We start from the raw sequence: 461373 nt of genomic DNA on the forward strand, positions 1-461373 counted from the left end.
TGCCGCCTAGTAATCTAGGCAAAAGTTGAGCAACAATGAACAAAGCGCACTCAGGCGAACCCAAAAGGCAGCGCTTGATTGGCATTTCTTCAGTGTTGCCCCATAAGGATGTGGGGTAAGGTGACTTTGCAGGAGCACAAAGTCTTTATCGCCAGACTTACATAGAATGACTATGCTACGCAGGCTCTGCCTTGTATAAATACCAATCAAACTGTTGCAAAAACAAACTTGAAAGATCAACAGGCCCTAATTGCAGCTTCTACTTTTTCCACGGACACTTGGTTGCTACCAGAAGCAATTATCAAGACCGCCTTTTCTGTATTGCTATCATTAAATATCAGAGACTTGGCGATTTGAGACTCAGTGCAACCAATCGCATTTGCAGCATCTTTCGCGGTACGAGTAGAGTCTGCAAGCTCTGTAACTGTGAAGTGATGCCCATGACTGGCTAGGAACTCTTGAACACGTATTGATGAGGGTTTTAACGACTGTGACATTCAATTGCTCTTCCATGCTGTGGTAGTTAAAACCAATCTAACAGCTAGTGAGCTGATTTTAAACATCCAGTATGTTTTATACTATTTGTGATATGAGGTTAACCCTATCTCGGGGTAGCATTGAAAAATATCCGAGTATCCCATTAATAGGAACTCGGATTATAGCTGTATATAAACACTCAAGATATTAAGTAAAGTCTATATTGTTACCACATGCCATTGATACGCAAGGCTAGCGCCAGCCAATGAGCATGCTAATAAAAAGTTCATTACCTCTTTTGAGCTAAGTGAACGAGACTCCCGAGAAAAATGCTTAGCATGTAATCTCATACCGAGTGGTTGCAATTCTTTTTCATGTTTTGGCAATGCTATCAATCCAGCAAGTAGCATGACTAAACAAAGCATATAACTACCTTGCACGATAAAGAATAGAGTAAGTGAAAATGCGGTGACAGAAAAAATCCAAGAAATGAATTTGAACATAGCAGCTCCGTTTGCTATCAGTGTTACCAGTTTGATTTTACAATCATCTCGCTGGCTAGTTTCTAATTTTAATACGGAGTTTAGAGTTATTAGTTTAAAAACACAAGCAGACTAAAGTATTAGCCCTTATTTTCGAACAATGCCTTCATAAATTCATAGAATGCCTCTGCCTTGCGTGTCTTCAGCGAGTGCTGAGGCCTGACAAACCAAATAGGTGCGTCGTCACTTTCGAGACAACCTGGAATTATAGGCACTAACTCACCTCTTTTTAGGTTATCTCTGATGGCAATGTGAGATTTAACTGCAATACCATGCCCAGCTAGGGCAGCAGAAGTCATATTGTCTGAGTTTGAAATCGTAAAACGAGTTTTTGCGTTAAAGTGTACAATTCTACCGTTTGGTTCTTTTAACTTAAATTCTCGTTGCCAAGGTAAGCATACAAAAAAGTGGTTTTGTAATTCGCTGATATTATCAGGCATGCCATAGCGGTCAATATAGCTCGGCGCTGCACATAATATCCGATGGTTATCGCATAGTTTTCTCGCCAACAACCCAGAATCAGCCAATTGTCCAACGCGTATCGCTACATCTTGAGCACCTTCAACTATGTTTACAAACTGATCGTTGATCAGGAAATCGAGTGCTAATTGCGGATGCGCTTGCTCAAATTGACTTAGATTTGGCATCACAAATTGTGAAAACACCCAAGGCGGCATAGTGACACGAAGTAACCCGCTCACCGCTGAGCCCCTTGCACCTATTTCGTGCTCAGCATCATAAAGCGCCTCTAATATATGCTCCACCCGCTCTCTAAATGTACTTCCGGCTGGGGACAATGTTAGCGTACGACTATCTCTAAACAGCAAAGTCATGCCTAAATGTTGCTCTAACTTGTTAAGACGATGACTAACTGTCGCAGGCGAGAGTCTCAATTGCTTCGCAGCATTAACCACTCCTTGATGTTTAATAATAGCTAAGAATGTTTCGAGTTCAGCGATTGAATACATGTCGATTTAGTTTTTTCGAATCTTGCTTTCTAATATGCGCGCTTTGTTTAAATTTATCAAATAAATATACTGCTTCTCATCGCAACTAAATTGGAATTATCAATGAAACGCACCTTAATTAGTCTATTCGTTATGTTAGGAGGCCTAATGCCGAATATTAGCCAAGCCAACTCAAAGGTTGAACGCCCGGAAGTTATTTTCTTCGATGTCAATGAAACCTTACTTGATTTAGAGTCAATGAATAAGCCGGTTAGCCAAGTTTTAGGTGGCGATGAGTCCCTATTACCCCTTTGGTTTTCCACTATGCTACATCACTCGTTAGTGACTACAGTAAGTGGTGATTATCAAGATTTTGGCAAGATAGGCGTTGCCGCGCTACAAATGGTTGCAAAGAACAAAGGCCTAACGATAACTGACTCACAAGCTAAACAAGCAATCGTGCCCGCCCTGCTCTCTTTGCCCCCGCATAAAGACGTCATTCCCGCGCTAAAACGGCTCAAGCAAGCTGGGTTTAAACTCGTGAGTTTAACCAATTCATCGAATGCGGGGGTTAAAGCGCAGTTTGAAAATGCCGGTCTAATTACCTATTTTGACCAACGCTTGAGTATTGAAGACATCAAAGTGTATAAGCCCGACCTTAGAGCCTACGAGTGGGCGTTACAGCAATTAAATATTCGTCCAGACCAAGCGCTAATGGTGGCGGCTCACGGCTGGGATGTTGCCGGCGCTAAAGCCGCGGGCATGCACACAGCATTTATTGCAAGACCACAAAAGCAGCTCTACCCACTGGCAAAGACACCAGATTACGTGCTACCTGACTTAACAAGTTTGGCTGACGAGCTCATCACTTCTGGAAACGAGTAACATTGGAAAGTATCAGCTGGCACCTTGATACCAGCTGATAAAAATGCTCAGCATGCTTTATCTACATAATAAATGTACTAGATTTAAGGAGGTGAATCGAAGGAATAGCCTCCATGAATATAAATAAAAACACCCACATTGTGATCTGGATAATCATAGGTGTTAGCTTAACTATCCACGGCGCATCCCTTTTACTGAGCAGTACGCTTCTTAATAATATAACTTGGCCGCTGATAGAAGCGCATGCAGTGGTTGAAACCTTCGGCTCCGCTGTCGCCCTTTTCATTGCATTGGCGTTGTTATTTTTTGAAAAGTACAACACCGGTACAAGTTTTAATATCGAAATCGCCACGGCGCTGCTGGTAATGGGGATCTTAGATGGATTCCATGCCGCCGTAAATGTTGGCCAAACCTTCGTTTGGCTTCACAGTATCGCGACTTTCTTTGGTGGCCTCACTTTTATCACCCTGCTTGCTCACAGCCGATTTACTTGGTTTAAAAACCGCTATTGGCTGATCAGCGCATGCACAGCCGCTATCATCATCGGCACCATGAGCCTAGCTTACCCTACGGATTTACCACACATGGTTGAGCAAGGTCACTTTACTGGTACGGCGATGGCGCTCAACGTCATTGGCGGTACTATGTTTTTTGTCGCCGCAGTTAAAATTCTCCTTGTATATCGCGACTCTCATAATGTGAGCGATTTGCTCTTTTGCTTACATTGTTTCCTATTTGGCGCAGCCGCTATTATGTTCGAGCAATCCAAGTTGTGGGATACCGCTTGGTGGGGCTGGCATATTTTAAGGTTAATGGCCTATATCGTCGCTTTAGGGTTTTTACTAGTTGAAGGAATGCAAATCTTACAAGAGTTAAAACAACATAAAGAGCAGTTAGAAGAGTTAGTGAGTGAGCGCACTCGCTCACTAGTCGAGACCAATCAAAAGCTAGAAGAAACCGTTGCCTATCTCAACCGTACTCATACGCAATTACTTGAACGAGAGAAAATGGCATCGCTTGGCGATTTGGTTGCAGGTGTTGCACACGAAATCAATACCCCCATCGGGATTGGCATTACCTCCACCACTTATCTACAGCAGCACTTAGACGACCTCACCATGAAGTACCAAACCAAAGTGCTCTCTACTGGGGTATTGGAGGACTTTATTTCAGATTCAACCGGTGCTTGCAAATTGCTATTAAAAAACCTCCAACGCACCGCTAATTTAATTAATAGCTTTAAGCAAGTTGCTGTCGATCAATCTTGCGAGCAAGTGAGGGCCTTTAATGTCCATGATTATGTTCAAGAGATCATCGCGGCGCTCAATCCAGAGATTAAAAAGCATGACCATAAAATCAAGTTTCATTGCGATCCCGGCCTTATCGCCACGACCTATCCCGGTGTTATTTTTCAGATCATTTCGAATTTAGTCGCAAATTCCATTGCACATGGCTTTAAAGAGTCGGAACAAGGTGAGATCACCATTGAATTCTTTAAACATGATGAACACATTGAGCTTATTTATAAAGACAATGGTAAAGGCATGTCGGAGCTTGAATTAAGTAAGTTATTCGAGCCATTTTACACCACCAAAAGAGGAAGTGGCGGTATGGGACTTGGCGCTTATATTATCTATAACTTGGTGACTCAAGGGCTAGATGGAGATGTACACACCGTCAGCGAGCCCGGCAAAGGACTCGAATATAGGATAGCATTTGCTAATAAACAAGCGACGCCATTAAAAGTTGTTTCTTAACCGGATGACTGATTGAGTACTGCCACAATGGTCAGTACTCAATACTTCTATAATAATTAAATTAGAAAAATCCTAGAGGACTGGTGCTATAGCTCACTAAGAGGTTCTTGGTTTGTTGGTAATGATCCAGCGCTTTTTTGTGAGTTTCTCTGCCAATACCTGATTTTTTATAACCACCAAATGCCGCGTGTGCAGGATACATATGATAACAGTTAGTCCACACGCGACCCGCTTCGATTTGGCGACCAAATTGATATGCGCGATTCATATCTCTAGTCCACACCCCAGCACCTAAACCAAACTCAGAGCTATTCGCCAATTCCAACGCCTCCGCTTCATCTTTAAAAGTACATAAAGAGATCACCGGACCAAATATTTCCTCTTGGAATACCCGCATTTGGTTATGCCCTTTTAACAGCGTCGGCTGAATATAAAAGCCTTTATGATAACCCTCGCCAGGCTCTGCGACTTCGCCACCGATTAACACTTCAGCCCCTTCCTTCTTGCCAATATCAATATAGCTAAGAATTTTATCAAATTGAGCTTGTGAGGCTTGTGCACCAACCATGGTTTCTGTATCAAGCGGATTGCCGCGCTTTATCGCCTTGGTGCGTTCGATGACTTTGGCTATAAAGTCATCGTATATATCTTCTTGCACGAGCAATCGCGATGGACAAGTACATACTTCGCCTTGGTTAAAGTAGGCCAGCACCGCGCCTTCAATACACTTACTTAGGTAATCATCGTCAGCTTGCATCACATCACTAAAGTAGATGTTGGGCGACTTACCTCCTAGTTCCACCGTTGAGGGAATGATGTTTTCAGCAGCACATTTTAGAATGTGAGAACCCACAGGAGTCGAGCCTGTAAACGCAATTTTTGCGATACGTGTACTCGTAGCAAGCGCTTCACCAGCCTCTTTCCCGAAACCATTTACAACATTAACCACACCATTTGGTAATAAATCAGCGATTAATTCCATCAACAACAAAATAGACGCAGGCGTTTGCTCCGCAGGTTTTAGCACTACGCAGTTTCCAGCTGCGAGAGCGGGTGCCAGTTTCCAAGCGGCCATAAGTAATGGGAAGTTCCATGGGATGATCTGCCCCACAACGCCCAGAGGCTCATGAAAATGATAGGCCACGGTTGACTCGTCAATTTCACCTATGGCTCCTTCTTGAGCACGAATGCAACCTGCAAAATAGCGGAAATGATCAGCAGCAAGCGGAACATCAGCGGCTAGCGTTTCACGTACAGCTTTACCATTATCCCATGTTTCGGCTACCGCTAGGTATTCAAGGTTTGCTTCTATTCGGTCTGCGATTTTGAGTAATATATTGCTTCGTTCAGTGACCGAAGTTTTACCCCACGCCGCCTTTGCAGCATGGGCGGCGTCAAGCGCCAGTTCAATGTCTGCATTATTTGAACGCGGGATCTGACAAAACACTTCGCCATTAACAGGACTAATATTGTCGAAGTACTGGCCGTCAACGGGTGGCGTCCATTCACCGCCAATAAAGTTTTGATATTGCGACTTAAAGCTGACGATCGCACCTTCAGTATTTGGATTTGCGTATATCATTTTTACCTCTGCAACTTGTGTTATTTATTTGGGCTTCATTCGTCCCAGTTTTGTTTTTACTAATATTTGACATTAGCCAAATTCACCTTTAAAAACTTAACTTAGGGTCTCGGAATGTATACGCACAGTCCAAAAGTAACCGAGAAGGAGTGCATTGTTTGCAGATCTCTAAACATCGCAGTCGTGTCGAACGCTTAGTTGAAAACAAAATAAGTTTTGCCGCCAATCAGGTAGAGCTGAGCGTCTATGACACTTACGAAAGTACCAATAGAGTCAAACTCGCCTCTACTGAAGTGTTGTTTTGTGCAATGATCACTGGTAAAAAAGTGATGCACGTAGACAGTTGTGACTATCACCAGCCCTTTTTACCTCATCAAAGCTTCGTATTGGCACCAGAACAAACCGTATTTATAGACTTTCCGGACGCCAGCTTATCCGCTCCCACCACCTGTTTAGCAATTGAGATCAGTCGAGAGAAAATTAATACCGTGAGCGAGAAGTTAGCGCTTTCGCTTCCTAGTGATTTTAATTATCAAAAGCAGCTGGTGCACACCGAGCACAACTGGCAAACCCAGCACTGCTTGGGGCGATTACTCCATCTGTTCAGTGAGAATGAGGCTGAGCGGGGGTACTTTATCGATTTGGCAATGGACGAACTAATTGCAAGACTACTACAGCAACAAAGCCGAGATCTGCTGTTAGGCGCAGTAAAACAAACACCTGATCAAAATGGTTTGTATCAAGCGATGCATTATTTGGAGACTAATTTAGACCAGCCACTAGATGTAGAGAAGCTTTGTAAACTTAGCTGCATGAGTAGAAGTCGCTTTTTCAATCAATTTAAAAAGTCATTTGCGACGACGCCACAGCAGTGGCTCCAAGCACGGAGACTAACTGAAGCAAAGGCAAAACTAAAAGCTGGAATTCAGATCACCGCAATTAGCTTTGCACTCGGCTTTAAGCATCCAAGCCAATTTAGTCGAGCGTTTAAACAAGCCTTTAATATCACGCCGAAGGACTATCAACTTCAGGCACTAAAAGCCGATAAAAACGACTGGTTACTCCGTTAGTCCAGCCAAAACCCTGTTGCACCACGTATTCTCCGCCACTTGCCTGTTTATCCGGTTCAACCATATTGTACTTCTCAAGCAAACAGCCTGTTTGCTCAAAGCCGGTTTCAACAGCATAAAGCCATGCTTGCATAATCTTCTTCGCGAGCTGATTTTGACCATATGCCCTTAAGCCTGACACCGCAAACCACTGCAGTGGTGCCCAGCCATTAGGACTGTCCCACTGCTGTGAAGTAGTGACTAAGGTACTAACCAACCCACCTTGCTGCAAAAACTCTGCCTCGAGTTTTTTGCCAATATGCTCTGCCTGCTCGGGTGTAACCAGCTCTGCAAACATAGGCACAACGCCCGCTAGAGATTCAACTGTGGTACGCGCATAATCATTAAGATCCACATCGAAAAACCAGCCTTTTTCATCACACCAACAATATTTCTGTATCAGTGCACTGCGATTTGACGCTAAATTGGCATAGTACTGAGCTTGCGTTAGCTCGTTTAATTTCTCAAAACAACGTGCGATTTGCGACTCAAGCAATACCAGCAGTGCATTTAAATCCACTGGGATAATGTCTGTTGTACGAATGCTCGCTAAATCGTCAGCGTTTGCTAACCAGCGGCTACTAAAGTCCCACCCCGACTCACAAGCCGCACGAATGTGCTGATAAAAGGTTTCGCTGTCCGTAACCGCTGCGGCTAATTCTATATCCTCAATAAAAGACTCTGGGCGCGGTGCTGCAAGCGGATCCCAGTAGCGATTCAGTTTGCCCCCACATGGCATGTTGACGACTCGGTACTGCTCTTTTTTATCCGTGCAACTCAAACCCTCTCCGGTCTGCCAAAACTGATGTTCTTTCAGTAATGCTTGAGTAACTCGCGACAGCCACTGCTTATCATGAGATTTTTCCTGCCACAGTAAATCAACCATTAATGCCGTTACAGGTGGCTGGGAGCGACTTTGGTAATAATCTCGATTGCCGTTAGGTACATGTCCAATACGATCAATAAGACTCACAAAGTTATCTAGCATCCCCTCAACGAGATCGCTTCTGTTCGCATCCAAAAGCCCGAGTGCCGTAAAGTAGCTATCCCAGTAATAAATCTCGTTAAAACGTCCACCCGGTACAACATACGGATGGGGTAAAGGTAGCAAGGAACCTTTAGCAACAGTACTCGGCTTTCTAGATAAACGCGACCACAGCGCACTGATATACTGCTGCGCACTAGTAAAGTCTGGTAAGGCATCTAACTCTTTGTTGGCAACAAAGTCAAAATGCGCATGCACAAATCTAAGTAACGCCTCTCCCGTCGGCTTTTGCATCACATACTGGTTTTCTATCTCTGCCAGCGGAGTTTTTGCGATGGCATCTGCAAAAACTTTACTGTCTGAAAACAAGCCAGCGCTTTGCACCGCCTTAAAAATCTCTGTGGAATAAAAGTTTGATTGGTACTGCATGTAAAACCTCAGCTCACCTTTTGTTGATTTGGCGTGTGAGCATGATTTAATTGGCTAGACTCACTCATTGATTTAAAGAAATATAAACACACAGCGATCACCAGCATGGGAATAAGTGCCCCATAGAACGCTTGTTGACCACCAAAATGTTGAAACACCAAACCTGTGATCATTGAGCCTGTGCTACCACCTAGCGCTGAAAATACAACGATTAGCCCTGTCATCGAAGCGTGCTGTGTAGTGGGTAGACTACTTAGCATTACCGAATTAATGACCGGATAAATAGGCGCCATAAAAAGACCGATCAGCGGCATCAGAAAAGCCACAAGGGGTGCATCAAATAACGAAGAAATAAGCGTTTTCTCAATACCCTCAGTCATCGGTAACGTTAAAATCACTAATCCTGCCATAGCGGCAAGGCAAACATTTAACACCACATACCAATGTACTTTGGTGAGCACAACGCCGGCACCAAGCCGACCGAGTGCTAAACAGGCAGCAAAAACACTGGTAATTTGCACGCTAATATTCACCGGTAATGACAAGATCTCATTATTAAAAGTAGGCAACCAAGTGCCTATACTCTGCTCTATCAATACGTATAAAAATGCGGAAATCACAAATACCAGCACAAGCGGCTTAGCCACAAGCTTTAGCATAGCCATAAATGCAGAGACACTAGACTCGGTGGCTTGCGTTGGCTCAGGCTTTGCAATTGGGGAAACCCAAACAATAAACGCGGTGAAAGCACTCAGCACAGCTAACACGAAATAGACGTTTAACCAGCCAAGAGAGTTATCGCCGCTGTCAATAAACGCCGCAAAAATCCAATAACCGCCGAGGACCCCCAACATAAACACGCCTTCAATAAAATTAAGCAGGCTTGAATGTTGGTTGCTTCCTTCAGTGACTTGGCCAACCAGTGCATAAACCGACACTTTGACCACCGCAAATGCCGCACCCACGCAGGCAAATACTAGTTTAAGAATCCAAAACTCAGCGACCATAGGAGTGATACTGCAAATCAATGCTACGCCCGCGAGCACGGCGGTCAAAGCGATTTTAAATCCGACCCTAGGGATAACCGACGCAACCAGAAATGAAACGATGGCGATGGGAAGATCTTTAAATGCCTCTAAGGTGGCGGCCTGCGCTTTTGTAATGTCAAAGCTATGAATGGACTGCAAGATGACCGTCCCGACACTATTGAGCAAAATAGCAAATAGGAAGTAACTAACGGCCATGGCAAGTATGATACGTGCTCGATTCATTGTTATTCTCGTTAAAACACTGTGATTCCTTTTTAGTCTAGACAGACTTTTTTATTTTTGCAATCGTTTGCATTTTAAATCGCATCAAAACAATTTAAGCTAATGATTGTTATCGCATATTGTGCTGCTTTAACTAGATTGTCTGATCACTAATAATGACGGCACCTCTTGAGAAGCACATGTCTCACCACTTAGCTGAGAGAGCAGCTTTTCCACCAATAACTGTGCCGCCGCGTTGGTGTCTTGTTTAATTGTAGATAGCGCAGGGAAGCTGATCTGTGCCATGGCAATATCATCAAAGCCGACTATTCGTACGTCATTCGGCACGCTAACATAACGCTCTTTTAGGGCTTTTAGTGCTCCAAGCGCGACCATATCACTACATGCAAAGATCCCATCAAAAGTTAATCCTTGTGCTCGCAACAAAGCGTTTATACTCGCGTAGGCAGCCTCTGAGGTAATGTCGATTTTAATCATTTGCGCTTCTACCTTGGCTTTTTCAACCGCATGGCAAAATCCGCGATAGCGCTCACCAAGTTCGGCATGACCCGGATCGCCCAAAAATAGAAGTTTAGACGCTCCCCTGGCAATTAAGTGCTCCGTTGCGTTAAGGCCACCAATAAAATTGTCACTCCCAACGATAGGATAATTTGCAGAAGTTTTAGGGTCGCCCCATACCACGATCGGCGTGCCAGCTCTTGCAGCACGCTCAATTCGTGCTTGCTCCTTGCCTTGGCCGACGACAATAACTCCATCGGCTCGACGACCAGAAATAAAATAACCATGCCAGTCTTCCCCTGCCATATAAGAATTGGAGAGCAATAACTCGTAGCCTTTTCGGTTCACTGCACGATTAATATCGCTCACTACTTTAAGTAAAAATGGATCGTCGACGGATTGTTTGGTTTCAGCTTCGAGATTGATAATAACGGCAATGACTTTGGTTTTTTGCATCCGTAAGCGACTAGCCGCCGCGTTAACGCTAAAGTGATGCTCTTTTGCAAGCGCCTGAATGCGCTCTCGAGTTTCCTTTTTTATCAAAGGGTTATCATTGAGTGCACGGGAAGCTGTGGAGGTAGAGACTCCAGCTAGCCTTGCTAGATCCGATAGCTTTAATTGTGTTGTTCCCATCGCAAACCCCTTCTTAGCACACGTTATTACATCGCTATTCTTACAATTTTTTGATATTTAAACCATAACTAATTGAATCTCCTACCCTAACCAAGCAGAAAAGGTAAGCAATCACTGTAAATTTGTAACGCCTTCCATCATTTTATGACAAATTTTTAAACAACATCATTGCAAACGTTTGCATTAAGATCTATTTTAAAAAATAGACAGTCGTTAAATACCAGTCTATGACAACAACAAGAGGGCTTTAGCCGTGATAAAAACTAACTCCTTAAGCTTGATCGCTGCTGCTATAACGCTTGCGTTAAGCGCATCAGCTCAGGCTGAACAACAACCGAACAATAACAAAGAAAAAGTAGAAACCATCATTGTGTCGGGTACACCTGGTGGCGCTGGGATCAGAAAAATTGATGCAAGCTTTGCTGTGACTAATATCGATGCCGTGCAAATTGATAAACTCGCCCCAAAAAGTACCGCTGACTTGCTTAAAGCGGTGCCTGGGATCTGGGTTGAAAGTTCAGGAGGTGAATCCGGTGCCAACGTTTTTGTTCGCGGCTTTCCAGGCGGTGGTGATGCACCATTCTTAACGGTTAGTTTGCAAGGTAGTCCTATATATCCCGCGCCAACGCTCTCATTTTTAGAAAACACCTCGATTTTCAGACTCGATGAAACCATCAGTATGATGGAAGGCCTGCGTGGTGGACCAAACCCCGTGGTGTCTAATGGTCAACCGGGCTTAACAACTAACTTTCAACTTAAACGCGGCCAAGCCGACACCGAAGGGACGTTTAAATATACCACCACAGACTATGGTCTAAACCGCATTGACGGCGTGTTAAGTGGTGAGATCTCCAATGACCTTTACTACATGGTTGGCGGTTATATCAAACGCTCTTCTGGGATCCGTGATGCGGGCTTTACCTCAGAAAAAGGTCATCAATTCACCATAAACCTAACCAAAGAGTTTGCTGACGGTGAGTTTAACCTTTATACCCGTCAAACTGATGACACTGGTGCATGGTACCTACCAACCCCACTTAATGTGGAGGGGGTGGATGCGGACTTTACTCAGCTGGGAACGAATAATCGCAAAGCGATTATTTATGTCGGTGATAAAAATGCACCGATGAGCGTAGATATGGGTGACGGTCGTGGCTGGAAGGGCCATGTTTCTGGAGGTAGCTTAAAAGTAGAATTCAAAAACGGCTGGCAATTAAATGACCGCTTTAGCTTAACGCAAGGCGATGCAAATACACTAGGCCTTGTACCTGCTGGCAGTGCAATGCGTTTAAGTGAAGTGGCGGACAATGGTGAAACCGCAACAGGTAGCGTCACGGGCGATGAATACGCGGGCGATACCATGGTACAACAATATGGTCGCTGGGTTGTATTAAAAGATATCGAGGCTTTCACCAATGACTTAGCCTTGAGTAAAACTTTTGGTGATTGGTCAAGTGCCTTTGGTATTTATACAGCAACTACCTCAGCAAAAGACTGGTGGAGCTTAGGTAATACCGCCTACCACGTTTTGGAACAAGGTGGCGAAGCATTGAATGGTATCGCGTGTAATAGCGATGTTGCAGGTTGCGCCTTCAACTACGACATTAACAGTTCTGGTGATGCGACAACGTGGGCCATCTACACCACCCAAAGTTACCAAGCAACGGAAGCCCTTAAGTTAGATTTAGGTTTACGTAGCGAGCAACACGAGGTTGAGTATTCGGTCGACGAAGGTTTAGATGGGGTTATCACCAAAGCGGTTGACTATGATGAACGTAAAACCTCATGGACCTTAGGTGCTGACTACAGTTTGAGCTTAGATTCAGGTGTTTTTGTGCGTATGAACAAGGGCTACAAAATGCCTTATTTCGACGACTTTAGAGACAATTATAGCACCTATGAATCGGGCGAGTCGCTGATTAAAGAAGTCACACAAGCAGAGCTTGGCTATAAATATATGGGTGAAACCGGCGACTTGTTTGTTACTTTATTTACCAACGAAGTAAAAGGCGACACGTTTGTAAGACGCCCAGGTGTACCTGCGGAAATTCTAACCAACGAAGCAACTGGTGTAGAACTTGATTACAGTTACAACCATGAGTCGGGCCTATCGGTAAACTTGAATGCCACATGGCAAGACACTGAAATTACTGAAAGCCCGACCAATGAAGGGAATAAAGCACAGCGCCAACCTGACTGGATGCTACGTATTACACCGAGCTATGACTTTGAAATATCAGGTATGTACGCCACCTTGTATGGCACACTCTCAGCTGTAGATGACCGTTTTGGCGATAATGAAAATACTGTCGTGTTAGAGGGCTATGAAAAGCTTGATATTGGCCTTATCGTAGAGCCAACAGAGGGCGTAAAATTACAACTGGCGGTAGATAACCTTACTGATAAACAAGGGATCACCGAGGGGGATCCACGTAACCCAGATTCACCTAACGGCCGCTATATCATGCCAAGAAGTGTGAAGTTTAGCGTTGCATATACGTTCTAGTTGCTGTAACTAAGCGTTTAACATAGCGCTGCCCGCTTATATCAAATGCCTGAGGCTGGTAGCGCTAAAAAACCTAATACGTTTATTGTATGCAAATGCACTTCAGAATGTCGCCTTGCTATCCTAAACTTTAGTTATTGTGCCAAGAGAAACCGCCACCAACTTTTCTTCATCACCGCTTTGCGCATATATCTTACATTCGCATGTCGCCTGACGTTTACCCGAATACAAAACAGTTGACTTCGCGATTAGCTTATCGCCAATAGCAGGTCTAACATAATTCACTTTATACTCTGAGGTAACACAGCTACCAAGCACCGACGCACCAGCAAAAGTAATACAATTATCAGCTAGATAGCTAACCACGCCGCCATGTGCAAAACCATAGTTTTGTTTAAGATCATCTCGAATAGCGAGGCTTAACTCAGCAACGCCAACCTCAAACACCTCCAGCTCTGCGCCCAACAATAAACTAAACGACTGCTCTGCTAGGATCTCCTTTCCTTCTTCCAACATAGTATTGCTCAACTTCTTCTCCTAAGTAATATTTTGTTCAAATCGACTCTACGTCGCGAATGGTCTTCACGTTTATAGGTAAAGAACATGATTCACTAAAACCACGATATGATTAGTTAAACACGACTAAAACAAAATTACAGCTTAAAACGGCAGACATTGCTACTAGGTTATACTTTCTAAATTGGATATAGGTCTTAACTTTATTGTCGGATACCGTCGAGAAAAAACCTGTTTTAAGCGATTCACTCACGGCAGCATTTAACAGTGACCATTGCGATGTGCCAAGGGTGTGCTTTGTTAGTTTATGCCACTCTTCTGGATACAATCTTGCCAAGTATTTACACAAATTCTTATACATTTTAATTTGTATGAACAGCAGTATGGTAATCAAGGTAATGGGGATAAGTTCTTCCATGTGCTAAAGACCTTTTAAAAGTGCAAAAAACAGCTCTATCTAAATATACGATCCAAAACTGGAATCGAGATATTGTCTATCACTAGACTCCCATAGGTTAACCACAATGTAAACAAGCAGTTATATCAATCGCTTTACGTTATGCTGAATGAGTTTCAATATAATTTAGGACGAGAGACTTAAAACAAAAAAGCCGCTTAGCTAGAAACTAAGCGGCTTTTTCTATCTTCAAATAAGGGCTGGATTAATCTAACCAGAACTCTTTTTTGAACTTAATACCAAACTCACTGCGGTCATTGCTGCGCATGACACCAACAAAGCCACTTTGCTGTAGACGACCTACATCATACACTTCGTTTAGCACGTTTTCACCGTATAGCGTTACTTCCATATCACCTTCAGCGTTGGTGTATGAGATGTTAAAACCTAACAATTCGCGAGAATCAATATGCTCGCTTGCACGTGTTACAGACTGACCTTGCATGTCTGAACGGTAAGAGTAGCTAGCGTTGACTGCAATCGTTGCACCATGCTCTAAGTCATGGAAGTAAGATGGTGCCACCATCACAGTCCATCGAGGTGTGAGTGCTGGCGCATCGCCTTTACCAATACCAATAACACCTTCATCAACATGGGTAATTTCTGAGTCTAGGTAACCGATTGAGCTGCGTACTGAGAAATCATCAGTAATTGCGATTGTCGTTTCAAGTTCAATACCTTGTGCTTTCGACTCACCTGCATTTTCCACGATAGTGACGAAACCACCGCCAGCAGTCGGGTCGTTGAAAGGTAACGCCAGATCAGTGTAATCCGTTACAAATGCAGCAACCATCATAGATACGTTTTCATGCACTTGGCCTTTGAAACCGATTTCGTAGTTAATCGCTTTAGTTTCATCAAACGCAGCGAATTGATCTGGGCCACCAAATGGACGTGGTGGGAAGCCGCCACTTTGGTATCCTTTTTGGACCTGCGCGTAAACATTAATGTCACGAGTTAACTGGTATGACGCATTCACGTCCCACGTCACTTCGTCAAAGTCTGCACTGACGTATTTACGAGTGCCAAAGCTTGGGAACAGCGCGTTTGCCTCTTTTTTATCTTCAGAGTAACGTAAACCACCACCAATGCTGAGCAGCTCTGTTACGTCAAAGCTTGCATTGATATATGCCGCATAGGCATCAGTTTCTTGGTTGATGTCAAAGTAACCGTAGCCACCAAAAGAAGCAGTCTGACCATCGTTTAATAAGCCATTCGGCGTGTTCCACGGGCTAAATACGAACGGACCAGAGCTGGTAAAACCGTCTTCGTTAAAGTAATAAAGACCCGATACAAAATCCCAAGCGTCATAAGTACCGTTTAGTTGTAGCTCAAATGAGTACTGATCTGCACCGCCCTCTTCTGGGAATTCAGATAGATTAAGTGCTACCGCATCGTCATCTAGGCCACCGGTATATTCAGAGCTACGCTTGCTTGCGATAAATTTAACCGAGTAAACATCACTTGCTTGCCAATCAGCAGTCACTGAGCCGCCCCAACCAGAGTAGTCGGTGCTTTCAATGCCAGCAACCGTTGTTGCCAAGTCATCAGGATTGTTTGGCAGCATAGATTCATCTAGCAATGGGAAGTCACCATTGAAAGGGTCATTTGAGTCAAGTGGATCTGTTAACTCGATAGTATACGGTGATTGACCAGACTCGTTCTCAACGCCGTCAAATGCAGCGGTGACAACTAAATCATTCGTTGCTTGCCATCTAATTGCTAAGCGACCACTAAACTCTTGCTCTTCGCCGATTTCTTTTTCGGGATTTGCTAAGTTGATTGCTTTACCTACACCATCGCGCTCTTTATAAGATGCACTTGCAGAAAAGCTTAGTGTGTCTGTTAACGTTTGGCTTGTATAAAGATCAGTCGCTAAACGACCGCGAGAACCTATTTTAGCTTCAACGCGTGCAACTTCTTCAGCGCCAGGTTGTTTAGTGATCACATTTACCGCACCGCCTAATGTGTTGCGGCCGTACAGTGTGCCTTGTGGACCACGTAGTACTTCTACGCGCTCAACATTAGGCAGTGAAAGGTTAGAACCCATCTGACGGCCAAGATATACACCATCAACATAAACACCAACACCAGGGTCTGTTGTGATCACATGGTCTTGCAGGCCAATACCACGGATAAATACAGAAGCATGTGCAGCATTACCTACACCATAGCGAGTAATATTTAAGTTTGGAACGAACTTACCAATATCGTCTAGATTGCTGATATTGGCTTTATCAATATCACTAGCACCGATAGAAGTAATCGCAGTAGGCGTTTCGAACAAGCTTTCAGTACGTTTACGAGCAGTCACTTCTATTTTTTCAAAAACTTGTTTTTCTTGCTCCACATTAGCTTGTTCAGCCAATGCAGTACTAGGAAGGGCTACTGCTGCTAACACTGCAGCTGAAATCGCAGATAAACCAAGGCGAGGTAAAACTGTAATCATATAATCTCCAAAGGAATCACCGTGTGTGTACTAGTCGCGAGAGGTCGCAAACTAGAGAAGCAACAAGCTCAGTGTTATTACTTCTAGCCCTGTAATCCGTAAAATCTAAATAGATTTGGACACTACAAATTTTGGGCATAAAAAAAGATGCACTAGGGGCATCTCTTTCCTCTGGAGGGGTATTATAGTCACAACGGGGATAAATTGAAATAATTATTTAATAAAAATTACTTTTGGGGTTTTTGTAACCAAAACAAAACCAATATTGGGAAATTAATTTTTGCAAAAAAGCGTTATAGAACAAATGATTATACTAAATAGCAGGATAATATGTTACTAAAGTGAAACTTCTGCCTAGGTTTTTGCCGTGGTGCTAAGTTCGTCTGAAATTTTGAGGCGAGAAAATCTTGTCGATAACAGCGCTACCGCATCCTCCTATTGCCGAGGTACCAATATCCATTTAGCCAAGGCGAAAATTCTGCTATTTAGTTGTTCTACAGGCTTAGTGGCAAACGATAGACGAAAAAAAACCAGCATAAGCTGGTTTTTTTATTTGGTGCGAATGGGGGGACTTGAACCCCCACGGCCTAAGCCACCACCCCCTCAAGATGGCGTGTCTACCAATTCCACCACATTCGCAAATTCGGTGTATTTCCTAACGATTAGTTAGGTACGTCAGAAGCTGGATTTTCTTCTGTCACTGGCACATCATTTGTTGCTGGAACTGTTGTTGCAGCAGCTGGTGCCTCTAGATTTTCCCACTCATTAGTCTTTTTAATCTGACCTGTAGTTAGGTTACCTAGAACAATACTTAGCACAAAGAAAATCGTTGCTAAGATTGTTGTTGTCTTAGTCATAAAGTTGCCTGCGCCTGATGAGCCGAAAACTGTCGCCGATGCACCTGCACCAAACGAAGAGCCCATATCTGCGCCTTTACCTTGCTGAATCAACACCATACCAATTAGTGCTAACGCCACAATTAAGTAAACAACCATTAGAATTTCGTACATTTACTTATCCTTTTGCACTTCTGCATATAGCTGCGAAACTCTCAGGTTTTAGGCTTGCGCCACCGATAAGTCCACCGTCTATATCGTCTTGTGCGAATAACAATTCACTGTTCTGTTCATTAACACTGCCACCGTAAAGAAGTCGCAGTGCTTGTGCGATTTGCTTGTCATTTTCTGAAAGCAAATCACGTATAAATTTGTGTACTGCCTGCGCTTGCTCAGGAGATGCTGTTTTACCAGTACCAATAGCCCAAACAGGTTCGTATGCTATCACAGAGTGAGTTAGCGCTGCTACACCTAATTTGGTAATAACCGCGTTTATTTGCCTAGCAACGACTTGCTCTGTTTGCCCATTTCCTCTTTCTTCTTCAGTTTCACCAACACATAAAATTGGTGTCAAACCTTGTTCTTGAGCATGTGCAAATTTATTAGCAACATCTTCATCGCTTTCGCCATAAATAGCTCGACGCTCTGAGTGACCAACTAAGGTATATGTTGCACCTAGCGATTTTGCTAGGGACGCCTGAATTTCTCCAGTGTATGCGCCTTCTTTATATTCCGAAACAGTTTGTGTTCCGACAGTAAGCCCTTTACTTGCTGCTTGCTCAATGAGCATGGCAGGAGGAAAAACAATTACATCTGCTTGAAATGCTTGATTGCTTACTGCTTCTGATATTTGGTCAACAAGGGCTTTTGAGCCATTCATTTTCCAGTTACCAGCAACAATTTGCTTTCTAGTTGTCATACGATACTCCGCAGTAGAAAGCGGGTGAGATACTAACTCTACTCACCCGAAGTTACAAGAAATAAATTTAACTTTTGGTTTAATTGCTCACAGATTCAACAACTTCAGCGATTTTTTGGGCAAAATCGATAACTTGCTTCTGTTGCTGAGCTTCAACCATGACGCGAACCACTGGCTCTGTACCAGATTTACGCAATAGCACTCTGCCCTTTCCGGCAAGCTGAGTTTCAACTTCAGCGACGACTGCTTTAACAGCGTCTTGCTCGGTTGGATCATCTTTAGTGCTATAGCGCACGTTAATCATCTTCATTGGGTATTTGCTAAAACCTTCACCCAAATCTTTTAATGTTTTATTCTGCGCAACCATGGCTGCAAGCACTTGTAAGCTAGAGACAATGCCATCTCCGGTGCTGATCAGATCCAGATTTAAAACGTGACCTGAACTTTCGCCGCCAATTTTCCAGCCTTTCTCACCTAGAAGCTCCATTACATAGCGGTCACCGACCTTACTACGCTCAAAAGCAATTCCGCGTGATTTAAGGGCGTTTTCGAGCCCCATGTTAGACATTACCGTACCTACAACACCGCCACCTAATGTGCCATCGGCATGAGCTTGGCAAGCGATAATATAGACGATGTCATCACCATCAAATACATGACCGTCGTGATCGACCATCATGACTCGGTCACCATCACCATCATAAGCAATACCAACATCCGCTTGATGTTCAAGTACGGCTTTTTTCAATGCTTCGACATGCGTTGCACCGCATTTTTCGTTGATGTTGACACCATTAGGTTCACACGCGGTTGTGATCACGTCTGCACCAAGTTCACGCATGACACTTGGCGCAATATGATAAGTCGCGCCATTTGCGCAGTCCAGCACCACTTTCAACCCTTCAAGCGATAGCTCTTTAGGAAATTGGCCTTTACAAAATTCGATATAGCGGCCATCCGCACTCTCTAGACGCTTAGCTTTACCGAGCTTTTCAGACGCTACACACGTCATCGGTTCATCCAACTTTGCTTCTATTGCAAGTTCCACCTCGTCAGGGAGTTTTTTACCATCGCCACCAAAAAACTTGATGCCATTATCATGGTATGGATTATGAGATGCACTGATCACAATACCAGCCTCAGCTCTGAACGTTTGCGTCAAATAAGCAACAGCAGGTGTCGGCATAGGTCCCAATAAAATCACATTGATCCCAGCGGCAATTAACCCAGCCTCTAACGCGGTTTCAAGAAGGTAGCCAGAAATGCGGGTATCTTTGCCAATAATTACCTTTTTGGTACCACGCTCAGACAGAACTTTTCCAGCCGCCCAGCCTAGTTTCATTGCAAATTCAGGCGTAATTGGGAACTCGCCCACCATGCCCCTTACACCATCCGTACCGAAGTACTTTCTTGTTGTCATTGAGTAACTCCATTGACCGACGCTAGCCATACATTAAGCGCGTCGCTTGTTTCTTTTACGTCATGAACACGAACTATGTGCGCGCCTTTCTGCGCACATATCAATGCACCAGCTAGACTCGCAGCTACGCGCTCATGCGTTTCCCGAGTGAGTAGTTGTCCAAACATGGATTTTCTAGAGAGGCCTGTCAGAATAGGCAAATCGAAAGCATGAAACTTGTCCAATCCACCTAATATCTGAAAGTTGTGCTCTAGAGATTTACCGAAGCCAAAACCAGGATCTAAAATCAGCCGGTTGGTATCAATCCCAGCTTGCTTGCACGCACTGATCCTAGCTTCGAAAAACTGACTGATGTCTGAAAATAAGTCATCATAGTGAGGGTTATTTTGCATTGAGCGAGGTTGACCTTGCATATGCATTAAACAAATTGGTACATCACTGTATTGAGCTGCGACTTCAAGCGCGCCTGGCTCTTGCAACGCTCGAACATCATTAATGATATCAGCGCCAGCCTCTATTGCTTGTTTCATCACCTCAGCTTTACTGGTATCTACCGAAATCACACAGTTAGAGTGTGTGCGAATTGCTTTAATAATCGGTATTACGCGCTGTAATTCTTCTTCTAATTCTACGTCTGGCGCGCCGGGACGAGTGGACTCTCCACCTATGTCTAAGATGGTAGCGCCTTGTGAAAGCATTAAATTTGCTCGCTCGATCGCACTATCAAGGTGAGTAAAATGTCCACCATCAGAAAATGAGTCGGGAGTAACATTTAAAATCCCCATTACCTGAGGCTTATCTAAACTAAGGGTGCGCCCTTTGGGTAAACGTAACTCGTACATTCTATACCTATTTTCTGTAGTCTAAGTTTGGTGATAACGAAAGGCTTATAGCAGTTGATTTAAGTTCTCGCATCGAATGTCATAAAACTTATATCAACTGATACAAAAAAGCCCCGATTGCTCGGGGCTGTCGTATTCTACCTAATCTTACGATTTGTCATCAAGCTCTGAGTTTGATGATGTGTCGTTTGACTGCTCTTCTGCTGGCTTTTCAGCTTTAGGCTCAGGTTTTATTTCTGTTACTTTCGCAGATTCTGCTTTTTTCTCTGGCTTAATGTCATGTGCATCCCTTGGTGGACGAACATCACGACGCTCCATTAGATCATCAATCTGCAATGCATCAATCGTTTCGTATTTCATCAACGCATCTTTCATCGTGTGAAGAATATCCATATTATCTTTTAGGATTTGCTCCGCCCGTTTGTAGTTGCGATCGATGAAATCTTTAATTTCAGCATCAATAAGCTTAGCGGTTTCATCTGACATACCTGACATGCGGTGAGAACCACCACCCATGTACATCTCGCCTTGCTCTTCTAAATACATCTGTGGACCAAGTTTCGGACTTAAGCCCCACTGAGTAACCATTTTCTTAGCAATATCGGTTGCGCGTTCAATATCGTTGCTCGCGCCTGTCGTTACTTTGTCATCGCCGTAAATCAGCGCTTCAGCGATACGACCACCGTATAAACTCGAAAGCATAGATTCTAAGTGTTGCTTAGAGTGACTTACACGGTCTTGTTCCGGTAAGTACATTGTTACACCTAATGCGCGACCACGTGGAATAATAGACACTTTATATACTGGATCATGCTCAGGCACTAAACGACCAACAATCGCGTGGCCGGCTTCGTGATAAGCCGTCATTTCCTTCTCTTGCTCGCTCATCACCATGGACTTACGCTCAGCACCCATCATGATTTTATCTTTTGCGGCGTCAAATTCCGCCATACTTACCTTACGCTTGTTGCCACGAGCGGCAAACAGTGCAGCTTCATTCACAAGGTTAGCTAAATCAGCACCAGAAAAGCCCGGCGTACCACGTGCAATCACAGACGCTTCAACATTATCGTCTAAAGGCACTTTACGCATGTGAACGTTTAAGATTTGTTCACGGCCACGAATATCCGGAAGACCAACCACAACTTGGCGATCGAAACGACCAGGACGTAATAATGCAGGGTCTAGTACATCAGGACGGTTAGTAGCAGCAATAACGATAATACCTTCGTTACCCTCAAAGCCATCCATTTCTACAAGCATTTGGTTAAGTGTTTGCTCTCGCTCGTCGTGACCACCGCCCATACCAGCGCCACGTTTACGGCCTACCGCATCGATTTCATCGATAAAGATAATACAAGGCGCAGCTTTCTTTGCCTGTTCAAACATGTCACGAACACGAGATGCACCAACACCAACAAACATTTCTACGAAGTCAGAACCGGAAATGGTAAAGAATGGTACTTTTGCTTCGCCAGCAACGGCTTTAGCAAGTAGGGTTTTACCCGTACCTGGAGGACCAACCATCAACACGCCTTTCGGAATGCTACCGCCCAACTTTTGGAACTTTGACGGGTCACGCAAGAAATCTACTAGCTCAGTAACATCTTCTTTCGCTTCGTCACAACCAGCAACGTCCGCAAATGTTGTCTTAACTTGGTCTTCGCTCATTAATCGAGCTTTACTTTTACCAAACGACATTGCGCCTTTGCCGCCACCGCCTTGCATTTGGCGCATGAAGAAAATCCATACCCCGATAAGCAGTAGCATTGGGAACCAAGAAATAAAGATATTCGCAAGGAAAGATTGCTCTTCCGGTGCAACACCTTTGATATTTACGTCGTTCTTAAGTAAGTCATTAACCAAATCCAAATCAGTTAATGGAATTACTGTTTGAAAACGATCTCCACTTGAACGAACGCCACTAATCACGCCGGTTTGACGATCAATACTGACTTCTCTTACAGAGCCATTGCGCACATCCTTTACAAATTGTGTGTAACTCGTTTGGCGATCATATTGTTCGCCACCGTTAAAGCTCTGGAACACAGTCATTAGCACTACTGCAATCACTAACCAGAGTATTAGATTTTTAGCCATATCGCTCAAGGAGTTAACCTCTTGTATCCAAAAAAATTCAAATTCAACTTGATGCTTTCCAACTGTACTACAGTTTGTAGCCCGTCGCCACTACATATACTTCGCGTGAACGAGGACGAGACGCTTTTGGTTTACGGATCTTTACGACCTTAAAACAATTACGTACCTCTTGTACAAATTGATCAAAGCCTTCTCCTTGGAAAACTTTAACCGCAAATGCACCGTTTGGTTTTAGCACTTGATGGCACATATCTAATGCTAGCTCGACCAGATACATACTGCCAGATTGATCGGTTGACATATTTCCGCTCATATTTGGTGCCATATCAGAAAAAACCACATCAACATTCTTACCGTTTATTCTATCCAGTAACGCATTTAATACCGCTTCTTCTCTGAAGTCCCCCTGAAGGAAATCGACACCCGCTAATGAGTCCATCGGTAAGATATCACAAGCAATAACTTGTCCGTCAATATCTACCTGCTCTGCGAGATACTGCGACCAGCTCCCTGGAGCCGCCCCTAAATCAACTACCGTCATTCCTTTACGGATCAATTTATCCTTTTGCTGGACTTCTTCCAGCTTAAAAACCGCTCGTGAACGATAGCCACGTTTTTGGGCTTCATGCACATACGGGTCTTCTACGTGTTCTTTTAACCAACGTTTCGAACTGGCGGAATGTTTTTTATTTGCCATATTAACTACAACTCATTAGTAATATTGTCTAGATGGCGTTAGAATATCGATAATTCAAGCCTTTTAATAAATAAGATTGTATCAATATGACCTTATCAAATAAACAAAAGCAGTTCCTAAAAGGGCTAGCTCATTCTTTAAACCCAGTTGTTCTTCTAGGCGCAAACGGCCTAACCGAAGGCGTCATGGCTGAAATTGAGCAAAACCTGAACATTCACGAACTTATCAAGGTAAAAGTACCAACCAATGATCGTGAAACTAAGAAACTGATTTTTGAAGCAATTGTTCGTGAAACAAATGCACATAAAGTACAAACCATTGGCCATATCATTGTGTTGTACCGCCAAAGCGAAGACAAAAAGATCCAGTTACCTCGTAACTAATCTTTGTTGTCTGCGACGTTTTCACCTGAAGACGTCGCAATCTCTTGTAATAAACTCGCTTCTTCTGCTTTTACTTTCTTAATTTCCTGCTCACTCACCTGAGGCAGTAATTTCTTCTCAAGCGCCAATGCGTCAACAATAAAGTCGTTCGTAAGCTGATTAATAATGCCACTCTCTGCATTTAACAGTAGACTAAACCCAATTCCAAGCTCTGGAATAATCACCACATCGGTACGATAACCTTGCACCCAGCCGCTATGGTAATAGAGCAGTTTGCCATCATAGCGATAAATTCGCCATCCAAGTCCATAGTAAGCTTCTTCTACGTGGCCACGCCAAACGCGCCTGCGCAGCTCACGTTTCGTCAACGTATACGGCACTGATTGCTTACTCAGAGCATCTGGTGATAAAACACTTGGATACATACCTAATTGTGCTTTTAACCACTGCGCCATATCAGCAGCACTGGCGTTTACACCAGCTGCGGGGAGTACTTTATAATAATGCGGCTTTAATTTAGCGGTATGCCAACGCTTTCGCCCTCTGACATGCGGCCACGCAAAATTATCATTTTTTGTCATTTGCTCGTAGCCTAGACCGGCGTCATGCATATTAAGTGGCGCGAAAACAAACTCTTCCATCCAAGTTTTGTAACTGATATTCGTCGCCTGCTCGATAACATCTCCAATCAAGCTAAACATGACATTTTGATAACCATAACACTCACCAGGCTGACATAACGCTTTGACTTGCAGTAAGCGCTCAACAATTTGTGGGTAGTCCATGCGAGACTCGATTAAATTATCGTAGGCATTAGGCACTAAGCCACTCGAGTGACTTAACAAATGATAGAGCTTAAGTTGGCTATAATCACCTTTGGCGACTTGCGGCAAGTAGCTACCCACTCTATCGTCAATATTAAAATACCCTTCGCTCGCCAATTTAGCCGTTAGGCTTCCTGCAAACGTTTTTGAAACCGATGCCAAGCGAAAGCGAGTTTGTTCGTTGACCACACTTCCTTGTCGACTTTTTGTCTTGCCAAAACCTTCTGCGTAGCTGCCGTGCTCGACATGCACGACGGATAAAGCAGCACCGGGCACCGATTTTTCTTTTAGTTTGCGCTCGACTTGCTTAGAATAGCTCTTTAAAAATTGTGACCATTGCTGGTTTGGGGTTTTTGCAATCGTTATTTTTGGATAACTGATGCAAAAAAAACAAACTAATGTGAGAATTAGCGACTTCATAATGACTCATTTCATTAACACTCGCCCGCCATACTAACATGATGAATTGGCGGAACTCACTAAATATAAGAAAATAACTGTTTAATTGAGGTATTTTAATGCGTTTAGTGCTAGCAGCTCTATGTACAAGTCTACTTTTTGGATGTGTCACCACAGCGCCATTAGCGCCAAAGTTAGATGTACCTAAGAAGCCACTACTAAAAAAGTCTGTTTATCAAATCAGCTATAGTACCGAACTTAATTCCGCACGAATTAAATCAGTGCAATTGCCCGCTCACCCACTTGCTCAAGGTGACACAGTCTACATCAATGCCGATAAGGTCAGTTTGACTGATACACTGAGAAAGCAGATTGTTGCTTTACTTGAGAAAAAAGGCCTGAAAGTTGTTGCAGCTAAAAACGCAAACTACACGCTAACAATTCATCAACTTGATTTGGAATTTGCAGCTAATAAAACGTACGCACTGGATAGGCCAAGAAATCCACATCCACATATTGCTGAACTAGCTCAAAATTCGCCAGCATTTCAATGTACTAATATTGTGGCTTCTGTAAGTATGCGTTTGGCACACCAAGCATCATCCGATGTTGTCTGGTTTGCTAAATCTTCAGTAGATAGCGCGGGCTTCCAAGGTATCCCTTTACAATTCACCTTTACTGAAGTGGAAAAAATAGAAAACGAACACGATGTACTGTCGTTTATCGTCGCCCAAAATACCGACGAGGCACGCCGTCAACGTGGCGAGAAGCCTGTTGATATTCCTCCTTACAAGGTAACTAAAACGGTTTCACCGCTTGAGAAAACCGCTGGTGCATGTACCCAAACGGAAGTGTCAGCGTTAACAGCGGATATGCAAAAACACTTGGCCGAGAGTTTAATTGAAAAGCTAAACGTTAAGTAGCATAAGTACTCGCCAGTTTGACAAAGGTTAACTGCAAGCTGGCGCTACACTTATTTACAGACAATAACGCTTTTAGGATTATACTCGACGCAGAAAAATAAAAAGTTCGGAGTAAAGACATGGAGCAATACGGCACAATCTTATTGGTTGAAGATGATACTTCATTGGCGCAATGGGTCGCTGAATATCTTGATAACCAAGGCTATAAAACACATTGCTGCTATCGCGGTGATGAAGTTATTGAACGTGTTAAGTCACTAGACCCCGACCTTGTTTTACTTGATCTTATGCTTCCAGGTAAGGACGGTATCAGCGTATGCCGCGACTTACGTCAGTTTTATAACAAGCCTGTTATTATGCTCACTGCCAAAGATGAAGAAATGGATGAAGTCATCGGTTTGGAAGTTGGTGCTAGCGATTACGTTATCAAGCCCGTTCGTCCTCGTGCCTTACTCGCTCGGATCAAAGCAAATGTGCGCGCTGCACAAGAAAAACCCCAAGATCGTCACGCAGCCAATCACGAACTCGTAGTTGGACAGTTATGTATCGACACTCAAGCTCGCAAAGTCAGTGTTACTGGCCAAGAAGTCATCGTTTCTAGTGCTGAATATCTACTACTACAATTTTTAGCCAGTCACGCTGGTGAAGTTGTCTCTCGCGATGCGGTATTTAAAGCGACAAAAGGAAGAGAGTATGACGGCCTCGACAGAAGCGTTGATGTGCTCATTTCTGCCTTGCGTAAAAAGTTTAATGATGATCCTCAAAACCCAGAAAAAATTAAAACGGTGTGGGGTAAAGGATATCTACTCGTACCATCAGCTTGGTAATGAAGGTCGCAAGCTAATATCGTGAAGAAACTCTACATCTACTTACTCGCTGGTGCATTGATTTCGATCTTTGCACTGGGTTGGGTGATCGACACCTATAATCAGCAAACCGCTCCTTTAGAAGATAGTTTTGAGTGGCAGAGCAAACTAATTACAGGCCTTGCGAAACAAGTTGCAAATATTGAGCAGGAAGAGCGCGAAAATGCAACGGCTTTAATTGCTCAACAATTCGATATCAACATTCGTTATAAAGATGGCGATACTTTAGCCATGCCGCTCGAATTAAAACAACAGATGTTACTACCTGATGGGTTAGTGATAGAAAACGAGAATGTATATCTGCTAAAAACAACCCCTGAAATGGCGCCTGATTACGTTGAACTTGAATGGGAGCCTCAGGTTGAACAGGCAGATTACGACGTATTGCTGACATTATTTTTCTACGGTGGTATTTGCGCAATATTATGGTTTATTCTCTCTCCGTTAGTTAAACGCTTGATCGTTCTCAATACTGCAGCAAAGCACTTTGCCAGTGGTAATCTAAGCGCGCGCATCGCCCCCAATCATTTCACTTATATCCGTGACTTAGAAAATACCTTTAATCGAATGGCAAGCCAAATAGAGAAGTTGATGGCTGAGAATAAGCTAATGGCCTCCAGTCTTTCTCATGACATTCGGACACCTGTTGCGTGCTTAAGATTTGGCCTAGATGCAGCTTTAGATGAAAGTGACATCGATGCCATTCGCGATTATTTAGCGCGCATGGAAAAAGATCTAGATCAAATGGAAGATATGCTCTCAAGCTATCTATCTTTTGCGACGCTTGAACAAAAGTCTCATTTACTCAAGCACGAAGTAACAACCCTATCTCGCTATGGTCAAGACCTGATGCAGCAAATGCAACCAAAGCTGCAAAAGAACCAGCTGTCTGGCCGCGTAGAAATTCCTGAACACTTAATGATCCATGGTGACTTACATTGGCTTGCAAGAGCGATAAGTAATTTGATCAGCAATGCCTGTGATTTTGCCACTGCCAGTGTGCTATTAAGTGCACACCGCACCGAGCATTGGCTCATTATTACCGTTGAAGACGATGGCCCAGGGATCGCGAGACAAAATTGGGATAAAGTCTTTAGTCCTTTCTTTCAAGAACAAACTCACCGCAACCGTGCAGGTAAAAGCTATGGCTTAGGCCTTGCAATCGTTGCAAAAGTCATGGATTGGCATCATGGTACAGCCACCGTTAGCCAGTCAGAACGATTAGGTGGCGCAAAATTTGTGCTTTCGCTACCCTGTAAAGAAAAATAATTATTGTAAATAAGTCGCTACACGTCGACTTATCTCATATAGAAATAATCGTGAAAACATTAGCTTATAAGCTAAGCTTTGCTTTTTGAGTGCAACAACTTAATTACGGCTAAATATCAGGCTAAAACTTGCGCTAAATCAAGGTAATTTACTCTTTTTATTTCTTTTTAATTACAGTAGATTGTCAGCGCCGTTAGAAATTTTTAGAGAAGTATAATAATTATGAGCAATGTCCGAGGAGAGTTCAGCTCTCGCTTTGGTTTTATTATGGCCGCCGCAGGGTCGGCGGTAGGTTTGGGAAACATTTGGGGGTTTCCAACACAAACGGCATCCAATGGTGGTGCTGCGTTTGTTTTAGTTTATCTGGTTTTGGCTTTTTGTCTTGCCTATCCAGCACTAATGGCAGAACTCGTCATTGGTCGTCACGGCCAAGCAAATGCCGTATCTTCACTGCGCAAACTAACAAATACAGCATGGCAAAGTAAGCTAGCTTTTGCTGTCGGATTTGGCGGCATAATTTGTGCAGGTCTTATTTTAAGTTTTTATGCAATCGTGGCTGGGTGGATGTTTAGCGCAACACTTGAACCCATCGCGGAAGTTGCATCAATGACTCAAGCGCAATCTTGGCTTGCTGATTCGTCTATGTCGCGCAACATCGTCTTTACAGCCGCCTTTATTGCACTCACCGTGCTTATAATTAGTAAAGGCGTAGAAAACGGCATTGAAAAGTGGTCAAAGCGTTTGATGCCCGCACTTATCGGTATTTTATTCTCGTTAATTGCGTATGTATTAACCCAAGAAGGTGCCGTTGAAGGTCTTAAGGTGTATCTTGTTCCTGACTTTTCTTCGGTGCTCAATCCGCAGTTACTCGTTGATGCCCTAGGACAAGCATTTTTCTCGCTTTCGCTTGGTACCAGCGTGATGATCATTTACGGCTCATACATTAGTAAAAAAGAGAATCTAGTTTCACTTGGTGCAATGGTTACCTTAATCGACGTCTTTATCGCATTCGTTGCCGGCTTACTTATCATTCCCGCCATGTATGTCGCGCAAGCGCAAGGCGTAGAGATTTTTGCAGCTGACGGCTCACTGCTTAATGAAGACACCTTAGTGTTTCAAGTATTACCAGCATTGTTTGATAGTATGGGGAGTATTGGCCTTTTGGTAAGCTTTGCTTTCTTTGCTCTGATGAGTATTGCCGCACTCACCTCGTCTATTTCGATGCTAGAAGCGCCCGTCTCCTATGCTGTTGAACGTTTTGCACTGGGCAGAGTACAGGCCACCTGGGTCATCGGTACTTTGGTAACAGCAGTGAGCTTCACCATTTTGGTAAACATCGAAACCCTGTTCGGCTTTACTGTTAGCCTAACAACGAAGTTTGGTCAGCCACTACTTGGCATGCTGTGCTGTGTATTTGTCGGTTGGATTTGGCACAGAGCAAAATTGCTTAAAGAAATTGAATCAGGATGCCCGGAAGTTAGTAGTAGTTTCTTCTGGAAAGTATGGCCTTGGTACATCCGCTTTGTTTGTCCAATTGCCATTGCTGCGGTATTTTTAAATTCACTATAATTTCGCTCATAAAAAGAGGCTACGCATAGCCTCTTTTACTTTTTCACAAATAACATATCCTGATGCGGGATCCCATCTTCTAAATAATCTTCACCTTGTTTCACAAAGCCGAGCCCCGTATAAAACTTGTCTAAATAACACTGCGCAGAAATGACTAAAGCCTCATGAGTAATATCCGTTTCACAACAAGCAATCGCGCGATGCATAAGGTTATGTGCAACGCCCTGCCCTCGCAGCATTGACGAAACGATAACACGGCCAATGGATGCAGTAGTTGCGGATTTTCTATAACAACGTGCATACGCTATAATTTGTTCATCTTTAACTAAAAACAGGTGTCGAGTTTCAGGCGCCCTGTCGGTATCATCAATTTCAGGATAGGGACATACTTGTTCCACAACGAATACCTCTACCCTTAGCTTTAAAATCTCAAAAAGCTCATCTTTAGTGAGCGCATCATAACTTTTAATTTTCCAATTCATTTTCTTCTCTGTCATACCAAATAGCTTTATTAAGACTAATTGGTATCCTTTATGCTTGAAACAAAAACGCCCAGACAAAGCTGGGCGTTTGAGAGTAAATTAAGTGCTTATGAGAACAGCCGCTCCAACTGATCGCACAATTGAGATATATTGACGTGATCGTGCTCAATTGTTAGATCGACGTAACCATCCCCTCGAAACGCTCTGTCCAACTCTATAAGTACATGAGTTCGATGCGCTTCAGGTACAAACGAAAGTTCAACTTCTTGTAGTCCAAATAATGCACGTGAGTTTGGTCGGTATTCTAGTTCTTGGTAGCAACCAGAAACAGACTGAAACTCAGACGCTCGTAAATAGCCCTTTTCTACATCCGCTTTCACTAAATGAAAGCCTAAACGCTCCATCGCTGTCATACATGCTTTCACCGCTTCATTTGGATAAATGTGTAAAGCATCTTTGTCTGACGGATCGATTGCTAAATCAATGTCTAAACCAGTTTCAATCCAAACATGACAACGGTTGAAGCCCGCATTGATTTCTGTGATTGGTGTTTCTGAATGAAGTCGAGCTTCAAAAGGAATAACTTTTTCTTCGCCTGGGCCTATCGTGAAATTATTACCTACACGCCAACGGTCAATAACATGATTACTAAAATATTCTCCGTCTTCCCCTTCAACCTTAACTCTTGTCATTAGCGCAAGCTCTAAACCTGTTACTTCTTGGCTAACATCACCGCCTTTTATTACAATTTGCGCTTGAAATTTCTGTCCCGGGTGCAAATGCTCTGTTTCCAATACAGTGTCTACTTTTGCCGCACCGATACCGACAGATGCTAGGATCTTCTTAAACATTACGTCTCCTGTCCGGTATGTCCTTACCTGCATCATAACCATATTTTTTCCAACTTGTCAGCGAAAATTTATAATTTATATATCAGGAGGTTTTGGTACACTGCTCATATCTTGGATAAAAATTTAAAGTTATGGAACTGCTCTATTTTGCTGTCGCATTTGCATGCGGATTTTCTGTTTATCAATTAAAGCTTCCTCCTTTGATTGGTTTTTTGATGGCAGGCTTTGTCTTAAACCTACTTGGCCATAAAACCACGGACTTACTTACCCAGCTGGCAGATCTTGGTGTAACGCTGCTGCTTTTCAGCATCGGCTTAAAATTACGAGTTGGTAACTTGATAAAGCCTCAGGTTTGGGCACCTGCGAGTATGCACATCATTACCAGTACGGCGTTTTTCGCTAGCCTGTTGTTGATGCTAGGGACGATGAGCCTACCTTTATTTACCGACCTAGACTGGCAAAGCGCTTTACTGGTTGGTTTTGCATTTAGCTTTTCCAGTACCGTTTTTGCGGTAAAAGTGCTGGAAGAACGCGGTGAAATGGCAAGTCTTCACGGTAAAATCTCAATCGGTATTTTGGTTATGCAAGATATCTTTGCGGTTATCTTTCTCGCCGTCAGTACAGGCAAAGTACCCAATATTTGGGCACTGGCACTGCTTGTGGTGCTACCGCTTGTACGTCCAGTTATGTTTTGGGTATTAAGCCGCTCAAAGCATGGCGAGTTACTCCCTCTTTTTGGCTTCTTTTTTGCCTTGGTCGCAGGTTATCATGCCTTTGAATTTGCGGGTCTCAAAGGAGATCTCGGTGCGCTGATCATGGGTATGATTTTCGCCCCACATAAAAAAGCTGGTGAGTTGTCAAAATCACTACTGAATGTGAAAGACATCTTGCTTGTTGGGTTTTTCTTGAATATTGGTTTGAATGCCACGATTACACTGGACGCGCTTTTAATAGCGATTCTACTGGTAATTGTTTTACCGATTAAAGTCTCTCTTTATTATCTCTTCACCAATATGTTCAAATTGCGTGCTCGTACATCGCTATTGAGCGCTTTTACACTCACTAACTATAGCGAGTTTGGTCTTATTGTCTGTGCCGTTGCATCTGCTTCTGGTGCGGTTGCTCCTGACTGGTTAGCGGTCGTGGCTATTGCTGTTTCTATTACTTTTGTGATTGCGTCTCCGCTAAACAAACGCTCGAACGAAATCTACGTTAAATTAGAGCCTTGGTTATTAAAGTTTGAGAGCCAAGACCGCTTAGAAGAAGAACTACCCGTAAACCTGACCGATACAAAAATCGTAATATTTGGCATGGGAAGAATTGGAACTGGTGCTTATGAAACAATACAAGCCAGTTTCCCTGATACCGTTGCAGGTGTAGATATTAAACCTGAGGTGGTTGAAAAACATGTTTCCAGAGGCCGCAGAGTATTGACCGCCGACGCAACCGATCCTGACTTTTGGCAACGTGTAAATCATTCTGAAGTAGAAATGGTAATGCTCGCAATGCCAAAGCATATGCAGAACATTTACGCACTAGAGCAGCTCAAAGCATCGGGTTATAACGGCCAAGTTACCGCCATTGCGAACTACCCTGATCAACAGAAGGAATTAGAAGAAATGGGCGTGAATTCTACCTATAACTTCTACCTTGAAGCAGGTAGTGGTTTTGCAGAACACGTAAAAGAGAAATTATTTACTTAAATTAGATATTGGTTCTCAGTATCATAATTGGTACTGAGAACTATTTTCATATTCAGATCATTGTGTTACGTCTAGACGTCTATTTTTATTGTTTCATTCCTCTCATTATTCGATTTACAAAGCTTTACATCCAAGATGGTAATTTGCCCCCACTTCAGAGTAAACTGATCACATCGGACATGGCGTAAGTATCTATTTTATGAACATAAATTGATACCAAATGCCCTTTGAACATCGTGTCACTGGATTGTGAACAAGCTATACCTTTGGGGGTTTTATGATTAAGAATAAATCTAATGGTCAATTTTCTGCAGTAGTGGACGACGTCAAGGCTGCGCCTTTTTCAGACCTCCAAGAAAGACTAGACGCAATTCAGGACAGCGGTATGACAGCGCTGGCAATTCGCAATATCCTCTTTCATAAAATGCTCGATATGCATGCGGTACCAAACGATCATTATTTAAGAGATGAAGAAACTCCGAGCCGTTTAGACGATCCAAAACTAATTGAGAAGTTAAATAAGCTAGGCTTTTTCCGCAGCAAGCCTTCATCGCAACTACACTAGTAAAGATTTAGGGAGCCTACTCTCCCACATAGGCTGACAATGCCCGTCGTCAGCCTATTTTCCTCTTCCAACGATAAGCCTTTTCCTTTTACCCAAGTATTCTTATTCACAGTAATAAAACACGTAAGCTATAAGGTGATCTGCAACAGCAATTTTTCCCTGCAAAGATGTGGAGCTGAGTAACTGAGGTCAGTCACCCTGTGGAGATTTAAGTGGCGGGTTATTTTTCTTTTTCGGTAATAACGTTTTCCAAGCCTGCTTGAATGGCTTCAAGTAAATTGCGGTCAGTGAATCATGCCCTGCATCATATTGCCCAACTCCAATGGTAATTTTACCCGCACTCGAGGCCTTAATAAGCGAACCATACATACGGTCCCAAATGGCTAGTGCTGAACCTAAGTTGGTATCAAAATGGATTGGATTGCTACTGTGATGCACTTGGTGTTGTGCAGGACTAATAAACCAATTCTCTAGCCTATTACCCCAACTCAGCCATATATGTGAATGCCTTAAATTAGCCCCAAAGATATTAAATAAAAAGACAAACGCATTCGCACCAAGAATATCGTACATACTCAAGCTGCTGCCAAATACGTAATACCCTATTCCAACTACAATTCCTTGGGTTAACGCCATACGACAGGCGTACAGGTAGCTTTCAACGGGATGTGAGCGATAAATGGTAAAGGGAGTCAGGACTTTTGCAGAATGATGCACCTTGTGAAACTCCCAAAAGAATGGGATTTTATGTAGCATCAGGTGCAGCAAGAACCGAGTGAGGTCATCGACTATAAATAAAAATAGCGTAAATAGTCCAATCACCACCCATTCTGGCGCTTCAAGATGTAACGCTGGACCAAAAAGCGCTTCAAGCCCACCGGATAACCCCAACGCCACCGGTACCATAGTCAACACGATAGGCGTGAACATCGCCGCCTTTATCAATCGATTTGTGATCAATAAACAGTAATCGAGCTTGGCGCTTTTGCACCACCACACTTGCTTGGGAAACAGAAACTTTAAAAAACCTTTACCAGAGCGCGCTTTTTCTGTGGCGATATAAACAGGAATAGCCATCAAAATGGCACTAAACAAGTATGGCAAATACACTCTTTTATTGGCATCGAACAAGTAACCTGGGAGTTCAGTAATGCTTTGCCATAATTGCTCTAACATAGTCATTTCCATCAAAAAGAAATAATGAATTCATATATTTTTGGAATAGCTCCATAGGTCTAGCGACAAGCCGCCATGAAGCTGCGGCTCTTACTCAAGAGCCGCATAGACAATCAATTAAAACTGGTATTTATAACCTAAACTAAATTGTCTTGGTTTGCCTGGGCGCGCGCCATATGGGCGACGACTGACAATTTCTGCTTCGTCGAACAAGTTGTCGATTTTAGCATAGATTTGACCATACTGACCTAGCTCGTAACTTGCGGATACATCAACGATCGTTGTGTTTGGCACCTTGGCACCTTCAAGTACAAGCTCAAAGCCTTCTGTGCTTCTGCCAGCAGCTTCGCTCATCTCACTGATGTACTTGATGGCTACGTTAACTTTCCAGTCACTTGCTGCAAGGCCAATATTAAAAGTGGCTTGATGAGATGGTAAATACGGAAGCTCATCGCCATTTTTAATATAACCCCATTGTGCGAACGTTGTCGCACGCTCATTTTGGAATTCACCTTTCGTATAGGTGTAGGTGAGACTATAAGGGATATCCAATTGAAGGCTCAAAGGGTAACGTTGTGCAAACTGCATTTCGAGACCGTAAACATCCACCTCACCACCACTGAATTGCTGGTCTTGTTGGTCATTAACACCACAATTAGACTGACCACAGCTTTCGTTCAGATTCTCATAATCGTTGAAAAAGCTCACAATCTCAAACTGAGTCACACCATCATTAAAGCGCCCACCAAATTCGTAGCTAACGCTCTTCTCAAGCTCTATATCTGGATCTTGTTGTGGTGAAGAAGGTATAAAACCTTGATGCACGCCAAATAAAAGACCGGCATCATCAGAAAGCTGATAGAAACCACTTAGGCTTGGCAGCCAAATACGAGTGGTCTTATCAATCCAAACATCGGCATCTTTATTATCTTGGTAAGACATGTCCATCAGCTCGCCACGAAGGCCAAGGCCTAGTGTCAACGCATCAAGTTGTACTTTGTCTTCTAGATATACCGACCACGCTTTAGTATTTTCAGTATTCAGTGATGTAAACTGCTTTGACCCCTCAAGCAACACAGGTGAACCACCTTCCATTGCATACGCTTGCTCAAAATGTTTGCGCTCAATTTCATCTTCGTGGAAACGCACGCCAACAGCAATATCATGGGTTAAGTTAAACAGACTAAAGCTTGTATTGGCATCGACTTGAAGACCTTGAGAGAAATACTCACGGTCATTAGTCCCCATATTCAAAAAGATATTTGAACCTGCAACGACAGAGTCCCTTGCCCCAGTGATCACACCGTACTCATTTGCAAAAGCCTCTGGGTTTGCCATTATTTTTGAAAGAGATGGTCCACTTTTGCTACCCACACTATTGAGCTTAAGCCAAGCTCGCTCATAGTCATTACGGTACAGTCTTGTTGTAACGTTAAAGTCTTTGCCATCAAGCACATGGGATAACATTACCTGAGTATGCTTGGTATCCATCTCTGCCGGCTGAGACGCTGCGTATCGACGATACGGGTTTTCAGCAAAATCTGCCTCCGTTAAACCAAGGTAGGTTTCGTCAGACAACTCGTCGGCGTAGCTGAGTTTTAAGCCAAAGGTATGATTTAGATCACCTTGTGAAAGTTTATAATTAAACTTGGCTAAGATATCGTTCTTCTCAAACCCCGTATCACCACCGCCATCAAGCTCTTTAAAACCATCGGCTTGTAGATTAACCGCTTCGAATAAGAAGCCGACATTATTTACGACTGAACCGTAGTAGCCGTGCGCTTTGGAATAACCATCGCTGCCAGCCGCAACATCAATACCGCCTTCTGTAAATTCTGGCACTTGGCGAGTCACCAAGTTAAGCGCACCAGCAACGGTTTGCGGGCCATGCTTGATAGCCGCAGGTCCTTTAAACACCTCAACTGCAGTCATACGAGTCGTAACCGGGAAATAATAAGCAGCTGGCGCAGAATAAGGAGCCGGACCAATGAGCACGCCGTCTTCCATTATGGTGATTTTCTTGCTTCGCTCAGGTGTTACACCACGAAAACCGATGTTTGGTCGCAGGCCATAACCATCTTCTTCACGAATATTAACGCCAGGCACATTGGAAAGAATACGGTGAATATCATCGTATTCGTATTCTGCCAACTGCGCTTCTGACAACAACGTTGCAGAGCCGGCTTCTTTTCGCAATTTATCGTGGTGGCTGATAATAGAGATATGCTCAATATCTTGATTTTCATCCGCAGCTTGCGCTTGAGGTAGTGCAAAGATTACCGCTACCGTTAATAAAGATTTCTTCATGTTCATGCGCTTAGTCATTGTCACCTGCCGAAGTTTGTGGAAGTTCTAGGGCGAGCTTTTCGATAAACTCGGTCTTTAAATCATCCGTCACTTTTTTAACGTCTGTATGCGTTTGCGTCACTTGCTCTGTAGACCCTGCTAGCTCAGCTTTAAGGCTCGCATTCATCGCAAGCAGTGTAGCTTCTGCATCCGCTAGTCCTGCAAGCATGCGCTCTTTTACATCACTACCATTCTCAGCATCTAAAAAGTCGTCAAAGCCCAATGTATTCTCAGCATCTTGGCCATTACCGGTGAAGATGTTTCTAAATGCTCTGATGTTAGCAAGTAAATTCTCTTTCGAATGTTCTGCAATTGGCGACTCCACCGCATCAGGGCAAGCCTCTAAACCACACGCATTCGGAAAACCTAGGCCTAACGGCGTCGCTATTTTGCCGTCTTTTAACTCTTCGGTCATGTAAAATAGCGCCTTTGATATTTCATTGAGCGCTAAGTGGGGCGTGTCAAACGGCGAGCCTGGTTGTCCTGCATTAACAAGTTTAGCTGCGTAGCCATTTTCTCCAGTCCACTGAGACAGGAGTATGTTACTCTGTGCTTCAATGTCTTTAGCCACTTCCGTCGCAAACTCACAACGCGCAACCGCTCTTTCCTGAGTTGAACGGCTATTCCATGGTGCCAAAGCATCATTCACTGACGAGCAGTTGTGGTCAAGATTGGCATTGAATAGAAGGTGCTCTAAGGCAGTTAAGCCTTTACGGTTTGCAGTACGCTCAGAGATATTATAAGGATTGCTAGCATTACCGTTAATAACGCCATCTTCAAAATACACTACATCCAAGTCGATATCACATAAAGAGCCTGTAGCAGGCCAAACATAAATGTTATTTTTCAGCTCTTTACTATTGGCAGTAAGTGGACCCATTTGCATCAATTCAACATACTGCCAGCCCACCATAGCGCTGCGCCAACTTTGTTGAGCGTTTTGCTTTAGCGCGGCGGTGTTTTCAGCCAGTGCTTTTTCTGCACTACAATAACTCGCAACTTCAAGTTGTTGTGTTACAGCGAGTTCATTGAATTGCTCAATTGCAGGGGTAAGCACATTATTCACAAGATTACTTACCAAGGCTGCTTCATCAAATTGCGTGGGTAAAGTTGGGTTATCCGTTCCAGAGTTATTATCCTTCACTCCAGGACCTTGGCTACTTGAAGTACTTTCACCACAACCCGACAATACCAAAGCCACAGCGACGGCAGCGGCACTTAAACGTTTAGATACTCTCATTTGTATTCTCTATTATCTATATACAACAAAAGGTTAGCAGAATTAACGGCTAACCTTTTAACGTTATAAACGAAAATTTAGATTACCAGTTGGCAACATTCTCAGCATCGAAATCATATGCAGTTGCAATGATTTCTCGCGCTTCCAATAAAGCAGTCTTATAAGCTTCCACTTTATCTGCCGCGAATTCAGGCTTATCACCCATTAATTCATGGATTTTAACAAAGTCTGCATCTGTAACAGGAGAAAACGGATTAAACTGGAAGTTTAATGCGAAGCCTTTCATTTCAGACCAGTGCTTTGCTACTGCATAGAATTGATCAGCATCAAAATCACCTGATGCGATATCGTCTAAATCACCATCATCATTTGAGATTGTATCATTGATATAATGCACAACGGTTGCAGCGATAGACTTTTCCCATGCTAACAACGCTTGATTACGCAATGTCTCTAAACGCGCTTTATCCTCGTCTGACCACTGCGCAACATTAGTACCAACATTAGCGTTGATAAGTTTACGCGCTTCAATAAACGCTAATTGTGCTTCAGCGCTGAAGTCCGTTGGGTTAGCGTTAGATTTAGTGCCACGGTCACGCTTTGCTGCATTTGTTGAGTTACCAAAGTTAAATTCAGATAGTAGATCGATTTTGCCATCATTATCCAAATCATGATAACCACTTGCATACGCTTCACGGCCACCTTTAGCTGAAAGCTCATCATCTGTATAGTCTAGATAATCAACAGCCGCACCGAAATAGCCATAGCCTTCATCAAACTTGTGTTCAAGTTCTGTGTAGCTTTTGCCATCCGCTAATGTCGCGTTATCAGCTGACTTTTCACCAATGAGTAAATCATCTAGATAATCGTCCGCACCTTGAGAAAGCGACACTGCACCATTTAAATGTTTTTGCATTAACTGGGCAAGATCAAGGCCTTCCGGTGTTACGTAGAGTTTGTTCAGCGTGATAGCTGTGCCATTATGCTCTGCTTTGATTGTTGAGCCATTTTCAAACTGCTGAAGTTGCGCTTGTAGCAGGTCTAAATAGTGTAGGGCTAAACCTTCAGGTGTTTTTGGCTGTGTACCAAAGTTAACCCAACCAGCCATGACACCATCCTCTTCCCATGCTTTATGCATGTTAGAAGTGTCACGCCCTGCAATTTTACCACCTTCGCCAGCGACGTTTTTCAGTGAGCTTGAAATTTGCCCTAGTGTGGTTTGTGCAGCGTTTGCGGCAACAGCGAAATCAAGTGTTTCATCCAACACCACTGTATCTGTAGGCATCAAGAAGGTTTTGATCTCAGTGATTGCCGCTTGAGCTGTTTTTTGCTCTGCGGCATTACCCACAGTTTCATTATTAAGCTTACCCATTAGGCTCTTAATATGCACCATAGCCGCGTGACGCGCGATTTGACCTGAGTAAGACACTGAAGACTCACCTTGGGCGTTATCAAAAGCATAGCGGTTTACACCCGCTTTGTTTTCTTCAGCAATTTGTTGAACAGCAATTTCAGCTTCAACTTCTGTTTTTTCGCCTTTGCTATCAGTTGCCGTGATAGTTACCGATACTTTACCGCCTTCAACCTGTTCGAAGTTTAGTGCGTTTGCAGCTTTGAGCTTAACCGCACCGTCAACAATTTCAAAACGGTTGTCAGAGATGGTGAGTGTTAATGCACTTACTTCATCGTTGTCGTCAGCAAAAGTAATATTTGCAACCGCAGCACCAAGTGTATCTTCAGATACTGATGCACTATCTACGGTAATAGTAGGTGCAGCATTGGTGGCTGGAGGTGGTGTTGTGTTGTTATCATCGTTGTCATTTGAGTTGCTGCTAGAGCCACCACATGCGGTAAGGCCTAAAGTTGCAGCGAGAATAGCAGTCGTTAACAGAGACTTTTTAAGTGCCATTGAATTGTTCCTTTGAGACTAATTATGTTTATATTTTCATAACTAGGCGTAAAGTATACACACACCTAAATAGCAATCAATATTATTTGCATTGTATAAATAACAATTTTTTTAAAAATGCTACGTAACAGCTAACTACTCTGGAGCTATTAGGCGTCAGAAACAATATAAATACTCCATACAAAACAAAGGGATAAAACCATAAATATGGCATTATCCCTTTGTATCAGAAACCTGTTTCACAAATTTCTCCGAATTGAGCATTCGAAAAATTCGAAGTATCTTTGCGTTAAATCAAATTGTTACTTTTTAGTTCCAAACATCGGTAACAAATAAGTAACCTTGACGCCAAATCGTTTTGATCTTCTCTGGTCGACTTGGATTATCGTGTAGCTTTTTACGCAAGCGAGAGATTCGGACGTCTATTGTTCGCGTATCTGGGCGATAGTATTTGCCAAGGATCTGCTCGTATACAAAGTCACGCTTCACTACTTTGCCGCCATTGCTCGCAAGTAACCATAGCAACTCAAACTCATGGGTTGTGAGGTCAATGCGCTCCTGCCCATAACTCACTCGTCTGGTGTTTTTGTCGATATGCAACTGGCCAAAGGTTAATTGCTCTGGCTCATCGTCAAACTGCGAGTTTGCAGCTTGTCTTCTTAACACTGCATCTAGTCGAGCTCGCCATAATCTAGGCTTTGCATCTTTGGAAATAACTTCGTCAGCACCGAGCTCTAAAAACAGGCTGTGAACATCCTCGTCATCGCTGTCAAGACTGACGATCACAGGGGCTTTGAATCTTTGTCTAAATTGGCTGATTGAATCGCAGGTTGGTACGGATGCGATAGCTTGATCAAGCACGATACCGTTAATAGACTTCCCTGAAAAACCATTCAATTGACCTAATTCCCTCAACAACTCAACAGTATAGCCTTGCTCTTCAAGCATTTTTTGTTGTGATGTCAATATATTGTTATTGCTTTGTGCAACCAAGATAGTGGACACGGACGCACCTCATTCATTCAACATGGATGAACACAGTGTAGTCACGCAACCTGAATGGATGCTTTACAGCGTAAATAATCCTTTTGCCGTATCCCAAAGAGCTTTAACAACTGGGTCATATAACCGTTTATTCTTAGTTACAAGTCCAATTTCAATTTCATCTGATCTAAGCTGCAAAAGCTGAACTTGATTCTTAAATGGACTTTGACTAATTACTATCTCGGGGACACACGCAATACCAAACCCTAAACTCGCGAGCGCAACCATAGCTTCATGACCCGAAACATGCGCATAAACCTTAGGAACAAAATTGTGTTTTTTGCAAAAGTTATCAATTCGATCTTTTAACACACCTTGCTCTGGCATAATAAAAGACAGCCTCTGCCACGGCATTTCACTATGACTATATTCATCAATAATAGACTTAAGCGGACAGTCCATCGTTGGGCCAATAAACACCAATCTCGAACGGCCGATTGGCAAGTACTCTATACCGTTTGGTAGATGTTTTGGCTTCACCGCTACCGCGACATCTTCTTTACCACTGGCAACTTCTGCTATTGAATGCGCGGGGTCGCCGGTAATAAGATTTAACTCTACTTGCGGGTACAGATGGCGAAACTTGGAAAAAAGATCATAAATAAAACTGTAAGTCGCGGTCACTGAACAAAATAAACTCAACTCACCAGTCAAAGGCTTATCATCGTCAACGCATTCGCTCTTAAACTGCCGCCAGCTTGCTAATGTCGCTTGCGCGTAATGAACAAACGCTTTGCCTTGTTGCGTCAGCTCAACGGTGCGATTATCTCGTAGAAATAAAGGTGCGCCGACTTCCTCTTCTAACTGTTTGATTTGACGACTTAATGTCGGAGGGCTAACAAAACAGCGCTCACTCGCTCGGGAAAAATGCAGCGTATCTGCAAGTGCCAAAAAATATTTTAGTTGTTTGTGATTCATAGTATTTCACCTTTTGAAACACTATAGTTCAAATATATCATTTTACGCAATCAAAAGTTCGCCCTACTCTGACTTCAATCTATTTCTACAGAATCAGGAAATATCATGTCGAATTACTTTAATACTTTATCTTTACGTGAGCAATTAGCTCAGCTTTCTCAATGTGAATTCATGGATCCAAAAGAATTCGAACAAGGTGTCGACGTTCTGATTGGTAAAAAACTAGTCATTGTTGGTTGTGGCGCACAGGGCTTGAACCAAGGTCTAAACTTAAGAGATTCTGGCTTGAACGTCAGTTACGCACTACGTCCTTCAGCAATTGAAGAAAAACGTCAATCGTTTCTTAATGCATCTGAAAACGGCTTTATTGTTGGCACCTATGAAGAACTCATTCCTGAAGCTGATTTGGTTCTAAACTTAACGCCTGACAAACAACATACTTCTGTTGTAAACGCAGTCATGCCGTTAATGAAACAAGGCGCAACACTTGCTTACTCTCACGGCTTCAACATCGTAGAAGAAGGTATGCAAGTGCGTGAAGATATTACCGTAATCATGGTTGCACCAAAATGTCCTGGCACAGAAGTACGTGAAGAGTACAAACGCGGCTTTGGTGTACCTACGCTGATTGCAGTTCACCCTGAAAACGACCCCGAGGGTAAAGGTCTTGCGCAAGCTAAGGCGTACGCTGCCGGAACCGGTGGTCATCGTGCAGGCGTATTGCAGTCATCATTTATTGCTGAGGTAAAGTCAGATCTAATGGGTGAGCAAACCATCCTATGCGGTATGTTGCAAACTGGCTCATTACTATGCTTTGACAAAATGGTAGAAGAAGGCATCGAGCCTGGATATGCATCAAAGCTCGTACAATATGGCTGGGAGATCATCACCGAAGCGCTAAAACACGGTGGTATCACTAATATGATGGACAGACTGTCTAACCCCGCCAAGTTACGCGCATTTGAACTGAGCGAGCAACTAAAAGACATTATGCGCCCGCTTTATAACAAGCATATGGACGACATCATCAGTGGTGAGTTTTCAGAAGGTATGATGGCTGATTGGGCTGAAAACGACAATAAATTACTTACATGGCGTGCAGAAACCGCACAAACTGCGTTTGAAAAGCAATCGAATACTGATGCTGAAATTTCAGAGCAGACTTTCTTCGACCAAGGTATTTTGATGGTTGCTATGGTCAAAGCTGGTGTAGAGCTAGCGTTCGAAACCATGACAGCGGCTGGCATTATTGATGAATCAGCGTACTACGAATCACTACACGAAACGCCGCTAATCGCGAACACCATTGCGCGCAAGAAGCTGTTCGAGATGAATCGTACGATTTCAGACACCGCAGAATATGGTTGCTACCTGTATAATCACGCATGTTTGCCACTGTTGAAGCCATTTATGGAATCAATCACAAAACGTGAGATTGGTGAAGGCTTGCTAGACGGTGACAATTATGCTGACAACCAAAAGCTCATCGCTGTAAACCGTGCGATCCGTAACCATCCGGTAGAAAAAATAGGTGAAATCCTTCGCGGTTATATGTCAGATATGAAAAAGATTGTTTAGTAAGTAGAAATAAATTTGCGTCAATAAATTAGCAAACTAGTTCGCTTGTTAGTAACCAAGGCCACTTTCCACCCTGAGATTGTGGCCTTTTATCTCTGTTTATCAACATAACTTCCCATTTAACTCAAATACAGTTAACACTAAATACTGAGGTTAACTTTATTTTATAAACCAAAATTATTTTTTTGTGACTTGGATTGTTACTTGTTCCGAGCTGGTTATTTACTATGCTAGAATAATCGGTTCCACGGGATTACACACACAAATCGAATGCAACACACAGGTTTAACAATTACTCAAAGAATTACCCTTCTGGGTAGTCTCATTGCGATTGCTGTCGCTTGTTTAATCGGGTTTACCTCGCTTTACAGCGCCAAAACGCTCATTAATGAACGCATGATGCAATCTGAATTGCCAAGCAAGATAGAAAGTATCAATAAATCATTAAGCAAGCAGATAGACACGTTGAAAAATGCAGCCGAGCAGCTTTCAAGCAATTTATTAATCACCCAAAGTGCCAAACAAAATACTTTGGATGAAAAACTTCTTGTCAACGAACTCAAGCGTATTGCGGCGCAGTATGACTTAGTTACGGCTTCTTGGGCTAACCGCGAAACCAAGCAATATTGGAATCAAAACGGCTTTCTGCGAGTACTAAATAGAGAGCAGGATGGTTGGTTTTTCGGCTTTACCACTAGTGGCTCGGCTTACTCTATTAGTATCTATCAAGAAGCGCCGGGCGATGTGAAAATGTTTGTAAACCATCAACAGCTAAACGGTGTTGGTTTAGCTGGACTTGCGAAAAGTATTGATGATATGCAGGCGATGCTTGCTAATATGAAAATCGAGCAAAGTGGCTTTGTTTTCGTCATTAACAGGCAAGGTACGGTGCAATTGCACCCAGATGCAAGCAAAGTCGCAAAGTCCTCAATTGAAGACTTTTACGGCCAGCACAGTCGCGATTTTACCTCCACACGTGGATTTATCGTTAAAGAGTTGGAAGTGGATGGCGAAACCAATTTAGTTGCAGCGAGCCCAATTCCAAACACAGATTTGCTTGTGATTGCCCAAGTGCCAACCAGTGAAATCAATAGTGGGATTACTTCTTTGCAGTGGCAAATCATTGGTTTTTCGCTGGTGATTGCGCTAGTGGCGAGCTTTTTTAGTATGCTACTGGCTAAAAACTTAAGCGCGCCACTTAAAAAGATGGCGGATTTATTTGAACAACTTGGCAGCGGCGACGCAAAACTCAATTATCGTTTACCAGACTCAGCACAACCTGAACTTCATGCTTTGGCTGGCGGCTTCAACCAGTTTATAGCTAAGATCGAAGAAGCTATCCACATGGTTGCGGAAGAGAGCCGTTCAATTCGCGTGACGAGCGAAGCCGTGTTTAAACAAAGCCAACAAAACTCTCAGTCTCTGGATGAACAAAAGTCTCAAACTATGTCTGTTGCCGCGGCAATCAATGAGATGGGCGCGACAGTACAAGAGATAGCGAGCAGCGCGACCAACACGGCAAAATTAACAGAAGAAAGTAAAGCGTCAACCAAACGCAGCCGTCAAGGTGTGCAAGAGAGCCAAGAAACACTTCACTTACTTGCTGGTGACATCGAAAATATGGCAGGTCAAGTCGCTACGTTAGCCGAAAAAACACAGTCCATTGCCAACATCGTTGATGTGATCAGGGGCATATCTGAACAAACCAACTTGCTTGCACTTAATGCCGCGATTGAGTCTGCCCGTGCGGGTGAGCATGGTCGTGGGTTTGCCGTCGTTGCAGATGAGGTGAGAGCGCTTGCGAGCCGTACATCACAATCAACTGACGAGATCCAAGCAACGATATCTGAATTAACTCAGGTGTCTGGCGCTGTCGTAAGCCAAATCCAACAATCCAGTGAACAAGCAGAGCAAAGTGTTCAAACGATGCAATCGTCAGTGGAGTTAATGTTGGAAATCTCGGAAACCGCAAATCAAATAAATGACATGACCGCGCTTATCGCAACAGCGACAGAAGAGCAAAGTAATGTCGTCGCGGACGTCGGCCGCAACATCGAGCAAATTAGCGAAATAAGCGATGCAGTGATGAACGAGCAGCTTGACACGGAACAAGCAATTCAGCGTCTTGCTGCATCAGCAAAAGCGCTTGATGATCTCGTCGCGAGCTTTTAAAATCTCTGCTCAACTCTAAAGTAAGCCTGCACGTTTCGTCTTGTAGGCTTACCCTTTCACATTGTCTCTTTGTTACATAGTGTAACAATCACACCGCGCAAATTTTGCAATTATAGTCTAAATTCAATAATAGTAAGGGCCAAAGGCAAGCAATTAAGCCATAACTAAAAGCCAGCCGAATGCCCAATCTGGAGGTTGTATGAAGATAGTAATTCAGTTCTCTATTATTGTGCTTAGTGTTCTACTTAGTGCCTGTAATAGCACTCCCAAAGCGACGATAGACACGTCAATTCTTAATTCAGAGCATCAATTTAATATCCAGCCTGTAGAGTCATACTCAGAGGTATTTCAGCTCAACAATCAAATTAAAGCAAAACTCGCTCAATATTTTCATCACGACGAAATTGGCGTTAAACGCGCAAAAATGTTGATGGCGTTTCTGGTCAATAGTGGCGACGATTCAATGTCATATTTATCTGGCGCTAATCTCACTGCCAACCAAGCTTTTAGTAATATGAATGCCAATTGTCTTTCGCTTTCAATTTTAACCCATGCTATCGCGAGACAAGTGGGTTTGAGAACTCAATTTCAACGTGTACACATACCCGAATATTGGGACGAGAGCCAAGGCTACAGCTTGCTTACAGGGCACGTAAACATAAAAATCTTTGAAGTGGATAATACCCAAGATTCTGTAAAGACACTGTATGTCAAACCCGCTTCCGTTACCGTAGACTTTGACCCTAATAGCCGAGCACAACATTTTAGTACCTCGGCAATAGATACAAACACTATCTTATCCATGTTTTATAACAACAAAGGCGCCATGGAAATGATTAATGGCGACCTTGACATGGCCTACAGTTACTACAAAGCAGCGGTAGAGAGCGATCCCTATCACGATGGCGCATGGGGTAATCTTGGGATCCTATATCGCCTAACTCAACAGTACGACCTTGCTGAGCGCGCATATAACCAAGCACTTGCCATTAATCATGACAATCGAAACGCACTAGGCAATCTTGCAAAACTTTACCATCTCACAGAACGTGACCACGAAGCGAAAGTGATCGAAGCCAATATTCACAACTTAAGAAAGAGCAATCCCTATTATATGCTAGTGTTGGGTAATGAAGCGTTTAAGCATGGAAATTTAAGTCGCGCTAAGCATTTTTATCAAAAAGCTTATCAACTCGACCATAGTATTCACGGCAGTTTCTTTGGATTAGCAAAAGTTGCATTTGAAGAAGGGAATAGAGAAAAAGCAGAGTACTACCTCAATAAAGCATACAAAGCATCTGTCTTCGAGCACGACAAAACACGCTACGAAGGCAAATTAGCCTTATTGAGAGGTGTTGCAAGCAACCAGTTAAATTCCACAGACAACGATGAGAGATAACAATAACAATGAAGAAGCTCCCGTTCAAACTACTCGGCATAATGCTGACCGCGATATGTACCACGAGTGCAGTGGCGCAAACGCAACATCCAAGTATTGTTCATGTTGATAATATATTGGTGCAGGATTTACAAACACTCACAAGTGCTCGCCACCAAGGCCGTAAAAGTGGAGCCCAATCGCCTAACATCAGTGCGCAATATATTTTTGCTGCTTTTGAGCAATTAGGTGGAAATCCGAGCTATCAGCACTTTACCTTTAGAGCCGGCATTTTTAGTAAAGACGCAGGTCACAACATCACAGCGACTTTGCCTTGCACCCAACCTCGTTGTGACAAGGCCATTGTTATCAGTGCGCATTACGACCATTTAGGAACCACAGGACAGAGACATTATCCAGGCGCAAATGATAATGCATCTGGCGTAGCTGCGATGTTACACATGGCTAGGCAACTCAGTAAAACAAATCGCGCTCGCGATATATTGTTTGTCGCCACCGATGCTGAAGAGCGCGGCTTACATGGTGCAAAATATTATGCCAAACACCTTACTCAGGAAGTTGAACTCAATATCAACCTCGATATGTTAGGGATAAATAACAACAACCGTTTATTTGCGTTGTTTTCACCGGGTTTTAAGGAATATAAAACTGAGCTCCAGAACAAGGCACAATCTCAAATCAAATTGACTATAGTATCGTCACAACGACAAATTGAGCGTTATACAAATAATCCAAGAATTGATTGGCACAAAGCAAGCGATCACTACGCCTTTTATCGCCAAGGGATCCCCTATATTTATTTCGGTATGGGTGAAGACAAACATCATCACACTACAAGAGATACATTAGACAATATGGATTTAAATAAGTATCAGGCAGGGGTAAATCTCATCAATGACTTTATTTTGTCATTAACTCGCTCACCACTTGACTCTACTAGCTGAATTTTTTGTGCTTTTGTAAGCTGCTTAACATGCCACTCAAGTTTTGCAGCTTGGGATTTAGTACCGACTCGATATTGGTATTTTAACGTTAAGGGCCCTTTACCTTTTAAATTTTTTGCCCCCTTCCCAGCCTGATGCTGCTCTATGCGCCGCTCTACATTGGTTGTTATTCCTGTGTACCAATGACCAAAGCGCGTTTCTAGGATATATAAGCTCCAAGTAGCTTGGTGATCCGTCTTATTCGGCTTGCTAAGTAACATTTTTCCTAGCACTTAGAGGTTCTCCTCAAGATCTTATCGACGATTTATGTCGCACATGATGACTATTGCAACTTATGTACGAACTTTTTACACTTAGTGCAGTCCAATTCCGCTAAGAGACTTTACCTTCTCTGTGCAATCGGTATCATGCAAACAACTGATAATAAGGATACACAATTTCATGCTGTCTAATAAAACCCTTTCTGTTTGGCTCAGTGCTGTAGTTATGACGGTGTTTATGTCTGGCTGTTCAAGCTGGATTTATCGCATCAACGTGCCACAAGGTAATTTCTTAGAGCAGTCAGATGTAGATAAGCTTCGCGTCCAAATGACCAGAGAGCAAGTGCTATATGTACTAGGTACACCACTTGCAAAAGACACTTTTAATAACAATGTCTGGCATTATCAATACGTATTTAATATTGACAGAGACTCTGAGGTCCGAAAGTCATTTAGCGTTTATTTCGAGAATGACAAACTAGTTCGCGTAAGCGGCGACTTCGAAGAGCCAGAAGAATTTAACACTCCTTTAGACTCATAGAGTCAAAGGGCACACATTATTTCGTAGTCAAAGGGGAAAGGTATTTCCCCTTTTTTAATTAACCTGAGGTTTGGATAAGGAATGAGCTAACTCATTGTTTTTAATACCACATTTGTTTTTAATACCACATTAAATTATACCCTTATCTAGCCAGACAGTTTTAGGGATAACAAGGCGAATTTACGCACCAATAGTTGGCTATTGGAAGTGAATTCAACGCAGTTAGCGCTAAAACTGGCTGCTAGAAAGGCATTAACTATCCGAAGCTCAGGTTAATTATTCCTTATCTCCTAAAGAGACAGGTCGCCCACCGGTAACTTTGCTTGCACGACCTTCTTCTTTTGCTTTCTCTGCACGGCGCCTGCGCGCTTCTTTCGGGTCAGCAATTAACGGACGATAGATTTCGATTCTGTCACCATCACTGACGACTTGCTGTAATTTTACCGTGCGGTTCCAGATCCCGAGCGTCAAATCATTCGCATCTATCTCTGGGCATTTTTCTAAAATCCCTGACTGTAGTACTGCTTGCTCAGCAGACGTCCCCTCAGGCACATCAACCGACAATGACGTCGCGCTGTCTGGCAATGCAAATACCACTTCAACCTTTATCATCATCTCGCTCCGTAAACAACTTTGGCTCGCTGGGTAAACGCAGACACCATATTCTTGGCCACTTCATTGAATAGCTTACCAAACGCCATCTCAATTAATTTGCTCGCGAATTCAAACTCTAATTTTAAACTCACCTTACAAGCCTGTTCATCAAGCGCGGTAAATTCCCAATAACCATTTAAAGACTTAAATGGTCCATCTACTAGGCACATTTTTACTCGATTGCCGTCAAATTCATTTTTTGTGGTAAACCACTTTTTTAGGCCGGCTTTCGAAATTTCTAGACTCGCGGTCATCCCTTGATCATCATTGCTGATAACTTTTGCATCTGAGCAATGCGGTAGAAATGCGGGATAAGCGTCAACATCATTGACCAATTCAAACATTTCCTTGGTGCTATACATCACCAAAGCACTTTTTTCTATCTGTGGCATAGACACTCCAAATCTTAATACAAGGATTTTACCAAGGTTTTGCAGATTTATCTTGTTTGCAGCCACTGACTAAGTAAAAATACGTCACATTAATGAAAAAGCGCTGTCTTAAAACAGGATTTATAGGTAGACTAAGCCATTATGGCAAAGAAAAATTCAAGTAAATCAAATAGCAATACCATAGCGCTAAATAAAAAAGCGCGTCATGAGTATTCACTACATGAAAAGTTCGAAGCAGGTATCGAATTACAAGGCTGGGAAGTAAAAAGTATCCGCGCCGGTAAAGTCAATATCTCAGATACTTACATCCATATCAAGAACGGCGAAGCCTATTTGTTGGCCAGTCAAATTCAGCCGTTAAATAGTGCCTCTACACATGTGATATGCGATCCGCTTCGTTATCGTAAACTACTACTAAATAAACGTGAAATCTCACGTCTTATCGGTGCAACCGAGCGTGATGGTTATTCTCTGATTGCCACAGCAATGTACTGGAAAAAGTGCTGGGTAAAACTCGAGTTCTATCTTGCGAAGGGTAAAAAGCAACACGATAAACGTGCTGATATTAAAGACCGTGATTGGTCACGTGATAAAGAACGTTTGATGAAACACAATGTACGTTAATTTATTTTAATATACGAACAAAACGAAAAAAGCAGGCTTAGCCTGCTTTTTTGTGTTTGATATAAGATTAAGCGTAAAGCGCTTAACCTTTGTACTTTTGCATCACAAGTGTTGCGTTAGTACCACCAAAACCAAAGCTGTTTGACATTACAGTATTAAGCGGTCCATCACGGCGCTCTGTTACAATGTCTAAGCCTTGTGCTTGCTCATCTAGTTCATCAATGTTGATCGATGGTGCAATAAAGTCATTATCTAGCATCAGCAAAGAGTAAATCGCTTCATGCACGCCAGCCGCACCGAGTGCATGGCCTGTCATTGCTTTAGTTGCACTGATAGCTGGGGAATTATCGCCAAACAATTCTTGAATAGCGCCTAACTCTTTCACGTCACCAACTGGTGTTGAAGTACCGTGCGTATTTAGGTAGTCAATCGGCGCATCAAGACCTTGCATCGCTTGTTTCATACAACGTACAGCGCCTTCACCTGATGGTGCTACCATGTCGTAACCATCTGATGTTGCACCATAACCAACGATTTCAGCATAAATGTGCGCGCCGCGAGCAAGTGCGTGTTCTAACTCTTCAACTACCACAATACCGCCACCGCCAGAGATGACGAAACCATCACGATTTGCATCGTACGTACGTGATGCGCGCTCAGGCGTCTCATTATACTTGGTTGACAACGCGCCCATGGCATCGAATTCCATCGCCAATGTCCAGTGTAGCTCTTCACCGCCACCAGCAAAGATAACATCTTGCTTGCCTAGTTGAATTTGTTCAACAGCATTGCCAATACAGTGTGCTGATGTTGCACATGCAGAGCTGATTGAGTAGTTCACACCTTTAATTTTAAATGGTGTTGCCAAACACGCAGAAGTCGTGCTTGCCATGGTACGTGGAACCATATAAGGCCCTACACGCTTTACGCCTTTTTCGCGCAGAATATCAGCGGCTTCAACTTGGTATTTAGACGAACCACCACCAGAACCTACGATAAGGCCTGTGCGTTCGTTTGATACTTGCTCTTCTGATAGCCCTGAATCTTCAATTGCTTGCGCCATCGAGATATAAGAAAACGCTGCCGCGTCCCCCATAAAGCGATGTGCCTTACGGTCAACGAGAGATTTTACGTCGATATCTATTTTACCAGACACTTGGCTACGTAGGTTGTAGTCTGCAAATTCTTGGTTAAAAGCAATACCGCTCTTACCTGCTTTTAATGACTCTAAAACTTCTTGCTTGTTGTTGCCGATGCTCGAAACAACACCGATCCCCGTAATAACGGCTCTTCTCATGGGTTTATTCCCTTCGATATTACAAATTATGCATAGTATACGCTGAATTTTAGCGCCAAGTGGTCAGCTTTCCAGCGTACACATGTACTCTGAACCTAAATAACTAAAAATGCAACCAGACTATTGAGTCGAAAGACAGTAAAATAGTTCCCAAATAGTCGAACATAGAGTCTTTCATGATAAAAAACGCTCAAATACACTTCAACGATGCTGGTACCCCTGTTGCCGATAGTTTTGACGATGTCTATTTTTCCAACGATGATGGGTTAGCTGAGTCACATTACGTCTTTTATACTCAGAACCATATCGACGAGCGGTTACAAAATCATGGCAAAGACCGATTTGTCATCGCAGAAACTGGTTTTGGTACTGGATTAAACTTTCTCAACGCTTGGTATCACTTCAACCAGCGTAGCAAAGACGCATGTGTTAACCAACTCCACTTTGTCTCATTTGAGAAATATCCAATCCATATTGATGACTTAGTTAAAGCGCTACAAGCTTGGCCTACGCTTGCCCCACTCGCCGAAAAACTTTGCCAACAATACCCGATGGCCCTTGAAGGGTGCCATCGCCTAGAGTTTGATGATGGTCAAGTGACCTTAGATTTATGGTTTGGTGATATTCACGATAACTTACCACAACTAAGTTTTGAACAAACCGGATTTGTCGATGCTTGGTTTTTAGATGGCTTTGCACCGAGTAAAAACCCAGATATGTGGCAACAAAGCTTATTTGATGCCATGGCCAATATGAGCCGTGATAGCGCTACTTTGGCAACATTTACCGCAGCGGGTTTTGTCCGCAGGGGACTACAAGACGCCGGCTTTGCGTGCAAAAAAGTCAAAGGGTTTGGTCGCAAACGCGAAATGGTGGTCGGAACGCTGAGCCGTGCCAATAAAAACTCCAATACTCCAGCGTATTACAGCACCACACCGCGTAAGCTAGAGAGTATCGCAATTATTGGCGGCGGTATTGCCTCAAGTTGTTTGTTGTATCACCTTAGTAAACGTGATCTTGGCGCAACACTTTTTTGTCAAGACGACACGTTAGCCAAAGGTGCTTCTCACAATCGTCAAGGCGCGCTATATCCAAATCTGCAAGCAGATCACACCCCCTCGAGCGAGCTATACGCCCACAGCTTTTTATATGCAAAGCGCCTTTATCAGCATATTGCAAATACAGGCTACCACTTCGCACACGATTGGTGTGGCGTACTCTTACAGTCCGTTAGTGAAGCCAAACAAACGCAGCATCAAAACTTAGCTGAAAAGGCAACTTGGCCGCATGACTTAATTCATGCCGTTGATGCCAAGCAGGCTTCAGTCATAGCAAATACCACGCTGCCCTACGGTGGACTTTATATTCCAGAGGCAGGCTGGCTAAACCCGGCAGAGGTAACGCAAGCGGTGTTTGATGCAGCTCACGCATTCAAAGCTGTTTCGACTCATTTTAATACTGATATACAAAAGCTTGAAAAAACTGAGTGCGGCTGGCTGTTACACAGTGAAGATAATACGTTTGGGCCGTTTTCAGATGTTTTTGTCTGTGGCGGGGAGCACTCTGACCGATTCGAGCAAACCAAACATATTCCTATACACGGCGTTCGCGGTCAGGTCTCTCATATTGATGCTGGAGAAGAATCGCAAAAACTCAATACCGTACTTTGCCATAAAGGATACTTTACTCCCGCAATGGATGGACAACATTGTATGGGTGCGACATTTGAAAAAAATAGCAAAAGCCGAGAGGTGAAAGCCGAAGATGATGCAGTTAACCGTGCCCAGCTTGAACGCTTTTATAAAGACACGGATTTAGCTGCGAGTCTTGGCGAGATTACCTCGGCAAAAGCCGCTGTACGTTGCTGTTTTAACGATCATTTGCCGATGCTTGGTCAAGTCCAGCATAACGATGAGTTTTGCTCGGCGTTTGCTAATTTAAGAAAGGGAAAACACTACGGTTTTGGAAATCCAGCACTACCCTATCAAGGTATTCATATTGTTACCGGTTTTGGCGCACGAGGACTGTGCAGCGCTCCACTTGCTACTGAGCACTTAGTTGCAACTCTACTTGGCGAAGCAAGGCCTTTAAGCGAACGAGTACATCAGGCAATTCACCCAGCCAGATTGCTCGTCAGGGATTTAATTAGAAGTAAAATCTAATAATGGCTAAGGCATAACATCACCTAGATATTATGCCTTAATCAATATACACCCATTACACGGTAAAGGACTGTCTATTTACGACACCCCAATAGTCGTCTTGATATTGAGATTCGCTGTAGTCAATACCGTTTAACGTCAATGCTTTGCGCCAAAATTTGATCGCGTGATCTGCCCCTTGAATTTGTTTGACTTGCCAATGCCCTGGATACATTTGCCATATTTTGAACATAAACGAAGAACCGAGTTTACGTTTTCTCGCTGCTGGCACGATATAAAACTCACACACCTCAAAGGTGTTTTGCGCTTTCAAAATATTTATAAAGCCAACCGGGTGGCCATTTTCATATGCCAAGTAGCCAAGGTGCTGTTCGTCTATTGGCGTATCTAACTGAAATAAACCGTTACTATCTGGTAATTTTTCCGTCAACACTGAAAACTCAGCTTCATATGCTTGCACCAAATTAAAATAGACTTGCGTTAATGAACCCACTACTTGACGAATTTCCAAAATACCGACCTTTACTCAGAATTAGTCGGCGTAACTTACAGCAATAGTGCACAAAGTTAAACAGACAAAATTACGATTTCATCTGAACTTGGAATTAGAAATGAACTGACTAAAATGCATAGATCAAAAATATCACCCGACCCTAGCACGGTACTTTTACTCTGGATATAAAACCCAATACCGACATAGGTATTGGGTTTTGCCTAATATTAAGTCAGAAAAGTAATTGTATTTAGCCGCTTAATACGGGTTATTGGGTAAATAAAAGTTACTCAAGTTTCCGTTAATGGAAACCGCGAGTTCACTGCTACTATGTGTATGGGTGTAGATGTTGTAACTCTGCCCCGGCAACACTTTAACTCGCAAAAAGTCTTGATATTGTACTGCTTGACCGCAAGCGAGTGCTGTTCTTTTAGTTTGTGCTGTTTCTTTGAGAATATAAACTTCAGCGCTGCCATCCACGATCCCTTCGCCTTCGCTATTGATGAAAATTGATGTTGCTTCACTCGCTGCAATATTAAAATAGTTACTACTGTGGCGAGCTAAAGATACGGCTGCACGTCCCATTCTGTCACGCTCAGCAAAGTGCGTGTCTGTTAGCGCATTGTCTAGCATGGGGATAGAAACAAACCGACTACTAAAATTCAGTGTTTCGTGACAAAAATCGGTTACTACTTCACTGGAGATAGCACCGAGCACACCATCAGGATCGTAAATACTGTCGGCCAGTAACGCCATTCCAGCTGATGTACCACCAACAACACCTCCCTTATCAAAAACGTGCTGCACCGCGCTTTGGACAGAAGTTCCTTGCCATTTATTTAGATAATCAGACTGATCGCCTCCAGCAAACCAGACAAACTCGGCACTGCGAATAGCCCAATCAACATAAGGGTCATTAGCCTTACTAACAGAATCAATAATTAACGTCTCAACTGAATCAGCGGCCATTAGACCAAGTAAGTAATCATTGTACGCGTCCGTGCCAGAAGTACGCAGTACCACCACATCAGCACCATTACCAATATGAGGAGCTACTCTTTGGCTAAAGGCATTATCAACATCGGTTCCCCCGCCCATTAAGAGCGTGGCACCGTTATCCGGTGTGAGCGTGTTGCAAGTGTCTGAGCTATTTCCAGCAAGATAAGCCTTTAATGCCCCAGGTTTTGACGGACGAATACCGTAATTACACTCTCCAGTTGGCGGCGGAGGAGTTTCACCTTGGACAAAATTCACAATCAAATCATACCAACCAGAGCCACTATATCGCGTTAGCTTTATATAATAGGTACCTGCAGTCTCAGCATAAAAGCTCCCGGTTTCTGGTATTTGACTCGTTTCCCTACTGACAACTGCTGAGCCTGTTTCTTGATATAAGAACCAGTCAAAATCATCACCAGAGCTATGGTCTAGCGAGATATCTATCGAACCTGGCGCCGCCACATCAAAAGTAAACCAGTCGATATCACCTCTGGATAACTCGCCGCTAATTGTCGTGTTATTACACACTCCACTATTGGCATTACCTTCGCTGTCGTTAGATTCAGTTTCAGTAGTTGAGCAAGCATAGCTATGGCTTGTAACAAGCATTAGAGCAGCTAGTGATACAAATAGAATGTTATTGTTTTTCATAGTATTTACCTGAATGATATATATTTCTATGTTCCGTACCGTTGCATTGCAAAGTTACGCTGACGCACACCGTATTTTGCACTAAGCGCCCACGGCAACTTATACACAGATGGCGATGGCCAAAAGCGCAGAAGTGAGCCTTATTAATTTGGTTTTTTGAAAAACCTAAACGCAATTAGCGTTAGGGTTTACATTCGCATTGATACGGAACGTGATAAAACCCACCCAACAACTTGTCGGTGGGAATAGAATTGAAATTCAGGTGTAGCTATTCGTCGAACCACTCACTCAAGTGGTAATTAACGGAACATTCATGCAGATCACTAGGGCGTTGTTTGTTGTAGATGAACATTTACGTCTCCTAGGTGATAGTTAAAAGAATGAGTATTAAGCAGATGTAAACAATCCGCTTAAAAAACATGGCATGCAACGCCTACCTTTTCAACTTTTATTATCAAAAACTCAACAAAACAATCATAGAATGACGTCAATTACGGACTCTCGACATAACAACTCGGCTTTCTTGGACAGCTTTTTCCTCGAGTACAAATCACCCGAACAGAGCCCTCAAGCCCTCTTTCAATCCACTGGATATTTAAAATCTTGGCAACACGGAGTAATTGGGTTTTCATATGATAGGGCACCACGCTCGCACCACCATGGCTAATACAAGCTTGTTGCAACTCTCCAATCAAGGCATCAGCATCAATCCCTTGTGCATTAATAGCAGCATTGAGATCGAGACCCGCGCACAGCACTCTTGGACGATTCGCAACATCAACGATTTTTACTGACTCACAGCAATACAGACGCGGTTTGCCATTAACATTCAGGATTGAAAGTTGAGCACTGGCACTATTACTATCATCATGAAATTTACGAAATACGGCCCAGTGCTGACACGGATCGGCAACGCTACGCATATTGCCCCAAGGTAAAGGAATGCCATTGCCGCGATACACCGCCTTGAGTTTACCGGCTTGATAAGCATCAAAATAATGCCAATGTGGATAAGGTGAAACCGATGTCATTCTGCGCATTGCGACGGAAGCAGAAATACCAAGTTGCTCATGGACGCGTACATCGTAACCTCGGCTTTCGAGTAACTGCCGAAATGGTGTACGGGGACACAATAAAGCCCCTGCAAAGAAGCTCGATTCAAAATCCTGCCACGCGCTCAAAATATCTTGGGCATTTGGAGTATCATGATCGGGATTATCGTTACTTTTACGACTTTCTCCAGTAGTGAGTACACATTCTAAACCTTCACTATTGTGAAGCACGGCATGGCCAATATGAACAGCTAAATCGTATTTCATTCTCGCGGGATGTGCGTGCAACGCGCGATTTATAAACACCATGTTTGGCTCTTTGAAATAAGAAGTGATCATTCCCTCTCCGTCAGGCGAAGATTGCTCAAACCACTCCACTTTGCGACCTTTTGCTATCAAAATTGCCATTAGGTCATCACAGCTGATATAGAGATTTTTACCTCCTACTTCATCGGCTGCTCGCTCTAAATCAGGAAAGTGGTTTTGATGGTGCTCTTGGTGGGCACGGATCAAAAGGTGTGCAAACTGCCTACCACTGATCCCCGCTTGGGATAGCATTTCTGGGATCGCAATTTGTAATATCTCTTTGGCAAATAGAAAGTTGGGCTCTAAAGCCATCCCCACTATCCCACCGAAATTGCCTTTATCTGGCGCTATCTCCGGTGCTTCTGGTTGACTGTCTAAAAACCACTCAATCGGCTTTTGAAATACAGTAGAGAAGTTTTCGAGCATCGCTTCGCTTGGCGTACGCTGGCCTCTTTCAATCATTGATAGGTAGGAAACGGAAGGCGCGCTGGCTGGATCTTGCTTAACGCATCGAGCCGATAAATCTTCTAAAGTCAGATGGTTACGCTTTCTTAGATTTCTTATTTTAGTACCCAAAAAGTGAGACTTTCTAATTAAGCTTGCAACTTTTGCCATGATTTCACACCCCGTTTTTGTGAAATTCACACTGTGAAATTCTTTTTGTGAAATTATTTGAATATTTAACTTACACTCAAAATGTACACGAAACAACCAGAATATATTTCCCAATTTATGACAACATGAACAAGTGAGGTGGATCATGGCAGCGCAATTACAACCGCATACAGAGCAACCAATTGACGATACGAAAGCGCAACAGTCAATGCTGGCAAAACAGTATCTTGATGAACAATGTCCTTTAGAGTTTGGCTCACACATGGAGGTGACAGACTATGTGGTTTACTACAATCACCTGCTTGCGTTTTTTGCCAACGGCACCCATTGTGGTTTAAAAAATTGTAGCCAATTCGTCGCGCTTTGTGGTCACCGTGAAACGCCAGAGGCTATTTTGTTAAAACAGGACGATGGCTTACACATTGAAATTACTTTCAATCGCACCGGAATGCTCGGCCAATTTGATAGCGCCCATATCGAAGATATCATCGTCGAAACACCACTGGCGTCTGTGGTTGGTAAAAAGACTAAAACCCAGCTACAAAAACTATGGATGAGCTTTTATCACGGGGTGCAACAACCAGCAGGAAAAGCCTGTTATCGTGCCAAAAATGGGGATGATTATGAACTTTGAGTAAACACTCGATAATTTGTAATCAAATCGCTCAAACATTCAGTAAGTTTTAAGCTAAGCTAATTAAAATACCGCTCTTTTTTCGACTGAGCACATGACTAAATTGCTTAATTTTCTAAAAAACATTAACTGGATGCTTTGGGCGCTCATACTTGGCATTTTTGCTGGTTTAGTTTTCGGTGAACGGTTATCATTTTTAAAACCTATCGGTACAGGTTTTGTAAACCTGATGCAAATCACCATTCTCCCCTATATTGTCGTCAGCCTTATCGTGGGTTTAGGGAAATTTAATCCCGAACAAGTTAAAAGCATTCTTGCAAAAGCAGCGCTAGTCATGATCTCCATTTGGGTGGTAGGTCTTGCTGTGATCTGGTGCTTTATTATGACATTACCAGCGCATGATGCCGGGACCTTTTTCTCCCCAGCACTGGTCGCCGCAGCTCCCGAAGTAGATTTCGTTAAACATTATATTCCCTCTAATCCATTTGCCTCTATGGCAGAAGGTAATGTACCTGCCTTAGTCATATTTTGTATTGCGCTAGGTATGGCACTTATTTCTAATCAAAAGAAAAACCGTTTACTGGATGTCTTAGAAGTCGTTGGTCAAGGTCTGTCGGTGATTTCCAAGAAGATCATTGCCATCTTCCCTATCGGTATTTTTGCGATGACAGCAAGCACCGCAGGCACCATGAGCGCAGAAGAACTGTCTGAATTGCAAGTGTACTGGGTTGTCGTTTTATGTGTCGGCATGTATTTGATGTTAGTACTACTCCCTATGCTTGTTGCTGCACTCACCCCTGTTAAGTACCGCGATCTTATCATGGTTATGCGTAATGCATGGATCACCGCATTTAGTACCGGAAACGTTTTTATTGTATTACCGGTGATCACCGAAGGGATCAAAGATCATTTACGCAAAATTAAGCAAAGCGACGAAAGCTCTGATCACATCGCTGAGGTGTTAGTGCCTATCGCTTATACCTTCCCGAGTTTAGGAAAGCTTACTACCCTCATTTTTGTCTCTTTTGCGGCATGGCTTACCGGCAACCAGATCGGCATCGAACAAATTCCTAATGTGTCTTTGTCGGCGATGCTAAGTTACTTTGCTAACGTGCATATCGCTATTCCCTATTTGCTCGATACCTTGCGTGTCCCGGCTGATACTTATCAGTTATATCTATCGATGTCAGTACTCACCGCAAAAGTGGTTTCACCAACCACTGTGGTATATATCTTCGCATTTGTATTTTTATGTATTTTTATCAATCGCAGACAATTACACTTAAAACGCGTGCGCTCGGTTTATTATTTAACGCTACTATCTGTATTACTCCCAGCATTTATGCTGTTGAGTTTTACAGCAAATAATTACCTCGGTAAACAAACTAAATCGGCCGATGAGGCCATAGCTAATATGGTGATCTCAGATACCGTCCCAGCTCATGTGCTTAGCTATGTCCCTAAAGCATACCAAAGTGGTGAGCTGTCTCTGACGAATATCGATGTGATTAAAAAGCGTAACCTGCTGCGTGTAGGATATCTTATCGATAATGTGCCATTTAGTTACTTTAATCAAAAAGACCAGTTGGTTGGTTTTGATGTCAGCCTCGCACATAGACTCGCATCTGATCTTGGGGTTAAAATCGAGTTTATTCCTTTTAAAAAGCCACAACTGGCAGAGTATCTCAACAAAGGATATTTCGATATTGCAATGTCCGGCCTTGAAATTAATATTGCCGACTTACAAAGCTTGCGCTTTAGTGACAAGGTATTGGAGCTCCAACTGGCGCTTCTGGCCAAAGATCATGATTTAAAGAAGTTTGCTGACAAGTCAGCCCTACTTACGCTTGATAAGCTGAATTTAGCTCACGTTGAGTATGCTCCGTTACTCAAACAATTAGCGCAGCAAAACCCTAAGGTAAAAGTGTCCAGTATTAACAATCTACAAAGCTATTTTAAGCACCCAGAAAAATATGACGCCTTAGTGATCAGCGCAGAGGCGGGCTTTGCATGGAGCATGTTCTACCCTGAATTTGGTGTTGTGGTGCCGGAAGGAGCGAGTTTGAAATACCCTGTTGGATTTGCCGTCGCCAAGCGCAATCAAGATTTACTGAGTTATGTAAATGCGTGGCTGACTATCCAGCATACCAATGGCCGTATTGAAAAAACTTATGATTACTGGATCTTAGGAAAAGGTAGTGTACAAAAGCAAACTCGCTGGTCGTTAATGGATGAACTGGAAATCGACCCAAACACACTCATTGATAAACTGAAGTTCTAATTAAAAAACGCCGTCAGTTAACACGTTAACTGACGGCAAGTCTACTCACTGGGCGAGCTAGCTTTCAAGCTCACTTTAACCTTAGTCAAACCATAAAATAAAACAAGTTTTTAACAAAAAATTCATCAATTTGATAACCGGCTTCGTAAACCACTACTGCGGCTCACACTTCGATTCATACCCTGCACTAATACTTTATATTGCGCCACCAATTCAAACTGCTGTTTAGCTCGGGTGATCCCTGTATAAATGAGCTGGCGGTTTATCCCCTGCTGCGCACGTTGAATTGGTGGTAGTATCATTGCCGTGTAAGCAAACTCCGAGCCTTGCGATTTGTGGATAGTCATTACATACACTCTATCAAAGCTCGGCAATCTGGCAGGATAAAAGCGCCTAACGCTGCCCTGCTCATCAATAAATGATGCCTGTAGCTCACCCTGTTCGTCACGTAAAATGATCCCGATATCGCCGTTAAATAGTTTCAACTGGTAATCGTTTTGAGTGATCATAATAGGCATACCAACGTAAAATCGCCCTGTCGGTTGTACCAATCCCATTTGACTAAGCTTAAGCTCTATTCTGCGATTTAATTCGTTCACACCGTAAGGGCCTTCTCGCACGGCCGCAAGCAATTGATAACTGGCAAACTCGCTATGTATTATGGCCTCACTCTCACCATGATGAATGGCAAGCAGGTATCGCTGGTACTGCTCCGCCGCTCTGGCAATTAAGGCATTGTAGGTTTCACTATTTAATTCATGATGCTGTATATCGCTATAACCTTGCCTCAGCACGCTGTCTAATTGCCGCTTATTATTGCTATTTACGGCAAATGCTAACTGGCCAATTCCACTTCGGCTGTCAAAACGGTGACTTTTTTGTAAAAATGCCAGATTATCTTCCAACATAAAGCCAGCGCTGGTATCACCCGACTTAGGCAGGTTTTGTTTACTCAGCTCAGCTAGCTTTGCTTTCAGTGCCTGACTGTAATGTGGTGCTTGCCCAAGCGTTAAGTTTTCACATAAGTCGCTAAGTACGTTACCGGTATCTACCGATGCCAGCTGATCTTTATCGCCGAGCAAAATAAGCCGTGCATGTTTTGGTAATGCATCCACCAGCTTTGCCATAAGTGATAAGTCCACCATGGATGCTTCGTCAACAATCAGCACATCAACATGCAGCGGGTTATCTTGATTGTGACGATAGTGCACGCTATTAGGAATAACGCCTAACAAGCGATGAATAGTTTGCGCCTGCTCCGGCAGTAAATCAGCAAGCGCTGGCGGCAGGTTTAACCTCGCTTTCGCGCCAATAATTGACTCACTGAGCCTAGCAGCCGCTTTGCCAGTTGGCGCCACTAGCTTGATGGTCAACGGCGCACTGTTATAAAGCGATTGTAAAATCGCAAGCAGTTTTGTGACCGTCGTGGTTTTTCCCGTACCGGGGCCGCCCGTGATGACACAAAATCGCTTAATGATAGCAAGTGTACAAGCAACTTTTTGCCAATCAATGTCTTCTTCACTGGCTGGAAAAAACGACGCCAACAGTGCACTCAGTTTTGCTTCATCCAGCGTAACATCGGCTTTTGCCAACATTTCAAAGTGTCCCGCAAGCCTTGCTTCATAATTTGCTAATCTCGCCAAGTAGAGCTTATTATCGTATAGCCGAAGCGGTTTATCTTCACCGATTGCAGGATGCTGTGCGAGCGCAGCAACGGCTATACCCGAGCTTGAAAATGGCGACAACTCTATAGATTCATCCGCAACCGCGTAGCTGAGCTCAAATGGATCCTGATAATTAATACCGTCTAGCTCTAAACAACTATGCTGACGTCCATGAGCGATTAATAATAGTAAAAATACATAAAAGTGATCGTCATAGCCTTGCTGATTCAGCAACTTGGCTAACGCGATATCGGCTTTTCCAACTCGTCTGTGTTCAAGCAATAACGCTATAAAACTATGATGATCGAATGCCTCAAAGTCCATACTTAACTGGCTCATACAGACTCCTCAAATAATGCATCCAGCGCCAACACTTGCTCTACACTTAACTGATTGAAGAAAATTCCCTGATTGTCCGGTAATGCACGTAAGAACAAGTAATAGTTCCCACCTAAATGCTGCTCAGGGTTATAGTCCGCAAGACGCTGCTTTAACAAGCGGTGAAGTGCCACGGTATAGATCATATACTGTAAATGATACTGATGAGACGACATCGCGGCATTGAGGTTATCGTAGTGATAATCTTCTGGGCTATCGCCAAGATAGTTGGACTTGTAATCGAGAACAAAAAACTGTCCTTGCCACTTGAATATTAAATCGATAAACCCCTTCAGCATGCCTTTCACATCATCAAAGTTTAAAAACGACTTTTGCCCAGTGATATCACTGAGGATCTTGTTCAGTTTCACTGCACTGAGTGGTTTCAGTGGCAAGTAAAACTCCATTTCAACAATGCAGTCGTCCGGTGGCAGCACACCAAGTTGTAAATGAGGATGTGGCGCAAGCGGTGCTGCCAAACAGCTTGTTATCCAACGCTCAGCGGTCTCTTGCCATTCAGTCGCAATACCAAACTTATCCAAAGATTTCGTGACCGCTTCAGTCAGCGTAAACTTATCTTCGTTTTTAGGGGTATGCGGTGCGGTAAAATCTATGAGCTCAAAGATTTCGTGCAAACAGCTACCCGGCTTGGCGCCCTTAGGAAAAGTATAAGAGGTTTTTTCCCGCTCTTGGTGCTGCTCAGGTAAGTCCAATAAATGGTTTTCGTCCACGGCCCCAGCTGGTTTATCACCATGATGCGTGTGATAGCTTAGCTGGCTAAAGCTTGTGGTACGCCAGTGGCGTTCAATCTGACCGGTGAAGGTTTTCGCAGACAAAGCTAGAGGCTTGTCTTCAAACGTCGTTTTTATCGCTTGCTGTGGCGCGGTGATTTCATCTAATCTTACACATTCCATTGCCGCATGTGCTTTACACAACTGGCTTAGGGCACTTTGCCAAGCCTCGGCACTGTCGAAAGTTTCCGTGCCAAACAGGGCAAATCCTAAAGCCGTTTTGTGCAGCGCAGACTTTTTACTGCGCCCTTGTTGAATGTCGTAAAGCCCAAGCTCGCAATAATGCACAGCGCGCGTCAGCGCAACGTAAAGTAAGCGAATATCCTCAGCCAGTCGTTCTTGCTCTGCTTTTTCTTTAGCGTCGTCACTGGCTTCAAGGTCAACAACTAACCTATCCCCTTGGTGATAAACTAACGTATCAGGCTCACGAAACCCAAGCGCAAATGGCATAAAGACAATCGGATACTCCAAACCTTTTGATGCGTGCATGGTCACAATTTTTACCAAATTGGCATCGCTCTCCAAGCGAATTTGGCTGCTGTCACTCTGGGCGTTATTTAGCTGCGATAAAAACCAACGTAACACACGACCCGTGCCATCAAGCTCTAATTGCTTATGCTGTAAAAGCTCAGCTAAATGACGGAAGTCAGTAAGCCAACGCTCCACTTCCATTCCCTGCTGTTGCCAAATCACTGGCAGCTCACAAGTTATCAATAAGTGTTCCAGCATCGCCATCGCACCAGAGCGATACCACAGCTGTGTTAACTCACTAAATAACTGTAAATAACGTTGCCACTGCTGCTCATTAAACTGCAAGTCGTATAGCGCTTGGTTGTTTAAATAAAATAATGGTCCCGCAAGCACGCCTCTGAGCGCAGCTTCGTCGTAACTCCCGTGCAGTACATCAAGCAATTGATACAACGCAATTGCTAACGGCTGCCTAAATACACTATCTCTGGCAAGGTAAACACTGGCAATATCGAGTTGATTTAAGGCTCGTTTGATCAAGCTCGCTTCTATGCGGTCACGAACTAAAACACAGATATCCGCTGGCACAACTGGGTTTTCGCCAATCTTGGCAACCCCCGACTGCCCTTGCTCGATAAGCACTGCAACTCGACCAGCGAACGCCTGACTTAGCCGCGCTTGCGCGGCGCTTTTGTTAAGCGCTTCATCCTCATTTGGTAATACACTAAAGCGCAGAGCTGACGACTTTTTAGATGCGATAGTAAATTGCGCATCCTCGGCTTTACCTTGCGCGCTCACCTCAATGAAAGGGATATCTTTGTTGTAGATAAAACTATTGGGATGGCGAGTAAATATCGTATTCACTGCAGCAACCACGTCACTATCGGACCGATAATTGGTTGCAAGCGTATACTGCCTGTTTTGCGCAACTCCTTGCTTTGCACCGATATAAGTAAAAATATCCGCTCCGCGAAAGCCGTAAATGGCTTGTTTTGGGTCGCCTATCAAGGTTAATGCCGTATTTTCCTTTGCATAAACTCGGCTGAAGATCCCATATTGAATAGGATCGGTATCCTGAAACTCATCTATCATGGCAACTGGATATTGCAGTGCAATTTTTTCGGCTAAGCGCTCACCACTATCGCCCATAAGCGCTTGATGCAGCTGCTTAAGTAAATCGTCGGGAGAGATCAAGCCATATTCTTCTTTATGGGCGTGAAGCAAAGCCCTTACCTCGGTCACCGCTTGTTGCACCAGCGCGATTTTAAGCCCACTCCCGACCAATTGGTGGAGCTCTGCCAAGGTATCAAAGTGACGAATGAGCTCATGCTCCAGCGGCGTTGTATTCTTTTTATATTGAGCAACATCGGCAAGGCTTTCACTGCCCCAAAGTCCAAAGGAATGATTACTGCTACCAAACTCAAACCACCACTGCTCACCGTTGACATAATCCTCCAGAGCTTGAAGATTAGCTTTTCGCCCTGGTGCCCGATTGCCTGCCAGCCCTGCGTTTTTCAACACATTGATGTAGTCAGCTTTGACTATTTCGGCCTTTAGCCACAGTGCTAGTGTTTGGTATTTTTCACGTGCGGCAAACACTGCATCTAAGGAAACAGAGGGTTTAATTTCGGCATTTTCTCTTGCTAATAAGGGTCTAACTTGCTTCGCCAGTGCATAAGGTGTAGCAAATTGCTCTATCACAGCCTGTGTTTTTTCTGTATCTAGCGGATAGACAAAACGTCGCCAATGATCTGCCATCGCGGCGTCAATCAAGTCGCTCTCGTCGAGAATAAATTCGAGGTTAAATGCCACCTTAGACTCAAAAGCGTGTTGCTTCAGCATTCTTTGACAAAAGCCGTGAATGGTGAATATCGCGGCCTCATCCATTGACTTAGCAGCTGCATCAAGGAGATCAAAGGCACGCTTTTTATCTTCAACTTGCGCCAAAATCGCATTGATCAGTTCATCTTTACAGACTTCACCTAGTAGCACGTCTCGAGCTTGAATAATGCGTTTTCTCACTCGGTCTTTGATCTCTTGTGTTGCCGCTTCTGTGAAAGTTACCACTAAGATTTGTTCGACGCTTAACGGCTCATGTTGTTGATCAGAAGTACGCAAGCCAAGTAAATAGCGCAGATATAAACCAGTGATGGTGTAGGTTTTCCCCGTACCTGCACTGGCTTCAATTAGGTTTTGGCCACTTAGAGGCATAGTAATGGGATTAAGCATCTCCATGGCGTACCTCCTCGGCGGCATCAAGAATAGGTGTTAACAAAGTAAGGCTAAGTGCACAAAAACACGCTTCATGAGCTGACAAATCGCTAAAGCATAGTTGAACATAGGGATCTTCCCCTTCTCCTCGACCAACATATTGCGGCTTAAATTTATTTACGGCCTTTTTAATATCCTGTGTTTTGGCGTATTCCATGCTAGAACTTGGAAAAAATGCCACAGGTTCACTCAGTGCTTGCTTATAAAAAGCCAGCCACTGCTCCAAATATTGCTGTGCTTGCGGCTGTGAAATAGCAGCAAAGTGCACGCTTTGATCTAGCCCAACAATATAAGTAGTAACTTCATGCCCCATTACACAGGCCGCGCAATGATGTAAAAACCCTTTAATCAAATCTTTGGCTTTAATACTGGCGCTACGATAGTAAACTTGCCTGTTGTCATACACACAATCAAGCCAGCCGACCAGTATATGTTCTGCAACACCAAGTTTTAGCTCTAGAGGTTCCTTGGGTTCATTAAGCAACGGGGCCAGTACGTTAACCATAGGTTCAACGCGGCTGAGCAGCCCCTCTAGCTGGAGTTTGCCAATGTTTGCTTGAGGCAGCGAGCCTCTTTGTAATATCTGTTCAAGATTTAAGGGCTGTTGTTGTAGCTGAGCATCCAGCACTTCATCTAAATATTGATAGCGCTCCAAAGCATCTAATGCGAAAGGCTCTTCATCGAGTGTTAACGCTTCTATTGGTTTGAGTTTAATGCCCAGCGCTTGCTGATAAAATAACTTTTGCGGCTCACAAACGCCGCGCAGCAAATCGCTAAACTCAATTTCTGTGTCTAAAACTGGTGCTAACGGTTTTGTCTCATCAGCTTGCGCCGCTCTATGCTGCCAAAGCCAAGTACGATTGTAGCTCTGTAGTGAGCCAGCTCTAAAATGTTCGGGATTAAAAGGTTGTAATGGCAGCTGTGAAGTTAATCGAGTAACAAGCGACTGCTTTGGCATATCTTCAAAATAAAAGCTGCGATCTAAATATTCAGTCAATTCGCTGACTAGAACGGACGGCACTTGGGCTTCGTTGTTAAAGCAAGAGCGGCCAATATAACTGATATACAAGTTTTCTCGAGCACTGAGTAACGCTTCTAAGAACAAGTATCTGTCGTCTAGTTTTCGTGAGCGATCGCCTTTACGTCTCGTGGAGTGTGCGACTAAATCAAAACCAATAGGCTGCACGGTACGAGGATAGTCCGCATCATTTAGACCAAGCATACACACCACTTTAAATGGAATAGCACGCATCGGCATCAGCGTACAAAAGTTTACAGCTCCTGCTAAAAAGCGCTGCCCAACCCCTTTTTCTCTAACGCCTTGCTTAACCAAATACGCTAAGATTTTTGCTGAGACTGGCGCTTGAATATCGCCATTTTCATGGTGTTTTTCGATGTTCTCTATAATCTGCTCAAGCTTAAGTAAATCCCAACTCTGTTCAGACTCTGACGAGTAAAATAGCGCCATAGCTTCACGTAGAATTGCTGCGAAACTCGTTAAGGTCTTTTCGCTGCTGAGTTGTCGCTTTAACCAAATCAGTGCATCAACAAAGCCGATAAGCTTGTTAAGTACCGCCACCGACATCCCCTCGACTTCATCAGCAGGATAAATAGATGCGAAAGGCGTCTGTTCGTCGTTTGTTGCAACCCCTAATAGCAAACGGTTGAGTCCATGCTGCCACGTATTTAATGGTATTTTTGGCAAGCCATATTCGCTTTTATGGCTGTCATTTAAGCCCCATTTAACACTGACCTGATCAAGCCAATAGCGAATTAAGTCAAACTCATGGCTTTCAAGGTTAAACTGTTCGGCGATCGGCAAAACGCCCAACAAATCGAGAATATCCGACACGCAAAAACGGTTATTGGGTAAGTCTGTTAGTGTCACAAAAGACGTTAAAATAGGCCGCTCTTGCTCGATTGCAAGATCGGAAATCGCATAAGGGATCCTTAGCCTATCTTCACAGCTGTCAAACACTGCTTTAATAAATGGCGAATAGGTGCCCACATCAGGCATCATGACGATAATGTCTTTAGGCGTCAGGCTAGGGTTTTGTTCAAACAGATTGAGTAAATAATCATGGAGCCGCTCGACCTCACGCAGTGGCGTGTGACAATCCTGAAAAACGATACTGGTATCATCGACCATAATGGGTAATTTGCCCTGCTGCGAAACAAACCAATTTGGATCAGCGGTTAACGACTCTCCTTTAAATGCCAACTGGTAGATCTCTTGCTGCACCTGGCCAAGCAGGCTGTCATCAAACGCGTCATCAAATCCATCTATCCAACTGGCATCAAGCTGCAATAATTGCTCAAAATAGTCACGCCCGAGCTTTCCCCATGAAGAGAGGAGTGGATTGCCAATGTAGTAATACTCACCGTCTTTCGCTTCGAGTTCTGGCATCTTGGCGTATTTTGCAGCGACTTTAGCTTGAGTCTTCTCATCGACTAAATCTCCCCAGTAGTGTTCACTGGGGTTAAAAAAGAATAAAAATACATTCGTTTTTTGGCCAAGCGCTTGAAAAATATCAAGCTGACTGGTCGATATGGCCGAAAGTCCAAATATACAGATCCGCTCGGGAAGTTTGCCTTCAGGTGCATTGGCCAGCCCTTGCAGTAACTGATCGTGCATATTGGCACGGTGATACGGACTTTGTTCAAGTGCTTCAACATAGTGGACTAAACGACGCCAGAGATCAGGCTGCCAAGGGGCGATGGCTTCAACATCCACATCTATAAGCGTATCTTGGCCCTGATCCCAAAGTTCAATCCACTGAGGGCGGTACATTAAATATTGGTCAAAAACGTCGGCAATTTTTTCACACAATGCAAAGAGTTTAATTCCTGACGGGTCGTCACCTAAATAGTGCTTAAGCGCAATATATTGAGGCTTATCAATGCAGTCGGGTAATAGCGTAAATAGCTTCCAAGTCATATTGCTTTTATTAAAAGCGGATTCCCTGGGAACATCATCAATGAAATTTTGGTATAGCTTCCAAATGAAGCTAGATGGTAATGGAAAGTCGACCTGTGCACTTATTCCTAAATGCTGACTCATGCCTAATTTGAGCCATTCAGACATACCAGGAGATTGTACTAACACCACTTCTTTTGCAAAAGGGTTAGCGAGCGGTGCTGATTTTATGAGTGTGCAGAGTTGCGCCTGCAAGATTTCCATTCGATTCGATTGGATGATGTGTAACATGTTGTCTGCCATGCAGTTTAACGCTGTGTTAAGTGTATCTGAATCTTCCTATAAGCGGTAGTTATTGAGGTTAATGCGAGTGCGCTTGAATAGAAAAGCGACAACCGTCGCTTCTCAGATAAACTGTTAGAACAAATCTATATCAGAGCTCTCTTCCGGCGCTTCAATTTTATGCTCAGACAGCAACTCTTCGTAAAAACAAAGCATATCGCGACCATTATCTTTTGCGTAATAAAGCGCTTTGTCGGCGTTTTCAAGCACAGTGATGGGGAAATCATACGGGCTAATGCGAGACATTCCGACACTGACGGTAAGCTTTTTTACGAATGGAAAGTGGGTATTTCGTACCAACTCCATAAACTCGTCCATCTTAGCTTTTATCGAGTCGTAATCGGTTGGCTCAAAGACCAGTACAAATTCTTCACCACCGAAGCGAAATAATAAGTCTGTGGAACGAAAAAACTGGCGCATACGCTGCGCTAATAACAGTAAAACCTCATCTCCGCACACATGTCCGTAGTTATCGTTTACTTTTTTGAAGTGGTCGATATCCATGATTGCAAGCCATGAGGTTGCGCCTTTATGCACCGAGCGCACATCACCATGCCATACCGTTTTATGCTGTTTGATAACTTGTTTTTCAATCAGTTGTTTTAAGCGCTTTTCAAAGGTTTGACGGTTCAGTAATCCGGTGAGTTTATCGCGCTCGTTTTCGTGAAGAATGGTGAGATAATTTTCAAAAATGCGGCAAAATGCATTAAGTAGTACTTGATCTGCACTAGACATACCAGTGCTTACAACTGCGATAGCACCAACTGGCTTTTCCTGAAGGCTGATTGGCACCCAACGGTGCTCTGTGCCATCTTTCGCTTGTACCGTAATGATACAGGCTGACTGCAAGCAAGAAATTAATTCCTTATCAGGTTCTTTAACTAGGCTTCGCTCTTCCCAATCAAATTCCTTATCGGACAGTTTTCTTAAGAGCAGGCTTCTCTCTATCGCGATCTCTCCGGGAACGAGCAGGTCCTTATAAACAGCGACCTCTTTACAGCCTATGAACTCTTGAATAGTAGACACTAAGCTGTATTCGAGAGAATCAACATCTCTCGTTTTTGTTATTTTGATAACGGAATTTAGTAAATCTTCTTGCATGTCCGACGCACTCACAACTGCATTGCTGGCATATTATTACACACTTAGCGAACAAATAAACTCCAAAGTACTCCTTTATTCCTATCAATGTTAAAAAATAAGCTACAATCCAGTTGATTATTAATTAGCAAATACTTGAGGGTTAAACACTTAACTGCTCTCAAGCTTAATTGATAAAGATGACAACTTTTGCATCAAAAGTTTTCGCTTTACCACTGACGCCTGCTTTAAGCTTATGCAATGTACAAAAAAATGCCAAACTTAAGTGTTTGGCATTTCTCTAAATTCATACTTATGGGTTGGTTTTAGTCTAATGTTGCAAGCATAGACTCATCATATTCTTTCACGGCTTGACCGGCTTTCACCTTCTCCACATAATCAGGATTGGCAATGAACGGCCTACCAATCGCCAATAAGTCAAATTTTTGGTTTTGGATAGCCTCAGCACCTGATTCAGCTGTATAGCTCCCCACACCTACCAACGTTCCTTTATAAATGCTACGCAAGTAAGCTGAAGCACTGCCGCCCAAATACTCAAACTCCATCGCGTCATCAAAGATACCCACGTGCAGATAGGCTAAGTTGCGACTGTTTAATGCCGAGATTAAGACATCAAATACCGCTCTGTCTCTTTGGTCACCATCCATATTGAAGTAAGCACCGGGTGACACTCTTAGACCCACTCTGTCGGCACCAATACGATCGGCGACAGCATCGGTGACTTCCAAAGCAAATCGACTCATATTTTCTGGTGTTTGACCATATTCATCGGTACGCTGATTCGCAGCGTAATGTAAAAACTGGTCAATTAAATAACCATTGGCACCGTGTATTTCAACTCCATCAAAACCTGCCTCAATCGCGTTTACTGCTGCTTGGGCATAATCGGCAACAAGTTGTGTGATTTCTTCCTGAGTTACTGCTTTAGGGGTTTGATAGGTGAGTTCACGCATTCTTGGAACCGTACCCTCAACTCCAATAGCCGACGGTGCTAAGACTTCTCCGTCAAAAAAATACGGGTGCGCAACACGCCCAACATGCCACAACTGCGCAAACATCTTGCCGCCTTCGGCATGTACAGCATCTGTTACTTTTTTCCACCCTGCAATTTGTGCGTGCGTAAACAAACCAGGGGTATTCGGGTAGCCTTGCCCATCAGGGCGAATAATCGTCGCTTCACTAATGATTAATCCTGCTTTGGCTCGCTTAGCGTAGTACTTCACCATGTCATCGGTAGGAACTAAATCGTCGTCTGCCATACAGCGCGTCAATGGCGCCATCAAGATGCGATTATTGAGTGATATGGTGTTATTTAGCTTAACATTTTCAAAAAGTACCTGTGGCATGGGTGTCTCTCCATATTTGAATATACATTCAAGATAGGGATTCTTGAATCGTTATTCAAGTTAAACCTTTACATTTTTTTCATTGTTATCAAAAATAGGAGTGAAGTATTGGTATAATGGCGACGTTTAAACACATTTGGTGCACTTAGGAAATCGATGAGAACAGCAGAGTTTGATAGAGAAACCGTACTGAGAAATGCCATGCAAGCATTTATGACTTATGGCTACAACAAAACCAGTATGCCCAAACTGACCGAAGTAACCGGACTCCATCCGGGTTCTATCTACTGTGCGTTCAAAAATAAAAAAGGTTTGCTATTAGCCGCCATAGATCAATATCAAGCAGACCGACGAGTGCATTATCAAAAGCTATTCGAAAACAGCACCAGTCTTCGCTGTGCGCTTGAGCGATTCTTACAAGATCTTGTCGGTGAATGTTTAGGCGACGAATCAAAGAAAGTGTGTTTGCTCACCAAAACGCTTAATGAAATTGGCGAGCAGGATGTGGAAATTCAAACGGCACTCAGCGCTAACTTGCACCAATTTGAATCACTTATCAGGCAACAGTTTTTAATAGCTTGGCCCGATAGTGAAGCATTAAGTGAAGATGAAGCCACAAAGAGGGCCCGTTTCTTTATTATGTCTGTATATGGTATTCGAACTTATGCAGCGACGCAGTGCGATAGCTCACACCTAAATGCGCTGGCGGATAGGTTATTGGAAGTCTCTATTTAAAGCCGAGAGCTTTGAGCTTGGCTAAACTGCTGTTTAAACGTATCGTGTAAACTTTTGTCTATGAATTCGAGATGCCAATTAATAAAACGCTCGTCCATCGTCAAGCCCGCCAATACAGAATTAACCGCCGCTAAAAACCTCCGTGTAACGGATGTATCCCGACAAGCGATATGCCCAGTAATAAATGGAGCAAAACCACTAACCGCAATTGGTAGGGGTTTTTCTGACACCTCTTTCGCGTGGTATGCGATAACGGTGGGATATTCAAGTAGCAATTCAAAGCGGTTGTTCATTAACATAGAATACATTTGCGCTTCGTTTTCACTGCCCTCTTTGATATAGAGTTGTTCTGGTGATGTCTGCTGTATCATGGCATCGGCAATATCACCATATGAGCGCTCTTTTTCTACGCCCAACAACCATTTGGGATGCTTCGTTAATAATGTCTTTAGATCTTGCTCAGTTTGTATAGATGACAATTGCACAGTCGGTGAAGCAAAAACTTGTAGCCCCAAAAAGTAAGTGGTCGGCTCAGAGAATAGCAGTGTTTTACTGCGTGCTTTATTCACAACTAAGTTTCTAACGCATTCTCCTTCCCCATCCGCAATATTTTTAAGCGCACGGTCAACACTGGCATCAGACTGTGTAATCTCAAACTGAGTTAATTGGCTTTGCAGATAGGAAAATACACGACTCTCAGTGAGGACACCTTGAGAAGGGTTATTGTAAATTGTGATTGCTTGCGGCTGGGGCTGAGCAATTGAGTAGCGACAACAAAGTAACAAACCAATTAGTATGCCAAGCCTATTCATTGATACGTCCTTTTATTTCCTGTTGATACTTCCCACAGTAGTCTATTTTATACTGCAAATTATATCGTTGGAACAGATTCAAAATAAGTAAAACTGCAAATCGTCCTCTTTCGGATGTTTTTCACACAACAATTTTATTTACCTTCGATACTTTTCATAGAAAGAGTCAATGGAGTATTCAAATAGCGCTTTTATATGACTTTTAGCCTCTGGAATTGAGACAAGCTCAAAATCGACGGAAACAGATTTACTACCAAAGAGTCCAAAAGTGGCTGGCTTAGACACAATATCCAAAGTCAGTAATCCACGGTTATTTTCTATTGGTGTCAATTGGTAAGAGGCGGACTTACCGCCTTCATCGCCAAGTATAAAAAAGAACCCGCCCCCTTCACCAAACTCCTCGAACAATTCCAATTCTTTGTCCCAAGGGTAATGATCAATAACATCCCAAGCCTCACGATAAGATTGTAATTCTTTTTCATAATTGATGAGCTCAGTGCCACCGTCACGATGTTGGTAATAGACTTTAACTCGTCTCACTAAACTTTCCTTATCCACTAACATCACATTTTTTGAGAATTTGCTGCCGTAGAAAAACCTTCAGCAGCCTAGCTGACATACTCTACATTTGCGCCGCAAATACGTCATGTATTTTCTCTGCCGTTAGCTGGTTGAAATCAGCGTCATGATAGTTTTCGACAAGATTTAGCTGGGCTTTAAACTAAACAACTATGAACGTCATTGCTATGCTTAGCTATTTCCTTTTAGGCACTCTATTCAATCTAAAAGAATAGAATGCCTCGGGTGTAGAAAATCAGTTAATTATTTGACTTCACATACTCTAAACAAAAACTTGTCCTCAAACACAAACTCGCCTGTACGCAAGTTTGTAGATTTGTATAGACTACCATGATACACATCAGCAGATACAATTGCGTAAATTCCGTCAGAGTTGGAATCTCTCAAAACCCAGCGTGCATTATTTGAAAAATTAATACCTGGTTTTACAGACACTGTAGCGCCCTTACCTGTTGAGTGAATGATACCTGCACTGTTTAAAATGCCAAATTCACCATCATTATTTTTATCTTGCAGAGTCCAAGTTTGACTTGAACCACTTTTCATCACTAATTTACCATTTGATGCGGTAACAGATTGTTTTCTATCGACTGAATACAATTTGATGTTTGAACCCTTGCTACCATATAGTGTGCCCGCTAAGCACTTTTCGATTGGCTGAGGCTTTGGTGGAGGACAGATCGCTTTCGTGTAACTTGAGTAAGGCTTATACTGACCAATAACTGTAGGACAAAGCCTATCAAAGCTCACTGTATACTCAGCTGATTGCCCGTAAGAACCACATGAACGATCACTTATAAAATCACTTGCTTTTTGTGCATAGGGTGGTAGGTCAAACCCCTTACACGCTCTGAATACCCGAATTGCACCAATATCATTTTCTGAAAATGGCTCAATTCGTTGTGCGATAGAAGGAAATTTATTGTTATAAATACTAAGTGATTTATCGCAATTCTTGGAATCAACAGAAGATACATACCAGTCATAGTGAGGCCCTTCACTATTTTTAAACTTTGATGTCCCATGCTTGTATGCATTGGGTATATCTCCGTAGCAAATTTCTATCTCAGAGAATCCAGAATTGGAATCATGAACATCTATTTCGTCATAATGGACAGATCCGTCCCAACATGACGTGTTAATCAATTTACTTTTAACATAATATTTTGGTGGTAATTTTACGTTAGGGACATCGCAAACAGACCAAGCATCCTGAATTGAATTTGTTTGAAATGCACTGCCTCCACATTTGCTTTCATAGGTAGATATACCAGTCACAACTTCTCCAAGTGGAATATCAGCTGCTCGACAATATGTATCAGCCTTGACTGAACCGCTAAAACTCAATGCAAAAGAAACCGTAGTTAGCGACATGACAGCAAGTGATGGCTTGAGTATATTCAAAGTTAAAATCTCCTTAATTTTTTTCTTACGGACCGTGATCTCAGAACTCATTTATCTTAAGAAAATATCACGCCCCGCCCATAATAACCTAATATAGAAACAAGATATAAGCTCTTTTTATTCTTTGCAAACGACACAGTGTACTAAATCTCAAACATCTAAATCACTGACACTCACTACAGAGTTATGCCTTCATCAGATATCGCTCACAATTTAGTTCAGCGCTCATTGGAATAGGAATTCAAACTGTGACAATTACCATGAGAAGACAAATTTGACGATTAGTCAGAATAATAGTGGGTACCCATTGACAGCCCCCAAAGAGAAATAGTCTAGCAAAATGCGGGGACCAGCTCTGCTGGTGGGCTTTCACGAGATTCATTTTCAATATTGAATAGGGATTTAAGAATCCCCCCTATAGAGACAAAAATAAAACTATCACTGTAGTGGTCAGCTATATCTCTGCAAACTTCTCATATTCAACTACTGAAACAGCTTATTATGCTACTATCGAGCTTGTAATAATAACCCGATCAAGTGTGTAGAGGTACCTCCTGAGGGTAATGCACCTCAAATTCGTATAGCAGTGCCGTGGTGGAATAGGACTACATTGCACAAGCAAAGATATTTTTCAAATAGAGTTAACGTAAACCAGAATGGTTTTTGAAGATGCGCTGTGTTTAGGAAATAAAAACGAAGTTTAGGGTTTCTATAGCCCCAGAACGTCACCAAAATAACAAGCGAGCGTGATAAGTGATTGATTTAAATAAAGAAGGGATGGCGGAGAGAGAGGGAGTCGAACCCTCGATACGCTATAAACGTATACACGAGTTCCAGTCGTGCGCCTTAAGCCACTCAGCCATCTCTCCGCACTGAATTGCGGGGCTAATACTATGAAAAGCCTCGCACTTTATCAAGCAGTTTTTTGCTTTTAGGATCTATTTGTCTATTAATCCTACTATTTCTGCAAGGATGCAGAAAAATCTAGCATGCGATTTAGCGAACGTAGTGCGCCTTCACGCAATTCCATATCAACGAAGACTTCTTTGCCTTGTGGGCTGATAAGCGCTTCTTCAATTGCCTGTAGGCCGTTCATTGCCATCCAAGGGCAATGGGCACAGCTACGACATGTCGCGCCTTCACCAGCGGTTGGTGCTTCGAAGAACTCTTTCTCAGGGCAAAGTTGCTGCATTTTGTAGAAGATACCGCGATCGGTAGCAACGATAAACTTCTGATTATCCATTTCTTGCGCAGCTTTAATTAACTGACTCGTTGAACCTACCGCATCCGCTAAGTCTACGATTTCCGCAGGAGACTCAGGGTGGACCAGTACCGCAGCGTCAGGATGTAGCTGCTTCATATCTTTAAGGGCTTTGGTTTTAAATTCATCATGAACGATGCACGCACCGTTCCACATGATCATATCGGCACCCGTTTTCTTTTGGATATAAGAACCCAAGTGCTTATCCGGACCCCAGATGATTTTTTCGCCTTGCTCATCAAGGTGCTCAACAATCTCAAGCGCGCAAGAAGAGGTGACAATCCAATCCGCTCTTGCTTTTACCGCAGTTGAGGTATTGGCGTATACCACCACTTTTCTGTCTGGGTGTTGATCGCAAAACGCAGAGAACTCGTCAATAGGACAACCAACGTCCAACGAGCAAGTTGCTTCGAGTGTTGGCATCACAACGGTTTTGTGCGGTGTTAATATTTTTGCCGTTTCGCCCATAAAGCGCACGCCGGCGACGATGATCATGTCTTTGTCTTCTTGCTTAGCGCCAAACCGTGCCATTTCTAATGAATCAGCAACACAGCCGCCAGTTTCTTCAGCAAGTGCTTGGATCTCAGGATCAGTATAATAATGGGCAACCAGTACCGCATTTTTTTCAACTAATAACGCTTTGATACGCGCTTTATACTCTGCTTTTTCTTCAACGGTAAGAGGGGCAGGTTTTGGAGGGAAGATATAATCTTCCGGCATAATACGTTCAGCTAGACTCATTTCTCGACCACTAGTCCACATTGCATAATTAGGTAGAATTATACGAAAAATACAGGGGTAATCCTAGCGAATGTTTAACTCAAAATGGCGAGTTTAAGAAAGTATTTTGAATAATATATGAAGAATAAGAGGATGGTGGGTCATGATGGACTCGAACCATCGACCAATGGATTAAAAGTCCACTGCTCTACCAACTGAGCTAATGACCCGCTCAAAATTGAATTCGTATGCTTGTAAGTGGTGGGTCATGATGGACTCGAACCATCGACCAATGGATTAAAAGTCCACTGCTCTACCAACTGAGCTAATGACCCGCTCAAGCATTAAGACGGCCGTTAATTCGTCCTGAAGAGGTGTTCCGGCTCGTCGTCCTGACTCGCCGTCAAAAAGCTGCGAAGCCTTGCTTTGGGCTTTTTTCACCCAACTGAGCTAATGACCCGCTCAAGCATTAAAAGTGCAATTAATTCGTCCTGAAGAGGTGTTCCGGCTCGTCGTCCTGACTCGCGTTCAAAAAGCTGCGAAGCCTTGCTTCGGTCTTTTTTCACCCAACTGAGCTAATAACCCGCTCATAATTGAATTCGTATGCTTTTAAGTGGTGGGTCATGATGGACTCGAACCATCGACCAATGGATTAAAAGTCCACTGCTCTACCAACTGAGCTAATGACCCGCTCAAGCATTAAAAGTGCCATTAATTCGTCCTGAAGAGGTCTTCCGGCTCGTCGTCCTGACTCGCGTTCAAAAAGCTGCGAAGCCTTGCTTCGGTCTTTTTTCACCCAACTGAGCTAATGACCCGCTCAAAATTGAATTCGTATGCTTGTAAGTGGTGGGTCATGATGGACTCGAACCATCGACCAATGGATTAAAAGTCCACTGCTCTACCAACTGACCTAATGCCCCGCACAAAATCGAATTCGTAAGCTTATAAGTGGTGGGTCATGATGGACTCGAACCACCGACCAATGGATTAAAAGTCCACTGCTCTACCAACTGACCTAATGCCCCGCACAAAATCGAATTCGTAAGCTTATAAGTGGTGGGTCATGATGGACTCGAACCATCGACCAATGGATTAAAAGTCCACTGCTCTACCAACTGAGCTAATGACCCGCTCAAAATTGAATTCATGTGCTTGTAAGTGGTGGGTCATGATGGACTCGAACCATCGACCAATGGATTAAAAGTCCACTGCTCTACCAACTGAGCTAATGACCCGCTCAAAATCGAATTCGCAAGCTTATAAGTGGTGGGTCATGATGGACTCGAACCATCGACCAATGGATTAAAAGTCCACTGCTCTACCAACTGAGCTAATGACCCGCTCAAAATCGAATTCGCAAGCTTATAAGTGGTGGGTCATGATGGACTCGAACCATCGACCAATGGATTAAAAGTCCACTGCTCTACCAACTGAGCTAATGACCCACTTAACGCAGCAGTTTTTTGTTACCAATCGCCTGCTGCGGGCGCTTATAATACTTATTTAAATTTTGAGTGCAACTGAAATAGCTAGTTTTTTTCACTTTTTATGACTAAGCGCCTAATTTTAAGGCACTCAGCTCAAAAAGTGATAATTACATCTTCGCTAAACGCTCTGTTGCCAATTTTGCAGGAGTCGTACTTGGATACTCTTTAATCAATATGAATTCTAAAGCTTGTAAAGTGGTGGGTCATGATGGACTCGAACCATCGACCAATGGATTAAAAGTCCACTGCTCTACCAACTGAGCTAATGACCCACTTAACGCAGCAGTTTTTTGTTACCAATCGCCTGCTGCGGGCGCTTATAATACTTATTTAAATTTTGAGTGCAACTGAAATAGCTAGTTTTTTTCACTTTTTATGACTAAGCGCCTAATTTTAAGGCACTCAGCTCAAAAAGTGATAATTACATCTTCGCTAAACGCTCTGTTGCCAATTTTGCAGGAGTCGTACTTGGATACTCTTTAATCAATTTATTAAGGAGCGTCTTCGCTTCTGCGGCTTGTCCCTGTTTATGTAAAATAGTACCCAGCTTTAACATCGCTTCTGGACGTTTATTCGATTCAGGGAAATTATCAACAACGGTTGCAAAATGAGACTTAGCTTTACCATCGTCAGACTTTATTAAGAATAGCTGACCCAACCAGTAATGCGCGTTCGGCACATACACCGAATTTGGATACTGCTGCAAAAAACTTTGAAACTCAGGGATCGCTGCATCGTAGCGCTTATCCTTCATTATCATATTTACTGTACGGTCGTACGCTTCATTCTCAGACAGATTACTGCTGAATGCTTGCTCTGGCGTAACATCAGGCGTTACCGCGGCTGCGGTGGATTGTGACTGGTCATAAGCTTGACTGACGCGATTTTCAATCTCTTGATACAACTCACGTTGACGTTGTAGCACTTTTTCAAGCTTATAGCTCTGCTCTTCTGTCACACCGCGCACTTGGCTTACTTCTTCTTGTAAAAGATTAAGCTGTTGCTGTAACTCAGCCTGCAGCAAATTGCGGGTTCTCATCATACTCTCAAGTTGAGAGACACGTTCTTCTAGTGTTTGATTTGAATTTGCAGCTTCTGAAACAGGAGCGGGAGCAGCCCAAACTTGGACGCTCCCGCTCATGAGTAAGAATGCTGCCAAAATAGTATTCGGCTTCATAATAACTCTTTCTTAGTACACTAATACCGCGCGACGGTTCTTAGCGAACGCTTCTTCTGTACGTGACTTAATCATTGGTTTTTCTTCACCATAGCTCACTACAGAGATTTGGCTGTCAGAAACACCAAGGCTTTGAAGGTATTTAGCAACTGATTTACCACGGCTTTCACCTAGTGCGATGTTGTACTCTGGCGTACCACGCTCATCTGCGTGACCTTCAACAAGTACTTTCACGCTTGGGTTTTTCACTAGGAAATCAGCGTGCGCTTGAAGTAGTTCAGCATATTTGCTCTGAATAGTAGATTTATCGAAATCGAAGTAAACGATCTGTTCTTGACGTAGGGCTTCATATTTCTCACGTAGTTTTTCTTCAGCAGATTTCTCGCGAGACATAGTGTTTACGTCAACAGTGTTGTCCTGTGTGGTTGCCGCTTGGTTGCTTTCGCTAGCCGCGCCCTCATCAACACTTGAAGATGAGCTACATGCTGCAAGTGTCATCACTGGCAACGCGACCATTAAGGCTTTTAGAGTTTTGTTAAGTTGCATCGAGTATATTCCTATATCTTTATAAATCTAACCAGCAAAATTACTGTAAAAACGGCGACCAGGCTGGTGCCTTAACTTGACCGTCCAAGACAGGTAACCTTGCCTTGAAACGACCATCCATAGACACCAATGCCAATACCTGCTTATTATTGTGCAAGGTGCTGTATATTATCATCGAACCATTTGGTGCAATACTCGGAGACTCATCTAGTCTCGTACGAGTTAGCACTTGAAACAGCCCGGAATCTAATTCTTTTTTCGCAATGTGGTAACGGCCCAGCGTGCGGTTAACCATAATCAAACGTTTACCATCTGGAGTGATCGAACCTGCTAAGTTCATGTCGCCGTCGAACGTCACTCGCTTAGACCTACCAGTTTTTAAATTTAACTTATAAATCTGAGCATTACCACCCCTTTCAGATGTATACACAATTTCTTGACCGTTTGGATGCCAAGAAGGCTCAGTATCTATACTACGATGACGAGTTAAGCGGGTTTCTTGACGAGTTTTCAGGTCAATTAGGTATACTTCTGTCGCTCCACCTGCATCCTTAGAGAGTACTGCAAGTAATTTAGTTCCATCAGGAGAGAACTGTGGCGCGCCATTAATACCTGGGTGACTCGTGATCAGTTCGCGTTTTCCGGTGTAAATATCTTGAATGTAGATTTGCGATTGGCGATTTTCAAAAGTCACGTACGCAAGCTTGTTTGCATCCGGCGACCATGCAGGAGACATTAACGGCTCTTTAGAGCGCAATAACACCTGCTCGTTGTAACCGTCATAATCGGCAACAACCAATTGGTATGGTTTATCTTGGCCGTCACGTACGATAACGTAGGCAATCTTAGTTCTAAATGCGCCTCTTTCACCTGTTAAGGCTTCATATACTACATCACTAATTTGGTGCGCATAGTTTCTAAAGCCAGTACCGCTGACAATACTTTGCCGTCCTTCAAGCACATGGTCATCGCTTTGCATTAAGCGACCATTTGACATAATGCGAGTTTCACCACCGGTAAGCTGTGCTCTGATCACGTCAATCAGTTCATACTTTACCAAGTAACGCCCAGCAGATTGCTGGGTCACGGTGCCTACAACTACCGCTTCAACCCCGGCATCAACCCATGCAGCGTAGTCGATTTCCGAGTCAGTTGTTGGCAATTGAGGCATGTCAGCCTCGGCAACAGGCTTAAATTTACCACTGCGCATCAAGTCTGCAGAAATAACGTCACTTAAACTCGACGGCATTTCACCAGTGCCATTATATTTAAATGGTACAATTGCGATAGGTCTGGCACTGTCTACCCCTTCTGTTATCACAATTTCAAGTGCGGCTTGCGCAAACTGTGATACACCCAGAGTAAAAACCAGCAATAAGGTTGTGAACTTCTTTAGCATGTTCGTCCTTTAAAAATTTGGTTTAATTGTTAAATTGATATTCTTAAGCTGCTCAAACACGTCTTTATCTTTAGAAACAGGTAAAGTATCAGCCATTTTCACAGCACGGATAGCAGCTTCACAAACTAGCTTGTCGCCACCCAATGACTCTACATGCGTCACAAGGCCGTTAAAGGCTAGACGAATGTTTACTCGGCATTGTTTACCTTTCATTGTTTCATCGATAAGCAAGTTTGCTTGAATTCGTTGCATGATAAGTGCTTTAAACTTATCCACTTCGCTCAATACTTGCTGTTGACGGATCTTCGCTCTTGCTGCCTGCTCCTTAGCAAGCTGGTCACGAAGCATTTGTTCTTCAAGTGCCTTTTGGCGTTGACGCTCCGCTTCTTCCGCTTTTCGTTTTTCCTCAGCTTCGCGACGTTTCCTCGCCTCTTCGGCCTTTCTTAAGCGATCTTCCTCAGCTTGGCGCTGAGCTGCAGCCTTTTTAGCAGCTTCTTCCGCAGCGGCTTTTTCAGCTCTCGCTTTATCAGCCTGCTCACGTTGCTTTTTCTCTATTTCACGAGCGCGTTTGGCTTGCGCCTCAGCTTGGCGAGTCTCTTCCAACTTAGCTTGACGCTCTTGCTCCAGCTTTTTAATGCGCCGCGCTTCAGCTTCACGGTCTTTTCTAGCTTGCTGCGCACGCTGTTCAAGATCGCGAATACGGCGATCTTCAGCAGCTTGCTTTTCTTCTTCACGCTTTTTTAAATCCGCAATCTTTTTCTCAACCGCTTGCTGATCAACCGACACCGCAGAAACGGCCCTTTCAGGCTTTTGGTCTTTTTGCTGTGGATTTAAGGTGACTTCCATCACAGTAGGTGTATCAACTTGAAAATTTGCCGTAGCAAATAGCAGACCGCCAATTGCGCCATGAAGCAATACTGACTTAACTACGCTGCTAGATAATGAACTCATTACTCATCCTCAAATGATTTAGTCATTAGGCCAACAGAAGGAACACCCGCTTTTTTCAAGAAATCCATTAAATAAAGTACTTCTTGATACGACACTCTGCCTGAACCTTTAATCATTACAGGGGTATCTGGATTTTGTTCTAACTTAAGTTTAATTATCGCAGCTACTTCTACTGCATCCATTGGTGCTTCAGGATCCGTACCAACAGTCACAAAATAGCGACCTTCAGCGTCAATGGTGGCAATAATCGGTGGCGAGTCTTTGGTTTCAACCAATTCAGACTCTTCCATCTGAGGTAAGTCTACTTTTACGCCGTGCTGGATAAGTGGAGCCGTTGCCATAAAGATGATTAACAGCACCAACATAACATCAATATAAGGAACGACGTTGATCTCCGCGACGGGACGACGTCTCTTACGCTGATACATTTTGTTTTGCCTCTACTTGTGTTGCAGCCTGACGATAAAGAATATTAGCGAACTCTTCCATAAAGTTAATGTACTGAGTTTCTAGCTTTTCTACATTTTTGGCAAATCGGTTATACGCCATAACCGCTGGAATTGCCGCAAACAGACCCATGGCTGTTGCAATCAAAGCCTCAGCAATACCTGGTGCAACCATTTGCAGTGTTGCTTGTTTCACTTCGCCAAGCGCGATGAAAGCATTCATGATCCCCCAAACGGTACCAAATAGACCGATATAAGGACTGATAGAGCCAACTGTTGCTAAAAAAGAAAGGCTTGATTCTAACTTTTCAATTTCACGAGAAAGCGCGACACGCATTGAACGGTGAGTACCTTCAACAACAATTGAAGGAGATTGGATATTGCCTTTTTTATGCTTTGCAAACTCTTTAAAGCCGGATACAAATAGCGCTTCTAGTCCTGACGCACTACCAGTCCTTGCAGCTATTTCATTATAGAGTTTGCTAAGATCCATACCGGACCAAAATTTTTGCTCGAAATTCTTTGATTGGCTTTGGGCTTGAGAAATGACTGTTTTACGTTGAAAGATAATTGCCCAAGAAGCAATAGACAATCCCACCAGGGTCAACATAACAAGTTGTACCAAAAAACTGGCTTTTAAAATTAGATCGACAAAATTTAGTCCCGATTCCACGTTATTATACTCCCAAAAGTGTTTCGGCAATGGTAGCCATTTATATTCTTTCGCTCTACCGAGCAATATCTAGAGATAGACTAGATTTACTACCAAAAGGTTCAGCTAGTTTAACCACACTACAAATACCTTACAATCTCAATACTGCGAATTCATTGTATTTGACGATAAATAGAGCAAAACAGTGTAACTCCCTTTGCTTTACCCAAACTTAAGCAAATTCGACAATCTCCATCACAGCCTCTAAATATGACCCAAAACTGCATAAAATAGGAGTTTTATGCACAAATAGAGAATAAAACCTCAAAAAACAGATTGGTCTTACCAATTAACAACAGATTATCTAATATTTACATTTTGCGCATTTAACATACAAATCCATATTTTACATAAGCTTACATAAATACATCGCCACATTTAAGCTCACTTTTTAACCTCAAAAAAAATTCTGGTATTAGTTTTTTTTATCTGAAAAAAGAATTTTTCTAGTTTGATGAAAAACCAAAACCTCTTTAATATACACCCTGTACTGAGCGAGCAGCTGAAGTTTCAGCAAAGCACAGTTACTTGCAATAGGATTCTGATTTTTCGTATTGCTTAGATGACGCATTTTGTGGATAAAACCCAAAGTAACTCATCTTGTTCCCTGGATTACTTCCTTCAACTTGTTGTTTTGCCCGCATTATTTGCGGGCTTTTTTTTGCCTGAAATTTGGTGCAAGCTCCTTATTACGATCCACGTTTTCTTTAACACTCGGTCATTTTGCGGTTTTTATTTAGCACCTGGTTTAAAGGACGAGACAATCTACAAATAGTTTAAGCAACGTATAGCCCACACAGGTCGAGATAAATTACTTCAGCAGTAATGAATCTTGCTTGAATTGAGCGGATACAAAATAATGGATTTATGCACACGTGATTTGCGATAAGCGAGTGTAGAAATGAAATAGCCGAGTGAATACTCGGCTATGAAGAATAAAGGTGTTCGTTACCCTGCTTGAATTATTCTGGCTTGCTTAGCTCAAAATGCATATAAGCTTTATCAGAGACTATACGTCCTCTTGGCGTGCGTTGAATAAAGCCTTGTTGGATCAAAAATGGTTCTATCACATCTTCGATGGTTTCTTTTTCTTCTCCAATTGCCGCAGCAAGGTTATCCAGACCAACCGGGCCACCGGTAAACTTTTCTATGATTGCCAGCAGATATTTGCGGTCCATATAATCAAAGCCACATTTATCAACATCGACCATATCCAGCGCTAAGTGCGCAATCTCTTCAGTGATAGAGCCATCACCCTTCACTTCAGCAAAGTCTCTTACCCTGCGTAGTAAACGATTTGCAATTCGTGGTGTACCGCGCGCTCGACGCGCCACTTCAGTTGCGCCCGACTCGCTGATCTCTAGATTTAAATGATACGCTGAGCGAGTCACAATCGAAGACAAATCTGCAACCGAATAAAACTCCAAGCGCTGCACAATACCAAAGCGGTCTCTCAATGGTGAGGTTAACGAGCCGGCACGTGTCGTTGCACCAACTAAAGTAAAAGGCGGTAAATCCAGTTTAATCGAGCGTGCTGCTGGGCCTTCACCAATCATGATGTCCAATTGGTAGTCTTCCATAGCGGGATAGAGAATTTCTTCCACCTGAGGGCTTAAACGATGGATCTCATCAATAAATAGCACATCCCCTTCTTCAAGGTTAGTGAGCAATGCGGCCAAGTCTCCCGCTTTTTCAAGCACAGGTCCCGAGGTGGTTTTTATATTAACCTCAAGCTCGTTTGCGACAATGTTCGCAAGCGTGGTTTTACCTAAACCCGGCGGACCAAATATCAGCAAGTGATCTAAGGCTTCCTGTCTTGAACGTGCCGCTGCTATAAAAATTTCCATTTGCTTTTTGACATGTGGCTGACCAGTATAATCATCTAGTAATTTAGGTCTAATCGCCCTATCAACTAAATCTTCATTACCTTGGATCTCAGGTTCAATTAATCTATCTGCTTCAATCATAGTTACATCATCGATTTAAGAGCGTCTTTAATGATACTCTCGGTCGTCATGCCTTCTCTGTTTGCGGCTTTTACCGCTTTTTGTGCTTGAACTTGTTTATACCCTAATGCCATTAAGGCTGCAATCGCTTCATCTGCTGGGGTATCACTTACCGTCGGATGCTCTTGCGGCGCAAGTACAGCGGCATCGCTAAACGGTGTGAGTAAGTCATTGCCAAAGTCTTTTAGCTTATCTTTCATTTCAAGCACTAGGCGCTCAGCGGTCTTTTTACCAACTCCTGGGATCTTAACTAAAGTCGTTGCATCACCATGATTCACGCAGCTAACAAATTGCTCTGCAGACATGCCCGATAAAATCGCAAGTCCGAGCTTTGGACCGACTCCGTTCGCTTTAATTAACGTTCTAAACAATGCACGTGCGATCTTGGTATTAAAACCAAACAGTAACTGCGCATCTTCACGTACCACAAAGTGAGTAAATACTGAAACCGGCTCGCCCACGCTCGGTAATTCATAAAAACAGGTCATTGGCATTTGTACTTCATAACCTACACCTGCAACATCAATTAATATCTCTGGTGGCTGCTTTTCTAACAGTGTTCCGCTTAATTTTCCTATCATGGTTATCTCAACCTTCCTCTTACGGTTTTACGCGCTGCGCCTGCCATTTTTATTAAGTTTTGCCTTGAGTGCGCGTGACAAATCGCCACCGCCAACGCATCTGCTGCATCAGCTTGGGGTGTGCCAGGCAATTTTAATATGCGCTTTACCATTTCCTGTACTTGGGCTTTGTCTGCACCACCGGTACCCGCAACGGCTTGTTTAACTTGCCTTGCCGAATATTCACTCACGACCACTGACTGCATGGTCGCCGCAACAATGGCCGCACCTCGCGCTTGACCAAGTTTTAAGGCTGAACTTGGATTATGCGCAACGAACACTTGCTCAATCGCAAAGTCGCTCGGCGAAAACTGCTCTATGAGCTGTGTGATCCCTTGATAGATCATTTTTAATCGAGTGGGAAAGTCATGTTCACCAACTTTAATGCAACCGCTCCCTAAATATTGGAACTTTGCACCTTGATGAGCAATCACACCATAGCCTGTAAATCTTGACCCCGGATCAATTCCTAAAATGACAGCCAAACGCATCGTCTCTTGGTTTTTTGGTTATAATGCCAAAATACTGTATAGATTACCAGTTATAAGCTAGTTCATCTGATCAAAAAAGGCGACCAAAGTCGCCTCTTTTACATCAGGTTGGCGAACTTACTCGCCTTCACCTTGCTCTGCTAACTGCTTTTCTATCGAGATAGCAAGCTCTTTTAGCGCATCTGGGTTTGCTGGGCTTGGCGCATCAGTCATCAAGCACGACGCTTGCGTTGTTTTCGGGAACGCAATAACGTCACGGATGTTGTCGGTGCCACACAGTAGCATCACCAAACGGTCAAGACCGAATGCCAAACCTGCGTGCGGAGGCGTGCCATACTTCAGAGCATCGAGTAAGAAACCAAACTTCTCTTGCTGCTCAGACTCTTCAATACCTAAAATTCTGAACGCCGCCTGTTGCATTTCGTTGTTGTGAATACGAACCGAACCGCCACCGACTTCGTAGCCGTTAAGTACCATATCGTATGCATCAGAAAGTGTACCTGCTGGATTTGCTTCAAGGTCTGCAGCACTTACGCCCTTAGGCGCAGTAAACGGGTGGTGTACCGCGTGTAGGTTACCTTCGTCGTCTTCTTCGAACATCGGGAAGTCAACAACCCAAAGTGGTGCCCACTTAGTTAGATCAGTGATTTCTAAATCAAGACCAATCTTCAGACGTAGCGCGCCCATCGCTTCGTTTACAGTATTACGCTTGTCTGCGCCGAATAGAATAATGTCACCTGTGTTTGCGCCTGTGCGCTCAAGTAGTGCATTGATCACTTCTTCATTCAAGAACTTAGCGATTGGCGACTGTACGCCTTCGATACCCGCATCACGGTCGTTCACTTTCATCCAGGCAAGGCCTTTCGCACCGTAAATACCTACAAACTTAGTGTATTCATCGATTTGCTTACGTGAAAGTTGTGCGCCACCTGGTACTGATAGTACTGCAACGCGACCTTTTTCGTCGTTCGCAGGGCCGCTTAGTACCTTAAATTCAACGTCTTTTACGATGTCTGCAACGTCGATAAGCTCAAGCGGGTTACGTAGGTCTGGTTTGTCCGAACCATATTTGCTCATCGCTTCGCTGTACGGCATCACGGGGAACTCACCCAAATCAACGTCTAGGAAAGACTGCCACATTTCGCGGATCATTTTTTCTGTCACGCCACGAACTTGATCAGAGCTCATAAATGACGTTTCGATATCTATCTGAGTGAACTCTGGCTGGCGATCGGCACGTAAGTCTTCATCACGGAAACACTTTACGATTTGATAGTAACGGTCAAAACCAGACATCATTAGCAGCTGCTTAAATAGCTGCGGCGACTGCGGTAGCGCATAGAAACTGCCTTTGTGAACACGACTTGGTACTAGATAGTCGCGTGCACCTTCAGGTGTTGCTTTAGTTAGTACTGGCGTTTCAATGTCTAAGAATGCATTTTCATCCAAGAAACGACGCACAAAGCTACTCGCTTTAGCACGCATCTTAATGCGATCGCTCATTTCTAGACGACGTAGGTCTAAATAACGGTATTTAAGACGACGCTCTTCAGAGTTTTGCTGATTGAAGTCAAGCGGTAATGGTTCTGAACGGTTGATAATGGTTAAGCCAGTACCTAAGATCTCAACTTCACCGGTTGCCATGTCTTTGTTAACTTGGCTTTCAGGACGCGCACGGACAACACCTTTGATCTGAACACAGAATTCTTGGCGCAACGTATTCGCTTTATCCATTAAGCCTTCCACTTCAGGATCGAATACCACTTGCACAAGCCCTTCTCTATCTCTTAAATCGACAAAGATTAGGCCGCCAAGGTCACGACGTTTATTGATCCAACCGCATAGTTCTACTTCTTGATCAACGTGGCTTTTGTTTAAGTTTCCGCAATATATTGAGCGCATAGTTTTCCTGTCTCTCAGTTACACCAAGCGGTAACTGGCATTAATATGAAAAATTATCGGCGATTATATAAAAATACCCGACTTGATGTCATCCTTGATCCCGTTTTGTTTCTAAATTTCGTGAACTTTATTACACTGACGCCACCATTTAAACGAAACAAGCTCAATTATGTTATACCTTGGCTGCCCACAGTGGAGTTCAGCTCACTGGAAAGGACGCTTTTTTACGACTCACTGCCAAAGCAATAGAATGCTTCAAGAATATGGGCAAATATTCAACTCTGTTGAAGGCAACACCAGCTTTTATGCTGATCCCAAACCTAACACCATTGAAAAGTGGCGAAATGATGTGCCTGAGCACTTTCGTTTCACCTTTAAAATTCCTAAGCGCTTTTCCCATGAAATGGCGCTGCAAAACTGTCAGCAAGGCATAAGCCATTGGTTGCAGCTATTTGAACCTATTTTCGACAAACTGGGCATGGTGATGCTACAGCTGCCTAAAGCATGCAGTCCAGAACATTTGCCAAAAATAATCGACTTTTGTTCATTATTACCTAAAGAGCTGCAACTAGGCATCGAGGTACGTCATTTAGGGTTTTTCGACAAGTCGGATAACGAACGGCGTTTTAACCAATTTTTAATGGCAAATAGTTACAACCGCATCATGATGGACACACGACCTTTATTCAGCGAACCTGCAAACACCCAAGCGATTATTGATGCTCAACAAAAAAAGCCGAGAGTGCCATTACATGTGATAGCAACTAGTAACTCACCAATGATACGTTATGTTGGTTGTTCAGACTTAGAAGCCAATCGCGCCTTTTACCGCCCTTGGCTCACCAAGATAAATCACTGGTTGGATGAAGGGAAAACACCCTATGTGTTTTTCCATACCGCGGATAATTATGATGCCCCCATACTAGCCAAGCAATTTATAAATGACCTACAAAGGAAAGACATCACATTGGGTTTATTCCCCGCTGAACAACAACCTCAGCAAAATAGTTTTTTGTGAACTTTCACTATAACTTGCAACCAAGTGTAAAATATACTAGCTTGTTCAGTGAATAGAAACACAGACAAGTAACCCTACTTGTTTACAAAAAGGAAATTATAAATGATAAAACTAAACAAAAAGAAATTAAAAGCGCTTTCAGAAAACAAGCAAACATTACCTAACAATGCTACTCGTAAAATTGCTGGTGGAATATCTGGTGATCATGTTTGTTGTTTTTCAGAAGACTGTCAAGACCAAATCGTTGCTGCACCTGCTGGCAACTAACTCATTGCGTCATAATGCCTTCTAAAAGTGGCGCAAGCGTGTCTTTTGCGCCACTTTTAACACTCAATACGTACATTTTTCAGTTAGCTATTTAGCACGACTTTGCTCAAATCCTTCGTAGTGAGGTAAGCTCGCATCGAGACCTTCCAAGTTCGCTTTACTGGTAACAAAGTTGTGAGACATAGGTCGCTCGACGATATCCGACTCTAATATACCTAATCGTAATCTGGAGTTTGTCTGGTAAGTTGTCATTGGAACTAAACAGAGGTGATGCACAGTGCGCACAAAAATGACGTTTACGTCCAGGCTTGAATTTAAAATACTTCATGTGTTCAGCCCCTTTTACTACGTTCAATTCATAGGTATTTACAAATCCATTAGTCGCATATGTAGTAGCGGTAGACTTACGACACAATGAACAGTGACAGTGGATAATACCGCTAATTTTACCGATAATTTACAGCTCAACTTGGCCACATAAACAACCTGCCTGATACATCAAGCTCTTCTTGAAACTATTCGTGTTTGTTTATACTGCTCGACATGATTTGTACCAGAAGTAACCACGTTGAATTTCACTCGCTATTTTGTTCATTACCCAAACACCATTCTATCGTAAGTTGAACAACTTATTACCTCGGGGCAAATTAAATCGTACTCGAACGTAAGTATCCTCACGGCCATCAATTATAAAACGAAAAAGCCTTATATGAGTTTCACCAATCAACTAAAACAAGCGCCTTAAGCGCTACTGGAAGTACTGGTTGTACATGAGCTTGCACATTTCAAAGAAAAGGATGTGTGACACTCCTAACAACCGACTTCTCAGCTAAATGTTGTCAACTTATGTATAACGATTGTGGGTCAACATCACTAACTGTTTAGTTCATAAGAAATAAAATCATGAACTTTCATTTGTGTCTGAAATAAAGATTAAATTTTTTGACCTTATACTCAACAATAAGATAACGCCATCGAGAGCTCAGCGATTAGCTGTTGTCACTATCAGAATAAAAATAAGTAAGGTACAATTTTCTTTATTCATCTTTCTAAGCTTAAAAACACAAAGAATGCCATCTTCAAAAGTAAAATTAGCTCCGTTAAAGTATCTATCGTCGTACTCACTTGAAGTGCAAGATCAAGTCAGAACGATGATTGAGCAAGATATACTAGGTCAATTTTTACTTAAGAAGCACCCCAAAGTGCATGATATTAAAAACGATAAATTGCTTCGTGAATACGTCATAAATTTAAAGAACACTCACTTACGGAAGTCCTCTCCATTAAGTAAAGTTATTTACGATAAAAAAATCCATGCTGTAAATAACGCTCTGGGCTTGCATACATTTATTTCAAGAGTACAGGGAAATAAGTTAAAGAGTAAAAATGAAATACGAATTAGTGATATTTTCAAAACAGCACCTGAGGTGTTTTTAGAAATGATTGTTGTTCATGAGTTAGCCCACATCAGAATAAAGCAACACGATAAGGCATTTTATCAATTGTGCCAGCATATGCTCCCTAACTACCATCAACTAGAGTTTGAAATGCGTGTATACCTAACTCAACTAGAATTAAAAGGTCAAATTTACAAATAAAAATCAAATTTTGATATTTATTTGAATGAGTGTGATTACCAAGAACTAGATAAGTTTGATTGTCGCAAACTGAGGGTTATAACTACATAACGCTTATTACCTGAGCCGAATTTACGCCCCAATTTAGCTCAATTTATAAACGTGATGGCTCACTTTAAAACTCTCATCCTTCATAAAGAATGCGCTACCAAACTTGACTCATCGAAAAGTTAAAAAGTTAAATAGCGGAGTACTGGATAGCTATTACTGAATCTCACTCTAGTACGACTGTTTAGCAATGCAGCCTTGATGAGAATATCACGCTATCCTGACACCTCTTCGAGGCGCTGTTCTAGTAATTTAACACTCAGGCTATCGTTTTAGCTGTCATCTTGTTTAGCTGCATTGCTCCAAGCATATGGAGCCCCACTATCATCAACTTGAGCTAGAGCTAGAGCTAGAGCTAGAGCTATTTATGCTGATGTGTGAAACGGAAGGCAACACCAATTACACTTAACTTAAGTGTAATTGGTGTTTTGAGAAATTAGCGTTTACAGCTTGGTGCGAAACCACCCGTACGCGCTTTGTTAGCGGTTGCTTGGGCAGTTGTCATGTTGGCTTGTAATTGCTTAATTCGATTTTCAGGCGCAGGGTGCGTCGACATAAATTCTGGTGGACGCTGTTCGCTCATTTTCGCCATATTTTGCCAAAGCGCTACAGAGCCTTCAGGATTAAAGCCAGCCTTTGCCATTAGATCTAAGCCGATAACATCCGCCTCGCTTTCATGAGAGCGGCTAAATGGCAACGCAACGCCGTACTGTGCGCCGAGACCTAATCCCTGCATAATGGCATTGCGATATTCGATATTATTCATTTCAAGCACCGCCGCACCTGCTTGCAGGCCAAACTGCAACACACTATTTTGCGATACGCGCTCATTAGCGTGTTCAGCAATAACGTGCCCTACTTCGTGACCCATAACCGCCGCAAGTTGATCTTGGTTTTCTGCAACTTTGAGGATCCCCGTATGAACCCCAATTTTACCGCCGGGTAGCGCAAATGCATTGGCAGAATCATCTTCAAATACCACAACTTCCCATTGCTGGTTTGCGTAGTTTGCTGGGAGTTGTGCTATTAAGGCATTTGCAATACACTTAACGTAGCGATTGGTTTTAGCATCAGTATCGACTTTTTGCTCTTGCTTCATTTGCTCAAAGCTTGCAACACCCATTTGGTCCATTTGTTGCTCGGAATAGAGTGCTAACTGAGTGCGTCCGGTAGGCGATGTTTTGCAGCCTGCAAGGGTTGCTGCCACGGCTATCGCGAGAACCAGTTTTTTCATAACTTGTTCCTTTTCTTATTTTATAACTTAAGTTTCTCTAAGTTTACCGCAATTTCGTCACTTAACGAGACTAACTTAGTACAATATAAAAAATTTTTCATGAACTTCTGCTGATCAGAACGCCGTCTTTTCGTTGCTCTCCTCTAGTGCACCGAGCTCCATCTCCATATAAAGCGTCGCTGATTGGTGTATATATTCTGCTTAACATTAATAAGGTTACAATACCAACATATGAAGTCATCAACACTCCCCGCAATACTATTGCCATTATTGGCTAGTATTGTCGCAATAACGCCTTTGGCCATTGACCTCTATCTCCCCGCAATGCTTGCGATTGCAAACAGCTTGAATAGCCCGCTTGAGCAAGTACAGGTTTCTCTTAGTAGCTATTTAGCAGGCTATGCTGTCGGCATGATGGTGTTTGGCCCCCTTGCAGATAGATTCTCAAGACAGACGTTAGCTATTTGGGGCTTGGTCGGGTTTACCGCATCGTCAATTGGGCTTGCGCTAACGAATGACATCGATATGTTTTGCTTCTTGCGGGTCGTTCAAGCATTTTGTGGTGCCGCAGCAACGGTCGTTGTACCTGGTGTGATCCGCTATTACTACAAAGAGCACACAGCTAAAGGAATGTCTTATGTCTCGATGATCATGATGATAGCGCCACTAATTGCTCCCTCTCTTGGTGCGTTGATCTTGTTGTACTTTGATTGGCACGCCATTTTTTGGTTTTTAGCGGTTTATGCTGTACTCGTTATCATCGCATTACAGTTTTTCTGTATTGCAATTCCGACCAAAGCGGATGTACCGCTTAGCTTATCGTTTTTCTTAAAAAGCTATCGTATTGTGTTAACACAAAAGAAGGCCCGCTACGATATTCTTTCTTCGATGCTGGCATCATTCGCATTCTTTTGTTTTTTAACCTCAGTTTCATTTATTTATCTTGAGTATTATGGCGTGTCGGAGCAGCTGTTTGGAGTGTTATTCGCCATGAATGTGATTGCATTGATGCTCGGTAACTTTGCCAACACGCGTTTAGTACCAAGGCTTGGTTCTAGGAGAATGCTCAATATCGGTCTCGCGATTGGTGTCGTCTGCTCTACCATCTTAGTCATACTCAGTAGCCAATCAGTCTCGGTTTGGGTGCTAGCTTCTGCCATTGCACCTTTGATGATGAGTTTGGGGATCATTGCCAGCAACGCTGATGCACTGATATTACTGAGTTTTGAACATCAAACCGGTACCGCTACCGCGGTGATAGGCACGCTACGATTTGGTAGTGGCGCTTTGGTCGGCCCTTTACTTGCACTCGCGGTTCCTGAGTCACCTTTGCCATTCTCAAGCTTTATGTTCGCTGCCATTGTGCTAACTATCGTCTGCCAATTGCTAAATAGGCGTTTTGAGAAAAGTGTCAACGCCACAGAAATCAAAGAGTAATACACAAAAAGCCCCGACTTGCGGGGCTTTTTATAAAATCGTTATTCGGTCAGGTTAATTTAGTTCTTTATCTTTCCAGAACTTAGTGCCTTTTACTGTAGCTTGCAGTGCTAAACCACTCTCTGTAAAGGTGTACACTGTAACATCGCCATAATAGGCTTCCCCTTCTACCGATGCGCCTTTTTTAGCCGCTTTCGCTGCAGCATCTGCATTTCCGCCAAACGTCCAGCCTGAAGTAACAAACTTATTCATTGCTTCAGGAGTATGGAATACCATCACAATACGATAATCCTTTACACCTAGACCAAGGCCTACACCACCTTCAGCCATATTCATATAAGTGTTACTTCCTACCGCCTTATCGTGTACAACACCGTAACCTGTTCCAGCTGCAACAAATAGCAGATTAATATTGGCATTAGAAAAAACAGCATAACCAGGCGCTGCCGCAATTTGCGAACGCGTATCCGGCTTTTTGCTGTAAAGCTGAGTAAGTACATCGTTTTTCATATCTAGGATGGCACGTTGCTTTTCAACCTTGTCACCATCGCCCATTGAAGCACATGCACTAAGCATGACGGCCAAAAAGCCAGCCATTAAATGTTTAACGTTTACCATAGGTTTTTCCTTTCCTGCATTAATTGAAAATAACACTACCTATCATAGACGCTTAGTTTGAATGCTGGATTAATTTAGAGGTATGTTTCGAGCCTTGCCAAACCAGCGGCAAAGTTACGCTTACCCGTTCCTAAACGAAAGTGGCACTCGCTCTCCAATAGAAATAACGTTGCGGGTAACAATAGCGTGTTCGAGGTCTCTGCAAATTGACGTGACCACTTTTCAGAATCCCTTACTGAATTAATCTTCAGCAAAGACAACACCCCGCCATGCGGCTCAACCCAAGCGACTTTTTGCGAGTATAAACTGACAAATTCACGCATCAATTGGACGTTATTTGCAATGATGTTCGCATTATGCGCTAAAATAGTTTCACTATGCAGTAATGCGGTTGTTGCCAATAAATCATCCACTTTACTACCACAAATGCTTAAGTAGCTTTTACCGGCCAGCAGCGCATCTGCTAGTGCTTTCGAACCGCAAATTGCCCACCCTACTCGGATGCCAGGTAAGCCCATACTTTTGGATAATACGCCTAGCGTAATCGACCGCGGATAAGCTAAAAAACGCCCACTTACGGCACGGTCATCGCCATGGCTCTGTGCTGATACTTCGTCACTTAAAATGTAAGCACCACACTGCTCTGCTAGCTGCTGTATTTGTCCAACTTCATTGTCAGTCAAGCCTGCGCCCGTTGGATTATGAGGAGCGTTGACGATAATGAGTTTGGTTTTTGTCGTCACTGCGTTTTTGAGTCTTTCTATATCAAACTGCCAGTTGTCCTCTTCTCGCAATGGCACCGTGTTGACGATAGCGCCAAACTGTTTGGGGAGTTTTGCAAGCGATGGATAACTAGGCGTACAGACCACCACCTCATCTTGTTGGTCTAGTATTTGCGCCATCGTGGTGAAAATAGCTTCTTGAGCGCCGCTAAACGTCACGATTTGATTAAGATCTACACATGTAGTCGTCGACAGATGATAAGCTTTAATCGCCGCTTTTAGCCCTTCACTGCCCGCAATCGGATTATATCCCAGTTCAATGTCTGGCATTTTGCCGCCACCAAGCTCAATAAGTTCACTAAGCGTGATGCCTTGAGCACAGGAATCACTCAAGTTGATATCGATGGGAGCAGCCAAGCTTTGACTAAACTTAATGTGATCGGGTAATACTAATTCCATTCTTTAACCTAAAAAATCATGCCAGCACTTTGGCTGGCATGTGTATCAACGGCTATTTAAGACGCCATAGCGTAAGTTGGCATCGCTCTAGTTCAACTTTACGTGCGTTTTTGCTTATGGCGGACATTACTTCATCTTCAGCCAACAGTTCAAAATCTCGTCCCAGTAAAATTTCTAAACCATCACGGCCCGTGACATTCTCACCACTGACCTTATAACCGCCTAACCAGTTTTGTGCTTGGGTTAGCGCTTTGTCCCACTGATAGGCTGAGCTTATGGCAAGGATCCCGCCTGCATTCAAGCGCGATTTAATTTGGTTTAAAAAGGTTTTTGGTGAATATAAGTATTCTACAACACGGTGACACAAGATTAAGTCATACTCTGCGAATTGTGGTTTAAGGTTATGACCATCCCCTTGGCAGAAATGAATACGCTCACTGAGTTCATTAAAACCTAATTGCGAAGTAGATACTTCGTGGAAGTCCACAATTTCACCTTCTATCTCGGTAGCAAAGCGTACCGGCGTGCCTTCTTTTAGTGCCAAAGCATGTTGAATATTGCGCGCAGTAAAATCAATGCCATCTACTTGAGTAAAGTGTTTGGCTAATTCAAAACTTGCACGACCGACCGAGCAACCCAAGTCCAGCGCTTTGTTTGTATTACCTTGATAATGCACCATTAACTGTGAAACAACACTTTGCAATGGATTGCCAAAATGCATAACAGGCTTGCCGTAGTGGCTATGTAGCGCATTAGCAACGTCCGCATCCATTTCACACAGGTTGACCTTTTGTACTGGCACTTGTGGGCTCTCACTTTCGATGTATCTGAATCCGGCATGTTGGAAGAAGTGGCGTCTAAAGGCATAACGTGAATCTCGCACGGCTTCGTTGCCTGTAGAAATCCAAGAGCCACCTTTGATCAGATTGTGTTTACCGTCAAAAGTGGGGGTCGAGAAATCATCGTATAAAGGGTGCACTTTAAAGCCGCTATATGCGTCGATCGGACTTTCCGTCCATTGCCAAACATTGCCGATGATATCGAATAAACCTTCAGTTTCAAAACGGTTAACCGGACAGCTTGAAGCACATACCTCAAGGTTGATGTTTCCCGGCGCTTCACTCCATGTCGGCAAGTCAACATCGAGCTTATCGCGCAGTACTTGCCACTCAGCTTCTGTTGGTAAGCGCACGAAATGCTCACTTTGATCAGACTTCCAATTACAAAAAGCCTTCGCTTCAAGGTAATTAACCTCGACTGGCCAATTGAGAGGTAATGGGATTTCCTCAGCTAAGTTTCGTTGCCAAAAACCTGTGTCTTTTTTTACCCAAAAGCGCGGCATGGTTGATTTAGTTGAAGCCAGCCAAGCTTGACCTTCAGCCGTCCAAAACTTAGGCTGCTGGTAGCCACCAGCTTCGACAAAGGTTAAAAACTCTTGGTTTGAGACCACATATTTACTGGCCTTGAATGGCGCCACATTGACGTCTTGTACACCATATTCGTTATCCCAACCGTAGGTTTGATTTGATTCAGGTTTACCAAGCCGAACATCACAACCGCTTACTGAGATTAGGTTGTTGTCAGGTGCATCATCGTACTCATCACACGCTTCCCAACCGGGTTGTAAAGTCAGGTCAGCCAGCGGCAGCATCCGCATTATTACAGAGGAGGTTTCTAGGTGAATACGCTCATGTTCAATACCCATTAGGACAACCCACGTAAGGCTCTCTTGAGTGATTGGTAGAGTAATATCCATCTCATCAATTAACCCGTTAATAAGCGCATTCACCTGTTGGCGATAAGCACGCACTTCTGGCACTGTTGGCCAATCGTAATTATTGCTATCAAGGTCGTCCCAAGACATTTCGTCTACGCCAACTGCACAGGTAGATTCAATGTGTGGATTAACACGTTGAGTGATGTATTTACCTAACATCAACTTATTAACGTAAAAACAAGCGGTATGACCGAAATAGAAAATGAGAGGATGCCGTAACCGCTCAGCCTTCACAAAATAGGCGTCGTCATTGTTGATATTGCTAAATAATGATTCGTACTGCTGCCAGCTATTGTTGAAGTATGCTTTGATCTCAGCGCGCTTTTTCTCTACATCGCCACCTGAAAGCCAGATTGGCTTTAATGTATTTGGTCTTTCCATACAATTATCTTCTTTAAACTTGCTACTTCGATACATACACCATTTCAATGCATGCAGCTTTTAAACTTTGCTCACTTTGCCACTTAATACCAATGGCATCTTGCTGTATACGTTTGATAATCTAGCTTAGACCACTGATATCAACTTTTTATGACCTTAACTTATTCACATTTAATTTTCACTGCCGACAGGACTATTTTCAGAAAAAACTTCACTTGGCACATCTGGCATATATGATAATAATAAAAAGAGCGCCACTCAGGTCACGCTCTTTTGGCAGCAGGGCTGCATCACAATGAAATTTACGCGACCGCTGGCTCTATAGACTCAGCCGAGCTGGACTCCAATGTCAAAAATACCATCACCATGATATTGGCGATAAACCACAAGTCTTTAATCACGAATTGTCCCAAACCACCAAGCAAGCTCATGTCGCTAAACGCACCGGCTGCGGTAAACAAAAAGCTTTGTGTCATAACAAATACCGCAAGACATCCAAGGCTTGCAACACCAATCAAGACTCGCTGTTTGAACCAAATGCCAATGCCGAGCAAGCCTGCTATCAAAATGTCATAGGTGCCTATCACGTTTGAGGCTTCTTGCACGGTAAACAACTCATACATCCAAGACATAAACGGTGAAGTCTCTACTAGCGGCACGATTGCCTTTGCTTCGAGTTCAAGAAATTTCATTCCACCGATCCAGACTAAAACCAATGCCACCGGGAAATAGTTCGCCCACATGAGCGTTCGCGTGTTGATATAATGACGGCAGTAGAGAAATAGTGCGATGGGCACTAACGCAAAATACTTGATGATCCCTTGCCCAGAACCAATAACGGGAAAGCCGCCATGGGCTGCTATCCAGCGGTTTTCGGCAAACAACGTCAACAACGTAAATAAACTAATGATGGCAATTAAGGCAAGTGGCCACGCCGCAGGAATAATCTTACATTGCTGTAAAATGACTAAACCAGCAGCGACCATTAACGCAAAGCCAAATATAATACCAAGCGTGGCAACAGGCACCCACTCTGTTAACCCGTAAAAGCTAAAGGTGCCTGAAATGGTACTTGGCCCAGCGCCAAACAAAAATGAAATGCCAAGCAGTAATAAGCTCACTGCTAACACGCCTGAAATAGAATAATCGATAGTTCTGAACGACATATCTAACCTCTTAATATGCTATTGTCTATAAGACCCGAGGTTTTAGAAAGTTCATTCAGCGATTGTGAAGTTTATGCCCATTGCAAGCTATGTTGAGTCGGCATGCAAGTTCAACGCCAGTGCGTCGCAAAGTCAATGAGTCGCGTTAATATTGGGCTTTGAAATTTATCTTTACGCGTCACCAGCCAAAACTGCCTCGGTGTGGCTTTTAAACCTGAAAGCGCCTTAATTCGTTGCTGTGCTATGGCATGTTCAGCGGAGTATTTTGAGATACACGCTAAACCGAGCCCTGCCGCAACACCATTTATAATCGCCTCGGTAGAATTTAACTCAAACGCGGTTCGCCACGACGTAAGCTGCGCTGCAATATTCGCTAAGAAAAATTCTCGACTGCCGGAGCCTTGTTCCCGCAACAGCCAACGAGATTGACTTTGTATCAGCATTTGAAAGTCAGTTACCGCAAAGTCCATTGCACTTACGATACACATTTCATCTTCAAACCAAGGCATGATGTCTAAATCTTCGCCTATCACTCGACCTTCAACAAAACCAATGTCTAATTCGTAATCACGAAGCATGGCGCACACCTTCGCCGTATTGGTTATAAACAACTGCTGCTGCGTATGCCCTGTTTGCTGCTGAAAAGCCGCTAACATGGGAGGCAGCAAATGATTGCCTAAGGTATCGCTGGCACCAATTTTAATTTCGCCATATAGCCTCTCGCTTCCTTTAAATAAGGACTCTAAGAAGCGACATCTATCAAGCACTTGATGCGCATGCGGTAGTAATAACTCTCCGGCAGGATTTATCATTAATCGATTATTTACACGATCAAATAATGGTTGTTCGAGATGACGCTCTAACTCCGCTAGTGCCATGCTAACAGCTGCCTTAGTTAAACATAGCTTATCCGCAGCGGCCGTGATCGAACGCTCTTGCACGATTACCGTAAATACATTGAGTTGCTTAAGGGTTATCATTGGCGTTAAGAATTATTGAACACTAATTTAAATATATTCAGATATTCTTAATCAAAGCGCAAGCGTATTATCCCTTCACCGAACAATTGTTGTGAAATTACGCATGGCTACTCTTCTTTCTTATGGTAAAAAACTAACAGCCAATATCCCCACCCCTATGTCTGGTCTTGCTCTTGGGCTGGCTAGTTTAGGCTGGTGTATCAGTAACCTCTTTCCCGCATTTTTTGTGTTAAAACCTTTAAGTGCACTTCTGGCTGGCTTTATTTTATTGCTGTTAGTGCTTAAGTTTGTTCATCAACCTGCTCAATTAAGAGCAGATCTGGCGCATCCAGTGGTTGGGAGTGTATTACCAACCAGTGCCATGACAATCATGGTGATTTCTCATAGCATCGCGGCCTATTCTCACCTTATTGCAACTGTGGTTTGGCTACTCGCCATTGTGCTTCACCTAGGGTTGCTAACCAGCTTCGTGTATTTTCGCAGCCGCAATTTTGAGCTTAACCAGCTAGTGCCAAGTTGGTTTATTCCCCCTGTTGGGTTTGTCGTTGCCGATGTTACCTTTAACGGCATGTCAGCGTTGCAACCTTTGGCTATGGGGCTTTGGTACTTGGGAGTGATATTTTACTTACTGCTGCTACCGTTCATGATTTACCGTTTGTGTAGAGGCAGTGCCATACCACAGCAAACCCAACCTACAATTGCAGTCATGGCAGCGCCTGCGAGTCTATGTTTGGCAGGATATTTAAGTGTCCACCCAATGCCAGCGGCTGGCGTGGTGTTTGCCCTGCTGAGTATTGCTATTATTATGACCCTAGCGATATACCTTGCTTTTATTCAACTGCTGCGACTGCCATTTAGTCCCGCTTTTGCAGCATATACCTTTCCATTAGTCATCGGCGTCACCGCCATTAGTAAAGTCGTCACTTGGCCCGGCAGCGAACACTTAAGCTCAGGCTGGTTAAGTGTGTTGCAGTACCTAGTTTGGTTTGAACTTGTTGTTGCGATCGCTGTAATTAGCCACGTTTGTATTCACTATGTGCGATTTTTACTAAAAATAAGCACCGCCAATTCAGAGAGTTAAAACTAATATTGCAATAACCTAAACATGCAGCATTTACTTAGCATGCTAACTAACTTAGAATACTTAGCATGCTAAGTAAATGTATCTAAGTTATGTCGTCACTTCCATTTCATGAAACGCTCGATCTCAGTCTCTGTGGCAAGTTAGGCCGAGTCCATAGAATTTGCCGTCAAGCCGTAACCCAAGCTGTAGAGCCACTCGGTTTTACCCAGCCACGCTGGACAGCCATGATGCATATTCATCATTTGGGTGAAGGCTGCACACAACACCAATTGGCGTGCAGTTTAGATATCGAAATGCCGAGCCTGACTCGCACGATGAAACAGTTAGAAGAGAATAATGTGATTGAGCGCCGCATTGATAAGCAAGACAAACGCTGTCGTAAAATCTACTTCACCGAACACGGGCAAGCCCAGTTAGCGCAGCTAAAGATGCGGATCAGTGAAGTGAAGGCACTTTTATATCATGAGCTTAGCGATGACGAGCTCAATGCTATTGCACATGCTTTGGTCAAACTTGAGAACAATGCTCAGCAATGTTGTGACAATATTTCTGAAAATGGGAGTACCAGTGAGTAAACTTAGTCCAGATCAGCAATTTTCCCGCTACGTAAAGGTTTCAATCGCCCTTTTTGCACTCTGCTTTAGCTATTTTATCTTTGCTGATCTCTATATACCAATGACGCCTCAGGCACGTGTATATCATCAAGTAACCAAAGTGACGCCTAAAGTCAGTGGTGAAGTGCTTGCAGTGAATGTCAGCAATAATCAAAGAGTTCAGCAAGGTCAACTACTACTTACTATTGATGAAGCGCCGTATCGTTTAGCATTAGCTAAGGCTGAGCTTGCTTTAGCAGAAGTTAATCAACAAAACAAACAATTAGACGCACAGATAGTTGCCCAGCAAGCACAAATAGAGGCTGCTGTAGCCAAGTATGATGAGCAACATCGACTGTATAAACGCAGCCAATCTTTGCTGTCACAACACGCAATTTCAACGCAGGAATCAGATCAAATTCAAGCAAACTTTGCGACGGCTAAGTCACAGCTTAGTGCACTCAGAGCTAATCTACATGCGCTTGAAGTAAAGCGTGGTGCAACCGACGAACATAATATTGCACTAATGCAAGCACAAAATGCCGTAGAGCAGGCTAAATTACAGCTCAGCTACACCGAAGTCCGCGCGCCCCATGATGGCATCATTAGTAACTTACAGATCACCACGGGGACCTATGCTCGAACGGGTGTGAGTCTAACCAGTTTGGTTTCGGACAATGTTGACTTAGCTGCAGATTTCAGAGAAAAATCGCTTTACCACGTCAAACTTGGTGAACAAGCGCTAGTGAGCTTTGATGCGTTACCGGGCAAAGTCTATCCCGCCGTGATCCATGAATTTTCTGCCGGCGTCAGTGATGGACAACTCAATGCCGACGGCCAATTGGCTGCCGTTGAGACCTCCAATCGCTGGGTGCGAGATGCGCAGCGTCAACGTGTTCATTTAGCATTTGATGAGCCATTACCTTTACTGGCAAGTGGTGCCAGAGCGACGGTTCAAGTGCTGCCTGAAAGCACTTTGCTTGCAACCCTTGCACAAGCGCAAATTAAATTCGTCAGTCTACTTCACTACGTTTATTGATATGAAAGTTGCACTAAACGCCAATGACCTCAGACAGATGCTACGTATTGCAACTGGGAGTACGTTAGGCTTTGCACTAAGCAAACTGCTCAACTGGCCGTACGGTATCTTTTTTACCGTATATCCCATGCTGCTACTTGGCTTAGTACCAATGTTAAACGCACACATAGTGCGCCAGTTTATCTTAAGTGGGTTAGTCTGTGCCTTTTCAGTATTAGTACTGCAAGGGCTATTTGGCTTCCACCCTGCGTTAATGTCCCTACTCACCTTTGCCTTATTTGCCTTTTTGTTTTTGCAAATGAGCAAAGGCGTTAACTTCTTATTTGGTGCAATGAGTGTGGTGGGGCTATCAATCCAACTCCATTTTGCCAGTTATGCTTCAACCAGCGGTGGTTTATATTCACTCATAGCCAGTAACTCTCTGGCTATTATCATTAGTATCGCAACCGCTTATGTAATGCATTGGTTATTTCCGGACGTTGCTGTGCGTCAATTACCACCCCGGCCAGCGAAAGATGCTGCCAGTATTCGCCATGAAGTCTTACTGTGCGCCACCGTAGCCACACTCTCATTTATGGTATTCCAAATACTAGATTTACAAGATTCCGTTTCCGCCCAAGCGGCATCAATATTAATCCTCTTTCCACTGAGTTGGAAGGCGGCAGGCACTGCGGGCTGGCAACGCGCAGTTGGCACGCTGATAGGTTGTAACTTGGCGTTAGCAGCGCAAATCCTACTGCAAACCTATAGCCAAATTTTACTTTTTCCAATTTTGATTTTATGGATCTTGGTCTTCATTTTTAGTCGCTACCACTTGCTAAGTGGTGGTGCTCCTGGAATAGGCTTTGGTATTATTACCACTTTTGGGATCTTGTTTGGTCAGTCTCTCGCGCCAAATCAAGATTTAATTTATAGCGCACTGTATCGCTTCAGTTCAGTGAGCGTTGCTATTACGGTAAGTCTCTGTGCGATTTACCTTATTCATCGCCTACTTAATCACTTTAGTGCAACGCGCCACCATTCCTATGCCTGAATAAAAGAGGAACCCACTTGAAGCTTGGAAAACGCTTACAGACTTTGCATGATGTTGTTACTGAAGACTATCAACATATTTGGGACTGCTGCTGCGATCATGGCCAGCTTGGCGCACAATTTTTACATTCGAGCCAAGCGCACATACATTTTGTTGATGTCGTCCCGGCGCTCATTGCAAAAGTGAAGCAGGATCTCACATGCTTCTTTCCAGAAGCTGAAACGAGCTATAGCCTTTACACCCTAGACGTTGCGAAGCTCCCTCTTACGCAATACTCAGGCAGGCAGTTAGTGATCATCGCAGGTGTTGGCGGTGACTTAACCGCGACACTAATGACAAGCCTTTGCAATGATTTGCGTGACGAGGTCGATTTCTTGCTTTGCCCAGTTCATCATCATTATTCCCTGAGGCAAACCTTACAATCTCTGCCACTTAAGGTGGTCCATGAGTCACTGGTTGAAGAAAATCGACGTATTTACGAAGTGCTCTATCTCACTTCGGGTAAGACAGGCACTGCCATAACCCCATTGGGCGAAGCAATTTGGCAGCAAGGCGCGCTTTCCAAACGCTATTTGGAGAAAACGCTGGATCATTATGCGCGAGTCTCCAAAGGCAAACCCGAAGCGCAAGCCATTTTATCGGCTTATCAACATCTTACACTATAAAACACAGCGCACTCAGCCAAACTAGCTGAGTGCCATAACTTAATCGCTGATAGAGCCCACTATTTCGCTTCTGTTTATACGCTTTTGCAAGCTGATAGCTAAAACCCACACAAACAAGGACACAAGCAGTAGAAAACCAAGCAAATAGCGAGTTTAAAGGACTTACAAACCAAACCAATAAAGGGGCGATGAGCAAGCTTAATAGCATTACCATGCCCGCGAAAGAATGAATATGACACGCCCGACTGGGAGAGGTTGTGTATGGGTCGGGATCCATAGGAAAGAAACCTGCAACAGCGGTTGCTAGACCATGACAAACAATCAAACCACCAATAACCCCTAACGCCCAGCTCCCTTCAGGTACCAAGATGATATAAAAACCGAAACAACAAAATAGCAGGGCTAAGGGGTAATTATTAACTGCAGGAGACAATCGCTCTGTTGGGCTACCACTGGCACCTAACTCACTACAAAATTGATTTTTGTGACTATAATTTGGGTAACGCTTGGCAACGCCATATACCCCTACCAGCATCCATATACTTGCTAGTATGCCAAAATAACTCACCAACTCTTGCAACATCGCGCCTATCCTTAATGCGCTAAATTTATGTCTACACACTTTATACTAATTTAGGAACATACGAAACCAAGTAGCTGCATTCAATTTAGTGTATTTTCCAGCGCTCCAAAATAGCTTGTTGTTGACCTCTTTGACTTAATTCCGCTAGTGCGTGCTGCAAGCGGTTCGCAAGTTCATTGGGAAACTCTGCATTCACCGCCAGAGCCAACTCACTTGGGAAATTCTCAAGAAGTAACTTATGCTCAATTGCTTTTGGGTCCAGTTTAAGGGCATTTAGTTCTTTCTCAAGTGTTAGTGTGTTGGTTAGTACAAAATCAATCCGGCCCTTAAACAATAAATTCCAAAGACTTTGGTAGTTTGACACTAATACCAGCTCATAACCTTCAGAAAAGCCAGCTTGTTTGAGAAAGGTTTCACTATAATAACCGCGTATGGTTCCGGTGCGATACCGCTTTGCAGCGTCAAGATCGTTTATTGGCGTTTGAGATTGTTTCAGGCCAATAAGCGATGCGGACGTATGGCACATAGTCCCCAAAAAGCGGAAATAGACTTCTCGAGTTGGTGTTTTTAGCCAAGATAACAGCACCACATTAGATTTAGTTTCTAATTCGTGTAACACACGTGCCATCGGCATTATTTCAATTTTTGCAGTAACATTTGCTTTATCTGCTACCGCTTGAGCAAGCTCAACTAGGCCACCATCCACTTCTCCTTGGCCATTAATAAAATGATAGGGAGGCAAATCTTCCGCTACAAAGTGCACCGTTTCTTGTGGCGAAGCAATTATTTTGGTTGATGCAAGTAGCGCCATAAGGAATAAAATTTTCCGGATCATTTTATCTCAATAAATTAAACAATCATTCGGTCAGTGTGCCCGTATTTGCATTGCAATTCAATCCGCAGCAATGGCTTTGCCTCGCTATGGGTAAAGTCATTTACTTATGACCTGCGCTTACCGCTGCCAGACCTTGCCAATCTTCTAAATCTTGTTCTGGCTTTTCAGCACGAAATTGTTGATACAGTACGATACCTTGCTCATCTTCTAAAATATCAACCTGTACGCCCTTGCTTTCAAGTAACGGCTCATTGCCTGACGCATTAGTGATATCCCCCACCACGACTCGCTGAAAGCCACGCATATAGAGTAACGTTGCGCATACATCACAAGGACTTAGGCTGGTATACAAAGTGGTTTTACTAAAATCAATCCGTCCCGCATCTCGAATTGCCGAGGTTTCACCATGGTTATATGGGTGGCTCTCTTGTACTAACGTATTATGTCCTTTACCTACAATTTGATTGGTTTCGTTATCAACAATAACCGCGCCAATTGGGCAACCGCCCTCTTCATAACTCTTTTGTGCCAGCAAAACAGCAATGCGCATAAAGTCTTTATCGCAAAGCTTACGCGTAAAGTCGCTATCGAGTAATACGCCAAGACTCTTGGTTGGCATATGTGCAATGGCATTGAGCGCTTCGCTATTTACTTGGGTTTCTGCGTTGAGTAATACAGTCATTTTTTAATTCCTTGTTGTATTATATGAACCGAGCTTAACGCTATAATTTGGCGCAATTATGAAGTACCCAATCACATAGCTTATCTAACCAAGGTTTTGCCACACCAAGCGGCCAACCGCAATTGATCCGCAGATGATCTTGATACAACTCACGACTTGTAAATAAGCTGCCTTGGCGAATTTCAACACCAAGTTCAGCGAGCCGTAAAGCGAGTGCATCACAGTCAATATTAGGCAGTTTCAGCCATAATGCCATTCCGCCCTGAGGGGAAGATATTTTACAGCCCTTTGGTAAACGCGCTTTCAAATAGCTTTGGTAAGCGAAGCAGTGTGCCGCTAAGGTGCGATTAAGCGTCCGTAAATGGCGCTGGTAATGTCCTGTCTCAATAAAGCGTGATACCGCCATTTGTAAACATTGATTTGGCATGCCGTGAAATGCCTGCATGAGCGCGGCCACTTGGCTTTGATAACGCCCAGCTTCACACCATCCAACTTGCAAGCCCGGCGCTAACGTCTTAGACACTGAGCTACACCAAATTACATATCCGACTTTATCCCACGCCTTTATCGGTAAAGGCATCGTGTGATTATGGCTCAACTCCCCAAAGACATCGTCTTCAATAATCGCCACTTGATACTGCGCAGCAAAATCCGCAAGCCACGCTTTTTGTTGCACAGATAGACTGTGTCCCGTTGGATTTTGATGGTTTGCCGTAAGCAAACACGCTGACACCCTTTGCGTTGTCACGACCTGTTCCAAGGCTTCTAGGTCGAGTCCTTCGGGCGTTGTTGGGATCTCAATCACCTTGAGCTGTAGCGTTGCAAGCAGTTGCAATAAACCTTGATAACAAGGTGATGGCACGACCACACAATCCCCCGCTTTTGTAACAGCCTGCAGTCCCGCCATCACGGCTTGAATACAACCGCCTGTCACCACGAGATTATCAGGATTCAGCGCCAACCCCTTTTGTTTAAAGTGCTTGGTTAGATTCTCTCTGAGCGACATCAGTCCCATCGCGCTTGGATAATGAAAATGGTGATACTGAGGAGAGTCGAACGCTTGCTTTATAAACTTAGTCAGGCGATTTATGGGCATCAACTCGGGTGCTACTTGCACCGTCGATAACATCGTATTGAGCCCTACAACAGAGGGCCTTAACACACTTTTAGGAGATTTCACTTCACTCGTAAATGTGGCAAAGTCAATGTCGCTATTTTTGGTCTCAGGTTTACAAATATAAAAACCAGATTTCTCTTGAGAAGCTAAAAAACCATTATCCTGTAGTTCCTCGTAGGTTCTAATTGCAGTACTCATGCTCACGCCATGCTGCTTGGCAAAGATCCTAAGTGAAGTCATTTTTTCACCGACTTGACGTTCACCGGCGTTTATCTCTGTAATCACCTGCTCACTTAATGTAATAAACTTCCTCGCCATCTGTATCCTTAACAACCAAGAATTCTGTATCTGTACTGCATTTTTACCGAAGTTACACTGTAATTCCAGTATTCGTTCACAAATAGGATTGGCACATGACGATGACACACAACCAATGGCAAGCATTACCCCAATTGCTCACTGAATTTTCTAAACTTACCGAGGCATTTATACAGTCTAGTAATAGCCGCCCAGTCGCAGGTCGAGATATTGCTCCGCCCGACCTCACACTCACAGAATCAGGGATTGCATTTGAGTCTCTGATAGAGATTTTTAGTAAACAAGTAGTGCCAAACTTAAGCACCAGTATTGGACCTAGGTATTGGGGATTTGTCACCGGCGGCGCAACGCCTGTTGCCACCTTTGCCGATTGGCTGGTTTCAACCTATGACCAAAATGTCTCAAAGGGCGATGGCTCCATTGCGACCAGTATAGAGCGGCAGGCCATTCGCTGGCTAACCGAATTATTCGACCTACCTGCAAGCTTTGATGGTCTTTTTACTACAGGGGCGACAGCGGCAAATTACTTAGGTGCGGTCGTAGCTCGCCAGTTTGCAGGACATCAACAAGGGATCAATGTGGCAGAAGATGGAGCCTTCGCTTTGGAAGTTGAGGTTTTTTGTGCGACGCCCCACGCGAGTATGATTAAGGCGCTTGGTCTTGCAGGCCTAGGTCGCAACCAAATCACGAGAGTCGCAACGCAAGTAGGCAATGAAGCTACGGATATTGCAGCGCTTGAGTCAGCGCTTGCAACAAGTAACGCCAAAGGAAAAATTGTCATCGCCAGTGCCGCCACGGTTACCGGCACTAATTTTGACGATTTAATGCAGATCCGCCGTCTATGCGATAAACACCAAGCTTGGCTGCATGTTGATGCTGCATTTGGCATTTTCGACCGCCTGGTTTCTAGCTCAGAAGGTCGCACTAAGGGGCTTGAGTTAGCCGATAGTATTACCTTGGATGCACACAAGTGGCTCAATGTGCCATACGACTGTGGGATCTTTCTCACTCGTCATTTGCACTACTTGGTTGAAAGCTGCGACGTTCCAGCTCCTTACTTAGTCACATCAAAAGCCGACCCCGACTTTTTTTCGATGGGTGTAGAGAACTCTCGTCGATTTAGGGCATTACCCGTTTGGATGTCATTACTTGCCTATGGTAAAGACGGGATCCGTCAATGGGTAAGCAAAAATATTGCGCAAACTAAACAACTTGCAGACTGGTTTGCTGATTCTCCAGACTATGAATTAGTCTACTACGGAGAACTCAACGTGGTGCTTTTCAAGCCAAGCGGCAAAGATGACGCAGCAACAACCTCCCTTCTTCATGCCATTAATGCGGACGGCCGTATATTTGTCAGCCCAGGAAGTTGGCAAGGACAGAAGGTGATCCGTGCTGCGCTCAGTAATTGGCAAACGGAGCAAATTGATTTAGACATAGCAAAAAGCGCATTAACCGAGTTAGCTAAGGCGCTTTAAGATTATACTATTTGCAGTTAGCTAACGCTGTGATTAGGAGTAATACTTTGCGCCAATTTGCGACTGTATTCCTCAAAATCAATATTGCTTTGCTCACCAAGTCCAGCCACCGCATGAGAAATAAACTGCGGTGGTACAAATAGATAAGTACGTTTTTTAAATTTCCAATGACGCACGATGTGCTTGGGCTGATGCTTGTCTTCATCTAACCCAGCCAACGAAAATAAATCTTGCCAGTCACTTTCGGTATCGCCTGTCGACTGGGCAATACTTTGTGGTTCGATACTAAGCAAAATTGCCGACGTTTGTGGCACACCCATCAACAGCTCACCAATAAAAAAGATGCTACCACTGCGGCAAAGCTGCTGCTGCGCTTCCGTCATCTCAGATTGCTCTGCCATCTTCGCCCTTTGGTATTGCATACCATTAAACATGGACTTGGCAAAAGGCAGCTGCTTTTCAGAAAACTCTCGATTTAAGACATGCTGAAACAGCGCTTTGCCGAGCGCATTACCTACGCCATCGTGACTAAAAGTACCTTCTTCCACATTGGTTTCAATGAAAAGCCCTGACTCTACCAAAATATTTTTCACAGCTTGGTAGTTAAATATTGAAAACGGCTTCCCCGTCACCGGATTTGTTGTCGACGTCACCGCTTTTGTCATTGCAGCAAAAAACACACTAATATCAACGAATGCACTTTTTAAGTCAGTGTCAAAGCTCTGAATGCTATCCGCCGTGGCACACAACATGATATTACCCGTTTCATTAAACACATAATGTTTAGTAATTGGGGTGTATATTGGCTGTGATTGCGGTTTTGACGGTTTATCTTGCTTGCTAAACCAAGTTGAGAACATTGTTTACTCCCAACATTAACTGTCCTTTTTAGTCGTTTTACTGGCTGCCGTGGTTTGCGGCGGAGCGGCTATGACACTTCGCATTGATTCAATCAGATTATTAAATTCAGGGTCTGACATCGCCTCATTGAGCGATGCCGCTTGCTTAACAAAAGCAGGTGGTACAAATAAGTATACTGATTTGCACAGACTTAACTGCACGTCTGTATGCCCGCCTTGTAAGCAAGGGCCCGCTTGCCAAATGGCTTTTACATCATTGGCATCCGCTGAAATGACAATGGGCGCAATAGAAATTGCACCAAGCAGATATTCACAGACAAAAATGATGGTGCCGACCTTTTTGTCTTGGCTGTCGGAACTTGCACTGATACTTACCGAGGCTTGCCCCATACCAGCGATCATATCCATCAATGATTTACCTATGGAGGCTAAATTACCACTGAGCCCTAGTAAAGTCTGGATCAATTGGCTTGATAAAGTGACGCCACTTTGCTTACTTTCAAATTGAATATTGCTATCTGTCACTTTGACAAACAATCCTGAGCTTGACACTAATTTATTGAGTGCATCGTAGTCGTACAGACTTGTCCCAGCTTCTGCCATCGCTTTTGTGAGTGCGGCAAAAAATACGCTGACTTCACCAAACGCATTTTCAGCTTCTTGCGGCAATACGCTTCCACCTGCGGTACTGTTTAGTGTACTTGCGATAAATAAGTTGCCGGTGGCGTTCACTACAAATTGTTTAGTCGCTGGCACTTCATTGCTGTTTGTCGTCGTTAAATTAGCGGCTCTGGTTTGTGCATTGCTCACTACAGTGCCTGGTTGAGGTGTTGGCATACTCGTTCCTTAGGTCTTGATCTAGCAGATATTCTTCTTATGTCGATTTAGTGTAGTCGCATTTCTAATGACTTAAAATTTACTTTTGTGATTTTTTACAACCCAACCCATGTCGTAAAAACAGCACTAAAATAAACTGGTGGGCGTACCCTGATGATGTAACAACCGCCACCTACCATTTTGCTCAACCCATAAAGATGACCGATAGGCATGCTCTGAAAGCGTGCCATCGGTGTTTCTCCATGCAGAGCGATATGTAAGAAGCAAAGCGTCACTATTCATATAAGCACAGTGAAACTGCTCTGCTACCACTTCCCCATCTGGCCATTCTTCTTCATTCATTAAGCATAGGATCTGGCTCAAGTTATATTGGCTTCCAGAGCGTCCAATCTCAATAAATTGAGGGTGAAGGAGTTCGCGACACAACGCCATATTATGCCTATTTTCTTTGCGATGAAGCGCACACTCCTTCGCGATGACTTGCTCAATAATTGACGTTGAACACATCAGAGCAGGCTAAGGCTGTTTATCAAATACGATGACGCCCTCTGGGATGGTATACCAGTCTTGCTTTTCACTAACCCATGCATGGACCGTCGGTTGAATAAGGCGAGTATCGTCCAAATTACTTGGTTTGAGTTTAATTGAATTCGGCTCTGCTGGATTAAAGTGGTAAATGCGATTGCCGCAAGTCGGGCAAAACTTTGCTCCGCTAACGTTACCGGTATCAGCTGGGCGCCGCCATTCTTTCATCAGACCCGAAAATTCAATATCATCTTTATCAACAATGGCAGTAATGCTAAATGCGCTGGTTGACAGTTTTTGGCAAGCCTTACAGTGACAGGCAACCACCATTTTAGGTGCTGTTTTTAACGTGTAGCTTACTTCACCACATTGGCACGAGCCGTTAATTGGCAATGTCATAAAATATCCTTGCTTAAGTTCGATCTAACCTCATTGGAATAAATCTAATACCGTTTTTCTGCACTTCTTGCCCTGTCGCCCGAAAACCTAGCGCAGTATAAAAAGATGCTGCATTAAGCGATGAGCACAATGAGACTTGAGCTGCGGATGTACTCGCTAGCACAGTATCTAATAGTTGCCGACCAACTCCTTTACCTTGGGCTAACTTGGCAACAAATAAATGGGTGAGATAGTTACCATCTCTTAATAAAGCAAATCCAATCAGCTCACCGTTTAGTAACGCCTTGGCACCGACAAAATTGGCGTTGCACATCACCTGAGTCACTCCAGGTAATATTTCGTTTAAATAAGTATCTCTTCCAAGCTGCGAAAAATGGGGTAAGACGTCAGCCTCTGAAACTTCACGCATTAACCTTTCAATGGCATTTGCATCCTCGCCCTGAATCGCATTGATGGTAATCTTCACTTATGACCTTTTGATTTATTGCGTGCTTACATTTCTAGCAAACGTTATCCCAAAAAAGAAATGCATTGCCGCTAGGCTAAATATTAACTTACTTAAACTGGCATCGAAAAACCAAATACCAATAGCAAATACGGGATGCATAGCAACCATTACCCACCAACACACACGGCCAATTTTGTAGAGTGGGTCGCCATGTTTGTTTTGGAAATTTAATAACCCAAACGCCCAAGGCAACAAAGTCCAGACGAGTGACATACAAAGCAATAGCGTTACAGCAATCTTGATTAACACTTCCCCAAGCATCTATAACCCCTCAAGTGAGGTGCGCAAAACCTCTTGAGGCTTAACATTGAGTTCATCACGTCCAAACGCAAAACTATCTTGCTTATAGCGGGGGAAAATATGCAAGTGGTAGTGGCTTAATTCGTTAAAATGCCCGTTGTTTTGCACCAGCGTAATCCCATCTGGGGAAAATTTACGCTCAATTCGCCCATAAAGGTCGCGCGCAACGCGGTGGATTTCAGCCAGTATGGATTCAGGGACCTGAAGGAGCGTTTCATAAGGGGATTTGGGGCAAATTAAGATATGGCCAAAGTTTATGGGGTCATGATCGGCAAACGCAATCACCTGCTCAGATTCATATACAATAACCGCTTCAATATCTCTAGCAACTATCTGTTCAACAATGGTCATCAGCTACCTCTCCTTTACCTGATTACATAGAGTAATGTACCTGAGCAACTCTCTTCCTGCCAGCGATATATTCTATTTTCCCCTTCGTTAAGTGAATAATTTTCAAGCCTAAATTAACTCACAACCCATTTAAACCAGTTACATTATTCAATGAATCACCCTACAAGGAATACAACATGTTAAAAACGTTAGTTACGGTAGCTTTATTAGCTTCTGGAAGTGTCGCCGGTGCCGAAAATCACGCAGCGACCCATCATGCGATTCATTATGAAGGACGCGTCAGTAAAAACTATGCCGATGGCAGTGTGAGTTTTAATTGGCCCGGTAGCCAGCTGCATACTAAGCTCACTGGCCGTTCCTTTCATATCGAGTTGATGGGCTATGGCGATCAATTCGATGTATTAATTGATGGCAAATTTACAAAAAAGCTAAAGACCAACGCCAATGGAGTCGCTAAGACCTTCACACTATTTGAAAGTACACAGGCAGAAACCGTCACAATTGAACTCGTTAAACGCTGGGAGCACTACGAACACAATACCCAGATCCTAAGTGTTGATGTAGACGGAAAATTAGACTCAATCCAGCAGCCACAGCCCCATATCTTATTTATTGGCGATTCAATTAGCGCAGGCTTTGGCAGTGAGTCCACCCAAAGACAGTGTGAATGGAGCGAAATCCTTGATTTAAGTAACGCCCGTAAAGCCTTTCCATATATGAGCGCGCAACAGTTGGGCGCTAGTTTTACCCAAGTTTCATACTCAGGTTTAGGCTTAATTCGAAATTGGGGTGGCAATCAGCCACATCATACGCTGCGTAGTTACTATGACAAAATGTCAGCAGTATTTACCGACAACACTGACTTTGAAGACAAGTTTCCACAGCTTATCGTCATTGAAGTAGGCACCAATGACTTTAGTACCGATCCAACCCCTGCAGAGCCTTGGCAAACTATTGACGAAGTCAAAACGCAGTGGGTAAAAACAATGGTCGTTTTCACCAAACAGCTGCGTACAAGATACCCTGCTGTTCCCATTATTTATATGCCTCGTCCAGCATATCCGTATAACTTTATTATTCCTGCAACTCAAGATGCAATTGCAAGGCTTCACCAGCAAGATATCAGTAAACTATATAGCCATACATTTGACTCACCATTGGAGGGCTGTGTATGGCACCCCACCGCTTCGGAACATAAAGACATTGCTGAGAAACTCGTGACCTTTATCAAGCAGCAAACACTTCTCTAAGTAAATGTTCGGCGTTATTCAGTGAGCTTAGGCTCGCCGTATTGAATAGCACGCCTCATTTACAAACCTTCACATTGTTTTTTATACAAAAATTCACAACAAAAAATTCAACGCCCCCGCATTTAAAAACAAATTAATGAGAACGATTTTTATTTGAAAAAAATATACTCATTAAGATTTATACTTTTATCAATATGCAAAGCTGTTACTTTGAACAACCCATATTTATTCTGTTTTTTACAACAAAAAGATACAGGGATAACCTTTTGGCAATAACTTCCCTCTTTTCAAACACACAAAAACATGATTAAGATCGTTACGTTATAACATTTTTAAAATAATCATTTGTATCGAATAAATGATGGTTCTTTTCACATTCGTTTTTGCAGTTGGAATAACAAAATGACAAGGTCACTCCTGACAGTTAGCGTGCTTAGTAGCTTATATTCTTCACTTAGTGTTGCCGAACAACCCATTGAAACAATTGATGTGCATGGCACTCGCGCGCCTCTTTACAGCACGAGAGACGTGAACGCTTCGGCATTGGGGATGAAAGATCCGCAGCTTCTTCCTATTTCCATTCAATCATTTTCTGAAGAACTAATCAGCAATCAAAGAGTGAAAACGCTAGGCGAAGTGCTTGCCAACGATGCTTCTGTCCAAAACACCTCAATTGGTACGGTTTTCGACTTTGTGAGTCTGCGTGGCTTTCAACTAGATTGGACCAACGGTCTAAGACGCGACGGTTTAGCGCTTGCCCCCTACCAAGATGTACCGCTGGAGAATATTCAACGCATTGATATCGTCAAAGGCCCGTCAAGTCTCGTATCAGGCTTTAACAACCCCGGCGGTACAATTAACTATGTGACAAAGCGCCCAACCATGGACGCTTTTTTGGATGTCACAACAGAAGTACGTAGCCGTGGAGGAAAGTATTTACACATCGATCTCGGTGGGCCAATTTCTGACGAGCAAACGCTCGGCTATCGTATTAATGCAGCAGCAGAGAAAAACGGTGACTTTACCGGTGGTGATGACTTAGAGCGCTATTTCTTTAGTGCTGCACTGGATTGGCAAGTATCAGATCGCCTATTTATCCGATTAGACAGCGATTTCCAAGACAAAAGCACTGTATCACAGCCTTTGATAGGCCTTTCCAGTGACCCCAATGATCCTGACCGTAAAATATTACCGCCCTATGTCGACACCAGTGATGTATTGCTCGGACAACCTTGGGCAAAGTATGAAACCGAGTCTTATAACCTAGCCGCACGTGCTGATTTTTGGTTGAACGACACGTGGCAATGGGTAAACCAAGCTGCGCTTTCTGGTAATGATAGGTTTACCGTTTTTCCTGATATCTACTCGGTTGATACACAAGGTAATGTGCTGTCTGCCGCTATCCACATTACCCCAGACGAAACGTATGACACGCTCTCCGCACATAGTTTTATCAGCGGTCAGCTTACTACCGCTGCAATTGAACATGAGCTAGTCGTCGGCGTTAGTATTCGTGACTATGAGTCTAAGGATGGGCGTTGGTTTGAGTTAGCCAACCCCGTTGGCAATATTTTCAATCCAATTCATAGCAGTAAACCGCAGTTCCCTGATTATCCAGAACCAACCAAGACTGAAGCCTCTGAAAGCGCGTTATTTATCACAGATACCTTGCACTTTAACGATGTATTTTATGCCACCTTAGGGCTGCGTCATATTCAATACAAAAAAGAGCAAACTCTACCGAGCCAAACTAAAACCACGCTAGACGACCGAACTTTTAATACCCCCATCATAGGCCTTAACTACAACCCAAACGATCAACTCGCGTTTTACGCCAGTTACTCAGAAGGCGCGGGGGAAGGCGGCGTTGCTGTCATCGGCAGCGGTGCAATAAATGAAGGAGAATCACTCGGCCCCCAAGAAAGCGAGCAAATTGAAGCCGGTATAAAATACCAAACGGACACCATGAACTACTCGATAGCCGTTTTCGAAATAGAAAAAATGTTGGAGTACCACAATCACATTACTAACTATTTCGTGCAAGACGGTGTCCAGTCACATAAAGGTATTGAGCTCAATGCCAGTGGCTCATTCGCTCACGGCCTTGCAACCGTAGCATCCATCACCTTGATGGACCCCAGCTTAGATAAGCTTGACGGCGAGCCCGCGCTTAATGGCAACACCCCAGCCAATGTGCCAGAATTTCAAGCGAATCTCTATGTCGACTACCAGTTGCCATTTTGGGAGGCATTAAGCATCAATGCGGGTATTTTCCATGTTGGTGAACGCGAACAAAACGTCAATAACACCCTACAGTTACCAGCCTACACGCGCTTCGATTTAGGCGCGAAGTACCATTTTACTGACATTAACACCACGCTACGACTCAAAGCCGAAAACCTGTTCGACAAAGAATATTGGCTATCTGGCGGTGCCAAAGGCATAGATTGGGGAGTCGCTCCCGGTCGTGGCCGCACTTTTATCGCCTCATTAAGCGTGAGCTTTTAAGGATAATTCATGACTACACCTGTTATTCAAATCAATAACCTGCAAAAGCGCTTTGGTGAATACCAAGCGCTACAGGGACTATGCTTGAGCGTACATCAAGGTGAAATTCTAGCGCTGCTAGGCCCAAATGGGGCAGGTAAAACCACCACGATTAATTGCTTATTGGGCTTTTTACAACCGGATGCTGGGGAAATCACCATCGCTGGAATTAATCCACAGCATGACGTAGTAACGGCAAGGCAGCAACTGGCTTATATTCCTGAACAAGTCGCGCTTTATCCGCGACTTAGCGGACTTGAGAATCTCGCGTATTTCAGCAAAATGGCCAGTATAGAAAAGACCGACGAGGCCTTTCGCACACTGCTCGGTGAAGTAAAACTGCCAAGTCACGCTGTAGACAAACCCGTTGCAACCTATTCAAAAGGGATGCGACAAAAAGTGGGCATAACCATTGCCCTTGCAAAGCAAGCCAAGGCATTGATTTTAGATGAGCCTACATCAGGTCTTGATCCTTCAGCCAGCCATGAATTTAGCCAGCTCATTCAGTCATTAGCAAAGCAAGGCGTCGCGATTTTAATGGCGACCCACGACTTATACCGTGCTCAAGAAGATGCCCATCGCGTGGCAATTATCAATCAAGGGCAATTAGTCGATACTTTAGTCTATGAGCAACTGCAAGAAGTCCAACTTGAATCCGTTTACCTCAAACATATCAAGGTGGGTGTCTGATGTTTCAAACGACATTTAAAAAGGAATGGCTCGATACCAAGCGGCAGGGACAAGCGCTTTGGCTTGGAGGCATTGCAGTATTACTGCTCTTGCTTGCCTGCTTGACTGGTTTTAAAAGCCACCAAAGCTATCAGCAAGCCGTTACTGAAGTGTCCCAGTCAGAGCAATTACGCTGGCTAAATCAAGGTGAAAAAGGCCCCCATTCCGCCGCCCATTACGGTATTTATGTGGTCAAACCCACCACCCCACTGGCTGCACTCGATGCGGGATTACAAGCATACCAAGGGAATGTGTTGAGGCTTGAAGCTCATATTCGTAACGATAGTATGTTTCGAAGTGCGCAAGATAATTTGCCGATGTCACGTTTTGGCAGCTTATCACCCGCCTTTGTGCTACAAGTATTACTGCCGCTATTAATTATATTAATTGGCTACCCACTACTTGCCCGAGAACGTGAGCAAGGCACCTTAAAACAACTACTCGCATCGGGCGCAAGCCCTGCAAAGTTGTTTATCGCCAAATGTGCGCTGCTTTTTGCTATTTCTTGCTTATTTTTATTGCCTGTTGCGCTTTTTTTACTTTATAGCCAAGTAACAAGCACGGAACCTCATACACTCAGAAGTGGGTTATTTTTACTGTTTTATTTAGTTTACTTATTACTTTGGTCGTTACTCACCACCACGCTTTCAAGTTTACTCCCAACGGCAAGGCGCGCATTGATAACGCTATTGACCATTTGGGCATTTACAACGCTTTTACTACCAAAACTGGCGATGAATATCGCGACCACCATTCATCCGCAAGGTTCAGGTCAAGCATTTCAAGCAAAGCTTGAAAGTGAGGTTTATACCGAAGCACGAGTTGAAGCAATCGCAAAGTTCAAACAGCAAACATTGACTCAATATGGTGTTAGCAATGTGGAGGAATTGCCCTTTGACTATGCCGGAGCACAACTCCAATTTGGTGAACAATACGCTGACAAAATTTTTGACCGCTTATTTTCAGCGCGTTTAGCTCAACTAGAAGCGCAATCACAAAGCTATCAACTTGCAGGGATGTTAACGCCGTTTATCGCGATACAAGCGCTGTCGATGGCCACCGCCGCCAGCGACTTTACCCACCAGCAAGCATTTGAGAATGCGGCAGAGCAGCACCGCCGTATGATGCAAGAGGTGCTTAACTTTAATCAAAGAGATCATGGTCACAAGGCGGACGGACATTACACCGCGGGCGAGGAATTATGGCAGCAGATCCCAAAGTTCGCATTCCAATACCCCAATTTTATTCGTTACCTGCCTCACTACGTTATCAGCCTGTTTAGCCTGAGCTTTTGGCTAATCGCTCTGGTGTTATTGAGTTTCTTCGCGATTAAAAAGCTGCGTTTGGAGGAGCAAAGATGAAACGTTTAATGTTAGCTACTGAGTTTAAAAACCTCTGGCGAGAAAAGCTCGTACTCGCGCTGTTATTAACCACCACCATGCTTGCACTAGTGGCATTTTTTAACGCCCATTACTTTGCTAAAAAACAGCATGATGTGGTGCTTGCCGCGCAGCAAATGCAGCAACAGGCCATCCAAGATGCCAAAGTTGGATTACCCGAAAGACTCGCCAGCACAGCAGACTATAAATGGTGGGAAGACCCGTACGACCTGCGCGGGCAGGCTTTTTACTTGATGCAAAATTACGCCACCAAAGCCCCGCTTGCAACGTCGCCAATCGCAACAGGGCAAGCCGACGTATTACCTTACTATTTTAAGATGCTAATCAAAGAAAAACAGCACATCGTTCATCAATATGACTATGTTCACCCACTATCTCTATTGTTAGGCCAGTTCGATTTAAGTTTTGTGATTGTCTACTTACTGCCATTGCTCATTATTGGCATTTGCTTTAATGCCTTGGCAAGTGAACGCCAAGATGGGCAGCTAAGACTACTGATGCTTCAAGGAGGCAGTGCGACCCGCCTTCTGACTTATCAATTATTGCTGCGAAGCGCGTTAATTGTGCTGCCATTTTTAAGTATTAGTAGCCTGCTTTTAATAACAATACGAGAGCAGCTAGGGGTGATTGAACTGCTGAGTTATAACCTTATCGCACTATGTTATTGTGGCTTTTGGATTGCCTTAACCGCTTGGGTAAATAGCAGAGCCAAAAGTGCGGCAAACAATGCTGCCACCTTAGTCACCTGTTGGCTCGCCTTGGTAATTGTGGTCCCAGCTTTGGTCAATACCAGCATCGCTTTACTCGACCCAACGCCTTCACGAATTCACTATATAGATAGCCTCCGTGCCGCCAGCGACGAAGCCCAAAAAGCGAGTGAAAAGACTTTAGCTCAGTATTTTCAAGATCATCCAGAGCTTGCAAAAAATGGTAGTGGTACCAGCGATTACGCCACCAAAAAAATCGCTACTATTAATTCTGTTGAACGCGCAATGGCAGCCCAAGATGGGCGATTTTTAACAGCGCAACAAGCACAGCAACATAATGCACAAAAGCTACAATATCTCTCCCCTGCACTCATCATACAAACACTGTTGGTTGATTTAGCGGGCAATGGATTAGCACGTCATCACGCCTTTATGGAAGAAGTTGAAGCCCATCATCAAGCACTACAAGGTTTCTTTGCCAGCGAAATTGCCAAAGCCAATCAAAGAGGCGATTTTGCACCTTGTGAGGGTTGTAGCGCAAAGCCAACGCTCATGGAGCTTGCGAATATTCCTCAATTTAGCAATGACTTTGCCACACCTGTGAACAACTACACGCCACTAATTTGGTTGCTGCTACTAGCCGTTGGCTTACTCTTTATAGCAAAACGCCACGTCAACAAGTTAGACAGTGCAAACAACAAAGAGGTGTTAGTCGTATGAGTGACGCCTTCACTGCAAAATTGCATCCACAAACGCAAAGCCTGCTCGCGGAGCATCAAGCCAAGTTATTTGAATGGGCAGCGGCATTGGGAGCACCGCTACATTTAGTGTTTCCTCAGCGTTTTGCGGAAAATATCGAAACCCTGCAAGCCAACTTTATAACGCTTGGGCTTGAGCATGAGATTTATTTTGCAAAAAAAGCTAACAAAGCCCAATGTTTTACTCAAGTCGCGTCTAATCACGATATAGGAATAGACGTGGCTAGTGTGCAAGAGTTTGAACTTGTCCTAAGCGGTGGTATTCAAGGTGAAAAAATTGGTGTATCTGGTCCGCATAAATCAGATGCACTACTTAGCTTAGCGCTTGTACATCAAGCGCTTATCGCTATTGACTCAAGTGCTGAGTTAAACTCCGTCATTACACTGGCCCGCCAGCGAAAGCGCCCTGCACGGGTGCTACTGCGTTTACAAACACAACCAACTAAAGCCTCACGCTTTGGCAGTTCACTGTGCCAGCTTACGCCATTATTGGCCCAGTGCCGAGAATACAAGGAATGGGTAAGCTTGGAAGGATTTAGCTGCCACTTAAGCGGATACTGCCCACAAGCACGTGGCCAGAGCATTCATACTTTAATCGGTGCGATAGACGAGGCTAGGCAAATAGGACTGTCGCCATCAAAAGTGAATATTGGCGGTGGCTTGCCCGTCTCCTATCTACAAAATGAGCAGTGGCAACAAGCCTTGGACTTTGAATGCTTTTTTGCAGGTAAAACCTTTGCAGGGTTTTATCCCTACCATAATGAGCAAAGCCCTGCGGATACCTTACACGCTATTTTGGCAGTGAAGAACACACATGGACAAACCGCATTAGCAGCATTACGCCAAAGGAGCCTTACATTAATGCTCGAGCCTGGCCGAGCACTGCTCGATGAAGCTGGTATTAGCTTGTTTAAAGTGCAAGGGACAAAGCCGCACCTAGGCACATCTGACTGTCATATCGCTACACTTTCGGGCTCAAGCTTATCGCTGTCAGAACAGTGGTTTGAAAGTGAATACTTGCCGAGTCCGCTGTTACTCACGGCACATTCAAACCGCAAACAAGGAGCGTATCGCGTGGCTTTTGGCGGTGCAACCTGTCTAGATAGCGACATGCTAAGCTGGCGGTTTATCCCCTTGTCGCAACTACCACAGCGCGATGACTTAATGGTTTACCTCAACACCGCAGGATACCAAATGGATTCAAATGAATCCGAATTTCACTCAATGCCATTGCCACGAAAAATCGCCGTAACGTGGGAGAACAACAGACTTTCTTGGCAACTACTTAGCTAAAAAACACCCAATAACACAACGTAAAGGAGCCTATTTATGAACATAAATGCGCAGCATTCGCTCGCCTCAACATTGCACCTAACCCCTTATTTAAGGGTATCGCAAAGCATTGGTAATACCCCGCTAATGCAGTTTTTAAGCCTACCAAACGGTAGCAAACTGTATCTTAAGCTTGAGCAGTTCAACCCCACCGGTAGCGCTAAGATCCGAATGGCGAAGTCTATGTTAGATGAAGCAGAAGCCAGTGGCCAACTGAAGCCGGGGGGCTGGGTCGTTGAGTCAACCTCCGGCAATACCGGCGTTGGTCTTGCACTGCTTGCAGCGGAGCGTGGCTATCGTTTTACCGCTCTTGTGGATAACCATGCGGCAAAAGAGAAAATCAGTAATATGAAAGCTTTTGGCGCGGAAGTGATCTGTGTTAGCGAAGCCGGAGACGACAGCTTATCGACTGATATTCGAGATGCAATGGCCGCAAAGCTGGCAAAAGAGCAAGGCGCATTTTGGACCGCCCAACACAATAATTTTGCCAATAGCCGCGGCTATACAGGACTGGCGCAAGAGGTCTTTTATGAACTTGGTGAACACATTACTCACCTTGTCGGTGCGGTTGGCACAGGTGGGTCGCTATGCGGCACAACAAGGGCTTTGCGCGACTTAGGTTGTCATCAACTCACAACGATTGGGGTTGAGCCTGTGGGTTCTGTGATTTTTGGTGGACCAGGACTGAATTATCATCAATCAGGAACGGGGACGCCGGAAGGCGCTGAGATAGGTCCAGTTATTGAGTATGAACTCATCGACAAAGGCGTGAAGGTATCTGACAAACAAGCGTTTAATACCGCCAGATACCTTGCCAAGCATTACGCCCTAATGGTCGGTGGTTCGGCTGGAGGGGTGATATACGAAGCACTACAGGCGTTAAAAACCGCCCCCGCCGATAGCTTATTTGTAGTACTCGTTTGTGACGGTGGCGAGAAATATCTCGATACCGTATTCAATGATGATTGGATGGCAAAGCACGACCTTATCGATATTAACATCGAGCAGGAACTCTATGAGCTATTAATGCAATATAAACCAACCGCGAGCGCCTAACTATGACTCAACAAACTGTTCTGCCGATACTAAACGAAGCCCGACTGGCGCAACTTGATTTCCCTTATAGTAAAGTCATTGAGGTGGTGGAAAATGCCTTTCGCTCACTGCATCACCCCGACTCTGCCAACCCACTTAAAGTGATTATGACGCCACAAGATGGCCGCTCCATCGCCTATAGTATGGCTGGCCGAGATGCAGCTAGTAATACCGTTGGCTTTAAAGTGGTCTACGAATACGACCCTGACAGAAGCCGTAACCAATATCAGTTTTACTCTTTTATCTTCCTTTGCGATGATGCCACAGGCCACCCTGTGGCCCTAATGGATGTAAAAGAGCTGGGCCCTATGCGCACATCAGCCACCTCCGCCTTGTTTGCAAAGTATGCCATTCATTCAGATGCCAAAAATGCGTTGGTTGTAGGCACAGGAGTTCAAGGGCAAATCGCTTTACCTATGCTCGTCACGGCATTACCAAAACTCACACACCTAACCGTCCACGGTAGCTATCAAGCAGGCTTGGAAGCGGTTCAGCAAAAACTAAAGGAGCATCACCCACAGCGACAAGTTGCGGTATCACAAGACTTAGAAGCTTCGGTAAGGCAAGCCGATGTGATCCTTGCCGTTACTGGGTTGTCCGCCAAAGAAAACATTAAATATGAATGGTTGAAACCCGGCGCAGTGGTGATTTTGGTTGGCTATGGAATCGAAAAATCAGTGCTACACCGAGCTGATAGGTTGCTCACAACGGATGCAGAACAAATGAAGGTCACCGGAGACGATTTATTAGACGAGGACGGCAAGCTACCCACCGTTGATGCGACATTGACTGAAATATTAAATGGTGAAAAACCGGCACGAACTCACCCTGATGAAATTATCTTTGTCTATAACAGCGGCATGATCATTACTGACGTGGCGCTCGGACGAGCCGTTGCGGACTTTGCCATCACACAAGAAAACGTGGAGGAAGTAACCCTATGGTAGCTTCAGCGCGCACCGATATTTTTAAAGTAAGCCAGCTCGCAGGGCCGCTTATTCTGACCAATCTGCTCTACGTGGCAATTGCAACGATAGATCTTATCATGCTCGGTATGTTGAGCCCATTAGAGTTGGCTGCTGGCGGCCTCGCCATTGGTATTTTTAATCAATTTAGAACCATGGGAACGGGCGTAGTCACGGCAACGGGTAATTTGGTGTCTGATGCAATCGGCAAGGCAAAACTAGATCAGATCACTCCTCTTTTTAACGCCAGCATGCTTATCGGAACATTTTTGGGTCTACTGTTTGCCGCCGCGATGTTTGCCATAGAGCCATTTTTAAGATTTATCGGTACATCCGAGTCGATTGCCAATTTGACGACCCAATATTTAACCGTTGTCGCTTTGGGCTTATTACCCTGTTTTTGGTTTCAAAGCGTACGGCATTTTAGTGTTGGATTGAAAAGACCTGGGCCATTGATGTTGATAACGGGTGTGTCTGTTGTCCTCACTATTGTGCTCAATTATGGGCTCATTTTTGGTCAGTTTGGCCTACCACAACTCGGCTTTGTGGGGGTGGCAGCCGCCACGTGTATCGTGCTGTATTTATCGTTTTTACTGTTTGTACTATTTGCCAAGCGCGATGACGTACTCAGCCCCTACCTCACTATAAAGTTTTGGCAAACCGACCGCGAAGCACTTACCAAAACATGGAAAATGGGCGTGCCAATTGGCGCAACTTACGGACTTGAAGCTGGGTTTTTCACCGTGCTTGCGCTATTTGTGGCAACACTCGGCGTTAATGCCTTAGCCGCCCACAACGTGGTAAGCCAAATGGTGTACATCGTATTTATGGTATCTGCAGGCATTTCATCTGCTTGTTCTATTTACATCAGTGAAGCCAACGCTGCTGGAGACTTTCACCATGCAAAACGCATCGGCAATTTGGGTATTATTTGCGGTGCCGCGGTCATGTCTGTTTTCGCTTTAATCTATTTATTCGTACCTGAATTTGTGCTGCGGCCATTTTTAAGTGCAGAAGAATTACAAAATTCCGACGTCGTTGTTATCGCCATAGAACTACTCGTTATTGCCGCTTTTTTGCAGTTTTTTGACGCATGGCAAAATATCGGGCTAGGAATCTTGCGTGGACTTGGCGATGTGAAAAGCACCCTAATGCTGTCGTTAATTGGCTATTGGTGTATTGGTCTTCCCGGTGCGTGGTTATTTCAAGAGTTTTTCTCTTTGGGAATTTTGGGCGTTTGGTACGCTTTAATGTTAGGGCTTGCGGTCACAGCGCTATCTGAGATTTGGCTTTTTAATCATAGGGCTAACCGTTTGCTTGAGCCCACATCACTCAAGGAGCAAAACGCATGACAACAGCAATGCCAAACCCAGCCCGCAAAGAAGTCATTGCACTGCCGCCCTATGGTGCAGGACAAACCATTGAGCAAGCAACGGCGCGTAATCTCCACCCCAATATGATAAACCTCTCGGTGAATGAAAACCCTTTAGGGCCAAGTCCTGCAGCGCTTGATGCTTTTAAAACACAGCTGCATACCGCTAGCTGCTATCCAGACAGTCAATGCACAGAGCTGAGCGAGCGCCTGTCCACTAAGCTTAACGTTACCAGAGAACAAATTGTACTCGGCAATGGCTCCGAGGATGTACTCTCAATGCTCTGCAAAGCCTTTCTCAGTCAAGGCGATAAAGTGTTAGTGGCCAAGCCTACCTTTGCGCTTCATGGGATTTACGCCAATATGATGGGGGCAAAGGTACTGGAGGTGCCGATGCAAAGCGATCTATCCTACCGAATTGATGATTGGCTCGATGCTATCGCATGCCACCCAGACTTAAAAATGCTTATGCTTGCTAACCCATCCAACCCCATAGGTTGTACGTTTGATGCCAATAATTTGCAGCGTCTTATTGATACCTGTCCGCTCAATACGGTTATCGTCATTGATGAAGCATACTGTGAATATGCACAAGACCATAAACAGTTTGTTGACAGCTTAACGCTACTTCAAACACAGCCCCGCCCCTACGCGGTGTTACGGACTTTTTCCAAAGCCTATGGCCTTGCAGGGCTTAGAGTGGGTTACGGCGTAATGGCAAATGCACAATTGGCGGATTATCTGCACCGCGTGCGTACACCTTACAATGTAAATCGACTAGCACAGCTTGCTGCGATTGCGGTACTACAAGATCCCTCCTATTTGGCAGACACGGTCACGCAAACGAATCGCGAGAGGGAAAAACTCAGCGCCGCCCTCACTAAGCTGGGTTATTTTGTCGCGCCAAGTCTAGCTAACTTTTTATTTATTGATGTCAAGCAGCCGTCTGCGCATGTCGCATCTTTGCTGCTGCAACAAGGAATAATGATAAAACCTTGGCTAGAATCAGGTTTTGATCATTTTGTGAGAGTAAGTATTGGACTTCCTGAGCAAAACCTTAGGGTGCTTGAAGCCTTTAAACAGTTGTAAGTATCGCCCTCTTCGAGGGCTTTTAAGCACAAGCTGCCTGCTGATTTAAATGGTAAAGCACTTGGCTGTCGGCCTTATGCGTAAACAAGGTCGACTTTTCTGGAAAGTACTTGCCTGCTTTGGCTGCAGCAAAGATGTCTTCAATTTGGGGAGCGCGACAGATAGCAGTTACAACATGAGCTTCATCACTCGGCTCAACTTTATTTTTAGACCTGAGATCCTCAAACGCTGGCAGTGCCTGCAGTGCTCTACGCAACTGGGTCTGAATAAAATAAGAATCGCGTGTCGCGCGTTGAAGAGCAAAACATAAAGCAGCTTTCCCCAACCAAATAGTATAATCGGCCTCAGTCTCCAAGGATTCACAGATATCAAAATCGCGAAGGTGCTGTTTGAATATAGTAACATCTACAGCTTGCGTATAAGATGCCTGCACCGCGAAACTCGTTATCACCGCATCTTGCTGTGGGACTAACCATGCCATCATCCGAGATTGAGGCGCATGACGTTGGCTTGCTGCAAACATCCTGTGATGTCCATCTGCAATTAGCCATTGCTGGTGCATTGAGATCTGCTGCCTGAATTCTTGTAGCACGTAAGGGCTTTCAACAGCATAGAGGCGATGAGTACACTCACCGCAATCACTGTGCCACTGCGCAGTTTCAACACATTCCGCTTGCCATCGCACCTTGTCCAAATTAAGTTTTCCGACCAAAAGACACGGGGGTAACAGCAACTTCTCGAGCTGAACACGCTTTTTCAGCGCCATAGCATGGGTAACCGAAACCGACTCGTGAGGCAGAATCGCTTGCTCAGGTAACACTGAAACGTCAAGCTCGGCCAAAATGCCTGTAACCAAAATACCACCTTGCTCCACTTGGTAAAGATGAAGTGGCCCATCCGTTATTGTGATCATAAAATAAACCTTGCACCATTTTAGATACAATATAACATACCATAAGTTGAGTAACATCAAGTTTACATGACAATTTATACCGACTTGTTTAGTGTGGTTATTGCTTTGCCTCAATAATCAGAAAAAAATTCAGTAAGTTTGCTTTAACTTACTGAGCTTTTTGCATCACAGATGTGGTGACAACGAGAGCTGATAATCATCAAAGTGTACTTCAGCCTGTTTTTGATGTTGAACCGTAACGCTAGGGGAAGCGATAAGAACTTGACCCTCAGAAGATAAGCTGTAAATCTCGGTCACTATTTTCACTTGGTTTTCTTGTTCAATGGCTGAGGTGAAGCGAATTTACGCACCAATAGCTGGCTATTGGAAGTGAATTCAACGCAGTTAGCGCTAAAACTGGCTGCTAGAAAGGCATTGACTATCCGAAGCTCAGGTTAGCTACAAACATCCACCGCCAGTGCTACTTTCTCAATGCCATGTCCGGGCAACCAGCGTTTGTATTCAACAAAACCGTATTTTGGTAGAGTGTAATAGCGGGCGCGTTTGCCGTTGCAGCTTCTACAATCACCTTTTCGACATCAAGCTCCGACATCGCAAAACGTAGGAGTTCACCCGCAATCCCTTTACGAAAATAACTGGGATCAACGGTCAGGCTATCTATTTCTAGCGTTTTCTCAAAAATGACAATTTCAATGACTGCGGCAAGATTTTGATTTTAAAAAGTGACTCGTCGCACCACATATATCTTCTATCGCTCGAGATAAAGGCGGAAAATAACTCGCCTCAATTAACTCTGCTTCTACTTTGTATGAGCGTTGAAATACATTGAAAATCTCTACCCCCATCGACGCATCGCGATTGTTTAATTTTTGGATCATATATTCCGCTTCCCAAACGTTCCCATAATTGTACCAGCTGGTAATCAAAAAAGTACCAATCTATTAGTCAAAACACAACGCAACCAGTTGAAAGATTTCCAAGTTTCATGGAAATGCGATATAAATGGACCAGGGTCATTGCTTTTATTAATACCAAGGAGGTGCCCTATGTCGTTGGCTAAACACACACTCGATTTATCACTCACGGATAAAGTGTGGTTCAAATATGTGACTCTAAAAAACAAAAATGAATTGAACGATAAGTCGCGGGTGTCACTCAAATCTATCGCTGCGCTGGGCATGCTTTCTGGTGGCGCTGAGTTTTTATTTGCATTACTCGTCTTCGCCTTGGCTATCACTGCGTCCTTTATTGATGGTGATTACCCACGCTATATTGCTTTTCCTGCTTGTTTAATCGCATTTTTAATTATCTTTTTCACTAAAAGAGTCATGCTGTACAAAAAATTTGGCTTTGGCTCTCAATGGGTGATGGACGTGTCGAAAAACCAATTAACCATTTCGCCCAAAGCGATAAAAACAAAGGTAACTGGTACGCAAAAAATTGCTAGAGAAGACATTACTGAAATCACTTTTCATTACTTACTATTAAAAGACCGAAAAGGCGGAAGAATAAAAACCACGGCCAATTTATGCTTTGCCGAAATCTTATTAAAAGATGGTACAAAAGTAGAACTCAATGGCACCCGGATCGGTTTTTTTGACTTACTCTACTTGCTTATATTCTTTGACTATCCCTTAGTTTATCGAAATACGTCTGCAGGCGGCAGCTCTGATATTGCTATCATTTTACTGAGACTACTCTCACTTTCTGCCATTGCCGCCGGTCTCGCTAAGCTTGCGCTGAATTAAAAAAGTTTGCGCTTATTCTCGTGTAAATTGTGTAATAAGCGCTTCTCCTTTATCGCCATTAATTTTCTCAATAGCCTCAAGCATTTCAATGATCCGTTGACGGTCAAACGGATTAGTAATGGTATTACGCACATCGTCGATGATGGCCTCTAAGTAATTAAATAAACTTTCCGTCGCTTGTTGATCCGCACTCGAGCGAAACAGTATATTTTTAAACGCTTCCAACACATTAACCATGACATAGCCATCGGTCTTTGCATAGTTTCTTATCGGAGTAAAATTATCATGCAGTAATTCATCAAAAGACGCTTCGTGAATATATAAAAGTGGCTCATTTTTAGCGTGTTTAAAGGAGTAGTTCACATCGCAAATATCCAAACGCTGGATAAGTAAAATACTCAGCATATCAATCGCCTTTACCGCAGTACCGGGGTCATTAATGCCTGGGCTCATGGCTTTGACTGCAATCTCCGAGATTTGTGTTAAGCCATAGCGATAATGGTCGCTGATGTACTCTTCAACATAAAAAATAAAACAGCTAAGTAACGCATCATGTAGCGCCTCATCTTCGCTAAGCTCCTTGTTGCACTTAAGAAACGGGTAGCCTTTAACGGTAAAAAACCCTTGTTTAACTGCAATATATATTTTTAAGTCATGTTGCTCACACAACGCACACAGTTTGTCACTGTGTACCCCCTTAAAATACCCCTCTTCTGTGCTGGGTAGGTTATGCCAACTTGAGAAGTCAGGAAAGTTATCAAAAGGCTGCTCTTGCTGTTTGATGATAATATTCTTCATCTCATTTTTGGTATTGTTGAACAGGTCATTTAGCACATTATCAACCTGTATGGCACGGGAGATTGAATGGATAAAAAACACAAAAAAACCTAATGAGATCAATCCAAACACTAGCGAAAATAAAACCCCTAACGCCGGGATCCCAGTTTCACCATTGCCCACGCCACGAATATTTATCAGCATAATGATGGCATAAATGATACTGCCGAGATAAAACCCCAATACCAGCTGATGCGACTTTCTGGTGATAAGGCCCGGCAGTACTCTAGGTGATAACCCTGCGCTGGCATTATTCAGCACAATCATCACCATTGAAAAACTAAATACCGTCAATGAGATGATACTCCCCACGAGCGTGCTTAAAATGGTTCGTGCGTTCTCTTCACTGTCGACCAGTACAATCGCTATAAGCTCTTTAAAGTTGCTGATAGGAGCTGCATATTCAAGTGCCGTGGTTATGAGCGCAAAAATAAAAAATGCAACTGCAAGTAAAGAGGGATAGAAACCGATACTGCTTATCAGTTCGCGATAATTTTCGGCCAACTTGCGAGGTGTGAACATAGCTATCCTTACACTTTTAGGATCTGGTTATATAGCCTAGCAAGACTTGAGCAATAGAGTAAGTAAAACTACAAGAGTTTTGAGAGGTTAGCTTTGAAGGGTTAGCAGAACTAACCCTAAAACTTGCCCGCGGCTATGCAATAATCAAGAAGCCAACAAAGGCAATTGCAGCCGCAATCAACGCGTAAGGTAGCTGAGTGATGGCGTGACTGACTAAGTTACAATCTGAGCCTTGGGCTGCCAATACCGTAGAATCCGAGTAGAAACACGCCTGACTACCAAATGATGATGCCGACAACAACGCGCCTATGACCAGAGGAATATTAGCATCAACAGCAACGGCCAAAGGCATCACGATAGGAATAGTCACGGCGAAGATCCCCCAACTAGAGCCAGTTGCAAAGGCCAAAATAGCCATAGATAAAAATACCATCGCAGGCAGTAAACCAGCTGTCATATAAGGACTCAGTGCATTTATTACATATTGTGGCAATAGCAGTTGATCGCACACATCCTTAAAGATAAATGCGGCGATTACCGTTCCTATCGCAGGTAGCATGCATTTGAAACCATTGATCATTTGCTCAAGCATGTCTGCAAGCGGCATCAACCTTTGCACCATATAAAATGGAATAGTCACTGCCAAAGTCGCTAACAAACCTTTCCATACATCAATATCAAAGTACACCGTAAACGCCACCAGCAAACCAATAGGCACCAAAAAGTTAACCAGTTTGCCTTGAGTGTCGGCTTGTTCGAACTCTTGCTCAATGGCTTTTGCAGCATAGTGATCCGGTGTATGTACTTCTTCCAAATCTATCTGCTCAAGCGCGGGTTGTCCTTGTTTAGCTGCAAGCTCTGCTTTTTTCATTGGGCCAAACAGAGGTACAATACCAAATATCACCAGTGGTACCATAATTACGGCCACCCAAGCATACAGCATGTAAGGAATGGCCTGAATATACGTACTGATCCCCTGTCCTTCTCCCGCGACACCGTTATCGACCAACAAGCCACCAAAGAACACCGCCCAAGTCGAAAGCGGTACTAAAACACAGATAGGTGCAGCGGTTGAATCCACTACATAAGCAAGCATTTCCCTAGAAATCTTAAACTTATCGGTAACGCGACGCATCGTCTCACCAACCGTCAGCGCATTGAGGTAGTCATCAATAAAAATGATCACACCTAAAAAATAAGTCATAAGCAAAGACGACTTTGGCCCTTTTGCCATTTTCAGTGCATTGCGGCCAAATGCTAAAGCACCGCCGGTGTGCACTAGCAGCGCTATCAAGGCACCAAACGTACCACATACCAGAATAAGCCAGCCGATGGTTTCATCGCCCATCACTTTTAGCGAAGCATCAGCAAAATTTGCCAATACGGTGGCTGGGTCTAACAATGCGAGTCCTACAAGCGCCCCCAAAACAAGGGACAAGATAGGACGACGTAAGATAATTGCAAGCGTCAATACGACGACTGGGGGAATGATGCTAATTGCACTTGGCTCAGCCATGCGAATTTCCCAAATCAAAGGAATTTGAGCAGCGGAAAAAAGGGACGCAAAGTCGGCTATAAACAGCGGTTGATGCAGTCTTATCCGTTTCCCAAATTCAGAACAAAAGGTTAAAATCACAGGCACTTAATGCATGTGAGGATCTGCCTAATATTGGGTTGACGAGTTGACTGTATGGCCCTCATTGAAACATCGCGGAGAAAGTATACAGAATTTGACTTTGCGTCAATTTATTTTTTGTCTAATGCTAGTTTTGCCATGTGCTTATTTACTTGCTCTATCTCTTCAGCGGTCAATTCGGCGTAGCGTCTAGGATAAGACCACCCGTACCCCCAACGAAATGGCGTAGGTAAATAAGGGAGCCCACCAAGTCGCACACCCGCTAACATCAAGGTTGCCACTTCTTCTTGACCTACCGAAGCAACACATTTTTGCAAGGCAATGTCGGCATTTTCGCGGTCTATAGCGGTACCACCTTTCCAGTAGGCAAGGTCGTGCGCCGTGCAACAGCTCAACCACAGTTCATTTTGCGCCAAAGTACCATCAGGAAATGCACTACAGCCATCGCTTGTGAATGGCTTTAATTCATCGGCACTGCCGTGACTAGATGCAAACAGCAGCGAGAATATAATTACTCTTTTTTTAATCATCGTAAATTACCGTATGGCTACTTTCATGACTTCCAAGCTTAGCTGGCGCACCTTACACTTTCATTTCCATCAGCTGCGCATCTTCACCATAACTTTTGCATACCTTTATTGGCTTTGAGACAAAGCCTAGTTTCAACCAAAACCCGACGCTATTTTGCACAGCCACGAGCCGAATGCGACAGTACCCCATTTGGGTCGCCAACTCAACTAAGCGTTTAATCATCAAGGCACCTATTCCCTGCCCAGATACGGCTTGTGAAACAACTAGGTCGTGTAGAAACAACGACGAACTAGACGGTTGTTCAGGAAGTAATATAAACAAACTCGGCGGCTTTTCATCGTACCAAGGGTGCGCCAGTAAATAGGCAATCACGGCTCGATGTTGTTTAAAAACAAAACAACTCATTGGCGAGCGCATCCATTTACTTTTTAGGATATCCACAGTTTCCGGCGCAACATCATGATACGCCTGGTTTTGAAGCGTTAGGATCTCAGGCCACGACGCATCTTCGATAGCATAATAAGTCATAATTTACTCACATACGACGCTTAGGTTAACTTCACCCTATGCGCCACCATTTTGGCCTTTTTGAAATATAAGAATGAGATTTGGGTTCTAGGGCTTTACGACTATTGCCATCAAAAACGCCGAGCACTAATGCAATGACAGGTACGTCATCTATTGCGCCTAATGTGCTGCCACACTCAGGGCAAAATGCACGCGATGAATAATCCGATGAACGCCACACCTTAGGCGCACCGCCAGGTCCATCCCAGCTTACCTCTTCACTTGCGAACTCTACCCAAGCGACAGTTAACGCACCACTGTGCCGTTGGCACATGTTACAGGAGCAGGTATGGGGGTTATGAGGGACGCCAATCGCGGTAAAACGGATATGCCCACATAAACCCCCTCCAACAAAATTGACAGCCATCCTTGCGTTTCCTTAGTATTTCGCCATTATCCTAGATTAAGTACGATAGTAAATTACCGTGCCTATTAAAGTTCCAAGTGAAACATAAAACTGAACACTAAACCACTGAATTTATAAAGAATTAGATAATTCCCACTTAGTTACGCACTGTTACCATCAAAGTTATCGTGGGGCTCGCCCGCAAGTTCATACTTCAATACTCCAAGCTCCTGATAATAATGCATGATATCAATAAAAGATTCATATTCTCTTTGCGGTGAAACCGTCAACGCAAAGCACCCATCATCAAATTGCTCGCTCTCCACGCCAGATAGAGTAAGCTCTTGAAGTAGCTCTATGTTTTTGGCATTTTCCAACTCGTTTGTAAAGCAGACCCGCAAAGAGTGGTACTCACTTCGAGCCACTATATCGATTGCGTCTAAAGAACCTTCGGTATCTGGTGCAACCAAAACGTGGTCGTCATAGTTAACACCAAAAGCAAAAAGCGGTGCACCTTTTATCTGATAAATATTATCGCCTACTGCCGTCGCAACAATAAATTCTTCAGCACATCCTAGGGGATGGTTTTTAAAAGTAAACCGTACTTTGTCAGTAACTACATCATTCATATGGATACAAACCGCCTTTACATGGACTGATCTCGCTTTATCTAACCGACCGTAAGTCCAACAAATAAAAGTTACCCACAATTACAAGGTGTTACTTGTATATGGGCTTAGATTGCCAACATGATGCAGTAGCAAAACTGAAGAGAAAATTAAGCAATGATCTTAAAGAAGAGTGATGGCTGTTCAAGTTCAGAGCGAAGCTAGCGCAATAACCCCTAGCGTTTACCCCAAAGCACATCAATTTCTTTACCGTCTTTAACAAACTCTAGCTTCACCGTCACTTTGGTACCATTTTGTGACTGAGGAAAAATGCGTGTACATTGCAATACATAGTGGGCGAAAAAGCGGTTATAGAATCCATGTTCGCCCATATCATCAAAAAGATTAAATGCTTTTTCAAGCACAGAATAATTCCCTTCTTGGTGATAAGCGAGATTAAGTTGCGCAAAGCCATCGCATAGGTTTTTAATGTCCTGCAAAATCCGCGGATGCAACTCGACTATTCCTGCTAGGGTTTGGAATTTGCTCGCACCTAGCCTGCGCCAATCCCGCTCTTTACATGCAAGTTTTCGACATCCCTTTGCTTTGAGATATTGATATGTCGCCAGAGCCACTTCGTTATGAGAGTTAAGTTGCGAATTTAACAATGCCTCAAAAATCGCATCATATAATTTCACTCGATTTTCTATAGTTGCCCGCTCAGGAAGTATTTTATGATTAATGGGTAATGCAGCGGCAAGCGAGGTGGACAGTCTTCGACTATCAAACTGACCTAATAAAGGCAGTAACTGAACAAACGCGTCATGGTCAAGATGTAAGGACTTAACGATTCGCACATTATCGGCATCTTTGAGTATCTCGCTCAATCGGTGTTTTGTATCCTCATATTCAAACTCTGGGATCATACCCCATACCGATAAATCATCGACCAAGTGGTCCAGCTCGTTATTGGTCACACTCGCCTCTTGCTGTTCATGTACGAGCGTCAGACCCAACGTAAACTCGCGTAGCTTAGGCGGCGTTGATGTTGAAAAGGCCGCCATCTGTGCATCAAAGCTGAGATAGTAATGACATTTATCGCCATTAATATCATCTTGATAACCACGCATTCCAAGCGTAGCAAGTTGCACTCTATTTAGCTTGTCTCTCGTTTCAATGGTTTTAAATGAATAGCTGTTACGGCTCATGGCCGACCAAGCACCAAAGCCTAAATTGAACCCATAGGCTTGCTTGATTTCAGTACTGGTTTGAAAGAAGAAGCGTTCTATCTCGATTTCATCTTGGTAACTAGGCTGAGTGATAGTACCAACCCGCCCAAATAGCGCATCAAGATGCACCTGCTCTAGGCCTTTGGTAGTTAACCTCGCCTCAAGCAGCGATTGATGACTGGATAAACGCGTATATTCAAACTGAACACTTAGCTCGGCTTTTAGCTTTGCAGCTGTTTCAATATTTGCTAACACCGTTTTTTTAATGGTCAGCAGCTCGCTTTGAAGTCGTTCTAAACTGTCCGTTAGTGGATCAAGCTGTAAGCGATCTTTTAATCTTAAGATCAGGTCGTTTTGCGCTTCATCGGGTGATTCTGTTGCGACGAGTGAGAGGATTTCTTCAACCTTATCCAGAGGTGCGTTGAATACCCCTGTCAAAATACTCGAATAAGCTTGCTTAAATCCGGTTTGGTCGGCAAATTTGGCGTTCACTCCCCCAGTGATTGTTAAAGCGGTATTCGACAATGTTGATTTTTTAATTGCGAGGAAAGTATGGTGTGGTTTATCCAAGCGTTTAGAAAAGACAACACGAAAGCCACCACGGATCTCGATATTAAGGTCCACATTCAAAGCCGAATCAAGGTTAATATCAAGTAATTCTCCTTGATCCAACCAACAGCTAAACATATCGAGATTTTGCGCGATTATATCTGACCACCTAAAATTGGCGCTCACCGTTAACGCCCCTGCCGTTTCCATCATTAATGCATTGTTAGATGCAAGTGACTTAACATCTTCAACATCGAAAATAACCGGCATAGTTGCAAGGTCGCGGCCTAAGGCAAGACCCACAGCTTCATGTGGTTGATGGCAAAGGTAGGCTGCTAGTTTACATTGTGCCTGCCCATCTGTCTTGATACCAAGCAGCTCCGCTTTGGAGGCACCGGTGAGATCAAAGTCAATGTGTGTGCTGTATTTTATCCAACATGCCTCGTCACTATAGGCAAGTGTTGTGGTAGGTTCGAGATCTGCATTAACCTCTTTTTGCTCACCAATAATACCGTCTTCATCTATGGCAGTGCTCGCGTTGATAAGCTCTACCTTAGTGTCACCAGTAACACTTGCGGTTATACCCTCCAATGCAAAGCTATGGCTTTCTGCTATTTCCCCGCGCCAAGGTAACAAATCACCATGATAGTCTTTAAGTGGTGTGAGGGTAGTCTCGACAAGCGTATGTAAGCCCGTCATAATCAGTTCAATCGTCATCGAATTTCCTTTTCATCTGAAGTGGAATTATCTAACCTAAGCTCCGATTAACTATAGCTGTAATTTAACCCTGAGAGGATAATTTTAGACCAATAATCCCAATCACTATCAGCAGTAAACTGAGTAGCTTAAGTGATGACAACGGCTCTTTAAAATAGACAAAGCCAACAATAATCGACCCTAGCATACCAATGCCAACCCAGACGGAATAAGCAACGCTAAGCGGTAAAGTTCGTAGTGCAACACTGAGAAAGTAGAAACTTGCAGCCATCGCCACTAAAGTAATAATTGAGGGAACAGGCTTCGTAAAACCGTTGGTAAATTTCAAACCAATAGCCCAAACGACTTCCAATAAACCTGCAAAAACAAGTAGCAACCAGCTCATGACAACTCCAAAATGGGGTCGTCCCCGCCAGTAAAAGAAAGCTCTGGAGGTCGTCCACCAGAGCAAGAAAAAATTAGCACGCCCGTGAAGCTAATTCAAGCTTCACGGCAGACAAATTAAGAATCAATTAAGACTCAATCAAGATTGTAAAAGAACTAATATAACCTAAAAAATCGCAGTTAGCCGTGACAGACAACACCTTCCAACCATCTTGCTCTATCTGCTCAATCTCTTGGTTGAGTGAGTTAACGTCTGGTCGTGGCCAAAAAAAATGCTTTTTCTTATTAAATATTACAACTCTTCTCATGCACCTCTCCATGCGCAATTATCAAACTGGCTAAGCATACAGGACAAAAAAAGGTACAAAGGTAAATAATGGCTGCGATTATATGATGATTTATTACTGTTTTAGTGTGGGTAAGACTGCTACAAGTTTTATTATTCATCATGTCCAGCTAAAAAGACGTAACACCAAAGGCTGCAAATCAAATCAATACATTACTCACATGTACCCTTTGTGGTATTACTTCACATGTTGGCGTACAAAGCTATCAAGCGCCGCAACCGACTTAATCACATAGAGTGCTTTGGTTTGCGCGCTTTGCTCTAACTGCGATAAGAATGCTTCATTCCAAAATTGCGGGCAGCGCCTTAACGTTTTAATACTGGCAATCGTCCCTTTAAACACTGAGCTACCATCTGGCCAGCCTTCAGGCTTGGTAACTATGCTTTTTAAAAGACGTTTTATCACAAACCAATAACTCACTCGATATGGTAAGTCGATGTAGACTAAGGTATCTGCTGCATCTAAGCGCTGTTTAAACGCATCTAACGGACCAAAGCCGTCAATGATCCACGCATCAGTATTCAATATGTTTTGATGTGCTTTATCAAAAGCGGCTCTGTCAACAAACTCGCCATTTGCTTTGTAGAGCATCGAGTCTAATTGATATAACGGGATGTGTATTGCCGCGGCCAGTCTTTTACTCACCGTAGACTTGCCGCTTCCCGGTTTACCAAAAACTGCTACTTTCTTCATGTAACCTCCTTGCTGTGGCCCCACAAGGCAGATACAAAAAACCCACCTTACTTTGGTGGGTTCATTAAAAAATCACACAAAACCACCACTCCTAAGGAATGGTAATAATTGGTGTTCTTGTGAGAAATAGTTCTATATTCATAACGATACTTTCACGTAATGCTCGGTTATTGTCAAGCACACGCGAGGCCAGATGAGTGAATTGAGAAACAGCATCACTTTGTGGGCTGGCGAGTCACTAACTTTGGCATCGCTACTGTCTACTCAACAGTAAGTTGCCGCCAGATAGCGCCAATAATGAAGCACATGCACGATTAAAACGTTTAACCAGTTTAGGTTTACTAAACCACTGCCTTAGATACAGCCCAATAACAGCGTACATAGCAATAGCCACCACCTCCAGAACGAGAAAAGTAGCCCCCAATAGTGAAAATTGCTCTGTCACATTTTTTGCAACATCGACAAACTGAGGGAGAAAAGCGGTAAATATCAAAATTGCTTTTGGATTACCCGCAGCAAGGGCGAACTCTTGTTTCATCAGTCCGATAATGCTCAGATTGCGGACATCATCTGAAACTGGACTAACGTCTGAGCGCCATAAATTATAAGCAATCCATAATAAATAGAGCGCGCCACAAGTTTTAATGGCTAGAAACAATATTTCCGACGTATACAGCACAACTGCAAGGCCTGACGCGGCAAGCGCTATCATCACACAAAATGCGGCGAGCCTTCCAAGTCCTGCAAGTAGAGCTATACGAAAACCATAACGACGAGCATTATTTAGCGCTAAAAGATTATTTGGCCCTGGTGCCATATTCAAGGCAAAGCACGCTGGGATAAATAAAAGTAGTGTCCAGATTTCCATTGTCTTTCCTTTAAAAAATATTGGCTCAGCGATTAAATTCTGACTTTAATAACCCAAAGCACGTTAGGTCGTGAAATTGTTCTTTCCAGTATCCACTTTGTCGTCTAACCCCCTCAGCTTTAAAACCTAGCTTTTCTAGCACAGCCTCTGATGCATGATTCCCAACCACCGTATCTCCTTGAATTCGATTCAGTGCGCCACATCCCAGTAAACCACCAAACGCAGCGGTGATAATTTGGTGTAATGCTTCAGTGGTATAACCCTTTCCCCAAAATTTCGGCATCAAATCATAACCGATAACTGCATTTTTCATCGCCGGGTTCCATGAGTTAAAGCCACACGTACCTATAAGCTGCTCGGTGCCTTTTAATCGGATAGCCCAACGGATCCCAACACCGCTAACAAATCGAGAATGAAAGAAATCTATGAGTTTTTCAGCTTGTAACCGCTCACTGAACGCCTCTAAATCGTAGTATTTCACTACCTCTCGGTTTGAAAATATTTCAAAAATAGCATTACTGTCGCTTGTGGATAGTGCTGTAAGCTTCAAGCGTGGTGTTTCAAATTCTGGAAATTGCATATTGCTCCTTAACATTCAAAGCGCAACACAGAGACAACTTCAAACCGCGATAAATAGTATGGTGAAGGTTCTTTATACTGCGCGAAATAGCACTTTGACTGCATCTAAAAAATGGCCGGATTGCGGCTGTTTAGTATTAAAACTTCTACCACCATCGTCTTCGACCACAATACTGTAATTACCTGACTCAAGTTCAGCGGTATACCACTGCATAAACTCAGAGAACGACTTAGCAATCACAAACTTTTCGTCTTCATCACGACCAAAGTTTATCACTTGTCCAACTGTGCCATTTTCGGCCGGATCAAAATCTAAACCAAGGTAGTTGCCTGCCCAATCATGGGCAAACGGTACCCACTTTTTATTGGCATAAACTTCTTTGATAAACCCAAGAACGTGAGAGGTTGAAAACATGCTCAGCTCTTTCATTCCCTCTTCACCTTGTGAATCGATGATTTCAGCCCACGAACACCATTCTTCATAAACTCTGTTCAAAGGTAAAAAATTGAGTCCGTAAAATAAACCAGTATTGATTTCATCTTTTTGGCCGTCATGTTCGAGATACATCGCTTTCAATCGCTCAGGCAGTTCAACACCGAGCTTATTCTCTAGGCTTTCTATTTCACTCGCTGTCGCTGGCTGATTAAGATCACAAAAAAGCTCAGGCAATGTCGCCTGTACCCATTCCATCAAGTTCATTTTAATTACTTCCTTATCACTTAAATCTAAGAGTTAATTCCATTTATATCTAGGCCTGTTTGCTCATCCACCTTCAACCGAACCGAGCATACCAATCATTGAATCGGTTCAGCAACTCTGCGCTATTTAGCTTATGATTTGCTGCGCTTTCAAGTTCCAACATATGCTCGCTTGGATCTGTACTTAGCACTGACAGAAAAACATTTTTGGCAAAGACGCCTTCTTGCCTCAACTCTAAAAGCGCCAATACAAAAGCGTTGAAAGTGGGGTTGATAATTTCTTCAAGATAATTTTCATAGAGCTTTGCATCTTCCAGTTCAAGGCGAGCTGCGAGTAAAGTAGCAACACCTTTAAAATGCACATCCCTATCGCTTAAATCCCACTCAACGGGAGAGAACTCAAACTCAGTATTATCATCTTGTGAAAGCCATTGCTGTGTCATGGCAACGTGATAGAGCGTCATTACACTGTCATCAGTACATAAGGCATAACCGAGCAACTCATCTGGCTGGTGTATACCTTGGAGGTTTGTAAAAGTAGTTTTTACGGCATCTTTGACGAGACTTTTCAACTTATCAAAATCAATCAAATCTGACATGGCACAACCTCCATAAACTACACTCTGGATAACACACCAAACAGATCCGCAGGCTTATTCATCTGCCAATGACATCGACCCAACTATTTCGCCATTTTCGATTAAAAAGAGCCTATTTGCGATAGGTGCGTTACCGTAACTATCATCGTTCCAAGCTTCGCTATGTAAATAAATAAACTTATCCAATAAATCGTGCGATGCATCTCTGGATACCACCATTAATCCGGTACGTCTCGCTATTGAGACAAGTAGCTGTTCGGCATCTAGCATTTCGTGCGCTTTCAGCATTTGCGTTTGAGATAAAATCGCCTCACTACTAAAAGACTCACCGCTGGCAGTTAATACTTGGTTGTTTAGCACTGCGGACGGGACAAAGGTTACATCTAAAGCATCAATATTTTGAAAAGCCTGTGGAACTACCACATTTAAATCGATCTCTTGACCATCTTGATGTGTTAAAAAAACGAAGTTACCTGGGGTATCATAACCAAAACCAATCACGACTTCTGGGTCATCTTCTGGGCCAATTAATACTGAATAAACCGCACCATATTGAATACCAGGCCAATCTCCAGCCTTAATAATGGGGTATATTGTTCTATCCTTTAAGTCCATTGCTATTTCCTTAGCTAAGTTGTTTGGTAAAGTAGTTTCTATTGGCATGTCTGCAACAACATTTCCCGAAAACGCAGCTACCAATAACAGTATTAAAAAGACCTTCATAAAAATTTAAGCCTCAGTCAAGTAAGACGTACTGCACAATTGTCGGTTCGAATGTGTTCGTACTTATGCTGACGGTTGTAAGGGAGATAAATAGACGCACTAGATTTTTGGATTTATTTTGCGATATCCATATCATGCTATCTAAATACGATACTATTCTCAGCAATCCCTAGCAGTATCCATGCTTTTTTATTAAATCACCTTTGTTCCTTTTTTCAAGGTAATTTTATTAGACCATTAATAAAAAATTCAGTGATGTAGAAAAAGGCATGCTTGCATGCATGCCGTTTAGTCTAGGTTTTTAGTTGTAGTATAACCGAGAATAATTGAGTGCTAGCGTGTTGGTCTTAGCGTTTCAATAACCTTCGCATCCATCCAGTATGGATTACCTTCCCAGTAACTGGAGCCGTCTTTTCTGACTTTTTTGTCACCTCGCCAAAAGAATAAATACTTTCCGTCTGGTGATACTTTAGGACGTTGCTCGTACGCAGCCGTATTAATCGCATCTCCCATGTTTATTGCGTTTGTCCATGTGCCATCTTGGTTACGAAAACTAATGTAGATATCAGGCGTGTTTTCACCTTCCTTTTCAGCATCCCACATAATATAAGACTCATCTGGCGCTATGTAGGGGTGAGCAATGTACTTTCCTTGATTAGGGCCTGTTGATCTTTGCTGTTTGATTTTTGTTCTTCTGAGTGTGTTTTGATCGCGACGCTCGACTTGCCGCCTAGTAATCTAGGCAAAAGTTGAGCAACAATGAACAAAGCGCACTCAGGTGAACCCAAAGGGCAGCGCTTGACTGGCATTTCTACTGTGTTATCACCTGACTTACATAGAATAACTATGCTACGCAGGCTCTGCCTTGTATAAATACCAGTCAAACTGCTGCAAAAACAAACTTGAAAGATCAACAGGCCCTAATTGCCTTACTCATTTTGTGCGGTGTTTCATATTTTCCGTCAACAAGCCGCGAATAACTCAAATGCCCACTGCCGTCTTTCAAATCTAAGACATAAAAGTAGTGTGTCCCTTTTGCTGAGGTGGTATAGCCTCTGATTGGAATATCTTTAAAACGCTCGATGTTTTGTATGTGTGAAACCGGTGGGCTAAATTGCTCCTGATATGCTTTTTTATCTGCTTCAGGTATTGATTTTTCAATCCATTGATTGTTTTTATATTGCATCACAATCCATGTTGGTTTTTGATATTCTCCACCAGAGCGAGTAAAAGAAAGCTCTGACATATCAGGCAAAAACAACACTTCAGTCTCGCGGTGCTCATCCGTAGAAACGACACCGGGAGCAAATAATTCGGGTGTTAATCCCGGTGGCTTTTGTCCTAAACCGTAATTGTTTTGGGCATAACTTTTACCACAAATTATTAAGCCGCAAAATAAAACAATTGGAATGCTCATCTGCTTCATAAACTATCCTTTTATTAGAGCCTTTAGTTTTCAAGTAAATATAATTGCACTAGGAAACAGACTAATACAAGCACCTTTACAAAACCTGACAATGACACCAGTTTGTCTTAATACTTGCTCAATTTGAAGGAGTAAATCTGACGCTAACTGCGTTAAAGGTTTCTTATTTAGAATAACTAAATAGCAAAATCTTTGTCTTGTTATCGACAAGATTTTCTCGCCTCAAAGTAGAGCACTTAATTAAGCAAATTGATGTTACACTGCAAAGCCGCGCCATTGTGGTATCAAAAGGCCTGCAATAAACCAAGGAACTTGTAGTACGAGAATACACAGTGCATACAAACGCAACTGCTCAGCAGTCCATAGCGCAGCAAACCACCCTATGATAAAGAACGACTTCCATCCCTCTATTTTTTCAGCTCCACCAAAATTTAAAATCCAAAGCCAAAATGCCGCCAGCGTGACATGAGAGAGTATCCATGCAAATAAACTCATATCTTATCCAACTACTAACCCTGAGCCCAAAATCAGTAACTTAGCGCACAACCCACTGCGAAAGCTACCAATAGTAATTTTGGTTATTTGTTTTCTTTCTCACTCGGGATGAAAAACTCAACTTTACCACAAGCTTTACAGGCAAACATATCAAGTGCTTGTCTACTAACAAGTAACTCACCCAAATTACCTAAAGCCCCCCATAGTGATCCTTCATGGAACTCTTTGGAGCCCAATTTCACCATAGAGGAGTCACAACGAAGGCATTGTAATGACGGACTTTTTAATTCTGGTAAGCTCTCTTTTCCTTTCTCACAACCACAGTTCCAACAAACTTCAAAACTTGTTTCTTCAATCTCAGTACTACAATTTTTGCATTTCCAACTCATGATACCTCCTAGTATATGCTTAAGTCTGCAAAGGCGACGCTCAACATATTCAATATGGTCTGCCATACTTTGAAACTATTCGCTTGTTATTTCGACTGTCCAACTTGCTCATACTTTTCAACAATCGCATTGGCAATATCATTTAATTTCCCTTGCGTGTTGTTCGCTGAAACATTTGTGGCAATAAATATTCCTAACTTCTGCTTTGGATAAAGCGCAAGCCAAGTGGAAGTACCTATAGAGCCTCCACTGTGATAGAACATAGGATTAGCTGAGTGATACTCGTATGTATTCCAAAAAAATGCATGGCCATGTTCACTGCTGGTTTCTGTTAATAAGGTGCGCGACAACAGCACTTCTTCTGCTTGGGTGCTGAGTAAATACTGCATATAATCGGCAATCGAAGCTGCTGTGGATGTTAGTCCGCCTTCAGCAAACGAGTGTGGACTGAGTAACGGTGCAATTTTGCCGTTTCTATCTACCCCTCTCGTTATTTTACTTATCTCACTGGGCTCTAAACGAAACCTTGTGTGTTCTTCACCCGATTGTTCCGTGATCAATTGCGCAACAAGTGTAGATAATGGTTGGTTATACACGTTTTCCAAAATATACCCTGTCAGGTTTGCGCCAACATTGGAGTATTGAAATGTCTCACCAGGCATTGAGGTAAGTTGGTACTGAGCTAAATCTTCAAAAAACTTCGCTTTTGAATAGTTAGAGAACAGCTCAAAAGCCTTGCCAGACTTTATATCTGCGCTTGTATATGCAAAATCTTGCGGTAACCCACTTCTGTGAGTCGCGAGATGACGCAAAGTGATAGGTTTGCCTAGATGCTGCAGGTTTTGATAATCACCATCCTGCAAGTACACCCTAATATCTTCATCTAGTTGTACTTTTTTATCTACTACCGCCTTGGCAAGCAACAACCCGGTATAAGTTTTAGTGATGGATGCAATTTCATACACGGTGTCATGGTGCGGCTTTGTACCATCAGGAAACTCGCCAAACTGTTTTTGATAGTTAAGCTTGTCATTCACAATGGCGATGGAGGCAACTTGTGCATTTTCCTCAATCAGAAAATCTGTTAGTTTTTTCTCAACAAATGCGTCAAAGTCTAGTTTGCTATCGTTGTTGCAGGCGGTTAAAACCATCAAAAAGAGCATCAAACAAATTAGGGTTAATGATTTCACTGAACGTAGCTGCATATTTACTCTGTCGCCTTGATTAATGTATGCCAATAGAAGGCTTTTATTTACTTCATTATCAACCAGTCGCACGGCTATTTTGACGTTTTGCAGCGCTTGCAAGTTATCCTCATTCGCCTCAAACGCCTTTGCTAAAGACTCATAGGCTTGCCAAGACTTAGGTTGATATTCGGTGTAAAGTTCTGCGACTTCTATCGCTTCTATGACTCGGCCTTGTCTAATCAAATACGTACTAATGAAGCCGAGCCTATTAACACTATTCCAACGCGTTGATCTTGGCAATATAGTAAAATTATAACGCTCACTTAATTCGTCGTAGTTGTTATTAATTTTTTGTAGAACATTACCAGATTTAGTCACAATATCGCGATATTTCTTTTCCTTTTTAGGTCGTCTCCAACAACAGCAAAAGTAAATAACTTAAGCTGCGGTCAGCGCACAGGTCTACTGGCGCTCACTTGTTTTCTTTAACTTTTGTAGCGTTTCTTGGTCAAGACCTGGCACAACTGTCGCTTGCGAGCTGTTTTGAAGTATTTTTTTGATAGACGTGCCATCCACATTTATAGAAAAGACATCATAAAAGCCATATACATTCTCTGAAGCGAAATACACCTTTGTGCCGTCTGGAGACCAAGATGGATCCCATTCTTGAATGTCATTACGAGTAAGCCGCTTGTTATTGGCTCCATCAATATCCATGACATATACCTCCTGATTGCCATCTCTATTAGATAGATAAGCTATTTTTTTGCCATCTGGGGAAATTTGAGGAGACATGTTATCAGTGTCGTCTTGAGTGAGTTGAATAACCTCACTACCATCCAAATTGGCAATGCTAATTTGGCTTGGGCTGGCTTTAGATTGATATAGTAATCGCCCATCTGGCATAAATTCTGGAGCACGACCTTCGAGATTTTTAATTTGGTGCTGTTCGCTACCATCAGCATTCATTAACCAAATTTCTTCTTGCCAAACGCCTTCCTTATTTTCATATTCTCTAGCAAACGCTATCGTCATTCCATCCAAAGACCAAGCAGGTGCACTATCCCAAACGTATTTTTTACTGGTTAATCTTTTCAGATTGCGGCCAGTAATATCAACGGTATGAATTGACCATGTTTTAAAGTTATCGTATTTGCCGTAAAAGGTTACTTTGTCTCCTGATGGTGAGACAGCTGGATAGCCATCACTTGATGTGGCTTTCACGATTTTTACTGGCGATTTACCATCTTGGTCACTTAAGTAAATTGCTTTGCTATTACCGTCTTTAAAACCATATATAATACCATACGACTCTGTTGATGGTTCGCTATATGATTGAACTTCATGAATAAAAAACAACATAATGGTGGAAAAACAAGCCAGTTTTGAGATGCCAATTTTTTTAACAAGCATAACTCAATCTCCCTTTTGTAGTTGTGTATCTAATTGGAAGACTACAGAAGTCTATCTACCAAAAACATGATGTTTTATTGATTTTTCGCTGAATTACACTTTTTCGTACTATCTTGCAGTAACAAAACGCAGATATTGCTATAAACCCTTACATTTATTGCGTAAAATAAATCAATAACCTTAGAACGCATACTCCCCTAACTCATTGATATTTAGACTCAATGAACAGAAAATGAATAAATTTACCAAAAACCACGTTATTTTCTTGATATTTTTTCACTTTTGCCTGTATTTTAGCTTTGATAATCTCCATTTTTTAGCTAATTTAACCCTATTTAGCAACAACATTGAAACGAGGTAATTCATGAAAAGAACACTTGCTGCCACTCTTATCGCTAGCGTGACTACTATTCCAACAGTAAACGCTATCGAGATATTCAAAGATGAAAAGAATAGTGTCACGATTGGCGGCTTTATCGATGCTCGAGTTATTAACACTCAAGGCGAGACTGAGTTGGTAAACGGTGCATCGCGTATTAACTTTGACTTTAAACGCCAATTGAAAAACAACTGGCAGGCCTTCGCATTACTTGAATGGGGTGTAAACCCTGTTGGTAGTAGTGATATTGTTTACAGCAACCGCTTCGAATCAATACAAGATGAGTTTTTATATAACCGATTAGGTTATGTTGGGATTAAGCACGATGAATACGGCCAAGTTACCCTAGGAAAACAATGGGGCGCTTGGTACGACGTGGTATACAGCACCAACTACAGCCTAGTTTGGGATGGTAATGCCGCAGGTGTTTATACCTATAACAAAGATGATGGTGCGATTAATGGCACCGGTCGTGGTGATAAAGTACTGCAATACCGTAATCAATTTGGCAAATTGAGCTTTGCTGTACAAGCTCAGCTAAAATCTGATGATTTTTATACTTGTGATGTCGTTGATATTTCCAGCAGCTCATGTGAAACCCTATTTAATCAAGGGGATAGCGCAGCACAAATGGTAGAGTTTAATTCAACCTACGGCGCGTCACTTACCTATGCAGCAACAGAAAACTTAACCCTCACAGCCGGTGTTAACCGCGGCGAGTTTGATATTGTGTATGCTGCTGGTCGAAATCAATCGGTTAAAGATTTAATTTATGGTGTCGGCATTACCTATGGCGATTTCTATAAACCAGGTTGGTATGCAGCTGCAAACATCAATAAAAACGAAAACCACGATACAGATAACTTAGGGCGCTTAATCAAGGATGCCGTTGGATTAGAGTCGCTTGTTAGCTACCGTTTTGATAATGACGTGCGTACATTTATCGCTTATAACGTATTTGATGCGGGCGATGACTATGTGATCCAACCAAACTTTAATGCTGATCCTAATGATGTTTTTAAGCGTCAGTTTGCCGTGATAGGCGCACACTACTTTATGTCTGAAGACACTATTTTGTACGTTGAAGCGCGTAAGGACTTTAGTGACTTCTCAAGCGCCGATGCCGCGCAAGAAGCACAAATGTCACAAACCGAAGACGACGGTATCGCCATCGGTTTCCATTACACGCTGTAAGACTAAGCACTGTAATAACAACTTCAAGTGCATCAAAGCTCATAACTTTCGTGATCTTTGATGCACAAACTTACAATGAGTTTAAAAATGCCAACACGGCTGATTTATCATTTGCCGACAAGCTTTCGTAAGCCACCCTCGCTGCTTGCGCTTCACCATCATGCCATAAAATAGCTTCTTCAATCGTTCGCGCACGACCATCGTGCAGATAGCTTGGCTCAGCGGTACAAAACTCATTGCCTTGCCCACCTAACACATTATCAACACCACCTGTCACACAAGCAGACAATCCAATCCCCCATAATGGCGCTGTTCGCCACTCAGCACCGCTCGCGATGCCTTCACCTAAGTTATCCGCAAGGCCTGGGCCCATATCATGTAGTAATAAATCGGTATACGGATGGATCGTTTGCGCACGTAACTCCGCAAATGGATGATACTCACTGGTTTCAAATGTTGCTGTATGGCAACCTTCACACCCAATTGAGGTAAAGCGTGCCTTTCCTAATTGTACCTCAGGGTCGTCAAGCCCACGCTGCGCTCTCACACCCAATAAAGCGATATATTTGCTTAACTCAGTAAGATGTTGATCAGACACTTCTACACCGCCAGCTCCGCAGCTTGATTGTGATGTCCCACAGTCAGGATTTGGAAATACCGAGTTGGTTACTCCCATATCCGTATTAAATGCACTAGCGACTTGGTGTTTAATTGATGCCGCCGCAGCTTTGTAGCCAAAGCGTCCTAACCGTATTTGACCAGTAATAGGGTCGTTCACGCGCTGCGCTTTGCCCGAGATGCCGTCGCCGTTACTGTCGTTTTCATCCGCCAAGGCTAACACCGCACTCTCTGGTATCGCTTCAAGTAAGCCCAAGCCCACCAGCTGAGGCGCGATACGCGCTGAATAACGTGCTGGAGTGGTTTTACTAAATTGGTAATTGGGCGAACGCAAACCATTATTTTCAGTCCACGAGGCAATCGTTACATCTCCCTCGCCTTGCGTCTCAGTATCTATGCCTGTGTTTTTAGGCTGTAACACATTCCCCAATAAGGGATGGGTGCTGCCATTAATATCGGCCACTTTAAACACCCATTTTGCCAATGAGCCGCCAATAGCTGGTGGAGCCGCACGACCATTGCGAACATGGCAAGCTGCGCAACTGTCGTTGATATAGTGTGGCCCTGACTTTCCAACCACCGCACTAAACACGCCATTTTCTCCGTTGCGTTCATCGTGCTCACCATTAACAAAACTACTGTGGTGAACACGTCGCCCCTGAACAAATGCTTGTCCATTTTGGCTCGATAAATTGGTCGCCATTTGCATAAAGTGATTATCAGGCTCATTAGTGTAATTGTATGGCAATGTGGTTTTGCCTCCTAACCACCCCGCTTCTGCAATCGGGTAAGAATCTTCGCGTTGTGATGATGGATCAGCAAAGTCGCCAACGGTTTTCCATGGGACAAGCCCTTCACCTACCATGTATAAATACGTTGTACCATAATAATTTTCTCGTCCTTCTGGTGGCGCATCAAGAAATTGGCTAACTTCAAACTCCATGCGCTGACCAACTTCAAGAGGCAAAAAGCCTGCCGCAGGGTCCCAATTTAGCGGTCTGTAGTCATCAATGATCACTCTGTAACAATATTGATCACCTGAATCACTTATCTTATTAAAGTTCGTATCATAACTGCCATTATCAAGCTCAATGACCGCACCGCCACCAAAGTAATTACCGTGGTACTCAGCAACTGTGCCTAATCCACGATACCAAGCACGAAATTCGCGCGCACCGAGTTTCCATTCTGTAATAAAGGTCACTTCAATACGTGAGCCGCCTTTTGCAACAAAATCAGCGATTTCAAATTGCGCGGTACGATGCGTCCAGTAATGCGATAAATAATGGTCATAGATTTGAAACTGGTCTTCTTTTGCATGGCGGTCTCGACCGCGATCAGCAAAACGCGTAATTAGCGCATCTCCACGGTCATAACTCACTGCTTGCTCTAAAGGTGTTGTTGAATCATAAAGTGGCACAATAGTGCCAAAGCTGATCTCACAACCTTGGCTATCGACTTGGCGCCCCGTTGGTGTATTGGGACATTGGTCTAGATTATCTGGCACACCATCGTTATCGCTATCATTATTAGATGAACCAGCGATATTGAACTCAAGCCAGTTTAGATTTAACTCGCCACCCGCCATTTCAACACGAACGGTATGTACGCCCTCATTTAACGTAATCGACGCAATATTTTGACTAATAAAGGTTTGCCAACCACCCGTAGCAGGCACAACGGTACTGGCAACTAGATTACCATTCACAAGAACGTTATACGCTCCGTTACCAACTTGGGAGGCAACGCGCGCGGTCAAGTTATAGCTTCCCGCGCCTAAATTAGCCTGATATTCAAGCCACTCTCCCGCCGACGTCCAACCCACGTTGTAACCACCGCCGTTGTCGCTGGTCAGCTCAATATCAACATCATCATTGCGATATTCGCCACCTGTATTTCCTGCATCGTTATCAAAATAGTTGCTGTAGTCTTCCGCTTCGATACGAAGTTGTTCAGTGATTAAAATGCTACATCCATCGGTGTTTACCACATCCCCCACAGGCGTATCTGGACACTGATCGATACCATCATTCACGCCATCACCATCGCTATCATTACCAGCTGAGGATTCTGAAAGTATATAGGCCTGCTCTGCGGTATCTACGACAGTTCCGTCCTCCTGTAGGTAAGTGAACCAAAAACTAACCACATCCCCCACTTCTAGCCCAGATATTGTGAGCTCATTGCGACCATTAATCACTTGCATGCGGACATTTTGCTGCACACCGCCGTTGACTCGATAATGAACATCCGCCCAGCCGGTAGTGTTAACATAGAAAGTTAAGGTATCCAGAGAGACCTGCTCCAATCCATCGGGTAAATTACTCAGTGGGCAGCCATTCGCATCAACTTCTTCATTTGGTTGAGTATTTGGGCACTGATCGAGGCTATCCTCAACACCATCTTGATCGCTATCGACAGGCGCACTACCGCCCCCTGTCCAGGTAATATCGTCAATTGCCATTTGAAAAGAATAGTTAGGTTCTTGCCCAGCGACAGAGACAATATTGAAGTGATTTTTAATTGATTGTAATGCCACTAAGCTACCCGCTAACTCAGTGATTGGAATACGTACTTCACCCCATTGACCATCACGAACAAGGCCATACTGATTGGTGTTCGCGGGGAATGTGATCCAGCTCTCATTTGTATAAGTGTCAGCAATGCCAATTCTGAAACTCACATCCGCAGGAATTTTAATCTTAAAATTTAAGTAACCATCCCTAAAGTTGCTCATATCTCGCGCTTGGCGGCTTTGAATACCGGCTCCAAACCACTGCGATGGCGAATACTGCCATGCAATCACCTCATTGCCTTCATAGGCAGGGGTATTACCCTGAGTGAGTGAGTTTTGGTTCCACACATAAATATCCGCGTTGCTTCCCGGCACTAACTGATTATCGCTTGGCCCCTCACTAAAAACACCAAAGGTGCCAACTTCGGGCTTAGTGACATTGCCGCTGAACACTTCACCTTGACCATCTAGCTCATAAATACGCACATAATCCACCACCATTTTCCCAGGAAGTGGCGCGCTCACCTGTTCATTGCTAAGCGCGTCCGTAAATAACCCGCCGACAGCTAAATTCATCAATAGATAAAATGGCGCGTTGAATTCGTTTGACTCTTCACTAATGGCAAACGGGCTATCGAACATATCATATTCGACCCCATTATCCTCAACTGTGAAACGGATCGCATCTTCGGTCCAATAAGTACGATAGATAACAAAGCGGTTGGTTAAGGGGGTTGAGGACAAATGTGCATTATCGGTTTTGTATGCCACACTTGCTGCACAGGTTGGATTACCTTCATTACAGGCGGCATCTGCATAAAAAATTAAGTTTGAGCCTGTATAGTTATTGCTTGGCGCACCGGGAAAGCCTGCATCATTGCGAGCGGCTTGAGATTGGCCCATCTCCATGATGTCGATTTCGCCTTTTGCCGGCCAGCTAGCTGTACTCGTCCCTAGCATCCAAAGTGCAGGCCAAAGCCCCGTGTCGACATCAGATACCTTCATTCTGATCTCTATCATGCCATATTGCACAGCAAGCTTATTCTTACTCTGGATCTTACCTGAGGTAAATGCTTTGCCGCCTATCGCTTGATTTTTTGCTTCAAGAACAAGGCCTTTGTTTCCCGCCTCGCCTACAATGTCGCTAATATAGACATTATTTTCACTGTACCACTGTAATTCTTGATTACCCCAACCACATATTCCTTGGTCACAACCATCCCCGACATCTATATTCCATGTGTTGGTATCTAAATTATTAAAATTATCTTCCCAAAGTAAATTCCCCACAGCCGCGTTACTTTGCGAAGACGCACAAACAATCAGACTGATAACGCTAATGTTTGCGAGCTTTGCGATTAACTTGCTACTCGTTTTCACTTTATGTCTCCAAATGTAATGTATAAAACTGCTTTAGTGATCAACCACTAAAACACGGATCCTTTTAATCACTTCATAAACTGCAGAAATGAAAGCGCTTACATTTCAATCCATAACAACCCCGAACAATTGAAAATATAGCGCTTTTCAAACACACAAACTTTGCTACACACTTTTAAGCACGGTGTAATCGTATGTTGAATGTTAAACCTAACATGTAAGCGCTTACATTAACAAGAAAATAACAACAATTGTTATATTTTTTACTTTTATCAATTGATGGACTCACGACAAATAGAGCGCTGTGACCAAAGCACACTCAGGGAAATAAAAGTCAAACCGCTGAGGTCAACAGACACGATGGATCTCATATTCAAAGAAAAGTGCACTGTTTTCATCATGCACTTGCTGTGAAAACCCCAGCTTTTTGAGCAACTGAATGGACGCATGGTTGGATTGCTCCACTCCCGCAATGAGGGTACTCCAAAGCTCTACATTGGTAACTGCATGGATAAACCCTTGCAGCAATTCACTGGCATAACCTTTGCCCCAGTGTTTTTCAGCTAATAAGTAACCGATATGCGCATCACTTTCGTTTTCAACGTAAACAAACAAGAAGCCAATTGTCTCATGCTGTCCAAGCTTAACTTGCAGTAAGCGGCTCTCTGAACACATACGCTGAAACCAGTTTTCGGCCTGTTTTGCTGAATCAATACCATGAAAATAAGGGGGAAGATTTTCAATCACGTTAGAACTCAGGATATGGGGAATTTGCTCTATCAGCCGTTCACGATCGAGTGCCGGAAGATCGTCGTTAACCTCAATAATGTGCAACCTTAAGGTCTGAAATGATAATGCCATTAGCTTCCTACTTTTTATCAACTCGATTGTTATCCTAATCCAAAACTAACCTGGGGTTTGGATTAGGAATAAGCTAACTAATTGTTTTTAAACTCGCATTAAATTATTTCCTTATCGAGCCAGAAAGTTTGAGGATAACACCGCTTCCGCGTCCTGCTCTCGCTAAGGTACCTACCTCCTGTAGGCAAGGCGAATTACGCACCAATAGCTAGAGAAAGGCACTAATTATCCGAAGCTCTTATGCTGGCGTATCTACAGCGTGTATCTGTCAATTGAAATAAGCTTCATCTGCCAAATTCAACATCGCTAGATCTTCTGTCGTATCACCATAAGCATAAATACGACCGTAGTTTTCTAGTTCATACTTAGCACGAACCAAGTTGGGTTTGTTTTCGCAGCTACAGTCGCCATTTATGTAGCGCCCCGAAAATTTTCCACCTTTAATTTGAAGTTCACTGCAAACGAGATCAAATCCATTTCGTGCGCACCAAGGCTTTAAGTAAACGTCAAGAGAAGCTGATACAACAACAATCTTATCACCGTTATTTTTGTGCCAATTCAATTTATTTAAAGCAACTTCTCTTATATATTGAGGAATAATATCCTCCGCATACTCCTCGCTAGCAGCAGCAACTTCAGTGCTCTTTCGACCCGAAAAAGCCACAAAGCTTGCGATAGCTCTCATCTTTGGTGCAGGTAGAACACCTAATTTGTAAAGTATACAAAATGGCGGCAATACTACCTTTGCTAGAAGCGCTCGTTATTTTTGTGCCTGAAAAATGTAGAAATTTAGTATACATATCTGTATTTGTGATAGTTCCATCAAAATCAAACAGCGCGATATTCAAAATGACCTCGTGTATTACAAGCCTACAGCTTACTTGTTTTACTGTTATTCTAGTAAGCGGCAAACAATAACTGAGTTCCTATTTTGACTCAATAAATAAGTTTAGTTGGTATTAATGAGTTTGGTAGAACAAGCCCCTCCAAACAGTTGGCTGCTCTGCGCAACACGGAAATAAAAGCTACCACTTCGCGTGTTGCTTTAAAATCTCTGTAACGGATTTTGCGATTTCCCATCTAGGTGTATCACTTGAATTAGAGAGTAATATTATTGCATTTCGACTTTGTGGATAGGTAAGAACTAACGATTTATACCCTCTAACACTCCCGGGGTGCCTAGCAACAAAATCATTTTCTTTCTTATAAACCTGCCAACCTAGAGCCGCATATATCTCTCCCCAGTTCGTTTTAACTTGTGGAATTAGCATAGCTTCAAACGTTTGCTTCTTTAGCAGTGATGGATCACCACTCATAGTCAGTTTGAGCCAGAGGCTTAAATCAGACACATTAGCAACTAACCCTTCGCTTGGGTTGAATGCTAGATCATAAGGCCTCTGTTCCACTTTATCGATCAGCTTACCTTTGTATGTCGGCTCTGCCTCCGCAGCACGCCTATTTTTACCGTCATAGAAATAACTACTTCTGACCTTGGCGGGCTTGAGTATATTTGCATAGATAAACTCTTCATATTTCTGCCCAGTGACTGTACCGATAATTGCACCTAGCAGATTAAAATTAGTGTCGCTATAAACAAAGGTGTGGTTGTCAATCTCTTTGGAAGCTGTATCACTGACCAAATCTAAATAGCGATTTATCGTCCGACCTTCATCGTCACTCAAGGGTTCGATAATATCACTTAGGCCAGAAGAGTGAGTAAGAAGCTGTTTGATAGTAATACGGCTATCTTTAAAACTCGCTAAGTATTGTCCCACTTCATCGTTTAACGTTAATTTATTTTGTTCTACTAATTTCATAATCGCTTGTGCAGTAAAGAGCTTGGTGATTGAAGCGATTCTGAATAATGACTCCTCAGTTGCTGGTTTTGTTAACTGCTCATCTATATACCCAAACCCCTTCATGTAACTCACTTCGCCGGCGGTAATTACAGCGATAGCCATAGCGGGAATATCACTATCTGCTCTAACTTTCTCCAGATAGCGAGTCAGGTCACGGTGACTACGCTCGTCATCGGCAAAAACACTTGAAGAAAAGATAAATGACACAATAGTGATAAATTTAAGCATGTAGCGCTCCCGAGAAACAGAATATCCGCTTTTTCTGGGCTAATACCGCTGACTAGATGCAAAGCGGGCGAAACTAAGTTAATAATAAGCTTGTGTATACGTTACATTTAACTACATGAATAACAACAATTAAAATGTAACAACTTCCCTTTGCATAAAGATGTATTAGCAGAATTACACGACATCAAGATAATCTAATAAAAATATCACCATGGCGTGCTGGCAAAATAGTGAGACAAATAGTCTATCAATGCCCTCACGGTTGGAGACATATACTTTCTCGAAGAATAGAGCACGTATATATTCATATCACTTGGCTTCCAATCAGGTAGTACCGGCTTAAGCTCGCCAGATTTGATGTAGCGGTTAACCAAATAAGTGGGTTGAATTGCCAGACCAGCGCCATTTAACGCTGCGTGCAATAAGGCCGTTGCTTCGTTCGCAGTTAAACGGCAGTTTACGGCTACCGACTGTTGTGAGTTACCTTTGCGCAAATGCCAGATATGCTGCTGAAAGTTCTTATACCCGAGGCACAAGTGCTCAGCTAGATCATCTGGTTTTTTGATTTCACTTGCACTCGCAAGATACTGCGGCGACGCCACGATAACTGAGCTACATACTGCAATTGATTTACCAATCAAAGAAGGGTCCGGTGCAGAGGCAATACGAATAGCCAGATCTATCTGACTCTCAGTGAGATCGGCCACAGAATCTTGCAAATCAATATCAATATTTACGTCAGGATGTGCTGACATAAACTGTTGAATAGCAGGCACAAGTTGAGAAAAACCAAAAGACATACTGGTTGCTAGTCGAACCGAACCAGACAGTTTGCCGCTGGTATTCGCCAAGCCGGTTATGGTGTCGGCTTGCCTCAGCCACTGTCGCACTTCTTCCAAGCAGGATTCCCCTGCTGTAGTTAAAGACACCCTTCTCGTGGTGCGATGTAATAAACGAATTTTTAGCCAGCTCTCCATTGCTTCAATGTACCGAGTTACCATAGGGCGAGACATATCTAGCCTGTCAGCCGTCGCGGTAAAGCTACCTGTGATTGCAACGTCGGCAAAGACCTTAGCAGCGATGAGTTTATCCATTCATTTGCTCGATTTATGAAACAATGATGTTTAGTTTGGCATGTTTTTCTGAGCCTATCAATTTCATATCATCTGCTCCGTACTAAACCTATTGAGGCAAAAGATATGAAACACCTAACATTGATAGCAGCATCGACTTTATTAGCAAGCAATGCGATGGCAGCAAACACCGCCCCACTTACACTGGATGTTTATAACGCTGACAAAAACAGCTTCCACGTTAACTCAACACTGGTGATTGGTGAGAGTGAAGTGATGGTCGTAGATACAGGTTTTACCAAAGCGGATGCTCTACGCATAGCAGCCAAAGTACTCGACAGCGGCAAAACCTTAAAGACGATTTTTATCAGCCAAGCTGATCCGGACTATTATTTTGGCGCGGAAGTGCTACACACTTTATTCCCTGAAGCTAAGATCCTAACCACAGCGGCCGTAAAAGCGGTGATTGAAGAAAAGCTCGCGGGTAAATTAGCATTCTGGACACCAAAAATGGGGGAAAATGCACCTGTTAAGCCATACATCCCAACAGTTGTAGAGGGAAGTACACTCTTTGTAGATGGGCACAAAATAGAGATCCACGGCACGCAATCTGAGCTGGCACACCGCCCCTACTTATGGATCCCGTCAAGTAAAGCAGTTCTGGGCAATGTTGCAGTCTACGGTAATGTGCACTTATGGATGGCCGATGCGCAATCCCAACACAGTCAACAAGCGTGGAGCCGCCAATTAAGAGAGTTAAAAGCACTGAAACCAGAGATTGTAATACCTGGCCACATGAAAGCAGGCACCAAACTTGATGCAAGTACCATAAGCTACTCGCAGCAGTATTTAAGCGACTTCAGTCAGGCAAAAAGCAGCAGCAAAAATAGCGCTGAACTGATTGATAGTATGTCTGCACGCTACCCTGATGCAGGATTACCGATGGCGTTGGGTATTGGTGCTAAGGTACATATGGGAGAGATGAAATGGTAAAAGTGCACTACTTCTTCGACCCCATGTGTGGCTGGTGTTACGGTGGGATTTCACTGTTGGATGCGATTGCAGCCGACAGTGACCTCAAGCTTGAACTGCATCCTGGAGGTATGATTGCCAACCAATCTATAGAGAAAGCGTTCCGCAACCACATTCTCACAAGCGATGCGCGTATAGCCAGCATAACAGGCGCGCAGTTTGGCAAAGGTTACATCCAAAGGGTGAATAGTAACGAGTCGATGATCCTTGACTCATACATCACCGCTCGTGCCATCATAACCGCTGAGCAATTGGGCATAGCGCCACTTAACATGCTTAAAACTATTCAGCACGCACACTATGTAGAGGGCAAACAGGTTAACCGAGCTGAGGCTATAGAGGAGCTAGCCGTTGAGCTTGGGCTAGATAAAAACCACTGGCAACGAGCTATGCTGGCAAATCAAGGTGCTGAGCAAACAAAAATCGTGCAAAGCCGTCTATTCATGCAAAAGCTTCAAGTTACTGGCTACCCAACCCTTATCCTTGAAAAGCATGAGAAACAGGTAAAGCTTCCGCATACTGCCTATTACGGTAAGCCCGACGCTTGGCGCAAGCTAATTGATGACTATATACACTAGTTCTATACAAGCTTTGGGGTTGGAATTGGAGCTGCTGTTACGCTAATGTGAGCTCCAAAAGGGGCTGTCGGCATATCCGCTACACAACTTTGGCGTTGTCACACTAATTTGCATCTAGATTGCAACTAACCTTACCTCTGAATTACCTAACTTTTTGGAATTGCCAATCCTTTAATTCGATAACGGACATGCTTTTATCAACGGTTAGTTCGTAGAACTTACCCGGTCTAAGTTCTACTATAAATTCATTATCTGCTTGTCCACTGTAAATCTTGCTCTGTAAATCCCCCCAAGCAAGATGTAAATCGCCGTCTCTCTGTTTAATAGTCAACCGTCCAACATCCGTGTTTTCGTATACACCTTCAAGTAATGACTTAAGCGAAGGTGATATGCTCCGGCGCTTTGACAAGTCTTCTCTTTTAGCGGCAATTTCTGCCTTTGATTTCTCGACATAAACAGCAAGATCAGTCATCTCCTCTTGATGGAATTCAATAAGCTTACTCACATCTTGATTAGTTAACATTTTATAAGCGATTTCAGTTATTCTGCCATTTAACTCATTTGCAATGAGCCCACTTTCGTTATGAACAACAACGACACCAAGGTTTTTTTCGGGAGCGTAAGATACTTGAACAGAAGCGCCATCAAATCCCCCTGTGTGCATTAACACACTTTCACCAGCGACTTTTGAGTGCATCCACCCCCATCCATAGCCGGAAAAATAGCTATCGATATCACTGACTAGTAGTTGTTGAGACGCTCTTACAACCGACTTGGGAAACGCTGAGCGCTCTGCATTTATTGGTAACAAGTGGGTTATCAACTTACCCCAATCATTTGGTCTGGCAAAAATACCCACTGAATACAAAGTCGCATTGTTTTTATTCATATAAATCTCAGATTGACCACTTCGGAATTTATATGAATATGGGCTTGGAATAGGCCAATTTTGCAATCTTGCTTGGTCAACATCTGCTGTTGAATTTTTCATTCCTGCAGGTGAAAGCACTAGATCTTTAATCGCATTTGTCCATCCCCCTTCATAGTTCTCATCAAACCATATTGCTAAAAGATTGTACCCAAGGTTTGTGTAACCAAACTCACCTTTTTTAATTTTCGGATGCGGTTTTAGCGAGGAAACAAAATGAAGTCGTTGCTTTTTGTCATGGTTTCCAGTGTAAGAAAAAGTCCATGTCATCGCGTCATTTGTTAACCCGGAGCGATGAGACAATAAATCTCTGACTGAGTAGTTGTCAGGATTGATAAAAGAAAACTTAACGTTTGGAAATAACTGCCTCAAAGTAGAGTCCTTAGAAAGCAAACCTTCTTTTTCAGCCTGTAATGTCGCCAGCCCCATTATCGCTTTAGTTGTCGAGGCGAAATAGTAAACCGAATTTGTATCGACAGGGATCTGCTTTTCAACATTCGCCATACCAACGTGAACTTCGTGAGTAATTTTACCATCCTTAATCAATACAACGGATGTGCCTGAAGCCGACTTAGTCAAGGATTTAGCTTTAACGATAAAGTTGTCTAAAGGCGTATATTCTGACGCTACACTGACAGAGCTGATGAAACAAAGTAAATAAACGAAGCAAACAAAAGTTTTATTAGGCATGTAATTCCCTTCTGAATAGATAAGTGCTGCATTGTGCGTTATAGTGTACACAATATCACCGTACGCAATAACGCACAACATAATGAAAGTTAAATCGGAAATTTCCAAAAACCTAGGTGTTAGATTAAAAGACATCAGAAAAGAGAGAGGCCTAAGCCTAGATAAATTGGCCAACATGACCGGCATCTCCAAGGCGATGTTAGGACAAATTGAAAGGTTTGAGTCTAGTCCAACAGTTGAATTATTGTGGAAGTTGGCTCAGGGTATTGGCATAGAGTACACAATGTTACTTGATCCGAGCGACCCGCAGAATTCGAATAACTCTATCAACCAAGAAGGCTCTATATTTGCTCCTGTTTATTCATCTAACGGGAGCAAAAATACCGAGGTGTTTGTCATTTCTCTCATTCCAAATGATGAACACTTAAGAGAGCCGCATGATAATGTTGCCGAAGAACTTGTTCATGTTCTAGAGGGTCAACTTGAAGTTTTTTATGACGGTGTTTGGCATCTCCTTAAAACTGATCAGAAAACCAAGTTTAGTGCTGCGCAAAAGCATGGTTATAGAGCTTTAGATTCTGCTACAAAGTTTATTAACGTCATAGTTTATAAGTGAATTTCATTTTAACGAATTTTTGCCGATTGGCTTTACACAAGCAGTCTCTGATATTTTAGACTCTGGAGTATTGTAGTTGCGCCCGTTCATCACTATCTTCAACTTTTGAGCGTCATACAAAATGTGAGACTTGCCCTAGCTATCGATACTCAATTACACATTTATGTTAATTCTAGGATATATTGCCTCGTTCATTTTCATTGCAAACAGCATTGGGTGGCTATTCACTTTGTCCTCAAGTGTATGATAATCTTGACCAAAGCCCGTATCATGGAATTGGTTTTCGAAGCTTTTACTTAACTCATTCAAGCTAATATTGCCATAAAGGTCCTTTGCTTCTATGCCTTGCCGATCTGCACCAGAGAATCGAACAATTTGTGCAAGTCCTTCATGTACCTGTTCATAGGCATTTTTTAGCTTACTGTTTTCGTTAATTATAGACTCAAGATCCTCACGCAATTTACCGTTTACACTTCCACCAACGAGTTTTAGTGTGCCATCTTCCTCTTGCGATAAATCTAAAGAACTCAAATCAATTCCTGGATTTAAGCTACTTTGTTCTTTTTTAAATTTTTCAAACTCGCTTAAGGTGGTTGCAAACGCCTCTTGCGTCTCTCCCATCACTTTATAATTTTGTTTGCTAATCTCAAAAGTTTCTTGTTTTAGCTTTTGGATTTCTTCTTCAGTTAATACTGGCGTATTTTCGGCTGACAATGCCGCAGCGTTCATCTCCTTCTCAGGTGCTTGAGGTTCGATGTTATGCGCCTTAGCCTCCTTTTTAGCGGTTAAGTTACTGGCTAAATTGACCTGCGAATTAACTAGTGGTGAATTGGTGTTCACTGTTTCAGTCCTTGATAGTGGTAACTTCCTAATGTAGAAAACATTAACATTTGTGCTGATTTTCTCAAGGAGAAAAGAAAACAACATTTGTAACCGCTTTTAAAAGACTAAAATACTGTATAAGACATATTGGCATAGAGAAAGCTAACTCTATGCCACTTTAATGAGGAAGTTAAGGTATAGGTCAGGTATGATATTTTCACAACACAAACCAGATTTTGGTGACAAAAAACTGCCTTACTCTTTTCAATATTAACGACTAGACAATTAAGAAATTAATTCTTCGTAATTCGTCATCATTGGGCGAACTTCTATATCCCATTGCTGACACATCTATTTCGCTTTGGTTAGCATTTACTGCAAGACTCTTTACGCCTTCTTGAGGATCTTTAATACTCAATATTTCCAAAGTACCGAGTACGTTACCGCTATCTCCGCCAATAAAATCAATATCTAACTCACCATGGTGGCCTGTTTTAGCGACCACCTGGAAGACGCCATGTTCACCTCGAGGGATGACTTTACCATCAATTGAACTGCCATCACCCTCAACCCAAGAGTCTCGAGTGACTTTCGTAGTAATTGATTGATTTGTTCTATTCTTAATTGTGACATTCGCTGGACTGGACATAAACAAACTCCTTCTTTCAAACTTGTGCTTGAAGGCCTTCCCTCAAGCTGCGCACAAAGTATAGAAACGAAAAATGAGTAAGGACATTACAGCGCATTACAAAAAGTACTGATGGTATTTGCCATATTTTTACCCAGTGATAAACACATAACAAATGATTGAAACAACTTACTGGCGTCTGAAAATAACCCTGTGTTGGCTTCCATGTACTCGAGCAAAAGCTGGCAAGCAAACGTAATGCGATTCATCCATGGCAAACTTTTAATGTGCGACTGGCTTATAACGTAATCAAGTAAGGGATCGAATACACCTAATTCGCTAAGCAACACAGGTACTTCAATCAATAAGCCTGAATTATCTGTTTTAACTTGCGCAAGAACTTTGACTAACACGGTAACTAAACCAATTAGTGCTGAAGAGTTTTAGTAGATTAGTAGAGAAAGTACTATTGATCTAATGAACTGAGATTTAGTTTTTAATTGGATTTATAAGGGAATTAGTATGTTTTAGTATACTTTTAGAAGCTATAAATAAGACCTACACTTCAAACAACAAATATTGGAGTTTATAGTATAAGTTTGCATAAAGCGACTCGACTCTTTCAATGACTTAGCATTTTGATGGAAGTATAACTTGGCATAAAAGTGAAGTGAAAGTATGCAAAAAAACACCCAGCAAGAAAAAGCCGAAAAAATAAAAGGTCGATGCCCAAGAGCAGTCTTGAGTCGAGCTAGAGCATCTTACATAAAAATGACGTATGGAAGGTTACCGTATATCTAAATTAACAAGACTGTAACTGAACTCGGGATAAAAACTTGTTCTCTAGCAGCTGTTACTCCTTGCTACTGCGTTAAATTTGCTTGCAATAGGCCAGCTATTGACTCACAAATTCACCTTGTATTAAGTAGCTTCTGGCCTAGAGTGGTCGTACACTTTTGAGCTTGTGAATATTAGTTGATTAACCAACCTCTAATCCCGAGACCAAGTTAAATTAACTATTGACTATATCTAAGCTAGAAAAGTCTGCAACCCTAACCAGCTCAGTTAAAACAGTCATAGCGTTTTGGGAAGCTACTAATTGATCATCATCAGACTTTTCCTCATCCGCCTTGTCTGAAATCCCTCTTATAATCAACGCATGTTGTACCTTTGGCGCACTAGAACTTTTTTCGGCTTCCATGAACATTGACAAACCCGCGGCTTCCATTTCGACAGCCTTAGTTTTATCATGAACGAGTTTCAACCTCGCTACAACTGCGCTTTTAGAATTTGCCAAAACTTTTTCTCCACTCCCGATGGGACCTTTTTCTACTTCAAAAGGTTTTCCTGTTGGAGACTTTAACGAAAACTTAGATCTACCCATTCCTGCTTCCACCTCTAATCGGGAAATTTGAGTTTTTGTCCATCTCGAAGCTCTATAGCTAGTCATTCTAGCACTCTCACCAGACGGCATATCCTTTTGCTTTTCGTAGTAAAAAACCTCATCAGCCAACACAACATCACCAATATTTAGTTTGGAAGTAACGCCGCCAGCTATACCTAGCAAAACAACTAGCTTTGTTGAATAATCGCTTAAAATTGTTGCTAAAGTAATTGCCATATCTGTATTACCAGCTTCAGGCGATTTTACGAGCAACACATTTCTCTCAGCTCCATTACCGTCAACTAAAACCCCTTCAACCATCATATTACCATAACTAAGATCAGTTTCATTCACATACCTAGCTTTGCTAACTCTTTCCTTTGCAGCATAGAACTCTTCACTCAATATAGTTAATATTATTATGTCAACTTGTTTCATTTTTTTACCTAAATTTATAGAACCAACCTGAAAGCTCCTCACTCTGAAGTCTCGACTTACCAGATTGCTTACACTTATGACTTTATCTACACTTGGAGTTTGTTTTGATTTCCAGAGGGTCTCAAGATAACTTTGTGCCCTGAAAGTAGTATTGCTGCTGGGAGCCCCACTTACAAAAGTGATTTCATTAAACAAATTCTCATGCAACTCATTTTTTATAGAGGTATCGATATCATGAGAGTTACATATTATTTCAGGCGAATTAAGTCCTACCCTAAATGGCTTCAAATCTTTAGGTAAGTCAAAATAAACCAAACCTCTCACTCTATTTTTTTTATCAAACTTATAAATAACTTTATTAGTTAAGTATATTAACCATTCAAGTGATTGATTTCCTTTCGCAACAACTTCAGCTTCCAACTTGCCCTCAGGCAAATAGTTAACATCACTTTGAACGAGCCACCTGCCATTGCTTGCCGAATTATTATTTTTACCTTTAATAAACTTTTTCGGCTCTTTATTTTGAGGGTTTCTAGCAGCTCTTATACCTTCATATATTGCCTCTTTTAACATATCTGCTTGCTCGGCAACATTGCTTACATCCACATCAGAAATAACTATGCGCAACCTACAATCAAAAGTTTCTATATATTCGGTCTTACCATAATGACCCACTGTACATTTTGCAGTGTTTAACAAGCCAGACGCTTCTTCTATCAGTCCATCCAAATAAAACATTAGATTCTTATAAAAAGGCCTTAAACAACTATCAGTGTGATTGCATTTAAGAGACTCCCAAATCTCGCATAGTTCATGACTTCTTTTTGAGGCTTTTAACATCGAACTTGCCTGCTGATCTATTGATACCTTAGTTGGCAATAAGGAGTTAACCTCACCACTATTAGAAAAAACAATATATGCCAGCATATCAATACATATTTTCGTATGTGTAAGCCAAACCCCAGACTTGCGTATTAGGCTGTTATAAAAATCAGGTAATTTACCACCTTGATTGAAATATGGAGACTTCCAATATTTCTCCCACATTGCAACTCTAGCTTCGTCATCACCGCAGTATGCGCTTTGTAGCTTTTTATAAACTTTATTCGGCCACCTCTTTTCTATTGCCCTGAACTTATTGATTCCACTATCTAAAGCTTTATAACCTAGAGACTCCTTCAGGTTATTGATCAAAGAGGGAGTAATAAATAAATTATTACCTCCAAAGTCTGAAAACTGACTATAAAATTGAGACATCCACCTATCTTGAAATATCCGTATGTCAGCAGAAAGAGCTAAAATTGAGTTCTGGGGGTACAAGCATGAAGCTAAAAGTGTTTGATTTTCAGCTGAGCTCTTAAAAAGGCCTGAATTATATCCAATTGAAACCAATTGACCCAGAGCTTTAGCATCAGTGATACTAGAGCTTGTTATTTTTTTTGCCCCAAAATGTTCAACATACTCTCTTGGTGTTTCATTTATGACGTACTTTCCACCTTCGGCTCCTTCAACAATAGAAATAATCCCCTTATTAACTAGCTCTTTTGTAAATGATTTTGATGTATCAAACTCAAATTTTTCACTTTGTGTTGTAGTTGAGCCAAACTCACTTACTGCACCAAATGCATAGAACTTAACCCCAACAGATGAAATATTATTAGTTCTATCGAAAATCTCTTCGAGAAAATGACTATTTGCACCACAAGATATGAAAAGCACGAGCAGTTTTTCCATCTCAGTACTAAACATCGTATTCTTTTTAGTATTTTTCTTTATAGCGTTTAAATACAAACTAACTAAGTAAAACTCTTTATTCGACAGTTTAACTTCTTCACCATGTCTAAATGCTCTCGTTATCACATTATTCGATTTATTTTCAAACTTTGAAGTGATGGGTACTATGATTCCTTGATCAATTGCATTATCTAAAAACAAGCTAAATGCAAGTTTAGTCCCTTCACAATAATCGCCATCGTACTTTCTGGCAACATCAAGTAATTCAGTAACAGTAATACCTTTCTTTAATCTATCTTTTACTGCCTTATTTTTACTTTCATATGCTACTGAGGGTCCATACTCTTTTATAAGCTTTTGAAGAACAACTTCTTTTTTCAGATACATATCATAAAATGGCTGAGTCAACCTTTGCTGAATTTCAGAGATACTACCCGCTTTTCTTTGAGCTAAATTGATATCACTTCCAGATGTATAAAACTCAGTCAAACACTCAGCACTTTGATACTCAAATAACTTAATACTGCAGGTTAATAAGTTTTTTATCAGGCCAATAACCATTGGAGAAAACAGAAATGACAACTCTCTATCATCGTGTTCCAATTTAACTTCATTGCATTTGCTCAACAGGTCATTTACATCCTTAGCCCATATATGAGCGAATCGGTCTGCAACATAGTATTGTAGTAGTCTTATTTTTGACTTAGCAGTTACAAAATTTTTCGCAAATAAAGCCTGCTCATTTAATGAACAGCGCTCTATTAATTTTGTGAATAGCTTATTGACCTCACTCTCACTCATTGGAGAAAATACAAAGAAGGGAACTACTCTGAAACTAAATTTAAGTTTCCCACCAGTTCCGCCAACATACCTACCAAACACCCTGATTTTCGATAAATTGTTTTCAGTTACTTTGAAACCTATATCCCTCTCAAACTCTTCTAATTTTTTTTGTTCTGGTATAAGAGTATAAACCCTGACTTTGTTATCAACTTGAAGTTTTGTTGATAAGTCAAATAGCTTCCACCCGTAACAAGATGAAATAGCTGATATATCAGAACTATATAAGGAGTTGCGATTAAAAAGCGGGTAGTCAACGCTATAAGGTCTTGGTAATATTGACATTGCTTGGACTATGTTTGAGCTCAAAGTTCTACATACGGCATCTTCAAGCTCGAAATAGTCGTTATTTGGAGTGATATACTCACTTTCCCAATAATCTTTATTAACTGCAAGTACATGGCAACTAACATGGGTATTTTGAGTTTTTCTCTCAATTAAACTCTTGGAATCTTTTAGGGTTGTACCCGTAAAAACAAGCTCATCTACTATTGCTATTGTCTTACCATTCATCCAGCTCATATCCATTCCTAAGATACGATCGGTTGTAATAACGGCCGAGTTGCGAGCTATCCCCATAGTTTCAAGAGTATGATAGAAGCAAGCTGCTTTTCGAGCCATTAACAAAATAACGTCAGCTCTCAATTCCGTTATTTGCTTTGCATATTCAATAACAGCTTGTTTAGACTCGCCCTCAAATTGAGCCAAGAAAGTACTTTTGTTCACAACTCATCCATAATGTCTACTTTTTCATCACACAATCCAATATCTACTATGTAAGACACTAAATCAACCCTAATATCTTTTGATTATCGGGGTTTTCATAACAAAAAGCCCCTGTAAATTCTGAGGCTTTTGAATTAGCCTCTGCCTTTTCGGCAGTTATATGTCATACGATGTGGTTGTTTACTTCCTGGCCTAATTTCAGCTGCCTATTCGGCAGGTCACCAACCCGTTCAACAAGGTCTAAGAATTCATCCATTTTAAGCTGCCTATGCGGCAGAGCACTATTAAAGCTAGTCTAAAAATTTATAAATTCCATACGATTAAACCTACTTTCAGTAAATAACCTTTGTTTTACTATCTGCTCTTAACTCTTTGATATACAGCGCTCCAAAAGCGATCGATATTTAAAAGGCTAATTGCGGAACACTGCCTTTGTGCTCTTCATTTGTTGCAAAACCATAGCTGTTATATGTGTTTTGTATTGAGTCTGTTGGCTCTAACCTTAGATGCAGTACAAAGTCGTTTTGATTGCTTTTGCTGGCGATGGGGATTTTATGAAATGCGCTAATTTCTGTATCGATCGGCACGTACTGCGGAATATATTCTTCACCACGAGCTTCGGCTCTGCGTTTTGCGCGTTCCATTCGGCGGCGTTTTTCGCCCATAAATAACTTATCCAGACTGTGGTCACGGATAATCTGTACTTCAGGGGCATCGACTGGTACTGGCTTTATAGCAGATATTTCAAACAGCTTGTCGTGGGCCATCATTTCAAAGTAGTTTTGCTGACTTAGGTTTTTAAGTGCGGTTTTATCTTCACTCACAAAAGCTATTTGATTGCCTAGGTGTTTGTCGGTCCATTTAGGAAAGCTTACGCCAATGTGGTTGCAGCTTCGTCTGTTCATAAAACCGTGCAATATGCCAATGCAGCGGCCTGCTAATAAGGTCACATCACAATTTTCTGGCAGGTAAGTAATGGTGAAATATGCTCTGCTCATTCTTTGGTCCTTTGGAATAACCCGCCTTTGATTAAAACTGCTGCTATGTAGTGAATATGGCTGGCTTGCTCTTGGTTTTTTAGCCCGTTTTGCTCCATTTCTTTTACGTATAGCGCGACTTTTTGTAGTAGTGAATAAAAGTCTAAACGGTTGCTTGGTGCGCGTCTGGCTATCACGTTTTTGTAGTCTGCTCCGTATTCGTGAATTCTTAACCGCTTGTTTGCGCCTTCATCGTACCAGTCATCAATCATTTGAATGGCAGCCCCTACCTTTTGAGAGTGAAAGCAGGCTGCGTCTTTACCCGCGACTTGGGTGTAGGCATAAGTTCTTGCTATGTCGCCGTTTTCTGCGAATGATTGGCTTGGGTAAATCTCTTGCCCAAAGTAGGTGTCGAGCTTGGCGGTTACTTCTAAAAAGCAAAAGCTATATGGGTCTTCTAGACCTGTTTGGACCACTTCTGTGAGTGTATGCAGTGCATTTTCAGCTTCGCGCCATTTGCCGTCCCAACGTAAGCGGTTGGCTTTAGTAATACTGATGGGATCAAACCCCTCACCAATTATCTCTAAATCTACATTGGGTGATGTTTTGTTTCGCCACAACCACTCACACGTAAGAATATTTTTGGCGTAGCGCTTTGCCAACTCCCCAAAGCCACCATGCTGCTTATAGGTGTTCATAAACCGCGTTAGCCAGTAACTTACTTTTGGCTCACCACATACGTTAGGTTCTAGGCTGTTTGCTTCTACTCTGAGTGAAAACCGGCAATAGAGTTGTTGCACGGTGGGCGGCACATAGCAAAGTTCTATGGTGTGTGGATTACCAAAGGCTAAGTCTTGCGGTGCTAGCTCTTTGGGTGTGACTTCATTTTTATAGGCTTCGGCGAAGCCTGACTTTTGACCTCGAATTTTTTGCCGTTCAATTTGTAGTGGTTCAAAATCGCTCTCGGGCGTTTTATAAAAAAACACCGCCTTACCTGGTGAGAGCGAGCGGGTGTATGAGAGCTGGCGCGGGAGTTTCATTAGTCGTACTCAAACTTGGCTTTTTTCATAAGCATAGATGCTTTTTTGCAATGCATGGCCCAAAACCCGTGATTTAAAAAATGCCGAGCGCCAGATAGCCGAACTGTGACCGCATCTACACATTCAAGCAACCCAATAACAGGCTCAACATAGCAATGTAACTGGGTAATTGAGCCTTGCCTTGACTTTGGTTCTTCAAGGGCTAAGTAACCCAGTGCAGCTGGGCGCATTGTGGGTCGCAGTGTTAACTGTTCAGCTAGTTCCTCAAAACTGCTCACTTCAACTGATGTTGGATATAGCCACGAACCACCTTTAGGCAGCGAACGGATGCGCTCAAACAATGCCATTGGTTTTGCATATACTTGGCACCAATCAACTTGATCATATAACGATGGTGGATGGAGCGTGCCACCCGCATAGCGCGATGGAAATGCTGCTTTCAGATGGTTTTCAGACAAGTCGTTAGCAACAGTTTGATTATCAATTTGCACTCTAAATACCAAATCAAAACATATATCGCACTTAGGTATTTGCATAATCGCCGAACGCAGCGGTACACGCTTTTGACCGTCTTTTTTGAGTTTGTTGGGCTCTGGCAGCTGCTTGTTGTTGTGCAATTGATACGAGCGAACATACACGGCCACACCAATCACATGCACGCCAACGCCTAACAGCTTTTGCAGCTTGCGTTGAAATTGATGCCCCAAACCCTCAAGCGCGGTAATTGACGGCATACCCATTAAGTAAGCGTTCGGCATTGCTTCGGCGTTGTAGACTCGCAAATTCTGACAATGCACGTACTGAATAGGCTCCGCCTCAAGCTCGTCCTCTTGGTTATTTTGATGCGATAGCACATAACTAAATTGCGCTTTTAAGATAGGCATTAATTCTGGGTGATAAGCATAACGCTTTAAGTATTTAAGCCCACTCATTTGCCTGTTTAACTCTTGACTTAGAACAAGCTCTAACTGCTTGTATTCTTGCATGGCTAAAAGCTTTACTGGCTCTGGACCTGAGTCATTTATCGCTCCACTTTGCGCTAGTTTGATAAGCTTTTCTAACCAGCCATAAAGTGCTGTTCGTAACGCTTTAGTTGCCGCAATACGTGCCAAGCGCTTTTGCCTCAGCGTATTAAACGGCTTAGACTTTGACAGCACCAGCAAAGCTTCACCCACTGTTTTGCTATTTAATGACGCCACATTAAAAAGCCGTTGCTCGTCTTGGCTGTAGTAGTCGTTAACGGTTGTCGCACTGTAAGTTTTGGCGAAATACTTAAGCACGTTCACTCTGCCGCCCAGTGCGCTTGGCAATTCTCCCACATTTGCAGGGCGATTGTGCTCAATGATCCCGCGTTTAAGCAAACCGCTGCGCGTTGCCATTTGCAGCGCAGCTAAAACGGCATGACTTACAACGGGCGATACACTCAGGTAGTCATGTTCAATTGGAATGAGTAACTGAAGGGTGTAATTACTAATTTGCTCGGGCAGCTCTTCATGAGGGAGCTGCGCGGCTATTTGCTCACACACTGCAATCACATCTCTTTTTAGCAACCCTAGCTCTCTAAACTGTGCTACCCAAAAACCCTCTTGCTTTGCAAGCAGCTGCGCCAAACACACATATTCACCACGCCAAACAAAGCCTGTTAAAAACAACTTGGCATGATTGATTTTTGCGCTATCGTGCGACCAGCCAAATTGCATTGGGTAACTGGCGCTGCTGACTACCCTAAGCCCATCATCAACCACTTGCGCCAATAGCCTTTGGTGGCTGACTCGAATATCGGGGTATTTTAAATTATGGGTGTGATACCACTTCACTTCATCAATACAGGTTTTAAGGTGTTGCTCATCGCGTAGCGCAGCTTTGGCACTATTCACACACGCTAAATCTTTTATGTCTTTTCGCTTGTATGTGAGGTTAATTAAAATCAACAACGCTTGAGGCTCACTCCCTGTAATATCAACATGTTCAGAGTATGGGGCAAATGCCGCTCGTAGCTTTTGGGTGAGCTCTTTACTTGAGGTGTTTTGAAGTAGTGTGTGCAGTTCCATTGATCACCATGGTGGTACAAATTGTTGTTGGTTATTAGGCATGTTCGGTGCAAAAGACTGCTGTAGTTCTATAACCTGCCTGAGGTAAAACACGTTATCGCTCGGCTTTAAAAATGTATTCTTTATAGATGGTTGAACTGCTGCTAAAAAGCCCTCTTCATACAACCTGAACACTTGTTCGGTACTTGTGCCAAGAATTACTGCGGCATCGAACATAGAGAGTAGTAGATCGCCTAAGTTTGGGTGCTTTTTCTTGGGGTTTTGCTCAACGAGCTTGGTTAAAAAGGTAATGACGGCTAACTGCACCGTGTTGTAGCCTTGCGAACCTGCGCAGGCCAATTTGCTGTCTTTAAGCAAACTACCAAATACATCATTAAATGGTGTGTGGTTAAACGGCCTAAGCTGCTTTACTTTAGCAAGTTCAGCAGTGCTAATTAGTTCACCCTCAAACCCACAGGGCCAGTTAGAAAAGTAGCTTACAAACAGCTCGCTAAAATCATGGTCATCATAGCTGATAGCTCGCCAATGACTAAACCAAGCCATAAGCCCGACAAGTTTTGCAACGGCATTTGTTGCAAGGGCATTTGCCAATTTTAAATTTGCTTGATTTGCCTTTGGGCCTTGCTTGATTGCAGCACCACACTCACACTCTAAAAACGCCTCAGGCGCTCTGTAATCAATTTCAGCATCACATTGCCCACATATTCTAGTTAATTGCTGATTATGCTTATGACAGGCTTTATAGGCTCTTAAATGCCAAAGGTAAGGTATGTGCGCATCTTGCTTTAAACATTCGGTGCAAACAGGAACCCCAGACTTACGAAGCAACTGACGAGGCACCAATAACCCACCACGAGAAACCGCCGTAATAGCACCAAACTGTGTATTACTGCGGAGCCAACACAAGTTAAGCAGCTCAGACGCATCAACCCCCGCTAACTGCGCAACCAACCGCAGCGCTCGAACCCGAAAATTACTCGATTGCGATGCCTTATATACATCAACCGATTGCAACTCGTTTGGAAAAGCCCCCTCCAGTTCGTGATCTTGCGTAACCAACCAATCCCACAAAATATCGGCCATATCAGCAAAACCAAGGTAACCATTGTCTTGTGACAAACGAAGCAAGTAGCTTTCAATGGTTTCATCAGGGTAAGGAGTTGTTTGAGAAAGGAATTGCATTTAAAACCTAAACTAAGGAAAACTTAGTTTAGGTTTAGCTGAAAGCAAACCAGTTGTCAAAAGACCACTATTGACTTAGATCACCTCCAAATTATTTACATGGTAGTAATATAGCTATAACTTAGCTATCTCTAAGGATGTATTGAAAGCGGTTGAAACTAGTGAAAACTCATAAATCAAAATAAGGAGGTCTAGATGGCCTGCAATTGTTGTGGAAAGAAACTAAATAGTGGAATGATCCACGTAAACGACCAAAATGGTCAAAAATTTAAATCATGTCCGCACTGCTCAGATGCTAATGGTTCTGAACACGTATACCACCCTTACCCAAATAACTTCGGAAAAACTCCGGCGAGAAAAACAGCTCGTAATCCGGATGGCGATCAAAGCTACTGTATCGATTGTCGACACCTAGCTAAAGGTAAAGCATCAATCGCATTCACAAATGGGCGAACATGCGGATCGTTCAATTGAAATCATCACTAAAAGTTTATAAAAACGACTCAGTGAAATGGTTATCGACACTTTCAAACGAAAGTGTCGATTTAATTATCACTGACCCACCCTATGAGTCGCTAGAAAAACACCGCAAAGTTGGAACAACTACAAGGCTCAAACATAGCAAAGCATCCAGCAATTCTTGGTTTGCGATATTTCCTAATTCACGCTTTGAAGAGTTACTTGTCGAAATATACCGCGTGCTTAAGAAGAACTCTCATTTTTATTTGTTTTGTGATCAAGAAACTATGTTTGTTATCAAGCCAATAGCTGAAAAAGTCGGCTTTAAATTTTGGAAACCAATCATCTGGGATAAGGTATCCATTGGTATGGGGTATCACTATAGAGCCCGTCACGAATACATCCTTTTTTTCGAAAAAGGAAAACGAAAGTTAAATGACTTAAGCATCCCTGACATACTTTGTCATAAAAGGGTTTTTAAAGGTTACCCTACCGAAAAACCCGTTTCTTTATTTGAAGTATTGGTTTCACAAAGCAGTGTTGAAGGCCAACTTGTTGCTGATCCTTTCTTTGGCTCTGGCGCATCCTTAATTGCAGCAAATAATCTCAATAGAAACAGTGTAGGGTGCGATATTTCTGATGACGCTCATGCCTATCTGCTGGATAGAAAGGAACGCAAATAATCTGGCGATTAGCGTTCCTCATTTCTATTTAATCTAATGTGCTCTAAGAGCGCTTTACGAGAGTCTGAATTGAGCTTACCTAACTCACAAATCAATTCAGCCAAATCATCTTCTTCACAATAAAAATAAGCAACGGGCACGCCCAACTCATCTGCAATACGCTTCATCGTAGTAAAGTCTGGTGCGTGCTTACCTTTTTCGTACTGGTTCATTCTTGCACTGGCCGTGTTGGGCTCCATACCTAAAGCAATACCTAGCTGCTGTTGCGTGTATCCAGCGGCTTTGCGGGCTTCTTTTAGGCGTAAGGGCGTTGGTGATTCCATAAGTACCTTAGCTACTAACTTCAATAGCTAAGATTCTCTTAGTATAGCGCCCACTTTGGTACTAAGGAATACTTAGTTCAGTAAGAAGTAATTTTTAAGTATATTTTTAAACCAACTGTGATAAAGAGCACAAGGAATGAAGAATTGCTCATTTTTGCACACAACAAACTAGGTAAACTAGTCTCAATTAATGACGTTCCGAATGGCAAGTTATGTCAATGCACATGTCCTGGCTCTGATGATGAACTCGTAGCAAGAAATAGAGGAAAGATAAAAGCTCACTCCTTTGCGCACACCTCAAAACCTGAGAAAAGCTCTTGCTTAATGACGGCGCTACATAGGTTCGCTCAAGAGCAAATATTACTTTCTAACGTTACATTTAGTCGCATGTGAAAAACACAGCCTCCAAAGTTGGTTGAAAAACTTAGGCCTCGATTGAACCACAACACTTTAAACAAAAAATAAACACTTGTAGCAGCGTAGCACTATACCATTAAACATAGTGACCTAAGAATGCTAATTAACATTATTAAAGCAGCACCAAACTTAGTAACAACTCTTTCGGATCCGCCTAACCAACTGCTATAATTGACATATTTAATTTATAAGGAGACAATCACTTCTTGCTTTAAAGAGTGTTGTTCAGATGGCTATACAAAGTATTAGAATAAAAAACCTTCTTTCCTTTGATGACGTCTTCATAGACGATATTCAAGACATAAACTGTATTGTAGGAAAAAACAATGTAGGTAAATCTAATTTACTAAAGCTTATGCGTTACTTTTATGCAAAGCTAAACGGCGAGAAAACTCTACCTCCTGAGCTACATTCAAATTATAACAGCTTTGGCTCAATAACAGTTCGGTTCAATACCACAAGAATAAAGCATATCGTAACAGGGAAAAACAACAACAGTGCTTTCCTTAAGCACATTTATAACACATTATTTCGAGGAAAGAAGAGAACTCCTTTCACCATTCAACATTCGGAAGAATCATTTCTAGACCTTACTCTAACTATTTTTAAGGATGACTCCGCCAAATGGTCAACTAAAAACCAAGAAGTTCTTAAGGTAATATACATTTTGTACCCATTTATTGATATCGAGACTAGACATATTGATCTATACGACTGGAATCGAATATGGGGGTTAATTAGCCAACTCAGCTCATTCAATGTCAAAAAACTCACTAATGATGAAGTTATCGGTTATTTTGATAATAAAATATCCAATGGAAGTGGCCACTACAAAGACTATATAAATAAGGTTGAAACTATAATAGACACTAGAGCCTATTCATATAGAGACAAAGTACTTAGCTACATAAAAGTCGGCCTTCAAGGTCATGACTTTACAAACTCAGGTCAAGATTTAGGCATCCAATCCGATGGTACAAACTCACATAGGTATATAGAGATTATTCTTAAGTTACTGATTGTTTTAACTAGAAGAGAATATATAACTCCAACAATATATATTGATGAACCAGAAGTTGGACTGCACCCAAAGTTAAATGAAGATTTAATTCAGGGTTTTCATAGGGTCTATATCCAATTTAAAAAGACCAAAGTTGAAAAAGAACATGGTAAGTATAAAACACCTTACCCAAGGGTTATATTTTCAACTCACTCACCAAACATATTGAAGTATGTTGTTAGGTTATTTAAAAATAAACAACAAGTAATTCACTTTTCTAAACCAAATGGACATGGCACACAAGTATCTAGACTAAACTCCCAGTATCGTGACGCTCGCTTCCTTAACATATTTAGTGACAATGAAGCTAGGTTATTTTTTAGTAATTTCATCCTTTTTGTTGAAGGAGCAACTGAATTAGAAATTTTTAGAAATTACAAACTATGCGAGAAGTTTAATGTATTAAACTCTATTGATATTTATGAAACTAACGAAGTTACTCTAAAATACCTAAACCCCAGCTATTCAAGAGCTGCGATACCTTTTTTGGTATTAAATGATGCTGATGTTGTAATAAAGTTTGATTATGGAAAAAGAAAACTTACATTGGACAATAGTAAGTATAGCTTTTCAGATATAACTAAGCGTAATCGACTTAATTTCCATACTAAAAAAGACTTGAGAAAGAAAAACATCCTCGATAATATCAACTCACAAGATGGTAAAATTACAAAATTTAATTCATGTAAAACGGGGTTTGATACATTCTCGATACATAACTATGTTAAGCTACTTAACGGAATTCTCAATGAGCAAAGCTGTCATCTAACAATTACCACTATTGAAGGTGCGCTTATTACAGAGCAGTCTTTAAATATATTCAAAAAATGGCTGATACATAAATTTACCAAATCAATGAAGTACAATGGTTCCAATAAAACACCAACAGGTTGGTTCACGTCTTTAACTAAGGACCTAAATTCAAACAGAAAATCAAGTACTGAAGTGTTTAACCAAATTGTTAGCCTTAATTATAATGATTGTAAATTATCTGAAGCCAACTCATTATTTGTAAAGAAAATCACTACTAGACATTTAAAAGATTGTAACAATAAAGTATCAGCATATTCTAAATCACCAAAGATAATTTTAAACCTATTAAGGGTTGTTTTTGAAGGTAAAACCGATAATTTGCTTAGCCGGTTACATAACGACTATCGTACAACTGTGGACCCAAAATTCATAGAGCTTGTCAAAGAGGTTCGAACGGTTTATTTCAAGACGCTAGAACCAATCATGGGAAAGACCGGAGGGTGGGTAACAGACTTCCTTGACTATTCTATTGAGTACATAGAAAAGAATACTAATAGCAATCAAGAGTTTAAGCGGGATTTTGCATTTACTTTTCCTGAGCTATCCGATATTATTAAAAAGGTTTCTTCCTCGATAGCTCAGGAGGGCTTGTACGCAAGTCGCAATGGGTAGAGTCGAAATACTTTAAACAGAGCTCAGCTCCTAACAGTCACTAGATGTGCGAGGTTATCATCATACTTTAATGGTCGCTTTAAGTGCACACAGCGTGTAAAGATTGTTCTTTTGTGTCAAGGAAGAAACCCTAATCATGAAATATAAAAAGCTCACTGTAAAATCGTTCGTATCTATGCTTTCCGATGAAGCAAGCGACCAATTAGAACTATTAAAACAACCTATAGAACCTTACAAGTTTAGCGATGTAAAACAGCGTAAATTGGGCAAAAAAACTATATTTAAGCTAACACCTGCTAAGTCACAGTACCTCGACAGGCTAAATAATAAGCTTTTCTCCCACATCCGAATTAATAACTCAGCTATCGCATATGTGGAAAAAAAGTCATACCTAGACATGTTTGAGCCTCATAGAAAAAACATAAATTTTTTAAGATTAGATATTAAATCTTTTTTCCATAGTATAAACAGAAAAACACTAGAAGAAACGTTGTCACCTTATGTTACTGACGAAAATTTTTTCGAAGTTGGCAGTGTGAAACAGAGCTTAATTGACGCATTGTTAAATCTTGTAAGCCTAAGAGTCTCAGTGGAATATAACGATGAATCACTACATAATAAAGATATTCTTCCAATAGGATTTAAGTCATCCCCTGTAATTTCAAATATAGTTTTTAGAAAATTTGATATTATAATACAAGAGTTATGTGCGAAGAATGACATTATCTACACTCGTTATGCTGATGACATGCTATTTTCCTCGCCTGTGCATTCTAAATATATACACTCTGATAAGTTCTTAAATGAAATATCCTATATTCTGTCATTTGGTGGCTTTAGACTTAATCAATCTAAAACCATAAAAGACAAGAGAATGATTTCTATAAATGGTTATGTGGTGGAGGCAGGGGAAAATGGTGACTCTGGAACCATTCGAATATCAGAAAAGAAAACAAGAAAAATATACAAGTTAATATACATGATGGAAAATAACATTCCACCTAAAACGATCATGAATAGAATATTCAAAGTGAGGGACAGAGATATTGTATATAGATATAAAAAAGGAAAAGCTAAGTTCAAAGAGACTTTTTACAAGACACAAACTTTGAACAGGCTCACTGGTTACCGTGCTTATATAATATCTTTATTAAAATACAATAACAAGTACAACTGCATTAAGGAAAGACAAGTTAACGAATACCAAAAAATGATAATAAAACTGGAAAAACAAATATACAGGTTAAATCTCTAATCACAGTTTAGTTTTGATATAAGTAAGAATATAATTTATTTATAAATTAACTTATAACTATCAGCTTTGAGCTCAGATTTTATCTCTTCAACAACTGCACCAGTGGCACTTTCTTACAAAACTGGGTATCTATAAATGGATCTTCATCTTGAGGCCCATCAGGTTTAAATGTGGAATACTGTTCCACCTCACAACCTTGAATTTTATTAACATTCATCTCAAATACATTGTCGAGTTCTGGCCGCCATGCCTTAAACGCAGAACTTAAGTATTGCTTGTTGAGCGTTACGGCATCACTGATAAGTGCTTCAGTGAGAGCTGAGTCTAAGAAGTTTTTCAGCTTTCGAAGGCAACCATTTGAAATGGCAAAAAGCGATAATGCGATATCCAAATCCTCAAAACGAGGCTTGTCTGAAAATGGCAATCGATTTGAAAACCCTTTAAGAACACGAATAAATAGTTGAAGCTCTTTTTTCTCTGATATTTTAAAGTAAGGAATAAAGCGGCGAATAAAAATCCGTGATGACCACTGAGGCTCATCGGCTATTTGGTCTATCCAAGGCATGCCGACTAATACAATGGAGATCCCCGCTTTTTCATTGATATATTTAAACTGATTCGCAATGTCTCGGCGCTTTTTACCTAGATTGTTCTCAACAAGCTCTTGAAACTCATCAATAATAATTAGCTCAGTACCTGAGCGTTTTAGTTGCTCAACTAAACTTTCAGCCAACGCGATTTCATTGCCATGTTTAAGTCGTTTGCTAGATTTAGCACCAAACTGTCCTAGGTCGTGTAGCAACTGCTTTAAAGTGGATTCAATTGATGGATTACTAGGAATGCGGCTCAGCAGTACAGGTACTTTTCGCCTACCATCAGCAAAGTGCGGAGGGTTGTTATCGTAATAGTGTTTAATCAATGCCGATTTACCACACCCAGTATCACCACTTAACATCATGCATGGCTTTTCACCTGCAAGGTCGTGATGCAAACGCAGTTTGTCAAAATCGTTTATGATGGTCTTTGGTATAGTGTATTCGATAAACACCGATTTGAATTGATTGAGTTTTGCCTTTTTAGCCTCGGTCAGCATAACTAAAACGCCTCAAGATCTGAGACAAAATCATCCCAGTTATCATCGTCTTTTGGCTGATCCGTTTTTATCTCTTCTTTGTTTTTAGGGGGTAAGGCTGGAGCTGCAATTGAGGTCAGGTTTTCATTGTTAATATTTTTAGCTCTAGCAATTGCTTTCACCCCTTTAACTTTCGCTTTTCTGAGGGCTTGAGAGACTTCTTTTACTTCCTCTTCAATGCGCTCGTTAATGTAGAGCCTAGCCTTAGCTAAACTTACTTCATCAACTTTTTCATAAGTCTTGTCTCTCAAAAGGCGAACATTTATCTTATGCATATCAAGTGAAAGACCTTTAATTTGTTCTTGCTTAGGACTCACACTTGGCACAGTAATATAGCCATCTTCACCTTTTATAAATACATAAATTTCAGAGAGATCGTTTGGATTTATTTTGATAGTGACTTTTCTTGATTCATTTCGTGCCATTAGCTTTCGCAGGCTAGAAAGCTCATCACTATCATACCTAATGTGTTCATATGTAATACCACCTTTGCGCATGGTGCGCTCAGTGGTAATACCTAGGACGACGTCTAAATCTTCTATTTCTTGAGCATCTAATGTATACACTGGCGTTTTCTCATTCCCTTCTTGCCACAATTCATATGGTATATAGCGGTAACGTGAATCTGGCTCCTTATGATAAACGTCTATAACCCACTTATGAAACTGATGAACATATGTACTAAATCTTACATGAGCATATTTCTTTGGATCATAATCATGTTTTTCGGCTATGCTTGAGAAGGTTTTCCCGGGGATATCACCATTGTACTTATTGTTGATCGTCTTAAATGCACCTTCTACAAAAGGCTTATGCCAAGGACGTTCTATTTTGTTAAATTGGATATTTGTAACTACCTGACGACAAGCAGAGTCTAACGATTCACACCAAAACTCACAGGCGTTATCAACCACTAAAGTACCTATCTTTCCATGACACGGCCAATCACCTGTTACATCAGGATATCTACTTACGATAGACTCCTTTGGTATCATTGCTTGACGTATAGCCTGTATTACAGCGATATAGCCTGGGCTTTTAAAACCAATATGAAATCCAATAATGCACCGGCTATATACATCCATCAGTAATGTTAGATTGGCCCGACCCAGAGGCACGAGTGTTTCATCATCAAGCAAAATTACATCCAATGGAGTGTGATCAATTTCTACTCTTTCTAAAGGCCGTAGGGGTAAGGTGTGGCTATCAACTGTGGCAAACTCAATATCTGCTAGCCGTTTGCCATATCTATCCACCATCAGATCATATTGAGGTAAGCTATCTATTCGGTTTTTGAATGCTTTGTAAGACAAAGCTTTTAAAGGCGTAGAGATAACCGAATCGTTCTCCAATGTTATGAGGTCTTTGTAATACCTATACACCGCCGCAACAGATAGGCGCTCTTTTGTGCGATAGCGATTCAGAGCCATCTCAAAAAATTTGTCTGTCTCTGAAAGTGTATTTCTATTGCCCTTGCGGTCGTGCCTCGGGACGAGCGAAAGTATGTTTCCGCCTGATTCTACATATAGCTTGTGCCACCTTGCTAACGTTCGCCATGAAGGAACCTTTTCCCCTTCAAAGCTTGGGATATCTTTTAACAAAGAAGTTAAGTTTTTCTCCGTCCATCCTCCAATCAATCGTTTTGAAATCCATTGCAAATATTTAGTTCGAGCAACTGCGGTTTGTTGGATGTTTTTAGGATATGTAGCTAAGTCTCGATTAATTGACTTCGGCTCAATGGGCTTAAATAGTGCAGGCTCATTAGTAAACTCATCTTCAAAACCAAAGTCATCTTTATTCATCACGCCATACCAGTGAATCTAAGCAGAGTTTCGAAGAAAGATCTGAGTTAATTTTACCAAGAGACAGCAACCTGCAAACTGAAGAGAAGGTGTCTCCCGATGTTACTTTAAGAAGTAGGATCAGTTCGTTGACACTAAGCCTATTGTATTGGGAGAGGAGATTAAGGATAGTATGTTGTAATTCCGTAAGTGCTTGATACCCAGCATACTGATGTAATAGCTTAAAATTATCCAACATAGGCTCTACACAGATCTGTGCTTCAGTAACCAATACAAGATCAATTCCGTGCTCTTCGCGAGCGGTTTTTCGCTTTTGAGCAAATCGAGTAATGAAATCTGGCTTTACCGTTTCATATTTAGGCTTAATTTCAATCAGTTGCTGTTTATTTGATGTATTGGTAAGCAGGAAATCAGGTGTATATTTTGTTGTTTTCCCTTCAAATGTATACATAAAGTGCAACGGCTGTGCCTCGAAATGCTTGATTTTAGGGGAGTATTCAAGATAAAAGCATGCATCATATTCGAGTGAGCTTTCGACTAAGCACATGCAATTGCTTTTTACACTGGCAAACTTGAATAAGCTTTTTACTCTGGAATGTTTGATCTTCCGCCTAATCATTATTAGATCCAACGAGTTGTGCTCATTAATAATTAGACTATGACAGGTTATTATGCAAATTCTGACAGGTTTGAAGGGCTAATATGACAACTTACACTTCAAACAACAACAAATATGGAGGTTTGGGTGGCAGTCTTACCAGCCACATCCCGGCACACAAGTCATACGCTGTGGCTGCTTCGTTCCCGACCTGACCAGATTCACGTACTATTGTTGCGAGAGGACCAATAAGACTACCATTGAGGGCCTTGTTTGGCGCGGGAAGAATTATCTCGAAGATTGCAGGGGGATGCAAGGGAAAAGTCAAAAAGCTTGGCTAACTGAGTGATGTTTAAACAGTTTGCCAAGCTTTTGTGGATTTTATGAGGCTATGTGCTTATTTGTTCAACGCAATTTTGATTTCTTCTAGGCGCTTTTTCACTTTCTTCATGTTTTCAGGGCCCATTCTTAAAAACTGTTTTTGCGCCGGAGAAAGTTGCTCCCATTCTGCATAAGCATATTTATAGGTAACTGAGTCTTTTACCAAAGGCAGTGCGGTGTCTGGAATGGGTGTTGCCAACAACTCGTCGATTGCATCAGTTAACGTGCCGTTGAATGCATCTCCTTCGTAGCCTATTTCTTCGTATGCTTCTTCAAATAATGGTTTGTATTGGTCATATAGTCTAACCACTTGTGCGGTGCTCATGGTGTCGAACATGGCGACATAAGGTGTGTAACGCTCGTAACTGTTAGGGTCGGTAATAATAATGTCGTCATCAATTACGCTAAAGCCATCTTGCGGCTTCACCACTGGTGCATGGTTTTCTGCCACTTTACCCTTTGCTAGGTTATCTACATAAACTACAGTGCGGCGGATCACGTCGTCATCTGCCAGTAATTCTACCGCTTGATTAGAGAGATAATTTGATACCGCTTCTTTAATTTCTGTATCACTTTGTGAAAGCGGTGGTAGTGTTACTTCAGGTTCAACCGGTTCTACTTGCTCTGGCTCGATTTGCTCTCGTTGCGGTGGCAAGGTTACTTCAGGCTCAACCACTTGTTCAGGTGGTGTTTCTCTTGCGGTATTGACTAGTGGCGTTTCTGTTTGTTCAGGCACAACAATATCTTGCTTTACCTTTTGGTTTTCCGTCGATGGAGTGTCTTTTTGTGCTAGCACAAACACAGCCACAATAATCAACGCTAGTACAACTACCGCGGCAAATAACAACTGGCTGTTAGAAGGTCTTTTATTACCTTCTTGATGATTCTCTGACATGGGGACTCCCTCTTCGTCATTGTTGATACGCGTTAATGTAAAACTATCACCAAATACTTGACTAATAACTTAATGCGCGCTGAAACCCTAAAAAAATGCGTTGTGGTGCAAACTCTGGCTACACCTTGTTCAAACATTTGATCTTAATAAAAATACTTGAGCACCGAACTTAAGTTCAGTACATTGAAGTTAAGCTAAATTGCCACTTTATTAAATACAAAATCGCGCCAATTAGCGACTAAATTAAACCGCTAGTTTGTTAAAATTTGTTTGTGCCACCATAGCGCTTTAGTGCTTAAATTTCAAAATAATAGCCTAATATGTCGCGCGGGTGTGTGCTCTCAGACAACTTGGGTTTTAGCTAGGTTCAACTAGAATAAATAATACAACCTATAAGCGGCTTAAGGGCAAAGTGGCACTTTACTACTAAAAATAACGCATTTACTGGAGTTATCAACTCTTTGCACCTAAAGCATTACAACATCAACAAAGATAAATAACGCATAAAAAGACCAAATTTAAATTAATAAAATTTAACAGCAGGATGGCCTCTTTTGAGAAAGCACAGAACGAGTGATAAAAAAATTGCCTTACTACTGACTGGAGGTGGTGCAAGGGCCGCTTATCAAGTCGGGGTATTAAAGGCGCTTGCGCAGAGTATGCCTCGTACTTCTCCCCTCCCTTTTGAAATCATTACAGGCACCTCTGCCGGCGCAATTAACTCGGCGGGGATTGCCTGTTACGCATCTTGCTTTCACCTTGCGGTGAAAAAAGTTGAATATATTTGGAAGAACTTTAGCACCGACATGGTGTACAAAAGCTCGTTTACGGGTGCATACGGCCATTTATTTGCCAATATGATGCGCAGCTTTCAAGCGCAATACCTTAATCAGCCACCAGCCAGCTTGTTAAATAACTCGCCGCTTCGAAAGCTGCTGGCCAATGTGCTTGATTTAAATCGCATCGATCACAATCTACACCGCCATTATCTTGATGCCATCGCTATTACGGTTTCAAGCTATTCTACTGGTAAATCTGTGGCGTTTTATCAGGCGAACAATGCTGAACCTTGGCAGCGCTCAAAGCGCGAAGGCGTTCCGGGCACGATTTCGCTCGACTTACTCATGGCAAGTTCGGCTATACCTATGGTGTTTCCAAGCGTGCGCGTTAAGCATCATTACTATGGTGATGGCTCTATCCACCAGCTCTCCCCGCTTAGCCCTGCCATTCATTTAGGTGCGGATAAAATCTTTGTGATCGGTGTTGAGCAACCGAAACTACCACAGCCGCTCGGTTATGAACCGCATTTTCCAGGAATGTCTGTGGTCGCCGGTCACCTGCTAGACAGTGTGTTTAGCGATACCTTAAATTCAGACATCGAACGGCTCGACCGCGTCAACCGTACGGTAAGTTTGCTACCGGCCAGAGAAAAGCACAAAGAGCTTAGGCGAGTAGATCATATGCTCATCAAGCCAACGGTTAATTTTAATGAAGTCGCAGATCATTATTACGAAGATATGCCGTTGGCAATCAAGCTGTTGCTCAGAACCATGGGGGTTAAAAAGCATTCGCCGTCGAGTTTAACGAGTTACTTGCTGTTTGAGCGTACTTATACACAAAAACTCATTGCGCTTGGATTTGAAGACGGCATGAACCGCTTGGACGAAATGAGAGAGTTTTTGGAGCTCAAGTAAGATTTACAATAATAAAAATAGGTAGTAAAGATGTATAAACCTACTATAAGCGCACTTTTGCTTATCGCACTTGGGTCAATTTCATTTAGCGCATACAGCCAAACGTTCGATGTTGTTCAAATCATCCAAAATAACACCGCTGGGTTTAGCGGCTTAGATAATCCAAGGCAGCTGCGTTTTAATCACCAAGGTACGCAGGCCGTTGCAGTAAGTGGCGACGATAACGCAGTGGTTACATTTACGCTTGATGCAAATAAACAGCTAGTCCAAGAGCAACTCTTTCAATCGAGCGACGCGCATCCGCTTTTACTTACTGGCGCATCCGATGCGGTATTCGTAAATAGCAATCTCATTCTTAACACTAGCTTTTACGATGGTGCATTAAATGTGCTTGCAAAAGATAAAACGGGTAAGTTTAATCTTGTGCAAACCTTTTCTGACGAAGTGTCTTACAAAGTGGTGTTTGATCCAACCAAAAATGCCTCAGCTCATGACATTCTTAGCTTGTTTGCACCTTGGAAAATTAGCTTAAGTGGCGACAAGCGCTATGCATTTATCCCAAGTTATAAAAGCAATACCATCACTGCTTTTAGGATCACTCCTGCAAACAGCGTGACATGGCTCGGCCCAATTGACAGCGCTGAGCAAACTGATATGGGTGGACCTGTGGATGTGCTAGTAAGTAAAGAGGCTAACGCGCTTATCGTCGCAGGTTATGAAGGCGATGTCATTACGCTGTGGCAACAGACAAAAGGTACTTATACTGTTAAGCAGCGCATCGTTAAAAACGACACTAACCTGCTCGCGCTCAGTAAACCACAAGCCTTGGTTGCAAGCTCAGATTTCACTGTTTTTTATGTTGCAGCGGCGGGCAGTAACAGCATTTTAGCCTTTGAGCGTCAACAAAACGGCCAATATCATTTGCTCCAGACCATTGATGCAAACCAAGTTGGCAAGCCACTTAACGGTGTCTCCACCTTGTTACTTGCTGCTGATGGCAAAAGGTTGTTCGCAGCCTCTGAGAGTAGCTCTGGTATTGCAGAGTTTAGCGTTACCGCAACGGGCAAGCTCACACATATCGCAACTTTTGATGATTTGACCAATCCCTTAGCCAATATATCGGCCTTGGCTTTTGTGACTGACGCAAATCATTTAGCCGTATCTCTTGCAAAACAAGATACCATCAAAATACTCAAAATAAGGAAGCAGTAACGCATGTGGCCAACTGATAAACCACTGATAGGACAGCATGTCACCCTTGAACCATTATCAACAACACATATTAATGCCCTGCAACAGGCAGTAAAAGATGGTGAATCATGGAAGCTTTGGTATGCCAATGTCCCCACCCCAGACGATATGGAACGCTATGTTAACACTGCGATAAGTCAAGCATCTGAAGGCAACCTTGCCTATGCGGTAAGGCTAAATAGCAGTAACGAAATCGTGGGAACCACCCGCTATTACAATGCAGATATAGCCAATCGCCGTGCCATGCTAGGCTATACTTGGTACAGCGATAAAGTGCGTCGAACAGCGGTTAACACGGAGTGTAAGTTTTTGCTGTTACAGCAACTTTTTGAAGATTTTGACGCCATTGCCGTAGAGTTTAGAACCCACTTTTTTAATCATGCCTCTCGCAATGCCATTGAGCGACTTGGCGCCAAGCTCGATGGTATCTTGCGCAGCCACCAGTTCGGTAGAAACGGCGAGCTAAGAGACACCGTTGTGTATTCGATTATCGCCTCAGAATGGCCCACCGTTAAGCAGCATTTATTGAGCAAGCTCTACAGGTAGTAAAAGCATAAAAGATCGCAGGGTAAACCTGCTCCTACTCTGTGTTGTAGGAGATGCTTTACGCGGCGCTCTGTAGCAACAAAAACAGCGCACAAGATCGCAGGGTGAACCTGCTCCTACTCCGTGTTGTAGGAGCCGCTTTACGCGGCGATCTGTATAGCTTACTGCACGATTTTGCTTTTTGCTTGAGCTATCATGCTTTCGAAATAATCATATACTGACGGATCGTCGACTTGCTGTGCGTTCGCAAGTTGCAAGGCGTGATTAAAGCTTTTCAGCGCCTTGTTATACGCTTTGTTCTCTAAATATCCATGGCCTAGGCTGGCATGGGCATAAGACGAGTCGGGATAACGCGTGACAAATGCATTTAAAGTCGCGAGCGCAGCGTCTAGGCGTTTATGGCTGGTTTGCGCGTCAGCAAGTGCTCTGTATATAGACTCTGGCACTAACACATCAAACTCATAGCGCTTAGAAAGCTTTAGATAATAATCTTCAATATCAGAGATATGCGCATATTTTCCGGCTTCTTCATTGAGCTCAAAGTAGAAATCGTCAAAAAGTTTCGTTAATCCTTCATAGAGACTTGGATAAAACGTAGTTTGATGCGTTTCCAATTCTTTAAGGCTAAATTGCCAATTTACCTCTTTTGATCTGAGTGCTTTCAGGTTTGACGCAACTCGCATACCGTTGGTGTAAAAGTCGCCACCTTCCCCTGCGATACTAATATACAGATTGCGACGTAAATCATGCGTTGAGTTGCTAAGTGCTTTAAACTGCTGATCCAGCTCTTCCTCACCCCACCAACCTGGCGGACTAACAAGCAGATAATTAGTAAATATCTCTGGCTTATTTAAAAAGGTGTGTAGTCCGTAGATCCCACCATTGGAATACCCTACTAACGTACGATTAGGTTTGAGTGAATATTGCGACTCAATGAAAGGAAATAACTCCCGAGTTAAGAAGGCTGTAAATTCGGCTGTCTTGCCAAATTGAGGAAACTTCTCTTTAATCCAGCGCTGTCTATCACTTTGGGGCTCACCGTTAATTGGCGGTAAGTAGTCTCTAGTTCTCACCGTGGTTTTCAACCCAACAACGATGGTAGCAGGTATTTTTCCAGTGCTAACCAAAGACTCCACAATACCCACGGTTTGGGTAAAAAAGAATTCAGCATCGAGTAAGTACAACACTTGATATTGTTTCTTAGGGTCATAATCATTTGGCGTATAAACCATGACCTCCCTATTCTCACTTAATATCTTAGATGCAAAGGTTATTTTAGACCCAATCGTGATGGCTTGTTGTTCTAATGTTTGCCCATACACCTTGCTCAATGCAGCAAGTAGCATTAACACTAGCAAAATAATAAAACGCATGACTTTCCTTTTTAGTTTATTTTTATCAGTGTGTTACATTAGGAAAAAACAGGGCGATAAAACAGCAAAGTTTGCTGATTTTTCGCTGATAATTCGCTGAAAAAAGAATTTTAAAATGGAATTAAAGCAGTTTTTGATTGCAGATCACCTTGTGGATGTAAATCGCAATCATATTGTTATCGACCAACAGACTTATGCGCTCCCCCCTAAAGCAATAGCGGTGCTTTGTGAATTGGCAAAACAACCAGGAGAAGTGGTGAGCTTTGAGCAACTACTTAACACCGTTTGGCACGACAGAGTTGTTTCTCCCAATACATTGCAGCGCTGCATTTTCCAAATTCGCCAAGTATTCAAATATGCTGATAGTGAGTTAGAGTTTATAAAAACGCACAGTAAAAAAGGCTATAGTTTAGAGGCACCCGTTACGTCGATAAGCGATAAGCCGAGCGCGCATAAAGCGACTCAAAAATCTCGCCCACGCGCTGCAAAACTTGGTGTAGCGGCCCTAGCCATAGTTATCACGGCTTATCTCTTTACGGTTACAATTCAACCAGAGACCAACCCCAAAGTACCTATTCAACCTACTTTTACTCCAATGACCACAAGTGACGCATGGGATGCAAATGCCAGCTACTCACCTGATGGCCAATGGATTGTTTTTCAGCGCTTTAGCGATAATTGCCATAGTCAGCTTTGGGTAAAAAATCTAGCCTCGCACAACACCTCTCGCTTAACCGCTCGCCAAGGCGTGTACGGAAAACCAAGTTGGTCACACGACGCAAAGCAACTAACTTTTACCGAACGGAGTCATTGCAAGGCTCAAGAGACGTCTCCCTTTTGCTGGTCTTTAAACACACTAAATGTCGATACTGCAATCAACTCACCACAAAATCCACATGCCGTTATCGCTTGCCAAGAAAAGCCCATGTGGCGTGCAAATTGGATGAAAAATGGCGAGATAAGTTACTTATCTCATTTGCGTCCTAAACAAGCAGTGCCCTACCTTTTTGATTTAAAAACAAGAAAAAGCCTCACTACCGAGTATTTGCCAAACTTTGAAAACTACACTCTTGACTACCTTGCAAATCAAAATGTTTTCGCCATGGTAAGCATTGATGAGCACAACTCTCATCACCTGAATATTTACAATCCCGATAAGACGCCAACGATCACGGCAAAGATAGTACTACCGCACGAATTGTCACCATTGCAGCCAATTGAAGTCAGTTACCACCCAAGCGGCGAGTATTTGCTCGCATCGACGACCAACGGACTTTATAAACTGCAAACCAACGGGAGAATGATTGCTCTTGATACTGGGGGCAGAAAGAATCTAAGAGAGGCTTCTTTTTCAGCTGATGGAAAACAGATCTTAGCGACACAGATAAATGCCGATACCGATATTTTTACCTTAAGTCTTGCTCAGATACGAAATCACCAAACCGCTTCGGCAGCAAAGATAGCCAGAACAACAATGAAGGAGGACAACCCACAGTTTCAACCTCATGGTGATCATATTGCTTTTACATCTACACGTACTGGTTCAAGGCAAATATGGCTTTACAATGATCAAGGTGTTTCACAGCTCACCGATTCACAGCATGACAATATCAGCAAACGAATTGTGTGGTCTCCTGCGGGTAATGCGATAGCAGGCACGACGCAAAAAGGACTCACGTTGTGGTCTTTAAATGGTGATAAAACCCTCATTGCTAATTCGCTTGCCATTGATTCTGTCCTGCAGTGGCTAACGCCAACGACGTTATTGGTCACAGCAAGGGAGAATGGAAATGCTGGACTTTACATTATTAATAAAGATACCAAAGAAGCCTCACTCATTGTTTCTGAAAATGTAGTTTGGGCCGTGCAAGTAGATAGTGAGCATTTTCTTTATCAAGATATGAGTCAGCGTTTTTGGCTTGTTGACACAAACACAGCTCCTGTACCGACTGAGATCCATGCGTTACGCGCTCAGTTAGCGCAGCCATTTGCCGTTTATAAAGATGGTATATTGTACGGCGTAAACAACGACAACCAACTATGGTCTTATCATCTCAGTGCAAGGATATATCAACACCTTGCAGAGGTACCCAGTAACAGCCGCTACTTGGCAGATTTTAACGGTGAAACCTTTTTGTTTACTCAAATGCATTTGATGCAAAAGCATATCGTGTCATTTAATACACCTGATGATCAAGGCACATAGATAGCGCAAGAACGCAGGGTAAACCTGCTCCTACTCCATGTCGTAGGAGACGCTTTACGCGGCGATCTGTTAAAAAAGCACAAATTTAAGAAACGTTATTATGGCAGGCCATCGAGTAAAAACTGCTCCGCACGTTCAACGCGGCGGGGTTTCCCCTTTAACAGCAAAACATCATTAACGCGTAAAATGGTTTGCTCATCTGGTTGAGCAATTTCTTCGCCGTCCCGTCTTAATGCAGTAATATCAACGCGCTTAACCTTGAGCTCAAGCTCAGCGATTGACTTGTTAACGGCAAATGCATGGTCAGGCAAAGCAATGGCATGCAAATATTCTAGTCGCTCGCCTGTGACTTCATGCAGATCACTGCTGTCTCCAGCAAAAAAACCATGTAAATACGGATAACGATTTTCTCGCTCTTTACTGACGCGACGAAAAATCCTGCGCATTGGCACGCCAGACATGTACAGCACATGGGAAACCAGCATCAAACTTGCCTCTAAAGTTTCTGGCACAACTTCTGCGACGCCCATGGCTTTTAATTGCTCCATGTAGCTGTCATCTTTCATGCGTACCAAGATCTTCACTTCGTGGGTACGCCGACGAATGGCGTCAACAACCACTTGCGTCTGTTCAAAGTCATCAAAGGTAATGATAACCAAGCGCGCTTTATCAATATTTGCTGACTTTAACAGCGTTTTTTGTGCCGCATGACCAAATAACACGGGCTCACCCGCAATTTGTGCGTCTTGTACAATTTGCGGGTTGCGCTCTACCGCAATATATGGAATAGCCTCTGGACGTAAAAATCGTGCGATAGTTTGACCAACACGCGCGTAGCCAAAAATCACAACATGATTTTTTAAATCAGCCGCGTTATAACCACTCGGAGCTTCGGGTTGCCAGTCTTTTTCTATTCCCAAGATATTGAGAATATGTGCGGTTTTACTAATAAGATAAGGCGTTAACGCCATAGACAACACGCCAAGCGTGATCAAAAAGGACACCGCATTTTGATCCAACAACTGATGTTTACTGGCAAGCGCGAGTAACACAAAGCCAAATTCCCCCATCTGCCAGATCAAAATACCAGCGCCCCAAGCATCTTTTTTACGCTCACCCATTAACTGCGCAACGCCAACGATGATCAACACTTTGATCACAAGCACAGCGGCAAGTGCTGCAACAATATAAATAAACTGGTCGAGCACATAAGGAATATTTAGCTGCATACCCACCGTGACAAAAAAGAGTCCCATTAAAATATCTCGAAATGGTCTAATTTCTGCCTCAAGCTGATGTCGATATTGGCTTTCCCCTAACATCATGCCCGCTAAAAATGCGCCGAGCGCCATTGAAAGCCCGAATGCATAAGTGAGTGACCCCGCGCACAGGGCAACAACCAAGGTAGATAAAACAAAGAGCTCATCTGTTCTTACCAATGCGATTTCGTTGAATATTCTAGGTAGTAACCACTTACCTATTGCCCATAAAACCAGACACACAACCGCTCCCTTGGCAAACGCAAAAAGTAGCGCTGACGCCAGCTCTGAATTACTCGCAGAGGAAATAAGCGGAAACGCGATGAGCAGTGGCACAACAGCAATATCTTGGAATAACAACATGCCAATACCGAGCTGACCATGGCGTGTGTTGAGCATCCCAAGCTCTTTTAACAGCTTAACCACAACCGCTGTAGAAGAGAGTGCAATGAGGCTCGCAATCACAAATGCGCCCACCCACTCATATTGCATAAAACGCAACACTAACATACCGATGATCGTGGTCACAATGACCTGCAAACTCCCTAAACCGAATACTACGTTTCGCATTGCCATTAATTTTGGCACGGAAAATTCAAGCCCTAAACTGAACAGTAAAAACACGATCCCAAGCTCGGCCATAAAGTGAATTTCTTGGCTGTCACTCATCCATCCAATGCCGTGACTGCCCGCAATTACTCCAGTGAGCAAATAAGCCAGAATAGGCGGCAAGCCAATCCGCTTAAAGGACCAGACTAAAATCACAGCACATAATAGCAAGGCAAAAACCTGCGCGAAGATACTTTGCAATCTGCCTCCTGAGCGAAAAAATTGACGGGGAGTAAAGGTGGATTTCTTATTCTTTCTTTTAAATATAGCAAGCGTTTGTTTTTAAGCCAGTTTAAATTTTTGGCACAAAGTTCGCATATTAATCATGTATTGTTGTATTTAAGGGGAAGAAATATGGAAAATGTCCATATTTTGACACAAAGATTGCCGACCAGAGGCGATTACTTGCCGTTCAATTCTGAACAGTATAGTACGCAAGGCGGTGAACACTACGCGCGATTAGTCGACAAACTTCAGACAACGCTCAACATTGAAGAGCTGTTGACTATTTATGCGGAGCATGTGGCAAGAATTTCAAAAATTTCGGGACTCCAGTTCCACTGTAGCCTTGGCGTCTTTCAGATGAAGGACAGCGATAGCCAATTTCCGGCTAGTACATTTGATCTTGAGCTCGAAAAAGAGCACTTAGGCCAGTTGGTGTATTTCAGTGAGTTTCCATTTAGTGAAGCGATCAAGGCAAAATTGTCAAAATTACACGCCTGTTTAATTTACCCAATGCGTAATGCCTTGATGTACAACCGTGTATTGCAATTAGCAACCAAGGACTCACTGACTGGACTTTACAATCGCAGCCAGTTTGCAGATAACTTAGAAGAAAAGCTTGAGCGATGCCGTCGTCAACATCGTAATTTCAGCCTTATGCTTTTAGATTTAGACAACTTTAAACAGGTGAATGATGTTCATGGTCATAAAGCCGGTGATGAAGTGTTGGTTGAGTTTTCACGTATTTTGCAAACCTCAACGCGCGCAACGGATTCAGTATTTAGATTCGGTGGTGATGAGTTCGCCATTTTAATTGACGACCCAGCGTTTACAACCAACAAAGTGATCGCAGAAAGAATTATGGAAGCCGTAAGAAAGTCGAGCATGTTGGCTAAATATACGGTGACCACAAGCATTGGCTTTACGCTGGCATCTAGCCATGATACTGCCGACAACATATTTGCTCGTTCGGATAGCGGCTTATACCGCGCAAAAGCTGCCGGACGAAACTGCGCTCGCGCAGTATAAAAAAACCACTTCCCCTTTTGCTCAGTGTTATGCGTTAACGCTGAGCATCTTTTCCTAAGTATAAGTATGCCATCAGGGCAAGTGCCGCGCCGTTGAAAAATCCATTTATTACCCATGCAAGCGCAAGGAAATCGGGTAACTCTGAAAACATCACCGCAAGCATTGGCGCAAGTAGGCCAAGAATAAAATACATTCCGCCCTTACCATGCCAATACAATAGTAAAAACACGATACTGATAATGCCAGATGCAGAAGCAAATATTTGATTCAGCCACACCACTTCACTCGACATAAAGAGTACGATAAACACCACTACAGTGAACGCCACCGCATAAGGCGCTTTTTGCGCTAACTGTTGGCCAATCTTTTTACTTTCAGTCATCTTTTACTACCCAAATAATGCCATTGTCCTCTGCGTGTTCGGCACTCACAAACAGTCCGTTCACCGCAACCGGTGTATCATTGTAATAAACAACCGCAATAGAATCACGCTCCCAGCTTGGAATGTGTAAATCTTTTAGCCAATGTTTCAAGGTATTAGAGCCAGGTTTGCCCTGTGGTTTGATTTTATCTTTAAGTCTGCCGTAGCGAATGCTAACGATTTCGTCCGAGAAAGGTTTGCGGAGCCCCTTGCCCGTTTGCATAGCGACAGGTGTACTTTGCCCGCTGAGTTCGTTGAGATTCACGGTCTCAATATCATGCTTTTGGCTAGTTTCCGTTACCCAATAAAGTGCATCACGATAACGCCTCACCGCGCCTTGCTTAAAACGTATTTCAAGTTGGCTATCTTGGCGTGATGAAAACGCCTGTTGTACCATTTCATCCAACTGTTTTTGACTCGGCATCTCTATGCCCTGCTTTGATAACCACAGTCTGATGACATTATCTCTTCTTGCACAAGAGAGCTGTTGTAAAGCCGTGATGTTTAGCGCCATCCGACAATGACACTTTTGCAAATCTTCTTCACTCACCTCATCAATTATGGTTTGTTGGCGCTGTAAAATATCGATACTACGCAGTGTGTTACCTACAAAACCATTGAATCGAGAGGTAAGTAACGGGATCACCTGATTGCGTAAAAAGTTACGGTCAAACGCATCGTCGGCGTTGGACTCATCAGTAATATGCTCAAGGCCACACTGCTGTGCAAATGCTTCAATCTCGCCACGACTAACGGCAAGTAACGGACGAATACAATATCGCCCAGATGCCAGCTGAGTTATCGCTCTCATCGCTCCAAGCCCGAGTAACCCTGACCCACGCTTTAATCTCAGTAAGAAAGTTTCTACTTGGTCATCGGCATGTTGCCCAAGTACGATTGCAAAACCTGCTTTGGCCGCGTCATCTAAAGCTTGATAGCGAGCTTCGCGTGCTTGCGCTTCAAGGCTAGTACGGGTTTGCCGAGTAATCGAAACCCGTTTTGCAACAAAGGGCACATTGAGTATTTCGCAAAGTGATTGGCAAAATTGCTGCCACTGCGTTGCATGCTGTGATAAGCCATGATTAACATAAGCCGCTTGGAGTGTAATGTTATGCTTATTTGCATATTCTCGACAAAGATGGAGCAACACAACCGAATCCACACCACCAGATAAGGCAATACATAACCCTTTGGCGTCAATGCTGGAGCTCAATACCTTTAAACTTGACTCTACTTGTTGGTAAACCCGACTATTAATCATATTTTCTTACAATCAATAAAAAAAGCCGCTCAATAGCGGCTTTTTAACTTAAATTAGCATTGATATCAATACGAGCGGAAACCCGTATTAACAATAACCAAATGACATCAGGCGCTTATAACGCTGATCTAACATCTCTTCGGTGCTTAGTGCTTCAAGATCAGCCAAGTCACGTTTAAGCTGCACTTTCAGGTTTTTCGCCATCGCATCGTAATTGCGGTGTGCGCCACCTAGCGGCTCTTCGATGATGTTATTGATAAGATCCAGCTCTTTTACGCGAGAGGCTGATACACCCATAGCTTCAGCGGCAAGTGACGCTTTGTCTGCGCTCTTCCAAAGAATAGAAGCACAACCTTCCGGTGAAATTACAGAATACGTGCTGTATTGCAGCATGTTTACTCTGTCACCAACCCCGATAGCCAATGCGCCACCAGAGCCACCTTCACCAATTACGGTACAAATGGTTGGTACTTTTAGCGCTGCCATCACCTTAAGGTTACGTGCAATCGCTTCACTTTGACCGCGCTCTTCAGCGCCTACACCCGGATAGGCTCCCGGTGTATCGATAAAAGTAATGATTGGCATCTTAAAGCGTTCAGCCATTTCCATTAAGCGCAATGCTTTACGGTAGCCTTCAGGCTTTGGCATACCAAAGTTACGTTTGATTTTTTCAGCCGTATCACGACCTTTTTGCTGACCGATAATCATTACTGGCTTGTCGTCAAGACGTGCAACACCACCAAGAATAGCCGGATCGTTAGCAAAAGTACGGTCGCCTGCGAACTCGTCAAACTCGGTAAAAATGCGTTCAATATAGTCGCGAGTATATGGACGAAGCGGATGACGTGCTAATTGAGACACTTGCCAAGCGCCTAAACCGTCGAAAATTTTCTTTGTTTGCTCAACATTTTTGTCTTTTAAGCGGCTGATCTCTTCTTCAAGGCTAAGATCTAAATCGCCAGAGCGACTAACGTTTTGTAATTCTTTGATCTTTGCTTCCAATTCAGCGATTGGAAGTTCAAATTCAAGATAATTGAGGCTCATGCTCTAAACTACCTGTTTAGTTAAATTCTAATTCTAATTCCTGCGCCGCCAACAGTGATAAACGAGTTAAAAGCTCATCACTTGGCGTCACACACCATTGTGTTCCTAATGTTAACTCTGCTAATGCATCAGGACGCTGATATTTAATTTTTACCGGACACGTTCCAAATTTATATGGTTCTAGCACTTTTTTGAAATTATCAAAGAAGTTCGCGTCAATTTGAGCCATATTTAGCGTCATTTTTATTGCACTAATACGCTTTTCTCGCGCCTGAGCAATGGTAGAGATTTCTCTTGCGGTCATTGTAATGCCACCAGAGAAGTTATCAAAGCTGACCTGTCCAGATATTACCAAGATTTGGTTAATTTGCAGCATTTCTTGGTACATTTCAAACTGTTCAGGAAATAAGCGTACATCAATTCGGGCACTTTTGTCATCTAAAGTGATAAGTCCCCAACGCGCTCCTTTTTTGTTTATCAAGGTACGAGCATTGATAACCAGTCCCGCCGCGGTTGCTACCGTATCACGATTACCGGGTTGTAAGTCAACTAACTTGCCAGAGGTATAATATTTTAATTCTTTGCGATATTGATTAATTGGGTGGCCTGTTAGATAAAGACCTAAGGTTTCTTTTTCCCCATTTAACCATTCGTTATCGCTAAGCGGCGTGGCTTTGATAAAGGCTTGTTCAACCTCCTCGGGCTCAACCGCTAGCAAACCAAATAAGTCGCTCTGTCCAAGTGATTCGGCTTTGTGGTGCTGCTCTGCCGACTTCATGGCATCCTTTAAGCTTGCCAGTAAAGTCGCGCGCCCTGGCTGATCTCTGTCAGGACCAAGCTTATCAAGCGCTCCTGCGTATATTAGCTTTTCAATCACGCGTTTATTTAGACGCTTTAAATCAACTCTGGCACAGAAGTCGAATAAATCTTTAAATTCTCCCCCTTCGGCTCGCGCTTCAAGGATCGCTTCAACTGGGCCTTCACCCACGCCTTTTATCGCCCCTATACCATAGACGATCTCACCTTGACGATTTACAGTAAATTTGTAAACACCGGCATTCACGTCTGGTGGTAGCAGCGTCAACTTCATGTTTTCGCATTCATCTACCAAGGTTACGATTTTGTCGGTGTTATCCATATCCGCTGACATTACCGCCGCCATAAACTCGGCAGGGAAATGGGTCTTCATCCATAGCGTTTGGTACGACACTAACGCGTAGGCTGCGGAGTGTGATTTGTTAAAGCCGTAACCCGCGAACTTTTCTACCAAGTCGAAGATTTTCATCGCAAGTTCGCCTTCGACGCCATTATCTTTGGCACCATCTTCGAACGTTGCACGTTGCTTCGCCATTTCTTCAGGCTTTTTCTTACCCATCGCACGACGAAGCAAGTCAGCGCCACCTAGGCTATAACCTGCAAGCACCTGCGCTATCTGCATTACCTGTTCTTGGTAAAGGATGATCCCGTAGGTCGGTTCTAGTATAGGTTGTAGACTTTCATGCTGGTATTGTGCATCTGGATACGATACTTCTTCACGACCATGCTTACGGTCGATAAAGTTATCTACCATGCCCGATTGCAAAGGACCCGGACGGAATAGCGCAACCAGTGCGATCATGTCTTCAAAGCAGTCTGGCTTCAAGCGACGGATCAAGTCTTTCATACCACGAGATTCCAACTGGAATACCGCAGTGGTTTGTGCGTCTAGTAACACTTTAAAACTTGCAGGGTCATCCAATGGGATCGCAGCGATATCAATCGGCTCACGACTTTCTCTGCCAAGGCGTTCGTTCGCCATGTCGAGCGCCCATTGCAAAATAGTTAGCGTTCGTAGACCGAGGAAGTCAAACTTAACCAGACCTGCGGTTTCTACGTCGTTCTTATCAAACTGGGTAACTGGGAACTTACCTTCTTCGTCGCAATACAGCGCTGCAAAGTCGGTAATGGTGGTAGGCGAGATAACAACACCACCGGCGTGCTTACCCGCGTTACGTGTACAGCCTTCAAGAATGCGACATTTATCAATCAGTTCACGAACTTCTTCATCGCTATCGTAAGCTTCTGGCAGGCGAGGTTCAACATCAAACGCTTTGGCAAGTGTCATACCAGGGTCACCAGGTACAAGCTTGGAAATCCTATCTACGAAGCCATAAGGGTGACCAAGCACACGACCAACGTCTCGAATTACCGCTTTTGCCGCCATCGTACCAAAGGTGATGATCTGAGATACTGCGTCCCGACCATACAGTTTAGCAACGTGGTCAATTACCTCGTCTCGTCTATCCATACAGAAGTCGACGTCAAAGTCTGGCATCGAAACCCGTTCTGGGTTAAGGAATCGTTCGAATAGGAGATCGAATTCAAGTGGGTCAAGATCTGTGATCTTAAGCGCATATGCCACCAAAGAGCCGGCACCGGAACCACGACCAGGACCTACAGGGATGCCGTTATCCTTACTCCACTGAATGAACTCCATTACGATTAAGAAGTAACCTGGGAATCCCATTTGGTTGATAACGTCGAGTTCAACCTGCAGACGGTCGTCATACTCACCACGCTTTTCTTTGCGGTCATTTTCATCAGGGAATAAGAACTGCAAACGTTCTTCTAGACCATCTCGCGATACTTTTACCAAGAAATCTTCAATCGCCAGATCGCCCGTTGGATAATCTGGTAGGAAGTAGGTGCCAAGCTGTACCGTCACGTTACAGCGTTTGGCGATTTCTACGGTGTTTTCTAAAGCTTCTGGAATGTCACTAAAGAGTTCTTGCATTTGCTCAGAAGTCTTTAAATATTGCTCTTTAGAAAAGCGCTTTGGTCGATTTTTGTCTTCTAATGTATAGCCGTCGTGAATAGCAACACGAATTTCGTGGGCATCAAAGTCTTTCTCATGTAAAAACACCACTTCATTCGTCGCCACAACCGGTATATTACGCGCAGCCGCGACCTCTACAGCACCATGGAGATATTCTTCTTCTTGTGCACGTGCAGTGCGTTGCAGCTCAATATAAAAATGGTTGCTAAAATGTTGCTCGTAAAACGCCAGCGTTTCTTCAATTAGCTTAGGATTGCCTTTTAAGATGGCCTTACCTAAGTCGCCATCTTTCGCGCCAGAGATAAGGATCAGCCCTTCTTTGTATTTTGCAAGCCACTCTTTATCAATTACAGGGCGATGGAATACATGACCACGAAGATACGCATCGGAGATCAACAAGGTGAGGTTTTTATACCCTTGATTGTTCTTAGCAAGAACGAGAATTCTACTCGGCTCATCGGGAAATTGATCTGACTTTAGCCAAAAATCCGCACCAATTATTGGCTTGATCCCTGCCCCGTGTGCGCCACCATAAAAACGCACCAAACCACATAAGTTCATTTGATCGGTGATGGCAAGCGCAGGCATTGCAAGCTCTTCGGCCCTTGCCACAATTGGTTTGGTCTTCGCTAGACCATCCACCATTGAGAAGTCACTATGTACACGCAAATGGACAAACTGCGGGGCTGGCATGCTTACTCCTTCTCGGCCAAAATTCGTTGCACAGGCTTAAAGCTTGTACGATGATGCGGAGTAACACCATGTGCTTCGAGCGCGGCAAAGTGGGCTTTGGTTGGATAACCTTTGTGGCCTGCAAAACCAAACTCAGGATATTCCGCGTCGAGTGCTAGCATCTCATTGTCTCGGGTGACTTTCGCCAAGATGGATGCCGCACTTATCTCGGCAACTAGGCTATCCCCTTTTACAACTGCAGTTGCAGAAACACTCAGCTTAGGTAAACGATTTCCATCAACAAATACATGATTTGGTTGAATTTCCAATCCTTCAACTGCGCGTGTCATCGCCAACATTGTTGCGTGAAGAATATTCAAATCGTCAATTTCTGCAACTGATGCTCTCGCAATGCAGTAACATAATGCCTTTTCTTTTATTTCTTCTGCCAATGCAATGCGCTTTTTCTCTGACAGTTTTTTCGAGTCGGTTAAGCCTACGATTGGTTTGGTTGGATCTAAAATGACGGCGGCGGTCACAACGTCACCCACCAACGGGCCACGTCCAACCTCGTCAACGCCTGCAATATACTGCACATCAGGACGTTCAATTTGCATCTATTAACTCCATTACAGCCTGAGCCGCTTGTTTGCTGGCATTTAGGCGAATGTTCTCATGTATCTCGTAAAACTTTCTAACAAGCTTGCTATTATTGCCTTTTAACATCGGGAAAAGTGCATCAGCGAGTGCGTCAGGATTACACTCTGCCTGTAAAAACTCAGGCACAAGTGGTGCGTCAGCCAATAAATTCGGCAAAGCAAAGTATTTGATGTTAAAGGTAAAAAAGGTATTAAAAATCCAATAACTTTTAGGATTTAACTTATACCCTACCACCATTGGCTTTTTATATAGCATCGCCTCAAGTGTGGCTGTACCCGAGGCCAGTAAAACAGTATCCGCTGCTTGCATTGCCAGTGCTGACTGACCGTCAAGCATAATTGGGTTCAATTCTGGCGCGACTTCTTGCAAGGCTTCCAAAAACTGCGCTCTGCGCTTTTCGTTTACCAAAGGCACGACTATTTTTAAGTTAGGAATTTTATCGACTAATTTTTTTGCAGTCGCAAGGTAAGTGCGGCTCAATAAGCCAACTTCAGAGCCCCGGCTACCAGGAAGCAGTGCTAAAACCGTATCATCTTGACTTAAGTTCAGCTGAGCACGTGCACCTGCAGTGTCCGGCTCAAGTGGAATTTCATCCGCTAGCGTATGACCCACAAATGTACAAGGCACTTCATGTTTATCATAAAAGGCTTTTTCGAATGGCAGCAAAGACAGCACTAAGTTAGTCGCTTCAGCAATCTTATGGATGCGTTTTTGACGCCACGCCCACACACTCGGGCTTACATATTGAATGGTTTTAATTCCTGCCGCTTTCAACGGTTTTTCAACACGCAAATTAAAATCCGGCGCATCGATACCGATGAATACATCAGGAGGATTATCAATAAAGTAGTTCACCAACTGCTTTTTAATTTTTAGCAAGCGAGGTAAGCGACCAAGCACTTCGACTAATCCCATGACAGCCAGTTCATCCATGTCAAACAGGCTTTTACAACCAGCTTGTTGCATTTTAGGACCACCTATCCCGACAAAATTGGCATTGGGGTAATGAAGTTTTAGCGCGTTTATGAGGCCTGCACCGAGTATATCGCCCGATAACTCTCCTGCGACCACGCCAATGGTGATATTTTTTTCGTTAGCCATTGTTATTTTTCAGTATAAAAAAACGCCATACAAAATGTATGGCGTAAGTATAACCTGTATTGCGGTTCAAGTTTAGCGGATCAAACCACGATTAGAAGTCGCAATAAAATCAATCATTTGCTGAACTGCAGCGAACTCAGAAGCATCTTCTTTTAGCGCTTCTAACGCATCTTCTAAACGCAGCCCCTTACGGAATAACGTTTTGTATGCGCGTCTTGTTGCCATGATTTCATCAGACTCAAAGCCGCGACGCTTTAAGCCTTCAGTATTAATTGCAACAGGTCTTGCTGGCGTGCCAGTCGTTGTAACAAATGGCGGCACGTCTTGGTTCACACCAGAGTACATACCAATAAAAGCATGTGAACCCACTTTACAAAATTGGTGTACACCTGAATTACCCGCAAGGATAACCCAGTCACCGATATGTACATGTCCGGCTACACTTGCATTGTTAGCGAAAATCACATTGCTGCCAATGACTGCGTCATGTGCCACATGAGTGTAAGCCATAAATAGGTTGTTGCTACCAATTCGAGTGATCCCTTCGTCTTGAATTGTGCCACGATGGATAGTCGCACACTCACGAATAACGTTGTTATCACCAATAATTAGCTTAGTTGGTTCATCCTTGTACTTTTTATCTTGGCAGGCTTCCCCTACTGACGCGAATTGGAAAATGTGATTGCCTGAACCTATCTCAGATGGGCCTTTGATCACAACATGTGATTCAATCTTACAGTTATCACCAATGACTACGTCATTGCCAATATAACTATAAGGGCCTACAGAAACATTCTCGCCTAAACGCGCGCCTGATTCGATAATTGCGGTAGGATGAATAGCCATTAAAACTCTCTTCTAGCACACATAATTTCAGCTGAACACACAGTCTTGCCTTCTACTTTAGCTTCAGCACTGAATTTCCAGATATTACGGCGTTCTTTTTCGAACTTAACGTGCAAATGCATCGTGTCACCCGGTAGAACAGGTTGTTTGAAACGTGCATTATCAATCGCCGCAAATAAGTATAGTTCATTCTCGCTGCGATTCTCGACCGTTTTAAAACCAAGTAAACCTGTTGCCTGAGCCATCGCTTCTAGGATCAACACACCTGGGAAAATAGGTTGCTCTGGGAAGTGACCCGTGAAAATAGGCTCATTAATCGTCACGTTTTTAATCGCGTGAAGATATTCGCCAGGCTTAAAGTCTACCACTTTGTCAACAAGCAACATTGGGTAGCGGTGCGGAAGAAGTTTTAAAATCTCTTGTATATCAAAGCTGTTTAATTCGTTAGCCAAAATAGCTTCCTTATTCTACATCAGTATCTTTAAGCTGTGCTGTCAGCAGCTCAAGTGCCTTCAGGCGCGACTTAAAGTCAGATAAATTGCGTAAGTGTGCAATAGACTTACGCCACTCTTTATTCGTTTGGTGAGGTAAACCAGAAGAATAGATCCCTGGCTCAGTAATTCCTTTAGTAACCATGCTCATACCAGTAATGACAACCCCATCACAAATTTCGTTGTGACCATTGATTGCTGTCATGCCACCAATTTGGCAGTACTTGCCGATTTTGACACTGCCCGCCAGTACCGTGCAGCCTGCGATGGCTGTACCGTAACCAACTTCAACGTTATGGGCAATTTGGATCTGGTTATCTAAAATGACGTTGCTATGAATAATGGTGTCTTCTAGCGCACCTCTATCAATAGAAGTACTCGCGCCAACTTCGACACGGTCGCCAATAATTACGGTGCCAACTTGAGGGATTTTAACCCACTCGCCTTTCTCGTTGGCGTAGCCAAAACCATCACTTCCTATTACGGCACCTGACTGGAATAGACATTGTTCGCCTATCTGTACTTCATGATAGACGGTTACGTTTGCCCAGAGTTTAGTCTTTGCGCCTATTTTGGCATGTTTTCCAATGAAACAGCCTGGCCCTATCTCAACATCATCACCAATCACAGCGCCATCTTCAATTACAGCGTTCGCGCCCACACTGACGTTTGCACCAAGTGTTGCGGTATCAGAGATAACTGCTGTTCGATGAATCCCTGATGCTGCGCTAGGTGTTGAGTCTAACTTCTGTGCAAGTTTTGCATAGGCTACATAAGGATCTGCGATAATGAGTTTATTACCCGCAAAATAATCCGCGTCTTTTTCACTCAAGATCACGGCTCCCGCAGTCGTGCTTTCAAGCTGACCACGGTATTTGCTGTTGGCTAAAAACGCGATTTGGTCGTCTTTTGCCTGTGCGAGAGTGGCGATATTTCGAATTGATTTATCGCCATCACCTTGCAGCTGAGCACCTAGATACTCAGCAAGTTGAGATAAGGTGTGAAGTTTTGTCATTACTTATTGCTAACCGCTTTTACCACGTCTTCAGAAAGGTCGGCTACTTTATCAGGATTGAAGTAAATTGTCGTATCTTTTACTTTAACTTCGTCAAACTTACCTTTTTTAGCAACAGACTCGATCGCATCTACGATTAGCTTTTGTACTTTAGCAAGCTCTTGGTTTTGACGAACTTTAATTTCTTGTTCTAGTGGACGACCTTTTTCAGCAAGTGTCTTTTGCATGCCTTGGATCTTTTCACGAAGCGCTTCTTTTTGCTCTTCACTCATTGTCGTTGCTTCGCGCTTAAATTTTTCAGCTTCGAAACGAATGTCACCTTGAATTTTTTCAAGTTCTTGACGACGCTCAGCGAACTCAGCTTGTAGTGTCTGTTCAATTTTCGCCATTTGTGGAATTTGCTTGTACACTTCCTGCATGTCTACGATGCCGACTTTGTGTGCAAATGCGCTACCTGAAGCACCCATCATTAGTGCTGCAGTCATGGCTAGTGTTGATGATTTAATAAATTTTTTCACAATAAAACTCCTTAGAATGTATTACTGATATTGAAGCTGATCGTCTTCGTATCGTCTTCTTCTTCTTTTTTGAGTGGGTAAGCGAAACTGATCAGCATAGGTCCCATAGGCGAGATCCACTGAATCGATAAACCCGTTGATACTCTGAACCTTGATGGATCAGAGAAATCAGAAAGTAGATTGTATTGATCTTCTGGCAAGTTGTTATAACGGTCTACATCAAACTCAGTATCCCAAACGTTTGCCGCATCGACGAAGAAACTCGTTCTTACTGAGCTCGTGTTTTCTTCGTCTAGGAATGGCGTTGGTACGATAAGCTCAAGACCTGCTAGTGCTTTTGCGTTACCACCGATACGACCACCTAGATTTAGCGTATCAAATTGCTGATCGCCGCCAATACAGCTACCTGATGTACCATCTGGTTTAGGTGTGCCCGGAATACACTTAGGCGCACGCTGTACCGCTCGAGGTAGAATCGTGTTTCGATCAAAGCCACGTAGTTCTTGCTCTGAAATACGGAAGAACTCTTGGAATGGCAACACTTGCTCAAAGCCATTAGTCTCGCCATAACCATTACCATAGCCTAAACCCGCTCTCGCTGAGAATACCCAACGATGGTCATTACTGATTGGCCAGTAAAAACGTGAATCGTAATTGATCTTGAAGAAATTAAGATCTGAGTTTGGTGTAGTAATACTTAAGTTCAAGCTTTGACGAGAACCTGCTGTTGGGAACATACCACGGTTAACCGTTACACGTGACCAACCTGCACTTAACTCATATTTAGTAAAGTCATAATCGGCATTTGGATCGCTTTCGTTTAAGAAGCTTTCACGAAGTACTCGTGTTTGCTCAAAGTCTGAAATTTGCGAAAGGCTTTCTTCAATCCAACGAATACCAAAGTTAACGCGGTTAATCGCATTGATTGGGAAACCAAAGTTAGTGCCGATACCATAGCTCGTCGATTTGTAATCTACAATCCCAAACTCACTCGCATCGAACTTACTATAGAAGATACTGCTGCCTTGCGACACGCCATCAGGCGTAAAGTAAGGATCGGTATAAGACACACTATAACGCTCTGAACCACGCGAAGTGTTGATATTGAAAGCAACTTGGTTACCAGATCCTAGGAAGTTTGACTCACTGACACCGATGTTAAACTGAAGGCCCGCATAAGAACCATAAGCAACACCCGCTTGGAAACTACCTGCTGGCTGTTCTTTTACTTTAAAGTCAACATCAACCTGATCTTCAACACCAGGAATTGGCTTAACTTCAAACTCTACCGATTCCATATATGGCAAACGTTGAATTTGAAGCTTTGAACGCTCTAGGTTTTGGTTAGACAACCACGCACCTTCAAGCTGCGTCATTTCACGACGTAATACCTCGTCTGCTGTATTTTGGTTACCGTTCACCACGATACGACGTACATATACGCGCTTTCCAGGATCAACAGATAGTGTTAATTGTACTTCTTTGTTTTCATCATCGATTTCTGGAACAGTTCGTACTTCAGCATTGGCGTAACCAAAACGCGCCAAATAACTCTTAATGAAGTCTTCAGTTGCCGTTACAACTGAGCCGTTGTAAAGCTCACCAGCGCGAAGTGGCACGATACCTTTAATTAAGTCTTCACGACCTAATAAGTCACCAATGAAATCAAACCCTTTAACGGTATATTTTTCACCTTCGGTGATGTTCGCCGTAACATAAACTGATTCACGTTCTGGGCTTACTGAAACCTGCGTTGAATCGATGTTAAAACGTAAATAACCACGGTCTAGGTAAAAACTGCGGATCTTTTCTAAATCGCCTTCAATGGTTTGTTTTTGATAACGATCATTAGAGAGGAAGCGCCACCAAGGCAAGTCCTGCTGAGATTCAATTAGGTTAAGAAGTTCTTCGTCCGAGAACAGCTCATTACCAACAAGGTTAATTTGACGTACAGAAGCAGCATCACCCTCTTCAAACTTCAGCATCAGCTTCACACGGTTACGTGGCAATTCAACAATGCTCACCTCAACCTTAGCGTTGTATTTACCAATACTGTGGAAGAATTCCGTTAAGCCTTTTTCGATACTATCGAGTACCGTTCTGTCTAGCGGCTCACCTTGGCGAATATTTTGCTGCTCTAAACTCTCGTTTAGCTGCTCGTCTTTGATGTCTTTGTTGCCATCAAATTCGATTGAGCTGATAGTTGGACGTTCTTTAACCTTAAAAATAATCTGATTACCATCACGGAATACCGCAATGTTGTCAAAGTGGCCAGACTTATACAACGCCTTGATTGTGCGTGAAATAGTAAACTGATCGACATTGTCACCAACGTTGATCGGAATATGTGTCAATGCAGCACCTAGTGCAACGCGCTGCAGCCCTTCTACTTTTAAATCTTCTACGATAAAGGAGTTTTGCCCTAAGGCAGCAAAACTAGCGCCCAGTAAACTGGTTACTGCAATGTGTTTTTTTATAGGCATTTTATTATCTTTATCCTTTACAACAATTTTGGCGCGATACGCTAAGGCCCATTACATCACAACATTCAAACGTTACAGCTTTTGTATTATGTTATCCGTTGTATGCTTGAACAAAAATGCAAACATTTAAACTGCATATAATGTGCGCTTTTTAGCACCGCACGGCTTAAAGCCGAGAAACATCATTAAATAGTGCAAAAAACGTTAAGGCAAGAAGAAGCGCTGCTCCAATCTTAAACCCAAACTCTTGTGTCTTTTCAGAGACTGGTTTTCTGCGAATTAGTTCAATTAAGTAATACATTAAATGCCCACCATCTAGGACAGGGAGCGGTAATAAGTTAAAAACTCCTAAATTCACGCTGATAAGCGCTAAGAAGCCTAAAAATGCAACTAATCCGTAACTAACACTATTTCCGGCACTAACCGCGATCCCCACAGGCCCGCTTAAGTTTTTTACCGAGACTTGGCCCGTGATTAAGTTGCCGATCATGTCGAAACTTAAGGCAATCAAGTCGTAAGTTTTACGAATGCCAAGCACCATACTATCTAGGATGCCGTATTGTCTAGTTTCAATATAACCATTTGGCCATTTTTCCATCACAGGCACAACGCCCAAGTAGCCTTGTACAACACCTTCTGGTGAAGTTTTTGCCTGAGGTGTTACCGTTAGGGTTTGTGGCTGACCATCGCGCAGAATATCAATGCTTATGGCTTGATTTGCAGATTTTTGAACTCGGCTCACCAGCTGTTGCCACGATGCCAATTTGTCACCATTTATCGCAACCAGCGTGTCTTCTACTTGTAAGCCACCTTTGTCGGCAGCTGCACCTTCTTCGATATAACCGAGCTGCAGCGTCAGCGGCGGCCTATATGGCGTAATGCCGACTGAGGTCAGTGGCGCTTCATCTTGCTTTTCCAGTTTCCAATCGCTCAAACGTAGCGTGCGAATCGCCAAACTACCTTTTTCATCTTGTACTTTGGCAACCAGAGATGGTTCACCTAGATGCGCCATCAATTCGAATGTGACGTCTTGCCATGAGTGCACTAACTCATCATTCAGTGCAATGATATGGTCGCCTGATTGAAATCCAGCATCCGCTGCGATACTGGTTGGTGTCACACCACCAACGACGGGTTTTACTGATTGAACCCCTACCATATACATTGCCGCTAACGCGACAATGGCAAACAAAAAGTTCGCAATGGGGCCCGCAGCTACCACAGCAATACGAGAAAGTACTGGCTTATTATTGAAGGCGAGGTGACGCTCCGGCTCTGGCACATCGTCAACGCGTTCATCGAGCATTTTGACATAGCCGCCAAGTGGAATTGCGGCGATAACGTATTCGGTTTGATGTTTGTCATACCACTTGACTAAAGGCTTACCAAAACCAATAGAAAAACGTAAGACCTTAACGCCAGCTTTTCTGGCTACCCAAAAATGGCCATATTCATGAACGGTAACTAAAATCCCTAAAGCAAGAATAAATGAGCCTAAGTGCCAGAAAAATTCAAACATGGTTACCTCAATGTGGCGATAATTTGCTGCGCTCGGTGGCGTGCCGCTCGGTCTGTTTCCATAATAGACTCAACGGATTCTAATACGCTTAGCTCACTTTGCTCAAGCGTTAAGGCATTGACTCGATAGATATCGCAAAACCCTATCTTACCCTCTAAAAATGCCGCAACGGCGATTTCATTTGCAGCATTCACTGTTGTTGTTGCTGCCTGACCACTACGACATGCGTCAATCGCTAATTTGAGGTTGGGATAACGGTTAAAATCTGGTTTGGTAAAAGTGAAATCGACAATCTGAGAAAAGTCTAATGGTTCAACGCCCGCGTCGATTCTTTCTGGGTAGGCAAGCCCATACGCAATCGGCGTTCGCATGTCTGGCTGCCCCATTTGTGCCAACACCGAGCCGTCGCGATACTGCACCATAGAGTGGATCATACTTTGTGGGTGGATCACCACTTCAATATCGTCAGCTGAGCAATTAAATAGCCACTTAGCCTCAATAAACTCAAGCCCTTTATTCATCATGGTCGCAGAGTCGACAGAGATTTTTCTGCCCATGGACCAATTAGGATGCGCAACCGCTTCTTCGACTGTTACTGAAGTTAAGGTAGCCAATGAACGCTGCAAGAAAGGTCCACCAGAACCGGTTAATAAAATCTTACTAACACCGCTGTGACTTAGGTTTGAAGATTGTCCCGTTTGAATGGTCGCTGGTAGGCACTGATAAATAGCATTATGTTCACTGTCGATAGGGAGTAAAGTCGCACCATGCGCTTTTACTTTATCCATAAACAGCTGGCCACTCATTACTAACGACTCTTTGTTCGCCAGCAGCACTTTTTTACCCGCTTCGACTGCCGCTAGTGTCGGTAACAACCCTGCTGCACCAACGATTGCGGACATCACGATATCCACATCCACATGGCGAGCCATCTCAGCCATTGCTTCAACGCCATGGAGTACTTCGGTGGTAGTAGTGCCCCTCAAACGTTGAGAAAGTTGCCGAGCTGCGTGCTCAGAGCTCATAACCGCGTATTTAGGCTGATGACGTAAACAAAGCTCAGCCATCTTTTCCGCGTTTTGCCCTGCGACTAAGGCAAATACACGATATTGTTCTTTATTGCGGCTAACGACGTCTAAGGTTGATAGTCCAATAGAGCCTGTCGCTCCCAGTACTACCAAGTTTTGCTCGCTCATAGCACAACCGTCCAAGCGTAGCAAAAAGCAAAAATGGGTGCTGCAGCCGTTAAGCTATCAATGCGATCTAGGATACCGCCGTGACCTGGCAAACAACGGCCTGAATCTTTAAGACCTACTTCGCGCTTAAACATACTTTCAAGCAAATCACCAACGGCAGAAAATAGCGCGATAATAATGGTCATTGCAGCGTAAATTGGCCACATGTTGAGATCAATTGCGGCGAAGTGACAAAACACTAACACAAAAACAACCGCGGTGATCACGCCACCGACTAGACCTTCAATCGTTTTATTAGGACTCACTTTAGGCATGAGCTTATGCTTACCTAAATTCTTTCCAGCGAAGTAAGCGCCAATGTCCGCGCTCCACACTATGCCCAATACCACCATGATAAGGACTGAGCCTATGTGCTCGCCATCTTCGTATCCTGCACTACGCATCACGTTTAACGCCAGCCACAGCGGGACTAGCGTCAGTACACCGGCGATGGAGCGCATCATGATCCCTTCATTCCAAGCACGAGCTGCTCGTGGGTATTTCACCACCAAGAAAGTAGCGACCAACCACCACGCAAAAGCGAGCGTAAATACATAATTGGCATCAGCGACTAAGCGCCCTTGCTGCCATAAATCCTGTATTGGCCAATGGGTGTTAAGCAACAGAATTAACACCGCCATAACGCCAACGAAAGTAAAACGCTGACGCTTTTGACAAAGGCCCGCAAGCGCCGACCATTCCCATGCACCAAGCAAAACGATTAGTGCGGCAATCGTACTAAACATTGCCAGCGGTGTATAAAACACCAAAAGTAGAGCCAGAGGTGCAAGCACCGCTGACGTTAGAATACGTTGTTTTAACAAATTTGAACCCTTAACTTGTTGCGTCTTTCTCTGCGAGGAGCTGCTTTATCTGCTCTCCTGTGCATCCGAAGCGTCGCTCTCTAGACACGTAACAAGCAATGGCTTCAGAGAATGCTTGCTCGTCAAAATCAGGCCAAAGCGTGTCGGTAAAATAGAGTTCGGCATACGCAGCTTGCCATAGCAAGAAGTTACTGATGCGGAAGTCGCCTCCCGTTCTGATCAGCAAGTCGAGATTCGCTTGATCGGCCATCGTCATCTGCTCTGTCAAGGCATCTTCGGTTATATCACTTGGTTGCAATTCACCTGCTGCAACTTGTTTTGCGAGGTGTTGTGCTGCCTGTGTGATATCCCAACGTCCACCGTAATTTGCTGCAATGTTTAAGTTAAGCCCTGTATTGTCCTGGGTCAATGTTTGAGCTTCATGAACACGCTTTTGGAGGCTGTCAGGAAAACGAGAAAGATCGCCAATAATGGTTAGCTTTACGTTGTTCTTATGTAATTTTTTAACTTCTTTAGACAGCACATAAATAAATAATTCCATTAACGTGCTGACTTCATCTTCTGGCCTACGCCAGTTTTCACTACTAAAGGCAAATAGCGTCAGAGACTCTATACCTAACTTGGAACAGAATTGTACAGCACTGCGAACCGAATCGACGCCCTTCTTGTGTCCGAAGGCGCGAGGACGCCTGCGAGCTTGAGCCCAACGACCGTTGCCATCCATTATTATCGCAACATGTTTTGGCAATGATTGCTGCGAAATAACCTCTGCTTCTAAAACCATAATTCCAATTTAAGTGAAAAAAAACGCCGCCTAGTATACCCTAGGCGGCGCTTCAAACCTAATAAATTTGTCAGTGTACCCAGCCCAAAAAACGCTAACTGCTCAGAAACAAAGCAGAATTTTCTGCAATACGTAAACAGTGCGTAAACATAAACGCTAGGACATAGACATTTAGATTTCCATCAACTCTGCTTCTTTCGCACTTAGTTGTGTATCCATTTCTTTGATGAACTTGTCAGTCAATTTTTGGATATCATCTTCAGCTTGACGCGCTTCGTCTTCAGAAATTTCTTTGTCTTTTAGCAATGATTTAATATCACCATTTGCATCACGGCGAATGTTACGTACTGCAACACGACCACCTTCAACTTCACCACGTACGATCTTGATGAGATCTTTACGACGCTCTTCAGTTAGTGGAGGAAGTGGAACACGGATCACAGTACCTGCAGACATTGGGTTTAAACCTAAGTCAGAAGACATGATTGCTTTTTCAACCGCCTGTGCAAGCGATTTGTCGAATACGCTGATAGCAAGTGTACGAGAGTCTTCCGTCGTTACGTTTGCTACTTGGTTTAGCGGTGTATCTGCACCGTAGTAAGAAACAGAAATACCATCTAGTAGCGCAGGGTGTGCACGACCTGTGCGGATTTTAGAAAGCTGGCTTCCAAGCGCAGCCACACTTTTTTTCATGCGCTCTTGAGCGTCTTTTTTAATATCTTCGATCACAATACTTTCCTAGTCTGTTCTTGTTATGCCAGATTATACTCGCAATTTAGAGATTCGCTACTTAACTACGAGTTGCTGAAATAGTCGTCAGATTATTCTGCTGCTTGAGAAGAGATAAGGGTACCTTCCTCTTCACCCATGATGACATTTTTCAATGCACCCGGTTTATTCATGTTGAATACGCTGATTGGCATATTGTGGTCACGTGCCAATGTAAATGCAGCTAAATCCATCACTTTCAATTCTTTGTCGATAACTTCGTTGTAAGTCAACGTGCGGTATAGCGTAGCATCTGGGTTTTTCACCGGATCGTCACTAAATACCCCTTCAACCTTAGTGGCTTTAATCACGGTATCCGCTTCAATCTCGATACCGCGCAAACATGCTGCTGAGTCCGTGGTAAAGAATGGGTTGCCCGTACCTGCAGAGAAAATAACAACACGGCCAGATTTTAATAGGCTAATTGCTTCCGCCCAATTGTAAGCATCACACACGCCATTTAGCGGGATAGCAGACATCAAACGTGCGTTTACAAAAGCACGGTGCAGCGCATCACGCATCGCAAGGCCATTCATGACGGTCGCTAGCATGCCCATGTGGTCGCCCACAACTCGGTTCATGCCCGCTTCTGCAAGTGAACCACCACGTAAGAAGTTACCGCCACCGATAACCAAACCCACTTCTACGTCGAGCTCTACTAACTCTTTGATTTCTTGTGCCATACGATCCAATACTTTTGGATCGATACCAAAGCCTTCATCTCCCATTAAAGCTTCACCACTAAGCTTTAAAAGAACGCGTCTAAAAACAGGTTTTTTATTGATAGTCATAATATCCGGGCCAATTAAAAGTGAGGTAAAAAATAACCGCGCTTATGCTAGACATAAATGCGCGGTTATTTTAGAGAATTTTCAGCAATGACGCAAAGCTAATGTCAGCTTTTACGTCATTAGGCATCACAATAAGTGATTACTGGCCTTTTGCTGCAGCGATTTGTGCTGCAACTTCTGCTGCGAAGTCTTCTTCTTTCTTCTCGATACCTTCACCTACTTCTAGGCGAACGAATGAAGAAACAGATGCATTCTTCTCTTTAAGGTAGTCACCTACTGATTTCTTAGGTTCCATGATGAAAGCTTGACCAGTAAGAGAGATCTCACCAGTGAACTTCTTCATACGACCAACAACCATCTTCTCAGCGATTTCAGCTGGCTTACCTTCGTTCATTGCGATTTCAACTTGAACCGCTTTTTCTTTTTCAACTACTTCAGCAGGTACGTCTTCTGGGTTTAGGTAGTCTGGCTTAGAAGCAGCAACGTGCATTGCAACGTGCTTAAGTGTTTCTTCGTCAGCATCACCAGCTACAACAACACCGATACGCTCGCCGTGACGGTAAGCAACTAGCTTGTCACCTTGGATGTAAGAAACACGACGGATGTTCATGTTCTCACCGATTTTAGCTACTAGTGCAACACGAGTCTCTTCAAACTTAGCTTGTAAGTCTTCGATAGTTAGTTGCTCAGCTACAGCTGCGTCAGCAATTTCGTTAGCAAATGCAAGGAAGCTTGCATCTTTTGCTACGAAGTCAGTTTGACAGTTAACTTCTACTAGTGCAGCAAAACCTTCGCCTTGCTTGATGATGATTGTACCTTCAGCGGCGATGTTGCCTGCTTTTTTAGCAGCTTTAGCAGCACCACTTTTACGCATGTTTTCGATTGCTTGATCGATATCACCGCCAGTTTCTGTCAGTGCTTTTTTACAATCCATCATGCCAGCGCCAGTGCGCTCACGAAGTTCTTTTACTAGGGCAGCAGTTACAGCCATTAGAATATCCTCAAATCTGAATTCAGTTCTTGATAAAACCAACCTTAGGTTGGCTGAATATCAAATCAAGTACAGCTCGCCTCAATTTGATAAAAATCCGTTATCTTTCAAGGTCTGCTTGGCAAACAACGGGATAAGCAGTTAATCGCTTATAAAGAATATCAAGTCTTCACCAATAATTTGATGAAGACTTGATGACAGCTAATACCTAATCAGGTAATTACTCAGCTTCAACGAAGTCGTCGTTTTCTGCTTGAGCAACGATGTTGCTTTCACGACCTTCAGTGATAGCAGTCGCTACTGCACCAGTGTATAGCTGGATTGCACGGATAGCGTCGTCGTTACCTGGGATGATGAAATCAACACCATCTGGGTTTGAGTTAGTATCAACAACAGATACTACTGGGATACCTAGGTTGTTAGCTTCACGGATAGCGATGTGCTCGTGGTCAGCGTCGATAACGAAGATAGCGTCTGGAAGACCGCCCATATCTTTGATACCGCCAAGGCCTTTTTCAAGCTTTTGCATTTCACGAGTAAGCATTAGCGCTTCTTTCTTAGTAAGCTTCTCGAAAGTACCGTCTTGGCTTTGAGTCTCAAGCTCTTTAAGACGCTTGATTGATTGACGAACTGTTTTCCAGTTAGTCAACATACCACCTAACCAACGGTGATTTACGTAGAACTGCTCACTTTGGATAGCCGCTTCTTTAACTGCTTCGCTTGCAGCGCGCTTAGTACCTACGAAAAGGATTTTGCCTTTGTTAGATGCTACGTTCTGTAAGAACTTAAGTGCATCGTTGAACATAGGAACAGTTTTTTCTAGGTTGATGATATGAACGCGGTTACGTGCACCGAAGATGAACGGCTTCATCTTAGGGTTCCAGTAACGTGCTTGGTGACCGAAGTGAACACCAGCTTGAAGCATATCGCGCATTGAAACGTTTGCCATTGTATTTTTCCTCTAAAAGTTAGGGTTAGGCCTCCACATATCCCATAGCACCAACACGAAGTTTTTATAACTGCATGCACCCAAGTGTATGTGTCGATATGTGTGTGTGTTAATATTAATAAGTGTGTTGTCTTAACTACAAACATTCACTCTCATCGTGTGAGGAAGAATTATTTGTAAAAAGACGGCGCGCTTTATACCATATATAAAGAATTAACTCAATCTTATGCGTAAAATTTGTGCATAATAAATGTTCATCTAAATTGACTTGGAGTCTAAATGAGTGCTGTGATCAAAACCCCTGAAGAAATCGAAAAAATGCGTGTTGCCGGGCGTTTAGCCGCGGAAGTACTGGAAATGATCGAGCCGTATGTTAAGCCAGGGGTGACCACCGACGAATTAAACACCATTTGTCACAACTACATTGTTGATGAGCAAGGTGCTGTTCCTGCACCGCTAAATTATCACGGCTTTCCGAAGTCTATTTGTACCTCAGTTAACCACGTTATCTGTCACGGTATCCCAAACGATAAACCGCTAAAAGAAGGCGACATTATCAATATCGACATCACTGTGATCAAAGATGGTTATCATGGTGATACGTCAAAAATGTTTTACGTCGGTACACCAACTATCCAAGGTAAGCGCTTAAGCGAAATCACGCAAGAGAGCCTGTACCTTGCGATAAAAATGGTAAAGCCGGGCGTGCGTTTGGGCGATATTGGCGCTGCAATTCAAAAGTATGCAGAAGGCTTTAACTACTCTATCGTGCGTGAATATTGTGGTCACGGCATTGGTAAAGAATTCCATGAAGAGCCACAAGTAATGCACTACGGCAAACCAGGTACTGGCGAGGTACTTAAAGCCGGTATGTGTTTAACTATCGAGCCTATGGTTAACGCAGGTAAGCGCCAATGTAAGCTACTAAAAGATGATTGGACTGTCGTTACCAAAGACCGTAGTCTTTCGGCGCAGTGGGAACACACGCTGCTTGTCACAGATAATGGCGTTGAGATTTTAACGCTGCGCAATAACGAAACGATAGACCGCGTTATTACGCATTCAGCTTAATTGCAAAAAGCATTTATCAAAGCCAGCCAGATTGCTGGCTTTTTTATTGCACAACTCACGCTACAGCGGTTACAACCCCCTTGTGTTTAGATATCAGTTACACGCGATGCTAGTTGCCCAATCCTTGACCCTTCACCTCCCCGTCACTCGCAATTCTTATTTATTTAGTGTAAAACAGGACTCTACTGTTTTTGCGCGCATGACACAGGATCCTAAGTGGCATTACCGAACAAAGTGAAGACGCTTCTTGATGAAGCACAAGAACTTACCGATTACCGTGATTGTCTTGCTTTTTTCTACAAATGGTTAAGCAATCAATTTGCCAAGCAACCCGTTAGAAATCTAATTAACTCTCGCGCTGAATTTATCGACCGATTGTTGATTAAACTGTTTAATGAAACTGGACTGGCGCATCAACCAGACTTGTCGTTAATCGCCATTGGTGGTTACGGCCGTGGTGAGTTACACCCGTTCTCTGATATCGATTTTTTGGTGCTGACCAAATCCGTTCCCTGTGAAAAAGTGACCAGCAGTTTAGAGCGTTTTGTCACTTATCTATGGGATTTAGGTCTAGATATCGGTCATAGCGTAAGAACCCATGAACAAGTCCTAGAACAAAAACAAAATGACGTTCATTTTGCCACTAGTCTGCTGGAAAGCCGCCTCATTTGTGGTAACCATATTGAATATGAACACCTCAAACGGCATATCGTTGAAACCCCAATTTGGCAATCTAGTGACTTTTTTATCGCCAAGGTCAATGAGCAGAATATTCGCCATAAAAAATGCCATGGTACCGCCTATAACCTTGAGCCTAATATTAAAGAAAACCCCGGTGGCCTGCGCGACCTGCAAACCATTTTTTGGGTCGCTAAAAAGCACTTCCGCGCTGAAACTTTGGAAGAGTTAATCAATCACGGTTATTTGACCCATGAAGAATATCAAGAGCTGTTAGAGTGCATCGAAAACCTGTGGAACATTCGCTTTGCGCTACATTTGGCCGCTGGTCGCAGTGAGAACCGCTTACTGTTTGACCATCAACCACATGCCGCAGAGCTCCTCGGTTTCGGCTCTGAAGGTAAAGCTTCAGTTGAGCGTATGATGAAACGCTTATTTAGGATCATGAGCCGAGTGCGCGAAATGAACCAGATGCTGCTCTCCTATTTCGAACAAAGTATTCTTCCTGAGCAGTTGGAACAAGAAGCCGTGCCTCTCGACAGAAACTTTGAGCGTATTGGCAATAAAATTCGCGTTAAGAACCCCTCGGTCTTTTTCCGTCGAGAGAATTTGTTTGTCCTCTTTGAACATATTGCAGACAACCCTAAAATCAATCAGATTGACCCAAGTACCATACGTACTATGCGCCAAGTCAGACGCCGTTTATTAGGCGATTTGCAAGATTACGCAGGCTGTCGTGACGCTTTTTTAAGGTTATTGAAACACCCCAACGGCATGGGACGAGCGTTTACTCTGATGCACAAACACGGGATCATCGCTGCCTATTTACCGCAGTGGCGTAATATTTTTGGTCAAATGCAGTTCGATCTGTTTCACGCCTACACAGTGGATGAGCATACCCATAAGCTTATCAATAACATCTACCGCTATTTCGATAAAGAGCATATTAGTGAATTCCCGATTTGTTCTGAAATTGTTGCCCGCATGGACAAGCCCGAGCTACTTTACTTAGCGGGGATCTTTCACGATATTGCCAAAGGCCGAGGTGGCGACCATTCCGAGCTTGGCGCCGTTGACGCCATGGCATTTACCAAAATGCACGGCTTTACCGCATCCGACGCTAAATTAGTAGCTTGGCTGGTGCAAAATCACCTACTGATGTCTGTCACAGCCCAGCGTAAAGATATTAATGACCCCGATGTTATTGCTGAATTTGCACAAAAAGTGAAAAACGAACGTCAACTAGATTATCTCTATTGCTTAACGGTTGCCGACATTCGTGCCACCAACGACAACCTCTGGAACGACTGGAAAAACACCCTCTTACGCGAGCTATATCTACATACTCAACGGGCATTGCGCTTGGGCCTTGAAAACCCAATGGATATGCGCGATCAGATCCGTGATAAGAAGCGGCAAGCCAAGCAACGGCTGATTAATTTGGGCTACTTCGAAGAGTACATTGACCTTATTTGGTCACGCTTTAAGGCCAATTATTTTACTGCCTTTAGTGAACAGCAGATCTCTTGGCATACTGAGCACTTATTACAGTCTGATGATTTAAGTCAGCCAAGCGTGATCGTCTCTGACAAGCCCATGCATGGCGGGACGCAAGTATTCGTATACAGTCCTTATGAATCTGCGTTATTCGCCAAATTGGTCAGTGTAATTGGTTCTAAAAAAGCACAGATCCAGCATGCTCAGGTCATGACCACAAAAGATGGCTATGTTGTCTTTAGTTTTGTTATCTTAGAAGTGAATGGCGACCCACTCAGTACTGGCCGTGCAGCTGGGATCAGAAAAGGCTTGGAAACTTTACTGAAAGATCCAAAAAGAAAGATCCGGGTTAAGAAAAACCGCTCACAGAAGTTTAAAGACTTTAATATCAAACCTAAAATTATACTGCGCCCGCATGCACGCGACGATCGCAGCCTAATTGAAATTCAGGCCATTGATATTCCGGGGTTACTGACTAAAATTGCTGAGGTATTTCAGGCCTATTCACTACATATTCATGCCGCGCGCATTACAACCGTCGGCGAACGCGCAGAAGACTTTTTCGTCGTCTCAAACAAAGATTACAAGGCACTAGATGAAGTACAAAAAGCTGAGCTTCATCGCGCCCTACTCAAAAAATTAAATGCTGAAACAGATTAACGAGGAATTTATGTCTGATTTAAAAACGACTATTGAAACCGCGTGGGAAAACCGCGATACCATTACCCCAACAGCGGTATCAGACGAAGTAAAACAAGCGATTGTCAATGCATTGGAAATGCTAGATTCAGGTGCAGCACGTGTTGCTGAAAAAATTAGTGGTGAGTGGGTTGTACATCAATGGTTGAAAAAGGCGGTACTCCTGTCTTTTAGAATTCGTGACAACCAACCAATGAGCGATGGCGTTAACCAGTTTTACGACAAAGTACCATTAAAATTCTCAGACTATACGCCAGAGCAGTTCCAACAAGGTGGTATGCGCGTAGTACCAAACGCGGTAGCGCGTCAGGGCAGCTTTGTCGGTAAGAACGTGGTCCTAATGCCGTCTTACGTTAATATTGGTGCTTACGTCGACGAAGGCACTATGGTAGACACTTGGGCAACCGTGGGCTCGTGTGCACAGATCGGTAAAAACGTACACCTATCTGGCGGTGTAGGCATTGGCGGCGTATTAGAGCCGCTACAAGCCAATCCAACGATTATTGAAGATAACTGTTTCATCGGCGCACGTTCTGAAATCGTAGAAGGTGTGATTGTTGAAGAAGGTGCGGTTATCTCCATGGGTGTCTATATTTCACAAAGTACTCGTATTTACGACCGTGAAACAGGCGAAACCCATTATGGTCGCGTACCAGCCGGTGCGGTGGTAGTACCAGGTTCACTACCAAGCAAAGATGGCTCTCATAGCCTGTATGCAGCAATTATTGTGAAAAGAGTAGATCAGCAAACCCGCGAAAAAGTTGGGATCAATGCACTACTTCGCTCGCTAGACGACTAAATATCACGATAGTTTCACAAAGGGAGCTTTCTGCTCCCTTTTTCATGTATTACCAGCGGTAGTCCAGTGAAACCAGAATGTTTCTTGGTCTTCCTGGAAAGTACCTTTCACCACTAAATGAAGTGTAATCGGCACGCTCAGCATAACGTTCGTCGGTAAGGTTTTTCACTCTCATCGTCAACGCCAAATGCGGATTTACCTGCCACTTTCCTCGTAAGCTCAGCAAGTCGTGACCAGAATAACGATGAAGATTTTCGGGGTCAGTAAAATACTCTCCTACATGATGCCAAGCCAAAGACCAACTGAGATTATCCAGTGCTTGCCAGCGTAATTGGGCGTTAATGACGTTCCTTGGTGCTGAATCTAGATCGTTGCCGTTAATATTGATGCCACCAAGAATATTATCTTGTTCATAGGTATGCTTGGCACGCGTTGCGGCGAGATCTAGTTGCCAATGTGCTGAAAATGAATAACTCAGCTCCAACTCCACACCTCGGTGTCTTGAGCGACCATCGTTGATATAGAAAAAGTCACTATCTCGGAAGATCAAATTTTCTTTTTCCATGTCATAAATCGCGACCTGATAGTCAAGGCTATCTGCACTCCCCTTTAGGCCAAGTTCAATATTGTCCGCCTTTTCTTCCTCTAGCGATGCTTTTAGCTGCTCTCGCTGCAATTGGTAAAGCTCAGCAGTTTGTGGTGCTCGATAGCCTTTGGACACGTTAGCATAGGCAATATGCAGTTCAGTAAACGCGTAGCTTAAACCAAATTTTGGTGAAAAATGAGCAAAGCTATCTTTACCACTGGCTGGGCGACTATAACGACACCCGCCCATTACACACTCCGAACCATCTTCTTTGGTGCGCCCATTAGGTAAAAAGTTGCGATAATCGTACTTCATTGACTCAAAACGACCGCCCAGTTCAACTAACCAGTTACCCTGTCGCCAACTGAGATTTGCAAAAGGCGCGAATTGCCTTGCATCTACTTCATAGTCGTAGTGTTTTCCTGTAGGAATAGTTGAGCGTAAAAATGCAGAGCCTTCAGTCGGCGTAGGCTGATACTGCAACATTTCGCCTTGGGTATATTCCGCATCCATTCCCCAATCTAGTTGTATTGAGTCACTTAATTCAGTGTGTATAAGCGTTTGCAGCCCCACACCAGTTTGACCATTTTCTTCAAACGGCTTACCCGGCAAGAAATGCTTAACAAATTCCATCTCTTGCCAGCGGACATAAGGTTTTATCAGCACGGCGTTGCTTTCATCAAAGTGCCCCGTTATTTCTGTCCAAGCTCTAAATGACTCTGCCTTTCTAAATGCTTCAGGGTTTTCGTTTTGCTTTGCCAATTGCTTATTTTTATAGCTGTCCACTCCTGTTACATAACCTGCAGTTTGCTGATCTAAGTGGGTGTATGTCATTCCAGATACGACACCAAACTTCTCACCTTCATATTGGTGTTTGATGCTCAACTTTTGTTGCTCGACGCTTTCGTCGTCACGATAACCCGTATCTTTTGTGAGGGTTAACGCAGCACCCAAGCCAAGGGCTTTATCACCAGCTTGCATCCGAGCTCGGCTATAACCATAGGAGCCGATATCTAATGCTACCCTAGGTGTCTTTTGAATGCTGTTTGAAGTAATCACATTAACCACTCCATGCACCGCATTGGAGCCATACAATACGCTGTTTGGTCCTTTTAGCACTTCTATACGCTCAGCGGCTTCAAAATGCGATTCAAAGAGTTCATTAATATTACAAAAGCCTGCGGCTCTGAGTGCAATACCATCTTCAGCCATTAAAATGCCGCCACATGCGCCTGCACCAGAGAGCACTTGTGAACGCAATGCAGGCAGATACTCTTGACCATTACCATGCTGTATATTTGCGCCAGCAACGAGCCTCAACGCCTTTTCGATATGTGTGACACCTATGTCATCTAATTGAGCTTCTGTGAGCGAAGAGAGGCTTACAGGGCGCTCTCCTGCCGTCTCAGCCAATCTAGATGCCGTAGTAGTGATGATTTCAAATTCGTTGTTCTCTGTCGCTTCGCTAAGTTGTGGTGCAAGGGCACAACTTGCAAAGACCAACACCATTTTTTTCATTTTGATACCAATTGTATTAGCCTGATTACAAGGCAAAAAGAAAGGGCTGCACAGCCCTTTCGTTTCCTTTACCACTAAGCGTTATGCTTGTCTCGCCTCTAACATCAAACGCTTCATATCTCGTACTGCCTTTTCCAGTCCATCAATTGCCGCTCGAGCAACAATGGCATGACCAATGTTCAGTTCGTAGATTTCTGGCATTTGTGCAATCGGTTTAACATTATGGTAATGCAAACCATGGCCGGCGTTGACGATAAGGCCTAGGCCATGAGCATACTTAACGCCTTCACGAATGCGTTCAAGCTCCGTGGTCATTTCGGTCTCATTCTCAGCATCAGCATAAGCACCTGTGTGGATCTCAATGTAAGGCGCACCACTTTGCTTTGCAGCATCTAGCTGCTTTTTATCCGCGTCGATGAACAAGCTTACTTTAATACCTGCATCAGCTAGGCGCTGAGTTGCCGCTGTGATTCTATCTAGATTACCCGCAACGTCTAAGCCACCTTCCGTGGTTAATTCTTCGCGCTTTTCTGGCACTAGGCAAACATATTCAGGTTTAACTTCGCAAGCGATGTCGAGCATTTCGTCAGTTACTGCGATTTCTAGATTCATACGTGTTTGGATGGTTTTTGCCATCACGTAAACATCGCGATCTTGAATATGGCGACGGTCTTCACGTAAGTGAATAGTAATGCCGTCGGCACCTGCGTGCTCAGCTACTGCAGCTGCATGTGCTGGATCAGGATAGCTAGTGCCACGTGCCTGACGAAGCGTTGCAATGTGGTCTACGTTGACGCCGAGTAAAATATCTTTCATCGTTTATCCCTTGATAATATGACGTAACAAGTGGATTACCCACTTATTACTGCGATACCAATTTACCGATTTATATTTTTGATTAAATTGGTATTATTTCTTTGAAATAAATAGTTCTCTACTTTTCAGCCCTTGCTTGCCAACCAGCGGTGCCATTAATTTTCGTGTTAATAGCTTAGCCGCCCTTCTCACGGCAAGGTCTTGGAAATCTTGATTAGCAATGGCCAATAACATACTGCCCGGTATCGTATCAGGTTCACGACCGACTGCAATAAAACCGTACTCAGATACGTACTTATACGCGGCTTTTGGCCGCACTGGATTACCTTCTGCGTCAAACTCCAATTCCACCCCAAAACCCAGCTCACCCAACAATTGCAACTCAAAGCTGCGTAAGATAGGTTCCACATCTTCATCTTGGGCCAAACGCATTAAATGTAGTTGATATAGCGCAAAGATCTGCTCTAGCGGTTCGTTCGTTGGTACCACGCGTTGCGTTAGCTCATTGAGATACAAGCCGCAATATAGCTGCCGCCCAACGAGTTGGATTTGATTGTCTGTGGGTTCAAAACGGTTTACGTATTTAAAATCGTATCTGCCTGCATATTGCAGTAAAAGTAACGAAAATGGCCGCAACTGGGCATTATGTTTGAGGGATTGCTTGCCCTTTACTCGGGCAAGCATTTTGAGTTGTCCAACGCCTTCGACCAGCACGTCAAGCAGTACCTGAGAATCGCTGTAAGGTCTGCGATGTAACAGATAGGCCTGTCGAAAGTCGCTATCCAATCAGTCTTCTCCGTACCCTAAGCTACGAAGAGCACGTTCGTCGTCTGCCCAACCAGATTTCACTTTAACCCAGCATTCGAGATAGACTTTGTTGTCTAGCATGTTTTCAAGATCTTTACGCGCTTCGCGACCGATCACTTTGAGCTTTTCGCCTTTGTTGCCGATCACCATGCGTTTTTGCGATTCGCGCTCAACAAGGATCAACGCGTTTATCTGCCAAACACCGTTGTCTTGCCACTTAAACTGTTCGATCTCAACCGTCACCGAGTACGGTAGCTCATCGCCCATAAAGCGCATCAGCTTTTCACGCACGATCTCTGCCGCCATAAAACGCATTGAGCGATCGGTAACGTAATCTTCAGGGAAATAGAATTCACATGCAGGTAAACGCTTGTGCACTTCTTCTCTGATCATATCAACGTTCTTACCTTGCTTCGCAGAGATAGGTACGATCCCGATAAAATCACCCTGTTCACTCAACCACTGAATATGTGGCATCAACAAGTCTTTATCTTTTACCTGATCGGTTTTATTCATCACCACCAAGATAGGACGACCGCTGTCTTTAACTTTAGCCAGTACCATTTCGTCATCAGGCGTCCAATGCGTCCCTTCTACGACAAAAATAACCAGTTCAACATCGCCGATTGAGCTTGATGCTGCTCGGTTCATTAAGCGGTTAATTGCACGCTTTTCTTCAATATGAAGTCCTGGCGTATCAACGTACACCGCCTGATAGTTACCCTCTGTATGGATCCCCATGATGCGGTGACGAGTGGTTTGTGGTTTACGCGAGGTAATACTTACCTTTTGCTCAACCAATTTGTTTAATAGTGTCGATTTACCTACGTTAGGTCTACCGACAATGGCAATCATGCCGCAATGTGTATCAAGCGTCATTCTTTAATATCTTAAGCGCTTTTTCGGCAGCTTTTTGCTCAGCTTTACGTCGCGAGCTGCCTACTGAAATTATACTTTCCATCCCTTCCACTATACATTCGACCGTGAATGTTTGGTTGTGAGCTTGCCCTTTGGTATCTATTACAGTGTAGCCCGGTAAAGGTAATTTTCGAGCTTGTAGATACTCCTGCAGCAGCGTCTTCGGGTCTTTTTGGTTATGACCAGGTGAAATCGCAGTTAAGCGTGATTCGTACCAACTTAGTACCAAATCTCTACACACGTCGATGTCAGAGTCTAAGAAAACGGCACCAATAATGGCTTCTACTGCATCTGCGAGTGTTGACTCACGGCGAAACCCGCCGCTCTTCAGCTCACCTGGACCTAGGCGCAGATAATCACCCAGCGCGAATTCCACACCGAATTCGGCCAGCGTTTGACCACGCACTAACGTTGAACGCATGCGGCTTAAATCACCTTCACGCGCTTTTGGAAACTTGTGATACAAAGCATTTGCAATCACAAAGCTTAAAATAGAGTCGCCCAAAAATTCGAGACGCTCGTTGTGCTGGCCTTTGTGACTGCGATGCGTCAAAGCCTGCTCAAGCAGCGCCTTATCAGAGAAGTTGTACCCTATTTTATTATAAAGTTCTTCTACGTTTCTTTTCATTTTTACTGAATACTACCTAGGCGCTCAAAACGAACACCAGTTGGAACCCACCCTGGCAAAATGCTGTCTGGGCCATTATCAAAATCAAAACTTAACCAAATAAATACCGCTCTTCCAACCAAGTTTTCATCAGGTACAAAACCCCACATACGACTATCTTGGCTGTTATTACGGTTATCACCCATCGCAAAATAACTTCCCTCTGGTACTACCCACTCATCGCGGCGAGTACCTGGTTGTTGATAGTAGCGATCTGTTAACTCTAACACTTCAGGATTAATTAAAATATCATGTTCTACGTTTGGCAAATGCTCGGTTAGACGCACCAACTGCATTGGGCCTTGCGTAAACTCGTCACGATTAACAATATCTACATCAATCTTATTATATTCGCCACACGTCAACCCGTTTGCTTCGCTCTGCCCGTCTTCACACTTAGGTTTAATGTAAAGTTGACGATTGCGATAAACAATATGGTCGCCCGGTAAACCAACAATACGCTTGATGAAGTCAATACGCTCGTCTAGCGGAAACTTGAACACCGCAATATCACCGCGCTCAGGTGTACCCGTTTCAACGATTTTGCTACGCCACACAGGGTCTTTAATCCCGTAAGCATATTTTTCCACTAGAATAAAATCGCCATCCAATAAGGTTGGCATCATTGAGCCTGATGGAATTTGAAACGGTTCAAAAATAAACGAACGGAAAATCGTGATCGCGGCAATCATTGGAAAAATTGATTTCGCGTTTTCAACAATGGCAGGTTCAGGTGCTATTTCCGCAATGATGTCGGCATCCAACTGAGTGTCAGACGCACCTTGCGCAATAGCAAGCCTAGCTTGTCTTTTTGGTGCATACACCAAATGATCGATCAACCAAATAAGGCCTGAACCGACCGTGAGTAGCACCAATAAAATTGAAAAATAACCTGCCATTTGTATTTCCTGTTACTTACCTACTTTCAATATTGCTAAGAATGCGTCTTGTGGCACTTCAACGTTACCAAGTTGCTTCATACGCTTCTTACCTTCTTTTTGCTTTTGCAGTAGCTTTTTCTTACGGCTCACGTCACCACCATAACATTTCGCGATTACGTTTTTACGTAACTGTTTAACTGTACTGCGCGCAATAACGTGATTACCAATTGCAGCTTGAATAGCAATATCAAACATTTGGCGAGGGATCAATTCTCTCAGCGCTTCAGCTAACTGACGGCCACGCGTTTGTGAACCATCGCGGTGAACAATTATTGCAAGCGCATCAACGCGGTCGCCATTGATCAGAATATCCACACGCACCATGTCTGATGCTTCAAAACGCTTGAAGTTGTAATCTAGTGATGCAAAACCACGGCTGGTAGACTTCAACTTATCAAAGAAATCCATCACCACTTCCGACATAGGCAATTCATAGGTTAACGCAACTTGCTTACCGTGATAGGTCATCTTGGTCTGCATACCACGCTTTTCAACACACAGCGTGATCACGTTTCCTAAATATTCTTGCGGAACGAGAATATTTGCTTCAACGATTGGTTCACGAATTTCAATAATGTCGTTTACCGGTGGTAAATCCGATGGGTTATCGATTTTCACCACACCGTGCTTAGTTTCTACTTCATAGATTACCGTTGGAGCTGTGGTGATCAGATCCATGTCGTATTCACGTTCAAGGCGCTCTTGAATGATCTCCATGTGGAGCATACCAAGGAAGCCACAACGGAAACCAAAACCTAGTGCTGTTGAGTTCTCAGGCTCGAAGAATAGTGATGCATCGTTGAGGCTCAATTTATTAAGCGCATCGCGGAAGTTTTCGTAGTCATCAGATGAAATTGGGAACATTCCCGCGTATACCTGAGGCTTCACCTTTTGGAAACCAGGCAAACGGTCTGTTGCAGAATCACGAGCCATGGTAATGGTATCACCAACTGGTGCTCCATGGATGTCTTTGATACCTGCGATAACAAAACCTACTTCACCCGTTCTCAACACCCCGGTATTAGTCTGCTTCGGTGTAAAGATACCAACCTTATCTACTTGGTGAGCTTGCTCAGTAGACATGATCTTGATCTTCTCGCCCGCTCTTAATTCACCGTTTTTAATACGTACCAATGACACTACGCCTTGGTACGGGTCAAACCATGAATCGATAATCAGTGCCTGTAGTGGCGCATTTGGCTCACCTTCTGGTGGCGGAATATCACGTACGATCACTTCGAGCACTTCATCAATGCCGATACCCGTTTTCGCACTACAACGAACCGCTTCTAATGCTTCAATACCAACGATATCTTCAATTTCTTCGGCTACGCGAAGTGGATCAGCCTGTGGTAAGTCAATTTTGTTCAGAACCGGAATAACTTCCAAGTCCATCTCAAGTGCAGTGTAACAGTTCGCTAGTGTTTGTGCTTCTACACCTTGACCCGCGTCAACAACCAATAACGCACCTTCACAAGCAGCTAGAGAGCGCGAAACTTCATAAGTGAAGTCAACGTGTCCCGGTGTATCGATAAAGTTTAGCTGGTAGGTTTCGCCATCTTTTGCTTGATAGTTAAGCGTTACACTCTGTGCTTTGATGGTAATACCGCGCTCACGTTCGATGTCCATCGAATCCAGTACCTGCTGCTGCATTTCGCGGTCTGTTAAACCTCCACAAACTTGGATTAAGCGGTCTGATAGCGTCGATTTTCCATGGTCAATGTGGGCAATAATAGAAAAGTTACGGATATGCTTCATATACTGGATTCAATACTTCTGTTAGTCACAAATAGAGATTAAGGCCTCGATTTTACATTTTATTTAGTACAATCACCATCTATTTGCGTTATTGGTAGGCTAATTGGGTAAATTTTTATCACTTTTACCTGATGTTTGAGTTTATCCCCTTGGACTCTGGCGAAAAATAAACCGAGTGCTGCACTCGTAAATGCAATAAGTATCTGTAAAGGTTCATTGAGACCAAGTACGAGGGCCGCGATAAACATGCCAGCAAAAGCAAAAAGCAATGGCATCATGTAAACATAAAACGCATGCTTAACCACATTAGTGTCGTCTAATGCCAACTTAACTTTTTGGCCAATTTCGACAGATTCCGTCAAATCTACAGGGAATTGTTTTTTGTGGGTGCCAAAGAGTTTGGCGAATACTTGGGAGCCGCATTTGCCGTTACAGCCTTCACAAGCGGGTTTTGGCTGTGCTTCTAAATAGACAGTTGCGCCTTTTATGGCGGCAACTGTCAGAGTTTGTTCTATCATAAAGGTCTTTTCACAGACTCAGCGATTGCTTTTGCGGTCATTGCTGGAATATTTCCAACTACGGATACGTCAAAGGCACCTGTGTTGTGTACGTACACCGTTGTCGCACCTGACGAAAGCGCTCCACTTGGGCGCTGACCCGGTAAAGGACGTTGTACAAATACCGAAATATCGACAAGGCCGTCGGAAAACAAGTAGTAGTCTGCCAGCTCATTGTTTAAATCTAACTTATGTCTGTCAGATTTTAGCAGCTCAAAGCCCTGAGGTAACCAACCAATTTGCCAATTGTTTTTCGTGCCATTCTCAAGTGTCTTCAACAATCCAGATACGGCTTCAGGAAACTGCTTTTGGGAAAGTTCTAACAATTGCTCGGCTGGGGTTTCAGTCACGCTGATATGGGTAAGCTGAAGCTGTTCTAACAACTCGCCTTGTTGGTTTACGTAAGCGGATTTTAGTAACAGAGATGACTCGGTATCGATCCACAACCAATAGTTGTATTTAGCGTCGTCCTTTGCTTCTAATCTGACAAGCTGAGCAGGTCTGTCAACAATCCGACCTTTACCACCTAAGACAAAATCATAACTTTCTTTGAGGCTGTCGATATTTTTGAATAAAACTTCGGGAATAGGGCCTGCTATCGAATCTGTTTGGATGGTGTAAGGCTCAGACTTTGGTTCAAAATAAGTCACTTTGTCACCAATGCGGATCATTTCAAGTCCAGCACCATTGAGCAAACTTAAAAGCTCAAATTCAGTCCCATCTTGGTTACCATGAAGCCAACGGTAAGGCTCCATAGATTTTCCTTTCACCACGACAAACGATGCATCAAAGTTTCTATGATGCACCGCTTCGGCCATGTCTTTTAGCAGTTGTTTGGCTGATACGCTTTCATTTGCCCACAGCCAACTAGAGAAAAATACACTTACTACAACTAACAGTGCTCTCATTTATTGCTCTTTTTCCTCTTGCTTTTCAGCGGTGTTGTTTTCACCCGATTGCTGCAGCGCATATGCCATGCGAGACTGCCTTTGATGCTCTAGCACCAATGCACCAATGCGTTGTTGCTGTAACTCTCTAATGCCTTTAGCCGCTGATTCAAGCGCAGGCTCAGTTGATAAGCTCACAGGAGAAACGCCTCCAGCAAAAGGAGTAGATTGCAACTGTAACGCATCGCCCGCAGGTAAAGTCGTGTCAGTGCTTAGCGTATTAACCCCAAGCACAGCAAACAATGACACACTTGCCGCGATAGCCACTTGTGCAAACGGCTTACGCCATGCACTTAGCTCAATCACATTACTCTTCGGCGTCGTTTCTTTCACTTGCTCAACGGCCGGCTCACTATACGTTTGCTCTTGTTCAAGTGCCGCCGCAAAGCTGCTGGTGATATCAATGCAAGGTGTGTCTTGCTTTTGACTACGCATTACATCACCAATCAAGGCATACCGAGCAAACTTTTGTTCGTCTAAACGAACATCAGTTTCAGCGTTGAGTGACAGATCACCGTCAAAAATTTGCGATGTCGTTAAATCTTCTGTCACTTGTTTTTCAGCTTGTGCCATATTAAGACTCACCTATTAATGGATTCAAATTATTATCTATCGCTTCCCTTGCGCGAAAAATTCTCGAACGAACTGTACCTACAGGACAATCCATAATGACAGCTATTTCCTCGTAGCTCATGCCTTCAATTTCACGCAAAGTAATTGCGGTTTTTAAATCGTCAGGCAAGCGCTCGATAGTTTTGAAAATCACTGCTTTCACTTCGTCGCTTAACAATAGATTTTCCGGTGAAGCGTTCGATCTTAATTGGTCTGCACCATCATAAAACTCAGCTTCTTCCGCATCTACGTCGTTTGCTGGCGGCTTTCGACCAAGCGCCACCAAATAATTTTTTGAACAGTTAACCGCGATCCTATACAACCAAGTATAAAATGCGCTCTCGCCCCTAAAGTTAGGCAACGCTCGATAAGCTTTAATGAACGTTTCCTGTGCCACATCTGCCACATCGCCTTGATTTGCTACATAACGAGAAATCAGCGCTGCGACTTTATTTTGATACTTGGCAACTAACAGGTTGAATGCGTTTTTATCTCCCTGTTGAACGCGTTTAACTATATCTAGATCTAAATCCTGCTCGCTCATTCGAGCCGGTACTCCTCTTTTTGCTTTTCTAAATCGTATCTAGTTGCCATCATTCACAGCTACTCTGACTTAGTACTGAATAAAAAGTTCTGTTTTTTTGTATTTTTTTTTAAAATAAACGAATTCATCCATCTTTGCGTACTAGTTCTTGGCTGCTTTTTAGCATTATTCCATTAGCAGTCACACAAAATGTTCTAAATGATTCTCATTAAACGGAACAAACTCTCTGCCTTCTATGATAGCAGATGTGGTATAAATAGCAGAATTAAACGCAAAAACAGTAAAGATCTTCGAATATGAAAAATACGACTCACCACAATACTGATGTAGTCATTATTGGTAGTGGCGCTGCTGGACTCTCTCTTGCGCTTTCTTTGGCAAACCACTGTAAGGTTACCGTGATAAGCAAAGGGGCGTTAAAAGAAGGCTCCACACTTTATGCTCAAGGTGGCATTGCCGCAGTATTCGATAAGAAAAATGACAGTATTGAATCACATGTCGAAGACACACTTGCGGCAGGCGCTGGTTTGTGTGACCGCGATGCGGTGCACTACACCGCATCAAATGCAAAAAATTGCTTGAAGTGGCTGATTGAACAAGGCGTACCATTTGATATGGAAGTGGATAGCAAAGGGAAAGAGCGCTTTCATTTAACCCGCGAAGGTGGGCATTCACATCGTCGTATATTGCACGCAGCTGATGCAACGGGTAAAGCCGTTCAAACCACATTAATTAGCCAAGTGCAGTTACACCCAAAAATTAATATACTTGAGCAATACAACGCCATCGATCTCATCAAAGATAAACATGGCGACTCAAGCGATATCAAAGGCGTTTACGTCTATAATCGCAAAGCGGATAGAGTTGAGAGCATCTCGGCTAAGTTTGTCGCTTTAGCGACGGGTGGCGCAAGTAAAGTTTACTTGTATACCTCAAATCCAGATGTTTCTTCGGGTGACGGCATCGCAATGGCGTGGCGTGCGGGTTGTCGTGTGGCCAACATGGAGTTTAACCAATTTCATCCAACCAGCTTATACCACCCTGAGCTACAAAACTTTTTAATAACCGAAGCCATGCGTGGTGAAGGCGCGCTGCTTAAACGTCCTGACGGCACACGCTTTATGCCTGACTTCGATGAGCGCGAAGAACTCGCTCCTCGCGATGTAGTCGCCCGTGCCATTGACTATGAGATGAAACGATTGGGCGCAAATTGCGTCTATCTGGATATCTCACATAAAGACAAAGAGTTCATCATTGAGCACTTCCCTACGATTTATGCTAAGTGCCTAAGTGTTGGTTTAGATATCACCAAAGAGCCAATCCCCGTAGTGCCAGCGGCGCATTATACCTGCGGTGGTGTTATGACTGACTTTAACGGTCGTACTGACATCGACAATTTATATGCAATCGGCGAAGTGGCTTACACAGGTCTACACGGCGCAAACCGCATGGCGAGTAACTCGTTATTAGAATGCATTGTGTTTGCCCACGCTGCCGCAAAAGATATTTTAGCTAAAATCGATAATCGTCCTGAGCCATCTAAGTTACCAGATTGGGACGAAAGCCGTGTCAGCGACTCGGACGAAGAAGTAGTGATTACCCACAACTGGCACGAACTTAGATTGTTTATGTGGGATTATGTTGGCATTGTTCGCTCAACTAAACGGTTAGAACGTGCGCTACGCCGCGTTGAGTTATTACAGCAAGAGATCCATGATTATTACGCCAACTTCAGAGTGAGTAACAACCTGCTTGAATTACGTAACTTAGTACAAGTAGCTGAACTGATTATTCGCAGCGCGTTAGAACGTAAAGAAAGTCGTGGACTGCACTATACCATTGACTTCCCAGACATGGCTGAAAACTCCATACCGACCGTTTTGTCACCGACAAAATAATAATATTTGCATGTAGAGCATGTGCTGATTTTTATCGCCATGCTCTGGTCGCTGTTTCTAATTGGCTTGCAGCGCAGTGCGACAGAGTAAACGCCAGTCCGCTTCTGGTATTGCCTGTCGAGTCAAAAATATCTGCAGCTTAGCTTGGTTCGCATCCATGATTTTTAGCGCTATTTGACTATCAAACCATATGGTCGCACCAATAAGCTGCCCCTTGCAATTTATCGTTTGCGACTGTATTTCAATGAAGTTTTCTTTTGGGAGCATGAGTACAGTACCCGCTTTTGGCGTACGAGATAGAACAGTTTGCCAACTGCAATAACCCGTTACGGCAAACACGATTGCCACTAACCACCACAGCGTAGGAAATAGCAGAAAAAGGATAAAAGCGAGGCAAGAAAAAAGAACCACAAAGAAGGCGTGGTTCTGAAGATTGTGTTGAAAGTCGATTCTATACGCGGATCCGATCAAGGATTAACTTAACCATGCGTTTTAGCTCTGGATCTGGACATTCTTCATGACCCATAAACCAAGCGAATAAATCTGGATCCTCACAGGTAACTAGACGCTGAAACACGTACTTACCTTCGTCGGATAGCGCGTCATAAGCCTGCTCAACAAACGGCTCCAAAATAACGTCCAGCTCTAACATGCCACGACGGCAAGCCCATTTAACTCGAGCTTTAGGCAGTAACTCAACCATAAACTGATTAACCCCTCATAAACTATTGAGAAAATTATACCCACTGTGCAGAACATATGCCATAAAACTTATAGAAATGGCACATTGAAATCGTCCGTCCCTATCTCCACTTATGATTTTACGGTAACATTACGAAAACACTTTAATAGGGATCAATATTATGTCAATTGCTCGTGCTTATGCGCTTCCGTTCAAGGTTATTCGCATTTCAGGACAAGATAAACTTAGCTATTTGCACGGTCAGGTTACTCAAGACATTAACCTTATCAAAGAAGATAATTTTATGTGGTCTGGGCATTGTAGCCCTAAAGGCAAACTTTGGTCTGTGTCGCGCTTAACTCGCTATCAAGACGACTACTTAATGCTTGCTGGTGTAGCCGAAGCTGAAGCATCACTTCGTGAGCTAAAAAAGTACGGCGTTTTTGCCAAAGTTGACATTGATTTTGCTGACTGCGAAGTCTTTGGCTTAATGACTCAGGACAGTAAAGCGCTTGCTACTGCCTTTGGCGTTGAGCTTTCGTCTGACGCAAGTGCTGTGGATGTTGCCAACGGCAAGCTGCTAAAACTCGCAGACGAGCGCTTTGTTTTCATCGCGTTCGAAGGCGCAAGTTTACCCGCGGACGTGGAGCAACAAAGCAATCCAGCAGCGTTTATTGCGGCCAGCATTTTAGCAGGAGAGCCAAGTCTTGATGCAGATCACGTGGACGAATTTGTACCACAAATGGTTAACCTTCAAGCCCTTAACGGGATCAGCTTTAAGAAAGGTTGCTATACTGGTCAAGAAACCGTAGCTCGTATGCGCTATCTTGGTAAAAACAAACGTGCCATGTACATAGTGACTGGCAATACAGCAGAGCGCATCGAAGAGGCAGACATTGAGCTGCAGATTGAAGACAACTGGCGTCGTGGTGGCAAGGTTATTCAACAAACCTTTGATGCTAACAGCGGCCGTTATTATGCGCTGGCTGTGATGCCAAATGACACACAACAAGACGCGGTGCTAAGAGCAAAAAATTCACCAGAGGTGAGTCTTACTATTCAACCTCTACCTTATTCTTTAGAAGACAACTAACGGGATCTTATATGATTATTGGCCCTAACTCGGTAGTGACAATCCACTACTCAGTTCAAGACAAAGACAACAACACGATTGATAGCACATTTGATGATGAGCCTGTGATAGCGATGCTTGGCTCAGGCTATCTGATCCCAGGTCTTGATGATGCCCTACAAGGCAAACAAGCTGGTGACACTTTCAGTGTGACCATCGAGCCACAAGAAGGCTATGGTGAACGCTTTGACGAACTGACTCAGGCGGTTCCTAAATCAATGTTTGAAGATATGGAAATCGAAGTGGGTATGCAATTTAGAGCGACCACCGACGAAGGCGACCAAATCGTTGTGATCATTGGTATCGAAGACGAAGAAGTCATCGTTGACGCGAACCACCCGCTTTCTGGGATCACGCTGAACTTTGACGTTGAAGTGCTTGAAGTACGTGAAGCTACAGCTGAAGAAGTTGCCCACGGGCATGTTCATGGCGAAGGCGGTTGTGGTCACGACCACTAAGATTAGTCGAATTACTAATAGAAAGCGCTGATCATTCAGCGCTTTTTTCTTGTTTAAGTTTACTTTCCATTGCCGTAACCAAGTTGGCTTGGTCATTAGTTCCTAAGCGATATTTAGTGCCGTCCTTCATCACCACTTCGAGTGCCTTGAATCCAGCAACTGTGTATACCCAACCGTCTGTACTGATCCGCATGCCAATGCCATGACGTAGAGAATTAGTCACGGGTTGAACATAATCGATATCGTCAAACTTTAAGGTCATTTTGGCGACCGACGGTCCAAACCACCAGCTTAACGTTTGTTGCTCTTGGTTCACTTGAATGGTTAAACCGTAAAAAATAAACGCAACAAGCGCGAGGATCACCAAAAAGCTGACAAAGGCGAGATTGCTACCTGTTAGGAAAATTGCCAATATGGTAAAACTGGCGATAAAGGCTAGAAACAGCCATATAACCCATGCAAACTGTGTATTTTTATACATCGATAGTCTTCTTAATCAAAGCTGTAAACTAATGTAGCACCAAGTTCGGTGTCTACCTTTTCTTTTTCATTTTCTGGCTGCGAATTATAACGGTAAATAAACGCAAACTTCAGCGCAATACCACCAATCACTTGTGTGACTAGCGCAGACTCAGCAAACAATCGGGAATTTAAACCTGACAGCGATTGCTCAAAACTGACGTCTTGATTAAAGCGGGTACGCTTTGAAACGTTTCTTTCCCACTGCAATGCCATACGCAAAAGCTGGCCTTGCTCGGTTCTATCTTCTTCCGGCTCAAGCTCGATTTCGTTATCCACACGAGAGATAGACATACCGGGACCGATGTCGATATCTACCGTGTTCTTTCGTCCCTCATACACACGATTGCCATAACCTAGCGCAAATGTCGTGGTGTATTCCTTGCCATTAAACCTGTCACGCTCATAGTCGCCGTACATAAAGAACGAGGCGTTATCGTCCCCTAGTTTGTAGTTACCTTGCGCAGAGCCAAAGTAGCGCGACGCAGAGACATCCTCAACATCCGTTTCTGTATTGTGCTCGCGACGATAAAGGCCATTGAATTTAAATTGATTACGCCACTTGGGGAAATCTTGATAAAGATTACTTTTTAACTTAAATGACGTGTTTTGCGTATTACCTTTGTTAACGATAAAGCCAAATTCAACGTCACCGTACAGCATTTCGCCCTTGTGCTTTTGATGAATTTCGTCATCGGGCATTTTGCCATATTCGTGAAAATCTTCGAATGGATCCGTAGCTAAGCTTGGTAGCGAAACCAAGCCAATTGCAAATAAAGCGAAAGTTCTAAAAAACGGCACTGACAACTACTTTCCGGCTATTGCTTCCAAATGATATGACAAAACGGCGCATCTAAATCTCTGCTAATTAGGATCTTTGCGTACACCTGATCTGAGTCATCAAACTCGATACCGACCAAAACCTGAACGAAGTGCTCTGGTTCTGCTTCTTGTTCATAAGCAGTTATGCTCGACCAACTCTCGTCCGGCTCACTTTCTTCAATGAAGCCACGATCTTCGCGATGTTCATTGAACATATTAATATCGTGTTCTTCAAGATTATCAGGGGCCAACTCAAGGAAGATATCATATGCTTGGTGAGTGGCTTCTTCGATGCTACAAAGTCTCGCTGTCATGGACGCTAGCCTGTTGTTTTAAAGTTGGCGCAATGATAGCAAAATGAGGTAAAACATAAATACTTAGTCGCGATAATCAAACAGAAAATAACGCTAAATGACGAACAAATTATCGGTAAAAGTTGAATGTCACACCGCTTTTAAGTTATTACTCTAAAACTATCGCATAAAACCCGCAGGGAGCATCTCATCATGATTTCATTTTCCGAAGCGAACAACATCGCATTTGTGACCTTATCTCGACCAGAAAAACAAAACGCGCTATCTGTTGACATGTTTGTTGGTTTAGATAATGCGATAAAGAAAATTAGAAAAAGCAAATCAATTAGGGCTGTCGTTCTCCAAGGTGAAGGCGCACATTTTTGTGCTGGTCTAGATGTAAAAAGCGTGCTGAATAAACCTTCTGGGATCATCAAGCTACTTAAAAAGTGGTTACCTGGCAATGCTAACTTAGTACAAAGAGTCGTACTCGGCTGGCAAACTTTGCCAGTTCCTGTCATTGCCAAGATCACAGGCAATTGTTTAGGCGGAGGCTGTCATATTGCATTAGGTGCTGACATTCGTTTAGCCGACAGCAGTGCGCAGTTTGCCATTATGGAAGCTAAATGGGGACTTTGCCCCGACATGGGTGGCAGCTTACTTTTGCCTGCCACAATGAACAAGGATAAGGCACTGCTGATGACAGTCCATGCACAGCGAATAGATGCCCAGCAAGCACTAAAGGACGGTCTCATTACCGAGCTTTGTGATGATGTTGACGCTAGACTCTCAGAATTACTGACTCAATTTAGCGCACGCTCGCCAGATGCCATTGCAGCAATTAAGAAAGTGTATAATCGAGCCTACAACCAGCCCGCCCGTAAACTGCTATGGTTAGAAACGTGGTCACAAATTAAATTGCTCGCAGCTAAAAATACCAAAATTGCGATGAAGAATGCCTCTGTAGCAGATGAGAATAAAAAGCCATTTTTGCCTCGCATGAAGTGGTAACGCTAGGTTGAATGCTTGTTTGCCCAAAGTATAATGGCCATCGCAATAGGAGAGCGTACAATTAGGCATCATACATGTTAGCGCCATTGCAGTGCTGAGGATTTACATTTAATGGTACACAGAGCGAAGTTGATATTACGATTTGCACTAGGCTTTGCCATCATTTTGGCGTGTCTCTTCAGCGCTAAATGGATAATTCAGCTTAGTGCTTTACAGATCCCAGCCGCCCTACTTGGCATGGTGTTTCTTGTCATACTTCTTGCCACAAAAATCATTAAAGTAGAATGGTTAGCCCCCGCAGCAGAGCCCATCTTAAAATACATGGCGCTGTTTTTTATTCCAGCGGGAGTGGGCTTGGTAGAGCATCTCAGTTTGTTTCAATCCCACTGGCTTATGCTGCTGTTATTGCTAGTTGGTGTTCCAACAATAAGTCTTGTATTGTTAAGCCCTATCGTTAAGAGCATCAAGTTTCGTGATTAATATGATTATGGCGTCAGCGCTCACTGTGCTGTTATTTTTTAGTGCACGCAAACTATATCAGCGTATCTCCTTACCGATATTGAACCCTGTGCTGATCTGCATTTTGGCCATTTCGGCATTTCTACTATTCACTAAGTTCGACTACAAGGTATATCAACAAGCAACGCTACCAATTCATTACTTGTTAGAGCCAGCGGTCGTTGCACTCGCTTACCCTTTGTATAAACAATTTCACCAAATTAAACCGGTATTTTTTGCATTGTGCTTAACCAGTTGGTTGGGTGTTTCACTGTCTACGTTAAGCGCTTTTCTTATTTGCCAGTTTTTCGCAGCCGATCCGCAGCTCTCAGCTTCAATGGCGGCCCTGTCGGTTACAACACCAATCACTCTACTCATTAGTGATTATCTCGGGGGGATCCCCGCTATTGCAGCGATTATGGTGATACTAATTGGTGTATTTGGTGGCGTGTTTGGACTACATATTTTGCACTGGTGTAAAGTTGACCATATGCAAGCGAAAGGCGCTGCGCTTGGCGTTGCTTGCCATGCAATAGGCACAGCCGCAGCGATAGAGCATCACCCCATGGCTGGCGCTTTTGCTTCAGCGGCGATGACAATTACCGCCATGATAACTGCACTTTGGGTGCCTTTGTTTTATCATTGGTTGGCTACTCTAATTTAATAACTCGGGATACGACTGTGATCAATCAAGAAATCGAGCAAATAGAACACTATTACAACATTATTCGAGAGTATCTGGTGACGTACAGTTTCCAATTGCTCGCTGCGATATTCATCTTCCTTCTCGGTTTGTGGTTATCAAGAAAGCTGTCTAAAGCGACTGAAAACTTGATGCTAAAACACAATATCGATCCTGCTTTAACCAACTTTATTGGCAATGTGATAAAAGTCCTTATCATCGCCATGTTTGTGATTATTTCTCTTGGCAAGGTTGGCATCAGTATCACACCTTTTGTTGCCGCCATCGGTGCCGCGTCTTTAGGTGCAGGTCTTGCACTACAAGGTATGCTAGCAAACTATGGCGCTGGTCTTGCCATCATTGCTACCCGCCCATTTGTGATTGGCGATACCATCAGCATCAAAGGCGTTAACGGCCAAGTTAAAATGATTGAGCTTGGACATACCACGCTCATCAACGAAGACAAAGTAGAGATCACTATCCCAAATAAACATGTGGTGGGAGAGATTCTCCATAACTCGTTTGCAAACTCTCTGGTTAAAGGTGAAATAGGGATAGCCTATGATGCTGATTATCAAGGCGCATTAATACTTATCAATCAGGTACTCGCTGATAATGTTAAGGTCAGTCAAGATCCTAAGCCTCAGGTGGGGATTGAGGAATTTGCCGACAGTGCAGTGATATTGAGCTACCGCTACTGGGTACCTACGACTTCACTTATCGAAACTAAATTAGAAGTGAATAAAGCGGTGTTTGCCGCGATTAAAAATGCGGAAATCGAAATTCCATTCCCGCAACGAGTGGTTAAAATCATTCAGTGAGTAAACTCAATAACGGCTAACACCCCAGCCGTTATTCTACCCTCAGTTTTCATCAGGCTTTTCCATAGAAAAGCCACTGCGTAAATGAAGATCGCGCTGTGGAAACGGGATCTCGATTTGATATTTTCGAAAGGCATCATCGATAGCCCAAAGGTAATCAGAGACCAGTGCCGTTGGCCGCTTTACCTGCTCAGGTTGCACCCAAACTCCTAGCGTGAAATTCAAGCTACTATCACCAAACCCTGTCATCCATACCGTTGCTTCTCGCCCCGGCGTATTCAAGGTATATTGAACATTTTTGGCCGCTTCCAATGCGGCACGCTTCACCTTCTCTTTGTCGCTGCCGTAGGCCACCGAAAAAGGAATACGGAAACGACGATATTTATCCGACATTGTCCAGTTGGTAATTGTATTTGACACCATTTCCGAGTTAGGAATAAGCAGGTCGACGTTGTCATTTGTACGGATCCAAGTTGAGCGCATGTGAATGGCTATCACCTCCCCAACCACCCCATTGGTCAGCTCAACAAAGTCCCCAACTTTGACGGTTTTCTCTAGCAGTAACACCAGACCAGAGACAAAGTTATTCACCAGGCCCTGTAGCCCCAAACCAATCCCAACGCCGAGTGCACTGGCAACAAGCGCTAATTCAGTGATCTCTATTCCTAAGGCCGTTAGCGCAATAATAAGACCGATAAATAACACGATGTAGTGAATGATCCTGCCTATCACATAGGCGGAAGTATGCTGGATCACCCCTTGCCTTGAAGCGAGACGATTAAATGCTAGTCGCAGGATCTTAGAGATCACCAAAGTCGCAACGATCACAGCGATAAATGAGAGTGCCTCTCCCACCTCTAATGAAAATTTACCTAATGAAAATAGCTTTTGATCAAGCCACGGAATATCTACGTCTATATCTAATGGTGCTTTTATCATGGTTATATTTTTTGTTATCTCGTGAAGTTAAGTGTGTGTGGCTAGCAGCAAAAATACAAGTTTTAAAGACGCCTAAATCATGCTTTGTTCAGGCTCCTCACTTGACCTTTTAAAGGGCTCGTGACTAAATAAAGGACAAATAAATAACAATAATACTACTGCGGATTGGTAAAATACGTCATGAAAAAATCCCTACTCGCTTTAACCACTTGTCTCGCGCTTGCGTTGCCAGCTTATAGTCAATCGCTTGCGGACCTTACCACGCTCGAAGTGCAAACCAAAATACAAAATCAAACTTTATCGGCAACGCAACTCACTGAGTTTTACTTAAAAAGAATTGCACAACTTGACGATAGTGGTCCTATGCTCAATGCCGTGATCACGCTCAATCCCAATGCTTTACAAGACGCTAAAAAGCTTGACAACGAACTACTCGCGGGAAAATATCGAGGGCCACTTCATGGCCTACCAATTATTGTTAAAGATAATATCGACACCAGAGCGCCAATGGCAACAACCGCAGGCGCGCTCGCCCTGCAACACAATGTCAAAACCCAAGCTGCACCGCTTATCATCCAGTTAGAACAAGCCGGCGCTATCATCCTTGGCAAAGCCAATTTAAGTGAATGGGCAAACTTTAAATCAAGTTTCAGCTCGAGCGGCTACAGCACGCTCGGTGGTCAAACTAAAAACCCGTATGTGTTAGATAGAACACCATGTGGCTCAAGTTCAGGCTCTGCCGTTGCCGTCTCCGCAGGTCTTGCACTGCTCGCCATTGGCACGGAAACTGACGGCTCCATTGTTTGTCCTTCAGCACATAATGGTGTTGTAGGTATTAAACCGACTGTCGGTTTGGTTTCTGGTGAAGGCATTATTCCTATCAGTCATAGCCAAGATAGCGCTGGCCCTATGGCAAAATCGGTGATGGGCGCCGCTTTGTTACTCAATGCTATCGTTACCGATGCAAAACGGCCGATTGACTTTACTCAAGGCTTAAATACCGCCAGTTTCAAAGGCAAACGAATTGCTATCACCAGTCATCTAGGTCAGTTTCCGCCTGCAGTTCAAGCGGTATTTGCAAAAGCCGTTGCGACCATGAAAGCAAATGGCGCAGAAATAATTGAAGGGTTAGACTTACCTGAGCTGGAAGCGTTAGGCTCCGCCGAATTGGATATTTTGCTCTATGACTTCAAGCATGATCTCAATGCTTACCTTGCCACGACACCAGAGCAGGTAAAAGTAAAAAACTTAAACCAGCTCATCCAATTCAACCAGCAACACCCTTCCACCATTAAGTACTTTGACCAATATTTGATAGAGGAAGCTGCAAAAAAAGGCGATATCACGGAACACCGATATCAAGAAGCCCAAGCTCTGGTTAAAAAATTTGCCCGCCAACAAGGCATTGATAAAATAATACAAGAACATCGCCTTGACGCATTTATCGCACCAACTAATACCCCAGCTTGGAGTATCGATATCATTAACGGTGATAATTTCTCCGCCTCTTCGTCATCTCCCGCCGCGATCGCAGGATATCCAAGCATTACCGTACCGATGGGTTTTCATCATGAGCTACCGCTGGGTATTTCTTTCTTCGCTGAGGCTTATAGCGAAGCGAAATTAATCAAGCTTGCCCATGCTTTCGAGCAGTTGACTAATGCACGCAAAGCGCCTGAGTTTAAGGCGACATTAACGCCTTAAAAATAATAGTTGTGTTATAAATAAAAATGCCTTCACACCGATTGATGTGAAGGCATTTTTATTTGCGTATCGTGTTGGTACCAAGAAGGTTAAGCTTTACGCCAAGTTGTTTTGCCCGCGCTATCTTCTAACACAACACCTAAGGCAGTGAGCGCATCACGCGCTTCATCCGCAGCGGCCCAATCTTTATTTTCGCGAGCGCTGCGGCGCTTTTCAATCAATGCTTCGATTTGCGCTACTTCGTCGTCGTCTTGTTCGCCCTGTAAGAAAGATTCAGGGTCTTGCTGCGCAATACCTAAGACTTCCGCCAGTTTCACAAGAATAAATGCGTGTTCACCTGCAGCTTTTGCGTCACTGTCTTTTAAGCGATTCACTTCTTTTGATAATTCAAAAATCACAGGCAGTGCTTCTGGCGTGTTGAAGTCGTCGTTCATTGCTGTCTCAAAACGTTCAGCGTAAGCATTACCTTTAAGCTCGACGTCCACCAGCTCAACGCCACGTAGCGCAGTGTAAATACGCTCAAGCGACGAACGTGCTTGTTCAAGGTTTTCTTGTGAGTAGTTTAGCTGGCTACGATAATGACCATTGATCAAGAAATAGCGTACTGTTTCTCTATCAAAGGCTTTAAGCACTTCACGTACGGTAAAGAAATTGCCAAGAGACTTAGACATTTTCTCTTTGTTAACTTGTACCATGCCGGTGTGGATCCAGGTGTTCACATAACGGCCGTTATTTGCGCAGCAAGATTGGGCAATCTCGTTTTCATGGTGCGGGAATTGCAGATCTGAACCCCCACCGTGAATATCAAAAAATTCACCCAAATGCTTTGAACTCATTGCGCTACATTCAATGTGCCAACCTGGACGACCTTCGCCCCACGGAGATTGCCACGCAGGCTCACCCGCTTTGGCTTTTTTCCACAATACAAAGTCAAGTGGATCATCTTTGTCTTGTGCGACCTCAACACGTGCACCCGCCTGTAGCATTTCTAAATCTTGCTGAGATAACTGACCATATTGCTCAAATGTTGAAACATCAAACAATACATCCCCGTCCTTCGCAACGTAAGCATGGCCTTTTTCAATCAAGCGCACGATCATCTCGATGATTTCGTCCATATGCCCTGTTACCGTCGGCTCAATATCCGCAGGTAGCATATTCAACGCAGTAAAGTCTTCATGCATGGCTTTGGTCATGCGAACGGTTAGATCATTAATCGACTCTTTGTTTTCCGCGGCGCGTTTAATGATTTTGTCATCCACGTCAGTAATATTACGCACATATGTGACGTCATAACCTAAATAACGTAAATAACGGTTCATTACGTCAAATGAAACGTAAGTGCGTGCGTGTCCTACATGACAGTAATCATAGATAGTGATACCACACACGTACATATCAACCTTGCCTTCTTTGAGCGGTTTAAAAGGGGCTTTTTGGCGAGTGAGTGTGTTGAAAATCTGCAACATGTAGTTTTCTTCCTAAGTACGGTTCATTTTTTAACAAAAGTGCTTTTAATCATACCACCTGCATAGCAGCGCCTCTAGATTTTAATAACGAATTACGGCAGTTTTTTGATTTTTTACACTGATTTTTAAGGAATGCTTTTTCACAAAAGCCCAGTTGATATAAAATAGGGTTTTATCATTCAACACGATGGACATTAACATGGTTGTTTTAGAAACAAATCACGGCGAAATCCGTATTAATCTTTTCGCTGACAAAGCGCCTGAAACGGTAGCTAACTTCCTAAACTACGTAAACAGCGAGTTTTATAACGGTACTATTTTCCACCGTGTAATCGACGGCTTTATGGTTCAAGGTGGTGGATTCGCATCGGGTATGGAACAAAAACCAGTTGAAGCACCGATCAAAAACGAAGCAAACAACGGTGTTGCAAACAAAGTGGGTACCCTAGCAATGGCACGTACGCCAGATCCACACTCTGCAACTGCACAATTTTTTATCAATGTTAACGACAACGACTTCCTTAACTTCTCAAGCGAAACATCGCAAGGTTGGGGTTACTGTGTATTCGGTGAAGTTGTTGAAGGCATGGACGTAGTAAATAAGATTAAAGGTGTTGCTACTGGTTCTTCTGGTTTCCACCAAGACGTACCGCTTGAAGATGTGATCATCGAAAAAGCATACGTTGCTGAGTAATATCCTACTTTTTATTCAAGGCCAGTATTTATGCTGGCCTTATTAGTTTTGAGGTCCCATGGGTAAAACCTATTTTATCGCCGACTTGCATTTAACCGAGCACCGCACTGATATCACCGACGCTTTTTTCGCTTTTCTCGACCATCACATGACCGCCGATGTCGACGCTTTATATATTCTGGGTGATTTTTTTGAAGTGTGGATTGGAGACGATGAAAAAGACCCTTATGCCCTCCATATTGCACAAAAACTGCGAAGCTTGAGTCACCTTGGCATTCAAGTCTTTTTTATTCACGGTAACCGTGATTTTTTAATCAAACAGGCCTTTGCTGACGAATGCCAAATGACTTTGTTACCTGAACAAGCGGTGATAGATCTATACGGCACACCAACGGTGATTTTGCACGGCGATGAGATGTGTACACAAGACGAAGCCTATCAAAAGTTTCGTAAGAAGAGCCGCGGTTGGTGGTGGCCAAGATTGATGCTTGCTATGCCACTTTGGTATCGTCGCAGAGTTGCTGCAAATGCAAGGCGTAAGAGTATTGAAAACCAAAAAGGCAAGCCCCTCGAGATTTTAGATGTCACCGAAGAAGCAGTGGCTGAAATGTTCGCAAAACATGGCGTAGACAATATGATCCACGGCCACACCCACAGACCAAAAGTGCACACCTACCAAGGCGGTAAGGTACGCACTGTGCTTGGCGATTGGTATTCACAAAGTTCATATATCGTCGTTGACGAAAGTGGCAAACAGCAGCTCCTTTGCCACCCTTTTGAATAAATTTAGTGCTTAAATAGGCGCACCTGAGTGGAACTTGAAATCGGGGTCCGGTGAGCTGATAAGCTCGTTTTCCACTTGCTGAAATAGTTGAATGCGCCCAGCTACGTCACAGCGCTTAGGATCGGTTGCGTTGGCAACTTGATGCGCTAAATCAATATAGTCTTGATAATGTCTGGCTTCTGAGCGCAATAGCGACACATAAAACTTAGCAATTTCTTTATCTAAGTGTGGCGCAAGTTTGGCGAAACGTTCACATGAACGAGCCTCAATGTAGGCACCAATGATCAGTTTATCGACTAGGGCTGCGGGTTCATAAGTGCGAATGTGTTTAATCATTCCAGACGCATAGCGAGATGCTTGTACATACTCAACAGGAATATCACGTGCCCTTATGATTTCTAGCACCTGTTCAAAGTGATGTAGCTCTTCTTTGATAAGCCTCACCATCTTACTCAAAATATCTTGATTGTAAGCATATTCAGGTCGTGCAGTTAGCTCACCGATCAATTCATTTTTACTGCCTGAAAACTCGCCATCACCAACACTGCGATAAATAAAATCTTCGTAAGGTTGCAACCAACTTAACAATGTTTTTGCAGACGCATCATCTATTGCATATTTACGAATTAAGAAGGCCGCGCTTTGTGCCGCTTTTAACTCACAATGCATATGATCGATAAGCAATAATGGTAAGTGCTCGCTTTGCTTTGCTTTTTCAATCCAAGCTTGCGGGGTTTCACAGCCCAAAAACTGATTAATAGGCGTAAGTAAATCTGTGTACTTTTCTAACATAACAACAAAAGACTAATGTGTTTGCGCCATTTTATCATAACTTCTCGCTACAAGGTGCACCACTAGGCTATTCCCCAAGAAGTTTTAGATCATTCTGAAAATAGTAATATCGCTATTCAACTACATTTTCTTGACAAAAATTAACTCATCTCTCATAACTTAATTGAATTGTACAAAAATAGTACAAACCTATATTTGAGGGGCTAACTATGATCTTTAATCATCTATGGGGCTTATATGCTCACCCGCACGAAGAGTGGCAAACAATTGATAACCGTCACGAAAGTATGTTTTACAGTTTGTCACATATCGCACTTGTTGCGCTGATCCCAAGCATTATGGGGTACTATTCTTCAGTCTACTTAGGCTGGAGTGTTGGTACTGGGGATGCTGTCTATTTAACTCATGAGTCGGCAATATTAATTGGTGTTGCAATGTACTGCGCATTAATTGCAGGCGTCTTTATTTTGGCGTATCTCGCCCACTGGATGGCCATCACTTTTGGCTCAACGCCGACCTATACACAGACTCTTGAACTATCTGCTTACACGGCAACGCCAATGTTTATGTCGGCTTTTGCGGCATTTTATCCCGAACTTTGGTTTGTCGTATCGGTTGGGATGGTTGCACTCGCGTACTCCGTTTATCTGCTTTATACGGGCGTGCCTATTCTTATGCATATTCCTGAAGAGCGCGGGTTTATTTATGCCAGTTCGGTTGTAACTTGTGGCCTGGTGCTGTTAGTCATCATTCTTGCTGCAACCGCTATTTTGTGGACTAATGGCATAATTAGCCCTACGTTTACGTAACCTGAGGGCGAGATAAGAAATAGATTAATCTATTTCTGCTAACGCTAGTTGTATTTGGTTGGAAAATGAAAAGACGAACGTTCTCTTGGCTTTTATCCTAAATGATGAATAAAAAAACGGCGCTTGTTTAGCGCCGTTTCTTTTTTGTAGTTCGAAACATGGACTTGTCGATGTTTGTCGCTATTTACCTTACCGATATTTGTCGACATTTACCTTAGCAATATTTGCCGACATTTACCTTACCGATATTTGTCGACATAAATGTCGACCTACTGTGCGAATACTTCGTCAGTTTTAGCGGCACAAATAAAATCGTTTTTATGAAGACCTTTAATAGAGTGGCTCCACCACGTTACCGTCACTTTACCCCATTCGGTAAGTAGACCTGGGTGATGGCCTTCTTCTTCAGCCATATCGCCCACCTTGTTTGTGAACGCAATTGCTTGTTTAAAGTTTTTAAACTTGTAAACACGCTCAAGCTGCATAATACCATCGCGTACTTCAGGTACCCAATCAGGGATCTGTTTGATTAGAACCGCTAGTTCTTCATCTGATACTTTAGGCGCATCCGCACGACACGCTTCACATTTTTGTGCACTTAAATCAGACATTGATAATTCCTTAACTTGCTAGTTTTTCTTTTGGCGGAAACTTAGGTTCAAATAACCCTAGCTCTTTTGCTTGTTCAACCTGCGACATGATATCCATTTTAGAGATCTCAAATAAGTCGTTGATTGAGTTAATTGTATAGTAAACAGGTTGCATAATGTCGATGCGATAAGGTGTACGTAACACATCTAACACTTTAAGCGGATTAATTTCTGGTTTGTCAGAGTAAACATATTGAGTCTCACCTGGGCTTGATAGCACACCGCCACCATAGATACGCAGACCTTGCTCGGTTTGCATCAAACCGAATTCAACGGTAAACCAGTATAAGCGTGCAAGGTATACGCGATCTTTCTTCTCAGCGGCATAGCCCAGTTGACCATACTTGTGTGTAAACTCGGCGAATGCTGGATTCGTTAGCATTGCACAATGGCCAAAAATCTCATGGAAGATATCTGGTTCTTGCAGGTAATCAAACTCTTCTCTTGAGCGAATAAAGGTCGCTACAGGAAACTGTTTGTTGGCAAGCAATCGAAAGAACTCATCAAAATCAATCAGTGCCGGTACTGGCGCTACCTGCCAACCCGTTTCTTTCGCTAGTGCTTCGTTTAACTCACTTAGTTGTGGAATGCGGTCTTTTGGTAAATTAATTTTCTCAAGACCTGCCAAATATTCATCACAGGCTTTGCCTTCGATACACGCTAGCTGACGTGCAACTAACTCTGACCAAATTTGATTCTCTTCATCTGTCCAAGCAATAACGCCATTTTCATCTGGCTGCTTAGATACATATTTACTTGCTTTAGCCATTTTACATTCTCACTTACTTCACCCCGAGTTTATGATCTTGCAATTTCAATTGCCGTCCTGTTGATGGTTCGGAGCGCTTCAACTTGTGACTTTGATACTAAGTAAAAGTGAAGGAAAGTTTAATAGTGAGCACGTTTATCACATTTCGCACAATAAGCATTTTTGTAAACTATAAAATACACACCTGTAAAGTTAAAATTACACACATAATAAAAAGGGGCTTCATACAGCCCCCTTGTAAAAATTAACTTACAGCTATATTTTATCAAACGCCTGCTTAAGATCGTCAATAATGTCTTCTACGTCTTCAAGCCCCACTGAAATCCGAATTAGTCCATCGGAAATTCCCGCAGCTAACCTTTCCTCTTGTGTATAAGGAGAGTGTGTCATTGATGCCGGATGTTGAATGAGCGTTTCTGGGTCACCTAGACTTACCGCTAACGTACACAGCTCAGTCGCATTGATAAATTGTTCACCCTGCTCTAGCGAGCCGTTGATTTCAAAAGCAATTACTCCACCAGCACCTTTCATTTGTTCGCCAAGAAATTGGTAGCCCGGGTGCGAAGGTAAACCTGGGTAGTAGACTTTATTCACTTTAGGGTGCGCTTCTAGGAACTCTGCTACCGTTTGTGCGCTTTGACAGTGGCGTTGTACACGTAAAGCTAAGGTTTTCAATCCTCGATTGATTAACCAAGCATCGTGAGGACTGATTGTAGCGCCAATGTCTTTTAACACAGTTAATTTGATAAGTTCTACGTGTTCTTTTGAACCGCACACGAGCCCTGCTACCACATCCCCATGACCATTTAGGTACTTGGTTGCGCTATGCACAATAAGATCAGCACCATAATTCACAGGCTTTTGTAAAAGCGGTGTCATGAAAGTATTGTCAACGACAAACAGGAGCTCGTGCTGTTTAGCGATTTCCCCTAACATTTTCAAATCTAATACCGTCATGTTAGGGTTGATCGGCGTTTCGGCAAACAATAGTTTTGTATTTTCCTGTACCGCATCACGTAACGCTTGCTCATCGGTTAAGTCAACAAATGACACCTCAATACCGAATTTAGGCAACATATGCGCAAATAGTGCGAAGCTACAGCCATACAATGCGCTTGATGCAATCATATGATCGCCTTGCTGCAAAAAGCTCAGCACCGATGCAGACACGGCACCCATACCTGTGGCGGTCGCCGCAGCATCTTCCATTCCCTCAAGTCGGGCTACTTTTTCTTCTAGCTCTCGCGTCGTAGGGTTGCCTAAGCGAGTATAGATATAACCGGGCTCTTCTCCAGCGAAACGTGCCGCACCTTGCGCTGCGTCTTTAAAGTGGAATGTTGAGGTTTGATACAAAGGAGCGGTTAACGCCCCATGTGGGTCGTCAAAATGATTGGGTCCGTGAATACACTGACTGTCATCTCTTAATTTTTTCATACTTGCCTGCTGATTTTATTATTGCCAACCAAATAAACATGGTAGTGAATTGATTAGCGTCGTTTTTGTGTAATAACCAATATGTAGGGCAGTTTAGAAAAATAGACAAGCATGCCAGATGGGGAGACGGCTAGTTCACTTATTGTGACTAGCCTATTTTACTTAAAGAGGTGTATAAAATTGTTGCCGTTTAATCTTTTTTGCTACGTCTTAGTAGCACATCAACGACTGAGCTAATCGCACTTTTCAAAAGGCTTTGTTTGTGCTCCAAGCGTGGTAATGGTCGACAAAGTTCCATCGCCTTATAGCCCAAACGAGCTGTGAATATCCCAGCACTCAGGCCCTGTGCTGAACGGGTAGAAAGCTTGCCAAGTAATTCAGCCCCCACACTGGTAGCAGCAAGGTCGCTTACCAGTTCACTTGCGCCAACAAACACCATTTGCTTCAACAACATTTTGTACAACGTGATGCGGCTGCGATACGCTAATCGAATACCATAATGTTTGCTGATCTTTTCCACCAGCACGACTCCGCGCCAAAGCACCGCCAGCATATCCACAAGTGCAAGTGGACTTAAAGCAACTAATAGCGCCGATGTTGTCGCATGCTCTTGGATTAGCTTTTTAGCTTCAGCATCTTGGCCTCGGAGCAAAGTTTTTTCATATAAAGTGATGACTTCTTTGTCTGTGTGGTGAGGCTGTAATGCTTCTTCAAATGCGGCAACCTTTTGTTCTGGGTGCGCTTGTAATAGCGGCGCAAGCCAAGCTCGCGCCTCGCCGATCTGATCGCTTTGTAATAAGCGCTGGGCATCATGCTTAATTTGCTGATGTTGTTTAAGCTTGCTAAGTGCGATAACTTCCGAAAATAAGAACTTAAATAGCGCAAGTAAACCAAGAGACAACACGGTGGTGTATAAACTAAACAGCAGAATATTTTGCTCATAGCTTTCTATCAAGGTCAGTGCAGCTTCCACAATAATAAGTACTAATAGCGCGAGCAAAAAGCACTGTTTAAAGCCGAATCGCCAAGGCGATTCGTAAATACGTTCAATTTTCGGTAACTCGGGTTCAGGCACAGTATCAAGGCTCTCACTCACAACCAGCTCATTGCCGAGAACTTTGCCTTCACCACCCAAATGTTGAGACTCATCTTGGCTTTCAGTGTCGATATTTAAGCGTCTACCCGAACCTTGGTAAGATTTTGTCTGATCTGTCATCTTAATTTATCTCCAATTAAGAACTGCAAAGCATGATCAAGCCTGATATGCGATAAGTTTCCTTGCCTTGCGGGTAGCGGCTCAAACGCTAAAAACTCAAACCCATTTTGAGGCCAAGCCTGCGCTTTTGGAACGTGATCAGGCGGGGGTGGTGGCACATAATTAATAAACTGCTGCTCGCCGACTGGCTTACCATAGATACATTGTACATGTTGCGTCCCCTCTTTCACCGCCCTTGACTCAACACTTCTCACCGAAGAAAGAGACATCGTATCCACGGTTACCCCGTTGAAGCGAAGCTCATTGGCACTGTCCACCAGCATTTCATTTAACAACCTTGTCAAATTGGTCTGCTGCTCGTTCAAGACGCCATCACATTTGTTGGCAGCAAATAGCACCTTATCTATTTTTGGGTTAAATAAACGAGACAAAAAGCCACTTTTACCATGAGAAAACATGGCGAGGATCTGCTTTAACGCAACTTCTTGCTCTTTCAGTGTGTCATAGCCATCACTTAAGCTACCCAATAGATCAACTAACACGACTTGGCGGTCAAACTGACAAAAGTAATCTTTGTAAAATGGCGCGACGACTTGCTTTTTGTAGGCTTCAAAACGCTCAACAAGCTGTTGATATTGTGAATGTTCGGTAATGTCGTTTGGGTGAACTTGTACTGGGAAAAACAGCAATATTGGCGCTCCCTCAAGATCCCCCGGGATCAACGCTCGGCCAGGTTGCAAGTTAGATAAACGAGTGTCCCGCTGCAACTGCGCTAAAAGCGCATGGTAACTTTGTGCAAGCATTTTCAGCTTACTTTCATCCACCGCTTCCGTTCCATCAAACTGCTCGAGGAGATGTAAAAACGTTTGTGCAAATGGCCGGTATTTAGGCTTATTTAATAATGCAAATTGCTGCTCACACCACTCGGGAAAAGTCATTTTAAGCAGTGGCAAGTCCATTAACCACTCACCTGGGTAATCATATAGTTCAAGGTATAGTGTATGGGTTTGCGCTAAGTGCTGTTTGAGTCCGCGTTCACTATGATACCTAAACGCCAGTGTTAAGGTGTTGATACGTTTGGTTGACGCAGGCCATGTTGGCGGCTCTTCCAACAAACAAGTTATTGCTTGCTGATAGTCAAAAGTTGGTACCGCCAGTGCCTTCTGCGGCTCAGGACGACACGCAACAAGACGACCTTCACTCACAACATCTAAAAACGGTAAGTTGTCGGTGCTCGTTTGAGTAGTCAGATGCTTGATAAGCGCCGTGATAAATGCGGTTTTTCCGCTGCCACTAAACCCGGTTACGGCAAGCTTGATATGCTTATCAAAAGAGCGGTGGAGCGTTTTTTTTGCTTGTTGTTTTAACTTATCTAGGGAAGATGGGGTTCGAAAACGTGACGTAGTCATAAGTAGAAAAGTGCCCCTCAAGAAAATGCCAAGGCGGCCAATACCGCCTTATAGCTTGTCAATTTCTCTGCTAACCGTAAATTCAGGGGAAGTTACGTAGCGTTCCATGTTCTGAATGCGACCATCAAGTCGTGATAATCTGTCTTTTAGGTCATAAAGTGCCTGTCTTGGCGGCTCGCCTTTTTGCCACACCTTAAACTTCACCGATACTTTATCTTCATCTTTCGCATCAGGTGAACGGTTTGGTGTCACTTCACGTTTATCTAAAATAAACCAGCAAGCCACATACACGACGATAAATAATGGACCACCAGATAATAGCACGGCTGTGATGAATAAGATCCTAACAAGCCATAACTCCATATTGAAGTAATCACTAAGACCTGCGCATACTCCGGCTACCTTGCCGCGACTTGGGTCACGATATAGCTCTCGCTTTAGTCTACTCATAACTTGCGTCTCCATTGTGGTGACTCTTGATCAAGTAAAGCTTCTAACGTTTCAACACGATCTGCCATTTTTTCTGCCTTGCTGGCTAATTCGATAAGCTGACGATGCTCGTGTTCACTTAACCCTTGGCTTACCTGCTTTTTGCTACGGTAGTGCAAAATTAACCAAAGTGGTGCCACGATGACCATAAAAATAATCAACGGAGCCATCAAAACTTCTGCGTCAAACATAATCTTCTCCTGCCTTCAACCTAGCTGTTATTATTGTAGTTGGTTAGCACCTACCCTGACAGTAGGTGCGACTATTTTCACTTTTCAGCCATTTTCTTTTTCAGCTGTTCAAGCTCATCGTCAATCTTTTCGTTCTTTTGCAGATCAGCAATCTCATCCGCTAAAGATTTCTTACCTAGATCGTAAGATTCGATTTGTGACTCCAGGCCATCGATTTTGCTCTCATAACGCTCAAAGCGATTTAGGGCATCATCTACTTTACTGCTGTCGAGTGCCTTTTTCACCTCTAAACGAGATTCTGCTGAGCGCTGGCGTAGTACAATCGCTTTTTGGCGCGCTTTTGCGTCGGCCAGTTTATCTTGTAATGTACTGACTTCTTGCTGCAGCTTTTCAATGTGCGTGTCTACATGCTCTAGCTCTTTTTCAAGGGCTGCAACATCCTCCGCAGACTTTTGCTTTTCAAGTAAAGCAGCACGCGCTAAATCTTCACGTTCTTTACTTAGTGCAAGCTCTGCTTTGATTTGCCAATCATCTACCTGTGCTTTTAGCTGATCTAGACGGCGTGTTAACTCCTTTTTCTCAGCGAGTGTTTTTGCTGAGGTCGATCTTACTTCGACTAGTGTATCTTCCATTTCTTGGATAATTAGGCGAACCATTTTTTCTGGATCTTCGGCTTTATCCAAAATAGCATTGATATTAGAATTCACTATGTCTGCAAAACGAGAAAAAATTCCCATAGTGGTTACCTCTTTGGTTAATAGCTAAATTGCTTACTGTCTATGTATCAAATAGCTTGCCAACTTTAACAAATTTAAAAATACAATAAAATCATAAGGTTATTTTATTTTTAAAAAGTCTTTAGTTATCCCTTTTTTTGAAATACACTAGTTATTAGTAAAAACCACTAAGAGTTAGGCAATATGAGCCGTTTTCGCCAACAGGATAATTTATTAGGCCAATCTGACAGCTTTTTAGCTGTGCTAGACAAGGTTTCACAGCTCGCTCCTTTAGAAAAGCCCGTGCTTATTATTGGCGAACGTGGCACAGGTAAAGAGTTAATTGCGGCACGTTTGCATTATCTCTCAGAGCGGTGGGATCAGGAATACGTCAAACTAAACTGCGCAGCCCTAAACGAAAACCTCTTAGAGAGTGAGTTATTTGGTCACGAAAGTGGTGCCTTTACTGGTGCAAGCAAGCGCCATGAAGGTCGATTTGAACGCGCTAACAGTGGCACACTGTTTTTGGATGAGTTAGCTAATACCTCTGCAATGGTGCAAGAAAAGCTCTTACGTGTAATTGAATACGGTGAGTTCGAGCGAGTTGGCGGCAAGCAAACCGTAAAAGTAGATACTCGACTGGTATGCGCTACCAATGAAGATCTCCCCACACTCGCCGATGCTGGAGAGTTCAGACACGACTTATTGGACCGCCTCGCATTTGACGTCATCACCTTACCGCCATTAAGAGCGAGAAAAGAAGACATCTTATTATTGGCCGAACATTTTGCGATAAATATGGCTCGGGATTTAGGATGGGAGTTATTTAGCGGCTTTACCCGCAAAGCCATCGAGAAACTGCTTGATTACCCGTGGCCCGGTAATATCCGTGAGCTCAAAAATGTGGTGGAGCGTAGTTTATATCGTCATGGCAATGACCAAATTCCGGTTCATGATATTGTGTTTGACCCCTTTGCTAGTCCATTTAGGCCGAGTCAACGGATCAAAACGTCAAGCGCCCAGCCAGCAACTTCAGCCACTCATAAAGTTGAGCCTTTGCCTGCAGCACAACCGAGTAACGAACAACAGGCAGATCCTGCCCTCGAATTCGACTTCCCTTGTGATTTAAAATCGCTTTCCAACGACTATGAAATCACAATGCTGCAAAAAGCGCTTGAATTTAGTCAATTTAATCAAAAGAAAACTGCACAAAACCTTGGTTTGACGTATCATCAACTGAGAGGTTATTTGAAAAAATACAACCTACTGGACCAAAACCAAAAACAAGAGGCATAGTGGTGCGTAAATTGTTTTTTGGTGTGCTGTGTACCGCTTTATTTGGCTGTACAGATCAGGCGCCAAATAAAGTGAATGATAAGTCACAAGGCTTAGTATATTGTGCAGAGGCAAACCCTGTGTCATTTAATCCACAAGTGACCACAACAGGGTCTACGATTGATATTATTGCCAATCAGCTTTATGACACCTTGATCAGTATTGATCCTGAAAGCGGCGAATTCTTACCAGAGTTGGCAACGTCTTGGCAGGTCAGCGAAGACGGTAAATCTTTCACTTTTACCCTGAGGGATGATGTCCAATTTCACGATACCCTCTACTTCACCCCAACAAGAAAAATGAATGCCGATGATGTGGTATTCTCATTTAACCGTTTATTTGATGTTTACAATCCATACCACTTTGTTGGTGATGCAGATTATCCTTATTTTCAAAGTATTGGACTCGACCAACTGATCCGCCAAGTAAAAAAAGTGGATGAACATACCGTTCGCTTTGATCTGTTCAATGCGGAAAGTAGCTTTTTATCCAATATTGCCACCGACTTCGCCGTCATTCTTTCTAAAGAATATGCCGTTCAGCTTATAGAGCTTGAACATAAGCAAGATTTTGATCAAAAGCCCGTCGGCACAGGCCCGTATAAGTACCGTGAATTTTTACGTGATAACCTGATCCGATATTATCGCCATGAGCATTACTGGAAACACCCAGTATACATGGAACAATTGGTCTACGATATCACCACCAATGGCACTAGCCGCATCGCGAAAATGCTAACAAAAGAATGTGATATTACGGCGCATCCCAGTGCTACCCAGCTCACCGTGCTGGAGCAACGAAAAGACATAGAAGTTGAAAAGGCCGCAAATCTGAATATAGGTTACTGGGCATTCAACACCGAAAAGCCACCATTTGATAATCCACTGGTCCGCAAAGCGCTGGCGCACAGCATAGATTTTGAAAAAATCATGCAAGCGGTATTTTACAACAATGGGATTTTAGCCCGCTCGATGCTTCCCCCTTCTTCATGGGCATTTGAAGCACAGCAAAAAATGCCAACATATGACCCTGAAAAAGCCAAAGAGTATTTGAAACAAGCGGGTCTTGAGGGCGGTTTTTCCATGACCTTATGGGCCATGCCGGTGTCGCGAATTTACAATCCTAACGCGCGGAAAATGGCTGAGCTTATTCAACGTGATTTACGTGATATTGGCGTCAATGCCAAAATCGTGGAGTACGAATGGAATACCTTTATTGAACGCGTTGGCCGCCATGAGCACGATAGCGTATTATTAGGCTGGGCAGCAGATACGCCTGATCCAGACAATTTCTTCAGCCCATTATTGAGCTGCACTGCAACATTTAGTGGCAAAAACCCTTCCAACTGGTGTAATCCGGAGTTTGATTTATTGCTCACTCAAGCTTTAGACACCAACGATATGGAAGAAAGAAAGTACTATTATCAGCAAGCACAAAAAATGGTCATTGAGCAACTGCCTCTCGTTCCAATTGCTCACGGGCTAAGGTTCCAAGCAACTAGCTCTGATATTAAGGGCGTCTCACTACGTCCATTTGGTGGTATTTCGCTCGCTGAGGCAAGGAGAGACTAACATGTTCGCAAAATATGCTTATCGACGACTGAGCTTGCTTTGCTTTATGTTGTTTACCTTGACGATTTTTACTTTTGCCCTCAATTACCTGTTCCCAGGTGAGTTGATCACCAACTTCAGTGGCGAAGTCAACTCAAGTTATGCCCAAACGCAGGCGCTAGTTGAAAAATACCGTATTGAAGAAAATATCTTTGTGCAATATGGCGCGTTTATGGCTCGTATGTTTGAAGGCGACTGGGGTTTATCTTTATCGTCGGGCCAACCCGTGCTTTCTCATGTGAAACATCTATTTCCAGCAACGCTTGAGCTATGTTTATATGCTTTGACGGTTGCAGTCATTATTGGCGTACCAAGTGGAGTAATAGCCAGCGCTTATCATAAAAAGTGGCCAGATAAGCTCATTAACTCATTAAGCTTGATGGGATTTTCCATTCCAGTTTTTTGGTTAGCCCTGCTGCTTATTATGGCATTTTGTCTGGGTCTTGGGCTTTTCCCCATGTCCGGTAGAATCGGCTTACTTTATGAAATACAGCCCGTTACTCATTTTATTCTGATTGATATTTATCTTGAAGGTTTCCCCTATGGCGGTGCCGCATTTTGGGATGCACTTCATCATTTAGCGCTGCCAACCGTTGTGCTGGCTATGTATCCAACGACAGTTTTGATCCGCTTTACTCGCGACTCTATGCTCGAAGTCCTCGACCAGAACTATATTAAAACAGCTAGAGCAAAAGGCCTTAATCGCAGCCAGCTTATCATTCACCACGCGCTGAGGAATGCGCTGCTACCAGTGATAAAGCAAATTGGTCTCCAATTTAGCACGCTCATCACACTTGCGATGATCACTGAGGTGATATTCTCTTGGCCTGGGATCGGTCGATGGTTAATTGAAAGCATCTATCAACGTGATTTCCCAGCTATCCAAGGGGGACTGCTCGCGGTGTCTTTCTTTGTTATTATTGCCAACATGTTGTCTGATTTTATTCATTCGATACTCGACCCGCTCGCAAGGAATCAGGCTCATGGCAAAGTTTAATCTATTTACCGAAGAGTCTAATCGCTCACCTTTATTTAGATTATGGCGTAAATTCCGCTCAAACCACGTTGCGCTAGTGGGTTTGTGGCTGTTTGTTGCCCTGACGGTATTGGCTTTAACAGCGCCGCTGATCGCGCCCTATGGAGTTAACCAGCAGCATGCTGATGCCCTGTTGCTGCCACCTTCTTGGCATGATGATGGCGATGTGCGCTTTATACTCGGTACAGATGATTTGGGGCGAGACATCTTATCGCGCTTAATGAACGGAGCAACCTACACCTTTGGTTTATCTATCATTGCGGCCTTGGTTACCACGGCACTCGGCGTAATACTTGGTACGCTTGCTGGCGCCAGTCGAGGCTTGAAATCTAGCTTTCTTAATCACTTATTGGATATTACACTCGCCATTCCTTCGTTACTGCTGGCCATTATCATCATTGCTATATTAGGGCCAGGTTTGATGAATACGGTGTGGGCGATTATCTTCGCGCTATTACCACAATACATCCACTCGATTAGAAACTTAGTGGTCACTGAGCTGAGTAAAGACTATATCATCGCCTTTAAGCTTGATGGTGCAACACGCTGGAAACTGCTCGTCCGTGGCATACTGCCTAACATCTACGAGCATATCGTGGTTATCTTCACCATGGCGCTGTCGACTGCTATTTTGGATATTGCGGCACTTGGTTTCTTAAAGCTCGGTGCGCAGCCTCCATCTACCGAGTGGGGTGCTATCCTACAAGAAAACTTAAGTTTAATTTATCTCGCGCCTTGGACTGTAGGCCTCCCAGGTGTATTGCTCTTTTTGGCAGTACTTTCTACCAACTTGGTTGGTGATGGACTGCGTGAAGCACTGAAACAACGTAAGGCAGATTAATGCAATTACTAGACATTAAGAACCTCACCATTGAACTACGTACCGAAGACGGTGTTATTCGCGCGGTTGATAAGGTCAACCTTAGCCTTAAGGAAGGCGAAGTACATGCGCTTGTCGGCGAGTCTGGCTCTGGTAAAAGTCTAATCGCCAAAGCCATTGTGGGGGTGCTCAATCAGCGCTGGACAGTAACCGCAGACCGCATGCATTGGCGTGGTGTCGACCTTATGCGCTTGTCTTCAGAAAAGCGCAGAAAGCTCGTCAGCCAAGATATTGCGATGATTTACCAAGAGCCAAGTCGAAGCCTTGACCCAACCGCCACTATTTTCGACCAAGTCGCGGAATCTATTCCCGATAGCGTCTTAAAAGGTGGCTTTTTTGGTCGTAGAAAAGAACGAAAAGAAAAGGTTCGAGCGCTATTGCACAAAGCAGGGATCCGAGACGATAAAAAGATCTGTAGCAGTTACCCACATGAACTTTCAGAGGGAATGTGTCAAAAGATCATGATTGCGATGGCCATAGCCAGAAGCCCTAAACTACTTATTGCCGATGAGCCTACCACCGCACTTGAGAGTACCGCCCGTGCGCAAGTATTTCGATTGCTCAAGGCATTAAACCAGCTTAAGAACATGTCGATATTAATGATTTCGCATGAGCTGGAAGAGATCTCCGACTGGTCTCATGCAATGCATGTGCTCTACTGCGGACAGATGGTTGAAGCAGGCCCTACTCAGGCTATTTTTAAACAGCCATTACATCCCTACACCCAAGCGCTGGTTAAGAGTTTGCCGGACTTTGGTCAAGGGCTCGGCCATAAAGAAGCATTTTATGCCCTGAAGGGCACTATTCCCCCATTACAGCATTTACCCATAGGATGTCGCTTGGGGCCGAGATGCCCTCAAGCGCAAAAAGAATGTGTCGTCACGCCAAGGCAAAGTCGCTCGCATGGTCATAGTTACGCTTGCCACTTTCCGTTAATTAAGGTGAAGCAAAAATGCAACCCGTCTTAAAAGTACAGTCTTTAAACAAGTCCTACACTTCTCGTCAAGGGCTGTTCAGACGTCGCTCGTTGCAGGTACTCAGAGATGTGTCGTTTGCGCTTGCTCCCGGACAAACTCTCGCAATCATAGGCGAGACCGGCTCTGGTAAAAGTACGCTCGCCAAAGTACTTGCCGGTGCCGACATGGCAGACTCTGGACAAATATTACTAAACGGCCAAATTGTAGAAGACGCTGGTATTCGCAATCATGACTGCCGTACTATTCGTCTTATTTTTCAAGACCCAACTCGCTCGCTCAACCCGGGTCTCACCATTGGGGACATACTTGATGATTGTCTGCAATACAATACAGAACTCACCGAAGAGCAGCGCTATAAGAAAATCCGCATCACACTCAGCCGCGTCGGGCTACTTGGCGAACACATAGACTATTATCCTCATATGTTTAGTGGTGGGCAGTTACAGCGGGTTGCCTTAGCGAGAGCCCTTATTTTAGACCCTAAAGTGCTGGTACTAGATGAAGCGTTGTCATCATTAGACCCATCCGTACGCGCACAAACTGTGAATCTGCTGCTGGAATTACAAGCAGCAACGGGACTTGCGTACGTGCTTATCACACATCATTTGAGTTTGGTTCGTCACATGAGTGATGAGATTTTGGTATTAAATCGCGGCAAAGTCGTCGAATATGGCGAAACCGAATGTGTGTTCAATACTCCAAAATCTAAAACCATGCAGAAGCTACTATCAGCTTAGTTTCGCGGGGATGAGTAATGGATTTTAGCGCCCATCTGTTATTTTTCTTCTCACTTGTCGGGGTGTTTAATGGCTTTATTCTCAGTGCCCTACTACTAATAAAGTTTCAAGAGGCAAAAGCATTGCGCTGGGTGTCGGTGCTGCTCATTTTACTCTGCATTCGAATTGGTAAATCAGTCCTTTTTTACTTTAACCCAGAGCTGGATAAAACGATTCTACAAATAGGTTTGAGTGCCTACTTTTTGCTTGGCCCCTGCCTGCTCAATTTTGTACTTGCAAGCTACAGTAAAACCAGAAATCGTTATCTAACAATGCATTTTTTGGCTTTAAGCGGCTTTATTATTGGATTTGGTATATTTATGCCCTATCAACTTCACCCTGAAATTTGGCAAACTTGGGGTTACAAAGGCACATCCTATTTTTGGCTAGGTTATTTACTGATAAGTTCTTATACTTTTTTTCGTCTAGCTACGGCCAAAAGCGCCAATAACAACGCCGAGTTTCATCTATCTTTGGTTGTGATCTGCGGTTGCTGGCTCATTTGGGCCGCGTATTTCTTTTCGTCATTCACTTCTTACATCACAGGAGCACTCACCTTCAGTTTTGTGCTCTATTTAAGTATCCTTTTCGCACCCAAATTACTACGAAAACCAACTGCTAATGAAAAGAAATATGCCAATACGCAAATAAGCGACGATGAATATAATCAGCTCGTAGCCAAACTTGAGTCGCTAATGTCAGAAAGCAAGCTATTTACTGAGCCGGATTTAACGCTACCCCGATTAGCTAAACGATTAGGAACAAGCCACAACAAGTTATCGCAAATAGTGAACCGTCACTATCATTGTAACTTTAAACAATATCTCAATGGCTTGAGAGTTGAATATGCGAAACACTTGCTTTCGAGCACCAACATGCCGCTGGAACACCTTGCACTGGAGTGTGGTTTTAATTCTGCATCCACATTTTTTGCCGCATTTAAGAAGCTCACGGGGTACTCTCCAAATAGCTTTAAGCACTCCGAAAACATACTCTCAGACTCCTAAAACATACTCTAGGTGACTGCTTTAATTCAATAAGTTTATGTTTCTTCTGAGTCATTACAGGAGAAACATATGACCCTATCAAAACTAGTACCATTGTTATTTTTACTACTTATCCAAACCAGCATCGCCATCGCTTTTGAGGATGAGACCGCTAAAATTACTGCTACACTAAACCACTACATCAGTGGCACCGCGAATAACCAGCCTGAAATGATAAGAAAAGCGTTTCATCCCAATGCGATGCTTATTTTAGAAAAGTCAGACCAAGCGATGTGGCAAGTCCCGTTGAAAGAGTATTTGAGTTGGTATAAAGGCTCTAAAAAAGACACTGGCAGGCGCGCCAAAATTCTAAATATCAGCGTGAATGACCACCTTGCACAGGCCAAAATCCGTATTGATATATTGAAGTCAAACGTGCAGTACATCGATCACCTACTCCTAAAGAAAATAGCTGGCACATGGCAAATCATCAGTAAATCGGCGCAGCAAACCACGCTAACTTCCGAGCAAGTAACGAACTTAGGTCGCCGAGTGCTCGTTGTCTCATCAAGCAAAGCCTTTCATGGCGATAGCAAGCTGCCAGCTGGCACGAGCTTCGAAGAGCTATTCAGTGCCTATGACGTATTTACTCAAGCAGGACTAATTGTTGATTTCGTCAGCACACAAGGTGGCGCGTTAAACCTGAGCTATATAAATACTTCAAACGGCGAACATAAAAAGTACCTTTACCAACCTGACTATATGTATGCGCTCAGCAACACAATGCGCCCAGCTGAAGTCGACCCTAGCCAATATGCGGCAATCTATTATGTTGGCGGCAGCAATGCCATGTATGAAGTAGCGGAAAACCCTACTCTACAGCGTATTGCTATGCATATATATGAACAAAACCAAGGTGTTGTTGCCGCCGTATGCCATGGTACAGCAGGTATCGTTAATTTGCGCTTGAAAAATGGCGAGTATCTCATCAAAGGAAAGCAAATCACCGGTTACCCTACCGCATTTGAAAATCCAGATAGAGCCTATTTTAAGCATTTTCCTTTTCAAATTCAGCCTAAAGTGGAAGAGCTTGGAGGGAGTTTTGTGTATGGAGAGCGGGATGCGTCTTTTATCAAAGTAGATAGCCGCATAGTGACGGGGCAGAATTATCAGTCTTCGCAGGCCGTAGCAAGGGCCGTATTAACTCTATTTTGAATATCAGGGCGGCTATAATATTGACCGCCCTATTCAATCACCGTTTTAGTTAACCTTAGGTTTGGATAAGGAATGAACTAACTTATTGTTTTTAAAGTTCAGATTAATTAGTCGTGTTACCCTTAAAATTCATACACTCACTGGTATGACAAAACTTTAAACCTTTCGCACTTGCATAAGCCAATACGTTTTCAAGATTTTCTGGAGTGATATACCACTCATTTCCAGTTTTACCAATGACATGCGTTGCTAAGTATAGAGTCTCACCACCTTTTAAGGTATCAATCGCATTCTGGATTTTGTCCAAATCAAAGCGGTGTGAGTCCATAGATAATCCGGTTGTGATTGGTCTATCACTGCGTTCACCTCTATAAATAACAGAAGACCAAGAAGCAAACTTACGTACATGAGTAAAATATTTCTTGATTTCACGATCAGTTTCTTTCGTATAAGCTCCGAATGGGTACGCATAAGACGTTACCGTCAAGCCATCTCTTCTCATCGCGTCAAGTTGTGGTGTTATATCGTCTGCTATCCACTTCTGAACACCATTTTCTTCGGAGTAAATCTTCGCATGACGATGAATTACTCCATGATGACCGATTTCGTGACCTCGGTTTTCTATATCAGCCACTTTTGAATGATCAATAGTGGCGTAATGGCTAACATAATAGGTAAATGTTGCGTTATATTTATCAAATAGAGCAAGGTGATCATGGATAGAGTTTAATGCGCCACCATCGTCAAAAGAAATATTAATCTGTTTAGGCCAAACAGAGCTTTGATTATGATGGAAGTCCTCAACTGCCCCCTGAAGCGCAGCATACTCAAAGTGGCTCTCTGGTATCGCTAAAATCAGCTCGTCATATGCCCACTCATCCAATTTACCATCTTCAAAAAATAAGCCCCGAAGTCCAACTTCCTTCAGTCTATTAGGTGTGAGTAAAGATTTACTATTTAATTCAAAAAGCTCGACAACTTTGCATAATCGATGTTTGAGAGCCGCCAACTGTAATTCATCTTGTGTCGTATTAAAATATCCCTGAATTACAGATAGATTTGCCGCGGTTACACATCCAAATTCAGCAATCTCAAAGTCTTTTAAAGCAAGAGAGGTAGTGCTTTCTGCTCCTTGTGCGCTCAGAATACGCTTAATTACCTCTTCTTTTGTTTCTTTTGTGGGATTATTAGAATTAGCATTATCTGAATTTGAATCGTCGGTATTGGTATTATCTTTATCTGAATTATCTGTATCCGAGGAGTTATCAGTATTAGTTCCATTATTGTCCGTTGAAGTGTTATCTCCTTGGCCTCCCTCTACAGGTAACTCTATAACAGTCTTACTGTCACTGTTACATCCCGATATTGCTAGCAATAAGGCTACAATCCATGCGCTATATCTATATTTCATAAAGTTCCTATTTAAAATACACCGTTCCGAAAATCGGACATGTTAAATAAGGGAACAATAATTGTCAATAAAGGAACAAATAGGAATTTATTATTTTAAATTAACCACTTATAAAATTAACAACAAATACACCCATTAGCAAATAAAACACAACAAACAAGTACTATAGTGAGAGGCCAAAAACAAAAAAGGCGCCGTGTTGGCGCCCTTTTTCTATCTAAAAGCGATTATTGCTGCTCTGTGGCCTGTAACTGTGGTCTTTTTACTTCCGACTTAGCTTCAAGTGCCGCTAGTAGCTCAAGATAGTTTTTGTTTGCGTAAGAAGCGGTGATTGACTGCTTCTGCTGCGCATCAACCTTGCCATCAACTTCAGGCGTGGTGACTGACTTCAGCACCACAAATGCCGAATCGCCATTACCAAGCTCTACAAGTGCAGATTCTGTTTCTGCTACACCCGGCTGAGGCAATTTAAATGCTTCAGCTGCAATAGCTGGTGGTACGTCGTAGCTACGACGCTTAAGCTCAGACACGCTCTTCACTTCGATACTCTGCGCTTTGGCAATCTCAGTTAAAGTAGAACCGCTTTGTAGTTGCTCAAATAGTGACTGTGCTTTCTCTGCAATCAATGTCGAGGCTTTTTCATTGCTCAACTGCGTTTTGATCTGCGCGCTGACTTCCTCAAGAGGCTTAGTCGCTGCCGCTTTATGCTCAGCAACACGGACGACTACGATATGCTCAGGTGCAACTTCTAACACTTCTGAGTTTACGCGGTCTTCTAGCAGCTCTGGCGTAAAGATAGTATTGCTTATCGCTGGTGAATTCAGTGGCTCAGGAAGCGCGTTACGACTTACCAGTTCAGTTGATTTGATCTCAACGCCAGCGGCTTCAGCAGCGTCTTGTAGCGAGTCGGCCATTTCAAAAGCAAGTTCAGCTACACGGGTTTGCTTTTGATAAAACGCATCGATCTTAGCTGCTTTTTCAAGCTCTGCACGAAGGTCGTCTTTTACGTCTTCGAAAGATTGTGCCTGTTGGCGCTGAATGTCTGTTAGCTTGATAATGTGAAAACCAAACTCAGATTCAACTACTTCAGATACATCACCTATCGCGGCAAGCGCAAATGCTGCATCTTCAAACGCCGGATCCATCATGTCTCTTTCAATCCAATCTAGATCACCGCCAAGCTCAGCACTCACCACGTCGTCAGATTTTTCTTCTGCAACAACGGCAAAATCAGCACCGTTATTCAATTCAGTCAGAATTTCATCTGCTTTTTGTTTAGCGGCTTCAGCATCTTCGCTTGCATCAACAAGAATGTGTGACACGCGGCGTCTTTCAGGTTCAAGATATTGGTTTTTTTGCTCTTCGTAATACGTTTTTAACGCTTCCTCAGTCACTGGTTCTGCAGGCGCTAAATTTTCAGCTTTTAGCTCGATATAGTTAACCGCCACCAATTCTGGAGCTTGGAACTGAGTTTGATTCAAGTCGTAATAGTTCTGAACTTCTTCATCTGATACTGACACTTCATCTTTCACCAACTCTTTGCTTAATACCGCATAGTCGATAGCACGAGTTTGTTGCTGTAGTGCAATAGATTGCTGAAGTTCATTTTTCAATACAAAATCAGTGCCAGCAACTGCAGAGATTAACTGCGCACGAGTCATCTCGTCACGAAGATATTCACGGAAACTATCTGGCTGGAAGTTCATTTGACGGATAACTTGTAGGTAACGGTCGTTACTGAATTCTCCACCAATTTGAAAATATGGCATTTCAACAATCGCTTTTTTAACTTGCTCGTCGCTTACACGAAGACCAAGCTCTTTAGCTAGTTGGGTTTGTAATTCTTGTTGTACTAATTGGTCAACAACACCTTGGCGAATTTGCGCCATATAATTAGGATCGGCTGCAATCTGTGCAAAGTATTCGCCAAACTGTTGCTCTAGTCGTGCACGTTCATTTGAGTAAGCACGAGAAAACTTAGTTTGTGAAATCTTTACTCCGTTCACTTCTGCGACAGGCTGCTCTGTGGTTTGACCTAGGTAACCACCGATCCCTGCTAACGCAAAAGATAAGATGACTAAACCTAATACGATTTTAGCCGCCGGGCCTTGCGAGCCTTCTCTGATCTTTTCAAGCATTTATTGTTTCTCTTATCTAAGTCAAAGCACCAAAGCACTTTGTGTTTGCTAGATTTGGGTTAAGCATTACACCAATCAGATTAGTGATGGTATAAAAAAAGCGTATCTTAGCAGATACGCCTTTTATCTTGAAGCAGTTCGCGATGGCTCTGCACCGCCTAATTCAAATTGAATTAGTTTACTGCGTCTTTAAGCGCTTTACCCGCTTTGAAAGATGGGATGTTAGCTGCTGCGATTTGAATAGTCTCACCAGTTTGTGGGTTACGACCAGAACGTGCAGCACGCTCGCGCACTGAGAAAGTACCAAAACCTACAAGTGCAACAGAGTCACCGTCTTTTAGTGCACCCGTTACAGACTCAATGAATGAATCTAGCGCACGACCAGCAGCCGCTTTAGAAATGTCAGCATCAGCTGCGATTTGATCGATTAATTGAGATTTATTCACAATATCATCCTCTTCCATAGTTATTGTCAAAAGTTACTTCTTACTGGTAACTTTTGCTATTCATTTAGAGACATCACAGCGACTCTCTAATTCTCGAAATCTTTCTCAAGCCTAGTGATTACGGGGCTTCCGAACCAGTAGGCTTGAATACAGTGCCTAACTTAACACACCTTTTAGATTTGAAAAGCCTTTTCACTCAATTTTTTGGCTTTTTTCTTAGTTTTTTTGCGATTCCACACTAAAACTGTCTATTGGGTGCGCTAACGCCAGTGATAATACCTCATCAATCCATGACACCGCATGAATATCAAGCCCTTCAAGAACATTCTCTGGAATTTCTTTTAAGTCACGCTCGTTCTTTTTCGGTATTAGAACTCGCTTAATTCCACCACGGTGTGCTGCCAATAATTTCTCTTTCAGACCACCGATAGGCAGAACTTCGCCACGTAAGGTAATTTCACCTGTCATCGCAACATCTGCACGCACAGGATTGCCAGTAAGGCTTGATACTAAGCCCGTTACCATCGCAATACCGGCACTCGGGCCGTCTTTTGGTGTTGCACCTTCAGGAACGTGAACATGAATGTCACGTTTTTCGTAGAAATCGTCATTAATGCGTAGTTTGTCAGCACGGTTGCGCACCACCGTCATTGCCGCCTGAATTGACTCTTGCATCACATCGCCCAGCGAGCCGGTGTAAGCAAGTTTGCCTTTACCTGGTACTGCCGCACATTCGATAGTGAGTAAGTCACCCCCGACTTCTGTCCATGCAAGACCGGTAACTTGACCAACTCTATCGCCGTCTTCCGCCTTGCCGTAATCGTGACGTTGTACACCTAAGAAGTCTTCAAGGTTTTCTTGGTTAATCACAACTTGCTTAACATTTTTATCTAGCAAGATGTTCTTAACTGCTTTTCGGCACAACTTAGATACTTCGCGCTCTAGATTACGGACACCCGCTTCACGCGTGTAGTAGCGGATAATGCCAATGATCGCGCTGTCTTCAATATTGATTTCAGACTCTTTTAATCCATTGCGTTTCACTTGCTTTGGAATTAAGTGCTGCTTGGCAATATTCAGCTTTTCGTCCTCGGTGTAACCAGAAAGACGAATGACTTCCATACGGTCTAATAATGGACCTGGAATGTTAAAGCTATTAGAAGTCGCAACAAACATAACATCAGACAGGTCGTAGTCCACTTCTAAATAGTGGTCTGCAAAGTTGCTATTTTGCTCTGGATCTAACACTTCTAGTAGAGCCGATGCAGGGTCGCCGCGCATATCCGATGACATCTTATCGATTTCATCCAACAAGAAAAGCGGGTTCTTCACGCCAACTTTCGACATGCTTTGGATAAGCTTACCCGGCATTGAGCCAATATAAGTTCGTCTGTGTCCGCGAATTTCAGCTTCGTCGCGCACGCCACCGAGCGCCATACGTACGTACTTACGACCCGTAGAACGCGCGATAGATTGACCTAAACTGGTTTTACCAACGCCTGGAGGGCCGACTAAGCATAAGATAGGACCTTTAAGCTTATTGGTGCGCTGCTGTACCGCTAGATATTCGATGATGCGGTCTTTCACTTTCTCAAGACCATAATGATCGGCATCAAGTATCTTTTGCGCACCAGCTAGGTCTTTTTTCACCTTTGAGCGCTTTTTCCAAGGTACATTGATCATCGTCTCAATGTACGAGCGCACAACCGTCGCTTCCGCAGACATAGGTGACATCATTTTAAGTTTGTTAAGCTCTGAAAGCGCTTTTTCTTCCGCTTCTTGCGGCATATTCGCTTCGCTAATACGCTTTTTCAGGGCTTCAAATTCGTCAGGAACATCATCCAGCTCACCAAGCTCTTTCTGAATAGCTTTCATTTGCTCATTCAGATAGTACTCTCGTTGGGATTTCTCCATTTGCTTTTTAACGCGTGAGCGGATCTTTTTCTCTACTTGAAGTAGATCAATCTCGCCTTCCATCAACGCCATCAAATACTCAAGGCGTTCGGTAACATCGTTAATTTCTAGCACCTTTTGTTTTTCAGGTACTTTAATTGGCATATGAGCAGCCATCGTGTCCGCTAAGCGTGCAGCTTCATCAATACCCGATACCGAAGTTAGTACTTCTGGTGGGATCTTTTTATTTAGCTTCACATAGCCTTCGAATTGGCTAATTGCGCTGCGAACTAATATGTCTTGCTCTTGCTCATCCACATCCTGAGATGGAATATACTGAGCTTGCGCCAAGAAATATTCGTCTGTAATTAGAAACTCATCTATTTTTGCGCGTTGAGTACCTTCAACCAGCACTTTCACTGTGCCATCAGGTAGTTTGAGTAACTGTAGTACCGTTGCAATGGTACCAGTCTGATAGACATCATCAGTGCTTGGGTCATCAACTGAGGCGTCTTTTTGCGCAACTAAAAAGATTTGCTTGTCATTGTCCATCGCAGCTTCTAGGCATTTTATTGATTTTTCTCGACCTACAAACAGCGGGATCACCATATGCGGATACACCACTACATCGCGTAGCGCTAGCACAGGAATTTCTACTCGATCCGTTCTTTCAAGCGTCATTATGTTCTCTTCGCACTTCAATTAATTTTGGGAATACTGAGCTATATGGGGATAACGCAGATAAAGTTCAATAGTTTATAGTAATCCGCATCAAGTAGAGATCAATTTAACGGATAAAAAGCTTAGTTTTAACACTCAATTTACCGTGGTGAAATGTATAAAAATTCATCCTAAAAACTTGTCTCACTATTGCCTTTCATCGTTATAGCAATTTGACTATATTGGTTTCTATCTGATGTGGACTAAGAAATAAAAAGGAGCGCTAGGCTCCTTTTTTCAATCTCATACTGAGCTATTCAGACGCCGCTTTTTCTTTACCGTTATTTTCGTAAATCATAATAGGGTCTGATTCGCCTTTAATCACTGTTTCATCAATGACGACTTTACTCACTTCTTCTAATGAAGGAAGCTCATACATAGTATCAAGCAATACGCCTTCAACAATCGAACGCAGACCACGGGCACCCGTTTTACGCTCCATCGCTTTATGAGCAATCGCTCGTAGCGCATCTTCACGGAATTCAAGGTCAACGCCTTCCATCTTAAATAGCGCTGCATACTGCTTAGTAAGTGCATTCTTCGGCTCATTTAAAATTTCGATTAGTGCTTCTTCGTCTAGTTCAGTCAAAGTCGCAACTACAGGCAAACGACCAATAAATTCAGGAATTAAGCCGTACTTAACTAAATCTTCAGGCTCTACGTCTTTAAACGTTTCGCTTAATGAGCGCTCAGAGTCTTTAGATTTAACTTCAGCACCAAACCCAATTCCAGTATTTTTTGTACTACGCTGCTCGATGACTTTATCTAGGCCTGCAAACGCACCACCACAGATAAACAAGATCTTAGAAGTATCTACTTGTAAAAACTCTTGCTGTGGGTGCTTTCTACCACCTTGTGGCGGAACAGATGCAACCGTACCTTCAATCAGTTTTAGTAGTGCTTGTTGTACACCTTCACCTGACACATCACGGGTAATTGATGGATTGTCAGATTTTCTTGAAATTTTGTCGATTTCATCGATGTAAACAATACCACGCTGTGCTTTCTCAACGTCGTAATCACATTTTTGCAGAAGCTTTTGAATGATGTTTTCAACATCTTCACCCACATAACCGGCTTCGGTTAATGTCGTTGCATCTGCCATTGTGAATGGAACGTCAAGTAAACGTGCAAGCGTTTCTGCTAAAAGGGTTTTACCACTACCCGTTGGACCAATTAATAGAATATTACTCTTACCAAGCTCTACATCACCTTTGCCGCCTTGGTTACGCAGGCGCTTATAGTGATTATAAACCGCAACAGACAAGACTTTTTTAGCGTGGTCTTGACCTATCACATAATCATCTAAGTGATTTCTGATCTCTTTTGGCACAGGTAATTTATCAGACGCGTCATGCTTAGGCGCAATATCTTTGATTTCTTCCCTAATGATGTCGTTACAAAGTTCAACGCACTCGTCACATATATAGACAGATGGACCGGCAATTAACTTACGAACTTCATGCTGGCTCTTACCGCAAAATGAGCAGTAGAGTAGCTTGCTATTCTTATCGCCGTCTGTTGGAGTGTCTGACATTCAGCTACCTCATTCAATTGCTGTTATCTCTAGATAACATCGTATTTCTTTTAACTATACCAAAGAAATTTGGCTTTGGCACAGTAGAAGCCGATGAATTCAATTCATCGGCTAATTCATAATCACTTAAGCTCTCGACGAGAGTGAACCGCATCAATCAGGCCATATTCTAACGCTTGATCTGCAGTCATAAAGTTGTCTCGATCTGTGTCATGCGCAACCACATCATAAGGTTGACCAGTGTGTTCCGCCATTAAGCGATTCAATTTTTCTTTGATCGCCAAGATTTCACGGGCATGAATTTCAAAATCAGAAGCCTGACCTTGGAAACCACCTAAAGGTTGGTGGATCATCACACGAGAATTAGGTAAGCAATAACGTTTACCTTTAGCACCGCCAGATAGCAAAAATGCCCCCATACTCGCAGCTTGACCAACACAAACCGTACTAACGTCAGGCTTGATAAAATTCATCGTGTCGTAGATTGACATCCCAGCAGTCACAGAACCACCTGGCGAGTTGATATACAAGAATATATCTTTGTCAGGGCTTTCTGATTCCAAGAACAACATCTGCGCCACAATTAGATTGGCCATATGGTCTTCGACTTGACCAGTTAAGAAAATAATACGGTCTTTTAGCAGTCGTGAGTAAATATCATAAGAACGCTCGCCTTTAGCCGTTTGCTCCACGACCATAGGTACTAACGCATTGATTGGATCGATCATACCATCATTCATGTTTTTTATTCCTTATTAGCACAGAATCTATTGCGTATTCGCAACAATTTTATTGGACTTAGCGCGATCCATAAAAACATTCTGTGATCGGTGTTTAGGCTAATACTTTTTTGAGCGAATTGAAACGAGTAGATATAACTGTAGCAGTAATACTCAACGAAACCTGACTCGTAAAATAAGTATAGCTAATAAAATAAGCCATGCCTCAAGATATAAGTACTTAATGCTTCAATATCAAGGCTTAAAAACAAAAATGGCCCGAATTCTCTATTAGAGTAACTCGAGCCATTTAAACTTCAGCTTAGCTGTAAGTCAATGATTTCTTCAAAGACTTATTGAGCAGCCTGTGGATTCATGATGTCGTCGAATGACTTTTCAACATCAGAAACAGATGCAGCAGCAAGTACTGCTTCAACTGCTAGCTCTTCCATCGCAACGTTGCGCATTTGCTGCATTAGCTGATCGTTTGCTTTGTAGTATGCCACTACTTCACTTGGATCTTCGTATGCAGAAGCAACTGTGTCGATTAGTTCAGCAACTTTGCCTTCATCAACTTTGATGTCGTTCGCTTTGATCACTTCACCTAGTAGTAGGCCAGTTTTCACGCGAGTTACTGCTTGCTCGTGGAATAGCTCAGCAGGAAGCTCAGGCATGTTTTGTGCGTTGCCGCCAAAACGTTGTGCAGCTTGTTGACGAAGTGCATCGATTTCTTGGTCGATTAGTGCTTTTGGCACTTCAACTTCGTTAGTTTCTAGAAGACCTTTGATCGCTTGATCTTTCACGTTAGCTTTAACCGCTTGGTTTAGCTCACGCTCCATGTTCTTCTTAACTTCTTCTTTAAGTGCGTCAACGCCGCCTTCAGCAACACCAAACTTAGTTGCGAACTCGTCAGTTAGTTCAGGAAGCTCTTGAACTTCAACTTTCTTCACAGTGATTGTGAATTGAGCCGCTTTACCTTTTAGGTTTTCAGCGTGATATTCTTCAGGGAAAGTTACGTCAGAAACAACTTCTTCACCTGCTTTTTTACCAACGATACCATCTTCGAAACCTGGGATCATACGACCTTGACCAAGCTCTAGAGGGAAGTCTTCAGCTTTACCGCCTTCGAACTCTTCACCGTCGATTGTACCAACGAAATCAACCGTTACACGGTCTTTTTCGCCAGCTGCAGCATCGCTCTCAGTCCAAGAAGCGTGTTGCTTACGAAGCGTTTCAAGCATGTTCGCTAGGTCTTCATCAGTGACAGAAACTGCTGGCTTCTCAACCGCGATTTTGTCTAGATCTTTAAGTTCAACTTCTGGGTATACTTCAAAAGTTGCGTCGAATTCTAGATCTTTACCAGCTTCTAGTGACTTAGGAGCAAAAGATGGTGCGCCTGCAGGGTTGATTTTCTCAGCAATGATTGCTTCGATATAGTTACGCTGCATCAGATCGCCAGCAACTTCTTGACGTACAGCCGCGCCGTAACGCTTAGTGATGATTGACACTGGAACCTTACCAGGGCGGAAGCCATCGATACGCTGTGTTCTTGACAGTTGTTGTAGGCGTTTTTTAACTTCAGTCTCAACGTTCTCTGCAGGAACGGTGATGGTCAGACGGCGCTCAAGGCCTTGAGTCGTCTCAACAGAAACTTGCATGATTTACCTCAATCTTCATTTTTGGGCGACAAAGCGCCTTCCTTACTAACAAGACAACCATCATGCTTTTTGTGGGCCTTCGGCTAAATTGCCAAACTCTCCGTTGCATGTGACGCTTGTTGCCTGCCCTACGGGCACTACGTTAATTAATAGACGCGGCATTATAACCTATTCAACGACGGAGTCGAGCAATCAGGTTAAATAATTAGGCATATTGGTGCTAATTGATTAAAAGTTAGTAAATTTGAAATAAATGACTGAGATACTAGAGAGAAAGTGGTCGGCGATGCAGGATTTGAACCTGCGACCCCTTGGACCCAAACCAAGTGCGCTACCAAGCTGCGCTAATCGCCGAACATATATATTTTGTAGAAGTGGTCGGCGATGCAGGATTTGAACCTGCGACCCCTTGGACCCAAACCAAGTGCGCTACCAAGCTGCGCTAATCGCCGACTAATTTTGGCATGTAGATGGGGCGACTGATGGGACTTGAACCCACGACAACCGGAATCACAATCCAGGGCTCTACCAACTGAGCTACAGCCGCCACTACATGTGGATTAAAATAAGATGGCGCACCCTGAAGGATTCGAACCTTCGACCGACGCCTTAGAAGGGCGTTGCTCTATCCAGCTGAGCTAAGGGCGCAAACTCGTAAACATCTTCATGCTACTTCTTATTTTAAAAGTGGTCGGCGATGCAGGATTTGAACCTGCGACCCCTTGGACCCAAACCAAGTGCGCTACCAAGCTGCGCTAATCGCCGACTGTGACCTTGGAGAACTAAGAACCTTTTTATCGGTGAGTCCTCGTTGGCAACGGGGTGCATAATAGTGATTTGCCCGAAGTAGGTCAAATATTTTTTTTAGTTTTTGTTTCAACTGCCTAATTTTGCCACAAATTGTTGATAAAACAGCTGACTTAAACAATTTTTGAACGGTTCTTGTAGAACAGATCATGAAAACCTTTGCTTTTACGCAATGCAAACTTGGCGGACTGGCTGTTTTTTGAGAAAATAGCGGGCAAATGTCCTCCTTTGTAGTAACTAAAGGGACATATAAATAGAGCGACCCCATTTTTCATCTTTATAAGCAATCATTTCATCAATACATGAAAGTGCTTGTATAGAAGAATTTAAAGGCTCTATCATCGTTCAAGTTTTTTAACCCTTAATATAGGTCAATCATGACGGCAAACATCATTGATGGCAAAGCTATCGCGAAACAAGTTCGTTCTACTGTTGCACAACGAGTTCAAGACAGACTAGCGCAAGGTCTAAGAGCGCCTGGCTTGGCTGTGGTATTAGTAGGCCAGGATCCTGCGAGCCAAGTTTATGTTGGTTCAAAGCGTAAAGCCTGTGAAGAAGTCGGATTTGTTTCTAAATCTTTCGACTTACCAGGTGACACAAGCGAAGAGCAATTACTTGCGCTTGTTGATGAGCTTAACGCAGATCCTGAAGTTGATGGGATCTTAGTACAATTGCCACTACCTGAAGGCCTAGACGCAGAAAAGGTGTTAGAGCGTATTGATCCTCATAAAGACGTCGACGGTTTTCACCCATATAACGTAGGCCGTCTTGCCCAAAGAATGCCAGCACTGAGACCTTGTACGCCAAAAGGGATCATCACCCTACTCGACTCTACTGGTGTTCGTTATAAAGGCATGCATGCTGTTGTGGTTGGTGCTTCAAACATCGTTGGTCGCCCTATGTCACTAGAGCTGCTACTCGCTGGTTGTACTACAACCGTTTGCCATAAATTTACGCAAGACCTCGAAACCCATGTGCGTCGTGCCGATCTATTGGTTGTGGCGGTCGGTAAACCTGAGTTTATTCCGGGCGACTGGGTTAAAGAAGGCGCGATTGTTATTGATGTAGGTATTAATCGCTTAGAATCTGGCAAACTGGTAGGTGACGTGCAATACGACATCGCAGAACAAAACGCGAGCTTTATTACCCCAGTGCCAGGTGGTGTGGGCCCAATGACCGTCGCAAGCTTAATCGAAAATACGCTAGAAGCGTGTGAAAAATATCATAGCTAAACGCTGTTAGTTTATAGCTATAATAAAAGCCTCAGTTGAGGCTTTTATTATTTTAAGCCTTACTAGCTCATTAGCGTGTCCTTGTTCGCCTTGTTTTCTTCCTGAGTTACCGCTTCTCTCATCGCTTCTTGTAAGGCAGCCATCCGATCTTCTAATTCTTCAGGTGAAATTTTTCCCTCAGCCGCAAGCTTTTCAAGTTCTGCCATTTTCTCTTTTAATTCGTCAATTTTCTCTTTATTTGCCCCTAAGCGGCTAAACATTACCGCTTCTCTCATTTTTTCGAGAAATGACTGATTGCGCTCCACCACTTCATATTTATATGGCTCGTTGGCTTTACTATCGAGTACTGGGGATGATTGACCTGCGATGTTAGCAGCCGCAACATAGTCTTGCTCCTGCGCAGCGGTATTAGCTCGTTTAGTTTGGGCAAGGCTTTGCTGCTCTGAAACGGACCCAGTGGTACGAATTGCGGAGTGGGTTTGGTAAGTGATCATGATTGCTCTCCTTGATTTGTCCAAGAAAAGCAATCACTGTGCCAAAATTAGCTTACTCGCTACTGGCTAGATATGACCAGGAATTGGCTTGTGCGGCAAATTTACGTCTTGGTTTTGACCACGGTGACGTAATAAGTGATCCATGAGCGTAATAGCCAACATGGCTTCTGCGATTGGAATGGCACGAATACCAACACAAGGATCATGACGACCCTTCGTCACAACTTCTTGCGGTTGGTTGTGGGTATCAATACTCTGCCCCGGTACCGAGATACTTGATGTCGGTTTTAGGGCAATTGATGCGATAATATCTTGCCCTGTAGAAATACCCGCTAAAACGCCGCCTGCATGGTTAGAGGTAAAACCCTGTGGCGTTAGCTCATCTCTATGCTCAGAGCCCTTTTGCTCAACCACATCAAAGCCATCACCAATCTCTACGCCTTTTACGGCATTAATGCTCATCAAGGAGTGCGCTATCTCGGCATCTAAACGGTCAAACACTGGCTCACCTAAACCAACAGGCACATTTTTCGCCACGACTTTTACCTTTGCGCCTACTGAATCACCTTCTTTTTTCAGCGTACGCATATATTCATCTAGCGCTTCTAGCTTAGATTCATCGGGAAAGAAAAATGGATTGTTTTCAACGGCTGACCAATCATAGTGCTGGGCTTTAATCGGGCCTAATTGAGAAAGACAGGCGTTGATTTCGATGCCATGGACTTGCTTGAGATATTTCTTCGCGATTGCACCTGCTGCAACTCGAATGGCAGTTTCACGTGCCGACGACCTACCACCACCGCGATAATCTCTATGTCCGTATTTGTGCCAATAGGTATAGTCGCCATGACCCGGACGGAACAAGTCTTTGATGTTTGAGTAATCTTTTGAACGTTGATCGGTATTTTCAATCAACAATCCAATGCTCGTGCCTGTGGTCTTGCCTTCAAACACACCCGAGAGAATTTTTATCTCATCGCCTTCTCGGCGCTGTGTTGTGTAGCGGCTTTGACCTGGTTTACGTCTATCTAAATCGATTTGTAAATCAGCTTCAGTGATCTCAAGCCCTGGAGGTACACCATCTACCACGCCACCAAGCGCGGCGCCATGGCTTTCACCAAAGGTCGACACCTTAAATAATTGGCCAATGCTATTGCCTGCCATCGTTTTTCCTCATTCCTAAATAGACGATAGAGAGCATTGGCTCCCTATCAGTTTTTAAAGTATTCCAATAGTTGTTGTTTGGATACGACAAAGACCCCTAAACCACCATGCTCAAAGTCTAACCAAGTAAATGGCGCTTCAGGAAATTGCTGCTCCATATGTACCATAGAATTGCCAACTTCGACAAATAACAAACCATCATCATTTAGATGATCAGCCGCTTCTGCCAGTAGTGTGCGGGTCACATCAAGGCCATCTTCTCCTGACGCCAAGCCAAGCTCTGGCTCATGATGGAACTCCTCTGGCAGATCTGACATGTCTTCTGCATCAACATAAGGAGGGTTCGCTACGATTAAATCGTACTTTTGACCCGGTACACCACTAAATACATCAGATTGGATAGCAAAGACTCTGTCTTGCATCATATGCTGATTGATATTGTGATCAGCCACTTCTAAGGCTTCAAAAGAAATATCTACCGCGTCTACTTGTGCGCGCTCAAATGCTTTGGCCAATGCAATCGCAATACAACCAGAGCCCGTACACATATCTAAAATACGCGTTACTTTATTCGGTGCAGCTACCCACGGGGCAAAATGTTTTGCGATTAACTCTGCAAATGGTGAGCGTGGCACTAATACGCGCTCATCAACATAAAACGGCATACCAGCAAACCAAGCTTGATTGGTTAAGTAGGCGACGGGAATACGCTGCTCGATACGTGCTTTGATAAACTCCATCAGATGCGCTTTTTCACTTTGCGTCATGCGCGCATGCATGATTTCTTTGGGGGCATCAATTGGCATATGCAACACCGGAAGCACTAAACTGACCGCTTCGTCCCAAGGATTATCCGTACCATGACCAAAAAACACCTCGTTACTCACAAACTGGCTTGCTGTCCAGCGCACCCAGTCCTGAATGGTATGTAAGTCTTGAAAGGCTTCAACGGCCATTTCTTCGGTAATAAGTGGTTGCGACATTTCCGTCATGATGACTCTCTAAAGATCAAACTATATGGCGCTATTGTAGCGGTTTTTAAGCTAGGTTTTTATGCTTTTTTTATTTAAAATGCCACCATGAACAGAGAATCTAACACTAATGCTGACCTAAATGACGATTTCGCGATGTTTCGTGAGTCTTTGAATGGTGTAAAACCCCTCAAACAAGATCAGGTGCAGCTCAAACAAAAGAAAAAAATTCAGAGCATTGAGCTGAAGCAACAAGTTAAGCAACAGCAATCTGAGTTTTACTTTTCTGACGAGTATATTCCTGATATTGATACGTCGGGAACCATCAATTTCGTAAAGCCCGGAGCTGATCGCTATTTAGCAAAGCAGCTAAGGCGTGGTGACTACGCACCCGAACTCATCTTAGATTTACACGGGCTAAATAAAGAAACGGTAAAACAAGAACTGGCAGCATTAATTCATGCTTGTAAGAAGCAGCATATTGCTTGTGCGTGCGTGGTGCATGGAATTGGTGAGCGTGTGCTTAAACATAAAGTACCGCAGTATCTTGTTCAGCATCCAGATATACTGGCGATGCACCAAGCACCTTTAGAATATGGCGGTAAAGGGGCAGTATTAATCTTGGTTGACTTACCTGATGACCCTAACTTTGGCCGTTAATTCGGCCCAAACATTGTTTTTTATCCTTTCTTGCTTCGCTTAATCCAGCCTTAATAAATTTAACTAAATCTTAGCCATTTCACCCATCCTACACTGGTCAAATTCACCACCCCATTAATTCTCCTGTGCAAAGTAAAAATTAAAGAATATAAAAATCAATAACATAAAAATTAAATTCATTTTGGCACAACCTTTGTAATAGTTATTGCGACTAACAAATTACAAGGAAACTTATTATGACTACTTTAGCGAAAATCACCATGACAACTTTATTGTTTACAGCAAGCATGACAACAACAGCTGCAGAAATTGATGCTTCATTACTTCAAGAAGTAAAAACCAAAGTAACGCAAGCTATCACAGAGTCAATCAAAGCGAATCTAGAAGAAATAAAAATTGAGACCAAACAGTCTTTAGAGAAAGCGTTTCAAACAACCGATAACAGCGAGCAAGAAAAAAAGGAAGAGACTAATGATTAATGAACTCGAATTTCTGAGTCTGCTCGCAACTCCCGTGATCAGTTTATTTGCCGCTTACTTAAGCATTCAACTGATAAAATCACTGGGTCAGTTTATCAACTTTAACTAGCATGGCACTTGCTAAAGTAGGCAAGGTAGCCGAGTAGTCAAAGTATCATACCAATTGAATTAATTCTCTTATCAATTTGTAGGATGAAATAGCATATTAGCGTCGTTAAAAATTTCTCATTTAGAACAACTAAATAGCAAAATTTTTGCCTAGCTACTAAAGCTATTTCTCCGCTTCAAATAGCTTATTTGCTAAATACATTTTTTGGTATTACCCTGAGAAAGCTATTGAGGTATCAGTAGCCATTAAAAAACCCGCCAATTGGCGGGTTTCTTTTTTGATATCAGCGAGATATCACAAAGTCGACACTAAATTATAGTGCGCCTTCGTTTTCAGATAGGAACTTAGCAACACCTTCAGGGCTTGCATCCATACCTGCTTTACCTTCAGTCCAACCAGCTGGACATACTTCACCGTGCTCTTCGTGGAATGCTAGTGCATCAACCATGCGAAGCATTTCGTCGATGTTACGGCCTAGTGGTAGGTCGTTAACTACTTGGTGACGTACATTACCTTCAGCATCGATTAGGAAAGAACCACGGAAAGCAACACCAGCTTCTGGGTGCTCAACGTCATATGCTTGACAGATTTCGTGCTTAACATCAGCGATTAGATCGTATTTAACTTGACCGATACCGCCTTCGTTTACTGGAGTGTTACGCCATGCGTTGTGTGAGAATTGAGAATCGATAGAAACACCGATCACTTCAACACCACGCTTTTGGAACTCTTCGTAACGCTTGTCGAACGCGATTAGCTCTGAAGGACAAACAAACGTGAAGTCTAGTGGGTAAAAGAAAACAACCGCTTTTTTACCTTTAATACGCTCGTGCAGGTTGTAGCTATCTACGATCTCACCGTTACCTAGTACTGCTGCTGCTGTAAAGTCTGGTGCCTTGCGGCCTACTAATACACCCATTTTTATCTCCAATAGTTAGGTTTATTTCCAATCTTATTTGGTATCTCGTGTCGAGACCAAAATATCTTGTTCATAATATTGTGGCGTGCTTATGAAAAAACAACCCTAGCTAAATTCATAACCAAAGTCTCTTTGTCATTCTCACCACCAAAAACTGCGCCTAGTGTATTTGGCAAGTGCCATAATTAACAATCGAATTTACCGATAGCACCAATCTATAAATTCGATGAGACGCAAATACCTCCGCTCACGATGCCATTCGGAGATCAAAAAAGGCTTCACAAAGAAGCCTTTTTAAGATGTCTATCACTCAGTGGACATTAGTCCATGATATTTTCTGGCATATCACCGCGGATCTGCTGCCAAATTTCACCCGATTGGTGACCATACTTACGCATCAATGAAATAGCACCATCGTGTTCTTGATTTTCTGCCAGTTTGGTTAAATCTGCATAGAACTGTCTCGCCAGTCCTCGCGTTCTTGAATCAGAAAAGTAATGGCAACCAATTTTTGAGTATAACCCTCTGAAGCCATTTAAAATAAGCACGTAAATTTTGTTTTGCCCTGCACCTGCCAGCTCATGGTGAACTTGGTAGTCATAATCGGCAAACGCTTCTGCGGTGTCTTCTAGCTCTTCATGCTTAGACAAAATATCGATAACACGCTGCGGGTTGAATTTTATCGCCGCACGCGTATAGATAGCACTAATATTGGTACGCGCTGACAGCAGCTGATCGGTCAGCTCAGGCATCTTATCTTCATCAAGACGCGCTAAGGTTTCTAATATATTAAGCCCTGATGTTTCCCAAAAGTTATTTACTCGGGTTGGCTTACCATGTTGGATAGTCAACCAGCCATCACGAGCTAGCCTTTGTAATACTTCGCGCAGTGTTGTTCTTGTTACACCAATGAGTTCAGAAAGCTCACGCTCAGCAGGTAGAATTGATCCCGGAGGGAATTCGCCGTTCCAAATTGACTCAACAATATATTCTTCAGCAAATCCAGCTGGGCTCTTGGCTTTGAAAATTCTCATCTCACACCACTTTATTATTACATCAATGCCTTGATTGGCAGGTTGTGCTTGTTAATCCACTGATTGTACCAGATGAAGCTCAACTAACAAGCTACAAATCACCCTAGCTGAAAATAGCCATGTTTAATGCCGGTGAGATTGTGATGCGGTGTGAGAATGGTTAAATAGAATATACGAATTAGCTTATCCGTGATGGGGAATTGATTGTAGTAAATCCGCTATATTATCAAGCCAATGAGCAACTTCTTTCAATCACTAGTATCAATGCAAGGTTTATCGCAAGTACATAACCTTCAAATAATCCAAGTAAATTCAGGGATTACCTCAAGTCTTCTTTGCATATAACGCCTCAATCATGAGCGGTTCTAGAAGCAATAGCGTTCTATGTATAGTACTGCTAAGCGCCTATACTTTAGTTGTGTCAGGAACATCATAGATATTATCAGTTATCTCGCTCATAAGCCTGTGATCAAGAAGTACATTGATTATAATGCTTGCTGTACTTTCGCATGGGATTATAGTGTTGCTTTTTGGATCAAAATTAATCCCCCAGTTTCTAGTGTTATTTACTCTTTGCAGTGTCGGGATGAAATTTGGTCTGCTGTAAATGCCTTTTTCTTCTATAACAGCCATCCGTCTTAACTGTATGGCGTTCGTGCCTACATATTCGATAATAGGACTTATATCAGAAAACAAACCGCTAAATGCTGGGTTTTGCTGAAGCTGTGTAAATGCTTGAGCATAAGCAGCTCTATGTTGCATAGCTGACTCAAACCCGCGTTTATTAGCGATGAAAACAGTATCGTTAATTACGTAAAAATCAAAGTTTTTTTCTATCGCGAAGCTATTATCTTCAATGCCAGACAATTCGCCATTTGAAAAAATCATATTAATGTATTTTTTAGGATATGAAGTCTTCCAAGTGGAAGTGGATCGCTTCACGGCATAAACCGTAGTCCCGTTTGATGTAAATTTGACCACGTATCCCTTAGCACCTTTCAGATCTTTCGAATCTGTAATTCTATTCTCACCCTCAAGCCGATCCACTAGTGCTTTTAATTGTGGAAAGTCTGTACTTGAGGGATCAATCGATAAGCAGCTATTCTCATTGACTTGAGATATATAAGTGTAAGGCGTATATTCAGTAATTCTTTCAATCTCTGCTGCAATGAAATCCTTTAACTGAATATTAAGAGCATCTTCAGTTTGAACATAAAAAGCTCTGAAACGTGCTGCACTGCTACTGTCCTTGAATACCCATAAATGTGGTGTTGAATTTGAAAAATCAAAAGATTTTAAAGATTGAAAGTTAGCTGTCATTAGTTTTACCGTGCAATATAAAAATCTTGAATCGTTTGAACTTTATAATTCCCAGGGGTTAAAGTCCCTTTTCTTAACATTCTTACATCTCTATATTCTCCGTTTATATTGATCTTTGCCTCATACAACCTCCAGCCAAACATTAGCAAAAGTGGGTTCATAATAATCTGCCCAGACTTGTATGTTATTGCAAACATCCAAAATAAAAAAACGGCAAACCCTAACAACTTTTCTGGAGCTTCATAACTTATGCCCATAAATGAAACAACATATGGAAATACGTAATTGATAATGTCATTTGGTATTGTTTTAGAACTTTCTACATTCGCATCAAATGGGAATGATACTTTTTTCAAGGATAGATTTGAAACAACTACAGATACGATAGTTACAACAATAAATATGATCGATAGATAAGGGCTATTAAAAGGGTTAAATAAACAACTCCCTATGTCAGAGACATCACAAAGTGATTTGCTCCACCATGACATAGGAATATCTTGAACTGCAAGGATGAGAGCCAAAGGCAAATATGAGCCAATGAAAATTATAAAGGCTGATAGAACTCTATATTGCATATCCTATTACCACTTTGATGCTCTCCAAAGTACGAATGGCTGGTAGCGCTTGAGATGTTATTTTGGTAGTTAATAGCACACCGAAACAGCCTACATTACATTTGATTTAAATTCCAACAAAAATAATTTTCGTAAACAGTTAATTACTTTTAATCGTTACCTTATTCCTGATATTACTAATAAATAGCCTAGCTGTACCTTATAGATAACCAAACTGACGAGCCCCTTTGTTAGATAATTAGTGCCTTGATTTCATTTATACATAACCTAGGAATTTTCAGTTTATTTATATTAATATGTTGCAACTTTGCTAAATATTCTTCTGGTTCTTCATTCTCACTGAAGTTAAAGCACTTATCGAGATGAATCGCAGTAAAGCGTGAAAAACCGATAGACATAAGGTTTAGGACACTCTTTTGACATGAACCGAACTCAAGGTAAATGTGATAAGGCTCAATTGCTTCTGCGGATGGTAAGCCTTTTTCAAAAGCTATACATTTTATAATGTCCAGATACGCGGAAAAATATTTCACCATCTTGAATCTAATATCAGTCTCTAGAACTTTGAGGCAAGATCTTACCTCCTTTGTCGGATTGATGTTGTCACTTTTCTTTCTATCCTCTAGAAAAGAAACCCTTTCATGGAGTATTTTTCCAATTGGTACGCCCCATACCCATTGATGAGCTAGGTGGCTGAGCCAAAGTTTGAACCTTTCATGTAGTTTCCACTCGAAGCAATCTTCAAGTACCTCTAGTATTTTTTCGACTCTAGCCTTAGCACCTGATTGATATGGGTATATGGGGTAGAAGTCTTCAACATTTTCACGTTCCAACAAGTACTCATATAACCTATTCAATTGATCTGGTCTCAACGATTGGTTTCTTTTGATGATTTCTTTAGGAAGAGTAACCTCTAGCGATTTGACAACTTCAATCGTCTGATCAAGCTCGTTACTATTTATATCTGTACGGTACTGCTCCATGAATGAAAAATCTTTGGTATCAAGATAATCGTTGTAAAGTTTACCTATTGCTACGTCAGCTTCATCCTGTCTTTTTTCATCCCAAGAGTCTTCTGATGTATATGGATTAATCGCCTTCTGTAACTCTGTTCCACCATCGGCCAAGATATTGTTAATAGAAGAGGCTATAGTTTGTAGCTTATCCCCTTTATAGCATGGGCTATCCCACTCCTCAGGTCTGATGCACCATACATTTCCGTGAAATTCATAGAGTAGCCGACCTGCTCGTCCTGCCAAGTTAAGAAAATCAGCGCGGGTCATACCATCATCGCCAGATTTTGGGTTCTCAATAATAATATGCTTAGCAGGAAGGTTTACACCTTGCAATAAAGTACTGGTGCAAAACACGACTTTAATGATGCCATTTCGGAATAGATCTTCTACTCCCATACGTAAAAGAGAGGGCATATTCCCGTAATGAAAAGCGATGCCTTTTCTCAAGCAATTTATTAGCGCATAGTTAGGGTGAATCTCTTCCTCAATAAAGCTTATGAACATTTCTATATCTTCACTTGCATTTATGTTTTGAGCTAATTGTGCGGCTTGAACGGCACGCTCTTCAGCACTCGAAGGGCCGTTTGAAAAAGCAATAACGGAATCGTCATCTGATAAAGATAATGCCAAGTTGGCTATCTGCTGGTGTTTACTATCTCTTAGCTTAAAAGGAAGGGTGAACTTCCCTATTTCTGTAGTCCCTTTAGTGTTTAGCAAAGAGATACGCATTTGGTCTGGTTTTCTTGTTACCTGATTAACTAAAAGTATATTTTGAGAAACTGGGGAAACGACTTCTGTGAAGAATTTACCATTAGATGTTCGTTGAAATAGAGATAAGAAGTACTCAGGATTTTTTATCAGAGGACTAGCAAACAGTAGCTTAGCATGACTGAACTTCCTTAACGCTACATCTATTGCCGTTTGAAGTATTATTCCTCGCTTACCATTTTGTATTTCATGTGCTTCGTCGATGATTAGAATATCGATCTCTGGTTCAGTATCTGTTGTGCTTAAAAAACTCAACAGCCGCTCCTGTGTGAAAATGTACACAACGTTAGTACGAATCTTTTTTCTATCAACAGGAAATGGTGTTGTTCGTATAATTGCTTTATCTTGCCCAATTCGTTTGATAGTACCTCGGACCCTCATAGATACTTCAGAGATTAGTGCGCGAGTCGGAACGACATAGACAATATTACTACACTTTCTTTCCTTGATTTGATTGGATATAGAAAGGTTCAATACAAAAGATTTTCCTGCGGATGTCGGAGCTGAAATGCTCAGATTTTGTTCGCTTTCTAATGACCTAAACAACTGAAGCTGGAAGTCAGTAAGTTGTATTTCATTTTCAGTCTCATCAATAATCGTATTTTCTGATTCTCTAGCAATGATTTCCAGTCTTAGAGGGACTGGTATGCTTCTATCTATTACATACCTGCTTCTTAAAAGATCTCTACTAGGGAAATTACCAATCCTAGATAAAATAACTTCAGCAGCCACTTTAACGAGTTTGTTATTGCCTTTAGTTTGCTCAAGAAGCCTAGTAATAACTTCATAAGATTCATTTATTTCATCGCCTTCTCCAAGCGACAAAACAGAAGCGTAGCTTACGAGCGCCCTAATTTCCATTTCTGTGAAACAATCTGCATTTTCCGATTTAAAGCTAGGTGGAAGCTGGTTTTGAATGCTAGCCTTTTCTAATTTCCTTACTAGCACTTGAATATCGAGTATTTCACTCATGCTGTTCCCCTCTTAGTCTAGCGCTTTGTTAAAGGCATTTCTGAAATCATCTACGGAAGGAAATGGAAGGAAAAAAAACTCAAAAGAAAGATGGTTACAATTCATATTAGCTATTTTGGTCTGTAAGGATTTAGTTAAGCGCAATCCTTCTACCTGAAACTTTGAAACAAAGTTTTTTGTTAAAGCTTTAGGGTTTCCGCCACTAATAGAACTAAAGTCCTTATAGTTGTATCCGATAAGGCAAGCGTGATTTAGTCGAGCATTAGGCCCAGGTTCCCCACAAATGATCAGAGATGATAAGGCATTTTTAGTTTCTTCATTTGAATATTTGAAATGTTTAGTGACCATAGTGAACTCATGTTCTAGCATCTCTACACTATGAAAGTCATCAATACTATTCAATGCAGCCTGAATGGCTGAATTAGGATCGACATATAGCTTTGCTTCTCCAAAAAAAAAGTCTACAAGATCTTCTTCTTGGTTGTACTTAGCGTGTATACCATCCGAGCCCTTTACTTCGTCTTTGTGATTAGTTTTAAGTTCCATTTTAGAGACCATTTGAGGAGCCCCTAGAATAGCTTCAATTAAGAAGAATAGAAGTAACTCACCTGCTTCACCTGTTCTATCTGGATTGTCTTCATCTATTTCCGGATGGCGAAACAGCTTTCTAGCTTCCTTCGTTAACCTGGCAGATTCTCTCGCGGTGAGCTGATCTGGTCTATTCGCGGATGAAATGCAGTAATCGATGATAAATTCGTACAATAAGTTTGCAAGAGCTTTGACCATAGGTTGTCCGTTACCATCAAACTTTAGGTAGTGAAGCCTTATGTTAGTATTGTAATCTTCGATTACATACTCGTGCTCCAAACATCCAATACAAGCATCATATGTACTTTTATCTACAGATAAATAGCGATTAATATTAACGGTCATTTGCACCTCAAAAGTAAACCTTGACAACTCTAAAATTTATTTTTTTCATACCAAATAACAAATTGACTTGCGATATCGTTGGTTAAACTAGAACGATATTGAAGTCTTTCAGGTGCTGATATCCAGCTAGATGGGAAATTATCGGTCGTGAAACCCTGGGATTCGATAAAAATCGTACATTTATCCTTAAAGTCAGCATCACGAAAGCTGTATGAGCTACTTTCAAGTAAAGACCTTGCGCCGTCAATAAAGCATTGAAACTGACTCTTTGCTCGCGAACTTATAGCAGAAACATAACTCCAATCTGCTATAGAACCGTCGAAATGGACTACATGGAAACATTTAGTATTAAATTCTCCTGAGTTCTTTATAGTAAACTCTTTTATGTCAGATATGTCTCTAGTTTTCCAATCAAACTCTGGATGCCTTTGATAAAGTGCCAGTATGTTTGAAAACTCTTCATCATTTGGGGTGAACCTTTTACCTGAACACGAAGAGTTTAGGATGGTACTGAAATACGCCTTCGCTTCTGTTTGTGTTTTGAACATGGTTCCATTTGCAAGCACCACAGGTTTAGCCATACTCAATCCATTAATACGCTCGATAATATTGAAATTGAAGTATCACATAGAAAAGAGTAAGTTACAAAAATAAACATTTATTTATCAAATAACCATACTTCTGATATCCAGACTTTAGCAACAAGAGTTAGAAGCTATATTTTTAAATAAAATGCACAAAGACTCATTTTTAAATAGTCACGAGTAACAATCTGTTTTGCCTTATTCTCAATTGATGTGTGTATGATCAAAAATAGCCATGTTTAATGCCGGTGAGATTGTGATGTAGTGTGAGGCTTAGAACTCACTTAATGCAATATAGACTTGGCCATAACGGGCTCATCTTCGCTAAACACTGAGCTGTTAATGTAAACAAATTGCTCTTCATCAGACCATCCAGCCTCTGCTTTCATTTTGTATAACTCAAATACTTCTCCTAAAGTGCACACGAAACGACTGCGAAATAAACAGACAAAGCGGCATGTAATAATGCTATTAGACATCTTTTGCAATTTACTTTCGAGCGTTGCTTGCAAACAACAAAGCAGCTTAAGGAAACCAAAACTCACAGGCAACAAAATCGAACCCTGTTTTTAAAAGCCAATATCAAAGTCTGCCGAAACACAGAACCCCTATTCAAGGAATCACCAAGAAAATTCGCTCCCTACTTTTAAATCACATAGCGAACTTTATGCCTGAGTAACCTAACGTTTTAGAGCTCGTTTTGTCTGCTTTCAAGCTTATTCAGCCATGCTTGTTTAAATTCGTGGTCTGATGTCAAAGCGAGATAAAGGTCCGTAGCAAAAAAACTATCATTGTAGTCGGGTAACCAGCCAGTGTTGAGCAGCTGCGTTAGCGCTTGTTGTGTTTCTGCTGCGTCATTGTTAAGTGCGGACCAGTATGGAGATAAAGCTGCATCAAGCTGATTTCCTTGATTAAGGTATTGTGTCAACAACTGTGTTACTCGTTTGAGCTTGCTTGGTTGACCTGTACGTTTCAGCATCAGGGCATAAGTAAGGTATTGCCCTACATTGCCTGTCTCTGGAAATTTAAGCGCCGCGATATCAGCAAAATGATGTTCAAAAAGTGTTAGCGCAGGTTGTATTTTCTGCTGTGCAAGTAAAGCAAGAATATAAGGCATCACATAATGATTGCCCTTTGAGTCTAGCTCGTATCGCTGTTTTAAGAGTCCTTCGGCCTTTTCGACATCACCCTGTCGCCATGCGATCCCGGCTTCAACATAGAGTCTAAATGCAGTAGAAATTGAACCTAAATTAGCGGCTTGCTGATATGTCTCCTCAGCTTCTTCTGCTCGCCCTAAACTCAATAACACTAATATGTGGCTCAATTGCTGCGCGGGGTACAATTTACTATGACTGATGTGATTGTTTTGGTACCACAGCAAATATTCGCTTGCCCTATTCTGGTTAAGCGGATAAAAGTCTAGCGCATAGAGCGGATTGTTTTTGGTGTGGGGGGCAACAGCAACGCTACGATCAAAATATTTTCGAGCGAGCACTAACTCTCTAAAATTCAAATAGGCATAGGCTAATCCTCGGATAATAACCGCATCGTTTGGTGCTAACTGATACGCTTGTTTATGCGCAGCAATTGCATCGAGTATTTTGTGTTGGTCCCGAAGAAATCGACCATACCAATGCCATAAGCGAGCATACTCGGTTGAGAGCTCAAATCCTCGCTTAAAATAATCCTGTGCTTGCTCAATTTCATTCTCCATCACTGCAAAGCGCGCAAGAGAGGTTATCACTTCAATATTTGTATCATCTAAGATCCGTGCCTTCTCTAACAATGGTCGACACAAAGCAAGCGATTCATACTCTGACACCGCGCCATATACGCTAAGCCCCATAAAGGCATTGCATAAGCCACTGAGTGCCTCGACATTATCACTTTGTTTAGATAACACTTGCTGATAAATCGTTTTCGCTCGCGCTAACTCCTCCACCGCTGTACTTTGGGATAGGTGTGTGGCAAGAGTGATCTCATCAAAATATGGGTTGTTTTGTGTCTTGTGCTTTTGATCAGTTTGAATATAAAAAGCAAAAAAGGCGATGAGAGCGAGCAACGTAATGGTAACACCAAGCAGCCAAATTCGCTTTTTGCTCACTGGCATCACAGCCGCTTTATGCTCTCTAAGCGCAATGTTTGGATGAATGCGGTAGCCTTGAGCTGATATTCTTTCTATGTATTCTTCGTATTGTGGATCTGTGTTTAAAATCTTTCTTAACTGCGCCACAGCTTGGTAGACCGAGTTGTCAGACACCACCTTCGGGTGCCAAACTAACTCGACGAGGTTATCAATACTCAGAGGCTCAGCTTTCGCATCGACCAACACCAGCAGTAACTTCATCACTTTTGGGGTGACCGTATATTCACGGCCAGTCGGATACTCCACAATCTGGTTCAATTTAGGCACAACAAGCCAATTTCCCAAAAGCAAATTTTTCAACCCAAGAACACCTTACATTATTGATTATTATAGTTTTAATTAAATTAAGAAAAATTTCAGAGTTAATTTATATGAAAATTAAAACACAAAGTACCTCGCCAGTTATGCTCGAAGACATCTAATACGACACTAACTGGTTTTCATTATGAAAAAACAAACATTAATATTTGCGGCCTGTTGCGCCCTGTCTTCTCATGCATTATTTGCAGCAGTGGACCTTCGTATCGACAATGCTACCATTTTAAATCCTATTGATAAGCACCAAGTCAATATCATTTCCAATCATTGGCTCGCCATCCAAGATGGCAAAATTATACAAGTCTCTGACTCAAGTCAAAAACCGGATGCAGCACAGGTCATTGATGCTCATGGTCAATACCTCATACCAGGGTTAACCGATAGCCATGTCCACCTAAAAACAATGCCGGGATTACTTAACACCTCCCCTAGAGCTCGCCAAATGCAAACAGCATTTTTACAACGGCAAGGCGCTAATTATCTTTACTATGGCGTCACGCAAGTTGTTGACCCGTCAAACACTGCAACCGGCATGACCGAATTTACAGCAAATGGCCCCGCACCCGACGCCTACTTTTGTGGCGCAATGCCAGTTTACCAAGGGTATAATGCTGAAGGTCTTAGTTACTCAAAGCTACATCAACATAAACCCTACTTTGCTGCGCAACACGGCGATCCCGCTCATGAGCTAACACCATCTCAAGTACACGCTCACCAAGGAGCTCAGCCCTTGACGCGAATGAAATCTGACGGTGCAACTTGTGCCAAACTGTACTTTGAAGATGGCTTTGGAGAAAACAGTGCTATACCGCTTATTAATCAAGAAACTGCCAAACAGTTAGTCGAGTCCGCAAACTCAATGAAGTTACCCGTAATGGCACATGCGAATGCCATTGATATGCAACAACTTGCTGTAGATGCCAATATCAACGTTATGGCGCATGGACTTTGGAACTGGTTAGCGCCAAATACAGCCCCTAGCGAAAGCGAACTGCCAACCAATGTAAAAGCTGTGCTGGATACCATCATCGAAAAAGACATCGCATATCAAGCCACATTAAATGTGATGAATGCTCTGGCGAAAGTGACTGACAACACTTTCACCTTCTCGTCTGAATATCGTACCGTATTACCTCCGTCTCAAATTGCTTGGTATCAAAGTGAACCTGGTCGCTGGTTTTCTCGAGAAATGGGTCAAGGCTGGGGTGAAATAAGTAATCAACAAAAGGTGGCTAAACTTGAGCAAGTTTTCTCTCAAGGGCAACGAGCACTAAATTATCTATATAAAAATGGCGCAACCTTGCTGCTTGGCTCAGATACGCCACCCGCACCAACTTATGTCTCGCAACCTGGCTTATCGACTTATCAAGAATTAACGATGATGGATCAAGCCGGAGTAGACCTCGTTAGCTTGTTATCTGCTGCAACCATCAATAATGCCAAAGCATTTGCGATAGACTACCAGTACGGCAGCATCGCTGTGGGGAAAGTGGCTAATCTATTACTTTTAAATAGTAACCCTTTGCAGTCAGTCGCGGCTTATAACGATATTGAATATGTTATCTTACACGGCTCAGCCATTGAGCGTGCTACTTTTCATATCGATGCCCTCGAGAAAAGTGAGTAAATACGTCAGAATAGAAATGCTGATAATGTCGGTCTCACCTCAATTGACTTAATCAAGTGATCTATTCTGATATTTTCGAACTTCTGCTGGTAACAAGAGTCGAAAAATCGTCGCAAAGATAGCGCACACTGCGAAGTAAAGTTGCTCTAACGCGGCCAGATAAAGCATAATAAAACAAAAAGGGTTTCTCTATAATGAAGATTTCATCTTTTCATCTCTCTAGGCAATCTTGGGGATTGCTAGCACTATCCGCTGCTATTTTTGAAGCCGTTGCACTGTATTTCCAATACGGTATGGGTTTAGAGCCCTGCATTATGTGCATCTATCAGCGTTTTGCTATGTTGGGGTTATTAGCAGCTGGTTTAATCGGTATGATTTCTCCTCGCTCTTTCGCACTGCGTAGCCTCGCATTTGTTTCGTGGGGGGTAGGCAGTATTTGGGGTTATTTTATCGCCCGTGAACATATCAGTATGCAAACTACAACAGATCCATTTGCTTTTACCTGTGACTTTGTACCAAACTTTCCTGCGTTTATGCCGCTGCATGAATGGCTACCAAGTTTTTTTGCTGCAACAGGTGACTGCGGCAATATAGATTGGTCTTTTGCAGGATTGTCTATGCCTGGATGGATGGAAATTATCTTTGCATTTTATAGTGTTGCATTTATTCTTTTCTTATTTTTCCATGTTACTAAAAGAAGTTGAGATATCACATTCATGCATTTTAGGTTAAGCCAAATTGAGCAACTGAGAGCGTTTAAATTACGTGACAAGCAGATGATCTTACGTCTTGCACTTAGCCACCTTGATGCAAAAACAAAGGTCGTGTTAAGAATAGCCAAGTTGCTACTGCTCACACCGTTTTTTGCCTCATTGGTCGTATTTGAAGGCTGGCTGTTATTACCTGTCTTATTGGTAGCTGGATTAATTTATCCGCTACTGACCACACCGCTGGAAATACAGTTTGGCAAACCCAAGTTAGCACAGGCAATCGCTGAGTTTAACGCCTCGAATAAGCCCTGATCTTCAATCTACCTGTGTGCGAGCAGCTAAGCTCGCACACAATAACTACGACTAGACTCTAATTTTTCCCTCCAGTTTTGCCAATATTCCTTTCCCAATTCCTTTTACTTCCAGCAACTCCGTTGTTGTTTTAAAGCGCCCCATTTTCTTACGGTACTCTACGATGGCTTCAGCTTTACGAATACCAATCCCTGGTAAACTTGAAAGCGCCGAAGCGTCAGCGGAATTAATATCGAGTACAGCACTTTGCTGCTGTGTTTGAGAAGCTGACTTTGCTTGCTCCGCAGGTTTTGCGAGCACGCTTGAACAGCTTAAACCTAACGCCAATAAAATAGAAAGTATGGTGGGTTTATTGAACATATATACACTCCTTGTGCGTAAAAAGTATCCAAAGCTTTTTGCATTCCTCTCAATGGATGATTGCAGCAAGCTTATAAAATAACCTGAGCTTCGGATAATTAATGCCTTTCTAGCAGCTAGTTTTAGCGCTAACTGTGTTGAATTCACTTCCAATAGCCAGCTATTGGTGCGTAAATTCGCTTAGCTATCCCCAAAACTCTCTGGCTAGATAAAGGAAATAAATTAATGTGAGTTTAAAACAATGAGCTAGCTCATTCCTTATCCAAACCTCAGGTTAAATAAAGATTGGAATATTGACTTTGTCAAAAAACATTCATTCTTTCAAAAACCCAAACAAACATTAAGCTTTTGTTTTTAATCAATTTAATTTATTCTTCTTCACTCAATAGCACTTGAAAAATTTTCAAAATAACTTGCTTAATCACTCAATTCGATTTACTGTATAAAAAAACAGTGACTAGGGGAATAACCATGGCCGTTATCATCAAATATGTTGTTGAAAGAAATGGAGTCGAGCGTATGACTTTCACGTCTAAAAAAGAAGCTGATGCTTATGATAAGATGCTAGATGTAGCTGAAGCATTGGAAGACATGCTAACGAAAGTTGACGTGCCGCTGAGTGAACAACAAGTTGAATCCCTAGCGCTTGAAATTGCAAAACAAAAAGATGACTTTGTGTCTGTGTTAAAAGGTGGCAAAGTAGCACCAAAGGCCAATACCAAAAACAAACCTGAAAACGAAAAAGCGTCAGATCCAGATAAAGTGACAAAAATTAAGCAAGCCTAAATGATAATAACCACTTACTTCAGTGAGTGGTTTAGGCTGAAAATAAAAAACCGCAAATTTGCGGTTTTTTATTTTGTGCTGTGTAGCGTGGTATTATTTAATTACGCTTGCCACTGCATCAGCAAAGTAATCAATATTATCTTTGCTTACACCAGCTACGTTAACGCGGCTAGAGCCTACCATATAGATAGCATATTCAGTGCGTAGTCTGTCAATTTGCTCTTTATTAATACCTAAGAAAGAGAACATACCGTGTTGACGGTCGATGAATGAGAAATCTTGCTCAACACCTTTTGCAGCTAGGCTTTCTTTGATCAACGTACGTAGACCATTGATGCGGCCGCGCATTTCGTCAAGTTCGTCGTACCACATTTGCGTAAGTTCAGTACTGCTTAGAATGGTATTTACAATATCAGCACCGTGTGCTGGTGGCATTGAATAGATACTACGAACAACGCTAAGTAATACTGAGTTTGAAACATCAGCAGTTGCACTGTCTTTTGCAATGATTGAACACGCACCGATACGCTCGCGGTATAGACCAAAGTTCTTAGAGCAAGATGAACAGATGATCATTTCATCAACTGTATCCGCAACCGTTCTAAGGCCTTGTGCATCTTCCTCAAGGCTGGTACCAAAACCTTGGTATGCAATATCAATTAATGGTGTAAAGCCTTGCTCTTTTGCGAGTTCAGCAACTACTTTCCATTGCGCTTGATTTAAGTCCATACCACTTGGGTTATGACAACATGCATGAAGTAGTACCACATCACCTTTAGGTACTTGCTTCAGCGCATTGATCATCTCATCAAACAACAACCCTTTGTTTTCGTAGTCGTAGTAAGGGTACTCTTTAACTGTTAGACCAGCTGCTTCAAATAGGCTAATGTGGTTTGCCCAAGTTGGCGTCGTAACCCAAACAGTAGCATTGGTGTTGCAACGTTTAATAAATTCGGCAGCAACACGTAATGCGCCAGTACCACCTGGTGCTTGTGCCGTACGTACACGGTTTGCCAATAATGTACTATGCTCTCCAAGTAACAGTGTTTCCATCTTTTGACAGAAGTCTAAGTTACCAGCCAAACCAATATAAGATTTTGTCGTTTCGTTTTCTAAACGAAACGCTTCCGCTTTTTTAACCGCTCTAAGTACCGGCGTGTTTCCCTGCTCGTCCTTATAAACACCTACACCAAGGTCAATTTTGTTTGGGTTAGTGTCCTGTTTATAAGCGGCCATCAGGCCTAAAATAGGATCTGTTGGAAGTGGTTTTAGCTCTGAGAACATGGCTTATCTCTTTTATTTTAATTAATGCAAACTCGAGCGGCTGACGCCCGATTCCAGTAGACTTGATGGTAACATAGAGACTTGCATCTCAGTTACCATATTTATCTAGAATTTTATTCATTTTTGTAAACTTGGCAGCACCACAAAGGCGTCAAGTTTACAGCCGGACATTCCGATAATTATTTGGGTAAATATTCAGGGATTCTCGTACATGCCGCTGCAAGCAATGCTAAAATTTCTTCGTTGAAAAATGATTCAGAAAACGCTTCTGCATCAATAATTCCAATACAATTTTGAGCATCATCGAATAATGGCAGACAGGTTTCTGCTTTCACCTTTGGATCGCAAGTGTAGTACTCTCCTCCACTGGCGACATATTGAGGGATGTCATTAATCACTCGAGCTTTAGCACTCAATACCGTTTGAATATTATTTGACGTAGCGGCAAAAGCATCCGTTATAGGGAATAGCGGTCTACTCGGCGCGCCAGAATACGCTAATTTGAGAAGTTGTTTCCCTTCATTTGTCGCTCTTGCTTGGTATATGCCAAACCAATCAACAGCTGTAAATTCAACTACCGCTGACACTATCGTTTGCAGCTTGGTAAGCGAACGTGCATTAGCCGTGTTCTTTTCAACATAGTCACTCAATAAAAAAGGTGCTTCCTGAAGGTGTCCAAACAAGCTGCAAGCGCCCCCTTCCCCAAGTTCAGGGATCTGATATGACCATACAGCAGGGCTTGAGTTTTGCTCAATATAAGCATCTAGTTTTTCTAATTGCAGCAAAAGCAACTCGCGGGAGATAGATAATCCACTCAATGAAATATAATCTGACATTTTAGCCATCTAAACATCTAAAGTTAATGCAACTTTACCACGCTCTTTATACCTTGCCAACACTAAAAAACAGGTACATAGAGTAATAGGAGTAGATAGTAAACTAAAGCAGAGGTGAAATACGCTTGAGTGGAATTTAGACCGATTTAGAGGTGAGTGAATAAATCATTTCTATTTCATTTCCAGCACTGTTGTAGCTAACGCTTTGAGCAATTTCGTTAAGTAAGCTAACACCTCGGCCATGGCTATGCTCTTGCTGTGCTTTGTTACGCTCGCTTGATTCAAAACCATTACCTGAATCACAAATGTTGAAGTATAGCTTTAGCTCTTCAGGGCTGTAGCGCACTGAAATAATAATGAGCGCTTCTTTTAGCTCCTTCAAAACACTCTCTCGCAAACTGTAGAACTCAAAAAAGCCATCTTCTTTATTTTTAATCTCAGAATCTAGCCCCAACACACCGTGATCTAAAGAATTATTGTAGGCTTCGGAGAGTAGTAAAAAGATGTTAGAGCGATGCGCCGAAATACCGTCAACCTCACTAAGCAAGTCCACCAGCTCAAGTACCGGATCGGTAGTTTTCATCTGTTTGGCATCTAAAGATAACGAAATATTAAACGGCAAGCTTGAATAATGGTTAGGCGCAGAAACAATTGACTCGCTGGCAACGCAATTAATAATCGCGATACTTAAGTCATCTTGTTGCTCCGTATTGCCAGAAAACTCGCGAACTTCAGAGATAATTTGATCCGTGGAAATATGCTGCCGGCTCGCCAGCAAGCGCTTTAACCGTCGTTCGCCATACATTTCCCCCCGCTCAGACTCAGATTCGATGATACCGTCTGTCGCCATTACGAGGCGTTGGTCGGGGCTAACTTCAAAATGCAGCAGATTACGTTCAAACTCATCGACTTCTAAAATGCCGAGTGCCATATGTTGGCTCTCAATGGTTTTAATAAGGCTACCATTTTGGTCAATCAGATATAAATCTGGCAAACCACCAAGCCAAGCAGAAACACTTTTCCCTGAGCTGCTCAATTCTATGATCGCTGCTGCGCAAAACATATGGCCGGGTAATAACTCATTAAGGGCGGTATTGAGCTCAACGGCTATATCACTAACCGCCATTCCCTTTTGCACCATAGTGTAGAAAATGCGCGATGCGGGAAGCGCACCGACTGCAGCCGCTAAACCATGGCCAGTAAAATCACCCAGTAAACAATAAAAGCCACCCATTGGGCTCTTGGCCATTAAAAACATATCGCCATTAAACATTGACGCGGGGGACAAGTGGTATTCACAAATCTCAGGATATTCAGATTGTTGTGCAAGCGCATTACTAAAAATGTGCTCAACAATCTCGTGCTCTCGCTCTATCTGGTTATAGTGATATTCTAGTTGTCGGCGTTGTTCGTTGCTTTGTTGGCTGAGCCTACGTGTCCTCGCATGCGCTTTGATTTTGGCTGATAAAATGACTTTATCAAACGGCTTATGAATAAAGTCATCACCTCCTACAGCAAGACATTTTTCAAAGCTGCTTTGATCTTCAAGTGCAGTGATAAAGATGATGGGGAGGTATACGTCGCCCGCATATTGCTTTATTTTGGGGGCAGTCTCAAAGCCATCCATTACGGGCATGACAACGTCTAGCAGCACGATGTCGATGTCCTGACTTTCGAGAATTTTTAATGCATCACGACCATTATGGGCACAAAAAACCGTATAAAATTGTTGCTCAAGCATTGCCTTGAGCAGCTTACAGTTTAATACCTGATCGTCGACTACCAAGATATTCATGAGGGGCTAATCTATCAGCGATCAGTCAATATCAAACTTCTTATCAAAACGAGAGATCTGGAGGATTTTCTTAAGTTGTGGACGGCAGTTACTAATTTGAATGCTAGAAACTGAGCTTCCTAGTGTTTTTTTCATATTTAACAGCATACCCAAAGCGGAGCTGTCCATATAATCGGTTTCACGCAGGTCAACAACAACCTTTTCGGTTTGATCATTCACCTCCGCATACGCCTGACGAAACGATTGCACCAAATTAAAGTCGAACTTACCTCTAATTTGAATGGTTAGTGTCTTACCGTCAGCAGAAGCGTTTTTACTCAAGCTCATCATTAAGCTCCTAAATTATTTTGATTTGTTTCCCCTCACCAATTTAAATATAACGCTTAAAAATCATTTAGCAAAAAATAAAAAACATCTAATCTGCTTTTTGCTATGATCTCTGCAAAGAACCCGCAAGAGGACCAGAATCAATGTCAGAATCAAGACTTGTGTACTCCACAGATGTAGGCCGTATTGACACCAAAGAGCCAAAGCAAGAAGTTCAAGGGAAAGTTTTTAAAGACGGCGCCGTTCGTATTGAAAGACAAACTAAAGGGCGAAAAGGCAAAGGCGTTATGCTTGTCGTTGGCATCGATAGTGAACAGCATGATCTAAAGAAATTGGCAAAAACGCTTAAATCAAAAATGGGTCAAGGTGGCGCAGTTAAAGAAGGCGTTATTGAAATTCAAGGCGATGACAGAGAAAAGCTTAAGCAATTATTAGAAGGCCAAGGATTCAAAGTGAAAATCGCAGGCGGTTAAGCGCTTATTATTTTCAGCCCCAAGCGTTGGGGCTGAGCCGCTATACCGCTGGGGCAAACCGCAAAATCTCGGCTTCACTTAACGGCGGGCTGTAGTAATAACCTTGTACAATATAGCAGTTATTTTTCGCCAAGAACGTCATCTGAGCCTCAGTTTCCACCCCTTCAGCAATAACCTGCAAATTTAATTTTTGCGCCATCGCAATGATAGCAGCGGTGATTTCCATATCGTTTGGATCTTCAGGGATATCCTTTACAAAGGAGCGGTCAATTTTAAGTATATCAACTGGGAAACGCTTAATATAACTTAAAGACGAATAGCCTGTACCAAAATCGTCAATAGACAGTGAAACGCCAAGCGCTTTGATATCTCTAAGTTGTATGATTGCCGCTTCCACGTCTCCCATCAGCATACTCTCGGTAAGTTCAAGGTGTAGTAGAGTCGGCTCCATCTCAGTTCTGTCAATAATATCTGACAGCGTACTGATCAATTGTGCGTCTTTAAACTGTCTCGCAGAAAGGTTGATGGATACGTTGGCAATCTTGCCCGCGGCTTTTAAACGACGAGAAAAATGGCATGCTTCTTCTAACACCCATGCACCAAGCTCTACGATTAGGCCTGTCGCTTCAGCAATTGGAATAAACTTACTTGGCGGAATGGTTCCTTCGCTTGGGTGGAACCAGCGAATAAGTGCTTCATAGCCTACAACCTCACCACTTTCACTGTTCACTTGTGGCTGATAATGCAAGGTAAATTGTTGCGCTTTAATTGCTATACGCAGCTCGTTTTCTATATACAGGCGCTCGTTAGCAGCTTCATCTAAATCTTGGCTATAGAAATGGTAAGTGTTCCGCCCTTTTGCTTTGGCCTGATACATTGCCAAATCTGCATGTTTAAGCAGCTGCTCTTCTTCTTTACTGTCAAACGGAGCCATCGTAATGCCAATACTTGCACTGACGATCACCTCGTTATTCCCCAGTTTTATTGGTTCTGCCAGTGTCTTTTGAATGATATTGGCAACTTCCATGGCATTTTCTCGCTCATTGATGCCGCTCAGTAACACCGCAAACTCATCCCCACCCAATCTGGCAATGGTATCTTCTGCACGGAGCCGCTTTTTCAATCTCGTCGCGACTTCAAGCAATAAGCGGTCACCCGCGTCATGTCCCAAAGTATCATTGATGCGTTTAAACTCATCTAAGTCAAAGTAAAATAGAGCAAAGGCGTAATGACCACGCTCGGCAAGCGCCATAGATTTACGTAGCTGCATCCTGAAAAAAGTTCGGTTGGCAAGGCCAGTTAAGGTATCAAAGTAAGCCAATTCTTCCATTTTACGCTGGCTTTCTTTTACAAACGAAATATCTTGGGCCGAGGCAACATAACTTGAAATCGCGCCGCCCTCTTCGCGGATCGGCGACACACTCAAACTGACCCAAATAGGTGCCTCTCTGTTACCCGCCAACATAGTATCCCCGCGCCAATGATTGCGGCTGCGCAAGTCAATATCAATATCATCAATTAGAATTGCCATGTCTTTTGAAATAATACTCAAAAGCGGAGAGCCAATAAAATGCTGTTCATCATAGCCCGTCATTTCCTGCATTTTTGGATTGACGTACTCAATTTGAAAATGCTCATTGGTCAATACAACGCCAGTACCAGAGAAAGCCACAGCTTTTGACAAACGGTTTGCCGCCTTTTCAGCGATTTCTTTTTCTGTAATACGTTGATTTAGACCATTTACAAGCTGTTTTATCTCAACACTCATGTCATTAAATGAGGCGTTCAATTGACCTATTTCGTCATCGGTATGCGGCAAGGTTGGCGTATCCCACTGCCCTCGACCAAATCCCTTCACTGCTTTAACGAGCGCATTGATGCGTTTGAGTACTAATTGATACAAAACCTGATGCAGTAATATTGCGACAAAAATGGCATACAGAATAAACAAACCAAAGAACTTAACTTTAAGCTCTTCAATGGCCGAGATAGCCGACGCCCGCTTCTTGTAGATCCCAATGTACCAATCTAAATTGGCAATATGGGTCACGTGCATAATATGCCAGTTGTCTTTATATCTAAATTCATCTTGGATATTTGGCAGCTTAGTAATAAGTGCAGTTTGTACTATTTTACTCAAATCTTCTGGTAGCTTGTTGTGGTCCAATAGCTGCCCAGTCGCAGCGGTGGTTTTAAACAGGCCGGGAGCTGCCAATAATCGGCCCTGTTTATCAAAAACGATGAAGCCTTGCTGATGGTCAGATTTAGGTAGTTTTTCGAGTAAGGTGGTCAACTCTATATCGCTACCCGTTAACCCAAGGTATTTGTCATGTAAGTATAAAGGCACCAAAATACTGACAACCCACTTGTTCCAAACCCTATCAAAATACACGCCCGACCATACCGCTTCCCTCGTTGGGTTTTGTTCAGCATGTAAAACAGGCAAGTTATGAAGCTGATTATTTACCAGCCTCGGGTCTTTCGCTAGTAGGGCATTAGGAGGCGCAACACGGACAAAGCCGTCTTTTGTAGAGAGGTAAAAATTAAAGAAATCCTGTAACAGTGGGGGTGCAAGAATATTCCAAAGCAATTCAGATTCAGAAAATAACTTTTGCACTGACTGCAATTTTAAATCGCCAGTATACATAGCTGCAGAAAGGCCATTTTTGGCTGTACTCGCTAAGTTTTCGCCACGCTTGTCGACGCTCGCTTGCGCGCCAGATAAATCTTGAACACCATAAAGTAAGTGTTTGGAAACCACTGAATTGGCTTGTTCGGCCAAGTTAGCTTTAAGGTCGAGGTAATTTGAGAACTGATTGTTCACCTGCGCACTAAAACGCTTGAGCTCATCATACTCTTCATAGATTAACTGCTTTTCTTCAGATTTTAGCATCAATGCCGCAGCAAAAACCCCCGCGATCAAACACACGGCCGAAATCAACATCGACAGCTTTACACTTAAAGAGCTTGCACCATATCTTGATGGGGGACGACGATTGCCCACAAGTTAACCTATTCTTTTATTTACAGTGGTGGTGTTGCCTGAATATACCAGAATATTTTTCGACTCGCCAATAAGTTACGTTTGATTAACGTACTTAACTCACTGAGATTGGACACTTATCTACCAAATAACTTAGGTTTTTGCCCATACGTCCAAAGTAGTACTTGTTTTCTCGTTTAGTTCTATGCTAATAATGTATTCAGTTTCAAAGTAAGGTTTGAATAAATGAATTTCATCACACGCAACAGCAACACATATTTCTTTTTTAGCTTCTTTAGGTGAAGAGGCTTGACTGTTCGCGAGTGAAAAAGAATAGCTAAGCCTCCCAACTTCGGGAGGCTTTTTTTTTGGCTAAATGGGAGTGAGGACCTATGACACAAAATACATTAGATGCCCTTAGGCATGACATCAATGAGATAGATTCGGAATTACTGATTTTACTGGCAAAGCGACGTCGCATTAGTCATGGTGTGCTGGAATATAAGATTGCCAACAACAAACCTATCCGTGATGAAGCACGTGAGCAGGCACTGCTGGAGAAACTGATCCGATATGGTAAATCTCTGGGTCTTGATGCCTTTTATATAAACAGCGTTTTCCAAACTATCTTAGAAGACTCTGTATTAAACCAGCAAGCCATGCTGCAAAAGAACTTAAACCCCGATGCCGTAGGTGATACACACCGCGTTGCCTACTTGGGTGGACAAGGTTCTTATAGCCAGCTTGCTTGTCATAAATACTTCAGCCGTCGTCCCGGTAAGCTTGTGGAAATGGGTTGCCAAAGCTTTGAGCAAATCACCGAGCAGGTAGAGAAAGGCCAAGCGGACTTTGGTATTTTACCTATTGAAAATACCAGTTCAGGCAGTATCAACGAAGTATTCGATTTATTGCAACATGCACAAGTATCTATTGTAGGCGAAGTAACCCATACCGTAGAACATTGCCTCCTAGCATTACCAGATACAGAATTACAAGCCATCGACAAAATTTATGCGCACCCTCAACCTTTTGCCCAGTGCAGCCGTTTTATTCAAGGTCTGGGGGATATTCAGCATGAAACTTGCGACTCGACCTCTAGTGCATTAAAACAAGCAGCAGAGCACCCAAACAGTGCCGCGATTGGCTCGGCACAAGCTGGAAAGAATATGGGTCTAGAAGTGGTGAAATCTGGTCTTGCGAATCAGACCGAAAACCATAGCCGCTTTATTGTAGTAGCAAGAAAAGCACTTCAAGTGTCTACTCAAATCCCAACAAAAACTAGTTTAATTATGGCCACCAAACAGCAAGTAGGCTCACTTGCTGACGCGCTGATGGTATTTAAACAGCACAATATCAATATGGTTAAGCTAGAGTCACGCCCAGTACCTGGTAACCCTTGGGAAGAAGTCTTTTACGTAGATTTGCTTGCCAATATTGCAGACTCACAAGTCCAAGTAGCACTTGAAGAATTAAAAGATCATACCCAATTTGTACGCTTACTGGGCTGCTACCAAAGCGAGTCTTTGCAAGCCGTAGATGTGTTGTAATCATACTAAGTCACTCTCATAGAGACGAATAAAAAGCCAGAGCGCAAATTGCATTCTGGCTTTTTTGGTTGAGATTTGTTTAACCTTTGGATATTCAGGCTATTCGCTGCTAAGGCCAAGGAGCTCTATTTCTGAGATCTGTACTAGGCCATCGTTATTCGCATTTTTGCTAATATTTAGACGATAACTGCTATAGGCAAAAGCATTAGAGAAAGTAAACGCTCTTCGTTGTAAGCGCTCTTCCCAGCTCTCACCCACCCAAACCGCGACTTCTGTCCACGTCTCACCGCCATCATTAGAACCCAGTAACTGGAAGTTTTCGGGATCGCGTTCTGGTGCATCATTGGCACTGGTAATAGCCAAACCACTCACAATCTGTGGCGCAGTAAAATCGGCTTGGATCCAAGATGGTGATTCCTCTGTTGGCGGGCCTTGCCACTCATTGTGATCTAGCCATTTTGTCTCGGTATCATTATCAAACGCCTTTTGTTCACTTTCCGCATCTCCAATACGATTACGCGCGGTGAAGCTTGTTCCTGCCAAATCAGACAAATCTTCAAGTGCATACTGAGGTCCAGCGAGTTCAATTTCGGCTATTTGCACTAATCCATCATTATTCGCATTTTTACTGATAGACAAGCGATAATGTGTGTAAGCCAAGCCATTAGCAAACGCAAAGGCACGACGTTCAAAACGCGATTCAAACGACTCTCCTACCCAAGTATTTAATACTTGCCATACTTCCCCATCGTGAGATGCTAAAAGTTGGAAGTTTTCAGGGTCACGCTCCGGTGCATCATTGGCGCTAGTAATGTACAAAGTATTTACCGCTTGCGCTTGCGGCAAGCTAACTTGAACCCAAGCTGGATTTTCAACAGAGGGAGGCCCCTGCCAGTCGTTGTGATCGAGCCACTTAGTTTCAACATTTTTATCAAATGCTTGTGCTGCGCCCTCTGAATCACTAATACTAAAACGTGCCGAGTAACTCGCACCTTGTACTTGTGCATGATCTAATCCAGAGATTTCTGGGCCGATTAATTCAATCTCAGCAAGCTGCATCAAGCCATCGTTATTTTTGTTCTTGGTTATCTCAAGACGATAGCTTTGATATGGCAATTGATTTGCTACAGCAAAGCTTTGGCGCTCCCCTCGCGCTTCAAAAGATTCACCAACCCAATTGCTCAACCGCTGCCATGTAACACCATTATCGTTAGAGCCAAACAAAGCAAAGTTCTCCGGATCTCGCTCTGGTGCGTCATTGGCGCTCGTTATCGCAAGCTGATTAACCGCCACCGCATCATTAAAGTCTACTTGGATCCATGAAGGCGCTTCGACGGTAGGCGGGCCTTGCCAATCATTATGATCTAGCCACTTAGTAGTTGGGTCGTTATCAAATGCCTTATCCTGGTTTTCCCCCTCACCAATACTATTGCTTGCCGTGACCGCAAACGTCTCAGTATCTGTATGGTCAACGCTCGGATAAACCGGACCAACAAATTGAATTTCTCCAATTTGCAGTAAGCCATCGTTATTTTTGTTCTTTGTCACTGCTATTCGGTAACTTGTATATTTTTGCGCATTACCAAATACAAAACCTTGACGTTCAAAGCGCGCTTCAAACGACGCCCCAACCACATTACCCAAATTAACCCAACTCGCTCCCTCATCGTTAGAAGCTAATAAGGAGAAGTTTTCAGGGTCTCGCTCTGGGGCATCATTAGCACTGGTCATGTAAACACCGCTAATTGCTTGTTGAGTGGGAAAATCCACCTGGATCCAAGACGGCGCTTCCTCAGTAGGTGGCCCCTGCCAGTCATTGTGGTCAAGCCATTTAGTTTGTGGATCACCATCAAATGCTTTGTCTGCACTCTCAGCATCACCAATAGCATTTCTTGCTGTGATAGTGGCACCTGATGTCACGACTTGCTGCATTGGTCCCGTGGATACCGGTTCATCAAATAATGGTAACGCTAAGTCCATAATACTATCGGCACTGAGGCCTAGCTGCGCAGTTAATGGGTGAGCTTGAAGCGCGTTGTAAATTGGCAATCGAAGCGCTTCAAGTGCAACTTCATCACCGCCAAGTGCGGCGCTGAGATTACTAGCTGAGTCGCTTAAGACGCCTTGCAAAGAGCCTTGCTCGTCAAACTGTGCAAATGCGGCATTGAATAGAGAAAGCTTTTGCACACTTTCGGAAACATATGCCATCTCGCAACTTTGCTCACCAGAGTCAGAGGTTGTGCAAGTTTCCCCTAATTCAAAATTCGTTAATTGATCAGCGCTAACCACAGGTAACTCAAAAACATTGATGTTCCCGGTTTGCCAGCCAAGGGCCCGAAGCAATAACGCAGACATCTCCACTTTTGCCAATGCCATTAATTCGGGAGTAGAGACATTACGCCCCTCAGCAATTTGCTGCTCTACCAGCATGGTTGCTAGTGTCGTCAAGGCGTTGATTTGTAAGGTAGCATCAGCACTGCCATCGGCATTTGAACCAAACGGCACGGCGACATGACTCAAGGTAGCCAAAGTCACACCAGCAATGTAATCGCCACTTACCTGCTCCCCAATTCCTACAGAACCACAGCGACTTGCATCACAGCGCATCTGCGAGCCTTCGCTCGTTGTGGCGGTCACTTTAATGGTGGAATTAATACCAAACCCAGCTTTACCCGTCAGTTCTATAAACAACTCCCCCGTTTGACTGGTTGCCGAGTTCTCATCCATCATCATGCTAGAGCCATTGAGCGCAGTCACCGAAATGCGGGCTTGGCTCAACGCGCCTTTGATCACTGAACCTGATACTTCTGCCGTCGTCACAGCGGGAGTTACTGGCACTTCTTCAACTTTTGGGTCATCACTCCCGCCGCCACATGCAGCCAATAAACTGCTAACGGCAATGAGCGGGATCGCATTTCTTATTTTATTTAACGTTTTCATATTTATCCCTTCTTACATATCAACCAACTCGTGTGACTAAGCTGATATAAACGCACCACAAGCAGGTGATAAGCCGTGATATTGTTTCTCGTTGTGCTGACACGACTTCACCCTGTTTGCATTACTTTATGGTTATCGCCAAAGTTAAAATCGATAGGTGATCCCAGCATAGTAGCGCTGGCCGGTATAGCTGCTGCTGCGCAATCTCGCTTTAGAATCTTCACCATAAAAGGTTCTCGGTTCTTCTTTGGTTAGGTTGATCACAGACGCGGTTAGGATCAGGTTTTCCATCAAGTTATAAGAAGCGTTCACATCAACTTGTTGGTATGGTTCCTGATATACAGTGAGCCCGTCTGCAAGCCCCAAAGCGGTTTCTCCTCGGCGGTTATATGATGCTCTGACACTAAAGGTGTCATTCTCGTAATAGGCGGAGAAGTTAAATTGATTATCGGCACTGCCGACAAGTGCAGACTCACCGACCTTTTCACCGTCTACGCTAATGTCTGCCTGATTGGTATCGTTTAGGGTGTAGTTAACGTTGAGACCAAAGCCATTATCAAATGCATGTTGTGCAAACAGCTCTATTCCCCGAGAAGTCGCGTTTGTACCATTGGCGGTGGTGGTAAACGGCGTGACGGTAATATCACCCGGCGGCACAATTTCAACACCGGTAAAAGGGTTATTAAAGCCCTCAAACGGCCTTACTGAGGTAATAATCAAGGGCACGATAAAGTTATCTACGTCCTTGTTGAATACCGCAATGCCAACCGCAGATCCTTCGCCATAATAATACTCCGCAGATAAATCCATCTGTACCGATTCAAATGGTTTTAGCGCCTTGTTACCACCTGATCCACGCCATCCTGGCTCCACAGGGTTGCCTCTAAACTCGAGCCTGTCGTCTGCCCATTCTTGAGAGATAAAGGTCAGCTGCTCTGGCGCCCCCATGTCGTTGAATGGAGCTCGAGACATCGTTTTGGCGATAGCACCACGTATGACAAGGTTGTCGCTGGCATCCCAGACAATGTTGAAACTAGGTAAAAATTGCGAGTCTGTTACGGTACGCACGGTGGTGGTTTCAACATCAATGAGACGTTCATCACCTAAAATATCCTCTTCGGTGACATCATCAATGTCATCTAAAAAGTAGTTAATTTTATCCGATGACATAATCTGCGTTTCAGTCTCGACATAACGTACCCCGATGTTTCCTCTAAAATCTCCGAAAGAAAAATTAGCCTGTAGATAGGCGGCCATGATCTCTTCTTCTATGTCGAACACAAAATCAGGCTCACGGCGCGTGTGCTTAACATATTCACTGGTCACGATTTCGCGGTATCTATCCCAATTGATCGTGGGCATCGCATTCACTTCAAAACCGCCTGGGATATTTTGTTCAGACGTTGCATTCAAAATATCTTCCAGTTTTGGCATACCACCAATCCACTGATAAGACACTTCATCAATGGCACCTTGACTGAATGGGTCTAGCTCGCCACTGGCAATTCTGTCAGCCCCATCTTGAGTAATGAAGAAGGTGTTGTTGGTTTCGCGGTGCAGTGTCGCTTTACGATATTTAGCACCGACACGCAGCGTATCAACGATGCCGTACCCGACGCGATAATCAAGGTCTAACTGAGCATAGTCTTCTTCTAAGTCACTGACGACAAAGCTAGAACCAGTCGACCCCGGATCGGGATCGCCGGCAATACCAGCCTTAAGGTTAGACAGCAAAGCGGGATCGGCGTACAACGACACTCTGTCACCTAATCGCCATCCTGCAAATGAAGCGGCGTTTTCAACCAGCCCTGAGTCGCTGCGACTCGCAGGTTGGCCGCTTTTATACGCCGCGCTCCAAGATTCTGAAGGGCCTCCGCTGGCTTCAGTGTGACCAAATTTACCGCGTAAATCATATAAATCACCGGCATATTCAAAGGCGAAGTCGTAGGTATCCGAGGTATCTTTTTCTACCGTATAACTCCCAATGATCCAGGGAAATTCAAGATTCCCTTCAGTGCCACCAGCACCACTGGTAAAGTCCATGCCAGTCACAATCGTACCGGTTTCGTCTAGGGTAATACCGGTAAGATAATCTGGGTTGTACTTCCATTCTGGGATCCACATTTGTGACGTGGTGCGATTTTGCCCAAGCTCAAAATGAAAATGATTGAATGTTAAAGATAAATCATCTATTGGACGCCATTGAATGGTGGCTTGTAACCCCTGACGTTCGCGTTTTTCTTTGGTTACCCCAACACCTGCAACTTGCGGAGCCCAAACACCATCATAAACGTTGCCATAAGCATCTTCTAACGCTGCAAATCGACGTGTGCTATCGGCAATCACATTGCCCGCCGTGTCCGCAGCTGGCAAGTCTGAACTCGTTGCCCAACGCCAACCGCCACCGCCCGACATATCACCGCCTAAAGAGCGGTTGGTGCGGTCTTGTTTGGTATAACCAACTAGCAAGCCAAAGGTTTCTTCTTCGTTCTTCCAAGAATAAACGCCGCTAAAATTAGGCTCGTACTCTTTAGTCACATCAGCGTAGGTATATTCAACATTCAACGCCCCAGAATTAGCCTCCATATCCAGTGGTTTACGGCTGTGTAGAATAACCGTGCCGCCGACCCCACCTTCATCTAAACGCGCCTCAGAAGACTTAAACACTTCAACCGATTGCACCATGGTAGAAGGCAACAAAGAGTAACTAAAAGAGCGCGACGGCGAGCCCGGAGAAGAAGCGATAAAATTGCCGTTTAACTGCGTAAAAGTAAGATCAGAGGAAAGACCACGAATACTGACGTTTTCCCCTTCCCCGCCACTACGAGAAATCACCACACCGGGTACGCGTTGCAGTGAATCTGCCACATTTTTATCGGGAAACTTACCGATGTCTTCTGCTGTAATGGCATCCACAATCGCGTTTGATAAACGCTTAATCGCCAAGTTTTCGGCCATGGATGCGCGGATCCCGCGCACCTCAATCGTTTCGATTTCCTGCGCTTCCTCTTTTTCGGTTTCTTCAGCCATTGCCCAGTTAGTAGCTGATAACATAGCGAGGACCAGTGCAGACTTGCTAAATTGCCGTGACCTTCCTGTCACATGGCGTCTGTTATTATTATTGGCCATTCCTATCTCCAAGTTTTTATAATTTGTAAAGCCACGACGTCCCTTGCTGCTCCATGACGCATGACTTTGTGACGACCCTTTTTTGTTTCCCTATAGGGGTTAATGGTTTGTGAAACACTCGTTCAGAATAGGAGCGCTCTACAAAAAGTGATAATAGAATTTCGGTTTGCACTAAGACAAAATCGGCGTTTAGGTCAAAAAAAGATCCAATTTCAATTTCCTTGGTTTATAGTCTGATTAACATAAAAACTCATTATTAGTTTCTATATTAGGCAATTTAAAAACGTTCCAAACATGTGTAACCAAATGTTTTTATTGAACTAATTAAATATTCAAAACCAAGCATTTTAAACTTTAAAATTATTCAACTTCAAGAGTGAAATATGAATTTGGCAAACTATTCAGGTAAAAACTTGGAAATATGCCTCAGCAGCGATAATCCTCATTTGTTGCAGCGAAATGCACAAATTGCTTTTGCATCTGGGGCAACAAGGATAGAACTCTGTGGTGTACTGAGTTGCGGTGGCTTGACCCCAAACCCGACGGCGATAGCGGCAGTTGCCCAGTATTTACCAAGCTTTGGCGAATGTATTGTGATGTTACGCCAAGCACCGCATTTTTTTATTGATGACACCATGCTATATCAGTTACAAAAAAGGATAGATGGCATTGCTTGCGCTGGCGCAACCGGTATTGCGCTTGGTTTTATCGACGACAATCAAGAGATAGCGACTGACCATTGTCGAGCACTCATTGCCACGGCAAAATCCTTAGGCCTTTCTGTCACCTTTCATCGCGCTTTTGACGCCGCTGCAAACTGGCAGCAGGCAGCCGAGACGCTGCTAGAGCTAGGCGTTGAGCGGGTCTTAAGCGCCGGCAATACATGGCAAAGTGGTAAAGGCGCAGCGTTTGGTACCAGTCAGCTCATTGCCTTACTGAAAAAGCTCAATGCTGAAATCGAAGTTGTGATCGGTGGAGGGGTCAACACGAAAAACGCAGCGGATCTTTGGCTTTTAAGTGAATTTGGTCCACTCTCTCTACATACTCACTCTGGCGTGCACCATGGCGATGAAGTTTGCCCAAGGCTAGTTAATGCAATACTCACCGGATCAGAAAAGGCAATACAATGACAGCATCGAAGCTATTTTTAGGGATTGATGGTGGCGGGACGAAATGTAAAGTCCGCCTCGAGGATCAACATGGACAGCTCCTTGCCGAGGCCACCAGCGGCCCTGCAAACATAGCAACATCAATACATCAGGCCCAAGAGTCAATGTTGAGTGCAACAATGACAGCGCTGACAAACGCAAAAATCCCCCACCACGATATTGCCAACATCAGTGCTTTTGCAGGACTTGCCGGCGCGAATGTCACGACGGCTTGTGAGGCGATGCAACAATGGCGCTCTCCTTTTGCACGTTTTCAATTTTCAACCGATGCACACGTTGCTTGCCTTGGTGCGCATCAACACGAAGATGGCGGTGTAATCATTCTCGGCACCGGATTTTGCGCGGGTCTGGTGATGCATGGACAATTTAGGGAGTTCGGTGGCCACGGATTATTACTCAGTGATGGTGCAAGTGGCAGTTGGATAGGTTTGAGTTTAGTGAAGCATGCCATCGAGGTGCTTGATACACTGTCCCCTAGCAGTCTGATGATTGAGTCGTTTTTGGCTGCTATGAATTGCCACAGTACCGAACAGCTAGTCAAACTCACGCTAAACGCCACTCCCCAGTATTTTGCCCAGTTTGCTCAACATGTTTTTGCCACGCCAAACGATCCCTATGCCGAGCAGATCTTAAGTAGCGCGGCACGGTTTATTGAGCATTATGTCCGTCATTTGCAGAGCTTAGGGACACAGAAAGTCGCGCTAGTTGGAGGCATTGCTACGCCCATTCGTCCATGGTTAGCTGCCGAATACGCAGATGCGCTGGTGACACCAGCACTACCACCAGAAGTCGCTGCGTTAACGCTCGCTCGACGTTAACTCCTTACGTAATTGCGACGGGATTTCACCAAATAAACGACGAAACTGCTTGCTAAAATAACTTGGCTCTGAAAAGCCACACTGATAAGCGACTTGTGATACTGGTAAGCGTGTTTCGACCAATAATTTACGGGCATTTTCCAATCTCACTTCGTTGATAAATTGATTCGGGGTTTTGGCTAAATGCTTTTTAAATCTACGCTCCAGTGCGCTTACCGACAGGTGAGCAAGTTCCGCCAATTCTTCGATACAAATATGACGATGATAATGTGCCCGAATAAATTCAACGGGCGCTTCAATGGCTCTTACGTGAGATAACGCCTTTGACGTTTTCGCTAGATGTCGCGTAACACCATAAGTGCCCATAATCGCATTTTCGTCATCAAGTAACACTTTTTTTGACGTGGAAAACCATGCCAATTCCCCATTTGCGGTTTGGTTGAGTTCTAATCTATCCGTCACGATAAAGCCTTCCATCACTCGTTTATCATCGTTAACGTATTGGAATGCCAAGTGTTGCGGTGAAAAGTCAAAATCGGTCTTCAGTAAGATTTGATCTAGGGTTTTATAGCCCTGATGTTCAACAAAATGTTGGTTCGCATGCACTATTCTACTTTTTGTGTCTTTGACCCAAAAGAGGATATCTGGGATCAGATCAAATGCTGCAATCAATTGATTTACGCCAGCTTTATTCAATATTGTTTGCTCTTCCATTACCCTATTTACCGCCTTTTTATAATTATAATAATTTATTTTAAACGCCGATTTTGTTGCATTGTCAACCGAATTTTTATTATCACTTTGGCGCCTCTGTTACCTATTATCAATAACATCAGATTAACTTACCTCGATAACTCGACGGAGCTAAACGATGGATAATAACAAAATCCGCATGGCCATGATCGGTGGTGGAGAAGGCGCTTTCATAGGTGCAGTGCACCGCATAGCTGCGCGTTTAGATGGTCAAATTGAACTCGTTGCAGGCGCATTTAGCGCCGATCCAAACAAAAGCCTAGCAATGGGCCAGCAACTCGGGCTTAACCCAGCACGTTGCTATGCCAGCTACCAAGCACTCTTACAACAAGAGGCGGAATTACCAGAGTCGGAGCGCATCCACTTTGTTGCCATCGTGACCCCAAACCATTTGCATTTTCCGATTGCCACAGCCGCTATCGAACACGGCTTTCACGTTTTGAGTGACAAGCCAGCCACGCTCAATTTATCTGAGGCCCTGCGTCTACAAACACAGCTTCAAGATAGCAATTGCTTGTACGGATTAACACACACCTATACCGGCTACCCGATGGTGAAAGAGGCGCGCCACCGCATCGCAAACGGCGAACTTGGCAAAATACGCAAAGTCGTCGTTGAATACAGTCAAGGATGGCTTGCAAGTGCTGATGATGAAAACAGCAAGCAAGCAAGCTGGCGACTAGATGCAAGCAAGTCTGGCGTGAGTTGTTGTATGGGCGATATCGGTGTACATACAGCGAACCTTGCCGAATATGTGAGTGGCTTGGAGATAGAGGCGCTTTGTGCGGATTTAAACACGGTTGTGTCCGGCCGACAACTCGACGATGACGGTACCGTGTTACTGCGCTTTGGCAACGGTGCAAAGGGCGTGTTGATGGCAAGCCAAATAGCACTTGGCGAAGAAAATAATCTCACCTTAAAAATCTATGGTGACAAAGCCAGTATCGAATGGTCGCAAATGGAGCCTAATAGTTTGTGGTTACGTGGGGCAAACGCCCCAGCTCAGTTGATCCGCACAGGAGTGGGTTCACTTAGCCAAGCAGCCGTTAGCGCAACCCGTGTGCCAGCAGGTCACCCTGAGGGATATCTGGAAGCATTTGCAAATATCTACCTTAACTTCGCCAGCCTTATTCGTGCGCATCAGCAACAACCCGATGTGCAACACGAAGAATTTGACGTGCCAAGTATTAGCGCTGCAGTCCGTGGCATGGCATTTATTGAAAACGCGGTCGCAGCTAGTGCAAAAGACACTAAGTGGCACCCCTTTACTATTGGATAAAATAAGAATGAAGCAAATTAAAGGACCCGCTATTTTTCTCGCGCAGTTTGTCTCGGACGAGGCGCCATTTAACAATTTTAACAGTATTTGCCAGTGGGCAAGTAACCTAGGTTATAAAGGTATTCAGCTACCAAGTTGGGAACAGCGACTGTTTGATCTGCAAAAAGCCGCTGAAAGCCAAGATTATTGCGACGAGATCACTGGTATTGCCGCAGAGCATGGCCTTACTATTTCAGAGCTATCAACCCATTTGCAGGGTCAATTAGTGGCGGTGCACCCAGCTTATGATCAAATGTTCGACGGCTTTGCACCAGCAAAAGTGCATGGCTCTCCTAAGGCTCGTATGGAGTGGGCAACTGAGCAACTAATGCTAGCGGCCAGTGCCAGTGCTAAGCTCGGGCTGACCAGTCACGCAAGCTTTTCTGGTGCCTTGCTCTGGCATACCTTTTACCCCTGGCCACAACGTCCAAATGGCTTGGTGGAACAAGGTTTTGAGGAGCTCGCAAAACGCTGGTTGCCTATTTTGAACCGCTTTGACGAGGTTGGCGTGGATGTGTGCTATGAGCTTCATCCAGGTGAAGATCTACACGATGGCGTGACTTTTGAACGCTTTTTAGCGGCGACGAATAATCACCCGCGTGCCAATATTCTTTACGATCCAAGTCACTTTGTCTTACAGCAATTGGACTACTTAGCGTTTATCGACATCTACCATGAACGTATCAAAGCGTTTCATGTAAAAGATGCCGAATTTATCCCCAATGGCCGCTGCGGTGTTTACGGCGGATACCAAGGATGGCAACAACGGCCAGGACGGTTCCGTTCATTAGGTGATGGACAGGTCGACTTTAAGAAGATATTTAGTAAGTTAACACAGTACGGTTTTGATGGTTGGGCTGTATTGGAATGGGAATGCTGTATTAAGCACCCTGAAGATGGGGCCAAAGAAGGTGCTGAATTTATCAAACAGCACTTGATCAGACCAACCGAAAAAGCCTTCGATGATTTTGCAGGAAGTGGTACTGATACTGAACGCAATAATCAAATCCTCGGCATAAAATAAACAGGACTACGACCATGAATAATAATAATCATAATCGGACCGTGTTTCAGCTCTGTTGCCTTGCACTGGTCGTCACATCGATGACATTTGCTATTCGCGCAGGTATTTTGGGGCAATTAGGTGAGCAGTTTGAACTCTCAGATACAGAGCTTGGTTGGGTTAACGCCATGGCATTTTTGGGCTTTCCCGTTGCAACCATGCTAGGTGGTGCAATTTACAATACCATTGGCGCCAAAAAATTAGTTGCCCTCGCCTTTATTTGCCACTTTGCAGGATTGGTTTTAACCATTACCGCTGATGGTTTTTGGTTACTACTGATCTCGACGTTTTTAATCGGCTTTGCAAATGGCTCTGTGGAAGCTGGCTGTAATCCACTGATTGCCGAAATGTATCCGAAAAACACCACGACTATGCTCAACCGATTCCATGTCTGGTTTCCAGGCGGCATTGTGATTGGTGCTCTGGCATCAAATGCCATGACTGCATCGGGCTTTAATTGGCAATGGCAAGTTGCTTTGATCTTAATTCCAACGCTGATTTATGGAGCGATGATGGTCAAGTCACAGTTTCCTGAATTTGACCGCACAGATCATTCCACCACCAGCAATCTCAAGCACCTGTTTTCTCCGCTCTACCTATTTTTAATTTGCTGTATGACCTTAACAGCAACAACCGAACTTGGTACGCAACAGTGGATTGAACGCATACTGGGTGCGTCAGGCGCCTCACCTATGATGATCCTTGCGCTGATCACAGGCTTAATGGCATTAGGTCGCTTCTTTGCCGGTCCAATAGTCCACCGCTTTAACCCAACAGGCGTGTTACTAGGCTCTGCAGTACTAGCAACCGCGGGTATTTTCATGATGAGCCAAGCACAAGGATCAGCAATCTACTTGGCTGCAATATTATTTGCCTTGGGCGTCACTTATTTTTGGCCAACCATGCTTGGCTGCGTTGCTGAATACACCCCAAAAACAGGCGCACTTGGTATGTCTCTAATGGGCGGTGCGGGGATGTTTGCTGTCAGCATGTGGAACCCTGTAATTGGTAGTTGGATTGATTCGGCGCGACTCGAAGCCCAAGCGGCAAACTTAACCGCGCAGCAATCGGAACTAGTAGCAGGTCAAGCGGTGCTTGAAAATATCCTGTTATTCCCAGCTATTCTCATTGCCGCTTTTATCGGCCTTTACCTTTATATCAATAAAAATAAACGCGTTGAGAAATACGCGTAATACCCTTTGTATTAAGTAGCAACAAGTAAAAAGTGAACAGACGAGGTTCCAATATGCTCAACTCTATAAAAATGCTAACGCTGGCATTGGCCGTTAGTTGTACAGCTTGCGCTAGTACGACTGACAACCAATTGAGCCCGCAAGAACAACAAGCTGGATGGCAACTGCTATTCGATGGCAAAGATATGTCGCAATGGCGCAACTTTAAAAGTGACGGCCTAAATAGCCAGTGGCAAGTTGAGGACGGCGCGATGGCACTTACCCAAGGTGGCGGCGGCGATATTCTGACCAAAAAACAGTATCAGAATTTTGAGCTCCAGCTCGATTGGAAGATTTCTAAAAAAGGCAACAGTGGGATCTTTGTATTGGCGGATGAAAAAGGCGGTGCAATTTACTCCCACGCCCCAGAAATCCAAATTCTAGATAACAAAGAACACCCAGACAATAAAATAGACTCTCACCTTGCAGGTTCTATTTATGACCTGTTCGCCGCGCCAAGTACGGCACATAAACCAGCTGAAGCTTGGAACCAAGTTCGCATTAAGCTGCAAGATAACCACCTACAAGTTTGGCAAAATGGTGTTAGCACGACGAGTATCGTGATTGGCAGCACCACTTGGAATGCTTTGGTTAAGAATAGTAAATTTGCGACATGGCAAGGGTTTGCTGAAGGTAAAAAAGGCCATATAGGTCTGCAAGATCACGGCGACAAAGTCTGGTTCAAAAACATTAAGATCAAGGAGCTGTAACCATGGCAACATTTGATCATAAAGTATTGGTCGTTGGCTCAGGTGCCGGTGGCGCAATGGCCGCTTATACACTCACCAAGCTTGGTCACAAAGTTTTATTGCTAGAAGCTGGCAGAAATTACGACCCAAAAACAGAAAGCCCGATGTTCCGCCGTAATAGCGAAGCCCCACTCATGGGCGCTGGCAATAAGGATAAGAACTTTGGTTTTTACGACGCGACGATTGATGGCGGTTGGCAGGTGCCAGATGAACCATACACGCGCGCAGAAAACACCGATTTTTATTGGTGGCGTGCACGTATGCTCGGTGGCCGCACCAATCACTGGGGTCGCTACTCGCTGCGTTTTAGTGAGCACGACTTTAAGGGCAAAAGCCGCGATGGGCATGGCGCTGATTGGCCGTTTGAATATCAAGACATTGCGCCTTGGTATGATAAAACAGAAGAAATAGTCGGGATCTGTGGTACTAATACCGGCTTGGATGACATGCCCCCTTCTGCGCCTGGCGTGTTACAGCCACCACCAACACCAAGAGTACCCGAATTATTGGTTGCTGCTGCCGCGAAAAAAATGGGGATCCCAGCGGTTCCTATGCACAGAGCGGTGTTGACTCGTAATAAAGACGACCGCTTAGCGTGTTTTTACGCCACGCCTTGTGGCCACGGTTGCTCAATTGGTGCGGCATTCCAAACTACTACCTCACTTATTCCGATGGCCAAAGCGACAGGAAACCTTGAAGTGATCACCGATGCCATGGTGAAGTCAGTGGCGGTGAATGAAGATGGCAAAGTAACGGGTGTGACTTACGTCGATAAAAAGTCTGCACAAGAACATGCCGTCAATGCAGATGTGGTGATTTTGGCGGCCAGTGCCTGTGAATCTGCCCGTATTTTGCTTAATTCTAAACATGCAAAACATCCCAAGGGACTTGCAAACTCAAGTGGTCAGGTAGGTCGCAATCTAATGGATTCTACCGGCGCTTGGCTTGGTGCACAAATCCCTGCGTTAAAAGGCCGCCCACGTTATAACGAAGACGGCCATACCGGAAACCACCTTTTTATTCCTTGGTGGGGACACAAAGCCCATGAGAAAGGTGAGCTTAATTTCCCGCGTGGCTATCACTTTGAAATTAGCAGCGGCTTTAATCAACCGGGATCTGGTGTATCTGGCAATAAACAAGGTTATGGCCCCAAGTTAAAGCAACAAGTGCGTGATGCTTATGGTTCTTATGTTGGATTTGCACTGCGTGGAGAAATGCTACCGAACAAAGATTCTTACATGGAAATTGACGAAAACGTCAAAGATAAATGGGGGATCCCGGTTGCTAAGTTCCATTTCAAATGGTCTGACAGAGAGCTCAAGCAAATCGAGCATGGTCTCAAAACCGCTAAGCAGATCCTTGAGAACATGGGTGCCAAAGTCGGCGAGCTACCGCCTGCGGAAAAAGCCATTTCAAAAGGCGGTGAGATCATTCATGAAGTCGGCACGACGAGAATGGGCAGCTCAGCAAAAGAGTCGGTAACGAATCAGTGGGGCCAAACATGGGACTGTAACAATCTATTTGTGATGGATGCCGGTGTCTTTGCGTCTAACCCCCATAAAAATTGTACCTTAACCATAATGACCTTAGCGATGCGAAACTCCACCTGGTTGGCAGCACAAATTGATAAAGGAGCACTGTGATGAATACACCTGATCGCGTTGATTCTTATAAATATATTTCAGGCATGACACGTCGCGAGTCATTAAAGTGGTTAGGCTTGCTTGCTGCGGGATCAGCGGTGACACTCACCGCTGGATGCAGCAAGGCTATTGAGGGTGAAACGCCTACTGCCGGGCACTGGCCAGATATTGAAATAAAGCCAGTTAGCGCTCAAGGGTATGGAACCGATCCAAACATGATCATGCCGCCAGAGTCACCTTGGCCGCTCACCCTCACCGAAGCGCAGCTCACGTTAGTTGCAGTACTAGCTGATTTTATAGTGCCAAAGGAAGGAAATCATCCATCGGCTTCTGAAGTACAAGTACCGAGTGTGATCGATGAATGGGTAAGCGCACCGTATCACGGACAACAAAAAGACAGAGTGACAATACTCCATGCGCTTGCTTGGATTGACGATGAGTCGACTTTGCGCTTTAAAAAGCCATTTTTACAACTTAGCGCAACGCAGCAAAGTAAGATTATGGATGATATTGCTTATTTTAATGCACAAACACCAGAGCAATTTCAGCGTATAGGTAAGGCATTCTTGCGCTTTAAAGATCTCGTTCTCGGCGCTTACTTCTGCACACCTGAGGGCTGTCAAGACATAGGTTATCTGGGCAATGTACCAATTGCAGGTGATTATCCTGGGCCTACTGCTGAAGCCAAGACGCATCTAGATAGCGTACTCGCAGAGCTTGGGCTAAGCCAATATGCGTACCGCGACTAACCCTTGAGTCATTTTGTTATGGCTAACCGAAGCAGAGTCTAGCTCTGCTTTTTCTTTTGGAGTAGATCATGTTTGTTGAAAACACCAACCGATTAAAGCAAGTAATGCTGTTCATTGCTTTAATTTTTATCTCGCCACTGAATGCACAGCCTTCCCTTCAACCTTTGCCCGTTAGCGTTCAACTGTGGTCGGTAAAAGAGGAATTAACAAGAGACTTCGACGGCACCTTGCAAGCACTCGCCAACATGGGCTTTGAAGGCGTTGAATTTGCGGGAAACTTTGGCAACTATGCCGATAACCCAAGTAAATTAAAACAAAGGTTAGCCGAACTCGGATTAGTTACGAGCAGCGCCCACATCGGCTTTGATGCATTAACTGAAGAAAAACTAGCAAGCACCCTACTCTTTTACAAAACCTTAGGCGTATCCACGCTCTTTATTCCTTGGGATGAAAGAGCATGGGATAAAAACCAAGTGCAAGCATTTGTAAAACAGCTTAACCAAGTGCATCAAATTGCCAAACGTTATGATATGAGGATCGGATTTCATAATCATGAAAAAGAATTTAACCCATACGCTAATAGCACGTTTTGGGATTATATCGCCACCAACACCCCTAGCGATTTTCCACTGCAGCTCGATGTCGGCTGGGTGATTTACGCAGGTAAATCACCCAGCGATTACGTTAAGCGATATACAGGAAGAACCGTATCGACACATATCAAAATACGTACTCACCAAGGAGATGACAAAAGCCCAATCATCGGCGAAAACCACTACCCTTGGAAAGCGCTCATCCAAACCATGCAGCAACACGGCGGCACACAGTGGCTGGTCATCGAACAAGAAGAATACCCAAGCGGCCTAACACCACTAGAAAGCGTCGCCCGCTCAAAAGCGAATTTAGATAAGATACTGAGTGAGTAACAAGCGGGAATATGTTTATCTGAAATAGCTAATAGTCACTGTCAGGTTTGAGCTTTAGGGTTAATCAAACCTGATTGTTGTTGCGGTGCTAAGAGTCGGGGCGGTAACGCCGTGCTAATTTGCCAAAACGGACGCTTTTGTTTTGTGGTAGCGTAGCGTTAAACCGCAAAACAAGCGTCGCAGAGGAGATCAAATTGAGCACTTTGTTAGGCGCGGTGCGGATTATACTTTTCGTTAACTTCATTTGCTCCCTCATCATGAAATAGGTCAGTTGTATTTATGATAGAGTACGGGTCAAATTCATTGATGAACTTCTCTGCGTTTTTTGAGATTGGATTACCTGGGGAGAAATACAGATCCTTCTCTCCTTTACCATCGGTAATAAACCCCAAGTCTGTACGGGTGACTATTTGATCCACCAGATACCCTGCAATCTCTTTTTCCTGCGTTATTTCCAGCCAAACCCGATCCAGAAGTTGAACTATGCGAACTGAGACAACATCTGTTTTCATCCAATGAGAATATTTTGACATTAAGTCTTTGGTAATATCTATTGCTGCAAAGGTATCCTCTTCGAATGAGCTATTGCCCATGCTTTGTAGGAGACTAATTGCTTTATCCAAAGGGTACCTAAAAAACTCTCGATTACTGTTTATGCGAAAATCTGAAAGTCGATCGTGGATTTCACTCTCAGTTCGAACATGGTTATCACAAAATAACTCAAATGCGACTTGATAAGGGGTTGGAACTCCCGTTTTATACAACTCTCTAGCCCTTGAACGACTATCTCTTCGTGTCTTCCCTATTTTTATCAATCCAGGCATGGACTCATTAATTAATATGTATACGTATCCTGGGTTCAATAGCTTCTCCATTTTCGCCTAGCGCTTTAGTATTTATGCGTACGCAGTACGCATAGTCGCTTGTTGAACTGGGCCGCGATATTTAAACCTGAAGATTTAAACCAGACACCTACCACTAATTTGCAACAAGGTTCATTTCTACCAACTTTCATCATACCTACCTTTTTGCCACTAACGCACGCCTAACAGGCGTTTGTTATATTTACAACCACTCACTAGCGACAACCGCACTTAATGGCTGATATGCCCGTTGTACATTTAACACATTCGCATTACTGTCAAAACGATAGAGATGCCTGAATAAACCTTCGAGTTCCTCAATTTCAATGTTTGTAATATTGTCCCATACTTCAAATGCTGAGAAGTGAGACCATAAACCATCTTTACTTTTTAAATGTGATTCTAATCTATTTTTTATGCTGCTTCTGGCCATCCCGACATAAACAACATCATAATGATGGGCGGGATCATTTCTGAAGCCCCTCCGTTTGTAAAGAACGTAGATACCACGAGTTCCTTTTCCCACGTCAATTATGTTCTCAAGAGGTAGATACTCCATCGCATTCTTAATCAAGCGCATTTGACTTTTCACTGTAAGCTATCCTTGTAAACATACGCCCGGTTATGGGGCGGATAATGCTTGGCTAAAATAAGTGAGGAACGAGCGCCAGCCAAGCTTTGGGCATCCCATCCATTGACTAGATTTAAACCATAGTTTAAGCCAGACACCCACCACTAATTTGCACCCTCCAAAGATGCCGCCTAAGCTTTAGTTCTGCACTCAAAGGATTGAGGAAACTAAACTACGGCAACTGCCCGTAAAAGACAAATCAGTTTAACCGACACCAAATACTACCACTGTATCTCCCGCTGTGTAAGGCGTGCGTTTCTGTGCGGTGAAGATAAATTTACCGGAAAATCATACGAACACCGCCGGGATTGGGTTGAAGAAAAGCTCCTGATGTTGGGCTCCGTGTTTTGTATTGATGTCTGTGCTTATGCCGTGATGAGTAATCACACCAACATTGTTTTATATGTTGATGATAAAAAGGCTAAGCGCCTGTCGGATGAAGCGATTGTGATACGGTGGCACAAGTTGTTTAAAGGTAATTGGATAAGCAGTAAGCTTACTGAAGGTGAGCCACTCTGCGAGTCGGAGCAATTGATACTCAGTGAGCATGTCGCCAAGTACAGTACGAAATCGCTGACACCCACCTTAAACTTGGAGCTGCATTATCAGCATTGATGCAGATAGTCACGGGTGTTATTTGCGCCATAAATGGCGACCTACGTAAAATCGTGGCGTAAAGCCACTCCCACAACGCTATTCGCACTGTGATGTAGGAGGCATAACTTGGCGCTAAATACTTTCCTCATAATCCAACACTTTCGCGTCATTGGCTTTGTTAAGCAGGCCTCGGCTTTGTGATAGGAAGTGTTTCGCGCTCTCTGAGAAATAATGTTTGGCCTCTGAAAAAGACTGCATTAGGCCTTCTTTATCGCCTTGTTGTAGCTTAGTTAATGTCTGCTCAAAGGTATCTTGATAGCTTGCCAATAAGCCTTCTACATCGTTAAATTGCGCAAGCATAATGTCTGAATAAAGTTCTGGGGATTGTGCAAACAGCCGTCCCACCATCATCAGCTCTAATTGGTAGATAGGCGATGAGCAGCTTCTTAGGTCTTTTAGTGAATGGCATTGCTTAGATAAAAACTGACCATACACAAACGTGGTTAAATGGCGCATTACCTGAATGATCTGCATGGATTGGTCGTGTTTTTTAGCGTCCATCGGTACCAACTGGCTGCCCCAGATCTTTAGTTGCTTGATTAATCCTTCACATTGCTTTGGCATACGTCCTTCGCACACCACAACAGTTTGCTTAACCCAATGAGATATATCTGGACCAAACATAGGGTGTAGACCGACTACAGGGCCGTTGTGCTTGTTCATTAGTACTTTGAGCGGGGCTTGCTTCACAGAGGTAATATCAGCAAGAATACAGTCATCAGGCAGCGTAGGTAGCGCATTAACAACCTGCTCAAAGGCATTGATAGGAACGCTCACCAATACTAACTTAGCATCACTCAGTAGCTCAGTAGCCTGTGATTGATTGTCTTTGTCTAAAATGCGTACTTCGTAGCCTGAGCGTCTAAACTGTTTCGCAAACAGTTTACCCATGGCGCCTTGGCCACCGACAATAACGACCGGCGACATTTTTGGTGCAGCACAGGCGAGTTCACTTTGCTGGTTTTCGTAGGCTTCTCGCATCATACGACGCAGAATATCTTCGACTAAATCAGGGTTTACCCCTTTGGCATCAGCTTCTGCGCGCCGGGCTTTGATCAGCTCAGCTTCGCGCTTCGGCACATGTAGCGGTGCGCCCTTTTGCTGTTTTATTTTTCCAACCTGCTCGGTCAATGCTTTGCGCTTTGCAAGTAGCGCGACAAGCTCGCTATCGCAATCATCTATTGCAACGCGTATTGCTTCTAAATCGTTAGCCCCATTCATGATGTAAACTTATATATACAGTAGTAAATTAAATAGTACACCGAGTCTAACAAGAAGTGCGCCGCTTTAAAAGTAAGCAACCATGAAAATATCGTGACAAGACGCCTGATATGTCAGTGAGTATTCACAGAATGGAAATAATGAGAGGGATAAAACCAAAACAGGCCGCATAAAGCGGCCTGTTTTATCTGCATTTGATAAATGCGACGTATTAGTTAAGTTTCTCTTTAATACGTGCAGATTTACCAGAGCGCTCACGTAGGTAGTAAAGCTTAGCACGACGAACCGCACCACGACGCTTAACTGCTACGCTGCTGATAAGAGGGCTGTGCGTTTGGAATACACGCTCAACACCTTCACCGCTTGAAATCTTACGAACAGTGAAAGATGAGTGTAGACCACGGTTACGCTTAGCGATTACAACACCTTCAAAGGCCTGTAGACGCTCTTTGTTACCTTCTTTTACGCGTACCTGTACAACTACTGTATCACCAGCGCCGAACGCAGGTACGTCTTGCTTAAGCTGTTCAGCTTCAAGCTCTTTAATAATATTTTGGTTTACTTTTGCCATTTTATTTCTCACATTCCTAGGTGTAACTGTCTTCTAGCCACAAGCTTGGCCATTCTCTTGCTGAAATTCAGCAAGTAATGCCGCCTGCTCCTCAGTCAGAGCTAGGTTACGCAACAAGTCAGGACGACGTTGCCAAGTTCTACCCAAAGACTGCTTTAAGCGCCATTTGGCTATTTCTTGGTGGTTTCCGCTGAGTAATACAGCAGGCACCTGTTTATCATCCAATGTTTCCGGCCGAGTATAATGAGGACAATCCAACAAGCCATCCGAAAATGAATCTTGTTCTGCTGATTGGTTGTGACCTAACACACCTGGCACTAATCGAGCTACTGCATCGATTAATGTCATGGCAGGTAACTCACCACCACTCAGTATAAAATCGCCGATGGACCACTCTTCGTCTATATAAGACTCGATGATCCGCTCATCAATACCTTCATAACGACCCGCTACTAAAATCAACTTTTCAGATTGCGCCAATTCAGTCGCACCTTGTTGATCTAGCTTTCGCCCTTGAGGGGACATATAAATTACTTTAGCGCCATCTCCTGCTGCCGCTTTGGCATCAAGAATGGCCTTTTTAAGAGGCTCAACCATCATCAACATTCCCGGGCCACCACCATAAGGGCGATCATCCACAGTTCTGTGTTTATCAGTGGTGTAGTCTCTCGGGTTCCAACAATTTAACTCAATCAAGCCGTTTTTCACAGCTCGACCCGTTACGCCTTGCTGAGTTATCGCATCAAACATGTCAGGAAAAAGTGAAACCACTCCAACCCATAGCTTTTGCTGATCGCTCATTAAAACGCTGGATCCCAATCTACCGTAATCTTTCTCTCGTCATGATTAATATCCAAAATAACAGAGTCTGTTAAGAATGGAATTAATCTTTCCGATTGGCCAAATGCATCTTTTTTGTTTGCTTTCACAACCAAAACGTCATTTGAACCAGTCTCCATCAAGTCATCAACTATGCCTAAGTCGTAGCCTTTATCGGTTACTACTGACATGCCGATGAGATCTCGCCAATAAAACTCCCCTTCAGGTAATTCAGGAAGCTGCTCAGCATAAACAGCGATTTCAGCATTGGTATAAGCCACTGCTTCGTCTCTGTCGTTTACCTGTGCAAATTTAGCGATATATCCCTTGTTGTGACGACGCCAGTCGCTCACTTCAAGGTTTTGCCATTTACCTTGTTGCCCTATCAACCATGGGCTGAAATCGAAGATCCCTTGGGGATCGTCAGTAAATGAATGCACCTTAAGCCAACCCTTGATGCCATAAGGAGCACCAAGCTTACCAACAACGATTGTCGAGGTTTTACTTTGACTCATGGTTACACTTACGCCTATTAAGCCGCTTTACGAGCGTCTTTAACCAGCTTCGCAACGCGATCTGAAAGAGATGCGCCTTGACCTACCCAGTGATCAACACGAGATAGATCTAAACGTACTTTTTCTTCCTGACCTGCTGCGATCGGGTTAAAGAAACCTACTTTCTCGATGAAACGACCGTCACGCGAGAAACGGCTATCCGCAACCACGATTTGATAGAATGGACGCTTTTTAGCGCCGCCACGTTGCAAACGAATAGTTACCATACCGTCCTCTACATAGATTGACTGTTTTCATTAATAAGTTTGTACTTCCCATTACGGGAAGCTCGGGCATTTTACGCATTTTTCAGCGCAATGCAAGTTTGAATTAGATAAATGCCCAACAGCGACGCAATTGTCGCCCTTGAGCACCTTGATAATAGACTAAAATGTGGCGTAGAAACGAATTCAGTTATTCCATTGGTTGCTGTAGCTTATCCATTTCTGCGATCAAAGTTTTTATCGCCTTCTGCTGCCCTTCAGCCGTGCTAACATCTCCTAATAAAGGTAATGTAGACGACGTTGCTTCAACCTCAAGCTTACCGTGAACTCGTTCCCCCATACTCTCTATCGTTTGCTTGAGCTGCTCTCCAATTGCGGGTTCACTGAGCAGATGCTGTAGCCCGGCTTGCTGCGCAGATATGGGGATTTGGAAGTACTCTAGATAGCTGTTTACATGTTGATACGCAGCTTGCTGTAAGAAATTCACAAAGTCAGAATTCTCTGAACTAATGATACTGGTATTGAGCTGTCCTTCAAATGGAGGGTCACTTGGTGCTAGTTGCGTGTAGTTTGTGCGATTGGCAAGTTCTTTTGCAAAATCAATTAAACCATCAACAATCCGGCTTGAAATTTCACTTCCATAAATTGTCTTAATCTCCTCCAAGCTACTTTCAGCCCACGCATGAGGAACGATATCTAAACTATTTGCAAAGCGCACACTCACCGCTTTATCGTCTGATAGGCTGCCATTTGGAAGCTGCTGATTAGAATGAGCGGCAAAGACATCGTTGCCCGCTGTTGGGCCAGCCGTACCCATGGTTTTGACAGTGGCGTTACACGCCGGATCCCACAGTAGTGCTTTACCTTGCAGATCTCGCAGCATCAAGGCGACAGTGGGAGCAAGCGCACCACCTTTGCTATGCCCCGCGACCGTAATGCCACAAGGCGACTTAGCCGTATCGCGTAAAAAGTGCATCAAAGGGATACCGCTTCCTGGGACATTCCCCTGCGGGATCATAACATTCAGCATCGCTAAACCTAATGCCGTAGCCGCTGAAATTTCGGCCCCTTTAACATTGGGAGCAAAAATCCAAGGGGTTGTGATGGCAACATTAAAGTCTTGGAAAATCCAATCAAATAATGATTTTCCATTAGTACCTGCTATTGCTACTATGTATTGGTCAGTTCCACCCACCCGTGCAACATACATCGTGTTAAATGCTTCACCATTGGGCATCATTTGAGCATGAGGTCCCCATACTATGTCGACATCAATAAATGGTATTTCTTTTAATGAGTTGGAGATGGTGTGGTACAGAGACTCATCGCTGCCGCCTGGATTTTTAGAACCAGCATTTGCGAATATCTCCACGGCAAAAACGAGTTTTTCAATATCTGTTGGTTGATTTGACATGACTTGCTCCTTGTAGTGATAGACCACAAGCGCACACATAAAACGATAGACTTTTAGAATACTCACTATCGACAATCGCTGTTGTCGTAATACGCAGTGTAAGTCAACACTACTTGCCGCCGCTGTCGGTCTGCTTTATAAATGTAGAAAGAAACTCACGGGTGGCAACGCTATGCCACTGAACGCCACTCATTATGGCTCGATGGCTAGCTGAGCTAAAGCGACAGATTGAGGCTAGTCCAACGACTGAAGAGTGTCAAAAATATTTGGTACTTACATTAAGTATGTTAGAAAGACAAAAAAGGGGGAGTTAAACGACCTCACAGAGACTACAGCATAGTTTTACATCAACCATAGTCGAGAGCAAGTTGAAAAGGCCAATGACAAAATCACTGGCCTCTAAAAACCGTCAACTAATTTTAGGACGGGACATTTTTGTTTGATTTAGAACTTAGGCCCACCGCCACCGAACATGCCCGGTGGCATCATGCCTTTCATGTTCTTCATCATTTTCATCATGCCGCCTTTGCCTTTCATCTTTTTCATCATCTTCTGCATTTGGGTAAATTGCTTCAGCAACTTATTAATGTCTTGTACTTGCGTACCAGAACCCGCAGCGATACGCTTTTTACGCGAGCCTTTGATGATTTCAGGACGTGCACGCTCTTTTGGCGTCATTGAGCTTATGATGGCTTCCATTTGGTTAAAGGTCTTGTCGTTTACTTGACCTTTTACTGCATCCGGCAAGTTCGACATACCAGGCAGCTTTTCCATCATCGACATCATACCGCCCATGTTTTTCATCTGGCGCAGCTGTTCAGCAAAATCTTCCAGTGTAAAACCATCGCCTTTAAAGACTTTCTCAGCCACTTTTTGGGCTTTGTCTTTATCGACTTTCATTTCGACTTCTTCAATAAGCGACAGTACATCGCCCATACCTAGAATTCGAGATGCAACACGGTCTGGGTGGAATGGCTCTAAGGCATCCGTTCTTTCACCCACACCGATAAACTTAATGGGCTTACCAGTAATATGGCGAATAGACAGTGCCGCACCACCGCGCGCATCACCATCCGTTTTAGTTAAGATAACACCGCTGAGTGGCAGCGCTTCATCGAACGCTTTTGCTGTATTTGCAGCATCCTGACCTGTCATTGAGTCAACAACAAATAAGGTTTCAATTGGGTTAATCGCCGCGTGTAAATCTTTGATTTCATCCATCATGTCTGCATCTACGTGCAAACGACCTGCGGTATCCACAAGTACCACATCAATGAACTTTTTCTTCGCGTGAGAAATAGCACCCGTTGCGATATCTACCGGCTTTTGTGAAATATCACTGGGGAAGAACTCTACGTCAACCTCTGCTGCTAACGTTTCAAGCTGTTTGATAGCCGCTGGACGATACACGTCAGCACTCACCACCAACACAGATTTCTTTTTGCGCTCTTTAAGGAATTTAGCCAGCTTACCAACACTGGTGGTTTTACCCGCACCTTGAAGACCTGCCATCATCACGACAGCTGGCGGCTGCGCGTTTAGGTTCAGCTCTTCGTTGGCCTCACCCATCGACTTTTCAAGTTCTTCACGAACAATCTTGATGAAAACCTGGCCTGGGCTCAGACTCTTTGTGACTTCTACACCAACCGCGCGTTCTTTTACTTGTTTTACAAAGTCGCGCACAACTGGCAAGGCAACGTCAGCCTCAAGCAATGCCATGCGTACTTCACGGAGTGTTTCTTTAATATTGTCTTCAGTTAGTCGGCCACGGCCACTGATGTTTTTAAGCGTTTTTCCTAAACGCTCTTGGAGGTTTTCAAACATGTATCGGTTCCAAAATCTCGAAATTGTCGGGCATTATACTGATATGCGAGCCACTAATACAGTATTCAAGCCGATTGTTCTGCTTTTTACGCTTTCGCTGAACGAAAATAAGAATAAGTTAACGGATTGAGATAAAACCCTATGCAAGTGGATAGGCTTTAAATACAATAGCTAAAAAAGGAAAGCAAAAATTAGGCACTTATTTTTATGTTGATTATTAGCTTGTCATTAATCGCCTGTCTCTTTTACATCATGGCCACCAGCCATGTTTTATCGCGCTTATTTGACAAACAAGGTCCAGATCAAAAGAAAACCTTAATATTAAGCACCGTCGCCATTTTGACTCATATGCTAGTGTTGGTGAATTCAGTGTTTACGCATCAAGGACAAGATCTCAGTACCGTCAACGTTGCCTTGTTAACCTGTTGGGTTATCGTTGTTTCTGTAACGACCGTATCTTTACGCTTCCCTGCAACATTATTGCTGCCCGTGGTGTATGGTTTCGCCGCTATTTTGTTATTAGCAAGCCTATTCATTCCACACCATATTATTATGCATACAATAAACATAGATGTTGGTCTCGTTTTACATATTTCACTTTCTTTGTTGGCTTACTGTGTACTTATCATCGCCACACTCTACGCCATTCAATTTATGTTTATTGATAAACGCTTAAAACAACGGGATTTGGCGATTATGACCAGCCATCTACCGCCACTTATGCAAGTGGAAAGGCAACTTTATCAGCTGTTATTTGTAGGCACAGGTTTATTAACACTGGCATTGGCATCCGGTTTTTACTTTTTAGACGGTATGTTCGCCAAAGAGACTATTCACAAAACCATTTTATCTATCGTTGCATGGCTTATTTATGTCGTCGTCGCCTTTGGGCATAAGCAGTTCGGCTGGCGCGGTAAGTCTGTGGTGATTTCAATCATAGCGGCTTCTGGCATCGTGACTTTAGGTTACTTTGGTAGTCGCTTTATACAAGAAGTGATTTTAGGCAGGTTTTAAACTTTAACTTGACTATCGTAACTCACTAACGCTTAATACTCTTTCGTAAGTAAAAAAGGGATCCACTGTTGGAAGACATATCGACCAGCGCCTTGTTTATCATACTCGGCGTGCTCATTTTGATGTCGGCTTATTTTTCTAGTTCAGAAACCGGTATCATGTCAATCAACCGTATTCGTCTACGCCATCTTGAAAAAGAGAATCACCGTGGTGCGAAGCGTGTAAGTAACCTCCTTAACCGTCCTGATAGACTGATTGGTCTGATCCTGATCGGAAATAACCTCGTCAATATTGCCGCTGCACAAGTTGCTACCATCATTGGACTGCGCCTGTATGGCGATATGGGTATCGCAGTAGCTACTTTTGGCCTCACACTCGTGGTCCTTATCTTCGCTGAAGTCACACCTAAGACTCTCGCAGCTTTATACCCTGAGAAAGTCGCGTTCCCAAGCTCTGTTATCCTCAAAGTATTGTTGAAGGTCTTGTTTCCTTTGGTTGTTGCGACCAACTGGATCACCAATGGTATGTTACGTTTAGTCGGGATCACACCACAAGAGATTGAAGAGCATAGCCTAAGTAAAGAAGAATTAAAAACCGTGGTAAATGAGTCAAGCGCTATGCTGCCCTCTAACCACCAAAACATGCTCACTTCTATCTTAGACTTGGATCACGTGACCGTGGAAGACATTATGATCCCACGCAGTGAGATCAATGCGATAGATATCAATGACGAGTGGAAAGATATTGCTCGCCAGCTCACGAATGCGCAGCACACCCGAGTGCTACTTTACCGTGACCAAATTGATGATGCGGTTGGTTTTATTCACGCTCGTGATGCGCTACGCCTACTGACAAAAGAGCAGTTTGATAAGCCGTCACTACTGCGTGCGGTAAGAGAGATTTACTATGTACCAGAGAATACCTCGCTCAATACACAGCTGATCAAATTCCAAGAAGCCAAAGAGCGCATTGGTCTTGTTGTTGATGAGTATGGTGACATTCAAGGTCTGGTTACGCTCGAAGATATTCTTGAAGAAGTCGTAGGTGACTTTACCACTACGCAGACGCGTGCGCCGAGCGAAGACGTAAACATGCAGCGTGATGGCTCAGTTATGGTTGACGGCAGTGTAAACGTGCGTGACTTAAATAAAGAAATGAGTTGGGACTTACCTACCGAAGGTCCTAAAACCCTCAGTGGTCTGATTGTAGAGCACCTTGAGGATATTCCAGATGCGCCTCTTGGCTTAACGATTTCTGGTTATAAGATGGAAGTCATTGAGATCAAAGAAAACATGATCAAGATGGTGAAAATTTCTTCCAGCTCTTAAGCAAGTAAAAGCTAAACTCAATTGCGGTGTTGAAAGTAACACCGCGGTTTACTCAAGAAAAAATTCTCTCGAACCAGTTCTTATCTAAATCATCTTCACAGCGTTTAAGTTGAACGGCATAGCGCGCAGCACGATGCTTTACCTTATTTGCGACTTGCATTAACCATTTCTTATTTTTATACGTACCACGACGATAACCGCCCCAGCCTTCATGATAATTGAGGTATTGTGCGTAAGCGTCCCATTTAGACACGCCGTTTACCTTGTGAGTCTTGTATACGAACCAAGCCATAAAGTCGATGGCGTCTTCAAAGTCATCGCGATCTGCACCTGAGTTTCCAGTTTCACGAATATAATCAGACCAGGTCGGGGTTTTGGCTTGAGAGTAGCCATAAGCAGAGCTAACTCTGCCAACAGGAATAAACCACAGGAAATATTCCATAGGAGGAGCCGCATCATGCCGAAAAGAACTTTCTTGATACATCATGCTCATTAGTACATGCTTTGGTGACCCCCATTTTTCTTGAGCATCACGAGCGTCATAATACCAATCTTCTTTTTCCTCAAAAATCTTACAAATATCATGAGGTTGTTTAGGTGGTGCAGTAGCACATCCGGATAAAACAGCGACGAGGCTAATTAAAATTAATTTTTTTTGCATTTTTTTCGAAACCTAATGAACTTTTACAATTTGCATTGGTCTGAACTTATGAATGCAGCAGTTTAGCATTGTTTCATCCCTGAAATTTATTTGCGCAGCCTTATGGCTGCGCTTTTTTATGCCTTGTGCATTATGCCCTTGAAAAATAATCGTCAAGGAAAGCCGTGAAGTCTACCGTATCAGCAGCTCTAACCGCAGCCTCATCTTCGAAAGACTGACGTGCAAATGACTTCAGCGTATCTTCATCGTAATAGCCGTATTTGATATCTTGATGAAGTTGCTTATATTTTTTCGCAAGTTCAATGCCCATTGAGCCTTGTTCTAAGGTACGACTCTTCAGTTGAGATAGCAACTGCCCAGAAAAAGTAAGTGCAGGTGCTTCAATTGACAACATTAATTTTTCCACTGTTGCCACGTAGACTGATTTTTCGGTACTCGCATCTAACATTTTTGCGACTTTGAGTAAGTCTGTAAAAATCTCTGTGCCCCACTGCTTCACACTCACAGGCTCACCCGCTTTACTCAGTTCAAGTGCTGTGCAGCGACCTTGGTTAACCACCTGATGTAAATTCTTACCAGCGAGCTTCTGCGCTTCAAACGAAAGCTCAGGGCTTGGCTTTAACAAACAATAGGTTAAGAACACATCAAGGAAGTGGATTTGCTCAAGACTGACACCAGTATGCTCGAATGGGTTAACATCCAGCGCACGAATTTCGATATATTCGATACCACCACGTTCAAGTGCCTGAGTCGGCGTTTCACCAGACTTGGCATTGCGCTTTGGTCTAATTGGCGAGTAGAACTCATTTTCAATTTGTAAAATGTTGCGATTCAGCTGTTTTGGCTCTGCTGCTCGATAGTCTGGAATTTCATGATATAAGTCGGAGCGACAACGAATGGCTTGTCGCAAGCCCGCAATATACTCATCCAGATCGTTATACATCACCTTAAGCGAGCTTTGTGCGCTATTGGTATAACCTAAATCACCCAGTCTAAGCGCCGTGCCATATTCAAGGTAGATGGAGCCATTTTCTAGCTTACTAAATGGCAAGTCGCTCTTTTTGCCTTGCAAAAATGACGGACAAAGCGCAGGAGATGCGCCAAACAGGTAGCTTATCAGCCACATTTCACGCTTGAAATTACGAATAAGGCCTAAATACTGCTGGGAGATAAATGATTGTTGAGGGTTATCATCTTCAGACATCACTTGCAGGCTTTGCCATACGGTCTCTGGAAACGAAATATTGAAGTGCACACCCGCAATGGCCTGCATCATGCTGCCGTAACGGTTTTTTAGCCCTTCACGATATAGGGTTTTCATTTTGCCGATATTAGAAGTGCCAAACTGCGCTAGGACGATATCTTCTTCGTCCTCAATAAAGCATGGCATCGACAAAGGCCACAGTAACTCATCACCCATGTTAGCCAAAGTAAACTTCTGTAGATCAGAAAGTTGCGCTAATGTCTCTTGTGGGTCTTCACTCACTGGAGTGATAAATTCGAGTAGTGACTCAGAAAAATCAGTGGTGATATGACCATTGGTCAGTGCGTGGCCCGTCTTTTCTGGATGCGGTGTTTTCGCTATTTTTCCCGACCCTTGGATCCGCAATGCCTCACGTTCGATACCTCTTTTGATACCTTTGAAAACGCCGCGATGCGCGCCGTCAGACAATAAGTCCAGCTTAGTGTTTAAGTCTAATTGTTTCAAAAATTCTTCCTCGAACCTACAGGCCAATTTCAAGTTTATGGGGTCGAAACCAAATTATACCAAGTGTATTCATTAAATGAGTGATTTAAACCGAGCAATCAATTTAAATATGGCTACTTTTAGTACACTTAGGCCTTAATAATAACTTTGCCAACATGCTTACCACTTTCCATACAGTGATGAGCCTGCGCAATATCCGCCATAGCAAAGTAATGACTTACATTTATGCTGATTTTGCCAGCTTGATACGCCTGATACAAATATTTAAGATCGTCTAAATTACTCGCAACCAGCATCCCCTCAGCCCTTACACCCCTTATCGTAGCTCGCTCACAGACCATTTCTTTGGTGACGCTGGGAATAGTCACTAGGTGCGAATTCGGCTTCATCGAGTCGACACACTGTAATGCAATATCGCCACCAATTAAGTCCAGTAAATCGCACTCAACTTGGTGCTGATAAAATTTGTCATAACTTATTGCCGTTACCTTGAGCTTCGACAACAATTCGTGCTCAGGACGGGTCGAGACAGCAATGACTTTTCGCCCTTGGAGCTGCGCTAGTTGAATTGCTAAATGCCCCACACCACCAGTTGGTGCCAATACATATAGTGGACGATTATGATTCGAAAATTTATCTAACGCTTGTTTTGCCGTAAGACCCGCAAGACAAAGACCTGCAATATCTGGATTTTCTTGCAAAGAAACCTTGATGAGCTCTGACTCAAGCGCCATTGTATAGTCACTATAGGTCCCGGGGTTACTTGCAAATCCAACCATACCGATGACAAGGTCGCCTACTTTAAACTGGCTATCTGGGCCATAAACCTCAACCACCTCACCATACAGATCGTATCCGAGCGGCAAAAAGGCATCTGCGCTTTTTTGCGCTGCAACATAACCAAGGCCTTGTCTGGTTTTCACTTCAATAGGATTTATGCTGGTACTGTTTACTTTTATGCGCACTTGGCCTGAAGTAAGCGCTGGCAAAGAAATGATGGTGCTACACAGCTGGTTGCTATCACCAAATTCGTAGATACCGTAAGTGGTTGACTTATTTATCATATGCGGCTTTCTTAGAAGACAGTTTGTTATCTTTGTAGAATACGCGAAAGGGTAAGGAGTTTGAAGAAATTTACAGTATGGGAAGGAAAAACGCGCTTACAGCATGGCTGTAAGCGCGTTAAGCTATATTAGTGATTAAATACGATTTGGTCGTCAACCACCTCGACTTTAATGGTATCGCCAGTCACAAACTTACCTTGTAACAAGTCCTGCGCCAACGGGTTTTCAATGTATTGTTGCACGGCTCGTTTTAAAGGACGCGCACCATATACAGGATCAAATCCACTTGCAGCGATTTTATCAAGCGCGGCGTCACTGAGCTCAAGCGCAAAGCCTTTTTCAGTTAAGCGTTTACTCAATCTGTCTAATTGGATACTCGCAATTTCTTTAATATGTTCATTGATAAGCGGGTGGAACACCACGGTTTCATCAATACGGTTAATAAATTCAGGTCTAAACTGACTAGCGAGCACGGCCATAACACGCTCCTTGAGTGCTGCGTAGTCGTTATTTCCTGCTTGCTCTTGAATGACATCCGACCCTAAGTTCGAGGTCATGATGATCACTGCATTTTTAAAATCAACCGTGCGACCTTGACCATCGGTCAAGCGACCATCGTCCAAGACCTGCAATAAGATGTTAAATACATCTGGATGCGCTTTTTCCACTTCATCAAGTAAAATCACAGAATAAGGGCGACGCCTTACCGCTTCTGTCAAATAGCCGCCTTCTTCGTAGCCGACATAACCAGGAGGTGCACCAACCAAGCGCGCAACTGAGTGTTTTTCCATAAACTCGGACATATCAATGCGCACCATGGCATCTTCCGTATCAAACATAAAGTTGGCTAACGCTTTGGTCAGCTCCGTTTTACCAACCCCCGTTGGACCTAAGAACAAGAACGAACCAATTGGGCGATTTGGGTCTGCAAGCCCGGCTCGTGAGCGACGGATAGCGTTGGCAACCGCATTAACGGCTTCGTCTTGACCAATCACTTTTTTATGAAGCTCGTCTTCCATTTGCAGTAACTTTTCACGCTCACCTTGAAGCATTTTTGCGACCGGGATCCCAGTCCAACGAGATAAAATTTCTGCAATTTCATCTTCACCAACCTGATTTTTTAAAAGGCTCATTTCCTGCATTTCAGCCTGAGAAGCAAGGTCTAGTTTTCGTTCAAGCTCAGGGATCCGACCGTATTGTAGTTCGGACATACGTTGCAAATCACTTGCTCGACGCGCGACTTCTAGATCTAAACGCGCTTGCTCAAGCTCAGCCTTAATCACTTGTGTGCCTTGTAGTGAGGCTTTTTCGGCATTCCACACTTCATCAAGCTCTCGATACTCAGCTTCTAATTCATTAATGAGCGTTTGCATCTCAGTGCGACGCTTTTGACTCGCTTCGTCTTTCTCTTTTGCCAGCGCGTTATCTTCCAATTTTAGTTGGATAATACGGCGCTCTAGTCTGTCTAATTGCTCCGGCTTTGAGTCAATTTGCAGTCGAATTGAAGACCCTGCTTCGTCTATCAAATCGATAGCTTTATCTGGAAGCTGCCTGTCTGAAATATAACGATGTGATAAATTAGCCGCAGCGACAATCGCAGGATCGGTAATATCCACTGAGTGGTGCAACTCGTAACGCTCTTTTAAGCCACGCAGGATAGCGATGGTATCCTCTACGGTTGGCTCTGCAACAAATACTTTTTGGAAACGACGCTCAAGTGCCGCGTCCTTTTCAATATACTGACGATACTCATCGAGTGTGGTCGCCCCTACACAGTGAAGCTCACCACGAGCTAGTGCGGGTTTTAGCATGTTGCCCGCATCCATTGCACCGTCGGTTTTGCCCGCCCCTACCATAGTATGGATTTCGTCAATAAAGAGAATAACTTGGCCTTCTTCTTTAGCCAGCTCGTTTAATACCGACTTTAGGCGCTCTTCAAATTCACCACGGTATTTGGCTCCAGCCACCAATGCGCCCATATCTAGCGATAGTACGCGCTTACTTTTCAAGCCTTCTGGAACTTCACCGTTGATAATACGCTGCGCGAGCCCCTCAACGATGGCGGTTTTACCAACGCCCGGTTCACCGATAAGTACAGGGTTGTTTTTAGTACGGCGCTGTAGCACTTGAATAGTGCGGCGGATTTCGTCGTCACGGCCAATAACCGGATCAAGCTTGCCTTGCTCGGCACGCTCAGTGAGATCGATAGTAAATTTCTCAAGAGCTTGGCGAGTGTCTTCGGCATTAGGGTCATCCACTTTTTGACCCCCTCGAATAGCCTTAATGGCTTGCTCAATCTTTGGTTGGGTGATGTTAAGCGCTTTGAAAATCTCGCCTAATGGGCCTTTATCTTCGCACGCAGCAAAAACAAACAACTCGCTGGAGATATATTTGTCTTTACGCTTTTGTGCATATTTATCACACAGATTGATCAGCGAAATAAGGTTATTTGAAAGCTGTACATCACCACCTACGCCTTCTACTTTAAATAGCTTTTCAATGGCTTGTGACAACTTAGTATTAAGCTCGTCGGCGCTCACACCTGCTTGTGCTAATAATGCGCGCACACTTGAGCCGCTCTGTTGGAGCAAAGCATACATTAAATGAACAGGTTCAATAAATTGGTGATCGCGCCCAAGCGCTAATGACTGCGCATCGGAAAGCGCAGCTTGGAATTTGCTTGTAAATCTATCTAAACGCATGATTTATTTACCCATATAAAATATCGAATTACCTTATTTATGGGTATTAACTGAACGAAGATCAAGCGTAAAAGTAATAATTTACCCTGATTATTTGCGCCAAATCAAAGTTGCCATACGGCCCGTTGTTTTGTCTCTACGATAAGAAAAATACTGCTCGGACATAGTTACTGTACAGTGTTTATCGCCGTAAAAATCCTCTACACCTTGTTCGCGCAATAACGACTGTGCAAGCTCGAAAATATCCGCAAGATATTTACCGTCTTTTTTGGCAACAAATGCCGTATTTCGTTGCGCCTCAAAAGCCTGTACTACGTCTTCGCCCACCTCGAATGCACTAGGCCCAATCGCTGGGCCAAACCATACACAGATCTCTTCAGGTGCACAGGTAAACTTAGCCAGTGTTTGCGAGATAATTCCAGCAGCAAGAGGCTTCCAACCACCATGGATAGCGGCCACCTCTGCACCATCTTTTGATGCAAGCAGAATGGGTAAGCAGTCTGCCGTCATAATAGCCAGTGGCGTTTGGCGCAAGCGAGTGTATAAGGCATCGGCTTGATGGACCTGCGCGATTTCAAACTGCTCGTCGACCACCACCACTTCTGCGCCATGTACTTGCTCAAGCCATACAATCGGGTTGGCCACATAGCCATGTAAAATTCGACGGTTTTCGGCTACCTGTTCGGCATTATCGCCAACATGAAAGGCTAGATTAAAGCTATCATACGGCGGTGCTGAAACACCGCCCTTACGCGTTGTTGATAATGTCCCAACGAATTGGGTTAATGGCCACTGAGCAAGTTGCATCTTATAACGTTAAATCCGGGTTTTCTTTGGTATCTTCTCTAAGCGCTGCCACCAGTTTAATCATATCTTCAGGCACAGGCGCTTCCCATGTCATCTTCTCGCCAGTAATAGGGTGAGCGATACTCAGTTTTATAGCATGCAATGCCTGACGTTTAAACTCTCTTAATTGTTCGGTTAATCCTTGAGTCGCATTTCTTGGTGGACGAGGACGGCCGCCATAGAGCTGATCGCCAATTAGCGGGTGATTCAAATACGCCATATGTACACGAATTTGGTGCGTTCTACCGGTTTCTAGGCGCAGGCGAAGGCGCGTGTGTGCTCGAAACTTTTCAGCAACACGGTAATGAGTGATAGCAGGCTTGCCCATCTCATGTACTGCCATATGTGTACGCTTAGTTGCGTGACGACCGATTGGCTTTTCAATCATGCCACCTGCGGTCATCGTGCCATTACAAACAGCTTCGTATTCACGTGTGAAGTTTTCACGCGCTTGTAGATTCTTCACCAAGTGCGTTTGTGCTTGAATAGTTTTCGCCACGACCATTAGACCGGTAGTGTCTTTATCTAGACGGTGCACGATACCAGCACGAGGCACGTTAATGATTTCTGGGTGATGGTGCAGCAGAGCATTTAACACAGTGCCATCTGGGTTACCGGCACCGGGGTGAACCACCAGCCCCATCGGCTTGTTTATCACAAGAATGTCATCATCTTCGTAAACAATGTCTAACTCTATATCTTGCGCTTCGTATTCACGTTGTGCTTCGATAACCGTCTCGATAGCGACACTTTCACCACCAAGTAACTTTTCACGAGGGGTGTTGAATACTTCACCATCTACGGTGACTTTATCTTCAAGGATCCAAGTTTTTATTCTTGAACGAGAAAAATCCGGGAACAATTGCGCCAATATTTGGTCTAGACGTTTACCACCGAGTTCGACTGGAACCTCCGCTTGGAGGGAAATTTGCTCTGACATCTGAAACTTTACCTAATTTACCAGTGCAAGCCGTGCTCGACTGGGTTAGAATCGTATTAATGCATAGTTTACTCGGTTTTGCCGAGTTGGCCTAGCCGAAGAAAACAAAGGTAGTAAAATAAAATGATTAAAAACTTAAGGACACACGCCTTTAGGCTGGCGTTAGCCGCGTCTGTTTTGGGTTTGGCAGCCTGTTCATCCGCACCAGAACAAGAAGATATTGAACGCGTACCAAACAAATCCGCCCAAGCGCTTTATGAAGATGCTAAACAAACATTAGATTCCGGTTTATATGCCCGCGCCATTGAATTATTGAGTGCGATTAATGCTCGTTACCCGTTTGGCCCTTATGCAAGACAAGTTCAAATGGACTTAGTCTACGCATATTATCAAACAGGTAACACTGACCAAGCACTTGCCACTATTGATCGTTTTATTCGCTTAAATCCAAATCATAAAGACCTAGACTACATGTACTACATGCGAGGTTTGGTAAGTATTAAAGCCGACGAAAACGCATTCCAAGAATATTTTGGTGTAGACAGAGCCGACCGCGATGCCAATCGTACCCGTGTTGCTTTTCAGGATTTAACCACGTTAGTTAAAAACTACCCAAACAGTCCGTATGCACCAGAGGCGAAAAAACGTTTAGTTTGGCTACTAAACAAAATGGCTCGTTACGAACTAAGAGTCGCTGAATATTACTTCGAGCGTGAAGCATATCTTGCCGCAGCAAACCGTGGTAAATATGTAGTAGAACACTACTCTCAAAGTAGTTATCTTACCCAAGCTTTTGACATTATGGAAAAAAGCTACCGCAAACTCGGCCTGCCAGACCTTGCGGATAATGTGAAAAAAGCCAAATCGGTTAACGCACGTAACAAATAAATACACTGTTAAGTCACGATATCACCGATGTCGTGACTTCTCTCCCACCAACACTCGCCTTCAAGCATTCTACAGCAGTAAAAAATACTTGTTTTCTGTACATAGACATTAGCCGTCAGCCGTCAGCCGTCAGCCGTCAGCCGTCAGCCGTCAGCATATTTTATTTGATTGTAGTTGTAATAAGGAAGGAATTAGGCTGCCCATAATAGAAGGTAAGCAGCCTTAAAAGGTAAGCATTTGACTTAACAGCGCATTAAATCGCTTCTTCGTCCTCTTCACCTGTACGGATCCGAACCACGCGCTCAACATCGGTCACAAAGATTTTACCATCACCAATTTTGCCCGTTTGTGCGGTTTTTAGGATAACTTCAATGGCTCTGTCAACGTCTTCATCTGCGGTAACAATATCAAGTTTTACTTTAGGCAAGAAATCTACCATATATTCAGCACCGCGATATAACTCAGTATGACCTTTCTGACGACCAAAACCTTTTACTTCACATACCGTCATACCTGTGATCCCCACATCCGAAAGCGCTTCTCGGACATCATCAAGTTTAAACGGTTTAATTATTGCTTCTATTTTCTTCATGACTATCTCGATTCCTTTGGTATAGCGTCGATTTTAGACAATCCGCTTGCCCAAGGCAAACAAAGACATTGAAAGTTGAAGTGATTTCACGCAATAATAGTAATCATAAATTATTACTTTTTGATTGTGAGGCGGTAATGAAACAATCAGCAGGATTCAATCTACTAGAACTGATGATAACCATCGCTATATTGGCTATCGTATTGGCCATTTCATTTAGCTTTGATGGCAACCTGCTGCAACGCAACCGAGCAGAGTCCTTCTTACAAGAATTACAACGTAACATCGCTTTTGCTCGTGTAAAAGCAACCGCCGCAGACGAAATTGTCATTCTCTGCCCAGCTCCCCCAGCCAATATTCAAGCTAGGACTGCATTTACTTGCCAAGATAATTGGGCAACGAACAGAATTAGCGTGTTTGTTGATAGTGATAAAAATGGCACATTTAGTAATGGTGATACTATCCATAGAACGATGGAGGTCGTAGACGATAACGACACTATGGTATTTTCTGGTGACAATCGTCTAAGGTTTGATTCAAGTGGACTCTTAAGTGGTTCAAACGCCGGAAATTTTACCTATTGTCCTGGTAGTGACGACAACAATCAGCAGTTGAGTGTTTCAACCGCTGGTACAGCATTATATCGAGGAAATACAACAGATACCTGTGGATAGCCACAAAAGTACTGATGCGCGAAATATCTCAAAGTTCCAATCTTGCCTTTAATATATAAACGACTAGGCTTAAAGAAAATATAAAACGAGGCAAAGGATATGCATCGTCATATGGGTTTTTCCCTATTGGAATCTTTAGTGTGTTTGGCGATTATCACTATCGTCAGTTTATTCTCTCTTCCCAGTCTTACGGCTTTATTTCAGTTTGATAAACCAAAAATAAAACTTGAAGCGTTGCGACGAGCCATTAATTTTGCTCGCATTCAGGCCGTTGCAAGCGGTGCAACCGTTACTTTGTGCCCCCTGAAAAATAATCGCTGCGACGACAAAGAATGGCACACTCAGTTAACGGTTTTTATCGACTACCACCCTCAAGGTGAGTTTTCAGGCGATGATTATAAATTAGCGGTTGTGGACTCAGTAGACTCAGGGGACAAGCTCACCTACCCAAGAAACGCCATTATATTTCGCCGCTTTGGTCATCTCGCGGGACTCTATAACGGTACTTTTGTCTACTGTAACGCAAGTTCTACCGTGGGATTGTCTCTGTCAGTTAGCTACACAGGGAGAAGCACTTTAAAAGATACTGATGAGTGTCAAAAGTAAATAACCTAAGCTTCGGATAATTAATGCCTTTCTAGCAGCCAGTTTTTGCGCTAACAGCGTTGAATTCACTTCCAATAGCCCGCTATTGGTACGTAAATTCGCCTTGTTAATCCCAAAACTTTCTGGCTAGATAAAGAAATAATTTAATGTAATATTAAAAACAATGAATTAGCTCATTCCTTACCCAAACCTCAGGTTAAATAACCTAAGCTCGGGGATAGTTAGTGTTAATACAAAGGGGAGTTAACTACTCCCCCGAAAATTAACGTTCCCAGCACCTATCTATAGCGTCTTGATTGGTTGTCCCAGTCACACCACGAACCCCAAGTTCATCAATAGTTAAAGCTGGGCACTGTTCATCGCCTCGAACCGGCCCTGCTGCGGCTGTTGCAACGATTCTAAAGGTATCTGCAGTAACGTTTTCAAGTGTTACATTGAAATAACCATTTTCTGTTGCCGTCGCTACACCGATTGCCGCTAGATTATCGCTGTAAACTCTATTATCAACAAAAAACTGCTCTTGCTTATTCGCGGCGTCAAGTAACAAAGTCATGGCATCAGCCCTTGCCCCTCTTCTCACATACTCAGTGTAATTAGGGTACGCAATCGCAGAGAGAATACCGATGATCACCACCACTATCATTACTTCTATCAGGGTAAAACCTGATATTGCTTTGTCTAGGGTACTATTTCTTCTCATCGCTATCTTCCCTCTTATAAATGTAAAGTTGTCTTGTTCTGATACCCGAAGTTTTATTTTTAAAGATAATAACCTTGTCATCATCGCCTACCACTGGCACTGGTTCACCCGGTATCCCTGGCGGCACAAATGGATTACTGTCATCAGCTATAATCCCAGGGCCTGCAATATAAGGAACTCTTTTACCATTTTCATCTTTGCGTACAACTAGAGTCGGCGTATCTGGTAGGTCTTGTGAGGTCACGTAAGTTTTCCCTGTGCCATAATGTAAATGGAACATGTAAAGCTGCCCTTTACCACCTGTTAATGTGCATTGTTGGGTTGTCTGATCTGCTGGTGTAAATGAAGTAAAATATGCGACTCCTCCAATAACAGTCGCACCAGAGAGCGACTTTTCGCCCCCTGATAATTGATACTTCCAGCCATTAAACTTAGCCAGCTCTACTTCTAGTTCAACAAAGTCGTCAATATCATCTACAGCATTCCCAAACGGATCGCTCTTCATTTCCATTAAATCAGAAATTAATATAGGGTCTGGAATATCGTTTACAAAAGATTGCGTTTTCGTATGTATATCCCTAATCATGAAAAGATAGTCAGTCACACTTGAATCTGTCGGCTTAGAGCGATTACCACTACCAATAACAATGGCGTCAAACGGTGTATCTCTGCGCTCTTTAATCAAATTCCCGTTATATCTAGTCTCTGTTACCTTACTATAAAAGGTACGAGCAATATTTGGACGATAAAAAAAGCGTCTATCCTCATCAGCAAAGCTACTCCCCAAACGTGCCAACTCAAAATGAGTCCAAGGCTCAGTACTATCAGATGGGTTTGGACCGGGTATATCAATTCTCCAGATACTCCCTGCGGTATCCGCTAAATAAATTCTGTCAATATAGCCATCGTAGTCTGAGTCCGTTAACGTTGGCTCCGCAACAATACTGTGCTTACCTTTAAACGCATCACCAGTCAGCGACCAAACGATATCAGCATTGTTTGACATGATATCAACCATGTAAACCCCTACGCCTTTATCATTATCATCGCTACGTGAAACATTATCTTTATTGGTATTGTATCCTGCTGCAAAAACCAATACCGGTCTATCCTTTTGCTTTTCAATGAAAGTCACCACAGGCTTGGACCACGTTTGCCCCAAGTTCTTAAACTTATTTGAATCACCGGAAATAGGCCCACCCCACAATAGTTTGGGTGAATCTGGATTGGTAATATCAAAACCATAGTATTTATTGCCGCCGCGGCGCATTCCCACAAAGGCCCAAACCTTATCACCCGCTTCTACCTTGCGATTTTTATTCACATCGTGAAAGTACACAGTAATAGGTCCATCTAGGCCATACAGTTTCGTTTCTGCTTTACGTGTTTTGACTGGATTCAGGATAGGTAATAAAGAACCTGGGATAAATGCCCAGCTTTCAGTTACGCTATTTCCTTGATCTTTAAACATATGGAGCATGCCGGCGTTGGTACCAATGAGCACGCGAATATCGCCATTGCCATAGTCAACCGTTGCAGGCTTTGAGTGTAATGGATCGGCGAATATGTCTGGCCTTCTTTCAGATCTCAAACCGTCACCATCATCATCGTCGACGTCTTGACCTATCGCCCAATTAAAAATACTTTGTATCTCACTTTTACTTGCACCACTTAACTCCATTGCTGTGGCAAGTTTAGTTAAATTACCATAGGCACTTTCGGCATTATTATAGGTGAAATCAACTAAATCACCGCCACCAAAATCAGACAGTACTTTTCTAGTAACCTGATTTTCAAGCGCATAGTTAACTCCTCCTTTTTCAATATTGTTGCCATCTTTTGATTCCGCTTGCGACCAATACGTTGTGATATTGCTATCAATCGCACCTTTATCATTTATCGCTTTAGTCAGTTCCTGACCTACTATCTCTGTACCCACAAACTTAAGCTTTTTCAGGTTGCCACGCCAGCGAGTATGTGTCTCTGGTTTAAACTGAGTGTAGTAAAGTGCATCACCTGTTTGGGTTTGATCTTCAGCATTGGCGGATACCGTTGGTGAACTAAAACTTGCACTCACATTTCTGATATTGGTAATCGTGGTTTTGAGTACATCCGACAGTTCATTTGCGGTATTGGCGTGCAGGTATTGCCCCCCTCCTTCCTTAGCAGTTTCCGCAAGCAACTCTTTACCTGTACTAGACATACCGTTACCAAAACCGATCGTAAAGACTCGCGCAAAGTCATGTTCATCTGGAGTAGAAGGATATAAGTCAACTTTAACTTGAGATGTACCACGCATTGTTTTGGCTAAAGCTGGTAAATAGTTTTTGGTAACACCAGAGCCTTCATTAATGTCGAAATAATTAGGGTAGGCGCCATACACTGAGTAATATTCATTAACGATGCTTGTGTTAGAATCAGTATCGCTGGTAGGGTCGCCATCCGTCATTAAAATTAAGTTGATTGACGTATCACACCGCTCTTCTTCGCCACGGACAGGCGTAAACGCAGAAATATAGTTGCTCCCACGTTCAATCCCTTTATCCCTGTCGTTTCCTCCGTTAGTGCCCCAGTATACGCCGCCACCTTTAAGATAGTTATATAACTCCCAAAGCGTTTCTGACAATGGTGTCGAGCCATTTGCAGGCAATGCGTTGATCTTATCAACAATATCGCTGCGGCTACTGCCAATCCCATTAAGAATATAACCCCCACTCGAAGAATAAAGTCGAGACAGGCCAAATCTAATATCATCATTATCGCTAACTAAACTGCGCATTGCATTTTGTGCTACTTTTAGGCGGCTATCCGCGCAGCCCTGAACCGCTTGATTATATTGGTTCGCTTGATAACAGTTACTGCCATTAAAACACTCGGTTTCTCGGTAGCCATAACGCGTTTCATAGTACCAGCCATTCCAAACACGATATGAATAACGCTCATAACACGCCTTACCATTTTGAGAGTCCCACGCCATACTGCCTGATGTATCGAACAGCATCAGTACCCGAGGTTGCTCACGGGTAGAAACATTATGTTTAACATAAAGCTCAATGTCTTCTGCTTGAGCGGTCTGTAATAGCGCCATTAATGCAACTATCGTGTATATTAACTTATTCATATCAGTTTCTCGAAAAAGGCTGTTAATTTGAAACGCTCACAATTTCCTGACCAATTCCCATCACGATAGTGACGTTGTGACGTCCCCTATCACCATACTCCACAGTGGCTTCGACTTCCGTCATGTTGCACACAAACCCCTCGGTATAGTCATATTGACGTGGACAAAACAGCTCTAGCTCACCGTTATTTAGGTTAGTCACAGTGGCTTGTAAGCCATTAGGCGTTTGTACTGTTGTGCCTTCGTCCGCTAACTGCTGCCTTGAACGCAGAAAAATATTGTTAGGAAGCGGCTGCTCTTGCTGAATTAATCTTTGCATTTCACCAAAGAGTAAGCTTTCAGCTTCTTCTCGTTCCATGACGGCATGGGTCATTTTTATATCCAACGCACTGGTACTCATTAACGTTACTGCAACCGCCATTATGGCGACTACCATGACCATCGCCATGATCAGTACTACACCCCGTTGCTTTACATTTCCCATGCTGAGCCTCCCATGTTGTACATTGATATTGTGGTTGAAAATACGGTACGTCTAATGGCATCGTTATAAGTCAACGTCCTTTTATCAGGATCATTACCTAATACGTAAGACCGCGACTGTACCCCAAAGTCAACATCCGATTCTAGCACCCTTACCAATACAAACAGCTGTAGGGATAAGATGCCTCTTGTAGCGCCCCAGTCAGCATCGGACATATTTGTTGTATTTCTATATCTATCCACTCGGCCGTCAAAATTGGTATCTAAACCAAAAACAAAACGAATTTGTTCAACGCCTTCGATCACTAGTTCATCCTTCATACCACCGTTTACATGTAGCCTTTGCCTTCTTAGAACGGGAATAGTAATAGTACGATTATTAATTACCTGCTGCTCTTCACTCACATAATATACATGGTGACTATATGGCCAAAGTGTCGCATTCACGCTTGGCATGTTGCCAACATTGCCACCTGCAATAAATTCGGCTTGCTCTTGCTGTGCAATAAAATAATACCTAGTTGATTGGATAGCACCTGCGTCTGGCACAAGACCTGTTATCTCTACAGGACTCCCTTCCAGAAACTTCACCTGTAACACTTCTGACTGCGGTCGAGCTTTGGTTATACACCCCATTGCCGTTGCATTTGTTGTGAATGTTGCCCAAATAGGTCTGAAATTAGCAGGCTGATTGTTCGGAAAGCTACCATTGTTTATCCCGCCAGAGCAGTCACTTCCAGGGTTAGCTGGAGCGGCTTGATTATCATCCGTGAAACCTTGATCGTAAAATGTCCCCCAAAAGCCAACTTGCTCGATATCCCGCCTCATAATGGAAAGCGCTAAACGTCCTTTTTCTTGTAGCTCTCCAATACTCATGGTGTCGTTGGTCGTCGCTTTCATACCGACATAAGTTGCAATGACACCGCCTAATAACAATACGCCGATAAACATCGCTATCATGAGTTCTAACAATGTAAAACCTCGGATTTTGTTCACGGCTGACTCCTTATCAACACAAAAGTTTCCATTACGACTGCACGCCGTCTATCGTCTTCAACACCACACCCGGCTGCTGGATTATTTTCCAATGCAGTCATTGCCTGACGCCCTCGCCAAGTGACAATAACCTGCACATTTACTCCAGATGGAGTGGCACCTGCAGTTGGATTAATACACACAATCGCGTTATCCAACGAACCTGTATTTTCCCTTGCTCTTATCGCTTGACGCCAATTAGCAATATCTGTTTTCGCAAGCGTTTCTGCATTACAGCGCTGTGTATAACACGTAGTGTTTGCCTGTACGTCTTCGGTGCTATTAAAGTCAACATCGTAAAGTGTGGTGATATTTGCCGCATCATTTGTTCTTATTCTGTGCATGATGTCACTGGCAAGCTCTACCGCAGCGGCTCGTTGCATAGAATCAAAACTTGCTTGTTTCGCTTTTGCTTGTAATGCCACCGCACCAAGCAGTCCAAAGCTTAAAATCATAAACGCAATAAGCACTTCTAACAGTGTGAAGCCATGTTGCTTTAGCGAAGTATGCATATCTCAACCAGAATTCAATTGTCCTAGCCTCAGTGTAAGCCGTCGTCTTTGAAACTCAATATGGGATAGTATGAAAGGTCTATTGAGGCGATAAACGGTTTATTCACCGCTTAACACTCAAAATAATGTTTTTAGTTGGGTGTAAGCTCTACGGCTAACTTCATAGCGATTGGGCAGCGACTTGAGGCAAACGTAGTGCTTTTGTTCATGTAGTTCTAAAGCAGAAATTTCTGTTCGCTTAACTAATGTACTGCGATGGATTTGAATGAAATGTGTTGGAAACTTATCTAACAGTGACTTGAGTGACATGTCAATTAATGCTTGTAGGCTAGAATTCAAGGTTACTCGCGTATATTTTTCATCTGCCTCGGCAACAATAACATCCGAAACCTGAACGTAACGCAACTCACTGCCAACGTAATAGCTGAGCGTCTCCATACTCGGAAAGATAGTAGTCAATAAAGCATCTAGCTTATCACTATCTAGTGGCTTCACTAGATAACCATTGGCGTGCAGCTCAAATGCTTCTAACGCATATTCCGGATGCGCCGTTAGAAACACGATTTTCATCCTCGGAAATTGCAAGCGTAGTTGGCTCGCAAGCTCAACACCTGACTGACCCGGCATCGAAATATCAAGAAAAATTAGCTGCACAGGCTCCTGATTTAGCAGCGCTTTCACACTGCCCGCGCAGTCAACTTCACCGATACAACGAAAGCCTACATGCTTTTGCATTAATCGTTTAACGCGAGCTCTTGCCAACGGCTCATCATCCACAATAAGGTAAGATATTACTGTTTTCATAGCGGTAGCGAAAAACTGACAGTATAGCTATCTTGACTGGCTTCGGTTTTAAAATCAATGGGCTGATTGTAGTGTAAAGCCAAGCGGCGTCTGATGTTGCTTATCCCAATGCCATGCCCTTGGTGCGTCGGCTTTAATTTTGCGTCATAGCTGTTAAAAATTACCACCGTTAAGGTGCGTTTACTGCAGTGAATATGGATACGAATATCCGCTCCATTTGGGTTTGGCTCTACCCCATGACTAACCGCGTTCTCCACCAATGGCTGCAATATCAACGCAGGGATCAAAACATCTCCCAAGACATTGTCTAACTCCCACTCTACCCTCAAACGCTCTGCAAAGCGCCACTGCTCAAGTGCTAAATACGCTTTGCATAAAGATATTTCACTTTCCAGCGGAACAATATTTTGTGTGGACATCGCAGCACGAGATAAATCGGCAAGGGCTAATGCTGACTTTTCTGCTGCATTTGGATCGATATGAGTCAATTCGGCCACGGTATTGAGTGAATTATATAAAAAGTGCGGCCGAATTCTCGCATGTAACGCTTCAAGCTCCGCTTGAGATAGTGCTTTCACCTTACGAATATTATCGGTAAAGATAGCTAAGAAATGCGCGAAAAGCGTGATAATGCAAAGACATATTGCGATGTTACGCCATAAGCTCAATTCAATTTTTGCTTCATCAATCCAACCGAGCAGTGTAAAACCATAGGGAAAAGCCGTACTAGTGACAACAGTACAAAGCACGAAGACAGAAATGAGAATACCAGCTTCAACTAGATCTGAGCGCTTCTCAACAGCGTGGCGCACAATCGCTATCACTGCAAGTGATAAAAAGGCAGTGAAATGAATAAATAAGCTGGTTAATCCAAGGGATTGCCAAAACGCTGTCGCGGCAATCAGCGTATATAAAAAGGCTAGGATTTGCGAGGCAACTAGCAATGCTAGCACACCTCGCTCACTCAATAGTGCAGACAACAACCTGATACGCGGTGTCATCGTGCTAACTCTCTTATCTGAGTTCTACAGGTACGGCAAACACGACATTTTCTTCTTGCCCAGGGTTCTCAACTACCGTTTCCCCACCAAGCTCTTTAAGTCGAGAGATAACCTGTTGAACCAGCACTTCAGGTGCAGATGCGCCGGCAGTTACACCAACCTTTGCAACCCCATCGAACCAAGTTTCTTCGATGGAAGAGGCATCATCGATGAGAAATGCCTTAGTTCCCATTTTATCCGCAAGTTCTCTTAAGCGGTTAGAATTAGAACTATTTTTCGCACCCACCACAAGCAATAACTCAACTTTGTCCGCTAAGTCGCGAACCGCATCTTGGCGGTTTTGCGTGGCATAACAGATATCATCTTTTCGAGGACCACTGATGTTCGGAAACTTGCTACGCAGCGCGTCAATTACATCCGCAGTGTCATCTACCGATAACGTCGTTTGACTGCAATAGAACACATTGTCAGCATCTTTCACTTCGAGTATTGCTACATCCTCTGGTTTTTCAACGAGATAAATACCACCGTTCGGATTGTCATACTGGCCCATAGTACCCTCAACTTCAGGGTGCCCATGGTGCCCAATCAAAATACACTCAGTACCTCTGCGGCTAGCACGCGTCACTTCCATATGCACCTTTGTCACTAACGGACAAGTTGCATCAAAGACTTTTAACTCTCGGCGCTTCGCTTCATTGCGTACTTGCTGAGAAACACCATGCGCGCTGAAAATAACAATACTGTCGTCTGGCACTTCATTTAGCTCTTCAACGAATACCGCACCACGAGACTTCAGACCATCAACAACATATTTGTTATGAACAACTTCATGGCGAACGTAAATAGGCGCTTCGAAAATATCGAGTGCACGCTCAACAATGCTGATCGCTCTATCTACACCTGCACAGAATCCTCTCGGGTTTGCCAGCAAGATATCCATTAGTTATTTACCTCAAGAATTTCAACTTCAAACGTTACTTTTTGGCCTGCAAGCGGGTGATTGAAATCGACAGTTACCGAGTCGCCAGCTACTTCTCGGATCAATCCAGGTAAGTCAGTACCATCAGGTTGCGTAAATGCAATAATACTACCTACTTGAGCAGGTGTTTCTGCGCCGAACTTGCTTCTGTCAACATAATAGATATTATCAGGATTTGGTTGTCCAAACGCGTCTTCTGGCTCTAGCTCAAAAGATTTCTCATCGCCCGCTTTTAATCCAAGCAAACACTTTTCAAAATTTTCCGTCAGGCTGCCATCACCCATAAACAACTTAGCGGGTTTATTATGAACTTTGGTAGAATCTGCTGCTGAACCGTCTGATAACTTGATTGAAAAATGGAACAAGACTTCAGACTTTGCTCCAATTAGTTGCTCACTCACGCATTTTTCTCCTGTGGTTTATCGCCACTGGTAAAGGCATCGAAAATTAATAGTGCAGCACCGCCGACAATCGCCATGTCTGCCACATTAAACGCTGGATAATGCCAGTCTTGATAATAGAAATGAAGGAAATCAATCACATAACCATGAATGATACGGTCGTATAAATTTCCTACAGCACCACCTAATACCAGCGCGTAGGCCAATCCCAACTTCCAATTTGATGCGGGCAATTTACGTAGCCAAAAAATCAGTAAAGTGCTAATCGCCACGGCAATGCCACTTAAAAAGTAACGCTGCCAGCCACCAGCTTCACTTAGGAAGCTAAAAGCCGCACCATAGTTATGCATATAGGTGAGATTGAATATAGGAAAAATATCAATGGATTCATAGAGTTCCATTTCAGCCATAACCAGTGCTTTGGTGAAGTAGTCTACTGCAAAAAGCAGTAGACTAAGCCACAACCACACCAGACCACTTTTCTGTGTAGTTTGTGTCACGTTTTACTCCTAGGCGAATTGACGCTGCTCGCCGTCACCTTCAACGTTACTAATACAACGGCCACAGATGTCTGCATGTTGCTCATCCGTACCTACGTCGTCGGTATAGTGCCAACAACGATCACACTTTTTAGCCGATGTTGCCGCTACACTAATGTATAAACCATCAATTTCTGATGAAACTGCATTTTCTGGTTTGCTGTTGACTACTTCTACCGTTGCCTTCGAAGTTAGTAATACGAAGCGTAATTCGTCACCGATAGCATTGAGCTGCTCAGCTAAATCCCCGCCTGTATATAGCGTTACTTCAGCCTGTAGCGTTGCACCGATCACTTCTTCTTTACGTGCATTCTCAAGCACACGGTTTACTTCATCACGTACCGCGAGTAAGTTCTGCCAGTACTCGTTATTCAACGAGCCTTCTGTCGCCCCTTCAATTGCATCATACCAAGTATCCGTGAATACAAACTGGCCACGCTCACCTGGTAATACTTCCCAGATTTCTTGTGCAGTAAAGCTCATGATAGGTGCCATCCAACGTGTCATCGCTTCGGCGATATGATAAAGCGCGGATTGACAAGAACGACGCGCATGGCTATCACTTTTCGCCGTGTACTGACGGTCTTTGATGACGTCTAGATAGAACGAGCCCAATTCACCAGTACAGAAGTTCATAAGCTTCTGTGTTACTTGAAGCATTTGATACTTGTCGTACGCTGTTTTGATCTCAGTTTGTAGCTGTGCAGCGCGCGCTACAATCCAGCGATCTAGCTCAACCATATCTTCAATTGCTACTAAATCCGTTTTTGGATCAAAGCCGCTTAGGTTCGCAAGTAGGTAACGACTTGTGTTACGAATACGACGATAACGGTCAGCTGAGCGCTTAAAGATTTCATCAGACACGGTCATTTCCGCCGTGTAATCGGTAGAAGCTACCCATAGGCGTAAAATATCTGCGCCTAGCTTGTTCATGATGTCTTGCGGCGAGATCACGTTGCCTAATGATTTAGACATCTTATGGCCTTTTTCATCGACCGTGAAGCCATGCGTTAACACTTGCTTGTAAGGTGCATGGCCATTGATAGCAACTGAAGTCATCATTGATGACATAAACCAACCACGGTGCTGATCCGAGCCTTCAAGGTAAAGATCTGCAGGACCTGTTAATTCTTCTCGCGCATCAACAACACACGCATGTGTTACACCTGAGTCAAACCATACGTCTAGTGTGTCTTGTACTTTTACGTACTGTTGAGCATCAGCTTCACTTAATAGCGCGCTAGGCTCTAAGTCGTACCACGCCTGAATACCCTTTTCTTCCACTAATTTAGCAACGGCTTCGATAAGGGCTTCCGTTTCAGGATGTAGGCTGCCGGTGTCTTTATCAACAAATAACGCGATTGGCACACCCCAAGTACGCTGACGTGAAATACACCAGTCAGGGCGACCTTCAACCATGTTTGCGATGCGGCTTTCACCCCACTCAGGCAACCATTCTGTCTTTTTGATTTCATTCAGTGAATCAGTGCGAAGGTTAGCCTGATCCATGCTGACGAACCATTGTGGCGTCGCACGGAAAATAATAGGAGTTTTGTGACGCCAGCAATGTGGATAACTATGCGTTAGCGCCTTATGACGGAACAATACGCCTTTCTCAGTTAATAACTCAATGATGCTGTCATTTGCTTTAAATACGTGCTGACCTGCAAAAATCGGTGTATCTGGTAGATAAACACCATTTGCACCAACCGGGTTTGCAACCTCTAGACCGTAAGCTTGACCCGCTGCAAAGTCTTCTTGACCGTGACCAGGTGCAGTGTGAACGATACCAGTACCTGAGTCTGTTGTTACGTGCTCACCTAAAATAACAGGCACATCGAAATCTAAGAATGGGTGTGCAACGCGCAGATTCTCAAGCGCAGCGCCTTTCGCGTAACCTAGTACGTGGAAGTGCTTGAATCCAAAGCGATCAACAGCGTCTTTGACTAATTCAGAACCAAGCACAATACGCTGCTCTTGACCTTCATCTTCAATTTGTACCAGCGCATACTCTAGCGCACCGTGTACTGCCACAGCGCGGTTTGCTGGTAATGTCCAAGGCGTTGTAGTCCAAATTGCGGTACTTACTTCGCCTTTGCCCTCATGGCCTTCGGCCAAACCAAACGCACTAATGATTGCCGCTTGATCAGCAAAGACAAATTTTACGTCGATTGCCGGCGATTGTTTGTCTTGGTATTCAACCTCTGCTTCTGCAAGTGCTGAACCACAATCCGTACACCAGTGAACTGGCTTTGCACCTTTGTGCAGGTGACCATTTTTGATAATACGACCAAGCACACGAATAGCATTGGCTTCAAAATCAAAGTTCATGGTTAAGTATGGCTTATCCCAGTCACCTAACACACCAAGGCGTTTGAAATCTGTTTTTTGACCATCAACTTGCTTTTTAGCATAGTCGCGGCACTTTTCACGGAATTCAGCAGCCGATACTTTCTTACCTGGTTTGCCTACTTTCTTTTCCACCTGTAGCTCAATTGGAAGACCATGACAGTCCCAACCTGGTACATAAGGCGCATCAAAATCAGAAAGCGTTTTTGACTTGATAATAATATCTTTTAGGATTTTGTTTACTGAGTGACCTAGGTGAATATCACCATTTGCATACGGAGGACCGTCATGCAAAATAAATGGCTTTTTACCTTTTTTCGCAATGCGAATTTGACCGTATAGGTCTTCTTCATACCATTTTTTCAGCATCTTTGGTTCGCGTTGCGCCAAATTACCACGCATCGGAAACTCAGTTTCCGGTAGATTTAAAGTATGTTTGTAGTCGCTCATTTATCCTACTTTCCGTATCGGCTACGTTAAAGAAAAACACTGTTTTGCATTGCTAACATCACGACTGATTTGTTCTGTTAACTGCGACAATGTTTCGAATTTTTGCTCATCGCGAAGCTTTTTAATTAGCTCCACTTTCATAAACTGACCGTAGATGGTCTCATTAAAATTAAACAGATGCACCTCTAAAAGGGCTTTCGTTCCGTTTAGCGTTGGCTTAGTGCCAACATTCGCTACGCCATAATGTGTTTTGTGATTCACAGTCGCTTTGACCGCATACACACCGCGCACAGGGCTCACTTGGCGCTTTAACGCAATATTTGCAGTGTGGAAACCAAGCTCTCTGCCTTTCTTCCAACCGTGAATAACACGGCCTGAAATGGCATAAGTATGGCCCAACATATCATGTGCTTGACGCAAATCACCAGCAGCCAGCGCCGTGCGGATCAACGTGCTACTCACACGACAATCTTGCTTGCGAAAACTTGCAGTGTCTTTTACTTGCATACCTAGCGGTTCGCCTACTTGCTTTAGCATTGCAAAATCACCAGCACGTTCACGACCAAAACGAAAGTCATCGCCGACCGTGAGCGCCTTGGTTCCAAGCTTTGTCACTAGGACTTCTTTGATAAATTGCTCTGCATCTTGCGAGGCAAATTTGCGATTAAAGTTGACGCAAATGACTCGCTCTATACCAAGCTCTTGCAACAGGACTAGTTTATCACGTAATCGCGTCAGCCTAGCCGGTGCTTTATCTTTGGCAAAAAACTCCAAGGGCTGCGGCTCAAATAACATCACTGTGCTTGGAAGTTGATAGTGTTTTGCGTCGCTAATCAGCCCCTTCAAAACCTCTACATGTCCAAGATGAACCCCGTCAAAGTTTCCAATCGTCAACACACAACCAAAATGATGTGGTCGAATATTATGGATCCCTCGGATTAGTTGCATAGTGCCGTGCCTTTGTGCAGCAAATATCAAAGAGCCCGATTATACCCAAGTTGCTTAAAAATGCGAATCAAGCATCTCGGATTGTGCTCAATCTTACCCCTAGTATAAATAGTAAACTAAAATAGCTCACCATCGCAGTTACTAATAATCCGCAAAGTAATAGCACCTGCTCCATCAGTCCCCACTCTAGCCATTCAAAGCGGGCGCCTAGAAAGTATACGCATGCAGCCATCGAGACCGCTGAAACAAAGCATTTGGCAGTAAAACCAAGAGAAAATGCGCTTAGCTGATACACACCTTGATGTGACAGCTGACGATAAAGTAAAAACGCATTACAAGACGCTGACAATGAAGTTGCCAATGCAAGGCCTAGATAACCAATAAAAGGCGCTAAGATAAGATTGAAAACCATATTGAGTGCCATAGTAATAATACCAATACGAACAGGCGTTTTAGTATCTTGTCTAGCGTAAAAGCCCGGTGCCAGTACTTTAATCAACATAAAGCTTAATAAGCCAACGGAATATGCGGCTACCCCTAAGCTTACCTTGTTTATATTGTCTGCATTTTGAGAAACAAACTCACCATGGCCAAATAATACTGAAATGATAAGTGGGCTTGTCACCATCAGCCCTAGCATCGCTGGTAATCCCAAGAAGATGACAAAACGTACACCCCAGTCTAGTGTTTTCTGAAAGTCTTCACTTTTTTCTCCTGCATGTAATTTAGAAAGTGCAGGCAGTATCACGGTCGCAATACCGATACCAAATAGGCCGAGTGGAAATTCAATTAATCTGTCTGAATAATAAAGCCAAGCAATCGATCCCGTCACGAGAAAAGAAGCAATGACGGTGTCCAGTAGTAAGTTAATTTGACTAACAGAAACACCAAATAATGCAGGGATCATTAATGTTCTGACTTTGGTTATTTCAGGGCTTCGCCATGCAAATTGAGGGCGACTCAAGACTTTTAAGCGCAACAAAAATGGGATCTGGAATAATAGCTGAACAATACCACCAATAAATACACCGAGTGCTAGAGCGTACGCACCTTGTGCAAATTTATCATGGAGAAAAATAGCACAGCCGATAATCGACACATTGAGTAAAACTGGCGTAAAGGCCGCTGCCGCAAAGCGATTATAAACATTCAGTACCGCCCCGCTAAGTGCAACTAATGAAACAAAAAATAGGTAAGGAAAGGTGAGCTTTAATAGTGCGCTTGCAAGCACAAATTTTTCGGCATCTGCACCACCTTGCCACCAGTCAATAAACCAGCTAGTGCCAAATAATGCGGCGATCACAGGTGAGCCAATCACCCCTAAAATAGTAATAATAAGCAATACGGTCCCGAGTGTCCCAGCAGCTTGTGCAACGAATAACCTTACTCTATCGTCTCCATGCTTTTCTTTAATTTCTGAAAGTACAGGAACAAACGCCTGAGCAAACGCGCCTTCTGCAAATAACCTACGTAAAAAATTAGGGATCCGGTTGGCGAATAAAAAGACATCTGCGGCCAATCCTGCGCCCAATAGGTTTGCCACGACGGCATCTCGAACGAGCCCCAGAACCCGCGAAATCATAGTCATGGCACTGACAATCATACCCGATTTAAATAACCCTTTTGCCACCTTAACTCCTAAATTCAGTGAATCGCGGCAGATTATGCCACAGTCGTTGTGCATTTAGCACTAGGCGTGCCCTGTCAGCTTTGATACAATACGCGCCATTAACCTTGGTAGGCCTGTTTCACCTCGTGAAATTTGACTGTTTACTTTGGTTCAGACCTGAGATTTTCAAGGCACTTTGTGAAGCTACGCTTTGCAAATTATTAGTGCAACTTGGGATATTACGGGTTTACTTGCCTGCTATAGAAGTAAAAATGTCGCATAGCAACGTTTTGATTTGTACAGGTTAAGAATTGAGAATAGCCCAAGTCGAGTCTTGGGTGTTGAACATTAGGCCGCGCTTGTTAATTTATATTGACTTTTGCGATTAAAACAGGCATATTCCTCGGCCTTTAAATTAAGCTTATTTTAAGATTGTTAGGAGCAAACCTTGGCTAACATCAAGTCTGCAAAAAAACGCGCTATCACTAGCGAAAAGCGTCGTAAGCACAACGCAAGCCGTCGTTCAATGATGCGTACATACTTCAAAAAAGTAATCGCTGCAATTGAAGCTGGTGATAAAGAAGCTGCAACTCAAGCATTCGCTGTTGCTGCACCTATCCTAGACCGTTACGCAACTAAAGGTCTAATCCACAAAAACAAAGCTGCTCGTCATAAGAGCCGTTTAGTTGCTAAGATCAAAGCACTTTAATTTGTTGCTGGATTGAAAAAACCGACATTATGTCGGTTTTTTTATGTCTATAATTTATATACTTTGGTATCAAAAGATAAAATCAGTGCCGTTTTAAACCAATTCTAAATCTGGGTAAAACTTCTTCAGCATAGCCGCGATTTTCTTTGGCGAAAATGGTTTAACAACAAAACCTTTAGCACCACGCTCAATAGCATCTTTAACATTGTCTACCGTTGAGTGTGCCGACACCATAACGACATTAATATTCGGGTTTATTTCATTTAGGGTTGCAATTAACTCTTTACCATCACCATCGGGCAGCTCAATATCTAGAAAGACAATATCAAAATGTTGCTCTTCACATAACTTTACACACTGCGTTGCAGTGGAGGCTTCTCTTACATGATCAATGCCTAAGTGCATTAAGGTTTGATGTAAAAAGCTGCGAACTGTCCCTACATCATCGACGATTAAAATAGAGATATTTTGATCCATAGTCCTTTCCCGTAGGCTGTAGTGTAAAAATAAGCTATTATACTTAGCATAGAAGCATTATAGAGACCTGCAACTAAAAGGCTACTTAAAGCATGGCAAAACCATCAAAAAAACAATCGCTTTTAGGTCAAGTACAGTCCAACCAAAAGAAACGCACTAGTACAACAAAAAACCGTCGACCATCGCCACAACAAATTGCAGCGATGAAGGCTCAGCAAACCGCACAAGCACAGCAAGCACAAACTGCTACAGATAATGATAGACCTAAGGGAAAAGGTAAGTGGATAGCACTTGCAGTCATTGGAATACTATTCGTTGTCTTACCAAAACCACAACTGATTACTTATGAGAAATTAGGCCTTGTGGCTAGTAGTGTATATTGGTCTGGTCTTCCAGGTATTGATGCTGTGCTATTTGACTCAAATTTACACCCAAAGCCAGCACTTGAGCGCAATACACTATACCTATGTCACGATTTGAAAAACCCAGATACGTGCCAAAAGTACCAAATAATCAAGCAAGAAGGCTTTATAGCGGCCATGATGGAGTTAATAAGTGGTTAGAACTTCACTAAAAATGCCTCATTATTGAGGCATTTTACTTTGTTAGGTAGGTTAGTTAATTACAGCCACGCCAGCTACATGCTGAAGTACAAATTTTAGTACAGTTATCTGTAATTGGATCCCTTACCACACCTGTTCCACCTCCAATGTAAGGCGTTTGTGCTTTTGGAATTTGCTTATCAGTCGATAGGTTTTTTAATTTTGCAACTTTAAGTGATAATTTTTTCACAATAATATCCTTTTATGTTTCCCTTAGTAAACCTAAGGCCCCGTTAAGCTAACATAATAAACAAAAGGTTAAAACCCTTAGTTAACCATTAAAAATAATCTAGAGCTACACAATATCACCATGAATCAACGAACTTCGGCTCTGTCGTAGTAAAATTAATGAAAAGCGCGAGCCTTAATTGTCATCGCTGCTAGTAACTCACTTCTATCGATTAATCTACCAGCAATAACATGTACCACTTCCCCTTCCTTCTCTACTATGCCTTTTATTTCTAATAGCTGAGCGCCCATATAGGCTTGCTTTTGTGCTCGAGCAGTACCAGACCACACAATTACATTGATGTTGCCTGTTTCGTCTTCCAAAGTAAAAAAGGTCACGCCTTTTGCGGTACCTGGGGCTTGCTTTCCTGTTACTAGCCCTATCACTGTTACTAACGATTTATGCGGTCGATAAAGCAGTTCATTGGCCTTAACCGTTCGGGCTATAAGCTTAGCTTGCTCAAGTTGCTTGATTGGGTGAGTGCGTAAGGAAACCTTAGTGCTATTATAATCTTCCTGTAAGTTTTCAAACTCTGTGGCGCTAAAGTGACTATATTGCAACTCTTTCTCTTCAATATCGCTGAATAGTGGCAAGGTTTTACTTTGATCTGCAAGCGACCACCTAGCAGCATAACGGCTATCCACAAAGTGATGTAAAGCATCCGCAGAAATCAACTTTTCAATAGTACTGTTGGTAATACCAGCTTGTTGTAACTGCACGATTTTACCAAACCCTTCTTGAGGTCTGCATTGTAATAATTGCAGTGCTTCTTCTTCACTTAACCCTTTTATAAGCCGAAGTCCTAAACGGATCGCAAACGTTGTTTGTCTTGGCTCTTGTACGACTTGATGTTCGTAATTGGACTGGTTAACACAAATAGGTAAAATGCTAACCTTATGCCTTGATGCATCTTGCAACAGCTGTGAAGCCGAATAAAACCCCATTGGTAAACTATTAAGTAGAGCGGTATAAAACATTGCTGGGTAGTAGTATTTCAACCACGCAGAGGCATAAGCCAACACAGCAAAAGAAGCTGAGTGACTTTCAGGAAAACCATATTCACCAAAGCCACAAATCTGCTCAAAAATCCGCTCAGCAAATTGTGCTTCATAGCCCCGCTCCAGCATGCCTCGAATAAGCTTTTCTCTAAACTGCATCAGCTCTCCGGTTTTCTTCCATGACGCCATAGCTCGGCGTAGGCTATCTGCTTCTCCTCCAGTAAATCCAGCTGCAACCATAGCCAGTTTTATCACTTGTTCTTGGAAAATAGGAACCCCCATGGTCCTCTCTAATACAGATTTAACCGCTTCTGATGGATAAGTCACTTGCTCTTCACCATCCCGTCGCTTTAAAAATGGATGCACCATATCCCCTTGAATAGGGCCGGGACGTACAATTGCTATTTGGATCACTAAGTCGTAGTAATTCGCGGGTTTCAGCCTTGGCAACATACTCATTTGCGCGCGAGACTCTACTTGAAACACGCCAACACTATCCCCTTTTTGCAACATCTTATAGACCAAAGGGTCGTCTTGCATACGAGTCAATTGGGCAAGATCCAGGTTTCGCTTCGTATGCGCTGCAATATAGCCAAAACACTTACGGATAGCGCTTAGCATACCCAAGGCCAAGATATCGACTTTGAGTAACTTAAGGGTTTCAAGGTCATCTTTATCCCATTGAATAATTGTGCGCTCTGGCATAGCTGCATTTTCTACGGGCACTAATTCATGTAATGGACTTTCTGAGATAACAAAACCACCAACATGCTGCGATAAATGCCTTGGAAACCCCATAATGTCATTAACCAACTGAATAAAGTGCTGACCTTTTAATGAGTTTGGCTCTAACCCTAGCTCCACTAATTGGGCCTGCCAGTTAAGTCCTTTATCACGTCGGTTGAGATGCTTAATAAAGTACTCTATTTGCGCCATTTCAATGCCTAAGGCTTTGCCAACATCACGCATGGCACTTTTTAAACGATACGTGATCACCGTTGCTGCTAATGCTGCGCGTTTACGGCCATATTTTTTGTAGATATATTGGATCACCTCTTCACGACGTTGGTGTTCAAAATCTACATCTATATCGGGTGGCTCATTACGCTCTTTACTAATAAAACGCTCGAACAATACGCCCACTTGCCGAGGGTCAACTGCGGTTATCTCTAAGCAATAGCAGACCACAGAGTTAGCGGCTGAGCCTCGCCCTTGATATAAGATTTGATGCTGTTTTGCATACATCACAATGTCATGAATAGTGATAAAGAAAAACGGATAATCAAGCGCTTCGATAAGCGAGAGCTCTTTATCAATAATGGCTTCTATATCTGGCGGCACGCCATCAGGAAAGCGAACTTGTTTACCCTTTTCGACCAACGCGCGTAAATAAGCCATTGGAGTAAAGCCTTTAGGCACTAACTCCTGAGGATACTGATAATGCAATGAGTCTAAATTAAATACACATCGCTTCGCGATATTGGCACTTTCTTCAAGAAAGGTAGGTGAGAACAACTTATTAAGCTTAGAGATAGATCTCAGTGCCGACTCGCTATTACTAATCATTTTCTCAGGGATCTCGCTTATCACACGATTCTGTCGAATGGCTGTCAGTGTGTGCTGTAGCGCTAGTCTAGACGGGCAGTGCATAAGCACCCCACCAACAGCGCAGACAGGTATTTGATAAGCTTTTGACAGTTTTACACAATGGGTAAAGTAATGTACATCTTCTGCACTCAAGTTACGTCGGTAGCCAATCCATACTCTATTTTGGTGATATTTACACAGCCATTGCAATGCTTGAACATCTTGACTGTTCCCCTTTGGCAACCACAACAATAAGACATGCTTAAGCGACATAATATCCCACTCACTAAGCTGATATTGTCCCTTCTCCGTTCGCTGGCGAGCATTACTGATCACTCGACATAACTCTGTATAAGCGAGCTGGCAAGGACAAATAGCAACCAATTCAATATTGTTGTACTTCAGCAAACTTCCAACTATGAGTTTTATCTTGAGCTTATGATCACGAATATAAGCATGAGCACGGACAATGCCAGCCAAAGAGCATTCGTCAGTAATTGCTATTGCGCTATAACCTAAAAAATTTGCTTGTTTGACCAACTCTTCTGGTCGCGATGCGCCAGTCAAAAATGAAAAGTTGCTCTGACAAAAAAGCTCGGCATAAGACATTAGCTAAATACTCCATGAATATACCAATGATTATTTTGCTCTCGAAATACCCATAACCGCTGTGCTTGTTCATTTTGTACAATAAAATAGTCTCGCTGGACTGGCTCACCGTCCCACCACCCTGAAGCAATACGTTCTGGACCAGAAATAACATTGACTCTTTCACATAAAGGCTGTGGCTTCGGAAATAAAATGGTAGGTCTTAATTTACTCTTGAGTGTCGTGAAATGTGGCTCGTGGCTATAAGTGCTGGCCTTTTCAGGACGAGGATCGCCTGTAAGTTGTAAACCTTGCACAGCCTGCTCACCGAGCTTAGCACATAGAATAGCCCGCAACTCTTGCGCAGACATCGCACTTTGCTGCGTTGAGAAGAGATCTTTTATTATGGCATGCTGCGTCTCTAGTGCATCAGCTTTGAGTGAAACACTTTGTACGGGCGCATCTAAGGTTATGGATTCTAGCTTGAGGTTTAACAAACGCTGCCAATTTTCCGCCTTATATTCAGGCTCCACGCTATTTAATGTGATCTCTAAAGCCTCTTTATCTCGAAGTGCTAAGGTAAAATAAAGCGTTCGAGTTACTAAGTTACGTTGCTGTAGGAATAATGCTAAACGCGATAGCAAATGCTCGATTGGCTTTTCTAACCAAGCCATTACTTCGACTTCGTAAAGTAAAGGTACAGTAAGCTCAAAGGTTTCCGCAGGTTGGTAATAGTTAAGGGTTTCCTTTAGTTTTCCAAACAAGCAGCCTACATAATGTACGAGTTCAGTATCAAAACGTTTAGCCAGCTCACTGAATGCAAACTGCTCTAACTGCGCCACGTTTTTAACTCCGGTGCGAGCAAGCAGCTCAACCACCCGACTGTCTAGACTTGTACGTGTTAGCCCTATCCTCCTCAAGTAATGACGCTTTTGGCAAGGCGTTAACACAAGCACATTGCAATGCTCTCGCGCCAAGAGTTTAGCCATTATTGTGGACTCACCCATGCCGTAATAATAACTCTTGTCAAGCTGCGCTAATTGTCCAGATATTACTTGCCAGTAACTTGGCAAATCATGATAGAGCGACAGCATAGAATCGACTTTAAGCACAAGGCCATTAGGTTCATCGATTACAATATCTGCACTTACTTGATAAAGCATATTGGCAATTTCTAATAGCTGCTGTCTTTCTAGAAGGTCGTCGTAGGGCAAAACATGAAGCTGTGTACACAATGCACAAGCAGTCCCAAGGCCCATTCCTATTTTTATACCTCGCTGCTGCGCTGCATCATTTAGCTGCACTATCTGGTTTTTGCGGCCATCAATAATAACAACGGGTGTCACAAAATCACCGGAAACCGTTTGCTTTGTCATTCCCTCTAGTTGCAGCATAGGAAAATAGAGATATAACCACATAACTAGCTCGTTAAACGCCGCTCATAGCCTGAAAACGCAACTATATTATCGCTAACATGAGGTAGATCTGGCTTTTCAAGCTCTGGCCAATAGTGGGGATTCTCTAGTTTAAGACTGCGATGTGCAAAGTGCCCTTTGTGCTTCTTTACTATCACACCCAAGCCGCTGTGCTGTGCTTGTAATGCCACTGAAAGTGTAAATGGTAAAGTCTGGGCGTACTGCGCTTGATATAAAGCAAATAACCTACAACTTCCCGCCTGTGCACCTAACTGCAAACGCTTTACAGCAGCAATAGAAAGCGCTTCGTGCCAAAGTACAAGCGCACTACACGCACCACTTTTTACACATTGTTCCGCAGCCCACAGCGCTTCTTTTTCACTTGGTGGCTGCAATATCATAAATTCACTCAGATCTAACGATAGATAATGCAATGCCGCGGCATGTATTTGCCCTGGAGGATTAATTAATATCTTCAAACGGTTATCATCCACAAAATGGGGCAATATCAACCTTAACTCCCCTATTCCCATTGCAGTTTTTACACCAATCACACCTTGTTGCGGCCAACCGCCACACAGCACATCATCAAGTGCAGCAAAGCGAGTACTGACGACATCATGCTGCACAGCCTGTCCACGCCCACGCCAAAGCAAGTTTTTACGCTCAAGAAGATCTATATAATTTGCCATACACCACCATATACTGTTTATATATACAGTATATTTAAATAAAGACAGATCGCAAGTAGATCGCTAGAAAAGAGGCGAGTTAAAAATAACCATAGTTTGCGCTTTAAGTTAATCGTGTTTTGCTTAGGAGAAATGAGATCTACAAAGTGTATTTGTGTAAAAGGCGACAAGAACTGAGACGTAAAACAATGAGTGTGGCGCGTAGATAATCGTCTTTTGGCCTCGATGAGTGCTACCCACTTAGGCAACAGCTAACCAACTGAACTACCACTTCGCTGCAACTGGCAAAGTTATAACGACATTATTATAAGCTTATGTTGAAAAATAAGTTACTTGATAGTGATGACAAAGGAAAGACTAAAGCAAATGAGCTATTTGATTTTTGATTTTTGATTTTTGATTTTTTATTTTTTATTTTTTATCAAGGAAGCTTGCTAAGAAGAGAGATTGCAAACTGGCGGAGTGGACGGGACTCGAACCCGCGACCCCCGGCGTGACAGGCCGGTATTCTAACCAACTGAACTACCACTCCGCAGTGATAGATTTGCAAGATATCTTAAATGGCGGAGTGGACGGGACTCGAACCCGCGACCCCCGGCGTGACAGGCCGGTATTCTAACCAACTGAACTACCACTCCGCAGAGATATCTTAATGACATTATTTTACTCGTTTTAGTGTTGGCGGAGTGGACGGGACTCGAACCCGCGACCCCCGGCGTGACAGGCCGGTATTCTAACCAACTGAACTACCACTCCAGCGAGTAAACAAGCTGTCATAAAGCTTGAATATAGTTATGCGATACATTGGCGGAGTGGACGGGACTCGAACCCGCGACCCCCGGCGTGACAGGCCGGTATTCTAACCAACTGAACTACCACTCCACTGAGTATTCGCATTTTTTGCTTCGAAGTGTTGGCGGAGTGGACGGGACTCGAACCCGCGACCCCCGGCGTGACAGGCCGGTATTCTAACCAACTGAACTACCACTCCATAAGAAGCAAATGCACGTTTGTAATAAGTATTGGCGGAGTGGACGGGACTCGAACCCGCGACCCCCGGCGTGACAGGCCGGTATTCTAACCAACTGAACTACCACTCCAGCGCGACTTATTGATACTACGAAGAAATTTGGCGGAGTGGACGGGACTCGAACCCGCGACCCCCGGCGTGACAGGCCGGTATTCTAACCAACTGAACTACCACTCCGCGTCATATTCTTGCAGTGTTTGCTGTAAGGTGTGCTCCCTGACAGCGGCGTGAATAATACGAATGACCCCCTCATGAGTCAACCGTTTTTTGAAAAAAAACCGTGTTTTTTAGTTATCTTTCATTGAAAGGTTCAAAATATCACCTGATTTGTCATTTTTTGAACCATTCCCTGCTGCGTTATTTTCAGATGGTCCTAAATCATCAAGATCAATGACTTCTTCGGTTTTCTTAAATGGATTCTTTGGCATTGGTATTTTTAGTCTAATTGGCTTTTTTTGCACCAAAATACGAATGGCTAACCAACCGAGCAATAATACAACTAAGTTACCAGCAACAATAATACTGACCAATAGCGCTGTACTTATAGTCGGCTCTGGTTCTGGCTCAGGTTGTTCCACTGCCGGTAACGCAGCGGCTTCCAATTCAGGCACTTTTTCAATGGGTCTTTCAATTTCAAAATTGTAATTTGGCAGTGTTGCCATAAACTCACGGCCATTGATATTTTCACCAAATGCGGAGATTTCTACACTATAACGCCCCCAATCATAATTCTTGATTGGCAGCTGACGATAAAGCCGCTCTTCTGCATCTAAAGTAAACATCTGCTCTTCACCATTGGGGTAGAAAATTTTACCCTGTAGCAATATGGTCTCAGGTTTCACAACCGTGTCGTCTATCGTAATAGTAAGGCCATGTTCAAGCTCGTTTTCACCCGCTAGCATCAATTCAAAGTTGAATGGCGGCTCAGCGATAACAATAGGTGATTTGATCACTCTTCTTTTTAAAATGGGCGTTTCAATGAAGAATTCAGGCTGCCACTCTCCCGCTGGAAAGTTTAACTTAAACTCACCAGTAAAAATTCCATCCAAGGGTCTTTCATCAAACTCTCGGCCATCATCTTTAAAGTCGGTCACGCTTTGCGTACCTGCACCAAAGTTGGCATATTCATCGTTATTGGTACTAGAAAACTCCACATACAAAGTCACGACATCCCTGAAGTAACCCACATCTATCTGTTTGCCATCATTAGTCACACGCCCTGTTACCTTCAGCACTTCACCACGGAATAATAGCGGGGGCAAAGCCTCAACTTCGAGCTCAATGTCACCAAGCACCATTATGCGGCTGCTTTTTTGGATCTGTCCGATGACTTGCCAAGGGCCTGGCGTTGGGTTCTTTAGAATGATCAAGTCATAACTGACTTCGTCGTACCATTGCAGTGCATCATTATCTAGCGAACTGGTCGCATAATATTTACTACCATCAGGCTTCACAAGTACCACGGCGGGAGCGCCTGGTGCACGAAAAAACAGTAAAGTGATCTCTTCAATATTATAATCAATGCGAAAACGGTTATCTAAAAGAGGGATTTCATTTACCTTACCGTCCCGCTGCAACATCGTTATCTGTGGTGTTTGAGCGCCAACAACCGTACTTACTAGCAGTACAAACCCCAAGATAAGCTGTTTTAGATTCATGCATTAACCTTACATTGCGTTGATGGCCTGAGCGATCTTTTTTGGGATAAAGTCCCTAATTAAGCGTCTACTCCACCCCAACGATACCGATTATATTCATTATTGTTGCCACAGACTTTGTCCACAAGCTTTGTTTACAAGCTCTAAACGTTCTGTATGTGCTTGTTCTTCATCGGCAGAAGCACGTAAAACTTTAAGTGCAGGGCGATTACTGTCTAAACGAATAATGCCACCGGCTGAATTAGCCTGTTCACCTTTATTTTGATTAGCCAAATTCAGCTTTTTTTGGCCTCCCGTCATCGACAGGTAAACATCAGCAAGGATCTCAGAATCCAGTAAAGCGCCGTGCAGCGTACGCTTTGAGTTATCGATATCATAGCGACGGCAAAGCGCATCTAGGCTGTTCTTTTGGCCCGGATGAAGATCCCTTGCCATCACCAAAGTATCTAGCACTTGGCAATAGTCATGTGTAGCAGGAAAGCCTTGGTTTAACTTAGCAAACTCGTGATCCATAAAGCCGACGTCGAACGGCGCGTTATGAATGACAAGCTCAGCTCCTTTAATATAGTCAAAAAACTCTTGCGCAATTTGATGGAAAAAAGGTTTATCACGTAAAAATTCGTTGGTGATACCGTGAACATCAATGGCTTCTTCTTCAATGTCGCGCTGAGGGTTAATATATACGTGGAAGTTATTCCCCGTTAGTCTGCGATTGACCAGCTCAACACAACCAATTTCAATGATCCTGTGCCCTGCTTTAGGATCAATACCTGTGGTTTCTGTATCCAGTACTATTTGCCGTGTGTGCATATCGTTACCCGCTTAACTTTGCTATTATTTTGCCCTATTCGCACATTTTACATAAAAATAGGCAATTCAGTGCAAAAAACCGTAGAGATTTATACCGATGGCTCGTGTTTAGGCAACCCAGGTCCAGGTGGTTATGGTGTTTACCTTTCCTATCAAGGACATGAAAAAGAAATGAGTGCAGGGTATAAACTCACAACCAATAATAGAATGGAAATGCTTGCAGCCATTGTTGCACTCGAAACATTAAAGCGCCCCTGCGATATCATTCTCTATACCGACAGCCAATATGTTAAGCAAGGCATTGAGTCTTGGCTTGAAAATTGGAAAAAGCGCAATTGGAAAACCGCAGCCAAACAACCGGTAAAAAATGTCGATTTATGGCAAAGACTGGACGCTGCCACCAGCCGACACACGATCCAATGGCGCTGGGTAAAAGGCCACGCTGGAAATAAATACAATGAGCTTGTTGATGATTTAGCGCGTGAAGCGGCTTCAGGTTCAAACCTACTTATAGATGAAGGCTACGAAGCCAGCGTCTAACTAAGGGATCATTCAATAACAAATAACAGCTCCCTTAAGATTTATCTTAAGTAATAATACTCGTTATTCTTTATCTTGGCAGGTTTGCCTGAGTCCAGCCCCTTTCACAGCGGGTGTCCACTTAGGCTTTACATGCCACTTGGGTTTGATTGGAGTGAGCGGCATCACCCGCTTTCTTGCCACCAACATATACACGCTTCCCATCGGCTTTAAGTAATGACGACAAAAGCGGCGCCATGGCGCAAAACGAGAAAGCCTCGAGCCTCGCGCTAAAGACGCATAAATAAAGCGCTCGTCACCAACAATCTCAAACCCGAGTAAATCTAGCCAATCCTTCACCCGCGATGGAGTAAAGAAGCGCCCTGACCAAGGTAATTTTTCTTTACTAAAGGGAAGCATTTGCGCCACGCCACATAAACTAAACGGATTAAAACCTGAGATCACAATATAACCACCGGGAATAAGCGTGCGATGGGCTTCGCGTAGAATATGATGCGGATCAGAATGATATTCTAAACACTGGCTTAAAATACAAGCATCGACTGAGTTTTCGTAAAAAGGTAGCTCGTCAATTTCAGCAAATACCCCAACATGTTTGCCTTGTGGGGCAACACAAACTTGATGCTTAATCGGGCTGGCAGAGGTATTCATTTGACCGCTCAAACAGCCGAGTTTTAGCATATGGTAACCAAACATTCTTGGCAGCCATTCATCCAGTCGTTTTTGGATCCCTACTTTTAAATATTCACCGTGAGGAAAGTCTTGCCACTCATCGGGTTTGGGTCCTTGTAAAAAACTTAACGCTGGTTTCATTTACTAAGCTCGTTATACTAGTGTTATTAATCACTTTATAGAGCATTGCGTTATGGTGCAAGTCGATGCAATCAAAGCATTTGATGACAATTATATCTGGGTGATAAAAGACCCTCTAAGTTCAAACTGTTGGGTGGTTGACCCCGGTGACGAACAACCTGTTTTAGATTACCTCGCCAAGTTTGATTTAACACTCCAAGGCATATTAGTCACCCATCACCATTGGGATCACACTGATGGCATTGCCCCGCTTTTATCACATTTTCCCAGCTTAACAGTGTACGGACCTAAAAATGGTAAATATAAAGGCATTACTCATGGCCTTAGTGAACACGATAAGATCACACTTTTTGATACCACGCTGAACATTATTGCCACCCCTGGACATACGTTAGACCATATCTGTTATGTAAATGATGAGCTGGCCTTTACCGGTGATACCTTATTCAACGCTGGTTGCGGCAGACTTTTTGAGGGAACACCAAGCCAAATGTGGCACTCCTTTGAAAAACTACTCACCCTACCTGACACATGTAAAGTGTATTGCACGCACGAGTACACGCTCGCGAACCTTGCTTTCGCTGAGGCTGTTGAGCCTACTAACCAAGCACTAACCCAGTATCACCAACAAGCAAAGTCATTACGAGCCAATAACGAGCGTACAGTACCGACAACAATTGAACAGCAAAAAGCAATCAATCCTTTTGTACGTGCCGCAAATGAAGCCATTCTCACCCATGTTCCACTGCAATTTATCGCGTCAGAAAATACACCAGAAGCTCGCTTTGGTGCGCTGAGAAAATGGAAGGATAACTTCTAAAATATTCAATAGTGACCTAATGTAACGCCAAAATGACGCTTTTTTGGCGCACTTACATGGGAAGTATTGAATAAATTATCCATTTTCTTTGCAATACCGCCAAGGATAGGCATATCTAACGATTTTTAGGAAGTCGAAATAAAATAATAAAGAAGCTTTAAATGCTGATACAAACTCGGTAATATTGCCGAGTTTTTGTCCGAACCCCCAAGCAAAAGAACGCATTTATGAAAAAGCTCGCCTTTATTGTTGCATCAACAGCAATATTAAGTGGTTGTGAAATCACACAAGAAACCCCATTGGAAACTGCAACTGAACAAGTGAAGCAGGCCAACTTAGATCACGCGAGCCCTTATGATATCTCTCAAACACTCAGTACCTCATGGCAAGACGAAGATGAAGATGCTGTGCCTGTATTTGACGACGTTTGGGAGCGGATCCGTTATCAGTTATCTATCGAAGTGCCACAAAATAGACCGGTTGTCGCCGAACGTAATTACTATCAACGTCACCAAGCCTATTTAGACCGTATCGCAAAACGCGCAGAACCTTACCTCTACTATATTGTTGAAGAAGTAGAGAAGCGCAATATGCCGGTAGAAATCGCGTTGTTACCTATTGTGGAAAGCGCATTCGATCCATTTGGTTACTCACACCGCACCGCTTCCGGTATTTGGCAGTTTATGCCACAAACTGGTGAACGCTTTAACCTTAAACAAAATTGGTGGTATGACGGTCGTCGCGATATTATCGCATCAACGCAAGCGGCACTTGATTATCTCACCTATCTCCATAAAACGCTGGAGGGCGATTGGTTAAACGCAATTGCCGCTTACAACTCAGGTGAAGGCCGATTGCTCAATGCAATCCGGAAAAATCGTAAAAAGCATTTGCCTACCGATTTTTGGTCTCTCGATTTACCTCGTGAAACCACCGCGTATGTGCCTAAATTACTTGCCTTATCCGACCTCTTAAAACGCTCAGATGAGTTTAAGGTCGCGTGGCAACCTATCATCAATGCCCAAGTTGTTGATATAGTTGAGGTAGGGTCACAAATTGATTTAGCACTTGCCGCTGAAATGGCTGATATATCTTTAACTGAACTCTATCGCCTCAATCCAGGTTTTAATCGTTGGGCCACCGATCCAGATGGTCCACACCAGTTATTATTACCCATGGAAAAGGTTGATGCTTTTCAAGAGAAATTAGCTAAAACTGAAGTAAAAGATCGACTGCGTTGGCAATATTATACAGTGCAAAAAGGAGATAGCCTGTCGGTCGTTGCGACTAAATTTAATACTAGTATCGGCGCCATTCGCTCACTTAATAGCATCGATGGCAATATGATCCGTGTTGGCCAGAAGCTATTGGTGCCACTAAGTGATGGCGAATTGCAAAGTGAGCATTTACCCCCAGAAGTGCGCCTTGCCGCCAACAAAGTAACCAAGAAAAAGCTCAGCCACACGGTAAAGTCAGGCGATACATTGTGGGATATCAGCCGCGAATATGATGTTACCGTTAAGCAATTAGCTAGCTGGAATAAGTTAAAAACCAATGCCGTTTTGCGCCTTGGACAAAAACTTACTGTCTTTAAAGATGAAAAAGCAGCGGCTCAAACCGTACTCGTCAACACTGAGCGCACAATCACTTATAAAGTGCGTAAAGGCGACTCACTGGCACGTATCGCGACTAAATTTAACGTTAGCGTGAATGAAATCGTCAAATGGAATAACCTGACTGGGCAGAAGTATCTCCAGCCAGGTCAAAAGTTAAAACTGAAAGTTCAGACTAAACGTGTTTAGCACTAAGAAATAGGGTTTAAAAATAAAAATCCAATATCAGTGATGATATTGGATTTTTACATATTAAAGCAGCACTTTTGACTCACTTTTCCTTAAAAATTACGACAACACTATCGTTTAAATACACAGTTTTTCAATGTTACTTACAGCTGATTTAAACCCAAAAATTTGGTTAGACTTCAATACTTATTAAAGAAAATTTCATAAAGAACTGATATCGTTAATACATTATTGGCGTACCACCAATCCTCCTGCAAATTCTCGATGCGTTATCCGCATCCCGATAATCAGTAAACGAGTCAGCCCATAACAACTCACCATTTTTGTAACATTCAAGGTAAATTTCCTCGTATGCAGTTGCGTCGGCAGACATAGCGGTGGCAAAGATTGCAGAAACAGCAAATAGAATTGGTTTAATCATTATTTTTTCCTTTTCATTATTTATGAATTCTAAGTGTGATTGATTTTTACACAATCAACACTACTGTCACACAATGAAATGGAAATGTAAACATGCATACAAGATGTTACAAAAATGATAACCCACATCTTTCTTTGCATAAAAAACGCGACCTATTAAGCCGCGTAAAATGGAAGGTAATACTTGAACAGAAGATAAAACCTATAGGTTTTTTGCCAATGCTTGAAGCCAAGGCTCAGCAGGCTCCCAAGGCTCAAAATATTCACAGGCATCGATGTCTAAGCGCGGTTGTGCTCGAGTGGCGTTCAGCTCTTCAATCAGGGCATCAATTTGCTTTCCAGCACCACAATAAGTATCGCCATAACTAGAATCTCCCAATGCGATGACTGCTACTTTCTTGCCCGTTAGCATTGGAAATTCGCTTTGCATTTGCAAAAATAAAGGCAACAAGTTATCTGGAATATCACCAGAGCCGGTGGTAGAGGAAATAAATAAAATGTTTTCAGCTTGCGTTACATCAGCGATGGAAGCTGGTTCAATAACACTTGCCTCATGACCCGATTTATTCAAAAACTCAGCACTGTCGTTTGCCAAGTTTTCAGCATTGCCGTACATACTTCCCACAAAAATGGAAACTTTTGCCATTATTTATAATCCTTCTCGTTGTCTGACCAGCCGAGCTGAGCGAAGACAGCCAATGCTTCTTCTCCCAAATCCGCAGTAATTGAAATCGTAGTGTTGGTATAAGGATGTACAAATTCCAATTTAGTTGCAAATAACATCAACCGACGTAAACCAAAATGATCGACAAAAAAGTGGTTGTGTTTATTATCACCGTGATTGACATCACCAATAATCGGATGTGCTAAATAGTTGAGGTGGCGCCTGATTTGGTGTTTTCTACCCGTTTTAGGAAAGCACTCCACCAATGAGTAGCGGATACTTGGATACTTACCAAAAGGAATTGGCAGGCTACCCTGCAATAAACAATTTATCTGTGTTTGCGCTTCCTGCGGAGCTTTATCCTGACAGGCAAACTTATCAGCGATTTTATCAAGTTCTTCCTTGAGTGGTCTGTCAACGAATCTAGATTCAGGAGCAAACCCGCGAACAAGCGCTAAATAGCGTTTTTGAATATTACCGCTAATAAAGACTTCATTCATGTCTCGCGCGGCCTCAGAGCTTAGCGCAAACAGCAGCACGCCTGACGTCGGTCTATCTAAACGGTGAACGGGGAAAACATGTTGACCGAGTTGATCACGCAGCATTTGCATCGCAAATTGTGTTTCTCGCTTATCCAAAAATGAGCGATGAACCAATAACCCTGACGGCTTATTTATCGCAACATAATGCGCATCTTGATATAAGATCTCAAGCATTACGCGCTCTTTGCAATTGTATTATCAAGGTTTTTTAAGCACTGATGAACCGCATTAAAATAAAGGTGCTCACTCAGCACCATTTCAGCCATTGGCGCAATCGCCATATTTTCCGGTAATGCTTCACCACTTTCTACCATTGTTCGCATTTTGCCCAAGAATACAAATTGCAACCACTGCGCGAAGGTCATGGTATCGCAGCAAAATGGCTCCGTAGAGGTAAGTGCCTTAGCCGAAATTGGCTCGTCTTGCCAAAGACCAGTTGCTTTTAAACAAGTCTCAAGTTCATCTAATTGAATCAATAATTCCGAGTTCATCGGTTCTGTCTCTTTTTCTCAATTTTTTACATTATAGCAATTTGCATTATTTAGGAGCTAGCCAATTCTCTCAAGTGCACCTTTTTCATAGGCTTATCAGCGCACCTAAAAGTAGCTATAATTGCCGCTATTGAAAATATAAGTAACATATAGAGCATTCATGACAGCGCAAATTTCAACTTTAGGTGAATTACTAACAAACGCCGGTACGCAGTGGCGAGTCTATGATCTGGGTCGACGTATCACAAAAATAGATAAGAAGCAGTTTGCGCAAATTGAGAATACTCAAGTCCCTTATCCTTATCCGCTTGGTGGTTATGCCATCATGGCAATTCAATTTTGGGATAATGAGGCAACAGTTGATCCTTATGTTTGGTTTTTAAAATTTCCACTGGATGAGCAAAGTAAGCTCATTATCGCCAGTCGTGACCACTTTGCCTCCATGGTACTCGAAGCATTAGGTACACAACTTACGGGTGAGTCCGCTCAAGGGAAACTTGATAACAACCCTTATGTCTTCACGCCAAATGCGAACAAACTCGCTGCGTTCAATGCGCTATTAAAGCGTGAGCTTAATCGCCCAGCTTCTCAATATTACGAGCACGCCGAACTCTACTTTTCTGGCAAACTTGGGTTCGAGCGCTGGCAAGAAATAGCGCTACAAGGTATTGCTGACTTTGCCCTTCGTCTAGACCACTGTCATAACGCGAACAACCTGCAACAGGCGTGGTCAGTTTTGCCAGCAGAAGTTAAGACCCCATTAGCCGCAATGCTTGAGCACGTTACGATCTCAACATCACAAACCGAAGACTTTTTAGCCGCTTTAACCCATGCATGCCAACAGCAAGATAAGGACGCCGCAGTCACCAACTTGCGTGCGATGTCGGGAAGTCACGCGCTTGGTCTCATCACACAAGCAGTAGACACCATTTTAGCATCCGAATTGGGATCAGATGCAGATTGCTTACTCACTATTGCAGGGCGTGCTTGGGAGACTCTAACTGACCAGCAAAGACTCTTTTCCTATATGGAAAAAGCCGCTGAGAATAATCAAATCGATGGACTTTTCAGCAGTATTTTCGCAGACTTAGTTGCAATACCTATGTTACGCCCACATGTTTTAGGGATTATTAGAGCAGAAAATCGCAGTGAAACTCTGTCTCGTGCAATTGGAAGGTTATTTTCTTAAATGACAACGCTTTGGCTTTTTATCATCGTTTCATCTGTTATCGCGCTATTTTGGTATAGTCGCCAGATCGCAGAAGCAGCAAATAGGCATGCACAGCATCAAGCTGAAAATTTGCAAGTGCAACTGTTAAGTGTTGCCTGTATTAAGCGCCGTTTCGGGGTATTAAAGGACGGTAAGCTTGGAATAAAAAGCCAATTTATGTTTGAGTTTAGTTCAGATGGCGAGTCAGCCTATCAAGGTAAGCTTTACTTAGAAAATGAACGATTAGTCAAAAAAGAATTGCCCACTTATAAAATCGCAAGTTAATTCGGTAAGTGCGAAAGTAGGCACTTAAATTCATATGAATACAAGTGCCTGCTCTGAATTTATAGTACGACTATTTTAAACATATCCTTTGACGCTTGGTCCGTAGTCGTTTTCACCAACCTCACTATCCATGGTGGTGAAATATATCATCACTAATAAACCGACAATAGGCACAAAGCTCACAAGCAGCCACCAGCCCGAGCGTCCAGTATCGTGAAGACGACGAATAGATACGGCAACCGTCGGTACTAGAACTGTCAAATAATAGATACCTGTCAAAATAAGGGTTCCGAAAAGCCCATCGACAATCCCAATTGCAAAGCCTATCAACGCATTTATCAATATAAACATCCAGTATTCTTTGCGTCTTGAACGTCCACTAAAATCGGAATATCTTTTTAATACTGTTAAATACCATTCCATTTCTTTTTCCTTAGCTATTACGCCAACACCGTGCACTAAAAAATAAGACTAAAATGAGAGTAAAATAATCTAGCAATGAGATCGAAAGGTAACAATGAAACTGCAAGCGGAAAGTTTTGAAAACTTCAACTAAGTTACTAGGAAAATAAATATCAAATTTACAAACGCCACAAAAAACTAAGGCGCTAGCCTGTCTGCTGCGCCTCAATCCTGACGATTATCCCAAGAGGTATCCAATCCCTCTGCTTTACAACCCAAAAGCAATCCGCCAATTCTTCTTCCCCTGAACGGGTATGTACTCCGACCTACCCGAATCCCATCCTTGTGTCATCCATTAGCACTTCCAGTGCATCTCCATTTTAGCCCCCTTGGCCTCCACTTCGCTTCCCGCGCTCCTATGCCAACTTGGCTCCGCTTCACATATTCCCTATGTGCTCCCTATACATTGTTACGTCCAGTGTAACCCATCCACTTCGCAATCATCCAGATTGCGCTCCTTCATCCTAGAGCCTTGCTCATCCCTATTTACTCTTCCTTGCTCCACTACGCTTCCCGCGCTCCTTGACACTCCATGTGTCTCCTTATCCCTAGTGAAGCTCCGCTTCACACTCGCTTCCTCGAGTTCCTGATCTTCCTTGCCTTATGCAATACATCCTTCTCTTGTTGTCAAATTCCTTATCCTTTGACGCTGAGCTCCTGCTCTTGTGTTTCCTTACATTGTTAAGTTTACGGGGATTGAGTATTTTTGTTAGATAGCTAGGAACAATCTTTTTGCTGTCATTTAAAAGAAAAGTAGAACAATTCATTTAAAAACAAAAAGATAAGCAAAAATAACACTACAAATTCGGTACTACAAAGCGCCTTAACCCACATTCTCGTAGGAGATATCTCACAGGGTAATTTCCATTGTTGCTATTTGCTCTTAAATAACAATGTGCCTTCTACAGAGCTAAACGCCATTTTTTGTAAAACTTGATAACCGTGACCCGCAAAAAACTGCGCGTGTTCTGGCTTAGTAATAAATACTGCCATCCCTTTCGTTTCTTCACTTTGTGCAATTAAATCATCCAGCGCGGTGAGTAAATAGTGACCATAGCCAAGACCTTGAACATGTGGGTCAACGGCAATTAGGGATAAAAAGTGACACGGCTCCTGCGTTTGCAACGCTTGTCTAATCGACTTTTCTTTATCAATAAGCTGCTGCGTTTGCAAATATCCCGCACTCATCATGAGTCGTAATCGCCAATGCCACTGCCGATTTGCGTCCAATTCATCGCCATTCGCAATAACGCATGCTACCGCGACCAATCTATCTTGATGATATAACCCCACCATAGGCTGACCCGTTTGGCCAAATGCCGACAACTCTTCTCGTATTAAGGCTCTGAGTTTTTTTTCAAAAATTGCTTCTTGTTTTGCCTCCAATACCTGCTTGAGTAGCGGATCATCGTGGTAAGCCTGATACAACACACTCGCGGCTACATTGATATCTTCTGGGTTTAAATATCTAACTATTAATTCATGTTGAGAAGTTTCTACTGACATCACGGTTCCTTATTGTTATTTCCCCAAGCTTCTGATAATCATGCCGAAATACTACCTAATATCAAAACCTCAGAATTTTTCTGTGTACTCCAATAATTTACGGCTACTCGCTTGTGATAGATATTGATACAAGTCACAATTTATTCAGTCGTGGACAGGTATATTTATCCTCGCATTAGTCATTATGGTTTTTATCGATGATGACTTGCTAAAGGTTTTACAACCACCTTTACTATAGTTAGTGAGTAAAATTCAAGCAAACGAGGGAGAACGAAATGGATACTAGTCGCCACACTATGAGTACTTTATTTGCCCAACTAGGGCTCGACAACAATCCCAAGGCGATTGAAGGGTTTGTCAAACAACACCGCCTTCCTGATGATATGCTGTTAAGCCAAGCACCATTTTGGAATGAAGGACAGCGTCACTTTATTGAAGAATCATTGAAAGAAGACGCTGATTGGAGTGAAATCATTGACGAACTAGATGCGATGTTAAGATAGCTAAAGCAATCGCTCCTTGCGTAACTTGGTGCTATGATCCACTCCTATGATTAAGGCGTTTAGGAACCTCTATGCACCCTGCCGTTGCCAGAGCTATCAAAAAATTAGTCGATAGTGGAAAGACTCCAACCGTCGCGCTAACAAAAAGCAAATTAACTCAAAGCGTCGCAATGCCAGACGTCATCTCAGGCATTGCTGCGTACAAACAAGACCCTACCTGTATTGATCACTTTCAAGAGGTTGAAGAGGTCGTCAAAGCAAGTTCACAAAGCCAATTAGATAGAATTGAAGCTAAGCTTGATAAGCTCATTGCCTTATTGGAGAAGTCGTAGTGTTTGTTGTCGACTTAACTTTTGATTGCTATGAGGAAACCACCTTAGATGCTGCCGAGCAGGCCATTAACCGTGTGGTCAATGCGCTTCGCTTTAATGGTCAAATCATTGGTGACGAATTTCCAACTGTACTTAAAGATGGCTATTTCGTTACTCGTGTGATGTGTCCAGAAGAAGACGCTTTGCATCCATTAAACCATAGTCCTTTTGTGAAGTTTGCAATTGACCAGCTACAGCAATCAGGCTTGCTTGCACCTAAGGTCAAAGTTTTTGGGCAAGATATACATGCCAACAGCGCTGATGCCTGTCATGAACCGTCAAGCTACATTCTCTACACCACATACGTACACACTTGTAGTCCACTGTATTGTGGCGACGACTTTTTACCAGTACCTTTATATAAAATCCCAGCTATTGCCAACGGTGATTACAAAGCACTGATCAAATGGAAAGAAGATTGGCAAGCCTGCGATCAAATACAGATCAATGGCGCAACTCGCTGCGAATTTGCTGCATTGGAAGAAATTTCCAGCACGGGTAGCGATTTGTTTAGACGCGGCATGGATTTGAGCAAACGTATTCGCTATCTCACGAAAAAACCGGTTTACTATTATCTGTATCGTGTTGGCGGCGAAAACCTCGCCGCAGAAAAAGCAAGAAAATGCCCAAGCTGCCAGGGAGACTGGTTACTTGAAGAGCCTTGGTTCGGCCTTTTCGACTTTCGCTGTGAAACTTGCCAATTGGTCTCGAATATTTCGTGGGACTTTCAATAAGGAGCGCAAGCTCCTTTATATCAATTAGCTATATTGGGTAGTTGACTGTCAGTTTTTCCACAAACTCTGCGATAGAATCAGCCAAAACATGGTGCTGCTTCTTACCGACAAACTCTAACCCAACTTGACCCGTAGCGATATCGACCGACACCAATAAGTCATCTGCTTCTGTTAAGCCAATAAACACGGTTTCAGGTTGTTTGAGCCTGCGCTTCATTAAAATATGGCCGGTGATATTTTGCTGCAAGCGCTCGAAGTCATCTTCGTTCCATACTTGCAGTAGCTCAATTTGCTTACCCTCAATGAATGCCACGATATTGCCAGCAAAGAAATCACCATACAGTCCGTTCAATCCCTCAGGAAATTGCGTTTCCAACGCTTTGGCTAAATCATTTAAATGTCCCGCTGGTGAGCGCTCTACCGCTAGCCATTTTATCTCGTTAAGCTTGTTCGGTTCACCCTGCTCACATGGGCTTGGCCAACTTTCATCATGCTCGGTGCTCGGTAAATCTTTAAAGGTCTGTTGATGATAATCTACATAGGCTTGATGCAAGCGCGCCATATTTACGGGCTGAGTCATATATAAAGCTCTCTTTATTTTTCTCACTGCGGGCTGAATACTTGTTTCGTGCAATTAAGCAAATTGCTATTAATCCCGAGGTGAACATTCGTTATAATGACCGCATTGTAACGAGATTTGAATTAACATGACAGACTACAGTAACTCGCCAGAGCTGCAATCTTCTGTGCTTGGTAAAACCACAGAATACGCCAGTGTTTATACTCCAAGCCTGCTGCACCCCATTGCACGTAAACTTAATCGTGACCAAATCAATGTTGATGAGTCCGCTTTACCATTTAAAGGTGAAGATACCTGGACAGGCTACGAATTGTCTTGGCTCAATAACAAAGGTAAACCTCAAGTTGCGGTTGCCACTTTTGTGTTTCCTTGCCAAAGCTCACATATCATTGAGTCAAAATCGTTCAAACTTTACTTGAATAGCTTTAACCAAAGTCGCTTTGATACGATGGAAACCGTGCGCCAAACGCTAGCTGCGGATCTTTCCACGGCATCAAATAGCCAAGTTAGCGTGACATTATTTGGCGCAGACGAATTCGATTGTATTCCTTTCTCGCGCCTCCCTGGTGAGTGTATCGATGAGCTTGATATTGAAGTTGATAGCTACACACCAAATAGTGACTTACTACAACTTGCCTCTGAGGATATGGTTGACGAGACGCTTCACAGCCACTTACTCAAGTCAAATTGCTTGATCACCTCACAGCCAGACTGGGCAAGCGTGGTGATAAGTTACCGTGGTAAGCAAATCGACCGAGAAGCGCTGCTTAAGTACCTGATCTCATTCCGTGATCACAACGAGTTCCATGAGCAATGTGTGGAACGCATTTATTGTGAGCTTTGGCGCACCTTTAACCCTGAAAAATTATCGGTTTATGCGCGCTATACTCGCCGCGGCGGGTTAGATATCAATCCATATCGTTCGAGTGAACAAGATCAAACTCCGTATGCGGTAAGAACTAACCGACAGTAAAACGTAAAAAAGCCATGTTCTCACATGGCTTGGCTTTTTATCACATCTAAGTATTGCTATTTATTCCCCTGTCGCGTCTTCCATTTCAACCGGGACGGGGACCGAACATATGTCGGTGTGATTTGGTGTATCAACAAACCAATCTCCCGCTCTATTTTTACGCGCAGCAATTAGCGACTCAAAAATCGGCGTATTTGTCTTCAGCCTTTTAAACGAAGGCGCACCTTTTACATCAGCAAGCACCGTAACCCCTTTGATAACATTGAACGCTTGTCCAGCAACAGGTTTACGATCTAGGTGCTGAACATGCTCCATTCCCGATAACAACTGTCCAAACACGGTAGTATTTTTGTCTAGGTATCGCTGCGGCGTCAACGTAATGTAAAACTCGGTACCACCACTGTTAATATCGTTGGTTCTGGCCATGGCAAACGAACCAACGCAGTGCGTCATCCAGGTTTTGGTGCCAGCATCATTTTGTCCTACGGCAAAACCATTTAAAAACCCGGTACGTGGCGCGTAGCCATCCACAGCATCTAGCGATGTGATCTTCAAGGTTGGTTCTGTGCTATGAAAAAACTCGGCGGCAATCGCTTTTTTTCCTTTTTGCGGCATTTTCTTGTCCGACATATCGCCGCCTTGGGCCACAAAGTTTTCCACAAACCGATACATACTCAAGTTTGTGTAAAACCCCTCTCGCGCTAACGCTTTAATATTTGCCACATGATTAGGCGCAAGTTCAGGGTTAAGCGCGATATAGACCGGTCCTGTTTGTAGTTCTATTTTAAGAATATTTTCAGGGTCCAGCTGCTGCCAGTCGCTGCTTTTGGCCTCAGCAACGACTTCCGATGGTGACTTTGTATCAGGTTTTGCTAAGACAGGGGATGTACTTATGGCAAGCGCAATAAGTAGTAAGGTTTTTTTCATTATTATTTTCCTTGTTTATACCAATAAAATGGCACCTCCAACGGCGCACTGGGTGGCAGGTTTGGATTGTCTAATTCTATGACTGTTTTGTTTTTAAGATCTAGCTTTTCAAGACGAGCGGAAAAGTGTTTTAAGAATAACGCCTCAAATCGGCCATCTTGTAATGCGCTTTTGAGGCCTTTCTCAATTTGGCTATGGAGCAACGGGTTGTCGTGAGAAACAAAAAAGTATACCGCCGAAGGGTAGTAAAACACCACGTGCTGATCTGCGACCAAGTCCGTGTCACTCAGTGCAGCTTCCATACTCACTAAATCGCTTGGCAACACATCAAAACGTTTTTTCAACAACATGTCGTAACCACTGTCTTCCTGTGAGAAAGAAGTCACACTAAGGCCGTTACGCTCAAAAATCTGATGGTCTGGCCAATCTCTGCGTAAACCAAAAGTAACTCGGCGCAAGTCGCCAATGTAGCGTACTCCACTCAGTAAGGCTTGATTATGTCTGTGTACTAAAGGAATGCGATAACCCAAAATCCCTTTCACTAGGGGAATGCGAATTGCGCTCGCGGCCTTTTCGCGCTGTGAGTTAGTCACTAACCAACTGACATCCAGCCCCCCTTTTTCTCCAAGTAGGCGCACCGCTCTGTCTTGAGAAGGAATACTTCTCACTGATACGAGCCTCGCTGACTCTATCTGGGATGACAAACTCAAAGTAAGCAACTCTATAATGTACGGATCGGCACCAGCGCTGATTCTAATTTCCGTTGTTTCTTGTGCTTTGAGAGGAAATATCACAAAACCTAGAGCGAGCCAGAGCAGTTTCATTTGTCATCCCAATCAAATTTGTATAAGAAGTCTATACTGTTGTACAAACCGCTCGTGGCTTCAACATAAAACTTCGAAAAAACACGATAACGCAGCGCAATTTCATTAATAGACTCAAATACCCCAACCCGATAACTGACCTGAACATTGGGGGTGATATAGCCTGACACCTCAACTTGTGTATCGTCACCACTGCCTTTTGCTGATAGGTTAACATCCGAAAGTCCAAGCGATTCCCCCGCCTTACTAAAGAATCCTTCACTGCGGTCAATTCCCTGTGAGAGTAAAAACTGCGTGAGTAGCGCATTGTTAGAGGTTTCTGACTCCCCTAAAGGCTGCCCGTTAAGTAGGTATGACAGTGCCTTGGCTTGGTCCATTGCTGGCTCTGAAAACACAGTCAAACGCGGCTTAGCAATATTGCCAGTGAGCTCAACTCCGGCTATCACATCATTGGCGGTTGTCGCTGGATTTCGAATAGCTCGAATGTTCAAATATGGTTTATCTAATGCACCATTGAAGCCAATTTGTCCTGTGCGGATCAACAAGTCTTGGCCAAATGCACGGTATTTCCCCTCTCGCAATTGCAACTCTCCCGTTGCCAGCATTGGCGACTCAACTTGCTTATCAATTTCGATTGCACCGGTAACAAAGCTATCTAGCCCAAGCGCTTTCACCCTAAAATTATCTTTAACGGTCAGTTTTAAATCTATTTCATGTTGAACTGGCACCGACATCTGCTTTTGCACCTTAGCATCAACAATAACTTCATCATCGCTTGGCGAGGTGACTCCCTCAGGCAGAGATTCAATGTTTACTCGGCCAAACGGCACCACAATTTCTCCAAGTACTCGCGCAATCTTATCTTTATAGGCAAGTGTTAAATCAGGGCTTGCGGTTAGTTCAATCTGTGAGTCAGGTTGCACATAAATATTCTCGCCCTTTATTTTGACTTCGGCAGAGAGCTCGGGCGACCAATAGGCTTCGCCAGTGAGTGCCACCTTGCCGCCTTTTGCTGCAGTTAACTCAGCCTCAAGTTGAGCAGAAGTGGTATTAAAATCAAGATTGATGTGACCTTTATCGATTTCCACAGGCAAAGAGTCCGAAGACATAAATAAGCGCTGAGCGGTTAGTTTACCGTTCACTTCTGGGGCTGCGAGGCTACCTGAGATATTTATATCCCCTAACACTTCCCCTTGCAGGTCAAAGCTTTGTTCCGTTACTCGGTTTAGTAGCGCTGACAATTTAGCTAGCTCAATTGACTCTATTTTTACGTTACCAGCTAATTGAGGGGATTGTTTATCTAGCGGCACACGTGTATCACCACTGAACTTACCTAAGGTATCGGAGGTCATGCGCCAATCAGCGTGGATTTGCTTGTTATTGGTTTTTAGTAACGCTTTAAATTCGGAAATTGAAAATGTTTGCCCATGAGTCGTAATGCCAGCATCAACAATGTTCAGCTCGCCATCGGCTCGCGTTACTTGGCCATTTTGCCACGCAAGTTTAGCCACGGCCTGAGTTTCACCTGTTATTTTTAGCTCTGCTGGCAACCAAGTTTGTAGTTTAGCCAGTGCCAACTTCTCCAGTTTAACATCGGCTTGCCCTTGTGTGCCCTTTTGCTCGGCTGCAAAACACAAATCAGTATCATCTATCTGCCAACACTGCTTTGCAATGCGCTGACTGACATCACTGATCACGATTGCGGCGGGACTTTGCAATGCAATTGTTTGCCCTTGAGAAGTTACCTCACCAGACGACAATTCTCCCTGCCAAGTTGACTGCTGCATCTTGCCATTGATTTCAAAGCTTGCAACCACTCGTTTATCACGAATATCCAATGTCGCGTTATGTTGCTGCTGGTTGCCATTCACAGCTAAACGAATGTCTTCAACCATTTCAGAGTCAATAATCAAACGGTCTAGTGCCAGTCTAATTTGCCCAGTCACTTCATTGGCAATATCAACCGAGCCTTTCGTCGTTAAGCCATGTAGTGCTATATTTTGGTAGCGCACAGAGTCAAACTTAATATCGGTCTGAATACTCGGCTTGAGGTGGTCGCCCTGAATAAAGATTTCACCACTGCCCTTCAAGTCGGCTGGAATAAGCGTATTTGCCGCCTGCTCAAACTGAAAGTCAATATCGAGATCTAACTGCTGACCAAGCTCACCGCTTACCGTCAGGCTATTTTTGCCATAATTCAGGCGTGCATGGCTAAACTCACCTAGCAGGCTCTCATCCACAACGACCTTAACGTCCGCATTAAGTGGTGTACCCGCTACTTTACCATCGAGCTTAAAGCGCTCAACATTAACTTGCCACTGTTCACCTTGGCTCACAAAATCGAGCGCGAATTGCCCTGCCAGCATATCGTTTTCCGTCAGGCCTGCATCGTATTGCACTAGTCCTAGCAGCCTATCGATTGGTAGCTGAGAAAAGTCCCCGTTCACTTTGCCCTTCACGCCTTGCGACCAGTTCACTTGTCCTGCTATTTGCGCTTGCGCTTTTTCAAGCTGAAGCTTGGCTTTAGCAAGTGTAAATGCTTGTAGTCCACCTTGCCCTTCAAGTGTCGCGGTGACATCACCAAACTGCACTGTATTAACAGCGATTGAGCCTGATAAATTGTATTTTGAGGCATCTCCGCTCAAGCCGAGTGTTGCACCTTTTAAAGTTGTGGACCCTGACGGAATGACTAACTTATCTATTTGACCCTGTAACTCAAAAGGCCAGTTTTTCGTTGTCAAATCCGCATGGGCTTGCAGTTTTGCAAACGCCATTCCCTCACTATTCAAAGTAAGCGTGAGATCGTGAGGGCGACCCGCCAGTGTTAAACTGGCTAACCCCTGTGGCGCACTCAAGGTTGACCTAAGATCAACAGTCCAGTCGTTAAGCAAGACTTCTGCCGCCGCTGATATAAACCATTCTTGATAGTTAAGCTGAACCTGCTCCACGTCCACATTTTCATCCACTACAACTTGAGAAAGCTTGATATTCTCAAGCGTCTGCTCATCTATCGCGAGGTTGTTAATCTTTAACTCGCCGAGCTCAGCGGTTAGCGGCAGGTCTATCTTAGGTAGTTGGAGTGGCGCTAATGCATTAAGTGGTACTGGCGATTTTGCAGGCACGGGCTTATCGGTTGCCTTTGTGGTCAACTTTACACTGTCTAACAGCAAAAAAGGGACATTAAAATGTGAGCCAGAACCTGAAAGCTGCGTGTCTAAGCCTTGCAATTGCACTCTAATATCCGGCGTTTCCAACGAAAATTGCTGAACTTGCGCACGTTTTATTGCAATTGGCAGTGGTAACTCAACTTGGCCACTTTCAGTAGTTTCCGCTTCACTGACACTTTTCTGCTTTTGTACAATCGCTATCTCTTTTGCGTCTAGCGCAATGCAAACGCTGGCACAAGTCAACCACTCAACAGTAACTTTGGTGTCTCTAAGGCGAATATCGATATCGTCATTGTGATAACGCAACGTAAGATTGGCGCCAGATAATAAGCGCTTGTCTAAGCTATCGATTGCTAACCCTGAAACCGTTTTATTCGCTACCCAAACCAGTAACTTTTGCCCCGGCAAGGTAAAGCATAAACAAACCAAAAGTAAAAATAGGCTGATAATGGCAGTAATGATTTTGATTCTTAAGCTTCTGAACTGCATTAGATTTCAGGTCCTATAACAATACTGAGACGGGTGCTTTTACTTTCTTTGGTCAACCCCCAAGCATGGTCGAGCCGGATTGGGCCAACGGGGGTTAAATAACGAAAACCAAACCCGGCCCCAACTTCCCAAGCGTCCGAGAAATCGTTCGTTGCAGTACCCGCATCAACAAACAAAGCGGCTCGCCAACTTGGATGGAATTGATAGTTATATTCCACTGTGCCAGTGGCTAAATATCTGCCACCAAGTATGCGCCCTTCGTCATCGCGAGGACCGATAGATTCATAGGCAAAACCACGGATACTTTGATCTCCCCCTGCAAGGAAACGATGGGTAAACGGAATTTGGTCAATATCCTTTGTCACGATCGCCCCTAAGTCTAAGCGACCAAAAAACAAGTGCTTGGTTTCAAAGCTTCTTAGCCATTCATTGTTCCATCTCACTTTCAACATATTTGCAGACGATAGTACAGAATCTGCTGCGGCTTCAATGGAGATCAGGCGCTCATTCCCCCAGTAAGGTAGCGCGCCACCTTTACTTTCTTTCTTTAAGTAGCTAATGCCTGGGATCAACATTTCCGTGCGTTGTTTTTCGCCTAACTGTTCTGTGGTTTCATGTTCACGTTTCAAAAACGCCGTTCTCACCCACTCATCATCCGTTAGCCATTGTCGCTGTACCTGTACGTTCCAAATCCGACTGTTGATCCCTTCCGTTACTTCATCCTGCACTTTATAGCCGCCTAACACACGCCACAAATCGTCGTTAGGATTGTCTACTGGAATGGTATAACTGGCAGTGATATCTTGTTGCTTTTGCGATAGCCTCAGATTGGACTCAAAGGAATGGCCATCCTCGGTGATCCAGGGTTTAGTCCACTTAAAACGGGTTTTTGCACCCACATCATCACTGTAGCCAGCACCCACTTCAAAGCTATTTGCGGGTTTGTCTTCAACACTCACTCGAACTGGGATCTGATCGCTCGTCCGGTCCTTTAACAGCGGATAAACCTTTATCGCACTAAAATAAGGGGTGGCATTTAAAGACAGATTAAAGTCAGACAAGAGGCTCGCTTCAAACGGCTGCCCTTTCGAAAATGGGCTTAGCGAACGTATATAGTTAGCCGCTTTGGTGTTTCCCTCAATAGCAAGGTCGCCAAATTGATATCGTTTACCAGTGTTGAGAAGCAGCCGCACGCCAGCATAGCGATTCGCTTTGTGAACAAGCAATTTGGACTCTTGCCATTGATAATCAAAATATCCAAGTTCTAGTAGCTCGCTTTCAAAGCGGCTTTTCGTTGCCTGATAATCACTATGATTGACTTGCTTGCCAACTTGGATCGGTACATCTTTGATAAGCGAAACTAAATCCGCATTGTCCCTACCCGCACCCACAAGCTCAATATTAATATCTTTCCATTTCAGTGGTGCTTCAAGTTTGACTTCGGCTATGACGTTTTGCCCTTCCCCACTGAGTTGAATATCAAAATGATAATAACCTAAAGCATGCAAAGCGCGACGTATGTCTGCACGCACCTCTTTCATCACCCGAGGGACTTTTGGCTTACCTTTGTAAGATTTTAAAAAACCAGTGATGTTGTCTTCTACGTCGCCGTTTTCGACTTTGACTTCAATGTTGGAGATTTTTACTGATGCAGGACGAGACTCAGCACCTGCGTTAAACGAGAAAAAGCAGCACAAAAAAAGCGCTAATGTTAAACAAGAGAAATACGGCTTCATTAAAATAAAACGACCTAAATATCGCGACTTATGGGCATCGATAATGCCATTGTGCTTGTGAAAATGGATACTGTAAAACGACTTTTCAGAGAAACTACTATTTTACTGAGCTGAAGCTGAACATAGGGTGTATTTTGTTGTAACGCAGTGGGTTTTATCGCACATTTATTTACATTCATCCTTTTTATTTTCTTGCAGATGACGGACAATAGCAGCAATTGAACCTGCAGAGTGAAATTATGCAATTCCCAAATGATGATAACGGTGAGCTTCTAGCTGAGATTGCCGCTGCTGGCGTTGATCTGACGCAAATGCAGAATATCGATTTTTATATTCTTTTCGAGCAAGCTGATGATGCTAAGCGTTTCATTAGCGCGATTGAGAAAGACGAATTAGCACCGAAAACCCAGTTACAACAATGTCCTGACACAGGCGTTTGGGAAGTGATCACCACGGTGACTATGGTCCCGATGCACGAGCTACTGAGTCAAACGGAGCAATACCTTGAAAGCATAGCCAATGGTTATGAAGGATATGGTGATGGCTGGGGCTTAATGGCCTCGGAAGAATAAACCGCCACAGAAAGGCTAACTTTTGTCAGCCTTTCTGTAGCTTCCTTGATAATCAAACAGCTTTTCAGAAACCTGCCAACCAAACTTCTTGTGTAATTTAGCAATCACGAAATCCGGTGCAATCAAATCAGTATCTATCACTTCTTCAGCTGACTGCCATTTTGCAGGTGCCGACGTAGATTTTCGCCGCTTTGCAAATTGCTGGTGGAATATAAATAGACTCTTTTGATTAGAGAAGTCATAGACTTCACTGCAACTTGCCCCATCCTCGTCAAAGTAAGTAATTTTTAACTTATTACCACTAAGCACTTCGCCACAGAGTCCGCTGCAGCGTAGTACCATTGCATGTTTTAAATTCAGTGCGGCACGCAATTTATCATCTGGGTCGGCCATTATTGCGCCGCACTGATGGCATTGCCTTGCAGCAATATCATTTTCTGCACCGCATTGCTCACATTCTTTATACTTAAAACGATAATCACATTGCTGCGAGTGACCTTCATCGTCTTCAAGCAATCCCTGACAGCGCCTACCAAAATGCTCAATAAGCTTGCCTTGCTCGTCTACCTTGCCCCAGAAAATATTGGCAAAACCACAACCAGGACACAGCACCTGTACGGGCTCATTGTCTGAATTTGGCTTTTTACTTCCCACTTCAGGTGCAAATAAGTCAAAGTCGTTGCCTGCATAATCAATGACAAAGCAATCTTCTTTGTTTTCGTCTAACCTAAGTCCTCTGCCTACAATCTGCTGATAGAGGCTCACGGACTCCGTGGGTCTCAAAATAGCGATAACATCAACATGGGGCGCGTCAAACCCAGTAGTCAGCACAGAAACATTCACTAAATACTTAATTTCTCTATTTTTGAACTGGATGATAAGTGCATCTCTCTCGGCAGATTTGGTTTCACCCGTGATAAGCGCACTATATTGCGTGGGTAAATAGCCGAGAATTTCTTTTGCATGCATAACCGTCGCGGCAAAAATCATTACTCCCGCCCTATTTTCACTGAGCGCCAGTAAATGAGTGATAATGCTCTTTGTTGCACGAGTTTGTGCTTGTAATAATGTATTCATATCAGATTCTGAATAACGCCCAAACGAATCTGTACTTAAACTAGAAAAATCATAATTCTCAACGGCAGGATCAATTTTATTAGGCGGCGTCAGATACGAATTTTTTATCATATATCTAAGCGGTAATTCGTAAATACACTGCTTAAATGGTGAATCAGCTTTTCCTCTAACAAAACCGTGATAATGTTTATGATATATCCACCCCATCCCCAAACGATAAGGGGTTGCTGTTAAGCCCAGTAACTTTAGTTCAGGATTAAACTGAGCCAGCTGGTTTAAAATTTGCTGATACTGACTATTATCTTCCCCACTCACTCGGTGACATTCGTCAATGATAACTAATGAATAAAATTGATTGAGTTGTGATAAGTTTCGAGACAATGACTGCACGCTGGCAAAAGTCACTTGGTGCTGTAACGACTTTTCTTTTAATCCAGCAGAAAAAATACTCGCTTGTAACCCATAGCTTTTATATTTTTGTGCATTTTGTTCTACGAGCTCCTTAACATGAGTCAATACTAATATTTTGTGTTTCGCAAGCCGTGCAAGCTCCGCAATCACTAGACTCTTTCCGGCCCCTGTAGGTAATACAATAACGGCTGACTCGCTTGATTTTCGAAAGTGATTCAGCGTATTTTGTACCGCTTCTTGTTGGTAAGGTCTTAAAACGTAAATAAGCACCTCAGGATATAAATAATTAAGTCAAAAAAGGCGTATCCATAAGATACGCCTTTTATTTATGCTATTTTAAAAAGCTGTTCAATACCGAACAACCTTCATAATAAAGTATTGTTAGATTAGATAATCATCTAGGTTAACACCTTGGAATACTTTAGGTGTTTTACCACGGCCAGTCCACTCAATTACTTCACCGTCTTTTTCAATTCGGTATTTTGCTTTTACTTTAGAACGACGGTCAGCTGGCGTAGTGCCTACTAAATCATCAAGCGTAAGTCCTTTTTCTTTCAGCATAGCCAATACTTCTTCTTTAGCCTGCTGTTGTTCCTTTTGCTCGTCCAGTGCTTTTTGAATAAGCTCTAACGCTTTTTCCAAATCACCGTAGCTTGCATTTTTAATAAAAGACTTGATCTCACGCATTGATACTCTCTCAATTAAGCTTAGTTTTAATATTTATATTGAATACTATATTAAAATTAATAAAAAACAAATTGTATTCTATGAATTTTAATTTTGTTACGAAAAAAGCGCCATAATGGCGCTTTTTAGTTAGAATTAAGAAGATTTAATTACATTTTGTTTAAATCTTATTCAACTTTCCAATCAATTGTCGACCCAGCTTTAATTGGCACGACCGTTCCTTCACCTAATTTGTATGTATCAGGCACTTGCCAAGGAGACTTAGTCAGCGTAATGGTATCCGTATTGCGCGGTAAGTCATAAAAGTCCGGACCAAAGTGACTCGCAAAACCTTCTAACTTATCCAGCGCATTTGCATCTTCAAATGCCTCTGTGTAAAGCTCAATTGCGGCATGTGCAGTGTACGCACCGGCACAGCCACATGCGGCTTCTTTTTTATCTTTCGCATGAGGGGCTGAGTCAGTGCCCAAGAAGAATTTTTTACTTCCGCTTGTCGCCGCTTCAATTAACGCCTGTTGATGCGTATTACGCTTTAAGATAGGTAAGCAATAATAGTGAGGACGAATGCCACCAGCCAACATATGATTGCGGTTATAAAGCAAATGATGAGCTGTGATAGTTGCAGCAACGTTGTCAGGCGCTTGATTAACAAAATCAACTGCGTCTTTTGTTGTGATATGTTCGAGTACAATTTTTAACGTTGGGAAGTTATCAACGACTTTGGACAGTTTTGTCTCAAGGAATACTTTTTCTCTATCAAAGATATCAATAGAAGAGTCCGTCACTTCACCGTGCACGAGTAGCAACATGCCAACTTCTTGCATCGCTTCGAGCGCTGGATATACATTTTCAATATCCGTTACACCCGATGCTGAGTTTGTCGTTGCACCGGCTGGATATAATTTAGCTGCAACAATATGGCCAGTTGCTTTCGCTTTTTTGATTTCTTCAGGAGTCGTGTTATCCGTAAGATATAACACCATTAGAGGCTGAAAGTTACCTTGAGGATTAGCGGCCATAATGCGGTCACGATAAGCCAAAGCAGTCTCTGTGCAAGTTGCTGGTGGTACAAGGTTTGGCATGATAATCGCGCGGCCCATGTAGCGACTTATATCTCTTACCGTGTCAACCAAGACATCACCATCACGTAGGTGCACATGCCAGTCATCTGGTCGTGTAATCGTTAACGTTTGTTTGCTCGTCATTGCTCTCTTCCACTGCTGAATTTGCCCGATCATAGGCTGCACATGGGTGTTAGTAAAGTTTTTCAGGCCAACCGCAGATTATTTCATTTTGTAAGTTTACTTTTAGCTCGTTTTCATTTTTCACAATATTGGTAAATATGTACATTTTAAGTTAACTTAGTAGCATCTTTTCTTGAGAAATATGTATGCTATCTGAGAACCAAAAATTAGAATCAAAAACTGAGCAGCTTAGCATCATCAACCAGTTTTCTTCGTCGCTGCTGCATCTAACCAAACTTGACGAATTATTTGAATACGTTACAACACAGGTCGTTAATCGACTGGGGTTTGTAGATTGTGTTATCTATCTCGCTGATCCTTATCAAGAGTATCTAGAAGTCGCTGCAAGTATGGGCGTTTCCCATGCTAATGGGGATTATCGTGTTGAACAAACAAAGATAAAGATTGGTTCAGGTATTACCGGGCAAGTCGCAACGACTAGAGAGCCCTTTATTTCTGGAAACGTCGCCTCTCACCCCATGTATATTGCTGACTTACGACCAGCGATGTCAGAGCTTTGTGTACCACTTGAGTATGACGACCACTTAATCGGTGTTATTGACTGTGAGCATCCAGAGGCTGATTATTTTACCTCCGCGCATTTACAAATATTATCGACGGTCGCACATCTACTCAGTGCCAAAATCCATCAGTTACGCACCTTAGAAAATCTCCAAACCACGATTGCCCAGTTACACCAAGCACAGAATTTAGAAAAGTCCCTGCTTAAAATTGCGAACATCACTTATCGCTTTGAGAACCTTGAGGCTTTTTATGATGACTTATATAAAATCATTGCCTCTCAGCTTTGCGCCGAGAACTTCTTTATCGGCCTTTACGATACTCAACAGGATATTTTAGAAATCGATTATTTGATTGAGGGAGGCGAAAAATGTAATGCACACCAAAAAGTATCAAAAGATCAGATTAAGCATACTGCATCCTACTATATTCTGAAGAACCAACGACCACTGCTGTGTGATAACGATCAATTTAGAATGCATATCACGCGGGGTGATTTTAAAATGGTGGGTCGCTCGCCACGCTCTTGGTTAGGCGTACCATTTTTGGTTAATGATCAATATCAGGGCGTGATTGTGTTGCAAAGCTACAATAACGACCAAGCTTTCGTGAATCATGATTTATCTATTTTGACTTATATAAGTCGTCAAGTCAGCATGGCCATAGACCGGCAGCTTTCAAGGCAGGCGCTAGAACATCGAGCCTTGCACGACGATTTAACGGGTCTTGCCAATCGTTATTTATTGTTAGAGCGGATCAAACATGCCATTTTGAGGCTAGCGCGAGTGGAGTCCTCTAATTTGCACTGCTTGATCTATCTCGATTTAGACAGATTTAAAAGCATTAATGACTCACTTGGCCACGATGTTGGCGACCATTTCTTGATTGCTATTGTCGAGATGATAAATGGCTGTATTCGCAAAACCGACACCTTTGCGCGGCTCGGGGGTGATGAGTTTGCGATTTTTATGGAAAATGTCCAAGACAGGCAACAAGTCACTCTGCTGCTTGATAGGATCACCACGGCTATAACCAAGCCCCTTCATATAGATGGTCATGTTCTGCAAGCTTCAGGCAGTATTGGCGTTGCGTTCACTGATAACGAGTCCGATAGCGCAATTAATTTACTGCAGCAAGCAGATGCCGCCATGTACGAAGCAAAATCTTCGGGCCGGGGTCAAGTCTGCTATTTTAATAATGCCATGCGCAAGCGCTTAAAACAGCAAGCCGATATTGAAAATGATCTGCAACATGGCATAAAAAACAATGAATTTGCGCTGTATTATCAGCCGATATTTTCTCTCACGACTGGCGCTATTGTGAGCTTTGAAGCCCTTGTCCGTTGGTTTCACCCCAAAAATGGTCTCGTCTCTCCAGATGCTTTTATTCCAATTGCAGAGCAAACCGGACAGATCATTGAACTTGACTTACATTTGTTGGAATTAGCAGCCAAACAACTCAAACGTTGGAAAGCGCAAAAGCTGCCGAAGACTCGCGTTACGGTAAATGTTTCATCGCGACATTTCGCAAGCTTAGAGTTCGTTGATACAATTCAGCAACTTTATCATCATTATGAGCTTACACCTGGCTCTTTATGTTTGGAAATCACAGAATCTGGATTGATAGCAAACCTCGCCCTCGCAACCAAAATTATTCAAGGATTAGAATCCCTTGGAGTGAAGCTTTATCTTGACGACTTTGGCACTGGTTACTCTGCTTTAGGTTATTTGCACCAGCTCCCCATTCATGTGCTTAAAATTGATAAGAGCTTTATTGACCAACTAACTGAAAGAGAAAACCCGCTAGTTGATGCGATTTTGAAACTTGCACAATCACTTAACCTAACCGTTGTCGCTGAAGGTATCGAGCTCGAAACCCAGTGGCAGCTATTAAAGCAAAAAGGCTGTCAGTTTGGCCAAGGTTATATTGTTTCTAAACCACTCGCCGCAGATCAAGCGATGGCATTTTTACTGAGTAGAAACTAGATACACTCGCCACATACCTCATTGTTTGTAAACAATGAGGTATTTGAACTGGTTTAGATTAACTTCCCCCTAATTCGCTTCTAAGCTCCTTGGTTGCTGTCACCATATTCTCAAGTGCGGCTCGGGTTTCTGTCCATGCTCGGGTTTTTAGCCCACAATCTGGATTCACCCATAATCTTTCTACCGGGATTTTCTTCGCTGCTTTGTGAATTAAGTCTTTTATCCATGCCACCTCAGGGACGTTTGGTGTGTGAATATCATAAACGCCAGGCCCGATGTCATTGGGGTAGTCAAAATCTTCAAAGGCGTCGAGTAAGGTCATATTTGAACGTGACGTTTCAATTGTGATCACGTCCGCATCCATATCCGCTATGGCGGCGATAATATCGTTAAACTCCGAGTAACACATATGCGTATGGATCTGTGTTTCGTCATTCACACCACTTGCAGATACCCTAAACGCATACGCCGCCCACGCTAAGTAGGCTTGCCACTGACTGGCTTTGAGTGGCATCCCCTCTCTAAATGCAGGTTCATCGATTTGGATCACCTTAATCCCTGCGTTTTGCAAATCCACCACTTCATCTCTCAGTGCTAATGCGATTTGATTTGCGATGCTCGGCTTGTCTAAGTCATCTCTGACAAACGACCAAAATAAAATAGTCACAGGCCCTGTTAGCATGCCCTTCATCGGTTTTTTGGTTAAGCTCTGTGCATAACTCGCCCAATTAACAGTCATTGGTGCCGCACGCGAGACATCTCCCCAGATCACTGGGGGCTTAACACAGCGCGAACCATAACTTTGCACCCAACCAAACTGAGTAAAGGCAAAACCTTCGAGTAATTCACCAAAGTACTCAACCATATCATTGCGCTCTGCTTCGCCATGAACCAGCACATCTAAGTTAAGCGCTTCTTGTTCTTCAACGGCATAACGGATCTCTGCTTCCATCTGGCTTTGATAAGCATCAGCACTCAACGTACCCGCTTTATAATCACGTCGCGCCTTACGAATAGCTTGGGTTTGTGGGAAGGAGCCTATCGTTGTGGTTGGCAATAAGGGTAAATTTAGCGACTGTGCTTGTTTTTTAATTCTGGTTGCGAATTCACTATTGCGTTGGCCATCTTTTGCTGTAAGCGCTGAAACACGCTGCTGCACCTCATTATTATTCACGCGAGTAGAAGTCAAACGCGCTTTTACAGGTTTAGAATATTCGACCAACTGGGTAATATCACGCTGCTCCAATGCATTTTTCAATAATGCCAGCTCTTGTCCTTTTTGTTTGGCAAATGCGAGCCAAGACTTTAACTCACTATCAAGTTTTTGCTCTTGATCTAAGTCGACTGGCGTATGTAATAATGAGCATGAAGGAGCAAGCCAGAGATTATCACCTCGACGTTCATGAACCAGAGCAAGTTGCTGATATACACCTTCAAGATCCGAGCGCCAAATGTTACGACCGTTCACAACCCCTAGAGACAGCACGCTATCTTGCCCAACTACTTCCTCTAACGCAGCCAAGTCGTAGTTTGCCGTTACGCAGTCAAAATGTACGCCTTCTACGGGATAAGACTGGATATCTTCAACATGCGCTTGTACGGAGTCAAAATAACTGGCCAACAACACTTTTACTCCTTGCCCGCTCAACGCATCAAAACTCCGGCGCAGCGCGTCACGATAAGCATCGTCGATTTCCAGTGCTAAAATAGGTTCATCAATTTGTACCCACTCAACACCTTGCTCAGCAAGCTTGTTAAGTACCTGCTGATATACAATCAATAACTTATCTAATAAAGCCAATTTATCAAACTCTTGACCAACGCATTTAGCTAAGTAGAGGTAGGTTACCGGGCCGACCAATACGGGTTTTGCTTGGTAGCCAAGTAATTGTGCTTCTTCTACTTGAGTAAACAACTCCGTCCAAGTCAGGGAAAATTCCTGCGTTTGAGTTAACTCAGGGACGATGTAATGATAATTGGTGTTGAACCATTTCGTCATTTCACTTGCAGCACACGCACAGCCGCTAGGTGCTCGTCCCCTGCCAATCCGAAACAAAGTATCAAGATTTACCGACTCATCATTTTTGTGACGACTGGGAATCGCGCCGACAAGTAATGAAGTATTCAACACGTGATCATACCAAGCAAAATCGCCTACAGGTAGAAGGTCAACACCAGCCTCAGCTTGCAATGCCCAATTTTCTGCACGAATGCGCTTTCCTTCCGCGATTAAGTCGTCCTGCGTTAAGTCGCCCGACCAATAGCGCTCTACTGCAAATTTAAGTTCACGTTTTTTGCCTACGCGTGGAAAACCCAAGTTATGTGTTAATGCCATGATTTTAATTCCACCTAGATGTATAGATGTCTAAAAATATAATTCTCATAATCAAAAACAACAATTGATGCTTTCTCAGATTTCATATGAATAAAATTAAATTGTAATTTTTTAAAAAATTTTTACATAAGTAGTGACAACGCTGTCATTTTTAGTGCTATAGTGGATTTGTGAATTTTTGAACAATTCACTGTAGGTATTTAGACGTCTAGACATTGATAATAACTAAATAGAATCGTAATATTGAGTAATGCTGAGATTTGCTCACTTAAAATATGAGAATTGTTGATAATGATTGATATAAAGCACCTAAAGACTATCTCCACCTTGAAAGAAACTGGTTCTCTCGTGAATACAGCACGAGAGCTATTCCTGACTCAATCTGCTTTATCACATCAGATCAAAGATCTTGAGAGCAAACTCGACTGCCAGCTTTTTGAGCGCAAAACGCAACCAGTACGTTTTACCCCTCAAGGGATGTTATTATTGGAACTTGCCAACGATGTTTTACCTAAAGTTGAAGCAACCAAATGTCGGTTGAAGGAAAGCCTTAATCAACCTATCTCGCAACTCAGGTTAAGCGTGGAATGTCATGCTTGTTTTCACTGGTTGCTGCCAACAATTAAAGAATTCAATACCTTTTGGCCTGACATTAAAGTCGATTACGAACGTGGTTTTAGCTACGACGCTATTCCTGACCTTATTGAAGATGAGCTGGACTTAGTGCTTACCTCAGACATTCGAGAACCAGAACAACTGGAATACGCGCACCTTTTCGACTTTAAATTAAAGTTAATCGTTGCACCAGATCACGAATTGGCCAAGAAGGCCTATGTCACAGCACTCGACCTAAAAGATGAAACCATCATTTCTTACCCTATTCCTCGCGAGCGTCAGGACATATTTAAGCACTTTATTCAAAATGCACGCTTTGACGGTACGCTAAAAACCGTCGATCAAGGTTTATTAATCTTCCAACTGGTTAGTGCAGGTATGGGGGTTGCAGCTTTACCGGACTGGTTAGTGACACCTTATGAGAGCCAAGGGCTAATTAAATCGATTCCTCTAGGCGCACTTGGGCTAAATCGTCCTATGTATTTAGCAATGAAGAAAAGCATGAAAGATAACCCTGTTTATCGTCATTTCCTCAATACTTGCCGTAAAACCACTGCAAGATAGATGACAGGGCTCTTTTTGAGCCCTAACTGTTATACATTTCTACTACTCCCATCTCATGCTAGCATTGCGTCAGGCTTATCTAAATCTAAGGCATGTTTAAATGTTTGAAGTCAAAAAGGTTATCGGTCAACTTATGATGCCGTTACCATTATCTTTAGTGGTGCTTATGGGGCTTATGCTTTTTATCGCCAAAACGCGTAAAGGACCTTACATCGCAAGCTGGCTCGTCTTACTGACCGCATGGGCGTTATCGACTCCTTATGTCGCACAACATATTATTGAATGGGATACAGGCACTCTCCCCGCATTCAATCCAAGCAAGCACAACAACATAGATAAAATCGTGGTACTTGGCTGTGATTTATATCCAGATAAATCTCTCCCCAGCAACGCCCAACTTGGCAGCTGCGGCCTAGCCAGATTAGTTGAAGGCGTAAGACTTGCTAATATTTACCCAAAGGCTCGGCTGTATGTTTCTGGTTACGGCTATGGCCATGCAACAAGCGCGGGACTCATGGCAAGAACCGCACAGAGCCTAGGTATTTCAGCTACACGTATTAAGCAAAATCCCAATGCCAAAGACACCGCGGACGAAGCAAAAATGCTAGCGCCTTTACTAGTCGATTATGACGTCGCATTGGTCACATCAGCATCGCACATACAACGCGCAAAAAACCTATTTGAAGCACAAGGCATAGAAGTGATCGCTGCACCGACGGAGTTTTATAACTTCAAGCAATACCCACTGAGCAGACAATTTATTCCGAACCATAAGGCCTTAGAAGTAGTCACTCGGATTTGGCATGAACAGCTTGGTAGTATGTGGATCACGATCCGTCGTGTTATTGACCCTGAGGCACTTTAAGCGCTGAAAAAGACACCAAAATCAGGCTAAAGTTCGACAAATTAGCGCTGAAAAACGTAAAAAATTGAAAATTTGCGCAAATATGGGTATAAATAGAGTTTAATCTTAACCCGCGTATCCGCGTACAACACGACTAGGATCTACGATGAGTAAACTAGATAAAACTGAAGTACTAAGCGCTTTCGAAGCTGCGTACGAAGCTGCACATGGCAAAAAGCCTGAGATCACTGCAAAGCCAGGTTGGTATAGCATCGATGGTGGCAAAAACATGCGTCTTGCTGAGGTAGCCGAATTAACAGAAGAGCTAACTTCAGGGTCAGCTGTAGCAAGTGAGAAAACGCAGGCGCCTGCCAAAAAAGCGAAAACGACTAAGAAAGCGCCGAAGGCAGCAGCTGTAAAATCAGCAAGCTTTACTATCGTTACAGAAAACGAAGATGGCTTCAAAGCGGAAGAACAGTGGATTGCTGAACTAGCAGCAAAAGATCACGACTGCCGCTTACCTCGTGGTGTTGTTTAATCACAGTTTCATGAGTGAAGAAACCTCGCAGCTGCGAGGTTTTTTTTGGTCTTCAGCAATCAATTTCGACTAAAGCTGAGCGAAGAACTCCGATTTTTCAGGCATAAGTTGAGCAAAGCGATGCTCCAAAATAGGATAATCAAGCAAGTGAGCGACACCCAGCTTAATAAAAAAGTAAACGAAGCAATCGGTAACTCCGGCCACTTTCCTGCCATACCATAACCCGCAATAGTGTGTTGGGCATAAAAGCAAATACATAAGAGCAATCCTAAGCTCAACGCTAATGATACCACGACACCTCGGTATTCATCTTTGCGACGCAATTTAAACTGCCGCTTGATATACATGTAAGTACCACTGAGGACCAAAAATGAAAGTACAATCCCAAATATAAACCACAATATTTTCCCCCATACCCCCGCAAAGTTGCCAAAATGTAGGGGATCGGCGGTATCGGATAAGCGCCAATACAGCCCTTGGCTTGATGCCGTTTGGCTATAAACAACTTCCCCCGTGTAAGGGTTGACATAGATCTTGTTTGCCCTATCCCGAACTACCCAATCCTGCGATTGCCCTTCAGCATAAAAATAACCTCCAGAATAGCGAATGGCTTTCACCTCAAGGTCAGGTCTCGCCGCTTTTACTATTGCGAATAATTCCACAACAGACAATTGGGGTTTATCCTGTCGCGGCAGTTCAGCCAAAGGATTAACGGCAAAATCCCCAACATCAGTAAAAGCAGTTTTACCATCGACCATATCCATTCGAACAAACTCAAATAGATACCAGATACTCGTAAGCGAAATAACAACCGCAAGCCATAAGCCCCACGCCCCACTTATTTTATGCATACTTGCCATCTTGGCACGTGCATCCCCGCTAAACGTAAATGCAAATAACTTTTTCCACCAGAGGCGATATACATAATGCGCACTCACGGTCGAGATACATAAAGGAACTGCAAAGATAAGCACAAGATAGTATGAAATGATGCTGTCAAACACGCCAAAAAAATGCATATGGAAATCGCGAAAAAAGCGCTGAATATTAAAAAAACTACTTTCACCTAAGATAGCTCCTGAATATGGATCGACATAAACATGTTGCCATGGACTATCAGGCATTCGCATCACGATGTCATGTGCAAAATAGCTATCAGGACCTGTAAAGGCAATCCCAATTCGGGCGTCAGGATACGCCTTTTGTACCATCTCATAAGCAGCTGCTAAGCTTATGTTTGATTGGCCCTCCACTGCCCTCACCTGATCGTTGAATAGCCAATCTAGTTCGTGGGCAATACTCGCAAACGCGCCAGTCCAACATATTATGAACAGCAACACCCCAAACCACACGCCACTCAAACTATGCCAGTTGAACCATTGTTTTGCCGTCATGGACCACCTAATAGCGAAGACATAAAACGACTTCACTTCCTTGCCTTGTATTAATATTCAAACATAGATAAGCCCCTGTGACAGCGCTATCCAACCTAATTGACATCCCACCTAACAATCAGATCCTAACAAATCTGAGATTTGAGTAAGCCATTATTTTTGCAATAATTTATTTTTTCCATTACCCCTTATGGTAACAAAAAGAATTATCATTTAGAATTGAAAATAATTTCTGTTTTCAGTTAGAACTATTCAAAATCTTGGTTCAATCTCAGAAAAATAGCTCCTACATATCATAGGAACTTTCATCTTTATCTCTTGTGACGAAAAAACAATTTAGGAAAGGAAACACCCATGCAAACCAAAGCGCATCAATCTACAGCACTAGCTCTGATGTTATCACTCCTTTATTTTTCTCCAAATGCGGCAGCAAAAGCCGAGCGCGACAATATTGAACGGATCAGTGTTGTAGGCCAGCCAATCAAGCGTAACTCAGGTCCCACTGGACTTGACCTTACCATTAAAGAAACCCCTCAGTCTGTTACCGTGTTAAGCCACGATTACATAAAAGACTTCGAACTGAATGACCTTGAGGACATCATGGTACAGGCAACAGGTGTCTCAAGATACAAATTTGGCGCGGGTGATAATACTGAGTTTACTTCTCGTGGGTATCTCGTCAATGCATTGGTTAAAGATGGCTTACCGACCTCAATTGCTGGACCACAAGAGAGCCGCTTAGACACTATTGTCTATGACCGAGTAGAGGTTCTTCGGGGCGCTGCGGGGTTAATGGCAGGTGCAGGACAACCATCGGCAACATTAAATGTCATCACAAAACAACCAGACCGAGGTGGATTTGTTGAAGTTGGTGCCGAGATTGGCTCTTGGAATAAAGTGCGTACACACATAGATGCAACCGGCTCCCTAACGAAAGATGAAGCATTGGCCGGACGAGTTATTCTTGCCTATGAGGAAAAAGATAGCTTTGTCGACAAAGAGAATAGTAATAAGATCGTTGCATACACCCAGTTGCATCATTATTTCTCCGAAGATACCGAAGCCTCATTTAGTGTTCATTACCAAGACAATAAACTGAAACTATCACCTTGGGGATTACCAATTTTTTACTCTGATGGTAGTTCCGTCGAAATAGACAAGAAAACTAATTTATCTTCACCAGATAGTTACAACGGCAATACCCATCAAAGCTACCATTTAAAATTATCTCATCAAATCAATTTAGATTGGGAACTCAACTTTGGCGCACAATACAGTAAAACGGAAGCTGACATTACCTTAACCTACTTTAGTGGAAATCCAGACAAAGAAACGGGCCTTGGCCTTCAAGCCGGTGACAGACGCTGGATTGAAACGGTTGATGGAACCAATTTCATTTTGGGGTTGGTTGGCCGGTTTGAGTTATTTGACCGCGCACATCAGGTGAATATCACCTACTTAAATGCAGATTTTGAGTCCACTGACGATCGCTTCGAAGAACTGGATGAAAACGCGAGAACAATATTTTATCCACTCCAATCGATTAATAACCTTCACCCGGCCGCTCATTTAACCGCGACAGATAAGCAATTCATTGGCTATTGGGACAAAACGACGAAAGAACAGAGCATTGCCCTTAGCAGTAAGTTAACGTTAACGGATGACCTTCACGCCATTCTTGGTGTCAAATTTTTTGATTATGAACGTACCAATGAACGTGACTTTGCTTGGAGCGGGTTCTCAAGCGATAAAGGTGAAGAAACCGGTGAGAGCTTATACTTGGGACTGGTATACAATCTCAATGACCAGATCAGTACGTATGCAAGTTACACCGATGCTTATGAGCCGCAACTGGATAAAGTGGATGTCAATTTAAATCAATTAGCCCCAATCACCGCCCGGAACTTAGAAGTCGGCATCAAAACCACACTTTGGGATGACAAACTACGTCTAAACGTCGCTTACTTTGATAGTTTAAAAGAAGACTTCGGTGTTGTTATCCCCGAATATGCAGACGAAAGACCTGCTAGGTATCGACCCGTTGATGGTGCTGAAGCTGATGGATTTGAAGTTGAATTAGAAGCAAAGCTGACAGATGATTGGCAAGTAAACCTTGGTTACAGTGATTTTGATGTTGTCGATGAGCATGGCGAAGATATTAACTTGTATGCACCAAGACAAACGCTCAATGCGAGCACCAAGTATACTTATGGGGCTTGGCGTTTAGGCCTAAATGCAACTTGGGATACGGACAGAAAAGTCGATATTCTAAACGTTCCGGGTGTTGACCTTGGACTTCCAGCGGGTGGTCGTCGGGGCGCAGTACGCGCAGAGCAAGATAGTCAGCTTTTACTAAATGCGCACGTCAAATATCAATTCTCTAGCCAGCTGAGCGTTAAACTGAATATCAGTAATCTCACAGATGAAAGCTTTTACGATACTTACGGTTTCGTGCCGAAAAAGTACAGCGAGCCTAGAGCATACAATTTAAGTATGGAATATCGGTTTTAACATAAAGCACTAAGCTAATGCTATGGTGTGATAGGGTTAACAATTCCTTTAAAACTTAGCCGCCACAGGAAAATGCCTAAAATATAGTGCGGGCTTCTGACTAGAAACCCGCTCTTTCCTATCCCATATCAAGCAGCTTAACCGTGTTTTCTAGCTTTAGAGCAGAACATCTCAAGTTAATTACCAAATGGATATCATTAAACTTTAAACACCAGCACTTGGCTGTTTAGCTGCTCGGCCAACGCTTCTAAGTCGTTACTTACATCGGCATTACTTTGCGCATTTCGGGTAATTTCAGAAATGCTGCTACTGAAATCATTAATATTTTCGCTGATTTCCGCAACCACCGTTGTTTGTTCTTCTGTCGCCGTTGAAACCTGAATATTCATACCAACGATTTCATCCACTGCCTTATCAATATCGGTCATTATTTGAGCTGATTCATTAGCCCTATCTACCCCCGCAGCTGCGCTTGATTGCGCGTTCTCCATTGATGATACTGCGTTTTGTGCCATGCCCTGTAACTTGCTGATCATATCTCGGATCGATTCTGTGGCTTTTTGCGTATTATGCGCCAATTGCCTGACTTCGTCGGCAACAACCGCAAAACCTCGACCAGACTCCCCTGCTCTCGCAGCTTCTATTGCAGCGTTTAATGCCAGAAGATTTGTTTGTTCAGCCACACCTTGGATCATTAAAACAACCTGGTTGATTTCATTAGACTGATCGTTCAACGCTTTAATTAACTGCGCATTATCTCCTACTTCACTAGCAAGGCGCTCAATGGCCTGAATATTTTGCGAAATAACATCCATCCCTTGTTTCGCAAGCTTGCCGGACATCTCAGCTTTGTTCGCGGTATTCATCGCATTATGTGCCACTTCTTGTATCGCACTACTCATTTCTGTTGCTGCGGTTGCAATCATCACTGTTTGCTGCTCTTGCTCTTGCGAAGTGCCCGCAATCGACTGACTGATACCATTCAACTCGTTCGAGGTCGTAGAAAGGCTATTCACGATTGTAACTAGATTGGTAACTAGCTCATGTAAGCTAGACACCATGGTATTGAAGTCATTCCCTATCTGGCTTAACTCATCTTGCCCCTCAACTACCACTCGTTGTGTTAAATCTGCATCTCTTGCAATATTACCAATACGCATACGTAAGCGGCTAAGTGGTTCATTAATTGACCTAAATATCAACATGCCAATTAGCACCATTACTACCACAATAACAACGGAAGAGATAATCATCGCCGCTTTTGTCGCACTGGCTTCTGAGCGACCGACGTTCCGAAGCGCACTCGCTTCAGTAAGCTGCAATTCAATTAGGGCACTGTAGCTTTCGCTAAGCGGATCGAAGGCCGCATAGAGGTCATGTACAAATTTATCGTAAGGAATTTCTTCAAAGGTATTTGCGTTAACTCGGTTAATATAATTAGACAGCAGTTGTTTGACACTTAATTCTGCTTTTTCAACTTGCTTTACTAGGCTTCGCTCTTCGCTCGTAAGGTCCGTGGACAAATAGCTATTCCACTCTTTTTCAGCGATATTCTTAGCTTCTTCGATTTGCTTTAACGCAGCACCATTGGATAGTTGATGGCCTCGTAACTTGTGAAACGTATCCACAATAACCACCGCGTAGTTATCTGACACCACTTTTATTTGTCTAAGCGGTACAACTCTGTCGTCATAAATACGGTCAATGTAATTGATAAGGTTTGATAATGTTCCGATTGTGAAGATGGTTGCAAGAATAAAAAACACAGCAGGTATGCCTGAAAGCGACAACAATCTGCTTTTAACTGAAACCCTATTTAGCATAATCTGATTTTTATTGAGTAAACATAGAAATAAAGTATTACTCAAAGTTCGTAGATTACAATATTAATTGCAGATTAAGCAGCGCGATTTTGATGTGCATCATATTTATTTACTGTGTCCCCCCTTTTTAGGGTATTGATTTTTAAACTTATTACAAAAAAGAGGAGAAGCTTTATCGGCTTCTCCTCTTACATTCCACGTCGAAATTGTTTTTGCTTAACACTCTTCGTTTTCTGCGTTCAGGTTCTCTTTTACATCTTCACAGGCATCTTCTACACTGTTTTCCACTTCCTGCACCGTTTCATCGAAACGCTCACCCGCATCTTCCGCTGGACCTTCACTACAACCAAAAAGTGCTAAAATTGAAACAAAACCAAATGCTTTAGCTAATGTAATTGCTGATTTCATAATCTATCTCCTAAAACCGTTTTAGAACGTTAAATCCCTTTTACCTGGGAGCGCGTGCTTTACCAAAAATAAACGAAATAATCATAAAGGCGATAAACACAAAGAATAGAATTTTCGCCATACCTGCCGCAGCGCCCGCGATTCCGGTGAAACCTAACACGGCTGCGACAAGTGCTAGGAATAAAAACATTACAGCCCAACTCAACATAACATTCTCCTTAGGCAGTTAGCTCTTGCAACTGCTTCATTTGATCGTGACAAGCTTGCATTCTGGTTTGAATTTGCAGTAATACACTCTTGCATTTAGGTGGAAGATCTTTACTTAGCGCTTTATCAAGCTTGCCCAACACTTTATCTTCCACTTCTTCTAGCTGAGAAATATAGGTGTGCTCTTTGTCGGTGCTCACCATACCAACCAACTTGGTGTACGATTCACGAATGTCGATGCTAAGCGCTGAATCAGTCTCGATTTCACCCTCGTCAATAAGAACAAATGGTTGTAGATCCGAGATTGCTTGCGCTTTATCTACAATCATTTGGTCAAATACGCGGTTTAATTCGATATTATCTAGCTTCTTTTTAGCTTCGGTGTAAAAATCAACACCACCATTTAATACTTTAATGAGCTCTTTTACCGGCTCCATGTCGTAATTTGAATCTGCCATAAATAACTCCTTTCGCTTAAATATTTAATAAGTGCATTTTGCAAATATTATTTTCTGTCCATTTTACTAATGCAGATTAAATGCCAAAATATAAACCTTTATTTTTAAAGAGTTTTTATTCCACCTGTGTAAATACAGGTGAAAATATTACAAACTAGATGTAAATTATTCCTGTGATAATTGCGCACTTAAGGTCGTGCTGCCTTTGGCATTGAAGTCCATCGTCCTAATAGGGAAAGGAATTAAGATATCGTTATCGGCTAAAACACGGTTAATTGTACAAATTGCTTGGTGCCTGACCACCATAAAGCCGGGATCAGCTGGGTAGTCTATCCAAAACCACACGAGTAGATTGATAGAACTATCACCAAAAGACTCAGCATAGACATCCGTTTCTTTTTGGTTTACTACGAAATCAAGCTTGTTAATTGCCTCAACAATCACCTCTCGGGCTTGTTCTGGGTCATCCGCATAGGAGATACCAACTGGTACTTCTATTCTCCGCTTACCAAGCTTAGTGTAGTTTTGTAACTCATTCTTAAAGAGAATTTTGTTGGGAATATAAGACAGCTGGCCGTAAAAGTTTTCTACTAAGGTATTTCTCAAATTGATTTTACTTACCGTGCCAAAGCAATCCTTGGTTCTGATAATGTCACCGACCATAAAGGGCTTTCTGACTCCCATCACAAATCCAGCGATGAGGTTCTCGGTCATATCTTGGAATGCAAAGCCAATAGCAAGGCCAATGATCCCCGCCCCAGCCAACAGTGACATTACGGCACCTGATAGTTTTACTATATCTAAAGCGAAGAAAATCCCAATGGTAATAATAGAGACTTTAAATATGGAACTAATAAGAGAAGCAACTTGTTCTGTCTTTATTGCTTTTTTAATCGCTTTAGAAAACCAGATTGTTGATATTTTAGCCAGCACTGTAAAGAATATTAGTATCATTAAGGCTAGGATCATATTCGGTAGTAACTGCACACCGGATTCAAGCCAAGAGATTAACTTATCATTAATTAACGTCCAAAATTTTTCTAAATTCATAATTACTCATTCCTATATAAGTACGCGACAAAGATAGAATGCAGTAATCATTCCTACTGATATTAATTAGCCGTTCATGAAAAAGGTAATTATTACAAAGTAATGTACACATTTTCTCGGTAAATTCTTCCTTAAAACTTACCAACAAAATAAAAACACATAAAATTCAATAATTTACAACATGGCACAACAGCTGCAATAGGTAATTCGACTACGAAATTAAAGGAGTTTAATTATGAAAAAGACATTAATTGCAACTGTACTTGTATCTTCACTTACTACTGCTTCAGCGTTCGCTGCTGATAATTCTTGGGAAAAAGAAGCAAGCGATGCTTGGATAGACGGTAAAGCAGAAGCGACGCTACTTTTCAACGGTGAGCTGAACAACTTTGACATTAACACAGATGTAAAAAATGGCGTTGTAGTGCTAACTGGTAAAGTTGAACACTCAGTAGACAAAAAGCTAGCTGAAGAACTGGTACTAGGTATCGACGGCGTAAAAGAAGTGAAAAACGACCTGACTATCGTGGATATGTCCGATGAACGCAAAAAAGAGCGTAACTACGAAAGCGATAGCGGCTTTACTGACGCAAAAATCGCAACAGTAATTAAGTCTCGCTACCTGTTTGACACAGATGTAGATGGTACTGACATCGATGTTGATGTGGAAGGTTTAGTCGTAACACTAAACGGTCATGTTGGCAGCGAAGCAGAGCGTAAACTTGCTGTGCAAATCGCAAAAAACGCCAATGACGTTAAAGATGTAAAAGATAACCTTCGCGTTACTAAAAAATCATAAGCAATTTTGATTTGAGGGGGTACTCCCCCCTCCCATATTTATATTGATTTAAGGAGTAAAGATGAAACAATTAACTATTGCCGCTGCGCTACTAGCTTCTCTAGGTCTTGCATCTACCGCTGCTCACGCGGAGTCTGATTTTGGACTAGAAGATTATAAAATTTATACAGGTATCGGTTATGGCCAATACTCTTTTCAGTGGGAAGATCGTGAGAACGACACCTCGTTCGATGATGACTCGTCTATGTTAAAAGCGTATGTGGGTACAAAAATCAATCCATATTGGAGCTTTGAACTTGCCTATGAAAACTTCGACGAAGCAAGTGACATTGACAACTCTGCTGAAATCGACGGTATTTCTTTATCTACACGTCTCTCAGCCCCATTAAACGAATACTTTTCAGTTTACGCAAAAGGTGGTTGGCTTGAATGGGATGCAGATATCTATGCTGATATTCCAGCTGTGGGTCGTGTTTCATCTAACCTTGAAGGTGGCGACTGGCTTTATGGTGCCGGTGTAGAGTTCCACCTAAACGAAAACATTAACATGCGTTTAGAATATACGCGCTACGAACTTGAAGACGATATTGATCCAGATATGGACGTAGCAGCAGTCTCTATTGAGTATCAATTTTAAGCAGTACTGATGGCTAATTTATAGCCTCCCAATTATTTCCCCTTTGACTCAGTCCTGGCTCTTCCACAAGAGTCTGGTTTTGGCGCTACCTCTTGGTAGCGCCTTTTTTGTTTTCAATGTACAGCTCCCATATTGAATGATGTGAGTGCTTTCTTGCTATTCCTTTATTTGTAGAAAATAGAGTTTAAAGATAAACAATCTCTAGATGTAATATTTACCAGTCACAGCTAGAAATGAAATCTGTCGCATTTTCAAGCTCTACACCCTGTAGGTTCTGCTATGTAACATTTACACCCTTCGTATCGCATCTACCGACACAAAATATAAAAAATAGATAACAATCTGATATTTATAAAGTTTTAAGTTGGCAAAGGGTTTGCAACAAATACAGTGAACTAAACGAATAAGGAGTAGTTTATGAGTAATCAAGCAAACCAAACACAGACAAGTAATACAGCAAAACCACAGTCAAATGGCCATGATTCTAGTCACCCAGTTACGGATCAAATTGCAGATACATTACATGCGTCAGTAGATTCACTGCACGCTTCAGCGTCTCGCACAGAAACCTCGCTGCGCGAAAAAGGCCATAACTCAGGCGAGGCCATTGGTGCCAAGCGTAAAGAGTGGGAACGTGCGTGGAATACATCTGGTGTGAAAAAGTATGCAACGGAAAACCCAGTAAAAACGGCTGGTATCGCATTTTCACTCGGTATGTTGGCAACTATGCTGTTAAGGAATAAGTAATCATGCAAGACCAAGCTCAAGTAAGAGACCGTCAAGCAGCAGCTCACGAGCGCACGCCAGCGCTCGCTGAGCTTAAAGATTCTGTGTCTCTATTATTCGACAGTTATCAGCAAATCGCGGAAGCACAAATTAACCTATTAGGTGCCAAGTTCAGAGCTAATTTAAAAACTTTATGTATCGCGCTCGGGTTAATTCTGTTTTCTTTAATTTTAACGGCGATGGTATGGGGCAGCTTGCACGTACTATTTGCTTACGCCTTAACCTATGCAGGCCTAAGCTGGTTTATTTCGGCGGGTATTGTACTTACTATCAATATCGCAATGATTTATTACTTGATCATCACAGGGCTAAAACTCTTTAATAACAGCATAAACGACCTGACGTCTGGGTTTTATACTCCAGTTGCGAAGCAGGAGGCAAGTAATGACGAAGCTCGCTGAATTCATCACTGATAAGTTGCACCAAGAAGTGGTGATAGAGAAGAAAAAGCTCATTACCGCTAGACATTTTAATCACCTTACCCAAGTGAAAGCCAAAAAAGTATTTACCGGCGCGATTAGCTCACCTCAAGGGTTAGGCTTCATGTTTATGTTTGGCGCACTCAGCGCTAAATATGGCAAGTTTGGTGCACTAAGAAAAATCGTACTACTACAAAGAATAGCGCAAGGTATCATTTAATTCCTTGCGCTATTCTTTGGTTCTTATCTAAACCAGCTTTTCTTTAATTTCTTTCAAATCCACAAGTGTAATTGGCTTTAATAACACTTCATCCACTTGTGACTCAGCCAACTTTTCCGGCTCTGGATCAAAACCACTAGCAATCACGATATGCTGATTAGGATCTTGTGCTTTAATCTCTCGCGCAAGCGTAAGCCCGGACTTATCGGGCAGGCCTATATCCAGTAAAATCGTGTCAAAGCGCTCAGAACCAACAAAATGCTGCCAACAAGTTTGCGCGCACTCAGCCGTAACCACATTCACTTGCAGTGAATTAAGTAACAGCTTAAGCAAGTTGCGTGTATCTGCGTCGTCTTCTACCACTAAAAACTGCAAAGTACCGGTAGTTTGCTCCACATCATCGCTAGATGTTGCCAATTCATCACTCAAGTAGTGTGCTAAATATTCGCCTAACTCAGAGACATTAACAGGCTTACTCATCATATCGCTAAAGCCAAGCGCCACTAACTCTTCTTTTGTGCCTTTTTGAGCGGCCGCCGTTAGTGCGACAACAGGTAAGTCAATACCACGCTCTCTGAGTGCAACAATAGTGTCTCGGCCATCCATTCTTGGCATGTGCAAGTCCATAAAGACTAAGTCATACTTATCAGGATTATCCTTAAGCATCGCAAGCGCTTCAATGCCATCGCCCGCAATTTCAGCGGTTGCACCAGTTTGGCCTATCAGGGTGCGCAACAACATCTGGATCTCACTAATGTCTTCAACGATAAGGATATGCCCTTGCAAATCAGATGGGAGCGAGTTATCGGTCGCATTTTGGGTTTTATCTAGCATCAATGGCGCCAGAGTCATTTCATCGATAGCATCAAGATCAATACTAAAACCAAACTCACTCCCCTCTCCCAAGGTCGACTCAACCGCAAGCTCGCCTCCCATCAATTTAATGAGTGCAGAGCTAATAGCTAAACCAAGACCAGCACCTTCATCCGTGCGCGTTGTGACGTTTTGTACTTGTTCAAAAGGTTTAAATATACGTTTAAGCTTCTCGCAAGGAATACCAATACCTGTATCAATCACCTTGAACTCAAGTTTTGCTTCAGCTTGTAACGTGATCTCAACCTTCACGAAACCGGAGCTTGTGAACTTAATCGCATTATAAATAATGTTGATAAGTACCTGTTTTAGCCGTGTTTTATCAATCTTTACATCTTGAGGAAGTGGTGTTTTAGCTTCAATGCTAAAACTCAAGCCTTTCTTGGCTGCGGCCATTTTAAACAGACTATATAAGTCACTTAGAAAGCTATTCAAACACGTGCTTTGCTTATTTAGCTGTAACCGGTTTTCATTTAGTTTGGATAGGTCGAGCACATCATTGAGCAAGCTAAGTAAGTGCTCGCTATTGTTATTGATTATGGAAAGCTCAGGCTTAACATTCTGCAACTCTTCCCGAGATAAGAGGAGATTGGTGTAACCTAAAATAGACGTTAACGGTGTTCTCAACTCATGGCTTAAATGTGCCAAAAAGCGGTCTTTTGCTCGACTGTCGGACTCCACTCGCAATCGCTCCAGCCGTTCACGTTCAAGTTCTTTGCGTGCCAAAGCATAGCGAATGGAACGAATAAATCGAGCGCTGCTTATTTCGGACTTAAGCACGAAGTCTTCAGCACCCGCTTTTAGGGCTTCGTTATCTAACACTTCATCTGATTGCCCCGTCAGCATAATTATCGGCGTATGAACCTGTCTTGCTCTGGCTTCTTTTAACACGCTCAAACCGGTTTGTGGGCCTAATTGATAATCCAATAAGCAGAGATCGAAGCCATTACTCTCCAGTGCTTCTAGCGCTTGATGGTATTGGCTTTGCCAAACGAGATTAAATTTAAAGTTAGGAATAGACTGTAAATAATCTAAGGTTAAAATATAGTCGTCTTCGTCATCTTCAATGAGCAGCACATTGACTTCACTGACCGACTCCTTTGTCATACTAGCCTCCACAAATGAAGTGATATTAATTCGTTTGGGTCGTCACGTTATATTGAAACAAGTATAGGACGACTTGCGGTGAGGTAGCGCTTGTTTGCACAAGCGCGATGGGATTAATTTGGCAGCTCTACTATTTCAATCCAGTACTTGCCTAAATGTTTCATCAAATCAACTAAACCATCAAAATCCACGGGCTTGGTAATGTAAGATGCAGCGCCTGAGTCATACCCTCTCAGTTTGTCTTCTTCCTCTTTGGAAGTCGTTAAGATAACCACGGGTATAGAGCGTAGTATTGGGTCTTTTTTGATTTCTTGTAACGCTTCTCTACCATCCATTCTTGGCATATTCAGGTCAAGTAAAATGAGGTTCGGTCTTGGGTATCGTTGTTTATCAGTAAACTCCCCCTCATTTCTCAAATATTCCAAAAGCTCAACCCCGTCCTTAACAAACTGAAACGCATTGAGTACTCTGCTCTCTTCTAAAGCATCTTGAGCCAACAAGCGATCATCTTCGTCGTCATCCGCCATCAAAATATGGATCGGCTGAGTTTTTTTATAGTTCATTCTTCAGTTCCTGAATAATTGGTGTTGGTTCAGCGAGTAGTGTGATCGTGAATTTAGCACCTTTACCATCTTCACTGGTCGCTGAAATCGTTCCGCCGTGTCGCTCAACAATGCGTCTACACACGGTTAAACCGATGCCAGTACCAGCATATTTTTTTCTGTCATGTAGTCGTTGAAAAGGCGAGAATATTTTCTCAGCATATTCAGCGTCAAAGCCAACGCCATTATCTTCTACCACAAAAGTATAAGCATCTTGACTCATCAATTGAGTGTTTTCAACCGCGATTGTAATAATCGGATCGCGCCCTTCTACTCTGAATTTAATAGCATTGGAAAGTAGATTTAAAAACAGCTGATGTATTTGACTAGCATCACATTTGATTGTCGGTAATACGTCCGAGTTTACGCTCGCACTGCTGTCATTAACTGCAATTTCTAAATCGTCCAACACAAACTGTAAAACTTGATTAAGATCCTGTTCTTCAAAAGGCTTTGCTCTGGTGGTAACTCGGGATAACTCAAGCAAGTCAGTGATAAGTGTCGACATCCGCTGTGCGGCGCTCGTCATTCGAGCCAGATAATCTCTGCCCTTATCATCAAGGTGCTCGCCATAATTCTTTTCGATGCGATCGCCAAAAGCGCGGATCTTTCTTAGTGGTTCTTGCAGGTCGTGAGAGGCAACAAATGCAAAGTCTTCGAGCTCTCGGTTACTACGGTTTAGCTCTTCAGCGTAATGTTCTAGTGCTTCGGTACGCGCTTGCACCTTTTCTTCTAAATGATCGTTTGCTCTTTCTAACTCGCTCTTTGCTTTCTTTGCACTACGAAGATTGACAACTAAAAGTAGCAAAATGGCAAAAATCATCACAGCGCTCAGCAAAGTAAACACCACTATATTAATTTGCGCTTCTTTGCGGACGCGTTTTAACTGATTAAGCTGAATGGTTCGAATATCCACTTCTGCGGCCATGATTTGAGTAAACTCTTCTCGTAGATCGCCACCAGAGTCCGCAGCTCGGTCCAGTAATAAGTTTTCATTACCTGTGTCGGTGTTACGCGCAACGATTACCGTGCTTTGTAAAGTTTTAAATCGTGCTTTTACACCTTCAACATAACGATTAATTTTTTGCTGCTGTACTTCACTTTCAGAGTGATTGCGACCAACTTTAGCTATGCTCTCATCAAGATTTTGCAATGCTTTTTTAAAAGGTGCTAAATCGCTTTCTTTATTTGAGATTAAAAATGCTCGTTGTCCCGCCTCCGCATTTAACATCGCAATATGCAGCTGATCCAGAGACATCATTACTTCGCTGGTGTTTCGGATACTCTCTTGAACTTGGTTTAATTCTTTAACGTTGTTAAAACCGATTAGGGCATTGGACGCAACGAGGCCAACACTCACAACAACCGCAAACCAGATAAAGTTAAGTTTATTACTTAAGTTCATAAAATAACTAAACTTGGACTCATTGTTCACTCATCATTTCCTTGCTCCACAAGCGTCTGTAACAGCTCGCTACACTCTTTGGTTGATTTAATAATCGTATTTGCTATCTCGATTATCTGTTGTTGAGAATCAGGTTGTTCAGCAATAAGTTTGATCAACTCTGAATTCATTGATATTTGATTCAAAGGCTTGCGTGCGTCATGCACTAACTTCGCGAGCGTACCTTGATCATGTTGTGTCATTGTTCCTCCACGAAATTATGACTGTGTTTCTCCCTCATAGGCGTTTAAACGATTGTAGAGCGTTTTTGTACTGATCCCAAGCATTCGCGCGGCCAGCGTCTTATTACCTTCTACTGATTCTAACGTTTGATAGATCAATTCTCTTTCTACTTCTTCAATCGTTTTACCTGGCTTCATTTCAGGCGTTGGTACTTGAATCGCATTTGCTCTGCTTGAAGTGCCCACCTGTGGTGGAATTGAAGCGCGATTTAACTGCGCATGCTCCACCATGCGTTTCGCCTGCGCGAATGGTGAAGCGAAGTTCGCATCAAATACTAAGCTATGGTCATCGTGATCTGCCATAATATAGGCACGATGAATTGTGTGCTTGAGTTCACGCACATTCCCGGGCCAGTCATAGTCAACCAAGCGGCTCATATCTGCCGCCTTAATCACATACTGACTATTACCTTTTTTATTCAAACCCTGGAGAAAATGCTCGGCAAGTAATGGAATGTCTTCTTTTCTCTCTCTGAGCGGTGGAATGTGGATTGGAAATACCGCTAAACGGAAATAAATGTCTTCTCGCAGTACGTCATTGGTAGCGATATCCTCGACACTACGGTTAGTCGCCGATATTACCCGGCAATTTACTTTTATCGGCTTTGTGCCACCGACTCGTGTCACCGTGTGTGTTTCAAGTACACGTAGCAAGTTTGGCTGTTGCTCGATTGGCATTTCGGTTAATTCATCCAAAAACAAAGTGCCATTCTCTGCTTGTTCAAATACTCCAACTTTTTGAGCATTTGCTCCCGTAAACGCGCCTTTTTCATGACCAAATAGTTCGCTACCGATCAAGTCTTTCGGGATTGCACCACAGTTTACGTTAACCAAATCCCCTGTCACTGTGCTAGCATTGTGAATTGCGCGGGCAAACATTTCTTTACCTACACCGCTTTCCCCCATCAACATCACGTTAGCGTCGGTACCTGCCACGCGCTCTATCATCTTATATAGATGCTTCATTTTGGCAGACTCGCCCAGCAACACACCAAAATGCGCTTGACTTTCGGTTCGCTTGGGTTTGTTCTTGGAAGGGCTTAACGCATTTCTAAAATCATCTGCGTCAACGGGCTTAGTGAGATAATTCAATCCATCATGACAAAGCTGCGACAACGCTGACTTTACTGATGGATGTCCCGTAACCATAGTTATTGGTGTACGGATCCCTGCGGCTCTAATTTCATCAACTAGATGTAAACCACTGCCATCTGGCAGCATAAAATCAAGAAAGATATGATCAAAACTTTGCGTTTCTAGCCATTGTCTGGCCGACGCCAAGTCATTCGCTAAGCACGCGTCATGGCCCAAGTATTCAACTATACGGCAAGCCAGCTCTGCAAAATCATGATCATCATCTACTAATAAAACGGTTTTCAATTGAGTCCCTCTCTCAATGCTCCAATAGTGTTTCCACTTTTGATTTTTATCTCGCACACTAATGAATGGCCGCAAAATACCTAATTCGGAACCAATACGTTCAGCGCGTGTTTCTGGATCACTATTTCAATACTTTTTGCACTAAGCACTTCACCATCTAGTGCAAAGTGTTGTTCTTGTTCAAATTCTATGTTTATCTTTTCGCACTGCTCGGTGCGAATATTAGAAGGTTTGCCGTCCAATTTAGGTAAAATAAGTTCAGCTACCGTAAGATTCTGCGCACCATCCGGTTCAACCGGTAAAATCGTAATATCTAGTTTGCCATCGTCATAGATTGGCTCTCCATGACCTTGAGCAAGAATTGTGGTTTTTGGTGCTGCATTCGCTACAACCAGACTAACACATTCTAACTGAGATTGCTCAGCGCCATCAAAGCTCACTCTAAAATTAAGGGGCTTATTCTCACTTACCGCCTGCCAAAGGCCTCGAATATAGGCTAATTGCCCCGAGTTATTCTTTTCTTCACGCCCAGCCTTTTCTATCATTTCCTGACCAAAGCCAACGGCTGCCGCTAAAAGCGCGGTGCGGCCATTACAGTTCATTATATCAATAGGCTTAGTTTTACCCGCTAAAATTGCTTCACAAGCGCGGTTGATAGGATCTATCTTGGACAGTGAACCGAGTAACACGGTCGCTAAGGAATTAGCAGTACCTAAAGGCAATATACCAAACAGTACATCGTTTTGATGAACACCATGGGCGACGCTTGCTAATGTGCCATCACCGCCCCCTGCTATGATGATATTTGGCTGTTTATCAGACATGATTTGTTTAGCCAAAGCCGCGACATCTGTCTCTTTCTCTGTAAAGTGAATCGATAAGTTATATTTTTCCGCCAGCATACCCACAATGTCATTTTCATAGGTAAACCATTTACCCGATCCTGATACAGGGTTTATGACTAACGCCGCCTGCTCACTATGAGTAAAGTTTTGACTGTGATGTAGCTTTGTCAGCCCTTTTAGCTGATGCTTGTTTAACCTTGCCGTTTCACGGCGGTTTTGAATTTTTTCGAGTGCTTCTCGGACGGTATAATCGGGGTTGGTCGCGAGTAAATAAGCAGTACAAAAGAACACTGAGCGTCCTCGACCTAACGCACAATGCACTACAACCTTCCGTTTTAGTTCGTGCTGCGCTGCTATCCATGCCATGCCATGCGCTAACTGTTCAGAGGTAGGCGCTTGATGATCTAACACTGGAATATTGAGGTAGTGTAAGCCTTGCTGTTCTGCTGACCAGTTTAACCCATCGAACTCAGCAGTTACGTCTAAAATGGCTTCAATCCCTTCCGCCTTAAGCATATCCACATCGCTTGGAAATAACCGACAAGCAACAAATAAATTATCTGTAAGCGGCTGAAATGCATCAACAACATCTCTACCTCTTTCAATTGCATTGTATAAATGTACACAGCCTAAGTAAGGCCAAAATAGCCAGGTTATATACCAAGGAATTTTGCCTGTACCGTGCTTTCTAAATATGTGCGGATAGTTGGTTGCATAAGCAAAAGTAACTAAAGAAATAGAGACGGTAAACCACGCAAGCGGCAACATTAGCCAAGATCCAATACTGTGGATCGTGAGTGCGGCTAAACAGAGACTTGCAAACAGGTAGTACTTAAGCATTTTCATTGCCTTTCCTTAATTATTTTTGTCGCCTACGGCTTTTTATTATCGCCTTATGCGGAACTATCTTAGGTTTGTACATATGTAACTAAGTATAGATATGCATTTATTAATCTGCGCTGATTCATCAACTTGTTTATGATAATCATGAAGATACTTAACTATAGCTGAGACTATTCACAAAGAAATAAAAAGTGCGTCTGGGTATTTGTAACGACTTATGCAAGCGCTGCTACATAAGTATTCAGCCACCATTAATCCATTAAAATTTCTAATGTGAAAATCATAAAATTTATCAGTTGAATGAAGCATAAATGATCACCATAATGGCGATCCTTTAAACGCATTTGGAGAACCAAACAGACAATGGCAAACGAGCTCGACTGGCTACTTAACTTAATATTACTTACTTTAGGTTTTGGTGCCTTTTTTATTAACCATAAAACGCTACTAAGAGTAGCTGCTGTGTGCGCATGTGGCGTACTTTTTATCTCGTTTAGCCTTGATCTGATGAACACCAGTGTAATTTCTAACCTTAGCTTGATTTTGATAAATACTTTTTATCTATTCAAAGTCTATACCTTTGGTCAGCTGGAAGTTCACTAGTTCTTTGCAGTAACTAGTTCCTAGCGACTAGTTCCCAGCGACTAGTTCCCTATTTCACTTCGGTGCGCTAAAATCATGGCCATCATTGCTTGTTAATGGAGAAGCAGTATGGCCATGACTGATGAAGAACTATTTTTAGCTTCAATGGGCGACGTCACTCCTCTCGCTCAAGACAAAAAAGCAGAATTACGCCGTCACAAAAACGAACCAACTATTTCGCAACTCGCAAAACGCGAGGCTGCCGAACAAGAACTTGAGTTTGATCCTAATTACTTATCCACAGAATACGTTGATCTATTAGATCCACACGATCTACTCGCCTATAAAAAAAGCGGCGTCCAAGATGGTGTATACAAAAATCTCAGATTAGGTAAATACCAAGTTGATGCTACCTTAGACTTACATGGCAAACCATTTCATGATGCCCGCAAAGCCTTGTTTGACTTTGTTACAGATTGCCATGCAAAAAGCATCCGAGTGTTGTTATTAAGGCATGGTATCGGTTTAAACAGTAAACCCTTTCCCGCTGTACTGAAAAGCTATACAAATAAATGGCTGCAAGAAATGCCACAAGTGTTGGCATTTCACTCTGCATTAAAATGCCATGGTGGTAGCGGCTCTACTTACGTACTACTAAGAAAGAGTGATGAGAAAAAACAAGAAAATAGAGAGCGTCACGCTAAACGCTAAGAAACAAAAAGCCGAGTAAAACTCGGCTTATTTGCTATTTGCGGTGGGTGTCGTCCCCTGAAGTTCACTTGCACTCGCTTGATTAAACCAAGCTGATACACCTAACAAAATAACCGAAACCACAACAAGTGATAATTTCGCGCCACCTTGACTTTGCTTCATGGGTTAGACCTTTTTATTATTGTTTTTTTGTTAAATTAATGCATCATTCATAAACACTCAAGATGTTTTTTTATACAGTAGTTTACACTATTCTCTTTACACCCTACTCTGTGGCTAATTACAACTATTTAATCAATTAGTAACCCTGCTTTTTCTGAACTAAATGAACAAGTGCTTTGCCCTCCTGCATCGCTAAATAGTTGTTAGCAATTTGCTGAGCTGCCGTATTCAAACTGGTTAATGCGGCAACATGTGGAGTAATACTAATGTTTGGCTGCTGCCAAAAGGCATGTGATGCAGGGAGTGGCTCTGTATCAAATACGTCTAAAATAGCCCCGCCAAACGTCTCAGCCGCTAACGCATTGAGTAAATCCGCCTCGTTCAGATGGCCACCTCTTGCGACATTAATGAGAACGCAATGATCTGGCGCGAGTGCAAACAGCTGGGCGTTCAATATCCCTTTGGTATGTTCAGTCAATGGTAGAAGGCACACAAGATAATCAATGTCTGAAAGAAAAGCTGCTAGCTCATCTTGCCCACTGAAGTGCTCAATATTGTCCAGTTGTTTTGCAGAGCCGGACCACCCTTTGATGTTAAATCCATTTACATGTAGCTTATGCGCGACCGCAAGGCCAAGTTGCCCCATCCCCATAATACCAACAGTGCGACCTGCTCTTGCGCGCCTTGGCTTCCATATTTGCTGAGATTGATTGTGGCCGTACTCTCTAACTCTAAGCTTATGACTTAATAGTTGGCCTAATACATATTCAACCATATCATCCGCTAAATTTGGGTCAACGATACGCGCAACTTCTACATCTGGTGGTAACAGCTGCATCGGAATGCTATCAACACCGGCACCGTAAGAATGCACTACTTTTAAATTAGGAAGCTTTGACCATAGCGTCTCTGGCGCATTCCATGCCAGCACAAACTCGACCTCCTTTAATAAGCTAACATCATCAACGGGCCATTCAAGCAAGCTTTGCTGCGGCAACAGAGCTGCTAGCTTAGCAACTAGCTTGTCATTATTACGACCAGTAACACAAATAAGTAAAGCCATATTGTTCCTTTATTCTCTCGACACGCTATCACTGCAAAATAAATGACATACCAATGCAACATGCTTGTCATTAATAGTTTTTACTCTTGCAAAAAAGCGCCAACAGGTGATGAAAAATGATCAGTGTAGATAAAGTCATTGAAGCAAATCTTCCACAACTTGAAAACTCCCCAAAGGTAAAAGGTTTAGTAAAAAAAGGGCTTGGTTATCTCTTGCATGAGCAAGAGTTTGTCGCGTTTGCTGACACCTACCCTCATTTGCAAGGACTCGAGTTTGTTGAACAAGTGCTCGATGAGTTAGATTTTGACGCTCGCTTTAAACCAAAGCAAATAGAGCATATCCCAAGCGAAGGTCCAGTGGTGATTGTCGCAAACCACCCTATTGGCTCTTTAGATGCACTGGCACTAATCAAAGTGCTGGCGCAAGTACGGCCTGACTTAAAGGTTGTTGCTAACCGGATGTTGATGTCGGTTACACCAATGCATCCCCTATTACTGCCTGTTGATAACCTCTCAGGAACCAGTAAAAAACAAGAGCTGGCAAACATTCACAAGCATTTAAAGTCTGAGGGAGCGCTACTTATCTTCCCAGCTGGTGAAGTTTCTCGCTTAAGCCCAACCGGTATTAAAGACTGCAAATGGAACTCTGGCTTTTTAAGAATGGCTAAAAAAGCCAATTGCCCCATTCTACCCATTTTTATCAAAGCGAAAAACAGTCCGCTCTTTTACGGCACCAGTATGATTTATAAGCCTTTAGCCAGTTTATTATTGGTCAAAGAGATGTTTAAACAAAGGCAAAAGTCGCTAGAATTTGAAATAGGCGCCAGCATTCCTCCAGAGTCTTATCTTATTGATAACCTTAAAGACAAAGAGATAGTCGCGCTTATTCGCAAACAACTTTATCGCCTTGCCAGTAAAAAGCCACTGCCACTCAAAACACAAACCCCTATTGCAGTTCCAGAAAATCGCAAAGAACTTAAAAAGGCAGTGGAAGCGTGCGAATGTATCGGTGAAACACCCGATGGCATGCAAATATACGTTTACCAATATACCGGTAGCTCGGTGATATTTAGAGAGCTTGGACGCCTTAGAGAAATTGCCTTTAGGGCAGTGGGAGAAGGAAGTGGTAACCGTCGTGATATCGATAAGTACGATATGCACTACCACCATTTGTTGTTATGGGACACCAAACAACTTGAGCTGGTGGGTGCCTATCGCCTTGCAAGTGCCAAGCAAGTGATAGAAGAACACGGGCAAGCTGGGCTTTATACCGATAGCTTGTTTTCGTACAGTGAAGCCATGACCCCATACTTTGAAAAAGGCCTCGAACTTGGTCGCAGCTTTGTGCAGCCCAAGTACTGGGGTCGCAAGAGCCTTGATTACCTATGGTATGGTATCGGTGCATTCGTAAAGCGCTACCCAGAGCACCGTTATATGTTTGGTGCAGTCAGCCTTTCAAACGCGTTACCGGATGAAGCAAAAGCCATGTTGGTTTATCACTACCAACATTACTTTTCAAACCTTGCAGGTATCGCCACGCCGAACAATGAAATGAAGCTAAGTAATGATCAGCTTAACCGTTATCAACACATGTTTAGTGGCGATGACATCAAAGAAGATTTCGCAGAGCTCAAACATATTCTTGCTAATATGGGTGCTCAAGTCCCTACATTATTTAAGCAATATACGGAGCTTTGCGAAGAGCAAGGCGTGAATTTTCTGAGCTTTAGTATAGATCCTGATTTTAATAACTGCATCGATGGTCTGGTACTCGTTGACTTAGCGAAATTAAAAGAGCAAAAAGCGAAACGCTACCTAGGCGACAACCCGTACGGTTAAGCTCAAATACATTGATCCGCTGCAATAAAGATCGATACACTGCGGTCTTTATTGTTGCTTACTGTTATCACGGGATCATTTGTATGCTCAAGCTACTTGGCCAAGCTGTCATCATTGTGCTGGTGTTCTTCGCCGTCTCAGCCTATCAAGAAAGGAACATGCTTGCCGACTCGGGAGAGCAAACGGCGCCGCCATTTCACCTACCCATTTTACAATCCAAGCAAACTTATTCGTCTATTCAGCTCAAAGGTCAACAAAGTATCGTGTATTTTTTTGCGCCTTGGTGCGGCGTATGTCGAGTGAGCATGCCGAATATTGATAAACTACATCAGCAAGGTAAAGTCAAAGCAGTGGCGATTGCGTTGGATTATCGTTCCACCGAAGAAGTAACAAAGTTTGTCAGCGATCTACAATTAGACATGCCCGTATTACTCGGCAATCAGAGCACGGCACAAGCGTACAAAGTGCAGGCTTACCCTACCTATTATGTACTTGATGAAGACTTCAAAATAACCGAGCGCTCTGTTGGTTACTCATCCGAGATAGGGATCCGAGCGAGATTGTAAGAAACCTAAATAAACCGCTTACAGTTAATTACGACTCTCTGAAATTAATCAACAATTATTTCGTTTAGGCTAACGCACATCTTAACAAAGGATGAATAGGAAGCCGACCATGCGCCACGCCCCACACTTTACGCTCAGTAAAATTTCACTCCTCGTGCTCTGCACTACCCTTGGCAATCATGCATTAGCCGATGAGGAGAAAATTGAACACATCGAAGTTATTTATAAACGCAGCTCAGTTATTTCAGAAATTACCGAAGATGCGCAAAAACTTGTAGACATGCCAGGAGCCATGGGCGACCCGCTCAGGGCTGCTTTTGCTCTACCTGGCGTTGTTGCTGCGGGTGGTTCTATGGGCGCACCTGCCGTACGAGGTTCTTCTCCTGACGACAATATCTTTGAAGTGGACTTTATGCCCGCAGGATATATCTTTCACGATTTCGGCAGCTCTATTTTCAACCGCAATACAATTCAAGATTTTCAGCTGAATTCTGCCGGATTTGGTACCAGTTACAGCAATGCCACTGGTGCCGTGTTTGACGTCACGCTGCGTAATCCAAAATACCAAAATATTGCCACCACACTTGATTTAACCATGTTTAACGCAGGTATTTTTGTTGAAGGTAAAGCAACTGAAAATTCTGCATTCTATGTGTCAGCAAGAAAAAGTACCCTACCGCTGTTTTTCAGTGATGGCGAGGAGCTTGAGGACGATGATGGCAAGCCAACAGGGATCACCATTAACGATCCACCGGATGATCACGATTACCAAGCCAAGTGGCTGTGGGATATCAATGCAAATAATACCTTAACGGTAAATATCAATGGCGCGGAGGATTCGGTTGCGGCTGGGTTTTCAGGCGCGTCAGATCTTGCCCTTAAAACCCCAGAATATCAGGGCGATGCTCGCTATATTCGTAAATTTAATAGTCAGAACATATTGTGGGACCACTACGCCAAAGACCTACATATTCGCGCAGGCGTCGGTTATCTCAATCACCAAGCCACTATGCGCTATGGTCAACGCGCGACTTTATCTGATGGCTACTTTGAAAATTTTGAAGAAGAACAACTCAGTTATAAAGTACGAGCCAGTTATAAACTAAATAAAGAGCAACGTGTCATTGCAGATGCCGGCTACTACGACAAAAAATCCACCTACCGCTACGATGCTTTTAACTATGTTTGCACCGAGTTTGACCCCGACTGTGACCTAAATAAAGGAGAAAGGATTAAGGGCACATCGAGTGCTGGAACAGATTCTGCCTTTATTGGGGTTAATCACGTTTGGCAATTTTCACCAAACTGGCAAAGTGAATTAGGAATAGTGGGTGAATATTATGACTACAGTGATGAGACGATTGTTCATCCACGCTTTGCGCTCAATTACTTCTATAACGATGACACAGTGATCTCAGCCAAGGCTGGCACTTACAGCCGCATTCAAGACCTTGAATACATATTACCTGTTGTTGGTAACCCTGAACTTGAAGCTCAGCGTTCAACTCACTATACCTTAGGTTTTAAACAGGAGTTGGAAAATGAGTGGTCATATTCCGTCGAGACCTATTATAAAACCATGGATGACCTGCCAAAAAGTGTCCCCTTATCTCAAGTAAACTATATCAATGGGACTTCCGGTACAGCCTACGGTGTTGATTTTATTGTTAACAAAAACAAAACCGATGACTGGTATGGTTGGGTTGCTGTAAGCCTTGCAAAAAGTGAGCGTGAGGATGAGCTAACCGGCATTAAGCGTGACTATTATGCCGATACCCCTTTTATTCTGAATGCCGTGTTTCACTATGACTTTGGCGAAAAGTGGTCTGGAGGCTTTAACTTTACCGCTCGCAGCGGCCAAGCCTATACCCCTATTGTGGGTGTAAAAGAGAACCCTGAATTTGCGAACCGCTACTTGCCAGTGTATGGCGACCCATTCTCAGAGCGCTTTGACACTTATCACCGCCTAGATATTCGTTTTGAACGCAAAACAGAATTATTTGGGCTTGATGGCAAGCTAATTTTGGAACTAATGAATGCATATGGCCAAGACAATACAGCCTATGTTGACCTTGACTACGATAGAGTCAAATCAATCAATGATTTATATATAGAAGAGGAAAGCGATGACTTTGAAATGCGTCCTTCTATTGGCTTCAGCGTAACATTTTAACTTGCCTTAGGCGCACAAGCTCTGCATGATCGCATTTATTTTTATAATGAGAGTCCCTTCATGCCTAAAGCGTGCGCCTATCATATTTTAGTAAAAACCGAAAAAGAGTGTTTAGACATCAAAGCCAAACTAGCCAAAGGTGCTGACTTTGGCAAATTGGCTAAACAACATTCCCTTTGTCCTTCAAAAAAGCGCGGTGGCGACCTTGGCGAGTTCAATAAAGGGGATATGGTGAAGGCCTTTGACGATGTGGTATTCAAAAAGCCGTTATTTGAAGTGCATGGCCCAGTGAAAACCAAGTTCGGCTTCCACTTGATCAAAACCGTCTATCGGAGTTAATCGCTTTTTTGGATTAATCTCATCATTTTAATTCAATTTACCTTCATGATTAATCCTCTATACTGAAGCTAACCGTTTAGAGGAGAAAAAGAATATGTTTACTGTTATTTTTGGTCGTGAAGGTTGCCCGTTTTGTGTTCGTGCAAAAGAAGTGGCTGAGCGTTTAACGCAAGAGCGCGATGACTTCAATTTTCGCTATGTTGACATTATCAAGGAAGGCGTAAGCAAAGCCGACCTTGAAAAGTCAGCGGGTAAACCTTGCCCTACCGTGCCACAGATTTTTATCGACCAAGATCACATTGGTGGCTTTACTGAATTTGAGGCCTATGCAAAAGCAAATTTAGGCCTTTACCAGTAAATTAGCAAAATCACATAGATTAAATTTTAACCAATATCAGGCACATATAAAATAGTGTGATTTTATGCAAGCTTTTATTTTATCTTTCCTGTACAATGCGCGCCTCTTTAAAATAGTTGAGGCGCATTAATGTCAGAACCAGTTACGTTTGAATCTTTAGACCTTTCTCCTGCAATCTTAAAAGCAGTCGAAGAGCTGGGATATAAAACACCTTCTGAGATCCAAGCTCAATGTATACCGTTATTGCTAGAAAGAAAAGACGTACTGGGACTAGCGCAGACGGGTACAGGTAAAACGGCAGCATTTGCACTGCCATTGTTAAACCAAGTAGACGCATCCGTTAAACAACCGCAAATTCTTGTGCTTACGCCAACGCGTGAGCTAGCTATTCAAGTTGCTGAAGCATTTCAGCAATATGCTAAATATACTAAAGGCGTTGAAGTACTGGCGCTTTATGGTGGTCAAAGCTACGGCATTCAGCTAAGTGCTCTACGCCGTGGTGCCCAAATTATTGTGGCGACACCAGGTCGTTTGATTGACCACATCAACCGTAAGACGATTGACCTTTCTGGTCTAAACGCACTTGTACTTGATGAAGCAGATGAAATGCTACGCATGGGCTTTATCGATGATGTTGAAAGCATCATGGAGAAAACACCGGAAGAGAAGCAAACTTGTTTGTTCTCTGCGACTATGCCTAAGCAGATCCAATCAATCTGTAATAAATATTTAGATAACGCTGAACAAGTTAAGATCACTCCGCGTAACTCTACAGTATCTACGATCGAGCAAGTTTACTGGCGTGCAACTGCACACAAAAACAAAGCTATCGTACGTTTCTTAGAAGCGGAAGATTACGACGGTGCTATCGTGTTCGTACGTACACGTAATGACACTGTTCAGCTTGCAGAGCTACTAGAGCGTGAAGGCTTCTCAGCTGCACCGCTCAACGGCGACATGAACCAGCAGGCGCGTGAGCGCACAGTAGACCGTCTAAAGAGCGGCTTACTAGATATCGTTATCGCAACTGACGTTGCGGCACGTGGTCTTGACGTAGAGCGTCTAAGCCTGGTTGTTAACTACGATATCCCACAAGACTGTGAAGCTTATGTTCACCGTATCGGTCGTACCGGCCGTGCTGGTCGTCAAGGTAAAGCAATCTTGTTCGTTAAGAACAACGAGCGTTATTTACTTAAAAACATCATGCGCCATACGCGCTCTGATATTGCACAGGTTGAATTACCAAGTGCGAAAGTCGTTGAAGAAAAGCGTATTGGTGCATTAGAGACTAAGATCTCTACAGCGCTTGAGCACAAAGACATTGAGTTCTTCTCAAAAGTGGCATCAGGCCTTGCACAAAAGCTAGAGCTTAGCCAAGAAGACTTAGCAGCAGCGCTATTGTGTCTTGCACAGCAGCAAACGCCGCTGAAAGTTGAAGATATTCAAATTCAACAGCGTGAGCGTAGAGAACGTGACGACCGTCGTGGCGAGCGTCGCGACAGAGATGGTAGCCGTGGTGAACGTGGCGAGCGTGGTGAACGCAAATCTCGTAGCCGTGACCGTGCATCAGGTCCAATGGATACTTACCGTATCGAAGTCGGTCGTGACCATGGTGTTCAAGTTAAGAACATCGTTGGTGCTATCGCAAACGAAGCGGATATCTCAAGCAAGTTCATCGGTGAAATCCGTCTGTTCAATGAACACAGCACGGTTCAATTGCCGCAGAATATGCCAAGTGATGTACTTAGCCACTTCAAGAGCGTTCACATCTGTCAACGCCCTATGAACATGACTAAGAGCACTCACCCAGCTGACCAAGGTCAGGGCAGAGGCGAAGAGCAAAGAGACCGTAAGCGTAGCTTTAAAGACCCACGTAGTGGCGGTGGCGATAAACGCCGTCCTGAAGGTCAAAGAAGAGAAAAACGCGAAAGAAAAGAAATTAGCTTTTCTTAAGTAGGTCACCTCTTCAATTGTCAAAATTCATTTGAATGACAAGCCTTAAATTAAACGCTCGGATCCCATATCCGGGCGTTTTTGTAGGTATATCAATTCTTAATGGCAATAAGAAAAAGTAATTTTTCCGAAGCCACTGCTTTATTATTGTCGTATTTTCTTTCCTTTATACAGCACCAAAGATACTGACTTCCTAATTAACTTGAGGTTGATAAGGAATGAGATAATGCATCGTTTTAATCCCAATCGAAATGTTTCCCTCGCCTAGTCAGCAAGTTTTATAGATAAAAGCGCATATCAATTTTGTCTTGCCAAGACAACAAACTGTGACATTATAAAAGTCAATATACTGGATTTAGCTAAAAACTCGAAAATATAGTGTGGAAATGAGCTACACCCGAGCATTTAGTAGCTAAGCTCAAAAGGAGATGATATGTACAAACTATCTTATATATTGGTTTTATTAATCGCGCTAATATTAACTACTACGTTTATTTGCTTTAATTACTTACAATCTATTGAAATAGCCAAAGCAGAACAAAGAACTTATTTTACCAAGTTAATCGGTGAATCGAGCAAAAATGATCAACTGCTACAAGCGGCAATCTCTGGCTTGCATGTTGATAAATGTGGCTTCCTCACAGACAGCAAATCTTGGTGGTTCAAATATACTCTTGCAGAAGAAATGAACCACACTATTGTTGAATATGAAAAGCTGGTAGAGCAATATCGCCCACGCCTCGATCTCAGTACTTTAACTTGTTCTTAACTGTGGATGGGTGTTTAGCGCACCCACTCTTCAGGATTAAACTGATAGTAATCTTTCAACAAATTATATAGCTCTGGGTTTTCCTGTTTGAGTTCATGGGGCTTTTCAATAAAGGTTTCTGTTACCACAGCAAAAAACTCCGCTTCGTTTGTCGCTCCATATGAATGAATAGCATGAGGCATATTGTAGGACAGCTGCATTTTTAAATGCTGATAGGCCTTTGATAGCACCCTACCCCAGTCTTGGTAACTCATTCCTACAGGTAACGCAGGCGTCCCATTTGTTGCGCCAGTTTGTTGGTCAAGTTGATGGGCGAATTCATGAAACACTAAGTTGTGACCATCCTCAGGCAACCGATTTCCCTCAAGTACATCGTGCCAACTCAGCACTAAAGTACCTCCAGGCCAAGACTCTCCTTGACGAACCGCTTGGTGAAAACTAACCAAACCGGCACCATCTCTAGAAGTTTGCGGTGCGTAATAGCTACTGGGATAGAGTAATATTTCTTTGACGTTGGGATAGAGTGGCCAAGCTTGCTTAAGAACCAGTAAACAGGCATCTGCGGCAATAATTAAAGTCATCGGCCGTGACACCGTTAACCCATCTCTACCCAATACCCGCTTCTCGCCAAGAAACCAGACAATATGTTTTTCCAGCTGTGCGCGGTCAGCATCTGTCATCTTACGATAGATAGGCATGTATTTTAGCAATACTTGCTTATCTGACGCGCTAAGTGTTTGATCTCGGTATTTCCTTTGCCACTGCAGTCTTTGAATTTTTTCCCAGTTCCAATACAGAGAAACAAATAGAATAAGGCCGACAATAAGCACTATTTCTATCATGGCTTTTGGTCTTTATTGAATAAGTCTTCAAATATTAATTGGTACTGACTCCCACTTTTTCAAGCAAACTTTGTTACTATGGCGAAAAAATGCAAATGAACTGCTATGTCTTTACCCATTGAATCTTTACAGCCTCAGTTTACTCAAACACTAAACGAACAAAATGCGATTGTGGTATGTGCCACAACAGGTTCAGGCAAATCAACCCAACTTCCGCTTTGGGCCTCACAACATGGCAGAGTCTTAGTCATAGAGCCTCGGCGTATTGCTTGTACCTCTTTAGCTGAATATGTTGCGGCTCAAAGTGGCTCACCGCTTGGTGAAAAGGTGGGCTTTGCTATTCGGTTTGAGGGGAAGTTTTCACCAGACACTCAGGTAGTTTATGCAACGCCTGGTGTAGCACTAAGATGGTTTTTTGAGAGCAAACTTGCAGAATTCAGCGTCGTAATGTTGGATGAGTTTCATGAAAGACGCTGGGACATGGACTTATTATTAGCGCTCTTAAAGCAGGCTCAATCACACAAACTAATTGTTACCTCGGCGACGTTAAACAGTCAAAAATTAGCCTCTTATTTAGACGCCCCTATCTTAGAGTCAGAAGGGTTCATTTACCCCGTTGAAGAGTGTTTTCACGCCTCTGATCCAAGAACTATGCCCCAGAAAGAGCAACTCGATACTCGCGTTTTTGCAGCTTGCCAATACGCATTGGAACATTGCCTAGGCGATATTTTAGTCTTTTTACCTGGCAAGGCCGAGATCCAAGCAAGCTTAGCTAAAGTAAAAGCGCTGCCAGCAACTATCGTTGGTTTATATAGTGGCTGCAGTCCAGAAGCTCAGCGCATTGCATTAACCGCACAAAGTACACGTCGAATTATTCTCGCAACCAATGTTGCCGAAACCTCGCTCACTATTCCCAATGTCACTTGCGTGATTGACTCAGGGCTTGAGCGTCGTACTCATTTACGCCTTGGAAAAACCGTATTAGGCTTAGATGCGATTGCAAGAGATTCGGCAAAGCAACGTCTAGGACGTGCAGGACGCACGCAACCGGGACTATGTATCCGGTTATATGGCCAATATGCGCCACTGATAGACAGGACCCCGCCTGAGATCCAAAGAGAATCATTGGCAGAGCTCGTACTTGCAGCGGGCTGTGCAACAACGGGCGTTTCGTCTATTGATTTTATCGACCCACTTCCTGAAAGCTCACTAAATAAAGCTAAACAACAGCTATTAACATTAGAAGCCATTAATGAACAAAATATAGCAACTCCGCTTGGCAAGCTGCTTTACCCACTACCCGTCGATTTTGAGTTTGGTTATGTGATCCATAAATTGACCTCAAATACCTTACGCCAAGCGGCTATTGACCTTATTTCGCTTCTATCTGTACCAGCCCGAGTTTACCAGCTACCTAATGATGTAGAGCGCTTAACAAGATTAAATAGCCGATTTACTCGAGGCTCAGATATAGAAATCGCTATCGCGGTGGTGAGAGGACAAGCTGAAGAATTAATTGATATTACGCCTGAGGCACTCACAGAAGCACAGCAATTTAGCATGCAATTACGTGAAGCATTTGCACTACCTCCTTTGGATAAAGCAGCCAGTTTTGACCATGACAAACTTGTCATTGAGTTAGCTAAGCTAATGCCACATTGGGTTTATATCAATAAGCAAAACCGTCGTAATGGTTTTAATAATGGCTTCGCTGAAGTCATGCCTTCAAACCATACTCGCGCCTCGGGACGGGCAGAAGCATTACTGGTATTAGATACTTTTTCACTCGCAGGTAAAGGTACCAAACAAGCCAAGACGCTCGCGATGTGTAATGCAGTACTAACGAAAAAACAATTACTTGAAATGGGCCTTGGCAGTCAAACATTGCACTCAGCTTATATTGATAATGGTGAGCTTTGGGGTGAGTTTATTACGCATTATAGTGACGAGGATTTAGGCCAACAAATTAAGCGCCTTGATAACCCCAAGGATGTTGTTTATGCCTTAGTATTTCTTATTCAAAATAATACGCTGTTTCCAGGTTTGGCCAAGCAGATAGAGGCTAGTATTGAGCAGACTGCATTGTTCTACCAATTCCACGAACGCAGTGAACTTGTGCCCACACTCAACTCATTTTTAAGTGACAAGCTAACAGCACTTGGTATTGAAAGCTATGGCGATATAGAGCTAATCAGCGAACAAGACTTGTTATTCAATGAAGTTGAAGCGTGGGAATTAACACCATTTGTTGAAAAGTTTCCGCTAACATGGTCGATTCCAGCGCTGACAATGGCTGTAAGTTATAATTTTAAAGGAAAAAGAATCGAACTTACTTACATCAACGGTACAAGGAAAGACGCACCAAAAAGGTGGGAACTGCCAGCCTGGAGTGGCTTCAAAATACGCTATCGTAAAGCCAGTAAGGTCGTCGATGTAAGTTAGCATACATGACTTTTGGATAACGAATAACTTATATAGTTAAGCACAGGTAGATCTTTATCCAATAGCGCATTAAACCAACTCGATTAATTAAATTATCTATTTTTGGACTGGAAAGTTTTCAATTTCAAAAACAAAAAAGCCGCTCAATGAGCGGCTTTTTATCACTATAAAAATTATAGCTTGATGTTCACACCAACAGTAGCGCGACGACCGATTGGATCGTACCAGCTAGTGTCTTCAAACGCTAGAGGATGTCTAGGTGGTGTTCTATCGAACATATTTTGAATACCGAAACGCAGATCTACGTTTTCAAGTACTCGATAGTTCATTGATAAGTCGAACGTTGTATAAGAAGGAATATCGTTATAGTTATGTTGCTCGATGTTCCAACCATTGCGCTCGTCTACAGTACTATGACGGTAGTTTGCAACTAATACAGCTCTGAAATCTCCGTACTCATAGCTAGTATTCAAGCGACCACGCCATCTCATGTGATCTTGCTCACCCGTTTTAACTAACAGGTCAATAGGGTTACCTGTTTGGTTAATTTCGTAGTTTTCAACATAAGTCGCTGTCAGTTTGACACCGAACTCACCAATACTAGTTTCGAAGTCGTATACAGACTCGATATCAACACCGCTCTTCTTCTCTTCAGCTGCGTTCAGAGAAGTTTGGAAGAAACTAGTAACTTCGTTGTTTGCACCACGAGTAATAAAGCCACAGAATGGGTTGTCTAGACTATCAGCACGGTAGCAGTTTCTTTGTAACTCGCCATAGTTATAGTTCTCGATCGCATTTTCAATCTCAAAGCTCCAGTAATCTACAGTGATATCAAAGCCTTCAATAGAAGTTGGTGTATACACAAAACCAAACACAACATCGCTTGAAACTTCGTTGTCTAATTGGTTATTACCACCAAGCTTACCTTCAATACTACCGCTATCTAACCACTGCTGAGACGGCATCCATCCAGCTGGAATCCCTGCCGCCGCACAGTTTTTGACTACATTATCACGATACTTGTCATCTGTATTCGCAATTTCGTCCGCAGCACATTGATCAAAGCGCCCATATGACCAGTACTGGGTTCCAGCAGCTGAATACAGCTCATTAACGTTTGGTGCACGTACCGACTCAGCTTTAGTTGCACGGAAACGAATGTCATCATTAAGCTGATAAGTCAGACCTACTTTATACGCAGAATCCCCACCTGTAGATGAATAATCCATGTAACGATACGCAAGCTCAAGGTTTAATTCTTGTGCCCATTCATGATCGGCAATTAGTGGAATAATAACTTCTGTTGCGTATTCTTTCACATTTACTGCGCCAGAATATGCTAAACCAGAGTTACCAAACACTAGACCTTTACGGATACCAGTTCCCGGCGTTTCGTATGCAGAATCTCTACGCCACTCGAAACTGAACGCAGTACCAATTGGACCTGCTGGCAGTTCATAAACATCACCTGTAATTGTAGCTCCAAAGCTTGTTTGGGTAGCACCATGTTCCGCAGTCGCTACTGTAGAGATGTAATCAATAGTCTCTTGTGAGTGACCTGGCGCACCTAATACATTGATTGGTGAACAACCAAAAATCGACCCAACAACATTACCGTCATCATCACGTTGCGCACAAACAATTTCACCATTGCGTACAACTGCGTCAAGCGCATTTTGGAAGTTATCGATTAACACTTCGCCTTGCCAAGACGTATCTTGTTGTAAGCGGCTGTGCTGGAAGTATGTAGAGTACGACCAATTATCACCAATGTAGCCATCAAGTCCAATTGACGTCCGGAAAGTAGTACGATCTTGATTGTATTTTCTTGAACCAAAGTCATCACCTAAACGGCGTAAAGAAATTGATTCTGCATTATTTTCTTCCATCAGCTGACGTAGATCGTCTTTGATGAAAGCGTTATCTTTGCGAATAACAATATCGCCTGTACGCCAAAATACAGGTGAGCCCTGGCCGAAAGCTTCGCTGATAGAGTAGATAGTATCGAAGGTCAACTTGTGATTTTCGTTTATCTCGTAGTTACCAGCAAGGTTAAATGTATGGCGCGTTAAAGGCGTGCGGAAGAACTCATCAAGACCTTCTTCAATACCATCTTTATATTCACCTGGATAATAGCGATAAGTGCCAGCTGTCGGGTCGCTTGGTAAATAACCGCTACCAATATCAAACTCTCGTAGATTTTTATTTTCATCGAATGTCCAGCGTTTGCCGCCTAAAGTAAACTCACTCGACTCATCATAAAGACCGTAATGCTTTCTGCCTTCATATTTAATTTCGGCAGGAACGCCGTCTTCACCGCTTCTGTTATCCGGGTTAGGTACAAAAGAGACAGGATTATCATACCACCATGATTTATCTTTTTTAGCCATTTGCTTCTGATCAGCAAAGTCATAGTTAAAGATGAACCCGCCGCCATCAAACTCTTTACCAAAAACAAGAGAGCCAAACGTTTGTTCGCCTCCACCTTCAAATGGACGAGTCGTTGCAGCATCAATTTCAATACCATCGAATGATTTACGCGTGATAATATTCACTACACCAGCTACGGCATCAGCACCGTAAACCGCAGACGCACCACCAGTTGAAATTTCAATACGCTCGATCATTGAAGTCGCAATGTTGTTCAAATCTACAGTGTTATCACCTGCAGAACCACCGATAAAGCGACGACCGTTCACTAGAACAAGAGTACGGCTAGAACCTAAACCACGCAGGTCGGTTGTATTTAGACCGTTGGCATAGATATAGTTATTAGAGTTTTCAGGACTTAGACCAACTTCTGCAGCTGGCATTTCAGATAGGAAATCATTGACATTGCTGACACCTGCATTTTCAAGCTCAACACGACCAATAACAACGACAGGCGTCGGCGCAGTAGCAGCGATACGCTTAATTTTTGAACCTGTAATTTGAATACGTTCCACTTCTTCAGTGTTTTCTTCAGCTGAAACAGCAGTACTCGCTAACACAGCAGACGATGCTGCACCGAAGGCAATAGCTAAACGAACAGCTTTACTTATTTTATTATTCAACATGATTGATGATCCCTGATTTTTATTTTAATGAACAAAAACTCAATAAAAACAACAGATTAAAAGAATTTAAATCTAGTACCTAAAATCGCTTGAGTTATCGTGTCGAGAGCTATACTACTTTTAGTACCAACATAGGGTCAACAATCATTTCATAAAACAAACCAAAAAACGCTTTATTTTAACATGAAAATAGTTTTTTTCTTTTGCTTTTCATGATGTTATAAAAGTAAAAATAAGTTCATTTTTTTTATCACTTTTGTAATTCATCGCAAAAAACCTCTCTTTACGCAACAATAAAGGTACAAACACTACATTTACACACACCAAGGAACAACATCCAATAAACATTGAGAATTCATATCTGCAATAAAAAAACAACTACCGAAGCACTTGTTACAAATTAGATGGGTTTAGTACTGAAGGAGGCAAACTAGAATGGGGAATTTAAAAAAAATCGACCTCAACAGAGGCCGATTTGGGTCAAAATTGCTAAATTTCGGTTAGAACTTCTGAGTTACACCTAAGAAGAACTGACGTCCGAATAGCTTGAAGTTACTTTCGTCAGTGTTCGCGTTGAACGCTGTTTCGATATAAGGAGGTAGTTCGTCTGTTAGGTTGCGAATACCAGCTTGCACCGTTGTGTTTGTATCAAATGAGTATTGTGCTGTTAAATCGTGGTACACATATGAATCAACTTTAGCAACTAAACCTGCTAATGAATCATAATTATCACGCTTAATGTAAGTTAGGTCACCGTACTCAAGACCAGACTGATAGTTCGCAGCCCACACTACACGTAGATTGTCTAGGTCATAACGTAGATTGAATAAGATTTTGTCTTCAAAGTAAGACGTATCATCTTCAAATCTGCCAACTAGATCTTCAACGATAAATGTACCTGTTTCACCATCAAAGTTTTCTTCGCCACGCTCTAAGAAGTGAGTCCATGATACGCTAGCTACAAATGCACCAAAGTCTGTGTCAAATGAATAGTTCACATCAAGATCGATACCACGAGCAGTCATGCTTTGTAAGTTTGTTGTACGACTGTCTACACGATCAACCGAGCCATCAAAGCCACGTGAGATTTTTGCACACATATCTTCGATAAGGCCGGCATAACAACCCTGCAGAATATCATCAGTTGCTAGAGAACCAATTTTACCGTCAATGTTGATATCCCAATAATCAATAGTAATACCTAAGTTTTCAACAAAGTCAGGAGCCCAAACAAAACCGATAGTGAATGTTTCACCTTCTTCAGATTGAACACCTGTGTTGCCGCCTAAACGTGTACGAACTTGCGCATCAGCACTGTTGTGGCCGCCAGCTGGAGCACCCATTTCAAGGCATTTAGCCTGACCTGCTGCAGATAAACCACCAATGTTTGCCGCAGAACACGGATCTGAAGCGCTTTCAAATGAATCAAGCTCTGGCGAATACAAATCGCTTAGTGTTGGTTCACGATATACTTCTGAATAGTTTGCACGGAACTTTAAGCCATCAAAAATATTTGACTCAATTTTAGCCATCCAAGAGAAGTTTGAACCCGTTGTGCTAAAGTCATCATAGCGTGCACCTAGCGTCAAATCTGCAGATTCAACACCTAAATCACGTACTAATGGGATTAAGAACTCTGCCGACGCAGCTGTGTAGTTCTTAGATAGACCTGTTAGTGGCTTGCTGGTGTTACCAGTCACTGAATCAAAGAACTTACCAGAATCATTTACTTGTTCAAACTCAGTGGTGTAATACTCAAGGCCAAATGCACTTGAAATATAACCTGCTGGAACTTCAAATAGCTCACCAAATACGTCTACACGAACTTGGTGGAATGAATCATTATAGTGATCGCCTAGTGGTGCTGTAATGTAATCAAGCATCTCTTGAGTCACAGTACCTGGGCCACCAAATACATTTAGCGATACACAGTCAGAAATAGGTGCGTCAGGCGTACCACATACCACATTGCCAGCGTCATCTTTGAATGATGGGCCTAAAGCTTTTGCTAGGTGTGGGCCGTAAAGCTGACCAAAGTCAGTATCTTGAAGGCTATTTGCACCATAGTTGTAGTAAGCATCGAACTGCCAGTTATCGTTAATTGCGCCCTTTAGACCTGCAACTTGTTGGAAACGAACATAATCTTGTTCAAAGTAACGACCACCTTCAAGCATACGACGACGAGAGCGATAAACATCTTCACCGAATGGATTGTAGTAGTTATCAGCTGATACACCGTTAGCCGTAGAACCATTTGAAAGTGTAACTACATAACCTGGATCATAGGCTGTGTCGAAAGGTACAGCCGCAAGTTCCTGTTTTGAAGTACGCTTATTGATGCGTGTTTCTGTATATACGACAAGGTCATCGTTTAACTCAAATGAAGTATCAACAAAGAAGTTAATCACTTCAAAAGGTGTTTGCATTAAGTTTACTGGGTTGTAGTTGTAAGTATCGTTTACTTCACCACCGCCGACAAATGGGCGCATGTCACTTAGAGAAGGCTTACCGTCGCCACCACTTGGGCATTTATCATTAGTAAAGTTACCTTTACCTTCAACGTAGAAATTACCACAAGGAGTAGAACCCGAACCTAAAATGAATACGTTCGCATTGTCACCGTCTGGGATTAAACCGTTCTCGTAAAAACTCTTAGCACCTTCTTCTGAAAGCACCTGCCAAGGATATTGGAAGAAGTTAACGTCTTTCACATCACCCTGATAGATTGGATCCTGCTTGGTATAATCGAAACCTACTGTGATATGGCCTGCATCGAACTCTTTACCACCAACTAGTTGGAAGCTTTGCTCTTTACCACCGCTAAACATGTCATACCAAGACGTTGTTGCTTTAACTTCAACACCAGTAAGTTCTTTTTTGGTGATGATGTTTACAACACCAGCCATTGCTGACGAACCATATGCAACCGAAGCACCATCTTTTAGAATTTCGATACGGTCGATCATTGCAGCAGGAATATTCTGGAAGTCTGAACTTACAGGCTTACGACCGTTGATAAGTACTAGCGTACGCTCTGAACCTAGACCACGTAGTTCTACGAATACACCACCACTACCGCCGTTGTTACGCGTTGTTGTTGCTGGCGATCCAGACATAACTGGGTTTGATTGAACAAATTCACCAACGTTGCTGATACCCATATCGCCTAGCGCTTCGCCGCCGATAACTGTGATTGGAGCAGTAGATTCAAGGTCAGTGCGCTTTAAGCGAGAACCTGTAACTTCAATGCGCTCAACGCTTTTCGCGCCTTCTTCTTCAGCAACTGCATTGGTTGCAAATACAGCAGCGCTAGCGCCACCAAACGCGATCGCTAAGCGAACCGCCTTAGTTAACTTATTGTTTAGCATGTGAATCACCCTGGATTGTTTTATTGTAAACAGCTTGTATTAATTATTATTTTGCTGCCTTGTTAATTTCTAAAATGGCAACATTAGGGGCAAGATATTAAACAAACACCAGACCAATGATCAAGGTTAATTGTGCTGTTTTTTGCAATTACCAATTTAAGGCACAACAAAATAACACCACAACAATTTGAATTAAAAGAATAAAAAACAATTTCAATTTAAATTAAAACCGAAAAATCCTCAAAAACGAAACAATAGAACAATAAATGAACAAAGAGGGGAGTTTTAGTTAACAAAAAAGGAACTTTATTTTAGTGTATTTAACTGACTAATTAATTTTAAGACTGGAAGACGCCGGAAGTTTGATAGCACGATCTCGATTAAAGTAAATCGAAACTTTGCTGCCCATCAGAGCGAATTGATAGCTTAGAAGCATTGGGAAGCATCTGATATATAGGCAGAATTTGCTTTTCAATGTATTGATAATAATCAATATCTACGAGCTTGCCTTGCTGCGCAAATTTGGGTCCATCGGTACTTAAATAGTACGGTATTTGTGCCCCCTTTTTGGCGGTTTGCAACAATCCATCTTCGATAGCCTGTTTCGCCGCTTTTACTTGGGGAGGAATATTTTTTGTATATAGTTCAACAGACTTACCAAGCTTCTTTTTATAAACGAGTTTTTCGTCTACTTTTCCAGCGAAAATCTCATTTATGTATTGGTGGGTGATCTCAACGGTGTCGAGCCCATCAAACAGCGCGCGAATGATTGCTTGCTGATATTCCTTTGCAATTTCCGTCCAATCACTACGCACGCTCTCCATTCCTTTAAAAACCAGCTTTTGCTTGCCAAGCTCAGTGATCTGCCCGACATATCGCTTTTTAGAGCCAACTTCTTGGCCACGAATGGTGGGCATAAAGAAAGGGCTATAATGTGTTTCAAACTCTATTTCTAAATGACTGTGGAGGCCAAAGCTTTCCATCAGCAGTGCGCGCCAGCGCTCGTTAATTTCTACCATTAACTGCTTGCCTACTGCTTGGCACGCTTCGCTACGCAAAGACTCGGGTAAACAGACGAAAGTTGAATCGGTATCGCCGTAGATCACTTCATATCCAAGCTGTTCAATCCAGGTTCGCGTTTGCTGCATAATCTGATGACCGCGCATCGTTATTGAGCTCGCAAGACGAGGATCGTAAAACCGACACCCCTTAGATCCAAGTACACCGTACAAACTATTCATGATGATTTTTATCGCCTGTGAGAGCATCATGTCTTTGTCTAATTTAGCTTGTTCACGTGCGCTGGAAAGCGCTGCGACTAAACCCGGTAAATGATGTTCTGTGCGGCTAAATTTACCTTTATTAAAGCCTTCTATGGCATGTTCAGGATGCTGTAATCCTTCTATTAACCCCATAGGGTCAATACAAAAAGTGCGGATAATTGAGGGGTAAAGGCTTTTGAAATCGAGTACCAAAATATTTAGGTAGAGGCCCGGCTTTGAGTCCATGACATAACCGCCGGGACTGTCAAAGTTAATGCCATGCTCAGATAAATTTGGTGCAATGTAACCACTACGGTGCAGTAATGGTAAATACAAGTTAGTAAACGCAGCGACTGAGCCGCCCATTTTCTCGAGTTCCAGTCCCGTCAACTGAGTTCGAGCGAGAGCAAAGTCAAGCAAGTTAAGTTTACTAAAAATGTCGAGCACCAATTGACAATCTTGTAAGTTATACGCTGCGAGCGCCGGCTTATCATGATGAAACTGCCTGATGATTTCCTCAAGCCTGTCGTCCTGTGCGATTAGCTTGGTAGTACCCAAAATCTTCTCAGCCACAAAGCTCAGTTTAAATGTTTCAAAGTGATAGGTCGCATTTTTCATCATATCAATGCCATCTAGCATCACTCGCCCCGGAATAAACACCCGGGTATAGTTACCTTTGAAGGTCGACATCGCTCCGCCATCTCGTCCTATCGCAAGTGCAACGCCGTTAGCCTGTGCGCGTTCCACAAGTATTGCGGCATCGAACTCAATCACGTTCCACCCGATTAACACATCTGGGTCTAAACGATTCACTTGCTTGACTAGCTCTTCTAGTAACGCAATTTCATCTTCAACCCAAACTACATTGACGGTAGCTTGCTGCGCCTCACCTATCATGATCACCAGCTTTTCCGTATTGGTCACTAAACCCACCGAAAATAAGACCCCCTCACCGTTACATTCTATATCGATAGAAAGCATTTCAAGGTGTGGTCTATAATCATCGCAAGCTTTAAATTGCGCCTGAGTAATTTCGATGTAGCCCGGCTTTTGCTTGGCTTTTCCTTTGACCCAAGCGGCTCCACGAATAAAGCGCTCCATTAAATAGCGGTCGGAATGGCGAATATCCTCTTCATATAATGCGACTTTATTTTCAAGTAGCTGTTTTCCCTCATAGAAGTGATTCAAGGTGCGAAATTTCACAACACAAACAGGGGCTTGATCGAAGTGCTTTAATTGACTTGGCGAGATACTAAACTGCAACTGAGCGCCACTTAGCAGCAGCTCTACTTCCGTTTTTTTATCTTGTTTAATGAAAAAAAGTGGCTGCTCATCCTCTACCCACACCTTGAGTAACTGATGTTGCGATTTGAGCCAATAACACAAGCGCAGTTGGCCATTTACCTGCATCTGCTGTCTCGATAAAACAAAGCCCTGATATATCGCTTGTGCCAACTCCAATACCACCCTAAAATAGACGAATCACTGTAATTATATCCACCTGTTTATTGAACATAAAGTCACAAACAGAATAAAACCTATCTATTAACGCAGTGATTAACTAAAAATCGAGACTCAAGTGGTAGGCTTGCTTCATATCAGAACTCTAGGCTAAATAGATTATGCTCTCAGACAAACTAAAAAAAACCATCCGCCAAGCACATCAAAATGTCGCCTCCGCTTTAGATGGCTTTCGTCCTCGTCCGAGTCAAAATTATCTGGTCGCCGAAATTGCAAAAACACTTTCAGGTGATTATCACCGCACTCAACGTATTTGCGTGATTGAAGCAGGAACGGGTACTGGAAAATCTTTAGCCTATCTACTCGGCGCGCTTCCTGTCGCACTCTCAAGTAAAAAGAAACTCGTCATTTCAACTGCAACCGTCGCTTTACAAGAACAACTGATCAACAAAGAGTTGCCATTTTTAAAAGAACATTCAGGTATAGACTTTAAATTTGACCTTGTAAAAGGCCGTCAACGCTACATCTGCGTACAAAAACTGATGGCTGCTGTCAGTGATGATGAGATGCAAATGTCGATGATGCCGACAACCAGCAGTCCGCTTTCTCAAATGGAGCAAAAGTGCTTAAGAGAGTTAGCACTTGCATACCAAGAAAAGCGCTGGCAAGGTGATAGAGATAGCTGGGAAGACACAATTCCAGATAAAGTTTGGAATGTTATCGCTTGTGATAAACACGCCTGCCAACGGCAATTAAAATCTCATCACTTATGCCCTTTTCATTTGGCTCGACAAAAGATTGCACAAATGGATGTGCTAGTGATTAATCACGCTTTGTTACTGGCCGACTTAGAACTAGGTGGCGGAACGATATTACCGGAACCAGAAGAAACATTTTACGTAATTGATGAAGCGCATCACCTGCCTCATATTACCAGAGATTTTTCTTCTGCTGCGGCGACGATTAAAGGCACTATCGAGTGGCTTGAAAAGCTACTTAAGTTTAGCGGAAAGATGGCAAACACTGTGGTTTCGCAAAAAGCCATTGGGCAGAATTTCAAACTGAATGATGCAGCCAATGACGCTGCGAAATATCTCAAAGCGGTAAGGGATATACTCGATCAGAGCGACTTTACCTATAACGATGACGATACCTACCGCTTTAGTCATGGCGAAGTACCTGAAGCCCTCACCGTAAAAGCAAAAGATATCGCAGATGCCACGCAAGATGCACTGCGTTGCCTTACCAAAATGCATGATGCACTGTCGGGCGATGTTTCAGACGGCGATGTGCAAGCTTTTTTAGCCGACCCATTATTGGTTGAAAGCGGTCAATATATCAATCGGCTTGAGCAACTCAACAAACTCTGGTTTAGCTATGCGCGAAAAGGCGACAGCGTGCCACATGCAAGGTGGATAAAACGCTTAGAATACAAACACCATCATGACCATTTACTTTGTGATTGCCCGATCGAAGTCGGCTATTATTTGAAAGATAACCTCTGGCGAGAGTGTGCAGGCGCGGTGCTCTGCTCCGCAACCCTCAGCGCTTTAGGCACATTCGATCATTTCGCCCACGAAAGCGGGTTGGCAAAAGAGCCTGGTGTTAAATATATCAAGGCTGATTCTCCGTTTGATTATCCCAATCAAGCAACATTGCATTTGCCAAAAACCCAAACAGATCCAACGGATAAAGCCTTTAGCGATTATTTAGCGGATGCCCTGCCAACCTACTTAGACACCAGTAAGGCCAACCTTGTACTGTTTGCTTCTTATTGGCAAATGAACCATGTGGTAGAAAAATTAAGAGGTAAAAATCTCAATATTTTGGTGCAGGGTGAGCTTTCCCGTGACGCCCTACTCACTCGTCACAAAGCAAATATCGACTTAGGTCGCGGCAGTATCTTATTTGGTACACAAAGCTTATCCGAGGGGCTAGATTTACCCGGAAAATACTTAGAGAACCTCGTGGTGACTAAGATCCCTTTTGCCGTGCCAACGTCCCCTATTGAGGAAGCCCAAGCGGAATTCGTGCAAAGTAAAGGGGGGAATCCATTTTTATCTATCACTGTACCCGATGCTGCAAAGAAATTAGTGCAAAGCTGTGGTAGACTGCTGCGTAAAGAATCAGACTCCGGCCGTATCACCATCTTAGATAGACGTTTAGTTACAAAACGTTATGGCAAAGCCATGCTTGATACTCTGCCACCATACAAAAGGCAAATTGATTAATAATGTTTGAACTCGCTTTAGATCCCACAACTTGGGGGTTACTTTGCTTAGTCGCACTGGCTGCTGGATTTATTGATGCAATTGCAGGTGGTGGTGGGCTGCTTACCGTACCAGCTTTGCTTACTGCAGGCCTTCCTCCGCACTTAACCTTAGGTACCAACAAGCTTGCCGCGAGTTTTGGCTCTTTAACCGCGAGCTTTACCTACTACAAAAAGCAGTTATTCAAACCTAGCTTTTGGATTGGCTCTATTATTGCCACTGCGATAGGTGCTGTATTGGGCACATTGCTTGTCGACTTTCTCAGTATCGAGTTTTTAAATAAACTTATCCCCGTTATTATCATCGCTGTCGCAATTTATAGCTTAGTCGGTAGACTAAGCCCTACAGATTCCCATACTTTGCCTGAAGCGAATCGAGCACTCAAAATCAAGCAATGGGTGCAAGGTTTATCGTTGGGATTTTTTGATGGCATGGCAGGGCCTGGTACTGGCACGTTTTGGACTGCGTCTAACAGTATGCTCTATAAAATGAGCTTACTTTTAAACTGTGGTCTTGCTCGTTCAATGAACTTTGTTTCCAACTTTATTTCGCTTATCACCTTTGTAGCCTTGGGCCATGTTAACTTTATGCTTGGTGTCACCATGGGCGCCTTTTTAATGTTTGGTGCTTGGCTTGGCGCGCATTCTGCGATTAAGTTTGGTAACAAACTGATCAAACCACTCTTTAACACTGTGGTTATTGTACTTGCGGGCAAGCTCATTTTTGAGGCTTATTTCTCGTGAGTACAGGACTTATCAAGCTTGAGCAACAAGTCAGCCGCTTAAAGCAACAAGCAGCGCAATTTGACTCTGCGAAATGGTTTGATAAGAATCGTTATATGCAGGCACAGCCCAGCTTATTTGATGCCCGTGTCTTTCGTACTAAAAGCTTAAAGCTCAGCGACTATGTTGAAGAAATAGCAGAAGCACTGTCGCACCTGCCACCAAGTGAGCAGCGTCACGCCTTTACATTTGCCATCGAGCGAATAGGCTCGCAAATGGAAGCCGTGTTGAAGGTGTTAAAATCAACCCCGGTCTGGGCGAAAGAAAACAAACTGAATACACCAAAAAAAGCCAAAGTGTATAAGAAGGCAGTACAGAAGATTATGCAGTCGTCCCATGAGTTATATCAGGAACTGTCGCAAAATCATGAATTTGAGCGTCGACTGCAAGAAATGATTGATCTCAGAAGACTACAGATGGATAAAGCAGATCCCACTCAAGCTGCCAAACTCAATGCCGAAATATTAGCCCTTCATGCCCGCCTTGGTCGCTGCAGAAAGGCCATTTCCGCCACCGAGCAAAAAATTCAAGAAGTTGAGAAAAGTCAGAGCCGTTAATGCTTTACTACCACCCTATTTACAGCGAGCTAAATCTACCTGAAAAGCATCGCTTCCCTATCAGCAAGTATAAAAAATTATACCAACGAATAAACGCCAGTAAATTTGCTAAATTTATCAAAGAGCCCGAGCAAAAAATCACAGCTGATGCACTGCAACTTTGCCACGACAGTAATTACGTTGATGCCTTTCTAAACGGCACGTTGAGCGAAAAAGCAATTAAGAAAATGGGCTTTCCTTGGAGTGAGCAACTCGTGCAGCGCACTTTGATTTCTCTAGGTGGCGGTTTAGCGGCAGCACAGTATGCGCTCGAATATGGATTTGGAGCAAACTTAAGCGGCGGCTATCATCACGCACATCGCGATTTTGGCAGCGGCTTTTGCATATTTAATGATTGGGCGGTGGTCGCAGCAACGCTCATTGCCCATCAACGGGTTGAGCGAGTGCTTATTTTTGATTGTGACGTGCATCAAGGCGATGGCACGGCAACGATCGTTGCAGATAGAGACGATATCATTACCTGCTCCATCCACTGTGAAAGTAACTTTCCTCGCGTTAAACCGCAATCCGATTTGGACTTTGCCTTAGCTGTGAATACACAGGACGCACAATATGTGGCAACCGTCCGCGAAGCCTTACAACTGGCGGTTCGATTATACCAGCCAGACATCATACTCTATAACGCCGGCGCAGATGTGTATCAAGGCGATGAACTAGGACACTTTAGTGTTTCAAAGCAAGGCGTTAGGGCTCGAGATTCGATTGTTTTTGAGTATGCTCATCACCTCAATATTCCATTAGCTTTTGCCCTTGGAGGGGGCTATCAGCGCGACGTTGATCATCTTGTAGATATACATCAACAAACCTTTTTGGCTTTGTTCGATAACCCCGCTATTATGATATAAACTTAAAAGGAATGTGCAGGAGGCTGTATGAAGTTACATGATGATATTCATAATTATTATGAAAAGCTGGTAGTCGAACATATCGTCCGTCGTAAGTTAGATAAAATCTATGATGAAGACGTAATGGCCGATTTTTGTTGTACTGTTTTGAACCAACTTCCATCGCGTTATATTCGCTACGATGTCGACATGGAGTTTTACCTGCCTCAGCCCGAGCGTGTAAAAATGGAACAAGCGGTAGAAAGTGCGATTGATTTTGCCATTTCACAAATCGCTAAAAAGGAACAATTTCAAGTATGAGCACCCCTCTAGAACAAGCGCCAACTCATGTAAAACTTGCCGTCGACCTTATTATGTTGTTAGAAGAGCATGATCTTCCAGCAGAAGAAGTCATGGCTGCACTTGAAATTGTCAGATCTGACTTTCAAAAAAAGTTAAATAACCAACAAAAAACTTAACATTAAATATACATTCAAGTCATACTTCTTTTTTAACCTTAGATTCTAATCGATAGCGGTTGTGCAAAACGGCACAACTGCATTTATTAAGGAAAGCAGTATGACAACAACACAACTCCCTTTATTGTCCCTCGCAATTGTTGCAGCGTGTACACAATACGCTTACGCCAATGACTTTGCGGCATTAGACGAAGCCCTACCAGCCCCCTACATTATCAATGGTACCGAACCTGTGTTCGATTTTGACGGTGATGGTTGCCTGCCTAGTGCAGGGATCAGTAGAACTGGTGTGCAAAATTCAGGGCTAAAAACATCGGGTCGCATCACTGGTGATTGCCGAGATAATCAATTTTTAAATACTTCTAATACTGTGCATCGCTACGCCTGTAAAACAACGACTAGCGGCGAGTATTGTGGACACTTCTATGCACTTTACTTCAAAAAAGACCAAGTGTTTGATTACTTTGGTGGTGGTCACCGCCATGACTGGGAGTATGCAGCGGTATGGACTCGAGATGGGATAGTTACACACGGTAGTTATAGCGCACATGGCGACTTATTCACTAAACCTGCTAATGAGCTACCTTTCGAGAATGGCCATTTAAAAATTGTCTATCATAAAGACGGTATTTTGACCCATGCACTGCGCTTCGCCAAATCAAACGAAATCGCTGAAAACAACTATTACCGCTTTGTCACACCCGCTATCATCAGTTGGTACAAAATGGCGGGAGATGGAATTTCGAACACGGAATTACGAGAAAAGCTCAATCAATATGACTATGGCTCCGCCACCTTGCCCGTTAAAGACAGTCGCTTCCTCAATAACCTTAATCGCTTTAAACCCAGTGACTACCCAGTGTACTCACAAAGTGATGTAGATAACGCTCAGTAATTGCGAAGACATACTCACCTCACCCATCGGTGAGGTGAGTCGATATGCTTATACCAATAGGTATTAACCTGCGTCTTGCTTTTGCCTAAGCTGTCTTGCTCGCTCTAGCTTATATTGTGCAAAGAAAATACTATCCATTTCACTTGTTTGCGGATCGATAAAATAAGCAACATCGCTTCGGTGTGGTTCAGGTGAAAAGTGTTTGCCGTCTTCCCAGTAGAGCACCGCGTGCTTTACTAATTCCCCCAGATAGGTGTGATCCCACGCATAGTGACAAAAGCCATGGTGCTCCCCCAAGTTAGGAGAGTATTTTTTTTCAATATGCGCCATTTGCCCAGTATTTTTGTAATCCGCAAATTGTTTAGCATCTTGCTCAGCAGATTGGGGATCGGTGAAATAGGCAATATCACGCCGAGGGGGTAAGGCTTGTGGCAATCCAAATTTGTCCGTTACGCCACTGCACTTTACGACGATCCACTGCACAAAATGTGCTCCGATAATATGGTCCCATTTTAACGCAACGTACATATAACCTCCTTATGAACATCATTTATCAATTATTGCAAAGAGCTGATCATACTCGGCTAAGTTTAGCCACTTCTATTGATCTTACTAGTACAAGTTCAGTTGCCTTTAATTCAGATCAAAAAGTTTTTCAAACTATAAAAAAGCGTTACAAGGTATTACAGAAATGCGCTTTGTCGCTTATTTTTGCCGATTTAGCGCTAACTTTAGCAAACGTGAATTTCACCTTACTGGCACTTTTTTTACATCCCACTACAATGCAGAAAAAGCAAGATTGGAATATACCAAATGAACGTGACACGCAGTTCGCTAAAAAATCCAGCGAGTGTAATTGTCATCTTGGTGTTGATTATTTTATTTGGGCTGTTAAGTATATTTAAACTGCCCATTCAGTTGACGCCAGATATTGAGCAACCACAAATCACGATTTTCTCGGGATGGCGCCAAGCCGCTCCAGAAGAAATAGAATCTGTGATCATCGAACCGCTAGAAAATGCGGTAAAAAACACACCCAGCGCACTTGAAGTTAATACCAACATCAATCGTGGTAATGGCTCTATTACGCTAACATTTGCGGTGGGTGCAAATATGCAACAAGCAATGCTAGATGTGCTAACAAGCTTAAATCAGGCTCCGCCGTTGCCACTTGATGCGCTAGACCCAGTCGTATTCGCCGGCGGTAATAACGGTGAAGCTGCAGCCACTTTGCTGGTCACACCTAAAGACTATCAATCAAATAGTCTCGACTTTGATATGGCGCAGTTTCAAAAGCAAATCGACGAGTTTATTGAACCAAGACTTGCACGTATTCCCGGCGTGGCACGTGTCGATCTCGCGAGTGAGCGGCCAAAAGAGCTGCGTATTACTTTCGACCCGCATAAAGCCGCCGCGCTTGGTATTAGTTTAGATCAAATCAGTAATGTACTTGCGAGCTCTCGCGATACCTCTGGAGGTCTTGCCAACGTTGGACGTCGTCAATATACCGTACGATTCACCGGCCAATACGACCTTTCCAGTATGGCCCAAATGCGTGTCGGCTATTCAGGAGACAGGCCAATCTACTTAGGTGATATCGCAAGTGTGGAACGCACCTTCTCAGACCGTTTGGGCATGAGTGGCCGCAATGGTAAACCAGCCTACTATATTCGGATCTCACGGGCTAACGAGGCAAATACCGTTGCCTTACTTGATGAAATCAACCTTGCAATTGATGAATTAAACCAAGGGCCGCTGGCTGAGAACGGCTTATCGATTGAGCTCAGCTTTGATGCCTCCGTCCACATTCGTAATGCACTTTCTTTAGTAAAAAGTAATTTAGGCCTTGGGGTACTCTTATCTTGTTTAATTCTGTGGCTATTTTTTAGAGGCTTAAAAGCAACTTTGGTGATTGCAGCTACAATCCCCATTTCATTGATGGTCGCCTTCCTCGCACTGAATATCTTTGACCGTAGTCTGAATGTGATCTCGTTAGCGGGGTTGGCATTTGCAGTGGGCCTTGTACTAGACGCCGCTATCATAGTTCAAGAGAATATCTCACGCTTAAGAGCAGAAGGATTCGATAACAAAAAAGCCGCCTTAAAAGGCGCAGCACAAGTGACCGGAGCATTATTTGCTTCGACAACCACCAGCGTCGCCATCTTTTTACCGATTCTCTTTATGGCGGGTATTGAGGGACAACTATTCTCCGATTTAGCACTGACACTCTCTATTGCCGTTATTGCGTCAATGTTGTGTGCAATTACCCTTATTCCACTGGCAAACCATTTGTGGCCAGACTCTGAACTAAAACCAGATCCTTACCATCAATACTGGCAAAAACTCACCAATTTCATCATGAAGTTGACCAATAATAGAGTAAAGCAACTTACTTGGATTGGCGTATTACTGGGTGGCTCGGTAGTTGCAACCCTGACCATGCTGCCAAAAACTGACTTTATGCCAAGAGCCCCCACCGACGGCTTTTTCTTTAACCTAGTGACACCACCTGGTGGCAATGTGCAGTTTATGGAAGAAGAACTACTGCTGCGCGTGAAAAAGCGCTTAATGCCCTATTACCAAGGCGAAAAAGAGCCAGGTATTAAAGACTTTAATTTCTATGCGTTTGGTTCTAATGCTGGCGGTTTTATCTATTCAGCCGACCCTCAACGTGTTGAAGAACTGATGAAAGTAGCCAGAGAAGAAATCTTTGTTGACCTTCCCGATACACAAGTGTTTTTCTTCCGCGGCTCCATGATCCAAGTCGCCAATGGCGGCGATGGTCGCGATATTAATATTGATCTTACCGGTCCCAATATGGACGACTTAATCTCAGCTGCTCAAGTGGCTTTGCAGGCAGTACAAACCGCGCTACCAAAGGCAACTGCCAGACCTCAGCCACGATTGGATATGGCAGAGCCAGAGCTTAGATTAACGCCTAACGATCGCAGGATCACCCAAGCGGGATTAACGCGTCGAGATGTATCTCAAGCGGTACAAGCTTATACCGGTGGATTATTCGTCAATGAGTATTTTGATGGTAACGAGCGTATGAACGTTATTCTTCGTGGTATCCCTTGGCAAAGCCCTGAGGAACTAAAAGCCTTGCCTATCGTAACCCCTCAGTCAGGAATTCAAACTCTCGGCGAGTTGGCAAATATAGAACGTACAGTTGGCCCGACGCAACTGCGGCGTGTTAATGGTCGTCGCACGGTCAGCATTGTTGTCACGCCTCCGGCTGATATGAGCCTGCAGCAAGTGCAAACCATCTTGAGTGAACAGGTGATGCCAAAAGTGCGCGCAAGCCTGCCGGCCAGTGCGGGTGCTATTTTGGCGGGAAATGCACAAAAGATGAATTCTGCAATGGAAGAAATGGCGTTGAATTTTGTCCTCGCGTTGTTCATTTTGTTCTTGTTAATGACCGCGCTGTTCAAGTCCGCCAAAGACAGCGCCTTGGTATTGTTAGTGATGCCACTGGCTATCGCAGGTGGCGTGCTGGCTCTGTATATCTTAAACCTCTTTACCTTCCAGTCCTTGGATTTACTGACCATGATAGGCTTTATCATCTTGCTTGGGCTGGTCGTTAATAATGCCATTTTGCTGGTGGATCAGACTCGCGTTGCGATGGCATCAGGTATGAGCCGTGAAGCATCGGTCAGACAAGCGGTGTTACTAAGAGCAAGGCCCGTTTACTTGAGCACCTTAACCAGTCTGTTTGGCATGCTGCCACTAATGCTCATGCCAGGCGTAGGCTCAGAAATCTACCGCGGCCTTGCGACTGTCATCGTCGGTGGTATGGCTATCAGTGCTTTATTAACCTTAGTGTTGATGCCGAGTTTATTGCAACTTGGGCGGCAAACTCCGCCATCCGAAACAAACAAATCAACGGCCAAAGCCCCGCTCAGCCTAGTTGCCAATCAGTAAGTAGTGAGAACAGAATGAAAAACCCGATAAAACAGACACTTCAGGCCCTAGCACTATGTGCTGGGATCGTTGCGCCACAAGCCATCGCCGTGGTGCCAGTCACCGTCGCAGAAGTGACAAAAGCCCCTCTCACGAGCGAAATTGAAGTTAGTGGCACACTGTATGGGAAAGACGACGTGACGCTGACCGCCGGAGTTAGTGGCCGTTTGTTGTACGTAGCAGAACCCGGTACCAGTGTCGCAAAAGACGAAATCTTAGTACGTATGGATACACTTCCGCTGGAACTCGATAAGGCCCGCCAAGCCGAATTATTAAATCGAGCCAAGATCAATTTACGCTTATATCAACAAGAATTGACTCGATTAAAGAAGCTCGCAAAAACCAGCAGTGCGGCAGAGAGTCAAGTCGATGAAATGCAAAATAAACATGACCTAGCGCTGTCGGATATCGCCTTAGCAGAAGTCGAACTTAAGGTTATTGACGATAAATTGACTCGCGCAACGGTCCGTGCACCATTTGATGGCGTTATCAGTGAACGTTTTAAGCGCGCGGGTCGAGAAATAAACCGTGCCGACGAACTGCTCACCATATTAGATATCCATCATCTAGAAGTTCGCCTATATGTGCCCGTTAAATACTTAAAGTTTTTGCAAAAAGGTATAGTGCTACCAATCCGTTCTGGTGACTTATCCCAGCCAGATAATACGTCAGCGAAAGTCACAGCGGTGATCCCCTCAACCGATCCGCGCTCACAGACCGTTGAAGTGCGTGCAACACTGGCAGCAGATCAAACCCATACGTGGGCAATTGGACAATTAGTTGATGTGGCAGTGCCGCTCACCAGCAAACAACCCGTACTGCTGGTTGACCGTGATGCCTTGATATTACGCAAGCAAGGCACCCATATCGTCAAAATAGATAAGCAAAATAAAGCCGAACAAATTCCTGTCACCGTCGGCAATGGCAAAGGCCAATGGGTTGAAATTACTCCCCGCACCAGCGATATCTTACATCCCGGTGATAAAGTCGCCGTTCGCGGCGCAGAGCGCCTACAAACCGGACAAGACGTAGAGGTGACAAACCCTTAATAGCAACCAGTTACTAGCCCAATGAGCTCACTCATGGATGAGCGGCTCATTTTTAAAAACATCACAGCTCCCAAAAGTGGTTGAATTAATTATCCACAGCTTTACGCCTGCCATTTTTGAGCTGTTTCGGTAAGGTCAATAAAAACTCGACACCATCATCGTTTGAATACGCCTTAATCGTGCCTTGAAGAACATGGACAACGCTGTTAAATACGATAGTTAAGCCAAGTCCTAATTGCATCGCTAAATTAGTACTAAAAAAAGGATTAAATACTTGCTCGGTATTATGATCAGGTAAACCCCTACCATTATCTTTGTAGCTCAGCTGCCATGCCTCATCATATTCACTCAAGCGAATCGCTATCTTAGGCTGATCTTCTAGTAAATTGTCCGTAAAACCATGTTGCTCTGAATTGTGTATAAACTCTTTCAATACCTCAAGCAGGATATTAGGGTAGGTTTGAACCTCAAGCTTATCGTTATCTAAGCTAAGTTTCACTTTTGGTGCAATACGAACTAAAATTTCGCGAATATGTAAATTTAAAAAATCAGACAACTCTATTGTTTTAACTTCCGCACTACCAATTGAGGTATTAATTGCTTTAAAGCGCTCGACTGTGGCATTAAGGCGATTAGCACTGCGGTCAACAATATCTGAGGCGACTAACGCATCTCCGATGAAATGGCTAAGGTGATTTGGCGACAACGTTTTTTGCTCAAATTTATTTTGAATGTCATGAAGTGATCCATTTAAGGAGGAGTTTGCGGTGATCACCAGACCAATAGGCGTATTGAGGTGATGTGCCATTCCCGAAACTAATCCTGCTAGTGAAGACATCTTTTCCGCTTCAACAAGTTTCTCTTGGGTACTCGTCAATTCTTTTAATGTAGATCTCAAACTACCATTACGACGACGAATAATCTGAATAACTAAGATAGTTGATACGGCATAGATCAGCATAAACACTATAATGCTCAGCAGCCATTTCTGTTGTGCGCTTGCCTCCGCTGATTGAACCGCTTGCACACGTTTAAGCGACTCAATCTCTAGTTCTTTCTCAACCATCTCAAGCTCGTAAGAAGCGCGAGATAAGGTAATATTACGCTGCTGAGCATAGATATCTCTTTCCACTCGGCTCAATTCCTGCGTTAAAGCCAACGCATATTTACTGTCTCCTTGTAACTCGGCTATTTTCGCTAGCACCGACAAAGCACTTGCCTGTTTATTTTTAGTATTTGTTTGCACTGTCGAATCCAAGACTTCTTCTGCCAACTTTTTAGCTTCAGAGATATCTCCTTGTTTGATATCCAGTGAAATCAAATCCAGCTTAACGTCATTGACTTCATTCGTGGTGCCAAGCCGCTGAAAGGTTAAGATGGCCTTTCTAAAATATTCAGAAGCTGCACTCAATTGCTCTTTAGCGAGTGCTATTTTTCCTTGGTAATGAGATGAATATGCTAGATGGTAGTCAGACTTACTACTCTTTTGAATTTGCTGTGCTTTATCGATAAATTTCGCAGCACTATCGTATTCATTTTTAGCTATATAGACTTTAGCAAATTTGTTATAAAGCAGTGATAGTGAAAGCTCATCTTTGTTTGAATTCAGAAAAAGCAAATACTCGTTATAGTAATCTAGCGCGACATCGTATTGACCAAGCAAAAAATAAACGTCAGCAATATTACTTTTCGTTTGGTACACCATGTCCTCACCTCGTTGCTCTGCAACAACTAATGCATCCTTGTACTGCACTAACGCAAGCTCATGTAGTCCCAGCTTAGAATAAATTCCCCCTGATAAATTGTAGTATGCATAAATCAACGACTTATCTTGTGCTTCATACATTAACCGTTTGATTTCATTTGTCGTGCGCATCGCTGCCGAAAATTGATTCAGTTCCATTTGAAACCAAGCTTTATAATTCAAAATAGCGACTTCCTGATCTGCACTTAAGTGGCTGTCATTGAGTGCTTGTTCACTAAGTTGAAGCGCTACCTTCGGGTCGATGGTGTACTGTTTCCTAATCTGTAGTCGCAGGGATTCAAAGTCCTCTTCACTCATTTCTGCTTGCACGCCAGAAATATACAAAAGAAGCAGAAACATTAATAACTTAAACATAATTTCACCTTTAATAAGAATAAGGTATTAATTAGCACAGTAATTTATTTTTATTTCTAATAAAAGAACAATCAGATCCGAGCTGTTTGTCTTAATTTATCCACACAAGACTAGGGCCTGTTGACCTTTGCTGTTTGATTTTTGTTCTCCTGATTGTGTTTTGGTCGCGACGCTCGACTTTTGCCTAGTAATCTAGGCAAAAGTTGAGCAACAATGAACAAAGCGCACTCAGGTGAACCCAAAGGGCAGCGCTTGATTGGCATTTCTTCTGTGTTGCCCCACAAGGATGTGGGGTAAGGTGACTTTGCAGGAGCACAAAGTCTTTATCGCCTGACTCACATAGAACAACTATGCTACGCAGGCTCTGCCTTGTATAAATACCAATCAAACTGCTGCAAAAACAAACTTGAAAGATAAACAGGCCCTAGTTTATCTTTGCAATCTTCCTTTTTGATCCTCAGTTAAACCAGTTAAACTAGCGCTATCTAAGAGTTAGGGGGTGTTATGAAACGAACCAAATTAGTGAATCAATTAACGGAATTACTGAAGCCATTTCAAATTAACGATTACTGTCCAAATGGTCTGCAAGTGGAAGGAAAAGACGAAATCCAAAAAATCGTCACGGGTGTTACCGCAAGCCAAGCTTTGATTGATGCTGCTATTGAACGTGGTGCTGATGCCATTTTGGTTCACCACGGCTATTTTTGGAAAGGGGAAGATCAATGTGTCACTGGCATGAAAAAGCGCCGCCTACAAACCCTGCTTGCCAATGACATCAACTTAATCGCTTACCACCTTCCACTGGATGTTCATCCTGAACTCGGGAATAACGCACAGCTCGCTAAGTTACTTGGGCTTGAATATGAAAGACCACTTGAACCTTGGAATAAAAATAGCGTAGCGGTAAAAGGCAAATTAACGACACCAATGACTGCTGTTGATTTTGCTGCTTTAGTTGAAGAGAAACTCGGTAGAAAGCCGCTCTTAAATGTTGCTGGCGATCATCCAATCAACACCATCGCTTGGTGTACCGGTGGTGGACAAAGCTTTATTGATCTCGCGGCAAGCCAAGGCATTGATGCCTACTTAACGGGTGAAGCATCAGAGCAAACCATTCATTCATCAAACGAACAACAGATCCATTTTATCGCGGCAGGACATCATGCCACAGAGCGTTACGGCGCTAAGGCACTTGGTGAATATTTGGCTGCGCAATATGGTTTGGATGTTGAGTTTATTGATATCGACAACCCGGTTTAATACCACTTTGCTTAATTAAGTGATCTCGCATATGGCTAGAAAAAAGCAGCAACAAAAACCGGCACCGACAGATAAAAACTTTGCAGAACTAACGCACAAGTTTAAAAACAATATCTATGGCACCAATAAAGGCAAAATCAGAGAAGCAGTGCTCAAGCGTGACTTGAGCGCACAAGTTGACTGGTTAACGCAATCAAGTGGCAAACGCATATTAGATGTTGGCGGCGGACAAGGGCAATTGGCGCTCTATTTAGCATCGCTTGGCCACCATGTCACTGTGATTGATATTTCAGAAGAGATGCTTGAACTTGCCAAAACGCGCGCGCATGAAGCCGGACTGAGTGACCAGCTTCATTTTATCCACGCGCCCCTACAAGCGCTCGATACGCTGAACTTAGGACAATTCGACTTAGTATTGTGCCATGCGGTGCTTGAATGGCTAGTTGAGCAACAAAGTGCGCTTATGCTGCTAAAGTCGCAGCTAAGCGAAACTGGCTTGCTTTCGCTAATGTATTTCAACCATGAGGCGCATCTGATGGCCAATATGGTGTACGGTAACTTCGACTATGTGCAAAAAGGCCTTAAGGTAAAACAAAAAGTAGGTCTCAGTCCCAATAAACCAATTAGCCAAACAGATATGGCAACTTGGCTTGATAAAGCAAAACTCAGCGTTATGCAAAAAACCGGTGTTCGCTGTTTTCATGACTACTTAAGGGAGTTGAATAAGGCGGATGAAGGTTTTGATGCTTTGCTCGCCTTAGAGCTTAAATACAATCGTAAAGAGCCCTATGCGTCTCTAGGTCGTTATACCCACTTGATGTTAAAAAAAGCGTAAGTACAGCACTGCTTACGCTTCTTCCGCTCTTAGGGTTAACACCTCAACACCGTCGTCTGTTACCAACACAGTATGCTCCCACTGCGCCGATAGTTTTTTATCTCGGGTTACCACAGTCCAGCCATCTTTTTTGGTTTTAATTTTTGCACTTCCCTGATTGATCATCGGCTCAATGGTAAAGGTCATCCCCGGCTTTAGCGTCATTCCGGTATTTGCTTTGCCATAGTGCAATACATTTGGCGCTTCATGCATCTCTCTACCGATCCCATGACCACAATACTCGCGTACCACAGTGTAACCGGCTTTTTCAGCCACTTGCTGTACAGCCGCACCGATATCCCCAAGTTTTGCTCCAGGTTTAACCATTTTTATCCCAGCCCACATCGCTTGGTAAGTCGTTGCCACTAACTTTTTGGCTGGGAGTAATGCGTCTGGCATCACGTACATTTTGCTGGAGTCGCTGATAAAGCCATTTTTCTCAAGCGTAATATCGATATTTACAATATCCGAAGACTTTAAGATTTGTGATTTACTCGGCACCCCATGGCATACGACCTCATTCACAGAGCTATTAAGAACGAACTGATAACCATATTGACCAAGGCTAGCAGGACGCGCTTTAAGCTCATCAACAATAAAGTTGTGCACTTTGTCATTAATCTCTAGCGTAGAAATTCCGGGCTCAATCCAACTATCAATGTAGTCAAACACCTGCGTAAGCAATCTCCCACTTTCGCGCATCAATTGGATCTCATCAGCGGTTTTAAAGGTAACCTCTTGCATCTCAATTTCCTTTTGGCTGTTGTGACTTCACTCGCGACATCTCTGCCGTAATGATCTCTGTAAACGTGAGTGTTGGATTGCGCTCGGCAAGTCGCCCAATTTTAATCCAGAACTCAGCCTGTGAATTGATTGAGCGCGACATCACAGTGCTCGCTTCACGGATCTCATCGTGTAGTTCATCTGAAATTTTTACGATACCCATTTATATAAACCATATACATATCATATATACTTTATATAATAACGAAGTTGCGGAACAATGCAAAATATAATGCCTATTTGCTTATTGTTTTGAGGCAAAAGATTTGAAGGAAAAAAATGCACCGCCTCGGCGGTGCACTCCGTATTTCAAGCTTATGTCACCCAAGCTTAGGTTGACTCACTAAAAGCTATAGCGCATCCCTAATTGCCAATTGAACGGTTCGCCGTGCATTACATAGCCGTCCCAAGATGAAATACTGTTGTAGTAACTTTCATCCAGTAGATTGTTGAAGTTAAGCGACACACTAAGTTGTTCACTCACTTCATATCTTGCCATTAAATTAAGTAACGCACCGGAAGATTGTGTGATCTTATACGCCTCGCTACCGCCGCCCGGCAATGGCCTTTGTGGTATTGCATAAAAGCTACCTTGCCAATTAATTCCAAGCCCCGCAGTCAAGCCGTCAACAAACTCGCTAAAGTCATAGGTGGTATACAGGTTTATCAGCTCTTTGGGCTGATCTGTTAAAAGCTCTTTACCATCTTTTGATTCAGTTTTGTGTTTTGACAGCCCTAAGCTGATATTCCACTGCTCATTGATAGAACCCGTAAATTCAACTTCAAAGCCTTCTGTCGTATCGCCTTCACCGCGCTGAATATATGGTCTATTGCCCTGCGGAGTTAGATAGCTATCTGGGTAGTTTGGATCGGCAATCGCAAGCCCATTTTCAACATTACGATACACCGCTGCCGTAAAGTTCAACGTGTCATCAAGTAACTCACCTTTTACCCCTAGCTCATAGCTTTCACCTGTGCTTGGGTCGAGCATTTTATCATTGATATCAAAATAGGCTTGTGGCTGGAATGCTTCTGTGTAGCTTGCGTAAACACTATATTGTTCATTAATATCAACCACGAGTCCGGCATAAGGCGTGACTTCTGTATCCACCTTTTCATGATAGCGGTTACGAAGAAACTTACCGTTGTTAGGATCATAAAGGTCAATATCATACTCCCAATTGGTGATCCTAGCGCCAACAATAAGCTTAACATCATCATGCGGGTTAATACGCACGGCCACAAATCCACCATTCGAGTCTGTTACCGTCAAACTATCACGGCCTAAATCTTTAAATGGATAGCGCGGCACGTCACCTGTCCAATCGTGAAAATTTAATCCTTCTAATGAAATCGCGGTTTGGTCTGCTTCATTACCAAATGAGGTACGCTCTCGCTTGAATTGGTTGTAGCTGAAAATAACATCGTGCGTACGACCAAATAGCTCTACTGGGCCTTGGAGTGACAAGTCTATTGTCTTTTGTTCATCTTCGGAGCTACTTATTACAGCACTGTAACCGAATCCATTATCGCTGCTGCCATCAGGGTTGATAGGCCCATCTGGATAGACGAAAAACAGCTGCCCACCTTGCATCTCAATAGTATTGTAAGTCGCAATGGCATGGAGTTGCCAATCGTTTTCAAACGCGTGATCAAGCCCAACAAAATAGGTGTATTCTTCGATTGGCCAGCTACTCCATTTTGCCGTCATCCCAGTGTCACCACGGCGTCCCTGATAGCGACTACCATCAGCGTAAAAGTAAGGTTGAGAGTGGCTATTTATCGCCCCTTTTGAAGCAGTATCAGCATATTCCACACCGAGTCGCAATAAGGTGTAATCGGTCAGATCTGCCTCAACAGTAGAATATATGGAAGTCTTCTCCTGGCTATACCGCTCAATGTAAGAATCTCTTTCATAATGTGCAGCAACAAAGCGGCCGCGAATACTGCCTTCTTGGTTTAACCCGCTCGCCACATCCACCTCTGCGCGGTAATTATCCCAACTACCGGCCGAAACCGCCACACTGCCCTTAAATTCATCGCTTGTTGCACGTTTTCTTACTAAGTTTACGGTCGCAGTTGGGTCACCAACGCCAGTTAATAAACCATTTGCACCACGTACAATCTCCACGCGCTCGTAAGCAACCGCATCCCCATTTACATTTGGTCTTCGGCCACCAGGGAACTGTTGCACACCGTCTATTTGGATTAAATTGACATCACCGCCACGTACAGAAAAACGAGTCCTATCGAGACTGGCTCCACGCTTTGCATAAAAGCCCGTTGCATGTTCCAAGATCTCATCAATGTTAACCGTTTGCCAATCTTGCATCATTTGATTTGTAATAACGGTCACCGCTTGAGGCGTTTCACGCTGTGATAAAATCATTTTTAATGCTGCTTTGTTTGCAGACTCGGTGTAATTTTTTACACTCGTGCCCGTCACATAAATATGCTCAAGCTCTTGAGCCCTGCCATCACCCGCGGCATCAGCAGCTAGCGTATCATCAGCGGCATGTGCATTGCCATGTAGTGAGAACAGCACAAAAGTGGCGCAAAGAGAGAGTTTTAAAGAATTGTTTCGTGTACGTGGAGATGAAGAGCGCATCGTTTTTCCCTAAATTAACTTCATTTTGAAAACGATAGTGATTATCATTTATATTAATAATTCTTTCAAGTCCCTTTTTTAGTGATATGAAGTTATTTTAAGCGCTATTCAAACGTACCAGCGACCAAACCCTTGAGCTTTGCCGTTTACCTTTTGTTTTTACCCTCTGCTATTCGCTCAAAAAGTAGGGAGCCCCTACTTTTCCACCACAGGTAAAGACTCCGCCAGCCACTTATTCATATCACCTTCTAGGTGTTTTAAGGTGTAACCTTTTGGCGCTAGTGCTTTAATGAAGATGCCAGCCCTACGCCCTGAGCGGCAGTACACAACGAGTGGTGTATCAGTCAATTTAGTCAGCTCTTCCTGATGCATTTCAATCTCATTAAAAGGAATGTTTATTGCCCCTTTGATGTGTCCTGCGGCAAACTCATCAGGGCTTCGTACGTCCACTATGGTGTAAGCGTCTGCAGACATTTGATTTACCATCAGCGCTTGCTGTGTGATCGTTTCCGATTGAGCATAGCAAATACTGCTAACAAACCACATAAAGCTAATAATCAGTTTTCTCATTCTTCAGTCTCCTTTTTGTATAATCCATCAAATACTATTTGCCACTCATCAGCCCCTTGCTTACTCTGCCAAACTTGACGTACCGTACCATCTGGATTCGCAGTCCATGTTATCTTATCCGTCACCTTAATACCTGCTGCATTTTTCCTATCCCCTTGTAATACCATTTTCCCTTCATGAAACTCACCATCCAACTGTAACAACAGCCCACTATTATCCACCCAAGTTTGATGCCAACGATGAGTGGAAGCATCATAAATATTTATACTCTCACCACGATACCCAAGTTCAGTGGTATAACTTTCTTTAATAACACAGCCATCATACTCACGGGTAATACGATTATGTCCAGACTCAAGGCCTCCTACGCTCGTTACCGACCAATCTCCAAGCCAAAAATCAAACTGTCTAAATACTTGATCTTCACATTTAGCTAAGCTGCTGCAGCTAAAAAACAAAATACTAATAACAAACCATACCTTCATTTCACTGACTCCTAATAGCCAACCTTGTTAGCTTAGCGGGGATTAACCAAACAGCTAAAGAAATCAGGAAATACTCCGATACAGTTAGAAATAGAGATAACAAGGATAACGTTATGGAAATTCAAACGAAGCCACATCATTTTGCCGACGCACTAAACGCAAACAACGACACATCCACTGCCACAAGTAACTCCACAGAAGAAACGGAAGAAAAACCAGCAAATGAAACCATACTGACTGAGTTTATGGATAAAAAGGCAAAGAAATACAAAGGTAACAACCCTAATTTTAAGCAACAATATGAAATGTTAGAACAGTCTGAAGCCCTAATGAAAGAGCAAATCCAACATTTACAACAGCTTATTAGCGAGTTAAAAAAGACACCTCTGCAGCGGGCCATAAAAGTATCCACAGTAAGTGATATTGATGTCCCAACGACACAAGAAGATACCCTGAGATATGAACATACCGGCGCAAAACAGTACCGTGATAATGAAACAGAAAAAGAAATCGAGATTTTAACCCAACAACTTGATGAGCTTAAATCACAGCATGCTGATATAAAGCAACAGATGATCCAAATGGTACTTGATGAAATGACTAGGCAACGAGATAAAAGGTATGAAGTCTAAATAGTCCTAGCGCGTCTATTACTTTATAACGACTTAACTAAATCAATATTATGCAGATTTCAACAACTAAAATTTAGGTGAATTTTAATTCACTTAGACTACATACCTCAACTTTGTCCTTCAACGCTATTTATAAGTCTCCATAACGTAAAGATTTTTAACAAAAAAGTAAGTGATGTGGCAAAGTTAAAAACCGGACATTTTTTAGAAAAGAAAATCACAAAAAGAGGATAAAAAACCACACCACCTTTCAGCTAAAAAATCACAAATCTAAAACACAAAATATAATCAACAAATAATACAAACTGCAAACATTAGCAAAAAACATTTAATTATTAATATCACCTGCTTTTCAAATACAATACCGCCCCTTTAAATATCAATCATCATCCATGGATTCATTGAGCTTCAATAATGCAGTTAAAAAAACTATCTATTTCTAACCAAATAACGTTAAGTTTCACCTTACTTTTTGTCATTTTCATTGGAGTTGGCTTGATGAGCTACCAAGGAATGAAAGAAGTAAACGCCAATCTGAACGACATAGTCAGAACCAGTATTCCATCGATGGAAACCATCAAAGACATTAAAATTGACTTAGCAACGATACGTAAAGATGAGTTTAGTACTGCATTAAACCCTGAAGACTCAGAGGTACAAAACTGGCTCGCTATATTAAGAGATCTGAAGAAGTCATTAAATGACAAGATAGCATTTTATCAATCATTATCGGTCAGCACAGAAGAAAAAGCGTTATTCGACGCATTTATTAAAGCTTGGCAGCGATACGTCAATGCGACCTATCATTATGAAAGCCTTATCTTAAGTGGCAACGCAAAAGAAGCAAATCGTATTATTTTGGATAGCTACCCCCTGTTTGCCAACGCCATGTCTGAGCTTAGTGAACTGGAAGCACTAAATGATAGCAGTGTTGAAAATTCTGAGCGTTCGGCTATATCAGCCGTTAATAGCACCCTATTTACTTTAGCGATTTCTGGATTACTCGTTGCAATAACCATAGTCATTATTTGTATGCTGTTGAGTAAAGCGATTAAGACACCGCTTGCTTTATCCGTGGATCTTGCGAGTAAAATCTCCCGTGGTGAGCTAAATCATGCGATTACACTTGAAGATACAGGCAAGAATGAGCTCGGTTTATTGACCCAGTCTTTAGAAAAAATGCGTTCACAGTTACACGCCTTAATCACCATGATCAATGACTCAGCCATTCAATTAACTGCAGCAGTAGAAGAAGTAAATGCCATTTCTTACCAAAATGCCCAAGGTATGAATGTACAACAAAATGAGCTGCAATCCGTCGCATCCGCGATGACACAAATGCAAGCGGCAATTAGTGAAGTAGCTAAAAGTACAGAAATGGGCGCTGAGTCAGCAAATCAGGCAAGTGAAAAAGCCAGAGAAGGCAGCGACGCACTCAAATCAAATATTAATCATATTTCAGACGTTGCACAAACAGTCACATCTGCAGGCGAGCTTGCCAATAATCTCGAGAAAAACTCACACAACATTAATGTGGTTGTTGACGTAATCAGAGAGATCGCGGAACAAACGAATCTATTGGCATTAAATGCCGCCATTGAAGCCGCTCGTGCAGGCGCGCAAGGTCGTGGTTTTGCCGTTGTTGCGGATGAAGTTCGCTCACTGGCCCAACGCACCCAAGATTCAACCACGCAAATTGTTGAAATCGTCAACGACCTACAAACCAAGTCGAAGGAAACTGGCGTGGCAACCAAAAGCTGTGAACAAGGTATTGCACTTTGTGTTGAGCAATCGGAAGTCGCTGGCAATATGATCCATCAAATTGAATCTCAAATTGATAGCATCGCAGCCATGAGTACACAGATCGCGTCAGCTTGTCATCAGCAATCAGTGGTTTCAGAGGAGCTGAACAAAAATATCGAGACTATCAATTACTCAGCCGTTGAAATGACCGAAGGTGCCAACCAAACCGCGACGGCGTGTAATGAAATGAGTAAACTTGCCCATGACTTAAAGTCACAAGTCGACAAGTTTACG

Annotated in this window: 406 protein-coding genes, 24 tRNA genes, 1 other RNA gene and 3 pseudogenes (1 of these 434 only partly in view); 146 read left to right on the forward strand and 288 right to left on the reverse strand. The window is 43.1% G+C overall.

Features of this window, described 5'->3' with window-relative positions:
• Positions 1-236: 236 nt before the first annotated feature.
• The 3 genes from A587_RS23760 to A587_RS0100015 form a co-directional block, all read right to left on the reverse strand.
• The gene (locus tag A587_RS23760; protein WP_017215941.1) at positions 237-497 is read right to left on the reverse strand and encodes a YbaK/EbsC family protein; all 261 of its coding nucleotides are present in this window, start codon (positions 495-497) and stop codon (positions 237-239) included.
• A 198-nt stretch (positions 498-695) separates the two neighbouring features.
• On the reverse strand, positions 696-980 hold the full coding sequence (locus A587_RS0100010) for a hypothetical protein (RefSeq protein WP_010605066.1): 285 nt from the start codon (positions 978-980) through the stop codon (positions 696-698).
• A gap of 119 nt (positions 981-1099) precedes the next feature.
• Positions 1100-1987, reverse strand: a complete 888-nt coding sequence (locus tag A587_RS0100015; protein ID WP_010605067.1) for a LysR family transcriptional regulator — start codon at positions 1985-1987, stop codon at positions 1100-1102.
• Between the two features lie 147 nt (positions 1988-2134).
• Between A587_RS0100015 and A587_RS0100020 the strand changes: the two genes are divergently transcribed.
• The gene (locus A587_RS0100020) at positions 2135-2851 is read left to right on the forward strand and encodes a haloacid dehalogenase type II (RefSeq protein ID WP_017215942.1); all 717 of its coding nucleotides are present in this window, start codon (positions 2135-2137) and stop codon (positions 2849-2851) included.
• A 113-nt stretch (positions 2852-2964) separates the two neighbouring features.
• Entirely contained in the window at positions 2965-4608 is a 1644-nt protein-coding gene (locus tag A587_RS0100025) for a sensor histidine kinase (RefSeq protein ID WP_017215943.1), read from the forward strand.
• 61 nt (positions 4609-4669) lie between these two features.
• On the opposite strand, the gene exaC is transcribed toward A587_RS0100025, so the two are convergent.
• Complete coding sequence (gene exaC / locus A587_RS0100030) at positions 4670-6190, reverse strand: acetaldehyde dehydrogenase ExaC (RefSeq protein WP_017215944.1); 1521 nt, start codon at positions 6188-6190, stop codon at positions 4670-4672.
• A 158-nt stretch (positions 6191-6348) separates the two neighbouring features.
• Here exaC and A587_RS0100035 point away from each other — a divergent pair, with 158 nt between their 5' ends.
• Positions 6349-7260 carry a helix-turn-helix transcriptional regulator gene (locus A587_RS0100035; RefSeq protein WP_017215945.1) on the forward strand — a complete coding sequence of 304 codons (912 nt, stop codon included), beginning with the start codon at positions 6349-6351 and terminating at the stop codon, positions 7258-7260.
• On the opposite strand, the gene A587_RS0100040 is transcribed toward A587_RS0100035, so the two are convergent.
• From A587_RS0100040 to A587_RS0100050, 3 genes are all read right to left on the reverse strand, one after another.
• Entirely contained in the window at positions 7196-8713 is a 1518-nt protein-coding gene (locus tag A587_RS0100040; RefSeq protein ID WP_017215946.1) for a trehalase family glycosidase, read from the reverse strand. The two genes, A587_RS0100035 and A587_RS0100040, sit on opposite strands and share 65 nt — an antisense overlap.
• An 8-nt stretch (positions 8714-8721) precedes the next feature.
• Positions 8722-9984 carry an MFS transporter gene (locus A587_RS0100045; RefSeq protein WP_017215947.1) on the reverse strand — a complete coding sequence of 421 codons (1263 nt, stop codon included), beginning with the start codon at positions 9982-9984 and terminating at the stop codon, positions 8722-8724.
• A gap of 129 nt (positions 9985-10113) precedes the next feature.
• Positions 10114-11115, reverse strand: coding sequence for a LacI family DNA-binding transcriptional regulator (locus A587_RS0100050; RefSeq protein ID WP_017215948.1), 1002 nt, complete (start codon positions 11113-11115; stop codon positions 10114-10116).
• Between the two features lie 253 nt (positions 11116-11368).
• Between A587_RS0100050 and A587_RS0100055 the strand changes: the two genes are divergently transcribed.
• The gene (locus tag A587_RS0100055; protein ID WP_017215949.1) at positions 11369-13621 is read left to right on the forward strand and encodes a TonB-dependent receptor; all 2253 of its coding nucleotides are present in this window, start codon (positions 11369-11371) and stop codon (positions 13619-13621) included.
• A 123-nt stretch (positions 13622-13744) separates the two neighbouring features.
• Here the strand turns inward: A587_RS0100055 and A587_RS0100060 are convergent, their stop codons facing one another.
• The 10 genes from A587_RS0100060 to rlmE form a co-directional block, all read right to left on the reverse strand.
• On the reverse strand, positions 13745-14149 hold the full coding sequence (locus A587_RS0100060; protein ID WP_232288000.1) for a PaaI family thioesterase: 405 nt from the start codon (positions 14147-14149) through the stop codon (positions 13745-13747).
• 100 nt (positions 14150-14249) lie between these two features.
• A complete protein-coding gene (locus tag A587_RS0100065) occupies positions 14250-14555 on the reverse strand; it encodes a hypothetical protein (RefSeq protein WP_017215951.1) in 306 nt (101 codons plus the stop codon).
• A gap of 244 nt (positions 14556-14799) precedes the next feature.
• A complete protein-coding gene (locus A587_RS0100070) occupies positions 14800-17043 on the reverse strand; it encodes a TonB-dependent receptor (RefSeq protein WP_017215952.1) in 2244 nt (747 codons plus the stop codon).
• Positions 17044-17597: 554 nt separating this feature from the next.
• A tRNA-Leu gene (locus A587_RS0100075) sits at positions 17598-17682 on the reverse strand.
• Between the two features lie 23 nt (positions 17683-17705).
• Positions 17706-18053, reverse strand: coding sequence for a preprotein translocase subunit SecG (gene secG, locus A587_RS0100080; protein ID WP_017215953.1), 348 nt, complete (start codon positions 18051-18053; stop codon positions 17706-17708).
• A gap of 4 nt (positions 18054-18057) precedes the next feature.
• Positions 18058-18798 (reverse strand): triose-phosphate isomerase, encoded by a 741-nt coding sequence (gene tpiA, locus A587_RS0100085; protein WP_017215954.1) that lies wholly within the window; start codon positions 18796-18798, stop codon positions 18058-18060.
• A gap of 79 nt (positions 18799-18877) precedes the next feature.
• The gene (gene glmM / locus A587_RS0100090) at positions 18878-20218 is read right to left on the reverse strand and encodes a phosphoglucosamine mutase (RefSeq protein WP_010373858.1); all 1341 of its coding nucleotides are present in this window, start codon (positions 20216-20218) and stop codon (positions 18878-18880) included.
• Positions 20215-21060, reverse strand: a complete 846-nt coding sequence (gene folP / locus A587_RS0100095; RefSeq protein ID WP_017215955.1) for a dihydropteroate synthase — start codon at positions 21058-21060, stop codon at positions 20215-20217. The genes glmM and folP overlap by 4 nt, the downstream gene beginning before the upstream one ends.
• Before the next feature lie 147 nt (positions 21061-21207).
• A complete protein-coding gene (ftsH, locus tag A587_RS0100100) occupies positions 21208-23160 on the reverse strand; it encodes an ATP-dependent zinc metalloprotease FtsH (RefSeq protein ID WP_010373856.1) in 1953 nt (650 codons plus the stop codon).
• Positions 23161-23227: 67 nt separating this feature from the next.
• Positions 23228-23857: a 23S rRNA (uridine(2552)-2'-O)-methyltransferase RlmE gene (gene rlmE / locus A587_RS0100105; protein ID WP_017215956.1), complete on the reverse strand. Its 630-nt coding sequence runs from the start codon at positions 23855-23857 to the stop codon at positions 23228-23230.
• A gap of 86 nt (positions 23858-23943) precedes the next feature.
• On the opposite strand from rlmE, the gene yhbY reads away from it, so the two are divergent.
• Positions 23944-24240 (forward strand): ribosome assembly RNA-binding protein YhbY, encoded by a 297-nt coding sequence (yhbY, locus tag A587_RS0100110; protein WP_010373854.1) that lies wholly within the window; start codon positions 23944-23946, stop codon positions 24238-24240.
• Here the strand turns inward: yhbY and A587_RS0100115 are convergent.
• The gene (locus tag A587_RS0100115; protein ID WP_017215957.1) at positions 24237-25484 is read right to left on the reverse strand and encodes a serine hydrolase domain-containing protein; all 1248 of its coding nucleotides are present in this window, start codon (positions 25482-25484) and stop codon (positions 24237-24239) included. The genes yhbY and A587_RS0100115 overlap by 4 nt on opposite strands.
• Positions 25485-25582: 98 nt before the next feature.
• Between A587_RS0100115 and A587_RS0100120 the strand changes: the two genes are divergently transcribed.
• The 4 genes from A587_RS0100120 to A587_RS0100135 all read left to right on the forward strand — a co-directional run bounded on the left by A587_RS0100120 (position 25583) and on the right by A587_RS0100135 (position 30090).
• Positions 25583-26386, forward strand: coding sequence for a hypothetical protein (locus A587_RS0100120; protein ID WP_010605083.1), 804 nt, complete (start codon positions 25583-25585; stop codon positions 26384-26386).
• A gap of 119 nt (positions 26387-26505) precedes the next feature.
• Entirely contained in the window at positions 26506-27213 is a 708-nt protein-coding gene (locus A587_RS0100125) for a response regulator (protein WP_017215958.1), read from the forward strand.
• Between the two features lie 21 nt (positions 27214-27234).
• Positions 27235-28521, forward strand: a complete 1287-nt coding sequence (locus A587_RS0100130; protein WP_017215959.1) for a sensor histidine kinase — start codon at positions 27235-27237, stop codon at positions 28519-28521.
• 222 nt (positions 28522-28743) lie between these two features.
• On the forward strand, positions 28744-30090 hold the full coding sequence (locus A587_RS0100135; RefSeq protein WP_017215960.1) for a sodium-dependent transporter: 1347 nt from the start codon (positions 28744-28746) through the stop codon (positions 30088-30090).
• A 35-nt stretch (positions 30091-30125) separates the two neighbouring features.
• Here the strand turns inward: A587_RS0100135 and A587_RS0100140 are convergent, their stop codons facing one another.
• Both A587_RS0100140 and A587_RS0100145 read right to left on the reverse strand, forming a co-directional pair.
• Positions 30126-30572 carry a GNAT family N-acetyltransferase gene (locus A587_RS0100140; protein WP_017215961.1) on the reverse strand — a complete coding sequence of 149 codons (447 nt, stop codon included), beginning with the start codon at positions 30570-30572 and terminating at the stop codon, positions 30126-30128.
• 107 nt (positions 30573-30679) lie between these two features.
• Positions 30680-31423, reverse strand: a complete 744-nt coding sequence (locus A587_RS0100145) for a sporulation protein (RefSeq protein ID WP_010373841.1) — start codon at positions 31421-31423, stop codon at positions 30680-30682.
• Between the two features lie 131 nt (positions 31424-31554).
• Here A587_RS0100145 and A587_RS0100150 point away from each other — a divergent pair, with 131 nt between their 5' ends.
• Positions 31555-33126 carry a cation:proton antiporter family protein gene (locus A587_RS0100150; RefSeq protein WP_017215962.1) on the forward strand — a complete coding sequence of 524 codons (1572 nt, stop codon included), beginning with the start codon at positions 31555-31557 and terminating at the stop codon, positions 33124-33126.
• A 277-nt stretch (positions 33127-33403) separates the two neighbouring features.
• Positions 33404-33691, forward strand: a complete 288-nt coding sequence (locus A587_RS0100155) for a hypothetical protein (protein ID WP_017215963.1) — start codon at positions 33404-33406, stop codon at positions 33689-33691.
• Between the two features lie 189 nt (positions 33692-33880).
• Here A587_RS0100155 and A587_RS0100160 read toward each other — a convergent pair whose 3' ends face one another.
• The 6 genes from A587_RS0100160 to ilvY all read right to left on the reverse strand — a co-directional run bounded on the left by A587_RS0100160 (position 33881) and on the right by ilvY (position 42324).
• Positions 33881-34867, reverse strand: coding sequence for a sterol desaturase family protein (locus A587_RS0100160; protein ID WP_017215964.1), 987 nt, complete (start codon positions 34865-34867; stop codon positions 33881-33883).
• Between the two features lie 117 nt (positions 34868-34984).
• The gene (locus A587_RS0100165) at positions 34985-37192 is read right to left on the reverse strand and encodes a TonB-dependent receptor family protein (RefSeq protein ID WP_017215965.1); all 2208 of its coding nucleotides are present in this window, start codon (positions 37190-37192) and stop codon (positions 34985-34987) included.
• Complete coding sequence (locus A587_RS0100170) at positions 37185-38453, reverse strand: imelysin family protein (protein WP_017215966.1); 1269 nt, start codon at positions 38451-38453, stop codon at positions 37185-37187. The genes A587_RS0100165 and A587_RS0100170 overlap by 8 nt, the downstream gene beginning before the upstream one ends.
• A gap of 82 nt (positions 38454-38535) precedes the next feature.
• Complete coding sequence (locus tag A587_RS0100175) at positions 38536-40362, reverse strand: Ig-like domain-containing protein (protein ID WP_017215967.1); 1827 nt, start codon at positions 40360-40362, stop codon at positions 38536-38538.
• A gap of 309 nt (positions 40363-40671) precedes the next feature.
• Positions 40672-41367, reverse strand: a complete 696-nt coding sequence (locus A587_RS0100180) for a response regulator transcription factor (RefSeq protein ID WP_010373828.1) — start codon at positions 41365-41367, stop codon at positions 40672-40674.
• A 63-nt stretch (positions 41368-41430) separates the two neighbouring features.
• Complete coding sequence (gene ilvY / locus A587_RS0100185; RefSeq protein WP_010605095.1) at positions 41431-42324, reverse strand: HTH-type transcriptional activator IlvY; 894 nt, start codon at positions 42322-42324, stop codon at positions 41431-41433.
• Positions 42325-42429: 105 nt separating this feature from the next.
• Between ilvY and ilvC the strand changes: the two genes are divergently transcribed.
• The 4 genes from ilvC (at position 42430) to A587_RS0100205 (ending at position 48417) form a co-directional block, all read left to right on the forward strand.
• Positions 42430-43902, forward strand: a complete 1473-nt coding sequence (ilvC, locus tag A587_RS0100190) for a ketol-acid reductoisomerase (protein WP_017215968.1) — start codon at positions 42430-42432, stop codon at positions 43900-43902.
• A gap of 270 nt (positions 43903-44172) precedes the next feature.
• Complete coding sequence (locus A587_RS0100195) at positions 44173-46074, forward strand: methyl-accepting chemotaxis protein (protein ID WP_017215969.1); 1902 nt, start codon at positions 44173-44175, stop codon at positions 46072-46074.
• Positions 46075-46273: 199 nt separating this feature from the next.
• Entirely contained in the window at positions 46274-47473 is a 1200-nt protein-coding gene (locus A587_RS0100200; RefSeq protein ID WP_017215970.1) for a tetratricopeptide repeat protein, read from the forward strand.
• An 8-nt stretch (positions 47474-47481) separates the two neighbouring features.
• Positions 47482-48417 carry a M20/M25/M40 family metallo-hydrolase gene (locus A587_RS0100205; RefSeq protein ID WP_026000837.1) on the forward strand — a complete coding sequence of 312 codons (936 nt, stop codon included), beginning with the start codon at positions 47482-47484 and terminating at the stop codon, positions 48415-48417.
• Here the strand turns inward: A587_RS0100205 and A587_RS24575 are convergent.
• Positions 48345-48677: a GIY-YIG nuclease family protein gene (locus A587_RS24575; protein ID WP_010373817.1), complete on the reverse strand. Its 333-nt coding sequence runs from the start codon at positions 48675-48677 to the stop codon at positions 48345-48347. The genes A587_RS0100205 and A587_RS24575 overlap by 73 nt on opposite strands.
• A gap of 181 nt (positions 48678-48858) precedes the next feature.
• Between A587_RS24575 and A587_RS0100210 the strand changes: the two genes are divergently transcribed.
• Positions 48859-49218: an outer membrane protein assembly factor BamE gene (locus tag A587_RS0100210; protein ID WP_010373815.1), complete on the forward strand. Its 360-nt coding sequence runs from the start codon at positions 48859-48861 to the stop codon at positions 49216-49218.
• A 276-nt stretch (positions 49219-49494) separates the two neighbouring features.
• On the opposite strand, the gene A587_RS0100215 is transcribed toward A587_RS0100210, so the two are convergent.
• A complete protein-coding gene (locus A587_RS0100215) occupies positions 49495-49830 on the reverse strand; it encodes an RnfH family protein (RefSeq protein ID WP_010379113.1) in 336 nt (111 codons plus the stop codon).
• Positions 49830-50264: a type II toxin-antitoxin system RatA family toxin gene (locus A587_RS0100220; RefSeq protein WP_017215972.1), complete on the reverse strand. Its 435-nt coding sequence runs from the start codon at positions 50262-50264 to the stop codon at positions 49830-49832. The genes A587_RS0100215 and A587_RS0100220 overlap by 1 nt, the downstream gene beginning before the upstream one ends.
• A 141-nt stretch (positions 50265-50405) precedes the next feature.
• Here A587_RS0100220 and smpB point away from each other — a divergent pair, with 141 nt between their 5' ends.
• On the forward strand, positions 50406-50888 hold the full coding sequence (gene smpB, locus A587_RS0100225) for an SsrA-binding protein SmpB (protein WP_010379116.1): 483 nt from the start codon (positions 50406-50408) through the stop codon (positions 50886-50888).
• Positions 50889-50970: 82 nt separating this feature from the next.
• On the opposite strand, the gene fabB is transcribed toward smpB, so the two are convergent.
• Complete coding sequence (fabB, locus tag A587_RS0100230; RefSeq protein ID WP_010379118.1) at positions 50971-52185, reverse strand: beta-ketoacyl-ACP synthase I; 1215 nt, start codon at positions 52183-52185, stop codon at positions 50971-50973.
• Positions 52186-52361: 176 nt separating this feature from the next.
• Here fabB and mnmC point away from each other — a divergent pair, with 176 nt between their 5' ends.
• Complete coding sequence (mnmC, locus tag A587_RS0100235; protein ID WP_017215973.1) at positions 52362-54347, forward strand: bifunctional tRNA (5-methylaminomethyl-2-thiouridine)(34)-methyltransferase MnmD/FAD-dependent 5-carboxymethylaminomethyl-2-thiouridine(34) oxidoreductase MnmC; 1986 nt, start codon at positions 52362-52364, stop codon at positions 54345-54347.
• A gap of 55 nt (positions 54348-54402) precedes the next feature.
• On the opposite strand, the gene A587_RS0100240 is transcribed toward mnmC, so the two are convergent.
• The 3 genes from A587_RS0100240 to A587_RS0100250 all read right to left on the reverse strand — a co-directional run bounded on the left by A587_RS0100240 (position 54403) and on the right by A587_RS0100250 (position 58463).
• A complete protein-coding gene (locus tag A587_RS0100240) occupies positions 54403-54858 on the reverse strand; it encodes a GNAT family N-acetyltransferase (RefSeq protein WP_017215974.1) in 456 nt (151 codons plus the stop codon).
• Positions 54859-55098: 240 nt separating this feature from the next.
• Positions 55099-56490 carry a pre-peptidase C-terminal domain-containing protein gene (locus tag A587_RS0100245; protein WP_017215975.1) on the reverse strand — a complete coding sequence of 464 codons (1392 nt, stop codon included), beginning with the start codon at positions 56488-56490 and terminating at the stop codon, positions 55099-55101.
• 491 nt (positions 56491-56981) lie between these two features.
• The gene (locus A587_RS0100250) at positions 56982-58463 is read right to left on the reverse strand and encodes a DUF3612 domain-containing protein (protein ID WP_017215976.1); all 1482 of its coding nucleotides are present in this window, start codon (positions 58461-58463) and stop codon (positions 56982-56984) included.
• A gap of 145 nt (positions 58464-58608) precedes the next feature.
• Here A587_RS0100250 and A587_RS0100255 point away from each other — a divergent pair, with 145 nt between their 5' ends.
• Positions 58609-59097: a malate synthase gene (locus A587_RS0100255; protein WP_010379126.1), complete on the forward strand. Its 489-nt coding sequence runs from the start codon at positions 58609-58611 to the stop codon at positions 59095-59097.
• A gap of 94 nt (positions 59098-59191) precedes the next feature.
• Positions 59192-61378 carry a cation:dicarboxylate symporter family transporter gene (locus A587_RS0100260; RefSeq protein ID WP_017215977.1) on the forward strand — a complete coding sequence of 729 codons (2187 nt, stop codon included), beginning with the start codon at positions 59192-59194 and terminating at the stop codon, positions 61376-61378.
• Between the two features lie 125 nt (positions 61379-61503).
• On the opposite strand, the gene recD is transcribed toward A587_RS0100260, so the two are convergent.
• The 5 genes from recD to A587_RS0100285 form a co-directional block, all read right to left on the reverse strand.
• Positions 61504-63381, reverse strand: a complete 1878-nt coding sequence (recD, locus tag A587_RS0100265; protein ID WP_017215978.1) for an exodeoxyribonuclease V subunit alpha — start codon at positions 63379-63381, stop codon at positions 61504-61506.
• A complete protein-coding gene (recB, locus tag A587_RS0100270) occupies positions 63378-66914 on the reverse strand; it encodes an exodeoxyribonuclease V subunit beta (protein WP_017215979.1) in 3537 nt (1178 codons plus the stop codon). Before recB ends, recD begins: the two co-directional genes overlap by 4 nt.
• Complete coding sequence (gene recC, locus A587_RS0100275; protein WP_026000838.1) at positions 66901-70158, reverse strand: exodeoxyribonuclease V subunit gamma; 3258 nt, start codon at positions 70156-70158, stop codon at positions 66901-66903. The genes recB and recC overlap by 14 nt, the downstream gene beginning before the upstream one ends.
• 126 nt (positions 70159-70284) lie before the next feature.
• Complete coding sequence (locus A587_RS0100280) at positions 70285-71310, reverse strand: GGDEF domain-containing protein (RefSeq protein ID WP_017215981.1); 1026 nt, start codon at positions 71308-71310, stop codon at positions 70285-70287.
• Between the two features lie 305 nt (positions 71311-71615).
• The gene (locus tag A587_RS0100285) at positions 71616-72656 is read right to left on the reverse strand and encodes an alkene reductase (protein ID WP_010379138.1); all 1041 of its coding nucleotides are present in this window, start codon (positions 72654-72656) and stop codon (positions 71616-71618) included.
• Between the two features lie 156 nt (positions 72657-72812).
• On the opposite strand from A587_RS0100285, the gene A587_RS0100290 reads away from it, so the two are divergent.
• Positions 72813-73391, forward strand: coding sequence for a TetR/AcrR family transcriptional regulator (locus A587_RS0100290; protein WP_017215982.1), 579 nt, complete (start codon positions 72813-72815; stop codon positions 73389-73391).
• Here A587_RS0100290 and A587_RS0100295 read toward each other — a convergent pair.
• The 25 genes from A587_RS0100295 to aspS form a co-directional block, all read right to left on the reverse strand.
• Complete coding sequence (locus A587_RS0100295; protein ID WP_017215983.1) at positions 73388-74203, reverse strand: transporter substrate-binding domain-containing protein; 816 nt, start codon at positions 74201-74203, stop codon at positions 73388-73390. The genes A587_RS0100290 and A587_RS0100295 overlap by 4 nt on opposite strands.
• Positions 74204-74341: 138 nt before the next feature.
• On the reverse strand, positions 74342-74743 hold the full coding sequence (locus tag A587_RS0100300; protein WP_017215984.1) for a hypothetical protein: 402 nt from the start codon (positions 74741-74743) through the stop codon (positions 74342-74344).
• 282 nt (positions 74744-75025) lie between these two features.
• Positions 75026-76186 (reverse strand): hypothetical protein, encoded by a 1161-nt coding sequence (locus A587_RS0100305; protein ID WP_017215985.1) that lies wholly within the window; start codon positions 76184-76186, stop codon positions 75026-75028.
• A 778-nt stretch (positions 76187-76964) separates the two neighbouring features.
• Positions 76965-77055 (reverse strand) — tRNA-Ser (locus A587_RS0100310).
• Positions 77056-77144: 89 nt separating this feature from the next.
• Positions 77145-78188 carry a quinolinate synthase NadA gene (nadA, locus tag A587_RS0100315; protein ID WP_026000839.1) on the reverse strand — a complete coding sequence of 348 codons (1044 nt, stop codon included), beginning with the start codon at positions 78186-78188 and terminating at the stop codon, positions 77145-77147.
• 133 nt (positions 78189-78321) lie between these two features.
• Positions 78322-78397, reverse strand: a tRNA-Lys gene (locus A587_RS0100320).
• A 29-nt stretch (positions 78398-78426) separates the two neighbouring features.
• Positions 78427-78502 (reverse strand) — tRNA-Lys (locus A587_RS0100325).
• 279 nt (positions 78503-78781) lie between these two features.
• A tRNA-Lys gene (locus A587_RS0100330) sits at positions 78782-78857 on the reverse strand.
• 154 nt (positions 78858-79011) lie between these two features.
• Positions 79012-79087 (reverse strand) — tRNA-Lys (locus tag A587_RS0100335).
• Between the two features lie 29 nt (positions 79088-79116).
• Positions 79117-79192 (reverse strand) — tRNA-Lys (locus A587_RS0100340).
• Between the two features lie 29 nt (positions 79193-79221).
• A tRNA-Lys gene (locus A587_RS0100345) sits at positions 79222-79297 on the reverse strand.
• Between the two features lie 29 nt (positions 79298-79326).
• Positions 79327-79402, reverse strand: a tRNA-Lys gene (locus A587_RS0100350).
• A 29-nt stretch (positions 79403-79431) separates the two neighbouring features.
• Positions 79432-79507: transfer RNA gene (locus A587_RS0100355), tRNA-Lys, on the reverse strand.
• A 29-nt stretch (positions 79508-79536) separates the two neighbouring features.
• Positions 79537-79612, reverse strand: a tRNA-Lys gene (locus tag A587_RS0100360).
• Between the two features lie 238 nt (positions 79613-79850).
• A tRNA-Lys gene (locus A587_RS0100365) sits at positions 79851-79926 on the reverse strand.
• 149 nt (positions 79927-80075) lie between these two features.
• The gene (ybgF, locus tag A587_RS0100370) at positions 80076-80831 is read right to left on the reverse strand and encodes a tol-pal system protein YbgF (RefSeq protein WP_017215987.1); all 756 of its coding nucleotides are present in this window, start codon (positions 80829-80831) and stop codon (positions 80076-80078) included.
• Between the two features lie 12 nt (positions 80832-80843).
• Positions 80844-81377 carry a peptidoglycan-associated lipoprotein Pal gene (gene pal, locus A587_RS0100375; protein ID WP_017215988.1) on the reverse strand — a complete coding sequence of 178 codons (534 nt, stop codon included), beginning with the start codon at positions 81375-81377 and terminating at the stop codon, positions 80844-80846.
• 40 nt (positions 81378-81417) lie between these two features.
• Entirely contained in the window at positions 81418-82776 is a 1359-nt protein-coding gene (gene tolB / locus A587_RS0100380) for a Tol-Pal system beta propeller repeat protein TolB (protein WP_010377596.1), read from the reverse strand.
• Between the two features lie 9 nt (positions 82777-82785).
• Positions 82786-83727: a cell envelope integrity protein TolA gene (gene tolA / locus A587_RS0100385; protein WP_010377595.1), complete on the reverse strand. Its 942-nt coding sequence runs from the start codon at positions 83725-83727 to the stop codon at positions 82786-82788.
• Complete coding sequence (gene tolR, locus A587_RS0100390) at positions 83727-84155, reverse strand: protein TolR (protein ID WP_017215989.1); 429 nt, start codon at positions 84153-84155, stop codon at positions 83727-83729. Before tolR ends, tolA begins: the two co-directional genes overlap by 1 nt.
• The gene (gene tolQ / locus A587_RS0100395; protein ID WP_010377591.1) at positions 84142-84846 is read right to left on the reverse strand and encodes a protein TolQ; all 705 of its coding nucleotides are present in this window, start codon (positions 84844-84846) and stop codon (positions 84142-84144) included. The genes tolR and tolQ overlap by 14 nt, the downstream gene beginning before the upstream one ends.
• A gap of 1001 nt (positions 84847-85847) precedes the next feature.
• Positions 85848-86852 (reverse strand): Holliday junction branch migration DNA helicase RuvB, encoded by a 1005-nt coding sequence (ruvB, locus tag A587_RS0100400; protein WP_017215990.1) that lies wholly within the window; start codon positions 86850-86852, stop codon positions 85848-85850.
• 2 nt (positions 86853-86854) lie between these two features.
• On the reverse strand, positions 86855-87472 hold the full coding sequence (ruvA, locus tag A587_RS0100405) for a Holliday junction branch migration protein RuvA (protein WP_017215991.1): 618 nt from the start codon (positions 87470-87472) through the stop codon (positions 86855-86857).
• Between the two features lie 2 nt (positions 87473-87474).
• Entirely contained in the window at positions 87475-87996 is a 522-nt protein-coding gene (gene ruvC / locus A587_RS0100410; RefSeq protein WP_010605128.1) for a crossover junction endodeoxyribonuclease RuvC, read from the reverse strand.
• Between the two features lie 123 nt (positions 87997-88119).
• Positions 88120-89904, reverse strand: a complete 1785-nt coding sequence (gene aspS / locus A587_RS0100415; protein WP_017215993.1) for an aspartate--tRNA ligase — start codon at positions 89902-89904, stop codon at positions 88120-88122.
• A 169-nt stretch (positions 89905-90073) separates the two neighbouring features.
• Between aspS and A587_RS0100420 the strand changes: the two genes are divergently transcribed.
• Together A587_RS0100420 and A587_RS24935 are read left to right on the forward strand one after the other, a co-directional pair.
• Positions 90074-90922 carry a DUF72 domain-containing protein gene (locus tag A587_RS0100420; protein ID WP_036964458.1) on the forward strand — a complete coding sequence of 283 codons (849 nt, stop codon included), beginning with the start codon at positions 90074-90076 and terminating at the stop codon, positions 90920-90922.
• A gap of 102 nt (positions 90923-91024) precedes the next feature.
• Complete coding sequence (locus A587_RS24935) at positions 91025-91189, forward strand: hypothetical protein (protein ID WP_017215995.1); 165 nt, start codon at positions 91025-91027, stop codon at positions 91187-91189.
• Positions 91190-91276: 87 nt separating this feature from the next.
• On the opposite strand, the pseudogene A587_RS23765 reads toward A587_RS24935, so the two are convergent.
• Positions 91277-91646 (reverse strand): annotated as a pseudogene (locus tag A587_RS23765) (GFA family protein).
• Between the two features lie 613 nt (positions 91647-92259).
• Here A587_RS23765 and A587_RS0100435 point away from each other — a divergent pair.
• Positions 92260-92787, forward strand: coding sequence for a YgjP-like metallopeptidase domain-containing protein (locus tag A587_RS0100435; protein WP_026000840.1), 528 nt, complete (start codon positions 92260-92262; stop codon positions 92785-92787).
• Positions 92788-93310: 523 nt separating this feature from the next.
• Here A587_RS0100435 and A587_RS0100445 read toward each other — a convergent pair.
• On the reverse strand, positions 93311-94108 hold the full coding sequence (locus tag A587_RS0100445) for a M48 family metallopeptidase (protein ID WP_010377574.1): 798 nt from the start codon (positions 94106-94108) through the stop codon (positions 93311-93313).
• A 231-nt stretch (positions 94109-94339) separates the two neighbouring features.
• Here A587_RS0100445 and A587_RS0100450 point away from each other — a divergent pair, with 231 nt between their 5' ends.
• The gene (locus A587_RS0100450; RefSeq protein WP_010377573.1) at positions 94340-95545 is read left to right on the forward strand and encodes a Bcr/CflA family multidrug efflux MFS transporter; all 1206 of its coding nucleotides are present in this window, start codon (positions 94340-94342) and stop codon (positions 95543-95545) included.
• A 54-nt stretch (positions 95546-95599) separates the two neighbouring features.
• Here A587_RS0100450 and A587_RS0100455 read toward each other — a convergent pair whose 3' ends face one another.
• The 5 genes from A587_RS0100455 to A587_RS0100475 form a co-directional block, all read right to left on the reverse strand.
• On the reverse strand, positions 95600-96163 hold the full coding sequence (locus tag A587_RS0100455) for a YSC84-related protein (RefSeq protein ID WP_010377570.1): 564 nt from the start codon (positions 96161-96163) through the stop codon (positions 95600-95602).
• A gap of 74 nt (positions 96164-96237) precedes the next feature.
• The gene (locus A587_RS0100460) at positions 96238-97344 is read right to left on the reverse strand and encodes an aminotransferase class I/II-fold pyridoxal phosphate-dependent enzyme (protein WP_017215999.1); all 1107 of its coding nucleotides are present in this window, start codon (positions 97342-97344) and stop codon (positions 96238-96240) included.
• Positions 97345-97396: 52 nt separating this feature from the next.
• Positions 97397-99502 carry a 5-histidylcysteine sulfoxide synthase gene (gene ovoA / locus A587_RS0100465; RefSeq protein WP_017216000.1) on the reverse strand — a complete coding sequence of 702 codons (2106 nt, stop codon included), beginning with the start codon at positions 99500-99502 and terminating at the stop codon, positions 97397-97399.
• A gap of 302 nt (positions 99503-99804) precedes the next feature.
• Positions 99805-100668, reverse strand: coding sequence for a DUF417 family protein (locus A587_RS0100470; RefSeq protein WP_017216001.1), 864 nt, complete (start codon positions 100666-100668; stop codon positions 99805-99807).
• A gap of 110 nt (positions 100669-100778) precedes the next feature.
• Positions 100779-101648 (reverse strand): LysR family transcriptional regulator, encoded by an 870-nt coding sequence (locus tag A587_RS0100475; protein ID WP_010377563.1) that lies wholly within the window; start codon positions 101646-101648, stop codon positions 100779-100781.
• A 103-nt stretch (positions 101649-101751) separates the two neighbouring features.
• Between A587_RS0100475 and A587_RS0100480 the strand changes: the two genes are divergently transcribed.
• The 5 genes from A587_RS0100480 to A587_RS0100500 all read left to right on the forward strand — a co-directional run bounded on the left by A587_RS0100480 (position 101752) and on the right by A587_RS0100500 (position 106062).
• Positions 101752-102729: a TDT family transporter gene (locus A587_RS0100480; RefSeq protein ID WP_171039505.1), complete on the forward strand. Its 978-nt coding sequence runs from the start codon at positions 101752-101754 to the stop codon at positions 102727-102729.
• Between the two features lie 92 nt (positions 102730-102821).
• Complete coding sequence (locus A587_RS0100485; protein WP_010377559.1) at positions 102822-103307, forward strand: MarR family transcriptional regulator; 486 nt, start codon at positions 102822-102824, stop codon at positions 103305-103307.
• Positions 103300-104364, forward strand: coding sequence for an HlyD family secretion protein (locus A587_RS0100490; RefSeq protein ID WP_017216003.1), 1065 nt, complete (start codon positions 103300-103302; stop codon positions 104362-104364). Before A587_RS0100485 ends, A587_RS0100490 begins: the two co-directional genes overlap by 8 nt.
• Before the next feature lies 1 nt (position 104365).
• Positions 104366-105397 carry a DUF2955 domain-containing protein gene (locus A587_RS0100495; RefSeq protein ID WP_017216004.1) on the forward strand — a complete coding sequence of 344 codons (1032 nt, stop codon included), beginning with the start codon at positions 104366-104368 and terminating at the stop codon, positions 105395-105397.
• Positions 105398-105414: 17 nt separating this feature from the next.
• Positions 105415-106062: a tRNA (adenine(22)-N(1))-methyltransferase TrmK gene (locus tag A587_RS0100500; protein WP_017216005.1), complete on the forward strand. Its 648-nt coding sequence runs from the start codon at positions 105415-105417 to the stop codon at positions 106060-106062.
• On the opposite strand, the gene A587_RS0100505 is transcribed toward A587_RS0100500, so the two are convergent.
• From A587_RS0100505 to A587_RS0100520, 4 genes are all read right to left on the reverse strand, one after another.
• Positions 106052-106645, reverse strand: coding sequence for a DUF998 domain-containing protein (locus A587_RS0100505; protein WP_017216006.1), 594 nt, complete (start codon positions 106643-106645; stop codon positions 106052-106054). The genes A587_RS0100500 and A587_RS0100505 overlap by 11 nt on opposite strands.
• Before the next feature lie 85 nt (positions 106646-106730).
• Positions 106731-107480, reverse strand: coding sequence for a substrate-binding periplasmic protein (locus A587_RS0100510; protein ID WP_026000841.1), 750 nt, complete (start codon positions 107478-107480; stop codon positions 106731-106733).
• Positions 107481-107580: 100 nt separating this feature from the next.
• The gene (locus A587_RS0100515; protein WP_017216008.1) at positions 107581-108162 is read right to left on the reverse strand and encodes a nucleoside deaminase; all 582 of its coding nucleotides are present in this window, start codon (positions 108160-108162) and stop codon (positions 107581-107583) included.
• A gap of 40 nt (positions 108163-108202) precedes the next feature.
• Positions 108203-109597 carry an aminotransferase-like domain-containing protein gene (locus A587_RS0100520; RefSeq protein ID WP_017216009.1) on the reverse strand — a complete coding sequence of 465 codons (1395 nt, stop codon included), beginning with the start codon at positions 109595-109597 and terminating at the stop codon, positions 108203-108205.
• A gap of 95 nt (positions 109598-109692) precedes the next feature.
• Here A587_RS0100520 and A587_RS0100525 point away from each other — a divergent pair, with 95 nt between their 5' ends.
• Positions 109693-111075 carry a pyridoxal phosphate-dependent decarboxylase family protein gene (locus tag A587_RS0100525; protein ID WP_017216010.1) on the forward strand — a complete coding sequence of 461 codons (1383 nt, stop codon included), beginning with the start codon at positions 109693-109695 and terminating at the stop codon, positions 111073-111075.
• 17 nt (positions 111076-111092) lie between these two features.
• Here the strand turns inward: A587_RS0100525 and A587_RS0100530 are convergent, their stop codons facing one another.
• From A587_RS0100530 to A587_RS0100560, 7 genes are all read right to left on the reverse strand, one after another.
• The gene (locus A587_RS0100530) at positions 111093-111935 is read right to left on the reverse strand and encodes a hypothetical protein (protein WP_017216011.1); all 843 of its coding nucleotides are present in this window, start codon (positions 111933-111935) and stop codon (positions 111093-111095) included.
• Between the two features lie 15 nt (positions 111936-111950).
• Positions 111951-112772, reverse strand: coding sequence for a hypothetical protein (locus A587_RS0100535; protein WP_017216012.1), 822 nt, complete (start codon positions 112770-112772; stop codon positions 111951-111953).
• Positions 112773-112898: 126 nt separating this feature from the next.
• Positions 112899-113279 (reverse strand): nuclear transport factor 2 family protein, encoded by a 381-nt coding sequence (locus A587_RS0100540; RefSeq protein ID WP_026000842.1) that lies wholly within the window; start codon positions 113277-113279, stop codon positions 112899-112901.
• A 9-nt stretch (positions 113280-113288) separates the two neighbouring features.
• On the reverse strand, positions 113289-113696 hold the full coding sequence (locus tag A587_RS0100545) for a GFA family protein (protein ID WP_017216014.1): 408 nt from the start codon (positions 113694-113696) through the stop codon (positions 113289-113291).
• Positions 113697-113709: 13 nt separating this feature from the next.
• Positions 113710-114162, reverse strand: a complete 453-nt coding sequence (locus A587_RS0100550; protein ID WP_017216015.1) for a GNAT family N-acetyltransferase — start codon at positions 114160-114162, stop codon at positions 113710-113712.
• A 15-nt stretch (positions 114163-114177) separates the two neighbouring features.
• A complete protein-coding gene (locus A587_RS0100555) occupies positions 114178-114465 on the reverse strand; it encodes a hypothetical protein (RefSeq protein WP_017216016.1) in 288 nt (95 codons plus the stop codon).
• Complete coding sequence (locus tag A587_RS0100560; protein WP_017216017.1) at positions 114466-114855, reverse strand: HIT family protein; 390 nt, start codon at positions 114853-114855, stop codon at positions 114466-114468. It abuts the gene before it with no gap.
• 176 nt (positions 114856-115031) lie between these two features.
• Between A587_RS0100560 and A587_RS0100565 the strand changes: the two genes are divergently transcribed.
• The 10 genes from A587_RS0100565 (at position 115032) to hisC (ending at position 128099) form a co-directional block, all read left to right on the forward strand.
• Positions 115032-116105 carry an SGNH/GDSL hydrolase family protein gene (locus tag A587_RS0100565; protein ID WP_017216018.1) on the forward strand — a complete coding sequence of 358 codons (1074 nt, stop codon included), beginning with the start codon at positions 115032-115034 and terminating at the stop codon, positions 116103-116105.
• 402 nt (positions 116106-116507) lie between these two features.
• A complete protein-coding gene (locus A587_RS0100570; RefSeq protein WP_017216019.1) occupies positions 116508-118613 on the forward strand; it encodes a TonB-dependent siderophore receptor in 2106 nt (701 codons plus the stop codon).
• Between the two features lie 9 nt (positions 118614-118622).
• Entirely contained in the window at positions 118623-119342 is a 720-nt protein-coding gene (locus tag A587_RS0100575) for an ABC transporter ATP-binding protein (protein WP_017216020.1), read from the forward strand.
• Positions 119342-120742 carry a DUF3526 domain-containing protein gene (locus A587_RS0100580; protein WP_017216021.1) on the forward strand — a complete coding sequence of 467 codons (1401 nt, stop codon included), beginning with the start codon at positions 119342-119344 and terminating at the stop codon, positions 120740-120742. The genes A587_RS0100575 and A587_RS0100580 overlap by 1 nt, the downstream gene beginning before the upstream one ends.
• Positions 120739-122208, forward strand: a complete 1470-nt coding sequence (locus A587_RS0100585; RefSeq protein ID WP_017216022.1) for a DUF3526 domain-containing protein — start codon at positions 120739-120741, stop codon at positions 122206-122208. The genes A587_RS0100580 and A587_RS0100585 overlap by 4 nt, the downstream gene beginning before the upstream one ends.
• Positions 122205-123539 (forward strand): alanine racemase, encoded by a 1335-nt coding sequence (locus A587_RS0100590; RefSeq protein WP_017216023.1) that lies wholly within the window; start codon positions 122205-122207, stop codon positions 123537-123539. The genes A587_RS0100585 and A587_RS0100590 overlap by 4 nt, the downstream gene beginning before the upstream one ends.
• 36 nt (positions 123540-123575) lie before the next feature.
• A complete protein-coding gene (locus tag A587_RS0100595; RefSeq protein ID WP_010377512.1) occupies positions 123576-124634 on the forward strand; it encodes a cysteine synthase family protein in 1059 nt (352 codons plus the stop codon).
• A 2-nt stretch (positions 124635-124636) separates the two neighbouring features.
• Entirely contained in the window at positions 124637-125620 is a 984-nt protein-coding gene (locus A587_RS0100600) for an ornithine cyclodeaminase (protein WP_010377510.1), read from the forward strand.
• Positions 125614-126990, forward strand: coding sequence for an MATE family efflux transporter (locus A587_RS0100605; RefSeq protein WP_017216024.1), 1377 nt, complete (start codon positions 125614-125616; stop codon positions 126988-126990). Before A587_RS0100600 ends, A587_RS0100605 begins: the two co-directional genes overlap by 7 nt.
• Positions 126987-128099: a histidinol-phosphate transaminase gene (gene hisC, locus A587_RS0100610; protein ID WP_017216025.1), complete on the forward strand. Its 1113-nt coding sequence runs from the start codon at positions 126987-126989 to the stop codon at positions 128097-128099. The genes A587_RS0100605 and hisC overlap by 4 nt, the downstream gene beginning before the upstream one ends.
• Before the next feature lie 22 nt (positions 128100-128121).
• On the opposite strand, the gene A587_RS0100615 is transcribed toward hisC, so the two are convergent.
• Both A587_RS0100615 and A587_RS23770 read right to left on the reverse strand, forming a co-directional pair.
• On the reverse strand, positions 128122-129012 hold the full coding sequence (locus A587_RS0100615) for a DUF1015 family protein (RefSeq protein ID WP_017216026.1): 891 nt from the start codon (positions 129010-129012) through the stop codon (positions 128122-128124).
• A 434-nt stretch (positions 129013-129446) separates the two neighbouring features.
• Positions 129447-129890, reverse strand: a pseudogene (locus tag A587_RS23770) (GNAT family N-acetyltransferase).
• 168 nt (positions 129891-130058) lie between these two features.
• Here A587_RS23770 and A587_RS0100630 point away from each other — a divergent pair.
• The gene (locus A587_RS0100630) at positions 130059-130760 is read left to right on the forward strand and encodes a hypothetical protein (RefSeq protein WP_017216028.1); all 702 of its coding nucleotides are present in this window, start codon (positions 130059-130061) and stop codon (positions 130758-130760) included.
• A gap of 12 nt (positions 130761-130772) precedes the next feature.
• On the opposite strand, the gene A587_RS0100635 is transcribed toward A587_RS0100630, so the two are convergent.
• From A587_RS0100635 to A587_RS0100740, 21 genes are all read right to left on the reverse strand, one after another.
• Entirely contained in the window at positions 130773-132119 is a 1347-nt protein-coding gene (locus A587_RS0100635; protein ID WP_017216029.1) for a DUF2254 domain-containing protein, read from the reverse strand.
• A 133-nt stretch (positions 132120-132252) separates the two neighbouring features.
• Positions 132253-133635, reverse strand: a complete 1383-nt coding sequence (locus tag A587_RS0100640; RefSeq protein ID WP_017216030.1) for a Na+/H+ antiporter NhaC family protein — start codon at positions 133633-133635, stop codon at positions 132253-132255.
• A 230-nt stretch (positions 133636-133865) separates the two neighbouring features.
• Entirely contained in the window at positions 133866-134285 is a 420-nt protein-coding gene (locus A587_RS0100645) for a hypothetical protein (RefSeq protein WP_017216031.1), read from the reverse strand.
• Positions 134286-134337: 52 nt separating this feature from the next.
• Positions 134338-134814, reverse strand: coding sequence for a GNAT family N-acetyltransferase (locus tag A587_RS0100650; RefSeq protein ID WP_017216032.1), 477 nt, complete (start codon positions 134812-134814; stop codon positions 134338-134340).
• A gap of 31 nt (positions 134815-134845) precedes the next feature.
• Positions 134846-135220, reverse strand: coding sequence for a GFA family protein (locus tag A587_RS0100655; RefSeq protein ID WP_017216033.1), 375 nt, complete (start codon positions 135218-135220; stop codon positions 134846-134848).
• Between the two features lie 140 nt (positions 135221-135360).
• Positions 135361-135828 (reverse strand): DUF4265 domain-containing protein, encoded by a 468-nt coding sequence (locus tag A587_RS0100660; protein WP_017216034.1) that lies wholly within the window; start codon positions 135826-135828, stop codon positions 135361-135363.
• A 215-nt stretch (positions 135829-136043) separates the two neighbouring features.
• The gene (locus tag A587_RS0100665) at positions 136044-138302 is read right to left on the reverse strand and encodes a hypothetical protein (protein ID WP_017216035.1); all 2259 of its coding nucleotides are present in this window, start codon (positions 138300-138302) and stop codon (positions 136044-136046) included.
• Between the two features lie 64 nt (positions 138303-138366).
• A complete protein-coding gene (locus A587_RS0100670; protein ID WP_017216036.1) occupies positions 138367-138687 on the reverse strand; it encodes a DMT family transporter in 321 nt (106 codons plus the stop codon).
• 127 nt (positions 138688-138814) lie between these two features.
• Positions 138815-138994 carry a hypothetical protein gene (locus A587_RS0100675; RefSeq protein ID WP_017216037.1) on the reverse strand — a complete coding sequence of 60 codons (180 nt, stop codon included), beginning with the start codon at positions 138992-138994 and terminating at the stop codon, positions 138815-138817.
• Between the two features lie 216 nt (positions 138995-139210).
• Positions 139211-139726, reverse strand: coding sequence for an adenylate kinase (locus tag A587_RS0100680; RefSeq protein ID WP_017216038.1), 516 nt, complete (start codon positions 139724-139726; stop codon positions 139211-139213).
• Positions 139727-139979: 253 nt separating this feature from the next.
• Positions 139980-140594 carry a LysE family translocator gene (locus tag A587_RS0100685; protein WP_017216039.1) on the reverse strand — a complete coding sequence of 205 codons (615 nt, stop codon included), beginning with the start codon at positions 140592-140594 and terminating at the stop codon, positions 139980-139982.
• A 25-nt stretch (positions 140595-140619) separates the two neighbouring features.
• Positions 140620-141174 carry a GNAT family N-acetyltransferase gene (locus A587_RS0100690; protein ID WP_017216040.1) on the reverse strand — a complete coding sequence of 185 codons (555 nt, stop codon included), beginning with the start codon at positions 141172-141174 and terminating at the stop codon, positions 140620-140622.
• 72 nt (positions 141175-141246) lie between these two features.
• The gene (locus A587_RS0100695; RefSeq protein WP_017216041.1) at positions 141247-141873 is read right to left on the reverse strand and encodes an SMI1/KNR4 family protein; all 627 of its coding nucleotides are present in this window, start codon (positions 141871-141873) and stop codon (positions 141247-141249) included.
• Between the two features lie 73 nt (positions 141874-141946).
• The gene (locus A587_RS0100700; protein WP_017216042.1) at positions 141947-142471 is read right to left on the reverse strand and encodes a DUF4303 domain-containing protein; all 525 of its coding nucleotides are present in this window, start codon (positions 142469-142471) and stop codon (positions 141947-141949) included.
• A 54-nt stretch (positions 142472-142525) separates the two neighbouring features.
• Positions 142526-143194: a hypothetical protein gene (locus tag A587_RS0100705; RefSeq protein ID WP_232288001.1), complete on the reverse strand. Its 669-nt coding sequence runs from the start codon at positions 143192-143194 to the stop codon at positions 142526-142528.
• A gap of 333 nt (positions 143195-143527) precedes the next feature.
• On the reverse strand, positions 143528-143797 hold the full coding sequence (locus A587_RS0100710) for a hypothetical protein (protein ID WP_026000846.1): 270 nt from the start codon (positions 143795-143797) through the stop codon (positions 143528-143530).
• A gap of 307 nt (positions 143798-144104) precedes the next feature.
• On the reverse strand, positions 144105-144620 hold the full coding sequence (locus A587_RS0100720; RefSeq protein WP_026000848.1) for a hypothetical protein: 516 nt from the start codon (positions 144618-144620) through the stop codon (positions 144105-144107).
• Positions 144621-144875: 255 nt separating this feature from the next.
• Positions 144876-145115 carry a hypothetical protein gene (locus A587_RS0100725; protein ID WP_017216044.1) on the reverse strand — a complete coding sequence of 80 codons (240 nt, stop codon included), beginning with the start codon at positions 145113-145115 and terminating at the stop codon, positions 144876-144878.
• 83 nt (positions 145116-145198) lie between these two features.
• Positions 145199-145504, reverse strand: a complete 306-nt coding sequence (locus tag A587_RS0100730) for a hypothetical protein (RefSeq protein ID WP_010377463.1) — start codon at positions 145502-145504, stop codon at positions 145199-145201.
• Between the two features lie 86 nt (positions 145505-145590).
• Positions 145591-147069 carry a serine hydrolase domain-containing protein gene (locus A587_RS0100735; RefSeq protein ID WP_017216045.1) on the reverse strand — a complete coding sequence of 493 codons (1479 nt, stop codon included), beginning with the start codon at positions 147067-147069 and terminating at the stop codon, positions 145591-145593.
• 84 nt (positions 147070-147153) lie between these two features.
• Positions 147154-148104 (reverse strand): TolB family protein, encoded by a 951-nt coding sequence (locus A587_RS0100740; protein WP_017216046.1) that lies wholly within the window; start codon positions 148102-148104, stop codon positions 147154-147156.
• Between the two features lie 364 nt (positions 148105-148468).
• Between A587_RS0100740 and A587_RS0100750 the strand changes: the two genes are divergently transcribed.
• Positions 148469-149677 carry a porin gene (locus A587_RS0100750; protein WP_017216048.1) on the forward strand — a complete coding sequence of 403 codons (1209 nt, stop codon included), beginning with the start codon at positions 148469-148471 and terminating at the stop codon, positions 149675-149677.
• Positions 149678-149747: 70 nt separating this feature from the next.
• Here A587_RS0100750 and A587_RS0100755 read toward each other — a convergent pair whose 3' ends face one another.
• From A587_RS0100755 to A587_RS0100775, 5 genes are all read right to left on the reverse strand, one after another.
• Complete coding sequence (locus A587_RS0100755; RefSeq protein ID WP_017216049.1) at positions 149748-154190, reverse strand: di-heme oxidoredictase family protein; 4443 nt, start codon at positions 154188-154190, stop codon at positions 149748-149750.
• Between the two features lie 348 nt (positions 154191-154538).
• Entirely contained in the window at positions 154539-155051 is a 513-nt protein-coding gene (locus A587_RS0100760; protein ID WP_017216050.1) for a GNAT family N-acetyltransferase, read from the reverse strand.
• Positions 155052-155319: 268 nt separating this feature from the next.
• Positions 155320-155736, reverse strand: a complete 417-nt coding sequence (locus tag A587_RS23775) for an HAD-IB family phosphatase (protein WP_017216051.1) — start codon at positions 155734-155736, stop codon at positions 155320-155322.
• Positions 155737-156076: 340 nt separating this feature from the next.
• A complete protein-coding gene (locus A587_RS0100770) occupies positions 156077-157138 on the reverse strand; it encodes a serine hydrolase domain-containing protein (protein WP_017216052.1) in 1062 nt (353 codons plus the stop codon).
• A 206-nt stretch (positions 157139-157344) separates the two neighbouring features.
• Entirely contained in the window at positions 157345-158232 is an 888-nt protein-coding gene (locus A587_RS0100775; RefSeq protein WP_017216053.1) for a LysR family transcriptional regulator, read from the reverse strand.
• Positions 158233-158337: 105 nt separating this feature from the next.
• Here A587_RS0100775 and A587_RS0100780 point away from each other — a divergent pair, with 105 nt between their 5' ends.
• Both A587_RS0100780 and A587_RS0100785 read left to right on the forward strand, forming a co-directional pair.
• Complete coding sequence (locus A587_RS0100780) at positions 158338-159204, forward strand: MBL fold metallo-hydrolase (RefSeq protein WP_017216054.1); 867 nt, start codon at positions 158338-158340, stop codon at positions 159202-159204.
• Complete coding sequence (locus tag A587_RS0100785; protein ID WP_017216055.1) at positions 159198-159821, forward strand: DsbA family protein; 624 nt, start codon at positions 159198-159200, stop codon at positions 159819-159821. The genes A587_RS0100780 and A587_RS0100785 overlap by 7 nt, the downstream gene beginning before the upstream one ends.
• Before the next feature lie 142 nt (positions 159822-159963).
• Here the strand turns inward: A587_RS0100785 and A587_RS0100790 are convergent, their stop codons facing one another.
• Entirely contained in the window at positions 159964-161439 is a 1476-nt protein-coding gene (locus A587_RS0100790; RefSeq protein ID WP_017216056.1) for a serine hydrolase domain-containing protein, read from the reverse strand.
• Positions 161440-161521: 82 nt separating this feature from the next.
• Between A587_RS0100790 and A587_RS0100795 the strand changes: the two genes are divergently transcribed.
• Positions 161522-162055 carry a helix-turn-helix domain-containing protein gene (locus tag A587_RS0100795; protein ID WP_017216057.1) on the forward strand — a complete coding sequence of 178 codons (534 nt, stop codon included), beginning with the start codon at positions 161522-161524 and terminating at the stop codon, positions 162053-162055.
• 153 nt (positions 162056-162208) lie between these two features.
• Here the strand turns inward: A587_RS0100795 and A587_RS0100800 are convergent, their stop codons facing one another.
• From A587_RS0100800 to A587_RS0100840, 8 genes are all read right to left on the reverse strand, one after another.
• Positions 162209-162895, reverse strand: a complete 687-nt coding sequence (locus A587_RS0100800; protein ID WP_017216058.1) for a hypothetical protein — start codon at positions 162893-162895, stop codon at positions 162209-162211.
• A gap of 259 nt (positions 162896-163154) precedes the next feature.
• Entirely contained in the window at positions 163155-163526 is a 372-nt protein-coding gene (locus A587_RS0100805; protein ID WP_017216059.1) for a hypothetical protein, read from the reverse strand.
• An 86-nt stretch (positions 163527-163612) separates the two neighbouring features.
• The gene (locus tag A587_RS0100810) at positions 163613-163918 is read right to left on the reverse strand and encodes a hypothetical protein (RefSeq protein ID WP_017216060.1); all 306 of its coding nucleotides are present in this window, start codon (positions 163916-163918) and stop codon (positions 163613-163615) included.
• A 599-nt stretch (positions 163919-164517) separates the two neighbouring features.
• On the reverse strand, positions 164518-168627 hold the full coding sequence (locus A587_RS0100815; RefSeq protein ID WP_017216061.1) for a 5'-methylthioadenosine/S-adenosylhomocysteine nucleosidase family protein: 4110 nt from the start codon (positions 168625-168627) through the stop codon (positions 164518-164520).
• 404 nt (positions 168628-169031) lie between these two features.
• Positions 169032-169625 (reverse strand): type I-F CRISPR-associated endoribonuclease Cas6/Csy4, encoded by a 594-nt coding sequence (gene cas6f, locus A587_RS0100825; protein WP_017216063.1) that lies wholly within the window; start codon positions 169623-169625, stop codon positions 169032-169034.
• Positions 169622-170644, reverse strand: a complete 1023-nt coding sequence (gene csy3 / locus A587_RS0100830; RefSeq protein ID WP_017216064.1) for a type I-F CRISPR-associated protein Csy3 — start codon at positions 170642-170644, stop codon at positions 169622-169624. Before csy3 ends, cas6f begins: the two co-directional genes overlap by 4 nt.
• Positions 170644-172695 (reverse strand): type I-F CRISPR-associated protein Csy2, encoded by a 2052-nt coding sequence (locus A587_RS0100835; protein ID WP_017216065.1) that lies wholly within the window; start codon positions 172693-172695, stop codon positions 170644-170646. The genes csy3 and A587_RS0100835 overlap by 1 nt, the downstream gene beginning before the upstream one ends.
• Positions 172696-172698: 3 nt before the next feature.
• Positions 172699-173877 (reverse strand): TniQ family protein, encoded by a 1179-nt coding sequence (locus tag A587_RS0100840; RefSeq protein WP_017216066.1) that lies wholly within the window; start codon positions 173875-173877, stop codon positions 172699-172701.
• A 455-nt stretch (positions 173878-174332) separates the two neighbouring features.
• Between A587_RS0100840 and A587_RS0100845 the strand changes: the two genes are divergently transcribed.
• Positions 174333-175019, forward strand: coding sequence for a DNA methyltransferase (locus A587_RS0100845; RefSeq protein WP_017216067.1), 687 nt, complete (start codon positions 174333-174335; stop codon positions 175017-175019).
• A gap of 8 nt (positions 175020-175027) precedes the next feature.
• Here the strand turns inward: A587_RS0100845 and A587_RS0100850 are convergent, their stop codons facing one another.
• Positions 175028-175342: a helix-turn-helix domain-containing protein gene (locus tag A587_RS0100850; RefSeq protein WP_017216068.1), complete on the reverse strand. Its 315-nt coding sequence runs from the start codon at positions 175340-175342 to the stop codon at positions 175028-175030.
• 646 nt (positions 175343-175988) lie between these two features.
• Between A587_RS0100850 and A587_RS0100855 the strand changes: the two genes are divergently transcribed.
• Both A587_RS0100855 and A587_RS0100860 read left to right on the forward strand, forming a co-directional pair.
• Positions 175989-178244 (forward strand): retron Eco8 family effector endonuclease, encoded by a 2256-nt coding sequence (locus tag A587_RS0100855; protein WP_017216069.1) that lies wholly within the window; start codon positions 175989-175991, stop codon positions 178242-178244.
• A gap of 136 nt (positions 178245-178380) precedes the next feature.
• The gene (locus tag A587_RS0100860) at positions 178381-179499 is read left to right on the forward strand and encodes a reverse transcriptase family protein (protein ID WP_017216070.1); all 1119 of its coding nucleotides are present in this window, start codon (positions 178381-178383) and stop codon (positions 179497-179499) included.
• Between the two features lie 79 nt (positions 179500-179578).
• Here the strand turns inward: A587_RS0100860 and A587_RS0100865 are convergent, their stop codons facing one another.
• The 5 genes from A587_RS0100865 to A587_RS0100880 form a co-directional block, all read right to left on the reverse strand.
• A complete protein-coding gene (locus A587_RS0100865; RefSeq protein ID WP_017216071.1) occupies positions 179579-180592 on the reverse strand; it encodes a TniB family NTP-binding protein in 1014 nt (337 codons plus the stop codon).
• A 2-nt stretch (positions 180593-180594) separates the two neighbouring features.
• Positions 180595-182433, reverse strand: coding sequence for a Mu transposase C-terminal domain-containing protein (locus tag A587_RS0100870; protein WP_017216072.1), 1839 nt, complete (start codon positions 182431-182433; stop codon positions 180595-180597).
• Positions 182426-182980: a TnsA endonuclease N-terminal domain-containing protein gene (locus A587_RS0100875; RefSeq protein WP_232288002.1), complete on the reverse strand. Its 555-nt coding sequence runs from the start codon at positions 182978-182980 to the stop codon at positions 182426-182428. Before A587_RS0100875 ends, A587_RS0100870 begins: the two co-directional genes overlap by 8 nt.
• 205 nt (positions 182981-183185) lie before the next feature.
• An RNA gene (gene ffs / locus A587_RS24600) (signal recognition particle sRNA small type) lies at positions 183186-183282 on the reverse strand.
• Between the two features lie 146 nt (positions 183283-183428).
• On the reverse strand, positions 183429-184307 hold the full coding sequence (locus A587_RS0100880) for a DUF3014 domain-containing protein (protein ID WP_017216074.1): 879 nt from the start codon (positions 184305-184307) through the stop codon (positions 183429-183431).
• A 554-nt stretch (positions 184308-184861) separates the two neighbouring features.
• On the opposite strand from A587_RS0100880, the gene A587_RS0100885 reads away from it, so the two are divergent.
• Genes A587_RS0100885 through A587_RS0100895 form a run of 3 tightly spaced genes read left to right on the forward strand, consistent with a single transcriptional unit; the run spans position 184862 to position 187798 of the window.
• Entirely contained in the window at positions 184862-186001 is a 1140-nt protein-coding gene (locus A587_RS0100885; RefSeq protein WP_017216075.1) for a patatin-like phospholipase family protein, read from the forward strand.
• Between the two features lie 30 nt (positions 186002-186031).
• Positions 186032-187213 (forward strand): beta-propeller fold lactonase family protein, encoded by a 1182-nt coding sequence (locus tag A587_RS0100890; protein WP_017216076.1) that lies wholly within the window; start codon positions 186032-186034, stop codon positions 187211-187213.
• A 3-nt stretch (positions 187214-187216) separates the two neighbouring features.
• On the forward strand, positions 187217-187798 hold the full coding sequence (locus A587_RS0100895) for a GNAT family N-acetyltransferase (protein WP_017216077.1): 582 nt from the start codon (positions 187217-187219) through the stop codon (positions 187796-187798).
• A 161-nt stretch (positions 187799-187959) separates the two neighbouring features.
• Here A587_RS0100895 and A587_RS0100900 read toward each other — a convergent pair whose 3' ends face one another.
• On the reverse strand, positions 187960-189171 hold the full coding sequence (locus tag A587_RS0100900) for an alpha/beta hydrolase-fold protein (protein WP_017216078.1): 1212 nt from the start codon (positions 189169-189171) through the stop codon (positions 187960-187962).
• 115 nt (positions 189172-189286) lie between these two features.
• Between A587_RS0100900 and A587_RS0100905 the strand changes: the two genes are divergently transcribed.
• Positions 189287-191377 (forward strand): winged helix-turn-helix domain-containing protein, encoded by a 2091-nt coding sequence (locus tag A587_RS0100905; protein ID WP_017216079.1) that lies wholly within the window; start codon positions 189287-189289, stop codon positions 191375-191377.
• 98 nt (positions 191378-191475) lie between these two features.
• Here the strand turns inward: A587_RS0100905 and A587_RS0100910 are convergent, their stop codons facing one another.
• On the reverse strand, positions 191476-193446 hold the full coding sequence (locus A587_RS0100910) for a monovalent cation:proton antiporter-2 (CPA2) family protein (RefSeq protein ID WP_017216080.1): 1971 nt from the start codon (positions 193444-193446) through the stop codon (positions 191476-191478).
• A 153-nt stretch (positions 193447-193599) separates the two neighbouring features.
• Here A587_RS0100910 and A587_RS0100915 point away from each other — a divergent pair, with 153 nt between their 5' ends.
• Entirely contained in the window at positions 193600-194496 is an 897-nt protein-coding gene (locus A587_RS0100915) for a GGDEF domain-containing protein (RefSeq protein WP_010371382.1), read from the forward strand.
• Positions 194497-194530: 34 nt separating this feature from the next.
• Here the strand turns inward: A587_RS0100915 and A587_RS0100920 are convergent, their stop codons facing one another.
• The 19 genes from A587_RS0100920 to rpsB all read right to left on the reverse strand — a co-directional run bounded on the left by A587_RS0100920 (position 194531) and on the right by rpsB (position 215684).
• Positions 194531-194878, reverse strand: coding sequence for a hypothetical protein (locus A587_RS0100920; protein WP_010371379.1), 348 nt, complete (start codon positions 194876-194878; stop codon positions 194531-194533).
• Positions 194871-196178, reverse strand: a complete 1308-nt coding sequence (tilS, locus tag A587_RS0100925; protein WP_017216081.1) for a tRNA lysidine(34) synthetase TilS — start codon at positions 196176-196178, stop codon at positions 194871-194873. The genes A587_RS0100920 and tilS overlap by 8 nt, the downstream gene beginning before the upstream one ends.
• An 87-nt stretch (positions 196179-196265) precedes the next feature.
• Complete coding sequence (accA, locus tag A587_RS0100930; protein WP_010371368.1) at positions 196266-197222, reverse strand: acetyl-CoA carboxylase carboxyl transferase subunit alpha; 957 nt, start codon at positions 197220-197222, stop codon at positions 196266-196268.
• A gap of 16 nt (positions 197223-197238) precedes the next feature.
• Complete coding sequence (gene dnaE / locus A587_RS0100935) at positions 197239-200730, reverse strand: DNA polymerase III subunit alpha (protein WP_017216082.1); 3492 nt, start codon at positions 200728-200730, stop codon at positions 197239-197241.
• A gap of 2 nt (positions 200731-200732) precedes the next feature.
• Complete coding sequence (gene rnhB / locus A587_RS0100940) at positions 200733-201326, reverse strand: ribonuclease HII (RefSeq protein WP_017216083.1); 594 nt, start codon at positions 201324-201326, stop codon at positions 200733-200735.
• On the reverse strand, positions 201316-202470 hold the full coding sequence (gene lpxB / locus A587_RS0100945) for a lipid-A-disaccharide synthase (protein ID WP_017216084.1): 1155 nt from the start codon (positions 202468-202470) through the stop codon (positions 201316-201318). Before lpxB ends, rnhB begins: the two co-directional genes overlap by 11 nt.
• A 72-nt stretch (positions 202471-202542) precedes the next feature.
• Positions 202543-203316 (reverse strand): acyl-ACP--UDP-N-acetylglucosamine O-acyltransferase, encoded by a 774-nt coding sequence (gene lpxA / locus A587_RS0100950; protein WP_017216085.1) that lies wholly within the window; start codon positions 203314-203316, stop codon positions 202543-202545.
• Positions 203316-203768, reverse strand: coding sequence for a 3-hydroxyacyl-ACP dehydratase FabZ (gene fabZ / locus A587_RS0100955; protein ID WP_010371351.1), 453 nt, complete (start codon positions 203766-203768; stop codon positions 203316-203318). The genes lpxA and fabZ overlap by 1 nt, the downstream gene beginning before the upstream one ends.
• Before the next feature lie 10 nt (positions 203769-203778).
• On the reverse strand, positions 203779-204822 hold the full coding sequence (gene lpxD / locus A587_RS0100960) for a UDP-3-O-(3-hydroxymyristoyl)glucosamine N-acyltransferase (protein ID WP_017216086.1): 1044 nt from the start codon (positions 204820-204822) through the stop codon (positions 203779-203781).
• Positions 204822-205340: an OmpH family outer membrane protein gene (locus A587_RS0100965; RefSeq protein ID WP_017216087.1), complete on the reverse strand. Its 519-nt coding sequence runs from the start codon at positions 205338-205340 to the stop codon at positions 204822-204824. The genes lpxD and A587_RS0100965 overlap by 1 nt, the downstream gene beginning before the upstream one ends.
• Positions 205341-205351: 11 nt before the next feature.
• Positions 205352-207823, reverse strand: a complete 2472-nt coding sequence (bamA, locus tag A587_RS0100970; protein ID WP_017216088.1) for an outer membrane protein assembly factor BamA — start codon at positions 207821-207823, stop codon at positions 205352-205354.
• A gap of 166 nt (positions 207824-207989) precedes the next feature.
• Positions 207990-209342 (reverse strand): sigma E protease regulator RseP, encoded by a 1353-nt coding sequence (gene rseP / locus A587_RS0100975; RefSeq protein ID WP_017216089.1) that lies wholly within the window; start codon positions 209340-209342, stop codon positions 207990-207992.
• Positions 209343-209344: 2 nt separating this feature from the next.
• The gene (gene ispC / locus A587_RS0100980) at positions 209345-210538 is read right to left on the reverse strand and encodes a 1-deoxy-D-xylulose-5-phosphate reductoisomerase (protein ID WP_017216090.1); all 1194 of its coding nucleotides are present in this window, start codon (positions 210536-210538) and stop codon (positions 209345-209347) included.
• Complete coding sequence (locus tag A587_RS0100985; RefSeq protein ID WP_017216091.1) at positions 210535-211401, reverse strand: phosphatidate cytidylyltransferase; 867 nt, start codon at positions 211399-211401, stop codon at positions 210535-210537. Before A587_RS0100985 ends, ispC begins: the two co-directional genes overlap by 4 nt.
• Before the next feature lie 10 nt (positions 211402-211411).
• Positions 211412-212185, reverse strand: coding sequence for an isoprenyl transferase (locus A587_RS0100990; protein ID WP_017216092.1), 774 nt, complete (start codon positions 212183-212185; stop codon positions 211412-211414).
• A gap of 171 nt (positions 212186-212356) precedes the next feature.
• Positions 212357-212914 carry a ribosome recycling factor gene (gene frr / locus A587_RS0100995; RefSeq protein WP_010371327.1) on the reverse strand — a complete coding sequence of 186 codons (558 nt, stop codon included), beginning with the start codon at positions 212912-212914 and terminating at the stop codon, positions 212357-212359.
• A gap of 92 nt (positions 212915-213006) precedes the next feature.
• A complete protein-coding gene (gene pyrH / locus A587_RS0101000; RefSeq protein ID WP_010371324.1) occupies positions 213007-213744 on the reverse strand; it encodes a UMP kinase in 738 nt (245 codons plus the stop codon).
• Between the two features lie 139 nt (positions 213745-213883).
• Positions 213884-214735 (reverse strand): translation elongation factor Ts, encoded by an 852-nt coding sequence (tsf, locus tag A587_RS0101005; protein WP_010371321.1) that lies wholly within the window; start codon positions 214733-214735, stop codon positions 213884-213886.
• A 220-nt stretch (positions 214736-214955) separates the two neighbouring features.
• Complete coding sequence (gene rpsB, locus A587_RS0101010; RefSeq protein ID WP_010371318.1) at positions 214956-215684, reverse strand: 30S ribosomal protein S2; 729 nt, start codon at positions 215682-215684, stop codon at positions 214956-214958.
• Positions 215685-215963: 279 nt separating this feature from the next.
• On the opposite strand from rpsB, the gene map (A587_RS0101015) reads away from it, so the two are divergent.
• The 3 genes from map (A587_RS0101015) to dapD all read left to right on the forward strand — a co-directional run bounded on the left by map (A587_RS0101015) (position 215964) and on the right by dapD (position 220428).
• Positions 215964-216755, forward strand: a complete 792-nt coding sequence (gene map / locus A587_RS0101015) for a type I methionyl aminopeptidase (RefSeq protein ID WP_017216093.1) — start codon at positions 215964-215966, stop codon at positions 216753-216755.
• Positions 216756-216971: 216 nt separating this feature from the next.
• On the forward strand, positions 216972-219590 hold the full coding sequence (gene glnD / locus A587_RS0101020) for a [protein-PII] uridylyltransferase (protein WP_010371310.1): 2619 nt from the start codon (positions 216972-216974) through the stop codon (positions 219588-219590).
• Positions 219591-219600: 10 nt separating this feature from the next.
• On the forward strand, positions 219601-220428 hold the full coding sequence (gene dapD / locus A587_RS0101025; protein ID WP_010371306.1) for a 2,3,4,5-tetrahydropyridine-2,6-dicarboxylate N-succinyltransferase: 828 nt from the start codon (positions 219601-219603) through the stop codon (positions 220426-220428).
• A 49-nt stretch (positions 220429-220477) separates the two neighbouring features.
• Here dapD and A587_RS0101030 read toward each other — a convergent pair whose 3' ends face one another.
• The 11 genes from A587_RS0101030 to rpoE form a co-directional block, all read right to left on the reverse strand.
• Positions 220478-222532, reverse strand: coding sequence for a TonB-dependent receptor (locus A587_RS0101030; RefSeq protein WP_017216094.1), 2055 nt, complete (start codon positions 222530-222532; stop codon positions 220478-220480).
• A gap of 81 nt (positions 222533-222613) precedes the next feature.
• Complete coding sequence (pdxJ, locus tag A587_RS0101035) at positions 222614-223348, reverse strand: pyridoxine 5'-phosphate synthase (RefSeq protein ID WP_017216095.1); 735 nt, start codon at positions 223346-223348, stop codon at positions 222614-222616.
• Positions 223349-223441: 93 nt separating this feature from the next.
• Entirely contained in the window at positions 223442-224134 is a 693-nt protein-coding gene (recO, locus tag A587_RS0101040; protein ID WP_017216096.1) for a DNA repair protein RecO, read from the reverse strand.
• Entirely contained in the window at positions 224135-225034 is a 900-nt protein-coding gene (era, locus tag A587_RS0101045; protein WP_010371295.1) for a GTPase Era, read from the reverse strand. It lies immediately after the preceding gene.
• A complete protein-coding gene (gene rnc, locus A587_RS0101050; RefSeq protein WP_010371291.1) occupies positions 225024-225701 on the reverse strand; it encodes a ribonuclease III in 678 nt (225 codons plus the stop codon). Before rnc ends, era begins: the two co-directional genes overlap by 11 nt.
• A gap of 2 nt (positions 225702-225703) precedes the next feature.
• Complete coding sequence (gene lepB / locus A587_RS0101055; protein ID WP_010371286.1) at positions 225704-226639, reverse strand: signal peptidase I; 936 nt, start codon at positions 226637-226639, stop codon at positions 225704-225706.
• A gap of 12 nt (positions 226640-226651) precedes the next feature.
• A complete protein-coding gene (gene lepA / locus A587_RS0101060) occupies positions 226652-228439 on the reverse strand; it encodes a translation elongation factor 4 (RefSeq protein ID WP_017216097.1) in 1788 nt (595 codons plus the stop codon).
• Between the two features lie 59 nt (positions 228440-228498).
• Complete coding sequence (locus A587_RS0101065; protein WP_017216098.1) at positions 228499-228957, reverse strand: SoxR reducing system RseC family protein; 459 nt, start codon at positions 228955-228957, stop codon at positions 228499-228501.
• Positions 228954-229904 carry a MucB/RseB C-terminal domain-containing protein gene (locus A587_RS0101070; protein WP_010371273.1) on the reverse strand — a complete coding sequence of 317 codons (951 nt, stop codon included), beginning with the start codon at positions 229902-229904 and terminating at the stop codon, positions 228954-228956. Before A587_RS0101070 ends, A587_RS0101065 begins: the two co-directional genes overlap by 4 nt.
• Positions 229905-230516: a sigma-E factor negative regulatory protein gene (locus A587_RS0101075; protein WP_010371270.1), complete on the reverse strand. Its 612-nt coding sequence runs from the start codon at positions 230514-230516 to the stop codon at positions 229905-229907.
• Position 230517: 1 nt separating this feature from the next.
• Complete coding sequence (gene rpoE / locus A587_RS0101080; RefSeq protein WP_010371267.1) at positions 230518-231099, reverse strand: RNA polymerase sigma factor RpoE; 582 nt, start codon at positions 231097-231099, stop codon at positions 230518-230520.
• 296 nt (positions 231100-231395) lie between these two features.
• Here rpoE and nadB point away from each other — a divergent pair, with 296 nt between their 5' ends.
• Complete coding sequence (gene nadB / locus A587_RS0101085) at positions 231396-232997, forward strand: L-aspartate oxidase (RefSeq protein WP_017216099.1); 1602 nt, start codon at positions 231396-231398, stop codon at positions 232995-232997.
• 57 nt (positions 232998-233054) lie between these two features.
• Here nadB and A587_RS0101090 read toward each other — a convergent pair whose 3' ends face one another.
• Both A587_RS0101090 and A587_RS0101095 read right to left on the reverse strand, forming a co-directional pair.
• Positions 233055-233468 carry a protein YgfX gene (locus tag A587_RS0101090; RefSeq protein ID WP_332306255.1) on the reverse strand — a complete coding sequence of 138 codons (414 nt, stop codon included), beginning with the start codon at positions 233466-233468 and terminating at the stop codon, positions 233055-233057.
• A complete protein-coding gene (locus tag A587_RS0101095; RefSeq protein WP_010371260.1) occupies positions 233449-233700 on the reverse strand; it encodes an FAD assembly factor SdhE in 252 nt (83 codons plus the stop codon). The genes A587_RS0101090 and A587_RS0101095 overlap by 20 nt, the downstream gene beginning before the upstream one ends.
• 160 nt (positions 233701-233860) lie before the next feature.
• On the opposite strand from A587_RS0101095, the gene ygfZ reads away from it, so the two are divergent.
• Together ygfZ and A587_RS0101105 are read left to right on the forward strand one after the other, a co-directional pair.
• Positions 233861-234772 (forward strand): tRNA-modifying protein YgfZ, encoded by a 912-nt coding sequence (gene ygfZ / locus A587_RS0101100; RefSeq protein WP_017216101.1) that lies wholly within the window; start codon positions 233861-233863, stop codon positions 234770-234772.
• An 11-nt stretch (positions 234773-234783) separates the two neighbouring features.
• Positions 234784-235269 carry an FKBP-type peptidyl-prolyl cis-trans isomerase gene (locus A587_RS0101105; protein ID WP_010371256.1) on the forward strand — a complete coding sequence of 162 codons (486 nt, stop codon included), beginning with the start codon at positions 234784-234786 and terminating at the stop codon, positions 235267-235269.
• A gap of 31 nt (positions 235270-235300) precedes the next feature.
• Here the strand turns inward: A587_RS0101105 and A587_RS0101110 are convergent, their stop codons facing one another.
• From A587_RS0101110 to A587_RS0101120, 3 genes are read right to left on the reverse strand one after another with little or no spacing between them, the layout of a single operon-like run.
• Positions 235301-235750, reverse strand: a complete 450-nt coding sequence (locus tag A587_RS0101110) for a hypothetical protein (RefSeq protein WP_017216102.1) — start codon at positions 235748-235750, stop codon at positions 235301-235303.
• A gap of 11 nt (positions 235751-235761) precedes the next feature.
• Positions 235762-236589, reverse strand: coding sequence for a DUF481 domain-containing protein (locus A587_RS0101115; RefSeq protein WP_010371252.1), 828 nt, complete (start codon positions 236587-236589; stop codon positions 235762-235764).
• Between the two features lie 17 nt (positions 236590-236606).
• The gene (locus A587_RS0101120; protein WP_010371248.1) at positions 236607-236924 is read right to left on the reverse strand and encodes a DUF440 family protein; all 318 of its coding nucleotides are present in this window, start codon (positions 236922-236924) and stop codon (positions 236607-236609) included.
• A gap of 192 nt (positions 236925-237116) precedes the next feature.
• Between A587_RS0101120 and A587_RS0101125 the strand changes: the two genes are divergently transcribed.
• The 4 genes from A587_RS0101125 (at position 237117) to A587_RS0101140 (ending at position 239915) form a co-directional block, all read left to right on the forward strand.
• Positions 237117-237914 carry a crotonase/enoyl-CoA hydratase family protein gene (locus A587_RS0101125; protein WP_017216103.1) on the forward strand — a complete coding sequence of 266 codons (798 nt, stop codon included), beginning with the start codon at positions 237117-237119 and terminating at the stop codon, positions 237912-237914.
• A 111-nt stretch (positions 237915-238025) separates the two neighbouring features.
• The gene (locus A587_RS0101130) at positions 238026-238394 is read left to right on the forward strand and encodes a CidA/LrgA family protein (RefSeq protein ID WP_010371242.1); all 369 of its coding nucleotides are present in this window, start codon (positions 238026-238028) and stop codon (positions 238392-238394) included.
• 1 nt (position 238395) lies between these two features.
• Positions 238396-239076 carry an LrgB family protein gene (locus A587_RS0101135; protein WP_232288012.1) on the forward strand — a complete coding sequence of 227 codons (681 nt, stop codon included), beginning with the start codon at positions 238396-238398 and terminating at the stop codon, positions 239074-239076.
• Positions 239077-239093: 17 nt separating this feature from the next.
• Positions 239094-239915, forward strand: a complete 822-nt coding sequence (locus A587_RS0101140) for a mechanosensitive ion channel family protein (RefSeq protein ID WP_017216105.1) — start codon at positions 239094-239096, stop codon at positions 239913-239915.
• Between the two features lie 42 nt (positions 239916-239957).
• On the opposite strand, the gene A587_RS0101145 is transcribed toward A587_RS0101140, so the two are convergent.
• A complete protein-coding gene (locus A587_RS0101145) occupies positions 239958-240854 on the reverse strand; it encodes a mechanosensitive ion channel family protein (RefSeq protein ID WP_017216106.1) in 897 nt (298 codons plus the stop codon).
• A 180-nt stretch (positions 240855-241034) separates the two neighbouring features.
• Between A587_RS0101145 and A587_RS0101150 the strand changes: the two genes are divergently transcribed.
• The gene (locus A587_RS0101150; protein WP_017216107.1) at positions 241035-242558 is read left to right on the forward strand and encodes an amidase; all 1524 of its coding nucleotides are present in this window, start codon (positions 241035-241037) and stop codon (positions 242556-242558) included.
• Between the two features lie 89 nt (positions 242559-242647).
• On the opposite strand, the gene cysS is transcribed toward A587_RS0101150, so the two are convergent.
• Positions 242648-244027 carry a cysteine--tRNA ligase gene (cysS, locus tag A587_RS0101155; protein WP_017216108.1) on the reverse strand — a complete coding sequence of 460 codons (1380 nt, stop codon included), beginning with the start codon at positions 244025-244027 and terminating at the stop codon, positions 242648-242650.
• A gap of 199 nt (positions 244028-244226) precedes the next feature.
• Between cysS and A587_RS0101160 the strand changes: the two genes are divergently transcribed.
• Both A587_RS0101160 and A587_RS0101165 read left to right on the forward strand, forming a co-directional pair.
• Positions 244227-244721, forward strand: coding sequence for a peptidylprolyl isomerase (locus A587_RS0101160; protein ID WP_010371206.1), 495 nt, complete (start codon positions 244227-244229; stop codon positions 244719-244721).
• Between the two features lie 58 nt (positions 244722-244779).
• Positions 244780-245505, forward strand: a complete 726-nt coding sequence (locus A587_RS0101165; protein WP_017216109.1) for a UDP-2,3-diacylglucosamine diphosphatase — start codon at positions 244780-244782, stop codon at positions 245503-245505.
• Between the two features lie 9 nt (positions 245506-245514).
• On the opposite strand, the gene miaE is transcribed toward A587_RS0101165, so the two are convergent.
• Positions 245515-246297: a tRNA isopentenyl-2-thiomethyl-A-37 hydroxylase MiaE gene (gene miaE, locus A587_RS0101170; protein ID WP_017216110.1), complete on the reverse strand. Its 783-nt coding sequence runs from the start codon at positions 246295-246297 to the stop codon at positions 245515-245517.
• Positions 246298-246506: 209 nt separating this feature from the next.
• Here miaE and A587_RS0101175 point away from each other — a divergent pair, with 209 nt between their 5' ends.
• The gene (locus A587_RS0101175) at positions 246507-247106 is read left to right on the forward strand and encodes a Yip1 family protein (protein ID WP_010606742.1); all 600 of its coding nucleotides are present in this window, start codon (positions 246507-246509) and stop codon (positions 247104-247106) included.
• 269 nt (positions 247107-247375) lie between these two features.
• Here the strand turns inward: A587_RS0101175 and A587_RS0101180 are convergent, their stop codons facing one another.
• The 8 genes from A587_RS0101180 to pspA form a co-directional block, all read right to left on the reverse strand.
• A complete protein-coding gene (locus tag A587_RS0101180; protein ID WP_017216111.1) occupies positions 247376-247717 on the reverse strand; it encodes a 4a-hydroxytetrahydrobiopterin dehydratase in 342 nt (113 codons plus the stop codon).
• A gap of 10 nt (positions 247718-247727) precedes the next feature.
• A complete protein-coding gene (gene phhA / locus A587_RS0101185; RefSeq protein WP_010371198.1) occupies positions 247728-248525 on the reverse strand; it encodes a phenylalanine 4-monooxygenase in 798 nt (265 codons plus the stop codon).
• Positions 248526-248780: 255 nt separating this feature from the next.
• Positions 248781-249959 carry a trans-sulfuration enzyme family protein gene (locus tag A587_RS0101190; protein WP_017216112.1) on the reverse strand — a complete coding sequence of 393 codons (1179 nt, stop codon included), beginning with the start codon at positions 249957-249959 and terminating at the stop codon, positions 248781-248783.
• A 190-nt stretch (positions 249960-250149) separates the two neighbouring features.
• Complete coding sequence (locus A587_RS0101195) at positions 250150-251175, reverse strand: TIGR01620 family protein (RefSeq protein WP_017216113.1); 1026 nt, start codon at positions 251173-251175, stop codon at positions 250150-250152.
• A complete protein-coding gene (locus A587_RS0101200) occupies positions 251172-252584 on the reverse strand; it encodes a YcjX family protein (protein ID WP_017216114.1) in 1413 nt (470 codons plus the stop codon). The genes A587_RS0101195 and A587_RS0101200 overlap by 4 nt, the downstream gene beginning before the upstream one ends.
• 48 nt (positions 252585-252632) lie before the next feature.
• Positions 252633-253034: an envelope stress response membrane protein PspC gene (gene pspC, locus A587_RS0101205; protein WP_010371193.1), complete on the reverse strand. Its 402-nt coding sequence runs from the start codon at positions 253032-253034 to the stop codon at positions 252633-252635.
• Positions 253031-253264, reverse strand: a complete 234-nt coding sequence (gene pspB / locus A587_RS0101210; protein ID WP_010371190.1) for an envelope stress response membrane protein PspB — start codon at positions 253262-253264, stop codon at positions 253031-253033. Before pspB ends, pspC begins: the two co-directional genes overlap by 4 nt.
• Positions 253265-253341: 77 nt before the next feature.
• Positions 253342-254001, reverse strand: coding sequence for a phage shock protein PspA (gene pspA / locus A587_RS0101215; protein ID WP_017216115.1), 660 nt, complete (start codon positions 253999-254001; stop codon positions 253342-253344).
• Positions 254002-254184: 183 nt separating this feature from the next.
• Here pspA and pspF point away from each other — a divergent pair, with 183 nt between their 5' ends.
• From pspF to A587_RS0101255, 8 genes are all read left to right on the forward strand, one after another.
• On the forward strand, positions 254185-255276 hold the full coding sequence (gene pspF / locus A587_RS0101220; protein ID WP_017216116.1) for a phage shock protein operon transcriptional activator: 1092 nt from the start codon (positions 254185-254187) through the stop codon (positions 255274-255276).
• Positions 255277-255278: 2 nt separating this feature from the next.
• The gene (locus A587_RS0101225) at positions 255279-256886 is read left to right on the forward strand and encodes an ABC transporter substrate-binding protein (RefSeq protein WP_026000852.1); all 1608 of its coding nucleotides are present in this window, start codon (positions 255279-255281) and stop codon (positions 256884-256886) included.
• A 1-nt stretch (position 256887) separates the two neighbouring features.
• Positions 256888-257922 (forward strand): ABC transporter permease, encoded by a 1035-nt coding sequence (locus tag A587_RS0101230; protein WP_010371177.1) that lies wholly within the window; start codon positions 256888-256890, stop codon positions 257920-257922.
• Positions 257909-258802 (forward strand): ABC transporter permease subunit, encoded by an 894-nt coding sequence (locus A587_RS0101235; protein ID WP_017216118.1) that lies wholly within the window; start codon positions 257909-257911, stop codon positions 258800-258802. Before A587_RS0101230 ends, A587_RS0101235 begins: the two co-directional genes overlap by 14 nt.
• Positions 258802-259809: a peptide ABC transporter ATP-binding protein gene (locus tag A587_RS0101240; protein WP_017216119.1), complete on the forward strand. Its 1008-nt coding sequence runs from the start codon at positions 258802-258804 to the stop codon at positions 259807-259809. Before A587_RS0101235 ends, A587_RS0101240 begins: the two co-directional genes overlap by 1 nt.
• On the forward strand, positions 259794-260555 hold the full coding sequence (locus A587_RS0101245) for an ATP-binding cassette domain-containing protein (protein ID WP_010371169.1): 762 nt from the start codon (positions 259794-259796) through the stop codon (positions 260553-260555). Before A587_RS0101240 ends, A587_RS0101245 begins: the two co-directional genes overlap by 16 nt.
• A gap of 17 nt (positions 260556-260572) precedes the next feature.
• Positions 260573-261601, forward strand: coding sequence for a helix-turn-helix domain-containing protein (locus tag A587_RS0101250; RefSeq protein WP_017216120.1), 1029 nt, complete (start codon positions 260573-260575; stop codon positions 261599-261601).
• Positions 261602-261670: 69 nt separating this feature from the next.
• A complete protein-coding gene (locus A587_RS0101255) occupies positions 261671-262795 on the forward strand; it encodes a nuclear transport factor 2 family protein (protein WP_017216121.1) in 1125 nt (374 codons plus the stop codon).
• A gap of 103 nt (positions 262796-262898) precedes the next feature.
• On the opposite strand, the gene A587_RS0101260 is transcribed toward A587_RS0101255, so the two are convergent.
• The 12 genes from A587_RS0101260 to A587_RS0101315 form a co-directional block, all read right to left on the reverse strand.
• The gene (locus A587_RS0101260) at positions 262899-264206 is read right to left on the reverse strand and encodes a polysaccharide deacetylase family protein (RefSeq protein WP_017216122.1); all 1308 of its coding nucleotides are present in this window, start codon (positions 264204-264206) and stop codon (positions 262899-262901) included.
• Between the two features lie 227 nt (positions 264207-264433).
• On the reverse strand, positions 264434-266344 hold the full coding sequence (locus tag A587_RS0101265; RefSeq protein WP_017216123.1) for a SurA N-terminal domain-containing protein: 1911 nt from the start codon (positions 266342-266344) through the stop codon (positions 264434-264436).
• Positions 266345-266517: 173 nt separating this feature from the next.
• Entirely contained in the window at positions 266518-266790 is a 273-nt protein-coding gene (gene hupB, locus A587_RS0101270) for a nucleoid-associated protein HU-beta (protein WP_010371157.1), read from the reverse strand.
• A 216-nt stretch (positions 266791-267006) separates the two neighbouring features.
• Positions 267007-269364 (reverse strand): endopeptidase La, encoded by a 2358-nt coding sequence (lon, locus tag A587_RS0101275; protein ID WP_017216125.1) that lies wholly within the window; start codon positions 269362-269364, stop codon positions 267007-267009.
• 292 nt (positions 269365-269656) lie between these two features.
• A complete protein-coding gene (gene clpX, locus A587_RS0101280) occupies positions 269657-270940 on the reverse strand; it encodes an ATP-dependent protease ATP-binding subunit ClpX (protein ID WP_010606725.1) in 1284 nt (427 codons plus the stop codon).
• A 122-nt stretch (positions 270941-271062) separates the two neighbouring features.
• The gene (clpP, locus tag A587_RS0101285; protein WP_010371147.1) at positions 271063-271680 is read right to left on the reverse strand and encodes an ATP-dependent Clp endopeptidase proteolytic subunit ClpP; all 618 of its coding nucleotides are present in this window, start codon (positions 271678-271680) and stop codon (positions 271063-271065) included.
• A gap of 332 nt (positions 271681-272012) precedes the next feature.
• Positions 272013-273317 (reverse strand): trigger factor, encoded by a 1305-nt coding sequence (gene tig / locus A587_RS0101290; protein WP_017216126.1) that lies wholly within the window; start codon positions 273315-273317, stop codon positions 272013-272015.
• A gap of 277 nt (positions 273318-273594) precedes the next feature.
• Positions 273595-273671 (reverse strand) — tRNA-Pro (locus tag A587_RS0101295).
• Positions 273672-273692: 21 nt separating this feature from the next.
• Positions 273693-273769 (reverse strand) — tRNA-Pro (locus tag A587_RS0101300).
• Between the two features lie 19 nt (positions 273770-273788).
• Positions 273789-273864: transfer RNA gene (locus A587_RS0101305), tRNA-His, on the reverse strand.
• Positions 273865-273888: 24 nt separating this feature from the next.
• Positions 273889-273965 (reverse strand) — tRNA-Arg (locus A587_RS0101310).
• Positions 273966-274005: 40 nt separating this feature from the next.
• Positions 274006-274082, reverse strand: a tRNA-Pro gene (locus A587_RS0101315).
• A gap of 419 nt (positions 274083-274501) precedes the next feature.
• On the opposite strand from A587_RS0101315, the gene folD reads away from it, so the two are divergent.
• Positions 274502-275356: a bifunctional methylenetetrahydrofolate dehydrogenase/methenyltetrahydrofolate cyclohydrolase FolD gene (folD, locus tag A587_RS0101320; protein ID WP_010371140.1), complete on the forward strand. Its 855-nt coding sequence runs from the start codon at positions 274502-274504 to the stop codon at positions 275354-275356.
• 62 nt (positions 275357-275418) lie between these two features.
• Here folD and A587_RS0101325 read toward each other — a convergent pair whose 3' ends face one another.
• The 3 genes from A587_RS0101325 to prmB all read right to left on the reverse strand — a co-directional run bounded on the left by A587_RS0101325 (position 275419) and on the right by prmB (position 277997).
• On the reverse strand, positions 275419-275850 hold the full coding sequence (locus tag A587_RS0101325; protein WP_017216127.1) for a hypothetical protein: 432 nt from the start codon (positions 275848-275850) through the stop codon (positions 275419-275421).
• Between the two features lie 66 nt (positions 275851-275916).
• Entirely contained in the window at positions 275917-277014 is a 1098-nt protein-coding gene (gene aroC / locus A587_RS0101330) for a chorismate synthase (RefSeq protein WP_017216128.1), read from the reverse strand.
• Positions 277015-277061: 47 nt separating this feature from the next.
• The gene (gene prmB, locus A587_RS0101335; protein ID WP_026000853.1) at positions 277062-277997 is read right to left on the reverse strand and encodes a 50S ribosomal protein L3 N(5)-glutamine methyltransferase; all 936 of its coding nucleotides are present in this window, start codon (positions 277995-277997) and stop codon (positions 277062-277064) included.
• 96 nt (positions 277998-278093) lie between these two features.
• Between prmB and smrB the strand changes: the two genes are divergently transcribed.
• A complete protein-coding gene (gene smrB, locus A587_RS0101340) occupies positions 278094-278645 on the forward strand; it encodes an endonuclease SmrB (RefSeq protein ID WP_010371129.1) in 552 nt (183 codons plus the stop codon).
• A 236-nt stretch (positions 278646-278881) separates the two neighbouring features.
• Positions 278882-279124 carry a hypothetical protein gene (locus A587_RS0101345; protein ID WP_017216129.1) on the forward strand — a complete coding sequence of 81 codons (243 nt, stop codon included), beginning with the start codon at positions 278882-278884 and terminating at the stop codon, positions 279122-279124.
• Positions 279125-279546: 422 nt separating this feature from the next.
• Here A587_RS0101345 and A587_RS0101355 read toward each other — a convergent pair whose 3' ends face one another.
• From A587_RS0101355 to A587_RS0101395, 8 genes are all read right to left on the reverse strand, one after another.
• Positions 279547-280152 carry a peroxiredoxin gene (locus A587_RS0101355; RefSeq protein WP_010371125.1) on the reverse strand — a complete coding sequence of 202 codons (606 nt, stop codon included), beginning with the start codon at positions 280150-280152 and terminating at the stop codon, positions 279547-279549.
• A gap of 320 nt (positions 280153-280472) precedes the next feature.
• On the reverse strand, positions 280473-281186 hold the full coding sequence (gene fadR, locus A587_RS0101360) for a fatty acid metabolism transcriptional regulator FadR (RefSeq protein ID WP_010371123.1): 714 nt from the start codon (positions 281184-281186) through the stop codon (positions 280473-280475).
• 405 nt (positions 281187-281591) lie between these two features.
• On the reverse strand, positions 281592-282506 hold the full coding sequence (locus tag A587_RS0101365; RefSeq protein WP_017216131.1) for a DUF4868 domain-containing protein: 915 nt from the start codon (positions 282504-282506) through the stop codon (positions 281592-281594).
• A gap of 5 nt (positions 282507-282511) precedes the next feature.
• Complete coding sequence (locus A587_RS25130; protein ID WP_017216132.1) at positions 282512-283084, reverse strand: hypothetical protein; 573 nt, start codon at positions 283082-283084, stop codon at positions 282512-282514.
• A 230-nt stretch (positions 283085-283314) separates the two neighbouring features.
• Complete coding sequence (locus tag A587_RS0101375; RefSeq protein ID WP_017216133.1) at positions 283315-285840, reverse strand: DEAD/DEAH box helicase; 2526 nt, start codon at positions 285838-285840, stop codon at positions 283315-283317.
• Between the two features lie 12 nt (positions 285841-285852).
• A complete protein-coding gene (locus A587_RS0101380) occupies positions 285853-286773 on the reverse strand; it encodes a HamA C-terminal domain-containing protein (protein WP_017216134.1) in 921 nt (306 codons plus the stop codon).
• A gap of 29 nt (positions 286774-286802) precedes the next feature.
• Positions 286803-287354 (reverse strand): DUF3223 domain-containing protein, encoded by a 552-nt coding sequence (locus A587_RS0101385; RefSeq protein WP_017216135.1) that lies wholly within the window; start codon positions 287352-287354, stop codon positions 286803-286805.
• A 691-nt stretch (positions 287355-288045) separates the two neighbouring features.
• Positions 288046-289803: a winged helix-turn-helix domain-containing protein gene (locus A587_RS0101395; RefSeq protein ID WP_017216137.1), complete on the reverse strand. Its 1758-nt coding sequence runs from the start codon at positions 289801-289803 to the stop codon at positions 288046-288048.
• Positions 289804-289948: 145 nt separating this feature from the next.
• Here A587_RS0101395 and A587_RS0101400 point away from each other — a divergent pair, with 145 nt between their 5' ends.
• The 3 genes from A587_RS0101400 to A587_RS0101410 all read left to right on the forward strand — a co-directional run bounded on the left by A587_RS0101400 (position 289949) and on the right by A587_RS0101410 (position 292470).
• Entirely contained in the window at positions 289949-291448 is a 1500-nt protein-coding gene (locus A587_RS0101400; RefSeq protein ID WP_017216138.1) for an amidohydrolase family protein, read from the forward strand.
• Between the two features lie 194 nt (positions 291449-291642).
• Entirely contained in the window at positions 291643-292152 is a 510-nt protein-coding gene (gene dsbB, locus A587_RS0101405) for a disulfide bond formation protein DsbB (protein WP_017216139.1), read from the forward strand.
• A 12-nt stretch (positions 292153-292164) separates the two neighbouring features.
• The gene (locus tag A587_RS0101410; protein ID WP_017216140.1) at positions 292165-292470 is read left to right on the forward strand and encodes a hypothetical protein; all 306 of its coding nucleotides are present in this window, start codon (positions 292165-292167) and stop codon (positions 292468-292470) included.
• A gap of 51 nt (positions 292471-292521) precedes the next feature.
• Here the strand turns inward: A587_RS0101410 and A587_RS0101415 are convergent, their stop codons facing one another.
• Positions 292522-292830, reverse strand: coding sequence for a ComEA family DNA-binding protein (locus A587_RS0101415; protein ID WP_017216141.1), 309 nt, complete (start codon positions 292828-292830; stop codon positions 292522-292524).
• A 471-nt stretch (positions 292831-293301) separates the two neighbouring features.
• Here A587_RS0101415 and A587_RS0101420 point away from each other — a divergent pair, with 471 nt between their 5' ends.
• A complete protein-coding gene (locus A587_RS0101420; protein ID WP_010371106.1) occupies positions 293302-293616 on the forward strand; it encodes a YebG family protein in 315 nt (104 codons plus the stop codon).
• A 93-nt stretch (positions 293617-293709) separates the two neighbouring features.
• On the opposite strand, the gene A587_RS0101425 is transcribed toward A587_RS0101420, so the two are convergent.
• From A587_RS0101425 to A587_RS0101440, 4 genes are all read right to left on the reverse strand, one after another.
• Complete coding sequence (locus A587_RS0101425; protein ID WP_010371103.1) at positions 293710-294900, reverse strand: amino acid aminotransferase; 1191 nt, start codon at positions 294898-294900, stop codon at positions 293710-293712.
• A 179-nt stretch (positions 294901-295079) separates the two neighbouring features.
• Entirely contained in the window at positions 295080-295745 is a 666-nt protein-coding gene (locus A587_RS0101430; RefSeq protein ID WP_017216142.1) for a GAF domain-containing protein, read from the reverse strand.
• A gap of 127 nt (positions 295746-295872) precedes the next feature.
• Positions 295873-297531, reverse strand: a complete 1659-nt coding sequence (locus A587_RS0101435) for a fused response regulator/phosphatase (protein WP_010371098.1) — start codon at positions 297529-297531, stop codon at positions 295873-295875.
• 21 nt (positions 297532-297552) lie between these two features.
• Positions 297553-297858, reverse strand: a complete 306-nt coding sequence (locus A587_RS0101440) for an STAS domain-containing protein (RefSeq protein WP_010371095.1) — start codon at positions 297856-297858, stop codon at positions 297553-297555.
• Between the two features lie 143 nt (positions 297859-298001).
• On the opposite strand from A587_RS0101440, the gene A587_RS0101445 reads away from it, so the two are divergent.
• On the forward strand, positions 298002-298331 hold the full coding sequence (locus tag A587_RS0101445) for a translation initiation factor (protein WP_017216143.1): 330 nt from the start codon (positions 298002-298004) through the stop codon (positions 298329-298331).
• A 40-nt stretch (positions 298332-298371) separates the two neighbouring features.
• On the opposite strand, the gene A587_RS0101450 is transcribed toward A587_RS0101445, so the two are convergent.
• A complete protein-coding gene (locus A587_RS0101450; RefSeq protein ID WP_017216144.1) occupies positions 298372-301335 on the reverse strand; it encodes a bifunctional diguanylate cyclase/phosphodiesterase in 2964 nt (987 codons plus the stop codon).
• A 371-nt stretch (positions 301336-301706) separates the two neighbouring features.
• Between A587_RS0101450 and pheA the strand changes: the two genes are divergently transcribed.
• Positions 301707-302861, forward strand: a complete 1155-nt coding sequence (gene pheA / locus A587_RS0101455) for a prephenate dehydratase (protein WP_017216145.1) — start codon at positions 301707-301709, stop codon at positions 302859-302861.
• A 99-nt stretch (positions 302862-302960) separates the two neighbouring features.
• On the opposite strand, the gene A587_RS0101460 is transcribed toward pheA, so the two are convergent.
• Both A587_RS0101460 and A587_RS0101465 read right to left on the reverse strand, forming a co-directional pair.
• Positions 302961-305801, reverse strand: a complete 2841-nt coding sequence (locus tag A587_RS0101460; protein ID WP_017216146.1) for a discoidin domain-containing protein — start codon at positions 305799-305801, stop codon at positions 302961-302963.
• 144 nt (positions 305802-305945) lie between these two features.
• Complete coding sequence (locus tag A587_RS0101465) at positions 305946-308930, reverse strand: TonB-dependent receptor (protein WP_017216147.1); 2985 nt, start codon at positions 308928-308930, stop codon at positions 305946-305948.
• 383 nt (positions 308931-309313) lie between these two features.
• On the opposite strand from A587_RS0101465, the gene A587_RS0101470 reads away from it, so the two are divergent.
• On the forward strand, positions 309314-310060 hold the full coding sequence (locus tag A587_RS0101470; protein WP_017216148.1) for a copper homeostasis protein CutC: 747 nt from the start codon (positions 309314-309316) through the stop codon (positions 310058-310060).
• Complete coding sequence (locus tag A587_RS0101475) at positions 310057-310917, forward strand: BadF/BadG/BcrA/BcrD ATPase family protein (RefSeq protein WP_017216149.1); 861 nt, start codon at positions 310057-310059, stop codon at positions 310915-310917. Before A587_RS0101470 ends, A587_RS0101475 begins: the two co-directional genes overlap by 4 nt.
• Here A587_RS0101475 and A587_RS0101480 read toward each other — a convergent pair.
• Complete coding sequence (locus A587_RS0101480) at positions 310897-311631, reverse strand: AraC family transcriptional regulator (protein ID WP_017216150.1); 735 nt, start codon at positions 311629-311631, stop codon at positions 310897-310899. The genes A587_RS0101475 and A587_RS0101480 overlap by 21 nt on opposite strands.
• Before the next feature lie 157 nt (positions 311632-311788).
• Here A587_RS0101480 and A587_RS0101485 point away from each other — a divergent pair, with 157 nt between their 5' ends.
• The 7 genes from A587_RS0101485 (at position 311789) to A587_RS0101515 (ending at position 319350) form a co-directional block, all read left to right on the forward strand.
• Complete coding sequence (locus A587_RS0101485; RefSeq protein ID WP_017216151.1) at positions 311789-312949, forward strand: Gfo/Idh/MocA family protein; 1161 nt, start codon at positions 311789-311791, stop codon at positions 312947-312949.
• 7 nt (positions 312950-312956) lie between these two features.
• Positions 312957-314012: a sugar phosphate isomerase/epimerase family protein gene (locus tag A587_RS0101490; RefSeq protein WP_017216152.1), complete on the forward strand. Its 1056-nt coding sequence runs from the start codon at positions 312957-312959 to the stop codon at positions 314010-314012.
• A gap of 14 nt (positions 314013-314026) precedes the next feature.
• Positions 314027-315244 (forward strand): MFS transporter, encoded by a 1218-nt coding sequence (locus A587_RS0101495; RefSeq protein WP_017216153.1) that lies wholly within the window; start codon positions 314027-314029, stop codon positions 315242-315244.
• A gap of 53 nt (positions 315245-315297) precedes the next feature.
• Complete coding sequence (locus tag A587_RS0101500) at positions 315298-315993, forward strand: 3-keto-disaccharide hydrolase (RefSeq protein ID WP_017216154.1); 696 nt, start codon at positions 315298-315300, stop codon at positions 315991-315993.
• Between the two features lie 2 nt (positions 315994-315995).
• Positions 315996-317675, forward strand: coding sequence for a GMC family oxidoreductase (locus tag A587_RS0101505; RefSeq protein WP_017216155.1), 1680 nt, complete (start codon positions 315996-315998; stop codon positions 317673-317675).
• Complete coding sequence (locus A587_RS0101510) at positions 317675-318424, forward strand: gluconate 2-dehydrogenase subunit 3 family protein (RefSeq protein WP_017216156.1); 750 nt, start codon at positions 317675-317677, stop codon at positions 318422-318424. Before A587_RS0101505 ends, A587_RS0101510 begins: the two co-directional genes overlap by 1 nt.
• Before the next feature lie 68 nt (positions 318425-318492).
• The gene (locus tag A587_RS0101515; protein WP_017216157.1) at positions 318493-319350 is read left to right on the forward strand and encodes a sugar phosphate isomerase/epimerase family protein; all 858 of its coding nucleotides are present in this window, start codon (positions 318493-318495) and stop codon (positions 319348-319350) included.
• A 206-nt stretch (positions 319351-319556) separates the two neighbouring features.
• On the opposite strand, the gene A587_RS25335 is transcribed toward A587_RS0101515, so the two are convergent.
• A complete protein-coding gene (locus tag A587_RS25335; protein WP_017216158.1) occupies positions 319557-320225 on the reverse strand; it encodes a GIY-YIG nuclease family protein in 669 nt (222 codons plus the stop codon).
• 190 nt (positions 320226-320415) lie between these two features.
• Positions 320416-320805, reverse strand: a complete 390-nt coding sequence (locus A587_RS0101525) for a GIY-YIG nuclease family protein (RefSeq protein WP_017216159.1) — start codon at positions 320803-320805, stop codon at positions 320416-320418.
• A 237-nt stretch (positions 320806-321042) separates the two neighbouring features.
• On the opposite strand from A587_RS0101525, the pseudogene A587_RS23780 reads away from it, so the two are divergent.
• Positions 321043-321405, forward strand: a pseudogene (locus A587_RS23780) (transposase); the annotation flags it as partial.
• A gap of 168 nt (positions 321406-321573) precedes the next feature.
• Here A587_RS23780 and tyrA read toward each other — a convergent pair.
• From tyrA to ffh, 7 genes are all read right to left on the reverse strand, one after another.
• Positions 321574-322722, reverse strand: a complete 1149-nt coding sequence (tyrA, locus tag A587_RS0101535) for a bifunctional chorismate mutase/prephenate dehydrogenase (protein ID WP_017216161.1) — start codon at positions 322720-322722, stop codon at positions 321574-321576.
• 211 nt (positions 322723-322933) lie between these two features.
• A complete protein-coding gene (rplS, locus tag A587_RS0101540) occupies positions 322934-323293 on the reverse strand; it encodes a 50S ribosomal protein L19 (RefSeq protein WP_017216162.1) in 360 nt (119 codons plus the stop codon).
• Positions 323294-323326: 33 nt separating this feature from the next.
• Positions 323327-324094, reverse strand: a complete 768-nt coding sequence (gene trmD, locus A587_RS0101545; RefSeq protein ID WP_017216163.1) for a tRNA (guanosine(37)-N1)-methyltransferase TrmD — start codon at positions 324092-324094, stop codon at positions 323327-323329.
• A complete protein-coding gene (gene rimM, locus A587_RS0101550) occupies positions 324094-324627 on the reverse strand; it encodes a ribosome maturation factor RimM (RefSeq protein WP_010606688.1) in 534 nt (177 codons plus the stop codon). Before rimM ends, trmD begins: the two co-directional genes overlap by 1 nt.
• 17 nt (positions 324628-324644) lie before the next feature.
• Positions 324645-324893 (reverse strand): 30S ribosomal protein S16, encoded by a 249-nt coding sequence (rpsP, locus tag A587_RS0101555; RefSeq protein ID WP_017216164.1) that lies wholly within the window; start codon positions 324891-324893, stop codon positions 324645-324647.
• A gap of 187 nt (positions 324894-325080) precedes the next feature.
• Positions 325081-326304, reverse strand: a complete 1224-nt coding sequence (locus A587_RS0101560; RefSeq protein ID WP_017216165.1) for a lipase family protein — start codon at positions 326302-326304, stop codon at positions 325081-325083.
• 444 nt (positions 326305-326748) lie between these two features.
• A complete protein-coding gene (ffh, locus tag A587_RS0101565) occupies positions 326749-328128 on the reverse strand; it encodes a signal recognition particle protein (RefSeq protein ID WP_010371045.1) in 1380 nt (459 codons plus the stop codon).
• Between the two features lie 207 nt (positions 328129-328335).
• Here ffh and A587_RS0101575 point away from each other — a divergent pair, with 207 nt between their 5' ends.
• The gene (locus tag A587_RS0101575; RefSeq protein WP_017216167.1) at positions 328336-329142 is read left to right on the forward strand and encodes a cytochrome C assembly family protein; all 807 of its coding nucleotides are present in this window, start codon (positions 328336-328338) and stop codon (positions 329140-329142) included.
• A 68-nt stretch (positions 329143-329210) separates the two neighbouring features.
• The gene (locus A587_RS0101580) at positions 329211-330470 is read left to right on the forward strand and encodes an HlyC/CorC family transporter (RefSeq protein WP_017216168.1); all 1260 of its coding nucleotides are present in this window, start codon (positions 329211-329213) and stop codon (positions 330468-330470) included.
• 52 nt (positions 330471-330522) lie between these two features.
• Here A587_RS0101580 and A587_RS0101585 read toward each other — a convergent pair whose 3' ends face one another.
• The 6 genes from A587_RS0101585 to rluD form a co-directional block, all read right to left on the reverse strand.
• Positions 330523-331131, reverse strand: a complete 609-nt coding sequence (locus A587_RS0101585; protein WP_010606683.1) for a transglycosylase SLT domain-containing protein — start codon at positions 331129-331131, stop codon at positions 330523-330525.
• Positions 331132-331261: 130 nt separating this feature from the next.
• On the reverse strand, positions 331262-332839 hold the full coding sequence (gene gshA / locus A587_RS0101590; protein ID WP_017216169.1) for a glutamate--cysteine ligase: 1578 nt from the start codon (positions 332837-332839) through the stop codon (positions 331262-331264).
• A gap of 128 nt (positions 332840-332967) precedes the next feature.
• Positions 332968-333903 carry an NADP-dependent oxidoreductase gene (locus tag A587_RS0101595; RefSeq protein ID WP_017216170.1) on the reverse strand — a complete coding sequence of 312 codons (936 nt, stop codon included), beginning with the start codon at positions 333901-333903 and terminating at the stop codon, positions 332968-332970.
• 128 nt (positions 333904-334031) lie between these two features.
• The gene (gene clpB / locus A587_RS0101600) at positions 334032-336605 is read right to left on the reverse strand and encodes an ATP-dependent chaperone ClpB (RefSeq protein WP_017216171.1); all 2574 of its coding nucleotides are present in this window, start codon (positions 336603-336605) and stop codon (positions 334032-334034) included.
• Between the two features lie 90 nt (positions 336606-336695).
• Positions 336696-337412 (reverse strand): peptidoglycan editing factor PgeF, encoded by a 717-nt coding sequence (gene pgeF, locus A587_RS0101605; protein WP_017216172.1) that lies wholly within the window; start codon positions 337410-337412, stop codon positions 336696-336698.
• A 1-nt stretch (position 337413) separates the two neighbouring features.
• Positions 337414-338391, reverse strand: coding sequence for a 23S rRNA pseudouridine(1911/1915/1917) synthase RluD (gene rluD / locus A587_RS0101610; protein WP_010371027.1), 978 nt, complete (start codon positions 338389-338391; stop codon positions 337414-337416).
• 123 nt (positions 338392-338514) lie between these two features.
• On the opposite strand from rluD, the gene A587_RS0101615 reads away from it, so the two are divergent.
• Positions 338515-339279 carry an outer membrane protein assembly factor BamD gene (locus A587_RS0101615; protein ID WP_017216173.1) on the forward strand — a complete coding sequence of 255 codons (765 nt, stop codon included), beginning with the start codon at positions 338515-338517 and terminating at the stop codon, positions 339277-339279.
• 253 nt (positions 339280-339532) lie between these two features.
• Here the strand turns inward: A587_RS0101615 and glnB are convergent, their stop codons facing one another.
• Positions 339533-339871 (reverse strand): nitrogen regulatory protein P-II, encoded by a 339-nt coding sequence (gene glnB / locus A587_RS0101620; RefSeq protein WP_010371023.1) that lies wholly within the window; start codon positions 339869-339871, stop codon positions 339533-339535.
• Between the two features lie 137 nt (positions 339872-340008).
• Between glnB and A587_RS0101625 the strand changes: the two genes are divergently transcribed.
• Both A587_RS0101625 and A587_RS0101630 read left to right on the forward strand, forming a co-directional pair.
• Entirely contained in the window at positions 340009-340545 is a 537-nt protein-coding gene (locus tag A587_RS0101625) for a GspH/FimT family pseudopilin (protein ID WP_223193559.1), read from the forward strand.
• A 99-nt stretch (positions 340546-340644) separates the two neighbouring features.
• On the forward strand, positions 340645-341151 hold the full coding sequence (locus tag A587_RS0101630) for a GspH/FimT family pseudopilin (RefSeq protein WP_232288004.1): 507 nt from the start codon (positions 340645-340647) through the stop codon (positions 341149-341151).
• 262 nt (positions 341152-341413) lie between these two features.
• Here A587_RS0101630 and A587_RS0101635 read toward each other — a convergent pair whose 3' ends face one another.
• From A587_RS0101635 to murJ, 13 genes are all read right to left on the reverse strand, one after another.
• Complete coding sequence (locus A587_RS0101635) at positions 341414-341851, reverse strand: type IV pilin protein (protein ID WP_017216176.1); 438 nt, start codon at positions 341849-341851, stop codon at positions 341414-341416.
• Complete coding sequence (locus A587_RS0101640; RefSeq protein ID WP_026000854.1) at positions 341838-344972, reverse strand: pilus assembly protein; 3135 nt, start codon at positions 344970-344972, stop codon at positions 341838-341840. The genes A587_RS0101635 and A587_RS0101640 overlap by 14 nt, the downstream gene beginning before the upstream one ends.
• Before the next feature lie 22 nt (positions 344973-344994).
• Positions 344995-345456, reverse strand: a complete 462-nt coding sequence (locus tag A587_RS0101645) for a hypothetical protein (RefSeq protein ID WP_017216178.1) — start codon at positions 345454-345456, stop codon at positions 344995-344997.
• Complete coding sequence (locus tag A587_RS0101650; protein ID WP_017216179.1) at positions 345444-346451, reverse strand: PilW family protein; 1008 nt, start codon at positions 346449-346451, stop codon at positions 345444-345446. Before A587_RS0101650 ends, A587_RS0101645 begins: the two co-directional genes overlap by 13 nt.
• Positions 346448-347002 carry a type IV pilus modification protein PilV gene (pilV, locus tag A587_RS0101655; RefSeq protein ID WP_017216180.1) on the reverse strand — a complete coding sequence of 185 codons (555 nt, stop codon included), beginning with the start codon at positions 347000-347002 and terminating at the stop codon, positions 346448-346450. Before pilV ends, A587_RS0101650 begins: the two co-directional genes overlap by 4 nt.
• A gap of 117 nt (positions 347003-347119) precedes the next feature.
• Positions 347120-347806, reverse strand: a complete 687-nt coding sequence (locus A587_RS0101660; RefSeq protein WP_017216181.1) for a LytR/AlgR family response regulator transcription factor — start codon at positions 347804-347806, stop codon at positions 347120-347122.
• Positions 347803-348807: a sensor histidine kinase gene (locus A587_RS0101665; RefSeq protein WP_017216182.1), complete on the reverse strand. Its 1005-nt coding sequence runs from the start codon at positions 348805-348807 to the stop codon at positions 347803-347805. The genes A587_RS0101660 and A587_RS0101665 overlap by 4 nt, the downstream gene beginning before the upstream one ends.
• 13 nt (positions 348808-348820) lie before the next feature.
• Positions 348821-349750: a 4-hydroxy-3-methylbut-2-enyl diphosphate reductase gene (ispH, locus tag A587_RS0101670; protein ID WP_017216183.1), complete on the reverse strand. Its 930-nt coding sequence runs from the start codon at positions 349748-349750 to the stop codon at positions 348821-348823.
• Positions 349750-350190, reverse strand: a complete 441-nt coding sequence (gene fkpB / locus A587_RS0101675) for an FKBP-type peptidyl-prolyl cis-trans isomerase (RefSeq protein ID WP_010370993.1) — start codon at positions 350188-350190, stop codon at positions 349750-349752. Before fkpB ends, ispH begins: the two co-directional genes overlap by 1 nt.
• Positions 350187-350690, reverse strand: a complete 504-nt coding sequence (gene lspA, locus A587_RS0101680) for a signal peptidase II (RefSeq protein ID WP_017216184.1) — start codon at positions 350688-350690, stop codon at positions 350187-350189. The genes fkpB and lspA overlap by 4 nt, the downstream gene beginning before the upstream one ends.
• A 9-nt stretch (positions 350691-350699) precedes the next feature.
• Positions 350700-353528, reverse strand: coding sequence for an isoleucine--tRNA ligase (gene ileS / locus A587_RS0101685; protein ID WP_017216185.1), 2829 nt, complete (start codon positions 353526-353528; stop codon positions 350700-350702).
• Between the two features lie 21 nt (positions 353529-353549).
• Positions 353550-354476 (reverse strand): bifunctional riboflavin kinase/FAD synthetase, encoded by a 927-nt coding sequence (gene ribF / locus A587_RS0101690; RefSeq protein WP_017216186.1) that lies wholly within the window; start codon positions 354474-354476, stop codon positions 353550-353552.
• A 67-nt stretch (positions 354477-354543) separates the two neighbouring features.
• Positions 354544-356106, reverse strand: a complete 1563-nt coding sequence (gene murJ, locus A587_RS0101695; RefSeq protein WP_017216187.1) for a murein biosynthesis integral membrane protein MurJ — start codon at positions 356104-356106, stop codon at positions 354544-354546.
• A gap of 427 nt (positions 356107-356533) precedes the next feature.
• Here murJ and rpsT point away from each other — a divergent pair, with 427 nt between their 5' ends.
• On the forward strand, positions 356534-356794 hold the full coding sequence (gene rpsT / locus A587_RS0101700) for a 30S ribosomal protein S20 (RefSeq protein ID WP_010370978.1): 261 nt from the start codon (positions 356534-356536) through the stop codon (positions 356792-356794).
• A 93-nt stretch (positions 356795-356887) separates the two neighbouring features.
• Here the strand turns inward: rpsT and A587_RS0101705 are convergent, their stop codons facing one another.
• The gene (locus A587_RS0101705; RefSeq protein ID WP_017216188.1) at positions 356888-357271 is read right to left on the reverse strand and encodes a response regulator; all 384 of its coding nucleotides are present in this window, start codon (positions 357269-357271) and stop codon (positions 356888-356890) included.
• Positions 357272-357363: 92 nt separating this feature from the next.
• Between A587_RS0101705 and A587_RS0101710 the strand changes: the two genes are divergently transcribed.
• Positions 357364-357834, forward strand: coding sequence for a hypothetical protein (locus tag A587_RS0101710; protein WP_017216189.1), 471 nt, complete (start codon positions 357364-357366; stop codon positions 357832-357834).
• A 55-nt stretch (positions 357835-357889) separates the two neighbouring features.
• Here the strand turns inward: A587_RS0101710 and A587_RS24950 are convergent, their stop codons facing one another.
• From A587_RS24950 to dnaQ, 13 genes are all read right to left on the reverse strand, one after another.
• A complete protein-coding gene (locus A587_RS24950; RefSeq protein WP_017216190.1) occupies positions 357890-358063 on the reverse strand; it encodes a hypothetical protein in 174 nt (57 codons plus the stop codon).
• Positions 358064-358218: 155 nt separating this feature from the next.
• On the reverse strand, positions 358219-361296 hold the full coding sequence (locus A587_RS0101720) for an error-prone DNA polymerase (RefSeq protein ID WP_017216191.1): 3078 nt from the start codon (positions 361294-361296) through the stop codon (positions 358219-358221).
• Complete coding sequence (locus tag A587_RS0101725; RefSeq protein WP_017216192.1) at positions 361296-362693, reverse strand: Y-family DNA polymerase; 1398 nt, start codon at positions 362691-362693, stop codon at positions 361296-361298. Before A587_RS0101725 ends, A587_RS0101720 begins: the two co-directional genes overlap by 1 nt.
• A 2-nt stretch (positions 362694-362695) precedes the next feature.
• Positions 362696-363382, reverse strand: coding sequence for a translesion DNA synthesis-associated protein ImuA (gene imuA / locus A587_RS0101730; protein ID WP_017216193.1), 687 nt, complete (start codon positions 363380-363382; stop codon positions 362696-362698).
• Between the two features lie 455 nt (positions 363383-363837).
• Positions 363838-363914: transfer RNA gene (locus A587_RS0101735), tRNA-Asp, on the reverse strand.
• A gap of 29 nt (positions 363915-363943) precedes the next feature.
• Positions 363944-364020 (reverse strand) — tRNA-Asp (locus A587_RS0101740).
• 41 nt (positions 364021-364061) lie between these two features.
• A tRNA-Asp gene (locus tag A587_RS0101745) sits at positions 364062-364138 on the reverse strand.
• A 49-nt stretch (positions 364139-364187) separates the two neighbouring features.
• Positions 364188-364264: transfer RNA gene (locus tag A587_RS0101750), tRNA-Asp, on the reverse strand.
• A 32-nt stretch (positions 364265-364296) separates the two neighbouring features.
• Positions 364297-364373: transfer RNA gene (locus A587_RS0101755), tRNA-Asp, on the reverse strand.
• 32 nt (positions 364374-364405) lie between these two features.
• Positions 364406-364482 (reverse strand) — tRNA-Asp (locus A587_RS0101760).
• Positions 364483-364512: 30 nt separating this feature from the next.
• A tRNA-Asp gene (locus A587_RS0101765) sits at positions 364513-364589 on the reverse strand.
• A 110-nt stretch (positions 364590-364699) separates the two neighbouring features.
• Positions 364700-366070, reverse strand: a complete 1371-nt coding sequence (locus tag A587_RS0101770) for a TIGR03503 family protein (RefSeq protein WP_017216194.1) — start codon at positions 366068-366070, stop codon at positions 364700-364702.
• 99 nt (positions 366071-366169) lie between these two features.
• Complete coding sequence (gene dnaQ, locus A587_RS0101775; protein WP_017216195.1) at positions 366170-366880, reverse strand: DNA polymerase III subunit epsilon; 711 nt, start codon at positions 366878-366880, stop codon at positions 366170-366172.
• 69 nt (positions 366881-366949) lie between these two features.
• On the opposite strand from dnaQ, the gene rnhA reads away from it, so the two are divergent.
• The gene (gene rnhA / locus A587_RS0101780; RefSeq protein ID WP_010370948.1) at positions 366950-367420 is read left to right on the forward strand and encodes a ribonuclease HI; all 471 of its coding nucleotides are present in this window, start codon (positions 366950-366952) and stop codon (positions 367418-367420) included.
• A gap of 63 nt (positions 367421-367483) precedes the next feature.
• On the opposite strand, the gene A587_RS0101785 is transcribed toward rnhA, so the two are convergent.
• On the reverse strand, positions 367484-368233 hold the full coding sequence (locus tag A587_RS0101785; RefSeq protein ID WP_010370946.1) for a class I SAM-dependent methyltransferase: 750 nt from the start codon (positions 368231-368233) through the stop codon (positions 367484-367486).
• A gap of 52 nt (positions 368234-368285) precedes the next feature.
• Between A587_RS0101785 and gloB the strand changes: the two genes are divergently transcribed.
• A complete protein-coding gene (gloB, locus tag A587_RS0101790) occupies positions 368286-369053 on the forward strand; it encodes a hydroxyacylglutathione hydrolase (protein WP_017216196.1) in 768 nt (255 codons plus the stop codon).
• A gap of 227 nt (positions 369054-369280) precedes the next feature.
• The gene (locus tag A587_RS0101795; protein WP_017216197.1) at positions 369281-370855 is read left to right on the forward strand and encodes a lytic transglycosylase; all 1575 of its coding nucleotides are present in this window, start codon (positions 369281-369283) and stop codon (positions 370853-370855) included.
• Between the two features lie 220 nt (positions 370856-371075).
• Here A587_RS0101795 and A587_RS0101800 read toward each other — a convergent pair whose 3' ends face one another.
• The 4 genes from A587_RS0101800 to A587_RS0101815 form a co-directional block, all read right to left on the reverse strand.
• Positions 371076-371276, reverse strand: coding sequence for a hypothetical protein (locus A587_RS0101800; RefSeq protein WP_010370935.1), 201 nt, complete (start codon positions 371274-371276; stop codon positions 371076-371078).
• A gap of 201 nt (positions 371277-371477) precedes the next feature.
• Positions 371478-371921 carry a flavodoxin gene (locus A587_RS0101805; RefSeq protein WP_017216198.1) on the reverse strand — a complete coding sequence of 148 codons (444 nt, stop codon included), beginning with the start codon at positions 371919-371921 and terminating at the stop codon, positions 371478-371480.
• Positions 371921-372655 carry a tRNA pseudouridine(65) synthase TruC gene (truC, locus tag A587_RS0101810; RefSeq protein ID WP_017216199.1) on the reverse strand — a complete coding sequence of 245 codons (735 nt, stop codon included), beginning with the start codon at positions 372653-372655 and terminating at the stop codon, positions 371921-371923. Before truC ends, A587_RS0101805 begins: the two co-directional genes overlap by 1 nt.
• Positions 372655-372972: a YqcC family protein gene (locus A587_RS0101815; RefSeq protein ID WP_010370929.1), complete on the reverse strand. Its 318-nt coding sequence runs from the start codon at positions 372970-372972 to the stop codon at positions 372655-372657. The genes truC and A587_RS0101815 overlap by 1 nt, the downstream gene beginning before the upstream one ends.
• A gap of 160 nt (positions 372973-373132) precedes the next feature.
• Between A587_RS0101815 and A587_RS0101820 the strand changes: the two genes are divergently transcribed.
• Entirely contained in the window at positions 373133-374161 is a 1029-nt protein-coding gene (locus tag A587_RS0101820; protein ID WP_017216200.1) for a DUF3549 family protein, read from the forward strand.
• Complete coding sequence (locus A587_RS0101825; protein ID WP_017216201.1) at positions 374162-374467, forward strand: DUF3301 domain-containing protein; 306 nt, start codon at positions 374162-374164, stop codon at positions 374465-374467.
• 75 nt (positions 374468-374542) lie between these two features.
• Here the strand turns inward: A587_RS0101825 and A587_RS0101830 are convergent, their stop codons facing one another.
• Together A587_RS0101830 and A587_RS0101840 are read right to left on the reverse strand one after the other, a co-directional pair.
• Positions 374543-374890 carry a DUF805 domain-containing protein gene (locus A587_RS0101830; protein ID WP_017216202.1) on the reverse strand — a complete coding sequence of 116 codons (348 nt, stop codon included), beginning with the start codon at positions 374888-374890 and terminating at the stop codon, positions 374543-374545.
• Between the two features lie 912 nt (positions 374891-375802).
• A complete protein-coding gene (locus tag A587_RS0101840) occupies positions 375803-376435 on the reverse strand; it encodes an N-acetyltransferase (protein ID WP_017216204.1) in 633 nt (210 codons plus the stop codon).
• Positions 376436-376710: 275 nt separating this feature from the next.
• On the opposite strand from A587_RS0101840, the gene A587_RS0101845 reads away from it, so the two are divergent.
• The 3 genes from A587_RS0101845 (at position 376711) to A587_RS0101855 (ending at position 378043) form a co-directional block, all read left to right on the forward strand.
• A complete protein-coding gene (locus A587_RS0101845) occupies positions 376711-376938 on the forward strand; it encodes a DUF2789 domain-containing protein (RefSeq protein ID WP_010370914.1) in 228 nt (75 codons plus the stop codon).
• A 71-nt stretch (positions 376939-377009) separates the two neighbouring features.
• Positions 377010-377270: a hypothetical protein gene (locus A587_RS0101850; RefSeq protein WP_010370912.1), complete on the forward strand. Its 261-nt coding sequence runs from the start codon at positions 377010-377012 to the stop codon at positions 377268-377270.
• Positions 377270-378043, forward strand: coding sequence for a Zn-ribbon-containing protein (locus tag A587_RS0101855; protein WP_010370909.1), 774 nt, complete (start codon positions 377270-377272; stop codon positions 378041-378043). The genes A587_RS0101850 and A587_RS0101855 overlap by 1 nt, the downstream gene beginning before the upstream one ends.
• 28 nt (positions 378044-378071) lie before the next feature.
• Here A587_RS0101855 and syd read toward each other — a convergent pair whose 3' ends face one another.
• Positions 378072-378623, reverse strand: coding sequence for a SecY-interacting protein (gene syd, locus A587_RS0101860; RefSeq protein ID WP_017216205.1), 552 nt, complete (start codon positions 378621-378623; stop codon positions 378072-378074).
• Between the two features lie 127 nt (positions 378624-378750).
• Between syd and queF the strand changes: the two genes are divergently transcribed.
• On the forward strand, positions 378751-379596 hold the full coding sequence (gene queF, locus A587_RS0101865; RefSeq protein WP_017216206.1) for an NADPH-dependent 7-cyano-7-deazaguanine reductase QueF: 846 nt from the start codon (positions 378751-378753) through the stop codon (positions 379594-379596).
• Positions 379597-379656: 60 nt separating this feature from the next.
• On the opposite strand, the gene A587_RS0101870 is transcribed toward queF, so the two are convergent.
• Genes A587_RS0101870 through A587_RS0101885 form a run of 4 tightly spaced genes read right to left on the reverse strand, consistent with a single transcriptional unit; the run spans position 379657 to position 386739 of the window.
• Entirely contained in the window at positions 379657-380523 is an 867-nt protein-coding gene (locus tag A587_RS0101870; RefSeq protein WP_017216207.1) for a peptidylprolyl isomerase, read from the reverse strand.
• Positions 380524-380525: 2 nt separating this feature from the next.
• Complete coding sequence (locus A587_RS0101875) at positions 380526-381347, reverse strand: transporter substrate-binding domain-containing protein (protein WP_017216208.1); 822 nt, start codon at positions 381345-381347, stop codon at positions 380526-380528.
• Complete coding sequence (gene tamB, locus A587_RS0101880; RefSeq protein ID WP_017216209.1) at positions 381344-385003, reverse strand: autotransporter assembly complex protein TamB; 3660 nt, start codon at positions 385001-385003, stop codon at positions 381344-381346. Before tamB ends, A587_RS0101875 begins: the two co-directional genes overlap by 4 nt.
• Positions 385003-386739 carry an autotransporter assembly complex protein TamA gene (locus tag A587_RS0101885; RefSeq protein WP_017216210.1) on the reverse strand — a complete coding sequence of 579 codons (1737 nt, stop codon included), beginning with the start codon at positions 386737-386739 and terminating at the stop codon, positions 385003-385005. The genes tamB and A587_RS0101885 overlap by 1 nt, the downstream gene beginning before the upstream one ends.
• Before the next feature lie 239 nt (positions 386740-386978).
• Between A587_RS0101885 and A587_RS0101890 the strand changes: the two genes are divergently transcribed.
• Entirely contained in the window at positions 386979-387311 is a 333-nt protein-coding gene (locus tag A587_RS0101890; protein ID WP_017216211.1) for a ribonuclease E inhibitor RraB, read from the forward strand.
• A gap of 15 nt (positions 387312-387326) precedes the next feature.
• Here the strand turns inward: A587_RS0101890 and A587_RS0101895 are convergent, their stop codons facing one another.
• From A587_RS0101895 to pyrC, 3 genes are all read right to left on the reverse strand, one after another.
• Positions 387327-389069 carry a DEAD/DEAH box helicase family protein gene (locus tag A587_RS0101895; RefSeq protein ID WP_017216212.1) on the reverse strand — a complete coding sequence of 581 codons (1743 nt, stop codon included), beginning with the start codon at positions 389067-389069 and terminating at the stop codon, positions 387327-387329.
• Between the two features lie 111 nt (positions 389070-389180).
• Positions 389181-389486 (reverse strand): H-NS histone family protein, encoded by a 306-nt coding sequence (locus A587_RS0101900; RefSeq protein WP_010370885.1) that lies wholly within the window; start codon positions 389484-389486, stop codon positions 389181-389183.
• 167 nt (positions 389487-389653) lie between these two features.
• A complete protein-coding gene (pyrC, locus tag A587_RS0101905) occupies positions 389654-390691 on the reverse strand; it encodes a dihydroorotase (protein WP_017216213.1) in 1038 nt (345 codons plus the stop codon).
• Positions 390692-390876: 185 nt separating this feature from the next.
• Between pyrC and A587_RS0101910 the strand changes: the two genes are divergently transcribed.
• Positions 390877-393237, forward strand: a complete 2361-nt coding sequence (locus A587_RS0101910) for a bifunctional diguanylate cyclase/phosphodiesterase (RefSeq protein WP_010370877.1) — start codon at positions 390877-390879, stop codon at positions 393235-393237.
• Positions 393238-393295: 58 nt separating this feature from the next.
• On the opposite strand, the gene metE is transcribed toward A587_RS0101910, so the two are convergent.
• Positions 393296-395572, reverse strand: a complete 2277-nt coding sequence (gene metE / locus A587_RS0101915; protein WP_017216214.1) for a 5-methyltetrahydropteroyltriglutamate--homocysteine S-methyltransferase — start codon at positions 395570-395572, stop codon at positions 393296-393298.
• A 291-nt stretch (positions 395573-395863) separates the two neighbouring features.
• Between metE and A587_RS0101920 the strand changes: the two genes are divergently transcribed.
• The 3 genes from A587_RS0101920 to A587_RS0101930 all read left to right on the forward strand — a co-directional run bounded on the left by A587_RS0101920 (position 395864) and on the right by A587_RS0101930 (position 398133).
• On the forward strand, positions 395864-396751 hold the full coding sequence (locus A587_RS0101920; protein ID WP_010370874.1) for a LysR substrate-binding domain-containing protein: 888 nt from the start codon (positions 395864-395866) through the stop codon (positions 396749-396751).
• 100 nt (positions 396752-396851) lie between these two features.
• The gene (locus A587_RS0101925) at positions 396852-397616 is read left to right on the forward strand and encodes a YdcF family protein (RefSeq protein ID WP_017216215.1); all 765 of its coding nucleotides are present in this window, start codon (positions 396852-396854) and stop codon (positions 397614-397616) included.
• A gap of 145 nt (positions 397617-397761) precedes the next feature.
• Positions 397762-398133, forward strand: a complete 372-nt coding sequence (locus tag A587_RS0101930; RefSeq protein WP_017216216.1) for a hypothetical protein — start codon at positions 397762-397764, stop codon at positions 398131-398133.
• Between the two features lie 59 nt (positions 398134-398192).
• Here A587_RS0101930 and A587_RS0101935 read toward each other — a convergent pair whose 3' ends face one another.
• A complete protein-coding gene (locus A587_RS0101935) occupies positions 398193-399527 on the reverse strand; it encodes a PepSY-associated TM helix domain-containing protein (protein WP_017216217.1) in 1335 nt (444 codons plus the stop codon).
• Between the two features lie 354 nt (positions 399528-399881).
• Between A587_RS0101935 and A587_RS0101940 the strand changes: the two genes are divergently transcribed.
• Entirely contained in the window at positions 399882-402038 is a 2157-nt protein-coding gene (locus A587_RS0101940; protein WP_017216218.1) for a TonB-dependent siderophore receptor, read from the forward strand.
• A gap of 197 nt (positions 402039-402235) precedes the next feature.
• Here the strand turns inward: A587_RS0101940 and A587_RS0101945 are convergent, their stop codons facing one another.
• The 5 genes from A587_RS0101945 to A587_RS0101965 form a co-directional block, all read right to left on the reverse strand.
• Positions 402236-403861: a methyl-accepting chemotaxis protein gene (locus tag A587_RS0101945; protein ID WP_082086223.1), complete on the reverse strand. Its 1626-nt coding sequence runs from the start codon at positions 403859-403861 to the stop codon at positions 402236-402238.
• 216 nt (positions 403862-404077) lie between these two features.
• A complete protein-coding gene (locus A587_RS0101950) occupies positions 404078-404269 on the reverse strand; it encodes a hypothetical protein (RefSeq protein ID WP_010378936.1) in 192 nt (63 codons plus the stop codon).
• 40 nt (positions 404270-404309) lie between these two features.
• A complete protein-coding gene (locus tag A587_RS24605; RefSeq protein WP_010378934.1) occupies positions 404310-404477 on the reverse strand; it encodes a DUF1328 domain-containing protein in 168 nt (55 codons plus the stop codon).
• 10 nt (positions 404478-404487) lie between these two features.
• Positions 404488-404934: a PA2169 family four-helix-bundle protein gene (locus A587_RS0101960; RefSeq protein WP_017216220.1), complete on the reverse strand. Its 447-nt coding sequence runs from the start codon at positions 404932-404934 to the stop codon at positions 404488-404490.
• 165 nt (positions 404935-405099) lie between these two features.
• A complete protein-coding gene (locus tag A587_RS0101965) occupies positions 405100-405984 on the reverse strand; it encodes a mechanosensitive ion channel family protein (RefSeq protein WP_017216221.1) in 885 nt (294 codons plus the stop codon).
• Between the two features lie 235 nt (positions 405985-406219).
• Here A587_RS0101965 and A587_RS0101970 point away from each other — a divergent pair, with 235 nt between their 5' ends.
• The 5 genes from A587_RS0101970 to A587_RS0101990 all read left to right on the forward strand — a co-directional run bounded on the left by A587_RS0101970 (position 406220) and on the right by A587_RS0101990 (position 408845).
• The gene (locus A587_RS0101970) at positions 406220-406783 is read left to right on the forward strand and encodes a BON domain-containing protein (RefSeq protein WP_010378923.1); all 564 of its coding nucleotides are present in this window, start codon (positions 406220-406222) and stop codon (positions 406781-406783) included.
• A gap of 61 nt (positions 406784-406844) precedes the next feature.
• The gene (locus A587_RS0101975; RefSeq protein ID WP_017216222.1) at positions 406845-407420 is read left to right on the forward strand and encodes an outer membrane beta-barrel protein; all 576 of its coding nucleotides are present in this window, start codon (positions 406845-406847) and stop codon (positions 407418-407420) included.
• 417 nt (positions 407421-407837) lie between these two features.
• On the forward strand, positions 407838-408167 hold the full coding sequence (locus A587_RS0101980; RefSeq protein ID WP_010378919.1) for a hypothetical protein: 330 nt from the start codon (positions 407838-407840) through the stop codon (positions 408165-408167).
• Positions 408168-408169: 2 nt separating this feature from the next.
• The gene (locus A587_RS0101985) at positions 408170-408607 is read left to right on the forward strand and encodes a phage holin family protein (protein ID WP_017216223.1); all 438 of its coding nucleotides are present in this window, start codon (positions 408170-408172) and stop codon (positions 408605-408607) included.
• Positions 408591-408845 (forward strand): hypothetical protein, encoded by a 255-nt coding sequence (locus A587_RS0101990; protein ID WP_010378914.1) that lies wholly within the window; start codon positions 408591-408593, stop codon positions 408843-408845. Before A587_RS0101985 ends, A587_RS0101990 begins: the two co-directional genes overlap by 17 nt.
• Positions 408846-408872: 27 nt before the next feature.
• Here the strand turns inward: A587_RS0101990 and A587_RS0101995 are convergent, their stop codons facing one another.
• From A587_RS0101995 to A587_RS0102020, 6 genes are all read right to left on the reverse strand, one after another.
• Entirely contained in the window at positions 408873-410825 is a 1953-nt protein-coding gene (locus tag A587_RS0101995) for a response regulator (protein ID WP_017216224.1), read from the reverse strand.
• Positions 410826-410938: 113 nt separating this feature from the next.
• Positions 410939-411388 carry a response regulator gene (locus A587_RS0102000; RefSeq protein ID WP_010378908.1) on the reverse strand — a complete coding sequence of 150 codons (450 nt, stop codon included), beginning with the start codon at positions 411386-411388 and terminating at the stop codon, positions 410939-410941.
• The gene (locus tag A587_RS0102005; protein WP_017216225.1) at positions 411378-412862 is read right to left on the reverse strand and encodes a sensor histidine kinase; all 1485 of its coding nucleotides are present in this window, start codon (positions 412860-412862) and stop codon (positions 411378-411380) included. The genes A587_RS0102000 and A587_RS0102005 overlap by 11 nt, the downstream gene beginning before the upstream one ends.
• Positions 412859-413074, reverse strand: a complete 216-nt coding sequence (locus A587_RS0102010; protein WP_017216226.1) for a histidine kinase — start codon at positions 413072-413074, stop codon at positions 412859-412861. The genes A587_RS0102005 and A587_RS0102010 overlap by 4 nt, the downstream gene beginning before the upstream one ends.
• Before the next feature lie 15 nt (positions 413075-413089).
• The gene (locus tag A587_RS0102015) at positions 413090-414493 is read right to left on the reverse strand and encodes a sigma-54-dependent transcriptional regulator (RefSeq protein WP_026000855.1); all 1404 of its coding nucleotides are present in this window, start codon (positions 414491-414493) and stop codon (positions 413090-413092) included.
• An 80-nt stretch (positions 414494-414573) separates the two neighbouring features.
• A complete protein-coding gene (locus A587_RS0102020) occupies positions 414574-416184 on the reverse strand; it encodes a diacylglycerol kinase family protein (RefSeq protein ID WP_017216228.1) in 1611 nt (536 codons plus the stop codon).
• A 360-nt stretch (positions 416185-416544) separates the two neighbouring features.
• Here A587_RS0102020 and A587_RS0102025 point away from each other — a divergent pair, with 360 nt between their 5' ends.
• Entirely contained in the window at positions 416545-416784 is a 240-nt protein-coding gene (locus tag A587_RS0102025; RefSeq protein ID WP_010378899.1) for a hypothetical protein, read from the forward strand.
• A gap of 108 nt (positions 416785-416892) precedes the next feature.
• Positions 416893-417474 carry a DNA endonuclease SmrA gene (smrA, locus tag A587_RS0102030; protein WP_017216229.1) on the forward strand — a complete coding sequence of 194 codons (582 nt, stop codon included), beginning with the start codon at positions 416893-416895 and terminating at the stop codon, positions 417472-417474.
• Positions 417475-417501: 27 nt separating this feature from the next.
• Here the strand turns inward: smrA and A587_RS25340 are convergent, their stop codons facing one another.
• Both A587_RS25340 and A587_RS0102040 read right to left on the reverse strand, forming a co-directional pair.
• Positions 417502-417636 carry a hypothetical protein gene (locus tag A587_RS25340; RefSeq protein WP_010378895.1) on the reverse strand — a complete coding sequence of 45 codons (135 nt, stop codon included), beginning with the start codon at positions 417634-417636 and terminating at the stop codon, positions 417502-417504.
• Positions 417637-417772: 136 nt separating this feature from the next.
• The gene (locus tag A587_RS0102040) at positions 417773-418699 is read right to left on the reverse strand and encodes a 2-hydroxyacid dehydrogenase (RefSeq protein ID WP_017216230.1); all 927 of its coding nucleotides are present in this window, start codon (positions 418697-418699) and stop codon (positions 417773-417775) included.
• 116 nt (positions 418700-418815) lie between these two features.
• Between A587_RS0102040 and A587_RS0102045 the strand changes: the two genes are divergently transcribed.
• The 7 genes from A587_RS0102045 to A587_RS0102075 all read left to right on the forward strand — a co-directional run bounded on the left by A587_RS0102045 (position 418816) and on the right by A587_RS0102075 (position 426695).
• Positions 418816-420537, forward strand: coding sequence for a GNAT family N-acyltransferase (locus A587_RS0102045; protein WP_017216231.1), 1722 nt, complete (start codon positions 418816-418818; stop codon positions 420535-420537).
• Between the two features lie 83 nt (positions 420538-420620).
• The gene (locus A587_RS0102050) at positions 420621-421103 is read left to right on the forward strand and encodes a TlpA family protein disulfide reductase (RefSeq protein WP_017216232.1); all 483 of its coding nucleotides are present in this window, start codon (positions 420621-420623) and stop codon (positions 421101-421103) included.
• A gap of 109 nt (positions 421104-421212) precedes the next feature.
• Positions 421213-423276: a TonB-dependent receptor plug domain-containing protein gene (locus A587_RS0102055; RefSeq protein WP_017216233.1), complete on the forward strand. Its 2064-nt coding sequence runs from the start codon at positions 421213-421215 to the stop codon at positions 423274-423276.
• 60 nt (positions 423277-423336) lie between these two features.
• The gene (locus A587_RS0102060; protein ID WP_010378882.1) at positions 423337-423615 is read left to right on the forward strand and encodes a peptidylprolyl isomerase; all 279 of its coding nucleotides are present in this window, start codon (positions 423337-423339) and stop codon (positions 423613-423615) included.
• Positions 423616-423709: 94 nt separating this feature from the next.
• A complete protein-coding gene (locus A587_RS0102065; RefSeq protein ID WP_010378880.1) occupies positions 423710-423973 on the forward strand; it encodes a GrxA family glutaredoxin in 264 nt (87 codons plus the stop codon).
• Positions 423974-424102: 129 nt separating this feature from the next.
• The gene (locus A587_RS0102070) at positions 424103-425926 is read left to right on the forward strand and encodes a DEAD/DEAH box helicase (protein ID WP_010606583.1); all 1824 of its coding nucleotides are present in this window, start codon (positions 424103-424105) and stop codon (positions 425924-425926) included.
• A 433-nt stretch (positions 425927-426359) separates the two neighbouring features.
• Positions 426360-426695 carry a hypothetical protein gene (locus A587_RS0102075; protein ID WP_017216234.1) on the forward strand — a complete coding sequence of 112 codons (336 nt, stop codon included), beginning with the start codon at positions 426360-426362 and terminating at the stop codon, positions 426693-426695.
• 14 nt (positions 426696-426709) lie between these two features.
• On the opposite strand, the gene A587_RS0102080 is transcribed toward A587_RS0102075, so the two are convergent.
• Entirely contained in the window at positions 426710-427537 is an 828-nt protein-coding gene (locus tag A587_RS0102080; RefSeq protein ID WP_017216235.1) for a M90 family metallopeptidase, read from the reverse strand.
• Between the two features lie 105 nt (positions 427538-427642).
• Between A587_RS0102080 and A587_RS0102085 the strand changes: the two genes are divergently transcribed.
• Positions 427643-429979, forward strand: a complete 2337-nt coding sequence (locus A587_RS0102085) for a helicase-related protein (protein ID WP_017216236.1) — start codon at positions 427643-427645, stop codon at positions 429977-429979.
• Between the two features lie 173 nt (positions 429980-430152).
• Here A587_RS0102085 and A587_RS0102090 read toward each other — a convergent pair whose 3' ends face one another.
• From A587_RS0102090 to A587_RS23785, 3 genes are all read right to left on the reverse strand, one after another.
• Positions 430153-433035 carry a TonB-dependent receptor plug domain-containing protein gene (locus A587_RS0102090; protein WP_017216237.1) on the reverse strand — a complete coding sequence of 961 codons (2883 nt, stop codon included), beginning with the start codon at positions 433033-433035 and terminating at the stop codon, positions 430153-430155.
• Between the two features lie 500 nt (positions 433036-433535).
• Positions 433536-436403: a TonB-dependent receptor plug domain-containing protein gene (locus A587_RS0102095; RefSeq protein WP_017216238.1), complete on the reverse strand. Its 2868-nt coding sequence runs from the start codon at positions 436401-436403 to the stop codon at positions 433536-433538.
• Positions 436404-436783: 380 nt separating this feature from the next.
• Positions 436784-439120, reverse strand: coding sequence for a DNA polymerase II (locus tag A587_RS23785; RefSeq protein WP_083838433.1), 2337 nt, complete (start codon positions 439118-439120; stop codon positions 436784-436786).
• 167 nt (positions 439121-439287) lie between these two features.
• Between A587_RS23785 and dinG the strand changes: the two genes are divergently transcribed.
• The 7 genes from dinG to A587_RS0102135 all read left to right on the forward strand — a co-directional run bounded on the left by dinG (position 439288) and on the right by A587_RS0102135 (position 444993).
• Positions 439288-441357 carry an ATP-dependent DNA helicase DinG gene (gene dinG, locus A587_RS0102105; RefSeq protein ID WP_017216240.1) on the forward strand — a complete coding sequence of 690 codons (2070 nt, stop codon included), beginning with the start codon at positions 439288-439290 and terminating at the stop codon, positions 441355-441357.
• 2 nt (positions 441358-441359) lie between these two features.
• Positions 441360-442139, forward strand: coding sequence for a TSUP family transporter (locus A587_RS0102110; RefSeq protein ID WP_010375797.1), 780 nt, complete (start codon positions 441360-441362; stop codon positions 442137-442139).
• Positions 442136-442735 carry a primosomal replication protein gene (locus A587_RS0102115; protein ID WP_017216241.1) on the forward strand — a complete coding sequence of 200 codons (600 nt, stop codon included), beginning with the start codon at positions 442136-442138 and terminating at the stop codon, positions 442733-442735. The genes A587_RS0102110 and A587_RS0102115 overlap by 4 nt, the downstream gene beginning before the upstream one ends.
• Positions 442735-443640: a histone deacetylase family protein gene (locus A587_RS0102120; protein ID WP_017216242.1), complete on the forward strand. Its 906-nt coding sequence runs from the start codon at positions 442735-442737 to the stop codon at positions 443638-443640. The genes A587_RS0102115 and A587_RS0102120 overlap by 1 nt, the downstream gene beginning before the upstream one ends.
• Before the next feature lie 27 nt (positions 443641-443667).
• Positions 443668-443940 (forward strand): late competence development ComFB family protein, encoded by a 273-nt coding sequence (locus tag A587_RS0102125; RefSeq protein ID WP_010375804.1) that lies wholly within the window; start codon positions 443668-443670, stop codon positions 443938-443940.
• Positions 443937-444098: a DUF2496 domain-containing protein gene (locus tag A587_RS24610; protein WP_010375809.1), complete on the forward strand. Its 162-nt coding sequence runs from the start codon at positions 443937-443939 to the stop codon at positions 444096-444098. The genes A587_RS0102125 and A587_RS24610 overlap by 4 nt, the downstream gene beginning before the upstream one ends.
• Positions 444099-444198: 100 nt before the next feature.
• A complete protein-coding gene (locus A587_RS0102135; protein WP_010375811.1) occupies positions 444199-444993 on the forward strand; it encodes an NPP1 family protein in 795 nt (264 codons plus the stop codon).
• Positions 444994-445056: 63 nt separating this feature from the next.
• Here the strand turns inward: A587_RS0102135 and A587_RS0102140 are convergent, their stop codons facing one another.
• Positions 445057-445521, reverse strand: coding sequence for a hypothetical protein (locus A587_RS0102140; protein WP_010375813.1), 465 nt, complete (start codon positions 445519-445521; stop codon positions 445057-445059).
• An 11-nt stretch (positions 445522-445532) separates the two neighbouring features.
• On the opposite strand from A587_RS0102140, the gene A587_RS25135 reads away from it, so the two are divergent.
• The 3 genes from A587_RS25135 to A587_RS0102155 are packed head-to-tail and all read left to right on the forward strand — an operon-like array spanning position 445533 to position 450005.
• On the forward strand, positions 445533-445898 hold the full coding sequence (locus A587_RS25135) for a hypothetical protein (protein WP_162467656.1): 366 nt from the start codon (positions 445533-445535) through the stop codon (positions 445896-445898).
• On the forward strand, positions 445807-448917 hold the full coding sequence (locus tag A587_RS0102150; protein ID WP_017216244.1) for an efflux RND transporter permease subunit: 3111 nt from the start codon (positions 445807-445809) through the stop codon (positions 448915-448917). The genes A587_RS25135 and A587_RS0102150 overlap by 92 nt, the downstream gene beginning before the upstream one ends.
• A 14-nt stretch (positions 448918-448931) precedes the next feature.
• Entirely contained in the window at positions 448932-450005 is a 1074-nt protein-coding gene (locus A587_RS0102155; RefSeq protein ID WP_017216245.1) for an efflux RND transporter periplasmic adaptor subunit, read from the forward strand.
• 85 nt (positions 450006-450090) lie between these two features.
• On the opposite strand, the gene A587_RS0102160 is transcribed toward A587_RS0102155, so the two are convergent.
• Positions 450091-452124: a tetratricopeptide repeat-containing sensor histidine kinase gene (locus tag A587_RS0102160; RefSeq protein WP_017216246.1), complete on the reverse strand. Its 2034-nt coding sequence runs from the start codon at positions 452122-452124 to the stop codon at positions 450091-450093.
• 504 nt (positions 452125-452628) lie between these two features.
• On the opposite strand from A587_RS0102160, the gene A587_RS0102165 reads away from it, so the two are divergent.
• Together A587_RS0102165 and A587_RS0102170 are read left to right on the forward strand one after the other, a co-directional pair.
• Positions 452629-453384 (forward strand): Nif3-like dinuclear metal center hexameric protein, encoded by a 756-nt coding sequence (locus A587_RS0102165; protein WP_017216247.1) that lies wholly within the window; start codon positions 452629-452631, stop codon positions 453382-453384.
• 31 nt (positions 453385-453415) lie between these two features.
• Entirely contained in the window at positions 453416-454219 is an 804-nt protein-coding gene (locus A587_RS0102170; RefSeq protein ID WP_017216248.1) for a methyltransferase domain-containing protein, read from the forward strand.
• A 12-nt stretch (positions 454220-454231) separates the two neighbouring features.
• Here the strand turns inward: A587_RS0102170 and map (A587_RS0102175) are convergent, their stop codons facing one another.
• The 5 genes from map (A587_RS0102175) to A587_RS0102195 form a co-directional block, all read right to left on the reverse strand.
• Entirely contained in the window at positions 454232-455002 is a 771-nt protein-coding gene (gene map, locus A587_RS0102175) for a type I methionyl aminopeptidase (RefSeq protein ID WP_017216249.1), read from the reverse strand.
• Position 455003: 1 nt separating this feature from the next.
• Positions 455004-455204 (reverse strand): ParD-like family protein, encoded by a 201-nt coding sequence (locus A587_RS0102180; RefSeq protein ID WP_010375827.1) that lies wholly within the window; start codon positions 455202-455204, stop codon positions 455004-455006.
• Between the two features lie 180 nt (positions 455205-455384).
• Positions 455385-457649 (reverse strand): TonB-dependent siderophore receptor, encoded by a 2265-nt coding sequence (locus A587_RS0102185; protein WP_017216250.1) that lies wholly within the window; start codon positions 457647-457649, stop codon positions 455385-455387.
• Between the two features lie 195 nt (positions 457650-457844).
• Positions 457845-458219, reverse strand: coding sequence for a rhodanese-like domain-containing protein (locus A587_RS0102190; RefSeq protein WP_017216251.1), 375 nt, complete (start codon positions 458217-458219; stop codon positions 457845-457847).
• The gene (locus tag A587_RS0102195) at positions 458216-458704 is read right to left on the reverse strand and encodes a hypothetical protein (protein ID WP_017216252.1); all 489 of its coding nucleotides are present in this window, start codon (positions 458702-458704) and stop codon (positions 458216-458218) included. The genes A587_RS0102190 and A587_RS0102195 overlap by 4 nt, the downstream gene beginning before the upstream one ends.
• 113 nt (positions 458705-458817) lie before the next feature.
• Between A587_RS0102195 and A587_RS0102200 the strand changes: the two genes are divergently transcribed.
• Both A587_RS0102200 and A587_RS0102205 read left to right on the forward strand, forming a co-directional pair.
• Positions 458818-459336: a hypothetical protein gene (locus tag A587_RS0102200; protein ID WP_017216253.1), complete on the forward strand. Its 519-nt coding sequence runs from the start codon at positions 458818-458820 to the stop codon at positions 459334-459336.
• 414 nt (positions 459337-459750) lie between these two features.
• Positions 459751-461373, forward strand: the 5' portion of a protein-coding gene (locus A587_RS0102205) for a methyl-accepting chemotaxis protein (protein ID WP_017216254.1). Its footprint extends 6 nt past the window's final position; only the first 1623 of its 1629 coding nucleotides appear in the window; it begins with the start codon at positions 459751-459753; its stop codon lies beyond the right edge, outside the window.

It is taken from the genome of Pseudoalteromonas sp. NJ631, assembly GCF_000276645.1.
GTDB classification, from domain to species: domain Bacteria; phylum Pseudomonadota; class Gammaproteobacteria; order Enterobacterales; family Alteromonadaceae; genus Pseudoalteromonas; species Pseudoalteromonas piscicida.

Coding starts and splice junctions, on each gene's coding strand:
- A587_RS23760 (WP_017215941.1), bottom strand. CDS start 497: ATGTCACAGTCGTTAAAACCCTCATCAATACGTGTTCAAGAGTTCCTA.
- A587_RS0100010 (WP_010605066.1), bottom strand. CDS start 980: ATGTTCAAATTCATTTCTTGGATTTTTTCTGTCACCGCATTTTCACTT.
- A587_RS0100015 (WP_010605067.1), bottom strand. CDS start 1,987: ATGTATTCAATCGCTGAACTCGAAACATTCTTAGCTATTATTAAACAT.
- A587_RS0100020 (WP_017215942.1), top strand. CDS start 2,135: ATGCCGAATATTAGCCAAGCCAACTCAAAGGTTGAACGCCCGGAAGTT.
- A587_RS0100025 (WP_017215943.1), top strand. CDS start 2,965: ATGAATATAAATAAAAACACCCACATTGTGATCTGGATAATCATAGGT.
- exaC (WP_017215944.1), bottom strand. CDS start 6,190: ATGATATACGCAAATCCAAATACTGAAGGTGCGATCGTCAGCTTTAAG.
- A587_RS0100040 (WP_017215946.1), bottom strand. CDS start 8,713: ATGCAGTACCAATCAAACTTTTATTCCACAGAGATTTTTAAGGCGGTG.
- A587_RS0100045 (WP_017215947.1), bottom strand. CDS start 9,984: ATGAATCGAGCACGTATCATACTTGCCATGGCCGTTAGTTACTTCCTA.
- A587_RS0100050 (WP_017215948.1), bottom strand. CDS start 11,115: ATGGGAACAACACAATTAAAGCTATCGGATCTAGCAAGGCTAGCTGGA.
- A587_RS0100065 (WP_017215951.1), bottom strand. CDS start 14,555: ATGGAAGAACTTATCCCCATTACCTTGATTACCATACTGCTGTTCATA.
- A587_RS0100070 (WP_017215952.1), bottom strand. CDS start 17,043: ATGATTACAGTTTTACCTCGCCTTGGTTTATCTGCGATTTCAGCTGCA.
- secG (WP_017215953.1), bottom strand. CDS start 18,053: ATGTACGAAATTCTAATGGTTGTTTACTTAATTGTGGCGTTAGCACTA.
- tpiA (WP_017215954.1), bottom strand. CDS start 18,798: ATGACAACTAGAAAGCAAATTGTTGCTGGTAACTGGAAAATGAATGGC.
- glmM (WP_010373858.1), bottom strand. CDS start 20,218: ATGACAACAAGAAAGTACTTCGGTACGGATGGTGTAAGGGGCATGGTG.
- folP (WP_017215955.1), bottom strand. CDS start 21,060: ATGTACGAGTTACGTTTACCCAAAGGGCGCACCCTTAGTTTAGATAAG.
- ftsH (WP_010373856.1), bottom strand. CDS start 23,160: ATGGCTAAAAATCTAATACTCTGGTTAGTGATTGCAGTAGTGCTAATG.
- rlmE (WP_017215956.1), bottom strand. CDS start 23,857: ATGGCAAATAAAAAACATTCCGCCAGTTCGAAACGTTGGTTAAAAGAA.
- yhbY (WP_010373854.1), top strand. CDS start 23,944: ATGACCTTATCAAATAAACAAAAGCAGTTCCTAAAAGGGCTAGCTCAT.
- A587_RS0100115 (WP_017215957.1), bottom strand. CDS start 25,484: ATGAAGTCGCTAATTCTCACATTAGTTTGTTTTTTTTGCATCAGTTAT.
- A587_RS0100120 (WP_010605083.1), top strand. CDS start 25,583: ATGCGTTTAGTGCTAGCAGCTCTATGTACAAGTCTACTTTTTGGATGT.
- A587_RS0100125 (WP_017215958.1), top strand. CDS start 26,506: ATGGAGCAATACGGCACAATCTTATTGGTTGAAGATGATACTTCATTG.
- A587_RS0100135 (WP_017215960.1), top strand. CDS start 28,744: ATGAGCAATGTCCGAGGAGAGTTCAGCTCTCGCTTTGGTTTTATTATG.
- A587_RS0100140 (WP_017215961.1), bottom strand. CDS start 30,572: ATGAATTGGAAAATTAAAAGTTATGATGCGCTCACTAAAGATGAGCTT.
- A587_RS0100145 (WP_010373841.1), bottom strand. CDS start 31,423: ATGTTTAAGAAGATCCTAGCATCTGTCGGTATCGGTGCGGCAAAAGTA.
- A587_RS0100150 (WP_017215962.1), top strand. CDS start 31,555: ATGGAACTGCTCTATTTTGCTGTCGCATTTGCATGCGGATTTTCTGTT.
- A587_RS0100155 (WP_017215963.1), top strand. CDS start 33,404: ATGATTAAGAATAAATCTAATGGTCAATTTTCTGCAGTAGTGGACGAC.
- A587_RS0100160 (WP_017215964.1), bottom strand. CDS start 34,867: ATGTTAGAGCAATTATGGCAAAGCATTACTGAACTCCCAGGTTACTTG.
- A587_RS0100165 (WP_017215965.1), bottom strand. CDS start 37,192: ATGACTAAGCGCATGAACATGAAGAAATCTTTATTAACGGTAGCGGTA.
- A587_RS0100170 (WP_017215966.1), bottom strand. CDS start 38,453: ATGAGAGTATCTAAACGTTTAAGTGCCGCTGCCGTCGCTGTGGCTTTG.
- A587_RS0100175 (WP_017215967.1), bottom strand. CDS start 40,362: ATGGCACTTAAAAAGTCTCTGTTAACGACTGCTATTCTCGCTGCAACT.
- ilvY (WP_010605095.1), bottom strand. CDS start 42,324: ATGAATCACAAACAACTAAAATATTTTTTGGCACTTGCAGATACGCTG.
- ilvC (WP_017215968.1), top strand. CDS start 42,430: ATGTCGAATTACTTTAATACTTTATCTTTACGTGAGCAATTAGCTCAG.
- A587_RS0100195 (WP_017215969.1), top strand. CDS start 44,173: ATGCAACACACAGGTTTAACAATTACTCAAAGAATTACCCTTCTGGGT.
- A587_RS0100200 (WP_017215970.1), top strand. CDS start 46,274: ATGAAGATAGTAATTCAGTTCTCTATTATTGTGCTTAGTGTTCTACTT.
- A587_RS0100205 (WP_026000837.1), top strand. CDS start 47,482: ATGAAGAAGCTCCCGTTCAAACTACTCGGCATAATGCTGACCGCGATA.
- A587_RS24575 (WP_010373817.1), bottom strand. CDS start 48,677: ATGTTACTTAGCAAGCCGAATAAGACGGATCACCAAGCTACTTGGAGC.
- A587_RS0100210 (WP_010373815.1), top strand. CDS start 48,859: ATGCTGTCTAATAAAACCCTTTCTGTTTGGCTCAGTGCTGTAGTTATG.
- A587_RS0100215 (WP_010379113.1), bottom strand. CDS start 49,830: ATGATAAAGGTTGAAGTGGTATTTGCATTGCCAGACAGCGCGACGTCA.
- A587_RS0100220 (WP_017215972.1), bottom strand. CDS start 50,264: ATGCCACAGATAGAAAAAAGTGCTTTGGTGATGTATAGCACCAAGGAA.
- smpB (WP_010379116.1), top strand. CDS start 50,406: ATGGCAAAGAAAAATTCAAGTAAATCAAATAGCAATACCATAGCGCTA.
- fabB (WP_010379118.1), bottom strand. CDS start 52,185: ATGAGAAGAGCCGTTATTACGGGGATCGGTGTTGTTTCGAGCATCGGC.
- mnmC (WP_017215973.1), top strand. CDS start 52,362: ATGATAAAAAACGCTCAAATACACTTCAACGATGCTGGTACCCCTGTT.
- A587_RS0100245 (WP_017215975.1), bottom strand. CDS start 56,490: ATGAAAAACAATAACATTCTATTTGTATCACTAGCTGCTCTAATGCTT.
- A587_RS0100250 (WP_017215976.1), bottom strand. CDS start 58,463: ATGGCAAAAGTTGCAAGCTTAATTAGAAAGTCTCACTTTTTGGGTACT.
- A587_RS0100255 (WP_010379126.1), top strand. CDS start 58,609: ATGGCAGCGCAATTACAACCGCATACAGAGCAACCAATTGACGATACG.
- A587_RS0100260 (WP_017215977.1), top strand. CDS start 59,192: ATGACTAAATTGCTTAATTTTCTAAAAAACATTAACTGGATGCTTTGG.
- recD (WP_017215978.1), bottom strand. CDS start 63,381: ATGAGCCAGTTAAGTATGGACTTTGAGGCATTCGATCATCATAGTTTT.
- recB (WP_017215979.1), bottom strand. CDS start 66,914: ATGGAGATGCTTAATCCCATTACTATGCCTCTAAGTGGCCAAAACCTA.
- recC (WP_026000838.1), bottom strand. CDS start 70,158: ATGTTACACATCATCCAATCGAATCGAATGGAAATCTTGCAGGCGCAA.
- A587_RS0100280 (WP_017215981.1), bottom strand. CDS start 71,310: ATGCAAGAAGATTTACTAAATTCCGTTATCAAAATAACAAAAACGAGA.
- A587_RS0100285 (WP_010379138.1), bottom strand. CDS start 72,656: ATGCCACAGGTACTTTTTGAAAATGTTAAGCTAAATAACACCATATCA.
- A587_RS0100290 (WP_017215982.1), top strand. CDS start 72,813: ATGAGAACAGCAGAGTTTGATAGAGAAACCGTACTGAGAAATGCCATG.
- A587_RS0100295 (WP_017215983.1), bottom strand. CDS start 74,203: ATGAATAGGCTTGGCATACTAATTGGTTTGTTACTTTGTTGTCGCTAC.
- nadA (WP_026000839.1), bottom strand. CDS start 78,188: ATGAGTCTAGCTGAACGTATTATGCCGGAAGATTATATCTTCCCTCCA.
- ybgF (WP_017215987.1), bottom strand. CDS start 80,831: ATGAAGCCGAATACTATTTTGGCAGCATTCTTACTCATGAGCGGGAGC.
- pal (WP_017215988.1), bottom strand. CDS start 81,377: ATGCAACTTAACAAAACTCTAAAAGCCTTAATGGTCGCGTTGCCAGTG.
- tolB (WP_010377596.1), bottom strand. CDS start 82,776: ATGCTAAAGAAGTTCACAACCTTATTGCTGGTTTTTACTCTGGGTGTA.
- tolA (WP_010377595.1), bottom strand. CDS start 83,727: ATGAGTTCATTATCTAGCAGCGTAGTTAAGTCAGTATTGCTTCATGGC.
- tolR (WP_017215989.1), bottom strand. CDS start 84,155: ATGTATCAGCGTAAGAGACGTCGTCCCGTCGCGGAGATCAACGTCGTT.
- ruvB (WP_017215990.1), bottom strand. CDS start 86,852: ATGATTGAAGCAGATAGATTAATTGAACCTGAGATCCAAGGTAATGAA.
- ruvA (WP_017215991.1), bottom strand. CDS start 87,472: ATGATAGGAAAATTAAGCGGAACACTGTTAGAAAAGCAGCCACCAGAG.
- aspS (WP_017215993.1), bottom strand. CDS start 89,904: ATGCGCTCAATATATTGCGGAAACTTAAACAAAAGCCACGTTGATCAA.
- A587_RS0100420 (WP_036964458.1), top strand. CDS start 90,074: ATGTTATACCTTGGCTGCCCACAGTGGAGTTCAGCTCACTGGAAAGGA.
- A587_RS24935 (WP_017215995.1), top strand. CDS start 91,025: ATGATAAAACTAAACAAAAAGAAATTAAAAGCGCTTTCAGAAAACAAG.
- A587_RS0100435 (WP_026000840.1), top strand. CDS start 92,260: ATGCCATCTTCAAAAGTAAAATTAGCTCCGTTAAAGTATCTATCGTCG.
- A587_RS0100445 (WP_010377574.1), bottom strand. CDS start 94,108: ATGAAAAAACTGGTTCTCGCGATAGCCGTGGCAGCAACCCTTGCAGGC.
- A587_RS0100450 (WP_010377573.1), top strand. CDS start 94,340: ATGAAGTCATCAACACTCCCCGCAATACTATTGCCATTATTGGCTAGT.
- A587_RS0100455 (WP_010377570.1), bottom strand. CDS start 96,163: ATGGTAAACGTTAAACATTTAATGGCTGGCTTTTTGGCCGTCATGCTT.
- A587_RS0100460 (WP_017215999.1), bottom strand. CDS start 97,344: ATGGAATTAGTATTACCCGATCACATTAAGTTTAGTCAAAGCTTGGCT.
- ovoA (WP_017216000.1), bottom strand. CDS start 99,502: ATGGAAAGACCAAATACATTAAAGCCAATCTGGCTTTCAGGTGGCGAT.
- A587_RS0100470 (WP_017216001.1), bottom strand. CDS start 100,668: ATGTCGTTCAGAACTATCGATTATTCTATTTCAGGCGTGTTAGCAGTG.
- A587_RS0100475 (WP_010377563.1), bottom strand. CDS start 101,648: ATGATAACCCTTAAGCAACTCAATGTATTTACGGTAATCGTGCAAGAG.
- A587_RS0100480 (WP_171039505.1), top strand. CDS start 101,752: ATGGCTACTCTTCTTTCTTATGGTAAAAAACTAACAGCCAATATCCCC.
- A587_RS0100485 (WP_010377559.1), top strand. CDS start 102,822: ATGTCGTCACTTCCATTTCATGAAACGCTCGATCTCAGTCTCTGTGGC.
- A587_RS0100495 (WP_017216004.1), top strand. CDS start 104,366: ATGAAAGTTGCACTAAACGCCAATGACCTCAGACAGATGCTACGTATT.
- A587_RS0100505 (WP_017216006.1), bottom strand. CDS start 106,645: ATGTTGCAAGAGTTGGTGAGTTATTTTGGCATACTAGCAAGTATATGG.
- A587_RS0100510 (WP_026000841.1), bottom strand. CDS start 107,480: ATGATCCGGAAAATTTTATTCCTTATGGCGCTACTTGCATCAACCAAA.
- A587_RS0100515 (WP_017216008.1), bottom strand. CDS start 108,162: ATGACTGTATTACTCAACGCAGAAACCCAAGTAAATAGCGAAGCGCTC.
- A587_RS0100520 (WP_017216009.1), bottom strand. CDS start 109,597: ATGGCGAGGAAGTTTATTACATTAAGTGAGCAGGTGATTACAGAGATA.
- A587_RS0100525 (WP_017216010.1), top strand. CDS start 109,693: ATGACGATGACACACAACCAATGGCAAGCATTACCCCAATTGCTCACT.
- A587_RS0100530 (WP_017216011.1), bottom strand. CDS start 111,935: ATGTTCTCAACTTGGTTTAGCAAGCAAGATAAACCGTCAAAACCGCAA.
- A587_RS0100535 (WP_017216012.1), bottom strand. CDS start 112,772: ATGCCAACACCTCAACCAGGCACTGTAGTGAGCAATGCACAAACCAGA.
- A587_RS0100540 (WP_026000842.1), bottom strand. CDS start 113,279: ATGTGTTCAACGTCAATTATTGAGCAAGTCATCGCGAAGGAGTGTGCG.
- A587_RS0100545 (WP_017216014.1), bottom strand. CDS start 113,696: ATGACATTGCCAATTAACGGCTCGTGCCAATGTGGTGAAGTAAGCTAC.
- A587_RS0100555 (WP_017216016.1), bottom strand. CDS start 114,465: ATGCTTGGGGAAGTGTTAATCAAGATTGCTGTAACGCTATTGCTTTGT.
- A587_RS0100560 (WP_017216017.1), bottom strand. CDS start 114,855: ATGACCATTGTTGAACAGATAGTTGCTAGAGATATTGAAGCGGTTATT.
- A587_RS0100565 (WP_017216018.1), top strand. CDS start 115,032: ATGTTAAAAACGTTAGTTACGGTAGCTTTATTAGCTTCTGGAAGTGTC.
- A587_RS0100570 (WP_017216019.1), top strand. CDS start 116,508: ATGACAAGGTCACTCCTGACAGTTAGCGTGCTTAGTAGCTTATATTCT.
- A587_RS0100575 (WP_017216020.1), top strand. CDS start 118,623: ATGACTACACCTGTTATTCAAATCAATAACCTGCAAAAGCGCTTTGGT.
- A587_RS0100580 (WP_017216021.1), top strand. CDS start 119,342: ATGTTTCAAACGACATTTAAAAAGGAATGGCTCGATACCAAGCGGCAG.
- A587_RS0100585 (WP_017216022.1), top strand. CDS start 120,739: ATGAAACGTTTAATGTTAGCTACTGAGTTTAAAAACCTCTGGCGAGAA.
- A587_RS0100590 (WP_017216023.1), top strand. CDS start 122,205: ATGAGTGACGCCTTCACTGCAAAATTGCATCCACAAACGCAAAGCCTG.
- A587_RS0100595 (WP_010377512.1), top strand. CDS start 123,576: ATGAACATAAATGCGCAGCATTCGCTCGCCTCAACATTGCACCTAACC.
- A587_RS0100600 (WP_010377510.1), top strand. CDS start 124,637: ATGACTCAACAAACTGTTCTGCCGATACTAAACGAAGCCCGACTGGCG.
- A587_RS0100605 (WP_017216024.1), top strand. CDS start 125,614: ATGGTAGCTTCAGCGCGCACCGATATTTTTAAAGTAAGCCAGCTCGCA.
- hisC (WP_017216025.1), top strand. CDS start 126,987: ATGACAACAGCAATGCCAAACCCAGCCCGCAAAGAAGTCATTGCACTG.
- A587_RS0100615 (WP_017216026.1), bottom strand. CDS start 129,012: ATGATCACAATAACGGATGGGCCACTTCATCTTTACCAAGTGGAGCAA.
- A587_RS0100630 (WP_017216028.1), top strand. CDS start 130,059: ATGTCGTTGGCTAAACACACACTCGATTTATCACTCACGGATAAAGTG.
- A587_RS0100635 (WP_017216029.1), bottom strand. CDS start 132,119: ATGTTCACACCTCGCAAGTTGGCCGAAAATTATCGCGAACTGATAAGC.
- A587_RS0100640 (WP_017216030.1), bottom strand. CDS start 133,635: ATGGCTGAGCCAAGTGCAATTAGCATCATTCCCCCAGTCGTCGTATTG.
- A587_RS0100645 (WP_017216031.1), bottom strand. CDS start 134,285: ATGATTAAAAAAAGAGTAATTATATTCTCGCTGCTGTTTGCATCTAGT.
- A587_RS0100650 (WP_017216032.1), bottom strand. CDS start 134,814: ATGACTTATTATGCTATCGAAGATGCGTCGTGGCCTGAGATCCTAACG.
- A587_RS0100655 (WP_017216033.1), bottom strand. CDS start 135,220: ATGGCTGTCAATTTTGTTGGAGGGGGTTTATGTGGGCATATCCGTTTT.
- A587_RS0100660 (WP_017216034.1), bottom strand. CDS start 135,828: ATGAATGATGTAGTTACTGACAAAGTACGGTTTACTTTTAAAAACCAT.
- A587_RS0100665 (WP_017216035.1), bottom strand. CDS start 138,302: ATGACGATTGAACTGATTATGACGGGCTTACATACGCTTGTCGAGACT.
- A587_RS0100670 (WP_017216036.1), bottom strand. CDS start 138,687: ATGAGCTGGTTGCTACTTGTTTTTGCAGGTTTATTGGAAGTCGTTTGG.
- A587_RS0100675 (WP_017216037.1), bottom strand. CDS start 138,994: ATGAGAAGAGTTGTAATATTTAATAAGAAAAAGCATTTTTTTTGGCCA.
- A587_RS0100680 (WP_017216038.1), bottom strand. CDS start 139,726: ATGAAGAAAGTAGCAGTTTTTGGTAAACCGGGAAGCGGCAAGTCTACG.
- A587_RS0100685 (WP_017216039.1), bottom strand. CDS start 140,594: ATGGAAATCTGGACACTACTTTTATTTATCCCAGCGTGCTTTGCCTTG.
- A587_RS0100690 (WP_017216040.1), bottom strand. CDS start 141,174: ATGCAATTTCCAGAATTTGAAACACCACGCTTGAAGCTTACAGCACTA.
- A587_RS0100695 (WP_017216041.1), bottom strand. CDS start 141,873: ATGAACTTGATGGAATGGGTACAGGCGACATTGCCTGAGCTTTTTTGT.
- A587_RS0100700 (WP_017216042.1), bottom strand. CDS start 142,471: ATGTCAGATTTGATTGATTTTGATAAGTTGAAAAGTCTCGTCAAAGAT.
- A587_RS0100705 (WP_232288001.1), bottom strand. CDS start 143,194: ATGAAGGTCTTTTTAATACTGTTATTGGTAGCTGCGTTTTCGGGAAAT.
- A587_RS0100710 (WP_026000846.1), bottom strand. CDS start 143,797: ATGTGGGATGCTGAAAAGGAAGGTGAAAACACGCCTGATATCTACATT.
- A587_RS0100720 (WP_026000848.1), bottom strand. CDS start 144,620: ATGAAGCAGATGAGCATTCCAATTGTTTTATTTTGCGGCTTAATAATT.
- A587_RS0100725 (WP_017216044.1), bottom strand. CDS start 145,115: ATGAGTTTATTTGCATGGATACTCTCTCATGTCACGCTGGCGGCATTT.
- A587_RS0100730 (WP_010377463.1), bottom strand. CDS start 145,504: ATGAGTTGGAAATGCAAAAATTGTAGTACTGAGATTGAAGAAACAAGT.
- A587_RS0100740 (WP_017216046.1), bottom strand. CDS start 148,104: ATGCTTGTTAAAAAAATTGGCATCTCAAAACTGGCTTGTTTTTCCACC.
- A587_RS0100750 (WP_017216048.1), top strand. CDS start 148,469: ATGAAAAGAACACTTGCTGCCACTCTTATCGCTAGCGTGACTACTATT.
- A587_RS0100760 (WP_017216050.1), bottom strand. CDS start 155,051: ATGGCATTATCATTTCAGACCTTAAGGTTGCACATTATTGAGGTTAAC.
- A587_RS23775 (WP_017216051.1), bottom strand. CDS start 155,736: ATGAGAGCTATCGCAAGCTTTGTGGCTTTTTCGGGTCGAAAGAGCACT.
- A587_RS0100770 (WP_017216052.1), bottom strand. CDS start 157,138: ATGCTTAAATTTATCACTATTGTGTCATTTATCTTTTCTTCAAGTGTT.
- A587_RS0100775 (WP_017216053.1), bottom strand. CDS start 158,232: ATGGATAAACTCATCGCTGCTAAGGTCTTTGCCGACGTTGCAATCACA.
- A587_RS0100780 (WP_017216054.1), top strand. CDS start 158,338: ATGAAACACCTAACATTGATAGCAGCATCGACTTTATTAGCAAGCAAT.
- A587_RS0100785 (WP_017216055.1), top strand. CDS start 159,198: ATGGTAAAAGTGCACTACTTCTTCGACCCCATGTGTGGCTGGTGTTAC.
- A587_RS0100790 (WP_017216056.1), bottom strand. CDS start 161,439: ATGCCTAATAAAACTTTTGTTTGCTTCGTTTATTTACTTTGTTTCATC.
- A587_RS0100795 (WP_017216057.1), top strand. CDS start 161,522: ATGAAAGTTAAATCGGAAATTTCCAAAAACCTAGGTGTTAGATTAAAA.
- A587_RS0100805 (WP_017216059.1), bottom strand. CDS start 163,526: ATGTCCAGTCCAGCGAATGTCACAATTAAGAATAGAACAAATCAATCA.
- cas6f (WP_017216063.1), bottom strand. CDS start 169,625: ATGAGCAGAGCATATTTCACCATTACTTACCTGCCAGAAAATTGTGAT.
- csy3 (WP_017216064.1), bottom strand. CDS start 170,644: ATGAAACTCCCGCGCCAGCTCTCATACACCCGCTCGCTCTCACCAGGT.
- A587_RS0100835 (WP_017216065.1), bottom strand. CDS start 172,695: ATGGAACTGCACACACTACTTCAAAACACCTCAAGTAAAGAGCTCACC.
- A587_RS0100840 (WP_017216066.1), bottom strand. CDS start 173,877: ATGCAATTCCTTTCTCAAACAACTCCTTACCCTGATGAAACCATTGAA.
- A587_RS0100845 (WP_017216067.1), top strand. CDS start 174,333: ATGCGGATCGTTCAATTGAAATCATCACTAAAAGTTTATAAAAACGAC.
- A587_RS0100850 (WP_017216068.1), bottom strand. CDS start 175,342: ATGGAATCACCAACGCCCTTACGCCTAAAAGAAGCCCGCAAAGCCGCT.
- A587_RS0100855 (WP_017216069.1), top strand. CDS start 175,989: ATGGCTATACAAAGTATTAGAATAAAAAACCTTCTTTCCTTTGATGAC.
- A587_RS0100860 (WP_017216070.1), top strand. CDS start 178,381: ATGAAATATAAAAAGCTCACTGTAAAATCGTTCGTATCTATGCTTTCC.
- A587_RS0100865 (WP_017216071.1), bottom strand. CDS start 180,592: ATGCTGACCGAGGCTAAAAAGGCAAAACTCAATCAATTCAAATCGGTG.
- A587_RS0100870 (WP_017216072.1), bottom strand. CDS start 182,433: ATGAATAAAGATGACTTTGGTTTTGAAGATGAGTTTACTAATGAGCCT.
- A587_RS0100875 (WP_232288002.1), bottom strand. CDS start 182,980: ATGTGCTTAGTCGAAAGCTCACTCGAATATGATGCATGCTTTTATCTT.
- A587_RS0100880 (WP_017216074.1), bottom strand. CDS start 184,307: ATGTCAGAGAATCATCAAGAAGGTAATAAAAGACCTTCTAACAGCCAG.
- A587_RS0100890 (WP_017216076.1), top strand. CDS start 186,032: ATGTATAAACCTACTATAAGCGCACTTTTGCTTATCGCACTTGGGTCA.
- A587_RS0100895 (WP_017216077.1), top strand. CDS start 187,217: ATGTGGCCAACTGATAAACCACTGATAGGACAGCATGTCACCCTTGAA.
- A587_RS0100900 (WP_017216078.1), bottom strand. CDS start 189,171: ATGCGTTTTATTATTTTGCTAGTGTTAATGCTACTTGCTGCATTGAGC.
- A587_RS0100905 (WP_017216079.1), top strand. CDS start 189,287: ATGGAATTAAAGCAGTTTTTGATTGCAGATCACCTTGTGGATGTAAAT.
- A587_RS0100915 (WP_010371382.1), top strand. CDS start 193,600: ATGGAAAATGTCCATATTTTGACACAAAGATTGCCGACCAGAGGCGAT.
- A587_RS0100920 (WP_010371379.1), bottom strand. CDS start 194,878: ATGACTGAAAGTAAAAAGATTGGCCAACAGTTAGCGCAAAAAGCGCCT.
- tilS (WP_017216081.1), bottom strand. CDS start 196,178: ATGATTAATAGTCGGGTTTACCAACAAGTAGAGTCAAGTTTAAAGGTA.
- accA (WP_010371368.1), bottom strand. CDS start 197,222: ATGAGCCTCAATTATCTTGAATTTGAACTTCCAATCGCTGAATTGGAA.
- dnaE (WP_017216082.1), bottom strand. CDS start 200,730: ATGCCAGCCCCGCAGTTTGTCCATTTGCGTGTACATAGTGACTTCTCA.
- rnhB (WP_017216083.1), bottom strand. CDS start 201,326: ATGCAAATTGAACGTCCTGATGTGCAGTATATTGCAGGCGTTGACGAG.
- lpxB (WP_017216084.1), bottom strand. CDS start 202,470: ATGGCTAACGAAAAAAATATCACCATTGGCGTGGTCGCAGGAGAGTTA.
- lpxA (WP_017216085.1), bottom strand. CDS start 203,316: ATGGCTATTCATCCTACCGCAATTATCGAATCAGGCGCGCGTTTAGGC.
- lpxD (WP_017216086.1), bottom strand. CDS start 204,822: ATGACAAAACTTCACACCTTATCTCAACTTGCTGAGTATCTAGGTGCT.
- bamA (WP_017216088.1), bottom strand. CDS start 207,823: ATGCCTATAAAAAAACACATTGCAGTAACCAGTTTACTGGGCGCTAGT.
- rseP (WP_017216089.1), bottom strand. CDS start 209,342: ATGTTTGAATTTTTCTGGCACTTAGGCTCATTTATTCTTGCTTTAGGG.
- ispC (WP_017216090.1), bottom strand. CDS start 210,538: ATGAGCGAGCAAAACTTGGTAGTACTGGGAGCGACAGGCTCTATTGGA.
- A587_RS0100990 (WP_017216092.1), bottom strand. CDS start 212,185: ATGGTTTTAGAAGCAGAGGTTATTTCGCAGCAATCATTGCCAAAACAT.
- pyrH (WP_010371324.1), bottom strand. CDS start 213,744: ATGACTATCAATAAAAAACCTGTTTTTAGACGCGTTCTTTTAAAGCTT.
- tsf (WP_010371321.1), bottom strand. CDS start 214,735: ATGGCTGTAACTGCTGCCCTAGTAAAAGAACTTCGTGAGCGCACTGGC.
- rpsB (WP_010371318.1), bottom strand. CDS start 215,684: ATGGCAAACGTTTCAATGCGCGATATGCTTCAAGCTGGTGTTCACTTC.
- map (WP_017216093.1), top strand. CDS start 215,964: ATGAGTGCTGTGATCAAAACCCCTGAAGAAATCGAAAAAATGCGTGTT.
- dapD (WP_010371306.1), top strand. CDS start 219,601: ATGTCTGATTTAAAAACGACTATTGAAACCGCGTGGGAAAACCGCGAT.
- A587_RS0101030 (WP_017216094.1), bottom strand. CDS start 222,532: ATGAAAAAAATGGTGTTGGTCTTTGCAAGTTGTGCCCTTGCACCACAA.
- pdxJ (WP_017216095.1), bottom strand. CDS start 223,348: ATGAAAGATATTTTACTCGGCGTCAACGTAGACCACATTGCAACGCTT.
- era (WP_010371295.1), bottom strand. CDS start 225,034: ATGACGCTTGATACACATTGCGGCATGATTGCCATTGTCGGTAGACCT.
- rnc (WP_010371291.1), bottom strand. CDS start 225,701: ATGAAAAGAAACGTAGAAGAACTTTATAATAAAATAGGGTACAACTTC.
- lepB (WP_010371286.1), bottom strand. CDS start 226,639: ATGGCAGGTTATTTTTCAATTTTATTGGTGCTACTCACGGTCGGTTCA.
- lepA (WP_017216097.1), bottom strand. CDS start 228,439: ATGAAGCATATCCGTAACTTTTCTATTATTGCCCACATTGACCATGGA.
- A587_RS0101065 (WP_017216098.1), bottom strand. CDS start 228,957: ATGATAGAACAAACTCTGACAGTTGCCGCCATAAAAGGCGCAACTGTC.
- A587_RS0101070 (WP_010371273.1), bottom strand. CDS start 229,904: ATGAGAGCACTGTTAGTTGTAGTAAGTGTATTTTTCTCTAGTTGGCTG.
- A587_RS0101075 (WP_010371270.1), bottom strand. CDS start 230,516: ATGGCACAAGCTGAAAAACAAGTGACAGAAGATTTAACGACATCGCAA.
- rpoE (WP_010371267.1), bottom strand. CDS start 231,099: ATGAGCGAGCAGGATTTAGATCTAGATATAGTTAAACGCGTTCAACAG.
- nadB (WP_017216099.1), top strand. CDS start 231,396: ATGAAAAATACGACTCACCACAATACTGATGTAGTCATTATTGGTAGT.
- A587_RS0101095 (WP_010371260.1), bottom strand. CDS start 233,700: ATGGTTGAGTTACTGCCTAAAGCTCGAGTTAAATGGGCTTGCCGTCGT.
- ygfZ (WP_017216101.1), top strand. CDS start 233,861: ATGTCAATTGCTCGTGCTTATGCGCTTCCGTTCAAGGTTATTCGCATT.
- A587_RS0101105 (WP_010371256.1), top strand. CDS start 234,784: ATGATTATTGGCCCTAACTCGGTAGTGACAATCCACTACTCAGTTCAA.
- A587_RS0101110 (WP_017216102.1), bottom strand. CDS start 235,750: ATGTATAAAAATACACAGTTTGCATGGGTTATATGGCTGTTTCTAGCC.
- A587_RS0101120 (WP_010371248.1), bottom strand. CDS start 236,924: ATGACAGCGAGACTTTGTAGCATCGAAGAAGCCACTCACCAAGCATAT.
- A587_RS0101125 (WP_017216103.1), top strand. CDS start 237,117: ATGATTTCATTTTCCGAAGCGAACAACATCGCATTTGTGACCTTATCT.
- A587_RS0101130 (WP_010371242.1), top strand. CDS start 238,026: ATGGTACACAGAGCGAAGTTGATATTACGATTTGCACTAGGCTTTGCC.
- A587_RS0101135 (WP_232288012.1), top strand. CDS start 238,396: ATGATTATGGCGTCAGCGCTCACTGTGCTGTTATTTTTTAGTGCACGC.
- A587_RS0101145 (WP_017216106.1), bottom strand. CDS start 240,854: ATGATAAAAGCACCATTAGATATAGACGTAGATATTCCGTGGCTTGAT.
- A587_RS0101150 (WP_017216107.1), top strand. CDS start 241,035: ATGAAAAAATCCCTACTCGCTTTAACCACTTGTCTCGCGCTTGCGTTG.
- cysS (WP_017216108.1), bottom strand. CDS start 244,027: ATGTTGCAGATTTTCAACACACTCACTCGCCAAAAAGCCCCTTTTAAA.
- A587_RS0101160 (WP_010371206.1), top strand. CDS start 244,227: ATGGTTGTTTTAGAAACAAATCACGGCGAAATCCGTATTAATCTTTTC.
- A587_RS0101165 (WP_017216109.1), top strand. CDS start 244,780: ATGGGTAAAACCTATTTTATCGCCGACTTGCATTTAACCGAGCACCGC.
- miaE (WP_017216110.1), bottom strand. CDS start 246,297: ATGTTAGAAAAGTACACAGATTTACTTACGCCTATTAATCAGTTTTTG.
- A587_RS0101175 (WP_010606742.1), top strand. CDS start 246,507: ATGATCTTTAATCATCTATGGGGCTTATATGCTCACCCGCACGAAGAG.
- A587_RS0101180 (WP_017216111.1), bottom strand. CDS start 247,717: ATGTCTGATTTAAGTGCACAAAAATGTGAAGCGTGTCGTGCGGATGCG.
- phhA (WP_010371198.1), bottom strand. CDS start 248,525: ATGGCTAAAGCAAGTAAATATGTATCTAAGCAGCCAGATGAAAATGGC.
- A587_RS0101190 (WP_017216112.1), bottom strand. CDS start 249,959: ATGAAAAAATTAAGAGATGACAGTCAGTGTATTCACGGACCCAATCAT.
- A587_RS0101195 (WP_017216113.1), bottom strand. CDS start 251,175: ATGACAGATCAGACAAAATCTTACCAAGGTTCGGGTAGACGCTTAAAT.
- A587_RS0101200 (WP_017216114.1), bottom strand. CDS start 252,584: ATGACTACGTCACGTTTTCGAACCCCATCTTCCCTAGATAAGTTAAAA.
- pspC (WP_010371193.1), bottom strand. CDS start 253,034: ATGAGTAGACTAAAGCGAGAGCTATATCGTGACCCAAGTCGCGGCAAG.
- pspB (WP_010371190.1), bottom strand. CDS start 253,264: ATGTTTGACGCAGAAGTTTTGATGGCTCCGTTGATTATTTTTATGGTC.
- pspA (WP_017216115.1), bottom strand. CDS start 254,001: ATGGGAATTTTTTCTCGTTTTGCAGACATAGTGAATTCTAATATCAAT.
- pspF (WP_017216116.1), top strand. CDS start 254,185: ATGAGCCGTTTTCGCCAACAGGATAATTTATTAGGCCAATCTGACAGC.
- A587_RS0101230 (WP_010371177.1), top strand. CDS start 256,888: ATGTTCGCAAAATATGCTTATCGACGACTGAGCTTGCTTTGCTTTATG.
- A587_RS0101235 (WP_017216118.1), top strand. CDS start 257,909: ATGGCAAAGTTTAATCTATTTACCGAAGAGTCTAATCGCTCACCTTTA.
- A587_RS0101240 (WP_017216119.1), top strand. CDS start 258,802: ATGCAATTACTAGACATTAAGAACCTCACCATTGAACTACGTACCGAA.
- A587_RS0101245 (WP_010371169.1), top strand. CDS start 259,794: ATGCAACCCGTCTTAAAAGTACAGTCTTTAAACAAGTCCTACACTTCT.
- A587_RS0101250 (WP_017216120.1), top strand. CDS start 260,573: ATGGATTTTAGCGCCCATCTGTTATTTTTCTTCTCACTTGTCGGGGTG.
- A587_RS0101255 (WP_017216121.1), top strand. CDS start 261,671: ATGACCCTATCAAAACTAGTACCATTGTTATTTTTACTACTTATCCAA.
- A587_RS0101260 (WP_017216122.1), bottom strand. CDS start 264,206: ATGAAATATAGATATAGCGCATGGATTGTAGCCTTATTGCTAGCAATA.
- A587_RS0101265 (WP_017216123.1), bottom strand. CDS start 266,344: ATGCTTGAAAAGATCAGAGAAGGCTCGCAAGGCCCGGCGGCTAAAATC.
- lon (WP_017216125.1), bottom strand. CDS start 269,364: ATGACGCTTGAAAGAACGGATCGAGTAGAAATTCCTGTGCTAGCGCTA.
- clpX (WP_010606725.1), bottom strand. CDS start 270,940: ATGTCAGACACTCCAACAGACGGCGATAAGAATAGCAAGCTACTCTAC.
- clpP (WP_010371147.1), bottom strand. CDS start 271,680: ATGAATGATGGTATGATCGATCCAATCAATGCGTTAGTACCTATGGTC.
- tig (WP_017216126.1), bottom strand. CDS start 273,317: ATGCAAGTTTCTGTTGAGACGACTCAAGGCCTTGAGCGCCGTCTGACC.
- folD (WP_010371140.1), top strand. CDS start 274,502: ATGACGGCAAACATCATTGATGGCAAAGCTATCGCGAAACAAGTTCGT.
- A587_RS0101325 (WP_017216127.1), bottom strand. CDS start 275,850: ATGATCACTTACCAAACCCACTCCGCAATTCGTACCACTGGGTCCGTT.
- aroC (WP_017216128.1), bottom strand. CDS start 277,014: ATGGCAGGCAATAGCATTGGCCAATTATTTAAGGTGTCGACCTTTGGT.
- prmB (WP_026000853.1), bottom strand. CDS start 277,997: ATGTCGCAACCACTTATTACCGAAGAAATGGCCGTTGAAGCCTTTCAA.
- smrB (WP_010371129.1), top strand. CDS start 278,094: ATGAACAGAGAATCTAACACTAATGCTGACCTAAATGACGATTTCGCG.
- A587_RS0101345 (WP_017216129.1), top strand. CDS start 278,882: ATGACTACTTTAGCGAAAATCACCATGACAACTTTATTGTTTACAGCA.
- A587_RS0101355 (WP_010371125.1), bottom strand. CDS start 280,152: ATGGGTGTATTAGTAGGCCGCAAGGCACCAGACTTTACAGCAGCAGCA.
- fadR (WP_010371123.1), bottom strand. CDS start 281,186: ATGAGAATTTTCAAAGCCAAGAGCCCAGCTGGATTTGCTGAAGAATAT.
- A587_RS0101365 (WP_017216131.1), bottom strand. CDS start 282,506: ATGACAGCTAACTTTCAATCTTTAAAATCTTTTGATTTTTCAAATTCA.
- A587_RS25130 (WP_017216132.1), bottom strand. CDS start 283,084: ATGCAATATAGAGTTCTATCAGCCTTTATAATTTTCATTGGCTCATAT.
- A587_RS0101375 (WP_017216133.1), bottom strand. CDS start 285,840: ATGAGTGAAATACTCGATATTCAAGTGCTAGTAAGGAAATTAGAAAAG.
- A587_RS0101380 (WP_017216134.1), bottom strand. CDS start 286,773: ATGACCGTTAATATTAATCGCTATTTATCTGTAGATAAAAGTACATAT.
- A587_RS0101385 (WP_017216135.1), bottom strand. CDS start 287,354: ATGGCTAAACCTGTGGTGCTTGCAAATGGAACCATGTTCAAAACACAA.
- A587_RS0101400 (WP_017216138.1), top strand. CDS start 289,949: ATGAAAAAACAAACATTAATATTTGCGGCCTGTTGCGCCCTGTCTTCT.
- dsbB (WP_017216139.1), top strand. CDS start 291,643: ATGAAGATTTCATCTTTTCATCTCTCTAGGCAATCTTGGGGATTGCTA.
- A587_RS0101410 (WP_017216140.1), top strand. CDS start 292,165: ATGCATTTTAGGTTAAGCCAAATTGAGCAACTGAGAGCGTTTAAATTA.
- A587_RS0101415 (WP_017216141.1), bottom strand. CDS start 292,830: ATGTTCAATAAACCCACCATACTTTCTATTTTATTGGCGTTAGGTTTA.
- A587_RS0101420 (WP_010371106.1), top strand. CDS start 293,302: ATGGCCGTTATCATCAAATATGTTGTTGAAAGAAATGGAGTCGAGCGT.
- A587_RS0101425 (WP_010371103.1), bottom strand. CDS start 294,900: ATGTTCTCAGAGCTAAAACCACTTCCAACAGATCCTATTTTAGGCCTG.
- A587_RS0101430 (WP_017216142.1), bottom strand. CDS start 295,745: ATGGCTAAAATGTCAGATTATATTTCATTGAGTGGATTATCTATCTCC.
- A587_RS0101435 (WP_010371098.1), bottom strand. CDS start 297,531: ATGAATATCTTGGTAGTCGACGATCAGGTATTAAACTGTAAGCTGCTC.
- A587_RS0101440 (WP_010371095.1), bottom strand. CDS start 297,858: ATGAGCTTGAGTAAAAACGCTTCTGCTGACGGTAAGACACTAACCATT.
- A587_RS0101445 (WP_017216143.1), top strand. CDS start 298,002: ATGTCAGAATCAAGACTTGTGTACTCCACAGATGTAGGCCGTATTGAC.
- pheA (WP_017216145.1), top strand. CDS start 301,707: ATGACACAAAATACATTAGATGCCCTTAGGCATGACATCAATGAGATA.
- A587_RS0101460 (WP_017216146.1), bottom strand. CDS start 305,801: ATGAAAACGTTAAATAAAATAAGAAATGCGATCCCGCTCATTGCCGTT.
- A587_RS0101465 (WP_017216147.1), bottom strand. CDS start 308,930: ATGGCCAATAATAATAACAGACGCCATGTGACAGGAAGGTCACGGCAA.
- A587_RS0101470 (WP_017216148.1), top strand. CDS start 309,314: ATGAATTTGGCAAACTATTCAGGTAAAAACTTGGAAATATGCCTCAGC.
- A587_RS0101475 (WP_017216149.1), top strand. CDS start 310,057: ATGACAGCATCGAAGCTATTTTTAGGGATTGATGGTGGCGGGACGAAA.
- A587_RS0101480 (WP_017216150.1), bottom strand. CDS start 311,631: ATGGAAGAGCAAACAATATTGAATAAAGCTGGCGTAAATCAATTGATT.
- A587_RS0101485 (WP_017216151.1), top strand. CDS start 311,789: ATGGATAATAACAAAATCCGCATGGCCATGATCGGTGGTGGAGAAGGC.
- A587_RS0101490 (WP_017216152.1), top strand. CDS start 312,957: ATGAAGCAAATTAAAGGACCCGCTATTTTTCTCGCGCAGTTTGTCTCG.
- A587_RS0101495 (WP_017216153.1), top strand. CDS start 314,027: ATGAATAATAATAATCATAATCGGACCGTGTTTCAGCTCTGTTGCCTT.
- A587_RS0101500 (WP_017216154.1), top strand. CDS start 315,298: ATGCTCAACTCTATAAAAATGCTAACGCTGGCATTGGCCGTTAGTTGT.
- A587_RS0101505 (WP_017216155.1), top strand. CDS start 315,996: ATGGCAACATTTGATCATAAAGTATTGGTCGTTGGCTCAGGTGCCGGT.
- A587_RS0101510 (WP_017216156.1), top strand. CDS start 317,675: ATGAATACACCTGATCGCGTTGATTCTTATAAATATATTTCAGGCATG.
- A587_RS0101515 (WP_017216157.1), top strand. CDS start 318,493: ATGTTTGTTGAAAACACCAACCGATTAAAGCAAGTAATGCTGTTCATT.
- A587_RS25335 (WP_017216158.1), bottom strand. CDS start 320,225: ATGGAGAAGCTATTGAACCCAGGATACGTATACATATTAATTAATGAG.
- tyrA (WP_017216161.1), bottom strand. CDS start 322,722: ATGAATGGGGCTAACGATTTAGAAGCAATACGCGTTGCAATAGATGAT.
- rplS (WP_017216162.1), bottom strand. CDS start 323,293: ATGGCAAAAGTAAACCAAAATATTATTAAAGAGCTTGAAGCTGAACAG.
- trmD (WP_017216163.1), bottom strand. CDS start 324,094: ATGAGCGATCAGCAAAAGCTATGGGTTGGAGTGGTTTCACTTTTTCCT.
- rimM (WP_010606688.1), bottom strand. CDS start 324,627: ATGAGTCAAAGTAAAACCTCGACAATCGTTGTTGGTAAGCTTGGTGCT.
- rpsP (WP_017216164.1), bottom strand. CDS start 324,893: ATGGTAACTATTCGTTTGCAACGTGGCGGCGCTAAAAAGCGTCCATTC.
- A587_RS0101560 (WP_017216165.1), bottom strand. CDS start 326,304: ATGTCAAATCAACCAACAGATATTGAAAAACTCGTTTTTGCCGTGGAG.
- ffh (WP_010371045.1), bottom strand. CDS start 328,128: ATGTTTGAAAACCTCCAAGAGCGTTTAGGAAAAACGCTTAAAAACATC.
- A587_RS0101575 (WP_017216167.1), top strand. CDS start 328,336: ATGTTGATTATTAGCTTGTCATTAATCGCCTGTCTCTTTTACATCATG.
- A587_RS0101585 (WP_010606683.1), bottom strand. CDS start 331,131: ATGCAAAAAAAATTAATTTTAATTAGCCTCGTCGCTGTTTTATCCGGA.
- A587_RS0101595 (WP_017216170.1), bottom strand. CDS start 333,903: ATGATAAATAAGTCAACCACTTACGGTATCTACGAATTTGGTGATAGC.
- clpB (WP_017216171.1), bottom strand. CDS start 336,605: ATGCGTTTAGATAGATTTACAAGCAAATTCCAAGCTGCGCTTTCCGAT.
- pgeF (WP_017216172.1), bottom strand. CDS start 337,412: ATGCAACTTGCTCAGTGGCCATTAACCCAATTCGTTGGGACATTATCA.
- rluD (WP_010371027.1), bottom strand. CDS start 338,391: ATGTCAGAGCAAATTTCCCTCCAAGCGGAGGTTCCAGTCGAACTCGGT.
- A587_RS0101615 (WP_017216173.1), top strand. CDS start 338,515: ATGATTAAAAACTTAAGGACACACGCCTTTAGGCTGGCGTTAGCCGCG.
- glnB (WP_010371023.1), bottom strand. CDS start 339,871: ATGAAGAAAATAGAAGCAATAATTAAACCGTTTAAACTTGATGATGTC.
- A587_RS0101625 (WP_223193559.1), top strand. CDS start 340,009: ATGAAACAATCAGCAGGATTCAATCTACTAGAACTGATGATAACCATC.
- A587_RS0101630 (WP_232288004.1), top strand. CDS start 340,645: ATGCATCGTCATATGGGTTTTTCCCTATTGGAATCTTTAGTGTGTTTG.
- A587_RS0101635 (WP_017216176.1), bottom strand. CDS start 341,851: ATGAGAAGAAATAGTACCCTAGACAAAGCAATATCAGGTTTTACCCTG.
- A587_RS0101640 (WP_026000854.1), bottom strand. CDS start 344,972: ATGAATAAGTTAATATACACGATAGTTGCATTAATGGCGCTATTACAG.
- A587_RS0101645 (WP_017216178.1), bottom strand. CDS start 345,456: ATGGGAAATGTAAAGCAACGGGGTGTAGTACTGATCATGGCGATGGTC.
- pilV (WP_017216180.1), bottom strand. CDS start 347,002: ATGCATACTTCGCTAAAGCAACATGGCTTCACACTGTTAGAAGTGCTT.
- A587_RS0101660 (WP_017216181.1), bottom strand. CDS start 347,806: ATGAAAACAGTAATATCTTACCTTATTGTGGATGATGAGCCGTTGGCA.
- A587_RS0101665 (WP_017216182.1), bottom strand. CDS start 348,807: ATGACACCGCGTATCAGGTTGTTGTCTGCACTATTGAGTGAGCGAGGT.
- ispH (WP_017216183.1), bottom strand. CDS start 349,750: ATGGATATCTTGCTGGCAAACCCGAGAGGATTCTGTGCAGGTGTAGAT.
- ileS (WP_017216185.1), bottom strand. CDS start 353,528: ATGAGCGACTACAAACATACTTTAAATCTACCGGAAACTGAGTTTCCG.
- ribF (WP_017216186.1), bottom strand. CDS start 354,476: ATGCAACTAATCCGAGGGATCCATAATATTCGACCACATCATTTTGGT.
- A587_RS0101705 (WP_017216188.1), bottom strand. CDS start 357,271: ATGGATCAAAATATCTCTATTTTAATCGTCGATGATGTAGGGACAGTT.
- A587_RS0101710 (WP_017216189.1), top strand. CDS start 357,364: ATGGCAAAACCATCAAAAAAACAATCGCTTTTAGGTCAAGTACAGTCC.
- A587_RS0101720 (WP_017216191.1), bottom strand. CDS start 361,296: ATGTCTTATGCCGAGCTTTTTTGTCAGAGCAACTTTTCATTTTTGACT.
- A587_RS0101725 (WP_017216192.1), bottom strand. CDS start 362,693: ATGTGGTTATATCTCTATTTTCCTATGCTGCAACTAGAGGGAATGACA.
- imuA (WP_017216193.1), bottom strand. CDS start 363,382: ATGGCAAATTATATAGATCTTCTTGAGCGTAAAAACTTGCTTTGGCGT.
- A587_RS0101770 (WP_017216194.1), bottom strand. CDS start 366,070: ATGAATCTAAAACAGCTTATCTTGGGGTTTGTACTGCTAGTAAGTACG.
- dnaQ (WP_017216195.1), bottom strand. CDS start 366,880: ATGCACACACGGCAAATAGTACTGGATACAGAAACCACAGGTATTGAT.
- A587_RS0101785 (WP_010370946.1), bottom strand. CDS start 368,233: ATGAAACCAGCGTTAAGTTTTTTACAAGGACCCAAACCCGATGAGTGG.
- gloB (WP_017216196.1), top strand. CDS start 368,286: ATGGTGCAAGTCGATGCAATCAAAGCATTTGATGACAATTATATCTGG.
- A587_RS0101795 (WP_017216197.1), top strand. CDS start 369,281: ATGAAAAAGCTCGCCTTTATTGTTGCATCAACAGCAATATTAAGTGGT.
- A587_RS0101800 (WP_010370935.1), bottom strand. CDS start 371,276: ATGATTAAACCAATTCTATTTGCTGTTTCTGCAATCTTTGCCACCGCT.
- A587_RS0101805 (WP_017216198.1), bottom strand. CDS start 371,921: ATGGCAAAAGTTTCCATTTTTGTGGGAAGTATGTACGGCAATGCTGAA.
- truC (WP_017216199.1), bottom strand. CDS start 372,655: ATGCTTGAGATCTTATATCAAGATGCGCATTATGTTGCGATAAATAAG.
- A587_RS0101815 (WP_010370929.1), bottom strand. CDS start 372,972: ATGAACTCGGAATTATTGATTCAATTAGATGAACTTGAGACTTGTTTA.
- A587_RS0101820 (WP_017216200.1), top strand. CDS start 373,133: ATGACAGCGCAAATTTCAACTTTAGGTGAATTACTAACAAACGCCGGT.
- A587_RS0101825 (WP_017216201.1), top strand. CDS start 374,162: ATGACAACGCTTTGGCTTTTTATCATCGTTTCATCTGTTATCGCGCTA.
- A587_RS0101830 (WP_017216202.1), bottom strand. CDS start 374,890: ATGGAATGGTATTTAACAGTATTAAAAAGATATTCCGATTTTAGTGGA.
- A587_RS0101840 (WP_017216204.1), bottom strand. CDS start 376,435: ATGTCAGTAGAAACTTCTCAACATGAATTAATAGTTAGATATTTAAAC.
- A587_RS0101845 (WP_010370914.1), top strand. CDS start 376,711: ATGGATACTAGTCGCCACACTATGAGTACTTTATTTGCCCAACTAGGG.
- A587_RS0101850 (WP_010370912.1), top strand. CDS start 377,010: ATGCACCCTGCCGTTGCCAGAGCTATCAAAAAATTAGTCGATAGTGGA.
- syd (WP_017216205.1), bottom strand. CDS start 378,623: ATGACTCAGCCCGTAAATATGGCGCGCTTGCATCAAGCCTATGTAGAT.
- queF (WP_017216206.1), top strand. CDS start 378,751: ATGACAGACTACAGTAACTCGCCAGAGCTGCAATCTTCTGTGCTTGGT.
- A587_RS0101870 (WP_017216207.1), bottom strand. CDS start 380,523: ATGAAAAAAACCTTACTACTTATTGCGCTTGCCATAAGTACATCCCCT.
- A587_RS0101875 (WP_017216208.1), bottom strand. CDS start 381,347: ATGAAACTGCTCTGGCTCGCTCTAGGTTTTGTGATATTTCCTCTCAAA.
- tamB (WP_017216209.1), bottom strand. CDS start 385,003: ATGCAGTTCAGAAGCTTAAGAATCAAAATCATTACTGCCATTATCAGC.
- A587_RS0101885 (WP_017216210.1), bottom strand. CDS start 386,739: ATGAAGCCGTATTTCTCTTGTTTAACATTAGCGCTTTTTTTGTGCTGC.
- A587_RS0101890 (WP_017216211.1), top strand. CDS start 386,979: ATGCAATTCCCAAATGATGATAACGGTGAGCTTCTAGCTGAGATTGCC.
- A587_RS0101900 (WP_010370885.1), bottom strand. CDS start 389,486: ATGCGTGAGATCAAGTCTTTTATTAAAAATGCAAGCTACGGTGATTTG.
- pyrC (WP_017216213.1), bottom strand. CDS start 390,691: ATGACGAGCAAACAAACGTTAACGATTACACGACCAGATGACTGGCAT.
- A587_RS0101910 (WP_010370877.1), top strand. CDS start 390,877: ATGCTATCTGAGAACCAAAAATTAGAATCAAAAACTGAGCAGCTTAGC.
- metE (WP_017216214.1), bottom strand. CDS start 395,572: ATGGCATTAACACATAACTTGGGTTTTCCACGCGTAGGCAAAAAACGT.
- A587_RS0101920 (WP_010370874.1), top strand. CDS start 395,864: ATGATTGATATAAAGCACCTAAAGACTATCTCCACCTTGAAAGAAACT.
- A587_RS0101925 (WP_017216215.1), top strand. CDS start 396,852: ATGTTTGAAGTCAAAAAGGTTATCGGTCAACTTATGATGCCGTTACCA.
- A587_RS0101930 (WP_017216216.1), top strand. CDS start 397,762: ATGAGTAAACTAGATAAAACTGAAGTACTAAGCGCTTTCGAAGCTGCG.
- A587_RS0101935 (WP_017216217.1), bottom strand. CDS start 399,527: ATGACGGCAAAACAATGGTTCAACTGGCATAGTTTGAGTGGCGTGTGG.
- A587_RS0101940 (WP_017216218.1), top strand. CDS start 399,882: ATGCAAACCAAAGCGCATCAATCTACAGCACTAGCTCTGATGTTATCA.
- A587_RS0101945 (WP_082086223.1), bottom strand. CDS start 403,861: ATGCTAAATAGGGTTTCAGTTAAAAGCAGATTGTTGTCGCTTTCAGGC.
- A587_RS0101950 (WP_010378936.1), bottom strand. CDS start 404,269: ATGAAATCAGCAATTACATTAGCTAAAGCATTTGGTTTTGTTTCAATT.
- A587_RS24605 (WP_010378934.1), bottom strand. CDS start 404,477: ATGTTGAGTTGGGCTGTAATGTTTTTATTCCTAGCACTTGTCGCAGCC.
- A587_RS0101960 (WP_017216220.1), bottom strand. CDS start 404,934: ATGGCAGATTCAAATTACGACATGGAGCCGGTAAAAGAGCTCATTAAA.
- A587_RS0101965 (WP_017216221.1), bottom strand. CDS start 405,984: ATGAATTTAGAAAAATTTTGGACGTTAATTAATGATAAGTTAATCTCT.
- A587_RS0101970 (WP_010378923.1), top strand. CDS start 406,220: ATGAAAAAGACATTAATTGCAACTGTACTTGTATCTTCACTTACTACT.
- A587_RS0101975 (WP_017216222.1), top strand. CDS start 406,845: ATGAAACAATTAACTATTGCCGCTGCGCTACTAGCTTCTCTAGGTCTT.
- A587_RS0101980 (WP_010378919.1), top strand. CDS start 407,838: ATGAGTAATCAAGCAAACCAAACACAGACAAGTAATACAGCAAAACCA.
- A587_RS0101985 (WP_017216223.1), top strand. CDS start 408,170: ATGCAAGACCAAGCTCAAGTAAGAGACCGTCAAGCAGCAGCTCACGAG.
- A587_RS0101990 (WP_010378914.1), top strand. CDS start 408,591: ATGACGAAGCTCGCTGAATTCATCACTGATAAGTTGCACCAAGAAGTG.
- A587_RS0101995 (WP_017216224.1), bottom strand. CDS start 410,825: ATGACAAAGGAGTCGGTCAGTGAAGTCAATGTGCTGCTCATTGAAGAT.
- A587_RS0102000 (WP_010378908.1), bottom strand. CDS start 411,388: ATGAACTATAAAAAAACTCAGCCGATCCATATTTTGATGGCGGATGAC.
- A587_RS0102010 (WP_017216226.1), bottom strand. CDS start 413,074: ATGACACAACATGATCAAGGTACGCTCGCGAAGTTAGTGCATGACGCA.
- A587_RS0102020 (WP_017216228.1), bottom strand. CDS start 416,184: ATGAAAATGCTTAAGTACTACCTGTTTGCAAGTCTCTGTTTAGCCGCA.
- A587_RS0102025 (WP_010378899.1), top strand. CDS start 416,545: ATGGCAAACGAGCTCGACTGGCTACTTAACTTAATATTACTTACTTTA.
- smrA (WP_017216229.1), top strand. CDS start 416,893: ATGGCCATGACTGATGAAGAACTATTTTTAGCTTCAATGGGCGACGTC.
- A587_RS25340 (WP_010378895.1), bottom strand. CDS start 417,636: ATGAAGCAAAGTCAAGGTGGCGCGAAATTATCACTTGTTGTGGTTTCG.
- A587_RS0102040 (WP_017216230.1), bottom strand. CDS start 418,699: ATGGCTTTACTTATTTGTGTTACTGGTCGTAATAATGACAAGCTAGTT.
- A587_RS0102045 (WP_017216231.1), top strand. CDS start 418,816: ATGATCAGTGTAGATAAAGTCATTGAAGCAAATCTTCCACAACTTGAA.
- A587_RS0102050 (WP_017216232.1), top strand. CDS start 420,621: ATGCTCAAGCTACTTGGCCAAGCTGTCATCATTGTGCTGGTGTTCTTC.
- A587_RS0102055 (WP_017216233.1), top strand. CDS start 421,213: ATGCGCCACGCCCCACACTTTACGCTCAGTAAAATTTCACTCCTCGTG.
- A587_RS0102060 (WP_010378882.1), top strand. CDS start 423,337: ATGCCTAAAGCGTGCGCCTATCATATTTTAGTAAAAACCGAAAAAGAG.
- A587_RS0102065 (WP_010378880.1), top strand. CDS start 423,710: ATGTTTACTGTTATTTTTGGTCGTGAAGGTTGCCCGTTTTGTGTTCGT.
- A587_RS0102070 (WP_010606583.1), top strand. CDS start 424,103: ATGTCAGAACCAGTTACGTTTGAATCTTTAGACCTTTCTCCTGCAATC.
- A587_RS0102075 (WP_017216234.1), top strand. CDS start 426,360: ATGTACAAACTATCTTATATATTGGTTTTATTAATCGCGCTAATATTA.
- A587_RS0102080 (WP_017216235.1), bottom strand. CDS start 427,537: ATGATAGAAATAGTGCTTATTGTCGGCCTTATTCTATTTGTTTCTCTG.
- A587_RS0102085 (WP_017216236.1), top strand. CDS start 427,643: ATGTCTTTACCCATTGAATCTTTACAGCCTCAGTTTACTCAAACACTA.
- A587_RS0102090 (WP_017216237.1), bottom strand. CDS start 433,035: ATGTTGAATAATAAAATAAGTAAAGCTGTTCGTTTAGCTATTGCCTTC.
- A587_RS0102095 (WP_017216238.1), bottom strand. CDS start 436,403: ATGCTAAACAATAAGTTAACTAAGGCGGTTCGCTTAGCGATCGCGTTT.
- dinG (WP_017216240.1), top strand. CDS start 439,288: ATGCTCTCAGACAAACTAAAAAAAACCATCCGCCAAGCACATCAAAAT.
- A587_RS0102110 (WP_010375797.1), top strand. CDS start 441,360: ATGTTTGAACTCGCTTTAGATCCCACAACTTGGGGGTTACTTTGCTTA.
- A587_RS0102120 (WP_017216242.1), top strand. CDS start 442,735: ATGCTTTACTACCACCCTATTTACAGCGAGCTAAATCTACCTGAAAAG.
- A587_RS0102125 (WP_010375804.1), top strand. CDS start 443,668: ATGAAGTTACATGATGATATTCATAATTATTATGAAAAGCTGGTAGTC.
- A587_RS24610 (WP_010375809.1), top strand. CDS start 443,937: ATGAGCACCCCTCTAGAACAAGCGCCAACTCATGTAAAACTTGCCGTC.
- A587_RS0102135 (WP_010375811.1), top strand. CDS start 444,199: ATGACAACAACACAACTCCCTTTATTGTCCCTCGCAATTGTTGCAGCG.
- A587_RS0102140 (WP_010375813.1), bottom strand. CDS start 445,521: ATGTACGTTGCGTTAAAATGGGACCATATTATCGGAGCACATTTTGTG.
- A587_RS25135 (WP_162467656.1), top strand. CDS start 445,533: ATGAACATCATTTATCAATTATTGCAAAGAGCTGATCATACTCGGCTA.
- A587_RS0102150 (WP_017216244.1), top strand. CDS start 445,807: ATGAACGTGACACGCAGTTCGCTAAAAAATCCAGCGAGTGTAATTGTC.
- A587_RS0102155 (WP_017216245.1), top strand. CDS start 448,932: ATGAAAAACCCGATAAAACAGACACTTCAGGCCCTAGCACTATGTGCT.
- A587_RS0102160 (WP_017216246.1), bottom strand. CDS start 452,124: ATGTTTAAGTTATTAATGTTTCTGCTTCTTTTGTATATTTCTGGCGTG.
- A587_RS0102165 (WP_017216247.1), top strand. CDS start 452,629: ATGAAACGAACCAAATTAGTGAATCAATTAACGGAATTACTGAAGCCA.
- A587_RS0102170 (WP_017216248.1), top strand. CDS start 453,416: ATGGCTAGAAAAAAGCAGCAACAAAAACCGGCACCGACAGATAAAAAC.
- map (WP_017216249.1), bottom strand. CDS start 455,002: ATGCAAGAGGTTACCTTTAAAACCGCTGATGAGATCCAATTGATGCGC.
- A587_RS0102180 (WP_010375827.1), bottom strand. CDS start 455,204: ATGGGTATCGTAAAAATTTCAGATGAACTACACGATGAGATCCGTGAA.
- A587_RS0102185 (WP_017216250.1), bottom strand. CDS start 457,649: ATGCGCTCTTCATCTCCACGTACACGAAACAATTCTTTAAAACTCTCT.
- A587_RS0102190 (WP_017216251.1), bottom strand. CDS start 458,219: ATGAGAAAACTGATTATTAGCTTTATGTGGTTTGTTAGCAGTATTTGC.
- A587_RS0102195 (WP_017216252.1), bottom strand. CDS start 458,704: ATGAAGGTATGGTTTGTTATTAGTATTTTGTTTTTTAGCTGCAGCAGC.
- A587_RS0102200 (WP_017216253.1), top strand. CDS start 458,818: ATGGAAATTCAAACGAAGCCACATCATTTTGCCGACGCACTAAACGCA.